General features: G+C 69.1%; 427 protein-coding genes, 9 tRNA genes, 4 pseudogenes and 1 riboswitch (2 of these 441 running past the window's edge). Of the genes and pseudogenes, 179 read left to right on the forward strand and 261 right to left on the reverse strand.

Going from position 1 to position 452742, the window contains the following annotated elements:
- Positions 1 to 1408, reverse strand: partial view of a maltose alpha-D-glucosyltransferase gene (treS, locus tag CLV54_RS04315; protein WP_100343752.1) — the 5' portion only. It extends 302 nt beyond the left edge of the window; only the first 1408 of its 1710 coding nucleotides appear in the window; the start codon lies at positions 1406 to 1408; its stop codon lies off the left edge, out of view.
- Positions 1409 to 1531: 123 nt separating this feature from the next.
- Here treS and CLV54_RS04320 point away from each other — a divergent pair, with 123 nt between their 5' ends.
- Complete coding sequence (locus tag CLV54_RS04320; protein WP_100343753.1) at positions 1532 to 2449, forward strand: alpha/beta fold hydrolase; 918 nt, start codon at positions 1532 to 1534, stop codon at positions 2447 to 2449.
- Positions 2450 to 2451: 2 nt separating this feature from the next.
- Positions 2452 to 3561, forward strand: a complete 1110-nt coding sequence (locus CLV54_RS04325) for a glycosyltransferase family 4 protein (RefSeq protein ID WP_100344357.1) — start codon at positions 2452 to 2454, stop codon at positions 3559 to 3561.
- Here CLV54_RS04325 and CLV54_RS04330 read toward each other — a convergent pair.
- A complete protein-coding gene (locus tag CLV54_RS04330) occupies positions 3544 to 4371 on the reverse strand; it encodes a Sir2 family NAD-dependent protein deacetylase (protein ID WP_425430267.1) in 828 nt (275 codons plus the stop codon). The two genes, CLV54_RS04325 and CLV54_RS04330, sit on opposite strands and share 18 nt — an antisense overlap.
- Positions 4372 to 4623: 252 nt before the next feature.
- Between CLV54_RS04330 and CLV54_RS04335 the strand changes: the two genes are divergently transcribed.
- The 3 genes from CLV54_RS04335 (at position 4624) to CLV54_RS04345 (ending at position 8497) form a co-directional block, all read left to right on the forward strand.
- Positions 4624 to 5469 carry a TrmH family RNA methyltransferase gene (locus CLV54_RS04335; protein ID WP_100343754.1) on the forward strand — a complete coding sequence of 282 codons (846 nt, stop codon included), beginning with the start codon at positions 4624 to 4626 and terminating at the stop codon, positions 5467 to 5469.
- 176 nt (positions 5470 to 5645) lie between these two features.
- Complete coding sequence (locus tag CLV54_RS04340; protein ID WP_245861488.1) at positions 5646 to 7121, forward strand: APC family permease; 1476 nt, start codon at positions 5646 to 5648, stop codon at positions 7119 to 7121.
- Between the two features lie 77 nt (positions 7122 to 7198).
- Positions 7199 to 8497: a D-alanyl-D-alanine carboxypeptidase family protein gene (locus tag CLV54_RS04345; RefSeq protein ID WP_245861329.1), complete on the forward strand. Its 1299-nt coding sequence runs from the start codon at positions 7199 to 7201 to the stop codon at positions 8495 to 8497.
- Positions 8498 to 8519: 22 nt separating this feature from the next.
- Here the strand turns inward: CLV54_RS04345 and CLV54_RS04350 are convergent, their stop codons facing one another.
- Positions 8520 to 9296, reverse strand: a complete 777-nt coding sequence (locus tag CLV54_RS04350; RefSeq protein ID WP_100343756.1) for an SGNH/GDSL hydrolase family protein — start codon at positions 9294 to 9296, stop codon at positions 8520 to 8522.
- 207 nt (positions 9297 to 9503) lie between these two features.
- Here CLV54_RS04350 and CLV54_RS04355 point away from each other — a divergent pair, with 207 nt between their 5' ends.
- The gene (locus tag CLV54_RS04355) at positions 9504 to 11282 is read left to right on the forward strand and encodes a DEAD/DEAH box helicase (RefSeq protein ID WP_245861490.1); all 1779 of its coding nucleotides are present in this window, start codon (positions 9504 to 9506) and stop codon (positions 11280 to 11282) included.
- 6 nt (positions 11283 to 11288) lie between these two features.
- Here the strand turns inward: CLV54_RS04355 and CLV54_RS04360 are convergent, their stop codons facing one another.
- Entirely contained in the window at positions 11289 to 11633 is a 345-nt protein-coding gene (locus CLV54_RS04360; RefSeq protein WP_157802799.1) for a hypothetical protein, read from the reverse strand.
- A gap of 21 nt (positions 11634 to 11654) precedes the next feature.
- On the reverse strand, positions 11655 to 12917 hold the full coding sequence (locus tag CLV54_RS04365; RefSeq protein WP_211294446.1) for an MFS transporter: 1263 nt from the start codon (positions 12915 to 12917) through the stop codon (positions 11655 to 11657).
- Positions 12918 to 13017: 100 nt separating this feature from the next.
- Here CLV54_RS04365 and CLV54_RS04370 point away from each other — a divergent pair, with 100 nt between their 5' ends.
- Positions 13018 to 13692 carry a GntR family transcriptional regulator gene (locus tag CLV54_RS04370; RefSeq protein ID WP_245861330.1) on the forward strand — a complete coding sequence of 225 codons (675 nt, stop codon included), beginning with the start codon at positions 13018 to 13020 and terminating at the stop codon, positions 13690 to 13692.
- Positions 13693 to 13870: 178 nt separating this feature from the next.
- Entirely contained in the window at positions 13871 to 15322 is a 1452-nt protein-coding gene (locus CLV54_RS04375; protein ID WP_100343760.1) for an MFS transporter, read from the forward strand.
- On the opposite strand, the gene CLV54_RS04380 is transcribed toward CLV54_RS04375, so the two are convergent.
- On the reverse strand, positions 15301 to 16821 hold the full coding sequence (locus tag CLV54_RS04380) for an SDR family oxidoreductase (RefSeq protein ID WP_100343761.1): 1521 nt from the start codon (positions 16819 to 16821) through the stop codon (positions 15301 to 15303). The two genes, CLV54_RS04375 and CLV54_RS04380, sit on opposite strands and share 22 nt — an antisense overlap.
- A gap of 155 nt (positions 16822 to 16976) precedes the next feature.
- On the opposite strand from CLV54_RS04380, the gene CLV54_RS04385 reads away from it, so the two are divergent.
- Genes CLV54_RS04385 through CLV54_RS04395 form a run of 3 tightly spaced genes read left to right on the forward strand, consistent with a single transcriptional unit; the run spans position 16977 to position 20644 of the window.
- Positions 16977 to 18710, forward strand: a complete 1734-nt coding sequence (locus CLV54_RS04385; protein WP_100343762.1) for an AMP-binding protein — start codon at positions 16977 to 16979, stop codon at positions 18708 to 18710.
- Positions 18711 to 18769: 59 nt separating this feature from the next.
- Positions 18770 to 19786 carry a magnesium and cobalt transport protein CorA gene (locus tag CLV54_RS04390; protein ID WP_100343763.1) on the forward strand — a complete coding sequence of 339 codons (1017 nt, stop codon included), beginning with the start codon at positions 18770 to 18772 and terminating at the stop codon, positions 19784 to 19786.
- A gap of 33 nt (positions 19787 to 19819) precedes the next feature.
- A complete protein-coding gene (locus tag CLV54_RS04395) occupies positions 19820 to 20644 on the forward strand; it encodes a CPBP family intramembrane glutamic endopeptidase (RefSeq protein WP_245861332.1) in 825 nt (274 codons plus the stop codon).
- Positions 20645 to 20774: 130 nt separating this feature from the next.
- Here the strand turns inward: CLV54_RS04395 and CLV54_RS04400 are convergent, their stop codons facing one another.
- Entirely contained in the window at positions 20775 to 20978 is a 204-nt protein-coding gene (locus CLV54_RS04400) for a cold-shock protein (RefSeq protein ID WP_100343764.1), read from the reverse strand.
- A gap of 241 nt (positions 20979 to 21219) precedes the next feature.
- Here CLV54_RS04400 and CLV54_RS04405 point away from each other — a divergent pair, with 241 nt between their 5' ends.
- Together CLV54_RS04405 and CLV54_RS04410 are read left to right on the forward strand one after the other, a co-directional pair.
- Positions 21220 to 22071 (forward strand): DUF3097 domain-containing protein, encoded by an 852-nt coding sequence (locus tag CLV54_RS04405; RefSeq protein WP_100343765.1) that lies wholly within the window; start codon positions 21220 to 21222, stop codon positions 22069 to 22071.
- Between the two features lie 95 nt (positions 22072 to 22166).
- On the forward strand, positions 22167 to 23744 hold the full coding sequence (locus tag CLV54_RS04410; RefSeq protein ID WP_100343766.1) for a Na+/H+ antiporter: 1578 nt from the start codon (positions 22167 to 22169) through the stop codon (positions 23742 to 23744).
- 190 nt (positions 23745 to 23934) lie between these two features.
- Here CLV54_RS04410 and CLV54_RS04415 read toward each other — a convergent pair whose 3' ends face one another.
- Positions 23935 to 24747 carry a tyrosine-protein phosphatase gene (locus CLV54_RS04415; protein ID WP_100343767.1) on the reverse strand — a complete coding sequence of 271 codons (813 nt, stop codon included), beginning with the start codon at positions 24745 to 24747 and terminating at the stop codon, positions 23935 to 23937.
- 72 nt (positions 24748 to 24819) lie between these two features.
- On the reverse strand, positions 24820 to 26166 hold the full coding sequence (locus CLV54_RS04420) for an MFS transporter (RefSeq protein ID WP_245861334.1): 1347 nt from the start codon (positions 26164 to 26166) through the stop codon (positions 24820 to 24822).
- Positions 26167 to 26400: 234 nt separating this feature from the next.
- Here CLV54_RS04420 and aqpZ point away from each other — a divergent pair, with 234 nt between their 5' ends.
- The 8 genes from aqpZ to manD all read left to right on the forward strand — a co-directional run bounded on the left by aqpZ (position 26401) and on the right by manD (position 35045).
- Positions 26401 to 27162: an aquaporin Z gene (aqpZ, locus tag CLV54_RS04425; protein ID WP_245861336.1), complete on the forward strand. Its 762-nt coding sequence runs from the start codon at positions 26401 to 26403 to the stop codon at positions 27160 to 27162.
- Positions 27163 to 27425: 263 nt separating this feature from the next.
- Positions 27426 to 28214: a FadR/GntR family transcriptional regulator gene (locus tag CLV54_RS04430; RefSeq protein WP_157802800.1), complete on the forward strand. Its 789-nt coding sequence runs from the start codon at positions 27426 to 27428 to the stop codon at positions 28212 to 28214.
- Entirely contained in the window at positions 28211 to 29113 is a 903-nt protein-coding gene (locus CLV54_RS04435; protein WP_100343770.1) for an SMP-30/gluconolactonase/LRE family protein, read from the forward strand. The genes CLV54_RS04430 and CLV54_RS04435 overlap by 4 nt, the downstream gene beginning before the upstream one ends.
- Before the next feature lie 79 nt (positions 29114 to 29192).
- Positions 29193 to 30278: an ABC transporter substrate-binding protein gene (locus CLV54_RS04440; protein ID WP_100343771.1), complete on the forward strand. Its 1086-nt coding sequence runs from the start codon at positions 29193 to 29195 to the stop codon at positions 30276 to 30278.
- A gap of 3 nt (positions 30279 to 30281) precedes the next feature.
- Positions 30282 to 31820, forward strand: coding sequence for a sugar ABC transporter ATP-binding protein (locus CLV54_RS04445; RefSeq protein WP_100343772.1), 1539 nt, complete (start codon positions 30282 to 30284; stop codon positions 31818 to 31820).
- The gene (locus tag CLV54_RS04450; protein ID WP_100343773.1) at positions 31817 to 32782 is read left to right on the forward strand and encodes an ABC transporter permease; all 966 of its coding nucleotides are present in this window, start codon (positions 31817 to 31819) and stop codon (positions 32780 to 32782) included. Before CLV54_RS04445 ends, CLV54_RS04450 begins: the two co-directional genes overlap by 4 nt.
- Positions 32779 to 33780 (forward strand): ABC transporter permease, encoded by a 1002-nt coding sequence (locus CLV54_RS04455; RefSeq protein ID WP_100343774.1) that lies wholly within the window; start codon positions 32779 to 32781, stop codon positions 33778 to 33780. Before CLV54_RS04450 ends, CLV54_RS04455 begins: the two co-directional genes overlap by 4 nt.
- Before the next feature lie 38 nt (positions 33781 to 33818).
- Positions 33819 to 35045: a D-mannonate dehydratase ManD gene (gene manD, locus CLV54_RS04460; RefSeq protein WP_100343775.1), complete on the forward strand. Its 1227-nt coding sequence runs from the start codon at positions 33819 to 33821 to the stop codon at positions 35043 to 35045.
- 459 nt (positions 35046 to 35504) lie between these two features.
- On the opposite strand, the gene CLV54_RS04465 is transcribed toward manD, so the two are convergent.
- Positions 35505 to 35589 (reverse strand) — tRNA-Leu (locus CLV54_RS04465).
- A 113-nt stretch (positions 35590 to 35702) separates the two neighbouring features.
- Here CLV54_RS04465 and CLV54_RS04470 point away from each other — a divergent pair.
- The 3 genes from CLV54_RS04470 to mshC are packed head-to-tail and all read left to right on the forward strand — an operon-like array spanning position 35703 to position 39182.
- Positions 35703 to 37016 carry a M20/M25/M40 family metallo-hydrolase gene (locus tag CLV54_RS04470; RefSeq protein ID WP_100343776.1) on the forward strand — a complete coding sequence of 438 codons (1314 nt, stop codon included), beginning with the start codon at positions 35703 to 35705 and terminating at the stop codon, positions 37014 to 37016.
- Between the two features lie 48 nt (positions 37017 to 37064).
- Positions 37065 to 37889, forward strand: coding sequence for an undecaprenyl-diphosphate phosphatase (locus CLV54_RS04475; protein WP_100343777.1), 825 nt, complete (start codon positions 37065 to 37067; stop codon positions 37887 to 37889).
- Positions 37890 to 37892: 3 nt separating this feature from the next.
- Positions 37893 to 39182, forward strand: a complete 1290-nt coding sequence (gene mshC / locus CLV54_RS04480; protein ID WP_100343778.1) for a cysteine--1-D-myo-inosityl 2-amino-2-deoxy-alpha-D-glucopyranoside ligase — start codon at positions 37893 to 37895, stop codon at positions 39180 to 39182.
- A 43-nt stretch (positions 39183 to 39225) separates the two neighbouring features.
- On the opposite strand, the gene CLV54_RS04485 is transcribed toward mshC, so the two are convergent.
- On the reverse strand, positions 39226 to 40152 hold the full coding sequence (locus CLV54_RS04485; protein ID WP_100344363.1) for a proteasome assembly chaperone family protein: 927 nt from the start codon (positions 40150 to 40152) through the stop codon (positions 39226 to 39228).
- Between the two features lie 87 nt (positions 40153 to 40239).
- Between CLV54_RS04485 and CLV54_RS04490 the strand changes: the two genes are divergently transcribed.
- The 10 genes from CLV54_RS04490 to lnt all read left to right on the forward strand — a co-directional run bounded on the left by CLV54_RS04490 (position 40240) and on the right by lnt (position 50729).
- Entirely contained in the window at positions 40240 to 40950 is a 711-nt protein-coding gene (locus CLV54_RS04490) for an HAD family hydrolase (RefSeq protein ID WP_245861337.1), read from the forward strand.
- Positions 40947 to 42089 carry a tRNA (adenine-N1)-methyltransferase gene (locus CLV54_RS04495; RefSeq protein ID WP_100343780.1) on the forward strand — a complete coding sequence of 381 codons (1143 nt, stop codon included), beginning with the start codon at positions 40947 to 40949 and terminating at the stop codon, positions 42087 to 42089. The genes CLV54_RS04490 and CLV54_RS04495 overlap by 4 nt, the downstream gene beginning before the upstream one ends.
- Positions 42090 to 42131: 42 nt before the next feature.
- Positions 42132 to 43106 carry an FKBP-type peptidyl-prolyl cis-trans isomerase gene (locus CLV54_RS04500; protein ID WP_100343781.1) on the forward strand — a complete coding sequence of 325 codons (975 nt, stop codon included), beginning with the start codon at positions 42132 to 42134 and terminating at the stop codon, positions 43104 to 43106.
- Between the two features lie 77 nt (positions 43107 to 43183).
- Positions 43184 to 44245: a helix-turn-helix transcriptional regulator gene (locus tag CLV54_RS04505; RefSeq protein ID WP_100343782.1), complete on the forward strand. Its 1062-nt coding sequence runs from the start codon at positions 43184 to 43186 to the stop codon at positions 44243 to 44245.
- Complete coding sequence (locus CLV54_RS04510) at positions 44238 to 45236, forward strand: helix-turn-helix transcriptional regulator (RefSeq protein ID WP_100343783.1); 999 nt, start codon at positions 44238 to 44240, stop codon at positions 45234 to 45236. The genes CLV54_RS04505 and CLV54_RS04510 overlap by 8 nt, the downstream gene beginning before the upstream one ends.
- Positions 45237 to 45245: 9 nt before the next feature.
- Complete coding sequence (locus tag CLV54_RS04515; protein WP_157802801.1) at positions 45246 to 45590, forward strand: hypothetical protein; 345 nt, start codon at positions 45246 to 45248, stop codon at positions 45588 to 45590.
- On the forward strand, positions 45583 to 45831 hold the full coding sequence (gene tatA, locus CLV54_RS04520; RefSeq protein ID WP_100343785.1) for a Sec-independent protein translocase subunit TatA: 249 nt from the start codon (positions 45583 to 45585) through the stop codon (positions 45829 to 45831). The genes CLV54_RS04515 and tatA overlap by 8 nt, the downstream gene beginning before the upstream one ends.
- A gap of 46 nt (positions 45832 to 45877) precedes the next feature.
- Entirely contained in the window at positions 45878 to 46633 is a 756-nt protein-coding gene (gene tatC / locus CLV54_RS04525) for a twin-arginine translocase subunit TatC (protein WP_100343786.1), read from the forward strand.
- A 10-nt stretch (positions 46634 to 46643) separates the two neighbouring features.
- Positions 46644 to 49076 (forward strand): DEAD/DEAH box helicase, encoded by a 2433-nt coding sequence (locus CLV54_RS04530; RefSeq protein WP_100343787.1) that lies wholly within the window; start codon positions 46644 to 46646, stop codon positions 49074 to 49076.
- A gap of 27 nt (positions 49077 to 49103) precedes the next feature.
- Positions 49104 to 50729, forward strand: a complete 1626-nt coding sequence (gene lnt, locus CLV54_RS04535) for an apolipoprotein N-acyltransferase (protein WP_245861339.1) — start codon at positions 49104 to 49106, stop codon at positions 50727 to 50729.
- Between the two features lie 20 nt (positions 50730 to 50749).
- Here lnt and CLV54_RS04540 read toward each other — a convergent pair whose 3' ends face one another.
- The 4 genes from CLV54_RS04540 to CLV54_RS04555 form a co-directional block, all read right to left on the reverse strand.
- On the reverse strand, positions 50750 to 51115 hold the full coding sequence (locus CLV54_RS04540; RefSeq protein WP_100343788.1) for an RNA polymerase-binding protein RbpA: 366 nt from the start codon (positions 51113 to 51115) through the stop codon (positions 50750 to 50752).
- A gap of 157 nt (positions 51116 to 51272) precedes the next feature.
- Complete coding sequence (locus CLV54_RS04545; RefSeq protein ID WP_100343789.1) at positions 51273 to 52058, reverse strand: glycerophosphodiester phosphodiesterase family protein; 786 nt, start codon at positions 52056 to 52058, stop codon at positions 51273 to 51275.
- 10 nt (positions 52059 to 52068) lie between these two features.
- Positions 52069 to 53079 (reverse strand): SPFH domain-containing protein, encoded by a 1011-nt coding sequence (locus CLV54_RS04550; RefSeq protein ID WP_245861341.1) that lies wholly within the window; start codon positions 53077 to 53079, stop codon positions 52069 to 52071.
- 4 nt (positions 53080 to 53083) lie between these two features.
- Positions 53084 to 53548, reverse strand: coding sequence for an NfeD family protein (locus CLV54_RS04555; protein WP_100343791.1), 465 nt, complete (start codon positions 53546 to 53548; stop codon positions 53084 to 53086).
- A 152-nt stretch (positions 53549 to 53700) separates the two neighbouring features.
- Here CLV54_RS04555 and CLV54_RS04560 point away from each other — a divergent pair, with 152 nt between their 5' ends.
- Positions 53701 to 54468 carry an SDR family oxidoreductase gene (locus tag CLV54_RS04560; protein ID WP_100343792.1) on the forward strand — a complete coding sequence of 256 codons (768 nt, stop codon included), beginning with the start codon at positions 53701 to 53703 and terminating at the stop codon, positions 54466 to 54468.
- A gap of 61 nt (positions 54469 to 54529) precedes the next feature.
- Here the strand turns inward: CLV54_RS04560 and CLV54_RS04565 are convergent, their stop codons facing one another.
- The gene (locus CLV54_RS04565; RefSeq protein ID WP_100343793.1) at positions 54530 to 55132 is read right to left on the reverse strand and encodes an HdeD family acid-resistance protein; all 603 of its coding nucleotides are present in this window, start codon (positions 55130 to 55132) and stop codon (positions 54530 to 54532) included.
- Positions 55133 to 55679: 547 nt separating this feature from the next.
- Here CLV54_RS04565 and CLV54_RS04570 point away from each other — a divergent pair.
- The 5 genes from CLV54_RS04570 to CLV54_RS04590 all read left to right on the forward strand — a co-directional run bounded on the left by CLV54_RS04570 (position 55680) and on the right by CLV54_RS04590 (position 61618).
- Positions 55680 to 56093, forward strand: a complete 414-nt coding sequence (locus CLV54_RS04570) for a hypothetical protein (RefSeq protein ID WP_157802802.1) — start codon at positions 55680 to 55682, stop codon at positions 56091 to 56093.
- Between the two features lie 96 nt (positions 56094 to 56189).
- Entirely contained in the window at positions 56190 to 57809 is a 1620-nt protein-coding gene (locus CLV54_RS04575) for an amidohydrolase (protein WP_100343795.1), read from the forward strand.
- Positions 57810 to 57910: 101 nt separating this feature from the next.
- Positions 57911 to 60292 carry an ATP-binding cassette domain-containing protein gene (locus tag CLV54_RS04580; RefSeq protein WP_100343796.1) on the forward strand — a complete coding sequence of 794 codons (2382 nt, stop codon included), beginning with the start codon at positions 57911 to 57913 and terminating at the stop codon, positions 60290 to 60292.
- 148 nt (positions 60293 to 60440) lie between these two features.
- Complete coding sequence (locus CLV54_RS04585) at positions 60441 to 60827, forward strand: SHOCT domain-containing protein (RefSeq protein ID WP_100344365.1); 387 nt, start codon at positions 60441 to 60443, stop codon at positions 60825 to 60827.
- Positions 60828 to 61048: 221 nt separating this feature from the next.
- Positions 61049 to 61618, forward strand: coding sequence for a dihydrofolate reductase family protein (locus CLV54_RS04590; RefSeq protein WP_100343797.1), 570 nt, complete (start codon positions 61049 to 61051; stop codon positions 61616 to 61618).
- 93 nt (positions 61619 to 61711) lie between these two features.
- Here CLV54_RS04590 and CLV54_RS04595 read toward each other — a convergent pair whose 3' ends face one another.
- A complete protein-coding gene (locus tag CLV54_RS04595; RefSeq protein WP_100343798.1) occupies positions 61712 to 62290 on the reverse strand; it encodes a TetR/AcrR family transcriptional regulator in 579 nt (192 codons plus the stop codon).
- 101 nt (positions 62291 to 62391) lie between these two features.
- Between CLV54_RS04595 and CLV54_RS04600 the strand changes: the two genes are divergently transcribed.
- Positions 62392 to 63441, forward strand: a complete 1050-nt coding sequence (locus CLV54_RS04600; protein ID WP_100343799.1) for an aldo/keto reductase — start codon at positions 62392 to 62394, stop codon at positions 63439 to 63441.
- Between the two features lie 85 nt (positions 63442 to 63526).
- Here the strand turns inward: CLV54_RS04600 and CLV54_RS04605 are convergent, their stop codons facing one another.
- Both CLV54_RS04605 and CLV54_RS04610 read right to left on the reverse strand, forming a co-directional pair.
- Positions 63527 to 65023: a serine hydrolase domain-containing protein gene (locus tag CLV54_RS04605; protein ID WP_100343800.1), complete on the reverse strand. Its 1497-nt coding sequence runs from the start codon at positions 65021 to 65023 to the stop codon at positions 63527 to 63529.
- Between the two features lie 101 nt (positions 65024 to 65124).
- Positions 65125 to 65586: a MarR family winged helix-turn-helix transcriptional regulator gene (locus CLV54_RS04610; protein WP_100343801.1), complete on the reverse strand. Its 462-nt coding sequence runs from the start codon at positions 65584 to 65586 to the stop codon at positions 65125 to 65127.
- A 63-nt stretch (positions 65587 to 65649) separates the two neighbouring features.
- On the opposite strand from CLV54_RS04610, the gene CLV54_RS04615 reads away from it, so the two are divergent.
- From CLV54_RS04615 to CLV54_RS04625, 3 genes are all read left to right on the forward strand, one after another.
- Positions 65650 to 66018, forward strand: coding sequence for a VOC family protein (locus CLV54_RS04615; protein WP_100343802.1), 369 nt, complete (start codon positions 65650 to 65652; stop codon positions 66016 to 66018).
- A 101-nt stretch (positions 66019 to 66119) separates the two neighbouring features.
- Positions 66120 to 66773 carry an RNA polymerase sigma factor gene (locus CLV54_RS04620; protein WP_100343803.1) on the forward strand — a complete coding sequence of 218 codons (654 nt, stop codon included), beginning with the start codon at positions 66120 to 66122 and terminating at the stop codon, positions 66771 to 66773.
- Positions 66763 to 67728, forward strand: coding sequence for a hypothetical protein (locus CLV54_RS04625; RefSeq protein WP_157802804.1), 966 nt, complete (start codon positions 66763 to 66765; stop codon positions 67726 to 67728). Before CLV54_RS04620 ends, CLV54_RS04625 begins: the two co-directional genes overlap by 11 nt.
- Positions 67729 to 67750: 22 nt before the next feature.
- Here the strand turns inward: CLV54_RS04625 and CLV54_RS04630 are convergent, their stop codons facing one another.
- The 5 genes and pseudogenes from CLV54_RS04630 to CLV54_RS04645 form a co-directional block, all read right to left on the reverse strand.
- Complete coding sequence (locus tag CLV54_RS04630) at positions 67751 to 68695, reverse strand: patatin-like phospholipase family protein (RefSeq protein WP_245861343.1); 945 nt, start codon at positions 68693 to 68695, stop codon at positions 67751 to 67753.
- Between the two features lie 143 nt (positions 68696 to 68838).
- The gene (locus CLV54_RS04635) at positions 68839 to 69060 is read right to left on the reverse strand and encodes a hypothetical protein (protein ID WP_100343805.1); all 222 of its coding nucleotides are present in this window, start codon (positions 69058 to 69060) and stop codon (positions 68839 to 68841) included.
- A 130-nt stretch (positions 69061 to 69190) separates the two neighbouring features.
- Positions 69191 to 69958 (reverse strand): HEAT repeat domain-containing protein, encoded by a 768-nt coding sequence (locus CLV54_RS17770; protein ID WP_245861345.1) that lies wholly within the window; start codon positions 69956 to 69958, stop codon positions 69191 to 69193.
- Between the two features lie 158 nt (positions 69959 to 70116).
- Positions 70117 to 70215: pseudogene (locus tag CLV54_RS18200) on the reverse strand (MerR family DNA-binding transcriptional regulator); the annotation flags it as partial.
- Positions 70216 to 70246: 31 nt separating this feature from the next.
- Complete coding sequence (locus CLV54_RS04645) at positions 70247 to 70936, reverse strand: HEAT repeat domain-containing protein (RefSeq protein ID WP_342745259.1); 690 nt, start codon at positions 70934 to 70936, stop codon at positions 70247 to 70249.
- 82 nt (positions 70937 to 71018) lie between these two features.
- Here CLV54_RS04645 and CLV54_RS04650 point away from each other — a divergent pair, with 82 nt between their 5' ends.
- From CLV54_RS04650 to CLV54_RS04660, 3 genes are all read left to right on the forward strand, one after another.
- The gene (locus tag CLV54_RS04650; protein WP_100343806.1) at positions 71019 to 71501 is read left to right on the forward strand and encodes a TMEM70/TMEM186/TMEM223 family protein; all 483 of its coding nucleotides are present in this window, start codon (positions 71019 to 71021) and stop codon (positions 71499 to 71501) included.
- Between the two features lie 122 nt (positions 71502 to 71623).
- Positions 71624 to 72496: an EamA family transporter gene (locus tag CLV54_RS04655; RefSeq protein WP_100343807.1), complete on the forward strand. Its 873-nt coding sequence runs from the start codon at positions 71624 to 71626 to the stop codon at positions 72494 to 72496.
- Positions 72497 to 72498: 2 nt separating this feature from the next.
- Positions 72499 to 72717, forward strand: coding sequence for a hypothetical protein (locus tag CLV54_RS04660; protein ID WP_211294489.1), 219 nt, complete (start codon positions 72499 to 72501; stop codon positions 72715 to 72717).
- Positions 72718 to 72746: 29 nt separating this feature from the next.
- Here CLV54_RS04660 and CLV54_RS17780 read toward each other — a convergent pair whose 3' ends face one another.
- A complete protein-coding gene (locus tag CLV54_RS17780) occupies positions 72747 to 73274 on the reverse strand; it encodes a hypothetical protein (RefSeq protein ID WP_211294450.1) in 528 nt (175 codons plus the stop codon).
- Positions 73275 to 73377: 103 nt separating this feature from the next.
- Positions 73378 to 75543 (reverse strand): RNA polymerase recycling motor ATPase HelR, encoded by a 2166-nt coding sequence (gene helR / locus CLV54_RS04670; protein ID WP_211294476.1) that lies wholly within the window; start codon positions 75541 to 75543, stop codon positions 73378 to 73380.
- A 106-nt stretch (positions 75544 to 75649) separates the two neighbouring features.
- On the opposite strand from helR, the gene CLV54_RS18105 reads away from it, so the two are divergent.
- The 3 genes from CLV54_RS18105 to CLV54_RS04680 are packed head-to-tail and all read left to right on the forward strand — an operon-like array spanning position 75650 to position 76531.
- Entirely contained in the window at positions 75650 to 75778 is a 129-nt protein-coding gene (locus CLV54_RS18105; RefSeq protein ID WP_281258150.1) for a hypothetical protein, read from the forward strand.
- 52 nt (positions 75779 to 75830) lie between these two features.
- Positions 75831 to 76310: a DUF2975 domain-containing protein gene (locus CLV54_RS04675; RefSeq protein WP_100343809.1), complete on the forward strand. Its 480-nt coding sequence runs from the start codon at positions 75831 to 75833 to the stop codon at positions 76308 to 76310.
- A complete protein-coding gene (locus tag CLV54_RS04680; RefSeq protein WP_100343810.1) occupies positions 76310 to 76531 on the forward strand; it encodes a helix-turn-helix domain-containing protein in 222 nt (73 codons plus the stop codon). Before CLV54_RS04675 ends, CLV54_RS04680 begins: the two co-directional genes overlap by 1 nt.
- On the opposite strand, the pseudogene CLV54_RS04685 reads toward CLV54_RS04680, so the two are convergent.
- A pseudogene (locus CLV54_RS04685) lies at positions 76528 to 77286 on the reverse strand (Pr6Pr family membrane protein). The gene CLV54_RS04680 and the pseudogene CLV54_RS04685 overlap by 4 nt on opposite strands.
- Before the next feature lie 337 nt (positions 77287 to 77623).
- On the opposite strand from CLV54_RS04685, the gene CLV54_RS04690 reads away from it, so the two are divergent.
- On the forward strand, positions 77624 to 78115 hold the full coding sequence (locus tag CLV54_RS04690; RefSeq protein WP_100343811.1) for an FBP domain-containing protein: 492 nt from the start codon (positions 77624 to 77626) through the stop codon (positions 78113 to 78115).
- 9 nt (positions 78116 to 78124) lie between these two features.
- Here CLV54_RS04690 and CLV54_RS04695 read toward each other — a convergent pair whose 3' ends face one another.
- Both CLV54_RS04695 and CLV54_RS04705 read right to left on the reverse strand, forming a co-directional pair.
- Positions 78125 to 78682, reverse strand: coding sequence for an isochorismatase family protein (locus CLV54_RS04695; RefSeq protein ID WP_100343812.1), 558 nt, complete (start codon positions 78680 to 78682; stop codon positions 78125 to 78127).
- Between the two features lie 415 nt (positions 78683 to 79097).
- Positions 79098 to 79739, reverse strand: coding sequence for an AraC family transcriptional regulator (locus CLV54_RS04705; protein ID WP_100343813.1), 642 nt, complete (start codon positions 79737 to 79739; stop codon positions 79098 to 79100).
- A gap of 299 nt (positions 79740 to 80038) precedes the next feature.
- Here CLV54_RS04705 and CLV54_RS04710 point away from each other — a divergent pair, with 299 nt between their 5' ends.
- Positions 80039 to 80467 (forward strand): VOC family protein, encoded by a 429-nt coding sequence (locus tag CLV54_RS04710; RefSeq protein WP_100343814.1) that lies wholly within the window; start codon positions 80039 to 80041, stop codon positions 80465 to 80467.
- Positions 80468 to 80534: 67 nt separating this feature from the next.
- Positions 80535 to 80696 (forward strand): hypothetical protein, encoded by a 162-nt coding sequence (locus CLV54_RS17785; RefSeq protein WP_211294451.1) that lies wholly within the window; start codon positions 80535 to 80537, stop codon positions 80694 to 80696.
- A 13-nt stretch (positions 80697 to 80709) separates the two neighbouring features.
- Here CLV54_RS17785 and CLV54_RS04720 read toward each other — a convergent pair whose 3' ends face one another.
- Positions 80710 to 82212 (reverse strand): MFS transporter, encoded by a 1503-nt coding sequence (locus CLV54_RS04720; protein WP_100344368.1) that lies wholly within the window; start codon positions 82210 to 82212, stop codon positions 80710 to 80712.
- Positions 82213 to 82310: 98 nt separating this feature from the next.
- Here CLV54_RS04720 and CLV54_RS04725 point away from each other — a divergent pair, with 98 nt between their 5' ends.
- Positions 82311 to 82937, forward strand: coding sequence for a TetR/AcrR family transcriptional regulator (locus CLV54_RS04725; RefSeq protein ID WP_100343815.1), 627 nt, complete (start codon positions 82311 to 82313; stop codon positions 82935 to 82937).
- Positions 82938 to 83172: 235 nt separating this feature from the next.
- The gene (locus CLV54_RS04730; protein ID WP_157802805.1) at positions 83173 to 84774 is read left to right on the forward strand and encodes a carbohydrate-binding protein; all 1602 of its coding nucleotides are present in this window, start codon (positions 83173 to 83175) and stop codon (positions 84772 to 84774) included.
- A gap of 12 nt (positions 84775 to 84786) precedes the next feature.
- Here CLV54_RS04730 and CLV54_RS04735 read toward each other — a convergent pair whose 3' ends face one another.
- Positions 84787 to 85758, reverse strand: a complete 972-nt coding sequence (locus tag CLV54_RS04735; RefSeq protein WP_211294452.1) for an NADP-dependent oxidoreductase — start codon at positions 85756 to 85758, stop codon at positions 84787 to 84789.
- Between the two features lie 184 nt (positions 85759 to 85942).
- Entirely contained in the window at positions 85943 to 86482 is a 540-nt protein-coding gene (locus tag CLV54_RS04740) for a helix-turn-helix domain-containing protein (protein ID WP_100343817.1), read from the reverse strand.
- A gap of 47 nt (positions 86483 to 86529) precedes the next feature.
- Between CLV54_RS04740 and CLV54_RS04745 the strand changes: the two genes are divergently transcribed.
- The 3 genes from CLV54_RS04745 to CLV54_RS04755 are packed head-to-tail and all read left to right on the forward strand — an operon-like array spanning position 86530 to position 88537.
- On the forward strand, positions 86530 to 86847 hold the full coding sequence (locus tag CLV54_RS04745) for a PLD nuclease N-terminal domain-containing protein (protein ID WP_211294453.1): 318 nt from the start codon (positions 86530 to 86532) through the stop codon (positions 86845 to 86847).
- On the forward strand, positions 86844 to 87770 hold the full coding sequence (locus tag CLV54_RS04750; protein WP_100343818.1) for an ABC transporter ATP-binding protein: 927 nt from the start codon (positions 86844 to 86846) through the stop codon (positions 87768 to 87770). Before CLV54_RS04745 ends, CLV54_RS04750 begins: the two co-directional genes overlap by 4 nt.
- Positions 87767 to 88537 (forward strand): ABC transporter permease, encoded by a 771-nt coding sequence (locus CLV54_RS04755; protein ID WP_157802806.1) that lies wholly within the window; start codon positions 87767 to 87769, stop codon positions 88535 to 88537. The genes CLV54_RS04750 and CLV54_RS04755 overlap by 4 nt, the downstream gene beginning before the upstream one ends.
- A 103-nt stretch (positions 88538 to 88640) precedes the next feature.
- Here CLV54_RS04755 and CLV54_RS04760 read toward each other — a convergent pair whose 3' ends face one another.
- From CLV54_RS04760 to CLV54_RS04780, 5 genes are all read right to left on the reverse strand, one after another.
- Positions 88641 to 89621 (reverse strand): aldo/keto reductase, encoded by a 981-nt coding sequence (locus CLV54_RS04760; protein ID WP_100343819.1) that lies wholly within the window; start codon positions 89619 to 89621, stop codon positions 88641 to 88643.
- Positions 89622 to 89717: 96 nt separating this feature from the next.
- A complete protein-coding gene (locus CLV54_RS04765) occupies positions 89718 to 90146 on the reverse strand; it encodes a VOC family protein (RefSeq protein WP_157802807.1) in 429 nt (142 codons plus the stop codon).
- Between the two features lie 64 nt (positions 90147 to 90210).
- Complete coding sequence (locus tag CLV54_RS04770; protein WP_100343821.1) at positions 90211 to 91257, reverse strand: NAD(P)-dependent alcohol dehydrogenase; 1047 nt, start codon at positions 91255 to 91257, stop codon at positions 90211 to 90213.
- Between the two features lie 70 nt (positions 91258 to 91327).
- Positions 91328 to 91633, reverse strand: a complete 306-nt coding sequence (locus CLV54_RS04775; RefSeq protein WP_100343822.1) for a putative quinol monooxygenase — start codon at positions 91631 to 91633, stop codon at positions 91328 to 91330.
- Between the two features lie 45 nt (positions 91634 to 91678).
- Entirely contained in the window at positions 91679 to 91969 is a 291-nt protein-coding gene (locus CLV54_RS04780; protein ID WP_100343823.1) for a putative quinol monooxygenase, read from the reverse strand.
- Between the two features lie 156 nt (positions 91970 to 92125).
- Between CLV54_RS04780 and CLV54_RS04785 the strand changes: the two genes are divergently transcribed.
- Positions 92126 to 92995 carry a helix-turn-helix transcriptional regulator gene (locus tag CLV54_RS04785; protein WP_100343824.1) on the forward strand — a complete coding sequence of 290 codons (870 nt, stop codon included), beginning with the start codon at positions 92126 to 92128 and terminating at the stop codon, positions 92993 to 92995.
- 67 nt (positions 92996 to 93062) lie between these two features.
- Here the strand turns inward: CLV54_RS04785 and CLV54_RS04790 are convergent.
- Positions 93063 to 93135: transfer RNA gene (locus CLV54_RS04790), tRNA-Val, on the reverse strand.
- A gap of 51 nt (positions 93136 to 93186) precedes the next feature.
- Here CLV54_RS04790 and CLV54_RS04795 point away from each other — a divergent pair.
- Entirely contained in the window at positions 93187 to 93876 is a 690-nt protein-coding gene (locus CLV54_RS04795) for a hypothetical protein (protein ID WP_100344372.1), read from the forward strand.
- 18 nt (positions 93877 to 93894) lie between these two features.
- Here CLV54_RS04795 and CLV54_RS04800 read toward each other — a convergent pair whose 3' ends face one another.
- Positions 93895 to 94362 carry a peroxiredoxin gene (locus CLV54_RS04800; RefSeq protein WP_100344373.1) on the reverse strand — a complete coding sequence of 156 codons (468 nt, stop codon included), beginning with the start codon at positions 94360 to 94362 and terminating at the stop codon, positions 93895 to 93897.
- Between the two features lie 233 nt (positions 94363 to 94595).
- Here CLV54_RS04800 and aceE point away from each other — a divergent pair, with 233 nt between their 5' ends.
- The 6 genes from aceE (at position 94596) to CLV54_RS04830 (ending at position 102261) form a co-directional block, all read left to right on the forward strand.
- A complete protein-coding gene (gene aceE, locus CLV54_RS04805; protein ID WP_100343825.1) occupies positions 94596 to 97322 on the forward strand; it encodes a pyruvate dehydrogenase (acetyl-transferring), homodimeric type in 2727 nt (908 codons plus the stop codon).
- 13 nt (positions 97323 to 97335) lie between these two features.
- On the forward strand, positions 97336 to 98553 hold the full coding sequence (locus CLV54_RS04810) for a PucR family transcriptional regulator (RefSeq protein ID WP_100343826.1): 1218 nt from the start codon (positions 97336 to 97338) through the stop codon (positions 98551 to 98553).
- Between the two features lie 82 nt (positions 98554 to 98635).
- Entirely contained in the window at positions 98636 to 99556 is a 921-nt protein-coding gene (locus tag CLV54_RS04815) for an ACP S-malonyltransferase (RefSeq protein ID WP_100343827.1), read from the forward strand.
- Between the two features lie 23 nt (positions 99557 to 99579).
- Complete coding sequence (locus CLV54_RS04820; RefSeq protein WP_100343828.1) at positions 99580 to 100584, forward strand: beta-ketoacyl-ACP synthase III; 1005 nt, start codon at positions 99580 to 99582, stop codon at positions 100582 to 100584.
- Between the two features lie 92 nt (positions 100585 to 100676).
- Positions 100677 to 100925, forward strand: coding sequence for an acyl carrier protein (locus tag CLV54_RS04825; RefSeq protein ID WP_100343829.1), 249 nt, complete (start codon positions 100677 to 100679; stop codon positions 100923 to 100925).
- Between the two features lie 100 nt (positions 100926 to 101025).
- Positions 101026 to 102261 (forward strand): beta-ketoacyl-[acyl-carrier-protein] synthase family protein, encoded by a 1236-nt coding sequence (locus tag CLV54_RS04830; protein WP_100343830.1) that lies wholly within the window; start codon positions 101026 to 101028, stop codon positions 102259 to 102261.
- A gap of 196 nt (positions 102262 to 102457) precedes the next feature.
- Here the strand turns inward: CLV54_RS04830 and CLV54_RS04835 are convergent, their stop codons facing one another.
- The gene (locus tag CLV54_RS04835; RefSeq protein ID WP_100343831.1) at positions 102458 to 102961 is read right to left on the reverse strand and encodes a DUF3145 domain-containing protein; all 504 of its coding nucleotides are present in this window, start codon (positions 102959 to 102961) and stop codon (positions 102458 to 102460) included.
- A gap of 335 nt (positions 102962 to 103296) precedes the next feature.
- Here CLV54_RS04835 and CLV54_RS04840 point away from each other — a divergent pair, with 335 nt between their 5' ends.
- Positions 103297 to 103857 carry a PadR family transcriptional regulator gene (locus tag CLV54_RS04840; RefSeq protein ID WP_100343832.1) on the forward strand — a complete coding sequence of 187 codons (561 nt, stop codon included), beginning with the start codon at positions 103297 to 103299 and terminating at the stop codon, positions 103855 to 103857.
- 6 nt (positions 103858 to 103863) lie between these two features.
- On the opposite strand, the gene CLV54_RS04845 is transcribed toward CLV54_RS04840, so the two are convergent.
- Together CLV54_RS04845 and CLV54_RS04850 are read right to left on the reverse strand one after the other, a co-directional pair.
- Positions 103864 to 104709: a DUF1684 domain-containing protein gene (locus CLV54_RS04845; RefSeq protein ID WP_100343833.1), complete on the reverse strand. Its 846-nt coding sequence runs from the start codon at positions 104707 to 104709 to the stop codon at positions 103864 to 103866.
- A gap of 87 nt (positions 104710 to 104796) precedes the next feature.
- Positions 104797 to 106500: a bifunctional 3'-5' exonuclease/DNA polymerase gene (locus CLV54_RS04850; protein ID WP_100343834.1), complete on the reverse strand. Its 1704-nt coding sequence runs from the start codon at positions 106498 to 106500 to the stop codon at positions 104797 to 104799.
- A 189-nt stretch (positions 106501 to 106689) separates the two neighbouring features.
- On the opposite strand from CLV54_RS04850, the gene CLV54_RS04855 reads away from it, so the two are divergent.
- The 4 genes from CLV54_RS04855 to CLV54_RS04870 all read left to right on the forward strand — a co-directional run bounded on the left by CLV54_RS04855 (position 106690) and on the right by CLV54_RS04870 (position 114286).
- Positions 106690 to 107928 (forward strand): PucR family transcriptional regulator, encoded by a 1239-nt coding sequence (locus CLV54_RS04855; RefSeq protein WP_157802808.1) that lies wholly within the window; start codon positions 106690 to 106692, stop codon positions 107926 to 107928.
- A gap of 243 nt (positions 107929 to 108171) precedes the next feature.
- Entirely contained in the window at positions 108172 to 109281 is a 1110-nt protein-coding gene (locus CLV54_RS04860) for a COG1470 family protein (RefSeq protein WP_157802809.1), read from the forward strand.
- Between the two features lie 170 nt (positions 109282 to 109451).
- On the forward strand, positions 109452 to 111851 hold the full coding sequence (locus CLV54_RS04865; RefSeq protein ID WP_100343837.1) for a M64 family metallopeptidase: 2400 nt from the start codon (positions 109452 to 109454) through the stop codon (positions 111849 to 111851).
- Between the two features lie 98 nt (positions 111852 to 111949).
- Complete coding sequence (locus CLV54_RS04870; RefSeq protein WP_100343838.1) at positions 111950 to 114286, forward strand: Xaa-Pro dipeptidyl-peptidase; 2337 nt, start codon at positions 111950 to 111952, stop codon at positions 114284 to 114286.
- 309 nt (positions 114287 to 114595) lie between these two features.
- On the opposite strand, the gene CLV54_RS04875 is transcribed toward CLV54_RS04870, so the two are convergent.
- The 3 genes from CLV54_RS04875 to CLV54_RS04885 form a co-directional block, all read right to left on the reverse strand.
- A tRNA-Ile gene (locus CLV54_RS04875) sits at positions 114596 to 114669 on the reverse strand.
- Between the two features lie 138 nt (positions 114670 to 114807).
- A complete protein-coding gene (locus CLV54_RS04880) occupies positions 114808 to 116082 on the reverse strand; it encodes a glycosyltransferase (protein WP_245861350.1) in 1275 nt (424 codons plus the stop codon).
- A gap of 146 nt (positions 116083 to 116228) precedes the next feature.
- The gene (locus CLV54_RS04885; RefSeq protein ID WP_245861353.1) at positions 116229 to 117143 is read right to left on the reverse strand and encodes a DMT family transporter; all 915 of its coding nucleotides are present in this window, start codon (positions 117141 to 117143) and stop codon (positions 116229 to 116231) included.
- A 40-nt stretch (positions 117144 to 117183) separates the two neighbouring features.
- Here CLV54_RS04885 and def point away from each other — a divergent pair, with 40 nt between their 5' ends.
- Positions 117184 to 117750, forward strand: coding sequence for a peptide deformylase (def, locus tag CLV54_RS04890; protein WP_100343839.1), 567 nt, complete (start codon positions 117184 to 117186; stop codon positions 117748 to 117750).
- Between the two features lie 66 nt (positions 117751 to 117816).
- On the opposite strand, the gene CLV54_RS04895 is transcribed toward def, so the two are convergent.
- From CLV54_RS04895 to CLV54_RS04910, 4 genes are all read right to left on the reverse strand, one after another.
- Entirely contained in the window at positions 117817 to 118131 is a 315-nt protein-coding gene (locus CLV54_RS04895) for an AzlD domain-containing protein (protein WP_100343840.1), read from the reverse strand.
- On the reverse strand, positions 118128 to 118910 hold the full coding sequence (locus CLV54_RS04900; RefSeq protein WP_100343841.1) for an AzlC family ABC transporter permease: 783 nt from the start codon (positions 118908 to 118910) through the stop codon (positions 118128 to 118130). Before CLV54_RS04900 ends, CLV54_RS04895 begins: the two co-directional genes overlap by 4 nt.
- Before the next feature lie 15 nt (positions 118911 to 118925).
- The gene (locus CLV54_RS04905; protein WP_245861356.1) at positions 118926 to 119837 is read right to left on the reverse strand and encodes a sensor histidine kinase; all 912 of its coding nucleotides are present in this window, start codon (positions 119835 to 119837) and stop codon (positions 118926 to 118928) included.
- A 193-nt stretch (positions 119838 to 120030) separates the two neighbouring features.
- Entirely contained in the window at positions 120031 to 120489 is a 459-nt protein-coding gene (locus tag CLV54_RS04910; RefSeq protein ID WP_100343842.1) for a hypothetical protein, read from the reverse strand.
- A gap of 190 nt (positions 120490 to 120679) precedes the next feature.
- Here CLV54_RS04910 and CLV54_RS04915 point away from each other — a divergent pair, with 190 nt between their 5' ends.
- Positions 120680 to 121396, forward strand: coding sequence for a hypothetical protein (locus tag CLV54_RS04915; protein WP_100343843.1), 717 nt, complete (start codon positions 120680 to 120682; stop codon positions 121394 to 121396).
- A 73-nt stretch (positions 121397 to 121469) separates the two neighbouring features.
- Here CLV54_RS04915 and CLV54_RS04920 read toward each other — a convergent pair.
- The 7 genes from CLV54_RS04920 to CLV54_RS04950 all read right to left on the reverse strand — a co-directional run bounded on the left by CLV54_RS04920 (position 121470) and on the right by CLV54_RS04950 (position 129107).
- A tRNA-Asn gene (locus CLV54_RS04920) sits at positions 121470 to 121542 on the reverse strand.
- 84 nt (positions 121543 to 121626) lie between these two features.
- Entirely contained in the window at positions 121627 to 122631 is a 1005-nt protein-coding gene (locus tag CLV54_RS04925) for a D-isomer specific 2-hydroxyacid dehydrogenase family protein (RefSeq protein ID WP_100343844.1), read from the reverse strand.
- Positions 122628 to 123452 (reverse strand): ATP-binding cassette domain-containing protein, encoded by an 825-nt coding sequence (locus CLV54_RS04930; RefSeq protein ID WP_245861358.1) that lies wholly within the window; start codon positions 123450 to 123452, stop codon positions 122628 to 122630. Before CLV54_RS04930 ends, CLV54_RS04925 begins: the two co-directional genes overlap by 4 nt.
- 23 nt (positions 123453 to 123475) lie before the next feature.
- Positions 123476 to 125194 (reverse strand): ABC transporter ATP-binding protein, encoded by a 1719-nt coding sequence (locus CLV54_RS04935; RefSeq protein ID WP_100344378.1) that lies wholly within the window; start codon positions 125192 to 125194, stop codon positions 123476 to 123478.
- Positions 125184 to 126203 carry an ABC transporter permease gene (locus CLV54_RS04940; RefSeq protein WP_100344379.1) on the reverse strand — a complete coding sequence of 340 codons (1020 nt, stop codon included), beginning with the start codon at positions 126201 to 126203 and terminating at the stop codon, positions 125184 to 125186. Before CLV54_RS04940 ends, CLV54_RS04935 begins: the two co-directional genes overlap by 11 nt.
- Positions 126204 to 126252: 49 nt before the next feature.
- Entirely contained in the window at positions 126253 to 127350 is a 1098-nt protein-coding gene (locus CLV54_RS04945; RefSeq protein ID WP_100343845.1) for an ABC transporter permease, read from the reverse strand.
- 116 nt (positions 127351 to 127466) lie between these two features.
- The gene (locus CLV54_RS04950; protein ID WP_100343846.1) at positions 127467 to 129107 is read right to left on the reverse strand and encodes an ABC transporter substrate-binding protein; all 1641 of its coding nucleotides are present in this window, start codon (positions 129105 to 129107) and stop codon (positions 127467 to 127469) included.
- 601 nt (positions 129108 to 129708) lie between these two features.
- Between CLV54_RS04950 and CLV54_RS04955 the strand changes: the two genes are divergently transcribed.
- From CLV54_RS04955 to CLV54_RS17375, 3 genes are all read left to right on the forward strand, one after another.
- Positions 129709 to 132057 carry a M6 family metalloprotease domain-containing protein gene (locus CLV54_RS04955; RefSeq protein WP_211294454.1) on the forward strand — a complete coding sequence of 783 codons (2349 nt, stop codon included), beginning with the start codon at positions 129709 to 129711 and terminating at the stop codon, positions 132055 to 132057.
- 77 nt (positions 132058 to 132134) lie between these two features.
- Positions 132135 to 132611: a hypothetical protein gene (locus CLV54_RS17370; RefSeq protein WP_157802810.1), complete on the forward strand. Its 477-nt coding sequence runs from the start codon at positions 132135 to 132137 to the stop codon at positions 132609 to 132611.
- The gene (locus CLV54_RS17375) at positions 132611 to 133174 is read left to right on the forward strand and encodes a TlpA family protein disulfide reductase (protein ID WP_157802811.1); all 564 of its coding nucleotides are present in this window, start codon (positions 132611 to 132613) and stop codon (positions 133172 to 133174) included. Before CLV54_RS17370 ends, CLV54_RS17375 begins: the two co-directional genes overlap by 1 nt.
- 6 nt (positions 133175 to 133180) lie before the next feature.
- Here CLV54_RS17375 and dnaG read toward each other — a convergent pair whose 3' ends face one another.
- Genes dnaG through dusB form a run of 3 tightly spaced genes read right to left on the reverse strand, consistent with a single transcriptional unit; the run spans position 133181 to position 137495 of the window.
- The gene (gene dnaG, locus CLV54_RS04965; protein ID WP_100343848.1) at positions 133181 to 135037 is read right to left on the reverse strand and encodes a DNA primase; all 1857 of its coding nucleotides are present in this window, start codon (positions 135035 to 135037) and stop codon (positions 133181 to 133183) included.
- A gap of 36 nt (positions 135038 to 135073) precedes the next feature.
- Positions 135074 to 136330, reverse strand: a complete 1257-nt coding sequence (locus tag CLV54_RS04970; protein WP_100343849.1) for a deoxyguanosinetriphosphate triphosphohydrolase — start codon at positions 136328 to 136330, stop codon at positions 135074 to 135076.
- Positions 136323 to 137495, reverse strand: coding sequence for a tRNA dihydrouridine synthase DusB (gene dusB / locus CLV54_RS04975; protein WP_100343850.1), 1173 nt, complete (start codon positions 137493 to 137495; stop codon positions 136323 to 136325). The genes CLV54_RS04970 and dusB overlap by 8 nt, the downstream gene beginning before the upstream one ends.
- A gap of 33 nt (positions 137496 to 137528) precedes the next feature.
- On the opposite strand from dusB, the gene CLV54_RS04980 reads away from it, so the two are divergent.
- The gene (locus CLV54_RS04980) at positions 137529 to 138023 is read left to right on the forward strand and encodes an aminoacyl-tRNA deacylase (protein ID WP_100343851.1); all 495 of its coding nucleotides are present in this window, start codon (positions 137529 to 137531) and stop codon (positions 138021 to 138023) included.
- 178 nt (positions 138024 to 138201) lie between these two features.
- Positions 138202 to 139212 carry a hypothetical protein gene (locus tag CLV54_RS04985; protein WP_100343852.1) on the forward strand — a complete coding sequence of 337 codons (1011 nt, stop codon included), beginning with the start codon at positions 138202 to 138204 and terminating at the stop codon, positions 139210 to 139212.
- Positions 139213 to 139265: 53 nt separating this feature from the next.
- Here the strand turns inward: CLV54_RS04985 and CLV54_RS04990 are convergent, their stop codons facing one another.
- The 5 genes and pseudogenes from CLV54_RS04990 to CLV54_RS05005 form a co-directional block, all read right to left on the reverse strand.
- Positions 139266 to 139886: a dihydrofolate reductase family protein gene (locus CLV54_RS04990; RefSeq protein ID WP_100343853.1), complete on the reverse strand. Its 621-nt coding sequence runs from the start codon at positions 139884 to 139886 to the stop codon at positions 139266 to 139268.
- Positions 139886 to 140401 (reverse strand): SRPBCC family protein, encoded by a 516-nt coding sequence (locus CLV54_RS04995; RefSeq protein ID WP_100343854.1) that lies wholly within the window; start codon positions 140399 to 140401, stop codon positions 139886 to 139888. Before CLV54_RS04995 ends, CLV54_RS04990 begins: the two co-directional genes overlap by 1 nt.
- Positions 140402 to 140404: 3 nt before the next feature.
- A complete protein-coding gene (locus CLV54_RS05000) occupies positions 140405 to 140743 on the reverse strand; it encodes an ArsR/SmtB family transcription factor (protein ID WP_100343855.1) in 339 nt (112 codons plus the stop codon).
- 55 nt (positions 140744 to 140798) lie between these two features.
- A complete protein-coding gene (locus tag CLV54_RS17380) occupies positions 140799 to 140951 on the reverse strand; it encodes a hypothetical protein (protein WP_157802812.1) in 153 nt (50 codons plus the stop codon).
- Positions 140948 to 141061: pseudogene (locus CLV54_RS05005) on the reverse strand (DsbA family oxidoreductase); the annotation flags it as partial. The gene CLV54_RS17380 and the pseudogene CLV54_RS05005, both read right to left, overlap by 4 nt.
- A gap of 345 nt (positions 141062 to 141406) precedes the next feature.
- On the opposite strand from CLV54_RS05005, the gene CLV54_RS17385 reads away from it, so the two are divergent.
- On the forward strand, positions 141407 to 142276 hold the full coding sequence (locus CLV54_RS17385) for a hypothetical protein (protein WP_157802813.1): 870 nt from the start codon (positions 141407 to 141409) through the stop codon (positions 142274 to 142276).
- 31 nt (positions 142277 to 142307) lie between these two features.
- Here CLV54_RS17385 and CLV54_RS17390 read toward each other — a convergent pair whose 3' ends face one another.
- The 7 genes from CLV54_RS17390 to CLV54_RS05030 all read right to left on the reverse strand — a co-directional run bounded on the left by CLV54_RS17390 (position 142308) and on the right by CLV54_RS05030 (position 147948).
- A complete protein-coding gene (locus CLV54_RS17390; RefSeq protein ID WP_157802814.1) occupies positions 142308 to 142655 on the reverse strand; it encodes a hypothetical protein in 348 nt (115 codons plus the stop codon).
- 158 nt (positions 142656 to 142813) lie between these two features.
- On the reverse strand, positions 142814 to 142960 hold the full coding sequence (locus CLV54_RS17395) for a hypothetical protein (RefSeq protein WP_157802815.1): 147 nt from the start codon (positions 142958 to 142960) through the stop codon (positions 142814 to 142816).
- Positions 142957 to 143640, reverse strand: a complete 684-nt coding sequence (locus tag CLV54_RS05010; protein WP_100343856.1) for a DsbA family oxidoreductase — start codon at positions 143638 to 143640, stop codon at positions 142957 to 142959. The genes CLV54_RS17395 and CLV54_RS05010 overlap by 4 nt, the downstream gene beginning before the upstream one ends.
- 38 nt (positions 143641 to 143678) lie before the next feature.
- Positions 143679 to 144716, reverse strand: a complete 1038-nt coding sequence (locus CLV54_RS05015) for a Gfo/Idh/MocA family protein (protein WP_100343857.1) — start codon at positions 144714 to 144716, stop codon at positions 143679 to 143681.
- A gap of 43 nt (positions 144717 to 144759) precedes the next feature.
- A complete protein-coding gene (locus CLV54_RS05020) occupies positions 144760 to 145566 on the reverse strand; it encodes an isoprenyl transferase (RefSeq protein WP_100343858.1) in 807 nt (268 codons plus the stop codon).
- Entirely contained in the window at positions 145567 to 146298 is a 732-nt protein-coding gene (gene recO, locus CLV54_RS05025) for a DNA repair protein RecO (RefSeq protein ID WP_100343859.1), read from the reverse strand.
- Positions 146299 to 146415: 117 nt separating this feature from the next.
- Positions 146416 to 147948 carry a carboxylesterase/lipase family protein gene (locus CLV54_RS05030; protein WP_245861364.1) on the reverse strand — a complete coding sequence of 511 codons (1533 nt, stop codon included), beginning with the start codon at positions 147946 to 147948 and terminating at the stop codon, positions 146416 to 146418.
- Between the two features lie 102 nt (positions 147949 to 148050).
- On the opposite strand from CLV54_RS05030, the gene CLV54_RS05035 reads away from it, so the two are divergent.
- Positions 148051 to 148719 carry a trimeric intracellular cation channel family protein gene (locus CLV54_RS05035; RefSeq protein ID WP_100343860.1) on the forward strand — a complete coding sequence of 223 codons (669 nt, stop codon included), beginning with the start codon at positions 148051 to 148053 and terminating at the stop codon, positions 148717 to 148719.
- Between the two features lie 69 nt (positions 148720 to 148788).
- Here the strand turns inward: CLV54_RS05035 and leuA are convergent, their stop codons facing one another.
- The 13 genes from leuA to hrcA all read right to left on the reverse strand — a co-directional run bounded on the left by leuA (position 148789) and on the right by hrcA (position 163336).
- Complete coding sequence (gene leuA, locus CLV54_RS05040; RefSeq protein ID WP_100343861.1) at positions 148789 to 150567, reverse strand: 2-isopropylmalate synthase; 1779 nt, start codon at positions 150565 to 150567, stop codon at positions 148789 to 148791.
- Positions 150568 to 150894: 327 nt separating this feature from the next.
- Complete coding sequence (locus tag CLV54_RS05045; protein ID WP_100343862.1) at positions 150895 to 152295, reverse strand: ABC transporter permease; 1401 nt, start codon at positions 152293 to 152295, stop codon at positions 150895 to 150897.
- Positions 152292 to 153053 carry an ABC transporter ATP-binding protein gene (locus tag CLV54_RS05050; protein ID WP_100343863.1) on the reverse strand — a complete coding sequence of 254 codons (762 nt, stop codon included), beginning with the start codon at positions 153051 to 153053 and terminating at the stop codon, positions 152292 to 152294. Before CLV54_RS05050 ends, CLV54_RS05045 begins: the two co-directional genes overlap by 4 nt.
- A 77-nt stretch (positions 153054 to 153130) precedes the next feature.
- Complete coding sequence (locus tag CLV54_RS05055; protein ID WP_281258151.1) at positions 153131 to 153805, reverse strand: response regulator; 675 nt, start codon at positions 153803 to 153805, stop codon at positions 153131 to 153133.
- Positions 153802 to 155814: a sensor histidine kinase gene (locus tag CLV54_RS05060; protein WP_100343864.1), complete on the reverse strand. Its 2013-nt coding sequence runs from the start codon at positions 155812 to 155814 to the stop codon at positions 153802 to 153804. The genes CLV54_RS05055 and CLV54_RS05060 overlap by 4 nt, the downstream gene beginning before the upstream one ends.
- 102 nt (positions 155815 to 155916) lie before the next feature.
- Positions 155917 to 156840, reverse strand: coding sequence for a GTPase Era (gene era, locus CLV54_RS05065; RefSeq protein WP_100343865.1), 924 nt, complete (start codon positions 156838 to 156840; stop codon positions 155917 to 155919).
- Entirely contained in the window at positions 156830 to 158296 is a 1467-nt protein-coding gene (locus tag CLV54_RS05070) for a hemolysin family protein (protein ID WP_100343866.1), read from the reverse strand. The genes era and CLV54_RS05070 overlap by 11 nt, the downstream gene beginning before the upstream one ends.
- A gap of 4 nt (positions 158297 to 158300) precedes the next feature.
- On the reverse strand, positions 158301 to 158762 hold the full coding sequence (ybeY, locus tag CLV54_RS05075; RefSeq protein WP_100343867.1) for an rRNA maturation RNase YbeY: 462 nt from the start codon (positions 158760 to 158762) through the stop codon (positions 158301 to 158303).
- On the reverse strand, positions 158759 to 159955 hold the full coding sequence (locus tag CLV54_RS05080) for a PhoH family protein (protein ID WP_100343868.1): 1197 nt from the start codon (positions 159953 to 159955) through the stop codon (positions 158759 to 158761). Before CLV54_RS05080 ends, ybeY begins: the two co-directional genes overlap by 4 nt.
- Positions 159909 to 160265, reverse strand: a complete 357-nt coding sequence (locus CLV54_RS05085; protein ID WP_100343869.1) for an HIT domain-containing protein — start codon at positions 160263 to 160265, stop codon at positions 159909 to 159911. Before CLV54_RS05085 ends, CLV54_RS05080 begins: the two co-directional genes overlap by 47 nt.
- Before the next feature lie 28 nt (positions 160266 to 160293).
- Positions 160294 to 161076: a 16S rRNA (uracil(1498)-N(3))-methyltransferase gene (locus CLV54_RS05090; RefSeq protein ID WP_100343870.1), complete on the reverse strand. Its 783-nt coding sequence runs from the start codon at positions 161074 to 161076 to the stop codon at positions 160294 to 160296.
- Between the two features lie 12 nt (positions 161077 to 161088).
- The gene (gene dnaJ / locus CLV54_RS05095) at positions 161089 to 162192 is read right to left on the reverse strand and encodes a molecular chaperone DnaJ (protein ID WP_100343871.1); all 1104 of its coding nucleotides are present in this window, start codon (positions 162190 to 162192) and stop codon (positions 161089 to 161091) included.
- A gap of 121 nt (positions 162193 to 162313) precedes the next feature.
- Positions 162314 to 163336 carry a heat-inducible transcriptional repressor HrcA gene (gene hrcA, locus CLV54_RS05100; protein ID WP_100343872.1) on the reverse strand — a complete coding sequence of 341 codons (1023 nt, stop codon included), beginning with the start codon at positions 163334 to 163336 and terminating at the stop codon, positions 162314 to 162316.
- Positions 163337 to 163527: 191 nt separating this feature from the next.
- On the opposite strand from hrcA, the gene CLV54_RS05105 reads away from it, so the two are divergent.
- Positions 163528 to 164133: a DUF4870 domain-containing protein gene (locus tag CLV54_RS05105; RefSeq protein ID WP_100343873.1), complete on the forward strand. Its 606-nt coding sequence runs from the start codon at positions 163528 to 163530 to the stop codon at positions 164131 to 164133.
- A gap of 64 nt (positions 164134 to 164197) precedes the next feature.
- The gene (locus tag CLV54_RS05110; protein WP_245861367.1) at positions 164198 to 164578 is read left to right on the forward strand and encodes a DUF4870 domain-containing protein; all 381 of its coding nucleotides are present in this window, start codon (positions 164198 to 164200) and stop codon (positions 164576 to 164578) included.
- A gap of 29 nt (positions 164579 to 164607) precedes the next feature.
- Here CLV54_RS05110 and hemW read toward each other — a convergent pair whose 3' ends face one another.
- From hemW to lepA, 3 genes are read right to left on the reverse strand one after another with little or no spacing between them, the layout of a single operon-like run.
- The gene (gene hemW / locus CLV54_RS05115; protein ID WP_100343874.1) at positions 164608 to 165834 is read right to left on the reverse strand and encodes a radical SAM family heme chaperone HemW; all 1227 of its coding nucleotides are present in this window, start codon (positions 165832 to 165834) and stop codon (positions 164608 to 164610) included.
- 53 nt (positions 165835 to 165887) lie between these two features.
- On the reverse strand, positions 165888 to 166532 hold the full coding sequence (locus CLV54_RS05120) for a DUF1990 domain-containing protein (protein ID WP_100343875.1): 645 nt from the start codon (positions 166530 to 166532) through the stop codon (positions 165888 to 165890).
- Positions 166533 to 166536: 4 nt separating this feature from the next.
- Positions 166537 to 168387, reverse strand: a complete 1851-nt coding sequence (gene lepA, locus CLV54_RS05125) for a translation elongation factor 4 (RefSeq protein WP_100343876.1) — start codon at positions 168385 to 168387, stop codon at positions 166537 to 166539.
- Between the two features lie 250 nt (positions 168388 to 168637).
- Between lepA and rpsT the strand changes: the two genes are divergently transcribed.
- Positions 168638 to 168898, forward strand: coding sequence for a 30S ribosomal protein S20 (gene rpsT / locus CLV54_RS05130; RefSeq protein ID WP_100343877.1), 261 nt, complete (start codon positions 168638 to 168640; stop codon positions 168896 to 168898).
- A gap of 278 nt (positions 168899 to 169176) precedes the next feature.
- Here rpsT and holA read toward each other — a convergent pair whose 3' ends face one another.
- From holA to CLV54_RS05165, 7 genes are all read right to left on the reverse strand, one after another.
- A complete protein-coding gene (holA, locus tag CLV54_RS05135) occupies positions 169177 to 170241 on the reverse strand; it encodes a DNA polymerase III subunit delta (RefSeq protein WP_245861370.1) in 1065 nt (354 codons plus the stop codon).
- Positions 170242 to 170919: 678 nt separating this feature from the next.
- Positions 170920 to 173430 (reverse strand): ComEC/Rec2 family competence protein, encoded by a 2511-nt coding sequence (locus CLV54_RS05140; protein WP_157802816.1) that lies wholly within the window; start codon positions 173428 to 173430, stop codon positions 170920 to 170922.
- Positions 173427 to 174110 carry a helix-hairpin-helix domain-containing protein gene (locus tag CLV54_RS05145; protein WP_245861373.1) on the reverse strand — a complete coding sequence of 228 codons (684 nt, stop codon included), beginning with the start codon at positions 174108 to 174110 and terminating at the stop codon, positions 173427 to 173429. The genes CLV54_RS05140 and CLV54_RS05145 overlap by 4 nt, the downstream gene beginning before the upstream one ends.
- Positions 174111 to 174264: 154 nt before the next feature.
- On the reverse strand, positions 174265 to 176868 hold the full coding sequence (leuS, locus tag CLV54_RS05150; protein ID WP_170061952.1) for a leucine--tRNA ligase: 2604 nt from the start codon (positions 176866 to 176868) through the stop codon (positions 174265 to 174267).
- Positions 176869 to 177058: 190 nt separating this feature from the next.
- Positions 177059 to 177490, reverse strand: a complete 432-nt coding sequence (locus CLV54_RS05155) for a VOC family protein (RefSeq protein WP_100343880.1) — start codon at positions 177488 to 177490, stop codon at positions 177059 to 177061.
- Positions 177491 to 177535: 45 nt separating this feature from the next.
- Positions 177536 to 178012 carry an SRPBCC family protein gene (locus CLV54_RS05160; RefSeq protein ID WP_100343881.1) on the reverse strand — a complete coding sequence of 159 codons (477 nt, stop codon included), beginning with the start codon at positions 178010 to 178012 and terminating at the stop codon, positions 177536 to 177538.
- Positions 178009 to 178401, reverse strand: a complete 393-nt coding sequence (locus CLV54_RS05165) for an ArsR/SmtB family transcription factor (protein ID WP_100343882.1) — start codon at positions 178399 to 178401, stop codon at positions 178009 to 178011. Before CLV54_RS05165 ends, CLV54_RS05160 begins: the two co-directional genes overlap by 4 nt.
- A 196-nt stretch (positions 178402 to 178597) precedes the next feature.
- On the opposite strand from CLV54_RS05165, the gene CLV54_RS05170 reads away from it, so the two are divergent.
- Positions 178598 to 179626, forward strand: a complete 1029-nt coding sequence (locus CLV54_RS05170) for an NADPH:quinone reductase (RefSeq protein WP_100343883.1) — start codon at positions 178598 to 178600, stop codon at positions 179624 to 179626.
- A 25-nt stretch (positions 179627 to 179651) separates the two neighbouring features.
- Here CLV54_RS05170 and CLV54_RS05175 read toward each other — a convergent pair whose 3' ends face one another.
- Positions 179652 to 181157, reverse strand: coding sequence for an anthranilate synthase component I family protein (locus tag CLV54_RS05175; protein ID WP_100343884.1), 1506 nt, complete (start codon positions 181155 to 181157; stop codon positions 179652 to 179654).
- 94 nt (positions 181158 to 181251) lie between these two features.
- Here CLV54_RS05175 and CLV54_RS05180 point away from each other — a divergent pair, with 94 nt between their 5' ends.
- Positions 181252 to 182049: an aminotransferase class IV gene (locus CLV54_RS05180; RefSeq protein WP_245861376.1), complete on the forward strand. Its 798-nt coding sequence runs from the start codon at positions 181252 to 181254 to the stop codon at positions 182047 to 182049.
- Here CLV54_RS05180 and cydC read toward each other — a convergent pair.
- From cydC to CLV54_RS05200, 4 genes are read right to left on the reverse strand one after another with little or no spacing between them, the layout of a single operon-like run.
- Positions 181997 to 183778 carry a thiol reductant ABC exporter subunit CydC gene (cydC, locus tag CLV54_RS05185; protein ID WP_100343885.1) on the reverse strand — a complete coding sequence of 594 codons (1782 nt, stop codon included), beginning with the start codon at positions 183776 to 183778 and terminating at the stop codon, positions 181997 to 181999. The two genes, CLV54_RS05180 and cydC, sit on opposite strands and share 53 nt — an antisense overlap.
- Positions 183771 to 185426, reverse strand: a complete 1656-nt coding sequence (gene cydD, locus CLV54_RS05190) for a thiol reductant ABC exporter subunit CydD (RefSeq protein WP_100343886.1) — start codon at positions 185424 to 185426, stop codon at positions 183771 to 183773. Before cydD ends, cydC begins: the two co-directional genes overlap by 8 nt.
- Positions 185427 to 185436: 10 nt before the next feature.
- Positions 185437 to 186462 (reverse strand): cytochrome d ubiquinol oxidase subunit II, encoded by a 1026-nt coding sequence (gene cydB / locus CLV54_RS05195; RefSeq protein ID WP_100343887.1) that lies wholly within the window; start codon positions 186460 to 186462, stop codon positions 185437 to 185439.
- A 22-nt stretch (positions 186463 to 186484) separates the two neighbouring features.
- Positions 186485 to 187897 carry a cytochrome ubiquinol oxidase subunit I gene (locus tag CLV54_RS05200; RefSeq protein ID WP_100344386.1) on the reverse strand — a complete coding sequence of 471 codons (1413 nt, stop codon included), beginning with the start codon at positions 187895 to 187897 and terminating at the stop codon, positions 186485 to 186487.
- Between the two features lie 115 nt (positions 187898 to 188012).
- Here CLV54_RS05200 and CLV54_RS05205 point away from each other — a divergent pair, with 115 nt between their 5' ends.
- Together CLV54_RS05205 and CLV54_RS05210 are read left to right on the forward strand one after the other, a co-directional pair.
- Positions 188013 to 188402, forward strand: coding sequence for a BlaI/MecI/CopY family transcriptional regulator (locus CLV54_RS05205; RefSeq protein ID WP_100343888.1), 390 nt, complete (start codon positions 188013 to 188015; stop codon positions 188400 to 188402).
- 20 nt (positions 188403 to 188422) lie between these two features.
- Complete coding sequence (locus tag CLV54_RS05210) at positions 188423 to 189352, forward strand: M56 family metallopeptidase (RefSeq protein ID WP_100343889.1); 930 nt, start codon at positions 188423 to 188425, stop codon at positions 189350 to 189352.
- Positions 189353 to 189468: 116 nt separating this feature from the next.
- Here CLV54_RS05210 and CLV54_RS05215 read toward each other — a convergent pair whose 3' ends face one another.
- A complete protein-coding gene (locus CLV54_RS05215; RefSeq protein ID WP_100343890.1) occupies positions 189469 to 191094 on the reverse strand; it encodes an FUSC family protein in 1626 nt (541 codons plus the stop codon).
- A 250-nt stretch (positions 191095 to 191344) separates the two neighbouring features.
- Between CLV54_RS05215 and CLV54_RS05225 the strand changes: the two genes are divergently transcribed.
- Positions 191345 to 192034, forward strand: coding sequence for a DedA family protein (locus CLV54_RS05225; protein WP_100343892.1), 690 nt, complete (start codon positions 191345 to 191347; stop codon positions 192032 to 192034).
- Positions 192035 to 192049: 15 nt separating this feature from the next.
- Here the strand turns inward: CLV54_RS05225 and CLV54_RS05230 are convergent, their stop codons facing one another.
- The 5 genes from CLV54_RS05230 to CLV54_RS05250 all read right to left on the reverse strand — a co-directional run bounded on the left by CLV54_RS05230 (position 192050) and on the right by CLV54_RS05250 (position 196047).
- On the reverse strand, positions 192050 to 192973 hold the full coding sequence (locus CLV54_RS05230; RefSeq protein WP_100343893.1) for an ABC transporter substrate-binding protein: 924 nt from the start codon (positions 192971 to 192973) through the stop codon (positions 192050 to 192052).
- Positions 192973 to 193713, reverse strand: a complete 741-nt coding sequence (locus CLV54_RS05235) for an ABC transporter permease (protein ID WP_100343894.1) — start codon at positions 193711 to 193713, stop codon at positions 192973 to 192975. The genes CLV54_RS05230 and CLV54_RS05235 overlap by 1 nt, the downstream gene beginning before the upstream one ends.
- Positions 193710 to 194399, reverse strand: coding sequence for an ABC transporter permease (locus CLV54_RS05240; protein WP_100343895.1), 690 nt, complete (start codon positions 194397 to 194399; stop codon positions 193710 to 193712). Before CLV54_RS05240 ends, CLV54_RS05235 begins: the two co-directional genes overlap by 4 nt.
- Entirely contained in the window at positions 194396 to 195208 is an 813-nt protein-coding gene (locus CLV54_RS05245; protein WP_100343896.1) for an ABC transporter ATP-binding protein, read from the reverse strand. Before CLV54_RS05245 ends, CLV54_RS05240 begins: the two co-directional genes overlap by 4 nt.
- A 179-nt stretch (positions 195209 to 195387) precedes the next feature.
- Positions 195388 to 196047 (reverse strand): TetR/AcrR family transcriptional regulator, encoded by a 660-nt coding sequence (locus CLV54_RS05250; protein ID WP_245861379.1) that lies wholly within the window; start codon positions 196045 to 196047, stop codon positions 195388 to 195390.
- 109 nt (positions 196048 to 196156) lie between these two features.
- Between CLV54_RS05250 and CLV54_RS05255 the strand changes: the two genes are divergently transcribed.
- Complete coding sequence (locus CLV54_RS05255; RefSeq protein ID WP_100343898.1) at positions 196157 to 197215, forward strand: App1 family protein phosphatidate phosphatase; 1059 nt, start codon at positions 196157 to 196159, stop codon at positions 197213 to 197215.
- Between the two features lie 203 nt (positions 197216 to 197418).
- On the opposite strand, the gene CLV54_RS05260 is transcribed toward CLV54_RS05255, so the two are convergent.
- A complete protein-coding gene (locus CLV54_RS05260) occupies positions 197419 to 197766 on the reverse strand; it encodes a helix-turn-helix domain-containing protein (protein WP_100343899.1) in 348 nt (115 codons plus the stop codon).
- A 65-nt stretch (positions 197767 to 197831) separates the two neighbouring features.
- Here CLV54_RS05260 and map (CLV54_RS05265) point away from each other — a divergent pair, with 65 nt between their 5' ends.
- The 5 genes from map (CLV54_RS05265) (at position 197832) to CLV54_RS05285 (ending at position 202615) form a co-directional block, all read left to right on the forward strand.
- Positions 197832 to 198611 (forward strand): type I methionyl aminopeptidase, encoded by a 780-nt coding sequence (gene map / locus CLV54_RS05265; RefSeq protein WP_100343900.1) that lies wholly within the window; start codon positions 197832 to 197834, stop codon positions 198609 to 198611.
- 138 nt (positions 198612 to 198749) lie between these two features.
- Positions 198750 to 199886 (forward strand): winged helix DNA-binding domain-containing protein, encoded by a 1137-nt coding sequence (locus CLV54_RS05270; RefSeq protein ID WP_100343901.1) that lies wholly within the window; start codon positions 198750 to 198752, stop codon positions 199884 to 199886.
- Between the two features lie 34 nt (positions 199887 to 199920).
- Positions 199921 to 200967 carry an FUSC family protein gene (locus CLV54_RS05275; RefSeq protein ID WP_100343902.1) on the forward strand — a complete coding sequence of 349 codons (1047 nt, stop codon included), beginning with the start codon at positions 199921 to 199923 and terminating at the stop codon, positions 200965 to 200967.
- A 7-nt stretch (positions 200968 to 200974) separates the two neighbouring features.
- The gene (locus CLV54_RS05280; protein ID WP_100343903.1) at positions 200975 to 201925 is read left to right on the forward strand and encodes an alpha/beta fold hydrolase; all 951 of its coding nucleotides are present in this window, start codon (positions 200975 to 200977) and stop codon (positions 201923 to 201925) included.
- 9 nt (positions 201926 to 201934) lie between these two features.
- Positions 201935 to 202615 carry a TMEM175 family protein gene (locus CLV54_RS05285; RefSeq protein WP_100343904.1) on the forward strand — a complete coding sequence of 227 codons (681 nt, stop codon included), beginning with the start codon at positions 201935 to 201937 and terminating at the stop codon, positions 202613 to 202615.
- 67 nt (positions 202616 to 202682) lie between these two features.
- On the opposite strand, the gene CLV54_RS05290 is transcribed toward CLV54_RS05285, so the two are convergent.
- Both CLV54_RS05290 and CLV54_RS05295 read right to left on the reverse strand, forming a co-directional pair.
- Positions 202683 to 203237, reverse strand: coding sequence for a YceI family protein (locus CLV54_RS05290; protein WP_100343905.1), 555 nt, complete (start codon positions 203235 to 203237; stop codon positions 202683 to 202685).
- Positions 203238 to 203376: 139 nt separating this feature from the next.
- Entirely contained in the window at positions 203377 to 204546 is a 1170-nt protein-coding gene (locus CLV54_RS05295; protein WP_100343906.1) for a glycoside hydrolase family 3 N-terminal domain-containing protein, read from the reverse strand.
- A gap of 113 nt (positions 204547 to 204659) precedes the next feature.
- On the opposite strand from CLV54_RS05295, the gene CLV54_RS05300 reads away from it, so the two are divergent.
- Positions 204660 to 205631, forward strand: a complete 972-nt coding sequence (locus CLV54_RS05300) for an NAD(P)H-quinone oxidoreductase (RefSeq protein ID WP_100343907.1) — start codon at positions 204660 to 204662, stop codon at positions 205629 to 205631.
- A 15-nt stretch (positions 205632 to 205646) separates the two neighbouring features.
- Here the strand turns inward: CLV54_RS05300 and CLV54_RS05305 are convergent, their stop codons facing one another.
- The 5 genes from CLV54_RS05305 to CLV54_RS05325 all read right to left on the reverse strand — a co-directional run bounded on the left by CLV54_RS05305 (position 205647) and on the right by CLV54_RS05325 (position 212131).
- Positions 205647 to 206627: a carbohydrate ABC transporter permease gene (locus CLV54_RS05305; protein WP_100344387.1), complete on the reverse strand. Its 981-nt coding sequence runs from the start codon at positions 206625 to 206627 to the stop codon at positions 205647 to 205649.
- A gap of 41 nt (positions 206628 to 206668) precedes the next feature.
- A complete protein-coding gene (locus CLV54_RS05310; RefSeq protein ID WP_211294455.1) occupies positions 206669 to 207604 on the reverse strand; it encodes a carbohydrate ABC transporter permease in 936 nt (311 codons plus the stop codon).
- A gap of 125 nt (positions 207605 to 207729) precedes the next feature.
- Positions 207730 to 209100: an extracellular solute-binding protein gene (locus CLV54_RS05315; RefSeq protein ID WP_100343909.1), complete on the reverse strand. Its 1371-nt coding sequence runs from the start codon at positions 209098 to 209100 to the stop codon at positions 207730 to 207732.
- Positions 209101 to 209170: 70 nt separating this feature from the next.
- Complete coding sequence (locus CLV54_RS05320) at positions 209171 to 210841, reverse strand: glycoside hydrolase family 13 protein (RefSeq protein WP_100343910.1); 1671 nt, start codon at positions 210839 to 210841, stop codon at positions 209171 to 209173.
- Positions 210842 to 211120: 279 nt separating this feature from the next.
- Positions 211121 to 212131 carry a LacI family DNA-binding transcriptional regulator gene (locus tag CLV54_RS05325; protein ID WP_100343911.1) on the reverse strand — a complete coding sequence of 337 codons (1011 nt, stop codon included), beginning with the start codon at positions 212129 to 212131 and terminating at the stop codon, positions 211121 to 211123.
- A gap of 103 nt (positions 212132 to 212234) precedes the next feature.
- Here CLV54_RS05325 and CLV54_RS05330 point away from each other — a divergent pair, with 103 nt between their 5' ends.
- Positions 212235 to 213068: a UbiA family prenyltransferase gene (locus tag CLV54_RS05330; protein ID WP_100343912.1), complete on the forward strand. Its 834-nt coding sequence runs from the start codon at positions 212235 to 212237 to the stop codon at positions 213066 to 213068.
- A 27-nt stretch (positions 213069 to 213095) separates the two neighbouring features.
- Here CLV54_RS05330 and CLV54_RS05335 read toward each other — a convergent pair whose 3' ends face one another.
- Together CLV54_RS05335 and CLV54_RS05340 are read right to left on the reverse strand one after the other, a co-directional pair.
- Complete coding sequence (locus tag CLV54_RS05335; protein WP_100343913.1) at positions 213096 to 213590, reverse strand: hypothetical protein; 495 nt, start codon at positions 213588 to 213590, stop codon at positions 213096 to 213098.
- A 9-nt stretch (positions 213591 to 213599) separates the two neighbouring features.
- A complete protein-coding gene (locus CLV54_RS05340; RefSeq protein WP_245861383.1) occupies positions 213600 to 214262 on the reverse strand; it encodes a nucleoside/nucleotide kinase family protein in 663 nt (220 codons plus the stop codon).
- Positions 214263 to 214351: 89 nt separating this feature from the next.
- Between CLV54_RS05340 and CLV54_RS05345 the strand changes: the two genes are divergently transcribed.
- The 5 genes from CLV54_RS05345 (at position 214352) to CLV54_RS05365 (ending at position 219626) form a co-directional block, all read left to right on the forward strand.
- Positions 214352 to 215521, forward strand: coding sequence for a coiled-coil domain-containing protein (locus tag CLV54_RS05345; RefSeq protein ID WP_100344389.1), 1170 nt, complete (start codon positions 214352 to 214354; stop codon positions 215519 to 215521).
- A 192-nt stretch (positions 215522 to 215713) separates the two neighbouring features.
- Positions 215714 to 217153: a GH1 family beta-glucosidase gene (locus tag CLV54_RS05350; RefSeq protein WP_100343914.1), complete on the forward strand. Its 1440-nt coding sequence runs from the start codon at positions 215714 to 215716 to the stop codon at positions 217151 to 217153.
- A gap of 59 nt (positions 217154 to 217212) precedes the next feature.
- Positions 217213 to 218184, forward strand: coding sequence for an aldo/keto reductase (locus CLV54_RS05355; protein WP_100343915.1), 972 nt, complete (start codon positions 217213 to 217215; stop codon positions 218182 to 218184).
- A 15-nt stretch (positions 218185 to 218199) separates the two neighbouring features.
- Complete coding sequence (locus CLV54_RS05360; protein ID WP_100343916.1) at positions 218200 to 219165, forward strand: hypothetical protein; 966 nt, start codon at positions 218200 to 218202, stop codon at positions 219163 to 219165.
- Complete coding sequence (locus CLV54_RS05365; protein WP_100343917.1) at positions 219162 to 219626, forward strand: hypothetical protein; 465 nt, start codon at positions 219162 to 219164, stop codon at positions 219624 to 219626. Before CLV54_RS05360 ends, CLV54_RS05365 begins: the two co-directional genes overlap by 4 nt.
- Positions 219627 to 219769: 143 nt before the next feature.
- On the opposite strand, the gene CLV54_RS05370 is transcribed toward CLV54_RS05365, so the two are convergent.
- Both CLV54_RS05370 and CLV54_RS05375 read right to left on the reverse strand, forming a co-directional pair.
- Complete coding sequence (locus CLV54_RS05370) at positions 219770 to 220609, reverse strand: ABC transporter permease (RefSeq protein WP_100343918.1); 840 nt, start codon at positions 220607 to 220609, stop codon at positions 219770 to 219772.
- Positions 220606 to 221586, reverse strand: a complete 981-nt coding sequence (locus CLV54_RS05375) for an ATP-binding cassette domain-containing protein (RefSeq protein WP_100343919.1) — start codon at positions 221584 to 221586, stop codon at positions 220606 to 220608. Before CLV54_RS05375 ends, CLV54_RS05370 begins: the two co-directional genes overlap by 4 nt.
- Before the next feature lie 124 nt (positions 221587 to 221710).
- On the opposite strand from CLV54_RS05375, the gene CLV54_RS05380 reads away from it, so the two are divergent.
- On the forward strand, positions 221711 to 222373 hold the full coding sequence (locus CLV54_RS05380; RefSeq protein ID WP_100343920.1) for a TetR/AcrR family transcriptional regulator: 663 nt from the start codon (positions 221711 to 221713) through the stop codon (positions 222371 to 222373).
- On the opposite strand, the gene CLV54_RS18110 is transcribed toward CLV54_RS05380, so the two are convergent.
- The 3 genes from CLV54_RS18110 to CLV54_RS05390 form a co-directional block, all read right to left on the reverse strand.
- Positions 222370 to 222495, reverse strand: coding sequence for a hypothetical protein (locus CLV54_RS18110; RefSeq protein WP_281258154.1), 126 nt, complete (start codon positions 222493 to 222495; stop codon positions 222370 to 222372). The two genes, CLV54_RS05380 and CLV54_RS18110, sit on opposite strands and share 4 nt — an antisense overlap.
- A gap of 149 nt (positions 222496 to 222644) precedes the next feature.
- Positions 222645 to 224861 (reverse strand): glycogen debranching protein GlgX, encoded by a 2217-nt coding sequence (gene glgX / locus CLV54_RS05385; RefSeq protein WP_100343921.1) that lies wholly within the window; start codon positions 224859 to 224861, stop codon positions 222645 to 222647.
- 366 nt (positions 224862 to 225227) lie between these two features.
- A complete protein-coding gene (locus CLV54_RS05390) occupies positions 225228 to 225605 on the reverse strand; it encodes a DUF3054 domain-containing protein (protein ID WP_100343922.1) in 378 nt (125 codons plus the stop codon).
- Positions 225606 to 225769: 164 nt separating this feature from the next.
- Here CLV54_RS05390 and CLV54_RS05395 point away from each other — a divergent pair, with 164 nt between their 5' ends.
- Complete coding sequence (locus tag CLV54_RS05395; RefSeq protein WP_157802817.1) at positions 225770 to 227656, forward strand: glycosyltransferase family 2 protein; 1887 nt, start codon at positions 225770 to 225772, stop codon at positions 227654 to 227656.
- Positions 227657 to 227785: 129 nt separating this feature from the next.
- Here the strand turns inward: CLV54_RS05395 and CLV54_RS05400 are convergent, their stop codons facing one another.
- Together CLV54_RS05400 and CLV54_RS05405 are read right to left on the reverse strand one after the other, a co-directional pair.
- Positions 227786 to 228826, reverse strand: coding sequence for an LLM class flavin-dependent oxidoreductase (locus CLV54_RS05400; RefSeq protein ID WP_100343924.1), 1041 nt, complete (start codon positions 228824 to 228826; stop codon positions 227786 to 227788).
- Between the two features lie 69 nt (positions 228827 to 228895).
- Positions 228896 to 229423, reverse strand: coding sequence for a hypothetical protein (locus tag CLV54_RS05405; protein WP_100343925.1), 528 nt, complete (start codon positions 229421 to 229423; stop codon positions 228896 to 228898).
- A gap of 113 nt (positions 229424 to 229536) precedes the next feature.
- Between CLV54_RS05405 and CLV54_RS05410 the strand changes: the two genes are divergently transcribed.
- Positions 229537 to 230346, forward strand: coding sequence for a thymidylate synthase (locus CLV54_RS05410; protein ID WP_100344390.1), 810 nt, complete (start codon positions 229537 to 229539; stop codon positions 230344 to 230346).
- Positions 230343 to 230825 (forward strand): dihydrofolate reductase, encoded by a 483-nt coding sequence (locus CLV54_RS05415; protein WP_100343926.1) that lies wholly within the window; start codon positions 230343 to 230345, stop codon positions 230823 to 230825. The genes CLV54_RS05410 and CLV54_RS05415 overlap by 4 nt, the downstream gene beginning before the upstream one ends.
- 43 nt (positions 230826 to 230868) lie before the next feature.
- On the opposite strand, the gene CLV54_RS05420 is transcribed toward CLV54_RS05415, so the two are convergent.
- Positions 230869 to 231780 carry a TIGR03620 family F420-dependent LLM class oxidoreductase gene (locus CLV54_RS05420; protein WP_100343927.1) on the reverse strand — a complete coding sequence of 304 codons (912 nt, stop codon included), beginning with the start codon at positions 231778 to 231780 and terminating at the stop codon, positions 230869 to 230871.
- A gap of 233 nt (positions 231781 to 232013) precedes the next feature.
- Here CLV54_RS05420 and CLV54_RS17400 point away from each other — a divergent pair, with 233 nt between their 5' ends.
- Genes CLV54_RS17400 through CLV54_RS05430 form a run of 3 tightly spaced genes read left to right on the forward strand, consistent with a single transcriptional unit; the run spans position 232014 to position 233453 of the window.
- A complete protein-coding gene (locus tag CLV54_RS17400; RefSeq protein ID WP_157802818.1) occupies positions 232014 to 232199 on the forward strand; it encodes a hypothetical protein in 186 nt (61 codons plus the stop codon).
- Positions 232183 to 232650 (forward strand): hypothetical protein, encoded by a 468-nt coding sequence (locus CLV54_RS05425; protein WP_157802819.1) that lies wholly within the window; start codon positions 232183 to 232185, stop codon positions 232648 to 232650. The genes CLV54_RS17400 and CLV54_RS05425 overlap by 17 nt, the downstream gene beginning before the upstream one ends.
- 41 nt (positions 232651 to 232691) lie before the next feature.
- Entirely contained in the window at positions 232692 to 233453 is a 762-nt protein-coding gene (locus tag CLV54_RS05430; protein WP_100343929.1) for a ParA family protein, read from the forward strand.
- A 201-nt stretch (positions 233454 to 233654) separates the two neighbouring features.
- Here the strand turns inward: CLV54_RS05430 and CLV54_RS05435 are convergent, their stop codons facing one another.
- Positions 233655 to 233915: a hypothetical protein gene (locus tag CLV54_RS05435; protein ID WP_245861386.1), complete on the reverse strand. Its 261-nt coding sequence runs from the start codon at positions 233913 to 233915 to the stop codon at positions 233655 to 233657.
- Positions 233916 to 234201: 286 nt separating this feature from the next.
- Between CLV54_RS05435 and CLV54_RS05440 the strand changes: the two genes are divergently transcribed.
- Genes CLV54_RS05440 through CLV54_RS05450 form a run of 3 tightly spaced genes read left to right on the forward strand, consistent with a single transcriptional unit; the run spans position 234202 to position 236820 of the window.
- On the forward strand, positions 234202 to 234861 hold the full coding sequence (locus tag CLV54_RS05440; protein ID WP_100343930.1) for a TetR/AcrR family transcriptional regulator: 660 nt from the start codon (positions 234202 to 234204) through the stop codon (positions 234859 to 234861).
- Positions 234858 to 236156: a glycosyltransferase gene (locus CLV54_RS05445; protein ID WP_211294456.1), complete on the forward strand. Its 1299-nt coding sequence runs from the start codon at positions 234858 to 234860 to the stop codon at positions 236154 to 236156. Before CLV54_RS05440 ends, CLV54_RS05445 begins: the two co-directional genes overlap by 4 nt.
- Positions 236157 to 236196: 40 nt before the next feature.
- Positions 236197 to 236820 (forward strand): hypothetical protein, encoded by a 624-nt coding sequence (locus CLV54_RS05450; RefSeq protein ID WP_100343932.1) that lies wholly within the window; start codon positions 236197 to 236199, stop codon positions 236818 to 236820.
- A 296-nt stretch (positions 236821 to 237116) separates the two neighbouring features.
- On the opposite strand, the gene CLV54_RS05455 is transcribed toward CLV54_RS05450, so the two are convergent.
- Positions 237117 to 237193 (reverse strand) — tRNA-Ala (locus CLV54_RS05455).
- 139 nt (positions 237194 to 237332) lie between these two features.
- Between CLV54_RS05455 and CLV54_RS05460 the strand changes: the two genes are divergently transcribed.
- Complete coding sequence (locus CLV54_RS05460) at positions 237333 to 237920, forward strand: antibiotic biosynthesis monooxygenase (RefSeq protein ID WP_100343933.1); 588 nt, start codon at positions 237333 to 237335, stop codon at positions 237918 to 237920.
- Between the two features lie 48 nt (positions 237921 to 237968).
- On the opposite strand, the gene CLV54_RS05465 is transcribed toward CLV54_RS05460, so the two are convergent.
- The 11 genes from CLV54_RS05465 to CLV54_RS05515 form a co-directional block, all read right to left on the reverse strand.
- Positions 237969 to 238319 (reverse strand): TFIIB-type zinc ribbon-containing protein, encoded by a 351-nt coding sequence (locus tag CLV54_RS05465; protein WP_100344392.1) that lies wholly within the window; start codon positions 238317 to 238319, stop codon positions 237969 to 237971.
- 317 nt (positions 238320 to 238636) lie between these two features.
- Entirely contained in the window at positions 238637 to 239023 is a 387-nt protein-coding gene (rsfS, locus tag CLV54_RS05470; protein WP_100343934.1) for a ribosome silencing factor, read from the reverse strand.
- 49 nt (positions 239024 to 239072) lie between these two features.
- A complete protein-coding gene (locus CLV54_RS05475) occupies positions 239073 to 240377 on the reverse strand; it encodes a hypothetical protein (protein WP_157802820.1) in 1305 nt (434 codons plus the stop codon).
- A complete protein-coding gene (gene nadD / locus CLV54_RS05480) occupies positions 240374 to 240973 on the reverse strand; it encodes a nicotinate-nucleotide adenylyltransferase (RefSeq protein WP_245861388.1) in 600 nt (199 codons plus the stop codon). The genes CLV54_RS05475 and nadD overlap by 4 nt, the downstream gene beginning before the upstream one ends.
- A 12-nt stretch (positions 240974 to 240985) precedes the next feature.
- A complete protein-coding gene (locus CLV54_RS05485) occupies positions 240986 to 241216 on the reverse strand; it encodes a hypothetical protein (protein WP_100343937.1) in 231 nt (76 codons plus the stop codon).
- A gap of 76 nt (positions 241217 to 241292) precedes the next feature.
- Positions 241293 to 242561: a glutamate-5-semialdehyde dehydrogenase gene (locus CLV54_RS05490; protein WP_100343938.1), complete on the reverse strand. Its 1269-nt coding sequence runs from the start codon at positions 242559 to 242561 to the stop codon at positions 241293 to 241295.
- 25 nt (positions 242562 to 242586) lie between these two features.
- Positions 242587 to 243384: a glutamate 5-kinase gene (gene proB, locus CLV54_RS05495; RefSeq protein WP_100343939.1), complete on the reverse strand. Its 798-nt coding sequence runs from the start codon at positions 243382 to 243384 to the stop codon at positions 242587 to 242589.
- A complete protein-coding gene (gene obgE, locus CLV54_RS05500) occupies positions 243381 to 244967 on the reverse strand; it encodes a GTPase ObgE (protein ID WP_100343940.1) in 1587 nt (528 codons plus the stop codon). Before obgE ends, proB begins: the two co-directional genes overlap by 4 nt.
- Positions 244968 to 245074: 107 nt before the next feature.
- The gene (rpmA, locus tag CLV54_RS05505) at positions 245075 to 245332 is read right to left on the reverse strand and encodes a 50S ribosomal protein L27 (RefSeq protein ID WP_100343941.1); all 258 of its coding nucleotides are present in this window, start codon (positions 245330 to 245332) and stop codon (positions 245075 to 245077) included.
- A gap of 33 nt (positions 245333 to 245365) precedes the next feature.
- On the reverse strand, positions 245366 to 245674 hold the full coding sequence (gene rplU / locus CLV54_RS05510; RefSeq protein ID WP_100343942.1) for a 50S ribosomal protein L21: 309 nt from the start codon (positions 245672 to 245674) through the stop codon (positions 245366 to 245368).
- 227 nt (positions 245675 to 245901) lie between these two features.
- The gene (locus CLV54_RS05515) at positions 245902 to 246411 is read right to left on the reverse strand and encodes a hypothetical protein (protein WP_100343943.1); all 510 of its coding nucleotides are present in this window, start codon (positions 246409 to 246411) and stop codon (positions 245902 to 245904) included.
- Positions 246412 to 246426: 15 nt separating this feature from the next.
- Here CLV54_RS05515 and CLV54_RS05520 point away from each other — a divergent pair, with 15 nt between their 5' ends.
- Positions 246427 to 246726 carry a DUF4031 domain-containing protein gene (locus CLV54_RS05520; RefSeq protein WP_100343944.1) on the forward strand — a complete coding sequence of 100 codons (300 nt, stop codon included), beginning with the start codon at positions 246427 to 246429 and terminating at the stop codon, positions 246724 to 246726.
- Here the strand turns inward: CLV54_RS05520 and CLV54_RS05525 are convergent.
- Positions 246723 to 249344 carry an Rne/Rng family ribonuclease gene (locus CLV54_RS05525; protein WP_100343945.1) on the reverse strand — a complete coding sequence of 874 codons (2622 nt, stop codon included), beginning with the start codon at positions 249342 to 249344 and terminating at the stop codon, positions 246723 to 246725. The genes CLV54_RS05520 and CLV54_RS05525 overlap by 4 nt on opposite strands.
- 374 nt (positions 249345 to 249718) lie before the next feature.
- On the opposite strand from CLV54_RS05525, the gene CLV54_RS05530 reads away from it, so the two are divergent.
- A complete protein-coding gene (locus CLV54_RS05530; RefSeq protein WP_100343946.1) occupies positions 249719 to 250318 on the forward strand; it encodes a vitamin K epoxide reductase family protein in 600 nt (199 codons plus the stop codon).
- A 136-nt stretch (positions 250319 to 250454) separates the two neighbouring features.
- Here the strand turns inward: CLV54_RS05530 and ndk are convergent, their stop codons facing one another.
- The 4 genes from ndk to ileS are packed head-to-tail and all read right to left on the reverse strand — an operon-like array spanning position 250455 to position 255974.
- Positions 250455 to 250877, reverse strand: coding sequence for a nucleoside-diphosphate kinase (ndk, locus tag CLV54_RS05535; RefSeq protein WP_100343947.1), 423 nt, complete (start codon positions 250875 to 250877; stop codon positions 250455 to 250457).
- Complete coding sequence (locus CLV54_RS05540; RefSeq protein WP_100344393.1) at positions 250874 to 251275, reverse strand: DUF4233 domain-containing protein; 402 nt, start codon at positions 251273 to 251275, stop codon at positions 250874 to 250876. The genes ndk and CLV54_RS05540 overlap by 4 nt, the downstream gene beginning before the upstream one ends.
- Complete coding sequence (locus CLV54_RS05545) at positions 251272 to 252648, reverse strand: bifunctional folylpolyglutamate synthase/dihydrofolate synthase (RefSeq protein ID WP_100343948.1); 1377 nt, start codon at positions 252646 to 252648, stop codon at positions 251272 to 251274. Before CLV54_RS05545 ends, CLV54_RS05540 begins: the two co-directional genes overlap by 4 nt.
- Entirely contained in the window at positions 252645 to 255974 is a 3330-nt protein-coding gene (gene ileS / locus CLV54_RS05550; RefSeq protein WP_100343949.1) for an isoleucine--tRNA ligase, read from the reverse strand. Before ileS ends, CLV54_RS05545 begins: the two co-directional genes overlap by 4 nt.
- Before the next feature lie 217 nt (positions 255975 to 256191).
- On the opposite strand from ileS, the gene CLV54_RS05555 reads away from it, so the two are divergent.
- A complete protein-coding gene (locus CLV54_RS05555; protein WP_100343950.1) occupies positions 256192 to 257148 on the forward strand; it encodes a cation diffusion facilitator family transporter in 957 nt (318 codons plus the stop codon).
- A 27-nt stretch (positions 257149 to 257175) separates the two neighbouring features.
- Here CLV54_RS05555 and CLV54_RS05560 read toward each other — a convergent pair whose 3' ends face one another.
- The 5 genes from CLV54_RS05560 to CLV54_RS05580 form a co-directional block, all read right to left on the reverse strand.
- Entirely contained in the window at positions 257176 to 257979 is an 804-nt protein-coding gene (locus tag CLV54_RS05560; RefSeq protein WP_100343951.1) for a DeoR/GlpR family DNA-binding transcription regulator, read from the reverse strand.
- Positions 257976 to 258371, reverse strand: a complete 396-nt coding sequence (locus tag CLV54_RS05565; RefSeq protein ID WP_100343952.1) for a YciI family protein — start codon at positions 258369 to 258371, stop codon at positions 257976 to 257978. Before CLV54_RS05565 ends, CLV54_RS05560 begins: the two co-directional genes overlap by 4 nt.
- Positions 258352 to 259326: a cyclase family protein gene (locus CLV54_RS05570; RefSeq protein ID WP_100343953.1), complete on the reverse strand. Its 975-nt coding sequence runs from the start codon at positions 259324 to 259326 to the stop codon at positions 258352 to 258354. Before CLV54_RS05570 ends, CLV54_RS05565 begins: the two co-directional genes overlap by 20 nt.
- Complete coding sequence (locus CLV54_RS05575) at positions 259323 to 260684, reverse strand: MFS transporter (protein ID WP_157802821.1); 1362 nt, start codon at positions 260682 to 260684, stop codon at positions 259323 to 259325. The genes CLV54_RS05570 and CLV54_RS05575 overlap by 4 nt, the downstream gene beginning before the upstream one ends.
- Positions 260685 to 260825: 141 nt before the next feature.
- Entirely contained in the window at positions 260826 to 261809 is a 984-nt protein-coding gene (locus CLV54_RS05580) for a 3-hydroxyacyl-CoA dehydrogenase family protein (RefSeq protein ID WP_100343955.1), read from the reverse strand.
- Positions 261810 to 261969: 160 nt separating this feature from the next.
- On the opposite strand from CLV54_RS05580, the gene otnK reads away from it, so the two are divergent.
- Both otnK and CLV54_RS05590 read left to right on the forward strand, forming a co-directional pair.
- A complete protein-coding gene (gene otnK / locus CLV54_RS05585; protein WP_211294457.1) occupies positions 261970 to 263295 on the forward strand; it encodes a 3-oxo-tetronate kinase in 1326 nt (441 codons plus the stop codon).
- The gene (locus CLV54_RS05590; RefSeq protein ID WP_100343956.1) at positions 263292 to 264002 is read left to right on the forward strand and encodes a class II aldolase/adducin family protein; all 711 of its coding nucleotides are present in this window, start codon (positions 263292 to 263294) and stop codon (positions 264000 to 264002) included. The genes otnK and CLV54_RS05590 overlap by 4 nt, the downstream gene beginning before the upstream one ends.
- A gap of 7 nt (positions 264003 to 264009) precedes the next feature.
- Here CLV54_RS05590 and CLV54_RS05595 read toward each other — a convergent pair whose 3' ends face one another.
- From CLV54_RS05595 to CLV54_RS05610, 4 genes are all read right to left on the reverse strand, one after another.
- Positions 264010 to 265674 (reverse strand): dipeptide ABC transporter ATP-binding protein, encoded by a 1665-nt coding sequence (locus CLV54_RS05595; RefSeq protein ID WP_281258155.1) that lies wholly within the window; start codon positions 265672 to 265674, stop codon positions 264010 to 264012.
- Complete coding sequence (locus tag CLV54_RS05600) at positions 265671 to 266486, reverse strand: ABC transporter permease (RefSeq protein WP_100343957.1); 816 nt, start codon at positions 266484 to 266486, stop codon at positions 265671 to 265673. Before CLV54_RS05600 ends, CLV54_RS05595 begins: the two co-directional genes overlap by 4 nt.
- On the reverse strand, positions 266483 to 267475 hold the full coding sequence (locus CLV54_RS05605) for an ABC transporter permease (RefSeq protein WP_245861394.1): 993 nt from the start codon (positions 267473 to 267475) through the stop codon (positions 266483 to 266485). Before CLV54_RS05605 ends, CLV54_RS05600 begins: the two co-directional genes overlap by 4 nt.
- Before the next feature lie 61 nt (positions 267476 to 267536).
- Positions 267537 to 269174: an ABC transporter substrate-binding protein gene (locus tag CLV54_RS05610; protein WP_100343959.1), complete on the reverse strand. Its 1638-nt coding sequence runs from the start codon at positions 269172 to 269174 to the stop codon at positions 267537 to 267539.
- 95 nt (positions 269175 to 269269) lie between these two features.
- Between CLV54_RS05610 and CLV54_RS05615 the strand changes: the two genes are divergently transcribed.
- The 4 genes from CLV54_RS05615 (at position 269270) to CLV54_RS05630 (ending at position 273739) form a co-directional block, all read left to right on the forward strand.
- The gene (locus tag CLV54_RS05615; RefSeq protein ID WP_170061953.1) at positions 269270 to 269884 is read left to right on the forward strand and encodes a TetR family transcriptional regulator; all 615 of its coding nucleotides are present in this window, start codon (positions 269270 to 269272) and stop codon (positions 269882 to 269884) included.
- Positions 269885 to 270154: 270 nt separating this feature from the next.
- Positions 270155 to 272770, forward strand: a complete 2616-nt coding sequence (gene valS, locus CLV54_RS05620; protein ID WP_100343961.1) for a valine--tRNA ligase — start codon at positions 270155 to 270157, stop codon at positions 272768 to 272770.
- A 67-nt stretch (positions 272771 to 272837) separates the two neighbouring features.
- Entirely contained in the window at positions 272838 to 273467 is a 630-nt protein-coding gene (locus CLV54_RS05625) for a GNAT family N-acetyltransferase (RefSeq protein WP_100343962.1), read from the forward strand.
- On the forward strand, positions 273467 to 273739 hold the full coding sequence (locus tag CLV54_RS05630; protein ID WP_100343963.1) for a hypothetical protein: 273 nt from the start codon (positions 273467 to 273469) through the stop codon (positions 273737 to 273739). The genes CLV54_RS05625 and CLV54_RS05630 overlap by 1 nt, the downstream gene beginning before the upstream one ends.
- 35 nt (positions 273740 to 273774) lie before the next feature.
- On the opposite strand, the gene CLV54_RS05635 is transcribed toward CLV54_RS05630, so the two are convergent.
- A complete protein-coding gene (locus CLV54_RS05635; protein WP_100343964.1) occupies positions 273775 to 274581 on the reverse strand; it encodes a methyltransferase domain-containing protein in 807 nt (268 codons plus the stop codon).
- Between the two features lie 24 nt (positions 274582 to 274605).
- Between CLV54_RS05635 and CLV54_RS05640 the strand changes: the two genes are divergently transcribed.
- Positions 274606 to 276645 (forward strand): M3 family metallopeptidase, encoded by a 2040-nt coding sequence (locus CLV54_RS05640; protein ID WP_100343965.1) that lies wholly within the window; start codon positions 274606 to 274608, stop codon positions 276643 to 276645.
- Here the strand turns inward: CLV54_RS05640 and CLV54_RS05645 are convergent.
- From CLV54_RS05645 to CLV54_RS05670, 6 genes are all read right to left on the reverse strand, one after another.
- Positions 276616 to 277881: a benzoate/H(+) symporter BenE family transporter gene (locus CLV54_RS05645; RefSeq protein WP_100343966.1), complete on the reverse strand. Its 1266-nt coding sequence runs from the start codon at positions 277879 to 277881 to the stop codon at positions 276616 to 276618. The genes CLV54_RS05640 and CLV54_RS05645 overlap by 30 nt on opposite strands.
- Positions 277878 to 279155 carry an ATP-dependent Clp protease ATP-binding subunit ClpX gene (gene clpX, locus CLV54_RS05650; RefSeq protein ID WP_100343967.1) on the reverse strand — a complete coding sequence of 426 codons (1278 nt, stop codon included), beginning with the start codon at positions 279153 to 279155 and terminating at the stop codon, positions 277878 to 277880. Before clpX ends, CLV54_RS05645 begins: the two co-directional genes overlap by 4 nt.
- Positions 279156 to 279269: 114 nt before the next feature.
- Positions 279270 to 279938, reverse strand: coding sequence for an ATP-dependent Clp protease proteolytic subunit (locus CLV54_RS05655; protein WP_100343968.1), 669 nt, complete (start codon positions 279936 to 279938; stop codon positions 279270 to 279272).
- A 31-nt stretch (positions 279939 to 279969) separates the two neighbouring features.
- The gene (locus tag CLV54_RS05660; RefSeq protein ID WP_100343969.1) at positions 279970 to 280557 is read right to left on the reverse strand and encodes an ATP-dependent Clp protease proteolytic subunit; all 588 of its coding nucleotides are present in this window, start codon (positions 280555 to 280557) and stop codon (positions 279970 to 279972) included.
- 217 nt (positions 280558 to 280774) lie between these two features.
- Positions 280775 to 282190 (reverse strand): trigger factor, encoded by a 1416-nt coding sequence (gene tig, locus CLV54_RS05665; protein WP_100343970.1) that lies wholly within the window; start codon positions 282188 to 282190, stop codon positions 280775 to 280777.
- A 48-nt stretch (positions 282191 to 282238) separates the two neighbouring features.
- Positions 282239 to 282316, reverse strand: a tRNA-Pro gene (locus tag CLV54_RS05670).
- Between the two features lie 202 nt (positions 282317 to 282518).
- Here CLV54_RS05670 and CLV54_RS05675 point away from each other — a divergent pair.
- Positions 282519 to 282589: transfer RNA gene (locus CLV54_RS05675), tRNA-Gly, on the forward strand.
- A gap of 147 nt (positions 282590 to 282736) precedes the next feature.
- On the opposite strand, the gene CLV54_RS05680 is transcribed toward CLV54_RS05675, so the two are convergent.
- The 6 genes from CLV54_RS05680 to CLV54_RS05700 are packed head-to-tail and all read right to left on the reverse strand — an operon-like array spanning position 282737 to position 287842.
- Positions 282737 to 283627 (reverse strand): prenyltransferase, encoded by an 891-nt coding sequence (locus CLV54_RS05680; protein ID WP_100343971.1) that lies wholly within the window; start codon positions 283625 to 283627, stop codon positions 282737 to 282739.
- Entirely contained in the window at positions 283620 to 283949 is a 330-nt protein-coding gene (locus CLV54_RS05685) for a lycopene cyclase domain-containing protein (protein WP_100343972.1), read from the reverse strand. Before CLV54_RS05685 ends, CLV54_RS05680 begins: the two co-directional genes overlap by 8 nt.
- Positions 283946 to 284320, reverse strand: a complete 375-nt coding sequence (locus tag CLV54_RS05690; protein ID WP_100343973.1) for a lycopene cyclase domain-containing protein — start codon at positions 284318 to 284320, stop codon at positions 283946 to 283948. The genes CLV54_RS05685 and CLV54_RS05690 overlap by 4 nt, the downstream gene beginning before the upstream one ends.
- Complete coding sequence (gene crtI, locus CLV54_RS17405) at positions 284317 to 285909, reverse strand: phytoene desaturase family protein (RefSeq protein WP_157802822.1); 1593 nt, start codon at positions 285907 to 285909, stop codon at positions 284317 to 284319. The genes CLV54_RS05690 and crtI overlap by 4 nt, the downstream gene beginning before the upstream one ends.
- On the reverse strand, positions 285906 to 286802 hold the full coding sequence (locus CLV54_RS17410) for a phytoene/squalene synthase family protein (RefSeq protein WP_157802823.1): 897 nt from the start codon (positions 286800 to 286802) through the stop codon (positions 285906 to 285908). Before CLV54_RS17410 ends, crtI begins: the two co-directional genes overlap by 4 nt.
- Entirely contained in the window at positions 286799 to 287842 is a 1044-nt protein-coding gene (locus CLV54_RS05700) for a polyprenyl synthetase family protein (protein ID WP_100343974.1), read from the reverse strand. The genes CLV54_RS17410 and CLV54_RS05700 overlap by 4 nt, the downstream gene beginning before the upstream one ends.
- Before the next feature lie 148 nt (positions 287843 to 287990).
- On the opposite strand from CLV54_RS05700, the gene CLV54_RS05705 reads away from it, so the two are divergent.
- Both CLV54_RS05705 and CLV54_RS05710 read left to right on the forward strand, forming a co-directional pair.
- Positions 287991 to 288509, forward strand: a complete 519-nt coding sequence (locus tag CLV54_RS05705; RefSeq protein WP_100343975.1) for a MarR family winged helix-turn-helix transcriptional regulator — start codon at positions 287991 to 287993, stop codon at positions 288507 to 288509.
- A 98-nt stretch (positions 288510 to 288607) separates the two neighbouring features.
- Complete coding sequence (locus CLV54_RS05710; protein WP_100343976.1) at positions 288608 to 292654, forward strand: zinc ribbon domain-containing protein; 4047 nt, start codon at positions 288608 to 288610, stop codon at positions 292652 to 292654.
- Between the two features lie 18 nt (positions 292655 to 292672).
- Here the strand turns inward: CLV54_RS05710 and CLV54_RS05715 are convergent, their stop codons facing one another.
- Positions 292673 to 293341, reverse strand: coding sequence for a response regulator (locus CLV54_RS05715; RefSeq protein ID WP_100343977.1), 669 nt, complete (start codon positions 293339 to 293341; stop codon positions 292673 to 292675).
- Complete coding sequence (locus CLV54_RS05720) at positions 293338 to 294777, reverse strand: sensor histidine kinase (protein WP_245861396.1); 1440 nt, start codon at positions 294775 to 294777, stop codon at positions 293338 to 293340. Before CLV54_RS05720 ends, CLV54_RS05715 begins: the two co-directional genes overlap by 4 nt.
- A 237-nt stretch (positions 294778 to 295014) precedes the next feature.
- Between CLV54_RS05720 and CLV54_RS05725 the strand changes: the two genes are divergently transcribed.
- Complete coding sequence (locus CLV54_RS05725; RefSeq protein ID WP_100343979.1) at positions 295015 to 295503, forward strand: Dps family protein; 489 nt, start codon at positions 295015 to 295017, stop codon at positions 295501 to 295503.
- Positions 295504 to 295591: 88 nt separating this feature from the next.
- The gene (locus tag CLV54_RS05730) at positions 295592 to 296254 is read left to right on the forward strand and encodes a hypothetical protein (protein WP_100343980.1); all 663 of its coding nucleotides are present in this window, start codon (positions 295592 to 295594) and stop codon (positions 296252 to 296254) included.
- On the opposite strand, the gene CLV54_RS05735 is transcribed toward CLV54_RS05730, so the two are convergent.
- The 10 genes from CLV54_RS05735 to CLV54_RS05780 form a co-directional block, all read right to left on the reverse strand.
- Positions 296150 to 297736 carry a dynamin family protein gene (locus CLV54_RS05735; protein WP_245861400.1) on the reverse strand — a complete coding sequence of 529 codons (1587 nt, stop codon included), beginning with the start codon at positions 297734 to 297736 and terminating at the stop codon, positions 296150 to 296152. The two genes, CLV54_RS05730 and CLV54_RS05735, sit on opposite strands and share 105 nt — an antisense overlap.
- The gene (locus tag CLV54_RS05740; protein ID WP_100343981.1) at positions 297733 to 299568 is read right to left on the reverse strand and encodes a dynamin family protein; all 1836 of its coding nucleotides are present in this window, start codon (positions 299566 to 299568) and stop codon (positions 297733 to 297735) included. The genes CLV54_RS05735 and CLV54_RS05740 overlap by 4 nt, the downstream gene beginning before the upstream one ends.
- A 122-nt stretch (positions 299569 to 299690) precedes the next feature.
- Positions 299691 to 300743, reverse strand: coding sequence for an IniB N-terminal domain-containing protein (locus CLV54_RS18115; RefSeq protein ID WP_157802824.1), 1053 nt, complete (start codon positions 300741 to 300743; stop codon positions 299691 to 299693).
- A gap of 193 nt (positions 300744 to 300936) precedes the next feature.
- Entirely contained in the window at positions 300937 to 302934 is a 1998-nt protein-coding gene (locus CLV54_RS05750; protein WP_100343983.1) for a helix-turn-helix domain-containing protein, read from the reverse strand.
- 120 nt (positions 302935 to 303054) lie between these two features.
- Complete coding sequence (locus CLV54_RS05755) at positions 303055 to 304959, reverse strand: Hsp70 family protein (RefSeq protein WP_170061954.1); 1905 nt, start codon at positions 304957 to 304959, stop codon at positions 303055 to 303057.
- Positions 304960 to 305170: 211 nt separating this feature from the next.
- Positions 305171 to 306661 (reverse strand): amidohydrolase, encoded by a 1491-nt coding sequence (locus CLV54_RS05760; RefSeq protein ID WP_245861403.1) that lies wholly within the window; start codon positions 306659 to 306661, stop codon positions 305171 to 305173.
- Entirely contained in the window at positions 306658 to 307365 is a 708-nt protein-coding gene (locus tag CLV54_RS05765; RefSeq protein WP_100343985.1) for an FMN-binding negative transcriptional regulator, read from the reverse strand. The genes CLV54_RS05760 and CLV54_RS05765 overlap by 4 nt, the downstream gene beginning before the upstream one ends.
- Before the next feature lie 34 nt (positions 307366 to 307399).
- On the reverse strand, positions 307400 to 308374 hold the full coding sequence (locus CLV54_RS05770; RefSeq protein ID WP_100343986.1) for an Fpg/Nei family DNA glycosylase: 975 nt from the start codon (positions 308372 to 308374) through the stop codon (positions 307400 to 307402).
- Positions 308375 to 308419: 45 nt separating this feature from the next.
- Positions 308420 to 308908, reverse strand: a complete 489-nt coding sequence (locus CLV54_RS05775) for a ribose-5-phosphate isomerase (RefSeq protein WP_100343987.1) — start codon at positions 308906 to 308908, stop codon at positions 308420 to 308422.
- A 96-nt stretch (positions 308909 to 309004) separates the two neighbouring features.
- The gene (locus CLV54_RS05780; RefSeq protein ID WP_100343988.1) at positions 309005 to 309619 is read right to left on the reverse strand and encodes a mycothiol-dependent nitroreductase Rv2466c family protein; all 615 of its coding nucleotides are present in this window, start codon (positions 309617 to 309619) and stop codon (positions 309005 to 309007) included.
- Between the two features lie 108 nt (positions 309620 to 309727).
- On the opposite strand from CLV54_RS05780, the gene pepN reads away from it, so the two are divergent.
- From pepN to CLV54_RS05795, 3 genes are all read left to right on the forward strand, one after another.
- Positions 309728 to 312283 carry an aminopeptidase N gene (gene pepN, locus CLV54_RS05785; protein ID WP_100343989.1) on the forward strand — a complete coding sequence of 852 codons (2556 nt, stop codon included), beginning with the start codon at positions 309728 to 309730 and terminating at the stop codon, positions 312281 to 312283.
- 112 nt (positions 312284 to 312395) lie between these two features.
- A complete protein-coding gene (locus tag CLV54_RS05790) occupies positions 312396 to 312740 on the forward strand; it encodes a PadR family transcriptional regulator (protein ID WP_100343990.1) in 345 nt (114 codons plus the stop codon).
- Between the two features lies 1 nt (position 312741).
- Positions 312742 to 313713 carry a hypothetical protein gene (locus CLV54_RS05795; RefSeq protein WP_170061955.1) on the forward strand — a complete coding sequence of 324 codons (972 nt, stop codon included), beginning with the start codon at positions 312742 to 312744 and terminating at the stop codon, positions 313711 to 313713.
- 13 nt (positions 313714 to 313726) lie between these two features.
- On the opposite strand, the gene CLV54_RS05800 is transcribed toward CLV54_RS05795, so the two are convergent.
- Both CLV54_RS05800 and CLV54_RS05805 read right to left on the reverse strand, forming a co-directional pair.
- On the reverse strand, positions 313727 to 314875 hold the full coding sequence (locus tag CLV54_RS05800) for a hypothetical protein (RefSeq protein WP_100343992.1): 1149 nt from the start codon (positions 314873 to 314875) through the stop codon (positions 313727 to 313729).
- Positions 314872 to 315198, reverse strand: coding sequence for a PadR family transcriptional regulator (locus CLV54_RS05805; protein WP_100343993.1), 327 nt, complete (start codon positions 315196 to 315198; stop codon positions 314872 to 314874). The genes CLV54_RS05800 and CLV54_RS05805 overlap by 4 nt, the downstream gene beginning before the upstream one ends.
- A 77-nt stretch (positions 315199 to 315275) precedes the next feature.
- Here CLV54_RS05805 and CLV54_RS05810 point away from each other — a divergent pair, with 77 nt between their 5' ends.
- The 3 genes from CLV54_RS05810 to CLV54_RS05820 all read left to right on the forward strand — a co-directional run bounded on the left by CLV54_RS05810 (position 315276) and on the right by CLV54_RS05820 (position 318518).
- Positions 315276 to 316289 carry a mechanosensitive ion channel family protein gene (locus CLV54_RS05810; protein WP_100343994.1) on the forward strand — a complete coding sequence of 338 codons (1014 nt, stop codon included), beginning with the start codon at positions 315276 to 315278 and terminating at the stop codon, positions 316287 to 316289.
- Complete coding sequence (locus CLV54_RS05815) at positions 316289 to 316798, forward strand: globin (protein WP_100343995.1); 510 nt, start codon at positions 316289 to 316291, stop codon at positions 316796 to 316798. Before CLV54_RS05810 ends, CLV54_RS05815 begins: the two co-directional genes overlap by 1 nt.
- A gap of 67 nt (positions 316799 to 316865) precedes the next feature.
- Positions 316866 to 318518 (forward strand): FAD-binding dehydrogenase, encoded by a 1653-nt coding sequence (locus CLV54_RS05820; protein ID WP_100343996.1) that lies wholly within the window; start codon positions 316866 to 316868, stop codon positions 318516 to 318518.
- 91 nt (positions 318519 to 318609) lie between these two features.
- Here CLV54_RS05820 and CLV54_RS05825 read toward each other — a convergent pair whose 3' ends face one another.
- The gene (locus CLV54_RS05825) at positions 318610 to 319344 is read right to left on the reverse strand and encodes a DUF8185 domain-containing protein (RefSeq protein WP_100343997.1); all 735 of its coding nucleotides are present in this window, start codon (positions 319342 to 319344) and stop codon (positions 318610 to 318612) included.
- Positions 319345 to 319430: 86 nt separating this feature from the next.
- On the opposite strand from CLV54_RS05825, the gene CLV54_RS05830 reads away from it, so the two are divergent.
- Entirely contained in the window at positions 319431 to 320312 is an 882-nt protein-coding gene (locus CLV54_RS05830) for an acyl-CoA thioesterase (protein WP_100343998.1), read from the forward strand.
- Positions 320313 to 320367: 55 nt separating this feature from the next.
- On the opposite strand, the gene CLV54_RS05835 is transcribed toward CLV54_RS05830, so the two are convergent.
- The 4 genes from CLV54_RS05835 to CLV54_RS05850 all read right to left on the reverse strand — a co-directional run bounded on the left by CLV54_RS05835 (position 320368) and on the right by CLV54_RS05850 (position 323776).
- Complete coding sequence (locus tag CLV54_RS05835; RefSeq protein WP_100343999.1) at positions 320368 to 320859, reverse strand: acyl-CoA thioesterase; 492 nt, start codon at positions 320857 to 320859, stop codon at positions 320368 to 320370.
- Between the two features lie 4 nt (positions 320860 to 320863).
- The gene (gene ettA / locus CLV54_RS05840; RefSeq protein WP_100344000.1) at positions 320864 to 322546 is read right to left on the reverse strand and encodes an energy-dependent translational throttle protein EttA; all 1683 of its coding nucleotides are present in this window, start codon (positions 322544 to 322546) and stop codon (positions 320864 to 320866) included.
- Between the two features lie 5 nt (positions 322547 to 322551).
- Entirely contained in the window at positions 322552 to 323013 is a 462-nt protein-coding gene (locus tag CLV54_RS05845) for a DUF6993 domain-containing protein (RefSeq protein WP_100344001.1), read from the reverse strand.
- 172 nt (positions 323014 to 323185) lie between these two features.
- Positions 323186 to 323776, reverse strand: coding sequence for a single-stranded DNA-binding protein (locus tag CLV54_RS05850; protein WP_100344002.1), 591 nt, complete (start codon positions 323774 to 323776; stop codon positions 323186 to 323188).
- Positions 323777 to 324046: 270 nt separating this feature from the next.
- On the opposite strand from CLV54_RS05850, the gene CLV54_RS05855 reads away from it, so the two are divergent.
- The 3 genes from CLV54_RS05855 to CLV54_RS05865 all read left to right on the forward strand — a co-directional run bounded on the left by CLV54_RS05855 (position 324047) and on the right by CLV54_RS05865 (position 326355).
- Positions 324047 to 325051: an aldo/keto reductase gene (locus CLV54_RS05855; RefSeq protein WP_100344003.1), complete on the forward strand. Its 1005-nt coding sequence runs from the start codon at positions 324047 to 324049 to the stop codon at positions 325049 to 325051.
- Positions 325052 to 325257: 206 nt separating this feature from the next.
- A complete protein-coding gene (locus CLV54_RS05860) occupies positions 325258 to 325515 on the forward strand; it encodes a hypothetical protein (RefSeq protein ID WP_100344004.1) in 258 nt (85 codons plus the stop codon).
- Positions 325516 to 325614: 99 nt separating this feature from the next.
- Positions 325615 to 326355, forward strand: coding sequence for a hypothetical protein (locus tag CLV54_RS05865; protein ID WP_211294459.1), 741 nt, complete (start codon positions 325615 to 325617; stop codon positions 326353 to 326355).
- Positions 326356 to 326359: 4 nt separating this feature from the next.
- Here the strand turns inward: CLV54_RS05865 and nadE are convergent, their stop codons facing one another.
- Positions 326360 to 327202, reverse strand: a complete 843-nt coding sequence (gene nadE / locus CLV54_RS05870; RefSeq protein WP_100344005.1) for an ammonia-dependent NAD(+) synthetase — start codon at positions 327200 to 327202, stop codon at positions 326360 to 326362.
- Positions 327203 to 327320: 118 nt separating this feature from the next.
- Here nadE and CLV54_RS05875 point away from each other — a divergent pair, with 118 nt between their 5' ends.
- Positions 327321 to 328535: a cation:proton antiporter gene (locus CLV54_RS05875; RefSeq protein WP_245861406.1), complete on the forward strand. Its 1215-nt coding sequence runs from the start codon at positions 327321 to 327323 to the stop codon at positions 328533 to 328535.
- Between the two features lie 191 nt (positions 328536 to 328726).
- Entirely contained in the window at positions 328727 to 330625 is a 1899-nt protein-coding gene (gene phoA / locus CLV54_RS05880; protein ID WP_170061956.1) for an alkaline phosphatase, read from the forward strand.
- Positions 330626 to 330758: 133 nt separating this feature from the next.
- On the opposite strand, the gene CLV54_RS05885 is transcribed toward phoA, so the two are convergent.
- Positions 330759 to 331979: an alpha/beta fold hydrolase gene (locus CLV54_RS05885; RefSeq protein ID WP_170061957.1), complete on the reverse strand. Its 1221-nt coding sequence runs from the start codon at positions 331977 to 331979 to the stop codon at positions 330759 to 330761.
- A 40-nt stretch (positions 331980 to 332019) separates the two neighbouring features.
- A complete protein-coding gene (locus CLV54_RS05890; protein WP_100344007.1) occupies positions 332020 to 332436 on the reverse strand; it encodes a winged helix-turn-helix transcriptional regulator in 417 nt (138 codons plus the stop codon).
- A 133-nt stretch (positions 332437 to 332569) separates the two neighbouring features.
- Here CLV54_RS05890 and CLV54_RS05895 point away from each other — a divergent pair, with 133 nt between their 5' ends.
- Complete coding sequence (locus CLV54_RS05895; RefSeq protein WP_100344008.1) at positions 332570 to 333106, forward strand: SRPBCC domain-containing protein; 537 nt, start codon at positions 332570 to 332572, stop codon at positions 333104 to 333106.
- A gap of 140 nt (positions 333107 to 333246) precedes the next feature.
- Here the strand turns inward: CLV54_RS05895 and CLV54_RS05900 are convergent, their stop codons facing one another.
- Both CLV54_RS05900 and CLV54_RS05905 read right to left on the reverse strand, forming a co-directional pair.
- Positions 333247 to 333894 carry a hypothetical protein gene (locus tag CLV54_RS05900; RefSeq protein WP_100344009.1) on the reverse strand — a complete coding sequence of 216 codons (648 nt, stop codon included), beginning with the start codon at positions 333892 to 333894 and terminating at the stop codon, positions 333247 to 333249.
- Between the two features lie 216 nt (positions 333895 to 334110).
- Positions 334111 to 334584 carry a MarR family winged helix-turn-helix transcriptional regulator gene (locus CLV54_RS05905; RefSeq protein WP_100344010.1) on the reverse strand — a complete coding sequence of 158 codons (474 nt, stop codon included), beginning with the start codon at positions 334582 to 334584 and terminating at the stop codon, positions 334111 to 334113.
- An 81-nt stretch (positions 334585 to 334665) separates the two neighbouring features.
- Here CLV54_RS05905 and CLV54_RS05910 point away from each other — a divergent pair, with 81 nt between their 5' ends.
- Positions 334666 to 335304, forward strand: coding sequence for an NAD(P)H-dependent oxidoreductase (locus CLV54_RS05910; protein ID WP_100344011.1), 639 nt, complete (start codon positions 334666 to 334668; stop codon positions 335302 to 335304).
- Positions 335305 to 335435: 131 nt separating this feature from the next.
- On the opposite strand, the gene CLV54_RS05915 is transcribed toward CLV54_RS05910, so the two are convergent.
- From CLV54_RS05915 to CLV54_RS05925, 3 genes and pseudogenes are all read right to left on the reverse strand, one after another.
- Positions 335436 to 335508: transfer RNA gene (locus CLV54_RS05915), tRNA-Arg, on the reverse strand.
- 85 nt (positions 335509 to 335593) lie between these two features.
- Positions 335594 to 335884: pseudogene (locus tag CLV54_RS05920) on the reverse strand (thioredoxin family protein); the annotation flags it as partial.
- A gap of 54 nt (positions 335885 to 335938) precedes the next feature.
- Complete coding sequence (locus CLV54_RS05925; protein ID WP_100344013.1) at positions 335939 to 336157, reverse strand: SCO4848 family membrane protein; 219 nt, start codon at positions 336155 to 336157, stop codon at positions 335939 to 335941.
- Between the two features lie 96 nt (positions 336158 to 336253).
- Between CLV54_RS05925 and CLV54_RS05930 the strand changes: the two genes are divergently transcribed.
- The 5 genes from CLV54_RS05930 (at position 336254) to CLV54_RS05950 (ending at position 339596) form a co-directional block, all read left to right on the forward strand.
- Positions 336254 to 337069: an SGNH/GDSL hydrolase family protein gene (locus CLV54_RS05930; protein ID WP_245861409.1), complete on the forward strand. Its 816-nt coding sequence runs from the start codon at positions 336254 to 336256 to the stop codon at positions 337067 to 337069.
- 93 nt (positions 337070 to 337162) lie between these two features.
- Entirely contained in the window at positions 337163 to 337783 is a 621-nt protein-coding gene (gene orn / locus CLV54_RS05935) for an oligoribonuclease (protein WP_100344015.1), read from the forward strand.
- Between the two features lie 49 nt (positions 337784 to 337832).
- Positions 337833 to 337908 (forward strand) — tRNA-His (locus CLV54_RS05940).
- A 49-nt stretch (positions 337909 to 337957) separates the two neighbouring features.
- Complete coding sequence (locus tag CLV54_RS05945) at positions 337958 to 338305, forward strand: metallopeptidase family protein (protein ID WP_100344016.1); 348 nt, start codon at positions 337958 to 337960, stop codon at positions 338303 to 338305.
- A gap of 43 nt (positions 338306 to 338348) precedes the next feature.
- Positions 338349 to 339596 (forward strand): D-alanyl-D-alanine carboxypeptidase family protein, encoded by a 1248-nt coding sequence (locus tag CLV54_RS05950; RefSeq protein ID WP_100344017.1) that lies wholly within the window; start codon positions 338349 to 338351, stop codon positions 339594 to 339596.
- 29 nt (positions 339597 to 339625) lie between these two features.
- On the opposite strand, the gene CLV54_RS05955 is transcribed toward CLV54_RS05950, so the two are convergent.
- Positions 339626 to 340147: a DapH/DapD/GlmU-related protein gene (locus CLV54_RS05955; RefSeq protein ID WP_245861412.1), complete on the reverse strand. Its 522-nt coding sequence runs from the start codon at positions 340145 to 340147 to the stop codon at positions 339626 to 339628.
- A gap of 472 nt (positions 340148 to 340619) precedes the next feature.
- On the opposite strand from CLV54_RS05955, the gene CLV54_RS05960 reads away from it, so the two are divergent.
- Together CLV54_RS05960 and erm are read left to right on the forward strand one after the other, a co-directional pair.
- On the forward strand, positions 340620 to 344918 hold the full coding sequence (locus tag CLV54_RS05960; protein WP_100344019.1) for an NPCBM/NEW2 domain-containing protein: 4299 nt from the start codon (positions 340620 to 340622) through the stop codon (positions 344916 to 344918).
- Between the two features lie 422 nt (positions 344919 to 345340).
- Positions 345341 to 346162: a 23S ribosomal RNA methyltransferase Erm gene (erm, locus tag CLV54_RS05965; protein ID WP_100344020.1), complete on the forward strand. Its 822-nt coding sequence runs from the start codon at positions 345341 to 345343 to the stop codon at positions 346160 to 346162.
- Positions 346163 to 346188: 26 nt separating this feature from the next.
- Here the strand turns inward: erm and CLV54_RS05970 are convergent, their stop codons facing one another.
- The 7 genes from CLV54_RS05970 to CLV54_RS06000 form a co-directional block, all read right to left on the reverse strand.
- Positions 346189 to 346458 (reverse strand): hypothetical protein, encoded by a 270-nt coding sequence (locus CLV54_RS05970; protein ID WP_100344021.1) that lies wholly within the window; start codon positions 346456 to 346458, stop codon positions 346189 to 346191.
- Entirely contained in the window at positions 346455 to 347168 is a 714-nt protein-coding gene (locus tag CLV54_RS05975; protein ID WP_245861413.1) for a nucleoside/nucleotide kinase family protein, read from the reverse strand. Before CLV54_RS05975 ends, CLV54_RS05970 begins: the two co-directional genes overlap by 4 nt.
- Positions 347155 to 347967 carry an energy-coupling factor transporter transmembrane component T family protein gene (locus CLV54_RS05980; protein ID WP_100344022.1) on the reverse strand — a complete coding sequence of 271 codons (813 nt, stop codon included), beginning with the start codon at positions 347965 to 347967 and terminating at the stop codon, positions 347155 to 347157. Before CLV54_RS05980 ends, CLV54_RS05975 begins: the two co-directional genes overlap by 14 nt.
- Positions 347964 to 349511, reverse strand: coding sequence for an ABC transporter ATP-binding protein (locus CLV54_RS05985; protein ID WP_100344023.1), 1548 nt, complete (start codon positions 349509 to 349511; stop codon positions 347964 to 347966). The genes CLV54_RS05980 and CLV54_RS05985 overlap by 4 nt, the downstream gene beginning before the upstream one ends.
- Positions 349512 to 349513: 2 nt before the next feature.
- A complete protein-coding gene (locus tag CLV54_RS05990) occupies positions 349514 to 350155 on the reverse strand; it encodes an ECF transporter S component (RefSeq protein ID WP_245861416.1) in 642 nt (213 codons plus the stop codon).
- Positions 350156 to 350219: 64 nt separating this feature from the next.
- A riboswitch (TPP riboswitch) is annotated at positions 350220 to 350326 on the reverse strand.
- 49 nt (positions 350327 to 350375) lie between these two features.
- Entirely contained in the window at positions 350376 to 350687 is a 312-nt protein-coding gene (locus CLV54_RS05995; RefSeq protein WP_281258157.1) for a nitroreductase/quinone reductase family protein, read from the reverse strand.
- 35 nt (positions 350688 to 350722) lie between these two features.
- Entirely contained in the window at positions 350723 to 351076 is a 354-nt protein-coding gene (locus CLV54_RS06000; protein ID WP_100344024.1) for a hypothetical protein, read from the reverse strand.
- A 120-nt stretch (positions 351077 to 351196) separates the two neighbouring features.
- On the opposite strand from CLV54_RS06000, the gene CLV54_RS06005 reads away from it, so the two are divergent.
- Positions 351197 to 352171 (forward strand): endonuclease/exonuclease/phosphatase family protein, encoded by a 975-nt coding sequence (locus tag CLV54_RS06005; protein ID WP_157802826.1) that lies wholly within the window; start codon positions 351197 to 351199, stop codon positions 352169 to 352171.
- A gap of 37 nt (positions 352172 to 352208) precedes the next feature.
- Here CLV54_RS06005 and dinB read toward each other — a convergent pair whose 3' ends face one another.
- Positions 352209 to 353369: a DNA polymerase IV gene (gene dinB, locus CLV54_RS06010; RefSeq protein ID WP_245861505.1), complete on the reverse strand. Its 1161-nt coding sequence runs from the start codon at positions 353367 to 353369 to the stop codon at positions 352209 to 352211.
- 151 nt (positions 353370 to 353520) lie between these two features.
- On the opposite strand from dinB, the gene CLV54_RS06015 reads away from it, so the two are divergent.
- Positions 353521 to 354525, forward strand: coding sequence for an aldo/keto reductase family protein (locus CLV54_RS06015; protein WP_100344027.1), 1005 nt, complete (start codon positions 353521 to 353523; stop codon positions 354523 to 354525).
- A gap of 63 nt (positions 354526 to 354588) precedes the next feature.
- Here the strand turns inward: CLV54_RS06015 and CLV54_RS06020 are convergent, their stop codons facing one another.
- From CLV54_RS06020 to CLV54_RS06030, 3 genes are all read right to left on the reverse strand, one after another.
- Complete coding sequence (locus tag CLV54_RS06020) at positions 354589 to 355242, reverse strand: hypothetical protein (RefSeq protein ID WP_100344028.1); 654 nt, start codon at positions 355240 to 355242, stop codon at positions 354589 to 354591.
- 88 nt (positions 355243 to 355330) lie between these two features.
- Positions 355331 to 356146 carry a YidC/Oxa1 family membrane protein insertase gene (locus CLV54_RS06025; RefSeq protein ID WP_100344029.1) on the reverse strand — a complete coding sequence of 272 codons (816 nt, stop codon included), beginning with the start codon at positions 356144 to 356146 and terminating at the stop codon, positions 355331 to 355333.
- Positions 356147 to 356328: 182 nt separating this feature from the next.
- The gene (locus CLV54_RS06030) at positions 356329 to 356661 is read right to left on the reverse strand and encodes a DUF6412 domain-containing protein (RefSeq protein ID WP_211294460.1); all 333 of its coding nucleotides are present in this window, start codon (positions 356659 to 356661) and stop codon (positions 356329 to 356331) included.
- 106 nt (positions 356662 to 356767) lie between these two features.
- Here CLV54_RS06030 and CLV54_RS06035 point away from each other — a divergent pair, with 106 nt between their 5' ends.
- From CLV54_RS06035 to CLV54_RS06045, 3 genes are all read left to right on the forward strand, one after another.
- Positions 356768 to 357301: an EXPERA domain-containing protein gene (locus CLV54_RS06035; RefSeq protein ID WP_100344031.1), complete on the forward strand. Its 534-nt coding sequence runs from the start codon at positions 356768 to 356770 to the stop codon at positions 357299 to 357301.
- A 288-nt stretch (positions 357302 to 357589) separates the two neighbouring features.
- The gene (locus CLV54_RS06040; protein WP_100344032.1) at positions 357590 to 358153 is read left to right on the forward strand and encodes a TIGR03086 family metal-binding protein; all 564 of its coding nucleotides are present in this window, start codon (positions 357590 to 357592) and stop codon (positions 358151 to 358153) included.
- A 63-nt stretch (positions 358154 to 358216) separates the two neighbouring features.
- Positions 358217 to 358885 carry a GAP family protein gene (locus CLV54_RS06045; protein ID WP_100344033.1) on the forward strand — a complete coding sequence of 223 codons (669 nt, stop codon included), beginning with the start codon at positions 358217 to 358219 and terminating at the stop codon, positions 358883 to 358885.
- 95 nt (positions 358886 to 358980) lie between these two features.
- On the opposite strand, the gene CLV54_RS06050 is transcribed toward CLV54_RS06045, so the two are convergent.
- From CLV54_RS06050 to CLV54_RS06105, 12 genes are all read right to left on the reverse strand, one after another.
- Positions 358981 to 359370 carry a hypothetical protein gene (locus CLV54_RS06050; protein WP_157802827.1) on the reverse strand — a complete coding sequence of 130 codons (390 nt, stop codon included), beginning with the start codon at positions 359368 to 359370 and terminating at the stop codon, positions 358981 to 358983.
- A gap of 21 nt (positions 359371 to 359391) precedes the next feature.
- Positions 359392 to 360084, reverse strand: a complete 693-nt coding sequence (locus CLV54_RS06055; protein ID WP_245861418.1) for a hypothetical protein — start codon at positions 360082 to 360084, stop codon at positions 359392 to 359394.
- A 143-nt stretch (positions 360085 to 360227) separates the two neighbouring features.
- A complete protein-coding gene (locus CLV54_RS06060) occupies positions 360228 to 361778 on the reverse strand; it encodes a DUF7059 domain-containing protein (protein ID WP_100344035.1) in 1551 nt (516 codons plus the stop codon).
- Positions 361778 to 363277: an Asp-tRNA(Asn)/Glu-tRNA(Gln) amidotransferase subunit GatB gene (gene gatB / locus CLV54_RS06065; protein WP_100344036.1), complete on the reverse strand. Its 1500-nt coding sequence runs from the start codon at positions 363275 to 363277 to the stop codon at positions 361778 to 361780. Before gatB ends, CLV54_RS06060 begins: the two co-directional genes overlap by 1 nt.
- Positions 363277 to 364821 (reverse strand): Asp-tRNA(Asn)/Glu-tRNA(Gln) amidotransferase subunit GatA, encoded by a 1545-nt coding sequence (gatA, locus tag CLV54_RS06070; RefSeq protein ID WP_100344037.1) that lies wholly within the window; start codon positions 364819 to 364821, stop codon positions 363277 to 363279. The genes gatB and gatA overlap by 1 nt, the downstream gene beginning before the upstream one ends.
- On the reverse strand, positions 364821 to 365144 hold the full coding sequence (gene gatC / locus CLV54_RS06075) for an Asp-tRNA(Asn)/Glu-tRNA(Gln) amidotransferase subunit GatC (protein ID WP_100344038.1): 324 nt from the start codon (positions 365142 to 365144) through the stop codon (positions 364821 to 364823). The genes gatA and gatC overlap by 1 nt, the downstream gene beginning before the upstream one ends.
- A 108-nt stretch (positions 365145 to 365252) precedes the next feature.
- Positions 365253 to 367049: an alkaline phosphatase family protein gene (locus tag CLV54_RS06080; protein WP_100344039.1), complete on the reverse strand. Its 1797-nt coding sequence runs from the start codon at positions 367047 to 367049 to the stop codon at positions 365253 to 365255.
- A 46-nt stretch (positions 367050 to 367095) separates the two neighbouring features.
- Positions 367096 to 368448, reverse strand: a complete 1353-nt coding sequence (locus CLV54_RS06085) for an alpha/beta hydrolase (RefSeq protein WP_157802828.1) — start codon at positions 368446 to 368448, stop codon at positions 367096 to 367098.
- Positions 368449 to 368573: 125 nt separating this feature from the next.
- Complete coding sequence (locus CLV54_RS06090; protein WP_157802829.1) at positions 368574 to 369899, reverse strand: alkaline phosphatase family protein; 1326 nt, start codon at positions 369897 to 369899, stop codon at positions 368574 to 368576.
- Positions 369889 to 372306, reverse strand: a complete 2418-nt coding sequence (ligA, locus tag CLV54_RS06095; RefSeq protein WP_100344404.1) for an NAD-dependent DNA ligase LigA — start codon at positions 372304 to 372306, stop codon at positions 369889 to 369891. Before ligA ends, CLV54_RS06090 begins: the two co-directional genes overlap by 11 nt.
- 7 nt (positions 372307 to 372313) lie before the next feature.
- On the reverse strand, positions 372314 to 373471 hold the full coding sequence (mnmA, locus tag CLV54_RS06100; RefSeq protein ID WP_245861422.1) for a tRNA 2-thiouridine(34) synthase MnmA: 1158 nt from the start codon (positions 373469 to 373471) through the stop codon (positions 372314 to 372316).
- A gap of 152 nt (positions 373472 to 373623) precedes the next feature.
- Entirely contained in the window at positions 373624 to 374847 is a 1224-nt protein-coding gene (locus CLV54_RS06105) for a cysteine desulfurase family protein (protein ID WP_100344043.1), read from the reverse strand.
- 19 nt (positions 374848 to 374866) lie between these two features.
- On the opposite strand from CLV54_RS06105, the gene glgX (CLV54_RS06110) reads away from it, so the two are divergent.
- Positions 374867 to 376915: a glycogen debranching protein GlgX gene (glgX, locus tag CLV54_RS06110; protein WP_100344044.1), complete on the forward strand. Its 2049-nt coding sequence runs from the start codon at positions 374867 to 374869 to the stop codon at positions 376913 to 376915.
- 23 nt (positions 376916 to 376938) lie between these two features.
- The gene (gene ybaK, locus CLV54_RS06115; RefSeq protein ID WP_100344045.1) at positions 376939 to 377433 is read left to right on the forward strand and encodes a Cys-tRNA(Pro) deacylase; all 495 of its coding nucleotides are present in this window, start codon (positions 376939 to 376941) and stop codon (positions 377431 to 377433) included.
- Between the two features lie 45 nt (positions 377434 to 377478).
- Here the strand turns inward: ybaK and glgP are convergent, their stop codons facing one another.
- Positions 377479 to 380043: an alpha-glucan family phosphorylase gene (gene glgP / locus CLV54_RS06120; RefSeq protein ID WP_100344046.1), complete on the reverse strand. Its 2565-nt coding sequence runs from the start codon at positions 380041 to 380043 to the stop codon at positions 377479 to 377481.
- A 67-nt stretch (positions 380044 to 380110) separates the two neighbouring features.
- Here glgP and CLV54_RS06125 point away from each other — a divergent pair, with 67 nt between their 5' ends.
- Together CLV54_RS06125 and glgB are read left to right on the forward strand one after the other, a co-directional pair.
- Complete coding sequence (locus CLV54_RS06125; RefSeq protein ID WP_100344047.1) at positions 380111 to 382195, forward strand: alpha-1,4-glucan--maltose-1-phosphate maltosyltransferase; 2085 nt, start codon at positions 380111 to 380113, stop codon at positions 382193 to 382195.
- A complete protein-coding gene (gene glgB, locus CLV54_RS06130) occupies positions 382192 to 384414 on the forward strand; it encodes a 1,4-alpha-glucan branching protein GlgB (protein WP_100344048.1) in 2223 nt (740 codons plus the stop codon). The genes CLV54_RS06125 and glgB overlap by 4 nt, the downstream gene beginning before the upstream one ends.
- Positions 384415 to 384504: 90 nt before the next feature.
- Here glgB and CLV54_RS06135 read toward each other — a convergent pair whose 3' ends face one another.
- Positions 384505 to 385485: a tetratricopeptide repeat protein gene (locus CLV54_RS06135; protein WP_100344049.1), complete on the reverse strand. Its 981-nt coding sequence runs from the start codon at positions 385483 to 385485 to the stop codon at positions 384505 to 384507.
- Entirely contained in the window at positions 385482 to 387344 is a 1863-nt protein-coding gene (locus CLV54_RS06140) for a DUF8094 domain-containing protein (protein WP_100344050.1), read from the reverse strand. Before CLV54_RS06140 ends, CLV54_RS06135 begins: the two co-directional genes overlap by 4 nt.
- Before the next feature lie 274 nt (positions 387345 to 387618).
- Here CLV54_RS06140 and CLV54_RS06145 point away from each other — a divergent pair, with 274 nt between their 5' ends.
- Positions 387619 to 389196 (forward strand): DivIVA domain-containing protein, encoded by a 1578-nt coding sequence (locus CLV54_RS06145; protein WP_100344051.1) that lies wholly within the window; start codon positions 387619 to 387621, stop codon positions 389194 to 389196.
- A 36-nt stretch (positions 389197 to 389232) separates the two neighbouring features.
- Positions 389233 to 390291 (forward strand): AI-2E family transporter, encoded by a 1059-nt coding sequence (locus tag CLV54_RS06150; protein ID WP_100344052.1) that lies wholly within the window; start codon positions 389233 to 389235, stop codon positions 390289 to 390291.
- Between the two features lie 27 nt (positions 390292 to 390318).
- Here the strand turns inward: CLV54_RS06150 and CLV54_RS06155 are convergent, their stop codons facing one another.
- The 11 genes from CLV54_RS06155 to CLV54_RS06205 form a co-directional block, all read right to left on the reverse strand.
- Positions 390319 to 391056 (reverse strand): alpha/beta hydrolase, encoded by a 738-nt coding sequence (locus CLV54_RS06155; RefSeq protein ID WP_100344053.1) that lies wholly within the window; start codon positions 391054 to 391056, stop codon positions 390319 to 390321.
- A 15-nt stretch (positions 391057 to 391071) separates the two neighbouring features.
- Positions 391072 to 391368 (reverse strand): hypothetical protein, encoded by a 297-nt coding sequence (locus tag CLV54_RS06160; protein ID WP_100344054.1) that lies wholly within the window; start codon positions 391366 to 391368, stop codon positions 391072 to 391074.
- Between the two features lie 34 nt (positions 391369 to 391402).
- Positions 391403 to 393133 carry a cation:proton antiporter gene (locus CLV54_RS06165; RefSeq protein ID WP_100344055.1) on the reverse strand — a complete coding sequence of 577 codons (1731 nt, stop codon included), beginning with the start codon at positions 393131 to 393133 and terminating at the stop codon, positions 391403 to 391405.
- A 47-nt stretch (positions 393134 to 393180) separates the two neighbouring features.
- Positions 393181 to 393852: an aggregation-promoting factor C-terminal-like domain-containing protein gene (locus CLV54_RS06170; RefSeq protein ID WP_100344056.1), complete on the reverse strand. Its 672-nt coding sequence runs from the start codon at positions 393850 to 393852 to the stop codon at positions 393181 to 393183.
- Positions 393853 to 393906: 54 nt separating this feature from the next.
- Positions 393907 to 394452, reverse strand: a complete 546-nt coding sequence (locus CLV54_RS06175; protein ID WP_100344057.1) for a DivIVA domain-containing protein — start codon at positions 394450 to 394452, stop codon at positions 393907 to 393909.
- A gap of 63 nt (positions 394453 to 394515) precedes the next feature.
- Positions 394516 to 395502, reverse strand: coding sequence for a phosphatidate cytidylyltransferase (locus CLV54_RS06180; protein WP_245861426.1), 987 nt, complete (start codon positions 395500 to 395502; stop codon positions 394516 to 394518).
- An 11-nt stretch (positions 395503 to 395513) separates the two neighbouring features.
- Complete coding sequence (frr, locus tag CLV54_RS06185) at positions 395514 to 396068, reverse strand: ribosome recycling factor (protein ID WP_100344059.1); 555 nt, start codon at positions 396066 to 396068, stop codon at positions 395514 to 395516.
- A gap of 119 nt (positions 396069 to 396187) precedes the next feature.
- On the reverse strand, positions 396188 to 396904 hold the full coding sequence (gene pyrH, locus CLV54_RS06190; protein WP_100344060.1) for a UMP kinase: 717 nt from the start codon (positions 396902 to 396904) through the stop codon (positions 396188 to 396190).
- Between the two features lie 137 nt (positions 396905 to 397041).
- On the reverse strand, positions 397042 to 397869 hold the full coding sequence (tsf, locus tag CLV54_RS06195; protein ID WP_100344061.1) for a translation elongation factor Ts: 828 nt from the start codon (positions 397867 to 397869) through the stop codon (positions 397042 to 397044).
- Between the two features lie 72 nt (positions 397870 to 397941).
- Positions 397942 to 399021 (reverse strand): 30S ribosomal protein S2, encoded by a 1080-nt coding sequence (gene rpsB / locus CLV54_RS06200; RefSeq protein ID WP_100344062.1) that lies wholly within the window; start codon positions 399019 to 399021, stop codon positions 397942 to 397944.
- A 241-nt stretch (positions 399022 to 399262) separates the two neighbouring features.
- Complete coding sequence (locus CLV54_RS06205) at positions 399263 to 400744, reverse strand: sugar porter family MFS transporter (protein ID WP_170061958.1); 1482 nt, start codon at positions 400742 to 400744, stop codon at positions 399263 to 399265.
- A 166-nt stretch (positions 400745 to 400910) separates the two neighbouring features.
- On the opposite strand from CLV54_RS06205, the gene CLV54_RS06210 reads away from it, so the two are divergent.
- Both CLV54_RS06210 and CLV54_RS06215 read left to right on the forward strand, forming a co-directional pair.
- Positions 400911 to 402515, forward strand: coding sequence for an MFS transporter (locus CLV54_RS06210; protein WP_100344063.1), 1605 nt, complete (start codon positions 400911 to 400913; stop codon positions 402513 to 402515).
- 117 nt (positions 402516 to 402632) lie between these two features.
- Entirely contained in the window at positions 402633 to 403310 is a 678-nt protein-coding gene (locus tag CLV54_RS06215) for a murein hydrolase activator EnvC family protein (protein WP_100344064.1), read from the forward strand.
- Between the two features lie 71 nt (positions 403311 to 403381).
- On the opposite strand, the gene CLV54_RS06220 is transcribed toward CLV54_RS06215, so the two are convergent.
- The gene (locus CLV54_RS06220) at positions 403382 to 404365 is read right to left on the reverse strand and encodes a tyrosine-type recombinase/integrase (RefSeq protein WP_100344065.1); all 984 of its coding nucleotides are present in this window, start codon (positions 404363 to 404365) and stop codon (positions 403382 to 403384) included.
- Between the two features lie 64 nt (positions 404366 to 404429).
- On the reverse strand, positions 404430 to 405371 hold the full coding sequence (locus CLV54_RS06225) for a phosphodiesterase (protein ID WP_425430260.1): 942 nt from the start codon (positions 405369 to 405371) through the stop codon (positions 404430 to 404432).
- A gap of 110 nt (positions 405372 to 405481) precedes the next feature.
- Between CLV54_RS06225 and CLV54_RS06230 the strand changes: the two genes are divergently transcribed.
- Positions 405482 to 406327, forward strand: coding sequence for an META domain-containing protein (locus CLV54_RS06230; RefSeq protein WP_157802830.1), 846 nt, complete (start codon positions 405482 to 405484; stop codon positions 406325 to 406327).
- 6 nt (positions 406328 to 406333) lie between these two features.
- Positions 406334 to 407329: a helix-turn-helix domain-containing protein gene (locus CLV54_RS06235; RefSeq protein ID WP_100344068.1), complete on the forward strand. Its 996-nt coding sequence runs from the start codon at positions 406334 to 406336 to the stop codon at positions 407327 to 407329.
- Between the two features lie 37 nt (positions 407330 to 407366).
- On the opposite strand, the gene CLV54_RS06240 is transcribed toward CLV54_RS06235, so the two are convergent.
- The 7 genes from CLV54_RS06240 to CLV54_RS06270 form a co-directional block, all read right to left on the reverse strand.
- Positions 407367 to 408083 (reverse strand): alpha/beta fold hydrolase, encoded by a 717-nt coding sequence (locus CLV54_RS06240; RefSeq protein WP_100344069.1) that lies wholly within the window; start codon positions 408081 to 408083, stop codon positions 407367 to 407369.
- A gap of 29 nt (positions 408084 to 408112) precedes the next feature.
- Positions 408113 to 408916 carry an MBL fold metallo-hydrolase gene (locus tag CLV54_RS06245; RefSeq protein ID WP_100344070.1) on the reverse strand — a complete coding sequence of 268 codons (804 nt, stop codon included), beginning with the start codon at positions 408914 to 408916 and terminating at the stop codon, positions 408113 to 408115.
- Between the two features lie 26 nt (positions 408917 to 408942).
- On the reverse strand, positions 408943 to 409794 hold the full coding sequence (locus CLV54_RS06250) for an alpha/beta hydrolase (protein ID WP_100344071.1): 852 nt from the start codon (positions 409792 to 409794) through the stop codon (positions 408943 to 408945).
- Between the two features lie 199 nt (positions 409795 to 409993).
- A complete protein-coding gene (locus CLV54_RS06255; RefSeq protein ID WP_342745264.1) occupies positions 409994 to 412756 on the reverse strand; it encodes a helix-turn-helix transcriptional regulator in 2763 nt (920 codons plus the stop codon).
- A 54-nt stretch (positions 412757 to 412810) separates the two neighbouring features.
- Complete coding sequence (gene dprA, locus CLV54_RS06260) at positions 412811 to 414046, reverse strand: DNA-processing protein DprA (protein WP_100344073.1); 1236 nt, start codon at positions 414044 to 414046, stop codon at positions 412811 to 412813.
- Positions 414043 to 415578, reverse strand: coding sequence for a YifB family Mg chelatase-like AAA ATPase (locus tag CLV54_RS06265; RefSeq protein WP_100344074.1), 1536 nt, complete (start codon positions 415576 to 415578; stop codon positions 414043 to 414045). The genes dprA and CLV54_RS06265 overlap by 4 nt, the downstream gene beginning before the upstream one ends.
- The gene (locus CLV54_RS06270) at positions 415578 to 415931 is read right to left on the reverse strand and encodes a YraN family protein (RefSeq protein WP_100344075.1); all 354 of its coding nucleotides are present in this window, start codon (positions 415929 to 415931) and stop codon (positions 415578 to 415580) included. Before CLV54_RS06270 ends, CLV54_RS06265 begins: the two co-directional genes overlap by 1 nt.
- 260 nt (positions 415932 to 416191) lie before the next feature.
- On the opposite strand from CLV54_RS06270, the gene CLV54_RS06275 reads away from it, so the two are divergent.
- Genes CLV54_RS06275 through CLV54_RS06290 form a run of 4 tightly spaced genes read left to right on the forward strand, consistent with a single transcriptional unit; the run spans position 416192 to position 419818 of the window.
- Positions 416192 to 416755: a hypothetical protein gene (locus tag CLV54_RS06275; protein ID WP_157802831.1), complete on the forward strand. Its 564-nt coding sequence runs from the start codon at positions 416192 to 416194 to the stop codon at positions 416753 to 416755.
- Positions 416752 to 417219 (forward strand): hypothetical protein, encoded by a 468-nt coding sequence (locus CLV54_RS06280; protein ID WP_100344077.1) that lies wholly within the window; start codon positions 416752 to 416754, stop codon positions 417217 to 417219. The genes CLV54_RS06275 and CLV54_RS06280 overlap by 4 nt, the downstream gene beginning before the upstream one ends.
- Complete coding sequence (locus tag CLV54_RS06285; RefSeq protein ID WP_245861429.1) at positions 417216 to 418541, forward strand: Zn-dependent hydrolase; 1326 nt, start codon at positions 417216 to 417218, stop codon at positions 418539 to 418541. Before CLV54_RS06280 ends, CLV54_RS06285 begins: the two co-directional genes overlap by 4 nt.
- Positions 418541 to 419818 (forward strand): dihydroorotase, encoded by a 1278-nt coding sequence (locus tag CLV54_RS06290; protein WP_100344078.1) that lies wholly within the window; start codon positions 418541 to 418543, stop codon positions 419816 to 419818. Before CLV54_RS06285 ends, CLV54_RS06290 begins: the two co-directional genes overlap by 1 nt.
- Before the next feature lie 42 nt (positions 419819 to 419860).
- Here the strand turns inward: CLV54_RS06290 and CLV54_RS06295 are convergent, their stop codons facing one another.
- Together CLV54_RS06295 and CLV54_RS06300 are read right to left on the reverse strand one after the other, a co-directional pair.
- Positions 419861 to 420469: a UbiX family flavin prenyltransferase gene (locus CLV54_RS06295; RefSeq protein ID WP_100344079.1), complete on the reverse strand. Its 609-nt coding sequence runs from the start codon at positions 420467 to 420469 to the stop codon at positions 419861 to 419863.
- Positions 420466 to 421245 carry an IclR family transcriptional regulator gene (locus tag CLV54_RS06300; protein WP_170061959.1) on the reverse strand — a complete coding sequence of 260 codons (780 nt, stop codon included), beginning with the start codon at positions 421243 to 421245 and terminating at the stop codon, positions 420466 to 420468. Before CLV54_RS06300 ends, CLV54_RS06295 begins: the two co-directional genes overlap by 4 nt.
- Before the next feature lie 197 nt (positions 421246 to 421442).
- On the opposite strand from CLV54_RS06300, the gene CLV54_RS06305 reads away from it, so the two are divergent.
- From CLV54_RS06305 to CLV54_RS06320, 5 genes are read left to right on the forward strand one after another with little or no spacing between them, the layout of a single operon-like run.
- Entirely contained in the window at positions 421443 to 422870 is a 1428-nt protein-coding gene (locus tag CLV54_RS06305; protein ID WP_100344081.1) for a UbiD family decarboxylase, read from the forward strand.
- A gap of 29 nt (positions 422871 to 422899) precedes the next feature.
- Entirely contained in the window at positions 422900 to 423688 is a 789-nt protein-coding gene (locus CLV54_RS17415) for a maleate cis-trans isomerase family protein (RefSeq protein WP_157802832.1), read from the forward strand.
- Positions 423685 to 424434: an SDR family NAD(P)-dependent oxidoreductase gene (locus CLV54_RS17420; protein ID WP_157802833.1), complete on the forward strand. Its 750-nt coding sequence runs from the start codon at positions 423685 to 423687 to the stop codon at positions 424432 to 424434. Before CLV54_RS17415 ends, CLV54_RS17420 begins: the two co-directional genes overlap by 4 nt.
- Positions 424435 to 424474: 40 nt before the next feature.
- Entirely contained in the window at positions 424475 to 425452 is a 978-nt protein-coding gene (locus CLV54_RS06315; protein WP_157802834.1) for an ornithine cyclodeaminase family protein, read from the forward strand.
- 33 nt (positions 425453 to 425485) lie between these two features.
- Entirely contained in the window at positions 425486 to 427018 is a 1533-nt protein-coding gene (locus tag CLV54_RS06320) for an amidohydrolase family protein (RefSeq protein ID WP_100344083.1), read from the forward strand.
- 87 nt (positions 427019 to 427105) lie between these two features.
- Here the strand turns inward: CLV54_RS06320 and CLV54_RS17425 are convergent, their stop codons facing one another.
- Genes CLV54_RS17425 through CLV54_RS06345 form a run of 6 tightly spaced genes read right to left on the reverse strand, consistent with a single transcriptional unit; the run spans position 427106 to position 432990 of the window.
- Entirely contained in the window at positions 427106 to 428074 is a 969-nt protein-coding gene (locus tag CLV54_RS17425) for an alpha/beta hydrolase (protein ID WP_157802835.1), read from the reverse strand.
- 20 nt (positions 428075 to 428094) lie between these two features.
- On the reverse strand, positions 428095 to 429570 hold the full coding sequence (locus CLV54_RS17430) for a zinc-binding metallopeptidase family protein (RefSeq protein ID WP_157802836.1): 1476 nt from the start codon (positions 429568 to 429570) through the stop codon (positions 428095 to 428097).
- 7 nt (positions 429571 to 429577) lie between these two features.
- Complete coding sequence (locus tag CLV54_RS06330) at positions 429578 to 430420, reverse strand: ABC transporter permease (RefSeq protein WP_100344084.1); 843 nt, start codon at positions 430418 to 430420, stop codon at positions 429578 to 429580.
- Complete coding sequence (locus tag CLV54_RS06335; protein ID WP_100344085.1) at positions 430420 to 431229, reverse strand: ABC transporter ATP-binding protein; 810 nt, start codon at positions 431227 to 431229, stop codon at positions 430420 to 430422. Before CLV54_RS06335 ends, CLV54_RS06330 begins: the two co-directional genes overlap by 1 nt.
- Positions 431226 to 432023: an ABC transporter permease gene (locus tag CLV54_RS06340; protein WP_100344086.1), complete on the reverse strand. Its 798-nt coding sequence runs from the start codon at positions 432021 to 432023 to the stop codon at positions 431226 to 431228. The genes CLV54_RS06335 and CLV54_RS06340 overlap by 4 nt, the downstream gene beginning before the upstream one ends.
- Positions 432016 to 432990, reverse strand: a complete 975-nt coding sequence (locus CLV54_RS06345; protein ID WP_157802837.1) for an ABC transporter substrate-binding protein — start codon at positions 432988 to 432990, stop codon at positions 432016 to 432018. The genes CLV54_RS06340 and CLV54_RS06345 overlap by 8 nt, the downstream gene beginning before the upstream one ends.
- A 499-nt stretch (positions 432991 to 433489) precedes the next feature.
- Here CLV54_RS06345 and CLV54_RS06350 point away from each other — a divergent pair, with 499 nt between their 5' ends.
- Entirely contained in the window at positions 433490 to 433756 is a 267-nt protein-coding gene (locus CLV54_RS06350; protein WP_157802838.1) for a hypothetical protein, read from the forward strand.
- A gap of 171 nt (positions 433757 to 433927) precedes the next feature.
- The gene (locus CLV54_RS06355) at positions 433928 to 434680 is read left to right on the forward strand and encodes a DedA family protein (RefSeq protein WP_157802839.1); all 753 of its coding nucleotides are present in this window, start codon (positions 433928 to 433930) and stop codon (positions 434678 to 434680) included.
- Here the strand turns inward: CLV54_RS06355 and CLV54_RS06360 are convergent.
- The 5 genes from CLV54_RS06360 to CLV54_RS06380 form a co-directional block, all read right to left on the reverse strand.
- Positions 434563 to 434886: a DUF2469 domain-containing protein gene (locus CLV54_RS06360; RefSeq protein ID WP_100344089.1), complete on the reverse strand. Its 324-nt coding sequence runs from the start codon at positions 434884 to 434886 to the stop codon at positions 434563 to 434565. The two genes, CLV54_RS06355 and CLV54_RS06360, sit on opposite strands and share 118 nt — an antisense overlap.
- 77 nt (positions 434887 to 434963) lie before the next feature.
- Positions 434964 to 435608 carry a ribonuclease HII gene (locus tag CLV54_RS06365; RefSeq protein ID WP_100344090.1) on the reverse strand — a complete coding sequence of 215 codons (645 nt, stop codon included), beginning with the start codon at positions 435606 to 435608 and terminating at the stop codon, positions 434964 to 434966.
- Positions 435609 to 436361 (reverse strand): signal peptidase I, encoded by a 753-nt coding sequence (lepB, locus tag CLV54_RS06370; protein ID WP_100344091.1) that lies wholly within the window; start codon positions 436359 to 436361, stop codon positions 435609 to 435611. It lies immediately after the preceding gene.
- A 75-nt stretch (positions 436362 to 436436) separates the two neighbouring features.
- On the reverse strand, positions 436437 to 436784 hold the full coding sequence (rplS, locus tag CLV54_RS06375) for a 50S ribosomal protein L19 (RefSeq protein ID WP_100344092.1): 348 nt from the start codon (positions 436782 to 436784) through the stop codon (positions 436437 to 436439).
- Between the two features lie 223 nt (positions 436785 to 437007).
- Entirely contained in the window at positions 437008 to 437508 is a 501-nt protein-coding gene (locus tag CLV54_RS06380; protein ID WP_157802840.1) for a hypothetical protein, read from the reverse strand.
- Between the two features lie 89 nt (positions 437509 to 437597).
- On the opposite strand from CLV54_RS06380, the gene map (CLV54_RS06385) reads away from it, so the two are divergent.
- Positions 437598 to 438380: a type I methionyl aminopeptidase gene (map, locus tag CLV54_RS06385; RefSeq protein ID WP_100344094.1), complete on the forward strand. Its 783-nt coding sequence runs from the start codon at positions 437598 to 437600 to the stop codon at positions 438378 to 438380.
- Here map (CLV54_RS06385) and trmD read toward each other — a convergent pair.
- From trmD to rpsP, 4 genes are read right to left on the reverse strand one after another with little or no spacing between them, the layout of a single operon-like run.
- A complete protein-coding gene (gene trmD / locus CLV54_RS06390; RefSeq protein WP_100344095.1) occupies positions 438377 to 439093 on the reverse strand; it encodes a tRNA (guanosine(37)-N1)-methyltransferase TrmD in 717 nt (238 codons plus the stop codon). The genes map (CLV54_RS06385) and trmD overlap by 4 nt on opposite strands.
- A gap of 10 nt (positions 439094 to 439103) precedes the next feature.
- The gene (rimM, locus tag CLV54_RS06395; RefSeq protein ID WP_245861432.1) at positions 439104 to 439790 is read right to left on the reverse strand and encodes a ribosome maturation factor RimM; all 687 of its coding nucleotides are present in this window, start codon (positions 439788 to 439790) and stop codon (positions 439104 to 439106) included.
- Positions 439790 to 440026 carry an RNA-binding protein gene (locus CLV54_RS06400; RefSeq protein ID WP_100344096.1) on the reverse strand — a complete coding sequence of 79 codons (237 nt, stop codon included), beginning with the start codon at positions 440024 to 440026 and terminating at the stop codon, positions 439790 to 439792. Before CLV54_RS06400 ends, rimM begins: the two co-directional genes overlap by 1 nt.
- Positions 440027 to 440028: 2 nt before the next feature.
- On the reverse strand, positions 440029 to 440475 hold the full coding sequence (gene rpsP, locus CLV54_RS06405) for a 30S ribosomal protein S16 (protein ID WP_100344097.1): 447 nt from the start codon (positions 440473 to 440475) through the stop codon (positions 440029 to 440031).
- A gap of 289 nt (positions 440476 to 440764) precedes the next feature.
- Here rpsP and CLV54_RS06410 point away from each other — a divergent pair, with 289 nt between their 5' ends.
- Complete coding sequence (locus tag CLV54_RS06410; RefSeq protein WP_100344098.1) at positions 440765 to 441901, forward strand: glutamate--cysteine ligase; 1137 nt, start codon at positions 440765 to 440767, stop codon at positions 441899 to 441901.
- A gap of 66 nt (positions 441902 to 441967) precedes the next feature.
- Here the strand turns inward: CLV54_RS06410 and CLV54_RS06415 are convergent, their stop codons facing one another.
- From CLV54_RS06415 to ffh, 3 genes are all read right to left on the reverse strand, one after another.
- The gene (locus tag CLV54_RS06415) at positions 441968 to 442762 is read right to left on the reverse strand and encodes an LLM class F420-dependent oxidoreductase (RefSeq protein ID WP_100344099.1); all 795 of its coding nucleotides are present in this window, start codon (positions 442760 to 442762) and stop codon (positions 441968 to 441970) included.
- Between the two features lie 10 nt (positions 442763 to 442772).
- Positions 442773 to 443495: an META domain-containing protein gene (locus CLV54_RS17895; protein ID WP_245861435.1), complete on the reverse strand. Its 723-nt coding sequence runs from the start codon at positions 443493 to 443495 to the stop codon at positions 442773 to 442775.
- Positions 443496 to 443606: 111 nt separating this feature from the next.
- Entirely contained in the window at positions 443607 to 445181 is a 1575-nt protein-coding gene (gene ffh / locus CLV54_RS06425; RefSeq protein ID WP_100344100.1) for a signal recognition particle protein, read from the reverse strand.
- A 61-nt stretch (positions 445182 to 445242) separates the two neighbouring features.
- On the opposite strand from ffh, the gene CLV54_RS06430 reads away from it, so the two are divergent.
- On the forward strand, positions 445243 to 446202 hold the full coding sequence (locus CLV54_RS06430; RefSeq protein WP_100344101.1) for a helix-turn-helix transcriptional regulator: 960 nt from the start codon (positions 445243 to 445245) through the stop codon (positions 446200 to 446202).
- Here CLV54_RS06430 and CLV54_RS06435 read toward each other — a convergent pair.
- Positions 446195 to 446878: a hypothetical protein gene (locus tag CLV54_RS06435; RefSeq protein WP_100344102.1), complete on the reverse strand. Its 684-nt coding sequence runs from the start codon at positions 446876 to 446878 to the stop codon at positions 446195 to 446197. The genes CLV54_RS06430 and CLV54_RS06435 overlap by 8 nt on opposite strands.
- A 252-nt stretch (positions 446879 to 447130) precedes the next feature.
- Complete coding sequence (locus tag CLV54_RS06440) at positions 447131 to 447883, reverse strand: aminoglycoside 3'-phosphotransferase (RefSeq protein WP_100344103.1); 753 nt, start codon at positions 447881 to 447883, stop codon at positions 447131 to 447133.
- Positions 447884 to 447933: 50 nt separating this feature from the next.
- Here CLV54_RS06440 and CLV54_RS06445 point away from each other — a divergent pair, with 50 nt between their 5' ends.
- A complete protein-coding gene (locus CLV54_RS06445; RefSeq protein WP_100344104.1) occupies positions 447934 to 448857 on the forward strand; it encodes an LLM class F420-dependent oxidoreductase in 924 nt (307 codons plus the stop codon).
- Positions 448858 to 448996: 139 nt separating this feature from the next.
- Here the strand turns inward: CLV54_RS06445 and ftsY are convergent, their stop codons facing one another.
- Positions 448997 to 449872 carry a signal recognition particle-docking protein FtsY gene (gene ftsY, locus CLV54_RS06450; protein WP_100344105.1) on the reverse strand — a complete coding sequence of 292 codons (876 nt, stop codon included), beginning with the start codon at positions 449870 to 449872 and terminating at the stop codon, positions 448997 to 448999.
- 244 nt (positions 449873 to 450116) lie between these two features.
- On the opposite strand from ftsY, the gene CLV54_RS06455 reads away from it, so the two are divergent.
- Positions 450117 to 451235 carry a TerC family protein gene (locus CLV54_RS06455; protein WP_100344106.1) on the forward strand — a complete coding sequence of 373 codons (1119 nt, stop codon included), beginning with the start codon at positions 450117 to 450119 and terminating at the stop codon, positions 451233 to 451235.
- 103 nt (positions 451236 to 451338) lie between these two features.
- Here the strand turns inward: CLV54_RS06455 and smc are convergent, their stop codons facing one another.
- Positions 451339 to 452742 carry the end of a chromosome segregation protein SMC gene (gene smc / locus CLV54_RS06460; protein ID WP_100344107.1) on the reverse strand. It continues 2256 nt past the right edge of the window, so 1404 of the gene's 3660 nt are visible here — the last part of the coding sequence; its start codon lies beyond the right edge, outside the window; the stop codon is at positions 451339 to 451341.

The following is a 452742-nucleotide window of genomic DNA, read 5'->3' on the forward strand; positions in this document are numbered from 1 at the left end:
CGGGATGCGCCTTGCGCACGTGGATGACGTTGCGGATCCAGTGCAGCAGCGAGCCCGACTGCGCGAGCTGCGACTCCACGTTGATCTGGTTGTAGTGGTACACGAGCGACTGCACGACGGGCAGGTAGAGCTTGCCCGGGTCGGCGGAGGAGAACCCCGCGTTGCGGTCGGGCGTCCACTGCATGGGCGTGCGCGAGCTGTCGCGATCGGGCAGCCAGATGTTGTCGCCCATGCCGATCTCGTCGCCGTAGTACAGGAACGGGCTGCCCGGGAGCGAGAAGAGCAGCGCGTGCGCGAGCTCGAGCTCGGCGCGCGAGTTGTCGAGCAGCGGCGCGAGACGACGGCGGATGCCGATGTTCGCCCTCATACGCGGATCGTAGGCGTACCAGCCGTACATGGCCTGCCGGTACTCCTCCGAGACCATCTCGAGGGTGAGCTCGTCGTGGTTGCGCAGGAACACGCCCCAGCCGGCCCGCTCCGGGATGTCCGTCGTCTCCGAGAGCACGCGCACGAGCTCGGTGGCCTGCTGGGAGCGCAGCGAGTAGAAGATCCGGGGCATCACGGGGAAATCGAAGGCCATGTGGCACTCGGGCTCGTCCTCGGTGCCGAAGAACGCGGCGACCTCGCGCGGCCACTGGTTCGCCTCGGCGATCATCACACGGCCGGGGTAGTCGCGGTCGACCATGGCGCGCAGGCGCTTGAGGAACTCGTGGGTGGGCGGCTCGCCCTCGCCGTTGCCCTCGTCCGACTCGTAGAGGTAGGGCACGGCATCCAGGCGGAAGCCGTCGACGCCCATGTCGAGCCAGAACCGCACTATCTCGAAGACGGCGTCGTGCACGGCCGGGTTGTCGAAGTTGAGGTCGGGCTGGTGCGAGAAGAAGCGGTGGAAGAAGAACTGCCGCCGCACGGGGTCGAAGGCCCAGTTCGACTCCTCGGTGTCGGTGAAGATGATGCGGATGTTGGGGTACTTCTCGTCGCTGTCGCTCCACACGTAGAAGTCGCCGTACGGCCCCTCCGGCTCCTCGCGGGACTGCTGGAACCAGTCGTGCTGATCGGAGGTGTGGTTGAGGGGCAGGTCGATGACGACCCGCATGTTGCGCTCGTGGGCCTTCGTCACGAGGTCTTTGAACTCCTCGAGCGTGCCGAACTCGGGAAGGATGGCGCGGTAGTCGGCGACGTCGTAACCGCCGTCGCGCAGGGGCGAGGTGAAGAACGGCGGCAGCCAGAGGGCGTCGACGCCCAGCCACTGCAGGTAGTCGAGCTTCGAGATGAGCCCCTGCAGATCGCCCGAGCCGTCGCCGTTGCTGTCGACGAAGGAGCGGACCATGACCTCGTAGAAGACGGCACGCCGATACCACTGAGGATCCAACGTCAGGCCGGGCAATTGGATGGGTGCGGTGAAGCTCACTCTGCTCCTCGTCACTGTTGTGGCGTCTGTGGCGTCGCCGGCGATTCGCGGCAGTTCTTCGAGTCTAAGACGCCCGCGGGGTGCGCTGTCCATACCAATCAGCGCGCCTAGACTTGGACGACGATGACCGTGCCCTCGCCCTATCACGAACTCCTCGACCGGATCCCGGTGCGAGCGGAATCGCTTTCCCTCGACGGCGGTCTCACCCGCTACTGGGTCTACGGCGACGCGGATGCCCGCACGACGATCGTCATGGTGCACGGCTTCCGAGGCGATCACCACGGTCTCGAGCCCGTCGTCGCGCAGCTCGGCTCCGACTACCGCATCATCTCGCCCGACCTGCCCGGTTTCGGGGAGTCGACGCCCCTGCCCGGCAGAACGCACGACATCGACACCTACGCGCGCTGGCTCGACGACTTCGTGCAGGCGCTGGGCCTCAACCGCGCCCGCACGATTGTGCTCGGGCACTCCTTCGGCTCGATCGTCGTCTCCGCAGCCCTCGCGGCGCCCTCCGGCACCATCGCGGGATCGGTGCGCTCCGTCATCCTCGTGAACCCGATCGCCGCACCCGCCCTCGCCGGGCCGCGCGGCATCCTGACGAAGCTCGCCGTCTTCTACTACCGCCTCGGCGCGGCGCTTCCCGAGAGGCTCGGCTTCGGGCTGCTGCGCAACCGCGCGATCGTGCGGGTCATGAGCGTGACGATGGCCAAGACCGGCGACCGAGGCCTGCGGCGCTGGATCCACGACCAGCACGACCGCTACTTCTCGGCCTTCGCCAATCGCCGGGTCGTGCTCGAGGCGTTCGAGGCCTCGGTGAGCAACGACGTGAGCGAGTACGCGGAGCGCATCACCCTGCCGACCCAGCTCATCGCCGCCGACAGAGACGACATCACCCCGGTCGCGGCCGAGCGCCGGCTCGCGACCCTGTTCCCCGACGCGCGGCTGCACGTGATCGAGGGCGTCGGCCACCTCATCCACTACGAGGCGCCGGCCGAGGCGGCAGGTGTCATCGAGGGCTTCATCGCCGAGGTGCGAGCGTGAGCCTGCGGATCGTCTTCGACTGCCGGTACACGCGATTCGACCGGCACGACGGCATCAGCCGCTACACCTCGAGCCTCGTGGAGGCGCTCGGCAGGCTGCATCCGGTGATCATGCTCATCAACGACCACCGTCAGCTCGCGCTGCTGCCCGATCTGCCCTGGGAGCTCGTGAGTGCGCCGACGAGCGCGCGCGAGCCCTTCGTGGCCCGGCAGGTCAACCGCCTGAAGCCGGATGTCGTGTTCAGCCCCATGCAGACGATGGGCTCGTTCGGCCGCCGCTACCGCCTCGCGCTCACCGTGCACGACCTCATCTACTACCGCAACCGCACGCCCCCGCGCGAGCTGCCTCAGGCGATCCGCCTGCTGTGGCGGCTGTACCACCTCGCCTGGTGGCCGCAGAGGATGCTGCTGAACCGCTCGGACGCCGTCGTGACGGTGTCGCAGACGACCGAGTCGCTCATCGAGGAGCACCGCCTGACGCGGCGGCCGATCACGGTCGTGCGCAACGCGGCGGGGCGGGCACGGGTGCCGTCGGGGGCAGCCGATCGCTCGGCGGGACCGCTGAGCAGGAGCCTCGTCTACATGGGCTCGTTCATGCCGTACAAGAACGTCGAGACGCTCGTGCGCGTCGCCGGGCGCCTGCCCGACTACGAGCTGCACCTCATGAGCAGGGTGGGCGACGCCGATCGCGAGCGTCTGCGCCGCGTGGCTCCGGGCGCTCGGCTCGTCTTCCACGACGGCGCGAGCGACGAGGAGTACCGCGCGGTGCTCTGGAACGCCACGGCACTCGTGAGCGCGTCGCTCGACGAGGGCTTCGGCATCCCGCTCGTCGAGTCGATGTCGCTCGGCACGCCGGTCGTCGTCAGCGACATCCCGATCTTCCGCGAGATCGGGGGAGAGGCCGCGCTCTTCGCGGAGCCGCACGACGACGCGGCGTTCGCGACGGCGATCCGCTCCCTCGAGAGCCCCGACGAGTGGCTCGCGCGCTCGGATGCCGCGAGGGCCCGGGCAGCGCTTTTCGACTGGGACGCCTCGGCCGAGGCGCTGCTCGAGCTGCTCAGCGAGCTGGGCGCGAGGTCTGGACGAGGCTCGGGCTCAGACCGCCGCCGCTGAGAGGCTGAGCCGGCCGAGCCGTTCCGACACCGCCAGGAGCGTCTCCGAGGTTCCCGCGTCGACCTTGATGGTCGCGCGCCCGTCGCCCCGGGTCGCCCCGCGGTTGACGATGACGATCGGCATACGCCGGCGCCGGGCCTGTTCGAGCAGGCGGATGCCGGAGTTGACGACGAGCGACGAGCCCGCGATGAGCAGCACGTCGGAGGCGTGCACGAGCGCCTTCGCCTCGGCGAACTTCTCGGTCGGGATGAACTCGCCGAAGAAGACGACGTCGGGTTTGAGGATGCCGCCGCACACCGAGCAGGTGGGAACGACGAACTCGTCGACCCGGGTGACCTCCGCGTCGCCGTCGGGGGCCATGACGACGGAGTCGGGCAGCTCGATCCACGGGTTGGCGGCGAGGATGCGGTCGGAGACGCTCTCGCGGGCGAAGGTCTGGCCGCAGTGCAGGCAGCTCACCTGGTCCATCGAGCCGTGCAGGTCGACGACGTGACGGGAGCCCGCGCGCAGGTGCAGGCCGTCGACGTTCTGGGTGATGACCCCCGCGACGACGCCGCGCTGCTCGAGCTCGGCGAGGGTCGTGTGCCCGACGTTGGGGCGCGCGGCCGAGAACGCGCGCCAGCCGAGGTGGCTGCCCGCCCAGTAGCGCCTGCGGAAGCTCTCGGAGGCGAGGAACTGCTGCACGGTCATCGGGGTGCGCTGGGGCGCACCCTCGCCGCGGTAGTCGGGGATGCCGGAGTCGGTGCTGAGACCCGCCCCCGTCACGACCGCGGTGCGCTTGCCGGCGAGGATGTCGGAGATCCGCTCGATCTCGTCGTCGCTCGGTCGACGCGCGGATGACCCGCCCACGTCCGTCGCTGTGATCGTCGACACGGTACCTCCAGAGCCCGGAGCTCGTGCGCCGGTCTTGCCGAGCGGATGGTCCGCCCTTCCATGATTCTAAACAGCACAGTTTTCCGGTTTGTTTCCGGCACCTGGCAGTCTGGGAAATAGCGATGCGGAAACCGGGCCCGCGGCGACCCGTCAGCGGCACCCCGACACCCACACGATGAATGGAGAAGCGTGCAGATCATCGAGATCTCGAGCCTCGACGACCCCCGGCTCGACGACTACGCACGGCTGACCGACGTGGTGCTGCGCCGGGTGTCGGAGCCGGAGGGCGGCCTCTACATCGCCGAGAGCTCGAAGGTCATCACCCGCGCGATCGCCGCCGGTCACCGCCCGCGCTCGGTGCTGCTGCAGCGGCAGTGGCTGCCCGACGTCGAGGCGGCCCTCGAGCCCTTTCCCGACACCCCCGTGTTCGTCGGCGAGAGCTCGCTTCTCGAGCAGCTGACCGGTTACAAGCTGCATCGCGGCGCTCTCGCGGCGATGCACCGCCCCGTGCTCCCGGAGCTGCCGGAGGTGCTCGCGGGCGCCCGGCGGGTCGTTGTGCTCGAAGACATCGTCGACCACACGAACGTCGGCGCGATCTTCCGTGCCGCGGCAGGCCTCGGCGCCGATGCCGTGCTCGTGACCCCGCGCTGCGCCGATCCGCTCTACCGCCGCAGCGTGCGGGTGAGCATGGGCACGGTGCTGCAGGTTCCCTGGACGCGCATCGGGGAGTGGGATGCCGCAGCGCCGGCCCTGCACGAGGCGGGCTTCCAGATCGCCGCCCTGGCCCTGAGCGACACCGCCGTCGATCTGGGCGTGTTCGCGGCATCCGCACCGGAACGGGTCGCCCTCGTGCTCGGGACGGAGGGGGACGGCCTGAGTCGCCAGGCGCTCGCGGCCGCCGACACGACGGTGACGATCCCCATGCTGCACGGCGTCGACTCGCTCAACGTCGCCGCGGCGAGCGCGGTGGCGCTCTGGGCGCTGCGCCCGGATGCGGGACCGGGCGCGAGATCGGGTGCGAAACGCGCGCTCTAGGGGTGGTGTGGTGGCGGGCGGGCGGTTGTATGCTCACCTAAACATCCAGAGGAGGATGGCCCATGGCTTCAGGCGCCCGCACGAAGACAGCACCTGCGAAGACGGCATCGGCACGCACGGAGAGCACCAGAGCGCCCGGTGAGGGCAAGGGCCTCGCGACCGGCACCCTCGGGCTCATGGGCTCGACCGTCATCGGCCTCGCCTCGACGGCCCCCGTCTACTCCCTGGCCGCGACCCTCGGCTTCGTCGTGCTCGCCGTGGGGGCCCAGGCGCCCATCGCGTTCATCATCGCGTTCATCCCGATGCTCCTGACCGCCTACGCCTACCGCGAGCTCAACCGCGCCGTGCCCGACTGCGGCACGACCTTCACCTGGGGCACGAAGGCCTTCGGGCCCTGGGTCGGCTGGATGGGAGGCTGGGGCGTCGCCGTCGCGGGGATGGTCGTGCTCGCCAATCTCGCCCAGATCGGCGGCAAGTACTTCTGGCTGCTCATCAACGAAGACCTCGCCTCGAACACCTGGCTCGTGACGGCGACGGGCGTCGTCTTCATCGCCATCATGACCTTCGTGAGCTACCGCGGCATGGAGATCGGCGAGAAGGTGCAGAACGTGCTCCTGGGCGCGCAGTACCTGGCCCTCGCGCTCTTCACCGTCTTCGCCCTCGTCGCGGTCTTCACGGGTACGGCTCCCGAGGGCTCGGTCATGCCCGACTGGTCGTGGTTCAATCCCTTCGCCTTCACCGACGTCTCGGCGTTCACCGAGGCGATCCTGCTCGCGCTCTTCATCTACTGGGGCTGGGACACCTGCCTCGCGCTCAACGAGGAGACGAAGGATCCTCAGCGCACGCCGGGTCGTGCGGCCCTGCTGTCGACCGTCATCCTGCTGGTCACCTATGTGGGTGTGACGGTCGCGGCGATGGCCTACGCCGGGCTCGGAACGGGCGGGATGGGGCTCGGCAACGACGCCAACGCGGAAGACGTCTTCTTCGCCCTCAAAGACGCGATCTTCGGCCCGTGGGCCTGGATCCTCGTGGTGGCCGTCATGGTCTCGGCGATCTCCTCGACGCAGACGACGATCCTGCCGACGGCACGCGGAACCCTCGCGATGGCCGCGTACAAGGCTCTCCCCGCTCGGTTCAGCCGGGTGCACCCCCGCTACAAGACCCCGGGCTTCTCGACGATCGTCATGGGCGTCGTCGCGACGGTGTTCTACGTGGGCATGACGATCATCAGCGAGAACATCCTGGCCGACACGATCCTGTCGCTCGGGCTCGCGATCGCCTTCTACTACGCCATCACGGCCTTCGCCTGTGTCTGGTACTTCCGCCGCACCCTGTTCTCCTCGTTCCGCAACGTCGTCTTCCGCGGGCTCTTCCCCTTCGTGGGCGGGGTGCTGCTCGTCGCGGCGTTCGTGCAGTCGGCGATCGACATGTACGACCCCGAATACGGCTACACGGTGCTCTTCGGCATCGGGGGAGTGTTCGTGATCGGGATCGGCTCGCTCGCCCTCGGCGTGCTGCTCATGTTCCTCTGGTTCACCTTCACAGCGTCGAAGCCGTTCTTCCACGGCGAGACGCTCACCGAGGACTCCGCGGTGCTCGTGCCCGACACCGAGCTTCCCACGATCCGCTCGGTCGACGGCGGGATCGGCTGAGCGCGGGGCGACCCCACGGGGCGGGTTCACGCGGCGGCTTCACAGCGAGCGGGAGCACCAGCCCGTAGGCTTGCCACGTGTCATCCTCTCGTCCCCTGCCCGGCCCCCAGCTGTCCGGCCCGCGACAGCCCGGCCCGCAGCTGACCCGCCGGCAGATCTATCGCAGGCGGCGCCTCGTCGTCTTCGGCGGTCTCGCCGTCATCCTCGCCGTTGTGCTCAGCGTGTTCGTCTACGGCGTCTCGGCGTTCGCGGCCCCGGTTCCGGCCACGGCCGCCGTTCTGCAGCAGCCCGCGGCCGCCGCCCAGCCGGCGGCCCAGCTCGCGTGGCCCGGCTACGGCTCCGCGGCCATCGGAGCGGTGGGGCGGACCGAGCTCCTCGGCACGAGCGGCGACCAGGCGTCGGTGCCCATCGCGAGCATCACGAAGATCGTCACGGCACTCGTCATCCTCGACGCGAAGCCCCTCGCGGCGGGTGAGGCCGGCCCCGACATCCAATTCACGGATGCCGACGTCGACATCTACTACGACACGATCGCCGAGAACGGCTCGTCGGCCCCCGTGACTGCGGGAATGGTGCTCACCCAGCGGCAGGCGCTCGAGACGATGCTCCTGCCCTCGGCCAACAACTACAGTGTCTCGCTCGCGGTGTGGGCCTACGGCTCCGTCGACGCCTACCTGCAGGCCGCGACGGCCTGGCTCACCGAGAAGGGGCTGACCCAGACATCCGTGGCCGACACGAGCGGTCTGTCGCCGGCGAGCGTGAGCAGCCCCGGCGACCTCGTGAAGCTCGGCATGATGGCGGTCGCCGACCCGACGCTCTCGACCATCGTCTCGGAGGCGACGGCCGACATCCCGACGATCGGGGCGATCGAGAACACCAACACCCTGCTCGGCACGGGCGGCGTCGACGGCATCAAGACCGGCACGACCGACGAGGCCGGCGCCTGCCTGCTCTTCTCGGCAGACGTCGTGGTCGGCTCGCAGACCGTGACCCTCGTGGGCGTGATCCTCGGCGGTCAGGACCACACCGAGGTCGACGCCTCCGTGCTCGCGCTCGTCGCGAGCGCGCAGGCGGGCTTCCACGAGGTCGTGCTGACCACGGCGGGCACGACGTTCGGCAGCTACACGACGGCGTGGGGCCAGAACAGCTCCCTGGTGGCGACGGATGACGCGACGGCGCTCATCTGGTCGGACACACCCGTCACGGCCGTCGTGACGGCCGCACCCGTGCAGCTCGCGGACGCCGACGAGAAGACCGGCACGGTCAGCTACACGATCGGCGATCAGACGATCGACGTTCCGCTCGAGACGAGCGGGGCGATCACCGACCCGGGCCTCGGCTGGCGGCTCGGCAACCCGGGCGAGCTGTTCGGCTGAGCCGCCTGGCCGAGCCCCGGGCTCACGCGAAGGGGCCGGCCTCCGGGCGCTTCGGCAGCACGTGATCGCCCGAGGACTGGTGCCGGATCCTGCGGATCACCCACGGCACGAGGTACTCGCGCGCCCAGGCCAGGTCTTCGGAGCGGGCCTGCCGCCAGCTCGCCGCGGGCAGCGGCTCCGGCTCCATCGGCTGCAGATCGTTGTCGACGTTGAGGGCCGCGAGCACCATGCGGGCGACCTCGTGGTGCCCGAAGGAGTTGAGGTGCAGCCTGTCGGGCGCCCACATCCGGGTGTCCTGGATCTCGCCGAGCGACCACTGGTCGGCGACGATGCAGTCGTGCCGGGCGGCGACCGCGCGGACGTTCTCGTTGTAGATCGCGACCTTGCCCCTGATGCCCCGGAAGACGGGGGAGAAGCCGACATCCACGCCCGTGAAGACGACGACGGTCGCGCCGTCGGAGCGGAGGCGCTCGACGGCCTGATCGAAGCGCACGGCGATCTCGTCGGGGTCTGTTCCGGGGCGGATGACGTCGTTGCCGCCCGCCGAGATCGTGATGAGGTCGGGATGCAGGGCGAGGGCGGGCTCGACCTGGTCGTCGACGATCTGCGTGATGAGCTTGCCGCGCACGGCGAGGTTCGCATAGGCGAAGTCGTCGGTTCCCCGGCTGAGCACCTCGGCGACCCGGTCGGCCCAGCCGCGGTGTCCGCCCGGAAGGGTGGGCTCGGGGTCGCCGATGCCCTCGGTGAACGAGTCGCCCAGTGCGACATAGCGCTGCCACGGGTGGTGCTGTTGTGTCATCCCTCCATTCTGCCCCTGCGATCGCCCCGGTATCACAGCCGGCTATCGAACCCTGGCGTCGGATGTCGGAGCGAGCGGGTAACGTGGATGCAAGTGAGCACAGAGTCTTCGTTCGGGCAGCAGGGGCCCTCCGAGCACCCCGGGCTTCCGGCGCATTCCGAACCTCCGACGCACCCCGAACCTCTCGTCGGCCCCGTCGGCCCGCCGATCGGAACCTCGGCCGCCGAGCACCTGTCGCCATCGTTCCCGGAGCGCGCCGCCTGGGGAACCGCGAGCAAGCTCCGCGCCTGGCAGGCCGAGGCCCTCGACGCCTACTTCGCCACCGAGCCGCGCGACTTCATGGCCGCTGCGACACCCGGCGCCGGCAAGACGACCTTCGCGCTGCGGCTCGCGACCGAGTTGCTCGCACGGCGGGTCGTCGACCGCGTGACCGTCGTGGCCCCGACCGAGCACCTCAAACGGCAGTGGGCCGACGCGGCGGCACGGGCGAGCATCCGTCTCGACCCCGGTTTCAAGAACAGCCACGGCCGGGTCGCCCGGCATTACCACGGGGTCGCCGTGACCTACGCGCAGGTCGCCGTGCGCGCCGCGCTGCACCGTGAGCTCACCGAGACGTCGAGGACCCTCGTGATCCTCGACGAGGTGCACCACGGCGGTGACGCCCTCAGCTGGGGCGACGCCATCCGGGAGGCGTTCGGCCCCGCGACGCGCCGCCTGCTGCTCACGGGAACCCCGTTCCGCTCCGACACGGCTCCCATTCCCTTCGTCACCTACCTGCCCGACGAGCACGGAGTGCGCACCTCGCAGTCCGACTACAACTACGGCTACGGGCGGGCCCTCGAAGACGGCGTCGTGCGCCCCGTGATCTTCATGGTCTACGCGGGCCACATGCGCTGGCGCACCCGCATGGGCGAGGAGATGGAGGCGCGTCTCGGCGAGGGCAACACCAAAGACGTGACCTCGCAGGCGTGGCGCGCCGCCCTCGACCCCGCCGGCGAGTGGATCCCCGCCGTGCTGACCGCGGCCGACCGGCGGCTGAGCGAGGTGCGGCAGTCGATCCCGGATGCCGGTGGCCTCGTGATCGCGACCGACCAGACCACCGCCCGCGCCTACGCCGCCGTGCTGCGCGAGCTCACGGGCGAGAGCGTGACCGTCGTGCTCTCGGACGAGAAGGAGTCGAGCGACAGGATCGAGGAGTTCTCGAAGGGCGACAGCCGCTGGATGGTCGCGGTGCGGATGGTGTCGGAGGGCGTCGACGTGCCCCGGCTCGCGGTGGGCGTCTACGCGACATCCGCTTCGACACCGCTGTTCTTCGCCCAGGCCGTCGGTCGTTTCGTGCGTGCCCGCCGGCGCGGTGAGACGGCGTCGATCTTCCTGCCCAACGTGCCCTCGCTCATGGCCCTTGCGACCCTGCTCGAGCTGGAGCGCGATCACGCCCTCGACAAGCGGGAGACCGGCGACGAGGCCGAGAATCTCGACGACTCGATGCTCGACGACGCGAACCGGCAGGAGAAGGCGTCCGAGGCGCTGCAGGACGAGTTCACCTTCCAGGCGCTCGGCTCGGAGGCGAACTTCGACCGGGTGATCTACGACGGCGACGAGTTCGGCGGCTACGCGGAGCCGGGCAGCCTCGAAGAGCTCGATTTCATCGGCATCCCCGGTCTGCTCGAGCCCGAGCAGGTGCACGAGCTGCTGCAGCACCGCCAGTCGCGGCAGTCACGGCGCACCGAGACCCGCCAGCAGGCCGCCGCGGCCGCGGGCGAGCCCGACCCCCAGCCCGCTCCGCTCTACCGCACGCTCAAGGAGCAGCGGACGCTGCTCAACAGCCTCGTGGGGCTCTGGTCGAAGAACACGGGGGAGCCGCACGGCATGATCCATGCTGAGCTGCGCCGGGTGTGCGGAGGGCCCGCCGTTCCCCAGGCGAGCGTGACCCAGCTGCAGGCGCGCATCGAGTTCCTGCGCCGCCGGCTGGGTCACCGGGTCTGATTCGGGTCACCGGATGGCGTCTGGAGCGGCGACGAGCACGCCGATTCCGCCCAGAAGGCCGGTCGTGGCGGGGCCGCGTCGGTATCCCTCCAACTTCGCGGCATGACTGACACCGATTCCGCCTTGGGCGATCGCGATGATCGCGAGAGCCATCGCGATCAGGAATCCGGTCCAGGACACGAGTACGCCCAACGCCTGCGTTGACGTAAGTCCGCCGACGGCGAGTCCGGAGCCGACGAGAACGCCGAGCGCCCAGAGGAAAGAGCTCTGCGCCTTCAAAGCGATCTCGTTGTCATTCCAGGCATCGGAGGGGACCGAAGCCGGTGGTGTCCACTGGGTCGCAGCGCTCATGCCAACAGAGTGGCGACGTTCTCACGGCCGCGCGAGCCCGGGAGCAGTAAGCGATCCAGAATCGGTTGGATGATCGGGATCCGCCGGGATGAGCGGCGTCGCCACGAGCGGCACGAGCGCGACGATCGCGAAGGCGAGCGGATACCCGATCGCCGCGATGAGTCCGCCGATCACGGGGCCGACGATCGAGGCCGAGATGAACTGCCCGGTGTTCTGGGTGCCGAGCGCGCGCCCCGACCAGTGCGGGCCGGAGATCTCGGCGACGGCCGTGTAGCCCAGGCCGTTGTCGGCGACGGTCACGATCGCGGCGAGGATCAGCGCGACGGGCGCCCAGGACGGCTCGAGCCAGCCCGCCGCCGCCATGAGCGCCATGACCCCGACGGCTGCGAGCGAGACCCAGCGCAGCGGCCGCAGACGGCTGCCGATCCTGTCGCTCAGAACGCCGACGCCGATGCGGCCGAGGGCTCCGAGGAACTGGCTCACGGCGATGACGAGGCCGGCTGCGGCAGTGGAGTATCCGACCGTCGTCAGCCAGATCAGCCCGAAGATCGACACGGTGAACTGGGGGATCACGAGCAGCATCGACACGGCGTGGATGCGCCAGAGCAGTGCGTTGGCACGGTACGGGTTGGCGATCGGCGCGGGGGCCGCCGAGGGCGGGTCTGTCGCGGCATCCGCGCGTTGCTGTTGCTGTTGTTGGCGCGGCGGGTCGACGATCCAGATCGCGCACAGGATGGCGGAGATGCCCGTGAGCACGGCCGGCACGAGCAGCGCGAGCGCGATGCCGCCGGCAGCGGCGAGAGGCGGGATGGTCAGAGCTGCGACCGCGACGCCGAGAGGCTGGCACATCTGGCGGATGCCCATCGCGAGCCCACGACGCTCCCGCGGGAACCAGCCGACGACGACTCGACCGCTGGCCGCGTTCGGGCTGGCCGCGGCCATGCCTCCGAGGAGCATGAGCGCCCCCACGCCGATCGTGCCACTCGCGAACATGGCGGCGAGGGCGGCGAGAGCCGTCAGGGCGAGGCCCGCGGCGATGACCCGTCGCTCGCCGATCCGGTCGCTCAGAGCGCCCCAGGCGATGAGGGTGAAGACCATGCCGATCGTGGGGGCGGATGCGAGCAGCCCCGCCTCGGCGAGGCTGACACCGCGCTCGGTGTGCAGCAGTGGGATGAGGAAGGCCGGCGTGCTGACGAAGACCGTCGAGCTGGCCTGCCCGACGACCCCGAGCCCGAGCATCAGCCAGGGCCTCGGCGTTCGGACGCGCTGGGTGATGAGCGACATGACGATCCTCCTCTGCGCTGCTGACGCATGTGCTGCTGACGCGATCTCGGTATACACTAACGGTATCCCAACTTGGTATACCAATCGAAGGAGTCGGACTGTGGCGCAGATCTCGCAGACGGTTCTGATCTACGACCGCCTACGGGCGGAGATCCTCGACCTCGACCGCACACCCGGTGCCCGCCTCACGGAGCGGGGTCTGGAGACGGAGTTCTCCGCCTCGCGCACGCCCGTCCGTGCTGCGCTCGTGCGTCTCCAGGCAGAGGGACTCGTGCAGAGGGACGGCCGCGCCTGGCAGGTGTCTCCCATCGACCTGGGCGAGATCGCGGCGCTCTCGGAGTTCCGGGAGGCCGTCGAGACCGAGGCGGTGCGTCTGGCCTGCGAGAGGGCGAGTGACAGCGAGATCGCCGCACTCGACGAGCTACTGGACGAGTTCCGGCCCGGCGAGACGAGCGATGAGGGTGTGCGGATGGGGACGAGTTTCCATGTCGAGCTCGCCCGCCTCTCGCAGAACCGTTTTCTGGTCGAGGGGCTCGAACAGGCGATGACCCGTCTCGCGCGCACGCGCTGGCTCGAGGTTCGCACTGCTCAGGCCCGGCAGGCAGCCTGGCAGGAGCACCGCGACATCGTCGCGACGGTCGCCGCTCGGCAGACGGACGCGGCCGTCGCCCTCGTGCGCGCCCACATCGTCACCACCCACGAACGGCTCACCGCCTCCCTGAACGCCGAACAGCGGATGCTCCGTGCCCGCGGTCTCTCGATCGTGGGCGCCTGAGCCATTCGCCCGGCGCATACGACCGACCGGGTGGGTTCCGCCGTATCGCCCACCCACAACCCCAGATCAGGGTTACTTTACCTGTGCTCACACCGCCTGTGCGGCATCTCCTGCAAGACAAGCGGGCGGATGGGACGATGGTCGCAGGCGGCGCGGCGGAGCGGTCTACGCTGGGCAGATGACGTCACAACAGCGGCTCGTCCTCGTCGTCGCCATCCTCGCGTCGTTCGTCGCCTTCCTCGACGGCTCGGTCGTCAACGTCGCCCTCCCGGCGATCCAGCGCGAGCTCGGGGGAGGACTCGTCGTTCAGCAGTGGGTCGTCGACGCCTATCTCGTGACGCTGGGCGCGCTCATCCTGCTCGCCGGTTCGCTCTCGGACGCATACGGCCGCCTGCGGATCCTGCGGATCGGCCTTCTCGGCTTCGGCGTGACCTCGCTGCTGTGCGCCTTCGCCCCCGACGCGCTCGTGCTCATCATCGGGCGCGGTCTGCAGGGCGCGGCGGGCGCGCTGCTCGTGCCGAGCTCGCTCGCGATCATCATATCGACCTTCTCGGGAGTCGCTCAGGCGAAGGCCATCGGCATCTGGACGGCCTGGACGGGCACCGCCATGATCGCCGGCCCCGTGCTCGGCGGCATCTTCGTCGACACCCTCAGCTGGCGCTGGGTCTTCGCGATCAACGTCGTTCCCATCGCGCTCACGCTCGTGCTCATGATGCGCATCCAGCACAAGGACGTGCGCACGCCCGGCGCGAGGATCGACATGGTCGGCTCGGTGCTCGGGATCGTGGGCATCGGGGCGCCCGTCTTCGCGCTCATCGAGCAGGGGCGTTACGGCTGGGGCAGCCCGGCCGTGTTCGTTCCGCTCGTCGTGGGCCTGCTGAGCCTCGCCGGGTTCCTGTGGTGGGAGAACCGCGCCACGAACCCCATGCTGCCGCTCGGCCTCTTCCAGGTGCGCAACTTCTGGGTCGGCAACCTCGCCACCGCGGCGATCTACGCGGCCCTCTCGTTCGGCTTCTTCTCGATCGCGGTCTTCGTGCAGCAGACCGGCGGCCTCTCCGCGACCGCGGCCGGTCTCGCCACCCTGCCGCCGACGATCATCATGCTCCTGCTCTCCTCGCGGTTCGGAACGCTCTCGGGCAAGTACGGACCGAGGTTCTTTATGAGCGTCGGGCCGTTCGTCGCGGGCATCGGCTTCCTGCTGATGCTGAGCGTCACGGGGGAGTTCGTCTACTGGACCCAGCTGCTGCCCGGCATCCTCGTCTTCGGGCTGGGACTCTCGATGACGGTCGCACCGCTGACGGCCGCGATCCTCGGATCGATCGACTCGCGTCAGGCCGGCATCGGCTCGGCTGTGAACAACGCGGTCTCGCGTATCGCCGGTCTCATCGCGATCGCCTTCACGGGCATCATCGTGGGCTCGGGGCTCGACGTGGACGGCTTCCACCGCGCCGTGCTCGCGACGGCGATCATGCTCATCGCGGGCGCGATCATCTCGGCGATCGGCATCCGCAACCCGAAGCGCATGGCCGGTGGCGCGCCGTCGGCGACGGACGGCGCGGAGGTGGAAGGCCAGGCGGGCAGCCGGCCGGAAGGCAGCCCGACGGAGGGTCACCAGGGCGCGGGCTCGTAGTCCTTCAGGAACACGCCGTAGAGGTCTTCGCCGGCCTCGCCGCGCACGATCGGGTCGTAGACCCGGGCCGCTCCGTCGACGAGGTCGAGGGGTGCGTGGAAGCCCTCCTCGGCCAGGCGCACCTTGGTGGGGTGCGGCCGCTCGTCGGTGATCCAGCCGGTGTCGACGCTCGTCATGAGGATGCCGTCGCCGAACATCTCCTTCGCGCTCGTGCGGGTGAGCATGTTGAGAGCGGCCTTCGCCATGTTGGTGTGCGGATGCCCCGGCCCCTTGTAACCGCGAGCGAAGACGCCCTCCATGGCGCTCACGTTGACGATGTAGCTGCGCCGGGCGCTCGTCGCGGCCATCGAGGCGCGGAGCCTGCTCACGAGCAGGAAGGGTGCCGTCGTGTTGCACAGCTGCACCTCGAGCATCTCGAGGGGGTCGACCTCGTCGACGAACTGCGTCCAGCTGTTGGAGGAGTGCAGATCGGGCACGAGGCCGCCCGCGTCGATCGCGGTTCCGGCCTCGAGCCGCGCGAGCGAGGAGGAACCGGCCGCCAGCGCGAGCGAGGTGAGCTCGTCGGCCGTCATCCTGCCGGGGACAGCGGTCGCGAGCAGAGGATGCGCGGCCACGGATGCGGCGAGAGCAAGCGGATGCGCGTCGTTGGTGTGCCCGAAGGTCTCCATCTCGGGCAGCGGGCCGTCGGGCAGGGGCTCGAGCTCGGCGTCTGCGAGCGGAGCGTAGGAGCCGGGTGAGCGCCGCACGGTCTGGGCGGCGTTGTTGATGAGGATGTCGAGGGGCCCCTGGGCGGCGACCGAGTCGGCCAGGGCGATCACCTGGGCGGGGTCGCGCAGGTCGATGCCCACGATGCGCAGGCGGTGCAGCCAGTCGGCCGAGTCGGGCATGGCCTGGAAGCGACGTACCGCGTCGCGGGGGAAGCGGGTCGTGATGGTCGTGTGCGCGCCATCCCGCAGCAGACGCAGCGCGATGTGCATGCCGATCTTGGCCCGGCCGCCCGTGAGCAGGGCGCGCTTGCCGCTCAGATCGGTGCTCGCGTCGCGCTTGGCGTGGCTCTTCGCCGCGCAGTCGGGGCAGAGCTGGTGATAGAAGGAGTCGACGATCGTGTAACGCTGCTTGCAGATGTAGCAGGGCCGCGGGGTGAGCAGCGTGCCAGCGACGGGCGCGGCGGTGCGCACGGCGAGGGGGATGCCCCGGGTCTCGTCGTCGATGCGGTCGGGAGCCCCCGTCGCGGTGGACTCCACGACGGCGCGGTCGGCGGCCTGCACCCGTTCGCGTTTCTCGAGGCGACGGGAGCGCTTGACCGACTTGAACATCGCGGCGGTGGCGTGCCGCACGGCGATGAAGTCGTCATGCGTCTCGTCGAGCCGGTGCAGCTCTCGCAGGACCCGCAGGGTCGTCTCGAGATCGTGCGGGTCGATCGCCGAGCCGGCGCCGTCGGAGGCGCCGTCGAGCTCGGGAGCAGCGTCGGACTCGAAGTCGGCGGGGGAGGGGATCATCACGGTCTCTGTCGAAGGGGACGAACGTCGTCGGAAGCAGAAGAACGTCGTCGGAAGGGAAAACGTACCGACGAAGTCTAGCCGCCGATGCCGGGAGCCTCCCGTTCCCCGCGTGTTCCCCGTGTCTTCTCACCGCGCGGCTAAAGTTGTGAGTCATGGATACCAGTGCTGGTCTGAGCCACGAGAGCGTCGCAAACGTCTACGCCGAGAAGCCGTGGCTGCGGAGCACGCCCGAAGGCGTGCCGCAGGAGATCGATCCGGTGGGGTTCGCCTCCATCCCCGAGCTGGTGTCGTGGACGTGCGAGCGATACGGCGACCGTCCGGCCTTCTCGAACATGGGCCATTCGCTGACCTTCACCGAGATCGACGAGCTCTCCACCCGGCTCGCCGCGTATCTGCGCACGGTGCTGGGCCTCGCACCGGGGGAGCGCATCATCCTGCAGATGCCCAACCTGCTGCAGTACCCGGTGGCCATCTTCGGCGCGCTGAAGGCCGGTCTCGTCGTCGTCAACGCGAACCCGCTGTACACGACCCACGAGATGGAGGTGACGTTCCGCGACTCGGGCGCCGCCGCGATCATCGCCCTCGAGAACTTCGCCGACAAGATCGAGGCCGTGCTGCCGTCGACGTCGATCAAGCACGTGATCATCACCGAGGTCGGAGACCTGCTGCCGACGCCTCGGCGGGTCGTCACCAACTTCGCGGTGCGCTACGTGAAGCGCCTCATCCCGCCGCACGAGCTGGGGTCGGTCATCCGGTTCCGCGACGCCCTCGCCGAGGGCGCCCGGGCGCAGTTCCAGCCGCCGCAGATCGGGCAGGACGACCTCGCCTTCCTGCAGTACACGGGCGGCACGACGGGCGTGACGAAGGCCGCGGAGCTCACCCACCTCAATCTGCTGTCGAACCAGTACCAGATGATGGGGCCGATGAGCGTCTCGCTCGACCCCGGCCACGAGACGGTTCTGGCCGCGCTGCCGCTCTACCACGTCTTCTGCCTCACGGTGAACTGCCTGGGGCTCTTCCACTACGGATCGCACAACGTGCTCATCACCAATCCCCGTGAGACGGATGCCCTCATCAGCACGATGGCGCGCTACCGGCCGAGCGTGCTCATCCTCGTGAGCACCCTCGCCGGCGCGCTCGTCGAGAAGCCGAAGTACGCCCACCTCGACTTCTCACAGCTCAAGCTCGCCGTCGCCGGCGGCATGGCCGTGCGCACCTCGGTCGCCGAGCGCTGGAAGGACGTCACGGGCGTCGAGCTCGTCGAAGGCTACGGTCTCACCGAGGCCTCGCCCGTCGTCTCGGTGAATCCGACGGTCGGCTCGCCCCGCCGTGGCACGATCGGCCTGCCCCTGCCGTCCACCGAGGTGGAGCTGCGCGACGAGAGCGGCGCGCTCGCCCCGCTCGGCGAGCCCGGCGAGCTGCTCGTGCGCGGCCCCCAGGTCATGCGCGGCTACTGGAAGCAGCCCGAGGAGACGGAGCGGGTGCTCGAGGCCGACGGCTGGCTGCACACGGGCGACATCGCGACCATGGACGCCGATGGCTTCCTCACGATCGTCGACCGCAAAAAAGACATGATCGTCGTATCGGGGTTCAACGTGTACCCGAACGAGGTCGAGGACGCCGCCCTCCTGAACCCGAAGGTCGCCGAGGCCGGTGCCATCGGCATCCCGAGCGAGCACTCCGGCGAGGTCGTGAAGCTCTTCGTCGTGAGGCGCGACCCCTCGCTCACGGAGGAGGAGCTCCGCGCCTTCCTCACGGACTACCTCGCGGGCTACAAACGGCCGAAGGCCATCGAGTTCCGCGACGAGCTGCCCAAGTCTCCGGTCGGCAAGGTGCTGCGACGCGAACTGCGCACCGGCGAGGACTCAGCGGCCGCGACATCCTGAGCCGCTACAGTGTGGACGGCACCGCGAGCGTGCCCCGAGCCCGTGGAGGAGTGAGGCCCATGCCCATCGTCGACAACGCCGTCTATCTCGACGGGCATCGCACGGGCGAGCCGGCGACTCTCGAGGAGACGTTCCGGCTGCTGCGCGAGACGAACGGCATGGCCTGGATCGGCCTGTACCGCCCCGACGCCGAGGAGATCCAGGAGCTGGCCTCGGAGTTCGACCTGCACTACCTGGCCGTCGAAGACGCGCTCACGGGCCATCAGCGCGCCAAGCTCGAGCGCTACGGCTCCACGCTCTTCGTCGTGCTGCGCCCCGCGCGCTACCTCGACACCGAGGAGGAGGTGGAGTTCGGCGAGCTGCACATCTTCGTCGGCCCCGACTTCGTCGTCACCATCCGTCACGCCGAGTCCCCGGATGTCGCGAAAGTACGCGAGCGTCTCGAGAAGACCCCCGCACTGCTCGCCAACGGGCCCGAGGCGGTGCTCTACGCGCTGCTCGACCAGGTCGTGGACGAGTACGAGCCCGTCGTCGCCGGCCTCGAGAACGACATCGACGAGATCGAGGACGAGCTCTTCGGCGGCGACCCCGACGTCTCGCGCAGGATCTACGAGCTCTCCCGCGAGGTCATCGAGTTCCAGCGCGCGACGCGGCCGCTCGGCACGATGCTCGAGGCCCTGCTGCGCGGCTCCGACAAGTACGGCGTCGACCTGGAGCTGCAGCGCTCGCTGCGCGACGTGCTCGACCACGTCACGGGCATCATCGGCCGGGTCGACTCCTTCCGGGTGCTGCTGCAGAACGCCCTCACGGTGCATTCGACCCTCGTGGCCCAGACCCAGAACACCGAGATCACCCGCCTCACCGAGACGAGTCTCGCCCAGGGCGAGCAGGTGAAGAAGATCTCCTCCTGGGCGGCCATCATCTTCGCCCCCTCGCTCGTCGGAACGGTGTACGGCATGAACTTCGACTACATGCCCGAGCTGCACTGGAGGTACGGCTACCCCTTCGCCCTCGCGCTCATGGCCGGGCTGGCGATCGGGCTCTACACGATCTTCAAACGCAACCACTGGCTCTAGAGCCCGACACGCGCGCGTGAGACGATCGAAGACGTGAGCGCGGACATCCAACTCGCCCCGGCTGCGCGGGGCACGGGCATCCGGCACTATGCGGCCGGGGTGCTGCTCGCCGTGGCCGCGGTGCTCGTGTTCGGCTTCGAGCAGCGCGGCTGGGGTTACGCGGTGGTGGCGCTCGGTCTCGTGACGGCGTGGTGGGCCGGTCAGGAGCTCTTCCGTGACCTGTGGCTCATCGCCTTCGGGCTGCTCGTGATGAGCGCGGTGCCGATCACGACCGACATCGCTTTCGAGCACATGCTCGTGATGGGCGCGGCCATGATCGTGGCGGTCGCCGTGCCGTATCTCGTCTCCCGCTACGGATACCGCGACCACGCCATCCGCTTCCCCGTCGCCACCGGTAAGCGCTGGACGCGCGCCGAGCGCTGGTACCTGCCGATCGTCGTCGTGATCGCCTATTTCGTGCTGCCCGTCTACCTGATCGGCTCGGGGGTGTACGAGAACTGGCCGGCCGTGACCGACGCGAGCAGCGTTCTCCGCCTGTTCATCGGCACGAACGCGCTCGGCATCTGGGACGAGCTGTTCTTCATCTGCACGGCTTTCACGCTACTGCGGCGGCACTACCCGTTCTGGGCGGCGAACCTCCTGCAGGCCGTGCTGTTCACCGCGTTCCTCTACGAGCTCGGGTTCCGCAGCTGGGGCCCGCTGCTGATCTTCCCCTTCGCCCTCGTGCAGGCGTACATCTTCCGGCTCACCAAGTCGCTCAGCTATATCGTGAGCGTGCACCTGCTGTTCGACGCCGTGCTCTTCCTCGTGCTCGTGCACGCGCACAATCGTGAATGGTTCGACGTCTTCGTGTACTGAGCCGTCGCTGCCGGGGCGCCGTCGCTGCCGGGCGCATAACAAACCGTCGGGGCGCGCACGAACAATACGAGCCTGCCGGAACCGGTGAAACCGGCGCCGACAGGCTCGATGGGCAGACGAACTGCCTGAATTAGATGGGGCGAATGTTCTCAGCCTGCGGGCCCTTGGCGCCCTGCGTGACCTCGAACTCGACGCGCTGGTTCTCTTCGAGACTGCGGTAGCCGCTCGTCGCGATCGCCGAGTAGTGGGCGAAAACGTCGGGGCTGCCGTCCTCAGGCGCGATGAAGCCGAAGCCCTTTTCCGCGTTGAACCACTTGACGGTACCTGTTGCCATTGTTGACTCTCCTGTGTGCTGTTCGATTCCGACTGCCGGAAACGCTCTTTGCGGTCTTCGTCGTCCACACCCGAAACAAACACGCTGCCGACCGAGGCCGGAAAACATTCACTACGTGCGAGGCAACACAACTGCTGCACAGAGACTATCTCACCGACCCCCTCCAAGGGAAAGATGTCTTGCACTCGTAACACTGTGTGTCGCGAAGCGCTCGGTACCGGAAGCGGCTACCGTCGGACCGATGAACGACGACCGCTACGGTTCGGACGTGCTCGCGGGCGACTGGCGGGCGCAGGGCCGACGACAGATCCCCACCGTGCCCGCGACGAGAGAACTCGTCGTCGAGCTCGCCGAGTCCGGCTTCTGCGGGGCGGTGGTGGGGGTCGACAAGGTCACCGTCGAGCTCGAGGACAGAGGCGGCAATCGCAGGACGTTCCCGCTCGGGCACGGTTTCCTCATCGACGGCGAGGCAGTCAACCTCGTGGCGCCCACGCGTGCGCCGGGGCGGCAGCCCGCCCGGCGCACCGCCTCCGGCTCCTTCGCGGCCCCGGAGGCGCGGGCACGGGTCGCCCGCGCGAGCCGGATCTACGTCGAAGGACGCCACGATGCCGAGCTCGTCGAACGGGTCTGGGGAGACGACCTGCGCGTCGAGGGGGTCGTCGTCGAGTACCTCGGCGGGATCGACGACCTCGACGGCATCGTGCGCACCGCCCAGCCCGACGCGAAGCGCCGGATCGGCGTGCTCGTCGACCACCTCGTCGCGGGCTCGAAGGAGTCGCGCATCGCCGAGACCGTGCGCCGGGGCCCGTACGGCGAGCACGTGCTCGTCGTCGGCCATCCCTACATCGACGTCTGGCAGGCGGTCAAGCCCGAGCGGCTCGGTCTGCGCGCCTGGCCGACCGTGCCCCGCGACATCCCCTGGAAGCACGGCATCTGCGAGGCGCTGGGCTGGCCGCACGAGACCCAGGCCGACATCGCGAACGCGTGGAAGCGCATCCTGGGCCAGGTGCGGTCGTTCGCCGACCTCGAGCCCCAGCTGCTCGGACGGGTCGAGCAGCTCATCGATTTCGTCACGGTCGGCGGAGAGGACTAGTTTTCCTCTCGACGCCGTTGGACCCTGTGAACGGGCGCGAGGGGCGCTGAGCGGCTGCTGCTGAACGGCGGCGGAGCAAGGGGAGGGGCACGACGATGGACGGATCATCGACGGCGGAGATCATCGCCTGGGCCGTGGTCTTCGTCGTGGCCGTCGTCACGGTCACGGGTCTCGCGCGCAGGGTGGGTTGGTCGGCGCCCGTCGTGCTCGTGCTCGCGGGTGTCGCCGCGGCGTACATCCCCGGCATCCCCCGGGTGGAGCTCGAACCCGAGGTGATCCTCGTCGGAGTGCTGCCGCCCCTGCTCTACGCCGCCGCGATCCGCACCTCCTTCATCGACGTACGGGCGCGCGGAGACTCGATCATCAACTTCTCCGTTGTGCTCGTGGTCGTGACCACGATCGTCATCGGGCTCATCACCTGGGCGATCGTGCCCTCGCTCACCCTCGCCGCCGCGTTCGCCTTCGGCGCGATCGTGGCCCCCACGGATGCCGTGTCGGTGGTCGCCATCGCGGGGCGGGCCGGTCTGCCCCGGCGGCTCGTGACCGTGCTCGAGGGCGAGAGCCTGCTCAACGACGCGACGGCGCTCGTCGCGCTGAACGCCGCCATCGCGGCCGTCATGGTCGCGGTCACGCCGGGAAGCCTCGCGATCGACTTCCTGCTCGCGATCGGCGGCGGCGTCGCGGTGGGACTGCTCGTCGGCTGGATCCTCGCCGCGATCCGCACGAGGCTCAGGGCGCCCGTGCTCGACACGAGCCTGTCGCTCGTCACCCCGTACCTCGCCTACTTCCCGGCCGCGGCGATCCACGGCTCGGGATTCCTCGCCGTCGTGGTCGCGGGGCTCTATCTCGGCTTCCGCTCGCCGATCGTGCAGTCGGCGCAGGCGCGCATCGCCGAGCGGCTGAACTGGCGCACCGTCGCGTTCCTGCTCGAGAACGCCGTGTTCCTGCTCATCGGCCTGCAGCTGCCGAGCATCCTGTCGGCGGCCGCGGAGAGCGAGCTCGGGGTCTGGCCGACCATCGGGATCAGTCTCGTCATCGTGGTCTCGCTGATCGTCGTGCGCACAGCCTGGGTGCTCGCGACGACCGCCGTCTACCGCTGGGGGCCGAGGGCGCTCCGCAGCCGCGGCTGGAGCTGGGGCACGGCCTGGGCGGCCTCCTTCGCCGGCATGCGCGGAGTCGTGACCCTGGCCGCCGTGTTCCTGCTGCCGGAGGACACGCCTCAGCGCGGGGTCCTGCAGCTGCTCGCGTTCGTCGTGGTGGTCGTGACGCTCGTGCAGGGTCTGGCTCTTCCCCGGTTCGTGCGTGCCCTGAAGCTGCCGAGTCCCAACGTCGCCCAGGAGGACATGGAGCGCCGCCGCCTCGTCGCCGAGGCGAAGCTCGCCTCGCTCGAGGTGCTCGAGTCCCAGCGCCGCGACGACGACCCCGAGATCGTCATCTCGACACTGCGCGACATGTCGACGCTCGGCGTGCAATCGGGCCAGCTCGACGAGGAGGGCAGCGGCCTTCCGCCGTCGGAGGCGCTGGGCCGCCTGCGGCAGGCGATGATCGACGCGGAGCGCGCGGCCGTGCTCGCCGCGCGACGGGAGCGACGGTATCAGGAGCGGGCCATCCAGGCGGTGCTCGCCACGCTCGACGCGGAGGAGGCCGCGCTCCGCTCGCGGCATCGCGACTAGCGCGCTTCAGCTCTGCCCGGCCTGGCTGCCCGGCCCGGCTGCCCGACTGCCCGACTGGCTGACTCCCCGTGACTCAAAACGACGGACTTTTTGCCCGAAAGTGCTCTGTTCGGGCGAAAAAGGCACGTTCTGCCGCGAATCTCCGTCGTTTTGAGGAGGGAGGAAAGGAAAGAAAAAGGGGGGAAGGGCGTCAGGCCGGTTCGATGAACCTCGCGCGCAACGCGGCGAGGGTCGTGTCGTCGATGCCGAGACCCTCGCGCAGATAGCCGTCGATCGAGCCGTGGCGCTCCCGGACGAGATCGAGTGCCGTCTGCAGGTACTCGCGTTCGACGCCGAGCACCGGCAGGAGCACCGCGGGGTCGCCGCCGGCCGCCTCGAAGGAGTCGATCACAGGCTGCAGCGCGGGGATGAGCAGCTCGTTGGTGAGCAGGTAGTCGGCCATCACGAGCTCCTCGGAGACGCCCAGGGCCAGGAGTGTGACCGCCGTCGCCCAGCCCGTGCGGTCTTTGCCGGTCGTGCAGTGCACGATCGCGGGCATGCCGTCGTCCGTCGCGATCGCCCGGACGAACGCCGCGAACGACTGCCGTGCGCTGTCGAGGGTCACGAACTCGCGGTAGGCCTGATCGAAGATCTCGTACACCCGGCGTCCCGAGAGCGTGCGGGTGGCCTCGACCGGGTCGTTCATGACCGCGATGAGCTGCGCGGGCGCCGAGTCGGCCGAGTCGGCGAGCACGTCGAGCACGACGGTGTGGGCGCCGGCGGGGAGTCTGTCGGGCGCGGCCTCGCGTTCGGCCGCCGTACGCAGGTCGAAGACCGTCGTGACGCCGAGAGCGGCGAGGGCCGCGACATCCGGGCCGTCGACGTGGTCGAGGGCGACGGACCTGTAGAGGATGCCGCGACGCACCGTTCCCCCCGATGCGACGGGATACCCGCCCACGTCTCTGAGGTTCGGCACCGTAGCGATGCCCAGCGAGCTTCCCGGTTCGAGTCCTTGATCCGACATGCTTTCACCTTAGGCCCCGGCGTGACCGGAGTCACGGGCGACGGCGGGTCAGCGGCGGTCGAGTCGTACCGATCAGGGCGTCGGGTCGAGGGCGTCGTACCGGGTGAAGGTCCTCTGCATCCTCACGATGACGCCCACGGCGACCATGATCACGAGGCCGCCGACGAGGGGCGGGAACCAGAGCGCCCCGGCGACCGCGAGAACGCCGACGTAGAGGTCGCCGAGGCGAGGGCCGCCGGCGACGACGACCGTGAAGATGCCCTGCAGGCGCCCGCGCATGCCGTCGGGAACCGAGGACTGCAGGATCGTCATACGGAAGATCGCGCTCACGTTGTCGGCCGCGCCCGAACCCGCCAGAAGGAGGGATGCGGCGACGAGAGCGACCATGTCGACCTGATCGAACGACTGGCCGGCCGGCCCGGCGGTGTTCAGCGCGACGACCCCGAGAACGATGCCGAAGCCCAGGATGCAGGCTCCGTAGACGATGATCGCCTGCGAGATCGCCCTGCCCTGCTGGCGCACGTGGCCGAGCCGACCCGAGAAGATGCTCGACACGAGGGTTCCGACCGCGGCGGCCGCCGTGAGGATGCCCACCGAGACGGCGCCGCCTCCGATGAGCAGGGCGCCGACCGCGGGGAACAGCGCGCGGGGCTGGCCGAAGGTCATGGCGATGATGTCGAGCAGGAAGGTCATGCGGATGTTGGGGGCCGTCTTCAGGAACCGCAGCCCGAAGAGCACCGATTCCAGGCCGGCCTTCTGCCGCTCTCCTTCGGGCACGATGCGCGGCAGTGTGAAGATGCCGAGGAAGGCGGCCAGGAACATCACGACGTCGATCGTGTACGTCCAGCTGAAACCCACGGATGCCACGAGCAGCCCCGCGAGCGCAGGGCCCACCGTGACCATCACCCCCATGCTGATGCCGGTCAGCGCACTCGCCGCGGGCAGGAGCCGGGTCGGCAGCAGGCGCGGGGTGATCGCCTGCCGTGTGCTGCCGATGACCGTGCTCGCGACCGCGTTGACCGTCGAGAGCACGTAGAGGGGCCAGACGACGTCGACGTTCAGCCAGGAGAGGGCGGCGATGCCGGCCGTCGACGCCCAGGCGATGATCGCGGTCACGAGCGCGACCGTGCGGCGGTCGAAGGAGTCGGCGAGAACGCCGCCGTAGAGGCCGAAGACTATCATCGGGCCGAGGGCGAACAGGGCGACGAGAGCCACGGCGAGGGTCGACTGGGTGAGGTCGTAGATGTGCAGGCCCACGGCGACGATCGTCATCTGGCCGCCGATGCCCGAGATCGCGCCGCCGATCCACAGGCGCGCGAAGGCGGGGCTCTCACGCAGCGGCGACAGGTCGACGAAATGGCGTCGCCGAAGAGGGGCGGAACCGTCGGGGTCCGCGAGGGAGGGCTCTTGTTCGGTCACGTTCCGTCTCGCACAGGCGCGTCGCGCCAACCCTTCGACGCTACACCGTGGCCTGACGCGGCCCTGTCGCCGAGGCATCCGGTGCGCGGTTTCGGGGATGAGACGCGCGACATGCGAACGAAATCCGTGGGTTCGCCGTGGCCGGACAATACGGTCGCAAGGACGCCGCGGTCTGCGAGACCGCCTTCTCGCGTCGCAATCCCCGCCGAACCCTCTTCTAGAAGTGGATCACCCATGACCTCTCCCATCGAACCCCAGGCGCCGTCGATGACCGCTCGGCTCATCGCCGAGATCGCCGGAACCTTCCTGCTCGTCTTCGGCCTCGTCGGCACCGCCGTCTTCTCGGCGGCGTTCCCGGGCGGCGACGCGGGCAACCCGCTCGGCGTCGGATTCCTCGGAGTGGCGCTCGCGCTGGGCCTCACGGTCATGATCGGCGCCTTCGCGTTCGGCCCGATCTCGGGCGGCCACTTCAACCCGGCGGTCACGCTCGGCCTCGCCGCCGCCGGCCGCTTCTCGTGGAGGGACGTGATCGGCTACATCCTCGCGCAGCTCATCGGCGCGATCCTCGGTGCGACGGTGATCTTCGCCCTCGCCGCGAACGGCCCCTCGGGCTTCCTCGACTCCGCCGTCGCGGGCGGCTTCGTCTCGAACGGCTACGACGAGCTCTCGCCGGGCGGCTTCGGCATCGTCGCGGCGATCGTGATCGAGATCGTCATCACGGCGCTGTTCCTCTACGTCATCCTCGGGGTGACCCACACCCGCGCGACCGCCGGCTTCGCGCCCATCGCGATCGGCTTCACGCTCACCCTGCTGCTGCTGGTCGCCATCCCGGTCGACAACGCCTCGATCAACCCCGCGCGCTCGATCGCGACCGCGATCTTCGGCGGCGGCGACTGGCTCGTGCAGCTCTGGGTGTTCATCGTGTTCCCGATCGTCGGAGCTCTCATCGCCGGCTTCAGCTACCGCTTCCTCTTCGACGGCCTCAAGCGCTCCTGACCCTCGTCCGCCGGGTCGCGGGCCCTCCTCGCATAGGTCGTCAGGGCGGCGATCGCCGACCACGAGACCCACCGCTGAGTGTTCCCGCGACCTGCCTGCGGGAGGGCTGAGGCGTCCGTTCCGTTGCGGAGGTCGTCGTCGTGGGCGTGGCTGTCGCGGGTGCTGTCGCTTGCGCTCGCTTACACAAAGAGGATGAACCTCTTTATAAAAAGGCACTTGGCTCGTTGGCGACAATCAGCGGCTATTAGGGCATCTTTCGCTATTTGACGAACCTCAGTGCTCGTGTGATACTCAACCGTACGCAAAGAGGTTCAACAACTATGGCAAAGGAGCGATCGTTGGTCAAAGCGGCACCTGCGGATACCGCCTCGCGGCGCGCGATGACGCTCATCCGTCAAGGGATTGCAGAGGGACGCTTCGCGCCGTTGTCGCAACTGCCCCGAGAGATCGACCTTGCGGGCGAACTGGGAGTCTCACGCGGCGCTCTCCGCGAGGCGATCCGTGCGCTGGAGCTCGTCGGAATCCTGGAGAGCCGACACGGTTCGGGCACCTATGTCACGGGGCTGACCGCCGCTGACATCATCCGCAGTGCTGCGACCGACAACCTCCACATCGACGCGACCTCGGCGCTCGAGCTCATGGAGTTTCGCCGCGTGGTCGAGCCCGGTTCCATCGTTCTCGCCGCCGGATCCGCGAGCCCCGAGCAGATTCGCGAGATCCGCGCGATCTACGAAGCGAGTGAGCAGACCGACGACCCCGCCGTGTACCTCGAACTCGACAACGACCTGCATCGCGCGATCGTGCGTGCGAGCGGCAACTCGATCCTCACCTCGGTGATGGAGTCAGTCGCCTACGGAGCGGCCTGGGACCGCATGTGGTCTCTCGTGTTGCGTCCGACCATCCCGGAACGCACCCGTCGGGAGCACGAAAGCCTTGTGGTCGCGATCGAGACCGGCGACGTGCAACTCGCCCTTGCGACCGCTCAGGCGCATCTCGCCGCCGCCCAGCGGCAGGTGCGAGCCCGTTTCGACGATGCGAGCGAGGAGTCGTGACCAGAGTGCGCGACGCCCGCTTCGAGCTCCTCGGCGTCGACGACAGAGACGCCCTCGGAGAAGGGCCGTGGTGGGACACCATCGGAGAACGGCTCTGGTGGGTCGACATCCGGGGTGCAGTGATCCGCAATGCGACTCTCGACGGTGTTGAGGCCGCTCGCCTCCAGGCCCCGTCATCGGTCGGCTTCGCCGTGCCGGACGACACGGGAGGCCTGTTCGCCGGGCTTCGCGACGGCCTCTACCGACACACCGCGGTCGCCGGCTGGCGACAGGTCTGGGCAGGCGACTACGACTCGTCTGACCATCGCGTGAACGACGGCAAAAGCGATCGCCACGGAAATCTCTGGTTCGGCACGATGCATGATCCCGAGACGGAGCAGAGCAGCGCCTTTTATCGCACCGTCGACGGCCGGGTCGAGCGTGTCTTCTCCGGCGTCACGACCTCCAACGGGCTCGGCTGGGCTCCCGACGGGGGCACGTTCTACTACACCGACAGCCTCGCACGGAAGATCTGGGCATTCGACTGCGATCCCGAGTCTGGTGCGTTGTCGAACCGCCGGGTGTTCGCCGAAGACCCTCGTGGCTATGTTCCCGACGGGCTGACGGTCGATGCCGATGGAGCCGTCTGGGCCGCGAAATGGGATGGCGGCAAAATCGTGCGCTATCGCCCCGACGGGACGACGGATGTCGAGCTGCGGCTGCCGGTGAGGCGACCCACGAGCGCCATGTTCGTCGGTGCCGACCTCTCGACACTCGCCGTCACGAGCGCGAACCTCACGCCCGACGACGGGGAGCTCGCCGGCGCAGTCTTCCTCATCCCGACCACGACCAGCGGACTGCCCCAAACGCGCGCTCGCGTGGCGCCGGAAGGAGGGGCATCCCCAGCGATCACCGAATGATCGGCCGTCCCCGACGGCCAGACGATCACCGTCGACGTCATCATCAGAACCACAGCAGTTACCTGGAGGTAACCCCCTCATGAAGACCACCCACTCGCGGGCGCTGCGCCGAGGCATCGCCACCGCAGCGGCCCTCACCACGGTCGCGCTCATCACAGCCGGATGCTCCACCGCGGGCACGCCCGAGGGCACCGGCGCCGCCGGCGACTCCTCGTACATGGTCGCGCCCAAGGACGGCAAGCTCACCGTCGGCTTCTCGAACTCCTTCGCCGGCAATGCGTTCCGCACGCAGATGATCTATGAGCTGCAAGACGAGGCGGCGAAGATGTCCGACGACGTCGCCGACCTCATCGTCACCGATGCCAACAACTCGGTGGACAAGCAGCTCTCCGACATCAACGACCTCCTGACCAAGGGCGTCGACATCCTGCTCATCGACGCGGCATCCGAGACGGCCCTGAACAGCGCCGTGCAGCGTGCATGGCAGCAGGGCGTGCTCGTGGTGTCATTCGACAACACGGTCTCGAGCGAGCACTCGATCACCGTCAACACCGATCAGACCGAGTTCGGCCAGATCGGCGGGGAATGGCTCGCCTCGAAGCTCACGAGCGGTGACACCGTCGTGACACTCGACGGCACGTCCGGCAGCCCTGTCAACGATGCGCGGCTCACGGGCGCGACGGATGAGCTCGACGCGGCCGGAGTTTCCGTCGTCGGCAGTGCCGACACCGATTGGGATCAGGCGAAAGGGCAGTCGGCGGCGGCAGACCTGCTCTCGGCGAATCCTGACATCGCGGGAATCTACTCGCAGGGTGGTGGACCGAGCCTCGGTGCGCTGAACGCCATCGAGCAGCGCGGATCCGCTCTCGTCCCGATCACGGGCGAGGGATACAACGGCTTCCTCAAGAAGTGGAAGGAGCTGAAGGACAGCCAGGGCTGGGAGTCCATCGCCCCCTCGAACCCGCCCTATCTCGGCGCGATCGCGCTCGACTACGCGGTGAAGGCGGTGCGAGGCGAGGATCCGGGACAGGCTCCGCACATCGACCTGCCGGTCATCACGCAGGACACACTGGAGGACTATGTCCGGCCTGACCTCCCGGACGCCTTCTTCCTGCCGACCCAGCTGTCGGAGGAGTCCATCCAGAAGTACTACGGCGGCAACTGACCGATGAGCGATCGTCGTCAGGCGGACTCGGAGCTCGGCCCTGTGGTCGAGCTCCGAGGGGTGCGCAAGAGTTTTGGCGGAGTGCACGCGCTCAAGGGAGTCGACCTCGTTGTGCCATCCGGAACCGTGATCGGTCTCGCCGGTGAGAACGGGGCGGGCAAGTCGACCCTCCTGAAGGTCTTGTCGGGCATCTACCAGCCGGACGCCGGCGAGGTGCTCTACGACGGCATCCGCCAGACGAACCTGATGCCGGCGACCGCCCGTGCCGCAGGCATCGCAGCCGTGGCACAGGAGCTTTCGCTCTTCGAGCACCTGCCGGTCGGAGAGAACATCCTGATCGGCCAGGAGCCGATGCGGGGTCCTTTTGTGAACGCCGCGAAGCGCGACAGGATGGCCGCGGACGCGCTCGTCGAGGTCGGGTCGACTGTCTCCGTGCACGACATGGTCCGCGACCTCGAGTTCGCGGAACGCCAGCTCGTTGAGATCGCGAAGGCCCTCGTGTCGCAGCCGAGGGTCTTGATCCTCGACGAGCCGACCTCGGGGCTGCGCGAGTCGGAGGTGGATCGGCTGCTCGAGCTCATCAGGCGGCTCAGAGAACGCGGCACCAGCGTTGTGTTCATCACTCACCGCCTGAGCGAGATGTTCGCGGTCTGCGACACCTTCACCGTCTTGAAAGACGGCGAGTCGGTCGCGAGCCGGGCGGCGTCCGATATCGACGCAGACACCCTCGTGAGCCTGATGGTCGGTCGCAAGCTCGAGGCGCTGTTTCCCTCGAAAGACGTGCACTACAGCGGCCCGACGGATGTCCCGTTACTGTCGGCACGCGAGTTCAGCGTCATCGGAACCCGCGTCAAAGACATCTCGCTCGACCTCCGGCCCGGTGAGATCGTCGGGATCGCGGGCCTTGCCGGGAACGGCCAGAACGATCTTCTCGAGGGACTGGCGGGAATCCGTGCGTCGAAGGGAGAGCTGCGAGTCGGGTCGGCAGCCGGACCGTTCCGCAATCCACGGAAGGCGTTGCGTGCGGGGGTCTCCCTTGTGCCTGAGGATCGCAAGCGGCACGGCCTCGTGCTCGCGTTCTCGATCTTCAAGAATCTCACGCTCCCGACCCTGCCGGCGTTCTCCCGAGCCGGCGTGCTCTCCTCTCGCAAGGAGCAGGCGGCGGCGACGACGAGCATCACCGCCATGGCGATCCGTCCCCCTGACGGCAGCCTCATCGCAGGCGGCCTGTCAGGCGGGAACCAACAGAAGATCGTCATCGGCAGAACCCTGCTGGCCGACCCCTCCGTGTACCTCTTCGCCGATCCCACCCGGGGCATCGACGTCGGCACCAAATACGAGATCTACGTGCTCATGCGCAGACTCGCGGCCGAAGGCAAGGGGATCGTGCTGATGTCCACCGATCTCAGCGAGACCATCGGCGTGTGCGATCGAGTGCTCGTGATCTCGGGCGGACGGATCGTGGCCGAGCTCGCGGGCGAGCGGCTGACGGAGGAAGAAGTGACAAAAGCCTCCTTCGAGGCAGGAACGGAGGCGGCATGATCTCCGCGTTCACCCGGTACGTCCGGCGCGAGCCGTCAGCACTGATCGCGTACGGAGTGCTCGCCGTCATCCTCGTCGTCTGGGTGGTGGCGACCCCCAACCTCGGCATCGTGTCGGTGACCAACACCTTCGCACAGAAGCTGCCGTTGGCCTTGGCCGCGATCGGGGCAACGATCGTGATCGTCTCGAAAGGCATCGACCTCTCGATCGGCGGCACTCTCACCCTTGTGAACGTCATCGTCGCCAACGGCACGATCGTCGGTGGCGACCTCGTCATCTGGATCGTGATCGCGATGGTGGTCGCTCTTCTCGCCGGGGCGGTGAACGGCTTCCTGGTAGCAGTGTTGGGCCTTCCCGCATTGATCGTCACCCTGGCCACGCAGTCGGTGATGCTGGGCATCGCGCTCTACATCCTGCCGACGCCCGGCGGCGAGCTTCCCGTCTGGTTCACGAACCTCCCGCTACAGCTCGTCGGCCCGATCCCGCTCGTGATCCTGCTCTTCATCGTGATCCCGCTCGTGCTCTGGTGGCCGATCCGGCGCAGTCGTTTCGGCACCGCCCTGTACGCCGTCGGAAACGATGAGGGCGCTGCCTTCACCAGCGGGGTCGCGGTGGTGCGCACAACGTTCCTCGCCTATGTGCTCGCTGCATTCTTCGCCGGTCTCGGAGGTCTCTTCATCACCATGAACGCCGGCTCGGGCGACCCGTCGATCGGGGTTCCTTACACACTCAACGCGATCGCGGCGGCCGTGATCGGAGGCGTCGCGCTTTCCGGAGGGCGGGGAACCATCGCCGGCCCCATCGCCGGAGCGCTCGTACTCAGCTTCATCAACAACCTGCTCTTCTCGCTCGGAGTCAACACGTACTGGCAGTACCTCGTGACAGGGGTGCTGCTGATCGGCGCCCTCGCGATCCCCTACGTGATCCGGCGGCTGCGGCAGAGGAAGGCGGCGCTCGTATGACGAACACCGGCATCGATCCCATCCCGTCAGCCGACGTGAGCGCACGGCGACCGGCATTCCTCACGGGGGAGCGACTTCGCCTCGTGCTGCCGTTCGCGTCGCTCGTCGTGCTCTACGTCATCACGGTTCTGGTTTCGCCGGGCTATCTGGAAGGCGCGCAGATCGGGAGCCTGCTGCAACTCGCCACGATCCTCGGGATCGTGGCGATCGGGCAGACGCTCGTGATCCTGATCGGAGGCATCGACCTCTCGGTCGGAGCCGTCGTCACTCTGAGCAACCTGCTCACCGCCGCGATCCTCGACGGCGACGACGCGAACCTGCCGCTCGCTCTGCTCGTGTCGCTCGCTGTCGGCGCGCTCGTGGGGCTCGTCAACGGCGGGATCATCACTCTGATCAAGATTCCCGATCTCGTGGCCACTCTCGCGACGATGACGGTTGTCGTCGGCGTGGGCTACCTCATCACCAACGGCAGTCCGCGCGGCTCGTCGAGCGGTGCGCTGAACTGGTTTGTGACCGGCAGGTTCGCTGGCTTTCTCACCTCCGGGTTCCTGCTCTGGGCGGTACTCGCCGCGGTGACGATCTTCGTGCTGCGCAAGACGGTCTTTGGCCGTCGTGTCTACGCGGTCGGGCTCAACCGCGAGGCCAGTCACTTCGCCGCCGTGCCGGTGACTCGCACGATCGTGACGCTCTACGTCGTCTCGGGCGTCGCCGCTGGGTTGGCCGGATTCCTGCTCACCGGCTACACCGGCTCGAGCTATCTCGGGTCGGGAACGAGCTACCAATTGTCGACGATCGCCGCTGTCGTGCTCGGCGGCACGAGCATCTTCGGCGGTAAGGGCGGCTACACCGGAACCATCGCGGGTGTGCTGATCACCGTGCTGCTCCTGAGCATCCTGAGGGTCGTCGGAATTCCGCAGGCCGGGCAGAACATTGCCTACGGCCTGGTCATCCTGCTCATGCTCATCCTGTTCAGCGCGCGGACCATCCGTCGTCGCTGAGCCGCATTCCACTCATATCCGCAACACGAAAGACACGAATGAAAATCGACAAAGCCGAAGTGATCGTCACGAGCCCGGGACGGAATTTCGTCACGCTGCGCCTCACGACCTCGGACGGAGTCGTCGGTATCGGCGACGCCACTCTGAACGGCCGTGAACTCGCTGTCGCCGCCTACCTGAACGAGCATGTCGTCCCACTTCTCATCGGACGTGAGGCGAACAACATCGAGGACACCTGGCAGTATCTCTACCGCGGCGGATACTGGCGGCGAGGGCCGGTCACGATGGCCGCCATCGCCGCGGTCGACGTGGCCCTGTGGGACATCAAGGGCAAACTGGCGGGATTGCCCGTGTATCAGCTGCTCGGAGGGGCATCACGTACAGGAGCGCTCGCCTACGGGCACGCGTCGGGGAGCGACATCCCGGCTCTGTTCGATTCGATCAATGAACACCTGGCGCTGGGGTACCGCGCCGTACGCATTCAGACCGGGGTGCCGGGACTGGGGCAGATCTACGGCGTCGCTGACGCGACCAAAAAGGGCACGCGCTACGACTACGAGCCGGCCCAGCGTTCGGCTCTTCCCAGCGAGGAGACCTGGGACACCCGTGCCTATCTGCGTCACGTACCCACGGTGTTCGAGGCCGTGCGCAACGAGTTCGGTCCGGAACTCCCGCTTCTTCACGATGGCCATCACCGGATGACCCCCAATCAGGCTGCCATCCTCGGAAAGTCGCTCGAGCCCTATGACGTGTTCTGGCTGGAGGACTGCACACCGGCGGAGAACCAGGAGGCGCTCCGTCGCGTGCGTTCGCAGACGACCACGCCGCTCGCCATCGGCGAGATCTTCAACACCGTCTACGACTACCAGACGTTGATCACCGAGCAGCTGATCGACTACGTGCGCTCGGCGGTGACGCATACCGGCGGGATCACCGCTCTGAAGAAGATCATGGAGTTCGCCGCGATCTATCAGATCAAGTCGGGCTTCCACGGTCCGACCGACATCTCGCCGGTGGGAATGGCAGCGGCGCTGCATCTGGACCTCTCGATCCACAACTTCGGGATCCAGGAGTACATGCGGCATTCACCCGAGACCCTCGAGGTATTCCAGACCAGCTACACATTCGAGAACGGGCTGCTCCATCCGAGCGATGCACCCGGTCTTGGCGTGGAGCTGAACGTGGAGGCGGCGGCGAAGTTCGAGTACTCAACGGCGTACCTTCCGGTGAACCGTCTCACCGACGGGACCATGCACGACTGGTGATTCCGGGAGCGGACGCGTTCGCTCTGTGAGCCACAACGAACAGCACGCACTCGCGAGGCGAGCGCGACGTTCAGCAGGCCGTATCCGAGGCTCCGCCCACGGTCATCTGACTTCTCGAGGTCCGATACGTGAGATCGCGCACGATTCGCGATTGGTGTGTGACGCCGAAAACGAGGGTGCGGGCTGGCGCTTCTACGACCACGGGCTCAGATGCGTCGCAGAGTTGGATGTCATCTTCGTTATTAGAGGATGAGGTCGATCGCGTTATGGCAGCCCAAGGAGTCGATGACTTTCTTGGAGCGCAGAATATTCAGTTCCCTTCCCTCAAGGGTTTCACCAGGATGCAGAGGAGTCGTGGCGGCACGGGGCGGCGTCGTGTTAAACCAGGAAAGGCCTCGGGCGATCCCGAGGCTGCCGCAAAGCGGCACCGACTGTCTCAACCAGTACTGATTCTTCGTGTGTCCGAGGGGGGACTTGAACCCCCACGCCCTATACGGGCACTAGCACCTCAAGCTAGCGCGTCTGCCATTTCCGCCACCCGGACGAGTGAACTTTTTCGGCTGTTTTTCTCGCCGACGTAAGACAATAGCACGAATTCTGTGACCGTTTTCGACACCCTGAACGTACCGTCGCCGGGGGCCGGGTAGCGTTGAGGTCATGAGCCCAGAGACCGCGGAAACAGGCCTCGAGGAGACCGCGTCGATCGCGCGCGACCTCATCCGATTCGACACCACCAACTACGGCGAAGGCCGGTCGAAGGGCGAGACCGAGGCGGCGGAGTACGTCGCCGCGCACCTCCAGTCGCTCGGGCTCGAGACGCAGCTCTTCGACGCGGCGCCCCGGCGCACGAGCGTCATCGCGCGGGTCGAGGGGCGGGACTCGTCGCGCGGCGCCCTCGTCGTGCACGGGCACACCGACGTCGTTCCGGCCGATCCGGCGAACTGGTCCGTCGACCCGTTCGGCGGGGTCATCGCCGATGGCATGCTGTGGGGCCGGGGGGCGGTGGACATGAAGAACATGGACGCCATGATCCTGACGGCGCTCGGTGACATCCTGCGTTCGGGGCGTCAGCCGGCACGCGACCTCGTGATCGCCTTCTTCTCCGACGAGGAGGCCGGGGGAGTCGAGGGCTCGCACTACCTCGTCGACAGCCACCCGGAGCTCTTCGCCGGAGCGACCGAGGCGATCAGCGAGGTCGGGGGCTACTCGATCACCCTCGGCGGCGAACGCGCCTACCTGCTGCAGACGGGGGAGAAGGCCCTCGTCTGGATCAAGCTCGTCGCGCGCGGCACGGCGGCCCACGGCTCGCGGGTCATCTCCGACAACGCCATCACGAAGCTCGCCGAGGCCGTCGCGCGGCTCGGGCGCACCGAGTGGCCCATCCGGCTCACCGAGACGACCACGCAGCTCATCGGCGAGCTCGCGAGGATCCTCGGGCGCGATCCGCAGCGGGTCGGGCCGGATGACATCGTGCTCGAGACGGGCACGGCGGCCGGGTTCATCCAGGCCACCCTGCGCACGACCACCAATCCCACGGTGCTGACCGCCGGCTACAAGCACAACGTCATCCCCGACACGGCGGAGGCGCTCGTCGACGTGCGCACCCTTCCGGGCGAGGAGGACGCCGTGCTCGCGCAGATCCGGGCGATCGTCGGCGACGAGATCGAGATCGTCGTCATGCACCGCGATGTGGGGCTCGAGAACGAGTTCGAGGGCCCGCTCATCGACAAGGCCGTCGAGGTGCTGCACCGACACGACCCGGGAACCCCGGTTCTGCCGTACCTGATGTCGGGCGGCACCGACAACAAGGCCTTGAGTAAGCTCGGCATCAAGGGCTACGGATTCGCACCATTGAAGCTGCCCGCCGAGCTCGACTTCCCGGGAATGTTCCATGGGGTTGACGAGCGTGTGCCCTTGGACGCATTAGTCTTTGGCAGGCGTGTTCTGACGGACCTCCTGCTCGACTACTGAGACTATCGAGTCCGTCCGTCGACCGACCACCGGCCACGAAAGCGAAGCATGGGCATCATCGAAGCACTCATCCTGGGCCTCGTCCAGGGTCTCACCGAGTTCCTCCCCATCTCGAGCAGCGCTCACCTCCGCATCCTCGGCGAGCTCTTCCCGAATGCACAGGATCCGGGCGCCGCCTTCACCGCGATCACCCAGATCGGCACCGAGGCGGCGGTCGTCGTGTTCTTCTGGCGTGACATCGTGCGCATCGTGGGGCAGTGGGGTCGCTCCATCGCGGGCAAGGTGCCGCGCAACGATCCGGACGCCAGGATGGGCTGGCTGATCATCATCGGCAGCATCCCCATCGTGATCCTCGGGGTCCTCTTCCAGGACCTGATCGAGAACCAGCTCCGCAGCCTGTGGATCATCGCGACGACGCTCATCGTCTTCGGCATCCTGCTCGGCATCGCCGACTGGGTGGGAACGAAGACCAAGCGGCTCAAGAACATGACCGTCGGCAACGGCATCATCTACGGCCTCGCCCAGGCGCTCTCGCTCATCCCGGGCGTCTCACGCTCGGGCGGAACCATCACCGCCGGGCTCTTCATGGGGTTCGAGCGCAAAGCGGCCTCGCGCTACGCGTTCCTGCTGGCGATCCCCGCGGTCTTCGGCAGCGGCTTCTACCAGCTGTTCAAGAGCCTCGGCGAGCCGAGCGTCTACTCTCCCCTCGAGACGGGCATCGCGACGCTCGTCGCCTTCATCGTCGGACTGCTCGTCATCGCCTTCTTCATGAGCTACATCTCGCGCCGCAGCTTCCTGCCGTTCGTGATCTACCGGGTGCTGCTCGGAGGAGTGATCATCGTGCTCCTCTCGACCGGTGTGTGGACAGCGTAAGCCGTGCGCGCATGGCAACGACCGGTCATCCCGGTCCTTCCCGGGCGGTCGGAGGCCCCTCTCGTCTTCGACACCGCGAGCAACGGGCTCGTCGCGGCTGAGACGCACGACATCGCACGACTGTACGTCTGCGGCATAACACCCTACGACGCCACCCACCTGGGCCATGCCTCGACCTACCTGGCCTTCGACACGCTGCACCGGGTCTGGCTGGACGCCGGGTACCACGTGCACTACGCGCAGAACATCACCGACGTCGACGACCCGCTGCTCGAGCGCGCGGCCGTGACGGGCGTCGACTGGCGTGCACTCGCCGACGAGCAGATCGAGCTTTTCCGCACCGACATGCTGAGCCTGCGGGTCATCCCGCCCGACAACTACGTGGCCGTCACCGAGGCCGTCGAGCCCATCGCCCGCGCCGTCTCGAAGCTCTGGGAGGCGGGACTGGCCTACGCGGTCGAGAGCCCCGATGCCGTCTCCGACAGCGACATCTACTTCGACACCGAGCTCGCGAGCGAGCGTTCCCCGTGGACGCTGGGTGACGAGAGCAACCTCGACCGGGCGACGATGCTCGCGCTCTTCGCGGAACGCGGGGGAGACCCCGAGCGGCCGGGCAAGCGGCATCCGCTCGACCCGCTGCTCTGGCGCGCCGAACGTGCCGGCGAGCCCGCCTGGACGTCGGCGTTCGGGGCGGGGCGACCCGGCTGGCACATCGAGTGCTCGGTCATCGCGCTGCAGCACCTCGGCCGCGACTTCACCGTGCAGGGCGGCGGCTCAGACCTCGTCTTCCCGCACCACGAGATGAGCGCGGGCCACGCCGCCGCGCTCTCGGGCCAACCGCTCGCCCAGCTCTACAGCCACGCGGGCATGGTCTCGTACCGGGGCGAGAAGATGAGCAAGTCCCTCGGCAATCTCGTGCTCGTCTCACGGCTGCGCGAGGCGGGCGTCGACCCCCGTGCGATCCGGATCGCGGTGCTCGGCGAGCACTACCGCTCCGACTGGGAGTGGACGGATGCCGCCCTCGCCGGCGCGCAACGCCGGCTCGGCACCTGGTCGGCGGCGTTCGCGGCGCACGACCGCGGAACGGGCGAGGAGGGCAGTGCACGGGAGCTCCTTGCGGCGGTTCGAGCGGTGCTGCACAACGACCTCGACACCCCGGCCGCGCTTGTGTTCGTCGACCGTGCGGCCGAGGCGGGTGTCGACGACAACAGACTCGTCGTCGAACTGCTCGACGCGCTCGTCGGCGTCGACGTACGAGCCGGCTCGGCTCGCCCGGGCGCTCAGCCCGAGTAGGGCGGGAGCTCGACGGGGAAGGCGGGTAGGCTGCCCCCGCCGGTCAGCTGCCCCCGCCGCCCCGCCAGGGCTCGTCGGGGCGCCCGTCTCCGCGACGGCGCAGGTACTGCTCGAACTCGCGGGCGATCGCCTCTCCGCTCGCCTCGGGGGAGTCGACCGTGTCGCGGGCCTGCTCGAGCTGCTCGATGTAGGCGGCCATCTCCTCGTCCTCGCCGGCGAGCTGGTTGATGCCGGTCTCCCAGGCGGAGGCCTCTTCGACGAGGTCGCCGCGAGGGATGACGACGTCGATGAGCTCCTCGAGCTTGTCGATGAGGGCGAGCATGGCCTTGGGGCTCGGCGCGTTGTGAACGTAGTGCGGCACCGAGGCCCAGATCGACAGCGTCGGGATGCCGACCGTCTCGGCGGCATCCGCGATGACGCTCAGGATGCCGACGGGGCCCTCGTAGCTGCTGCGCTCGATCTGCAGCTCGGAGCGCAGCTGATCGTTCTCGGTCGAGACGAAGATGGAGATCGGACGGGTGTGCGGAACGTCGGCGAGCATGGCGCCGAGGAAGACGATGCCTCCGATGTCGGCCGCGAGCGCGGCATCCACGATCTCGGCGGCGAAGCTCTTCCAGCTGCGCGAGGGCTCGACGCCGAGCACGAGGTGGATGTTGCCGGCGTTGTCGCCGCTCATCTCGAGCTCCGCGTCGGCGGCGATGCCCGCACCGGCGTCGCGGGGCGCGACCGGGCCGTAGATGGTCGTGCCCGGCCATTCGAGGAAGCGCACGCCGTTGTCGTCGCTCGTCATCGTCGGGCGATTGAACTGGTAGTCGTAGTACACCTCGGGGTCGATCTCGGCGATCGGCGAGAGATCGAGCAGCTCCTGGAGCGTCTTGACGGCCCCCGTCGCGGCTTCGCCCGCGTCGTTCCAGCCCTCGAAGGCCACAACGAGCAACCGACCGCGCAGGAAACCCGTGTTGTCTGCCACTGCGTTCACCTCGCTCACCGAGCACGGCTTGTTCGCCACGCCCTCTGACCAGGATAGAACGAGATGCGGCCGGTAGCATGGGACCCCGTGACTACTCAGCTACCCGCAGCAGTGCTCTGGGACATGGACGGCACCCTCGTCGACACCGAACCGTACTGGATGCAGGCCGAGACCGAGCTCGTCGGCTCGTTCGGCGGCACCTGGACCCACGAGGACGCCCTTCAGATGGTCGGCCTCGGCCTGTGGGTCGCCGCCGCGCGGCTGCAGGCCGCCGGTGTGGCCCTGAACGCCGACCAGATCGTCGACCGGATGACCGGCAGGGTGCAGGAGCTCATCGCCGAGCAGGGCGTGCCGTGGCGGCCCGGGGCCCGCGAGCTCGTCGAGGCGCTGTACGCCGCGGGCGTGCCGCTCGCCCTCGTCACGATGTCGATCGAGCGGATGGCGCGGCAGATCGTCGACGCCCTCCCCGTTCCGGCTTTCGGCGTCGTGGTCGCCGGCGATCTCGTGACCAACGCGAAGCCGCACCCGGAGCCCTATCTGCGCGCCGCCGAGCTTCTCGGCGTCGACATCGCCGGCTGCGTCGCCATCGAGGACTCGCCGACGGGCCTCGCCTCGGCGACGGCCGCCGGCGCGATCGCGATCGGCGTGCCGCACATGATCGCGCTCGACGACGCGCCGTACTCGGTCCTCTGGGCGAGCCTCGAGGGTCACGGTCCGCAGGATCTCGCGATCCTGCTCGCCGAGCGGGCCCACGGCGAGACGACCGTTCCCGATGTCAGCGAAGCGAGCGCACCATGAGCACAGTGAACCCGGACAGCACGACCGGCCCCGACGCCGCCCCTCCCGCGCCGCGTCCGCAGTCCAGCGGCCCGTTCCAGCCGGGCGACAAAGTGCAGCTCACCGGCCCCAAGGGCAAGCTCAACACGATCCAGCTCGTTCCCGGGCAGCTCTTCCACACTCACCGCGGCGCGGTCGAGCACGACGCCGTCATCGGTCAGCCCGACGGCTCGATCGTCACCAACACGGTCGGCATCGAGTACCTCGCGCTGCGTCCCCTCCTCAACGACTTCGTGATGTCGATGCCGCGCGGAGCGGCGATCGTCTACCCCAAGGACGCCGCGCAGATCCTCGCCCTCGCCGACATCTTCCCCGGCGCCACGGTCGTCGAGGCCGGGGTCGGCTCCGGCGCCCTCTCGCTCTGGCTCCTGCGCGCGATCGGCCCGGAGGGAACCCTCATGTCGTTCGAGAGGCGCGAGGAGTTCGCCGACGTCGCACGCGGCAACGTCGCGACCTTCTTCGGCTACGACCCGCAGAACTGGTCGGTCACGCTGGGCGACCTCACCGAGGCCCTGCCGACCGTCGCGGCCGCGGCATCCGTCGACCGGGTCGTGCTCGACATGCTCGCGCCCTGGGAGTGCGTGGGGGCGAGCGCCGAGGCGCTCAAGCCCGGCGGAGTGCTGCTCTGCTACGTCGCGACCGTGACCCAGCTCTCGCGGGTGGCCGAGGCGATCCGCGGCACGGGCCAGTTCACCAACCCCGACTCGAGCGAGACCATGGTGCGCGGCTGGCACGTCGAAGGCCTCGCCGTACGCCCCGACCACCGCATGATCGGCCACACGGGCTTTCTCATCACCGCGCGCCGGCTCGCTCCCGGCGCCGTGCTGCCCGAGCTCAAACGCCGGCTCTCGAAGTCGGAGTTCAGCGACGAGGACGTCGAGGCCTGGACCCCGGGTTCGCTCGGGGAACGGGGCGTCAGCGACAAGAACCTGCGCAAGCGGGCGCGCTCGGCCGTGGCCAGCGCCGGGCTCTCGAAGGCCCGTTCGACGACGGATGCCGCGGAGCCGGCGACAGGGCGGCCGGCAACGGATTCTCCCGCCCCCGCCGACCGCCCCGAGGCTGGGGACGGCCTGAACGACGGCGGCGAAGCCGTCAACTAGACTGATCGACGGTTTCCACTCACAGCATCGAAACGAGGACCCGTGCGCAAAACATCCGCGCTCATCGTCACCGCCGGCCTCCTGGCCGTGGCACTCTCGGCGTGCAGCCCGAGCTCGGGCTCGACGGGCGATTGCACGCCCGAGGCGTCCTCCGGTGCCACCTCCGATGCCGTGACCGTGTCCGGTTCGCTCGGCTCCAATCCGACCGTCGACTTCCCGACGCCGCTCAAGACGAAGACGACCGAGGTCACCGAGGTCATCCCGGGCTCGGGAGACGTCGTGAAGTCGGGCCAGAAGGTCGCGACCGAGATGACGGTGTTCAACGGAACGACGGGCGAGTCGATCCAGGACACCGGCGCGGCGGCCTTCGTGCTCGGCCAGACCATCACGGGCATCACCGACGGCCTCGTCTGCTCCACCACCGGCTCGCGCGTCGTCGTCGCGGTGCCGCCGGAGGACGGCTTCGGCACGGAGGGCAACGCGCAGCTCGGTATCTCCGGCACCGACACCCTCGTCTTCGTCTTCGACGTCACGAAGTCGTACCTGAGCAGGGCCGACGGGGCCGACCAGCCCGCACAGGCCGGGTTCCCCTCGGTCGTCACGGCTCCCGAGACCGGCCAGCCGGGCATCACGATCCCCGCGGGCGACGCTCCGACGGAGCTCAAGGTCGCGGTGCTCAAGAAGGGCGGCGGCGAGCCCGTCGTCGAGGGCGACTCGGTGACCGTGCACTACACGGGTGTCATCTGGGACAGCAAGACGGTCTTCGACTCCTCGTGGGAGAGCGGATCCCCGGCGACGTTCCTGGCCGCCGACGGCTCCAAGGTGCAGGGCGGCGTCATCCCCGGCTTCGCGAACGCCCTCATCGGGCAGACCGTGGGATCGCAGATCATCGCGATCATCCCGCCCGACCAGGCCTACGGCGAGGCCGGCAACCAGTCGGTGCCCGCGAACGCGACCCTCGTCTTCGTCGTCGACATCCTCGGAGTCGACCCGGCGCCGGCGGCGCCCCAGCAGTAGGCGGCAGCCCGCTCACCGGGTTCGGCGCGGCCTCGCCCTGCGCCTCGACCCGGCGCGCCGAGCCGTAGACTGGAGGGGTGTCGCCCGCCAGCAGCCCAGCACCCCGCATTCCTGTGGAGGAGCGACTCTTCAGCCTCGTGCTCGCGCTTCTGGCGACCGAGAAGGGGCTGACGAAGTCCGAGATCCTCTCCTCGGTGCAGGGCTATCGCCAGCGCTATTCGATGTCGGGCAACAACGCGAGCCTGGAGCGCCAGTTCGAGCGCGACAAAGACGACATCCGCGAGCTGGGCGTGCCCCTCGAGACGGTGGACGCCCCCGAGCAGTCGGGCAACAACCAGAACCTCCGCTACCGCATTCCGCGCGGGGCATATGAGCTCCCGGCCGACATCACCTTCTCGGCGGAGGAGATCACGTTGCTGGGCCTCGCCGCCACGGTCTGGCGCGAGGGCTCTCTGTCGGCGGAGTCGCGCCGGGCGATCATGAAGCTGCGCTCGCTCGGCATCGAGTCGGACGAGCCCGTGCTCGGCTATGCGCCGCGGCTGCGAGTGCGCGACTCGGCCTTCGATCCGCTGGGAGTCGCCCTCGAACGCCACACGATCGTGACCTTCGCCTACCTGAAACCCGGGGAGACGAAGCCGCGCAAGCGCACCGTCGCACCGCTCGCCCTCGTGCAGCACGAGGGCCGCTGGCATCTGCACGGCATCGATCAGGATGCCGGGGGAACACGTACCTTCCTGCTCTCGCGTTTCATCGACGGCGTGCAGCTCACCGCGCGCACCTTCGAGCCGGAGGGCGAGGATCACGCCGAGCGCGCTCTGCGCGAGCTCAGCGAGATCTGGGAGGCCAACGTCGCCGAGGTTCGGGTGGTGCCGGGAACCGACGCCGCCACGCGGCTCAACCGACGGTACGGGGGAGAGGGTCCGGCGAACACCGCGCTGAGCGTGCACTACACCGACATCAACATCCTCGCCGACGAGCTCGCCGGCTACGGCCCCGAGGTCTACGTCGTCTCCCCGGAGCGCCTGCAGAGCGCGGTGCGCGACCGTCTCCTGCGCACGCTCGCGAACCACGACGACTCGGAGCCGCACGACGACACGCGGCACGGCACGACTCAGAAGCGGGAGGCCGCGCATGGCTGAGAAGCCCCCCGCGCTGCAGGCGCAGGACAAGCTCGCCTTCCTGCTCTCGCTCGTTCCCTACCTCATGGACCACGACCGGGTGAGCGTGCAGGCGGTCGCCGAGCACTTCGGCGTGCCGCAGGACCAGATCCGGTCGGCCGTGAGGCTCATCGCCGTCTCGGGTGTGCCGGGCGAGACGAGCCAGTACCAGCACGGCGACCTCTTCGACATCGCCTGGGATGACTTCGAAGACAACGACCAGATCGTGCTGACCCACCTCGTCGCGATCGACGACACCCCGCGGTTCTCCTCGCGCGAGGCCGCGGCGCTCATCGCGGGCCTGCAGTACCTGTCCGCGCTTCCCGAGAACGGCGACAGAGACGTCATCGGCGCGTTGATGGCGAAACTCTCGCGCGGGTCGTCCGGTTCGCCCAGCCAGGTGGCGGTCGCGGGCTCCGCCTCCGACACGACGCTCGCCCTCATCCGCACCGCGGTCGACGAGGAGCGCCAGATCGAGTTCGAGTACGTCGACTCGCGGGGCGAGCACGAACGCCGCCGGGTCGATCCCCTCCGCATCGAGTCGGTCGACCAGGACTGGTACCTGCGCGGCTGGTGCCATCTCCGCGAGGCGGTGCGCACCTTCCGCCTCGACAGGATGAGCGGTCTCGAGGTCACGGGCGAGCCCATCACCCACCGGGCCGGCGAGATCACCCTGCCCGAGCGGCTCTTCGAGGGGTCGCCCGACGATCTGACCGTGGTGCTGGATGTCGCGGCATCCGCCATGCCCCTGCTCGCCGACTACCTGCCCGACGCACAGCCCGTCCCCTCGGGCAAGGGGCGGGTCGAGGCGACCATCCGGGTGGCGCACTATCACGGCCTCAAACGGCTCGTGAGCCGGCTGCCCGGGGTCGTTCGCGTCGTCTCGCCGCCGGAGGCCCGCCGGGTGATCGCGGAGTGGGCGGATGCCGGGGCCGCGCAGTACCCCCGGGCGCCGTCGGCCGGCACCGGGTAGGCTCGCAGCATGCCGTGGTGGTCGTGGGTGCTGATCTGGGGATTCCTCGTCCTCGGACTGCTCGCGATGCTCGTCTTCTTCGCCTGGTGGCTGTTCCGCAAGCTCATGACGGCTCTGACCGAGCTCGAGAAGCTCACCGCCCTGACCGACGCCCTCGACGGCGCCCGCGACGAGGCTCCGCCCGAGCGCCCGCACATCGCGCTCTTCGACGATCCGGTCGAACTCGACCGCCGGCGACGACACGAGCGCTACCGCAGGGAGCGCCGCCGGGCCTATCGCAGGGAACTCGCGGTCGCGCGCGGTAAACTACTGGTACATTCCGATCCGAGCCGGAGGATGGACCCCAATGCTTAACAACCTCACTGGATGGCATTTCCTCATCATCCTTGCCGTCGTGCTCCTTCTCTTCGGGGCTCCCAAGCTTCCCGCTCTCGCTCGCAGCCTGGGCCAGTCCATGCGCATCTTCCGTGGCGAGGTCAAGACCATGAAAGACGAGAACAAGCCTGCGGAGGGCGAGGGAACCGCCGCCAACACGAGCGACAGCGCTGCCACGACGCCCGTTCAGGGTGACAGCTCTCAGCAGCCCAAGCCCTAGGACTGTGCCCACTCGCCAGACGCGAGGCAGGAGCCGGGACGCACGGATGTCGCTGGCCGGCCATCTGCTCGAACTGCGTAAGCGTCTCTACATCGCGGCTGCTGCGCTCGTGGTCGCTTCGGTCGGCGGCTGGTTCGTCTCGGATCTCGTCCTCGACATCCTCAACAAACCCATCGAGTTGATCGTGGAGAATCAGGGGCGCAACGCCGCGCTCAACTACACGGCGATCACCTCGAGCTTCGACCTGAAGATCCAGATCGCGTTCACGGTGGGCGTGATCGTGTCGAGCCCGGTGTGGTTGTACCAGATCTGGGCCTTTCTGGTCCCGGGGCTCACGCGCAAAGAGCTGCGGTACGGCCTCGGCTTCTTCCTGACCGCGGTGCCGTTGTTCCTGGCGGGATGCGCTGCGGGGTGGTTCGTGTATCCGCACATCGTGGAGCTGTTGACGAGTTTCGCGCCGTCGGAGAGCACGTCGTTCATCAATGCGAAGGACTACTTCGATTTCATCCTCAAGCTCGTGCTGGCCGTCGGCGTCGCGTTCATCCTGCCGGTGTTCCTGGTGCTGTTGAACTTCGTGGGCGTGCTGAGCGCGCGGTCGATCATCAAGGGGTGGCGGATCGCGATCCTGGCGATCGTGCTGTTCACGGCGATCGCGACGCCGGCGGCGGATGTGTTCTCGATGTTCCTGCTGGCGATCCCGATGGTGCTGTTGTACCTGCTGGCCGCGGGCGTCGCGTGGCTGCACGACCGCCGCGCCCAGAAGCGCGCCCTCGACTTCGACGACGTCGAAGCGATCGCCTGAGCGCCGCGCCATGACCCAGGAACTCTCGCCCGCCGAGCGCTACGCGGCATCCCGATCACGGCAGTCATCGCCCAAGCTCGAGACGTTCCGCGCGGGTCTGGGCTTCGAGCTCGATCCCTTCCAGCTGGGGGCCTGCACGAGCCTCGAACAAGACAGGAGCGTTCTCGTGGCGGCGCCGACGGGAGCGGGCAAGACGATCGTCGCCGAGTTCGCCGTGTTCCTCGCCATGCAGTCGCCGACGGCGAAGGTCTTCTACACAGCGCCCATGAAGGCGCTCAGCAACCAGAAGTACCAGGAGTTCGTGGCCGAGTACGGCTGGAGCGAGGTCGGGCTGCTGACCGGTGACACGAACGTCAACTCCGGTGCGCGCATCGTCGTGATGACGACCGAGGTGCTCCGCAACATGCTGTATGCCGACTCCGATCTGCTGAAAGACCTCTCCTTCGTGGTCATGGACGAGGTGCACTACCTCGCCGACCGCTTCCGGGGCGCGGTCTGGGAGGAGGTCATCATCCACCTCCCGCAGAGCGTGCGGCTCGTCTCGCTGAGCGCCACCGTGTCGAACGCCGAGGAGTTCGGCGACTGGCTCCAGGCGGTGCGCGGCGACACCGACGTCATCGTCTCGGAGGAGCGACCGGTTCCGCTCGATCAGCACGTGCTCGTGCGCACGAAGATGCTCGACCTCTTCGACTCCTCGGGGCTCGCCGCCACGCACCGGGTCAACCCGGAGCTCGTGCGGCTCGCCGGCTCGGGCGGTCGGGGCCCCGCCGGCAGCCGTCGGGGCGGTCGCTCGGGCCGCTATCGGGACAAGCCCCCGCCCGACAGGATGCGGATGGAGCGCTCCGAGATCGTCGCCCTCCTCGACGGCAAGCAGCTCCTGCCCGCGATCTTCTTCGTCTTCAGCCGGATGGGCTGCGACCAGGCGGTGCGCCAGGTGCTGCGCGCGGGAGTGCGTCTGACCCAGGCGCACGAGCGCGAGGAGATCCGCCAGATCGTCGAGGACCGCTGCCGCACCCTGCTCGACGAGGATCTCGCCGTGCTCGGCTACTGGGAGTGGCTCGAGGGCCTGCAGCGGGGCGTCGCCGCGCACCACGCGGGTCTGCTGCCCGCCTTCAAAGAGGTCGTCGAGGAACTCTTCCAGAAGAAGCTCGTCAAGGTCGTCTTCGCGACCGAGACCCTCGCGCTGGGCATCAACATGCCGGCGCGCACCGTCGTGCTCGAGAAGCTCGAGAAGTTCAACGGCGAGGCGCGGGTGCCGATCACCCCCGGGGAGTACACGCAGATCACCGGTCGTGCCGGCCGCCGGGGCATCGACATCGAGGGCCACTCGCTCATCCAGTGGCACGACGGGCTCGACCCGCAGGCGGTCGCCTCGCTCGCCTCCCGTCGCAGCTATCCGCTCAACTCGAGTTTCCGGCCCACCTACAACATGGCCGTCAACCTCATCGACCAGTTCGGGCGGGAGCGCACCCGCGACATCCTCGAGTCGTCGTTCGCGCAGTTCCAGGCCGACCGGGCCGTCGTCGACCTGGCCCGCAAGGTGCGCCAGCAGCAGGAGTCGCTCGCCGGGTACGAGGAGGCGATGACCTGCCACCGCGGGGACTTCCGCGAGTACGCGGCGCTGCGCCGCACGCTCACCGACCTCGAGCGTCAGGGCGCCCGCACCGATCAGCAGACCCGCGGCGAACGCGACAAGCGGCAGCACGAGCTCACCGAGCTGCGCAAGCAGATGAAGGCGCATCCGTGTCACGGTTGCGCCGAACGCGAGCAGCACGCCCGCTGGGCTGAGCGCTGGTGGCGCCTCAAGCGCGAGACCGACGCCCTCGGCCAGCAGATCGCGTCGCGCACGGGAGCGGTCGCCAAGACCTTCGACCGGGTCACCGACGTGCTCATGGAGCTCGGCTACCTGAGCGTCGACGAGTCGGGCGCCGTCGCCACGAACGTGCACGGCCGCACCCTCAAGCGCATCTACGGGGAGCGCGACCTGCTCGTCGCAGAAGCGCTGCGCCGCAACGTGTGGAGCGAGCTGGATGCCGCTGGCCTCGCCGCGATGGCGTGTGCGATCGTCTACGAGCCCCGCCGCGACGACGGCCTCGGCAGCGACCGCCACCTGCCCCGCGGCGCCTTCCGCCCGGCGCTCGAGAAGACGCAGGACCTCTGGGCGAGACTCGACGAGATCGAGCGCGACAACAGGCTTCCCGGCTCCGAGCCGATCTCGACGGGGCTCAGCCTCGCGATGTACAAATGGGCACGCGGCAGCGGGCTGAGCGAGGTGCTCGAGGACGCCGACATGGCGGCCGGCGACTTCGTGCGCTGGGCGAAGCAGACCATCGACCTTCTCGACCAGCTCTCGAACGTGGCGCAGGGGAGTGTCGGCCGAACGGCGCGCCAGGCCCTCGACTCCGTGCGCCGCGGCATCGTCGCCTACAGTTCGGTCGCCTGAGTGTCCGTCTCGTCTCGAACAGCTCCCGTGTCGCCGCCCCTCGTGAGAACCGGGGCGCCGGTGACCCGCCCGCTCTGGCTGGCGCTCGCCCTCGCGGTCGTCTCCGGCCCCATCACGGATGCCGCGCACCCCGACCAGGGGATCTGGCCGCTCGTCTTCGTCGGGGTCGCGTGCGTGCTCGTGGCGCTGCGCGGCCGCACCTTCTGGTCGGGAGCTCTCGTCGGCTTCGTCGCCGGGCTCTCGTTCTACCTCGTGCACATCAGTTGGGCGTCGCTGTACCTCGGCCCGGTGCCCTGGGTCGCCCTCTCGACGCTCGAGTCGCTCTTCGTCGCGGTCGGCGCCGGGACGATCGCCGTGGTCTACCGCTATGCGGGCCGGGCCTGGCCGACCGCGCTCGGCCGACTGGGGCTCGTGCCGGTCGTCGTCGCCGGCCTCTGGACGGCCCGTGAGGCCATCTCGGCCGTCTGGCCCTACGGCGGCTTCTCCTGGGGGCGCATCGCCTTCTCGCAATCGGAGAGCCCCTTCGCGCCTCTCGTGGCCTGGGTGGGGGTCTCGGGGCTCAGCTTCCTGCTCGTGTGGCTCGTCGCCCTCGCGATCGAGCTCGCGCTCTGGGTGCCGCTGCCCTTCGGCACGTTCTCGGGCGATGCGCGCGGAGAGGAGCGCTACCGCGCGCCGCTCGGAGGCTCTGCCCGCACGCTCGTCGCAGTCGGGGCCGTCGCGCTCGTGCTCGTGGTGCCCGCGTGGCCCACGATCACCGAGGGGAGCATGCGCGTCGCCGCGGTGCAGGGCAATTCGAAGGCCGGGTACTTCGACGTACGCGATCCCGGCGACATCCTGACCGACAACATCAGCGCGACGCTTCCCGTCGTCGATGACGACCTCGACGTCGTCGTCTGGCCTGAGAACGGCAGCGACCTCGATCCGCTCGAGGTTCCCCAGGCGGCCAAAGCGCTCGATTACGTGAGCGACGCGGCGAACGCCCCGCTCGTCGTCGGCACCGTCACGCAGCGCGGCGACGAGATCTTCAACACCTCGATGCTCTGGCGGGCGGGGGAGGGGATGCTCGACTTCTACGACAAGAAACACCCCGTGCCGTTCGGGGAGTACGTTCCCGACCGTGCGTTCTGGGAGCCCTTCGCCCCTGAGCTGATCGGGCTCATCCAGCGCGACTACACACCGGGCACGACCGACCCGGTCTTCGACATCGACGGGGTGATCGCGGGCATCTCGATCTGCTTCGACATCGTCGACGACCAGCTCATCCACGACATGATCGACAACGGCGCCGATGTGATCTTCGCGCAGACCAACAACGCGGACTTCGGCCGCACCGATGAGAACGAGCAGCAGCTCGCCATCACGCGTCTGCGCGCCATCGAGACGAGCCGGAGCGTCGTCAACGTGTCGACCGTCGCGGCCACGGCGCTGCTCGGCCCCGACGGCTCCACGATCGGCGAGCTGCCGTCGTTCGAGGCCGGGGCGCTCGTCGGCGAGGTGCCGCTCAGCACGGTCGTCACCCCGGCGATGTCGCTGGGGCGGGGTATCGAGTGGCTCGTCAGCGGGCTCGGCCTCGCGGGGCTCGTGCTCGCACTGACCGTGCGGCCGCGGCGGCCCGGGCAGCGAAAAGGGCCCCGGTTGTCACCGAGGCCCTGAAACTGCTGGGTTCGAGCTCTCTACGCGCCGATCTTCTGTTCGCCGCGACGCGAGCGAAGGTAGTCCAGACGCTCCTGGAGGAGATCCTCCAGCTCTGCGCGCGTGCGACGCTCGAGGAGCATGTCCCAGTGCGTGCGCGCCTCTTTCGGCGCCGGCTGGTCGCTTTCGATGACCTGGCCTTCGGCGTCGAGAAGCTTGCCCTCTTGACCGTTCTTGGGGGACGCCCAAATCTCCGGTACTTCAGCCTCTGCGGAGAACATCACCTCGAAGGTGGTGCCGTCCTCGCATCGGTAAACAGCCATCTGTCGTGGGGAAAACTCCACGCCCTCCTCGCTCTGTAGGCTTTGGGCACCGAGTCTCATTCCGCGCAAGCTGCGATCCGCCATTGTGTGGTCCTCTCTCGCTATTGCATCCACAGTTATAAACCCCCAAGCTGGGCGTTAGCTTTCCGCGGCTCCGCCTTTCGGAGAGAACTCCCAGGGTCGGCGGTGTTGTCCGGGCGTTCACTCCGCGTTTATGCGGCTGCGTTCATCCGGTCTGCGTTCATCCGGCGCGGGACGCCACGAGCCGGCTCGCGAGATCGCAGCGGTCGGTCACCAGGCCGTCGACTCCGCGGTCGAGCAGAAGGGCCATCTCGCGGGGATCGTCGACCGTCCAGACGTGAACCTCGACCCCGGCCTCGTGGAAGGCGCGCACGGTGCGTCGCGTGACGATGCGCACGCCGGCGACATGTTGCGGGATCTGCACGGCGTCCACGTCGGCGAGCGTGCGGCGCAGGGCGCCCTGGGCGCCGAGGACTGCGAGGAGAAGCGCTCGCGCGACCGTGCGAGACGAGGCGGATGTCGCGACCCCGGGCAGGCGGTCCACCGCCGCCCGGCGCCGAGCGTCGTCGAAGGAGGTCACGAGCACCCGGTCGACGGCGGCGAGAGCACGGATGGCCTGCGCGGTCGGCCCGGCCGCGGCATCCGACTTCACATCGATGTTGAAGCGGGCGCCGGGAAACGCGTCGAGCGCCTCGCGCAGGGTGCGGAAGGAGCCGGGCGGCACGTCGCGCCTCGCCTGCAACTCGGCGACGGTGAGGCTCGCGACGACGATCCGCCTGCCGTCCGCGCCCGCGAAATCGGGATCGTGGCTGATCACGGACTCGCCGTCGGCGCTCGCGTGCACGTCGGTCTCGAGGTGGGTGGCGCCGGCCGCCAGAGCACGGGCGAACGCCTCGAGGGTGTTCTCCGCGGCATCCGTCGCCCGCCCGTCGTGGGCGAGCCCCCGATGCGCGAAGATCCGGGGGAGCGGGGGAGCGAAGAACCCCGAGCGCAGCCGATCCGGCATCGGCCGGCGGTCAGTGGCGGGGTTCGGCGGCGGGTGCGACGTCGGCGGCTCCCGCTGCCGGACCGGCGTTCGTCGTCTGAGCAGCGCCCGCTGCGGCATCCGACGCCGTCGGAGGCTCGCCGACCCCACCCCGCGACCCGAAGGCCGTGCCGATGCCCTTGAGCGCCTCGGTCAGCTCGCTCGGGATGATCCAGAGCTTGTTGGCCGAGCCGTCAGCGAGCTTGGGCAGGGTCTGCAGATACTGGTAGGCGAGCAGCTTGGGATCCGGATCGCCTCGGTGGATGGCGCCGAAGACCGTCGTGATGGCCTCGGCCTCGCCCTGCGCCCGCAGAACGGCGGCCTTCGCATCACCCTCGGCGGAGAGGATCGCGGCCTGCCGTTGGCCCTCCGCCTGCAGGATCGAGGCCTGCTTGGTGCCCTCCGCGGTGAGGATCTGGGCACGGCGGTCACGCTCGGCGCGCATCTGCTTCTCCATCGAGTCCTGGATGGAGAGGGGCGGGTCGATCGCCTTGAGCTCGACGCGCCCGACGCGGATGCCCCATTTGCCGGTCGCCTCGTCGAGCACGATGCGCAGCTGGCTGTTGATGTTGTCGCGGGAGGTCAGCGCCTCCTCGAGGTTGAGGCCGCCGACCACGTTGCGGAGGGTCGTGGTCGTGAGCTGCTCGACGGCGCCCAGGTAGTTGGCGATCTCGTAGGTCGCGGCACGGGCATCCGTCACCTGGAAGTAGACGACCGTGTCGATCGAGACGACGAGGTTGTCCTCGGTGATGACGGGCTGCGGCGGGAACGAGACGACCTGCTCGCGCATGTCGATGAGCGGCCGCACCCGGTCGATGAAGGGCACGAGGATGTTGAGGCCCGGCATAAGCGTCTTGTGGTACTTGCCGAGGCGCTCGACGACGCCGGCGCTCGCCTGGGGGATGATCCGGATCGCGCGGAAGAGGGTGACGAGCACGAAGATCACGATCACGGCGACGATGATGATCACGATGATCGTCACCACGAGGTTGGAGTCATCCACTGTTTCAGTTCCTTTCGGCGGGGACGACGACGGCCGTCGCCCCATCGATGGCGGTCACGAGCACACGCTCGCCGGGTTCGATGTCGCGGCGCTCGGTGATCGCGGCACTGCGGGCAGTCCAGGTCTCGCCGTTCGCCAGCCGCACCTGCCCGCCGATCGACGTCACGACGGAGACGGCCTGGCCTTCGAGGCCCAGCAGCGCGTCGACGTTGCTCCTGGCGGGATCGGCGCCGCGCTTGAGCACCCGCAGCAGAGGCGGGCGGATGAACAGCAGCAGGATCACCGCGAGAGCCGCCGCGATCACGATCTGCAGCCACCAGGGAGCCCCGAGAAGCCCCGAGAGCAGCCCGCCCAGAGAGCCGATCGCGATCATCAGGAAGGTGAACTCGAGGGTCAGCATCTCGACCGTGATGAAGATGAGGATGAGCACGATCCAGACGATCCATGCGTACTGTGAGACGACGTCCATGTGCGGCTCCTTTCTTCGAGCAGTGCACTCTCGACGCTATCAGGTGCACCCGTGAGACCGTCGGTGATCTTGATAGTCTCGGTTGCTGGCGGCGGCTGCTCCGGGATCCGGATGCCGGGCTGCCTCCGTTCTGCGAACCCAAGGAGAATCTCGTGAGCAATCCCCTCGAGCCCGGCGCCCTCGACGGCACGCGCATCCTCGTGACGGGCTCGTCCCGTGGCATCGGAGCCGACACCGTGCGCTACGCCGCCGACGCCGGCGCGAAGGTCGTCATCAACTTCCGCAACAAGGAGGCGCGCGCGGTCAAGCTCGCCGACGCGATCCGGGCCGACGGCGGCACGGCCCTCACGGTCGGCGCCGACCTGACCGATCCCGCATCGGTCGCGGGCATGTTCGAGCAGATCCGGGCCGAGCTCGGCGGCCTCGACATCCTCGTGCTCAACGCCTCCGGCGGCATGGAGTCGGGTATGGCCGAGGACTACGCGATGACGCTCAACCGCGACGCCCAGCTGAGTGTGCTGGATGCCGCGCTGCCTCTGCTGCACGAGGGCTCGCGCGTCGTGTTCGTGACGAGCCACCAGGCCCACTTCATCCGCACGACGGCGACGATGCCCGAGTACGAGCCCGTCGCCCTCAGCAAGCGGGCGGGGGAGGACGCGCTGCGTGAGCGCATCGCCGAGCTCGAGGAGCGCGGCATCCAGTTCGTCGTCGTCTCGGGCGACATGATCGAGGGCACCATCACGGCCACCCTGCTCGTGCGGGCGAACCCCGACGCGATCAACGCGCGCAAGGAGGCCGCCGGCAAGCTGTACAACGTGAGCGAGTTCGCGGCCGAGGTCATCTCCGCGGCGGTCGAGCCAGTTCCGGCCGACAACACGCGCTACGTCGGCGACGTCTCGGATTTCCTGAAGGATCTCTAGACCCTCAGCACGACGAAGGCCCGATGCTCGCGAGCACCGGGCCTTCGTCGTCGAATCCGGGTTACGCGGCTTTCGCCTTGCGCCCGAAGGTGAAGGCGCGAACGATGCCGATGAGGCCGATGACGATGAGCGAGATGCCTCCGAAGAGCACGAGCACGGCGACGGTGCCGAGTGGAACGAAGAGCACGATGATGCCGGCGATGAGGCTCACGATGCCAAAGAAGATCGCCAGGCCCCGCGACGACGCGCCCGAACCGGACTCGGCGAGGGCGACGACGCCTTCGATGATCCAGCCGAGGCCGATGAGGATGCCCAGGATCGCGATCGAGTCGAGCGGGTTCTTGAGCGCGAACACGCCCGCGATCACGAGCAGCACGCCGAGGATGATGTCGAGTGCTCGGATGCCGCCGGACAGGTCTTTGCCGAAGATGCCGATGGCCGCGCGCACGACGCCGACGATCAGGAAGTAGAGCCCGAAGAGCACGGCGACGACCTGCAGGGTCGCTCCCGGCCAGACGAGCACCAGGACTCCGATCACGAGCGCGACGAGCCCCGAGATGCCGAAGACGAGGCGGATCGTGGTGATCGTCTGCTGGGTCAGTTTCTGCGCGTTGAGCGAGAACGACGAAAGGAACGCGTCGGCGCTCGGTGATGCCTGTGACATGGTTGTGCCCCCTTGGTTGCGGCTGTTAGCACGATTGTGGCGCAGAACGCCCTCCGATGACAGCACTGCGTCGCCGTGTTGCGCCGATGGTGTTTCACTTAGCGGTATCGAGCTGACACCCCAGTTATGGGGGTCTCCACGTTGAGTTGAACTTATGGTTAAACCATAAGAAATTCATGCAAATAACCGGTTGATCTGTATATATAGATTGTTTACAGATTATTTTTCCGAATTGTGGGGCAATAATAAACAATTGCATTCGGATAAGAGGCTCCATCATCCTGAATACGCATGTGGCATGCCACACGTGTTCAAGGGGGGAATGTGTCAAATTCAGGTAGAACGATAACGGCAATCGTCGCGGCGTTTGCAATGAGCGCCTTGCTTTCGGGATGCATAGCTGACGGGGAAATCCAAGGAATGACGTCGGACATCCAAACGGGGCCAGATGTCCTGATTACTGATCCTGTACATACGCCTGTGATGGGGGACTACTCTCCCTCACGATTTGTAGAGGCCGCGGCCACGTTCCCCACGGAACTAGCGTATGAGATTTGCGCCGAATTTCGTCCCTGATCCAGATCTCGGGTTTTCATCGAACCCATTGCTTGCTCGAGTGTTGGCCGTCATCCTGCCGATTGCTGTGTTTGTCGCCGCTCCGTTCGTTTTCGTGCCGATCTACATCGAGCGGCGTGAAAGCCTGGCTACTCTCTGTTTCGAGCGCTTGCATCTTTCAGAAGGCGGTCGCGTCGATGCCGGGTTCTCGTGGTTCCCAACGGTCGGCGCAATCTGCAGCACGGAAGGGGAAGGAACGATCGTGACTGCCTATCCGCCGCTCTGGATCACGGTGGTCTTCTACTCATGGGTCGTTGTGCTTCTACTGTGGGTGGCCGTTCTCTACTACCGAAGCTCGATGGAGCCTTTCTCTGGTCACCGGAAAAAACGAAACAGTTGGTGGTGACCGTCTGATGCCGTGAACGCGTTCTAGTCGGGTTGAGACAGCCGCCACAATAGGAGGGCGACGCCGTTGCGTCGGCATTCGAGCGATGGGGAGCACATGTCGGGCAGTTCGCGGGAGACACTTTTTCTGGGCACGATCCTGACCATGGACGAGTCGCGTCCGCGGGCGGAGGCGGTGCTCGTTCGCGAAGGCCGCATCGTCGCGGTCGGTGACGAGGGCGACATCCGCTCGCAGGCCTCGGCGGATGTCGCGGTCGTGAGCCTGGGGGAGCGGGTTCTGCTGCCCGGCTTCATCGAGGCCCACGGTCACCCCACCGACACGGCAGCCGTGTTCTCGGAGCTGATCGCCGACATCCGGCCGGTCACGATCGCGACAGCCGAGGGCGTGCACGAGGCCCTGCGCGCGGGTGTCGCCGCGCACCCTGAGGGCGCATACTTCAACGGCTGGGACGGCCTGCTGCAGAAGGGGCTGACCGACCCGACGCTCGCCGAGCTCGACGAGCTCGGGGGAGGGGCGCCGGTCGTCATCCTGCACAACTCGGGCCACGTGGTCTACTTCAACACCGCGGCGGCGAAGGCGGCCGGCATCGACAAGAACTCGCCCGACCCCGTCGGCTCGCACTGGGAGAAGGATGCCGCGGGCGAGCTCACGGGCAAGGGTTTCGAGGTGGGCTGCGTCTTCGCGATCGCGGAGTCGGTGCTCGTCGCCGCGCAGAAGGAGCTTCCGCAGCTGCTCCACACGTATCTGAGCTCGCTCAACGCCGTCGGCATCACAACGGTGAGCGACATGAGCTGGAGCGAGGCCAAACGCCCGGCGCTCGACGCGGCCCGCGCGGCGGGGCTGACCGCCCGCATCCGGCTCTACGAGATGTCGGCGCCTGGAGCGCACGCGAGTGTGCCGCTCGACAACGGAGATGATCTCGTGTCTCAGGTGGGGGTGAAGACCTGGGCCGACGGTTCGCCGTGGGTCGGCAACATCCAGCTCTCGTTCCCCTACCTCGACACACCCGCGACGCGGTCGATCGGCATCCCCTCCGGGTCGCACGGCTCCTCGAACTACACACGCGAGCAGATGGACAGCGTGGTCGAGCAGTACTTCCCGCAGGGCTGGCAGCTGGCCTGCCACGCGCACGGCGACCTTGCGATCGACATGGTGCTCGACGCCTGGGAGGCCATGCTCGAGCGGCATCCGCGGGTCGACCACCGCCTGCGCCTCGAGCACGTCGGAACGATGTCCGCGACACAGTTCGAGCGTGCGAAGACCCTGGGTGTAACCGTGAGCATGCTCATGGACCACGTGTACTACTGGGGTGAGGTGCTCGTCGACGACCTGTTCGGTGCCGAGCACGGGGCGCCATGGACGAACGCTCGCGCCGCGTTGGATGCCGGGCTGCGCGTCTCCTTCCACAACGACGGCACGGTGACGCCGGCCGAACCGCTGCGCAACATGACCGTCGCGATGACCCGCACCACGCGTTCCGGCCACCGCTATCCGGGCGTCGACGGCGTGACGATCGAGGAGGCCCTGCGCGCCCAGACCATCGACGCGGCGTGGCAGCTCTTCTCCGACGACATCATCGGAAGCATCGAGGCGGGCAAGTACGCTGACTTCGTTGTGCTGTCGGCCGATCCGCACACTGTCGAGCCGCAGGATGTCGCCGGGCTCGACGTCGTCGCCACCTATCTCGCGGGCGAGCTCGTGCACGGCGGGCTCTGAGCTGCTCGGGGTTGCCCTCGAGTTTCCGCCTCGGCCCGCAACGCCCGGATCGATCGGGTTTCGAGAAGCACGGGGTCGGATGCCGCCGCTAAAGTGACTGCATGACAACGACAGACCCGCAGCCGTCTGCGCTGCACGATGCCGACAGCCATGACCTGATCCGCGTGCAGGGCGCACGCGTGAATAACCTCAAAGACGTCAGCGTGGAGATCCCGAAGCGCCGTCTGACGGTGTTCACGGGTGTCTCCGGCTCGGGCAAGAGCTCGCTCGTGTTCGGCACGATCGCGGCCGAGTCCCAGCGCATGATCAACGAGACCTACAGCGCATTTCTGCAGGGTTTTATGCCGACACTCGCGCGTCCGGATGTCGACGTGCTCGGCGGCCTGACGACGGCGATCATCGTCGACCAGGAGCGGATGGGCGCGAACGCCCGATCCACCGTCGGCACGGCCACCGATGTCAACGCGATGCTGCGCATCCTCTTCAGCCGGCTGGGGGAGCCGCACGTCGGCTCACCGCAGGCGTTCTCCTTCAACGTCGCCTCGATCTCGGGAGCGGGCGCGGTGACCATCGAACGCGGCGGCTCCACGACCAAGGAGCGGCGGAGCTTCAGCATCACGGGCGGCATGTGCCCGCGCTGCGAGGGCATGGGCACGGTGAACGACATCGACCTGACCCAGCTCTACGACGACTCCAAGTCGCTCAACGAGGGCGCGCTCACCATCCCCGGCTACACGGCCGACGGCTGGGGCGTGAAGATCTTCACGGGCTCCGGCTTCCTCGACGCCGACAAGCCGATCCGCGACTACAGCGAGAAAGAGGTGCACGACTTCCTCTACCGCGAGCCGGTCAAGGTCAAGGTCGGCGACATCAACATGACCTACGAGGGCCTCATCCCCAAAGTGCAGAAGAGCTTCCTCTCGAAAGACCGTGAGGCGATGCAGCCGCACATCCGCGCCTTCGTCGATCGGGCGGTCACCTTCACGACGTGCCCCGACTGCGGCGGAACCCGGCTCAACGAGGGGGCGCGATCGTCGCGGATCGCGGGGCTCAACATCGCCGAGGCCTGCGCGATGCAGATCAGCGACCTGGCCGAGTGGGTGCGCGGGCTCGACGAGCCGTCGGTGGCGCCCCTGCTCGCCACACTGCGGCACACCCTCGACTCCTTCGTGGGGATCGGCCTGGGCTACCTCTCGCTCGACCGGGCGTCGGGCACGCTGTCGGGCGGTGAAGCGCAGCGCACGAAGATCATCCGCCACCTCGGCTCGTCTCTCACCGATGTCACCTACGTCTTCGACGAGCCGTCGATCGGCCTGCATCCTCACGACATCCAGCGCATGAACGAGCTGCTGCTGCTTCTGCGCGACAAGGGCAACACCGTGCTCGTCGTCGAGCACAAGCCGGAGATGATCGCCATCGCCGACCACGTCGTCGACCTCGGGCCCGGCGCGGGTTCCGCGGGCGGCACGATCTGCTACGAGGGCACTCTCGAGGGGCTGCGGGCCAGCGGCACGCTCACGGGCCGCCACCTCGACGACCGAGCCGTGCTCAAGAAGACGGTGCGCACACCCAGCGGAAAGCTGCAGATCAGGGGAGCGACGGCCCACAACCTGCGGGATGTCGACGTCGACATCCCGCTCGGAGTGCTCGTCGTCGTCACGGGCGTCGCCGGCTCGGGCAAGAGCTCGCTCGTGCACGGGTCGATCCCCGCCAGTGAGGGCGTTGTGTCGATCGACCAGGGCGCGATCCGCGGCTCCCGGCGCAGCAACCCGGCGACCTACACGGGAATGCTCGAGCCGATTCGCAAGGCCTTCGCGAAGGCGAACGACGTGAAGCCCGCGTTGTTCAGCGCGAACTCCGAAGGCGCGTGCCCGAACTGCAACGGCGCCGGCGTCATCTACACCGATCTGGGGATGATGGCGGGTGTCGCCACGACGTGCGAGGTGTGCGAGGGCAAGCGGTTCCAGGCATCCGTGCTGGAATACCAATTCGGTGGACGGGACATCAGCGAGGTGCTCGCGATGTCGGTGACCGAGGCCAAGGAGTTCTTCGCGGAAGGGGAGGCGCGCACACCGGCCGCGCACGCCATCCTGGAGCGCCTCGACGACGTCGGCCTCGGCTATCTGAGCCTCGGCCAGCCGCTCACGACTCTCTCGGGCGGCGAGCGGCAGCGTCTCAAACTCGCGACGCACCTGGGGGAGAAGGGCGGGGTCTACGTGCTCGACGAACCGACCACGGGACTCCACCTCGCCGACGTCGAGCAGCTGCTCGGCCTGCTCGATCGACTCGTCGACTCCGGCAAATCGGTCATCGTCGTGGAGCACCACCAGGCGGTCATGGCGCACGCGGACTGGATCATCGACCTGGGCCCCGGCGCGGGCCACGACGGCGGCCTGATCGTCTTCGAGGGCGCGCCGGCCGATCTCGTCGCCGAGCGCTCGACACTCACGGGAAAACACCTCGCGGCCTACGTGGGCGCCTAGAAATAGGTTCGCGTCCCTGTTAATGACCGTGGGACGTGAAGACGACCCGATGGGTGTCATCCGTTTCGGGTGATGTGTCGATGGTCGCCGAGCAATAGCTTCGAGCCAGGCGGGAGTGATCGGCACTCCGCGAGATCGGAGCTTCGACATGAGCGTCTGGGAGTTCTTCGTATGGTTTTTCTGGTTCTACATCGTCATCTCGTGCATTTCGATCTTCATACGGGTCATCATCGACGTGTTCCGGGATCCTGAGCTCAGCGGTTGGGCGAAGGCGCTGTGGTTGCTTTTCCTGGTCTTCTTGCCGTTCCTCGGAGCTTTCATCTATGTGATCGTCCGCGGCCGCGACATGGGTCGACGTGGGATGACGGCTTCGCGCGAAGCCGAAGAACGGATTGACGATGACATTCGTTCGGCCGCGACATCGACCTCGGCTGTCAGCGACATCGAGACTGCGAAACGACTTCTCGACAGCGGCGCTGTCACCCCGGCCGAGTACGACGCCCTGAAGGCCAAAGCCCTGCGGGGAACGGCGTAGATCCCACCCCACCTCTGAGCGCGATCGTTATCGCCGATAATGCACATTATGTCAGTTAAAAGTCACAGCACCGGTTGGCGAGCTGCGATCGCCTCCCCGCACGCCAGCGGACCGCCCTAAAGTTGGTGCGAAAAGGAGCACCGATGAGAATGGCGCCGGCGGCCGCCTCCGTACCGGCGCGGTAACCCGGGCACGCATCGCGCATCAAGGAGAGCAACGAGATGAGACCACTTCGATACTCGATCGACGTCACGCTCGACGGCTGCTGCCATCACGAGGCGGGGCTCCCGCCGGACGAGGAGTCGATGCGCTACTGGACGGCTGAGATGGAGCGGGCCGATGCCCTGCTCTTCGGCCGGGCGACCTACCAGATGATGGAGTCGGCGTGGCGGAGGCCGGCCACGGGCACATGGCCCGGCTGGATGGATGAATGGGAGGTTCCGTTCGCCGAGGCCATCGACGGGGCGAAGAAGTATGTCGTGTCGAGCACGCTGAGCGGGGTCGATTGGAATGCCGAGCCGCTTCGAGGCGACGTGGGGCAGGCGGTTCGGCGGCTCAAGCAGCAGCCGGGTGAGGGCCTGTGGGTGGGTGGCGTGACGCTCCCCCTGGCGCTGGCCGATCTGGGGCTGATCGACGAGTACGAGTTCGTTGTGCAGCCGGTGCTCGCCGGGCACGGGCCGACGTTGCTCGCCGGTCTGCGCGAGCGCATCCAGCTCGAGCTCGTGGAGCGCCGTGAGTTCCGATCGGGGGCGGTCGCCGTGCGATACCGGCCCGTGCGAGTTGCGGCGTGACATGATCGTGTTCGCGCGGCGACCGAAGCCGCGCGCTGTATCCGCCGACTCCTGCGGGAATCGGGCATGCGGGAACGGCGGGCCGACGCGAGGCTATTCGGGCGAGGCCTGGAGGCCGCTGAACACCGTTGCGATGAGCCGGCGCCCCTGGGCCTCGCCGGCCTCGTCGGGCGCGACCCGCCAGAGGAAGCTCATGAGCATGATGATGTCCGACGGGTCGTGACCCGGCGCGATCGTGCCCTCTGCGACGCAGGCGTCGACGAGCCTGCCGACGGCTTCCGACGCGGGCCCCCAGGCGGAGGCGACCATGCTCTGCGCGGCGGCGCTGTGCAGGGCGTCCCCCAAGCCGTGCTTGATCTTGATGCTGGCGGCGAGCACGTCGAACCACTCGATGAACGCCTCCTTCGCTGAGGAGTTCCGAGCGAGGACCTCGTCGACGGTGATGCTGAGGCGGTCGATGTCGCGCTGGTAAGCCGCGAGGATCAGATCTTCGCGGGTCGGGAAATGCCGGTAGAGCGTTCCCGCCCCCACCCCCGCGCGCTTCGCCACGTCGTTCAGCGGCACCAGCGGGTTCTCGGTGAACAGCTCGCGCGCGGCGTCGATGATCGCGATGCGGTTCTGCGCGGCCGCTCGGCGCTGCGTTCCGTAGGTGGCGGGAGTCTCTGCGGTCATAAGTCGATGATGCCCTCAATTGACTTGCGGAGAGTTCTCCGCTAGTTTCGTCTCAGATGCGGAGAATTCTCCGTGATATGAGGATAGCAGGAGGAACACTTGTGGACTACGTGAAGCTCGGCACAACCGGCCTCGACGTCTCCCCCATCGCCATCGGCGCCATGAGCTATGGCGAGCCCGGCCGCGGCCACCCCGTCTGGTCGAAGGGTGAAGACGAGGCGAGGCCGCTCATCAAGCATGCGCTGGATGCCGGCATCAACTTCTTCGACACCGCCAACATGTACTCCAACGGCTCCAGCGAGGAGATCCTGGGGCGCGCTCTGAAGGATTTCGCGAACCGTGACGATGTGGTGATCGCGACGAAGCTCCGCCACCCGATGCGCCCAGGCCCCAACGGCCGCGGGCTGTCGCGGAAGGCGATCATGACCGAGGTCGAGCACTCCCTCGACCGGCTCGGCACGGACTACATCGATCTGTACCAGGTGCACCGCAATGACCATGCGACCCCGCTCGAGGAGACCCTGGAAGCGCTCAGCGATCTGGTGAAAGCGGGCAAGGTGCGCTACCTCGGTGCATCGTCGATGCACGCCTGGGAGTTCGCGAAGGCGCTGCACCTGCAGAAGCTCAACGGGTGGGCCCGTTTCGTGACGATGCAGGACCATTACAACCTGCTCGCCCGCGAGGAGGAGCGCGAGATGATCCCACTCTGCAGCGACGAGGGGGTCGGAACCATCGTCTGGAGTCCCTTGGCCCGCGGCCGTCTCGCCCGCGCGTGGGACGACGCGAGATCCACCGACCGCTCGTCGACGGACGGAGCCTACGCGGACACCCTCTACTCCCCCGCCGAGGAAGAGTCGAACCGGGCCATCATCGATGCGGTCGGTAAGGTCGCTGAGGCGCATGGCGTCAGCCGTGCGACGATCGCTCTGGCGTGGTTGCACAGCCGGCCCGTCGTCACCGCCCCGCTGGTCGGTGCCGGATCCACGCGGCAGATCGACGACGCCGTCGCGTCGCTCGACGTGACACTGACGGACGACGAGGTGACGTCACTCGTCGAGCCGTACACACCCCGCTACGACTGGCAAGGCGTCTCGGACGAGGCCGAGCTGGACGCGATCCGCGCACGCATTCCTGGAATGGCACTCCGTTGAGCGCCGGTCGCCGACTCGATCGAGGACACGGCTGAGAGCATCCTGGCGCACGCCTCGCCCTGACGGCCGGCCGGGCTCTCCGCCGCTACCGGCCGGGGTCGGTACCGGGTGTGCGGCGCCTGGCGGACAGCGCCAGTACGCCTCCGACGGCCAGGAGCGCTGCAGCGACGAGTCCGGGGGCGATGAAGTCGGATGCCGCGTATCCGGTGTCCGCGAGGGTGGCTTTGTGCGGCGTCCGGGCGTCGTCCTCGGCTTTGTGCGGCCTGTCGGGGTCGTGTGACGGAGTCGGCGCCGGGCCCCTCCGATCGGCGACGAGCAGCGCGAGGATCGGGACGGCGAGCTGCTCATCACCCACCCGTTGCATGTTGAACATCGTGGTGACGCCTGTTCGCAGGCTCGGGGCGAGCGCCGTGTCGGTGCTGGACCCGGCCGTGCCGCCGTTCTTGAAGGCCCAGGGCGCACCCACCTCCGACGACCTGGCGGAGTAGAGCTGCCATCCGAGCCCCATCTGGAAATCGGCCTCCTGGCACTGCGAGGGCGATGAGCACAGGGTGGTGATGGTGCTGACCGGCTCGAGCGTGTTCGCCATCGTCTGCACGCCGAGCGGCGCGGCCGGTGGGATGTAGCCGAGGTGGGCGGCGACCCAGGTGCCCATGTCGGCGGCATCGGAGATCAGGCCGCCGGCTCCGCTGATCGCATTGGTGTTGTCCCAGTAGTACGTCGGCTCCCCGGAGGCCATGTACGGAGGGGCGAGGCGCGGGCCAGGGGTCTCGATCATCGTGGAGGACATCCCCAGGGCGTCGAGGAACGCCCCGTCGATCGCTGACTGGTAGGCGGGCGGCTGCGATGCCGGGACGGGCTCGACGACGTTCGCCAGGATGGTGCCGAGCAGGCCGAACCCCCAGTTCGAGTAGAGCCACCGGGTGCCCGGCTGCCACAGCAGCGACTGCTGCGCGATGGCGTCCCACAGCATCGTCTGCGTGTAGCCGGGGTGCGGGTTCTCGCAGCCCGGGGTGCTGCCGCAGCCGTCCTGGAAGTTCGGGGGCACGTCGGGGAGCCCGGCCTGGTGGGTGGCGAGGTCGCGCAGGGTGATCGGTGTGGTCGTGCCGGTCTGCGGGTCGGCCCACTCCGGCACCGTGATCCCGGCCGGCGCGTAGAGCTGCACCGCGTCGTCGAGCGATACGCGGCCGGATGCGACGAGGTACGACAGCAGGTCGGCCGTGAAGACCTTCGTCTCGGATCCGAGCTCGAACTGCGTCGAGGCATCCACCGGCGTCGCCGATCCCGGGACCGGCTGACCGGCGGCGAACGTCGTGATCACCGGGCTCGACCCGGCCGGGTCCGGGGTGACCACCGCCACGGACAGGCCCGGGAGACCGTGGGTCGTCCTGAAGGACTCGACCTTCTTCTGGATCTTCTCCTTCAACGCGGGTGTCATCTCCACGACGGCCGTGGACGCCGGGTCTGCCGCGGCTTCCTCTGCGACTGCAGCGATCGGCGCCGCGCTCACCGAGAGCGCGACGAACGCCACGGCTGCGATCGCAGCCGCGGATCGGGGCCGGCGGCGTCGCGAGATGCTCATGGTCACAGCTGTCTTCCTTCGCTCAGGGGCTGACGTCTCCGTCGTGCGAGACCGGGGCGCGGGGCGCCGGGCGAAAGTCAAGCGCAGGAAATCGCTCGTCGTCAATCACCATTTCGCGGGTCGTTGCGCAGGGAGCGGATCATGCTCTGCAGGATCCTGAAGGCATCCGACTGCTCGTCCTCCGTCATGCCGCCCAGCATCCGGAGCTCGACGGCCCGGACCGCAACGGTCGCTTCCTCGAGGCTTCGCCGACCGAGTGGCGTGAGCCGCGTGGGAAGAGCCTTCCCCACGGGGGCCTCCCCCGGCCTGCTCACGTAACCGTCCCGCTCCAGGGCCTGCAGCAGCACGTTCATCGACTGCCGTGTCACGAACGCCCCGCGAGCGAGCTCGGAGTTCGACAGGCCCGGGCGCTGGGCCAGCAGCTCGAGGCAGGAGTAGTGCGTCACGCTCATGCCGAGCGGCCGCAGCACTGCCTCCATGGCGGTGCGCAGGGCACTCGACGCCTCTTTCAGCAGGTAGCCCAGCGACGTCTCCAGGTCGACTCCGGTTCGATCTTGACTCATGTCAGTATTCTGACATAGATTGACCTGTGTCAGAAAACTGACACAATACGAAGGAGCAACACCATGCCCGTCACCGGCCCCGACTTCATCTCACTCCAGACTCGCGATCTCGACGCGTCGCAGGCGTTCTACGAGCAGTACCTCGGCCTCGTCCGTTCGCCTGCAGGCCCTCCGCACGCCGTCGTCTTCAAGACGACGCCGATCGCGTTCGCCCTGCGGGACGTCGTTCCCGGCACCGACCTGGCATCCGTCGCTCAGCCCGGCATCGGCGCCGCGATCTGGCTCCACGCCACCGAGGTCCAGGCCATTCACGACGCCCTCGCCGCCGACGGCCACACGATCGTCTCGGCTCCGATCGACGGCCCCTTCGGTCGCACGTTCACCTTCGCCGACCCCGACGGATACCACGTCACCCTTCACGACCGCGCCTGAGGGGCCTGCGCCGTCAGTCCGTGACGGCCAGCCCCTTCCTGAGGCGGCACTGTCGATGCGTTCCAGCGTCCAGGCCGCCCATCCGCGACCGCCTGACAGCGATGACGGCTCCTGAACGGGCGCGATCACAGCCCAGGAACGCTGCTTCGCGATTCTCGGAACCTTTTGCTCGATCGTGGACACTTCATAGTGTGAGTGTCAATGACGAGGAAGCCTGGGCCGAGGCTCTCGCGGGCAGAGGGAACGCCTTCGGGGAGATCTTCGACCGCCACCGCGCCCGTGTGTATCGGCACTCCCGCGGCTTGGCCCCGTCGTGGTCCGACGCGGACGACGTCGTGGCCGTGACCTTCCTCGAGGCGTGGCGCAAACGCAATGACATCCAGTTCGTCGACGGCTCGATGCTGCCGTGGCTCCTTCGGACCGCCACGTTCACCGCGAGCAATCTCACCCGCGCCGCGCGACGCTACCGTGCCGCGCTGCTGCGCCTTCCCGCGGGCGACGTGCAACCGGACCACGCGGAGCAGCTCGACGACGGCGAAGCGGTGGCGGCCCTGAGAGGGCTCTCCTCCATCGACCAGCAGGTTCTCACGCTGTGCGTGCTCGAGGGCCTCAGCGCGGAGGACGCCGCCCGAGTGATGGATGTGCGCGTCGGCACGATCAAGTCCCGGCTCTCGCGAGCCAAAGGGCGGCTGCGCGAGGCCGTCAGCGAATCGACCACAGCACTGCGGCCGGAAGGTGTGAACGATGTCCTCTGAGATGCCACACGGCGAACGCGACACCGAGCTGCGGCGGATGCTCGTCGCGACCGCATCAGCCGCCCCCGTCCGCCCCCGCCGCCGATGGAGCATCGGCGCACCGATCGTCGCCTTCGCTCTCGCCGGGGCGCTGACGGGAGCGGTGTCCGCCGCCGCGTTCAACGCGCCTCCGGAGCGTGCGCCCGTGAGCGTGGACGCGTTGGTCGACTCGTTCATCCCCGACGACACGCAACTGTTCGGAGCCCCCGTGGTCGTCGACGGGCACCGCGACACCGCCGTGCCGCTCGGTGCGATGCCCGAGGGAGCAGTCGAGCTCGCGGTCGTGTTCCGCTGCGAGGACCCGGGGAACTTCGACCTCCTCGTCGACGGAAAGGCCGTGATGACGATGATCTGCGATGAGGGCTCGACGGCCTCTGGCGGGGGCGGAGGCTATTTCAGCGTGAACGACGCGTCTGCGCACACCCTGGCCATCTCCGACGGAGAGGGGAGACGCTACGTGGTCTGGGCGTCGTGGGTCGCTCGCGCCGTTCCTCTCCCGCTTTCGCCCGAGCAGGCAGCAGCGTTGGCCGACGGCGCGGTCACCCAGGCGGATTACCACACGCAATTCGACCGATACGCGGAGTGCATGGCCGTGGCCGGACACCCCCTGGAGGGCGTCGACACGTCCGGCACGATCATCCGGTACGTCGCGTCAGGCGCTGCCGTCTCCTCGGGTGCAGCTGACCGCTGTTACGCGCAGGAGTTCGCTCAGGTCGACAGGGCGTGGCAGAGCGAGCACCAGGACACCTCCGACGACGACCGGGCGCTGCGTGCCTGTCTCGAGGTCGAAGGCATAACGCCCGTCGAGGGCGGCGACCCGGCATCCCTCTGGCGGCAGGTCCAGGCGGCCGGCATCGATCCCGTGAGATGCCTCTTCGACGACAACGCACGCCGGTATCCTCTCGGCTCCAACTGACATCCAGGGTGTGGATGTCTGGTCAGAACTCGCCGAGCCGTTCGGCGAAGGCCCGGCCTTGCTCGTAGCCGGCCCGGGCGGCGGGCGGACGCAGCGACGGATCCATCGCGTTGACGCCGAACAGATGCTCGGAGTCGCTGCCCGGGACGATCGTCTCGACGCTGCTGCCGCGTGAGCGCAGCTCGTCGAGCTGCGTGGCGAGATGCGTGCCCCACTCCACCGGGGTCAGCGCTCTGCCGCCGAACGGCGACAGCACCAGAACCCGTTCGTATCCGTCCGCCAGATCGGCGTTCTCGGCATTGGCCCGGTAGCCGCCGTCGATGTACAGCGCGTCGCCGATCCGGTAGGGAAGGCCGCTGGAGCAGCTGGCGGCGACGGCGTCCACGAGCTCGACCCCGCTGTCGCGATCGAACACCACCGGATCTCCGGTGCGGGCGTCGACCGCCGTGATGAGAGTCCTCCGGCGCGGCCAGTGCTCACTGGGCAGCCGCGAGGCGACGGTCGCGCGCCACTGCGCCTGCCAGGTGCCGTCTGCCGCGGCGTCCCTCTCGAGCGCCGCCGCGCCCGATCTGCGGCGTAGCTCGGCCGCGTCCCCCGCGGAGGCGATGATCGCTCTCATCCTCTCCATGTGGTCGACCACCGGCCTGGCCGACGCGCCTCCCCGGTCTGATCCGGGCGCTCCCGTCCGGGGCTGAGGAGCAGCGGCGAGGATGTCGGCGAGCAACCCGGTGGGGGTGGCGCCGCCCAGCTGGGCGGCGGCTGTCGCGCCGGCCGACGTCCCGATGATCAGGTCTGCGGTGGTCACGTCGCGCCCGGCGTCGAACAGGCCGGCGAGCACGCCGATGAGCCAGGCATTGCCGGTCGATCCGCCACCGCCGAGCACCAAGGCCGTGCGGGCTGTGAGGGAGGGATGTGCCGAGACGGTGTCGGAGCTCGTCTCCGAGGTGAACTGAGGTGTGTGGTTCATGATCGTAGCTTTCTGAGGGTGCGTGCAGCGCTCCCCGCGACGGCTACGTCAGTCGCGCGATCGTGAACTCGAAGGAGCGCCCGGAGTGGACGGTGTGTGCATCGGGCTCACCTCCTCGAATCGTGTCACGTTCGACGAGAACTCTACCGCTCGGGGCTCGGTGGGCCAATCGCCGATGCCGTCTGGGCCTTCTCCAATCCGGAGCGCAAGCCATCGCGCCGGAGTGCAGGGCCGTCGAAGGCTGTTATGAAGGCGGCCACATCCGGAGTGATCGAGTCGAGCAGCGCCCGGCGAACCGCACGGGCGTGCACGCTGTCCGCGTGCTCGATCGTGTCCCGTCCGAACGGGCTCAGCTCGACGAGCATCTGCCTCCCCTCCCCCGCCTCGAGCCGGGTGAGGAGGCACCGTGAACGCTGACATGCTCCCGCTCTTCGTCGCGTTCCTCCACTCGGTTCTTCCGTTCGGTCAGTTCATCGAGGCGACTCGCGCAGTGGCCTACTTCGGCTCATCCGGACTCGCTCCCCACCTCCTGGTCCTTCTTGCCCGGGCGGCCGTGGGCGCGGCTGTCCTCGCGACCGCCATGGCGGTGAGCGCCACGCGGCGATCGGGATCGTCGGCAAGGGTCAGGAGCAGGTCGTGCGTGACGGGGCCGCGCAGCTCGGCGAGTGCCTGCGTGAGCCGCAGTCGGGTGTCGAGGGAGACCGTCCCGCGACCGAGCTCCTGCGCGAACGCGGCGGCGATCCGATCGTCGAGGTCGTGATCACGGGCGAGGGCGCCGAGGGTCTCGGCAGCCTCGACGTCGTGGGCCCCGGCGACGACCATGCCGATGAGCTCCGGGATCGCTCGGGTGTCGCGGCGAGCCCCCAGGGCGAGGGCGGCATGTCCGCGCACGACGGGGTCGGCGTGGGTCAGCGTGCCGACGAGCAGCGCGACGGCGGCCTCGGTGCCGGAGTCCGCGATCGCCGTCACGGCTCGGTGCCGCCTCTGCGCCACGGATGACGTCAACGCCGGGCCAAAGACGGCCAACGCGTCATCCGAAGCACGACCGCGCGATCGCCGCAGCGCCCATCGGAGCGCCCCGGACACATTCGGGTCGTCCTCCTCGAGCAGGGCCTCGGCGAGAAGCCCGACGGCCGGAGCCGAGCCGTCGGCAGTGGCGAGAGCGCTCTGCTGGCGTCTCGACGGATCGTCGGAGTCCAAGCCGCGTATGAGCGAGACGATGCGCAGCACCTCCGTCCACGCCGCCGGGTCGCTGTTCCGCACGTGGTGCAGCCGTCGGAGCAGCTCTCGTTCGCGGTCGATGCGCTCCTGCGTGCTCGCGATGAGCTCATCGACGAGACGGGCGGGGCGGCATCCGCGTCGTCGAGCGCGCGCCGCAGATCGCGCAGCGACATTCCGAGCGACCGGAGGCTCTCGACCTGGAACAGACGGTGGATGTCGGCTGCCGAGTACTCCCGGTACCCGCCCGTCGTGCGCCCCGTCGGCGAGACGAGTCCCAGGGAGTCGTAGTGCCGCAGCATGCGGGTGCTGATGCCCGCATGCCGCGACACCTCACCGATCAGCACGATCGTCGCCCGTGATCGGGCTGTCCCGCAGTGCGACGAGGCGCTTCGCCTCGACGATCGCCGCCTCGAAGCCCTCGTGCGGGTCGCGCAGGAGGCGTTCGGTCGCGATCGCGTGCGCTCGCACCTCCGGGTCGCCGTGCTCTGCGGCATCCGCCAGCACCGGCGTCGCAGCATCACCGAGATCGGCCAGGGCGCGGCTGAGGCTCAGGCGAACCTCCCGGTCTCCGCGGGCGAGCTGGGAGGCCAGAGCCCGGGCGAGTTCTGCCGCGCCGTCGTCCGGCACGAGCACGACCGCGGCTCGCCATGCGCTTCGGGCCACGTCGTCGTCGGGGTCGCGCAGAAGCCCGGGCGTTATCGCCGCCCACCCTCGAGGGTCGCCGATCTTCGACAGGGTGTGCAGCGCCTGGCTGCGGGCCTGGGGCCGCTCCGCCGTCGTCTCGCGGAGCAGGCGGGGCACGGTGTCGGCGGCGGGATGCCGGGTCAGCGACCAGGTGAGCATGTCGCGCACGAAGAAGTCCGGTTCGGTCGCGCACCTCTCGACGAGGATCTCGATGTAGCCGGGATCGGGGTTCGTGCCCGCGGAGAGCGCAGCCTGCAACCGAGCCGACGAGTCCGGGGAGCCCAGGGCCGCGCGCAGCCGTGCACCCGGGTCCGCCTGGTGTGTTGTCGTCATCATCACAACCTCCTCCACTCAGCGAACACCTTCACATCATGTCAAGGTCAAGGTCAAACACGATCCGAGCCACTACCATCGGCACATGAGGTCTGACGAGCTCTGGATCGCCGAGGACGGCAACATCGATCGGGTCGTACCGAAGGGCCCGCTCGCGCGTTTCGCCAGCTATGCATCGGGAGTGATCGCCCTGCTGCTCGGTCCGGCCCTCATCGTCGTCGTCGTCGCTGTCGGCGAGTTCGGCTGGCCCACGATCGTGGGCGGCATAGCGGTGCTGGTCGTCATCGGCGGTCTCGGTCTGGCCTCCATGGTGTCGACGGCACGCATGCAGAGGCGCGTCGAACGCCTCTCCCAGCGTGGGCGCCCTGCCGTTGCAGAGGTCGTCGCCTCGAAACCGATCCCCCTGGGCGAGGAGACCGGCATCGAGGTGACCCTGCGTGTCAGCGGTGCCGAGGTTCCGTCGTTCCAGATGACTCATCGCGGTATGCCGGGGCAGGTCGACCGCCTCGGGCAGCGATTCCCCGTCCTCGTCGATCCGGCCGACGGCGCCTACCTGCTCGTCCGCTGAATCCCCCGCCCATCCGACACCGTCTCGTCTCGGGTTTCACGAGGCCTCGGCAGGCCGCTCGCAGACGACGACGGGATGACCGCACCGCGCGTCGACCTCGCGGGGCACCCTAGGCTGAACCAGTGAACAACCGGTCGTCGCAGTCGTTCGCCGCCCTGCTCGTGCTCGGCGCCGGCATAGCGGCGGAGTCCGGGGCGGCGGTCGCCGTGCTCATCTTCCCTGAGCTCGGGCCGATGGGGGTCGTCAGCCTGCGGATCGGTTTCTCCGCGGTGCTGCTGCTCGTCATCGCGCGACCCCGGCTCCGCGGGCGCAGCCGGGCCGACTGGATGACCGTGGTCGGCTTCGGCCTGGTGCTCGCGGTGATGAACGTCTCCTTCTACCTGGCGATCGAACGGATCCCGCTGGGGGTCGCAGCGACGATCGAGGTGCTCGGCCCCCTCGTGCTGTCGGTCGTGATGGGGCGCCGCGCGCTGAGCTGGGTCTGGGCGATCCTCGCCTTCGCAGGCGTCGCGATCCTGTGCGGGGTCGACGTCGGGCGGCTCGACCCCGTCGGCATCGCGCTCGCGGTGCTCGCCGGCGTCTGCTGGGCGGGATACATCCTCGGCTCGGCGCGCACGGGCCGGCGGTTCGAGAGGCTCGAGGGGCTCGCGCTCGCAATGGCGGTGAGCGCGATCGTGATCCTTCCCTTCGGCATCGTGCTGGCCGGGCCCGCTCTGCTGCGGCTCGACCTGCTGGGGCTCGGACTGCTCGTAGCCGTGCTGTCGTCCGCGATCCCCTACGGGGTCGAGTTCGTCGCCCTGCGGCGGCTGCCGGAGTCGACGTTCGGCGTGCTGATGTCGCTCGCGCCGGCGACAGCGGTCGCCGCCGGTTTTGTGCTGCTGCATCAGGCGCTCACGCCACTCGACCTCGTGGCGATCGGCCTCGTCACCGCCGCGAGCATCGGTGCGGTGCTGACCGGCCCCGAGAAGGCGCCGGTTGCCGAGCCCATCCCCTGAGCGTGCGAAAGGATCGATGGGATGCCGCGCGGCTTCGTGATCGGCCGCCCGGCTCCTCCAGCGTGACGGCGGAGTTCGACACCCGTACGCCGCACTGGTTCGGGCGCGTCGGCCCCGGCGACGTCGAGTTCCTCTCCCTCTTCGGGCGCCAGGGCGAGCGCATCCACGTGCGCGCCGCGCCACCCGGCCGCCTGGGAGGGGCCGCGGCCAGCGAGTCGTGAGGATGCAGGCCCGGTCGACCGGGCGAGCGTCAGCTCCGGAGGCTGCGCTTCCGTCGCGCGCCCAGCCACATTCCGACGCCGACCAGCACGACGAGCGCGGCGAACCCGCCGATGACGGTGAGCTCGACCGGCACACCCGACTGCGCGAGCGGCCCGTCACCGTGGCCGCCCGGCGTCGATGGGGAGGTTCCGGTTCCGCCCGGCGCTGTCTCGCTCGGCTCGGGGGTGGGCGTCGCCGTCGGGGTGTCCGTCGGGTTCGGGGTGTCGGTCGGGGTCGGAGTGTCCGTCGGAACGGAGGTGCGCTTGGGCACGACGACGCGCACGTCCATCGTGATGGGGTCGTCTTCGGCCTGGTCGGTGGGCACGGCCTGGTCGGTGGGCACGGATGTCGCCGCCGACACGGCGCTCGCGCCGCCGAGGCTCATGGCCGCGATCAGGAGGACGGAGGGGAGTATCCGGGTCGTCCTGCGCTTCTGCCCCAGCGGTCGGGAGGAACGCCGCAGAATGCGGTCGATCTCAGCGCGGAGGGTGGATCCAAGACGAGACAGTTGCTGCATGGTCACTACATTGTCAGCGCTTGGTTTCGGGAGTGGTGTGCGCATCTGAAGTACGGGTTAACAAGGTGCCGAATCGGCATTCCCGTCGGCCGATCTCGGCCGATCACCGCGTCGTGAGGATGACGAGCTGCTGGGTCGCCCGGGTCATCGCGACGTAGCGGTCCACGGCGCCCTCGATGCCGTCGCCGAACGTCTCCGGGTCGACGAGCACGACCAGGTCGAACTCGAGACCCTTCGACAGCTCCGGGGTCAGCGACCGCACACGGGATCCCGGCCCGAACAGCTCGCCGTCGACCTCGCCGGTGCTGATGACGCAGGCGATCCCGTCGTCGTGCCCGTCGAGCCAGGCGCCGACGATCGAACCCAGCTCGGCCGCAGGCCCGTGCACGACGGGGAGGCCGCTGCGGCGCACGGATGTCGGCACATTGGCATCCGGGATCACCGCACGGATGACCGGCTCGGCCTCCGCCATGACCTCCTCGGGCGTGCGGTAGTTGATGCTCAGGGTGGCCAGGGTGACATCGTCGAGCCCGACGCGCTCGAGTCGCTGCCGCCACGACTCCGTGAACCCGTGCCGGGCCTGGGCGCGATCCCCCACGACGGTGAAGCTCCGTGACGGGCAGCGGCGCAGCAGCATCTGCCATTCCGCGTCGCTGAGCTCCTGGGCCTCGTCGATCACGATGTGCGCGAAAGGGCCCGCGAGCGTGTCCGGGTCGATGGCGGGCAGCGCCGACTCGTCGTCGAGGGAGTTCTGCACGTCCTGCCCTCGCAGCATCGACATCACGAGCATCTCGGAGTCGTCGGATGCGATCAGGTCTCCCACGACCTCGGCCCGACGCTCGCGCTCGGCGGCCATCGCGGCGTCGCGCCGACGTCTGACCCGCGAGGCCTCCGGGTCGCCGATCCGCTGCCGTGCGGCGTCGAGGAGAGGCAGATCCGACACCGTCCAGGCCCGTGCATCCTCCCGGTGAAGACTCCGGATCTCCTCTGGGGCGAGCCAGGGAGCGCAGATGCGCAGATAGGCGGGCACCGACCAGAGGTCTCCGACGACGCCGGCCGGATCGAGCAGCGGCCAGGTCTTCGCGAAGGCGCCCGTCAGCTCCTCGTTCTGCAGCAGCGCCCGGCGCAGCAGATGAGGAGGAACCTCCTCGTCGTCGACCTGGTCGACCACGATGTCGAGGAGCGCCTCCCAGACCTGCTCGCGCGCCTCGTTGTGCGAGCTGCCCGGGTCGGCCGCGTCGAACGCCTCCGCCCAGTCGGCGGCGCTGAGCCAGACGTCCGCCCACGGCGTCTCGACCGTCATCCCCGCGGCGGGCGGCCTCTCATAGAACGCGACGGCCGCTTCGATCGCCGTCACGAGACCTGTGGACGACTTCAGCGCGGCGATCTCCGCATCGGCCTCGATCCCGGCTGCCGCGCCCTCGGCGACGAGATCCCGCAGGGTGCAGATCTGCACGCTCTCCTCCCCGAGGCTGGGGAGCACGTCGTCGACGTAGGCCAGATACGCCGGGTGCGGGCCGACGAACAGCACGCCTCCCCCGCCGCGGGAGAGACGGGGGTCGGCGTAGAGGAGGTAGGCGGTGCGGTGCAGCGCCACGACCGTCTTCCCCGTGCCCGGCCCGCCGTCGACGACGAGCGCGCCGCGTGATCCCGCGCGGATGATGGCGTCCTGATCGGCCTGGATCGTGCTGAGCACATCCCGCATCCGCGGCGACCGGCTGCTGCCCAGGCTCGCGATGAAGGCGGACTGGTCGTCGAGCGCGGCGTTTCCGGCGAGCCCCTCCGCGGTGAAGACCTCGTCCCAGTAGTCGCTCACGCGGCCGCGGGTCCAGCGGTAACGGCGACGGCTCACGAGGCCCATCGGGTCGGCGTGGGTCGCCCCGAAGAACGGCTCGGCCGCCGGGGACCGCCAGTCGAGCAGCAGCCGGCGACCCGTGCTGTCGCTGAGCCCGAAGCGCCCGACGTACACGGGCTCCGAGTCATCCGTGCCGACCATGCGCCCCAGGCAGAGGTCGAGGCCGAAACGGCGCAGGGCGCGCAGACGGGCGGTCAGGCGATGGATCTCCATGTCGCGGTCCATCGTCTCCTGACCCTCGCCGCCGGGCAGCCTGCGCTCGAGGTCGAGGCGATCGGACAGCTCGGCGATCGACCGCGCGAGGCTCTCCGCGATCGCCGAGAAGTGCTGTTCGTCGGCGGCGATGAGGGCCGGATCGCCCTTGGCGGCGAGTCGGTCGGGCAGGTCGAATGCGCTGGCGGTCGGAGTCACGATCCACGATTCTCCGGCACGACCGGGGTCTTGCGGCAAGCCCCCTGCTGCGCTATAGATTGAAAGTGGCGGGGTCGTCACCGCGCAGCAGGTCGAGTGCTCTCCCTGTATGACGTACGCATCCGCTCTCTCCGACCGTCCTCTCCGTGCCGATCACCACGTGAGCGTTCTCGCCGAGGCGGCGCTACTCGGCGAGGAGGCCCGCCTGCGCCACCGGGTACTTCCGTCGCAGGCGTGAACTCGATACTCGATCTATTGACAATCGATAGATATAGATCGAGAATCAATCCATGAATCGTCTTGCCGTTCTCGCTCTGCGTGTGCTCCTCGTGATCCTCTTCCTCGGGACCCTGCTCACGCAGGCGTGGTACATCCCGCAGTTCGCGGCGAATGCGGCGCAGGCGGTGCCCGAGCTCGCCTACCTCGCCGTGCCCTACACGATCGTCTGCATCGTGATCGTGGCCTGCGTGCAGGCCGTCTTCGTCGCCATGTGGGCGCTGCTCTCGATGGTGAGGCGCGGGGCGATCTTCACCGGGCGCGCCTTCCGCTGGGTCGACCTGATCATCGTCGCCGGCATCGTCGCCACCCTGCTCACCTTCGCGATCGAGTTCCATCTGCTCGGAATCGTGGATGTCGGGCCGCCCGTTCTCGGCGTCGCGATGACCGGCGTGGTGATCGCCGGCGCCGCCTTCGTCTCGCTGATGGTCGTGATGCGCAACCTGCTCCGTGCGGCGACGGCGCTCCAGGACGAGCTCGCGGAGGTGGTGTGATGGCGATCATCGTCGACATCGACGTCGAGCTCGCCAAGCGCAAGATGTCGGTGGGCGAGTTCGCGGAGGCCGTCGGGATCACCGTCGCGAACATCGCCGTGCTCAAGAACGGACGCGCGAAGGCGGTGCGCTTCACAACGCTCGACGCGATCTGCCGGGTGCTCGAATGCCAGCCCGGCGATCTGCTGCGCTGGGTGTCCGACGACCCGGACGACCTCTAGTCCGATGCCCCCGCGATACCGCTGACGGTCGCGGCCGGCCGCTCGGCTCGGGGCCGGTCGCGCACGAGCGAGGGCAGGCGCCGGTCGAGGATCGTGAGCACGGCGGCGATCGCCACTCCGATCACGAGCACCACGGCGGAGTTGCGCACGGAGTCGGCGAAACCGATCGTCGCGACGTCGAGGAACGGGTAGGGATACCAGCCCGTGACGGCGCCGTGCACGAAGGTGTAGACGAGCCACAGGAGCGGCTAGATGAACGCCGAGGCCGCCGTTCCCCACGACATACGCGGCCGCGGCCCGAAGACGAGCCAGCCGATCAAGGTCGTCCAGGGCGCGATGTAGTGGAAGCCGATGGTCGCCACGAAGGCCCAGCCGGTGAGGTGCACAAGAGGCGCGAGGATCGTCTCGTAGACGAGACCCGTGATGATGATGCCGAGCAGGGCGTCGAATCGCAGCACTCGCCAGACCGTGCCGTCTGCGCGGACGTTCAGGGCGAGCACGATCGAGGTTCCCAGCACGAAGAGATTGCTCTGGATGGTGAAGAAGCTGAACAGGCGCACGAGCCGTGTGGCGAGGCTCTCATCCGCTCCGGTCGAGCCCGAGTTGGCGTCCTGCCCTCCGGTGAAGATGAGCACGAGCTGGATCACCAGCGCGATCGTCACCACCACCGCGATCCCGCCGAACCAGATCCGGGCTGCGCGAGCCCGCGCATCCTCGGTCGTCGTCGTCGCCTGATCCGAGATCGACCCGCCCATATCCGTACTCCCCCAGAGGCGGTCCCTCCGCCGGCACCATGTTATTGCCCGGGCGAACGGCTTGCACAGTGCGGATCAAGCACGCGGAGTAGAATGCTGTCGTGCATACGCTCATCTCGTCCACTCCGCCCTCGGGGCGTCAGGAGGTCGTCGGCGGTCCTTCCGCCGGCTCGAGATAGCCCGGCCCCCTCGGTGATCGTTTCTGCGCCACTCGGCGCCGTCAGATCCGTCATGTCGTGCTGCCCGTCGGCCGCGATCGCGTGCGGATCCCCCACCCCGGATTACCCCTTCGTATGCCGTAGCGCTGCGAGGGCTGGACAGTTAGGCGATAACAGCCATGCACCCTTTCACAGAAGAACAGCTTCGAGCATCCTTCATCAACGTCTCCGTACGAGAGCGCAACACCATAACCCTGCCGTCGGACTTCGGCGGCCTGGCCTGGGACACCCTCGACTTCCTGGGCTGGCGCGACCGCAAGGCGCCCCAGCTCGGCTACGTCGTCGTCGAGCTCGACGACACCCCGGTCGGGGTCCTGCTGCGGCAGGCCGACGGCACGATCCGCACGCGCCCCCAGTGCTCGTGGTGCGAAGACGTGCACCTGCCGAACGACGTGGTGCTCTACAGCGTCAAGCGGGCCGGCCAGGCCGGACGCAACGGCAACACGGTCGGCACCCTCGTGTGCGCCAACTTCGAATGCTCCGTCAACGTGCGCAAGCGGCCCCCTCTGGCCTACGTCGGCTTCGACGTCGAGGCGGCGCGCCAACATCGGATCGACGCGCTCGGAGAGCACGTGCGCAACTTCGTGCGGAGCGTGCGCGACGGAGACTAGCGCTCCGCGTCAGGCTCCGCCGAAGCTCACCTCGGCCGTATCGGCGACCTCCGCCGTACGGCCGGGCGCCTTCTGGTACCGCCAGTAGAGGTTCGTGTGGGCGATGACGTCCTCCGGCGGCGGCGCGCCCCACTCCGTCAGGTCTTCCGTGGTGTGCGCGTCGCCGACGAGGGTCACGTCATAGCCGCGCGTGAACGCGCCGTGGATCGTCGACCGGATGCACTCATCCGTCTGCGCACCGGCCACGACCAGACGGCCCGCACCTGCTTCGGCGAGCAGGTCGCCGAGCTCGGTGTTCTCGAAGGCGTCGGCGTATGTCTTGTGCACGAGCGGCTCCGACACCCGGCGGATGAGCTCGGGCACGTACTCCCAGGCGTCGCTCCCCCACTCCAGCTGCTCGTCGGAGTGCTGCACCCACACGATCGGCACGCCCCCACCACGTGCCCTCTCGACGAGCACGCCGACCCGGGCCACGACCGCGTCGCGTTCGTACGCGTCGGCGACGACTCCGTTCTGCATGTCGAGGATCACGAGCGCGGTGCGAGGGCGCTGCGGAAGCGTGGTCATGACGGTCTCCTCTGCTGGTCGGGCGAGCTCGGGTCATCGGCTTCACGTTAGGCCGATCTCGCGCGCAACTCCAGGGTGCGTTCCGAGCGCGGGTGTATTGCCGAGCGCGGTCCTTCCACGCTCGGCGCTCGGCAACACACGCGCGCTCGACGCGCCGACTGCGCTCGCATGCCCGCTCTCGAGATGTACACGATCCGCCCGCCGCATTCCGCGGATGCGGACGAGATCGCTCGGGTGCACGTCAACGGGTGGCGTGAGGCGTACGGGTATCTGCTTCCAGAGCGCTTCTACGACGGACGCGGATGTCGACGACGACCTGATCGAGATCCGCCTCGTTCGCTGAGCTCGGCAGAGCCCGACGGCTCAGCGATGCCCGACGGCTCAGCGATGTCCAACGGCTCAGATGTCCGACGATTCAGCGGCGCCCGACGAGCGCGGTCGGGGTGAGCCCGCTGAACCTGCGCGCCTCCCGCGCGAAGTGGGCCTGGTCGCTGTAGCCGGCCGCGACGGCGAGCTGCGCGATGTCGACGTGGGTGCCGGATGCCGCGTGGTCGATCGTACGACGCAACCGCGCCACCTGATGGATCAGCTTCGGGGGCAGCCCGGTCTCCCGCTCCACGAGGCGGCGAAGGTGGCGCGCAGAGACCCCGATGCTCTCGGCGAGCACTCCGACGGCCGGCGCGCCCGACGACGCCAGGGCCCGGACCGCATACGCGACCCGGCCGTCGGCCTCGGCCCGGGGCCACAGCAGCCGGGCGAGCTCGTCGTCGAATCGCCCGGCCCAGAGCGCGTCGGCAAGACGACGCGCGAGGCGTGCGGAGAAGAGCTCGTCGAAGGCCAGATGGCGATCGGTGAGCTCGGTCGCCTCGACACCGACGATCGGGCGCAGCCACGCCGTGCCGATCCGCACGCCTCGCAGAGTCGTGCCGGGCGTCAGCTCGGTGACCTCGACGCCCGTCGCAGGGCCGACGAGCCACGCGCGCCCGGTCGAGCTGACGATGAGATCGGACTGGTTGTCGGGCAGGATGCGGGATGCCTCGTCGCCGATGCGGTTCATCCACAGATGAGTGAACGGCGTGCGGGTGCCGCCGATGCGGCGCTCACGGTACTCGTCCGGCCGGCGGCGCTTCGGGTCGGGATCGTGTCCGTTTCGTTCAAGACCCGCGGAGGCGGCGTCCGTAGGGTGTAAGTCATGACCCGGGGCATCCGGGGGCGATCGCGGCGTATCACTCGCCATGTCCGCCTCCTCAGCCGCTCGTCATCCTCTCCCATTGTCTCAGCGCGGGCCGAGCCCGCGCTCCCCCGGCGATCGGCACCCGGGCGACTCCGAACGACCGAGAAGGACGCACCATCCCCATGAAACAGAACCTGCACTTCATCACGATCGCGACAGCCGATCTCGACACGGCCCGCGCCTTCTACGGCGCTCTCGGCTGGATGCCGCTGATCGACGTCGAGGGCGAGATCATCTTCTATCAGACCGCCCCCGGCCTGGTGCTGGGGCTCTTCGACGCCGAGAAGTTCAACCAGGACCTCGAGACGGAGACGGACCGCTCCCGCGTCTCGGGTGTCACGCTCTCGCACAACGTCGACAGCCCCGACGAGGTGCGCTCCCTCGTCGACGACATGGTCGCCGCCGGGGCTGCCGTGCTCAAGCAGCCCCAGCCCGGCCAGTTCGGCGGCATCTTCCACGCCCACGTCGAGGATCCCAACGGCATCGTCTGGGAGATCGCGCACAACCCCGGCTGGCACGTCGACGCCGAGGGTGCCGTCTCCTTCGGCTGACCGGTTGCGGCTCGGGCGGCTCGCGGCCTGGATGAAAGCCGCAGCCCGAGTCTCGAGGAGGAGAACCGTGCGAGAGCTCGTGGTCGTCGAGAACGTGTCGCTCGACGGTGTAATGCTGGCGCCGGGGCGCCGGGACGAGGACACCCGCGGCGGCTTCGATCGTGGCGGCGGGGCATCCGCTCTGGCGGAAGCGGCTCTCATCCGTTCGGCTCGACTGCCGTTCGGATGAGAGCCGCGCGCTCTCAGTGGGCGATGACCGGCTCTGCGACCTCGGCGGCGGGAGCCGGGGTGTGAGAGAGCGAGAGCCCCTGACCGCGTCGGCGGAACAGCAGCGCCGAGACCACCGCGCCGAAGGCGAAGAACCCGGCGCACCACCAGTACGCGGTCGCGTAGCTGGCGATCGCGGCCTGCACTCCGACCGCCTCGGTGAGGGGCGTGTGGGATGCGAGGTAGTCGGCTGCGGCGGTGGCGGCCAGCGTGTTGAGCAGGGCCGTGCCGATCGAGCCGCCGACCTGCTGGCTCGTGTTGACCATCGCCGAGGCCACGCCGGCGAACTGCCGGTCGACGCCGAGGGTGGCGGTCTGCATCGAGGCGGGCATGATCGTGCCCATCGCGAAGCCGATGATCATGAGCGGCGGCAGGACGTTCGCTGCGTACGTGCTCGAGGCGTCGAGGAAGGTGAGGTAGATCATGCCGATCGCGCCGAGGATCATGCCCGCCGGCACCAGGATCTTCGGGCCGAAGCGGGGCACGAACAGATTGGTCCCGAGCTGCGCGGCGAGCACGAGCATCCCGATCATGGGCAGGAACGAGAGACCCGTCTGGATCGGCGAGTACCCGAGCGTGAGCTGCAGGTAGTAGGTGACGAAGAGGAAGATGCCGAACATCCCGGAGCCGGCGATCAGCACCGAGATGTACGCCGCGCCTCGGTTGCGGTCGAGCACGATCGACAGCGGCAGGAGCGGATGCGTGGCCCTCCTCTGCCAGGCGACGAACGCGACCAGCAGGATGGCGGCGGCGGCCAGCATCCCCCAGGTCAGAGGCGAGTCCCAGCCGTCGGTCTCGGCGTTCGAGAAGCCGAAGACGAGGCCGAAGAGCGCGCCGGACACGAGCACGGTGCCGGGCACGTCGAGTTTCGGGCGCGGGCCGCTGCGAGCGATGGACGGAACGAAGACGAGCGCGCCGATGAGGGCGAACACCGCGATGAAGACGTTGATGTAGAGGTTCCAGCGCCAGTCGAAGGCCTCCGTCAGGATGCCGCCGAGCAGCAGCCCGACCGCACCGCCGGCGCCCGCGATCGCGCCGAAGACTCCGAAGGCCCGGGCGCGCTCCTTCGGGATCGTGAAGGTCGTGGTCAGCACGGCGAGGGCCGTCGGAGCGAGCAGCGCGCCGAATGCGCCCTGGAGGGCGCGGGCGGCGACGAGCAGCTCGAAGGAGCCCGCCGCTCCTCCGAGTGCGGAGGCGAGTGCGAAGCCGATGAGTCCGATGATGAAGGTGCGCTTTCGGCCCATGAGGTCGGAGAGGCGCCCGCCGAACAGGAGCAGGCTGCCGAAGGCGAGCGAGTACGCGGTGATGATCCACTGGCGCTGGCCGTCGGAGAATCCGAGGTCGGCTTGCGCCGACGGGAGTGCGATGTTCACGACGGTGGCGTCGAGCACGACCATGAGCTGGGCGAGTCCGACGACGACGAGGGTGATCCAGCGGCGACTGTCGGTCGCCGGGGTTGCGGGTGATGGTGAGGACATGATGGCCACTATATACGGTACTCTCTAGTTCCGGATATGATTGGTATAGGAATTAACCTGCTAGTAATATCGAACGGGAGTGGAAGGAGGCGGCTGCGATGACGCACACCGACCTCGACGACGTGAAACCCCGGCTCGGGCGCAAAAGAGATCACACCCGTGACCCCGAGATCCTGGATGCCGCGATCGACGTGCTCGCGGAGACCGGCTACGACGGCATGACCATCGACATGGTCGCGGCCCGCGCCAAAGCGGGCAAGGCGACCCTCTATCGCCGATGGCCGTCCAAGCCCGAGCTCGTGCTCGACGCCGTGGCCTGCATGAAGTCGAACGACATCGACTTCGACGCCCTGCCCGACACGGGCACCCTGCGCGGCGACCTCATCGCGATGATCAAGCCGCACGGCATCCGCGACCACGAGCGCAAGCTCCGGGTGATGGCCGGGATCGTGTCGATGATCGCCCGCAACCCCGAGCTCGCCGCCGCAGCTCGCGATGCGCTCGTCGAGCCCCGCGCGACCGTCAACCGGATCTTCTTCCAGCGCGCCATGGATCGCGGCGAGATCCCGGCGGACTCCGATATCGAGAAGCTCTGCATGATCGGCCCCGCAATGGTCGCTTACAGTGTGCTCATGCTGGGCGAGCCCATCGACCGCGAGTTCCTGATCGCGAACATCGACACGGTCATCCTCCCCGCCGCCGGGGTGCGGGTCGCCACGCAGTGAGCTCGCTGGAATAGTCCCCGCTCCTACTGCGTCCAACCCGCGGCATGTGTCGGTCCGGACGGGTGTGTCAGGCACCCGGGAGCTACGACACCCCGAGCCGACGGCTCTAGCCGGGATTCTGCATCGTTTCGGGCACCGAGCGTCTTCCGGGGACAAGTACACTCGGCATCGACCTCACTAGATCAGGTCGGCGGTTCACCCGGTTCACACAGCAGCGTTTCTGGAAGGGATGACCATGTCAACGATGCGATCCGAGGATGAGGCGGGGGCGGCAGCGCGCGGCCGACGTGCGGGACGGCAGCTCGGCAAGCCCGCGGAACGAGGCCTTCTGCGCCGCGCGACGACGCTGATCGCGGTTCTCGGCCTCGTGGCGACTGCCGCAGTGGCGGGAACCGCCGCGGCCGCGTCGGCGGCCGAATCGACGAACTGCGCGCAGTTCCAGCAGCCGTACGCCGGCGATCCCGCCTATGTGAAGGGCGACAAGGTCACCTTCAACGGTAAGGCCTACGAGTCGACGTTCGCGCCGAACTGGTGGTCGCCGAGCGCGGCTCCGCAGTACTGGAAGGAGACGAGCTGCGGCAGCGGCACGCCGGAACCGACCTCGACGCCCACGTCGACCCCGAGCCCCACAGCGTCTCCGACGCCGGAGACGTGCCGGCCCTTCTCGCAGCCCTACTCGGGCGACCCCGCCTATGTGAAGGGCGACAAGGTCACCTTCAACGGTAAGGCCTACGAGTCGACGTTCGCGCCGAACTGGTGGTCGCCGAGCGCGGCTCCGCAGTACTGGAAGGAGACGAGCTGCGGCACCGGCGCACCCGAACCGACCCCGACTCCCACCGATGACCCCGACGACGGCACCCCGCCTGTGACGGGTGCCCCCGACGGCCTGGTGTTCAGCCCGTACAAGGACATCGCGCAGGCCATGTTCTGGAGCACCGGCTACACGATGGGGACGACGGCGGTCAACGGATCGCCGACCCCGCTCGTCGGCACAGGCACGACCCTGAACTCGACGCTGCCCGAGCTGAACACCATCACGCTGGCCTTCGCCACCGGCGAGTGCGGCACGGAGAACTGGGCGGCCGTGCCCGGTCAGGCGTTCGCCGCCGACAACATCGCGGGTCTCGATGCGGTCGACTACGACTACATCCTCGGCACCGGTGGCGCGGCGGGCAGCTTCACCTGCTCCTCGGCAGCCGGAATGCGCACCTTCATCGACCGCTACGCGAGCGACAACCTCGTCGGCGTCGACTTCGACATCGAGCGAGGCCAGTCGGAAGCCGACATCCGCAACCAGGTCAACGCCGCGGTGGCCGTCCAGGACAGGTACCCGGAGCTGCGCTTCTCCTTCACCATCGCGACTCTCGGGGCGTCGGACGGCAGCTACGGAGGGGTGAACCCCACCGGCGACACGGTCATCAAGACGGTGCTCACCTCCGGCCTGCGCAACTACACGATCAACCTCATGGTGATGGACTACGGCCCCGCGTCATCCTCGGTCTGCGTGATGTCGGGCAGCCTCTGCGACATGGGCAAGTCGGCGATCCAGGCGGTCGCGAACCTCCGTCACAGCTACCCCGCGATCCCGCTGGACAGGATCGAGCTCACCCCGATGATCGCGGTGAACGACATCCTCGACGAGGTGTTCACGCTGCAGGACATCGACGAGATGACGGCCTACGCCGTGCGCAACGATCTGGCCGGACTCCACTACTGGTCGCTCGACCGCGACGTGCCGTGCGGGTCGACCGCGCTGTCGAACACCTGCAACTCGACGCCGCAGGTTCCGGCTCTCGCCTACACCAAACGCTTCCTCTCGGCGCTCGGGCGGCTCTAGCAGCGCTGGAGGCTAGGAGACGACGATGACGGTCTTTCCCGGGCCGGGCTTCGGCAACGACCCGCTCTCGTAGGCGGCTCTGCCCTCGGCCAAAGGGAAGGTCTGGGCGATCGCCACGTCGACCCCTCCCGCAGCGAGCACGGCGGCCAGCTCCTCCAGCCTGTCGTGTTCGGTGCTGACGACGAAGAAGTCCGCGTTCACGCCGTACTTGCCGGCCAGCTCCTGGCTCGGGGGCTGGTGGAGGAAGACGAGCTGACCGCCGGGGCGGACCGAGGCGTACATCCACTCCGGAACGTCGTCGCCGACGGCGTCGATCGCGACGTCGAACCCCAGCGGATCGCCTGCCTCGACGGGTGAGGCTGCCACGACGACGTGATCGGCACCGAGGCTTCGCGCGCGGGCCGCGGACGCGGAGGAGGTGACGGTGACGGTGACCTCGGCGCCCATGCCGTGCGCGAACTGCGTGAGGAAAGCCCCGACTCCCCCGGTTCCGCCGCGGATCAGGAGGCGCTGACCTGCGGCCAGATGGGTCTGATCGCGCAGCGCCTCCCATGCGGTCAGGGCGGGCAGCACGGCGGCGGCCGCGTCGACGTCGGAGACCGTGGTCTCCTTCCGCGCGACGCACGCGGCCGGCACGACCACGAACTCGGCTGCGGCCCCGTCGCGGTCGAAGGGAACCAGCCCGAAGACCGAGTCGCCCACGCTCACGCCGCTCGCACCCGGGCCCAGCTCGTCGACGACCCCCGCGAACTCGTGCGAGGGGATGATCGGCGTCCGGTCCCTGCCACCGGCCTCCCAGGTCTCCGGCCAGCTCAGCTCGGCGAAGGTGATCGCCGCCGCCCGCACGGCGACACGGATCTCGTCGGGGCCGGGAACGGGCCGAGGCGCCTCCTCGTACACCAGCCGCTCGGGCCCGCCCTTCTCGTGCGCGCGCAGTGCCCGCATCAGGGGTGGTGTGTTCGTGGTCGTCGGCTCAGCATCCATCGTCGAATCCTCCGTGTGATCGGATCGCACTCCATCTCAGCCTCGCGGCGAACGGCTTTCGTCGCAGCGTCGATTCCGCCAGGAACCACCCGAATCCGGACAACGTGCGACCGCGTGCGGATCAGCCCCACGTCGCCCTCCCCGAAACCGCTTCGAGGCCGACCTCGTCAGCCGCAGCTGAGCGCTACCCCGCGGGCTTCTCCGGCGCGGGCAGGATCACATTCGCTATCACCCGCCGCTTACGCCCCTCCGCCGGCCCGTTTGCGAGCCTCGGCAGGAACACCGTCGTGAGATCCCGTGCGAACTCGAGGAACTCCGCATCGGTCAGCCACATGGCGTTGACGTGATAGCCGACGCCGTCGCGCACCAGGTCGGGGGTGCCGGCGGCCAGATACCTGTCGAAGTCGGCGAGCAGCCCCGCTGTGAAGGCCAGGAACGCCCGGCTGTGCTGCTCGGGGGTCATCGTCGCCAACTCCGCCGGGCCGATCGAGGCCGCCGCCTGAGCCAGGATATAGGTGCGCTCGATGCTCCCGCGGACCCGACGCTCGGCCGCCACTCGCAGGATGCCGGCGTCGGCCAGGAGCGCGACGTGACGGTAGAGGCTTCCCGCGGGCACGTCATCGAGCTCGGCCGCGAGCTGTGTCGTCGTGAGCGCTCGGTCGCCCAGGAACGCCTGCACGATCCGCAAGCGCACCGGGTGCAGCAGAATCTCGGAGCTTGTCATGTCGATGAGTCTACCAACCGATCACAAATCTGATAACGTTCACGATTATGAGAACAAACTTGGACCTCTCCACCGTTCCCCTCGTCGTCCTGATCGGTATGGGTGTGCTGCTGCTCATCCAGATCGCCCTCGCGGTGGTCGCGCTCGTCAATCTGTACCGTCGGCCCGCAGCGACCGTCGCGACCGGCAACAAGTGGGTCTGGGTGGTGGTCATCGTCCTCTTCAGCTTCATCGGCCCCATCCTGTACTTCGCGATCGGCCGCAAGCAGGAACAGGCCGTCGACCACCCGGTGGTCGAGCAGAGGCGATCGAGCGCCGACATCGCCGATGCCCTCTACACGGACGAGAAACCGAGGCAGCCGTGAGCGCCGCGATCCGTGCCACGGCACTGACGAAGTCCTACGGCTCAAAGCTCGTCCTCGACTCCCTCGACCTCGATGTCCAGGAGGGGTCCGTTTTCGGATTCCTCGGTCCGAACGGCGCTGGGAAGACCACGACCCTCCGGCTCGTCACGGGGCTCGCACGGCCGACGAGCGGGTCGATCCAGGTACTCGGACAGAACGTCGGCGCGGGCGGCAACGCCGTGCGTTCCGAGATCGGGTTCCTTCCCGACGTGCCGGCCTTCTACGGCTGGATGACGGCACCGGAGCTCCTGCGCTTCGCCGGTGGTCTGTTCGGGATGTCGGGCGCCGTTCTGCGCGATCGGACGGACATGCTTCTGGACCTTGCCGGTCTCGCCGGCGTGACGACCACGGTCGGCGGCTACTCACGGGGCATGAAGCAGCGGCTCGGCATCGCCCAGGCCCTCATCAACGCGCCCCGGCTGCTGCTGCTCGACGAGCCCACCAGCGCCCTGGACCCGATGGGGCGCAAAGACGTGCTCGACATGATCGCCTCGTTGCGCGGGCGCACCACCGTCTTCTTCTCGACGCACATCCTCGGCGACGTCGAGCGGGTCTGCGACACCGTCGCGATCCTCGACCGCGGACGCATGGTCACGCAGGCCCCGATCGCCGAGCTGAAGGCGCGATACGGCAAGGAGAAGGTCGTCGTCGAGGTCACCGAGAACGCCGACGCCGTCGCGAAGGAGCTCAGCGAGCGCCCCTGGGCGACCGCGACGACCCGTGGAGCGCAGGGCGCGATCGAGATCACGGTCACCGACCTCGGCGCGGCTCAGCACGACATCCCGGCCATCATCGCCGCACGAGGCAGCGGCCTCGCGCGGCTGGAAGCCGGGGAGATCGGCCTCGAAGAGGTCTTCGTCGAACTGGTCGGGGGCGAGCAGTGAACGCCACCCTCGTGTTCGCGCGCAAGGAGACGCTCGAGATCGTCCGCACCTGGCGGATCTGGGTGCTGCCGGCGATCATCCTCTTCTTCGCGATCTCCTCGCCGTTGCTCGCCCGCTACACACCCGAGATCCTCGGAGCCGTGGGCGGCGACCAGTTCGAGGCGATCGCCCTTCCGCCCGCGAGCTATGTCGACGCCTACGCGCAATGGATCAAGAACCTCAGCCAGATCTTCCTCTTCGCCCTCATCATCATCTACGGCGGAATCGTCTCGTCCGAGACCTCGAGCGGCACCGCGATCCTGGTGCTCACCAAACCGATGTCACGCGGCGCATTCGTCGCCGTGAAGGCAGTCGTCCACACGGTGTTCCTCGCCGTGCTGGTGATCATCGGCGCACTGGTGACGTGGGGCCTCACGGCCGCGGTCTTCGGCCAGGCACCCCTCGAACCGCTGTGGTCGAGCACTCTGAACTGGCTTGTGCTCGGCATCTTCTACATCGCGATGATGACGTTCCTCTCGGTTCTGATCCCCTCGGCGGCGGGCGCCGCCGGCGCGGGTGTCGGAGTCTTCGTGCTCCTCACCATCGGGGCGCTCTGGAAACCCCTGGGCGACCACTCACCGGCCGGACTCGCCGGCCAGGCGGCCGCACTCGCCGCCGAGGAGCCGGTACCCGAGCTGCTGTGGCCCCTACTGGTGTCGATCACGGCTGCCGTCGTACTGGTGATCGCGGCCGCTCTCCTGTTCCGGCGCAAAGAGCTCACCGGATGAGAGAAATTCGGCGAGGTCTCGGAGGGCGCGATCATCGCGGCGAGTGCGTCGCGAAGCGCGTCCCCCTGGCGATGAGACCCTGAATCTTGATGTGGCGTGCCGTCTACTGATTGATGCCCGACAGGTCGCCTGCGCCGTAGCGGTCGCCGACCGCCGGGCGCAGGGCGTCGACGCGGGCGAGCTGCTCGGCGGTGAGCTGAACCTGGTCCGCGGCGGTGTTTTCCTCGACACGTTCGACTCGTTTGGTGCCGGGGATGACGGCGAGGTGTTCGGAGCGGGTCAGCAGCCATGCCAGTGCGACCTGCGCCGGGGTGGCGTCGGCGTCGGTCGCGATCGCTTCGACCTCGTCGACGAGCGCGAGGTTCGTGCGGAAGTTCTCCTCGGTGAACCGCGGGTTCGTCAGCCGGAAGTCGTCGGCCGCGAAGTCAGCGAGGGAGCGGAACTTGCCGGTAAGGAACCCACGGCCCAGAGGCGAATAGGCGACGAATCCGATGCCGAGCTCGGTGACGAGTGGGAGCAGCTCCGACTCGACGTCGCGGGTCCAGAGCGAGTACTCGGTCTGCAGTGCGGCGATCGGGTGCACGGCGTGGGCGCGGCGGATTGTCTCCGGACCCGCCTCCGAGAGACCGATGTGGCGGATCTTCCCCTCCGTGACGAACTCCGCCAACGTGCCGACGACATCCTCGAGCGGCACCGCGGGATCAACACGGTGCTGGTAGTAGAGGTCGATGTAATCGGTCTGCAGCCGCCGCAGCGAGCCTTCGAGAGCGGCGCGAACGTTCTCCGGACGCGAGTCGAGGTCACGACCGGCCCCATCGTCGAGGTGGGAGATGAATCCGAACTTGCTGGCCAGTACGACCTGGTCGCGCCGGTTCTTCAGCGCGCGGCCGACGAGTTCCTCGTTCGTGTAGGGCCCGTAGACCTCTGCGGTGTCGATGAAGTCGACGCCGAGGTCCAGTGCCCGGTGGATGGTGCGCTCCGCCTCATCGTCGTATTGGCCGGCACCGGTGTAGTAGGCAGACATCGTCATGGCGCCGAGGCCGACGCGTCCGACAGTGAGTCCGCCGAGTGTGATCTTGTTCATGTGCTCTTTCCCTTGATCTGTTCTCTGCTTATTTTGATGAGGGTGAGTGGCGGCCTTCCTCGAAGGAGGAGAGTGCGACAGCCCACCCTGAGATGGCTAGACGGTGGCCTGAGCGAGTTCGATGATGTTGCCGCTGTTGTCGTAGATCATCGCGAGGCGCTGGCCGATGGGCTCGACCTCGAACGGCTCGGCAAGGATCGCGACCCCGTTGTCCTTGAGGCCGGCGACGGTGGCGTCGAGGTCTTTCACGCGCAGGCACAGGTGACCGTAGCCGCCGCGACCGAGGTGGTCGCCGACATCGAGCGTCGGGACGATCGTGGTCAGCTGGCCCCCGCCGATGACCTCGACCTCGAAGGAGCCGAGGGCGACGTGCGCGAAGCGGGCTCCCGGGAGTGCGTCCGGAAGGGTCCATTCCTTGACGAGTTCGAAGCCGAGGATGTCGGTGTAGAAGGCGATGGTGGCGTCGTAATCCGGGACCCGGAGGGCGACGTGGTCGGCCCGAATGAGGCCGAGGGCGTTGGACATGGTGACTCCTGTCATTGGCCGGCGGCTCGTCGGTCGAGTCGGTGCGTGCTGCCGGGGAAGGGGTCTAGGCGACGAGGGTGCCGGCGATGTCGATGACGGAGCGGTAGCGGACGCGACTGGTCGCGACCCGCTGGTAGGCGTCTTCGATCTGATCGATACCGATGAGTTCGATCTCCGCCACGATGCCGTGCTCGGCGCAGAAGTCCAGCATCCGCTGCGTCTCCGCCAGGCCGCCCACATTCGAGCCGACGATTGCGCGCTGCTGCAGGACGAATGCGGAGGCGTGCAGACTGTAGGGCTCGGACGGGAACCCGATGTTGACGAACGACCCGTTGGTCTTGATCATCGACAGATAGTCGTTCAACGGGATGTCCGCCGAGACCGTGTTGAGGATGAAGTCGAAACTTCCCGCCAGCGCGGTGAAGGTCTCCGGGTCGCTCGTGGCGTAGTAGTGGTCGGCGCCGAACGCGAGTCCATCGTCCTTCTTGCTCAGCGACTGGCTGAGCACCGTGACGATGGCGCCCATCGCGTGAGCGATCTTCACCGCGACATGGCCGAGCCCGCCCATCCCGATGATCGCGATGTTCTTACCCGCAGCCCCGAACCGCACCAAAGGCGCGTAGACGGTGATGCCCGCGCAGAGCAGCGGCGCGGTGGCGGCGAGGTCCATTGTGTCCGGGATCGACACGACGAAGTGATCCTTCACCACGATGCTGCGGCTGTAGCCGCCATAGGTGAGGGTTCCGTCGTATTCCCGGCCGTTGTAGGTCGCGACCGGGGTGTTCAGGCACAGCTGTTCGTCGCCGCGGAGGCAGCTCTCGCAGTGTCCGCAGGAATCGACGTAGCAGCCGACGCCCACCCGGTCACCGACGCGGAATTTCGTCACGTCGGGTCCGACCGCGGCGACGATCCCGGCAATCTCGTGGCCGGGGACCATCGGGAAGTTCCCCGGCCCCCAGTCCTCGTTCACCTGGTGGATGTCGGAATGGCAGATCCCGGCGTACTTGACGTCGATCAGGACATCGTCGGCGCGAAGCACTCGACGTTCGATCGTGATCTTCTCGAACGCCGCTCTGGGGTGAGGTGCGCTGAGCGCGAGGGTGGATGTCATGGTTGGCCTTCTTATTGATCACAACGGGTTAGTGATGCAGTGCGTCTGAGGCGCACCGCGGGTGGACGCCTCAGGCTGACGCAGGTGCTTGCGTGAGCCTGCGCAGGGTGAATGGCGTGGCGAGGATCTCGTCGAGGATCCGGGCGATCTTCTTGAAATGCGGAGTCTGGAAGTGGAACTCCAGCGCCGCCTCATCGGTCCATTCCTCGAAGCAGATCATCGCGCCAGGTCTGGCTGGGTCGATGAGGGGCCGATATCCGAGGCATCCGGCCTCGGCCTCGGAGGGCGCGATCATCTCCGCGAGTGCGGCGCTGAGCGCGTCCTCCTGACCGGGCTTGGCCTGGAAGTCGGCCACGAGGACCAGTGTGTCGGTCATCAGTGGGGTCTCTTCTCGTGAATCTCGATCTGTCTCAGGCCCAGGTCACTCGGTGACCGTGGTGCCCTTGAACAGCCAGCTGATCTCCGAGTACGGGCCGACCTCGGCGAAGAACTCCTTGAAGAACTCGCCCGCAGCGTGAGCGTCGAATGCCGCCTCATCCGCGTAAGCCTCGTTGAGATAGAAACGGTTCTGGTTCTCGGGGTCGGCGATCAGCTCGAAACGGAGGGTGCCTTCCTCGGCGGCACCGGCCTCGCGGCCATCCTTCAGTGCGGCGGCGATGAACTCCTTCACACGCTCGGGCTGGACGTCCCAGGAAACGGCGATGTGGTACATAAAAAACTCCTTGATCGATATCGCGATGGTGGTTCCGCCGGCCCTTGAGAGCCGACGTTGAGAGTCAACAAGCTCGCGGAAGCTCGGGGCAGGACACGTTCTGCCTAGGAAGAACTGACCTACCCACGTGCGATCAGCACGGCGGATAATCGAGGGATGGAGAACACCTCGACCCTCGCGGACTTCCTCCGCTCTGCCCGCGCACGGGTGAGCCCTCAAGATGTCGGCCTTGGCGTCGGCAGCCTCACCGCCCGCCGGGTACCCGGTCTGCGGCGGGACGAGGTGGCGATGCTGGCCGGGATGAGCGTCGACTACTACACACGGATGGAGCAGGGTCGCATCAAGCACGCCTCCGACGCCGTCGTCAATGGGCTGTGTAAAGCGCTGCGACTCAACGACACCGAACGCAGCTACCTCTTCAGCCTGTTCTCTCCAGCCTCCGGTCGCCCGGCTCCGCAGAAGCGCGCCACGAAGGTGCGGCCCATCCTGCGCCAGATGATGGACCAGATGGACAACACCGCGGCGTTCATCCTCGGCGTCGGGATGGACGTGCTCGCCATGAACGAGCTCGCGAAGGTGCTTCTACGCGACTTCACGACGGAGACCGGTCTGGCCCGAAGCCTGGCCCGCTGGGCATTCCTCGACCCTGAAGGACACGCCCGCTACCTCGACTGGGATGCCGCAGCCGCCGATATGGCCGCGATCCTGCGCCGGGACTCGACCAGCCACCCCAACGACCGCGAACTCAACGAGCTCATCGGAGAGCTCACGGTCAAGAGCGACAAGTTCCGCCAATGGTGGCCTCAACACAGGGTCTACGAGTGCGCCTCCGGCACCAAGCACCTCATGCACCCGCTCGTCGGAGAACTCGAGATCGAGTACGAGACCTTCCCCGTTCCCGAAGAGCCTGACCAGCAGATGTTCCTCTACACCGCGAAGAAGGGCTCGCCGTCAGAAGACGCGCTTCGTATCCTCGCCAGCTGGGGCGCGCAAGCTGCGTTGACCGACGCCACCCACTCGGACTGAGTGTTCGCCGCACGGCGCAGCGACATGAGCGGCGTGTGCGGACAACGTCGCTGAGGTCTCTGCGAAGTGGGCCCTACCGGGCTCGAACCGATGACATCCACGGTGTAAACGTGGCGCTCTACCAACTGAGCTAAAGGCCCCTCATCGCCTCAGGCGACGAACCACAATGGTACAGGCAATAAGCTCCTGTGGTGACTCAGCACCCTTCGAGGACGATTCGGCCCGAACACCGCGTACCCGCCCTCATCGCCGTCGTCGCGGCGCTTCTGCTCTACAGCTTCCTGCCCTTCGACCTCCTGAGCGTTCAGCGCTATGTGGTCGTCGTCACCTGCGCTCTTCTGCTCGTCCCGCTCATCGTCGTGAACCCGCGCCGCTTCAACCGCGAGAGCCGCTGGTCGAGGAGGGCGTCGCTCGGGCTCACCTTCCTGCTGCTGGCCGCCAACCAGCTCACCCTCGTGCAGCTCATCGTCCTGCTCGTCTCGGGGGTGCACGAAGGCCCGACCCTCCTGCTCGCGGCCCTCGAGGTGTGGCTGACCAACGTCATCGCCTTCGCGCTCGTCTACTGGGACATCGACCGAGGTGGCGCCATCAAGCGCGCGATGAGCCCGCGCGACGAGCTCCCGCCCGCCGACTTCCGCTTTCCGCAGGACGAAGACCACGACGCGGTCACCGAGGTGGCGAAGCGCTCGTCGATCGGCAGCGACTGGGTGCCGCAGTTCGTCGACTACTTCTACTTCTCGCTGTCGAACTCGATGGCGTTCAGCCCGACCGACACGATGCCGCTCTCCCACCGCGCCAAGCTGCTCATGGGTCTCGAGTCGTTCGCCGGGTTCATCATCCTGGCACTCGTGATCGCGCGGGCGGTCAGCCTCATCGGCTGACTCGTCGGCTGCTCGAGATCAGGCGGGCTGCAGCTCTTCGAGCGCGGCCCTGTAGGCCTCGAGGGAGCGGGCTTCGCCCGGAGCCGTGATGAAGCTCGCACGGATGATGCCCTCGCGGTCGATCAGGAACGTCGCGCGGTTGGCGAAGCCCTTCTGCTCGAGGAAGACGCCGTACTCCTTCGCGACCGCCCCGTGCGGCCAGAAGTCGGCGAGCAGGTTGAAGGTGTAGCCCTCCTGCACCGACCAGGCGCGCAACGTGTGCTTCGAGTCGACGGAGACGCCGAGCAGCTCGATCCCGTTGTCGGCGAAGAGGCTGAGGTTGTCGCGCAGTTCGCACAGCTCACCCGTGCAGGTGCCGGAGAAGGCGAGCGGGAAGAAGACGAGCGCGACGGGCTTCTTGCCGTGGAACTCGCTCAGTCGGATGAGTTCGCCGTACTGGTTGGCGAGTTCGAAGTCCGGAGCCTGGGTGTCATTCTCCAGAGCCATCATGATTCCTTTCGGGCCCAGCGAGAAGCTGAGCCAAACACGATGGGCAATACTAGTCCTGTCTGGCGCGAGTCCCAAGGAACGTCATGGCGTCCGCGAGACGGACGTAGAATCAGTAGGCTGGCGTGGTGCTCCCGGTGGGTCGCAATCCGACCCCGGGCCGAGCGAGCCGCACACATGAATCAAGGCACGATCTGCCGAATGCAGTGCCTGTCGAACAAGAGAGGTCGAGTGTGACTGTCAACGACCAGGACCCGTACTCGTTCAGTGATGTCGATTCCGATCCCGAGGAAACCGCGGAGTGGTCTGAGTCCCTCGACTCCCTCGTCGCGGCGCAGGGAAGCGGTCGAGCACGCGAGATCATGCTGAGCTTGCTCAAGCGATCCCGCGAGCTGCACCTGGGCGTTCCGATGGTTCCGACCACGGACTACATCAATACGATCGCCCCCGAGAACGAGCCCGACTTCCCCGGCGACGAAGAGATCGAGCGCCGCTACCGCGCCTGGATCCGCTGGAACGCCGCGATCCTCGTGCACCGTGCGCAGCGCCCCGGAATCGCCGTCGGCGGCCACATCTCCACCTACGCGTCATCCGCAGCCCTCTACGAGGTCGGCTTCAACCACTTCTTCCGCGGTCAGGACCACCCGGGCGGCGGCGACCAGATCTTCATCCAGGGGCACGCCTCCCCCGGAACCTATGCCCGTGCCTTCCTCGAGGGCCGGCTCACCGCCCACCAGCTCGACGGCTTCCGCCAGGAGAAGTCGCATCCGGGCGGCGGGCTCTCGTCGTATCCGCACCCCCGTCTGATGCCGGAGTTCTGGCAGTTCCCGACGGTCTCGATGGGTCTCGGCCCGATCAACGCGATCTACCAGGCGCAGCTCAACAAGTACCTCACCAACCGGGGCATCAAAGACGCCTCCGACCAGCACGTCTGGGCCTTCCTCGGCGATGGCGAGATGGACGAGGTCGAGAGCCGTGGTCAGCTGCAGGTGGCCGCGAACGAAGGCCTCGACAACCTGACCTTCGTCATCAACGCCAACCTCCAGCGCCTCGACGGCCCCGTGCGCGGCAACGGCAAGATCATCCAGGAGCTCGAGAGCTTCTTCCGCGGAGCGGGCTGGAACGTCATCAAGGTCATCTGGGGTCGCGAGTGGGACGAGCTGCTCGAGCGCGACACCGAGGGCGCCCTGCTCAACCTCATGAACACCACGCCCGACGGCGACTTCCAGACCTACAAGGCCGAGAGCGGCGCCTACGTGCGCGAGAACTTCTTCGGCCGCGACCCGCGCGCGCTCAAGCTCGTCGAGGGCTACAGCGACGAGCAGATCTGGAACCTCAAGCGCGGCGGCCACGACTACCGCAAGGTGTACGCGGCGTTCAAGGCGGCCGCCGAGCACAAGGGCCAGCCGACCCTCATCCTCGCCCACACCATCAAGGGCTACGGGCTCGGTCCGTCGTTCGAGGGCCGCAACGCGACCCACCAGATGAAGAAGATGACGCTCGACAACCTCAAGGAGTTCCGCGACAGCATGCGCATCCCGATCACGGATGCGCAGCTCGAAGAGAACCCCTACCTCCCGCCGTACTACAACCCCGGCGAGAACGACGAGGCCATCCAGTACCTGCACGAGCGCCGTCGTGCACTCGGCGGCTATCTGCCCGAGCGCCGTACGAACCACACGGCGATCACGCTCCCGGATGACTCGGCCTACGCGATCGCGAAGAAGGGCTCCGGCACGCAGGAGATCGCCACGACCATGGCGTTCGTGCGACTGCTCAAAGACCTCATCCGGGCGAAGGACTTCGGCGCCCGCATCGTGCCGATCATCCCGGACGAGGCGCGCACCTTCGGAATGGACGCGTTCTTCCCGAACGCGAAGATCTACAACCCGAACGGCCAGCACTACACCTCGGTCGACAGGGAGTTGCTGCTCGCCTACAAGGAGAGCCCCCAGGGCACGATCCTGCACGTCGGCATCAACGAGGCCGGTGCTCTCGCCGCGTTCACCAACGTCGGAACCTCGTACGCGACGCAGGGCGAGCCGCTCATCCCGGTCTACGTCTTCTATTCGATGTTCGGCTTCCAGCGCACGGGCGACGCGATCTGGGCGGCGGGCGACCAGATGGCCCGCGGCTTTATGATCGGCGCCACGGCAGGCCGCACGACGCTCACGGGTGAGGGCCTCCAGCACGCCGACGGGCACTCGCCGCTTCTCGCGTCGACGAACCCGGCCGTGGTCGCCTACGACCCGGCCTACGGCTACGAGATCGGCCACATCGTGCGCTCCGGCCTCGACCGCATGTACGGCGGAACCCACCCGGACCCGAACGTCATGTACTACATCACGGTCTACAACGAGCCGCTCGTGCAGCCCGCCGAGCCGGAGGGCGTCGACGTCGAGGGCATCGTGCGCGGCATCCACCGCATCAGCACGGGCTCGCAGCAGGGGCCGAGCGCCCAGCTGCTCGCCTCGGGCGTCGCGGTGCCGTGGGCCCTCGAGGCCCAGCAGCTGCTGCAGGACGACTGGGGTGTCTCGGCCGACGTCTGGTCGGTCACCTCGTGGAACGAGCTGCGCCGCGACGGCCTCGCAGCCGAGCACCACAACTTCGTCGATCCGAACGCCGAGCGCCGGGTTCCGTACATCACGACCAAGCTCGCGGATGCCCGTGGCCCGGTCATCGCGGTCTCCGACTACACGCACGCCGTGCCCGACCAGATCCGCCAGTTCGTTCCGGGAGACTTCGCGACTCTCGGCGCCGACGACTTCGGCTTCTCGGACACCCGCGCCGCAGCACGTCGCTACTTCCTGATCGACGGTCCGTCGATGGTCGTCCGCACGCTCGAGATGCTCGTGGCGCGCGGCGAGCTCGACCCCTCCATCCCCGCACAGGCGATCGAGCGGTACCGCCTGTACGACGTGACGGCGGGAACGACCGGCACGGCGGGCGGCGAGAGCTAGCCTGTCGCGCGCGATGGTGACGAGAACGAAGAAGGAGACGCTCGCCTGGCTGCGAACGATTTCCGGAGAGCTCGCCACGGCGACGCTCAAGCGGCTCGAGGAGACGCTGCCCTGGTACGGCGACATGCCGCCGGGGCGGCGCTCGGCCGTCGGCCTCGTCGCCCAGGCGGGCATCACCTCCTTCATCTCGTGGTACGACGATCCCAAGGCCACGCCCTGGATCGCGGCTGACGTCTTCGGGGCCGCCCCGCGCGAGCTGTTGCGATCGGTGAGCCTGCAGCAGACGCTCCAGCTCATCCGGGTGGTCGTCGAGGTCGTCGAGAACCGCGTGAAAGACGGCAGCGAGGAGCTGCGCGAGGCCGTGCTGCTGTACTCGCGCGAGATCGCCTTCGCCTCGGCGGATGTCTACGCGCGCGCGGCCGAGGCCCGCGGCCTGTGGGACGCCCGGCTCGAGGCCCTCGTCGTCGACTCGATCCTCAGCGGCGAGTACGACGACGAGCTGCCCAGCCGGATCGCCGCCCTCGGCTGGCACGGTCACGGCGAGGTGTGCGTGCTGGTCGGCGTGACGCCGAAGATGCTCGACGTCGACCAGCTGCGGCGAACCGCCCGGCACATGTCGGCCGATGTGCTCATCGGCGTGCAGGGCAGCCGTCTTGTACTCGTGATCGGGCGCGCCCTGCCCGCGGCCGACGCGGCCGACGAGACCGACGATCCGGCGACCGCAGACCCCGTGCACAGTTTTATGGAGATCGCCACCGCTCTCGAACCGGGTTTCGGCTCCGGTCATCTCGTTCTCGGCCACGAGGTTCCGGGGCTGGTCGACGCGTCGAAGAGCGCCCGCGCGGCGCTGGCCGGCTTCTCGGTGGCCCGCTCGTGGCGCAACGCCCCTCGCCCGGTGCAGGCCGACGACCTCCTGCCGGAGCGCTCCCTCGCGGGAGACCCGCTCGCCCGCGCGACCCTCGTGAACCGCGTGTACAAACCACTCCAGGCGCACTCGACCGAGCTGCTCGCGACCCTCTGGTGCTACCTCGACAACGGCCGGTCGCTCGAGGCGACGGCCCGCGAGCTCTTCGTGCACCCCAACACGGTGCGGTACCGGCTCAAGAGGATCTCGGAGGTGATCGGCTGGGATGCCACCGGCGCACGGGAGGCGCTCATCCTCCAGGCGGCCCTGATCCTCGGCTCGATCAGCGAACCGGATCCCAATTCCCGGCGCCGTGGAGCCAATTGATGTACGACACCGACAAAGCATTCGCGAATAGCTTGTCCAAGATCGACACTCGGTGCTCCGAGGTGATTGACAGACTAGAACGGTGATCGTCATCGTCTGCCCGGGTCAGGGCTCCCAAACCCCCGGTTTCCTCGAACCCTGGCTCGCCGACGAGGCGTCCCGCTCGCTCGTCGAGCAGTTCTCGGATGCCGCGGGACTCGACCTCATCGCGCACGGCACCGTCTCCGACGCCGACACGATCCGCGACACCGCGGTCGCCCAGCCCCTCATCGTGGCGGCCGGGCTCCTCACCCTGCAGCGTCTGCTCGAGGGCGTGCCTCGCGAGACGGTAGGCGGCATCGCCGGGCACTCGGTGGGAGAGATCACCGCGGCGGCGGGTGCCGGCATCCTGAGCCCGGATGACGCGATGCAGTTCGTGAGCGAGCGCGCCGTCGCCATGGCGCAGGCCGCTGCCGCGACCCCGACAGGCATGAGCGCCGTGCTCGGCGGCGAGCCCGACGAGGTCGTCGCCCATGTGGGCGAGCTCGGACTGCAGCCGGCCAACTACAACGGCGGCGGCCAGATCGTGGTCGCCGGAGAGCTCCAGCCTCTCGCACGGCTCGCCGACGAGCCGCTTCCGGGCACCCGGGTGATCCCGCTGCAGGTGGCGGGCGCCTTCCACACCACGTACATGCAGCCGGCGCGCGACTGGCTGGCCGCGGCATCCGCCGACTTCACGCCGAGCGATCCCACCCTCACCATCTGGACGAACAAAGACGGCCGCGTCGTCGACTCGGGCGCCGAGTTCGTCGAGCTGCTCGTCGGCCAGGTCGCCAACCCCGTGCGCTGGGACCTGTGCATGGAGTCGTTCGCGGCTGCGGGCGTCACGGGCATCATCGAGCTCGCGCCGGCCGGCGCTCTCGTGGGCCTCGCACGGCGCGGCCTCAAGGGCGTGCCGAGTGTCGCCATCAAGACCCCGGACGACCTCTCGGCCGCCCGCGACCTGCTCGCCCAGCAGGCCTGAACGAGCACCACGAAGGACACCCCATGACGCAGCCTGCCCTCACGACCTCCACCGGCCCGCAATACACGCGCATCCTCGCGTTCGGCGCGGCCCGTGGCGACCTGACGGTGCCCAACGACGACCTCGTCGGCCCCATCAACTCCTCGGACGAGTGGATCCAGCAGCGCACGGGCATCGTCACCCGCCGCCGCGCGTCGAAAGACGTGCAGGCCGTCGACCTGGCCACGGATGCCGCGAAAGAGGCCATCGAGAGATCGGGTGTTCCCGCCGACGCCATCGACCTCGTGATCATCGCGACCATCAGCAACGTGCGGCAGACCCCCTCGATGGCGGCCGTGGTCGCCGACCGCGTCGGCTCCAACCCCGCGGCGGCCTACGACCTCAACGCAGCCTGCGCCGGTTACACCTACGCGATAGCGCAGGCCGACGCCCTCATCCGCGCCGGCGCCGCCCACTACGCCCTCGTCATCGGCGCGGAGAAGCTCTCCGACATCGTCGACCCCACCGACCGCTCGATCTCGTTCCTGCTCGGCGACGGCGCGGGCGCGGCAGTCGTCGGCCCGAGCGAGACGCCCGGCATCGCGCCGACGGTGTGGGGCTCCGACGGCTCGAAGGCCGACGCCGTGGGCATGAACCACACCCTCACCGAGTTCCGCGACGGCGTCTCGGAATGGCCGACGCTGCGCCAGGAGGGTCAGACGGTGTTCCGCTGGGCCGTCTGGGAGATGGCCAAGGTCGCCAAGCAGGCCATCGAGGCCGCCGGCATCACGGCCGCCGACCTGGCCGCCTTCATCCCCCACCAGGCGAACATGCGCATCGTCGACGAGTTCGCCAAGCAGCTCGACCTGCCCGAGTCCGTGGTCATCGCCCGCGACATCGCGACGACCGGCAACACCTCGGCGGCATCCATCCCTCTCGCCACCCACCGTCTGCTCGAGGGCCACCCCGAGCTCAGCGGCGGTCTCGCCCTCCAGATCGGCTTCGGCGCCGGGCTCGTCTTCGGCGCCCAAGTGGTCGTTCTGCCCTAGATCCTGGGCGCCGAGCCCGCCGGAATCCGAACAAAACCGCCTCGCCGTCTAAACTGAGTGACGGTCACAACGACACCCCCTAGGAGATAACAATGGCATTGTCCACCGAAGAAGTTCTTGCAGGCCTGGCCGAGCTGGTCAATGACGAGACCGGCATTGCAACCGACACCGTCGAGCTGGACAAGTCGTTCACGGACGATCTGGACATCGACTCGATTTCGATGATGACGATCGTCGTCAACGCCGAAGAGAAGTTCGACGTGAAGATCCCGGACGAAGAGGTCAAGAACCTGAAGACCGTGGGCGACGCCGTCGACTTCATCGTCAAGGCACAGGCCTAGAGAACTACCCACCAACGCGGAGGTCGGTCCGCGCAGTATCGCGGACCGACCCTTCCTCGATGGCGCAGCTTCGGCGCCGGTAATCCTTTTGAGAGTTGTTATGACCAAGAAAATCGTTGTCACTGGTATCGGTACGACGTCACCGCTCGGTGGCACGGCAGAAGAGACCTGGAAGGCCCTTCTCGCGGGCGAATCCGGCGCGAGCAGCCTGCTGCAGAGCTGGGTGGCGGAGCTCGAGCTGCCCGTGACCTTCGCCGCGCAGGCCAAGGTGCCCGCGGCCGAGGTCATGGAGCGCATCGAGCTCAAGCGCCTCGACCCTTCGACGCAGTTCTCCCTCATCGCGGCCCGTGAGGCCTGGGCGGATGCCGGGTCTCCCGATGTCGAGCCCGAACGGCTCGGCGTCGACTGGGCCACCGGCATCGGCGGGGTCTGGACCCTGCTCGACGCGTGGGACACCCTGCGCGAGCGCGGTCCGCGTCGTGTTCTGCCGATGACGGTCCCGATGCTCATGCCGAACGCCGGCGCCGCCGCGATCGAGATGAACCTCGGCGCCCGTGCCGGTGCTCGCACGGTCGTCTCCGCCTGCGCATCCAGCACCGAGTCGATCGCGAACGCCTACGACCACTTGCAGGCGGGCCTCGCCGACGTGATCATCGCGGGTGGTGCGGAAGCGGCCATCCACCCGCTGCCGCTCGCCTCCTTCGCCTCGATGCAGGCGCTCTCGAAGCGCAACGACACCCCGGCCACCGCCTCGCGCCCCTACGACATCAGCCGCGACGGCTTCGTGCTGGGCGAGGGCGCCGCCGCGATCGTGCTCGAGACCGAGGAGCACGCGAAGGCGCGCGGCGCGAAGATCTACGCCGAGCTGGTGGGCGGTGCGGTCACGAGCGACGCGTTCCACATCACGGCTCCCGACCCCGAGGGCTCGGCGGCGGCTCGCGCGATGATCGCCGCGGTGGCCAACGCCGGCGCGACCCTCTCGGATGTCGCGCACATCAACGCCCACGCCACGAGCACGCCGGTCGGCGACATCGCGGAGTACAAGGCGCTGCGCCGGGTCTTCGGCGACGCGCTCGACGCGATCCCGGTCTCGGCCACGAAGGCCTCGACGGGCCACCTGCTCGGCGGCGCCGGCGCGATCGAGGCGATCTTCACGATCAAGGCCCTGCAGGAGCGCATCGCTCCCCCGACGATCAACCTCACGGAGCAGGATCCCGAGATCGTGCTCGACGTCGTCACGGCGCCGCGCGAGCTCGGCTCGGGAGACCTGCTGGCGATCAGCAACTCCTTCGGCTTCGGCGGGCACAACGCGGTCATCGCGTTCCGCTCCGTCTAGGCCGTCTGACAACATCCGTTCGTCTCGTACGAACACGGAGACCCCGACCGGGAAGCCACCGGTCGGGGTCTCTTTCGTGTGCCAGCTGAAGGGAAGCAGTCGCAGTCCCCGGCGTCCCGATGCCGGTTCCCGCCCGTCTCGACCTCCTTCTGGCGGTCTGTGAGGGCTCGCGCCCTGTCCGTCATCCCACGGTCGTCTAGCCCACCTTGTGAAGCCAGACGACGGATGAATCGTCGCCCGCCAGCCGGAAGGGCTCCAGCTCGTCGTCCCAGGCCTGCCCCAACGCCAGGCGCAGCTCACGGTGCATCTCGAGGGTGTTCGAGCCGGCGATCTCCATCGCGTAGCGGATGCGGTCTTCGGGGATGACGATGTTGCCCGCCGTGTCGGTCTGCGCGAAGAAGATGCCGAGGTCGGGGGTGTGCAGCCAGCGGCCGCCGTCGGTGCCGAGCCCGGCATCCTCGGTCACCTCGTAGCGGAGGTGCTCCCAACCGCGCAGGGCGGACGCCAGCGCCGCCCCGGTTCCCTGGGGGCCTTCCCAGTAGAACTCGGTGCGATGGGTGTTCTCGAGCACAGGTTGCGGCGCCCACGTGAAGTTGACCGCACGACCGAGAGCGCGACCTGCCGCCCACTCGACGTGTGGGCAGAGCGCGCCAGGGGACGAGTGCACATAGAGCACTCCCCGTGCATTTGGTGCCGTCATGGCTTTCCTCCGTTCGGTTTAGGTACGTCTTCCCCAACGACCTACGAACGGATGCCCGTGCACCACTATGAAGTTTTGCCGACATCGCTGCCGTTGCTTGAATTATCGCCTACAGCGGGGCGAATCACAACTGTGTGATTCCCGAGCGCGCCGTTCACTCGCGCGCTGACTCACAACGACGGATCTTTTGCCCGATATGGCTCTTTTCGCGGGAAACCGGGGCAAAAGGATGAAGATGTCCGTCGTTTTGAGTCGCGCCGGGGTGGGGCGGTCTGAGGGCGTCGGCACAGATCTATACTCCGTAGACGAATACGGTTCGAGAGGGAGAGGTGCGGATGTCGGTGCGCAACGGGCTGCTCGCCGTGCTCACCCTCGGCACGGCCTACGGCTTCCAGCTGCACAGCGAGCTCGTGTCGCGGGCGCCGCACCGCCGCTCCGTGAACGTGGGCCAGATCTACGGCACCCTCGAACGCGTGGTCGCCTCCGGTCACGCCCGCATCGCCGGCACCACCGACGACGGACTGCCGCTCTACGAGCTCACGGACGCGGGACGCCGAGACGTGGAGACCTGGCTCGACGGCGCCGTCACCGACAAGACGAGCGGCTGGGACGAGATGCTCGACCGGGTGCTCATCGCGAGTTCGCTGCCCGGCGCACGGCCCCAGGAGTCGATCGAGCGCTACCTCGGGTACTGGAGCCTCGTCGCTCCCGACCAGAACGGGGTCGACGCCGAGCTCACCGTCCAGGACAGGCTCGCGGGCCTCGCCGTGACCCGGAACGCTCGCGCGGCGGTGGCCTGGCTGACGGCGGCGAGGGAGCAGCTGGACGCCGAGCCGGGCGCGGCGCGCGGGCTCAGCGACATCCGCCCCCGTCGCGGACGCCGGCCCGTCGCCTGAAGACGGTCAGTGCAGCAGCTCGCCGTTGCGGGCGAGCACGTTCTTCTCCCCCGCCTCGATCGGCACGGCGAAGCGGTTCTGCGCCGGCGGCATCGGGCAGTTGAAGTTGTAGCTGAAGGCGCACGGCGGCAGGTAGGCGCGGTTGAAGTCGAGCGTGATGGTGCCGTTCTGCCCCGGGGTCACGCGCATGAACCGGCCCACGCTGTAGCTCGAGTCGCCGTTCGTCGCGTCGGCGAAGACGAGCAGCAGCCCGCCGTCGTCCTGAAAGGCGGCGAGGTCGTAGTCGACGCCGTCTTTGCTGAAGGTGATGCTCGCGGGCACGACCTTGTCGCGGGTGCGCCCCTCGTCTTTGAGATGCTCGATGCCGACGATCGAGCCGCCCTCGATGGGCGTGTAGTTCGCCTCGACGACCCACTCGGGATCGTAGGGGAAGGCGTCGATCGAGCCGAAGTCGCCGATCGCCTCCGACGCGGCGTCCCACACCCGCAGGGCGTAGTCTCCGTCGTCGCTCGCGATGACGTAGCCGGTCGTGGTGTCGTCGAAGACGATCGAGCTCGGGTTGATGCTGTCTTTGCCCGCGACGATCGTCTCGCCGTCGACGAGCTCGCCGTCGACGACGATGCCCTCGGATGCCGCGGCCGTCACCTTGAGCCCCGACACGCCTTTCGGCAGCGGCGACCACAGACCGGGCACTCCCCAGACGGGCTGCGCAGCGGCATCCGGGTCGCCCGTGATCCACTGCGTGTTCACGAGGGCGAGGTTGCCCTGACGCGAGGTGACGGCGCGCCTCCTGCGCTCGTGGAAGGCGTCGAGCTCCGCGCGGGGGTCGTTGCCGGTCTCGGTGGATGTCATCGTGTTCGTCTCCTGTGGTCTCCGGCGCTCGACTCGTCGCAGTCGTGCTCCTCACACGCCTCAACGACGCCGGGTGCCGAAATATTGCTACTTCGCTTGACCATAGTCGTCGACCACGGCGACGGTCACGGGAAAGTCGACCGGAAAATCGCCGAACAGCAGGCGCCCGGCGGTTCGCGCCGACTCGGTGACGGCTCGTGCGACGGCGTCGGCCTGCTCGGCCGGGGCGTGGACCATGACCTCGTCGTGCAGGAAGAACACGAGGTGCGCGCGTCGGGCGAAGGCCCCCGCGCCGGCGGATGCCGCGGAGCTCGCCGGCATCGCCGCGAGCCGCTTGCGCAGCTCGGCCATCCAGCACAGCGCCCACTCGGCCGCCGATCCCTGCACGACGAAGTTGCGGGTGAACCGCCCCCAGTCGCGCGCCCGGGATCGCGCCCGCTTCTGCTCAGCCTCGCCCGCCTCGGGGCGGTAGGCGGCTGATTGCGCCTCCGACCAGCTCGGCCCGGGGCGCGGTGAGCTGCGGCCCAGGCGGGTCGTGACGATCTCGCCGCGCTCTCCGCGACGGGCAGCCGCCTCGACGAGGGCGAGGGCCTGCGGAAACGCCTTCGTGAGACCCGGGAGCAGCCGCCCGCTCTCCCCCGTGGTCGCTCCATACATCGCGCCGAGCATCGCGATCTTCGCGTGCGCCCGGTCGTCGACGGCGCCGCTCGCCACGATCCCGTCGTAGAGGTCTTGCCCGAAACCGGCTTTCGCCATGGCCGTGTCGGAGGACATGCCCGTCAGGATCCGCGGCTCGAGCTGCGCCGCGTCGGCGACGACGAGCTTCCAGCCGGCATCGGCGACGACCGCTGAGCGCACCTGCTTGGGCAGCTGGAGAGCGCCGCCGCCGCGGGCGGCCCAGCGCCCTGTGACGACGCCGCCCGGCACGTACTCCGGGTGGAAGCGGCCGTCGCGCACCCAGGTGTCCATCCAGCTCCAGCCGTTGGCGGTGAGCAGGCGGGAGAGCTTCTTGTACTCGAGCAGGGGCGGGATGGCGGGATGCGAGATCTCCTTGAGCTCCCAGGAGCGCGTCGAGCTCACCTCGATGCCCCCGCGTCGCAGGGCTTTCACGAGCTCGGCGGGAGAGTCGGGGTTGACGTCGGGCACGCCGAGCTTCTCGGAGATCTCACCGAGCAGCCGCGTCATCGTGGCGGGTCGCCGACCGGGCGGCACTCGCGGCCCGAGCAGCTCGGTGAGCACCCGGTCGTGCACCTCGACGTGCCAGGGCAGCCCCGCGTGGCGCATCTCGCTCGCGATGAGGGCGCCGACCGACTCGGCGGCCAGCAGCAGGCGCAGCCGCGCGGGCTCGGCCGAGGCGGCGACCGCCTGCAGCTGCCGCTCGAACTCGACCGCGGCGTCAGGGTCGTCGTCGTGGGTCGGCTCGGCGACGAGGTCGAAGAGGGTCGTGCCCCTGTCGGGCCTCTCGACGGGCGCGTCGTCGAATCGCCGCTCGTCCCATCCGTCGGGCTCGGCACGGGCGAGCGGCGTGTCTGCGGTCAGCTCGGAGTTGCGCAGGATGGCGCGGCTCAGGGTGAGGTCGTGACAACGCTCGACGATCACCCCGTCGTCGAGCAGCTGCGGGTACCAGTGCGAGGTGTCGCTCCACACCCAGCGAGGGTGTTCGGCCTCGCGGCGTCGGACGAGCTCGGGGAAGGCGGCGCGTGTGACGGTGGCCTGCGACATCCTCGAGCCGGAGTCGTCGTAGTCGCTCACACGCACCTCGTCTGCCCGGAGCTCGACGACGATATGCATTCGACCATTGTCGCGTGCGCCTCTGACACGGTGCCCGCGCGCTGTGTCAGGGAGGTTTCGTATCACCCCTCAACGGGGGGTCTTCTTTCGATGTATGATCGCGATGGCTATATATCACATTGCACTAAGCACACCCTGTTCACCCCGAAGCAGATCCGCATGTACCAGCCGACAGTAAGAGGCTCGTCGATGAGCATTCATCAAATGGTCAACCACATCGCCCAGGTGGTAGGCAGACCAGCATTGCTGGAAGACCGCAAGCAGCGCGTCGTAGCCTACAGCCCGCAGTCCGACGCGATCGACGAAGTGCGCCGGAAAACCATCCTGCAGCATCACGCCGGGCCCGACGTGAGCTCCTGGCTGCTCGAGCTGGGCGTCTACAACTCCCGCGAGTCGGTGCACATCCCGCCCAACCCCCGGTTCGAGATGCTGCCGCGCCTCTGTATCCCGATCCGCAAGGCCGATGTCGCGCTCGGCCATCTGTGGTTCATCGAGGCGCCCGACGCGATGGACCCCGCCGACGTCGCCCGAGCCGACGACCTCAGCGAGCGTCTGGCCGACGAGTGGATCCGGTGGCGCGCCCAGCAGGACTTCGCCGTGGCGCGCACCGCCGAGTGCGTGCGCGAGCTGCTCCTCGGCACCGGCGACGCGAGGATGCGCGCGGCCGACGACGTGCTGCACGACGGCCACTTCGTGCCGGGCACGAGCGTGCGCGCCTTCGTGCTTCGACCGGTCGCGGGGGCCCGTGCGCCCGAGGCCGACGAGCTCGCCGAGGCCCTCGAGCGCACCACGCGCTCCACCGTCCGCGCACTCGGAGCGGGGCACGCCCTCACCCTCGTGCGCAAGGACCACACGGTCGTGCTCGTGCCCTCCTCCGACGAGCCGGGTCGTTTCCCCTCCGTCGAGAAGACCGCGCAGCTGCTGCTCGCGGCCTCGGAGAACGTCGTCGACGTCGTGCCCGGAGTGTCGTCGGTCGTGGTCGGCGTCGGCAGCTCGAGCGCGAGCCTGCACGAGGCCCAGCTGAGCTACGAGGACGCCCTGCGCGCCGCCCAGATCGGGGCGTCCTTCGGAATCACCGAGAGGGTCGTGCGCTGGGACCAGCTCGGCGTGTACCGCGGGCTCTACACGATCGCGTCGCTCGGCATCCAGTCCACCGACTTCCAGGCCGGCTTCGAGCGCATTATGCTCGAGCGCGACGGCCAGGCGCTCCTCGACACCGCCGAGTGCTATCTGAATCTCGGATGCCGCGTGCAAGACGCCGCGGCGAGGCTCAACCTGCACCGCACCTCGCTGTACCACCGTCTCGGGCGCATCGAGCGCATCCTCGGCATCGACCTGCAGAACGGGGTCGAACGTCTGGGCCTGCACCTCGCGATCATGCTCATGAAGATCGGCACGAGTCGGTCGGTGAATCCGGTGGACGCCTGAGATGGCACGCCGAACCCGTCGCATGCCGAAGCGCCCGCAGAACCGCCCGGGGAACCTCCGGCCGCCGGCGTCCGCCATTCGACAGATGTCGAATCCCACCCCGCTCGAACCCGACAAAGGCCTCGTGTCGCCACCGCGGCCCTTCCCTATGCTGAACCGATCGGTCAGCCGCACCACGTTTCAAGGCTCGCCCGTGAGAGATGGACAAACCCGTTGAAGAAGAACCCCCTGTCGAACAACCCCTTGCTGAAGAGAAGATCCGCCCTCGCCGCCGTCACGGCCCTGGGGTTCTCCCTCGCCGTCGGCCTGCTCGCAGCGTCGCCCGCCCAGGCGGCCGACGACGACATCTCGTGGGCCGTGCAGCCCTCATCGGCCACCGGCCCCGACGGGCGCGACACCCTGAGCTATCAGCTGGCCCCCGGTGAGAGCGTCACCGACTACGTGGGCGTCTCCAACCTGAGCGCGGCCCCGCTGCAGATGCGCGTCTACGCCATGGACGCGCTCATGACGAGCGACGGCGCCTTCACGCTGCCGCCGGCCGACACGAAGTCCGTCGACGTGGGCTCGTGGGTGGGCATCACGGGTGGCGAAGGAACGTACACGATCGAGCCCGGCACGCGCATCGACATCCCCTTCCGTCTCACGGTTCCCCCCACGGCCTCCCCCGGCGACCACGCCGGAGGCATCGTCGCCTCGCTGAGCGAGATGCCCTCCACGGGCGACGGGGCCCAGCAGCTCGCCGTCGACCGCCGTGTCGGCGTGCGCATCTACGTGGACGTTCCCGGTGAGCGCACCCCGCAGCTCGCCGTCTCCGACGTCACCGTGAACTACGGCGGCGGCTGGGACCTCTTCTCCGGAACCACCGAGGTGAGCTACACCGTGACGAACCCCGGCAACGTACGCCTGGGCGGAACAGTCGATCTGAACCTCGACGGGATCGGCGGCTGGGATCTCGGCACCGCGCCGAGCAAGCAACTGCCCGAGCTCCTGCCCGGAAGCAGCATCGAGGTGCACGAGACCATGGACAACGTCGTGCCGGCTGTGCTCCTGACCGCGACGACGAACCTCACCCCCACCTCCGTCGGCGATGCGGGCGAGGACGTCGGCGACCCCAGCACCGCGAGCGGCACGGGCTGGGCGATCCCCTACCTCCTCCTCATCATCGTGATCGTGATCGCCGGTCTCATCGTGCTGCTGTGGTTGCGAGGCCGCCACTGGCGCAGACGAGCGGCGCTGGCCGTCGCGAGTGCGGCCGGTGCCGGCGAAGCCGCGAGCGGCGGCGGCGCGACGGGCGCACCCCTCGCGCCCGGTGCCCCCGCGGCATCCGGCGCCGTCGTCGCGAAAGCCGACTGAGCGCGCTGCACGAGCGCATTCGACGACCGTCGACTCTGTGGGTCGATGTCTTCGTCGTGCGACGGATGAATCGACTCGAACGCCTTTCTAGGCTGCAGGTGCATGCACCCGGCGGACACCTTCGTCCGTCGTCGCATGACGAGTCCACGACGACTGAGGAAGGATCTCGAATGTCCACACCGAATCCCGGTTCCCCCCGAACCCGGGTCCAACGAGCAACCGCGCTTCTCGCGGTTCCGCTCCTGGCCGTGACGCTCGCCGTCGGTACGGCCGTCGCGCCGGCCCACGCCGACGAGCCCGCGGTCGGCAGCGCCACCCTCGTTCCGATCCAGGTGACCGGCGACCCGCAGGAGCGCTTCTCCCTCGTCATCCTCGGCGACGGCTACACCGCCGCCGAGATGCCGAAGTTCCGCGAGCAGGTCGAGGAGCACCTCGAGACCATGTGGAGCATCGAGCCCTACAAGAGCTACCGCAACTACTTCAATGTCTACGCGGTCGAGATCGTCTCCGGCGAGTCGGGTGTGAGCTGCGACTCCTCGCTCGACTCCCCGCGCCGGAACACGCCCCTGCAGATGGCCTTCTGGGGCGGCTGCAACGCGTCGAGCGTGCAGCGCCTCCTCACCGTCAACAACACCCTGGCGAAGAACTTCGCGACGCTCGCCCCGAAGGTCGACCAGATCCTCGCCCTCGCCAACAGCGACACCTACGGCGGCGCGGGCGGCTCGTACGCGACGGCGAGCGGCGGCAACGCCCTCTCCGCGCTCATCTCGCCGCACGAGCTGGGCCACTCGCTCGGCAAGCTCGACGACGAGTACGACTACTACACGCGCGGCATCACGACCGGCGCGTACACGGGCCGGGAGCCGGCATCCAAGCACCACACCCTCCTGACCGAGCAGCAGATGCTCGACCAGCAGAAGAAGTGGTGGCGCTGGCTCGGCGAGCCCAGCGAGGCCGGCGGGACGATCGGGCGCTACGAGGGCGGCCAGTACTACTCGACGGGGCTCTACCGCCCCAGCCGTCACTCGATCATGAAGACGCTCGGCTACCAGTACGACCAGGTCGGCCGCGAGATCATGACCGAGCGCATCTCCTCGAAGATCAAGCTCGTGCCGCGCTCGACCCCGACGGATGCCCCGGTGGCCCCCGACTCGGTAGTCTGGCTCGAGACGGCCCACCCCGTCTACCACGAGCTCGACGTGACCTGGAGCATCAACGGCACGGCGGTCACCGGGCTCGACAACGCCCGCCAGCTCGACCTCGAGGGGCGCGACGTCGTCGCCGGCGACACGATCAGCGCGACCGTCGTCGACAACACCGAGTTCGTGCGCGACCCGGCCCTGCGAGGCAGCGCGAGCATGACCCAGGTGCGCACCTGGACCGTCGGCGACACCCCGGTCGCCCCCGTGGCGGCGCCGGCCGAGTTCACGCAGGCGAGCCCGACGACGCACGCCACGGGCTCCAAGGACGTACTGTACGTCGAGACCACCCACCCGAGCGACCACCTGCTCGACGTGAGCTGGAACGTCGACGGAACCGTCGTGCCCAACGCGCAGAAGCTCAACCTCGCGCTGGCCCCTCTCTCGCTCGACGGCGGAACCCACACCGTCACGGCGACGGTCAGCGATCCGACGGATGCCGCGGCGGGAACGGACACGCAGAGCTGGACGATCGACGCCGTCGGCCCCCAGGTCGACGCGGTCATCTCCGCCCCCATCGCGACGACCCAAGGCGAGAACGGCGAGCCGCACTACACGGTCAACGAGTCGTTCTCGATGAAGCTCACCCCGAGCGACGATCAGAGCGGTGCGCTCGTGGCGGAGTTCCGTCTCGACGGCGACGGCTGGCACAACTACTACGGCTGGCCGACCGACAAGAACGAGCCGTTCCTTTTCACGCCCACGGGCACGAACATCGACGACCTCATCTACGGCAACCTGGGCACGGGCGGCATGTCGCTCTCGCCGTTCCAGGCCCGGGAGCCCGGCTACGGCACGCACCGCGTCGAGTACCGCGCCACCGACGCCGCCGGCAACATCGGCGAGGTCAAGGCGTTCACGGTGACCGTCCTCGGCGGCGACGACAGCGACCCGCGTCAGGTGATCTCGGCGACGGTCGCCGGCAGCCCGTTGTCGTTGACGGTGTCGAGCACCGACCCGATCACCCTGCCGGCGGTCACGTTGACGGGTGTCGACCAGGTCACCGCCGGTGAGCTGCACCCCGTGCAGGTCGTCGACTCGCGTGGAACCTCGGCCGGCTGGGACCTGACCGGTCAGGTCTCCGACTTCACGAGCGGAACCGGCACCATCCTCGCCGACAACCTCGGCTGGCGCCCCACTGCAGAGACCTACGTCGGAGACCTTCCCGTCGCACCCGACGAGACCTCGGCCGTCACCGCCGGCGACGTCGCGGCTCCCGGAACGGGCCTCGGAACGGCCTCGACGCTCTGCTCCGCGGAGACCGGTCACAGCTCGGGCAGCTTCACCTGCGCGGGCGGCCTCGACCTCGGGATCCCGGGATCCAGCCGACTGGGAACCTACACCGGGGTGCTCACACTCACCCTCATCTAGCCGACAGACACAAACCCGCACACAGTACGAGACAGGCGTGGGCCGGGGCACAACGCCCCGGCCCACGCCCAAACCAGAGAAACACGAGGGAGATATCCATGCTGTTATCCGTTCCCGGCGACACCCGACGCCGAGTACCCCGAGTGGTCGCGGCCGTCGCGATCCCGGTTCTCGCGGCAGGCCTGGCGTTCACCGCCCCGCTCGCCGCACAGGCCGCACCCGCACCCGCGGTGCCGACATTCCAAGACGGTCTCTCGCAGGCCGTCTTCACGAAGACCTCGAGCCAGTGGATCCGCCAGGAGGTGTGGGTGCAGAGCGAGGTCGACTCGGACAACGACGGCAAGGACGACCTCGTCCACATCGACGTCACCCGTGTGCCCGAGACCAACACCGACGGCCTCAAGACCCCGGTCATCATGGAGATGAGCCCCTACTACGCGGGCGGCCCCGACGTTCCCAACTGGTCGGTCGACCACGAGATCGGCGAGCCGCCGACCTCGAAGCCCGGCTGGCCGGCGTTCACCCCGAAGAAGACGAGCCCGAAGATCTCGTCGACCTTCGAGAGCACCTGGGTTCCGCGCGGCTTCACCGTCGTGCACGCCGAATCGCTCGGCAGCGGCTTCTCCGAAGGCTGCCCCACCTCGGGCGACGTCAACGAGTCCCTCGGCGGCAAGGCGGTCATCGACTGGCTGAACGGCCGCACGAAGGGCTTCACGAGCGTCGACCGCTCCACCGAGGTCAGCGCGAGCTGGTCGACCGGCAGCGTCGGCATGATCGGCACCTCGTACAACGGAACGCTCCCCATCGGCGTCGCGAGCACCGGGGTCGACGGCCTCGACGCCATCGTGCCGATCTCCGCGATCTCCAGCTGGTACAACTACTACCGGGCCAACGGCGCCGTGCGCGCCCCGGGCGGATACCAGGGTGAAGACCTCGACGTGCTCGCCGACTACGTGCACACGCGCGCAGACCAGGCGATCTGCCAGCCGGTCATCGACGACATCCGCGCCCGGGAGGACCGGGCCACGGGTGACGACAACGCCTTCTGGCAGCAGCGCGACTACCTGGCGAACGCCGACAAGATCAAGGCGGCGACCCTCGTCGCTCACGGTCTGAACGACTGGAACGTCATGACGAAGAACGCCTCCGACCTGTACGAGGCGCTCAAGAAGAACAACGTGCCGCACCAGATCTACCTGCACCAGGGCGGGCACGGCGGATCGCCGAACGACACGCTGCTCAACCGCTGGTTCACGCGCTACCTCTACAACGTGCAGAACGGCGTCGAGAACCTCAACAAGGCGTACATCCAGCGCGAAGACCGCACCCTCGTCGAGTACCCCGAGTGGCCGGATGCCGGTGCTGCGAAGGTCTCGCTGAACCTCGGTGCAGCCACCGCAGCGAACGCCGTCGGTGAGCTCGACTTCAAGCACGCGGCATCCGGAGTGACCGAGACCGTCGTCGACAACGCGACGATCAAGGCCCAGACCCTCGCCGCGGCCGCGACATCGCCGAACCGCCTCGTCTACCAGACGCGTGCGCTGACCGACACGGTGCGTCTCTCGGGCACGCCGAGCGTCTCGCTGAACGTCGCCGTCGACCGTGAGAAGGCCAACCTGACCGCGCTGCTCGTCGAGTACCCGGCCACGGGTGCGCCGAAGATCATCACGCGCGGCTGGATGGACGTCGAGAACCGCAACTCCGCGAAGGTCACCGACCCGATCGAGCCGGGAACCTCGTACCAGTTCAACTTCGACTTCGAGCCGAAGGACTACATCTTCAACGTCGGTTCGCGTATCGGCGTCGTCGTGATGTCGTCGGACAACGAGTACACGGTTCGCCCCGCCCCGGGCACGCAGCTGACGATCGACCCGTCGCTCTCGTCGGTCTCGCTCCCCCTCGTAGGTGGCGCACAGGGCCTGCAGGAGGCTCTCGCGCCCGGCGCCCCCGGCACCGACTACCAGGTGATCTCGGCGACCCTCTCGGGCAGCCCGTTGTCGTTGACGGTGTCGAGCACCGACCCGATCACCCTGCCGGCGGTCACGCTGACGGGTGTCGACCAGGTCACCGCCGGTGAGCTGCACCCTGTGCAGGTCGTCGACTCGCGTGGAACCTCGGCCGGCTGGGATCTCACCGGTCAGGTCTCCGACTTCACGAGCGGAACCGGCACCATCCTCGCCGACAACCTCGGCTGGCGCCCCACCGCAGAGACCTACGTCGGAACCCTCCCGGTCGCACCGGGCGAGTCGTCGACGGTCACCGCCGGCGAGACCGTCGAGCCGGGCTCCGGCCTGGGCGAGGCCTCGACCCTCTGCGCCTCGGCAGCGGGCGCGAGCTCGGGCAGCTTCACCTGTGCGGGCGGCCTCGACCTCGGGATCCCCGGGGCCAGCCGTCTGGGCACCTACACGGGAATCCTGACGCTGACGCTCATCTAGCAGCACCGCACCACTCGTAGTACCACACCACGTCGAGCGCGGGTTCGTCGCCGGCCGCCGGCCCCTTCGGGGCTGCGGTCGCGCGATGGGCCCGCGCTCGACGCTTCCCCCGCCACATCGAGCGCGGGTTCGTCGCCGAGCGCTAAGCCTCTGCAGGCCGCGGTCGCGAACAAACCCGCGCTCGGTGCATTCGACACGATCCCGGCAGGTGAGGAATGGGCTCAGCGCAGCCGCTGGAGAATTCGTTGACACTGCCCCCAAGCGCCAGGCGCCCGAGCACAATTCCCGCCAGCGAGGAGAAGAACGTAGTAGGGCGGACGGGACTTGAACCCGTGACCGACGGATTATGAGTCCGCTGCTCTAACCAGCTGAGCTACCGCCCCGCGACGATCTTAGCGGAGCAGCGGCATCCGGCCCGATGCGACGAGCGCGTCTGCGGAACGCACGTCGAGCGCGGGTCTGTTGCCGAGCGCGGCGCTTTTTCGGGGCGCGGTGGCGAACAAAGCCGCGCTCGACGTTGACTACTCCCCCGCCGCCGTCGCCGACTCCTGCGGCACCGAACCGTCGATCACCGGGTCGTTCACCCGCTCACCGCGGTACAGGGCCTCGAAGGTCGTGATCGTGCGGTTGATGTCGTGCGCCTCGATGAGCTTGAGCGACTCGCGCTTCATGGCGTCGAGCTTGTCTGCCGGAGCCTCGAGGATGTCGCGCAGGCGGTCCGCGAGCTCCTGCGCGTCGCCCGGGGCGAAGAGGTAGCCGTTCTGGCCGTCGTGCACGAGGTGCGGCAGGGCCATCGCGTTCGCCGCGACGATCGGAAGGCCGCTCGCCATGGCCTCCATCGTGGCGATGCTCTGGAGCTCGGCGATCGAGGGCATCGCGAAGATCGTCGACCGAGTGTAGGCCGCTCGCAGCTCCTCATCCGTCACGTAGCCGTCGAAGGTCACCCGGTCGGCGATCCCCCGATCGACGGCGAGCTGCTCGAGGGCCCGCTTCTGATCGCCGCCGCCCACGATCTCGAGCTTCACGTCGAGCTCGGCCGGCATCAGCGCGATCGCGTTGAGCAGGACGTCGATGTTCTTCTCGCCCGTGACGCGCCCGACGAACAGCACGCGGTTCTCGGTGCGGGGCTCGAAGCTCGGAGTGTAGTTGTGAGCGTCGATGCCGCACGAGATCGCGTGCACTCCGCGCAGGCCCGTGTACTTCTCGAGGAACTGGGCGGCCTTCGCCGTCGGAGTGGTCACGGCTTCGGCCCGGCCGAAGGTGCGCTTGGCGGCGCGCCACGCCATGGCGATCGCGCGGTTCTGCACGCTGCGCGGCAGCAGGGTGAACTCGAGCATGTTCTCGGGCATGAAGTGGTTGGTGCCGATGATGCGGATGCCGCGCTTCTCGGCCTCGAGACCCAGTCCGCGGCCGACCACGATGTGCGACTGGAAGTGCACGACGTCGGGCTTGACCTCGTCGAGGATGCGCGCGCTGTTCTGCCGGATCCGCCACGGGAGCGCGAAGCGCAGCCAGTCGTGCGGGTACCAGCGCCAGCTGTAGAGGCGGTGCACGGTCATCTCCTGGCCCTCGTGCACCTCCGTCCACGTGCCGTGCTTGCGGGATGCCGCGGGGGCGACGATGTGCACCTCGTGCCCGCGGGAGACGAGCCCTGCGGCGAGACGTTCGGCGAATCGGGCCGCGCCGTTGACATCCGGTGCGAAGGTGTCGGCACCGATGACGACGCGAAGCGGCCTCTTCGCCGCCTGCTCCGGCGCACTCGGCGCCGGGGTATGCGAACCGGGGGTATCTGACAAAGCGGTGAGTCCCTCACGTGTGCGGGCCGGTGTCTTGTCCGGCGTCGGTGCACCATCGTCGTTGTGGACGCATGGCGACGTTCAAGGTTCCCAGTGTAAACGGTCGCCCTCCGAGCACTGCCGCCCGCCACGCGGGCCGCCGAAGCTCAGTTCTGCGCTTGGGGGTGATAGCGCGCGAGCATAAAAACACCCGCGATCGCCGTCACCCCGAAGACGATGAAGGAGATCATCGCCCACAGCGGCGCCTGCGAGGCCTCGTCGAGCACGACGATGCCGATCGTGACCGCCACGAGCGGGTCGATGACGGTGAGCCCTGCGATCACGAGGTCGGGCGGGCCCGAGGAGTAGGCGTTCTGCACGAAGTAGGCGCCGAGGCCGGTCGCGGCGAGCAGCGCGATGATGCACAGGATCGTGAGCCAGTTCACGTCGCCCTGCAGCGCTCGCGCGATCACGACCTTCGCGAGCGTCGCGACGAAGCCGTAGAGCACACCCGCGCCCACGATGTAGATGACGGCCTTGAAGCGGTGGCGCAGGAAGGCGAAGCCCAGGGAGAAGAGCACGAGCACGACGCCGAGGATGATGAGGATCGTGATCAGGTCGGAGTCGGTCACGGGGGTCTCGCGGGCCGTGAACGCCGCGACGAGCACGAAGAGCCCGACACCGCCCACGCAGAGCACGATCGCGATGATCGAGCGGCGGTTGAGCTTGATCTTGCTCACCCGCGCATTGACGATCGAGGTGATCACGAGCGCGACGGCCCCGAGCGGCTGCACGACGATGAGCGGGGCATAGCCCAGGCTCACGAGCTGCAGCACGATCGCGAGACCGAGCATGACCGTGCCGATGACCCAGGAGGGCCGCGAGAGCAGGAGGAGGAGCTGCCGGGGGTTGAGCCCGCCACTGGCCTCCACGGTGTTCGCCTCGACCTTGGCGACGCCGTGATGCTGGAACTGCGCGCCGAGGGAGAGGAAGACGGCTCCGACGAGCGCGATCGGGATTCCGATGAACTGTCTCGGGTTCAGCGCGATCTGAGCCGGCAGGTCTGACAGTTCGAGGATCACCCAACGACCCTACCCAGAAATGTGCCGATATTCTTGACGAATGGCCGTCCTCCCGATCCGGATCTCCGGAGATCCCGTCCTGCACGCCCCCGCCCGCGACGTCACGGAGTTCGACGATTCCCTGCGAACGCTCGTGCGCGACATGTACGAGACGATGGACCTCGCGCCCGGTGTCGGGCTCGCAGCGCCCCAGGTGGGCGTGCCGCTGCGCATCTTCGTCTTCAGCTACGAGATCGACGCCCTCGAGACCGTGCGCGGCGTCGCGATCAACCCGACGCTCTGGCTGAGCCCCATCGACCCGGGTGAACCCGACGAGGAGAGCGAATCCGAGGGCTGCCTGTCTTTTCCCGGCGAACGCTTCCCGCTGCGCCGCGCGCACTCCGCGATCCTGCAGGCCGTCGACCTCGAGCAGAGGCCGTTCGAGATCCGGGCAGACGGATGGCTCGCACGCATCTTCCAGCACGAGTACGACCACCTCGACGGCCTGCTCTACGTCGACCGCCTCGAGCACGTCTACGGCCGTCGCGCCGACAAGGTCGAGCGCAAACGCGGCTGGGGTGTTCCCGGCCTCAGCTGGACGCCGGGCGACGAGCAGCTCGACGGCTAGGCTCCTCTCTTCACAGCTCGCCCCCCACCCCGGTGAGATCGGAGACCCGCCTCGGCCAGACCGGTCTCAGGCGAAACCGGCCCAGGCGCGCAGGGCGGCGGCCACGAGCGCCGCGGCGATGACCACGACGATGAAGGGCACGCGCAGCGCGTAGAGGCCCGCAGCGACGATCACGGCCGGCAGTCGCGCGTCGACGACGACCGCCTGCCCGGCGCCGAGGGTCTGCACGCCGATGAGCGCCGCGAGGAGCGCCACCGTGAGCAGGTCGGCGATGCGCGCCGGGCGGGGCTTCTCGAGCCAGTGCGGGGGCACCAGGTAGCCCGCGAGCTTGATGACGAGGCAGGCGATCGAGGCGATGATGACGATCTGCCACAGGTTCATTCGGGCTCCCCGTTCGTGCGCTCGTCCGGGTGTCGGCCGTGCTGCCCGTCATCGTGCTCGCCCATCGCGTGCGGGTCGAGGCCGTTCTGCGGGGCGTCCTTCGGCCCCAGCCAGTTGACGAGGCCCACGACCACCGCGACGAGCGCGGCGAGGAGCACGGGCAGTCCGGGCGCGAGCACGGGTGTGAGCGCCACGGCGACGATCGCCGCGCCCACGGCGACGGCACCGGCCTGCAGTCGCTTCAGTCGCGGCCAGATAAGCCCGAGGAAGGCCGCGGCGGCCGCGGCATCCAGACCGTATGCGCTCGTGTCGCCGAGGGCGTCGCCGATGAGCGCCCCGACGAGGGTCGTCGCGTTCCACCCCACGAAGACGGCGAGCGCCGCCGCCCAGAACCCGAGGCGCTGCGACCGCAGCGTGGGCTGCGCGAGCGCCACCGCCGTCGACTCGTCGATCGTCACCCAGGCCGCCGCGAGACGCTTCAGCCATCCGGGGCCGATGAGCGGCGCCATCCGCATGCCGTAGATCGCGTTGCGGGTGCCGAGCAGGGTCGCGCTCGCGATCGCGGCTGGGCCGACCGCCGTGCCGCCCGAGGCGATGATGCCGACGAGGGCGAACTGCGAGCCGCCGGTGAACATCACGAGGCTCATAAAACAGGTCTGCCAGACGTCGAGTCCGGCGGCGACCGAGAGGGCGCCGAACGAGACGCCGTAGGCCGCGGTCGCGAGGCCCACTGCGATACCCGCTCGGAGGGCGACGCTCTCGTTCTTCGCTCGTGCCATCGACAGCCGGAGGCGTCAGCGCGCCAGGTTCACACCGTGGACGCCGTTGTGGTACCGGAGCGCCGGGAAGACGGCGGACACCGAGAAGCCGACGCCCGGGATCGTCTGCGTCGACAGCATGCCGCCGAAGAGCTGGGCCCGCTCCCGCATGTTCGAGAGCCCGGCGCCGTTCACGGTCTGCGTGAGAGCCCTGAGGTCGTCGTCGACCGTGTACGCCGTCTCCTTCGCGATCTGCTCCGGGTCGAGACCGGCCCGGCGTGCCGCCGAGCGGATGCCGTCGTCTTCGACGGCGAGCTGCAGGCCGTCCTGCGTCCAGCTGAAGGCGACCCGTGCCTGAGTGCCCGCTCCGCCGTGCTTGAGGGCGTTCGCGAGGGCCGCCTGCAGGATGCGGTAGATCGCGACATCCGCCCCCTGCTTCAGCTCGAAGCGCTCCCCCGTCTCGACCACCTCGATGTCGAGGCCGGAGCGGCGCATGACCGAGACGAGCTCGTTGACGGACTCGAGGCCCAGCTGAGGCGCCGGCGCCTTCTCCCCCTCGTGCGCGACCGTGAGCACCCGCCGCAGGTCGCCGAGGGTCGCACGACCGTGCTCCACGAGGTTGGCTGTCGCGCGCACCGCCGCGTCGGGATCGCCCTCGCCCGCGTACCGGACCCCTTCGGCCTCCGTGAGCAGCCGGCTGAGCGATTGCACGGCGACGGACTGCAGATCGTGCACGATGCGCAGGCGGCCGGTCTGCTCGGCGAGAGCCAGCTCGAGCTCGATGCGCTCGATCTCGGCGTTGCCACGTGCACGGTCACGGCGTCGCGCCGAGACCCGCGCCGAGATCCACAGCACGAGGAAGAGCACGAAGAGGGCGAGAAGCCCCAGGAAGGCGGCGGCGTACGCCCACCAGGGCAGCTGCGCCACGGCGTCGAACCACTCGCTCACAGTTCTCCTTCGTGCCACGTTAGGGGGGCGGCCGAAATGGCCCGTCGAGCAGGATACCGGAACCCGGCGGTCTCACAATCGCGGGCGTCCGAGGTGACGCCGAGTGCGTCAACGACTCCGGCCCTTCCGCCAGCCGTACCGGCTCACTCTCGGCGTGTCCGATCTGCGGCAGTGGTGAGGACGCCCGGCGGCGTCACCGTCGTCGGAGCTCGTGCCCTCCGCGCACGCCAGGGAGGACATCCCTGGGCAGCCAGCCGACGATGCCGAGCAGCGCGAACACAAGCGCGAGCTGCAGTGCCCCCGTGACGAAGTAGAGGATCTGGAGCACGGAGATCCCGCGGATCATCCCGGTCTCCACGAAGATCCAGATCACCATCCCGAACCCGGCGACGGCCGACCACAGGAGCGCCGAGTCACGGCGGGCCAGCAGCAGGCCGCCGGCCAGCGCCTGGCTTCCCCCGATCACGACGAGCAGGATGACGCCCGGCCACACGAAGGTGCTGAACGGGCCGCCCTCGAGAAAGGAGTCGGGCATTCCGAGACCGTCCGTCACGAGGATGCCGATCCCGCCTCCGATCGCCGACAGGGCGTTGAAGAGGGTGATGACGACCAGCGACCAGAAGGCCGCCGATCTGAGCCGTGCTTCTCGCATCGCGATCTCCGAATCCTCCTGAGGAGTCGAGCTGCACGCTCGCACCTCGAGGCTGTCAATGCACTCAGTCAACGCCGGAGCCGCGAACCCGGGAAGTGTCTAAGGTCCTTATCCCCTCCGCAGATGAGGATGAACTCCGCCTCGTCGGCCGGCCATTGCCGCGCAGGGGCGTCGGGCGCACACTGGAAGGGTGTTCATCGATCGCAACAGCCGGCCCACCGACATCCCCGAACCGCCGACACCGGACGACGTGGCCCGCGCCTTCGCCGTGCCGCTGCTGACGCTGATCGAGCAGGATTCGCTCGAGGAGGCGAGCATCGGCACGACCTCGCAGACGCAGACGGTGACACGCACGCAGGAGCGGCGTCTCGTGATGGCGTCGGCGACGATCTCCTACACGCTCTGGCGCAACCCGGCCGATCGCGACGACCCCGCCAATCTCGCCGAGCTCAGCGAGACGATGCGAGCGAGTCTCGACAGGGAGCCGGAACGGCCGCTGCCGGAGTGGATGCACCGCACCCGAGAGCGGATGAGGTACCCGTCGCTGTGGGAGGCGGTGCGCACGACCCACATCATCGACGCGTCGGCCGTCGCCTGGTACACCCCCGTGAACGCCCTCGTCGAGCACGTCAACTACGTTGTGATGAACACCTTCCGTGAGGAACGCGTGCGCGGCCGGCTTCCCGGCGAGCTTCTCGGCCGGGTGACCGAGAAGGCTGTCGAACACGGCATCCCGATCTCCATCGACGGCACGGACGTGCCGGGGATGCGCATCGACACCGACCCTCACGTGCTCGGCCTCGGTGCCGACCTCGGAGACCGCATCCTCAGCGTCGTCATCGCGCGGGACTCCCTCCCGTTCGTGGACCTCGCCCTCACCACACGGCGCGCACCGGCGCACGACTGAGCAGTCGCACGACAGGGCAGCCGCACGACCGGGCAAGCAAAAAGCCCCTGGTCGTGGAGGACCAGGGGCTCAGCTCCCCGACTTGGACTCGAACCAAGAACCTGCCGGTTAACAGCCGGCTGCTCTGCCAATTGAGCTATCGAGGATTGCTTGAACAGCGTAGCTACTTTATCAAAGGTTGGCCCTGCTCCAAATCGAGTGGGCACTCCCGCGGAAACTCAGGCGTGTCGTCAGTAGCCTGCGACCGGATCGACCACTCCCACGAAGCGTCCGTGGTCGAGGAAGGCCTCGACATTCGCCCGGATCCGCTCAGCGAGCAGCGGAGCGGTCATCGCGGGCGTGTCCGCGGCGTGCGGTGTGATGATGCAGTTCGGGGCAGACCAGAGTGGATGCCCCTCCGGCAATGGCTCGGGATCCGTCACGTCGACAGCGGCTCCGGCGATCTCACCCGTGGCCAGTGCGCTCACCAGGGCGTTCGTGTCGACGAGCCCTCCGCGCGCGACGTTGACGACATATGCCGTGCGCTTCATGAGCGCGAACTGCTCGGCGCCGAGAAGGCTCGCGGTCGCGTCCGTGAGAGCAGCCGCGACGATCACCACGTCGGCATCGGGCAGCACGGCGTCGAGTCGATCGCTCGTGGCGGTGCGCGCGGCATCCGGCACCGGGATCGCGCTGCGGCGCACGATCGTGACCTCGGCGTCGAAGACGGCGAGCGTGCGGATGAGCTCGAGCGCGATCCCGCCGGCCCCGACGATGACGACGTGGAGGCCGAAGAGGGACTGCCCGTCGTCACCCGACTCCCACGCCCGCGCCCGCAGGCGCCTCGGCAGAAGCCGCAGGAGGGCCAGAGTGAGCGCCAGAGCGTGCTCGGCGACCGGTTGCGCGTACGCGCCTTTCGCGCTCGTCCAGAGCAGCCCTGGCCGTGCCTGGGAGGCGATGGCCTCGGCGAAGGCGTCGACGCCGGCCCAGGGAAGCTGCACCCACTCGATCCGGGGGTTGTCGCGCAGCACCTCGATCAGCAGCTCTGAGTGGGTGTTCGCCAGCCAGACGATGCCCCGTGTGCGCTCCGACAGCGGCTCGACCACTCCCCCCGCGGCCTCGACGGCCTCGCGGAAGACGGCCCGCGGCTCGGGCAGCAACGCGATGGGGCCCGGCATGGGGCGAGCAGCGGCAGCCAGCTCGACCGCGGGGGCGGCCAGCACGGCCCGATGGCGCGCGGTATGCCCTGCGGTCATCGCTCCTGGCCCCGCGATCCCCCGCCACGGCTGTTCGAGGCGAAGCTCTCGGCGAGGCCGGCGACATACGGATGCCGCGGGTCGGCGAGCACCTCGTCGATGGGCCCGTAGCCCACCACACCGCCCCGGTACAGCACCGCCACGTGGGTCGTCGCACGACGCAGCACCGTGACGTCGTGGCTGATCACCACGGCGCTGAACCCGCGCTCCTCGCGCAGCTCGTTCAGCACGTCGATGACGGAATCCCGCACGGTGACGTCGATGCCCGCCGTGGGCTCGTCTGCGATGAAGACCCGTGGATCGAGCACGAGCGCACGGGCGATGGCGACCCTCTGGCGCTGACCGCCGCTCAGCTCGTACGGAAAGCTGTCCATGATGCCGAGCGGCAGCCGCACCGCGTCGAGCAGGGTCGCCACGCGGGTGCCGAGGGCCTGCCGGTTGTAGCGGCGATCGCGCAGGAGCACGGGCTCGGAGATCGCCTCGGAGACCGTGAGGGTGGGAGGGAGCGCCTCCCCCGCATCCTGCGTCAGATGACCGACGTGAAAGGTGTACTTGGAGTGCTGGGACTGCTTCATGTGCCGCAGCGAGAACTCGAGCACGCTCGAGTCCCCGCCGGTGATGACCGGCCGGCCTTCACGTCGGCCGAACGTCGCATCGCCGGCGAGAACTCGAGCGAGAGTCGACTTGCCGGAGCCTGCCTCGCCCAGCACCCCCAGCACCTCGCCATCGGCGACAGTCGCACTGAGACCGCACAGTGCGAGATGCGCGGGGCTGGCCCCGTGCGATGGATACTCGACCGTGAGATCGCTGATGCGAATCACCTATGAAGACCCCCGAAAGTGCGTTAACCCGTTGCTTGAAGCTTACGCAATGCTTCCCGGCGCTTGGCCTGTTCCGCGGGATCCGGCACGGGCAGTGACGCGAGCAGTCGCTGTGTGTAGGGGTCTTTCGGAGCTCCCAGCACCTCGGCACCCGTGCCCTCCTCGACGAGCTTGCCCTTGTACAGCACCGCGATGCGGTCGGCGAGCAGGTCGACGACCGCGAGGTCGTGGCTGATGAAGAGCGACGCGAAGCCGAACTCCTTCTGCAGTTCAGCGAAGAGCTCCAGCACGCGAGCCTGCACCGACACGTCGAGGGCCGAGGTCGGCTCGTCGGCGATGAGCAGGGTCGGCTCGAGGGCGAGCGCACGGGCGAGCGAGGCGCGCTGGCGCTGGCCGCCGCTGAGCTCGTGCGGGTAGCGGTCGCCGTACGCCTTCGGCAGCTGCACGGCTTCGAGCAGCTCGTCGACGCGCTTGCGGGCCGCGTGCGGGTTCGCGGCGCGCTTGTGCACGACGAGGGGCTCCGCGACGCAGTCGGCGATCGTCAGCAGCGGGTTGAAGCTCGACGCAGGGTCTTGGAAGACGAATCCGATGTCGCTGCGCACCTTCTTGAAGTTGCGCTCCTTGATGCCGTTCATCTCCATGCCGAGCACCGAGAGCGAGCCGCCCGTCACGGTCGTCAGACCGGCGATGGCGCGACCGGTCGTGGTCTTGCCCGAGCCGCTCTCGCCGACGAGGCCGAGCACCTCTCCCGCGCGGATCTCGAAGTCGATGCCGTCGACGGCGACGAAACCGCTGCGGCCGAAGCGGCCCGGGTACTCGATGCGCAGGCCCTTGGCCTCGACGACGACGGGGCTGGCCGTGGTCTCTGCGGCGCGCGCCTCGGCACGTTCGCGCGTCTTCGCCGCGCCCTGACCGATGTACGGAACGGATGCGAGCAGCCGCTTCGTGTAGTCGGCCTGCGGCGAGCTGAAGAGCGTCTGCGCCGGGGCCTCCTCCACGAGCTTGCCCTGATACATGACCGCGACCCGGTCGGCGAGGTCGGCCACGACACCCATGTTGTGGGTGATGAGCACGATCGCCGTGCCGAACTCGTCACGAACACGCCGCAGGAGGTCGAGGATCTCGGCCTGCACGGTCACGTCGAGCGCGGTCGTGGGCTCGTCGGCGACGATGAGCCCCGGGTCGAGCACGAGCGCCATCGCGATGATGATGCGCTGCTTCTGGCCGCCCGAGAACTGGTGCGGATAGTAGTTGACGCGAGTCTCGGGCTCGGGGATCCCGACCTTGCCCATGATCTCGATGGCCTTGGCTCGCGCCTCCTTCCTCGAATAGGAGCCATGGGCCCGCAGGCCCTCCGCGATCTGCCAGCCCACCGTGTAGACGGGGTTGAGAGAGGTCGACGGCTCTTGGAAGACCATGGAGACGTCAGTGCCCCGGATGCCGCGGAGCTTCTTCTTCGACAGTGTGATCACGTTCGTCGACGACGCGCGGTCTTTGCTCGTGAGGATGACGGCGCCGCGGGCGGTCGCCGTCTCGGGGAGCAGGCCGAGGATCGTCTTCGCGGTGACGGACTTGCCGCTGCCGCTCTCACCGACGATCGCGAGGATCTCCCCGCGGCCGACCGTGAGGCTCACACCGTCGACGGCCTTGACGGCGCCCGCATCGGTCGAGAAGGAGACGACGAGATCCGTGATCTCGACGACGTTCGCTGGCGATTCCACTGTGGGAGTCCTATCTGTCATCGAACCGGTCACCACCCTCGAGCCCGGCGAGTCCGCCCGGGCCGGCTTCGTTCACTCCACCGGGAATCGGCACGACCGAGGTCTCCTCGACGTCGCCGGAAGCCGCGGCCACCGTGCGACGACCGCGCAGACGTGGGTCGGAGAGATCGTTGAGGCTCTCGCCCACGAGGGTGATGCCGAGAACCGAGAGCACGATCGCGAGGCCCGGGTAGAGCGCCGTCCACCAGATCCCGCTCGTGACGTCGGAGAGGGCCTTGTTGAGGTCGTAGCCCCATTCCGCCGCGGAGGTCGGCTCGATGCCGAAGCCGAGGAAGCCGAGGCCCGCGAGCGTGAGGATCGCCTCGGACGAGTTGAGGGTGAAGATGAGAGGCAGCGTGCGCGTCGAGTTGCGCAGCACGTGCCGGAACATGATCCGGCCGTTGCTCGCGCCGAGCACACGGGCCGACTCCACGTAGGCCTCGCCCTTGATCCTCACCGTCTCCGCGCGGATGACCCGGAAATACTGAGGGATGAACACGACGGTGATCGAGATCGCCGCCGCGAAGATGCCCGCCCACTGGTTGGACTGGCCTCCCGAGATGACGATCGAGACGACGATCGCGAGCAGCAGCGAGGGGAAGGCGTACACGGCGTCTGCGATCACGACGAGCACACGATCGAGCCAGCCGCCGAAGTAGCCGGAGACGAGACCGAGGATGACACCGGCGAAGATCGAGAGGATCACGGCCACGACGATGACCTCGAGAGCCGTCTGGGCTCCCCAGATCACACGCGACAGCACGTCGTAACCGCCGACCGTCGTGCCCCACGGGTGCGCAGGGCTCGGCGGCTGCTGGGCGCCGAAGGGGCCGTCCGGCCCGCGCAGCTGGCCGTAGCCGTATGGCGCGATCCACTGGGCGAAGATCGCGGTGATCACGAAGACCGCTGTGATCACGAGGCCGGTGACGAGCATTCCGCGCTGGAGGCCGACACTCTGACGGAGCTGGTGGATGACGGGGATGCGGGACATCAGGCTGGGCTTGGTCCGCACGGGTGCGTCAGCGATGGACTGCGACAACTCAGTACCTCACTCTCGGGTCGATGAGGGCGGCGATGATGTCGACGACGAAGTTGGTCAGCGCGACGATCACGGCCAGCAGGGCGACGATGCCCTGCACGGCGACGAAGTCGCGCGCCGAGAGGTATTCGGCCAGCTGGAAGCCCAGGCCCTTCCACTCGAACGTCGTCTCCGTCAGCACGGCTCCGCCGAGGAGGAGCGCTATCTGGAGGCCGATGACGGTGATGATGGGGATGAGCGCCGGGCGGTAGGCGTGCTTGCGCACGAGCCGGTACTCGCTCACGCCACGTGAGCGGGCGGCATCCACGTAGTCGGTCGACAGCGTGCCGATGACGTTGGTGCGCACGAGCCGCAGGAACACGCCGGCGGTCAGGAGGCCCAGTGTCACGGCGGGGAGCACGGCGTGCAGCAGCACGTCACCGATGACCTGCGGATCGCCCGTCTGTATCGAGTCGATGAGGAAGATGCCGGTTCTGTTCGGCAGGAGCTGCATCTGCAACTCGGCGCTCGTCGACGCCCGCCCGGCGACGGGGAACCATTTGAGCCACACCGAGAAGATGAGCTTCAGCAGGAGGCCCGCGAAGAACACGGGCGTCGCATAGCAGAGGATCGCGAAGATGCGCAGGGACGCGTCCTGGCCCTTGTCGCGGAAGTACGCGGCGACCATACCGAGCGGGATTCCGACGATGAAGGCGACGATGAGCGCATAGAACGCGAGCTCGAGTGTCGCGGCGCCGTACGTCAGGAGGATCTCCGTGACTGGACGGTTGTCGCTGATGGTCGTGCCGAAGTTGCCCGTGAAAATGTTGCCCAGGTACTCGAAGTACTGGATGATGATCGGCCGGTCGTAGCCGGCCTCATGGATGCGCTCGGCGAGCTGATCGGCTGAGAGCCGGCCTCCGAGTGCCGCCGTGATGGGGTCACCGGTCGAACGCATGAGAACGAAGACCAGTGTGACGAGGATGAAGACGGTCGGGATGATGAGCAGGGCGCGTACGAGGATGTAACGGCCGAGACCACCACCCGAGGCTCGTCGCTTGGGTTTTTTGACACCGCCAGGCCCAGCCGGGGCCTCGGTGCCGATGACAGCTGTTGTCATGTTACCTATCGATTCTCACGCAGGGGGGTGCGCTCGCGGGTAGAAGGGCGGCCCGCACCGGAGTGCGGACCGCCCCACGGACGATGAGCTAGAGCAGTCTAGCCCGAGGCCGTTGCCTAGCCCTTGGCCAGTGCCGAGTAACGGAACTTGAACGAGGGGTCGAGCGTGTCCTCGGCGCCGGTGACGTCTGCACCGGTGATCGCGATCTGCGAGCCCTGGAGATAGGGGACGGTCGAGAGGTCGGCCGCCACCTTGTCCTGGATCTCCTCGATGATCGCGGTACGAGCGGCCGGGTCGGTCGTCGTCGCCTGCTGGAGGATGAGGTCGTTGACCTCGGGGTTGTCGTAGTGGTTCGACAGGAAGTTCTCCTTGAGGAAGAACGGCGTCAGGTAGTTGTCGGCGTCCGAGTAGTCGGGGAACCAGCCGAGCTGGTACTCCGGGTAGACGTCGGCAGTGCGGTCCTTCGAGTACTGCACCCACTCGGTGGTCTGCAGGTTGACCGTGAACAGGCCGGTCGACTCGAGCTGGTCCTTGATGAGGGCGTACTCGTCACCCGACGACGGGCCGTAGTGGTCGTTGCTGTACTGGAGGTTCAGCTCGACCGGGGTCGTGACGCCGGCGGCCTGGAGGGTCGCGGCGGCCTTGTCGGCATCCGGTCCGCCCTGGCCATCGCCGTAGAGACCCTTGAGCGACTCGGTCGCACCGGTCAGGCCGGCCGGGATGTAGGAGTACAGGGGCGTGTAGGTGCCCTTGTAGACCTGCTCGGCGAGCTCGTCGCGGTTGATGAGGTCTGCAACGGCCTGACGGACGGCAACGGCCTTGGCCGGGTCGGCCTCGGGAGTCGTCGCGCCGAAGGGCTGGGTGTCGAAGTTGAAGACGATGTAGCGGATCTCTCCACCGGGGCCGTCGACGACCTTGACCTTGTCGTTGCCGCGGAGGTCCTCGATGTCGGTCGCAGACAGGCTGCGGTACGCGACGTCGATGGCGCCTTCCTGGATGTCGAGCTTGAGGTTCGGCGACTCGGCGTAGAACTTCTCGTTCACGACATCCGTCTTGGCCGGTCCGAGGAGACCCTTGTAGTCGGGGAACGCCTTGAAGCCGATGAGGCTGTTGAAGTCGTAGCTCGTGATCTCGTACTGACCGGCGAACGCCTTGCCGGCGACGATGTCGTCGTCGGAGGTGATGGAGTCGGCCGAGAAGACGTCCTCGTCGACGATCGGGCCGGCCGGGCTCGAGAGCACCTGCGCAAAGGTCTGGTCGTCGGGGCTCTTCAGGTTGAAGACGACGGTCAGGTCGTCGGGGGCGTCAACGCTGTCGAGGTTGAAGAGGAGCGACGACGGGCCGTTCGCGTCTGCGATCGTCAGCTGGCGATCGAAGGTGAACTTCACGTCCGAGGAGGTGAGCTCGTTGCCGTTCGCAAAGGTCAGGCCGTCCTTGAGCTTGACCGTGAACTCGGTCGGGCTCGTGAACTCGGCCGACTCCGCGATGTCGGGCTCGACGTCGGGGCTGCCGAAGGGGGTGTTCATGATGAAGGGGTAGACCTGGTTCATCACACCGAAGGAGCCGTTGTCGTACGCGCCCGCGGGGTCGAGCGACGTGACCTTGTCCGTGGTGCCGACGGTGATCGATCCACCGCTGGCGCTGTCGCTGCTGCTGTCGCCGGAGCCTGCCGCGCAACCGGCGAGCGAGAGTGCGAAGACCGTCGCACCGCCCAGCGCGACGACCAAGCGTCGACTTGTCTTGGATACGGGAGTCATATCCGTCCACCTCTGATTTCTTGTCGTGGTTTACAGGAACTGCATTGGCTGAGTGCACAGCCAACCGATATGTGACGTATTAGTCCTAACACAGGAATGAAACATTGCCCCAGTCAGAACACTGCTGCCGCCAACGAATTAACAATACGGAAACGTATCCGACGGTGAGCGGCAGAGCATAGCAGTACGGGAAACTGATCCCAGAATGTAATGCGCGCTCGCCGACGTCGTTCACCTCCACACTCCTTCGTGCCGGTTTTCCTTGTCGCCGCGAAGGTCGTGTGGTTTTTTTCGGGATTTTTAACACACACGAAACGCGATTGGTGCCATGCTACATGTCACACCGTGTTGTGAGCCAGTCATGAGTTATTGGCTGGACGTTCAGATTGGCGAGGGAAGTGTTCTGAATCTCGGTTCGGAGCATGCCGAATGAGCACACGGTCCCTGGAGGGGCCCCCACCCCCTCCGATGTGAATAAGTAGAAGGAGAAACCTTGACAACGAAGCCAGGCCAACGGCGCGCGCGCCAATGGCGAGCAGGCGTCGCTATAGCAGCGGCGGCCGGCATCTTCGCAGTGGCAGCCGCCTCGAGCAGTGTCGCCATGGCGGCGCCCGCTGACCCCGCTGACGCTATCGACCCCAGTGTGCTCAACCCCGTCGACCCCCAGAACTGGGAAAACATGGACGACATGACCTGGGATGACTACACCGCGGTTCCCAACACCGACTGGGCCAACGAGACCGAGGGCTCGGAGCGTCCGTTCCACGGCGCGATCGTGCTCGTCGACTTCCCCAACCAGCCGTTCCTGGTCACTCAGGACGAGGGCTCGCACCCGTTCAAGAACCCGTCCGGACTCGCGCACAACATCCCGCGCGACGACGTTCCCGAGTTCTACCTCAACCTCCTGAACGAGCCGAACGAGCTCAACCACGGCCACACCATCAACGAGTACTGGATGGAGCAGACCGGTGGACGCCTGAGCGTTCAGATGCAGGCCTTCGGCCCCTACGAGATGCCCAGCAACATCGAGCAGTACGGACTGAACGACAGCTTCAACAAGCCGAACGCCGCGTTCTGTCCTCAGGGCGAGACCTGCAACAAGGACATCCGCACCGATGCCAAGGCCCTCTGGGCCGAGGACATCGGCGTGGCGAACCCGCTCGCCGAGTTCGACGAGGTGTTCTACATCACCGCCGGCCACGACGAGTCCTCGACGTGGGAGGAGTTCGGCCAGATGCTCTTCGAGAACCCTGAAGACGTGACGGCGGACTTCGGCCCGCCCGCGGGCACGCTCGACCAGAACGGCCAGCCGATGGCCAACTGGGCGAAGACCCGCTACATCCCGTGGACCTCGTGGGCCGCGGCGATCAACCACTGGCCGAACGCGAACTTCCCCTCGAACGGCAACGCGGGTAACTCGACCCAGGCCGAGTCCTCGGGCATGGGAACCTTCGCGCACGAGTTCAGCCACATCCTCGGCATCTCCGACAACTACGGAAACCCGTACGGCACGGAAGCAGCGGATGGCGGACCTCTCCGTGACACGAGCGGCCCGTTCGACATCCTGGCGCGTGGCTCGTTCAACGGCCCGGGCGGCACCCACAAGCGCTGGGGCGTGCCCTCGGTCGCCGGCGGCTCGCAGCCGGCCGGCGTGGCGCTGCGCAACCGCATCAACCTCGATCTGATCGACCCGTACATCCGCGACACCGCGACCGGTGAGGCGACGGGCAACCTGATCAGCCTGACCGAGGAGAACCTGAAGGCCCAGGGGTCGATCGTGACGAACCTGACCTCGCGCGCCGTGATGCTCCCGGGCAAGCCCACCGGCATCAACATCGCCTTCGAGCGCTCACGCGACGCGAACGGCAACGTGCTGGTCGACAGCCGCGGACGGCCGCTCAGCGGAGACAACTCCAACGGCAGCTGCACCCGCGCGGCCCAATGGGACTGCGACGGCGGCAACTTCGACAACTACACCCTCGAAGTCATCGACCGTATGGGCACGGACTCGTTCCAGCCCGACCACGGCGTGATGATCTCGAAGACGAAGAACGCCGACGGCAACCCGTTCATCTGGACGATCGACGCCAACCCGCAGGACATCAACACGGTCGACTACGTCCGCCCGGACGGCACGCCGATCATGATCACCCGCGGTGACCAGCGCCAGCTCAACGACGCCCTCTTCCACGCCGGCAACAACTCCGGCTCGGAGTACGAGTACGTCGACGAGGCGAACGGCATGCAGTTCTACGTCGTCAACATGAAGCGCGACGACGACGGCCTGCTGAGCTACGACGTGGCCGTTCGCTCGCTCACCAGCCCCGGCCCCCAGGTCCGTGGTGTGAGCCTCGGCGAGGCGACCGCGACGGGAACGACGGATGACGACATCGCGCAGTGCACGGTTCCGCTCACCAACACGGGCGGCGCTGTCACCGAGCCGATGGCCAACAACGACATCTTCCGCATCACGACGAGCGTCAACGACCAGAACTGGACGGCCTCCACGCCGAGCAGCGTCGTCACCGCCGCCACGGGCGAGACCATCCAGGTCCCGGTCTACATCGAGCGCGGCGAGACGTCGGCACCCGAGGCCACCCTCACGGTGACCGCGACCTCCGAGAACGACCCGACCAAGACCCAGTCCGTCGACTGCGTCTTCTCGGCCGCTGTCGTTCCCACGGATGACCCGACCGACACCCCGACCGAGGAGCCGACGGACACCCCCACGGATGTTCCGACCGACACCCCGACCGAGGAGCCGACGGATGCTCCGACCACGGTTCCGGCCGACAACAACGCGGGAACCGGTACCGGCAACCTCGCGAGCACCGGTGTCGGCGCTGAGCTCCCGATCGCGCTGGTGGGCGGCCTCGCCCTCCTCGTGCTCGGCGGGATCTTCGCCGCTGTCACGATCCAGCGTCGCAAGCGACGTGCTGTAATCGAGTAACACCTTTTCACCAGAAGCGGCGTCCGGGGTTCACCAGAACCCCGGACGCTGCTTCGCTCCCCCGAAAGAAAAAACGCGTGCCCCGAACTCGATCGATGATCGCAACCCTGCTGGGGTTGACCGTGCTCAGCGGCCTCACCGCCTGCTCCCCCGCCGCCGATCCCGCCGACCCCGTGCAGCTCATGGTGCGCGACGGTGTGCTGCGCGAGCTCGGCGCCGAATGCTCGGGCTCCTCCGGCTACCTCTACATCCACGCGGGCGCGAAGCTCGTGCTGCGCGACGACAAGGGCGACGACGCCCTCGACGTCATCCTTCCCGTCGGCACTGCCGTGCAGGCCGACGAGACCGACTACGGCAACGCGAAGCGCGTGCCCACCGTCTGCGTGTTCACCGTCGACGGCTCCGGGCTGACCGAGGGCGCGAACTACGAGGTGTTCATCGACCAGAAGCAGGAAGAGGACTACCTGCACGATTCGAGCACGCAGATCGACTCGGTGCCCACGATCGCCGTGCCGCCCCTCGGCGTGGCACCCGACTACAGCGAGGAGAACTGATGAGAAACCCCATCGTCGCGAAGCTCACCGCGGTGGCTGCGCTCGCACTGCTGCTGACCTCCTGCACCTCGGCACCGCGTGGCGGCGCCGACCTGCTTCCCGGCCCCATCCCCACGGACGCCTCCTTCGCGCCCGCCCCGAGCGCTCCGCCCGCCCCGCAGTTCACGGGTGAGCTGCTCGACGGCTCGTCGGTCGACGCGGCCGATCTCTGGGACGGCCGGCCCCTCATCCTGCAGTTCATGACCGGCTGGTGCACCCAGTGCGTCGAGCAGGCGAAAGATCTCGACGCGGTCGCCGACGAGTACGGCGACGCCGTGTCGATCGTCTACGTGAGCGGTGACGACAAGATCGACAGCCTCACGAAGTTCCTCAACGACAACAACGTGGTCTTCCCCGTGGTCGACGACACCAAGCTGCAGGTCTGGCGCTCCTACGCCGTCGTCGAGCCGCCCATGACCGCGCTCATCGACGCCGAGGGCGGGCTCGTCCGCATGTGGCCGGGAGGCGCGTCGAAGGCGCAGCTCGACGACGACCTCACGAAGCTCGTCACCCTCGGAGGCTGACGGCCGCTACTCCTCGCGCAGCCTCCGCCGGTCGTTCTCCACGGCCATGAGCGCGCGCTGGAGCTGCCGGTAGCTCTCGGTGTCTGCCGGGTCGGCGCGCTGCAGACGGCCCAGCAGCTCCGCCTTCTGGCGGATGAGGTCGCGGTCGATGACCGACGACGTCACGTTGCGCGCGTACTTCGTGAGCTCGCGACCCGGCCGCTCGGGCAACGGTGCGATGCCGAGCTGGGTGACGAGGCTCGAGAAGCCCTCGGGAACCTCGCCCGCGACCCTCGTGAGCCAGGACGGGCTCTCGACGTCGTCGATGCTCACCGCGATGCCGTCGCGCACGACCGCGAGCGACGGGTTGACGAACGCGGCCTGCGAGGCGCGCTGGATGAGCTCGCGCCCGATGAGCCCCGGATGCTGCAGCATCGCCATCAGGGCGTCGCGCTCGAGCCGTGTCGACGGATCCGTCGGCAGCTCCATGATCGAGACGGGGCGCTCGGCGGGGGGCTCGGCATCGGCACCCGCGGCGCCGGATCGTGGGGCCGCGTTCCGCGAGCGGCCGGAGCTCGCGCTCACCGCACGGGTGACCTCGGCGACATCCGTGCCCAGCAGCCGTGCGAGCTCGCGCGCGTAGCCCGGCCGCAGCGCGGGGTCGCGGATGTCTGCCACCACCGGCGCCGCAGCCCGTAGCGCCGCCACACGCCCCTCGACCGTCTCGAGGTCGAAGCGCGAGAGCACTTGACGGATCATGAACTCGAACATGGGCTTCTTGGCGTCGATCATGCGCCGCACGGCGTCGTCGCCGCGGTGCAGCCGCAGATCGCAGGGGTCGAGACCCTCGGGGGCCACGGCGACGTAGGTCTGGGCGGCGAAACGCTGCTCCTCGCCGAAGGCGCGCATAGCGGCCTTCTCGCCCGCGGCATCCGGGTCGAAGGTGAAGATGACCTCGCCGAGCCCCGTGTCGTCGCCGAGCACCCGGCGCAGCACCTTGATGTGGTCGACGCCGAAGGAGGTTCCGCAGGTGGCGACGGCGGTCGTGATGCCCGCGAGATGGCACGCCATGACATCGGTGTAGCCCTCGACGACGACGACCTGCCGGCCCCGCGAGATGTCGCGCTTGGCGAGGTCGAGCCCGTAGAGCACCTGCGACTTGTGGTAGACCGCCGTCTCGGGGGTGTTCAGGTACTTGGGCCCCTTGTCGTCGTCGAGCAGGCGCCTGGCGCCGAAGCCGACGGTCTGACCGGTGATGTCGCGGATGGGCCACACGAGCCGGCCGCGGAAGCGGTCGTAGACCCCGCGATCGCCCTGCGAGACGAGCCCCGCCGCGGCGAGCTCGGCGTCGTCGTAGCCCTTGGCGCGCAGGTGCTTGGTGAGCGAGTCCCAGCCCTGCGGGGCGAAGCCGACACCGAAACGGGCGGCCGCGTGCGCGTCGAAGCCGCGCTCGCCCAGGAAGGCGCGGCCCACCTCGGCCCCGGGCGTCATGAGCTGCGCGGTGAAGAACTCCGCCGCGTCGTCGTTGGCGGCCAGCAGTCGTGCGCGGGCGCCGTGGTCGCTCGCCGTGCCCCCGCCGTCTTCGTAGTGCAGCTCGAAGCCGACGCGGCCGGCGAGGCGCTCGACCGACTCGGCGAAGGTGACGTGATCCATCTTCTGCAGGAAGGAGAAGACGTCGCCGCTCTCGCCGCAGCCGAAGCAGTGGTAGAAACCCACCTGGGGGCGCACGTGGAAGCTCGGGCTGCGCTCGTCGTGGAACGGGCACAGGCCTTTGAGCGACCCGACTCCGGCGGACTTGAGGCTCACGTACTCGCCGACGATGTCGCCGATGTTGATCCGGGCCTTGACCTCGTCGATGTCGCTTTGACGAATTCGACCGGGCATGGCCTCAATTCTAGTGAGCGTTGCCGACAGCAGGGCTCAGTCGTGCACGAGCCGTTCCGCGCGAGCGAGCGCCGACTGGTCGGTGAGGCTCGCCACCTGGTCGACCACGACCCTGCGGCGGGCGTCGTCGTCGGATGCCGCGCGCCAATCCTCGGCGAAACCGGCGTCCAGCTCGCTCTCCCCGCTCTGCCACAGCGCATCGGCGAGCGAGCTGAGTACCTCGCGCTGGCGCACGTAGATCGGCTGCCGGGTGTTGTGCGTCATGACGAAGGCGGCGACGATGCCCTTGAGCACGGCGATCTCGGCCTGGATGTGCCGCGGCACCACGACGTCGGCACCGAAGCGTGCGAGCCGCGGCGCGGGGAAGGCGGCTCGAGTCGCCTGGGTGGCCGCCCCGGCGAAGCGCCCGATGAGCTGGCTCGTGAGGTTCTTGAGGCGGCCCTGGGCCTGCCTGCTGCCGTCCCAGTCGGTGAGCCAGACGTCGAGGCTGTCGAGACGGTCGAAGGCCTCGACGAGCTCGTCGTGCCCGATCTCGTCGCCGATCCACTCGTTCATGGATCGCACGAGGCCGTCGTGGTCGACGCGGCTGCCGAGGGCGCCCACATCGATGTAGCCGTTGAAGACCGCGTCCTCGAAGTCGTGCACCGAGTAGGCGATGTCGTCGGAGAGATCCATGACCTGGGCCTCGACGCACTTCGTGCCGAGGGGCGCGCCCTCGCGCAGCCACTCGAAGGCGGCCGTGTCGTCGTCGTAGAAGCCGAACTTCGCGCGGCCGCTCGGATCGACGACGGCCTGCGCAGCCGGCCACGGGTACTTCGTGCTCGCGTCGAGGCTAGCCCGCGTGAGGTTGAGGCCGTAGGAGCGCCCGTCGGGGCCGAACACCTTCGGCTCGAGCCTGGTGAGCAGACGGAGCGTCTGCGCGTTGCCCTCGAAGCCGCCGATGCCGCTCGCCCAGTCGTTGAGCGCCTTCTCGCCGTTGTGGCCGAAGGGCGGGTGCCCGATGTCGTGGGCGAGGCAGGCCGTGTCGACGATGTCGGGGTCGAGCCCGAGGCTGGAGGCGAGCTCGCGGCCCACCTGCGCGACCTCGAGCGAGTGGGTCAGCCGGTTGCGGGCGAAGTCCAGGCCCGCGGTGGGGCTGAGCACCTGGGTCTTCGCGGCGAGACGGCGCAGGGCGCTCGAGTGCAGCAGGCGTGCGCGGTCGCGTGCGAAGTCGCTGCGCCGGCTCGAGTGCTGCTCGGGGAACCAGCGTTCGGCGTCGACGACCCCGTACCCTCCCGAGACGGGCTCAGCCACCGCTGTGGCTCAGCTCGGCGTCGGCCAGGTCTCCGCGCTCGCGCACGTCGAGCTCGCGGCTCAGCAGCCAGCCGTCTGGCAGCGCGGGGTTCTTGGGCGTGCCGGCGCGGCCACGCGGGCCCTCCGCGCCCTCACCGGGGTACTCCTGATCCCCGTCGAGCTCGGCGAGGAGGTCGTCGAGCTGGGCCAGCGACTCGACCGTCGCGAGCTTCGCGCGCAGCTCGCCGCCCACGGGGTAGCCCTTGAAGTACCAGGCGACGTGCTTGCGGATGTCGCGGCATCCGCGGTCTTCGCTGTCGAAGAACTCGACGAGCAGCTCGGCGTGCCGGCGGAAGGTCGCGGCGACCTGCCCGAGCGTCGGATGCGCGCTCGCGGTGCCGGCGCCCGCGGGGTCTCGGAACGCCGCCGCGAGGTCGCCGAACAGCCACGGGCGGCCCAGGCAGCCGCGGCCGACGACGACTCCGTCGCACCCCGTCTCGTCGACCATGCGCAGAGCATCGGCGGCCGACCAGATGTCGCCGTTGCCGAGCACGGGAACGGAGGTGATCGTCTGCTTGAGGGTCGCGATGGCCGACCAGTCGGCGGTTCCCGAGTAGAACTCCGCGGCCGTGCGGGCGTGCAGCGCGATCGAGGCGACGCCTGCGCCCTCCGCCGCCCTGCCGGCCTCGAGATAGGTGAGGTGGTCGCCGTCGATGCCCTTGCGCATCTTGATCGTGAGCGGGATGTCGCCCGCGGCCTTCACGGCGCCCTCGACGATCTGGCGGAAGAGCCCGAGCTTCCACGGCAGCGCCGCTCCCCCGCCCTTGCGGGTGACCTTGGGCACGGGGCATCCGAAGTTCAGGTCGATGTGATCGGCGCGGTCTTCGGCGACGAGCATGGTGACGGCCTCGGCGACGGTCGTGGGGTCGACCCCGTAGAGCTGGATGGAGCGGGGCGTCTCGCTCTCGTGGTGGGTGATGAGCCGCATCGACTCGGGGGTGCGCTCGACGAGCGCCCGCGAGGTGATCATCTCGCTCACGTAGAGGCCCGCGCCGAACTCCCGGCACAGCCGGCGGAACGCCGTGTTGGTGATCCCGGCCATGGGCGCGAGCACGACCGGGACGTCGAGCCGGAGCGGCCCGATCGAGAGCGGGGCCACCTGCCCTATCGTTGAGATCGTAGTCATATACGTCAATTCTCCCAGAAAGCCACGACAGTCATGACGGATGCGCCCTCAGAGAGTCCTCCCTCCGGTCTCGACCGGGTCGCAGCGGATGCCGCGGCACGCGGTCTGGCCATCGAGATCGTCGAGCGCCCGGCCGCACGCAGTCTCGCCGAGGCCGCGGAGATCCTGGGGCTCGAGCCCTCCGACATCGTCAAGACCCTCGTGGTGAGACGGCATGACGGCGACTTCCTGTTCGCGCTCGTTCCCGGCGGGCGCAAGATCTCCTGGCCGAAGCTGCGGGCCCTCGTGGGCGTCAACAAGCTCGCGATGCCCGATCCGGGCGTCGCCTTCGACGCGACCGGCTACGTGCGCGGCACGATCACGCCGCTGGGCAGCACCACGGCGTGGCCGGTCTTCGCCGACTCCACGATCGTGGGGCGCCGCGTGGCGCTGGGCGCCGGTGAGGCCGGTTACTCGGCTTTCATCGACGGCGACGAGCTCATCGCGGCCTATGGCGCGGTCGTGGCCGACATCACCGATCCGGAATAACCAGGGCGACCAGGCATTCGATGGCCCGACCAAAGTGAACGGCAGGCGTCGTCGAGCTTTACCAACCGTTAATGTCATTGCAGGATAATAAGCCATTGCTTTCGCGCCTGAGGCGTATACGCCTCATTCATCGCCAGGCACCGACCCGAACGAACACGCCGAACACGTGGGAGAAGCCATGGAGTACGAGGAATTCGCACAGCGTTACCCGCGCGAGGCCTCCGAGGTGCCCCGTTACGACGACGAACGCGAGACCCTCCTGCAGTCGCCGCGTATCTTCGCCGGGGCGTTCGGCACCGTCCTCCACGATCACCTCTCGGGCCGCAAACCCGAAGACGACGCCAAGGAGTTCGGCAGCTTCCTGAGCTCCTATCTCCAGTGGGCCCGCGAGAACCTCGGCGCCATCATCCGCGCACTCGAGGCCCGCGGCAACCGTTTCGATCGGCACGAGCCGCTCGTCGAGCTCGGCTTCCACCACATCGCCCAGCCCGCCATCCGGCTCTGGCCGCACCTCATCTACGGATCCGAGCCGATCACCCGCCTCGACATCCGCGACATGCAGAACCGGATCGCCCTCGGCGCGACCGGCATGGCGGGCGTACGACACCAGCGCGCGGCCCACTCGCAGTACTTCGCCGACTACAACCAGCCGCTCCGCTCCGCGCAGAGCGGGCTGCTCACCGAGATGGATGCGGCGGTCGTCCTGCTCGAGCTGAGCCGTGCGCATCCTCAGCTCACGGTGCTCCCGGCTCCCCCGCAGTTCGAGCACTCGGTCACCGGCCGCAACGTCGACTTCCTCGTGCTCGATCGCACGGCGCGGCGGATCGTCGGCGTGCAGGTCAAGACCTCGGTCTCGAACGCGAGCTACAAGCGGTACTCCGATGAGGGCATCGTGCTCATCGACGGCATCGTCGACCTGGGCAACTCCCGCTCGGTGCGCGCCAACCCGCTGCGCTCCGACATCGAGATCGAGGCCTGGCCCGGCATGATCTCCGCACACCACGTCGCGGCCCTGCGCACGAGCACGCCCGCGGTCGCGGGCTACAACGAGCAGCTGCTCGTCAACCTGCGCAAGACGGCCAAGAAGGTCGTCGTCGGAACGCGCTCGTACAACCAGCGCGCCATCGCCCACGTCTCCAAGCGCGTGATCGACAAGCTGCACCCCGTGCGCACGCCGAGCGGCGTCTGAATTCATCGGAGCCGCCCGCAGGGCAGCTCCTCGAGCACGCGGGGTCGGGGCCGCTAGCGCTCGCGGACCGCGTAGCTCAGGTGCGTCGCCCGCCGCGTCGGCTCCGAGCGCAGCTGCTCCAGGGCCACGCGGCCTGCGTCGACGCCCTCGAACAGGCGGATGCCGGAGCCGAACAGCACGGGTGAGAGCGCGATCGAGAACTCATCGATCAGACCTGCGTTCACGTACTCCAGGATCGTCTCCCCGCCGCCAGCGATGCGGACGTCCCGGTCGCCTGCGGCCTCACGGGCCCGCTCGAGCGCGGCGCCGATGCCGTCGTTGACGAAGTGGAAGGTCGTGCCGCCCGGTCGCTCCCAGGGATCGCGCTGCTCGTGCGTCACGACGAAGACCGCCGTGCGGAACGGCGCCTCCTCCGGCCACGCGCGCTCGCCGGCGTCGAACATGCGTTTGCCCATCACGCTCGCGCCGGTGCGCTCGAAGGTCGCGCGTGCGATGTCGTCGTCGCGCCCCTCCTCACCGCCCGCGCCGAGCTTCAGGCTCTGCCGCAGAAACCGCGTCGGGAAGATCCAGCGCTGCAGCTCCATCCACTGCTGCCCCATCAGCTCCTCGGGGGACTCGGGCGCGATGAACCCGTCGAGGGACATCGACACGCTGAAGAACACCGTCCCGGCCATCAGCCCTCCGCTCCCGTCCGAACGTTCCGGACGATCTCGGCGACGTAGGCGGCCAGGTTGCCCAGGGTCTGGCGGCCGCCCTCGATCGCGCCGTGCTTCTCGATCGCCTCGTCGCGCAGCTCCGCGGTGGGGAACACCGTGAGCATCTCGATCCGGGTCGCCTGCCCATCGGGTTCGAAGGTGAGGATCGACTCGAATGCGTTCGGGTCGTCGCGGTACTCGCCGTGGAGCATCGCGATCCGCTCCGGCGGCACGATCTCGGTCCAGGTGATCCACTCCTGATAGTCGGTGCCGTCCGGCCCGCGCATCACGAAGCTCCACTCCCCGCCGACGCGGAACTCGAAGGCCCGCGTCGTGGTAGTGAACCCCTCCGGCCCCCACCACCGCGACAGGTGCCGCACCTCGGTGAAGGCCTCGAACACCAGCTCCCGCGGCGCATCGATGACCCGGGGGATCACGATCTCGCGGTCGGCCGTCGCGGGTCGCGCCGGCACTCCTCGTTCCGTCTCGCCCATCGGCTACTCCTGCCTTTCCCGTTTCAGATCCTGCACGTACGCGTCCAGCCGGTCGAAGCTCTCGTTCCAGAACTGCTCGAACCCGCCGGTCCACTCGTGGACACGTCGCAGACCGCGGGCATCCAGGCCGTACACCCGTTGCTTGCCGGCCTTGCGATCCCGCACCAGCCCGACCTCACGGAGCACCCGCAGATGTTTGGACGCCCCGGGCTGAGGTATCCCCAGCTCCAGGGCCAGCTCGGCCACCGGCCGCTCTCCCGCCCGCAGCAGCACCAGGATCTCCCGGCGGCGCGGTTCGGCGATCGCATTGAAGACGTCGGAGGTCGTCGCTGCTCGTGCCATGGAGCAATCATATACCCATATGGGTAGATGTAAAGATTCGGCCGCCGAACGCGTCCTAGGCTTGTGTGTTCTCCGTGGGCGCGTGGCTCGCCGCGTGCACCGCGTCCGGGATCGCGCACGAGTCCCCCTCGCAGGCGAAGCCGCCGGCATCGCCGAGCGGGAGCAGACGGATGGGGGTCACAGCGGCGGATGCCGCGACATCCGTCATGCCTGCACCTCGACTTCCGCGCGCTCGCTCCACACCTGGCCGAGAACCTGCGCGAAGGTCTGCGCCTCCTGCGCACCCGACACGCCGTACTTGCCGTCGACGACGAAGAACACGCTCGTACAACCCGCGCGCCATCGCCCAGCTCTCCCCGTGCATGATCGACAAGCCGCACCCCGTGCGCACGCCGAGCGGCATCTGAATAGCGCGATTATTGAGGTAGCTGTCACCGAACACACGGGTTGGATTGCGGGGTCGCTGTGAGCAACTACTCCGCCACCACATTACCCCCTAGTTTCCTGGGCGAACTGACCCAACGTTGTAGCCGGGTGAACACCAGAGAAAGCATTTTGGCCATTGAATTAAGGTACCTAGGTATGGTTTCGCATTTGAGTCTTGTCATCTTCAATAATTTTTAGGGGAGAAAAATTTTGTTCCAAAAAAGAGGCTCTACTGGGTTGGGAATACTCACCGCTACGCTGATCGCGCTGGGGAGTTCCACTCCAGCCATCGCAGCAACGGACGACACCACCTCTGCAACTTTGCAACAGTTTGACCTGCTCACCACCGCTTCCACAGCCAACACGGAATCCAGTGAGATCTCTTGGAGCTCGCTGAGCGTTGAAGCGGGACTGACTGTCGAGACCTCGGTCGGAACAGTGTCAGTTTCGCCTGTGACCGAATCAGTTCCATCCACGACCGGCAGCGGGCAGGCGCTGATCTACGACGCTGGGAGCGACTACAGTTTTGCCCTCACAGCGGGACCTGTTGCTCCGGCGAACGCCGGCTATGTGGTTATCGACTCTCCATCTGCACCGAATACATACGCATTCGAGATTCAAGCTGATGGCTTGCCTGCAACGCTTACTCCAACCGACGGAGATCGGATTCTGGTGAAGAATTCTCGCGGTCAAACGCTCAACGTCGTGGGGGCCGCCTGGGCGCGAGACGCCGAGGGTGTTTCGCTTCCGTCCTGGTACTCGATCGAGGGCAACATATTGACTCAGCATGTGGATCACAGCGAGGCCGCATACCCGGTGGTGGCGGATCCAAGTTTGGAATGCGATGGGCTCTTCTGCACAATTATGTATACGCGTTCAGAGACACAGCAACTCGCAACATCAACGACGACCGCCGCAACGCTCATCTCAACTGGTTGCACAGCCCTTGGGGGCGTGATTGGCGGGCTTGCTTGTGGAATCGCTGCCTCGTACATGATCGACTATGCAAATAGCGCGCTCAATGCAGGTAAATGCGTCGGTATCCGCGCGATAATATACATCCCTCAACCGACAACCCATCCCGTGACTGAGAACTGCCGATCTTAGTAGGCTGATCTCGTATGGCAGGGATAGAGAACTATTCGCGTCCGATCGTTCCAGAACTTGGAGCACCGTTGACGACAACGATGGCGCTTCTGAGTGCTGTGGTTCTGAGCGCGGTAATCTGGCCGCAGGACGAGTTTCCAGCTGCGCTTGGGGCAATCTCGATCGCCTTCGTAATCGTCTTCGGTTTTGCAATACCACCCTGGAATGCACGAGTTCGCAACAGGCGCGGAAGCCGCTCGAGGTCGCGTCGATTCTCTGCGGCTGTGGTTGCTATGGGAATCTTGGTTCCCTTGACAGCAATCGTTATCGCCTCTCTCGTTCCGAGTTTGCGGGGTTGGATTGTCGGTTCAGCAGCAGTGGTCAACATCGGACTACTCATCGGGACAATTATTGCGGCGGCGAAGACTCACGCTATCGACTGAGCGCTCTATGACGGCTGTCCGTCCGGTAGGTTTGCTCCGGTCGGACAGTCGCCAGCGCGACGGAGTCGCACCGAAGAGGTAACTCCCGTCGGTGCGGTTACCCGTAGCAAACCTCCTATGTGTTCTCGCCAGGCGCGTGGCTCGCCGCGTGCACCGCGTCCGGGATCGCGCACGAGTCCCCCTCGCAGGCGAAGCCGCCGGCATCGCCGAGCGGGAGCAGACGGATGGGGGTCACAGCGGCGGATGCCGCGACATCCGTCATGCCTGCACCTCGACTTCCGCGCGCTCGCTCCACACCTGGCCGAGAACCTGCGCGAAGGTCTGCGCCTCCTGCGCACCCGACACGCCGTACTTGCCGTCGACGACGAAGAACGGAACCCCCTGGATGCCGTACTGCATGGCCTGTGCCTTGTCGGCGTCGACGTCGGCGAGGTAACGGTTGCTCTCGAGAGCCGAGCGCGCCTCGTCACGGTCGAGGCCGATCTCGGCGGCGAGGTCGACGAGGTCGTCGACGCGGCCGACATGGCGGCCCTCGGTGAAGTAGGCCGAGAACAGGCGCTCGCCCATCTCGAGCTGCTTGCCCTGCGCTTTCGCGAAGTGCATGAGCTCGTGGGCCTTGATCGTGTTCGTGTGCTTGAGGATGTCGAAGTTGTAGTCGAGGCCGGTCGCCTCGGCGATCCCGGTCACGCGCGCGAGCATCTGCTGCACCTGGGCCGGGTCCATGCCCTTGTGCCCGGCGAGGAACTCGACCTCGTCGCCGTCGAAGTCGACGGGTGTGTCGGGAGCCAGCTCGTAGCTGTGGTATTCGACGACCACCTCGGGGGCGGAATCGCCCGCGGCCTCGCTGAACTCCGCTGCGCCGCGCTCGAACTTGCGTTTGCCGATGAAGCACCACGGGCACGCGATGTCGGACCAGATGTCTACTTTGATGGGTTCGCTCACATCAACGCCAACCACGCCTGAGCGAGAGCTATTCCCGCCTAGCCGACCGGGCTGAGCTCGTGCGCCTGCTCGAGGATCTCGAGCACCGCGAGGGCGTCCGACGGCTCGACGGGCGTGGGGCCCTCCCCGCGGATCGCGAGCGCCGCAGCGGCGTAGAACCCCGCGTAATCGCCGCGGGCGGTCGGCACGGCCTCGAGCCGCTCACCGTCGATGCCGAGCAGGCCCCAGTCTGCGGCATCCGCCTCGCCGAAGCCCGGGTCGGTGGGGCGCGCGCCGAGCTTGAGCGCCGGCTCCTGCGGGTCGAGCCCGTAGACGCGGTACGCGGCATCGGTGCCGAGCACCCGCAGACGCGGGCCGCTCTGGGCGGCGAGGCGGCTCATGGTCAGGTGCGATCGCACGCCGGAGTGGTGCAGCAGCGAGAGGAACGCGTCGTCGTCGCTCACGCCCCCCTCTCGCACGATCGTCAGCTCGGCCGCTGTGAGGGTCGCCGGGCCGAAGAGCGTGAGGGCCTGGTCGACCAGGTGGCTGCCGAGGTCGAAGGTGATGCCGGCGCCCTGGTCGACGGTCAGGGTGTCCTGCCAGCGCTCGCGCCGCGACGGGCTGAATCGTTCGAAGGTCGACTCGAAGCGGTGCACGCGACCCAGGCGACCCGACTCGAGAAGCGAGCGCGCCGTCATGAAGTCGCCGTCCCAGCGGCGGTTGTGGAAGACGATGAGCGGGCGACCGACCGAGAGCGCCTTCTCGACGAGCTCACGGCCCTGGGCGGTGCTCGCGGCGAACGGCTTGTCGACGATGACGGCGGCACCGGCATCCAGCGCGGCGAGGCCCTGCGCGTAGTGCACGTGAACGGGCGAGGCGAGGACGACGAGGTCGAGCTCGGCGGCGCGGCTCAGGATGTCGTCGGGCGACGGCACGATCGAGACCCCCGGGTAGCTCGAGAGCGCCTGCTCACGGCGCTCCCGGTCGCCCGTCGCGATGACCTGGAGGCTGAACCTCGGGTCGGCCGCCACGAAGGGTGCGTGGAACACACGACCCGAGAGTCCGTATCCGATGATGCCCGTGCGGATCGTGCTCACGCCAACCCCTCCCGGAGCCGCACTGCCCGGCTCCGGTTCGATCCTAGGGGTTCGCCGGGGCGTCGACCGCTCCCCCGAAACGTCTCGTGCGGCCCGTGTAGTAGTCGATCGCCTGCCACAGCTGCTCGCGTGTGAAATCGGGCCAGAGGGTGTCGAGGAAGACCATCTCGGCGTACGCGGACTGCCAGAGCAGGAAGTTGCTCGTGCGCTGCTCCCCCGAGCTGCGCACGAAGAGGTCGACGTCGGGCATCTGCGGGTCGTAGAGGTGCTTGGCGATGGTCGCGTCGCTGATGCCCGACGGCTTGAGCCGGCCGGCCGCGACATCCTGCGCGATCGCCCGCACGGCATCGGTGATCTCGGTGCGGCCGCCGTAGTTGACGCACATCGTGAGGGTCAGCACCGAGTTGTCGCGTGTGAGCTGCTCGGCGTACTGCAGCTCCTTGATGACCGAGCCCCACAGGCGCGGCTTGCGCCCGGCCCAGCGCACCCGCACCCCCCACTCGTTGAGCTGATCCCGGCGGCGGTGCAGCACCTCCCGGTTGAATCCCATGAGAAACCTCACCTCGTCGGGCGAGCGCTTCCAGTTCTCGGTCGAGAAGGCGTAGACCGAGAGATGCTTCACACCGATCTGGATGGCCCCGGCGACGACGTCGAGCAAGGATGCCTCGCCCGCCCGGTGCCCTTCGATGCGGGTGAGCCCGCGGCGGTTCGCCCACCGCCCGTTGCCGTCCATGACGATCGCGACGTGCGCGGGAACGGACGAGACGGGCACCGGCGGCGGGTACACCCCCGTCCAGTCGATCGGGCGGAAGGGCACCGCGTCGCGGTGCGTGAACGGTTTGGGCGACACTCAGGAGACCTCTCGGGAGACGTGTTGCAGGGATCGCAGCCCCCGCTCGAGGTGCCACTGGGCGTAGGCGGCGACGATGCCGCTCGCCCGCGAGCGGGTGCGCTCGTCGGCGGCCTCGGCGACATCCCACTCACCCGCGAGCAGTGCGCCGAGCAGCTCGGCGGTCTCGACGGCGACGTGCGGCGCGCCGACGGGAGAGCAGTCGGGGCAGACCATGCCGCCGAGCTGCACCACGACCGTGTCGTGCGGGCCCTCGGCACCGCAGCGCGAGCAGTCGACGAAGCTGGGGGCCCAGCCGGCGAGCGAGAGCGAGCGGAGCAGATAGGAGTCGAGGATGAGCGAGGGGTTGTGCTCAGCGCGGGCGAGCGAGCGCAGGCCGCCCACGAGCAGCAGGTACTGCTGCTGCGAGCCCTCCGACTCGGTCACCCGGTCGGCGGTCTCCACCATCGCGTTGGCCGCCGTGTAGCTCGCGTAGTCCGCGGCGATCTGCGCGCCGTACGAGCCGAGCGTCTCGGCCTGGTTGATCACGTCGAGGCTGCGGCCCTCGTAGAGCTGCAGGTCGGCGACCATAAACGGCTCGAGTCTCGCCCCGAACTTCGACGCCGTGCGGCGCACGCCCTTCGCGACGGCCCGCACCTTGCCGTGCTGCTTGGTCAGGAGCGTGACGATGCGGTCGGCTTCGCCCAGCTTGTGGGTTCGCAGCACGACGGCTTCATCACGGTAGAGGGGCACCCAACGATTATCCCGCGTGCGGCCGGGAAGAGGCCCCGGGACGCCGCGCGCCGCCGATCGTTCGCTGAGAGCTGCACGTTCCCCGAGCGGTGAAAGCGAATGCGGTCGAGACCGAGCTCAGCTGAAGGCGATGACCGTGTCGCCCCAGGCCGCGCGGATCGTCGCGTCCGGGTCGTCGGCGAGCTCGTCGTGCTTGCCGATGAGCAGGGTCGCGCGGTCGTCGGCCGTGAACGGGCGCCAGTCGACGAGACCGTCGCCGTCGGGCGCCTCGCCGTGGATGAACGCGGCCCAGCGCGCCTGCATACGCTGCGACACCTGGTCGGCGTCCTTGCGACCGCCCAGCCGGAAGGTCGGATCCTTCTTCGAGAGCTCGAAGTTGCCCCACACATAGGCGAGCTCCGTGCCGTGGCTCGCGCCGATCCCCGCGATCGCGAGCATGGGCGTGGTCTGGTCGAAGCGGTAGAGGTAGACGGGCGCGGTTCGGCTGTGCGCCTCGGCGAGCCAGAGGGTCGGCATGCGGAAGGCGGCGTCACGGGCGATCTCCATGGCAGCGCTGCGACGCGGGAAGCCCTTGTAGGCGTCGGTGATGAGCTTCTCGTCGGCTACGAGCCCCGGATGGTCGCTGCCGATCGCCGCGAACATCTCGTTGATGGCCGTGGCCGTCGTCGGGAAGATCGGCGACTTCATGTAGCGGAAGAGCGCGGCCTCGTCGCGGTTGGTCCCGATCAGAAGGGGCACGGGATGCGCGAGGCCCTTCTGGAACGCCCCCACGGGATAGTGCGGAAGGATGTCGCCGTCGACGACCGGCGCCATCGCGATCGTTCCCGGGAACCGCGTCGAATGCTGGTTCGTGAGTGCGGCGGCGGCCTCCACGAGCGGCTTCCACGGCAGCTCGCGGAGGGTCGCGGCATCCTTCGCCTCGACGCCGAGCAGCTCGAGGTACGCCTCGGCCACCTGGGTGGAGCGCTCGGGCCCGTAGACGGAGGTGGCCGGCGAGCTCTCGGCGATCGCGCGCTGGAAGAGACCGGATGCCGCGGGCGACACCATGAGGCTCGTGACGGCCCCGCCGCCGGCGGACTCCCCCGCGATCGTCACCCGCTCCGGATCCCCGCCGAACGCCTCGATCGACTCGCGCACCCAGCGCAGGGCCGCGATCTGATCGCGCAGGCCCAGGTTCGTCTCGAACTCGTCTCCCGGCGTCGACAGGCTCGAAAGGTCGAGGAAGCCGAACACGCCCAGACGGTAGTTGAAGGTCACGACGATGAGGTCGCCGTGCGTCACGAGCGAGGTCGCGTCGTAGAGGCGCTGCGAGGAGGCGCCCACGAAGTACGCGCCGCCGTGCACCCAGACCATAACGGGGCGCTTGCGGCCGTCGGGCTCGGGAGCCCAGACGTTGATCGAGAGGCAGTCCTCGTCGACTCCGAGCGCGGGGTCGACGGCCACCGCCGGGTTGGGCAGCTGCGGCGCCGCGGGGCCGTAGGAGCTCGCGTCGAAGACCTCCGTCCACGGCTCGGGCGGCTGCGGTGACCGGAAGCGCAGAGCACCGGTGGGAGGCGCTGCATAGGGGATGCCCTTCCACGCGGCGACGCCGTTCGCCAGGGTGCCCCGCACGGGGCCGGAGGGCGTGGAAACGGTCAGGACGTCGGACACGAGAGGACTCCTCGGACGCAGCGGTGGGGACGGGAACGAGCCAACCCTAGCGACTGGTGACACACGCGGTCCAACGGCTCCCGGGCGTGATACATATAAGCCATGGGCGACACGATTTTCTCGATCCCGCTGTGGGCGGATCTGCTGGCCGTCTCGGTCGGCAGCCTCCAGGGCGCCATGTTCGCGGCCGGGTTCCGCGACCGGCGCCTCGACCTGCTCGGAGTCGCCATCATCGGTGTCGCGACGGGCCTCGGCGGCGGCTTCCTGCGCGACATCTTCCTCGGGGTTCCGCTCGTCGCGTTCAGCACCAACTGGTACATCCTCACGGCCGTGCTCGCGGCTCTCGTGGGCATGCTGCTCGAGCGGCTGTTCCGCAAGCTCGACATCGTCATCACGATCCTCGACGCCCTCACGATCGGCCTCTTCGGCGCGATCGGAACGACGAAGGCGCTGAGTCTCGGGCTGCCCGAGATCCCCGCGATCTTCGTGGGCATGGTCTCGGCCGTCGGCGGATCGGTGCTGCGCGACATCCTGCTGAACCTGCCCATCGCGCTTATGCACGTCGGCTCGCTCTACGCGGTCGCGGCGGGCGTGGGAACGACCATGCTCGTGGTGCTGCACCTCGTGGGCCTCAACATCACCGTGGCCGTCGTCGTGTGCGTGATCGTGACGACGGTGATCCGGCTCGGCGCCGTGCGCTACGGCTGGAGCCTGCCCGAGCAGCGTGCGCTCAGCCGGCCGCGGCTGCGGAGGCACCCGCGGCCGTCGTGAGCGGTGTGCTCGCCCGTTCCCCGAGCCGGATCGACCGCATCTCAGCTCGAGGGACGAGCGGCGACGAGCTCAGACCGAGACGGGCTCCGCGACAGCGGCGTCGGTGCCGGCCGTCGCGCGCACGGCACGGTTGACCGCCGAGGTGACCGCCTTGAGCGAGGAGGTCGAGATGTCGGCGTCGATCCCCACGCCCCAGAGGCGGATGCCGCCAACGTTGAGCTCCACGTAGGCCGCGGCCAGCGCGTCCCCGCCCGCCGACAGCGCGTGCTCCACGTAGTCGAAGAGGGTGACCTCGATGCCCCGCTGAGCCAGGATGGCCAGATAGGCGTCGATCGGGCCGTTGCCGACCCCCTCGGCCACGCCGAGGCTCTCGCCGTCGCGCAGGTCGATGCTGAGCGCGAGCGCCCCGTTCAGCTCGCTGGAGGTGCGCATGCCCGTGAGCTCGAAGCGACCCCACTTGTCGTCGGCGCGCTCGATCGGTGCGGGCAGGTACTCGTCTTGGAAGATCTCCCAGATCTCGTCGCTCGTGACCTCGCCGCCCTCGGCGTCGGTCTTCGCCTGCACGACCCCCGAGAACTCGATCTGCAGCTTGCGCGGCAGGTCGAGCGCGTGGTCGGTCTTCAGCAGGTAGGCGACCCCGCCCTTGCCCGACTGCGAGTTGACGCGGATGACCGCCTCGTAGCTGCGGCCCAGGTCTTTCGGGTCGATGGGCAGGTAGGGCACGGCCCAGAGGATCTCGTCGACGGTCGAGCCCTGCGCCGCGGCATCCGCTGCCATGGCCTCGAAGCCCTTTTTGATCGCGTCCTGGTGGGAGCCGCTGAACGCCGTGTAGACGAGGTCTCCCGCCCAGGGGCTGCGCTCGGGAACCGGCAGCTGGTTGCAGTACTCGGCCGTGCGCTTGACCTCGTCGATGTCGCTGAAGTCGATCTGCGGGTCGATGCCCTGCGTGAACAGGTTGATGCCGAGCGCGACGAGGTCGACGTTGCCGGTGCGCTCGCCGTTGCCGAACAGGCAGCCCTCGATGCGGTCGGCTCCGGCCATGTAGCCGAGCTCGGCCGCCGCGATCGCGGTGCCGCGGTCGTTGTGGGGGTGCAGCGAGAGGATCACGTTCTCGCGGTGGGCGAGGTGGCGCGACATCCACTCGATCGAGTCGGCGTAGACGTTGGGGGTCGCCATCTCGACCGTCGCCGGCAGGTTGACGATGACCTTGCGCTCGGGGGTCGGCTCGAAGACCTCGATCACCTGATTGCAGATGTCGACCGCGAACTCGAGCTCGGTGCCCGTGTAGCTCTCGGGCGAGTACTCGTAGAAGATCTCGGTGCCGGGAGCGCTGGCCTCCATCTCGCGGCACTTGCGCGCGCCGTGCAGGGCGATGTCGATGATGCCCTGCTTGTCTTGACGGAAGACGACGTCGCGCTGCAGCACGCTCGTGGAGTTGTAGAGGTGCACGATCGCCTGCTTGGCGCCGAAGATCGACTCGTAGGTGCGCTCGATGAGGTGGTCGCGCGCCTGGGTGAGAACCTGGATGGTGACGTCGTCGGGGATCGCGTTCTCTTCGATGAGGCTGCGCACGAAGTCGAAGTCGGTCTGGCTCGCGCTCGGGAAGCCGACCTCGATCTCCTTGTAGCCCATGCGCACGAGCAGGTCGAACATGATGCGCTTGCGCTCGGGGCTCATCGGGTCGATGAGCGCCTGGTTGCCGTCGCGCAGATCGACGGCGCACCAGCGCGGGGCCCGCGTGATGCGGGCGCCGGGCCAGGTGCGGTCGGGCAGTTCGACGCGCAGCTGCTCGTGATACGGGCGGTACTTGTGGATCGGCATGCCCGAGGTGGTCTGGGTGTTCTTCATCGTCTTAGCTCTTTTTCTCTGACTCGCGCTAGTCGCGAATGGTGATCAGCCAACGAGAAACTCCGCGACGAGGGAGGCCTGAGAACTAGGACTCGTCGCGGCAGCTAAGAAGGAGCAGACCGAAGAACACGACTCCAGGATAGCACCGTTCGCCCTGCCTTCCGGTACCCACCCGTGCCCTCCTCTGCGCCCCCGCCACCCAAAACGACGGAGATCTTCACTCAAAACGACGGAGATTTCCCCGAAAACTGGCGAGTAAGGCCGGTTTGGGGCCCTGGAGGCGGAAATCTCCGTCGTTTTGAGTGGATGAATAAAAAGGGGATGGGGTCAGTCGACGGCCAGGGCGCGGACGGGCGCGACGCGAGTGGCCCGACGCGACGGCACGAAGGATGCCGCGACCGTCAGCAGCCCCGCCGCGACCACGATGATCGGCAGCAGCACCCACGGCACCGCGGGGAACACGAGGCCAGGACTGCCGGAGAGCGAGCCGAGGAGCGACTGCGCCCCCGCCCATCCGTAGAACACGCCCAGCACGAGGCCGACAAGGGCCGAGGTCACCGTGAGCTGCGCGGACTCCGCGAGGATCATCCGCCGGATCTGCGTCACCGTGAACCCCAGCGCCCGCAGCAGCCCCAGCTCGCGCGTGCGCTGCAGCACGCTGAGCGACATGCTGTTGACCATGCCGACGGCGGCGATGAGCGCGCTGAAGCCGATGAGCACCGAGAAGATGACGACGGTGGTCGAGATGACCTCGTCGACGCTGTCGTACAGGCCCGGCTGGGATTCCGCGGCGGTCGCGAGCATCGAGCGGTAGCTCTCCATGGCGACCGCGAACATCGTGATGAGCGTCACCGCGATCACGAGCCCGATCGTGATGCGCGAGCTGCGCTCCGGGTACCGCATGGCGTTCTCGGCGGCGAGCCGCACGTCGGCGCCGCGGCCCATGAGCCTGCCCACCAGGCGCAGCGCCGGCGGCATCACGAGGTGAGCGCCGAGCACGACGCCCGTGAACGACAGGATGCCGCCCACGACCCCGATGAGCACCCCGAGCGGTGTCACGAGCCCGGCCAGCACCCCGAGCAGCACGAGCGCGACGCCCACGACCAGCAGCACGATCGCGAACACGTTGCGCGCGGGGCGTGCGCGGGTCTCGTCGATGCTGAGCTCCTGCGCTCCGCCGATCGCCTGGATGGGCGTGACCGTGAGCACTCGCCGCGAGCCGAGCCACGACGCCAGCCAGGTCGTGAGCACGACCACGACGGCCGGCAGGGCCACGATGGGCGGCAGGTAGTCGTAGGCGAGGTCGGGCAGCGCCCCGAGCGCGACGCCGATGCGGACGAAGCCCCCGGCCAGTGCCGCCCCCACGACGACACCGGCGGCCGAGCCCAGGATGCCGGTGAGGAAGCCCTCCCCGGCGACCGCCCGGCGTTGCGCAGCAGCGCTCGAGCCGATGAGGCGCAGCAGTGCGATCGTGCGGGTGCGGCCGGCGATGATCGTCGAGAAGGTGTTGCTCGTGACGATCGCGCCCACGTACACCGCGATGACGATGAAGACGGTGGCCGTTATGCCGAGCATGATCGCGACGGTGCTGCTGCCGCCGGTCACGTCGTCGGCGGACACGACGGCGGCGAGAACCCCCGTGATCGTGAGGAGGGCGACGCCGAAGGCGCTGCTCAGGGTCGCGACGAGCAGGCTCGACACGTGCTCTCGTGCACGGAAGCGCCTCATCGGGCCGACTCCATCGTGAGCATAAAACGGGAGATCTCCTCGGCGCTCGACCGGCCACGGTCGTGCACGAGCCGGCCGTCGGCGAGGAAGAGGATGCGGTCGGCGTAGCTGGCGGCCACCGGGTCGTGCGTGACCATCGCGATGCTCTGGCCGTACTGGCTCGACGCTGTCGCGAGCAGGGCGAGCACCTCTCGCCCCGTGCGCGAGTCCAGGTTGCCGGTCGGCTCGTCGGCGAAGACCACATCGGGCCTCGTGACGAGCGCCCGGGCGATCGCGACCCGCTGCTGCTGGCCGCCCGACAGCTCGTGGGGCCGGTGGCGCATCCTCGCACCGAGTCCGAGCGAGTCGACGAGCTCGTCCATGAGCACCCGCTCCTGCACGGTCGGCCGGCGGCCGTCGAGCTCGAACGGCAGAGTCAGGTTGCCCGCGACATCCAGGCCGGGAACGAGGTTGAACGACTGGAAGACGAAGCCCACCCGGCGCCTGCGCAGCACCGTGAGCTGGCTGTCGCGCAGAGAGGTGATCTCGGTGTCGCCGAGCCAGACCTGACCCGAGGTGACGGTGTCGAGACCGGCCATGACGTGCATGAGCGTCGACTTGCCCGAGCCGCTCGGCCCCATGATCGCGGTGAACTCGCCGCGCCGGAGTCCGACGGAGACACCGTCGAGCGCGGTGATGCGGTTGTCTCCTGTGCCGTAGGACTTGCTCGCGTCGACGAGGCGCGCGACGAGTCCGAGATCTGCTGGTGTGATGTCCATGCGTCAACGCTAAGGACGCACGGGCGCCGGCGAATCGGGCTGAGGTCGACAGCCGGCTACACCCCGAGGATGAGTTCTCAGTCGACGAGGTGGTACTCGAAGGCGAAGACCACGAGCTGGACACGATCGCGCAGACCGAGCTTGGCCAGGGTCCTGCTGATGTGCGTTTTCACGGTGGCCTCGCTCAAGAACTCCGCACCCGCGATCTCGGCGTTGCTGAGCCCCTTCGCGGCGAGCCGGAAGATCTCCTTCTCACGCGAGGTGAGGGTCGCGAACACGGGCGGCTCGGGCGGGCGGGCCGCCCGAGCGTCGAAGTGCTCGAAGAGCTCGCGGGTCGCCGACGGTGCGATCACGGCGTTGCCCGCGTGCACCGTGCGGATCGCCGCCAGCAGGAACTCCGGGTCGGCGTCCTTGAGCACGAAGCCGCTCGCGCCGCCCCGGATGGCGCGGGCCGCGCTCTCGTCGAGGTCGAAGGTCGTGAGCACGATGATGCGCGGAGGGTCGACGGCGCGGGCGACGGCGTCGGCGATGATCGACTCGGTCGCCTCGATGCCGTTCATGACCGGCATCCGGATGTCCATGAGCACGACGTCGGGCTGGGTCGACGCGACGAGGGCGATCGCCTCGCGGCCGTTGCCCGCCTCCCCGGCGAACTCGAGATCGGGCTGCGAGGAGACCACCATGCGGATGCCGGCGCGGAACAGGGCCTGATCGTCGACGAGGGCGACGCGTATGGGGGTCGAGGGGCTCACGTTCTGCTGTTCTCCTGCACGTCGCTGCTCCGGGTGTCGCCGGCCCGGGTGTCGCTGTGCTCGGCGTCGCCGCGCTCGGCGTCGGCCTCGCGCAGCACGAGCGTGTCGCGCGGCGGGTCGTCGGCATCCGATTCGACGTCGGCATCCGGGTTGACGCCGGCATCCGTCTCGGCCTCGGTGTCGGCATCCGCATCGGCACCCTCGGATGCCACGACGGGCTCGTCATCCGGCATCTCGTCGTGCTCCCGGGCCAGCACGGGGATGTGCGCCTCGACGACGAAGCGGTCGCGCAGGCGATGCGCGGCGAACGACCCGCCCACGAGCACGGCCCGCTCCCGCATGCCGGGAAGCCCGTGGCCGCTCACCGCGGCGAGCGGGTCGTAGAGCTCGTCGGCGAGCGGCGCGTCGAGCAGGTTGGTGACGAGCACGATGAGCTCGTGCTCGCGCCAGTCGAAGACCACCTCGACCCGGCGCTCGGCGTCGCCGTGGCGCAGCACGTTCGTGAGCGCCTCCTGCACGATGCGGTAGGCGGCGAGCTGCTGGGCGGCGCCGAGCCGCCCGGGCACGCCACGGCCCGTGAGCGCGACATCCAGGCCCGCCCGGCGGGTGCGCTCGACGAGCTCGTCGACGTCGGCGAGAGTGGGCTGCGGGCCCTCGGAGCCGTCGTGCCGCAACTGGGCGAGCAGCACGCGCACGTCGACGAGCGCGGCCCGTGCGGTCGTGGCGATCGTCGCGAGTGCGCCGTCGAGCACCTCGGGGTTCGCGTCCTTGGCGTACCGGGCGCCGTCGGCCTGCGCGATCACGACCGCGAGCGAGTGCGCGACGACGTCGTGCATGTCCCGGGCGATCCGGTTGCGCTCCTGCTCCACGACGACGGTGCGCTGGGCCCGTTGCTCGTCCTGCTCGGCCTGGGTCTGGGCACGCCTGCTCTCGCGGGCGAGATCCCAGGTGCGGGTGAGCAGGCCGAGCACCCACGAGAGCCCCAGAACCGCCAGGCATCCGACGAGCAGCAGGATCGTGCTGAGGATGAACGGCGCCAGATCGACACCGAGCGCGAGGATGCCGCCCGACGGCAGATAGGGCCACGAGGTCAGGTGCACGGTCGCGATCACCGCGCCCACGACGGCGGAGACGAGACCGGCCCAGCGGGTGACCGCTCCCCCGTACCGCGCCGTCGCATACAGCACGGGGAGCACGGCGATCGTCACGAGCGAGGTGCCGTCGAAGGCGGCCAGGCTCACGAAGGACGCGACCCAGGCCACCGTCAGCGCGAGCTGGGGCGAGAGACGGCGCAGTGCGAGAGCGAAGGCGTAGGCGATGAGCACGAGAGCGGAGACACCGCCGAAGAAGCCCAGGAGGCCCGTCTCGAAGAGGGCGACGAAGACGGTGGCGAGCACGATGTCGACCACGAGCTGTCGGCGCGACATCGGCCGGATGAGCAGCCCCTGCTCGGTCTCGAACTCCGCGGCCGTCAACGGCGGCATGAGGAACTCGGCGAGCTCGGCGTCGCCGGGTGCCGCGAGGCCCCGTCGCCGCATCGCGAGCTGACCGAGGGACCACGGCACGAAGGAGACGAGCCCGGCGCCGGCCGTCACGAGTCCGAAGGCGGCCAGGCCCATGACCGCGCCGCCTCCGAAGGCGAGGCCGACCCCCGTCATGAACACCGCGACGAGCCCGACCAGGACAGAACCGGCCAGCGCCGAGAAGAGACCCAGCCGCTTGGTGATCGGGCGGCCGTAGGCGGCGTTGCCGAACAGGATGAGGGGAACGGCCACGAGGGCGATGCCCCAGGCGAGGGTCGGGCCCGTCGGCAGCGCCGTGAAGACGCCGATCCAGCCCATGAGCAGCGCCCCTGCCGGAGAGAGCCGCGACACGGCGATGCCCGCGGCGAAGAAGACGGCGGCCGCGTGGAAGATGCCGTTGACCGAGCCAAGGGCCCACAGGCTGAGGAAGAGCGCGCCGACCGCGGGCTCGACGGCCCATCGATACCGGGGAAGCAACTCTCGCATCACACCACGGTACGGTCTTCTGCGCCGGTCGTGCCCCTGGGCGACGCAGAGTCATCCCGTGGTGACGGCAGAATCATCCCCCAGATGTACCTGTGGCGCCGCTCAGAAGCCCAGGCGGCCGAGGAGCTTCGGGTCGCGCTGCCACTCCTTGGCGACCTTGACCCGGATCGAGAGGAAGACCTTCTTGCCGACGAGCGGCTCGATCTGAGCGCGGGCCCGGGTGCCGACATCCTTGAGCCTGCCGCCGTTGTGGCCGATCACGATGCCTTTCTGGCTGTCGCGTTCGACGAAGAGGTTGGCATAGATCTCGACGAGCTCTTGATCGTCGCGCTCCACGATGTCATCGATCGTCACCGCGAGGGAGTGCGGCAGCTCGTCGGAGACGCCCTCGAGCGCGGCCTCGCGGATGTACTCGGCGATCCTCGACTCGAGCCCCTCGTCGGTGACCGCGTCGCTCGGGTAGAGCGCGGGAGACTCCGGAACGAGGCGCAGCAGCTCGCCCACGAGCGTGTCGAGCTGGATGTCGCTCGTCGCCGAGATCGGCACGATCGCCTCCCACTCGCGCAGCTGCGACACCGCGAGCAGCTGCCCGGCGACCGCCGGACGCGAGGCCGCGTCGATCTTGGTGACGATCGCGACCTTCTTGGCCCGCGGATACTGCTCGAGCTGCTCGTTGATGAACCGGTCGCCCGGGCCGATCGGCTCGTTCGCGGGGATGCACAGGCCGATGACGTCGACGTCTGCGAGCGTCGACTGCACGAGCTCGTTGAGGCGCTCGCCGAGCAGCGTGCGCGGCCGGTGGATGCCGGGGGTGTCGACGAGCACGAGCTGCCCCCTGCTCTGGTGCACGATGCCCCGGATGGCGCGACGCGTCGTCTGCGGCTTCGAGCTCGTGATGGCGACCTTCTCGCCCACGAGCGCGTTCGTGAGGGTCGACTTGCCCACGTTGGGGCGCCCCACGAACGACACGAACCCGGCGCGGAACGGCGGATCGCTGACGGGGGGCCGGGTCTCGTTATCGCTCACGTGCTCGCTCTTTCTCCGACGCCTTCTTCGACGCCTTCTCGGACGCCCGGGACTGTTCCCGGGCTGGCGCCGTCTGCGACGGCTGTTGTTCGCGGGTCGACCGCGGCTCGCGGGAGCGGGGCTCCTTCGCCGATCGCGTGTCTTTGTCTTTCTTGTCTTTGTCTGCGTCCCGGCCCGGCGCGTTGGCGGCGCGGGCATCCGCCAGCGCCTCGTCGGCCTCGACCAGCACGGTGCTGATGCGTTTGCGCCGGCCCTCGGTGCGCTCGGCCGTGAGCACGAGCCCGCTCACCCGCGCGACGGCTCCCGTCTCGGGCAGCCGGCCGAGGGCCTTGGCGAGCAGGCCGCCGACCGAGTCGACGTCGTCGTCGTCGAGCTCGATTCCGAAGAGCTCGCCGAGCTCATCGACCGCGAGCCGCGCGCTCACCCGGAACCGGCCGTCGCCGAGGTCTTCGACGTCGACCGTGTCGCGGTCGTACTCGTCGGAGATCTCGCCCACGAGCTCCTCGATGAGGTCTTCGAGGCTCACGAGCCCCGCGATGCCGCCGTACTCGTCGACGACCATCGCGAGGTGGTTCGATTCGAGCTGCATCTGGCGCAGCAGGGCGTCGGCCTTCATCGACTCGGGCACGAACAGGGCCGGGCGCACGAGGGTTCCGGCGTCGAGCTCGCTCAGGTCTTCGGGTCGTTCGTAGTTGAGCTTCGCGACATCCCGCAGATAGAGGATGCCGGCGATCTCGTCGATCTCGCCCTCGAAGACGGGCATACGCGAGACGCCTTTGCTGAGGAAGAGGGCCATCGCGGCGCCCACCTTCGCGTGGGTCTCGATCGCGACCATGTCGGTGCGCGGGATCATGACCTCGCGCACGACGGTGTCGCCGAACTCGAAGATCGAGTGGATGAGCTCGCGGTCCATCTCTTCGAGCACGTCGAGCTCGGCGGCCTCGTCGACCATGCTCAGCAGCTGCTCCTCGGAGGAGAAGCTCGCCGACCTCGCCCGGCCGGGGGTCACCCAGTTGCCGACCGCCACGAGCGCATTGGCCACGGGGCCGAGCAGGACGCGCAGGAAGTGCACGAGCGGCGCCGTGTAGCGCATGACCGCCTCGGCGTTCGCCCTGCCGACGCTGCGGGGGCTCGCGCCGACGAGCACGAAGGAGGCGCCCGTCATGATGAGCGCCGAGAGCACGAGCACGATCCACAGCTCGCCGATGATCTCGGCGAAGGCGAGCGTCACGAGCACGGCGGCGGTGGTCTCCGAGATGACGCGGATGAAGCTCACGGCGTTCAGGTGAGCCCCGGGGTCGCCCGCGATCGCGATCAGCGAGCGCCGGGCGCGGGCGCCCTCGGCGAGCTCGCTCAGGTCGTTCCTCGACAGCGCCGTGATCGCGGCGTCGACCGCGGCCATCAGCCCTCCGAAGGCCACGAGCAGGGCCGCGACGATCAGGAAAAGGGCGACCATGCCGTTATCGTCGCCGCTCCTGCATCGAGAAGCCCACGAGGATGTCGCGCTGGATGCCGAACATCTCCTTCTCTTCAGCAGGCTCGGCGTGGTCGAAGCCCAGGAGGTGCAGGATGCCGTGGGTCGTGAGCAGCAGGAGCTCTTCGCCCATGCTGTGCCCCGCCGTCTCCGCCTGAGCGGCGGCCACCTGGGGGCACAGGACGATGTCGCCGAGCAGGCCGGGAGGCGTGGGCTGGTCTTCCGTGCCGGGGCGCAGCTCGTCCATGGGGAAGCTCAGAACGTCGGTGGGCCCGGGCTCGTCCATCCACTGGACGTGCAGCTGCTCCATGGCCCCCTCGTCGACGAGCACGATCGCGAGCTCGGCGTCGGGGTGCACGTGCATGGCGTCGAGCGCGTAGACGGCCAGGCGCTGCAGCGAGGCCTCGTCGACCGCGATCGCGGACTCGTTGTTGATCTCGATCGTCATCGTGCGCTCCTGCGGCCTCGGTTGTCTCCATAACGCCCGTCGCCGGACTCCTGCGCCCGTCGCTCCGCGCGATTGAGCGGCTGTCGGTGGTCTTGCGGCTGCCGGGCATCGCCCGCCTCCGCGTCGCGACGTGCCGCCCGCTCGTACTGCTGCGCCTGGCGGCGTGCGTCGTACGTCGTGTAGGCGTCGACGATGCGGCCCACGAGAGTGTGCCGCACGACGTCGTCGCTCGTCAGGCGGGCGAAGTGGATGTCGTCGATGCCGTCGAGCACCTCGGTGACGAGCTTCAGCCCACTCGCGCCGAGGGGCAGGTCGACCTGCGTGATGTCGCCCGTGACGACCATCTTCGAGCCGAAGCCGAGACGCGTGAGGAACATCTTCATCTGCTCGGGCGTGGTGTTCTGGGCCTCGTCGAGCACGATGAACGAGTCGTTGAGCGTGCGGCCGCGCATGTACGCGAGCGGGGCGACCTCGACCGTGCCGGCGGCGAGGAGCTTGGGCACGATCTCGGGATCCATCATCTCGTTGAGGGCGTCGTAGAGCGGGCGCAGATAGGGATCGATCTTGTCGGTCAGCGTGCCGGGCAGGAAGCCCAGGCGCTCCCCCGCCTCGACCGCCGGGCGGGTGAGGATGATCCGGCTGACCTCTTTGCGCTGCAGGGCCTGCACGGCCTTCGCCATCGCGAGATAGGTCTTGCCGGTGCCGGCGGGCCCGATGCCGAAGACGATCGTGTTCTCGTCGATCGCGTCGGCGTACGCCTTCTGACCGATGGTCTTCGGGCGGATGGCCCTGCCGCGCGAGGTCAGGATCGCCTGGCTCAGCAGCTCGGCCGGGCTCGTGCGGCTGTCGGCGTCGAGCATCTTGGCGCTCGACGAGACCTCGGCGGGCCCGATGTCCTGCCCGTTGCGCACCATCAGCAGGAGCTCCTCGATGAGGCGCCGGGCGGCCTCGACCTGATCGGAGTCTCCGGCGAGGCTGATCTCGTTGCCGCGCACCATGAGGTTGACGCCCGGGTACTGCTTCTCGATGCTCGTGAGAAGTCGATCCTGCGGGCCGAGCAACCGCACCATCGCGATGCCGTCGACGAAGAGCCGGGCGGTGTTCTGCTCCACCGGCGGGGTCTGCCCGCTCGCGGGGAGCGACTCGTCAGACTGAGCCAAGGTTTCCCTCCTCGAGTCCCCCACCGAGCACATGCGCGTGAACGTGGAAGACGGTTTGGCCGGCGCCGGGGCCGGTGTTGAAGACGAGACGGAAGTCGCCGCCCGTCTGCTCATCTGCAACCGTCTGGGCCACCTCGATCATTTCCGCGAGCAGCCCGGGATCTGCCGCGGCGAGCTCGACGACATTGGCGTACTGCTCGGTCTTGGGCACGACGAGGATGTGCACGGGCGCTTTCGGAGCGACATCCGGGAACGCCACGACCCGGTCGGTCTCGGCGATGAAGGTCGCCGGGATCTCACCGGCGATGATGCGGCTGAAGACGGAAGGCTCTGGGGAGGTCATTCATCCATCTTAAAGTGCGGGCGTCGATTCACCATCGCCCCAGCCCCGCATTGAGCACAGCCAGCGCGGCGGGCCCGGCTGTGGAGGTGCGGAGGACGGATGCCCCCAGGCGAACGGATGTCGCCCCCGCGCGCTCGAGCAGCTCGAGCTCCTCGGGCGAGATGCCGCCCTCCGGCCCCACGACGAGCACGAGCTCCTGCGTGTCCTCCGCTGCGCCGTGAGCAGCGTGAGCAGCCTCAGCGCCCTGCGCGCGCCGGGCCAGCTGCGTGAGCGGCAGGTGCGCGGTCGGCTCGAGCACGAGCATCCGTGTGCTCCCCGCGAGCCGAGCGAGATCGCCCGTGGAGTGCAGTGCACGGACCTCGGGCACCCAGGCGCGGATCGACTGCTTGGTCGCCTCGCGCACGATCGTGGCCCAGCGCTCCCGCGACTTCTCGATCTTGGCGCCCTCCCAGCGCTTGACGCTGCGCCGCGCGGCCCACGGGACGACCGCGTCGACGCCCAGCTCGGTGGCCGCCTGGATCGCGAGCTCGTCGCGATCCCCCTTGGCGAGGGCCTGCACGAGCGTGATGCGGGGGTTCGACGGCTCGAGGCGCTCGACCCGTTCGAGCCCGATCACGAGAGCCGCGGCATCCGCCGTCGTCACGGTGCCGGTCGCGAGGACGCCGCGCCCGTTGCCGACCGAGACCGTCTCGCCCACCCGCAGGCGGTTGACCGTCACGGCGTGACGCGACTCCTCGCGGCCGAGCGTCACGGCCGACCCGGCCTCGAAGGCCGAGTCGTCGAGGTCCTCCGCCAGGAACAGCGAGCTCATGCCCGATCCCTCCTAACCGAGGAAGCGGTCTCGGAGCTTGCCGAAGAGCCCCTGCTGGAAGTGCGTGAGCGAGGGCGACGGCTGCTTGCGGCCGGAGGCGAACTGCTTGATGAGCTCGCGCTCCTTGTGGTCGAGCTTCGTGGGGGTGACCACCTGGATGCCCACCCGCAGGTCGCCGCGGCCCGAGCCGCGCAGCTTCGTGACGCCCCGGCCCTTGATCGTGAGCACCTCGGCGCTCTGGGTGCCGGGCTTCAGCTCGAGGTCGATGTCGCCGTCGAGCGCCGCGAGCGAGGCGGTCGTGCCGAGGATCGCGTCGGTCATGGGCACCTCGAGGGTGCACAGCAGATCGTCGCCGTCGCGGCTGAAGACGTCGTGGTGGCGCACCTTGATCTCGAGGTAGAGGTCGCCGTTGGGGCCGCCGGCTGGGCCGGCCTCGCCGCTGCCCGGCATCTGCAGGCGCAGGCCGGTGTCGACGCCCGCGGGGATGTCGACGGCGACGGTGCGGCGCGCGCGAACGCGGCCCTGGCCCTGGCAGGTCACGCACGGCGTCACGATGATCGTGCCGTAGCCGCGGCAGGTGCCGCAGGGGTTGCTCGTCATGACGTTGCCGAGCAGCGAGCGGACGGCGCGCTGGATGGTGCCCGTGCCGTGGCAGATGTCGCAGGTCACGGGCGAGGTGCCCGGCTGGCAGCAGCTTCCGCCGCACGTCTCGCAGACCACGGCCGTGTCGACCTCGATCTCGCGGTGCGTGCCGAAGATGATCTCGTCGAGATCGACCTCGACGCGCAGCAGGGCGTCCTGCCCGCGCTCACGGCGCGAACGCGGGCCGCGGCTCGACTGCCCGCCGCCGAAGAAGGTCTCGAAGATGTCGCCGAAACCGCCGAAGTTCGCGCCGTCGAAGCCGCCCTGGTTCTGCCCGCCCAGGTCGTACTGCTGGCGCTGCTGCGGATCGCTCAGCACGTCGTAGGCGTGCGTCACGAGCTTGAAACGCTCGGATGCGTCTGCACCCGGGTTCACGTCGGGATGGAGCTCTCGGGCGAGTCGCCGGTACGCCTTCTTGATCTCGTCGGGCGAGGCGTCGCGGGAGACACCGAGGACTTCGTAGTGATCAGCCACGCAGGGATATTCCTTCTCTGAATTCGTCGAGTCCGGGATGCCGGGCTCTGAGTTGTGGGGCACGAATCGTGTGGGAGCACACGGTCACGGGCCGTTTCGCGTATGGGTCGTGGTCGTCGCCTCAGTTGTCGCCGAGGAGTCGGGACAGGTACCGCGCGACGGCTCTGACGGCGGCCATGTTGTTCGAATAGTCCATGCGGGTGGGGCCGAGCACGCCGAGGCGCGAGAGCTCGCCGCCCGATGCGCCGTACCCGCTCGTGAGCACCGAGATCTCGGTGAGGCCGAAGGGCTCGTTCTCGCGGCCGATGCTGACCGAGAGCCCGTGCTGGTCGTGGGCCATCTCGCTGAAGAGCTTGAGCAGCACGACCTGCTCCTCGATGGCCTCGAGAACGGGGTAGATGCTTCCCGGGAAGTCGTGCTCGGTGCGCGCGAGGTTGGCGGCGCCCGCCATCACGAGCTTCTCCTGGCGGTTCGCGCCGACCTGCTCGATGAGGCTGTCGGCGATCCGGCGCACGAGACCCTCGCGCTCGGGCGGGAAGAGCTCGGTCGCCTGGGCGAGGGCGCGCGCGGCATCCGCGAGGCTCAGGCCGCTCGCGGCGCCGTTGAGCCGCGTGCGCAGGTCGAGGAGCAGCTCGTCGTCGACGGTCGTCTGCAGCTCGACGACCCGCTGCTCGACACGGCCGTTGCCCGTGATGAGCACGGAGAGGAGCCGGCTGGGGGTGAGCGGCACGAGCTCGATGTGGCGCACCGTGGCGCGCGACAGCGAGGGGTACTGCACGATCGCGACCTGGTTGGTGAGCTGCGAGAGAAGCCGTACCGTGCGCGCGAGCACCTCGTCGAGGTCGGCGGCCTGGCCGAGGAAGGTCTCGATCGCCTGGCGCTGCGCAGGCGAGAGCGGGCGCAGGTCGGCCAGCTGATCGACGAAGACCCGATAACCCTTGTCGGTCGGGATACGGCCCGAGGAGGTGTGCGGGGCGGCGATGAGCTCCTCCTCTTCGAGGAGGGCCATGTCGTTGCGGATCGTCGCGGCCGAGACGCCGAAGGCGTGCCGTTCGACGATCGACTTGGAGCCGACCGGCTCGCGTGAGGCGACGTAGTCCTGCACGATGGCGCGGAGGACTTCGAGGCTGCGATCGGAGATCATACGAACAGCCTCCTCTCCTGGCCACCGGAATCCCGGCCTGCGAACTACTCGGTGAACGACTCGTGCATTCGGCGGTCGGCCTTAGCACTCCCGTCGCCTGAGTGCTAATTATACCCAAGCCGAACCGGCGCAAAGCATTGCACAGCCTACTTTCAGCGCAGTAGCTTATGGGTTGGATCGAAAGGGACCCCATGACAGACACCAGCGCACCCCAGCCCGGCGAGCCCGGCGAGGGCGTGACGCCGCCTCCCGCGCCGCCGACGCCGCCCGCGGCACCCGTGCCGCCCGCTCCCCCGGCCTACGGAACGCCGGGCGATTCGGCTCCGTCGCCCGCCGCCCCCGCCAATCCGTACCAGTCGCCGTCGGCCGCGCAGTCCGGCCCGCTGAGCGCCGAAGACGACAAGAGGTGGGCGACGTTCGCGCACTTCGGCGGTGTGCTCTCGGTGCTCGCCCTCTTCACCGGATGGCTCGGGCTCCTCGCGCTCGTGCCCGCGCTCGTCATCTACCTCGTCTACGGCAAGCGCGGCGCGCACACCAGGCAGGAGGCCAAGGAGGCGCTCAACTTCCAGATCACGGTCATCGGCGCCCTCATCGTCTGGACGATCCTCACGATCATCATCTCGTCGGCGCTGCTCTTCAACATCGGCATCGGCGGATACCTCGTGATCGCCGGCATCCTCGGCTTCATCAGCTGGCTCATCGTCATCGCCGACATCGTCTTCTCGATCATCGGCGGCGTCAAGGTCAACGGCGGCGGAAGCTACCGTTACCCTGTGTCGATCCGCTTCATCAAGTAAGCGGCTCGTGCGACGATAGGCCGCGCAGCACACCACCCTCACCCCATCCAGTCAAGGAGACCCCATGACCGACGCACCTCCCCCGCCGCCCCAGGATCCCTACCAGACTCCCGCCACGCAGATGAGCCCGGCCGATGAGAAGCTCTGGGCCACCCTCATCCACCTGGGCGCCATCCTGTTCTCGTTCATCCCGGCCCTCGTCGGCTTCCTCGTGCTCAAAGACCGCGGGCCGTTCATCCGCGAGCACACGAAGACCGCGCTGAACTTCCAGATCACGATGGCGATCGCCTATGTCGTCGGGCTCATCACGATCCCGATCATCATCGGCGGGATCATCCTCCTGGCCGTCTGGGTCGTCACGATCGTCTTCAGCATCATCGCCGCGGTCAAGGCGAACCAGGGCGAGTACTACCAGTACCCGCTCACCATCAAGTTCATCAAGTAACGCGCAGCGGCTCAGTCGTCGAGCAGGGCTCAGTCGTCGAGCAGGCGACGCACGACGGCATCGGCCAGAAGCCGCCCTCTCCGGGTCAGCACGATCGTTCCGGACAGGGCGGCTTTCGCGTCCACGAGCTCGTCGGCGATGAGGCCCGCGACCGCCCGGCGCCCGGTGTCGCGCAGATCCCGGATCGCGAGGCCGTCGCGGATGCGTGTCAGCAGCAGCACCCGCTCGACCTCGCGGGTGTCGGCGTCGAGGGTCTCGCGGCCCGCCGCGGGCGAGGAGCCCTCGGAGATGCGCCCGGCGTACGCGGCCGGGTGCTTGACATTCCACCAGCGGATGCCGCCCACGTGGCTGTGCGCGCCCGGCCCGACGCCCCACCAGTCCTGCCCCTGCCAGTAGGCGAGGTTGTGACGGGAGCGGTGCGCCGTGTCGGTGGCCCAGTTGCTCACCTCGTACCACTCGTAGCCGCGCGCCGCGAGCAGCTCGTCGGCGAGCTCGTACATGTCGGCCTGCAGATCGTCGTCGGGCGAGACCACCTCGCCGGAGCGGATCTGGCGGGCCAGCTTCGTTCCCGGCTCCACGATGAGCGCGTAGGCCGACAGGTGGTCGGGCTCGCTCGCGAGAGCGGACTCGAGCGAGGTGCGCCAGTCGCCGATCGACTCCCCCGGCGTTCCGTAGATGAGGTCGAGGCTCACCTGCAGGCCCGCGGCGCGCGCCCACTCCACGACGAGCGGAACACGCTCCGGGTCGTGGGTGCGCTCGAGGGTGGCGAGAACGTGGGGAACGGCCGACTGCATGCCGAACGAGACACGGGTGAAACCGGCATCCGCGAGCCGGGCGAGGTAGTCGGCGTCGACGGAGTCGGGGTTCGCCTCGGTCGTCACCTCGACGTCGTCGGCGAGACCCCAGGTGTCGCGCACGGAGGCGAGCATACGCACGAGGTCGTCGGCGGGCAGCAGGGTGGGCGTTCCGCCCCCGAAGAAGACGGTGGACGCCTCGCGCTGCGGCACCCCGGAGCGATCGAGCACCTCACGCGCGAAGCCGACCTCCCGCACGGCCTGGGCCGCGTAGTCGTCTTGCCGCGCCCCGCGCAGCTCGGTGGCCGTGTAGGTGTTGAAGTCGCAGTAGCCGCACCGCACCCGGCAGAACGGAACGTGCAGGTAGACGCTGAAGGTGCGCTCGTCGGCGCCGTCGCCGGCGAACCCGGGCAGCGCGCCGTCGAGAGGCGCGGGGTCGGCGATCGGGAGCGCGCTCGGCATGGCGGGCCCCTTACCGCGCGGTCGACAGCGGTGCGATGACGAACTGCGCCACGTCAGCTGCCCGACGTCGGATGCAGCGCGCGGAGGTAGCGCTTGACCACACGAGCCTGCACCGCCCGCACGACCGGCGTGACCGCGCGGTAGTACCACGTGCTCGGGCGCGAGAAGGAGCGCACCGTGAACCACACCGAGTCGTCGTCGCGCAGCTCGATGAGGAACGACTCCTCGCCGCTCACCGGGTTGCCCTCGAGCGAACCGTAGCCGAAGCCCGCGCGCGTCGGCTCGTCGACCACGTAGACGACGCAGACGGGAACCTCGAAGGTGCGCGGGCCGAGGGTGAGCCGCAGGCGCGCGGTCATGCCCGAGCCGATGAACGGCTCGCCGTTCTCGTCGAACAACTGCTCGGTGGGCGCCTCGATGGCGCCGAGCGGGGTTCCCGACTCGTCGTAGAGGATGCCGTGATAGTGAACGCCGGTGCCCGGGTGCACCTCGTCGACGGTGAGCCCGGCGCCCTTCTGCACCCCCCACGTCATCAGCGAGATGGACGCGGTGCGAAACCGCTCCGCGCCGCTGCCCAGCCGGATGGACTGCTCCATCGGCCGGTAGCCGAGCGGCGGGTACTGCATGAGGTCGTCGGCCTGCGTGGCGCCGACGGAGCCGTAGGTGACGGGGTGTTCCTCGAAGTTCGAGCGTCGCACGCTGCTACTTCTTCTCTTTCTTCTCGGTCTCCCCCGAGAGGGCGGCGATGAACGCCTCCTGAGGCACTTCGACCCGGCCGACCATCTTCATGCGCTTCTTACCCTCTTTCTGCTTCTCGAGGAGCTTGCGCTTGCGGGTGATGTCACCCCCGTAGCACTTGGCGAGAACATCCTTGCGCATCGCGCTGATGCTTTCCCGAGCGATGATACGCGCACCGATTGCGGCCTGGATCGGGACTTCGAACTGCTGGCGGGGAATGAGCTTCTTGAGCCGCTCGGTCATGAGCACCCCGTAGGCATAGGCGTTGTCGCGGTGCACGATGGCGCTGAACGCGTCGACCTGCTCGCCCTGCAGGAGGATGTCGACCTTCACGAGGTCGGCATCCTGCTCGCCCACGGGCTCGTAGTCGAGCGAGGCGTAGCCCTGCGTGCGGCTCTTCAGGTGGTCGAAGAAGTCGAAGACGATCTCGCCGAGCGGCATGTTGTAGCGCAGCTCGACGCGATCCTCGCCCAGGTAGTCCATGCCGAGCAGGGTGCCGCGCCGGCTCTGGCACAGCTCCATGATGACGCCCACGTAGTCTTTGGGCGCGAGGATCGCGGCCTTGACCATCGGCTCGGAGACGCTCGCGATCTTGCCGCTCGGGAACTCGCTCGGGTTGGTGACCTCGACGGTCTTCTTGTCCTCCGTCGTCACCTGGTACGGCACGCTCGGCGCCGTGGCGATGAGGTCGAGGTTGAACTCGCGCTCGAGGCGCTCGGTGATGATCTCGAGGTGCAGCAGGCCCAGGAAGCCCACGCGGAAGCCGAAGCCGAGAGCCACGGATGTCTCGGGCTCGTAGTTGAGCGCGGCATCCGACAGTTTCAGCTTGTCGAGCGCCTCGCGCAGCACCGGGTAGTCGGAGCCGTCGATCGGGTACAGGCCAGAGAAGACCATGGGCTTCGGCTCGGTGTAGCCGTCGAGCGCGACCGTCGCCGGCTTCGCGTGAGTGGTGACGGTGTCGCCGACCTTCGACTGGCGCACGTCTTTCACGCCCGTGATGAGGTAGCCGACCTCGCCGACGCCCAGGCCCTTGCTCGGGGTCGGCTCGGGCGAGCTCACCCCGATCTCGAGGATCTCGTGGGTGGCGCGCGTGCTCATCATCTGGATCTTCTCGCGCGGGCTGAGCTTGCCGTCGATCATGCGCACGTAGGTGACGACGCCGCGGTAGCTGTCGTACACGGAGTCGAAGATCATCGCCCGCGCCGCGGCATCCGGGTCGCCGACCGGGTGCGGGATGAGCTGGGTGACGCGGTCGAGCAGCTCTTCGACGCCGGCGCCCGTCTTGCCCGAGACCTTGAGCACGTCGGCCGGGTCGCCGCCGATGAGAGAGGCGAGCTCCTTCGCGTACTTCTCGGGGTCGGCGGCGGGAAGGTCGATCTTGTTGAGCACGGGGATGATCGTGAGATCGTTCTCGAGCGCCAGGTAGAGGTTCGCGAGCGTCTGGGCCTCGATGCCCTGAGCGGCGTCGACGAGCAGGATGGCGCCCTCGCAGGCCGCGAGGCTGCGCGAGACCTCGTAGGTGAAGTCGACGTGCCCGGGGGTGTCGATCATGTTGAGGGCGAAGGTCGTGCCGTCGAGCTCCCACGGCATGCGCACCGCCTGGCTCTTGATCGTGATGCCGCGCTCGCGCTCGATGTCCATCCGGTCGAGGTACTGCGCCCGCATGGCGCGGTCGTCGACGACACCCGTGATCTGCAGCATCCTGTCGGCGAGAGTCGACTTGCCGTGGTCGATGTGCGCGATGATGCAGAAGTTGCGGATGAGTGCGGGGTCGGTAGCCGCAGGCTCGAGGGCCTTGACTGCTCTGGGGCTCACGCGTTCCTCACGTTGAGTGGGGTGGATGGAAAGGTCCATTCTCCCACGAGTTGGCCTCGCCGCCCGGCTGCCGGAAACGGGGTTCGGATGCGACACACGGCGCGGCTCGCATTGCCCGGGTGTCGCCGAGCTGGTAATGTTGCCTGTTGGCTTCCGCGTGAGTCTTTCCCCCTCACGCGATTTCGCCGCGAAGCGCCCTCTACCGCTGAGCGGCACAATCAAACCAAACTTCGACGAAAGACGTAACAACGTGGCAAATATCAAGTCGCAGATCAAGCGAATCGGCACCAACAAGAAGGCTCAGGAGCGCAACAAGGCGGTCAAGAGCGAGGTCAAGACCGCGATTCGCGCGACCCGCGAGGCCATCGTCGCCGGCGACAAGGACAAGGCGACTGCAGCCCTCCTGACCGCGAGCAAGAAGCTCGACAAGGCGGCCAGCAAAGGCGTGATCCACAAGAACCAGGCGGCGAACCGCAAGTCGGCCATCGCCAAGGCGGTCAACGGCCTCTAAGGCCTCCGCTGCGATCGCCCTGCCGGCGATCGCACCGCGCACAACAGGCGCAGAACACTGTGTGCAATCACAGCGCGCTCGATCAACACAGCACGATGAGGCCCTCGCCGCAATGTGAATTCACGTTGCGGCGGGGGCCTTGTCCACTAACGCCCACCTGCGCTCCGGTCCTCATGATCGCGAGTCGCGTCACATCGTTGGCTCGGAGCGCATCAGCCGACGGTGTGACGCGACTCACGGGGGAACGCTGTTCGAACGCGACTCACGAGGGCTCGCGTTCAGCGCGGCAGCTCTCCCCGAGCCGAGACGATCGCGATGACCTTCTCGAGCGCGAAGACGGGGTCGCGGCCCGCGCCCTTGACCTGCGCGTCGGCGTCGGCGAGGGCCACGATGCTGCGGCCGAGCCCCTCGTCGCTCCAGCCCTGGAGGTCGCGGCGGGCGCGGTCGATCTGCCATGGGGCGAGGCCGAGCTGGCCGGCCAGCTGCCCGGACGAGCCGCGGGTGCCCGAGACCTTGGCCATGGTGCGCACCTTGCTCGCGAAGGCGGCGACGATGGGCACGGGGTCTGCGCCGGAGGCGAGCGCGTGCCGCAGGGCGACGAGGGCTTCTCCGTACCGGCCGGCGATCGCGGCGTCCGCGACGGCGAAGGCGTTCGTCTCGACCCGGCCGCTGTAGTAGCGGGCGACGGTCGCCTCGGTGATCTCGGCGCTCGCGTCGGAGATGAGCTGCTGGCAGGCGGCCGCGAGCTCGGCCAGGTCGTCGGAGAAGGCGTCGACGAGCGTGCGCAGGGCGCCGGGGCTCACCCGCTTCTGCGCGGTGCGGAACTCGGCGACCGCGAAGTCGTACTTCTCGGCGTCTTTTTTGAGGTCGGCGCAGACGATCTCGATGCCGCCTCCCGTGCCCGAGCGGATCGTGTCGAGCAGTTTCTTGCCGCGTACCCCTCCCGCGTGACGCAGCACGAGGTAGCAGCCCTCGGCCGGTGACTCGAGGTAGGCCAGGGCCTCGCTGAGGAAGACGTCGCTGCACTTCTCGACGTTGCTCACGCGCACGAGTCGGGGCTCGTCGAAGAGGGAGGGGCTCGCGAGGGTCATGAGCTCGCCGGGCGCGTAGCTGTCGGCCTCGACGTCGGTGACCTCGAGGCTCGGATCCTCGGACTTGAGGAAATCGCGCAGCTGCCGGATGGCACGATCGGCGAGGAAGCCCTCGGTGCCGCTCACGAGCACGATGGGAGCGGGCCGGATCTGGTTCCAGGCGAGTTGCGGGATCGCGACCGCGACCTTCGAGGCGGAGGCTTTCGAGACCGCCGACTTCGAGCGTGCGGACGATGCGGTTCGTGTGGCCACACTCTTCCTTTCCTGCCGCCACTCAGCCTAACGTTCCCCTCCGACGCTCGGCTCTGACAGCGCCCGCCCGATCACGCTCACGGAGGCGACCACTCGCCTCGCATCCGCAGCTGCCGTCGCACTCGAGTGTGCAATGATCGATCCTATGGGGCTGGCTATGCGGTGGCGAACATGGCGGATGCGACGACCGGTTCGCGGAAGACTTCGGGTCGACGTCTGCGCACAGCCGGACAGCGCGCCCTCTTCCTCCTCGTACTCGGCTATCGTCCTCGGCGTGGTCGAGGGCCCCGGCATCTCTCCGCAAGCGGTGGAGTTCTCGTGCACGGTGCCCTCAGCGCGTTGTCCTCGATCCGGTCAGTCGGTGCCCGTCATCGTCGACCGGGACTCTCCGACGAAGATCGCGATCGTGTGGGATGCCGTTCCGAAGCGGGATCCGCTGCGCGACGCACGCCGGGCCGCCGCTGCACGACGACGATAGGCGTGTCGGAACGTTCATCGTGACCGGCGCGATTCGCGGCTGCATCGCGGCTGCTCGATGGCTCTGAGCAGCGACTCCCATCAGGATCAGCACGACGATCAGCTGCTCCGCGGGGCGACGATCGATGCCCTGTTCACTTCGAGCTCATCCTGGACGAGCTCGATCGATCTGCGACACCGTCGACGCCTGCACGGGCACGCTCACGGCGGCGCGCGTTCGCTCCACACCTGCAGCTCCCCCGACGACCCCGCGCCACTCCCCGCGGAGACGAGCACGAGCCCCTGCCCATCCGTGCGCGCGACCGCGGTGCCGACCCGTGCGAGCAGATCGAGGAGGCGATCCGTCGGATGCCCGTAGTCGTTGTCGGCGCCCACCGAGATGACGCCGAGCGCCGCGCCCAGACGCTCGTACAGGGCCTCGCTCTGATCCGCCGAGCCATGGTGCGAGACCTTCACGACGTCGACCCTCGAGACGGTTCGCGTCGCGAGCAGGGCGTCTTGCGCGCTCTCCCCCAAGTCGCCGAGGAAGACGCTGCTGAGCACCGGGGACACGAACTCGACGACCACGCTCGCATCGTTGCCCGCCTCCACCCGATCGAGCGGACCCCGTGGCCACAGCACCCGCCAGCGGGTCTCACCGAGGCTGCCCGACATACCCGCGGACGCCGTCACGACCGTCGACCCCGCGGCCTCGAGGCGTGCCAGCATCCGCCGGTCGGCATCGTTCTCGGGCACGCCGCTGAGAACGGTCTCGGCCCGGCCTTCGAGAGCGGTCACCCCGCCGACGTGATCGAGGTCGAAGTGGGTCAGCACCACGAGATCGAGCCTGCCGACGCCGAGCCCGTCGAGGCACCCGTCGAGGGGCTCGGTCTCGGGCCCGGTGTCGACGAGCGCGAAGCGCGCCCCATCGCGAAGCAGCACGGCATCACCCTGACCGATGTCGCACGCCGCGATCGACCACTCCGCGGGTCGCAGGATGCCGCGCACGACGCCCGGGCCGGCGGCGAGTCCCGCGACCGCCGCGAACCCGACGCCGCACACCATCGCCCCCGCCCGGCGCCAGCGTCGTCGCGCCGCGAGCAGGGCCAGGAGCAGCGCGATCGTCAGGGCCACGCACACGGCGGCGCCCGCTGCCCCGGCGAGCCAGGGCAGCCGCGCACCGGGAAGGTCGGCGCTCAACCGGGCGACCGCGGCGATCCAGGCAGACGGGAGCCAGGCCAGATACGAACACCATTCGGCGAGAAGCGGCGCGAGCGGCAGCAGGAGGCACACCACGAGCCCGAGCACGGTGGCGGCCGGGGCAGCGGGGCCGGCGAGGAGGTTCGCGGGAACACCGACGAGCGCGATGGCCGGGTCGAGGAGCACGAGCACCGGCTGACAGGCGAGCTGGGCCGCGAGCGGCACGCAGATCGCGAGGGCGAGAGGGCGCGGCATCCACGCGGCGAGTCGTTCGCCGAGCGGCGCGGCGAGCACGAGCAGGCCGACGGTCGCGAGGGCAGAGAGGGCGAAGCCGTAGCTGCGGGCCAGCCACGGATCCCAGACGAGGATCGCGATGACGGCGACGCACAGGGCAGGAAGGCCTCTGCTGGCGCGCCCGCTCAGGAAGGCGAGCATAACGATCACCGCCATCACCGCGGCCCGCACCACGCTGGGCTCGGGCGTCACGAGCACGACGAAGGCGGCGAGAGCGCTCAGGGAGCCGGCGACCCGCACCCAGCGGGCGACACCGAGCACACGACCGAGCAGCATGATGGCCGCGACGACGATCGCGCAGTTGGCACCGGAGACCGCCGTGAGGTGGCTCAGCGAGCTCGCCTTCATGTCGGCGTCGAGGCCCGCGGAGACGGCGCTCGTGTCGCCCACGGCGAGGCCGGGCAGGAGCTCTCCCCCCTCCCCCGGCAGCTTCTGCGCCAGAGCGACGAAGCGCGCCCGCAGATCGCCCGCCCAGGCGATCGCAGCAGGTGCCTCCTGCGCCCGCTCAGGCGGATCGGTGCCGAAGACGAGGAACGCGGCGCTGTCGCCGGGCTCGGTCGCCTCGAGCTCCGCGCGCATCACCACCCGGTCGCCGATGCGCAGCCCGGTAGGCTCCCCGGCGTCGCTCGCGGAGCCGGCGGACATCGAAGCAGCGGGCGCCGAAGCGGACGGCGCGGAGGCGAACACGAGAACGGGCACACCGTCGAGCTCCGCGCGGAAGCGGATCCGTGAGACGAGGCCGTCTTCGCCGCCACCGCCCGCCCCGAGCTGCTCGACCGGTGTCTGCGCGACGGTCAGAGCGAGCAGCTCGACCCGATGCTCGCGCGCCTGCTCGACGAGCGCGGGCGGCTGCCGCCGCTCGAGCCCCGCAAGAGCCGCACCGGCCACGAGCGCCGACCCCGCCGCGCACAGCGCCACCACGGGCAGGACCGCGACCGCTCCCACGGTCGCGGAACGAACGGCCGAACGTGCCCGGGGACGACCCGCACGGCGTCGCAGCACCACCACGGCCACCACGGCCACCAGTGCCGAGAGGGTCACCGCCCAGAGCGCACCGCGCACGATCGGCAGCGCATCCGGAACATCGACGCCGATCCCCGCCGTGAGCCAGCAGGCGAGCGCCACGGGCAGGAGTCGCGCATCCGTGACCCGCCGACCCGTGCCCGCACCCGAGTTCGCACCATCCTCCGTACCGCCAGGGGTGCCGCCGCGCTCACCGCCGGCCATCCGGCCGCTCACACCGTCACGAGGTCGACGAGAGCCTCGAAGGTCTTCTCCCCCACGCCCGTGATCTGCCGCAGATCGTCGACGCTCGTGAACCGCCCGTTGGCGTCGCGCCACTCGATGATGCGCTGCGCCATCGCGGGGCCGATCCTCGGCAGCGTCTCGAGCGCGGCGCTGTCGGCCGTGTTGAGGTTCACCCGGCCGTCGCCGGAAGCCGCTCCCGCTCCGCCGCCCGCTGCGCCCGGCACCCCCGCGACGACCTCCCCGAGCTGCGGCACGACGAGCTGCTCGCCGTCGGACACGAAGCGGGCGAGGTTCACCGCGGACTCGTCGGCCGTCTCCGACAGCCCGCCCGCCGCGGCGATCGCGTCGATGACCCGGGCGCTCTCGGCAAGCTCGAAGAGTCCCGGCGAGGCCACCGCGCCCGTGACGTGCACGAAGATCGAGGCGCCGGCCGCTCCCGCTCCGCCCGCGTCCGCCGCCGCGTCGCGTGGATCGACTCCCCCGCCGTCACCCGGCGACGACACGACCACGGGCTCGGTCGCCGCACCGTCGGCCACGGCGGAGACGAGCACCGCGACGACGAGCGCCACGAGGGCGAGCACGATCGTCGCGCCCACGCCGATGCGCAGGCGCGGTCGACGAAAGACCGGCGGGTCGTCTTCGGCCGGGGCGAGCTCTCGAACGGTGTCCACTCAGCGAGAGTAGAAGAACCGCCTCATCCGGCAGAGCGCGCGCCGGCGTTCGGTGGACAGCCCCACCTCCGACGGCATCCGTGCTGTGGTGGACACGAGCCCGCCACGACGGGCGATCACCGGCTCAAGCCGCGGAGGCAGACGACAGAGCCTCTCAGCCCGCCGAACGCGTCGCGATGTTGACGATCCGCGGAGCCCGCACGATGACGTTCACGATCTCGCGATCGCCCACCGAGCGGATGACGGACGCCGAGGCCCGGGCGAGGGCCTCGAGCTCGTCGCCCGAGATCTTCGGCGAGACCTCGAGGCGGTCGCGCACCTTGCCGTCGACCTGCACGACGGCCGTGATCGAGTCGTCGACGAGCAGGTTGGGGCTCGGCTTGCGCCACTGCGCGAGCGCGACGGGCGGCGGGTAGCCGAGCTGCGACCACATGTCCTCCGCCGTGTAGGGCGCGAAGAGGTTGAGCGCCATGGCGATGGCCTCCGCCGATTCGCGCACCGCGGCATCCGCAGCGCCCGGGCCCGAGTCGATGGCCTTGCGCGTCACGTTGACGAGCTCCATGATCTTCGCGACCACGACGTTGAACTTGAAGGCCTCGACGAGACCGGGGATCTCTGCGAGGAAGCGATGGGTGGTGCGCCGCAGGCTCAGATCACCGGTCTTCCAGTCGATGTCGGGGCTGCTCGTCACGTCCTGGGCGATGCGCCAGGCGCGGGCGAGGAACTTCGCGCTCGCGGCCGGCGAGACGTCGGCCCAGTCGATGTCGTCTTCGGGCGGGCCCGCGAAGGCCATCGTCAGGCGGATCGCGTCGACGCCGTGCTCGTCGAGCTGCTCGGAGAGCCGCACGAGGTTGCCCTTCGACTTGCTCATCGCCGAGCCGTCCATGAGCACCATGCCCTGATTCAGCAGCGCGCTGAACGGCTCGGTGAACGAGACGTAGCCGAGGTCGAAGAGCACCTTGGTGATGAACCGCGCGTAGAGCAGGTGCAGGATCGCGTGCGTCACGCCCCCGACGTACTGGTCGACGGGCGCCCACTTCTCGGCCTCGGCCGGGTCGAAGGCCTTGGTGTCGTCGTTGGGGTCGAGGAAGCGCAGGAAGTACCACGAGCTGTCGACGAAGGTGTCCATCGTGTCGGGGTCGCGGCGTGCCGGCGTGCCGTCGAGCGGGTTCGCGACGTTGACCCAGTCCTCGGCGGCGCCGAGCGGCGACTGGCCCTTCGGCTGCAGGTCGAGCCCCTCGGTCGGCGGCAGCACGACGGGCAGCTGGTCCTCCGGCACGGGGATGAGCGAGCCGTCCTGACCGTGGATGATCGGGATGGGGGTTCCCCAGTAGCGCTGGCGCGAGATGAGCCAGTCGCGGATGCGGTAGGTCTTCGCGGCGCGGCCGGTGCCCTCGGACTCGAGCCTCTCGATGATCCGCTGGATGGCGGTGCGCTTGCTGAGCCCGTCGAGCGAGCCCGAGTTGATCATGCGGCCTTCGCCGGCGAGGGCGACTCCCGTGGTCTTGGGATCGAGGGGCTCGATGTCGTCGGGCAGCTCACCGCTCTCGAGCTGCTCGGCCGTGATGACCGGGATCGCCCCGGTGACGGGCGCGTTCGTGTCGACGACGACCCGGATGGGCAGGTCGAAGGCGAGCGCGAAGTCGAGGTCGCGCTGGTCGTGCGCGGGCACGGCCATGACGGCACCGTGGCCGTAGTCGGCGAGCACGTAGTCGGCGGCCCAGATCGGCAGGCGCTCGCCGTTGACGGGGTTGATCGCGTAGCGGTTGAGGAAGACGCCGGTCTTGGGCCGATCGGCCGTCATCCTGTCGATCTCGCTCGACTTCTGCACGAACTCCAGGTACTCCTGGAAGCTCGTGCGCACGTCGGGCGCCGCGCCGGAGACGAGCTCGGCCGCGAGCTCGGAGTCGGGTGCGACGACCATGAAGGTCGCGCCGTGTAGGGTGTCGGGGCGGGTCGTGAAGACGGTGACCTTCTCGGCACGGCCCTCGACCTCGAAGTCGACGTCGGCGCCGATCGAGCGGCCGATCCAGTTGCGCTGCATCGAGAGCACCTTCGAAGGCCAGCTGCCCTCGAGCTGGTTGAGGTCGTCGAGAAGGCGGTCGGCGTAGTCCGTGATCTTGAGGTACCACTGGGTGAGCTTCTTCTTGACCACGAGGGCGCCCGAGCGCTCCGAGGTGCCGTCCGGCAGCACCTGCTCGTTGGCGAGAACGGTCTGGTCGACCGGATCCCAGTTGACCCAGCTGTCTTTGCGGTAGGCGAGGCCCTTCTCGTACATCTTGAGGAACAGCCACTGGTTCCACTTGTAGTACTCGGGGTCGCTCGTATGCAGAACGCGATCCCAGTCGAAGGACGCCGCGTAGCGCCGCATGCTCGTGCGCTGCTGCTCGATGTTGTCGTAGGTCCACTCGCGCGGGTCGATGCCGCGCTTGATCGCGGCGTTCTCGGCCGGCAGGCCGAAGGAGTCCCAGCCGATCGGGTGCAGCACATTGAAGCCCTGCTGCCGCCAGTACCGGGCGATGACGTCGCCGAGGGCGTACGCCTCGGCGTGACCCATGTGCAGATCGCCGGAGGGGTAGGGGAACATGTCGAGCACGTACTTGCGCGGGCGCTTGTCGGCGGGGTCGCCGCTGCGGAAGGGCTTCAGCTCGTCCCAGACGGGCAGCCACTTGTCCTGGATGGCGGCGAAGTCGTAGTGCCGCTCGTCGTTCTCGAAACGGTTGTCGCCATCGCTGGCCGCGTCGCGCTCGTGTGCCACGTGTCTCTCATTCACTGCGGGGGATGTGTCGGGCCAGGCTCGGAAGCCGCGTCCTGCGGCATCCGGCGCTTCGTACCCGACAATCAAGCCTAGTCGTCGGAGGCGTCGCGCGCCGCGCGCAGACGGATGCCGGCGGGCATGCGCTCCCCGCCGGCATCCGTCTGCGCAGCCGATCCGCGCCGTCCGCGCCTCACTCCGCGCCGAAACGACCCCGTGCCTCGGCCGGGATGAGCGGCTTCGCCGCCCGCGCCCGGATCTCCTGCACGGCCCAGCTGTTGCCGTCGGGGTCGCTGAACCCGAAGAAGGTGCCGCCGTCGCGCTCGTCGATGACCATGATCTCGCTCGCCTCGACTCCGCGCTCCACGAGCTCCTGCCGCGCCGCCGCGGCGTCGGAGACCACGAGCTGCGTGCCCTTGAGCGAGCCGGGCGCCATCTCGTTCTGCGCGGGCAGGGTTCCGATCACGATCGAGCAGCCGGAGCCGCGCGGCGTGAGCTGCACGAAGCGCTGGTCGCCCATCTGCGTGTCGTGATCGAGCTCGAAGCCGACGCGGTCGCGGTAGAACTCGACGGCGCGCTCGATGTCGCTCACGGGGAGGATGACGACCTCCAGTGTCCAATCCATCGTTCTGTCTCCTTCTTCGTGTTCTTCCGTGTTCTCCGGCGGGTGTCAGAGGGTCTTGGTGAGCTCGTCGAGACGCTCGTAGCCTTCGGACATGCCCTGTTCCATGTTGCTCTCGATCATTCCGTCACGAGCCTCCTGAGAGGGGTAGACGGAGTGGCCCGAGAGCTTGGTGCGGCCGTCGCCGAGATCCTCGAAGGTGATCGACTCGATGCTCACGACATCCGGGAAGCCTTCGAACTCGAAGGTCTGGATCGCGAACTCGTTGTCGCGCACGACGTGGAACACGCCCGTGAAGGCGTAGTCCTCGCCCTCGGGGTCGCGGTGGATGTACCGGTAGCCGCCGCCCGTGGTGAAGTCGTACCGTTCGACGATCATCTCGTAGCCGTGCGGACCGAGCCATCGCTTGAGCAGCTCGGGATCCTTGTGGGCACGGAACACGACCTCGACGGGCGCGTCGAACTCGCGCTCGAAGTCGATGTAGGGCACGCCCTCGGGCGCTGTGATGGTGACGGAGTTCGTCATTGTCCTTCCTCCTTCTTCTGCGTGGCGCCGTCGGCGCCGTCGGTCTTGCCGGGGCTGGTGAGGATGCCGAGCAGTGCGTCCAGGCTCCTGAACTGCTGCTCGTGGATCAAGCGGTATGTGTCGATCCAGGCCGTGAGGGCCTCGAGCTGCGCCGCGTTGAGGTGGACGGGCCGGCGCTGCGCGTCGCGCGTGCGTGTGACGAGCCCCGCCTGTTCGAGCACCTGGATGTGCTTCGAGACCGCCTGCTTGGTGATCTCGAAGGGCTCGGCCAGCTGGTTGACGGTCGCCGCGCCGCGGCTGAGCCGGGCGATGATCCTCCGCCGCACCGGGTCGGCCAGGGCCATGAAGGCCCGGTCGAGCCGGTCGTCCGCCGAGGGATCGATGACCATTGTCAACTACTTTCTTGATCAACTACTTAATTGACTAAAGGATACGACGGCACCGGAAGCCGGTCAAGGCCCCGACGCGGATCGTTCAGAAAAGAGCCGCCGGCCCGGCGCATAATGGCCGGAGACACCCGCGAGCCGCAGACGCGCCACACCATCGACGCCGCAGAAGGCCGCCCGAGCACGAACGAGGAACACCATGAGAGCAATCGTCCACGACCGGCCCGGCGACGCATCCGTGCTTCATCTCGTGGAGCGCGAGATCCCACAGCCCGCCGCCGGCGAGGTGCGCGTGCGGGTGGTCGTCTCCGGCGTGAACCCGACCGACTGGAAGTCGCGCAGTGCCCCCGCCGGCGACCCGCGGGGCGAGATCGAGTTCGTTCCCAACCAGGACGGCGCGGGCGTCGTCGACGCGATCGGGCCGGATGTCGCGGGCCTCGCCGTGGGCGACCGCGTGTGGCTCACCCTCGCCGCCTACAACCGGCCGACCGGCGGCACCGCGCAGGACTACACCGTCGTTCCCGCCGAGCGCGTCTTCCCTCTGCCCGCCAACGCCGACTTCGAGCTCGGCGCGAGCATCGGCGTGCCCGCGATCACCGCCCACCGGGCCCTCACCGTCACCGAAGGCGGCCCCGCCCGGCTCGCCCCGGGCGCCCTCGACGGTCGCACGATCCTCGTCGCGGGCGGCGCCGGGGCCGTGGGCCACGCCGCCATCCAGCTCGCACGCTGGGCCGGGGCGACCGTCATCGCGACGGTGAGCGGACCGCAGAAGGCCGGCTACGCGAGTTCTGCGGGCGCGCATCACGTCGTCAACTACCGGGACGCCGACGCGGCCGAGCAGATCCGGCAGGCGGCCCCCGACGGCGTCGACCTCATCGTCGAGGTCGCGGTCGGCGGCAACTCCGAGCTCGACCTCTCCGTGCTGCGAACGCAGGGCACGATCGCCGTCTACGCCAACAACGGCGACAAGCCCGCGACCTTCGACGTGCGCAGGAACATGGGGCTCAACGCGCGCTACCAGTTCGTGCTGCTCTACACGCTCGGCCGTGAGCAGATGACGAACGCCGCGGACGACGTCACCGCGGCCATCGTCGCCGGCGCACTGCCCGTGGGCGAGGCCGCCGGGCTGCCGCTGCACCGCTTCGCGCTCGAAGACACGGCGGCGGCGCACGAGGCCGTCGAGCGGGAGACGGTGGGCAAGGTGCTCATCCGGATCGCCGAGGCGTGAGCGCCGGACGACCGCGCCCCTGAGCTCAGCGGGCGAGCAGACCGAGGAGCGCGTCGACCTTGACGCGCGTCTCGGCCAGCTCCTCCTCGGGCACGGAGAGGGCCGTGATGCCCCCGCCGGTACCGATCGCCGCGGCATCCGGCCCCAGCACGATGCTGCGGATGACCATGGCGAGGTCGATCGCGCCGTCGATGCCGAAATAGCCGAAGACCCCCGAGTACACGCCGCGTGGGCCCGCTTCGAGGGCGTGCAGGATGCCCATGGCGCTCGACTTGGGCGCGCCGGTCATCGATCCCGCCGGAAAGCACGCCCGTACGACGTCGACTCCGCTCGAACCCTCGTCGAGCTGCGCCTCCACGGTGCTCACGAGCTGGTGCACCTGGGCATAGCTCTCGACCTCGAGCAGTCGCGTGACCTCGACGGTGCCGAGCCTCGCGACACGGGAGAGATCGTTGCGCATGAGATCGACGATCATGAGGTTCTCGGCGCGCTCCTTGTCGCTCGCGAGGAGCTCGGCGCGCAGCCCGGAATCGTCCTCGGAGTCGGCGCCTCGCGGGCGCGTGCCCTTGATCGGACTCGTCGACACGTGACCGTCGGAGCTCACCCGCAAGAACTGCTCGGGCGTCGCGCTCAGAACGCTCAGCTCGCCGAAGCGCAGAAGACCGCCGTTGCGGGTCGGGCTCAGCTCGCGCAGGCCCCGGTAGACGGCGAGCGGGTCGAACCGGCCGTGCACCCGCACCTCGTTCGTGAGGCACAGCTGGTACGCGTCACCACGGCGGATCGCCTCCTGGCACTCGCGCACGAGCTCGAGATAGCGCTCCTCGCCGTGCCGCCAGCGCGGACTCGCGTCGTCGTGGCCGGGTGCGCTCGTTGACGCGACGATGTCGGATGTCTCGGCCCGGCGGTCGGGGGCGGTGCCATCGCTCTCCCGCAGCTGCGCGATCGCCGCCGCCGTCTGCCGCAACCAGTGCTCGGCTCCATCGTCGTCGAAGGCGAGAAGCGTGATCGCCTGCGAGCCGTGATCGAACTCGACGGCGCGGTCGACGAAGAGCAGAGCCGCATCGGGGTATCGGGATGCCGCGACCGGGGCGCCCGCAGCGGACGCGCCCGCCTCGTACCCGAGCCACCCCACCCACCCGAGACGGAAGCCACCGCGGGATGCTCCATCGCCGTCGCTGCGCGCGTCCTGCACCGCGTCGCTCGACACCGACGCGCTCGACACCGCGTCGCTCGACACCGACGCGCCGGCGAGGGCCTCGGCGAGCACATCGAGGATCGCACCCGGGCGGGTCGACTCGTGGGCGCCGTCGAGTCGGCGGCGTGTGACGGTCGCGGTCGCGACATCCGCGGTGATGAGCTCGGATTGCGCACGGCCGGCAGCGAGGTAACTGCGAGACGACGCCCCGTTGGAGGAGGCGTCCGCTCCCGCGTCGAGCCAGACGGCGTAGGGCTCCGCGGCGTACAGACCCGCGAAGACGATCGCCGGGTCGACCCAGGCGTCGACAGGGAGTCTCAGGAGCCGCCGGATCATCGTCTTAGCCTAAAGCGGGGTTAGCCTGGAACGACGCCACCGGCCGGTCCGAGGCGCGCCGACGACACGACAGCACCGACACGAGGGACGAGGCGTGACCACGATCGACACGACGTTCCGCTGGCTGGGCGGCGCGTTGCATCCGCTCGACGACTGCGACCTCGCGGAGTCGACGCTCGCCGTCGCCGACTCCTGGCTCGTGACCGAGGGGCGTGCCCGCGCGCTCGAGGCGCATCGCGAGAGATTCGGGCAGGCCGTCGCGCGACTCGGCGGCACGATCTCCCCCGACGAGCTCGAGCTCTTCTGGGCGCAGGGGCTCGCGCTCATCCCCCGCGAGGGCGAGTGGTTTCCGCGCGCCGAGCTGCTCGAACGCGCCACCGGCCGCGAGCTACGGTTCCGGGTGCGGCCGGCGCCCGCCCTGCAGACGGCGGTGAGCCTCTGGACGGCCCCGAACGACCCCCGTCGAACACCCGCCGTCAAGGGCCCCGACATCCCCGCCCTCTCCCGGCTGCGACAGAACGCGCAGAAGGCGGGCGCGACGGAGGCCGTGATCCTCGGCGAGAACGGCACGATCGTCGACGGCGCGACGACGGCGCTGCTCTGGTGGCGGAGCGGCACGCTCATCGCCCCGACGAGCGATCTCACACGCGTCGCGAGCGTCACGGCCCGCACGATCCGGATGCTCGCGGGTGCGCTCGGCACCCCCGGCTCCGAGGAGCGGGCCCGGCCCTCCGACCTCGACGGCGCCGAGCTGTGGGCCGTCAACGCCCTGCACGGCATCCGCCCCGCGACCTCCTGGATCGACGGCCCGCAGCTCGCGGCGCCGGATGCCGCCCGCCTCAGCGCGTGGCGACGGCGTCTCGAGGCGCTGAGGCGGCCGCTTCCCTCCTGAGCGAGGCGTCGTCCGACGTCTCGGGCGCGAACAGGCCGCCGCCGCGCAGCTCCAGACGCCGCGTGACGAGCTCCCCGGGTACCTCCGTGTGCGAGATGACGAGCACGGCGCGCGCGTCGTCTCCGCCGAGCGCCAGGATGTCGCGCAGCAGCTCCTCGGCGCGCTCCGCGTCGACGTTCGCCGTCGGCTCGTCGACCACGAGCACGGGGAAGTCGGCGAGCAGCGCCCGGGCGAGCGCGATCCGCTGCGCCTGGCCTCCCGAGACGAGCTGGCCGCGCTCGCCGACCGTGGCATCCAGCCCTCCGCGCTCCGCGAGCCAGTCGCCGAGGCCGACGCGGTCGAGCACGGCCGTCAGCTCCTCGTCGCTCGCGGTGTCGCGGGCGAAGAGCAGGTTCTGGCGGATGTCGGAGTCGAAGAGGTACGGCGACTGCTCGCACAGGCCAACGACCCGCCGCACCTCGTCGTGGGCGAGCTCGCGTGCCTCCACGCCGCCCACGCGGTAAGAGCCCGAGTAGTCGAGGAAGCGCACGAGCACGTGGGCGAGCGTCGTCTTGCCCGCGCCGCTCGCGCCCGAGACGACGACCCTGTCCCCCGCCGCGAGGTCGAGGTCGAGGCCGTGCAGCACGGCCTCGCCGCCGGGCCAGCGGGCGGCGACATCCCGGAGGGAGACGAGCGGGGTGCCCGGCGCCGGCTCGATGCGTTCCGCGCGAGGCGCGGGAGCACCGGCCGCACCATCCGCCGCGATGTCAGCCGGGATCTCCGGCGGCAGCTCCTGCGGCACGACGGTCGCGATCCGCTGCGCGCTCGAGCGCACCCGCCGCCAGGCTCCGAGCGCGGCGGGCACCGCCGCGAACACCTCGAAGACGGCGATCGGAACGAGTGCGACGACGGCGAGGACCGGCCCGCTGAGCCCGCCCGCGGCCACCTCGGGCGCCCCCACGAGGAGCGCCGCGATCGTCGCCGCCCCCGCGATCACCGAGACGAGGGCACCGACGACCCCGGCGCCGGCGGCGAGCCGCAGAGTCGCGGCACGAAGGCGTTCGTCGGCCCGGTCGAGGCGGGCGCGTTCCGCGTCGAGCGCCCCGTAGGCCGTGAGCACCTCGAGGTTGCCCGTGAGATCGAGGATCAGATCGGCGAGCCGTGCCCGCAGCGGCGCGACCTCGCGCTCCGCTCGGGCGGCGACGGCCGTGTCGGCGGCGGTTCCGATGACGGCCGCGAGCAGCAGCGCGATCGCGAGTGTGATGCCCGCAGCGGGCAGGAGCACCCAGACCAGGGCGACCGCGGCCGCGCACACGAGCACCGCGGAGACGAGCGGCTGCACAACGCGCAGGGGGTGATCCTGCAGCTCGTCGACATCGCGCACGAGCCGGCTCAGCAGATCGCCGCGCCGCGACCGCGCGAGCCCGTCGGGCGCGAGCGGGAGAAGCCGCTCGAGGACGCCCACCCGCAGCTCCGCGAGCTGGCGGAAGCTCGCGTCGTGGCTGAAGAGCCGCTCCAGGTAGCGGAAGACGGCGCGGCCGAGCGCGAAGGCGCGCACCCCGACGATCGCCATCATGAGATAGAGGATCGGCGGCTGCTCGGCGGCGCGCGTGATGAGATAGGCGGATGTCGCGAGCAGCCCGACCGCGCACAACGCGCTGAGCGCCCCGAACAGCACCCCCGGCAGGAAGCGGCGCAGCGGCGGCTGGGCCAGGCGCAGCACGCGCCGGGTGGCCTCGGCGTCAGACATGTGCACGCTCCCCCACCTCGACGACGACGTCGGCCTCCGCCGTGAGCGCGGCGCGGTGGCTCACGACCACCACGGCGCAGCCCTCCCGGGCGATCTCGCGCAGCCCGCGCATCAGGACCGCCTCGGTCGTGCGGTCGAGCGCCGAGCTCGGCTCGTCGAGCACGAGCACGGCGCACCGCCGACGCAGCGCTCGGTAGAGGGCGCGCGCGATCGAGATCCGCTGCGCCTGACCGCCCGAGACGCCGCTGCCGCCGACCCCGAGCTCGAGCTCCGGCTCGACATCGACGGCCGCGAGCCGCAGCGCCCGTGCGAGGGTCTCGGCGTGCGGCTGCGCGTCGCCGAGCGTGACGTTCTGCGCCACGCTCGCGGCGATGAGACCCGGGCGCTGACCAGACCAGGCGAGCCACTCGCGGCCGCGAAGGGGGGCGGCCGCGACATCCGCGCCGCCGAGGCGGATCTCGCCCTCGTACTCCACGAAGCCGAGCAGCGCCGAGACGATGCTCGACTTGCCCGCGCCGCTGGGGCCCACGACGGCCGAGATCGTGCCCGGCTCGAAACGGGCGCTGAAGTCGGCGATCGCCGGCCTGCCCTCGTACGAGACCGACACCCGGTCGAGCTCGAGCGCCGAGGACCGCCCGGGGTGCGTCGCCGGGCCCGATGCGCCGTCGAGCGCGTCATCCCCGGCTGCCGGACCCGGCGCGTCGCCGAGGATGCCCAGAACGTCGTCGGCCGCCGCGACCCCCTCCGTCGCCGCGTGATACTGCACCCCGACGTTGCGCAGGGGCAGGAAGGCCTCGGGCACGAGCAGCAGGACGAAGAGCCCCACCGCGAGCCCGAGCTCGCCGTCGACGAGACGGATGCCGATCGACACCGCCACGAGCGCGACCGAGAGGCTCGCCGCCAGCTCGAGGGCGAACCCGCTCAGGAAGGAGTAGCGGAGCACCGACATCGTCTGCGTGCGGTAGTCGTCGGTCACCGCGCGGATCCGCTCGACCTGGCGTCGCTGCCGGCCGAAGATCGTGAGGGTCGAGAGACCGCCCACGACGTCGAGGAAGCGGGTCGAGAGCACCGTGAGGGTCTGCCATTGCTTGCGCTGCACGGCCTGGGTGGCCCAGCCGATGAGGATCATGAAGATCGGGATGAGCGGCAGGGTCACGAGGACGGTGATGCCACTCGCGACATCCTGCGACAGGAGCACGAGCACGAGGATCGGCGTGCCCAGCGCCGTGAGGATGAGCTGCGGCAGGTACTTCGCGAAGTACGGGTCGAGCGCGTCGAGGCCGCTGCCCACGATCGTCGTGATCCGCGCCGAGTTCCGCGTCGACATCCAGCTCGGCCCGCGCCGCGCGATCGTGTCGAGCACCCGCGCGCGCAGCTGGCTCTTCACCCGGGCCGCGCCCTCGGCCGAGACCCGCTCGATCAGCAAGATCGTCAGGCCCCGCACGAGCACGACGACGGCGAGGGCCACGACGAGCGGCGAGAGCCCGGCGAGGCTCTGCCCCTCGACGACTCCCACGATGACGCGCGAGAGGAACCAGGCGAAGCCGACGATGCTCGCGGTCTGCACGAGCGCGAGCATCGCACCGAGGGCCAGAGTGCTGCGGGCCGCGCTCGCGTGGCGCAGCAGGCGGGGGTCGAAGGGCTTCATCACGGGCCTCTCAGCGCCCGGCCGGGGCGGCGCCGACGGGCTCCACGGGGATGCTCGCCCGGGTGATCCGCTTGCGGAAGATCCAGTAGGTCCAGGCCTGGTAGCCGACGATGAGGGGCAGGAAGACGAGCGCCGTCCAGCTCATGACCGTGAGCGTGTACTGCGAGGAGGACGCGTTCGCGATCGTCAGGCTGTTGGCGGCATCATTGCTCGCCGGCATGACGTCGGGCACGAGCGAGCTGAAGAGGCTCAGCACCGCCACGCCGATCGTCACCGCCATGAGCGCGAAGGCCACGCCCGAGCGAGCCCGCAGGTTCGCGAGGAACGATCCCACGAGCGCCACCGCGGCCGCAGCCGAGAGCAGGGCCGAGGCGATCGAGCCGTACGCGAGCGTCGTCCAGAGCAGGAAGGCCGCCGCCACGACGATCGTCACGACCCCGGCACCGATCGCCAGCCGGTGCGCCCGGGCGCGCATCTCGCCGTCGGTCTTGAGGGTCACGAAGACGACGCCGTGCGTGAAGAAGAGCACGAGCGTCGTGAGACCGCCCAGCAGGGCGTACGGGTTCAGCAGGTCGAGGAGCGAGCCCGTGAGGTTGTGCCCGGCGTCGAGCGGGACCCCGCGCACGACGTTGGCGAAGGCGACACCCCAGAGGAAGGCGGGAACGGCCGAGCCGACCACGATCATCGTGTCGAAGCGGCGCTTCCAGGCGTGCTCCGGTCGCTGGTGCCGGTACTCGAACGAGACGCCGCGCGCGATGAGGGCGAGCAGGATGAGCAGCAGCGCGAGGTAGAACCCGCTGAACATCGTCGCGTACCACTCGGGGAAGGCCGCGAACAGCGACGCCCCCGCGACGATGACCCAGGTCTCGTTGAGATCCCACACCGGCCCGATCGTGTTGATGAGCACACGACGGTCGACGTCGTCCTTGCCGAGGAAGGGCAGCGACATCCCCACGCCGAAGTCGAAGCCGTCGAGCACGAAGTACCCGACGAACAGTCCTGCGACGATCCAGAACCAGAGAAGACCGAGATCCATGACAGCTCCTTGGGTGACGAGATCAGTAGACGGTGACGTCGTGCCGGATGTCGCCGGTCACCGGGTCGGGTCGGGGTGCGTCATCCGGCCCCTTCTGGGCCGCCCGTTTGACGAGCCGGAACTCGACGACGGCGAGGGTTCCGTAGATGAGCGTGAAGGCGACGAGCGAGATGAGCACCTCGAGGCCGCTCACGTTCGGCGACACCCCGTCTTCGGTCTTGAGCAGGCTGAAGACGAGCCAGGGCTGCCGGCCCATCTCGGTGAAGGTCCAGCCGACGGTCATGGCGAGCAGCGAGAGCGGGAACGACCAGATCGCGGCCTTCCAGATCCACTTGTTCTTCGGGTGACGGCCCTTGCGGGTGATCCACAGCCCGACGACGGCGACGAAGACGTGCAGCAGGCCGAGCCCGATCATCCAGCGGAACGACCAGTAGGTCACCCAGATGATGGGCGTGTAGTCGCCGGGGCCGTAGAGCTGCGTGTACTGCGCCTGCAGGTCGTTGATGCCCTCGACCGTGCCGTCGAAGGTGTGGGTGGAGAGGAACGACAGCAGATACGGGATGCGGATCGAGAAGAGCTCGTGCACGCCGTCGGGGGTTCCGAGGGTGAAGATCGAGAACGAGGCATCCGCCCCCGTCACGGTGTTGTAGGTCGCCTCGGCCGCGGCCATCTTCATGGGCTGCGTCTCGACCATCACGAGGCTCAGCTGGTCGCCGGCGAGGGTGGTCAGGATGCCGGCGCCCACCATCATCCAGAGGCCGAACTTGAGGGCGGGGCGCATCGTGTCGAGGTGCTGGTTGCGGGCGAGGTGATACGCGGCGACGCTGATGATGAGGCCGGCCGTGACCATAAAGCACGCGAAGATCGTGTGCGGGAACGCAGCGAGTGCGACGGGATTGGTCAGCAGCTCCCAGATGTCGGTGAGCTCGGCCCGCCCCTTCTCGGGGTTGATCTCGTAGGCGATCGGGTTCTGCATAAAGGCGTTCGCGGCGAGGATGAAGTAGGCCGAGAGGATCGACCCCACGGCTGTCACCCAGATGGTGGCGAGATGCAGGCCTTTCGGCAGCTTGTCCCAGCCGAAGATCCACAGGCCGATGAACGTCGCCTCGAGGAAGAAGGCGAGGAGGCCCTCGAAGGCGAGCGGGGCGCCGAAGACGTCGCCGACGAACCGCGAGTAGTCCGACCAGTTCATGCCGAACTGGAACTCCTGCACGATGCCGGTGACGACGCCCATCGCGAAGTTGATGAGGAAGATCTTGCCGAAGAAGCGCGTGAGCTGCAGGTAGTGCGGTTTCACCGTGCGGTACCACGCGGTCTGGAAGATCGCGACGGTGAGGGCGAGGCCGATCGTGAGCGGCACGAAGAGGAAGTGGTAGATCGTCGTGAGTCCGAACTGCCACCTCGACAGCAGCAGTGGATCGAGCAGCTCGTTCACCCGCACTCCCTTCGGACGGCCGTCTCAGCGGCCCGACCATCGAGTTCTACGAACCGTAGAACTCGTTCTTCTACAGAGCGTAGAACAAACCGCGGGAAAACGGTAGTCTGGTGTCATGGCAACACTGGGAGACCTCGAACGCGCGGTGATGAACGTGCTCTGGGAGTCGGACGCCGAGCTCTCGGCGAACGCGCTGCGCGACCGGCTCGTCGAGCTCCCGGCGGATGACAGCGGCCCCGGCGGCTCCGATCGCCGCGAGATCGCCACCACGACGATGCTCACCGTGCTCTCCCGGCTCGAGAGCAAGGGCTTCGTCACCCGCTCCCGTGACAGGCGCCCGCACCTCTACCGCGCCGTCACGAGCCGTGCCGACCACACGGCCGAGCTCATGCACGAGGTGCTCGGCGCCTCCCCCGACCGCGAGGCCGCCCTCGCGCGCTTCGTCGGAAGCGTCTCCCCGACCGAGGCCGAGACGCTGCGCAAGCTCCTCGCCTCGCGCGGCTGACGTCGTATGCCGAAACCAGCATGAGTCTCGCCTGGGCGTTCCTGGCCGTGCTCGCGGTCGCACTCGCCTGGCCCGTGCCGATCGCCCTCGCCCGCGCGTCCTGGACAGCACGCGCACCCGGAACCGCCCTCGCGCTCTGGCAGGCGATCGCCCTCGCCGGTGGCCTGTCGATGATCGGGGCCCTGCTGAGCTACGGGCTCATCCCCTTCGGCGACGACCTCGTGACCGCCTTCGAGGCTCTCGCCGGCAAGCTCTTCAGCGGTCCGCTGCCGCCGACGGTGGGGGTGACGCACATCGTCGCGCTCTCGGGAGCGCTGCTGCTCGGCATCCACCTGCTGCTCAACCTCGCGAACACGGCCGTGCGCACCGAACGCCAGCGCCGGCGGCACCACGCCCTCGTCGAGCTGCTCAGCTCGCCCATCCCCGACCGCCCCGGCACACGGCTGCTCGACCACCCCGCACCCGTCGCGTACTGCCTGCCCGGGGTGCGCACGATCACCGTGCTCTCGGAGGGGCTCGTGCAGTTGCTCGACGCGCAGCAGCTGCGGGCCGTGCTCGCCCACGAGCGCGCGCACCTGCGGCAGTTCCACCACCTCGTGCTGCTCGCCTTCAAGGCCTGGCACAGCGCGCTCCCCTGGTTCCCGATCGCCAACCGCGCCGAGAAGGCCGTGGCCCTGCTCGTCGAGATGCTCGCCGACGACGACGCGCGCCAGGAGGTCGACGATGAGACACTCGCGACCGCGATCGCCCTCGTCGGCTCGTCGTGGAGAGAGGCGCCCGGCGACGATGACGAGACGCCCTCGGCGACGGATGCCGATGCCCTCGGCGCCCGTCTCTCGAGGTTGATCACGCCCACGCCGCCGCTGCCCCGCCCCGCGCGGCTGCTCGTGCTCGCGGGAGGCGCTGTGCTCGTGCTCGTGCCCGCCGTCTTCATCCTGCTGCTGCTCTAGCGCGCCGCGCGCCGCGCGCCGCGCACGCCGAGCGCGGCTTTGTTCGCGGGCGCTGAGCCTCGGGGCTCGTCGGTCGCGAACAAAGCCGCGCTCGGCGACCGCGCTCGGCGCCGGCGCTAGCGCCGGGCGCGGCGCAGGAGCGCGATCGGCTCGTCGAGGCGGCCGAAGAGGTCGAGCAGCTCCACGAAGGCCTCGCTGACGTCGGCGGCGCCGGGGTCGCGCAACCCCTCCTGCACCACCACTCGACGAGCCGCGACATCCGTATCGTCGGCTCGTCCCGCGAGGGTGCGGCGCAGAGCCCCGAGACGTCGGGAGAGCGCGACGCTCTCGGCACGCAGCTCGCCGTCGGCGACGACGCCCGGATGCTCGCGCACGGCACGTCGATAGCGGCGCGCGGGGTCGCGGCACAGGCTCACGAGCTCGACGACATCGGCCCGGTGCACGCCGCCCCGGTCGCGCAGCCGGATCGCGCGGTGGGCGCGGAGCGTGGGCGCCAGCTGCTCGAGGCGCGCGACGGCCACCTCGAAGTCGTGGCCCCGCTCCTCGAGGAGCTCCTGCTCGTCGCGCCCCGCCGCGATGACGGCCGAGAGGGCCGCCAGCGCCTCGGCCGTGCGACGGCGCAGCACGTCGCCCGTGCGAACGGGCATGATCAGCCAGGCCGCCGCGACCGCGATGACGCCGCCGACCACGATCGCCACGAGCCGCACGAGCAGGGCGTCCTGCGAGGAGACGCCGGAGTAGTCGTTGAGGAGCGAGAGCGCCGCCGTCACACCGGCCGCCCACCAGCCGTATCCGACCGGGCGCAGCCACAGGGCGAGCGCGAGCACGATGACGATCCACACCACGATCGCCGCGTCGCCCGGCCGCGCGACCAGCGCGAGCAGGGTCGCCGCGATCGTGCCCCCGAGCGCTCCGAGCACGCGATGCACACCCTTGTGCACGACATCGCCGCGGCCCCGGTTGCCGCTCGACACGAGGTAGGCCGTGAGCACGACCCACGGCCAGTGCTCTCCGAAGAACAGGTATCCGACGGCGAAGGCGACCAGCAGCGCAGCCGCCATCTGCACGGCCATCCTCGTGCTCACGAGCGCCCGGCGCGGAGCGGGCTCACCCGGCGCGCGCTCGGGGCCGCGTCCATGCTCACGCTCATGGTCGCGCTTCCCGGCGGCACGAGGTGCCGCGGACGGAGCGGGCACCACCGCACGCGGCAGGATGCCGAACCGCTGGGCGAGCACGCCCACGATCACGACCCAGGCCACCACCACGAGCGCGACGAGAGCCGTCCACAGCGGGAAGAAGGCGCTCGGGCGCACCGGCAGAGGCGCCACGAGCACCGTGACGAACGGCAGGGCGACGAGGGTTCCGATCCTGCTCGCGGTGGGGCCGAGACGGCGCACCCAGATCGCCCCGCTCATCGCCAGCACGAAGAGCACCGCAGCGAGCACCGGCAGCCCCACCATGAGCGCGCCCACCCCGCCCGCCGCGACGGCGACGACGGGCAGGGCCACGGCGCCGAGCAGACGCTGCCGGATCGTCGCGCCGGCGCGCTCCTGGGTATAGCTGAGGGAGAGCATCACGGCGAGCACGACGAGGTCGAGACTCTCGCCGCTCAGACCGCCGATGAGGGCGGCGCTGACGGCGCTGAGCAGACCCACGACGACCGTCGCACCTGCCGCCCGCAGTCGCACGAACCCCGGATCGACGACGGTGCGCTGGAAGGCCCGGGCGAGATCGTCAGTCATCGCGACCCATTGTCACCCCGCGCGCTGTGTGCGCGCTCCCTTCAGCGCGCGGGTCGCCTGTGAGGGGTCGACCGAGGGCAGGTCGGACAGGGAGACGGTTGAGGACGCGTCGCCCGCCTGGAGCACCATCCCCGCCATTGTGGAGCGCAGCTCGTGAGACCGTGCCGTCGAGTTCGTTTCCATGTGGACGGCGTACACAACTCTGTGCGAGGTCTGGGAATGGCGCGTGCGCACCCCTATGCTCGGAAGGATGAACGACATCCTGAGCTGGATCCTCGACACGGTTCAGAATGTCGACCCGGTGCTGCGCACGGCGCTCGCGGGCCTCGGGATCCTGCTCGAGACCTCGATCCTCATCGGTCTCATCGTTCCCGGCGACACGATCGTGCTCGTCACGAGCACGGGGGTGAGCAACCCTGTCGAGTACTGGGCGCTCATCGTCACGGTGGTCGTCGGCGCCCTCATCGGCGAGAGCATCGGCTTCGCGATCGGGCGGTTCTTCGGCCCCAAGATCCGGGCGAGCCGGCTCGGGCAGAGGATCGGCGAGCAGAACTGGGATCGTGCCGAGCGCTATCTCGCCAGACGCGGAGGGATCGCCGTCTTCCTCTCCCGCTTCCTGCCCGTGCTGCACTCGCTCATCCCGGTGACCGTCGGCACGAGCCCCATGCGCTACCGCACGTTCATGGCCTGGACGGTTCCGGCGAGCATCATCTGGGCCTTCGCCTACGTCTCCGTGGGAACCTTCGCGGCCGGCGGCTACCGCGAGATGTCCGAGAGGCTGCACTTCGCCGGCTACGTCTTCGTCGGCGTGATCGTGGTCTTCGCCGTCGTGGTCTTCGTGGTCAAGAAGCTGCTGCAGCGCAGTCAGGAACGGCACATGCGCGCAGAGCACGAAGGGTCGGATGCCGCGGCATCCGACCCTTCGATCGACGAGCAGTAGCTCAGCAGTACGCCTCTAGAAGAGCGCCTTCTCGTCGAGCCAGTTCTTCGCGATCACGTCGGCCGACTCCTGGTCGTTGACGCTCTGCGCGTTCATCGAGACGAGGTCTTCGGGGGTCATCGCGGCGCTCACCGTGTTGATGATCGCAGCGATGTCGTCGGTCACCTTGTCGCTTGCGAGCGGCACGACGTTCGAGGCGAGGAAGAGCCCCTTCGGATCGGCGAGCGTCACGAGGTCGTTGGCCTTGATGTTGGGGTCGGCGCTGTAGATGTTGACGAGCTGCACCTGATCGTCGACGAGGGCCTTGAGCGTGAGCGGTCCGCCGCTGTCCTCGATCGGGGTGAAGCCGACTGTCGCGCCGTAGACGTCTTTGAGCCCGGTCGGGCCGTAGGGTCGCGTCTCGAGCTCGGAGTTGCCGCCGAGCGTGAGCGGTGTGGTCACCGAGGCGAGATCGGCGAGGCTCGTCACGTTGTTGGCCTCGGAGAAGGTGCGCGTGACGTTGTAGGAGTCCTGGTCGGTCGCCGGCGACTGGTCGAGCACACGGAGGCCGTCGGGCAGCACACCCTGAAGCGCGGCGAAGACGTCGTCGCTGGTGCGCGCCGTCGTGCTCTCGTCGTAGAACTGGAGGAGGTTTCCCGTGTACTCCGGGAAGAGATCGATGGAGCCGCTCTCGACCTCGGGCAGGTACACCTCGCGCTGCCCGATGCGGAAGTCGCGCTGCACATCGATGTCGTTGGCCTCGAGGGCCTGTGCGTAGATCTCGGCGATGATCTCGTTCGAGTAGTAGTCCTGCGAGCCGATCACGATCGTCTCGGACGAGGCGCTGTCGCTCGAACTACCGCCGTCCAGCGGATCACCGGACGCACACCCTGCCAGGGCAACTGCTGCCCCGACCGCGACGACTCCGAGAGCCAGCCGGCCTTTTCCTGCTGTGAACATCATTTCTTCCCTTCTTCGATGGGTTGTCCCACCACCGCACGCGACCGGGATGGCCGTGTGCGGACTTCTTGCACCGCCGCCGCGCGAACTCCGGCGGGGACGACGAGCCTCTGCGTCAGTGCGAGGAGGCCGTCGAGGACGAGGGCGAGGATCACGACGAGGATCGAGCCGCCGAGAGCCTCGGCGTAGTCCTGCGTCTTGATCCCCTGGAAGAGGTAGCGGCCGAGGCCCACGTCGGCCACGTAGGCCGCGAGCGTCGCCGTGGCGACGATCTGCAGCGTCGCGGCGCGGACTCCCCCGATGAGCAGGGGCAGACCGAGCGGCAGCTCCACCTTGGTGACGATCTGCAGCTCGGTCATGCCGAGCGACCGTGCGGCGTCGACCGTGCGCCGGTCGATCGCCTCGAAGCCCGAGTACGCGCCGGCGAGGAGCGACGGGATCGCGAGGATGACGAGTGAGATGATCGGCGCCGTCAGGCCGATGCCCACCCAGAGGCCCACGAGCGTCAGGACGCCGAGGGTGGGCAGGGCGCGCAGGCCGCCCGAGACCGCGACCGCGAACCCCCGGCCCTTGCCCGTGTGACCGATGACCATACCGATCGGCAGGGCGATGACGGCGGCGATCACGAGAACCACGAAGGTCACGTAGAGCTGTTCGGCGAAGCGGGTGGGGATGCCCGAGGGGCCGCTCCAGTTGACGGGGTCGGCGATCCAGGCGATCGCGTCGAGGAAGAGGTTCACGCGGCATCCACCGCCTCGGACTGCGCCCGGCGGGCGAGCCGCCGAGCCCGCGCGTCGACCCGGGTCCACGGGAGCACGAGCCGCCCGATCAGCACGCTCAGGAAGTCGAGGATCAGGGCCAGCGCCACCGTCATGACGATGCCCGTGATGATCTCCACCTGGATGTTCCGCTGGAAGCCATCGGTGAACAGACTGCCGAGGCTGCGCACTCCCAGCACGGCGCCCACCGTCACGAGGCTCACCGTGCTCACGATGACGACCCGCAGCCCCGCGAGCAGCACGGGGCCGGCGAGCGGGAGCTCGACGTGCCAGAACCGCCCCCACCCCGAGTAGCCGAGAGCCGTCGCCGACTGCCGCACGTCGGCCCCCACCGAGGTGAAGGCGTCGGCGGCCGTGCGCACGAGAAGGGCGACCCCGTAGAGGGTGAGGGCCACGATGACGTTGATCGGCGACCGGGCGCCGGTGCCGAGGATCGCCGGCAGGATGATGAGCAGCGGCAGGGACGGGATCGCGTAGAGCAGCCCGACGATCGTGAGCAGGACCCCGCGGGAGAGGCGGTAGCGGTAGGCCACCCAGCCGAGCGGCACGGCGAGCACGAAGCTCAGCACGATGGGGGGCAGACTCAGCGCGAGATGCGTGAGAGTCAGCTCCCAGACGAGGTCGAGGTTCGACCAGAGCCAGTTCACGGTGCGAGGACTCCGGCCGGTCTGCCGTCGCCGTCGAGGACGACCCGCCGGTCGCTGCTCTCGTCGAGGTGCAGCACGCGCTTGCCGCGGTCGGCGCCGATGAAGCTCGCCACGAACTCGTTGGCCGGATTGGCCAGGATCTCGGTGGGCGAGCCGACCTGCTCGATGTGGCCGCCCTTGCGCAGGATGACGACCTGGTGGCCGAGCAGGAAGGCCTCGTCGATGTCGTGGGTGACGAAGACGATCGTCTTGTCGAGCTCGCGCTGCAGGCGGATGAGCTCCTGCTGCAGCTCCGAGCGCACGATCGGGTCGACGGCGCCGAAGGGCTCGTCCATGAGCAGGATGTTGGGGTCGGCGGCGAGCCCGCGCGCCACACCGACGCGCTGCTGCTGACCGCCCGAGAGCTGACTCGGGTAGCGGTCGGCGAGGGAGCGGTCGAGGCCGACGGTGTCGAGCAGCGCGAGCGCGTTCGCCCGGGCCACCGACTTCGTGACGCCGTTGAGCATGGGCACCGTCGCGACGTTGTCGACGACCTTGCGGTGCGGCAGCAGCCCCGAGTTCTGCATGACGTAGCCGATGCGGCGACGCAGCGCGACGGGCGCGAGGGTCGAGATGTCTTCGTCGTCGATCGTGATCGTGCCCGCGGTCGGGTCGATCATACGGTTGACCATACGCAGAAGGGTGGTCTTGCCGCATCCGGACGACCCCACGAACACCGTGGTCTTACGGGAGGGGAGCACGAGGCTGAAGTCGTCCACCGCACGGGTTCCGTCTGGATACTTTTTCGTCACTGAGCGGAACTCGATCATCCTTGCGGCTCATTTCTCGGGAGTCTTCGGAACAATTCGGTCGGGGCGTAGGTCGAGCACATCAACCCAAACACCATTCGGAGCGGATGGCAAAGAAGATGTCCCACCGTTGCGAAATCGTGGCAACCGTGGTTAGGGGCAACCATGCCACCCACCCCCGACATTCCCGATCGGCGAAATCAGCCGCGCGGCTCCGGCTCGCCGTAGTGGCCCACGAGGTAGTCGCGCACCGCGGAATGCGTCTCCGAGATGAACCGCTCGTCACCGGGCGGGCCGTCGGCGAAGGCCCGCCCGAGCAGGGCGTTGCCGATCTCGACGCACACCTCCAGGTGGAAGATGAGGTCGTCGCTCTCCGGCATCCCGAAGGTGCCCGAGAGCAGCTGAGCGAGCTGACGCGCGAAATAGCCGTCTCCGAACTCCTCGTCGCCGACGAAGGGCGCGCGCACCTTGTCGTCGTAGCGCACGATCCGGAATCCGGCCTCGGTGCGGTACATGGCGACACTCGCGGTGAGCGCCGCGTCGACGGCCTCGAGCCAGCTGGGGGGTTCCGCCGCCTGGATCTCCTCGATCACCCGCTCGCGGAAGCGCAGCACCGCACGATCGCGCAGGGCCTGCAGTACCGCGACCCGGTCGGGGAAGTAGCGGTAGACGGTACCGATCGAGGCTCCGGAGCGCTCGGCGACCATGGCCGTCGTGATCCGATCGATGCCGATCTCGTCGACGACCACCGCCGCGGCATCCAAGAGCGTGTCGAGCCGTTGCGCGCTGCGCTGCTGAACGGGCTCATTCCGCACGACAGAGGCCGACGTGGGGCCGTCGGCATTGATTGATCGTCTCACCGGCACCTTTTATCCTCCCCTGCCACGCTCAACAGAATAGATTGCGCGAGCCCTCCCCGCAGAGCCATCGGAGGCGATTCGCAGGCCCAGATCGTGAAAGACTGAGGCAATGCCACGCCAAGCCCCCGCAGAGCACAACTCTGGCGCGGTCCCCCTGCCGCACTGGGCGGCGCGACTCGAAGACCGGGTGCACGAGTGGCGCGAGCGCCGGGTGCGCAAACGCGGATACCTGACGACCGTCATCCCCTACACCGGCTACGGCTCGGGCGAATGGGTGCGCGTGCTGGGCCGGGTGCTGCTCACGAAGCCGGTCAAACCCGGCAGCAGGGCCGAGAGGCTGCGGGCCAAGCGCGACCAGAGCATCCGGGGCTGGCGCAGCTTCACGAGCGTTCCCGTCAACGACGTGACCGTCACGATCGAGATCGACGGTCACAGCCACAGCGTGCAGGCCGATCGCGGCGGGGTCGTCGACACCGTCGTACCGGTGGCGCTGACCCCCGGCTGGCACACCGCGACCATGCGCACCGACGACTCGATCGTCGTGGAGGCCCCGGTCTACGTCGTCGCGCCCGACGCCCGCTTCGGCATCGTCTCCGACGTCGACGACACCGTTATGGTCACGGCTCTCCCCCGCCCCCTGCTCGCGGCCTGGAACACCTTCGTGCTCGACGAGCACGCGCGCATCCCGACGCCCGGCATGGCCGTTCTGCTCGAACGGCTCGCGAGCGAGAACCGCGGATGCCCCGTCATCTACCTCTCGACGGGCGCCTGGAACGTGGCGCCGACCCTCACCCGCTTCCTCTCCCGCAACCTCTATCCGGCCGGCGCCCTGCTGCTGACCGACTGGGGCCCCACGCACGACAGGATGTTCCGGAGCGGCCGCCTGCACAAGGAGCAGAGCCTGCGGCGGCTCGCCGACGAGTTCCCCGACATCCGCTGGCTGCTCATCGGCGACGACGGGCAGCACGACGAGGAGATCTACGGGCAGTTCGCGCGCGAGCGCCCCGAGGCGGTCGCCGCCGTCGCGATCCGGCAGCTCTCCCCCGGCGAGGCCGTGCTCGCGGGCGGGCGCTCCAAGGCCGAGGCGCACGACAGCGGTGTGCCCTGGGTGTATGCGCCCGACGGCGCGGGTCTCTCCGACCAGCTCACCGAGCACGGCCTGATCTAGGGCCCACGTGTCCCCCTCGCCGCGCCGCCCGGCCGATGCCCCACGCCCGATGAACCAACCGGGGCAATTCAGGCTGAACGGCTGCTCGCGGCGCCCTATGCCGCGTGTTGCCCGCGAGACGCGCGACCGGCCTGAGCTCCCGGCAGGGGTTATGGGAGGAGACGCACGCACTGCCCCGGATCCTCCGACGCGGCCGCGAGAGCTCAGGAGGCCAGTCGCTCGCGTGCGCCGCGGCGGGAGCCGGTCGGCTCGACGCCGCGCTCGGGCCGGCCGACCTCGGCCCCGCCAACCTCCGTGCTGTCGACATCGGGCCGGTTGACCTCGGCCCAGACGACATCCAGCGAGAGGCCGAGCACCTCGGCGATCGCGGCGATGGTCGGGAACGCCGGGGTCGACACGCGGCCCGTCTCGATCTTCCGCAGGGTCTCCGGCGAGACGCCCGCGTCGAGCGCGATCTCGAGCATCGAGCGCTCCCCTCTGGCGTGACGCAGCAGGGCGCCGAGGCGCTGCCCGCGTGCGACCTCTGCGGGGGTGTGCGGCAGTCTGACCATGCTCCCGATTCTAGTACCGGGATAGTATGGCCGGTATAGTTATTGGTCCACGAGAAGGGCACCGTATGATCGAGATCCTGAACCCCGCCGAGCTGGAGAGGGCCCGGGGAGCCGGTGCCCTCGTCGCCGACATTCTGCAGACGCTCACGAGCCGCAGCACGGTCGGCACGAATCTCCTCGACATCGACCGGTGGGCGCAGGAGATGATCGTCCGGGCCGGCGCGCAGTCCTGTTACGTCGACTACGCGCCGTCCTTCGGGCGCGGGCCGTTCGGCCACTACATCTGCACTGCCGTCAACGACGCCGTGCTCCACGGCCTGCCGCACGACTACGCCCTCGCCGATGGCGACCTCCTGACGCTCGACCTCGCCGTGATCCACGACGGAATCGCCGCGGACTCAGCCATCAGCGTCATCGTGGGCGAGTCCCGGCCCGCGGAGAGCGTCGCGATGATCGACGCGACCGAGCGCGCCTTGAGCGCGGGGATCGCCGCCGCCGGGCCCGGGGCGCGCATCGGCGACGTCTCCCACGCCATCGGCTCAGTGCTCAGCGAGGCCGGATACCCGATCAACACCGAGTTCGGAGGCCACGGCATCGGATCGACGATGCACCAGGACCCGCACGTCTCGAACACCGGACGACCCGGCCGCGGGTACCGGCTGCGCCCCGGGCTTCTGCTCGCACTCGAGCCCTGGGTCATGGCCGACACCGCCGAGCTCGTCACCGACGCCGACGGGTGGACGCTCCGAAGCGCGACGGGCTGCCGCACGGCGCACAGCGAGCACACGATCGCCATCACCGACGACGGCGCCGAGATCCTCACCCTGCGCCAGCCGATCGCCTGACCCCTCTCTCCCGGAAACTCAAAACGACGGAGATTCTGCCGAATTCGAACCCTTTCGCGCCTTAAAGCCCGGAATTCGGCAGAATCTCCGTCGTTTTGAGTAGCTGAGGCGCGCATCGGCGGCGGGCATACTGGCAGGATGCCCGTCACCCTCACCCGCTCGCAGCTGCTGCGCCTGCGCCTCGCGAGCCAGCTCCTGACCCGTCCCGCGGCCGGGAGCCCGGGTCGCACGGTCGCCGACGTCGTGCGCTGGATGAGCGCCATGCAGGGCCAGGACCTCCCCGGCGCCCTGTGGTCGGTCGGCGTGCGCACCCCGGGCAGCCGCGAGGAGCACGTGGTCGCGGCCTTCGATCGGGGCGAGATCGTGCGGAGCTGGCCGCTGCGCGGAACCCTGCACGTGCTCCCGCCGGAGGAGCTCCGCGGCATCCTGAGCCTCACCGGGGCGCGCACGATAGCGAGCGCCGCGAGACGCGAGCGCGAGCTCGGCCTCGACGAGTCGATCGTCGAGGCCGCCCGCTCGGTCGCGCACGAGGTGCTCGGAGGCGGGCGGGCGCTGAGACGCGACGCGCTCTTCGCCGAGTTCGAGAGCCGCGGCATCCGCGCCGGCGCTCAGGTGGGCTACCACCTGCTCTGGAACCTGTCGCTCAGCGGAACCGTTGTGCTCGGGCCGATCGAGGGCACAGAGCAGCTCGTCGTGCTGCTCGAGGAGTGGGTGCCGCCGGCTCCGGAGCGCGACGCCGACGAGGTGCTCGGATCGCTCGCCCACCGCTACGTTCTCAGCCACGGCCCCGTGACGGTCGCCGATCTCGCGTGGTGGACGAAGCTCCCCCTCACCCGGGCCAGGAGAGGCCTGGAGATCGCGCGTAAACGGGGTCGGGCCGGCGATGCACTGGCCGAGGTGCGCTACGGCGACGCGAGCCTGTGGCTGTCGGCGGCGACGCTCGAGGCCGCGGCGCCGTCGGTCACGACGCTCGCCCTGCCGGGCTTCGACGAGTTGCTGCTCGGTTACGCCGATCGCGGAGCGCAGCTCGACGAGGTCCATGCTCAGCGCGTCGTGCCCGGCAACAACGGCATGTTCCGCCCGACGATCGTCGTCGGCGGCCGCGTGCGCGGAACCTGGACGAAGAAGCGGTCGGCGCGCGGCCTCACGATCACGCCGGAGCCGTTCGAGCCGCTGAGCCCGCGCGCTCTCGGCGGCTTCGAACGGGCCATCGCGGGCTACGGCCGCTTCCTCGGCACGCCGATCCGGAACGCGGCCGCCGCCGCCGCGCCCTGAGGGCCGGCCGTCGCGCCCGCGCTAGCCTGAGGGCGTGCGATTCATCTCCAGCCTCCGAACGTCGTCGCGGGTGCCCTTCCTGCAGGTCGTCAAGACGACCGTCGCGACCCTGCTCGCCTGGCTCATCGCAGCGGCGGTCTTCCCGGGCACCCTGCCGATCTTCGCGGCCATCGCAGCGCTCATCGTCGTGCAGCCGAGCGTCAACCAGTCGTTCGGCAAGGCGATCGAGCGCAGCGTCGGCGTCATCCTCGGGGTGCTCGTCGCCACGATCATCGGCGCCATCTTCGGCACGGGCGACTGGATCGTCCTGCTCACGGTGGTCGTCGCCATCCTCATCGCCTGGGTGCTGCGGCTGGGTCCCGGCTCGGCGAGTCAGATCCCGATCAGTGCGATGCTCGTGCTCGCGATCGGCGCCGGCAAACCCGACTACGCCGTCGAGCGCATCATCGAGACGATCATCGGCGCGGCGATCGGGCTCGTCGTCAACGTGCTCATCGTGCCGCCCGTGCTCGTCGAGCCCGCCAATCGCGCGATCGCGCAGCTGACCGCGAACTCCGCCCTCGTGATCGACCAACTCGCCGACGCGCTCACGACCCCGCAGAGCCCCGGGCAGCTGGAGCAGCTCCTGACCGACGCCCGAGCGCTGCGCGACGAGCGGGATGCCGCGGCGGGCGCGGTCGCGCAGGCGACGGACAGCCTCACCCTCAACCCGCGCAGCGCCCGGCATCGCGTGACCCTGCACCACGACGAGGAGTTCCTGCTTCTGCTCTCGGGCATCATCACGCGCGAGATCGGCATGGTGCGAGCCGTGCACGACCACTACGACGACGGGCTGAGGACCGAGCCGACGGTGCGCGCGATCGCCGTGGAGCTCACGCGGGCGGCGCACGACCTGCGGCTGCGCGCCGACGAGATCGGGAGGGACCCCTCGGCCTCGCCCACCCGCGCCGCGCACACCGCCGAGCTGCCCGCGCTGACCGCGCCCCTCACCGTCGCGAAGCCGCACCCCGACCACTGGATCCTCATCGGCTCGCTGCTCGAAGACCTGCGCCGCATCCGCGAGGAGATCGTCGGCGAGTGACGTGCCCATGACGAACGGCACGCCGGCCACGGCGGAGTACTGCCCCCGCGACATCCTGGGCGACGAGACGCTGCTCGGCCTCGTGAGCTCCCGGGTCGACACGGCGCTCGGGCCCGTCGCCGTGCGGCATCGCGCACAACGCCGGATGCCGGTCGCCGTCGTCTTCCTGCACGGCGCGGCGGGCTCGTGGTCGACGTGGTCGCCTCTGCTCGCGACCGCCCGCGCCCAGGCCGTCGAGCTGCCCGACGTGATCGCCCTCGACCTGCCCGGCTGGGGCGACTCGCCTCTGCCTCACGACGACGACGCCCTCACCCTCGACGCCATCGCGGAGGTCATCCGCGGGATCTGCGAGGGTCTCGGCTACACCCGCTGGCACGTGGTCGGCCATTCGATGGGCGGCTTCATAGCGCTGCACCTGGCTGCGCTCTGGCCGCAGCGAGTGCTCTCGGCGACCCTCGTCTCGGGAACGGTGCTCGCTGTGTCGACGACGGTCGCGCATCCTGTGCGGCGCTTCGGCGTCATCCCCTGGTTCGCGATGCTCCTGGGCATCATGCGGCTGCTGGCCCGCCTCGACTCCGCCGGCCGGGCGCTCGTGCTCGCCGCCGACCGTGCGGGTCTCATGCGCCCGGCGATGTGGCCCCTGTTCCGGCACGGTCTGCGCGTTCGGCGCTCTGTGCTGCACGCGCTCGCCGTCGAGGTGCGGCCCCGGTCGTTCGTGCTCGCCACGAGTCTCGCAGAGGGATACGAGCTGCGCCGTGCCCGCGAGGTGCGCTGCCCGGTCACTCTGTCGCGCGGCCGACGGGACTCCTTCGTGCCCTCCGCCGAGCTGCGCGCGCTGCGCCGGATGATCCCGCAGGCACGGGTCGTCGAGATCGCCGACTGCGGTCACTTCTCGCACATCGAGCACCCGGCACGCGCACTGGAGCTCATCACCGGTGCCATCGCCGCCGCTCGCTAGACTTCCCGCATGAGAAGACGCAGGCCGTCGCTGGACGACCGACCGATCTCCACCCGACGGCTCGAGGCGTTCACCGACGGCGTCTTCGCGATCGCCGCGACTCTTCTGGTGCTCGACCTCTCGGTCGACACGCTCACGGGTGTCACGGATGACGCGCAGCTGGCGGATGCGCTGAGCGACATGCTGCCCACCTTCGCGAGCTTCGTCATCAGCTTCCTCGTGCTGGGCATGTTCTGGGGCATCCATGTGCGGCAGTTCGAGTACATCCGGAAGGTCGACAGGACCCTCATCACCCTGAACACCTTCCGGCTGCTGTTCGTGGTGCTCATCCCCTTCACGACGAGCGTCAACGCCGACTTCCAGAGCGAGCTGCTGGGCCGCCTGCTCCTGCCCGTCAACGTGCTCGTCGTGAGCGCGATCGGCGCCTTCCAGTGGTTCTACGCGACCCGGGACCGTGATCTGGTCCCCTCGGTCGACGAGGCGGAGCTGCGCGAGAACCGCACCGGCGCCTTCGCGGCGATCTTCATCGCCGTGCTCGTCGTGATCGCCTCGATCTGGATCGGCTCGTTCGCGTTCTTCCTCTTCTTCCTCAACCCCGTGGCCGACGCGTTCGTCGCGAGGCGTGCCGAACGCAGAGCGCCCCCGGCCGACCATCTCCCGGCCGAGGGGACGCCACGACCCGAGGCGTGACGGCCTCCTTGACGACAGACGAGGACCCCGCTCCCGCGGGATCCTCGTCGTCTGTGCGGAAGGCCGCCTACTTCTCGAGCAGGGCCTGCAGCTCGAGGGTGATCGTGACCTTGTCGCCGAGCAGCACGCCGCCGGTCTCGAGGGCCGCGTTGTAGTTGAGGCCGAAGTCCTCGCGGTTGATGACGGTCGTGGCCGTCGCGCCCGCCTTCGTGTTGCCGTAGGGGTCCCCGCCGAAGCCGCCGAACTCGAAGTCGAAGGTGACCGGCTTGGTGACGCCGCGGATGGTGAGGTCGCCGTCGACGAGGAAGTCGCCGTCGTCGTGGCGGGCGCCGGTCGAGACGAACTCGATGGTGGGGTGGTTCTCGGCGTCGAAGAAGTCGCCCGTGCGGAGGTGTCCGTCGCGGTTCGGCTCGTTGGTGTCGACCGAGGCGACCAGCGCCTTCGCGGTCACGCTCGACTCGAGCGGGTTCTCCGCGGTCACGAAGGTCGCGTCGAAGTCCTTGAAGGTGCCGCGGACCTTGCTGATCATCAGGTGGCGAACCGTGAAGCTCACCTCGGAATGCGCCTTGTCGATGGTCCAGGTTCCTGCGATGTAGCCGGGGATGCTGATGGTGTCTGCCATGGAGGTCTCCTAACGTCACGGATTACGGATCCTGAGGGGAACTCCTCAGGTAAAGGGGTGGCCCCCAGAGAGCTACAAGCAAGTGGACACGTCATCTATTCCTGGAAATCTCGAACGATTCGGGATTCGTGGAGAACCCTTATGACCCGTCCGCGCCGAGGGAGAGCCGCAGGAGCAGCAGCTTCATGACGTCGGCGTCGACGAGCTCCTCGGGGAGCCGGCCCGAGCGCACCGCGTTCGCGAGCCCGGCGATGAGCGCGGCGGGGTCGACCCCCGACACCTCGGGATCGGCGGCGAGCACGTAGAGCAGCATCGTGTTGCCCGCCGCGAGGGCCCGGATCGCGTTCTCGATCGGGTCGGCGTACTCCGGCAGCCCCGTGTGCTGGAGCATGAGCATGTCGTCGGTGACGGTCACCCCGTCGAAGCCGAGCTCGTCGCGGAGGATGTCGTGCCAGCGCTGGGAGAGGCTCGCGGGCGCAGGGTCGACGGCGGTGTAGGCGAGGTGGCCGAACATCACGACGGGTGCGCCCGCGTCGATGCCCGCCCGGAACGGCGGGGCGACCTCGGCCTCCCACGTCTCATAGCTCAGATCGGTGGCCGGGATCGTGTCGTGCGAGTCGCCGGGCGCCGCCCCGTGCCCCGGGAAGTGCTTGAGGGTCGTGAGCACGCGTCCGCGCTCGGCGGCGACCGCGGCGGCGACCCGCTCGCTCGCGGACTGCGGGTCGGTGCCGAGCACACGGTCGGCGATGAACGACGAGGGATCGGCCGTGACATCCGCGACCACCCCGAAGTTGATGTCGACGCCCACCGATCGCAGCAGGTCCCCGCGCCCGGTGAAGGCCGCCTGGGCCTCGGCGGCGGGGAGGGCCTGCAGCACGTCCGCTCCGGCGAACTGGTCGTAGGGCAGGCGCGTGACGTCGCCGCCCTCCTCGTCGATGCCCGTGAGCACGGGAAGCGCCGGGTCTGCGCTCAGCTGCGCGGTGAGCGTCGCCAGCTCCTCGGGGGTGCCCGGGATGTTGTCGCCCATGAGGATGAACCCGCCGAGGCCGTGGGCGTCGACGAAGGACCGGAGCGCGGCGGCGTCGGTTCCCGGGTAGTGCAGCATCAGGAGGCTCGCGATCCTCTGCTCGACCGTCATCGCGTCGAGCCGCCGGGTGGCCTCGACCAGCACCGGATCGATCGTGGGGGTCGGGGTCGCCGAGGGGGTCGGCCGCACGGAGGCCGATGCGGATCGCGAGGGCTCGACGGTCGCGGCGGTCGTGCACGCGCTCACGCCCACGGCGCACAGCAGCGCGACCGCTGTCGCCATCGCAGCTCGCCTCACGAGTGGCGAGTCTATCCTGCGGGATCCGGCGCCGCGCCGGGCTGACAGGATGCGAGGAAAGTCTCCCCCGCCCGTGGTGCGGCCTCTAAAGTGGTGACGTGAAAGCCATCGTCATCACCGAACCGGGCGGGCCCGACGTGCTCCGGCTCGACGACGTGCCGGAGCCGCAGCTGCAACCCGGGCACGTGATCATCGAGGTCGCCGCGGCCGGCGTCAACCGCGCCGACCTGGGTCAGCGAGCGGGCAGCTATCCGCCCCCACCCGGCGCTCCCGCGTGGCCGGGGCTCGAGATCTCGGGAACGATCGTCGCCGTCGAGTCGGCCGCCTCGCGCTACCGGGTCGGCGACGAGGTCTGCGCGCTGCTCGCGGGCGGAGGCTACGCCGAGCGCGTCGTCGTGAACGAGGCGCACGTGCTGCCGGTGCCGGCGGGAGTGCCCCTCGTGGATGCCGCGGCCCTGCCCGAGGCGCTCGCGACCGTGTGGTCCAACGTCTTTATGCTCGCGGGGCTGCGCTCCGGCGAGACCCTGCTCGTCCACGGCGGATCGAGCGGCATCGGCACGGCCGCCATCCAGCTGGCCGCCGCCAGGGGCGCTCGGGTCGCGGTGACCGCGGGATCGGCCGCGAAGCTCGACGCCTGCGCGGCCCTCGGGGCCGACATCCTCATCGACTACACCACGGAGGACTTCGAGCAGCGGCTGCGCGACGAGACGGGCGGCGCAGACGTGATCCTCGACCTCGTCGGCGGCGCCTACCTGCACCGGAACCTCTCGAGCCTGCGGATGAACGGCCGGCTCGTCATCATCGCCAACCAGAGCCGGGAGAACGCGCCGCTGCCCATCCACCTGCTGATGAGGAAGCGCGCGAGCATCCACGGAACGACCCTGCGGGCGCGCCCGGACGCCGAGAAGGCGCAGATCATGTCGAGCCTCGAGAAGAACGTCTGGCCGATGATCGAGGCCGGCCTCGTCGAGCCCGTCGTCTCCGAGATCGTGCCCCTCGCCGATGCGGCCCGCGCCCACCAAATCCTCGAGGAGTCGGCTCACATCGGCAAGGTGCTGCTCGTCCCGTGACGGCGTGACGGCCGCCTAGCCCTTGACCGCCCCGCCCAGGCCAGCGCTGCGCAGGAACAGCCCCTGGAAGAGGACGAACAGGATGATCGGGATGAGCGTCGAGATCGCGAGGGCCGCGAGGTAGACGTCGAGCTCGATCGTCTGCTGCAGCAACGGGAGACGGACCGAGAGCGGCTGCACCTTGGGGTCCGCGAGCACGAGCGAGGGCCAGAGGTAGTCCTTCCAGGCCGCGATGATCGCGAACACCGAGACGACCCCCAGGATCGGCTTCGACATGGGCAGCACGATCGAGAAGAACAGGCGGAACGGCCCCGCGCCGTCGGTGCGTGCGGCCTCGAAGATCTCGGGCGGCAGGTTGTCGAAGAACCTCTTCACGAGGAGGATGTTGAACGCGCTCGCGCCCGCCGGCAGCCACACCGCCCAGAAGGTGTTGATGAGCGAGACGCCGAGGAACGGCACGTCGAGGATCGTCAGGTAGAGGGGCACGAGCAGCACGACGGCCGGCACGAAGAGCGTCGCGAGCACGAGCCCGTTGAGGATGGGGCCGTACTTGGGCTTGAGCACCGAGAGGGCGAAGCCGGCGGTCGTCGCGACGAGGATCTGGATGGCCCACGAGCCGAGGGCGACCCAGACGGTGTTGAGGAACTGCACGTCGAGGTGGATGGTCGACCACGCGGCCTGGAGGTTCTCCCAGTCGACGCCGTTCGGGAAGATCGCCATCGGGGTGCGCAGCGTGTCCTGGGTGGGAGTGATGGCCGCTTTGCCGAGCCAGAGGATCGGCCCGAGCCCCGTGAAGGCGAGGATCGCGAGCAGCACCACGTGCGAGGTGCGCAGGGAGCGCCGGATGCCGCGGCGGCGCCAGTCCGAGGGCGAGACGATCCCGCGGTCGTTCGAGTCGTCGGAGCCCCTGCCGCGCCGGCGTCGCGGCCGCCTCGACGGATCCTGCCCGGGATCCGCCCCGCCCGGCGCGGGCGAGGTCGTCGTGACGCGGAGGATCGACGGCTCGACGTCCGCGGGGCTGGTGTCGGTCGTCGAGGTCAATTCTGGCTCCAGGACTTGGTGAGACGGAAGTAGATGATCGAGAGCACGGCGAGGAACACCGCGAGCATAAGACTGAGCGCGGTCGCCGCGCCGTAGTCGCCGCCCAGGCTGTTCTGGAAGGCGTAGCGGTAGATGAGCAGCAGCAGGGTGACCGTCGAGTTCGCCGGGCCGCCCGCCGTGAAGAGGTAGGGCTCGAGGAACACCTGCGAGGTGCCGATGATCTGCAGGATGAGCGTGATGAGCAGGATGCCGCGCAGCTGCGGCAGCGTCACATGCCAGACCTTGCGCCAGATGCCGGCCCCGTCGACCTCCGCCGCGTCGTACAGCTCCGGTGCCACGCCGGTCAGCGCCGCGAGGTAGATGATGATCGTTCCGCCGGCCGCCGCCCAGGTCGCCTCGAGCACGAGGGAGGGCATGGCCATGCCGGCGTCCTGGATCCACGGGAAGGGGCCGAGCCCGATCCAGCCGAGCATGGTGTTGAAGACGCCCGTGGGGCTCGCGTCGTAGAAGAACTTCCAGAGCAGCACCGCGACGACGGGCGGCACGACGACCGGAAGGTAGGCGAGCGCGCTGTAGAGGCCTTTCGCGCGTTTCACCTCGCTCATGAGCACGGCCGCGATGAGCGGCAGCGGGTAGCCGAAGATGAGGGCGAGCAGCGCGAACCAGGCGGTGTTGCCGGTCGCCGTCCAGAACAGCGGGTCGTTCAGCACCTTCGCGAAGTTGTCGAGGCCCACGAAGGTCGGGTCGGTCACGAGGTTCGTCTTCTCGAAGCTCATGATGAAGGCGCGCACGATCGGGTACCACGCGAAGATCCCGAAGACGATGAGCATCGGCAGAAGGAAGACGAGGGTGGTGACGCCTCCCCCGCGCACCCAGGTGAGTGGGTTGCGTCGGCGTCTGGTCCTCGATCGGTCGCGGTCAATCGCGGTCATCGTGTGTCTCTCTGTGTACGGTGCTCGACGGCCCGGTGTCGGGCTCCGCCGTCTCACGGGGTGGGGTGGTGGCGCCCTCGGTCGGGCGCCACCACCTCGGTGCTGCTAGGACGAGGTCGTGCTCATCACTGGTCGGCGTCGATGAGCGCCTGCACGTCGGTGTTGACCTTCGCGAGCAGCGCATCGATGTCGGCGTTCTGGTCGGTCAGCACGGCCTGCACGACGGGGTCGAGCGCCGCGTACAGCTCCTGGCTGTGCACGGGCGGCTCGCCGACGATCGTGCGGCCCTCGTTGCCCTCGGCGAAGTACGCGACCTGATCCTGCGGGACGTTGATGTAGTCCTTGATCCACTCGCGCGACTGGTCGAGCGTCGCCTGGTCGAAGATCGGCAGCGCGGGTGTCCCGACCGCCTGGTCGGCGTCCGCGAGGACCTTCGCGTCGGCGATCGCCGCGTCCTCGTCGAGCAGCTTGCTGAGGTCGTAGAACTCGATCCACTTGACCGCGGCGTCCTTCACGGCGTCGTCGGCCTTGACGTTGACGACGTTGAGCGTTCCGCCGCCCATGACGGCGGCGTCGGGCGAGTCGCCCAGCGGGATCGCCGTGAGGCCGTAGTCGTCGGCGTCGAGGTTGTTCTCCCGCACGAGCGAGGTGAACAGGTCGGAGCCGCCCGTGTACATACCGATCTGCCCGGCCGCGAAGGCCTGGTTGATCGTGCCCCAGTCGAAGAGGAAGTTGCTGCCCATCGAGTTGTCGGTCCAGCGCAGCTCTTTGAGGAACTGCAGGGCTTCCTTCGTGGCCTCGTTGTCGGCGGTGACGGTCGTGGTGTCGCCGTCGATCTCCTCCATGCTGCCGCCGCGGGCCGCGGTCGCAGCGGTCAGCTGCCATCCGCCCGTGCCGTTCTGGGTCATCTGCATGTAGCCGGCCTGACCGGTCTTCTCCGAGATGGTCTTGGCGGCCTCGCGCACTTCGTCCCAGGTGGTCGGCGGCGAGTCGGGGTCGAGCCCGGCCTCTTCGAAGAGGGCCCTGTTGTACTCCAGGCCCATGCCGTACGCCTCGCGCGGAACGCCGTAGATCTGGCCGTCGGCATCCTGCACCGCGGCGAACACGCTCGGGTTGAACTTGTCGAAGTAGGGCAGCGCCTCGACCTGCTCGGTGATGTTGGCGAGCTGGCCCTGCGCGATGAGCGTCTTCGCGTCGGTCAGCGGGATGCGGAAGACGTCGGGCAGGGTTCCGCCGGCGAGCTGCGCGGCGAAGGTCGGTGCGGTCCACTCATACTCGACCCCTTCGACGTCGATGTCGGGGTTGAGCTTCTCGAATGCGGCGACCCGGGCGTCGAAGGCGTCGAACGCCGCCTGCTCGGTGCCGGGGATGAGGCTGACCACGGTGAGCTTCGTCTTGCCGCCGTCATCACCGCCGCCCGCTGAGCATCCGGCAAGAAGGCCGACACCGGTGAGGGCGACCGCAGCGAGTGCGACGGCCCGTCGTGGTGACTTCATTGTCGTGTTCCTTTCGTTGTGTGATGCTGATCCGCACCTGGTGAAGGGGTGAGTGCGGGTCTCCGGCGACTCAGGGATGGATCCGAAGCCACGCTGTGGAGTCTGTGGGCAGCCTTCCGCCGGTGAGCGGGCTGCTGCTGAGGAGGATCGCCGAGTGCTCGGGCAGCTCGACGCTGTCGTCGCCGAGGTTGGTGACGGTGAGGATGTCGCCACCCCGCTTGAAGGCGAGCACGCCGGGGCCGAGATCGAGCCACTCGAAGGCCCCGTCGCCGAGGGAGGCCTCGGCGCGGCGGATGCGGATGGCCTCGCGGTACAGCCAGAGCATGGAGCTCGGATCGCTCTGCTGCGCCTCGACCGTCAGCGCGCTCCACTCGGGCGGCTGGGGCAGCCAGGGCTCGCTCGTGGCGTCGGCCGGGCTGAAGCCGAAGGGCGGCTGCACCCCCCGCCAGGGCAAGGGCACCCGGCATCCGTCTCGGCCGGGGTCGACACCGCCCGAGCGGAAGTGCATGGGGTCCTGCAGCCGATCGGCCGGGATGCCCTCGGCCTCGGGCAGGCCGAGCTCGTCGCCCTGGTAGATGTAGAGGGAGCCGGGCAGAGCCGCGGTCAGCAGCGCGGCAGCGCGGGCACGGCGCACGCCGAGGGCGAGGTCGGTGGGGGTTCCGACCCGCTTCTTCGCGAAGGCGAAGGATGAGTCCTCGCGCCCGTAACGCGTGACCGGGCGGGTGACGTCGTGGTTGCTGAGCACCCACGTCGAGGGCGCGCCCACGGGAGCGTGGGCGTCGAGGGTCGCGTCGATCGAGGCGCGCAGCTGGGCGGCGTCCCACGGCCGGGCGAGGAAGTCGAAGTTGAAGGCCGTGTGCAGCTCGTCGGAGCGCAGGTATTTGGCGAAGCGCTCGATGTCGAGCAGCCAGATCTCCCCCACGAGCACCCGGGTGCCCGGGTAGCCGTCTGCGATCGTGCGCCAGCCCCGGTAGATGTCGTGCAGCTCGTCGCGGTCGGTGTTCGGGTGCTCGCCCGGGCCCGGGTTCTGGGGGACCTCGGGCAGCGCGGCATCCTTCACGAGCAGTGCGGCCGAGTCGATGCGCACGCCGGCGACCCCGCGATCGAACCAGAATCTGAGGATGTCCTCGTGCTCGCGCCGCACATCGGGGTGGTTCCAGTTGAGGTCGGGCTGCTCGGGCGTGAAGAGGTGCAGGTACCATTCGCCCGGCGTGCCGTCGGGGTTCGTCGTGCGCGTCCAGGTGTCGCCCGAGAAGTTCGAGATCCAGTGGTTGGGCATCTCGTCGCCGTTCGCGCCGGCGCCGGGCCGGAACCAGAAGCGCTCGCGCTCGGGCGAGCCGGGACCGGCGGCGAGGGCGGCCTGGAACCACGGGTGCTGATCGGAGATGTGGTTGGGCACCACGTCGATGATGGTGCGGATGCCGAGCTCGAGGGCCTCGGCGATGAGCGCCTCGGCGTCGGCGAGGGTTCCGAAGGCCGGATGGATCGTGCGGTAGTCGGAGACGTCGTAGCCGCCGTCGGCGAGCGGCGAGGCGTACCAGGGGGTGAACCAGAGGGCGTCGACCCCGAGGTCGCGCAGGTAGCCGAGCCGGGCGCGCACACCGGCCAGATCGCCGGTTCCGTCGCCGTCGCCGTCGGCGAAGCTGCGGATGTAGACCTGGTAGATGACGGCGCTGCGCCACCACGGATCGTCGGTCTGGGCACGCGGGGTGCGGTCGAGGGCGAGGGCGGAGAGCGTCACGCAGCGGCTCTTTTCGGTAGTCGGTTCGGCAGGTGGTGGTCGGGGCGACGACCCACCGAGCGAGCCCGACGACGCCGTCAGGGGAAAATGTAGCCTTATCGACAGATCAACGCAAGAACTCAACACTCAGTAATTCATTTGCGTGGAATTACGTCTGCTTGCAGCGGAAGAGACGCTGTCAGCCGCACGGCTCGGCGGCGGCGGCGGCGCACGCGAATCGCAGAACCGCCGTTCCGCGCAGAGGATGGACGGTCTCGGGGGAGCCCGCGGTCGACAGCGCTAGCGGTCGGAAGCGGGGCCCGTCGACCCCCGCACGACGAGCTCGGGCTCGAAGAAGAACTCGTCGGAGGTGGCGGAATCGCCCGAGATCTGCTGGACGAGCAGTTCGATGACCATCCGGCCCATGGGATCGATCGGCTGCCGCACGGTCGTGAGCGGGGGTTCCACGCAGGTCATGAGCGCGGAATCGTCGTAGCCGATCACCGAGACGTCGTGCGGCACCCGCAGCCCGGCCCGGCGCACCGCACGGATCGCGCCGAGGGCCATGGGATCGCTCGCGCACACGATCGCGGTCACCCCGGCCTGCAGCAGCCTCGTGGCCGCCGCCTGCCCGGCCTCGAGCGAGTAGAGGGAGTGCACGACCCGGTCGTCGTCGAAGCTCAGCCTGTCGCGCTCGGCGAAGGCGATCGCGGCGGCGAGCTTGCGCTGGGAGGGCACGTGGTCGCGCGGGCCGAGCAGCAGGCCGATGCGCGAGTGGCCGAGCTGCCGGAGGTGGCTGAGGGCGAGCTCCATGGCGACCGAGTCGTCGCAGGAGACGGTCGCGAAGTCGAGGCCGCTCACGGGAGCGCTCACGAGCACCGTCGGCATCTTGAGGTCGGTCAGCCGCGCGTAGTGGTCGTGGGAGCTGTCCTCCTGGGTGTAGACGCCGCCCACGAAGACCACGCCGGAGACCCGCTGCTGCAGCAGGAGCTCGATGTAGTCGGCCTCCGAGATGCCTCCCGCCGACTGGGTGCAGAGCACGGGCGTGTAGCCGTTCTGGGCGAGACCGCCGCCGATCACCTCACCGAAGGCCGGGAAGATCGGGTTCTGCAGCTCGGGCAGGAAGAGGCCGACGAGTCGCGCCCGTTCCCCGCGCAGCTTCGTGGGCCTCTCGTAGCCGAGCACGTCGAGCGCCGTGAGCACCGCCTCGCGCGTCGACTCGGAGACCCCGGGCTTCTCGTTGAGCACACGGCTGACGGTGGCCTCGCTCACTCCGACCTTGCGCGCCACTTCGGCGAGTCGTCTCGACATGGCTGCAAGTATTGCAAGGACTTGCAACAATGCGCAAGAAGATGTCAGCCCGGCATCCGGCACGCCTCGGGCGCTCCCGCCCGGGCGGCCCTACGATGGGACGATGCCGAGCACGGTGAGCGCACTCCTCCGGTCGAGTCATCCGGGGCCCTGCCTCGCGGTCACCGCCCTCGCGATCATCCTCGCCGTCGGCATCGGCGCACCGCCCCTCGTGATCGTCGTGCTCGCGCTCGCCGTCTTCGCGGGACAGCTCTCGGTGGGCCTCTCCAACGACTGGCTCGACGCCGACCGTGACCGCCAAGCCGGCCGCGCCGACAAGCCGATCGCGCGCGGCTGGATCTCAGTCTCCGCCGTTCGCACCGCCGCCGTCGCGACCCTCGCGGCCGCGGTGCTGCTCTCGTTCCTGCTCGGCTTCTTCGCGGGAGCGGCCCACACGATCGCCCTCGTGAGCGCCTGGGCCTACAACGCCGTGCTCAAGAACTCGGCTCTCTCGGTTCTCCCCTACGCGCTGAGCTTCGGCCTGCTCGCGACCGTGCCCGGGTTCGCCCTGCCCCAGCCGAGCCTCACCGCGTGGTGGGTGATCGCCTTCGCCGCGCTGCTCGGCTCCGCGGCCCACTTCGCCAACGTGCTGCCGGACCTCGACGACGACCGGAGGACGGGCATCCGGGGTCTGCCGCACCGGCTCGGCAGGCGGGTCTCCGGCGTCACCGCGTTCGTGCTGCTCGCGGCGGCGTCGATCATCGTGGTCTTCGCGAGCGGGACCGAGCCCGGCATCCTCTCGCTCGCGGGCCTGGGCCTCGACCTCGTGATCGCGATCGCGGGCGTCGTGCACGTGCTCACCCGGCCGTCGACCCGCCTGCTCTTCCAGCTCATCATCGCGAGCGCGATCGTCAACGTCGTGCTGCTCGCGACGGCGGGCAGCCGGATCCTCGTCTGACGCCGCTCGCCGGGCCGCGGCGGGTCGCTAGCGCAAGACCTCGACGAGTGTCACCCAGGCGAAGATCACGCCGAAGACGAAACCGAGGATCATGCCGGCCGCGATCCAGTACAGGCCGCCGCCCAAGCCGGCCGCGAGCAGCGCACCGCCCACGAGGAACGGCGCGAGGGGCGCGGCGCCCGCGACGTTCTTGACCGTCTTCTGCAGCGCGGAGGTGTGCGTGTCGCGCGCGACCACCCGGGTGGCGTTGACCTGGAAGACGCACAGCACGACGGTCGAGGCGAGCACGATCCAGCCGAGAACCGATCCGGCGACATCCGGCATGAGCCCGATGGCGCCCACCACGATGACGAGCACGAACAGACCGATCGTGGCCGCGGCCCGCGCGGGGATCGTCGGCGCCGCGAGGACGACCGAGATGTTGACCGACATCGCCACGATCAGCAGGCCCGCGAAGGCCGCCGCCGCGCCGACCGTCGCGACGAAGAAGTCCGACCAGTCCGCGAGCTCGAGTGCATCCATGACGGGAAACTACACCAGCACGACCAGCTGCGCGCCCTCGCGACTCGCCTCGACGACCCGCGCGTTGGCCTCGTCGCTGCGGCGCACCCACTCCTCGGCCTCCTCGCGCGAACGGCCGTGCTCGACGTGCCTCGCGATGAGACGCTCGACCCGCAGCTCGTCGTCGGCCTGCAGATACCAGACCTCGGCGAGCGAGCGGCGCGCCCTGCTCCACTCGGGCTCGGGCGAGAGCAGGTAGTTGCCCTCGACGATCACCCAGCGGATGCCGGGACCGATCGGGATGGCTCCCGCCACGGGCTCCTCGAGCTCACGGCGGAACTCGGGCGCGTACACGACGCCGTCGCCCTCTCCCTCGCCCGCGATCCTCTCGATCAGAGCACGGAACCCCGCCGCGTCGAAAGTGTCGACGGCCCCTTTGCGATCGGCGAGACCGGAGAGCTCGAGCACCGCCTGTGCGAGATGGAAGCCGTCCATCGGCACGACCACGGCCTGCTCGCCCAGCTCCGCCGCCAGACGCGCCGCGAGGGTGGACTTGCCGGCGCCGGGAGCGCCCGCGAGGCCGAGGAGCACGCGGCGCCCGCTCGGAACGGGCAGGGCGCGCGCACGCTCGGCGAGGGCCGCGACATCCGCTTCGACCGCGATCGGGCCGCTCGTGGAGGCGTTCACGCTCACCGACACACCTTTCGCTCGCTGGGCGTGTCGAGTCTAATCCGCGGATACGCGGGTAAAATCGCCGTGCACGCGAGTGAGAGGCCGTGATCATGCGTCGACCGGGTGGCCTGTGGGCCGCGATCGCGATCTCGGCCGCCCTCGCGACGACGATCCTGGGCGGCTCCCCGGCCCTCGCCGAGGACTATCCCTCGTGGTCGGACGTCGAGGCGGCGAAGGGCGACGAGACGGCCAAGCAGGCCGAGGTCGACAGGATCTCCACTCTCTTGACGGGCCTCGAGGCCCGCGCCGCGGAGCTCGGAGACGCGGCCGTGCAGAAGGGCGCGGAGTACGGCCAGGCGCAGGCCGATCTGCAGCGGGCGTCGACGCGCGCCGACACCATCCAGCAGCAGGCCGACGCGGCCGACGCGGCCGCGGAGACGACCACCCAGCAGGTGGGGCGCCTCGCCGCCCAGATCTACCGCTCGGGCGGAGACGGCCTCGGGCTCGACGCCCTGTTCGATGAGGATCAGGCCGACGCCCTGCTCTACCGCCTCGGGGCCATGAGCAAGCTCACCGAGCAGGCCGGCAGCATGCAGGAGCAGGCGGAGGCGCAGAAGAACACCGCGAGCCTGCTGAGCGAGCAGGCCGGGATCGAGCGGACCGAGCGTGACCGCCTCGCCGCCGAGGCGCAGAAGCGGCTCGACGAGGCGCGCGCCGCGCAGGAGGCGGCCGACGCCGAGGTGGAGCAGCAGAAGCAGCTGAGCGAGACCCTGTACGCGCAGCTCGCCTCGCTGAAGGACACGACCGCGCAGCTCGAGGAGTCGTACCGGCAGGGTCAGATCGCGGCCGAGCAGTACCGTCAGCAGCAGGAGGCCGCAGCTCGCGACGCCGCCGCGGAGAGCGACGACGACGACAGCAGCGGAGGCGGTGATGGCGGGGGCCTCGTCCCCCCTCCCCCGGGTGCCGTCATCGCCGATCCGGCGACAGCCAAGGCCTACGCCCAGGAGCAGCTGAACGCCCGCGGCTGGGGCGGCAACGAGTTCAACTGCCTCGTCGCGCTGTGGAACCGGGAGTCGGGCTGGCGGGTGACGGCACGCAATCCGAGCAGCGGGGCCTACGGCATCCCGCAGTCCCTCCCGGGCAGCAAGATGGCCAGCGCCGGCGCCGACTGGCAGACGAACGCGGCCACTCAGGTCAACTGGGGCCTCGGCTACATCGCCGCGCGATACGGCTCGCCCTGCGGCGCCTGGGCGCACTCCCAGAACGTCGGCTGGTACTGAGCGCCCGTTGTCGACACCGTGAGCTCGGTGCGGGAAACCCGAGAAACAACGTTGTCTTCTTGATCGAGCGCAGCGTAAACTCGGTAGCTGTCGACATCGCGGCCGATTCGCCGGCGCGCGAGCTCGACGATCGGGTCCGCTTCCCCGGGAGCGGACCGCACGCCAGCACCGACGGAAAGGCCACTCTCACCCATGGGTAACAGCACCGGCAACCCCGACTACCGCGACTCGGGGCTCGAGTTCTCCGCCGACTTCGTGTTCGGCTCCGCGACCGCCTCGTACCAGATCGAGGGGGCCGTGGACGAGGACGGACGCGGGCCATCGATCTGGGACACCTTCAGCCACACCCCCGGCCTCGTCTGGAACGGCGACACGGGCGACGTCGCCGACGACCACTACCACCGCCTCGACGACGACCTCGACCTCATGAAGAGCCTGGGCCTCGAGGCCTACCGCTTCTCGATCGCCTGGCCGCGCATCCAGCCGAACGGGCGCGGTCCGGCCAACGAGAAGGGCATGGCCTTCTACGAGCGGCTCGTCGACGGGCTGATCGCCCGCGGCATCCGCCCCATCGCGACCCTCTACCACTGGGATCTGCCCCAGGCGCTCGAAGACGAGGGCGGCTGGACCAGCCGTGCGACGGCCTACGCCTTCGCCGACTACGCGCGCATCGTCGGCGAACGCCTCGGCGACCGGGTCGAGACCTGGACGACCCTCAACGAGCCGTGGTGCTCGGCCTACCTCGGCTACGGCTCGGGCGCGCACGCCCCCGGCCGCACCGACGGAGCCGCGGCCCTCACGGCGGTGCACCACCTCAACCTCGCCCACGGCCTCGCGATCCTCGCGCTCAGAGACGTCGTGCGCAACGACCCCGACTTCTCGATCACCCTCAACCTGCACGTGCTGCGCGGCGAGGGCGAGACGGGGCCCGAGGCCGTGCGCCAGATCGACGGCATCGCCAACCGGGTCTTCCTCGGCCCGCTGCTGAAGGGCGAATACCCCGCCGACGTCTTCGACGACACCGCGTCGGTCACCGACTGGTCGTTCGTCGAGCCCGGCGACCTCGAGATCATCCACCAGCCGCTCGACGTGCTCGGCGTCAACTACTACTCGACCACCCTCGTGCGCGTCTGGGACGGCGTCTCCGAGCGCCAGAGCAGCGACGGACACAAGGATGTCGGGGGCTCGGCCTGGCCCGGAGCAGACCGCATCGAGTTCCTGCAGCAGCCCGGCCCGTACACGGCGATGGGCTGGAACATCGAGCCCTCCGGCCTCGAGGAGCTGCTCGTCTCGCTGCACGAGCAGTTCCCCGGCCAGCCGCTCATGGTCACCGAGAACGGCGCCGCCTTCGACGACGTCGTCGTGCTCGACGAGAACGGCCCCGCGGTGCACGACGACGACCGCATCGACTTCCTGCGCCGGCACTTCACCGCGGCGCACCGGGCGATGGCGCGCGGCGTCGACCTGCGCGGGTACCAGGTCTGGTCGTTGATGGACAACTTCGAGTGGGGCTACGGGTACTCGAAGCGGTTCGGGATCGTACGCGTCGACTACGACACGCTCGAACGGCTGCCGAAGGACAGCGCGCACTGGTACTCGGAGCTCGTGAAGACGCACCGCATCCCCGACTAGGCTTCGATCGGTGCGGTCTGCAGCCGCACCGATCGATCGCACGACGGGAAGGTCCAGAAATGAAGTACACGCGCTTGGGAAGCACAGGGCTCGAGATCTCCGCACTCACACTCGGTTGCATGAGCTTCGGGATCCCCGACCGGGGTGGCCACGCCTGGACCCTCGACGAGGCGGCGAGCCGCGACCTCATCCGGGAGGCGCTCGAGGCGGGCATCAACTTCTACGACACGGCCAACGTCTACTCCGACGGCACGAGCGAGGAGATCACCGGACGCGCTCTCGCCGACTTCTCCTCACGCGAGGAGGTCGTGATCGCCACGAAGGTGCACGGGCGGATGCGGCCCGGCCCCAACGGCGCCGGCCTCTCCCGTGCCGCGATCATGACCGAGATCGACGCGAGCCTGCGCCGCCTGGGAACCGACTACGTCGACCTCTACCAGATCCACCGCTGGGACTACGAGACCCCCATCGAGGAGACGATGGAGGCCCTCCACGACATCGTGAAGGCCGGCAAGGCGCGTTACATCGGCGCCTCCTCGATGTACACCTGGCAGTTCGCGCAGGCCAACCACGTCGCTGAGCTGAACGGCTGGACGCCCTTCGCGAGCATGCAGCCGCACTACAACCTCATCTACCGCGAGGAGGAGCGCGAGATGCTCCCCTACTGCGACGACCAGGGCATCGGGGTCATCCCGTGGAGCCCGCTCGCCCGCGGCAAGCTGACCCGAGAGTGGGACACCTCGACCTCGCGCAGCGAGACCGACGAGTTCGGCCAGGTGCTCTACCGCGACGAAGACAGGGCCATCGTCGAGACGGTCGCGCGGATCGCCGAGCAGCGCGGCCTGCCGCGCGCCCAGGTCGCGCTCGCCTGGGTGAGCGCCCAGCCCGTGGTCAGCTCGCCCATCGTCGGCGTGACCAAGGCGCAGCACCTGCGCGACGCCCTCGCCTCGCTCGAGGTCACGCTCGGCGATGAGGAGATCGCGGCGCTCGAGAAGCCCTACGAGCCGCACCGGATCGCCGGTCACCGCTAGAGCCCTCGCTCCGACATGGCGCTCAAGCTCCTCTACCTGCACGGCACGGGTCCTCAGTCCGAGAGCTCCGACCGCGCGAGGATCGAGGCTCACCTGGAGCTCGTCGGCGGGCTCGCCCCCGCCGACGTGCACCTCGTGGACTGGGTCGACTCCACGGCGCACCTCGCCTACCTCGACGTGACCCCGGCCCTGCCCGCTGAACGGTACCCGCTGCCCTCGCCCGCCCGACGCGGCCTCGTTCCCGCCGGCACGGCGTCCCTCGCGCACGCGGCGGCGCTCGAGGAGGCGGCCGAGAGCGCACAGCGGCCGCTCGACGCCGAGCAGGTGGCCGGAGGGCTCGCGGCGGCGGTCGCCGAGACGGCGCGCGGCGAGCAGCGGGAGGAGGGCGGCATCCTCACCGCCTCGCCCTTCGCCGAGCTCGGGCTCCAGGTGCTCACGAACCATCTCGTCGACCACCGCCCCGAATACACCAATGCCGCGACCGTGTTCCTCGGAGCGGTCGCGCGGTACCTCGAAGACGGGCCCGCCTTCCGCGCGAGCATCCGCGAGGCGATCGCCGAGCACACGAACCGGGGCGACACGCTGCTCGTGGTCGGCCACAGCCTCGGCGGGGTGGCCGCGCTCGACGTGCTCACCGGGGTTCCGGACGAGCCCGAGGTGGATGCCGCGGCCGTCGAGCTGCTCGTCACCGCCGGCTGCCAGGCGCCCTGGCTCTACCTCATGCATGCGCTCGCGAGCCTGAGCACCGAGGTGACCCAGACGGAGCCGTTCTCCCCCTGGCTCAACGTCTACGACGAGCGCGACCTGCTCGCCTTCTGCGTCGAACGGGTCTTCGCCGACCGGCCGGGTCGACGGGTCGACGTCGAGGTGTCGAGCCATCTGCCCTTCCTCACGGCGCACGGGCACTACCTCGACGATCCGGCCTTCTACCGGGCGATCGGGGCGGCTCGGCGCACCTTCGCGGCGAGCCGCACATCGTGAGCGCCCTGACGATCGGCGTGCGCGATCACGACCCGCGTGCGGCATCCGGCCGGCTCGCCGTCGTGACGCTGCTCGCCACCCGGCTCGACGACCCGCTGCCCGAGATCGTCGACCGCCGCGACCTCGAGCTGGGCGCCGACACCCTCGTGCGCGCCGCCGAGGCCCTGCACGAGCTGCTGGCGCAGCTCTCGACGCTCACCGTGGACGAGACGGTCCTGGTGCTCCCCGTGACGCGATCGACGTACGAGGAGGCGCTCGCGAGCGTCGGCGGCGACGCGGGCCTCGCACTCGCCGCCTACGACCCGGAGGCCCTGCCGCGGCTCTCCGGGTTCACGGCGCGCCCTCTGCCCCGCCGGCTCACCGGCCAGCTCGCCGCGTGGGGCGCCCACGTCGGGCGGCCGTGGGCCCGGGCGCACCAGGAGGCGGCACTCGCGGCGCTCGGCGCGGCCCCTGTCTCCTGAGGCCTCGCACCGTTGAGGCCTCGCACCGTTCGCCGGCTCTGCTCCGCTCCGCTCTCGACCGCGGCCTTGTTCGCGACCGCCCGGCGCCGGGGCTCGTCGCCCGCGAACAAGGCCGCGCTCGACGAACCACACGCCGCCCAGCGCTACCGCGCGTCGCGGTAGCGCCACATGGTGAGCGAGCCGAAGACGATGATGAGCCCCGCCGACCACGCGATCGTGAGCATAAAACTCGGCCCGAGCGGCAGCCCGCCCATGAGCTCGCGCACCGAGGTGACGAGCTGTGTGACGGGGTTGACCTCGACGAAGGCCTGCAGCCAGCCCGGCATCGTCGAGGGGTCGACGAAGATGTTGCTGCCGAAGGTGAGCGGCGTGATGACGATCATGCTCACGCCCATGACGGAGCCCGAGGTGCGCAGGATGAGGCTGAGGAACGTCCAGACCCAGCCGAGGCTGAAGGCGAACAACAGGATCAGCAGCACACCGAGAGCCACCCCCGCCACGCCGCCCTCCGGCCGCCAGCCGAGGATGAGCCCGAGGGTGATCGTCACGATCGAGGAGATCGTGAAGCGCACGGCGTCGCCGAGCAGCATGCCCACGAGAGCCGACGGCCGCCAGATCGGCAGCGAGCGGAAGCGGTCGAAGACGCCCTTCTCGATGTCGGTGCGCAGAGTCGTGCCGGTGTACATGGTGATCATGATGACGCCCTGCACGAGGATGCCGGGCAGCAGGAACTGGATGTAGTCGACCGTGCTCCCTGCGAGCGCGCCGCCGAACAGGAAGGTGAACAGCAGCGTGAACATGATGGGGAAGACCGTCACGTCGAAGAGCTGCTCGGGCACGTGCTTGATCTTCAGCAGCGCGCGCCAGCCGAAGGCGAGCGAGGTCGAGAGGGGCCCGGGCGGGTTGGGGCGCTCGCCGTCGGCGAGAGCGGTGAGGATCGCCGAGGTGCGAGCCTCCTCGCGCGCGGTCGCTTGAAGTGTCATGCCGCCTCCTCCTTCGTGTTCTCGTCCGTCTCCTCGACCTCGGCCGGATGCCCGGTCAGGGCCAGGAACACCTCGTCGAGTGTGGGCTGCCCGAGTGAGAACTGCGCGAGCTCGAGATTCGCCGAGTCGAGGGCCGCGAGGGCCCGGGTCACGACGCCCGAGCTGTCGACGACGGCCTCGAGGGCGCTCGGGTCGACGCCCTCGCGCACCTCGACGCCGAGCTCGCGCTCGAGGATCTGCTTCGCGGCATCCCGCTCGTGCCTGTCCATGACCCGTACCTGCAGCGAGCCGGAGCCGACGGAGGCCTTGAGCTCGGTCGACGTGCCCTCGGCGATGACCCTGCCGCGGTCGATCACGCTGATGCGATCGGCGAGCTGATCGGCCTCGTCGAGGTACTGCGTCGTCAGGAACACCGTCGTACCGCTCGAGACCATGGCCCGCACGATGTCCCAGACCTCGTTGCGGCTGCGCGGGTCGAGGCCCGTCGTCGGCTCGTCGAGGAAGAGCAGCTCGGGGGTCACGACGATGCTCGCGGCGATGTCGATGCGCCGGCGCATACCACCGGAGTACTTCTTCACCTGCCGGTCGGCCGCGTCGCCGAGGTCGAAGGCGTCGAGGAGGTCGTCGGCGCGCTTGGTCGCCTTCTGCCCCCGGTAGCCGAAGAGCCGGCCGATGAGGCGCAGGTTCTCGCGCCCGGTGAGGTCTTCGTCGACGGAGGCGAACTGCCCCGTGAGGCCGACGCGGCGGCGCACCTCGTTCGCCTCGGCGACGACGTCTCTGCCGAGCACCCGCGCCGTTCCGCCGTCGGGGCGCGAGAGTGTCGCGAGCATGCGGATCGTCGTCGTCTTGCCGGCGCCGTTCGGGCCGAGGAACCCGTGCACTCCCCCGCGCGCGATCGCGAGGTCGACCCCGTCGACCGCTCGATTGGTGCCGAACACCTTGACGAGACCGTGCGTCTCGACAGCCAGGTCGTTCATGCTCTCTCCTTCGGGACTCGCCTATGATCCAACGGACGGGGATCCAACGGACAGGTGCACATTTGTCTACACTGTCCACATCGAATGTTCACACTGTACACATGGATTCGGAGGTGGCGCAAGCATGATTCCCGGCCCGCATCCCTATCACCACGGCGAGCTCCGCGCCGCCCTCATCGAGGCCGGGCTCGCCCTCGCCCGCAACGGCGGGCCCGAGGCGGTGGGCCTGCGCGAGGTGACGCGCTCCGCCGGGGTCACCCCCAACGCCGCGTACCGTCACTTCGCCGACCGTCACGCGCTCGTGCTCGCCGTGGCCCTCGAAGCCCAGGATCGTCTCGCCCAGGCCATGCTCGACCGTATGGACGCCGCGCCCGAACGCCCGGATGCCGCCGAGCACGCACTCGAACGCCTCCGCGACGTGGGCCTCGGCTACATCCACTTCGCGCGCTCGGAGCCCGGCTGGTTCGAGCTCGCCTTCCTGACCCAGGACGAGCCGGGCGAGCGGCCGGGCGTCACGGTCGCCGACGGGGTGCCGCCGCCGTACCAGCTGCTGCTCGACGCCCTCGACGCCCTCGTCGACGCGGGTGTGCTCACCGCCGAGCGCCGCGAGAACGCCGAATGGGCCTGCTGGTCGACCGTCCACGGCTTCGCCGATCTCGTGATCCGCGGCCCGCTCCGCACTCAGCCGCCCGAGGTCGTCGAGCACCTCGGCACCGTCGCCGTCGAGACGATCATCCGCGGGCTCCGGGCCGGGCAGCAGCAGCCCGGCGTCGAGTCCGATCTCTAGCGCTCGGCGGGTGCCGGCTCGTCGAGCGCGATAACCGCCACGGAATGCGGCGCGAACGTCGTCTCCCCGCCGCTCGTGCCCAGGACCGCCTCGCCGTCGTCCGCGAAACCCGGGAGCAGCACGCCGACCGCCTCGTCGTCGTCCGCGCGAGCCCCGGCCGCGATCGAGCGCGGCAGAGGTCGAGCCAGTCGGCGCCGAGAGCCGCGAGGTAGCCGACCGTCTGTGCCGCGGCATCCAGGTCGAAGTCCGCTCGGATCTGCAGACGGCACCCTCATCGCACACCTCCCGGCGCCGCGGCCGCGCCTGTCAAGGAGTTCGACGCGCTCGACCCGCTGAGCACCGCGAGGGATGCCGCGACCGTGTGATCAGGCTCGCCCTCCGGGGCCTCGTAGGCGCGCAGGACGACGAGCGAGCGGCTGAGCACCGTGTGCTTCGCCCCGGCCGGCCTCGGCACCGAGTCCGCGGCCTCACCCGCCGTGTCGACGACGATCTCCCACTCCGGCGAGTACTCGGCGGGAGGCAGCGTGAACTCCACGTCGTCCTCCCCCGCATTGAAGTAGAGCAGGAAGCTCGCGTCGACGACACGCTGCCCGCGTGCGTCGCGCTCGCCGATCCCCTGACCGTTGAGGAACACGCCGACGGTGCGCGCGAGCCCCTCATCCCACTGCTCGGGCTGCATCTCGGTGCCCTCGGCGTTCAGCCAGACCAGGTCGGGCAACGGATCGCCCTCCCCGCGCTTGACGGGGCGCCCGTCGTAGAAGCCGCTGCGACGGAACACCGGGTGCTCCTTGCGCAGCCTCGACACCGCGGCCGTGAACTCGACGAGGGGCTCGTCGACCTGATCCCAGTGGATCCAGCTGAGCTCGGAGTCCTGCGCGTAGGCGTTGTTGTTGCCGTTCTGGGTGCGCCCCAGCTCGTCGCCGTGCGCGATCATCGGAACGCCCTGCGAGAGCAGGAGCGTCGCGAGGAAGTTGCGCTGCTGACGGGCCCGGCGCGCGAGCACCTCGGGATCGTCGGTCGGCCCCTCCGCGCCCGAGTTCCACGACCGGTTGTGCGACTCCCCGTCGTTGTTGTCCTCCCCGTTCGCGTCGTTGTGCTTCTCGTCGTACGAGACGAGGTCGCGCAGGGTGAAGCCGTCGTGCGCCGTGACGAAGTTGACGGATGCCACGGGGCGCCGGCCCGAGCGCTCGTAGAGGTCGGCCGAGCCGGTGAGGCGGGAGGCGAACTCGCCGAGCGTCGAGGGCTCGCCCCGCCAGAAGTCGCGGACCGTGTCGCGGTACTTGCCGTTCCACTCCGTCCACTGCGGAGGGAAGTTGCCCACCTGGTAGCCGCCCGGTCCGACATCCCAGGGCTCGGCGATGAGCTTCACCTGCGACACCACCGGGTCTTGCTGCACGAGCTCGAAGAAGGTCGAGAGGCGGTCGACGTCGTAGAACTCCCGTGCGAGCGCCGCTGCGAGGTCGAAGCGGAAGCCGTCGACGTGCATCTCGGTCACCCAGTAGCGCAGCGAGTCCATGATGAGCTGGAGGGAGTGCGGATGCCGCACGTTCAGGGTGTTGCCCGTGCCCGTGTAGTCCATGTAGTAGCGCTTGTCGTCTTCGACGAGGCGGTAGTACGACTCGTTGTCGATGCCCTTGAACGACAGCGTGGGGCCCAGGTGGTTGCCCTCGGCCGTGTGGTTGTAGACGACGTCGAGGATGACCTCGATGCCGGCGGCGTGCAGATTGCGCACCATGCCCTTGAACTCCTGCACCTGCTGCCCCGTGTCGCCCGTCGACGAGTAGCGGTTGTGGGGTGCGAAGAAGCCGATCGTGTTGTAGCCCCAGTAGTTGCTGAGACCCTTCTCGAGCAGGATGCTGTCGTTGGCGAACTGGTGCACGGGCATGAGCTCGATCGCGGTGACGCCGATCCTCTGCAGGTGGTCAATGGTCGCCGGATGGCCGATTCCCGCGAAGGTGCCGCGCTGGGATGCCGGGATCTCCTCGTTGAGCTCGGTGAGGCCCTTCACGTGGGCCTCGTAGACCACCGAACGGCCGTACGGGATGCGCGGCAGCCGGTCGCCGAGCCAGTCGAAGAACGGGTTCACCACGATGCTCTTCATCGTGTGACCGGCCGAGTCGAGGTCGTTGCGGGAGTCGGGGTCGCCGAAGTCGTAGGAGAAGAGCGACTGGTCCCAGTCGAACTCGCCGCACGTCGCCTTCGCGTAGGGGTCGAGAAGCAGCTTGTTCGGGTTGCACCGCTGCCCGCTCGACGGGTCGTACGGGCCGTGCACCCGGTAGCCGTAGCGCTGCCCGGGCTGCACCGTGGGCAGGTAGCAGTGCCAGACGTAGGCGTCCGACTCCACGACCTCGATGCGGGTCTCCTCGCCGGACTCGTCGAAGAGGCACAGCTCGACCCGCTCCGCCGCCTGGCTGTAGAGCGCGAAGTTGGTGCCGCTGCCGTCGTAGCTCGCCCCGAGAGGATAGGGCGTTCCGGGCCAGGTGTTCATGGGCATCCCCCTGTTCGACCGGCTGTTCGACCGGAGTCCCGGTCTGACCGACGACTGGTACGCTATCCGCTCGCCGACCGCCCTGCATCCCCTAGCCCTCGGGCGCGTTTGCCGCTATACGCTCCGGGCACGGCCCGGCGCCACGGATGATGGCCGCCGATCGAGCACGCGAGCGGGGCGGGCAGATCGTGCAGCAGCCCGGAGCCAGCCAGAGGGCGAGCCCTGCGAGCATCTCGAGGAGGCCGTCGACGCCCGTGAGCGCGAGCCCCAGACGGTGGAGGAGCCCGAGGAGAGCGGTGCGCTTCGGGGGCTGCGCCCGCGGCGTCCTGTGTCTCGGCGGCGCCCCTCGGCCCGCTGCGGGTTCCGTCAGGCCGGCCGTCGTCGCAGCGCCGTCGCCAGCCTCGCGACGGCACGCCAGCCGAGCAGGAAGACGCCGAGCACGAGAACCGTCACGATCACGAAGCTCAGCTGGACCCCCTGACCGGATGCCACCCGCAGGAGCATACCGACGACCACGGTCGCGACCCAGACGACGATGCCCGTCCAGACCGTGCGCGCGGGGCTCCGCCAGGCACGGGCGAGCAGCCAGCCGACGGCCGCCCCGGCGAGGAACGGCCACCACGTCTGCAGGAGTCCGGGCAGGCTGAAGCCCTCCTCGTGGCTGCCCCGGCCGATGATCACGAAGACCAGCACGAGGGCCGCGTCGAGCACCGCAGCGGTCACGATCGAACGGGTGGAAGGCACCTGTCGATTCTACGGCCGCGGCCGTTGGTCGGGCCTTCACCTGGGTGACACTGCGATGTCGTGTACGACTGCTAAGTTATGCCGAATTGTCCCCGGCCCCCGAAACGGACAGGTACCGAATGGTCACTATTGAGACGACTGATTCCACGATCACAACCCGATCCGTGGCATCGACTGGGCTCTCCCCCGCGCGCGACTCCACACGCAGGAGAAGCGCCCGCGCGCTCCTCGCGAGAACCCGGGAGCTCTCGGATCACGAGCTGTCGACAGCAGCCCAGTGGGCCGACTCCCGCCGGGTGCGCGATGTGCTCGCCGCACGCGCGAGCGCCGGGCGGTACGACTTCCTCGAGCTCGTGAGCCTGGCCCACGAGGCGTCGCTCTCCGGCTCCTCCCCGCGCCTGACACCGAGCGCCGCCGAGTCGCGCGCCCTCGTCGAGCTCGCCCGGCTCGTCATCCAGCAGGCCTGGAACGACTCCGAGTTCGCCGACGCCGCCGCCCTCTACGAGTTGAGCACCCCCACCGGCCGCACCCTGCCCGACGCCGAGCAGCACCACTACGCGACCGCCCTGCTCGCCTCCGCGCAGCACGCCAAGGCGGTACGCGTCGCCCGCTCCTGGCCGAGCCGCGACCACGACCGCCGTCAGTTCGTGGTCGACGCCCTCAACCCCCACCACTCCTCAGAGGAGACGCCCTCGCGCGACCTCTGGCTGCACGCCTTCAACGACGCCTTCGCGAGCGTGGGCCTCGAGCCGCCGCGCCACGACGCGAGCGCCCTCGTCGAGCACGAGTTCGACAGGCTCGTCGCGCCCCCGGTCGGCTTCGTCGACGGCCCGCTCGTCTCCGTGATCATGAGCTGCTACCGCCCCGGCCCCGAGATCCGCACCGCGGTCGCCTCCATCCTCGCCCAGAGCTGGCGCAACCTCGAACTGCTCGTCGTCGACGACGGCTCGCCCGCCGAGTTCGCCTCGCTGCTCGACGAGCTGGAGGCCCTCGACGGCCGGGTGCGCGTCATCCGCCGCGAGACGAACCGCGGCACCTACGTCTGCCGCAACGCCGGGCTCGACCTCGCCCGCGGCGAGTTCGTGACCATGCACGACTCCGACGACTGGGCGCACCCCCGCCGCCTGGAGACGCAGGCGGGCCATCTGCTCGCGACCCCCGATGCGCCGAGCAACTCGACCTTCGCGCTCCGGGTCACCGACACCCTCTCGCTCTTCCAGCCCCGCGGTCGCGACATCAAGCTCTGCGAGCCCTCGCTCATGTTCCGGCGCGAGCGCGTCATGCGCCGCATCGGCTATTTCGACGCCGTCATGAAGGGCGCGGACAGCGAGTTCCGCCGCCGCATCTCCTCCGCCTTCGACCGCGAGTCCGACCTCGTGCGCCCCGACGCGCCGCTCACCCTGCAGCGCTACCGCCGTTCCTCGCTCACGGGCGAGGAGATCCGCCCGCGCTGGATGCACGACTCGCGCATCGCCTACGCGAGCGCGTACCGGCTGTGGCACGCGACGATCGCCCAGCAGGACGCCTCGCCCTATCTCGACCGCGACCAGCAGCCGCGCCCCTTCCCGGCTCCCCGCGAGATGATCCGCGGATCGGAGGCGGCTCCGGCGCGCTTCGACACGATCGTCGCGCTCGACTTCGTGGAGCGCGAGCGCGACCGCCGCGACTTCACGGAGGTGGAACGCCGCATCCGTGAGCTCGCGGCATCCGGCCAGCGTGTGGGCCTCGCCCACCTGTGGAGCGTCGGGCCCAAGCCGCTCGCCCCCGTGCACTTCGCGCCGCGACTGCAGGCGCTCGTGGCCGAGGGGCTCGCGACGCAGGTGCTGCTCGGCACCGAGGCCGAGGCCGACCGGCTGCTGCTGCCCGACGCCTCGGTGCTGCAGCACGCCGACCCGACGCCCCTGCCGTGGCGCGTCGGCACAGTCGTGGCCGAGGCCTGGATGCCGCGACCCCTCCGGCACCGCCGGCGCGCCCCGCTCGACCAGCGGGTCTGCGCCGATGCCGCGCACGCGCTGTTCGGCGTCGAGCTGGAGTGGCCGCGACGCCGCTGACCGCCGCGCCCATGCACTCCGACGCACGCGTTGTGTCGCGGCGCACGTTCTTCGTCGGGGCGCACCGTCGAGGGTGCGCCGCGACGAAGAACGTGCGCCCCGACGAACAGGGTGCGCCCCGACGCCCGGTCAGCTCGCGGCGAGCAGCTCACGCACGCGCGGGGCGACCTCGGTGCCGTAGAGCTCGATGCTGCTCATGAGCTTCGCGTGCGGCATGGTGCCGTTGCTGTACTTGAGGTCGAAGCGCGAGATGCCGAGGATCCGGGCGTTGGTCGCGATCTTCCGGGCGACGGTCTCCGGCGAGCCCGCGTACAACGAGCCCTCGGGGCCGGCCGAGGCCTCGAACTGGGCGCGGGTCGTGGGAGGCCAGCCGCGCTCGCGGCCGATCCGGTCGAGCATCGCCGAGTAGTGCGGCCAGAGCTCCTCGAGCGCCTGCTCGTCGGTCTCGGCGACGTAGCCCGGCGAGTGCACGCCCACCGGCTGGGTCTCCTGGTTCAGCTGGGCGAGCGCGCGATGGTACAGGTCGACGAGGGGCGCGAAACGGGCGGGCTCTCCGCCGATGATCGCGAGCATCAGGGGCAGGCCGTAACGCGCCGCGCGGATGACCGACTCGGGGCTTCCGCCGACGCCCACCCAGGCGCGCAGCAGCCCGTGCTCGACCGGCGGATAGACCGACTGATCGGCGAGGCCTGCCCGTGTGCGCCCGCTCCAGGTCACCGGCTCCTGCTCGCGCACGGCCGCGAAGAGGTCGAGCTTCTCGTCGAAGAGCTCCTCGTACTGGCTGAGATCGTAGCCGAAGAGGGGGAACGACTCGGTGAACGAGCCCCGGCCGAGGATCACCTCGGCGCGCCCGTTCGAGAGCCCGTCGAGTGTCGAGAAGCGCTGGAAGACCCGCACCGGGTCGTCGGAGCTCAGCACCGTCACGGCCGAGCCGAGGTGGATGCGCTCCGTGCGCGCGGCGATCGCGGCGAGCACGACCTCCGGGGCCGACACGGCGAAGTCGCGCCGGTGGTGCTCTCCGACGCCGAGGAAGTCGAGGCCCACCCGCTCGGCGAGCTCGCCCTGCGCCACGAGGTTGCGCAGAACCTGGGCGTGCGGCAGCGCGGCACCGTCGGCGTCGACGGTGACGTCGCCGAAGGTGTCGAGTCCCAACTCGAGTTGCTGCGGCATCCTGAACCTCTTTTTTCTCTGCGTCCTGTTCGCGAGTCCCGCCCGTCGCGGCTCACGTTGACATATCAACTACATCGGCGATCGCACTATTCCGCGCGCCGGCCGCGGCGGCTTCGGGAAGGCCGAGCGCATGTGCTCCGACTCGAGATAGTCGGAGACCCCGATGAGGATGAGGCTGAAGACGATCTGCTCGGTCACCATCCACATCGGGTAGAGCCCCGGGACCGCCGCCAGCACGAGGGTGATGACGGGGAAGATCTTGCTGAACAGCCGAAGACGCGAGTAGGCCCAGTAGTGACCGAGCCGCGCGCGCCAGGCGAAGTAGAAGAGCGTCGCCGTCATGCCGAGCACGACGAGGGTGCGCATCCAGACCGGCCAGCCGATGTCGTCGCCGTTCGTCGTCAGCACGATCGCGACGACGACCGCGGCGAGGCCTATCGCGAACTCGGCGACGAGCAGCCAGGTGATGGCCGTGAACGCACGCCGGGTGCGCGGATGGTCGCGCATCTCGCCGGAGATCACGATGCCCGCCTGACGCCCGCCCGCCACGCGGTCGAGCTTCAGCAGCAGCGGCTCTGCCCGGCCGAGAACATCCATACCCCCATGCTCTCAGTCCCACCCGGCCCTCACAAACGCTCCCGAGCACGCGCAGTGCGCAAACGCCGTCACGGATGTCGCGTGCCGCCCCTTTCGCGTCTACGCTCGCAGTGATGGCTACTTCACTTCCCACACCCTACGAAGACCTGCTGCGTCACACCCTGCAGACCGGCGCGGCGAAGTCCGACAGAACAGGAACGGGCACCACGAGCGTCTTCGGCGCGCAGCTGCGTTTCGACCTGAGCCAGGGCTTCCCGCTCATCACCACCAAACGCGTGCACTTCAAGTCGATCGCCTACGAGCTGCTCTGGTTTCTGCGCGGCGACAGCAACGTCGGCTGGCTGCGCGATCACGGCGTGACCATCTGGGACGAGTGGGCCGACGAGCAGGGTGAGCTCGGCCCCGTCTACGGCGTGCAGTGGCGCTCCTGGCCGACGCCATCGGGCGGCCACATCGATCAGATCGCCCAGGTCATCGAGACGCTCAAGACCAATCCCGACTCGCGTCGCATCATCGTCTCGGCCTGGAACGTGGCCGAGATCCCCGAGATGGCCCTGGCCCCCTGCCACGCCCTCTTCCAGTTCTACGTCGCCGACGGCAAGCTCTCCTGCCAGCTCTACCAGCGCAGTGCCGACCTCTTCCTCGGCGTGCCCTTCAACATCGCGAGCTACGCGCTGCTCACCCATCTGGTGGCCGCGCAGACCGGGCTCGAGGTCGGCGACTTCGTCTGGACCGGCGGCGACTGCCACGTCTACGACAACCACCGCGAGCAGGTCGCCGAGCAGCTGACCCGCGAGCCGTACCCGTCGCCCACCCTCCGCATCCTCACCGAGCGGGCGAGCATCTTCGACTACGAGTACGAAGACTTCGAGATCGTCGACTACGTGCACCACCCCGCCATCAAGGCGCCCGTCGCCGTATGAGCCCGTCCCTCATCTGGGCTCAGGCGCACGGCGGCGTCATCGGCGACGCCGGCACCATCCCCTGGCACGTGCCCGAGGATCTCGCGCACTTCACAGAGCTCACCCGGGGCGGCACGGTCGTCATGGGCCGGCGCACCTGGGACTCGCTTCCCGAACGGTTCCGCCCGCTGCCCGGCCGGCACAACATCGTCGTGACCCGCAACCCGCAGTGGTCGGCGGATGGCGCGACAGCGGCCCCCTCCCTCGACGCCGCCCTCGCCGCCGCCGGCGCCGACACCGTCTGGGTGATGGGCGGCGGCGAGATCTACCGCCAGGCGATGCCGCTCGCCTCCCGCCTCGAGGTCACCGAGGTCGACCTGGATGCCGCGGGCGACACGGTCGCGCCCGCGCTCGACGACAGCTGGGCCCTCGACACCGAGGGCCCGTGGCAGCTCTCCCGCACGGGCATCCGCTACCGCTTCCTCCGCTACACGCGCTGAGCCCTCGCGGCGCGGCGCCGTGCTCCCCGCCGGCCGACCGGCCTCAGCGGGCGAGCAGAACCGGCGCCAGAGCGCGCAGCTGCCCGAGCTGCGACTCGAGATCGGCGGCAAGGGGCTGCACGGCGACGTGGTCGGCGCCGGCGCGGAGATGGGCGTCGACACGCTCGCGGATGGCCGCGGCATCCCCCCACACGACGATGTCGTCGACGAGCCGGTCGCTGCCTCCGCCGGCGAGGTCCTCCTCCGTGTAGCCCAGCTCCCGCAGGTTGTTGGCGTAGTTCGGCATGGCGAGGTAGCGCGTCGTCGTCTCCCGGGCGACGGCGCGGGCGCGCGCCGCGTCGGTCTCGAGCACGACCATGAGCTCGGGGGCCAGCAGACGATCCGGTCCGAGGATCGCTCGGGCCCGCTCGGTGTGCTCGACGGGAACGAAATACGGATGGGCGCCCGCCGTGCGGTCGCGCGCGAGCTCGAGCATACGCGGCCGCAGCGCGGCGAGCACCCGGGGCACCGCGAACCCGGGCGCCGGTGGCGTGTACGACACGGAGTCCATCGCATCCAAGTACTCGCGCATCGTGCGAACCGGCGCCGCGTAGTCGTGGCCGCGCGAGGCGACCATGGGGGCGTGACTGACACCGAGACCGAGCACGAACCGGCCGCCATACGCTTCGCCGAGAGCATTCGCCCCCAGCTCCGCGGCGAGCGGGTCGCGCGCGTAGATGTTCGCGATGCCGGTCGCCACCGTGAGAGAGGAGGTCGCCTGCAGCAGGATCGAGGCGTTCACGAACGCCTCCTTGTTGTCCGCCGCCTCGCCGAACCAGAGGGTGCGGAAGCCGAGGGACTCGATCTCGGCGGCGGCGGCGCGCTCTGCCGTGGCGGACGCCCCGCCGATCTTCGACGACCAGACCCCGACCGACCCGAGCTGTTCCCGCAGGGCGGTGATGGTGATTTCGCTCATACCCTCGAGGCTACCGGTCACACCGCGCGACCTCCTATGCGTCTCCCTTCGTTCCGGGAGCTGCTGGCCCCGGCGCGTCGACCTGCCCGGGACTTCGCTCGCGCTCTCGTCCTCAACGCTGCCGCCGTTTCCGGAGAACGTCTGTCGTCTCCCCCCAATGCAGGGATCTTGCTGCGCGTACCGAGAGGCGGATACGCTCACCACCGACGGGAACGAGCGCAGAGGGGATTCCGATGGGCGGCTCAGAGGACTCGTGGACGAAACCCGTGTTCAAACAGGGCGAGACCTACAAGAAGCACTACCGCGACCATGACGCGCCCCCAGCAGAGGCGCCGGCTCCCGCTGAGCAACCCGCAGAGCCTTACGGGCTTCCGCCCGACGACGACGACGCGAACGACACGCATGACCACGCTGAGTGAAGACGAGCTGGCGGTCAAGGCGAAACAGCTGGAGCTGATCGGAGTCGAGCTCGATCGGGAGATCGGCTCGCACATCGCTCGGGCGGGTGCCATGGAGCAGCGTGCCACCATCCTCGTCGGAGCGGCCAGCGTGGTCGGAGCACTCCAGGTCACAACGGATCTCTCGTGGACGACCGTCGTCAACCTCGCGCTCAGCTTCCTCGCCGCGGTGTCGGGGGTGATCATCGTCTTCCCGCGCCGTGGTCGTGCCCTCGATATGCGAGCCGTGCGAGACGGCATCCTGGCCATGCCGCTCCACAAGGGCGAGTACCGACTGATCGACGAGAAGCTCGACATCCTCGACAAGGACGAACACTGGCTGACCGTGCGAGGCTGGATCGCCCGGGCGGGCTTCGTCGCACTCGCCCTCGGCATCGTCGTTACGCTCGTCGCCGCCCTGACCCCGGCGTGAACCGCTCGATCGCGACGGTCCGCGCGGCCTAGGATGTGGGCATGAAGGTGGTCGCGGTCTACAGCATCAAAGGCGGGGTGGGCAAGACGACGGCCGCCGTCAATCTGGCCTGGGAGGCGGCACGCGACTTCCGCGCGCTGCTCTGGGATCTCGACCCGCAGGGTGCGGCGACGTATCTGCTCCAGGTCAAGCCCAAGCTCAAGGGCGGCGTCGACTCCCTCGTCAGCGGCAAGACCCGCACGACGGCCGCCATCCGCTCGACGGAGTACGAGCACCTCGACGTTCTGCCCGCCGACGACAGCTACCGCGAGCTCGACCTCGTGTTCGACGCTGCGAAGAAGTCCACTCAGCGCATCGAGAAGATTCTGGATGCCGTCTCTCACGACTACGACGTCGTCATCCTCGACTGCCCGCCGGGCGCTTCCCTCGTCGCGGAGAACGCGTTGCGCGCCGCCGACGCCGTCGTCGTGCCGCTCGTCCCTTCCCCCCTCTCGCTCCGCTCCCTCGAGCAGGTGAAGAGCATCGTCGCCGACTCCGTGCGTCCGGCCCCGATCGTCGGATTCCTCTCGATGGTCGACCGGCGGAAGACCTCACATCGCGAGGCCGTCGTGAATCTGCCCGGCCGGAACGCCGAGGTGACCGACATCGTCGTCCCCGCGACCGTGACGATCGAGCGGATGGGCGCCGAGCGCGCGCCCGTCGCGGCTTTCGCGCCCCGCTCGGAAGCTGCCCAGGCGTATGCGGAGCTGTCGAAGCGGGTGCTCTTGCTCCTCAAGGCGAAGAAGGGCAAGAGCAAGCATTGATCGCCTTGCGCGTCTGAACCCGCCGGAGATCAACTCGGCTCGGAGCAGAGCCGCTGCCCCGATGACGACGAAGTACGACCCATCCTGCGCCAGATGATGGACCAGATGGACAACACCGCCGTGACGCTGCGTAGAACCCCTGCCTGCACCCAGGGAGCGTGCGATCCTCAATCGGGGCCACGCGGACGACCCCGGTCACAGTCAGTCCTTCTCGCTCCTCAGCGCGATGCCCAGCGCCAGGAACGTCGGCGCCCATTGCCCGACGAAGATCCCCCAGCGATCCGACTGCGACTTGCTGTCTTTCTTTCCTCGTGAGATCAGCCACGACAGCAGCGAGATCCCGATGGACACGAATCCGGCAGTGTAGGCGTGACCGCTTCGCACACCCCAGCTCGAGAGCACACGAACCGGGTTCCATGCTGTAGCCTCGGCGGCCTTCTGAACATCTTTCTTGCCGACCATCAGTTCAACTCCTTCCAGTGAACGACACAAGCGTCGTCACGGATAGGACGAGGGCACAAGCTCATCCGTCACAAGGTCGCTCGACGATGTCGCGACTCAGATGTCTCCTGTAACCCGATGTCCCCCACTCATCACACCGGTGGGCCCCTCCTGCGCTCGTATCGAAACCCTGCCGAGGCAGCGACGCAGTGGTCATGGACTCTCTTCGATCACCGCCTGCGGTCACGTCGCTTGACCACGCTCGGATCAGTTGACTACAGTCAAACTGTAATCATCTGGAGGAACCATGTCTGACGGGGCGGTGCGCTATCCGAAGCGGTCGGCGCAGGCGGCGAGGACGCGTGCGACCATCATCGCCGCCGCCGGCGAGCTGTTCGGCGAGCTGGGTTATGCGGGGACGACGATGAAGGCGATCGCGAGAAGGGCGAGAGTCTCGGTGGAGTCGGTGTACCTGGCGGGATCGAAGTCTGCACTGCTGGCCACTGCGATGACCGTCGCCTTCACCGGTACGGAAAGCGACCGGCCGTTGGCGGAGGAGCCGGGCTATGCGGCGGTATTCGCGAACGAGGATGTCGGTGAGGCGCTGGACAGCTATGTCGATGTGGTGAGTGTGTCGATCGCCCGGTCGGACCCGTTGTGGCGAACCGCTCGGGCAGCCGCCGATGCCGAGCCGGAAATCCGGCGATTGATGGACGAGGCTCTCGCACGTCGCCGGTCGGATCTGGCAATGACCGGACCGTGGCTGGTATCTCGCGGTGTGATCACGCCAGACCTGATCGAGAGCGCAAACGCGACGCTCTCGGCTCTCGTATCGCACGAGGTGTATGAGCACCTCGTGGACGAGTTCGGCTGGACGCTGGAACAGTACGTCGAGTGGTTGCGGACCGTGATCCGCCGAGTGATCCTCGACCAGCCGGGAGATGTCGTCGAACGGAGCGAATCGTGACAACAGCATTACTGTGCTCAAATCCGCTGTATGGCCATGTGAATCCGATGCTCGCGGTCGGGCGTGACCTCGCGGCACGGGGAGACCGGGTGATCGTGCTCACCGGCTCGCGTTTCGAGACGGCGACGTTGGACAGCGGTCTGGAATTCCGTTCCTTTCACGGTGCGGCCGACTTCGATGAGCGCGACCCGGCCTCGTTCGTCCCGGACGCTCACCGCTACTCGGGGATCGCGCTGTCGCAGTATCAAGTCGAGTCCACCTTCATCCGGCCCATACCAGACCAGTGGAGGGCTCTCTCCGCGATACTCGCGGAGGAGCAGATCGATGTTGTGCTCATCGACAGCCTCTTCGTCGGCGCGTTGCCGCTGCTGCAGCGCGACCCGGGCAAGCGGCTGCCGGTGCTCGTGATCGGGATCGGGCCGCTTGCGCAGTTCAGCGTGGACACGCCGCCGGCCAACTCGCGTATCCGGATGGCCTCCGGCCCGGTCGCCCGTGTGCGCAATCGCCTCCTGAACGAGATGGCGCGGCGGGTGTTCTTCGCACACGCGCAGAGACTCGCCGGGCAGTTGCTCATCGAGGCCGGCGGTCAGAAGCCGGACGGGTTCGTCATCGAGATCTCCCGGCTGCCCGATCGTTACCTCCAACTCGGCCCGCGTGAGTTCGAGTATGAGCGACGCGACCTGTCCGATAACATCCGATTCGTCGGTCCGCTCTCATCGGCTCGGACACCCGGCGCCGCCGAAAGCCTGCCGGATTGGTGGGGAGAACTCGGAGACGGCAAACCCATTGTGCACGTCACTCAGGGCACACTCGACAATCACGACCCCAGTACGGTCATCCGACCCACCATCGACGCCCTCGCGGACCTCGACCTGCACGTTGTGGTCTCCACTGGCCGAAGCCCGATCGAGTCCGTCGGCCCCCTCCCACCGAATGCCCGGATCGCGGAGTTCCTGCCCTATGACCAGCTACTCCCGCTCTGCGACGTGATGGTCACCAATGGCGGGTACGGCGGCACCCTGGCAGCCCTGGCTGCCGGCGTCCCCCTCGTCGTGGCCGGTGCCGCAGAGGACAAGCCCGAGGTCGCCGCACGCGTGGACTACTTCGGTGTCGGCATAGACCTCCGCACGGGCCGGCCGACCGCACATCAGGTGCGAGCCGCCGTACAGCGGATCCTCCACGATGCATCCTTCCGTCGACGAGCCGCCACCCTACGCGATGCGATCGCAGGCTACGACCCGTTCAGGAACATCCGGCACGAGATCGACACCGTTCTCACCGAACGGCGTCTCTAAGACAATGACCACTATCACATCACGACCAGGGAGAGCAATCTTGTCGAACAACCTCGCTGTCACAGACCAGACGTCCGGAACGCGCCCGCGCTGGAGTATCGTGGGCGGTGGATCCCTTCTGACAGGCGCACTCGTCCTGCTCGTCGCCACCATCCTCGAGTACTTCGTCTGGCACACCGACACCCTCGCCACGGGAGTGTTCGTTCTCTTCTCGATCCTCTTCCTCGCGAACATCGTGCTCTACCTGGTCGCGATGGTCGCGCTCGGGTTCGCCGACGGCGGAATCGCCGGCCCTTCGATTATCGGGAGGACAGGGCTCGTACTGTTCGGGGTCGGCTGGGCGGTGCAGCAAATCATCTACTGGAGCGGATACTTCACAGGCTCCCTCCCGACCGCCGTCACCACACTCAGCATCATCGCCCTCATCGTCACCTACCTCGGCGCGATCGCGGCGGCCGTGGTCATCGCACTGGGCGGGGTCGTCGGCGGCCTCGCCCGATGGGCGCTCATCATCGGCTTCGCCATCGCCGGCATCTGCGCGGGCATCGCCAACTCGCAGTCCGACCAAGTTCTCACCACAGTGCTGCTGTCGCTCTCCTGCGTTGCGCAAGCGTTCGTCGGGCTGAGCTACCTGCGATCACGCCGGCGTCCTGCGAGTCTGTGAGCCTGGTCCACTTCGGGCGATCGCCACCCCATTCTTATTCTTCACTCTTCACAGGGGAACATCGTTCGACCCTCACAGGGGAACATCGTTCCTGTCGAGTGCCGACGAAGGCCTCCGACGACCCACCGGATGTGCACACCGAGGACGACACGCCCGAACCATCCAGTCTTTCCAGCCGATACGCCGCAACCACAGCTACTGGCGCCACCAACGACGAGAGCCCGGCCAATGGCCGGGCTCTCGAAAAGTGACACACGTCGCGACTCAGGTGAGACCTATGTCTCGACTCATCACAATGGTGGATCCAAGGGGATTCGAACCCCTGACCCCCTGCATGCCATGCAGGTGCGCTACCGGGCTGCGCCATGGACCCATAACCGCTGCTTCGCCTGGCCCGTAAGCCGTTTGAAACAACTTGAATAGATTACTACATCCGAGAGGGTCGTGTGACACGCTCGGGCTCCGCCGCGGCATCCGGTGTGATCTTCGCAGGGATGACGTTTACTGGAGCCATGAGTGCTGAACCCATCACCGTCTCGATCACACGCCACGTTTCGCCTGATCGGGCGAAAGAAGTGGCCGCCTGGGCACGCGCAGGGCAAGACCTGCTGAGCGCCTCCCCCGGATACCTCGGATCCGGTTGGATCCGCCCCGATCCGCAATCGACCGAGTGGCACATGCTCTACAGATTCGCGGATGCCGCGAGCCTCGACGCCTGGGAGAACTCATCCGAGCGCTCCTGGTGGGTGCAGAGCGCCATGGGCATGGTCGAGGACACCCGCACCGAGCGCCGCACCGGCATCGAGGGCTGGTTCGACCAGCCCACCGGGGTCACCGTCGTCAACGCCTCCGCGCCCGTGCCGCCGCGCTGGAAGCAGATGGTGAGCATCTTCATCGTGTTCTACCCGGTGAACCTGCTGGCGACCTGGCTCGTCACGCCCCTGCTGATCGGGATCTGGCTGCCGCTGCGGGTGCTCATCGTCGTCGCCGCGATCATGCCGATCATGACCTACGCGCTGCTGCCTCTTGTCACGCGAGCGCTGCGGCCCTGGCTCGTCAATCGGCCGCGAGCACGAACCCGCATCGCGAACCCGCAGTAGTCGCGCACGCCCTCCTGACTGAGCGCGACTACCGCAGTCTCGTGGTCGTCAGTCGAAGAGCTCGGAGAGCCAGCTCTCCTTCTTCTTCTTGCGGTACTGGCCGTGGTTGTCGTATCCGTTCGAGCCGTAGGAGCCCCGCTGCTGCTCATAACGCGGCTGCCCCTGGTACGGGGGCTGCGGCGGGTACGGCTGCTGGTAGGCGGGCGCCTGCGGCGGCACGGACGGCGCCGGCGCGGCCGGCTGGGCTGCCGCCGCAGGACGCTCTGCGGATGCCCGATCGATGATCTTGTCGAGTTCGCCGCGATCCAGCCACACACCCCGGCATTCCGGGCAGTAGTCGATCTCGATACCGCTGCGCTCGCTCATCACGAGGGTCACGTCGTCGTTGGGGCACTTCATGGTCTGCTCCTGCGTTCGCACGTCGATGGGGTCGAGACGAGTAGACCAGGCGAGATCGAGAGAACCCTGATTTGCTGCAGAACCTGCAGCTTTGCCGACGTCGCGGACGGCCCGGGCGCGCCGCCGAGCTCACAACTGGGCGTCGCTCGATCCGAAATGCAGAAGTTCAGCGGGTCAGCCCCCAGAAGGGCAGGTGATTCCGCCCTCTGGTCCTCGGATCTCCTGCATTTGGGCACGAGGAACCCACGGCAGAGACGTGACGAGGAGAGACACGCTGACGCTGCGGGCAACGCAGAGGCTTGCGGGAGGCGAGGATCCTAGTCGGAGAGCTCGGCCGGCTCCATGGACGGCAGCACGATCGGAACGACCGGGCAGTCCTTCCAGAGACGCTCGAGCGAGTAGTACATGCGGTCCTCCTCGTGGAAGACGTGCACGACCAGGTCGCCGAAGTCGATGAGAACCCAGCGGCCCTCGGAGCGGCCCTCACGGCGGAGAGCCTTGACGCCCTGCTCGAGGAGGGCGTCTTCGACGCCGTCGGCGATCGCCGTCACATTGCGCTCGGAGCGACCCGTGATGAGGAAGAAGACATCGGCGAGAGGCAGCGGGCCGGAGACGTCGAGCGCGACGAGGTCTTCGCCGCCCTTGCCGTCGGCGGCGGCCGCCGCGAGCTGGAGGAGCTCGACGGTGCGCGCCGTGGCGGTCATCGCACGCCCCCGTTCGAGAGGGCGGCGGTGATCGTGGTGGAGACGAGAATCAGAAAATCCTTAGAACGTAGGCGCCGACGAGAACACCGAGCACGGCGATCGCCATGACACCGGCGACGATCGCCAGCACCATGGGAAGCCGGTTGCCCCGGGTCTTGGGCGGTGTGATGACACCACGGGTCGAGGTGTGGGAGCTGACGGCACGACTGGCCCGGATGGGCGCCGAGTCGGTCGAGACGACCTCCGGCTCGACCTCCGCGTCGAAGAGGCGGTCGATCTCGGACGAGTCGAAACGGCTGCCGTGCTGCCCGGTCGAGCCGAGGCCGCGCGGAAGGTCGATCGAGCCCGTGACGAGGATCTCGCCCGTGCTCGTGATCGGGTGGTTCGAGACATCCGGGGCCTGTGGGATCGACGGCAGGATGAGCGCGTTCGTCGTGTTCATCGTGCTCGGCGACTGGATGCCGCGAGAGATGATCTGGTCGAAGGGCTGGTTGACGTCGTCGAGCTCCTCGGCGCGCGACCAGTGGCCGACGGGCGGGGTGAAGGCCGTGTCGCTCAGGCGCGGCTGCGCCTCGGCGCCGGCGGACCGGGACGGATCGGTGACGCCGTTGGAAGGAACGGCCCAGCCGGGAGTGGGCGTCGGCACGACCTCGGGGGCGATGGCCCGAGGAGCGACCTGCTCGGGCGCGACAGGGGTCGGCGCGGGCGGGACGGCAGCAGCAGGCGGTTGCACCGAGGCCGGCGGCGTGACGGAGGCCGGCGGCGTGACGGAGGCCGGCGGCGTGAGCGGGGCGCGCGGCGGCGCGGAGGGTGTGGGAACCGGCGGCGCGGGGTCGGCGATCGCGGCACCGCTGCGGATGGCCTGCTTCGCGGCCTCCTCGGCTTCGAGCATCGCGCGGAGCTCGCGGCGGGTCAGCGTGCGGTCGGGCGAGGCCTGCTGCGGAGCCGCGGTCGCGGCATCCGCCGTCGCAGCGGCCGGAGCCTGCGGCAGGATCGGAGCCTGCGCCGGGGTCTGAGCCTGCCCGGGCCGGTCGTCGCCGGGGATGGCGGGGACCGCGGTCGTCGGCGGGTTGAACTCACGTCGGCGGAACCGAGGGGCGTCGCCGGACGGCTCGGCCGTGCGCGGAGCGGCAGGCGGCGTCGCCTGGAAGCTCGCAGGCGCGTCGGACCGCTCGACTGAGCCCGGGAGCCCGTTCGTGAAAGGGGTCGTCAGTTGAGGGATGTCGCCACCCGTCGTCGGCTCGGCGGTCGCCGCTCGACGCGGGGGGTTAGCCTGCCCATTCTCGACCGCGGCCCGCTCATTCTCGCGGGCCTGGCGACGAGTCTGTGGCGGCTGATCTTGCCACACAGTCATGCCACACTCCGATATAGATGATGCTTGGAGATGTACTGGACAACCCCGTCGGGTACCAGATACCAGACCGGGTATCCCCGGCTCACCCGGCTGCGACAGTCGGTGGAGGAGATCGACAGAGCCGGAACTTCAAGCAAGCTTACGTCTTGGGCCGGTAATCCGGAAATGCTCAGATCGTGTCCCGGACGACTCACAGCAACGAAATGCGCCAGCGACCAGAGCTCGTTCACGTCTTTCCAGCTGAGGATCTGGGCCACCGCGTCGGCACCCGTGATGAAGAACAGCTCGGCGTCGGGCCGGTCGGCACGGATGTCGCGGAGGGTGTCGATCGTGTAGGTGGTGCCCGGGCGGTCGACGTCGACCCTGCTCACGGTGAACCGCGGGTTCGACGCCGTCGCGATGACGGTCATGAGGTAGCGGTGCTCCGCAGACGTCACCACGTGCTTCTGCCACGGCTTGCCGGTCGGCACGAAGACGACCTCGTCGAGGTCGAAGCTCTGAGCGACCTCGCTCGCGGCCACGAGGTGACCGTGATGAATGGGGTCGAAGGTGCCGCCCATCACACCGATACGCGGGCGGCGACCCGATTCATCCATCGACATGCGCGCCTAGTGGTGGGGGTGTCCTGCGCTGTGGGTCTCGGCGCCCGCGGGCTCCGCGTGCTCGGCCGCGTGGGCCTCGGCCTTGTGGCTGTGACGGTTCGCGACGTTGCGGTAGGTCCAGGTGACGAATCCGAGCGCCGCGAAGATGACGGCGGCGATGACGCCGTACCAGATCGGGTCCATCGGCAGCTGGACGGCGTGCTCAGACTCCGCGAGGACGGCGGTCACGAACGACATGTGGATCTCCCAATCAACGCACAACTTCTCGAGCGGCACCGCGTGAGACCGGTGCCCGTACCGATTCTAGAGGTATCTACGCTCTGACCTGTCCGCTGCCACGCACGATCCACTTGGTGCTCGTGAGTTCGGGAAGGCCCATGGGACCGCGCGCGTGGAGCTTCTGGGTGCTGATCCCCACCTCGGCGCCGAAGCCGAACTCGCCGCCGTCGGTGAAGCGGGTCGAGGCGTTCGCCATGACCACGGCCGAGTCGACCTCGTTGAGGAAGCGCTCGGCGTTCTGGAGGTCGTTGGTGACGATCGACTCCGTGTGGTGGGTCGAGTACCGGCGGATGTGATCGATCGCCTCGTCGAGGGAGTCGACGAGCGCGACGGCGAGGTCGAGGCTGTAGTACTCGGCGCGCCAGTCGTCGTCGGTCGCGGGAACGGAGTCGGGGAACAGCGCGCGGGTGTCGTCGTCGGCGTGCAGCGTCACACCCGACTCGCGCAGCGCGCCCAGCACGGCGGGGAGCAGCCGAGGGGCGGCCGCGCGGTGCACGAGCAGGGTCTCGAGCGCGTTGCACACGCTCGGCCGCTGCACTTTGGCGTTGCGCACGATGTCGACGGCCCAGTCGAGCGGCGCGCTCTCGTCGAGGAAGACGTGCACGACGCCGTCGCCCGTCTCGATGACGGGCACCTTCGACTCGCGCACGACGGTCTGGATGAGCTCGGCGCTTCCACGAGGGATGAGCACGTCGACGAGACCGCGGGCCTGCATGAGCTCACGCGCGCCCTCGCGACCGAACTCGTCGATCGTCTGCACGGCGTCGCCGGGCAGGCCGGCCGAGACGAGGGCCTCCTGCAGGATCTCGACGAGCACGCGGTTGGTGTTCTCGGCGGCGCTCCCCCCGCGCAGCACCGCGGCATTGCCGCTCTTGAGCGCGAGGGCGGCGATGTCGATCGTCACGTTCGGCCGCGCCTCGTAGATCGCGCCGACGACCCCGAACGGCACCCGCACCTGGGTGATCTTCACGCCGTTCGGCAGGATCGACCCGCGCACGGTCTCTCCGACGGGATCGACGAGGCCGACGATCTGCTCGACCGCCTGGGCGAGGGCCTCGAGACGGTCCGCGTCGAGTCGCAGGCGATCCTGCAGACCCGCCGAGAGCCCGCTCCCGCGCCCGTTGGCGAGGTCGAGCTCGTTGGCCGGCAGGATCCGCGCCGTGCCGGCGCGCACGGCAGCGGCGATCGCGAGAAGGCCGCGGTTCTTCAGATCGGCGTTCGCGGTCGCGAGGGTGACCGAGGCGTCCTTCGCCGCCTGCAGTTTGTCGGCGAGGGTCGGAGTCGTGAGCGTCGTTCCAGCCATGACTGGAAGTTTAGACGGTCGGCGCTCAGGCGGTCGGTGTCGAGACGGTCGGCTCGAACCAAGTGCCGACCGGGTGGCCGCCGAGGGCCTCGCGCACGAGGGTCGTCGCGGTCAGGAGAACGGCCGTGCCGCTGTCGGCCGCCATGCGCGCCGCGGAGACCTTGGTCGACGCTCCCCCTGTGCCCACACCGGCCGCCCCGATGTCGCCGAACTCGACCTCGCCGAGCTGATCGCCCGCCGCGACCCGGTCGATGCGCTGCGCGCCGGGCTCATGCGGCGGCCGGGTGTAGAGCGCGTCGACATCCGAGAGCAGCACGAGCAGATCGGCCTTGACGAGCATCGCGACCATCGCCGCGAGCCGGTCGTTGTCGCCGAAGCGGATCTCGTGGGTCGCCACCGTGTCGTTCTCGTTGACGATCGGCAGGATTCGCAGGCCCAGCAGCCGCTCCATCGCGCGCTGGGCGTTGCTGCGGTGGGCCGGGTTCTCGAGGTCGCCCGCCGTCAGGAGCACCTGGCCGGCGACGATCCGATAGCGGTCGAGGCTCTCCTGGTACCGGACGATGAGCACGTTCTGGCCCACGGCGGCCGCGGCCTGCTGAGTCGCGAGATCCGTGGGCCGCGCGGCGAGCTGGAGGTACGGCATACCCGTGGCGATGGCGCCGGATGACACGAGCACGACTTCGACGCCGCGACCGTGCGCCTCGGCCAGGGCGTCCACGAGCGGGCCGATCTGCGCCGCATTGGCCCCGCTGATCGACGACGACCCGACCTTGACGACGACACGCCTCGCCGCGGGGATCTGCTCGCGCTCGACGGGTGTCACGCCTCGGAGTCCTTCGCCGATCCGTCGGTCGTGACCTCCGCGGCGTCGCCGACGGGAGCGCCTTCGCGATCGATCGCGAAGCCCTCGTCGTCGCGCCACAGTCCGGCGTCGCGCTCGCGCAGGAGCTCGGCGCGGGCCTCGGCCTTGGCGTCCATGCGATCGAGGTAGACCTCGCGCCGGGTGCGGTGGGTCGCGCGCCGGTTCTCGTCGAGCCGGGGGTCCGCGCCGCGCGGTGCGACGGCGAGCTCCGCCGTCGAGGTGAGCGTGGGCTCCCAGTCGAAGACGACGCCCTCGCCCTTGCCGATGACGACAGTGGATCCGGCGATCGCGCCCGCCTTGAACAGCTGGTCTTCGACGCCGAGCTTGGCGAGCCGGTCGGCGAGGAAGCCGATGGCCTCGTCGTTCGTGAAATCGGTCTGCGCGACCCAGCGCTCGGGCTTGCCGCCCAGGATGCGGTAGATGTTGCCGTAGCTGCCGCCCTCGACGCGCACGACGAAACCGGAGTCGTCGACGGCCTGCGGGCGCAGGGTGATGCGGGGGCGCGCGGGCGCTGCCGCGGCATCCACCCGCTCTTTCTCGACGAGCTCGGCGAGGGCGTACGACAGCTGGCGCAGGCCCTCGTGGCTGACGGTGGAGATCTCGAACACGCGGTAGCCGCGCTGCTCGAGCTCGGGGCGCACGAACTCGGCGAGCTCGCGGCCCTCGGGAACGTCGATCTTGTTGAGGGCGATGAGCTGCGGCCGGTCGAGCAGCGGCGTCTGGCCCTCGGGCACCGGATAGGCGCCGAGCTCGCCGAGGATGACGTCGAGGTCGCTCAGGGGGTCGCGGCCGGGCTCGAGGGTGGCGCAGTCGAGCACGTGCAGAAGGGCCGAGCAGCGCTCGACGTGACGGAGGAACTCGAGGCCGAGGCCCTTGCCCTCGCTCGCGCCCTCGATGAGCCCGGGCACGTCGGCGATCGTGTAGCGGGTCTCCCCCGCCTGCACGACGCCGAGGTTCGGATGCAGGGTCGTGAACGGGTAGTCGGCGATCTTGGGGCGTGCGGCGGACAGCGCGGCGATGAGGCTCGACTTGCCCGCCGACGGGTAGCCGACGAGGGCGATGTCGGCGACGGTCTTGAGCTCGAGCTCGACGTCGCCCTCCCAGCCGGGAGTGCCGAGGAGCGCGAAGCCGGGGGCCTTGCGCTTGGTGGAGGCGAGAGCCGCGTTGCCGAGACCGCCCTGGCCGCCGGGAGCGACGACGAAGCGCATGCCCGGCTCGCTCATGTCGGCGAGCTCGTTGCCCTCGGTGTCGGTGACGACCGTGCCGAGGGGCACGCCCAGCTCCAGCTCCTCGCCGTTGGCGCCGCTGCGGTGGTCGCCCATGCCGGGGCCGCCGTTGTCGGAGCTGCGGTGAGGCGAGCGGTGGTAGCCGAGGAGCGTCGTCACCTGCGGGTCGGCGACCAGAACGATGTCGCCGCCGTGCCCGCCGTTGCCGCCATCGGGGCCGGCGAGCGGCTTGAACTTCTCGCGGCGCACCGACACGCAGCCGTTGCCACCGTTGCCCGCCCGGAGATGGAGCGTCACGTGGTCGACGAAGGTCGCCATGGACCCTCCTTTAGCTGGGATGTTGCGGATGCCGCGATGCGAACAGCTGCGGTACGAACACGAATGGGCGAGCCGAAGCTCGCCCATTCGAAGAGGAAGTGCGGTGCCTAGACGGCGGCCGCCACGATGTTGACGACCTTGCGGCCGCCCTTGTTGCCGAACTCGACCGAGCCCGCTGCGAGAGCGAAGAGCGTGTCGTCGCCGCCACGGCCGACGTTGACGCCGGGGTGGAAGTGCGTGCCGCGCTGACGGACGATGATCTCGCCCGCACCGACGACCTGACCGCCGAAACGCTTCACGCCGAGGCGCTGCGCGTTCGAGTCACGACCGTTGCGAGTGGAACTCGCACCCTTTTTGTGTGCCATTGCTGTTTCTCCTGGGCCTGTCGCAGACGCGAGCTACTTGATACCGGTGACCTTGACGCGCGTGAGGTCCTGACGGTGCCCCTGGCGCTTCTTGTAACCGGTCTTGTTCTTGAACTTCTGGATGACGATCTTCGGGCCGCGGAGGTTCTCGAGAACCTCGGCGGTCACCGTGACCTTGGCGAGCGAGGGGGCGTCGGAGGTGATCTTGTCACCGTCGACCAGCAGCACGGCGGCGAGCTCGATGCTGCCACCCTTGGCGGCCTTGACCCGGTCCATCGTCACGATGGTGCCGACCTCGACCTTCTCCTGCCGTCCACCGGCGCGCACAACTGCGTAAACCACTTCACGTACCTACTTCTCTGGGGGGCCTGCGCCCCGTGTCTAACACTCGACTCGACGTCAACTTGCGCAACGCCTCTGCATGGATCAGTCACTGCATGGACCGGCGCCCTCAACGGAGGGAACCGTGTGTCCTCAGAAAACCGTGGCGATCGCGCGGAAGGAAAACCAGCGCACACCAACGGTCAACTTTACCGGAAACGAACGCTCCGGTCAAACGGAGCGCTCGATCACGGGGACTGCTGATCGTTGACGCCTCGAGCCATCTTAGTCGTGATGAGCCAGGCGATGAGCGCAATCGCCGCGGTGAGCGGCAACCAGCTCGAGCAGTTCCGCAGCAGCTCGGGCCACAGCCGCGCGACGTCGGAGAGGTCCACGTCGAGAGACGGCGCGGAATACGAGAACCACGAGCCCGCCGTCATCCATCGGATGAGCAGCCCCACGAGCACCTGCACGACCACGCCGACCGCGACGGCCACGGCCGAGCGCAGGAGCACGCCGGGCCAGCCGCCGGCCCCCGCCAGCGGGAACAGCCGCCACAGCGACAGGAAGACGCCGAGAGCGATGGGCGCGGAGGGGTACAGGGCGAAGAGCAGCCAGTTCGTGGCGGTCGCCCACGGCAGCTGCGAGGAGCCGAGCGCGTCGACCCCCACCGTGGCCACGAGGACCACGAGAGCGGAGGCGACCTGGTAGCCGAAGGCGATCAGAGCGACTGTCGCGGCCAGACGCGGGGAAGTCATTCCTAGAATCTATCCATGACCGTACTGATCGACGAACCGCGGTGGCCGGCGCACGACACGCTCTGGTCGCACCTCGTGAGCGACAGCTCGCTCGCGGAGCTCCACGCCTTCGCCCAGGCCGCCGGGGTGCCCGCACGCGCGTTCGACCTCGACCACTACGACGTGCCCGCCGCGCGCTACGCGGCGCTCGTCGGCGCCGGAGCGGTCCCCGTGTCGAACCGGGAGCTCGTCGTCCGGCTCATCGGCAGCGGGCTGCGCGTGAAAGGTCGCGACAGGCGCCGTGGACGCGACATCCACGGCGCCTCGTCGCGCTAGTCGTTCTTCGCGGTTTCGTCGCTCGAGGCGATGGGCGCCACGGGCGTCGACAGGGCGGCCGTGCTGACCCGGCGGTTGCGCGAGCGCCCCTGGCCGGGCTGCTTCGGCTCGGGCAGCGCGTCGAGCACGGATCCGAGGATCTGCTCGGCGTCTTTGCTGCTCAGCTGCTTCGCCTTGCGCGGGGCCTTCTTGACCGGGATGTCGAGGATGGCGACGGGCGTCTCCTCGACGGCCGGTGCCTGCGCCTCGTCGGCCCGGCCGACGCTCTGAGCCTGCTCCCTCGCCCTCGGCTCGGCGACGGCCTGCGCCGCCGGCTCCTGGGGAGCGCCGGCCTGCTCGGCAGTCTCCTGCGCCTGCCCCCGGGACTGGCCGCTGCGTGCGCGACGGCTGCCCGAACGGGCGGATGCCGCGGCCGCGGGCGCCTCGGCCGAAGCCTGTGCTGCCGCCTGCTCGTCGGCGTGCGGGATCGTGCTCGCCGCGATCTGCGCGAGAGCGTTCTTCACGTCCTCGGTGATCGCGTGCGGCTTCTCGCCGTTGCCGTTGTGCGAGGATCCGTTCGACCCGTTGCCGTTGCCGTTGTGCGAGCCGTTCGACGACCCGTTCGAGCCCTGGCCGTTCGAGCCCTTGCCCGAGCGGCGACGCTCCGGCTGCGGCGCCTGGCGGTGCTTCACCACGGGGTCGTGGTGGATGATGATGCCCCGGCCGGCGCACACCTCGCAGGTCTCGCTGAAGGTCTCGAGGAGCCCGAGGCCGAGCTTCTTGCGTGTCATCTGCACGAGGCCGAGCGAGGTGACCTCGGCGACCTGGTGCTTGGTGCGGTCGCGGCTCAGGCACTCGATGAGACGCCGCAGCACGAGGTCGCGGTTGGTCTCGAGCACCATGTCGATGAAGTCGACGACGATGATGCCGCCGATGTCGCGCAGACGCAGCTGGCGCACGATCTCCTCGGCCGCCTCGAGGTTGTTCTTGGTGACCGTCTCCTCGAGGTTTCCCCCCGATCCGACGAACTTGCCCGTGTTGACGTCGACGACCGTCATGGCCTCGGTGCGGTCGATCACGAGCGAGCCGCCCGAGGGCAGCCAGACCTTGCGATCGAGCGCCTTCTCGATCTGCTCGGAGACGCGGTACTCGTCGAAGGCGTCCTTCGTGCCCTCGTAGGTCTGCACGCGGTCGAGGAGGTCGGGAGCCACCTGCTCGAGGTAGCGCTCGATCGTCTTCTGAGCCTCGGCGCCCTGGATGACCATCTTCTGGAAGTCCTCGTTGAAGACGTCGCGCACGATCTTGATGAGCAGGTCGGGCTCGCTGTGCAGCATCGCGGGAGCCTGCTCCGACTCGACCTTGGCGCTGATGTCGGCCCACTGCGCGGTGAGGCGCGTGACGTCGAGCGTCAGCTGCTCCTCCGTCGCGCCCTCGGCCGCCGTGCGCACGATGACACCCGTGTTGTCGGGCAGCACCTCTTTGAGGATCTTCTTGAGGCGAGCGCGCTCGGTGTCGGGGAGCTTGCGCGAGATGCCGTTCATCGAGCCGTTCGGCACGTAGACGAGGTAGCGGCCCGGAAGCGAGACCTGGCTCGTGAGCCGGGCGCCCTTGTGGCCGATCGGGTCTTTCGTGACCTGCACGAGGACCTTGTCGCCGGCCTTGAGCGCGAGCTCGATGCGACGCGGCTGGTTGCCGGTCTCCACGGCGTCCCAGTCGACCTCGCCCGAGTAGAGCACGGCGTTGCGGCCGCGGCCGATGTCGACGAAGGCCGCCTCCATGCTCGGAAGCACGTTCTGCACGCGACCGAGGTACACATTCCCGATGAGGGATGCGTCTTGCGCCTTCGCGACGTAGTGCTCCACGAGCACTCCGTCTTCGAGCACGCCGATCTGGATGCGGCTGTCTCGGGAGCGCACGACCATGACCCGGTCGACGGACTCGCGGCGGGCGAGGAACTCGGCCTCCGTGATGACGGGGCGGCGACGGCCGGCGTCGCGGCCGTCGCGGCGGCGCTGCTTCTTGGCCTCGAGACGCGTCGATCCCTTGATGCGCTGCGGCTCGGTGATGAGTTCGGGCTCACGGGGAGTGCGCACCTTGACGACGGTGTTGGCGGGGTCGTCGCGACCCTGGCGGTCCTCCTCGCCCGGGCGACGGCGGGCGCGGCGGCGGAGCGTCGGGCTCTCGTCGTCGTCGTCCCTGTCACGGTCGCGATCCCTGCCGCGATCCCTGTCGCGGTCGCGATCCCGGTCGTCCCGATCGTCGCGCGCGCTGCGCGGAGGCAGCGGCGGGAGGTCGGGGGCCTGGAAGATGAGCGAGGTCGTCGGCCGCAGCTGGGGCACCGGCAGCGGCTCCGGCTCGAAGCCGTCGCTGTCGGCGCCGCCCAAGAACATGGGCAGCTGGGTGGTCGCCGAGGTGGATGCCGCGGGAGGCATGGACGCCGCGGCATCCTGCTCGTGCGCCCGCTCCACCGGCGGGGTCACCGGCGCGCCGGGAGGCGCGACCGTCTCCTGGGCCTCGATCACGGGCGGAGTCTCCACGGCCTTCTTCGACCGGCGCGAGCCGAAGAGCCGGCCGCGCTTTTTTACTCCGTCGTTCCCCGTTGAAGAATCGTTCCTGCTGTTTTCTGTTTCATCCACCATTCCTGGTGCACTCCTTGACCGGGCCGTGTGGCCGCGCCACTCCCCCGGTTGCTCTCGAGCGGGGCTTCGCTCACGCGAACCTCCCGCCAATCTGTTACTGACGCAATCGGCTCTCAGCTCTGATTGCTACTTCTTCGGAACTCGCTATCCGACACGGGCAGTGGGTTCACTGCCGCACATCTCTCGCGTCATTCACAGAATGCCAGCGATGTGCCTCGTGGCCCGGATTGTCGCCCGGCAAGCCTTCATTGGCGTCTCACCAAGCGCGGCTTGGAAGACTGTCCACCATTATCGCACGGATGACCCTGTAACCGGGCCCGAGCGCCCAGCCGACCCTCAGCCGGCGCATCGGAGCGCTATGCGATAATCCGAGAGTGTCCGATACCCCAGTGCAGCGGCGCCCGCTCGCCCTCTCCGTCTTCCTGATCGTCGCGGCCGTCGTGGGGCTCATCGCCGCCTTCGTGCTGACCCTCGAGAAGTTCCACCTGCTCGAGGATCCGGACGCGAGCCTCAGCTGCGACTTCGGCCTCGTGGTGCAGTGCGGGGCGAACCTGAAATCGTGGCAGGGCTCGCTCTTCGGCTTCCCCAACCCGATCATCGGCCTCGTCGGATGGACCTCGGTGCTCGTCGTCGGGGTCGGCCTGCTGGCGGGTGCGCGGTTCCCCCGCTGGTTCTGGCTCACCTTCAACGTGGGCCTGCTCGGAGCCCTCGTCTTCGTGATCTGGCTCATCAGCCAGAGCATCTTCGTACTGGGAACCCTCTGCCCGTGGTGCATGGTGACCTGGTCGGTCACGATCCCCTCGTTCATCGCCGTGACCCTCTACAACCTCCGGGAGGGCACGATACCCGGGGGCCCGGGCGTGCGCCGTGTCGCGGGAGCCCTCTACGGCTGGGTTCCGGCGATCACCGTGGGCTGCTATCTCGTGATCGCGATCATCGCCCAGCTGCGCCTCGACGTCATCTCGTACCTCTGATCCCCGACCTCTGACCCCTGATCGCCGCTCACAACGACGGACTTTCCGCCCGAATTCCGGCCGTTTCGGGGAGAAACGGGCGGTTTCGGGCGGAAAGTCCGTCGTTGTGAGCGGAGAGGAGGACCGGAGGCAGAGGTCAGTCGAACCAGAGGTCGAGCTCGCGCTGCGCCGACTCGGGCGAGTCGCTGCCGTGCACGAGGTTCTGCTGCACCGAGAGGCCCCAGTCGCGCGCGAGATCGCCGCGGATGGTGCCCGGGGCGGCCGTCGTCGGGTCGGTCGTGCCCGCGAGGGAGCGGAAGCCCTCGATCACACGATTGCCCGCCAGGCGGATCGCGACGATGGGGCCGCTCTCCATGAACTCGACGAGCGGCTCGTAGAAGGGCTTGCCGAGGTGCTCCTCGTAGTGCTGTGCGAGCAGCTCACGATCGGCCTCGACGAGCTTGATGTCGACGAGCGAGTACCCCTTCGCCTCGATCCGGCGCAGGATCTCGCCGGTGAGGTTGCGGGCGACCCCGTCCGGCTTGACGAGAACGAGGGTTTCTTCGACGGGCGTGCTCATACTGCTGTCTCCTTCTGACGATCGATCTGCGAGCCCTTGACCATGGCATAGGCCCACATCGCGGTGAATACCGCTCCAACAAAGAACATGACGGGGTTGACGAAGCCGGCGAGCAGCACGATCCCCTGCAAGACCCAGCCCACGACGAACGCCCACGGAAAGCGCAGCAGCCCGACGGTGAGCAGCATCACGACGGCCAGCCCGATGCCGCCGCCGAGCGCGACGCCCGCCGGCAGGTTCTTGAGCCCGAAGAGCACGAGCGCCGCCAGGAACACGACGATCGACTCGAAGCCGAGCACGATCGAGCCGAGCGTCTGGCGCACCGTGCGGATCGGACGGACACGACCGGATGCCCCGGGCACGCCGTCGCCCGTCGCGCCATCGATCTGGTCGCTCATCGCGTCGACCACGTGCCGTCGCGCGCGATCGTCATGGTGTCGCCGATGAGCGTGATGGACCCGGTGACGAGCACCCCTCGCTTCGGAGCCTCGCCGGCCCACGCCCGCGCGGCCTCGAGAGCCTCGGCGAGCGAGCCCGTCGCCGTGACGCCGACGCCGGCCTCGAGGCCGGCCGTCTCGGAGACGAGGGAGGCGAGCTCGGCGAACGGCCGGGTGCGCTCCGACCCCGACTGGGTCACGACGAAGCGCGAGGCGACGGGCGCGAGCGCGCGCACGATGCCCTCGGCGTCTTTGTCGGTCAGGATGCCGAGCACGACGGTGAGCTCGTCGAAGTCGAAGTTCTCGGCGACGGCCGCGGCGAGGGCCGCGGCACCGGCCGGGTTGTGCGCCGCGTCGACGAGCACGGGCGGCTCCGTGCCGATGAGCTGCAGCCGGCCCGGAGAGGTCGCGGTCGCGAGCCCCTCGGTGAGCGCCTCGGCCGAGAGCGCCTGGGTTCCGCCGCCGAGGAACGACTCGACGGCCGCGATCGCGACGGCCGCGTTCTGCGCCTGGTGCTCGCCGTACAGCGGCAGCAGCAGCTCGTTGTAGGTTCCCGCGAGCCCGCGCACCGACAGCAGCTGCCCGCCGACGGCCGGCGCCGACGACAGCACCTCGAAGTCGGTGCCCTGCTCGACGAGGCTCGCCTCGCTGAGCTCGGCGGCGCGCCTGAGCTCGGCGATCGCTGCGGCCGGCTGTGCGGCCGAGACGACCGCGGCGGCCGGCTTGATGATGCCCGACTTGGTCTTGGCGATCTCGGCGATCGTGTTGCCGAGGCGGGCGGTGTGGTCGAGCGAGATCGGGGTGAAGACCGCGACGTCGCCGTCGGCCACGTTGGTGGAGTCCCACTCGCCGCCCATGCCGACCTCGATCACCGCGACATCCACCGGCGCGTCGGCGAAGCTCGCGAAGGCGAGCACCGTCATGGCCTCGAAGAAGGTGAGGGCCGGTTCGCCGGCCTCCTCGAGCTCTGCGTCGACCATGAGCAGGTAGGGCTCGATGTCGGCCCAGTTCGCGGCGAGCGTCTCGTCGCCGATCGGCTCGCCGTCGATCATGATGCGCTCGTTGAAACGCAGCAGGTGCGGGCTCGTGAACAGGCCCGTGCGCAGCCCGTAGGCCCGCAGGATGCTCTCGACGAGGCGGCTCGTGCTCGTCTTGCCGTTGGTTCCCGTCAGGTGCACGATCGAGAAGCTCTGCTGCGGGTCGCCCAGCAGCTCGACGGCGCGACGTGTCGCCTCGAGGCGCGGCTGGGGCATCCCTTCGCCCATCCGCTCGAGAAGGGCCTCATAGACGGCGTCGCCGGCCGCCCGGAATTCGTCGTTCGCCTCGTTCGTCATGCTCTACCCAACGCTATCCTCAGTGCCGACTCGCGGCCAACCGGTACCGAGCCCTGCTCCGGCCCGGCGTCGTCGAACACGCCGACGTGGATGCGCGAGGCCAGGGTCTCCTGCGCGATGAGCTCCATGTGCGTCCGTGCATCGCGCGCCCCGTCGCCGTCGAGCGTCAGGGTGAGCTCGATGCGGTCGCCGACCTCGAGCCCGGCGGCCTTGCGGGCATCCTGCACCGCTCGGATGACGTCGCGGGCGAGGCCCTCGGCCCACTGCTCGTCGTCGACGCTCGTGTCGAGCAGCACGAAGCCGCCACCCTCGAGCAGCGAGATCGCGGTCTCGCCGTCGGCACCGGAGCCGGCCTCGAGCACGAGCTCGTACTCGCCCTCGACGAGTTCGAGGCCGCCCGCGGTCACGACGCCGCCGTTCTCGCTCCAGTCGCCCGCTCGGGCCGCCTGGATGACCCTCTGCACCTCTTTGCCGAGGCGCGGACCGGCCGCGCGGGCGTTGACGGTGAGCTTCGAGGTGATGCCGAAGCTCGCGGCGCTGTCGTCGGCGAGCTCCACGAGGGCGACGGATCGCACGTTGAGCTCCTCGCGCAGGATCGCCTCGAACGGCGCGAGGCTCGCGGCATCCGTCACCACGACGGTGAGGGTCTTGAGCGGCAGGCGCACCTTGCGCGATGCCTGCTTGCGCAATGAGAGCGCGGCCGAGCTGATGGCGCGCACCTCGTCCATGACCTGCACGAGGGCCTCGTCGGCGGGGAAGGACTCCGCCGCGGGCCAGTCGACGAGGTGCACGCTGCGCCCGCCGGTGAGGCCCTTCCAGATCTCCTCGCTCACGAGCGGCAGCAGGGGCGCGGTCAGGCGGGTGAAGGTCTCGAGCACGGTGTAGAGCGTGTCGAAGGCCTCGGTTCCCGAGCCGTCCTCCCCCACGCCCAGCCAGAAGCGGTCGCGCGAACGGCGCACGTACCAGTTCGTGAGCACGTCGGCGAAGTCGCGCAGCTTGGCGGCCGCGAGGGTGCTGTCGAGGTTCTCGAGATCCGCTGTGACGCCCTCGACGAGGTCGTGGGTCTTCGCGAGCAGGTAGCGGTCGAGCACGTCGCCCGAGTCGGTGCGCAGCCTCGCCTCGTAGCCGCCGGATGTCGCGACGTTCGCGTACAGCGAGAAGAAGTACCACGTGCTCCACAGCGGAAGCAGCACCTGCCGCACGCCCTCGCGGATGCCCTCCTCGGTCACCACGAGGTTGCCGCCGCGCAGCACGGGCGAGCTCATGAGGAACCAGCGCATCGCGTCGGAGCCGTCGCGGTCGAACACCTCGCTCACGTCGGGGTAGTTGCGCAGCGACTTCGACATCTTCTGGCCGTCGCTGCCGAGCACGATCCCGTGGCTGATGACGTTGCGGTAGGCGGGCCGGTCGAAGAGCGCGGTCGAGAGCACGTGCATGACGTAGAACCAGCCGCGGGTCTGGCCGATGTACTCGACGATGAAGTCGGCGGGGTGGTGGCTGTCGAACCAGTCCTGGTTCTCGAAGGGGTAGTGCACCTGCGCGAACGGCATGGAGCCGGAGTCGAACCACACGTCGAAGACGTCGGGGATGCGGCGCATCGTCGACGCGCCGCTCGGGTCGTCGGGGTTGGGGCGCACGAGCTCGTCGATGTAGGGGCGGTGCAGGTCGGGCTCGCCGGCCTCGTTGAGCGGCAGCGTTCCGAAGTCGCGCTCGAGCTCGGCGAGGGAGCCGTAGACGTCGACGCGCGGATACTCGGGGTTGTCGCTCTTCCACACCGGGATCGGCGAGCCCCAGTAGCGGTTGCGGCTGATCGACCAGTCGCGGGCGTTGCCGATCCACTTGCCGAACTGGCCGTCTTTGACGTTGTCGGGAACCCAGTTGATCTCCTGGTTGAGCTCCACCATCCGGTCGCGGAACTCGGGCACGCGCACGAACCAGCTCGAGACCGCGCGGTAGATGAGAGGGTTGCGGCAGCGCCAGCAGTGCGGATACGAGTGCTCGTAGCTCGCCTGGCGCAGCAGACGGCCCTCGGCGCGCAGCATCTGGGTGAGCGGCTTGTTCGCATCGGACCAGAGCTGGCCGGCGACCTCGGGGACGCTCGGCAGGAAGAGGCCGCCCTCGTCGAGGGAGAGGATGACGGGGATGCCCGCTGCCTCGCAGATCTTCTGGTCCTCCTCGCCGTAGGCGGGCGCCTGGTGCACGATCCCCGTGCCCTCCTCGGTGCTCACGTAGTCGGCGACGAGGATCTGCCAGGCGTTCTGGGTGCCGTAGGTCTCGATGTCGGCGTAGTGGTCCCAGAGCCGGTCGTAGCTGATGCCGTCGAGCTCACGGCCGACGACCGTGCGGCTGATCGCCGCCGTCGCCTCGGCCGCGCTCTCGTAGCCGAGGTCTTTCGCGTAGTTGCCGACGAGGTCGCGGGCGAGCAGGTATTCACCGCCGAGCACCTCGGTCGCGGCATCCGGCCCGCTCTTCTCGCGCAGCACGGTGGCATCGGGGGTGCCGTTCGGTCCCGCGGGCACGACCGCGTAGACGATGTCGGGGCCGACCGCGAGGGCGAGGTTCGTCGGCAGCGTCCAGGGCGTCGTCGTCCAGGCGAGGGCGCGCACGGCCGTGAGGCCGAGGCTCTCGGCCTTCGCGCCCGTGAGCGGGAAGGTGACCGTGACGGTCTGGTCCTGGCGCATCTTGTAGACGTCGTCGTCCATGCGCAGCTCGTGGTTGCTGAGCGGGGTCTGGTCGCGCCAGCAGTAGGGCAGCACGCGGTAGCCCTCATAGGCGAGGCCCTTGTCGTGCAGCTGTTTGAACGCCCAGACGACCGACTCCATGAACGTCACGTCGAGGGTCTTGTAGTCGTTCTCGAAGTCGACCCAGCGCGCCTGGCGGGTGACGTAGTCCTGCCACTCGCGGGTGTACTTGAGCACCGACTCGCGGGCGACCGCGTTGAAGGCCGCGATGCCCATCTCCTCGATCTGCTTCTTGTCGGTGAGGCCCAGCTGGCGCTCGGCCTCGAGCTCGGCGGGAAGGCCGTGCGTGTCCCAGCCGAAACGGCGGTGCACCTGCTTGCCGCGCATGGTCTGGAAGCGCGGGAAGAGGTCTTTCGCGTAGCCCGTGAGCAGGTGGCCGTAGTGCGGCAGACCGTTCGCGAAGGGCGGCCCGTCGTAGAAGACCCACTCGGGAGCGCCGTCGCGCTGGTCGATCGACTCCTGGAACGTGCCGTCGCCCTTCCAGAACGCGAGAACGCCGTTCTCGATCGCCGGGAGGTTCGGGGACGGGACGACGCCCTCGACGGAGTCGTCTCCTGCGGATGCTCGGCCCTGGGGGTACGTCATGTCTCTCCTGATGGAAACGGGATGGGATAGCTGTCTCCACGAGGACGACGGATGCCGCGGTACCACCTCGCTTGCCGCCGGCATCCGTCTCTCGACATCGCCTGCGACCGCTCATGAGGGCTGTGACGGGCCCGACTCGTCCGGCTCTACTGGGCCGGTGACGACCCGAGCGCAAGGCCTGGGCCGAACCGGCTGTTCTTCCGAAGACTCCCCGGTGATGGCCGGATCGACGTCATACACGAATATCCTACGGTGTGTGCTCACCGTTCTGATCGCGTTCCTGGCCAATCTGCTCGTCGCCGTCGCCAAGTCGGTCGCCGCGACGATCACCGGCTCGGCGTCGATGCTCGCCGAGGCGGCGCACTCCTGGGCCGACACGGGCAACGAGATCTTCCTCATCGTCGCCGACCGGCGCTCGGCCCGGCGCAAAGACGAGGAGCATCCTCTCGGCTACGGGCGCGAGGCGTACGTCTGGTCGCTCTTCGCCGCCGTGGGCATCTTCACGGCGGGCGCGGTCGTCTCGGTCTTCCACGGCGTGCAGGAGCTCTTCGACCCCGAGCCCGCGAGCGACTTCGTGGTCGCCTACGTCGTGCTCGGCATCTCGCTCGTGCTCGAGGGCTTCTCGTTCACCCAGGCGTTCGTGCAGGCCCGGCGGCGTGCGCAGCTGCGCGGCCAGGGCACCCTCGACCACGTGCTCACGAGCTCGAACACGACCCTGCGGGCGGTCTTCGCCGAGGATGCCGCGGCGCTCATCGGCCTCGTTCTCGCCGCCGCCGGCATCGCCCTGCATCAGATCACGGGCAACGCGGCCTTCGACGCTGCGGGCTCGATCCTCATCGGGCTGCTGCTCGCCGTGGTCGCGATCATCCTCATCGACCGCAACCGGCGATTCCTCGTGGGGGCCGGGCCGACGCCCGAGGTCCGCTCCCGGGCGGGGCGGATGCTGCTCGCGAGCCCGGAGATCGAACGCGTCACCTACCTGCACCTCGAGTTCGTCGGGCCCGATCGCCTCTTCCTCGTCGCCGCCGTCGACCTGGTCGGCGACCGCCGCGAGGAGGACGTCGCGGTGCAGCTGCGCCGCCTCGAGCGCGTGATCGAGCAGCAGGAGTACGTCGAGACGGCCGTGCTCTCGCTCTCTGTGAGCGACGAGCCCTCTCTCGAGTTCGTCCTCTGAGCTCGTCGTCCCGTGAGCCCTGCGGGCTCAGGGAACGGCGGCGGACTCGGCGATCTCGAGGGTGACCCCGAGGTCGCGGATGCCCGCTGCTGCCGCCGGCGCGATCCGGGCATCGGTCACGATGCGGTCGAAGCGGCGGAGCGGCACGACGTCGTACATGCCGAAGGTGCCGAACTTGCTGCTCGTCGCGACGAGCACGCACTCCGACGCCGCCTCGATCGCGGCGAGCTTCACGTCGACCTTCGGCTCGGCGGGCGTCGTGAGGCCGCGCCCGATGTCCCAGGAGCTCGCGCTGATGAACGCGACGTCGGTGTTGATGCGCCGGAGGGTCTCCGCCGCGAGTCTGCCCACCGTCGAGCGGTTCGCGTGGTCGAGGCGTCCGCCGACGTGGATGACCTCGACGTGGTCGGCACCCGTGAGCGCGTCGACGATCGCGAAATCGTTGGTGATGACCGTCATGCCGCTTCTCGCGCGGATGGCGGGCACGATCGCACCCGTCGTCGTCCCCGCGTCGAGGTACACGGCCATCTCGTCGCGCAGCAGCCGCTCCGCGCACGCCGCGATCGCGGCCTTCTCCTCGGGCTCGCTCACGACCTTCGTCGAGAAGGCGGGCTCGTGGCGCATCCCGCTCGCGAGCCGGGCGCCACCCGCTATGGAGAACGCACGGCCCTCGCGCTCGAGCATCGCGATGTCGCGCCGGATCGTCATGTGGGAGACGCCGAGCGCCTCGGTCAGCTGCACGACGCTCAGCACGCCGTCCCGATGCAGGAGCCGCATGATCTCCTCGCGGCGCTGGTCTGGGATGAGCGGTGTCTCGAAGTCGTTGGTCATCGTCGTGTCTCGGATCGGGAATCGGCCGAAGGGTCCCCTGCGGCATTGCGAGCGTGTCCGTCGTCTCCGGTCGACACGAGCGGGGAACACGCCCACGGCCCGTGCCGCAGTTCCCAGTTCGCGACGTCCACCGCGCGGATCGCCCCTGTGACACGATACGGATCGGACGCCAGATCCTGCTCCAGCTGCGCGCGCGTCGTGGTTTCGAAGACGAGGATCGCACCGCTGCCGTCGTCCAGGCTGCCCGCGCCGAGCAGTCGCCCCCGGTCGACGAGGTCGCGGATCCATACCCGATGCGGCTCGAGCTGCTCGCGGCGCAGCTCCGCCTCCGCGTCCGCGTAGTGGTAGCTCACGACGGCACGGACGGGCACCTCAGCGGAGGGCGACGACATTCGCGGGCGATCCGATGGCGCCCGGGACGTTCTGCGGTGCGCTCACGATGAGGCACTCGTAGCGTCCGTCCGCACGGCAATCCTCGACGAGGTCCGAGAGCCACCAGAGCTCGCCGAGCGCGAGCCCGAGCTGGCCGATGAGGATCTGGTGCATAAAGCCGAACGGCCACGACTCCTCGCGCTCGTCCGGCGGCCAGACCTCGACGGCCGCCGTGTCGCTCGCGATCGCGGAGACGTGCGAGTTCCAGAGGTACTCGACGATCTCCTCCGAGTGCTCGATGCCGGCGGCCGTGAGGGTGTCACGCCGCGACAGCCGCGTGCGCACCCCCGCCGGCTGCGCCGTGTACCAGCGCAGGAACCCGGTGTGCACGAGCAGGATGTCGCCCGGCTCGTACTCGATGCCGGCGCGCTCTCGCGCCGCCTCGAGATCGCCCACGGTCACGGGCACCGACTCCCCCGGGCCTCCCCGGGAGGCCACGACGTCGGAGACGTCGAGGACGACCCCGCGCCCGGCGATGCCGCGACGGGCCCAGTGGTCGATCGTGTTCCGCCGGCCGCTCAGCACGTCGTCGGCGGTCGCCCCGTTGTAGAAGGCGTCGGGCGTGTAGGCGACGTGGCCGAGGGAGTCCCACTGGCTGCCCGCCTGCGAGTAGACGTTGTCACGCACGTCGTCGAGGATCTTGTCCTGACGCGAGACGAGCGGGGTGAGCCGCGACGCCCCCCGGCTGAAGAGGGGCGGGGTGAGCAGTTCGCTGCTGATGTCGAGCGGGAAGACCCGGCCGGTCCGCAGAGAGCGGGCGGCGCGCAGCACGGCCTCGGGCGAGAGGAGGTTCATCAGGCCGACGGCGTCGTCCTCGCCGAACACCCCCCAGCCGGAGTGCACTCCCCCTTCGACGACGGGGAGCTCGCGATACGAGGGGAGCGCACGCCCGCGCTCGGTGCCCGTGTCGCTCATCGTGAACGCTCCTCCACACGCGCGGGCGCCGCCGGCTCGGGGGTCTCCCCGTCGACGGCGAAGAGGTTGCGGCCCTTCGTCTCCGGCAGCCAGCGTGCGAGCACGATGAACGCGACGAGCGAGATGACCACGAGGAAGTAGGCCGGGGCGACGGAGCTCGCGAAGGTCAGGGCCAGCCAGGCGCCGATATAGGGAGCGGGGCCCGAGATGAAGGCGATCGCGATGTTGAAGCCGATGGCACTCGCCGAGGAGCGCGAGTCCGCCGGGTAGAGCTCCACGAGGAGGACGACGCACGTGACGCTCGCGAGGCACTGGACGGCGGCGATGAGCAGGATGCCCGCGTAGACGAGGAGAGTCTCCCCTGTCGCCATGAGCATAAAGGCCGGGATCGACAGCACGACGTAGCCCGCCATCGCGATGAGGTTCGGCACGCGGCGTCCCACCTTGTCGACGACCCAGCCCGCGACGACGCAGAACACCGTGTAGATCGCGAGACAGGATCCGACGATCAGGAGGGCCTCTTTCGCCTCCATGCCGATCGTCACCTGGAGGTAGTTGACCGTGAAGGTCGAGAGGTAGTAGTAGCCCGTACCGTGCACGGCGCCGAACGCGAGCGTCAGCAGCATGGGCTTCCAGTCGCGCAGCAGTCCCTTGAAGGGGGACTTCGCGACCGTGTGCTTCTCGCGCAGCGCGGTGAAGACGGGGCTCTCCTCGAGACGGAAGCGCAGGATGAGCCCGATGATGATCATCGGGGCGGCGAGCCAGAACGGGATGCGCCATCCGAAGTCGTTCATCTGCTCCGTCGTGAGGACGGAGGTCAGCAGCAGGGCGAGGAAGCTGCCCGATGCCGTTGCGAAGCCGGCCGTCGCCGAGACGATGCTCGCGTAGCGCGCGCGCTTGTTGGTGGGCGCCCCTTCGACCAGGTAGGTCGCGGCGCCCGTCCACTCACCTCCGGCCGAGAGCCCCTGCAGGGCGCGCAGGGCCACGAGGAGAACGGGCGCGCCGACTCCGATGGCCGCGTAGGTGGGCAGGAAGCCGATGAGCACGGTGGCGAGGCCCATGGCCGTGATGGAGATCGCGAGGGCGACCCGGCGCCCCCAGCGGTCGCCGATGGGTCCCAGGATGAAGCCGCCGAGCGGGCGGAAGAAGAAGCCGATCGCGAAGACCCCGAGCGACGAGAGGGTGGAGACCACCGGGTCGTCGCTCGCGAAGAACAGCTTGCCGATGATCACGGCCAGGAAGCCGTAGACGGCGAAGTCGTACCATTCGAGGAAGTTGCCGATTCCGACGGCGATTCCGACGGAGGCGGGTTTGCTGTGGGTCTGCATGGTCTGGGGGGAGGGTGCGGCTGTCGACACGATGTGTACCTCTCTGTACGAAGGCGGGATGCTGGGTGGTCCGGGCCGATCGCGGCTCGGTCGTGCGGATGGTGCGAGGGTGCGAGGGTGCGAGGGTGGTGGTCCGGTGGTGCGGGGCGACGTCACGACGTCGCAGCCGGGTCAGAGGCCGGGAGGCGGTCCGAGGCGCTTGCGCAGCTGGTCGAGCTCGCGGTAGGCGGCGTCGCGATAGGCCACGAGCGCATCTTTCTTCTCCGGATCGATGTCGAGGAATCCGCGACCGCCGCTCTTGAGGCCCAGGTTGCCTTCCCCGACGACGCTCAGCAGCGCGTCCGGAGCGGCGAGGCGCTCTCCGTAGACCGATGCGAGCGTCTCGTACGAGGCGGCGTAGACGTCGAGGCCCGCCATGTCGCCGATCGCGAAGGGCCCGAAGAGCGCAAGACGGAACCCGAATGCGTTACTGACGATGAGGTCGATCTGCTCGGGCGCCGCGAGGCCTTCCTCGACGATCCGCACCGCCTCCTTGTAGAGGGCGAACTGCAGACGATTGGCCACGAAGCCGGGGGTGTCGGCCACCCGCACGGGCACCTTGCCCGCGCGCCGCATGAGCTCCTCGACCCGCAGCACTGCGTCTTCGCGGGTGCTCTCGCTGGGGATGATCTCGACGCCGGGGATGAAGGGGGCCGGGTTCATCCAGTGCACACCGAGGAAGCGCTCGGGCAGGGTGACGGATGCCGCGAGCTCGCCGATCGGGATGGCGGAGGTGTTGCTGCCGATGATCGTGTCCGGTCGGGCGGCTGCGGAGATCCGCGCGAGTGCCTCGGTCTTGACCGGACGGGACTCGAACACCGCCTCGGTCACGTAGTCGACGTCGGCGACGGCGTCTTCGACGCTCGTCGCGGCGCGCAGTCGGGTGGAGAGCACCTCGGCGGAGCCCGCGTCGAAGAGGCCGGCCCCCTCGAGGCGGCGCGCCTCGTCGATGAGGCGTACCCGGGCGGCTTCCGCGCGCTCGGCGTCGACGTCTCCGAGGGCGACGTCGACACCCGCGAGGGCGAGCATCTGGGCGATGCCGCCTCCCATGTAGCCGGAGCCGACGACGGCCGCCCGTTCGATCGCGGCGCCAGTGGTTTCGCCGGTTGGTGTCATACTCTCTGTCCTTCGTTGGCGTGTGCGGAGCTGCTCGGCTGAGGAGTAGCGTGCCGCGGACGTGCTTGCGCCCGCGTGACGGCGAGCCTATACATCGGTTCACATGACTGTCAACTCTGATAACATTTCTTCACGAATCAGAACATGATCGTTTCGTATCATGACCACGGATGAGAGGAACCACCACGTGCTTGCCTGGGGCTGCATCGCCGACGATGTCACCGGAGCCACTGATCTCGCCGGCAACTTCGTCGCTCGCGGGTACTCGACCATCGTGTTGTTCGGACTCGACGCTCTCCGCGCGTCGAGCACGCCCGAGAGCCGCCTCGCCGACGTCGACGTCGTCGTCGTCGCCCTCAAGTCGCGCACCGCCCCCGTGGATCAAGCGGTGTCGGAGAGCCTCTCCGCCCTGCGTTTCCTCGAGGGGGCGGGAGCGGAGCGCATCTACGTGAAGTACTGCTCCACCTTCGACTCCACGCCTCGCGGCAACATCGGCCCGGTGATCGACGCCGTCCTCGACGCGACGCACGAGACGTTCACGATCGCCGTGCCGAGCTTCCCCGACACCGGGCGCACCGTCTACAACGGGCACCTCTTCGTCGGCGGCGACCTCCTGAGCGAGAGCTCGATGCGCTTCCACCCGCTCACCCCCATGACCGACTCGAGCGTGCCCCGGCTGCTCGATCCGCAGACCCGCAATCGGGTCGAATCCGTGCGGCTCGACGAGGTGCGCGCCGGAGCAGGGGCGCTGAGTGCGCGATTCGGCGAGTTGAGCTCGGGGACGCCGGGAACGATCGCCGTCGTCGACGCGGTGACCGACGACGACCTCGCGACGATCTCCACCGCCGCCTCGGGACTGCGCATCGTCACGGGGGGCTCCGGTCTGGCTCTCGGCCTCGCGCCGTCCGGCCGCAGTGACGCGCACTCGATCACCGTGGCGCACGGGCATCGCGCCATCCTGTGCGGAAGCGCTTCACTGCGCACCCGTGAGCAGATCGCCCGCGCCAGGAGCGGCGGCGTGCCCTGGCGCAAGCTCGACCTCGACGAGGTGCGCACCGACCCGAACGGCACGGTCGCCCGGACGATCGAGTGGGCACGCTCCTCCTGGCTCGACGACCCGGGAAGCACGCCGCTCGTCTACTCGGTCGACGAGCTCGGCGACATCGCCGGAGCCGACGCCGGCTTCGACGCCGCGGCCGCCATCGAAGACGTGATCGGCGCCATCGCCGACGGGCTCGTCGACGCGGGCGCCCGGCAGATCATCGTCGCGGGCGGTGAGACCTCCGGCCGCGTGATCGCGCAGCTCGGCGTTCAGGCCCTTGCGATCGGCGCGCCGATCGCACCGGGCGTCTCCTGGAGCGAGGCGCGCACGCACCGGGGTGCGATCGTGGATCTCGCCCTCAAATCGGGGAACTTCGGAGACCCGGACATGTTCCTGACGGCCTGGCATGCGCTCGACGCCGCGAACGAGGGAGGACGCGCATGACCACCGATCAGCAGACGGCCGCGGGCACGCCCGGCAGCCCGGCGGAGGCCTCGGCCGACCGTGAGGCGCTGCGCGCGGCCGGCGCCGAGCTCGTCTCGGTCGCGAGCCGCCTCTCCCGCCTGGGGTTGAGCCCCGGATCGTCCGGCAACGCGAGCGTCCGCGTCGGGGAGCGCATCGTGGCGACCCCCACCGGGTCCGAGATGGGCGGGCTCGACCCGGCCGCGCTCTCGCAGCTCGACCTCGAGGGCGCTCTCGTCGCGGGCCCGCGCACGACCAAGGAGTTCCCCCTCCACCGCGCTCTCTACCGCAGGGATCCCTCGGCGCGAGCGGTCGTGCACCTCCACTCCGCCAGCGCTGCGGCCGTGTCCTGTCTCGCGCCCTGGTCCGAGCTCAGTGCGATCGCGCCGATCAGTCCCTATTTCGTCATGCGAGTGGGCCAGACCCCTTTGATCCCTTACGCCGACCCCGGGGATCCGGCGCAGGCCGACGACGTCGAGGCGCTCCCGATCCCGTTCAGGGCCGTGCTCCTGCAGAACCACGGCTCGCTCGTCGTGGGCCCCGACCTCGCCTCGGCAGCCGAGATCGCGATCGAGCTCGAGGAGGCATGCCGTCTCTGGCTGCTCGTGCGCGACCGGGACGCCCATCACCTGAGCCACGACGACGCCGCGCGGCTGGCCGACCGCTACGGCTCGATCTGGAGCCGCTGAGCGCGCGCTATGGGCCCAGCGTCGGCACGGCCGCGAGCAGCTCGCGGGTGAACTCGTGCCGGGGCTCGGCGAAGAGCCGCTCCGTGGGGCCGTGCTCGACCACCCGGCCGTCTTTCATCACGAGCACCTCGTCGCTCACCTGGCGCACGACGGCGAGGTCGTGGGAGATGAACAGCAGCGAGAGGTCGAGCTCGCGCTGCAGCCGGGCCAGCAGCTCGAGCACCTGCGCCTGCACCGAGACGTCGAGCGCCGACACCGGCTCGTCGCACACGAGGATGCTCGGCCGGGTGGCGAGAGCGCGCGCGATCGCGACCCGCTGACGCTGGCCCCCCGACAGCTCGGCCGGATGCCGCGACAGCAGAGCCTCGTCGAGCCCGACGAGCGCGAGCAGTTCCCGCACCCGCCCCTCCGCGTCCCCGCGCCGCCGCCCGCCGCCCGCGTCGCCCGTGCGGCCCGCGGCCCGCACGGCCTCGCCGACGATCCTCCGCACGGTGTAGCGCGGGTCGAAGGCCGCGTAGGGGTTCTGGTGGATGAGCTGCACGGCCGAACGGCGTGTGCGGCGCTCCCGCTCCCGGGCGGCGCTCCACGGCTCGCCACGCAGCAGCACCTCGCCGGAGTCGGGCCGCTCGAGCGCCATCACGAGCCGCGCGAGAGTGCTCTTGCCCGAGCCGGACTCCCCCACGACGCCGAGGGTGCGGCCCTCGCGCAGCTCGAAGGAGACCTCGTCGACGGCACGGAGCTGCTCGCCGCCACGCCGCCCGAAGGTCTTGACGAGGCCGCTCGCGCTCACGACGACGGGCCGGTCGTCGCCCTGTGCCGGCCGAGCGGGCGCGCGCGCGGCGGGAACGGCGGCGACGAGCTCTCGGGTGTACGGATGCTGCGGCCGATGCAGCACCTGCTCGGCCGCGCCCTGCTCCACGACGACGCCCCCGCGCATCACGGCGATGCGGTCGGCGATGCTCCCGACGACCGCGAGGTCGTGACTGATGAGCACGAGCCCCACCCCGGTGGCGGTGATGTCGCGCAGGAGCCCCAGAACCCGCGCCTGCACGGTCACGTCGAGCGCGGTCGTCGGCTCGTCGGCCACGACGATCGACGGGCTCGCCGCGAGGGCCGAGGCGATGAGCGCGCGCTGGCGCAGACCGCCGGAGAGCTGGTGCGGGTACTCGCGCCGCCGACGCTCGGGCTCGGGCATCGCGACGCTCCGCAGCAGCGCGCGCACGCGTTCCGCCCGCTGCTCGCGGCTCAGCCGCTCCCCCGCGATCTCGAGCGGCTCGGCGATCTCGTCGCCGACACGACGCAGCGGGTCGAGGGAGACCAGGGCGTCCTGGCTCACGAGGGCGATCGTTCGGCCGCGCACACGTCGCCAGCTGCGCGGGCCGAAGCGCGCGGCATCCTGCCCGTCGATCGTGAAGGCCGAGCTGCTCACGCTCGCCCCCTGCGGGCTCAGCCCGAGCAGCGCCCGCGCGGTCATGGTCTTGCCGGAGCCCGACTCCCCCACGATCGCGAGGCACTCGCCCGGGGAGAGACGCAGCTCGACGCCGTCGACGACGACGTCGCCGCCGAAGGCCACCCGCAGACCCGAGACGGAGAGGACGTCGGCCCGCTCGACGGCCGCCGCGCCCGGCCCGGGTGCGTCAGGCGGGCGGATGCCGGGATCCGATGCTCTCACGACAGCCTCCGCCCCGCGGCCCGTGCCTGCAGAGCCCGCCCGATCGTCGTGGCGGCGACCACGGTGATCGTGATCGCGAGCCCCGGGAAGACCGCGATCCACCAGGCCCGGCCGAGGAAGTTGCGCCCGCCGGCGAGGATGAGCCCCCACTCGGGCGTCGGCTCGGTGGCGCCGAGCCCCAGGAAGCTCAAGCCCGCCGCCGCGACGATGCACGTGCCGATGCCGATCGTGGCGAGCACGAGAACCGGCCCCGCGGTGTTGGGCACGACGTGCCGCAGGACGACCGTCGACCTCCGCAGCCCCAGGACGGTCGCCGCCTCGACGTAGTCGGCCTCCCGCACCGAGAGCGTCTGCCCCCGCACGAGCCGCACGTAGGCGGGGATCGCCGCCACCGTCACGGCGAGCACGACGTTGACGGGCCCCGGCCCCAGCACCGCGAGCACGACGAGCGCCAGCAGGAACTCGGGGAAGGCCATGATCACGTCGACGCCGCGCATGAGCACGGTGTCGACGACGCGAGGTGCGAGACCCGAGAGCGAGCCGAGGAGCAGCCCCACGGTCACCGCGATCGCCGTGGCTCCGACGCCCACGCCGAGCGAGTACCGCGCGCCGTAGACGACGCGTGCGAAGACGTCACGGCCGCTCTGGTCTGTGCCGAAGAGGTGCTCGGCGCTCGGCGGAAGGAACGCGGCCGCGAGGTCGGTCTGCACCGGGTCGTGGGCCGTGAACCACTGCGGGGCGAGCGCCCACAGGCCCAGCACGAGCAGGGCGAGCGCTGCGAGAGCGACGCCGACGATGCGTGAGAGCCTCATGAGCGGCCCCCTCTCGACCGCAGCCGCGGGTCGAGCAGCTGGTACGCGACATCGACGAGCAGGTTGACGACCACGAAGACGAGAGCCGTGAGCAGGATGACTCCCATCACCACGGGGATGTCGCGATCGGTGATCGCGGTGAGGGTCACGCGCCCGATCCCCGGCCGCCCGAACACCGTCTCGACGAGCACGGCCCCGCCGATGAGCGAGCCGACGATGTAGGCGGCGAGGGTCACCGCGCTCTGCGAGGCGTGCCGCAGGGTGTGCCGCAGCAGCAGGCGCGGCTCGCTCGCACCGCGGGCGCGCACGGTCGTCGCGAACGGCTGGGCCTCCGCCTCGTCGAGCCCGAACCGCAGCACCTGGCTGAGCAGCGCCGAGATCGGCAGGGCGAGCGTGACCGCCGGCAGCACGAGCGACTCGACGCCGTTGCCCCCCGACACCGGGAACCAGTGCAGCGTGAATGAGAAGACGGTGAGCAGCAAGAGCCCGATCCAGAACACCGGGGAGGAGACGAGGATCAGCTCGAGCAGGGAGACCACGCGGCGGGCGGTGCGTCCACGGGCCAGGAGGGCGACCCCGAGCGAGATGAGCACGGCGATCGCGATCGCGAGGCCCGTCAGCTGCAGCGTGGGCACGAGCTGCCGGCCGATGACGTCGGCGACCGGCATCCGCAACTGGTACGACTCGCCGAAGTCACCGCGCAGCAGCCGGCCCAGGTAGTCGAGGTACTGCTCGAGAGGCGGGCGGTCGAGGCCGAGGTCTTCGCGGATCTGGTCTTTCGCGGCGTCGCTGATCTGCGCCTGCGGCCCGAGCATAACGTCGACGGGGTCTCCCGGGATGAGTCGCAGCGAGAGGAAGGCGAGCGTCGCCGCCCCCCACAGCACGAGCAGCACGCCGAAGAGCCGGCCCAGCAGGCGTCTGCCCACCGAGCCGGCTCTCGAGCGCACGGTCAGGCGCGCCGCCGGTGCCGGGTCAGCTGTCGAAGTCACTGGTGTCAAAGCTACTGTCGTCGGAGGGCGTCGCGTGGGCACGCCCTCCGACGCAGCCGCGCTATTTCGTCGAGCTCGCGCCGTAGAAGAGCGGGCGCCCGTACAGGTCGTAGGTGAGCCCCGTGACGCTGTCGTTCACCGCTGTGATGAGCGAGGGGACGTAGAGCGGCACGATCGCGACGTTCTCGGCGTTCCACTGCTGCAGCTGGGTGTAGAGGGCCTCGCGCTGGGCCGGGTCGGATGCCGCGACCGCCTGGTCGAGCAGCGAGTCGATCTGCGGGTCGGAGACCTGCGACGCGTTCTGGAAGCCGTCGGTGTGCAGATGGCTGCGCAGCACGTCGGCATCGACCCCCGAGAAGCCCCAGTCGGTCAGGTCGAAGGTCTTCGGGCCGTACTGCTCGTTGTAGGCGCCCGGCTCGAGCACCTCGCGCTTGAGCTCGAAGCCGATCTCCTTGAGATCCGACTGGATGGCGTTGGCGAGGCTCGCGCGGTCGTCGGGGATCGGCGTGTAGGCGATCCAGCGGGCGGAGAGCCGCTGGCCGTCTTTCACACGGTAGCCCTCGGCGTCGCGCTGCGTCCAGCCGGCCTGGTCGAGCAGGGCGTTCGCCTCGTCGGGGTCGTACGGCCAGGTGCCTTCGAGGCTCGCGTCGTAGGAGTCCGGGGTCGTCGGGCCGAGCACGCTCCACGCCCGCGGGTACTGGCCGAAGAAGATCGACTTCACGGCCGAGTCGATGTCGAAGCCGCGCTCGAAGGCCCGGCGCACGAGCACGTCCTGGAAGACGCCGTACTTCTCGTTGAGGTAGAGCGAATACGGGATGCCCGGCAGCTCGATCGAGTTGACGGTCACGTCGTCGCCGAGCTGCTCGGTCGCGCTCGGGGGCAGCTGGCTCGCGACATCCGCTTCGCCGCTCTGCAGCGCGCCCACGCGCACCGACGACTCCGGAAGGATCTCGACGCGCACGGTCTCGACGCCGGCTGCGCCCTGGTGCTCGGAGGTCTTCGGGGCCCAGTCGTAGTCGGGGTTGCGGGTGTAGACGATCTCCTGGTCGGGTGTGTACTCGCTCAGGATGAACGGGCCGGTTCCCACGTTGATGTCGGGCCCGCCTGCTGCGAGCTGGTCGGCCTTGGTCGCGAGCACCTCGGGCGAGTAGAAGCCGAGCAGGGCGGTGCTGGCCGCCTGCAGGAAGGGCGCATAGGGCTGGGTGAAGTCGACGCGCACGGTGTCGTCGTCGATGACCTCGGTGCCCGCGTAGTAGTCGCCGCCGAGCATGCTGGACGCCTGGGCCGAGGCGGTCGCGGGGTCGGCGATGCGGTCGAAGTTCGCCTTGACCGCCGCCGCGTCGAATTTCGCGCCGTCGGTGAAGGTCACGTCGTCACGCAGCTCGAAGGTGTACTGCAGCCCGTCGTCGGAGATCTGCCAACTGGTCGCGAGCCAGGGCACGAAGCTGCCGTCGGCGTCCTGGTAGACGAGCGAGTCGAGGATGTTGCGCTGCACCATGGCCGAGACGTCGAGCTGGCTCGTCTGGGGGTCCATGTGGCCGGCGGAGAGGTTCGCTCCTTCGATGGCCCAGGTGATGGTGCCGCCGTCGGCGGAGTCGCTGTCGGAGCCTGTCGCCGAGCAGCCGCTCAGCACGATCGCGGCCGAGGCGGCGAGGGCGCCGGCGAGGAGCCAGGCGCGCTTGGAAGGGATTCTGGGCATGGGAGTCTTTCTCGCGGTAGGGGTTTAGCTGTACTCTAGCTCAATAGTGGACTCAGTCCATTTATTCCAGAACGACAAAGAACGAGGCGCAGATGGTGGCACAATCGACAACCCCGGCACGAGGGCGCCCCCGTCTGTCGTCGCGGGAGATGCTCGAGGACGCCGCGTTCGAGCTCTTCCTCGAACAGGGTTACGCGAAGACCACGATCGAGCAGATCACCCAGCGCGCCGGGGTCTCGCGCAACACCTTCTTCAACTACTTCCCCGCGAAGAGCGACGTCTTCTGGGTCGCCCTCGACGAGGTCGGCGCCCGCCTGCGCCGGGAGCTCTCGGCCGTGCCCGACGACGCTCCCGTCATGGCGGGCACCCGCACCGCGTTCCTGACGGTCGCCGACGGCTTCGGGCCGGGCGCCGTGCCCTGGATCCTCACGCAGTACGAGGCGATCGGCGGCAACAACGAGGTGCAGGTCTCGGCCGTCTCGCGGTTCGTGGCGCTCGCGAGCGTCGTGCGCTTCCACCTGGCGAGCCGGCTCGACCTGCCCTCGACCCATCCCGAGGTGCTCGCCGCCGCCTACGCGCTCACCGCCGCGACCATCGCCGCCGCGCAGGCCTGGGCCGCGGCCGGCGTCACCCGCGGAGCCCTCACGCCCTATCTCGACCGAGCCCTCGCCCCGGTCTGCGACGGCTTCGAGCGCGCCTTCGTCCTCTGACGCCGCCGACCGCCTTCCGGCGATTCGGGCCGGCTGATCCCGCCGACCCCGGTCTGCGGCGCGGCGGCCGAACCGCGCGACCGGCCTGAGTGCCGTCACTCGGAGCCAGGAGTCCGCGCGCGGTTGTGCACCCCGGCACCCCGGCACCCTGACCTCCCCGGCGCCCGGGCGCGCGGACCCCGGGCGGGGGCCGTCCGGTACGATGGTTCGCGCCCCCATACTCAGGCACTTCACCATCGACACGGTGCCGCATACACAGACCGGAGAATCATGAACGCCGTCAATCCCGCGCCCGGCAGCCAGGTGCCCGACAAGCCCGTTCTCGAAGGCCTGGAAGAGAAATGGGGCGGCCTCTGGAACGAGCAGGGCACCTACCTCTTCGACCGCGAGGGCGCGAGCCGCGACGACGTCTACTCGATCGACACGCCCCCGCCCACGGCGTCGGGCTCCCTGCACATCGGCCACGTGTTCTCGTACACGCACACCGACGTCGTCGCGCGGTTCAACCGGATGCACGGCAAACGCGTCTTCTACCCGATGGGCTGGGACGACAACGGGCTGCCGACCGAGCGCCGGGTGCAGAACTACTACGGCGTGCGCTGCGATCCGACCCTCCCCTACGTCGCCGACTACACGCCTCCGTTCGAGGGCGGCGACAACAAGAGCTCGAAGGCCGCCGACCAGCAGCCCATCTCCCGCCGCAACTTCATCGAGCTGTGCGAGCGCCTCACCGTCGAAGACGAGAAGCAGTTCGAGGCCGTCTGGCGCGCGCTCGGCCTCTCGGTCGACTGGACGCAGAGCTACCGCACGATCGGCGACGAGGCGCTCTTCACCTCCCAGCTCGCCTTCCTGCGCAACATCGAACGCGGCGAGGCCTACCAGGCCATGGCCCCGACACTGTGGGATGTCACCTTCCGCACCGCCGTCGCCCAGGCCGAGCTCGAAGACAAGGAGCAGCCCTCCGCCTACCACCGGGTCGCGTTCCACCGCGACGGCGACGACGACGTGCTCATCGAGACGACGCGTCCCGAGCTTCTGCCGGCCGCCGTCGCCCTCGTCGCGCACCCCGACGACGAGCGCTACAAACCGCTCTTCGGCACGACCGTGCGCACCCCGCTCTTCGACGTCGAGATCCCCGTGCTCGCGCACCACCTCGCGCAGCCCGACAAGGGCTCCGGCATCGCCATGATCTGCACCTTCGGCGACGTGACCGACGTCATCTGGTGGCGCGAGCTCGACCTGCCCAACCGCGCCATCATGGGCTTCGACGGCCGCATCATCTCCACGCCGCCCGAGGCCATCACCTCGGAGGCCGGGCTCGAGGCCTACGCCCAGCTCGCCGGCAAGACCGTGTTCTCGGCCAAGCAGACGATCGTCGACCTCCTGCGCGCGAGCGGCGAGACGATCGGCGAGCCGCGCCCCATCACCCACCCCGTCAAGTTCTTCGAGAAAGGCGACAAGCCCCTCGAGATCGTCTCCACCCGCCAGTGGTACGTGAAGAACGGCGCGCGCGACGAAGCCCTGCGTGCCCGGCTCATCGAGCTCGGCCGCGAGATCGACTGGCACCCCGACTTCATGCGCGTGCGCTACGAGAACTGGGTCGGCGGCCTCACCGGCGACTGGCTGATCTCCCGTCAGCGCTTCTTCGGCGTGCCCATCCCCGTCTGGTACCCGCTCGACGACAACGGCAACCCGGTCTTCGACGAGCCCATCGTGGCGAGCCGCGACATCCTGCCCGTCGATCCGTCGTCGGATGCCGCACCCGGCTACGACGAGAGCCGGCGGGGCCAGGCGGGCGGCTTCATCGGCGAGCTCGACGTCATGGACACCTGGATGACCTCGGCGCTCACCCCGCAGCTCGCGGGCGGCTGGGAACGCGACGAGGAGCTCTTCGGGCTCGTCTTCCCCTACGATCTGCGACCCCAGGGCCAGGACATCATCCGCACCTGGCTCTTCTCGAGCATGCTGCGCTCCGAGCTCGAGTTCGGGCAGAAGCCGTGGAGCAACGCGGCGCTCTCGGGCTTCATCGTCGACCCCGACCGCAAGAAGATGTCGAAGTCGAAGGGCAACGTCGTCACCCCCGCCGACATCCTCGAGCAGCACGGCTCCGACGCCGTGCGCTACTGGGCGGCCTCGTCGCGACTCGGGACCGATGCGGCCTTCGACCCGCAGAACCCCACTCAGATCAAGATCGGCCGACGTCTGGCGATCAAGATCCTCAACGCGTCGAAGTTCATCCTCGGCTTCGACGCCCGCGGCGACGCGCCGGTGACGGACCCCCTTGACCTGAGCATGCTCGCCGTGCTCGGCGAGGTGATCGACCAGGCCACGACCGCGCTCGAAGGCTACGACCACGCCCGTGCGCTCGAGCTCACCGAGAGCTTCTTCTGGACCTTCTGCGACGACTACCTCGAGCTCGTCAAAGAGCGCGCCTACGGCACCGACGAGGTCGGCCGCGACTCGGCCGTCGCCGCGCTGCGACTGGCCGTGCGGGCCCTTCTGCGCCTCTTCGCGCCGGTCGTCCCGTTCGCCACCGAGGAGGCCTGGTCGTGGTTCAACGACGGCTCCGTGCACCTCGCCTCCTGGCCGACACGCGAGGAGCTCGGAGCAGGCGAAACGGGCGACCCGCAGCTGCTCCCGCTCGCGAGCGCGGCGCTCACCGGCATCCGCAGATCGAAAACTGATGCCAAGGCTTCACAGAAAGCGGCCGTCACATCGGCAATAATTACCGGAACCGCAGTTCAGATCGGTGCGCTCGCGCTCGCCGCCTCTGACCTGAAAGCCGTCGGCAAGATCGCCGACCTGACATTCGCCGAGGGAGATGAGTTGGCGGTGACGAACATCGTGCTCGCGCCCGCGGTCGAAAACGATCGTGACGCGGGGTGAGAGCAGCGATCTAGTGAGGCGCTCGCACGGGGCACGCAGCGCACAGGAACCACAAGGAGGGGCAGAAATGTCTTCACAAATTCGACCACTGACCGACGGGGACTTCTTCTCGTGGCTCGGCCTGTACGAGGGCTACGCGAGCTTCTACGAGGAGACCCTCACGGATGAGAAGGCTCTGCGGGTCTGGAGCTGGCTGAGCGACGGCGCTCACGAGCTCGAAGGCATCGTCGCCGTCGACGACGAGGGCAACCTCGTCGGGCTCGCCCACTTCCGCACCTTCGCGCGGCCGCTCGCGGCGAGCACGGGCATCTTCCTCGACGACCTCTACGTGGCGGAGGGATCCCGCGAGGCGGGCATCGGGCGCTCGCTCATCGACTCCGTCACGGCCATCGCGGCCCAGCGCGGCGCCTCCGTCGTGCGTTGGATCACGGCCAAAGACAACGAGACCGCCCGCAGGCTCTACGACGACGTCGCAGAGAAGACCAAGTGGGTCACCTACGACTTCGACGTCGCGCCGGCCGCAGCGGCCGAGAGCACGGCGCAGGCGGATGCCGCGGCACAGCCCGACGCGCAGGCCGACGCCGCGCAGCCGGCCGACGCCGAGCCGCCGCATGCGGGCACCGAGCCCGAAGGCTCCGACCCGTTCGCCGTGACCACGCCGCCGAGCCCCGGCTCCGACACCCGGTCCGAGGGCTGATGCAGCTCGGCACACGATGGCCCGTCGGCGGCGAGCGGCCTCCGCGGCTGCCCGCCGCCGTCTCGGGCGCCGTCGTCGCGGTCGAGAGCGAGCTCACCGCGCTCGGCGTGTCCACCGGCTCCTGGCGCTGGACGCTCACCTGGCTCGAGGGCCGCCCGATCGTCGAGCTCGACGACGGCACCCGCATCACCTACGACGCGCACGACGACACGGCGACGGTTCGGCAGGCGGAGACGTCGTCAGCCGACTCCGAGGAGCCGGCCGACGACTGAGGCCCATCAGCACGCCATCAGGCGTGCCGTGCGTGTTACTTGACGGCGATGATCTCGCCGTGGGGCATGAGGAAGGTGCCGTTCGCGGCGGCGACCCATTCGAGCCATCCCGCCGACATAGTCCTCAGGTCGTCGAGGGTCGCGAGCCCCAGCTCGATCGAGCGCGGCGCGAAATCGGATTCGAGCACGCGCTCGGCCCAGGAGCCGCCCCACCACTCGCGCTCGGCGTCGGAGGCGAAGGACCAGATCGACGCGCTGCTCTCCACGCTCGAGAAGCCGGCGTCGAGCGCCCACGACTTGATCATGCGACCCGCGCGCGGGTCGCCGCCGTTCGCGCGGTGCACCTCCAACAGGGTGTCCTGCCAGCGGTCGAGCGCGTCGATCTGCGGATACCAGATGGTTCCGGCGTAGTCGACGTCGCGGGCGGCGACGATGCCGCCCGGCTTGACGACGCGTCGCATCTCCTTCAGAACGGCGACCGGGTCGGCGACGTGCTGCAGCACCTGGTGGGCGTGCACGACGTCGAAGGTGTCGTCTTCGATGTCGAGGGCGTAGGCGTTGCCCGTCTGGAACGTGACGTTGTCGACGCCGGCCGACTCGGCGAAGGCCCGGGCCTGTTCGACGATGTCGTCGGAGGAGTCGACGCCGACGACCCTGCCGGGCGAGACGTACGAGGCGAGTGAGACCGAGAGGGTTCCCGGTCCGCTTCCCACGTCGAGCACGTCCTGCCCCGATCGCAGGCGGGGGGCGAGATACGCCGCCGAATTCTCGACGGTGCGCCAGCTGTGAGAGCGCAGGACGCTCTCGTGGTGACCGTGCGTGTAACGTTCCTGAATTGCCATACTCTCAACAATAAGGTGGTCTTTATGCCCTCCGAGACCAACCCTTTGCTCGAACCCAGCACGCTCCCCTACCAGCTGCCGCCGTTCGCTCTCATCGACGACGAGCACTATCTTCCGGCCTTCGAAGCGGGCCTCGCCGAGCAGCGTGCGCAGATCGCGGACATCCTCGCGAGCGACGACGAGCCGAGTTTCGCGAACACGATGATCGCCCTCGAGAGCAGCGGTCAGGCCCTCCGGAGGGTCGCCGCGGTCTTCTTCAACAGAAGTTCATCCGATAGCTCGGAGTTCGTCACCGATCTGGAGGAGAGGCTCGCGCCGATCCTCTCCGCGCACGACGACGCCATCCGTCTCGACCCCGCGCTGTACGCGCGTATCTCCGCACTGCACGAGCGCCGTCACGATCTGGGACTCGACCCGCAGAGCGTGTACCTCATCGAGCGGTACTACATCGAGTTCACGCTCGCAGGAGCCCAGCTCGGCGACGCCGACAAGGCCGCCCTCGGCAGCCTCAACCAACAGCTCTCCGCCCTCACGACGCGTTTCGAGAAGAACCTGCTCGCCGACACGAACGAGCTCGCGGTCGTCGTGACGGATGCCGCGGAGCTCGACGGCCTCGACGCGGGCGAGATCGCGGCGGCCGAGGCCGCCGCAGCCGAGCGCGGCCTCGACGCCGGCTATCTGCTCACCCTCGTGCTGCCGACCGGACACCCCGCTCTCGCCGCCCTCACCGACCGCGCCCTGCGCGAGCGCCTGATGCGCGCCTCGAGGTCGCGCGGCATCCGGGGCAACGAGTTCGACACGACGGCGCTCGTGCTCGAGATCGTGCGCCTGCGGGCGCGACGGGCCCGCCTGCTCGGCTTCCCCGACCACGCCTCGACGGTCACCGCCGGTCAGACGGCCCGCACACCGGAGGCGGTCGCGGCGATGCTCGAGGGGCTGGCCCCGGCGGCGGCAGGCAACGCGCGTGCCGAGCTGGCGCAGCTCGAGGCCGCGGCCGGGGCATCCGTCGAGAGCTGGGACTGGGCCTTCTACGGCGAACGGGTGCGGCGCGAGCGCTACGACGTCGACACCGCCGAGATGCGACCCTACTTCGAGCTCGAGCGGGTGCTGCACGACGGGGTGTTCTTCGCTGCGAGCCGCCTCTACGGACTGCGCTTCGAGGAGCGGCACGACCTCACCGCCTATCACCCCGACGCACGCGTCTTCGAGGTCTTCGACGACGACGACTCGCCGCTCGGCCTCTATCTCGGCGACTACTTCACGCGCGACTCGAAGCGCGGCGGCGCCTGGATGAACGCACTCGTCTCCGGCTCGAGCCTGCTCGGCACCCCGACGGTCGTCGTCAACAACCTCAACGTGCCGAAACCCGCCGCGGGCGAGCCCGCGCTGCTCACCTTCGACGAGGTGACGACGCTCTTCCACGAGTTCGGACACGCCCTGCACGGCCTCTTCGGTCAGACGGTGTACCCGAGGTTCTCGGGCACGAACGTGTTCCGCGACTTCGTCGAGTTCCCGAGCCAGGTCAACGAGATGTGGATGCTCTGGCCCGAGGTGCTCGAGAACTACGCCGTGCACCACGAGACGGGCGAGCGGATGCCGCGCGAGCTCGTCGAGCGGGTCACCGCATCGGCGACCTTCAACCAGGGTTTCGCGACGAGCGAGTACCTCGCGGCCGCACTGCTCGACCAGGCCTGGCACCGCCTCGACGTCGAGGCGGCCGACGCGGTGACGGATGTCGCGGCCTTCGAAGCCCAGGCGCTCGCCCGGGTCGGCCTCGACCTCCCCGCCGTTCCCCCACGCTATTCGAGCAGCTACTTCGCGCACACCTTCTCGGGCGGCTACGACGCGGGCTACTACTCCTACATCTGGAGCGAGGTGCTCGACGCCGACACGGTCGAATGGTTCCGCGAGAACGGCGGGCTCACCCGAGCGAACGGAGATCGCTTCCGCGAGATCGTGCTGGGCGTCGGCGGCAGCACGGATCCGCTCGAGGCCTATCGGCGCTTCCGCGGGCGGGATGCCGCGATCGAGCCCCTACTCGTCCGGCGCGGCCTCGACGTCTGAGCCCGGCGAGCCCGGGGCGCCCGAGCCGCGCGGAGGCGAGCCCGGGGTCTCCGGCTTCTGCGACGCGCCTCGGCGCCAGCCGAGCCAGGCCATGACGATCCCGCCGACGAGCAGGCCCCAGAACGCCGAGCCGATGCCCACGATCGTGACACCCGATGCCGTGACCAGGAAGGTCACGATCGCGGTGATGCGGTGGCTGGGCTCCTCGAGCGCGGAGGTGACCGCCGTCACGAGGGCTCCGAGCAGGGCGAGGCCGGCGACGGCCGTGATGAGGATGGGCGGCGACGCGGCCACGAGAGCGGTAGCGACACCGGCGCCCAGCCCGAGCAGGATGTAGAGGAAGCCTGCGGTGAACGAGGCCACCCAGCGCTTCTCGCGCAGCGGATGCGAGTCGGGCCCCGCCATGATCGCCGCGGTGATCGCGGCCAGGTTCACGGAGTGCCCGCCGAAGAACGCCGCGCCGACGGAGGCGATGCCCGAGCCGACCAGGGCCGGTCGCGGCGCCAGACGATAGCCGAAGGTCGACATGACGGCGAAGCCGGGAACGTTCTGCCCGGCCATCGTCACGATGAACAACGGCAGCCCGAGGCTCACGATCGCGAGCGGGTCGAAGACGGGCGCGGTCGCCACGAGCTGCGGTGCGATCTGCGCCGTCTGCAGCCACTCGGTGCCTGCTGACAACGCGATGCCGACCGCCGCGACGAGCATCGCCGCCGGCACCGCCCAGCGCGGAGCGAGCCGGAACAGGACGAGCCAGGTGAGCACGACCGGTATGGCCAGCAGCGGCTGCTCGACGGAGGCCGTCACGGGCGCGATGCAGATGGGGAACAGGATCCCGGCGAGCATCGCGCTCGCGATGGGGCGCGGGATGCGGGTGATCGCCCGGCCGAGGGCCGGCCAGAAGCCGCAGAGCACAACGAGCGCGCCCGAGACCAGGAACGCGCCCACAGCCGTGGAGAACGGCATCCCCGCCCCGCCGGCGGCGATGAGCAGGGCGGCACCCGGCGTCGACCAGGCGAAGGAGATCGGAACCCGCAGGATCCAGGCGAGCACGATCGAGCTGAGACCGACCGCCAGGCACAGGGCGAGAAGTCCCGAGGACGCCTGCGCGTCATCCGCTCCGACGGCGTGCAGCCCCGCTATGACGAGCGCGAACGAGCTCGCGAAACCGGTGATGGCCGCGATGATGCCGGCGAAGACCGGCTGGGCGACTCCGGGCGGCCTGGCCTCGCTCAGGCGGACTTCTCTTGGCGGCGGGGCTTGTGCTCGACGATCGTCGGGGCCGCGTTCTCGAGCACGGAGGCACGGGTCACGACGACACGGGCCACCTCCTCGCTCGACGGCACCTCGAACATGATCGGGCCGAGAACCTCTTCCATGATCGCGCGCAGACCACGGGCACCCGTTTTTCGCAGCACGGCGAGATCGGCGATCGCCTCGAGGGCGCTCGGCTCGAAGTCGAGCTCGACGCCGTCGATCTCGAACATACGCTGATACTGGCGCACGAGCGCGTTCTTCGGCACCGTCAGGATCTGCATGAGCGCCGACTGGTCGAGGGGCGTCACCGTGGTCACGACCGGCAGGCGGCCGATGAACTCGGGGATGAGCCCGAACTTGTGCAGGTCTTCGGGCAGCACCTCGCTGAAGAGGTTCACGTCGTCGCCCTTGCTGTGCAGCGGGGCGCCGAAGCCGATGCCCTTCTTGCCCGCGCGCGAGGAGATGATGTCTTCGAGACCGGCGAACGCACCGGCCACGATGAACAGCACGTTCGTCGTGTCGATCTGGATGAACTCCTGATGCGGGTGCTTGCGGCCGCCCTGCGGCGGCACGGAGGCGACGGTGCCCTCGAGGATCTTCAGGAGCGCCTGCTGCACGCCCTCGCCCGAGACGTCGCGCGTGATCGACGGGTTCTCGGCCTTGCGGGCGATCTTGTCGACCTCGTCGATGTAGATGATGCCCGTCTCGGCGCGCTTGACGTCGTAGTCTGCGGCCTGGATGAGCTTGAGCAGGATGTTCTCGACGTCTTCGCCGACGTAGCCCGCCTCGGTGAGGGCCGTGGCGTCCGCCACCGCGAAGGGCACGTTGAGGCGCTTGGCGAGCGTCTGGGCGAGATAGGTCTTGCCGCAGCCGGTCGGGCCGATGAGCAGGATGTTGCTCTTGGCGATCTCGACGTCGTCCATCAGCGCATCGGCCGAGGTGATCGTCGCACGGGCGCGGACACGCTTGTAGTGGTTGTAGACGGCGACGGCCAGGGCGCGCTTTGCGGCATCCTGACCGATCACGTACTCCTCGAGGAAGTTGAAGATCTCTTTCGGCTTCGGGAGCTCGAACTCCGAGCTCGTCTCCTCACCGGCCTCGGCGAGACGCTCCTCGATGATCTCGTTGCACAACTCGACGCATTCGTCGCAGATGTACACGCCGGGACCGGCGATCAGCTGCTGAACCTGCTTCTGGCTCTTGCCGCAGAAGGAACATTTGAGTAGATCGGCGCTTTCACCAATACGTGCCATGCGTCACCATCCTCCGTCGATGCTGTGTTCTTCGAGCCTAGCCTGAACAAACGACAACGCGCCGCACCGCAGTCACACTGCGATACGGCGCGTCACCATAGAGCGTCGATGCCGTTACTTGACGAGCGCCGGGAGGTTCTTGCGCGAGGTGAGCACCTGGTCGATGAGACCGTACTCGAGCGCCTCGTCGGCGCTCAGGATCTTATCGCGGTCGATGTCGCGGTTGACCTGCTCGACGCTCCGGTTGGAGTGCTTCGAGAGGGTCTCCTCGAGCCACAGGCGCAGACGGTTGATCTCGTTCGCCTGGATCTCGATGTCGGACGCCTGGCCACGGCCGGCCTCGCCGACGGCGGGCTGGTGGATGAGCACCCGGGCGTTCGGCAGTGCGAGGCGCTTGCCGGGGGTTCCGGCGGCGAGCAGCACGGCGGCGGCCGAGGCGGCCTGGCCGAGCACGACCGTCTGGATCTCCGGGCGGATGTACTGCATCGTGTCGTAGATCGCCGTCATGGCCGTGAACGAGCCGCCGGGCGAGTTGATGTACATCACGATGTCGCGATCGGGGTCCTGGCTCTCGAGCACGAGCAGCTGGGCCATGACGTCGTCGGCGGACGCGTCATCCACCTGCACGCCCAGGAAGATGATGCGGTCTTCGAAGAGCTTCGCGTACGGGTCCTGGCGTTTGAAGCCGTAGGCCGTGCGCTCTTCGAAGCTGGGCAGGATGTAACGGGATGAGGGGGCCGCCTGGCCGGTGAAGGCCGTGCCACCGAAGGTGGGGAGTTCCATGTTCGTTCTGTTCCTATTCGTCTCGGTGGCCTTATTCGACAGCGGTTCCGCCGCCGCCGGTGACGTCGCTCGCCGACTCGCGGATGTGGTCGACGAAGCCGTACTCCAGCGCCTCTTCGGCGTTGAACCAGCGGTCGCGGTCGCCGTCGAGGTTGATCTGCTCGACGCTCTTGCCGGTCTGCTCCGCGGTGATCTCGGCGAGGCGCTTCTTCATGTCGAGGATGAGCGCCGCCTGGGTCTGGATGTCGGAGGCCGTGCCGCCGAAGCCGCCGTGCGGCTGGTGCAGCAGCACCCGCGCGTTCGGCGTGATGTAGCGCTTGCCCTTGGTGCCAGCGGTGAGCAGCAGCTGGCCCATCGAGGCCGCCATGCCGATGCCGACGGTCACGATGTCGTTGGGCACGAACTGCATCGTGTCGTAGATGGCCATGCCCGCGGTGATCGAGCCGCCGGGAGAGTTGATGTAGAGGAAGATGTCGCGCTTCGAGTCCTCGGCCGCGAGGAGGAGGATCTTCGCGGCGATCTCGTTGGCGTTGTCGTCGCGCACCTCCGACCCGAGCCAGATGATGCGGTCTTTGAGCAGTCGGTCAAAGACACCGGGGACGAATGCCTGTTCGGCCATGTTGCGCTCCGTTTCAGTTGTCGCTTCGAGAAAGAATCTATAGGAGGTAACGCAGCCCGTCGGCCATGTTCGCCGTGGGCAGAGCCGCGCAGGTCGCGCGGGCTCCCGAGGCCTCCGTCCGCCCCGTGATTCTCGGTGTCGTCGTTGACGCCCGTGCTGTGGTTAAACGCCGACGAGGCCGGGGTTCGTGAACCACCGGCCTCGTCGTGCGCACGTGCTACTTCTTCTTGGACGCCTTCTTCGGCTTCGCCTCGGCCTCGTGGTCGTGACCGGCGTGGTCGTGTCCGTCGTGGCTGTGGTCGTGATCGGCATGGTCGTCGGACGCCGCGGAGACCGTGACATCGTCGCTGTCGTCTTCGGGCACCGCCGTGAACTCGCCGAGGTCGACGGGCTTGCCGTCGGAGTCGACGACCTTCACCTTGCCGAGGATGATCGCGAGCACCTTGTTGCGGGCGACCTCTCCGACCATCGACGGGATCTGGCCGTTCTCGCTGATGATCTTGACGAACTCGTTGGGCTCCATGCCGTACTGCGCGGCGCCCTGGATGAGGTACTGGGTCAGCTCGTCCTGGCTGACCTTGACGCCCTGGGCCTCGGCAGCGGCATCCAGCAGGATCTGCGTGCGGAAGGTCTTCTCGCTCGACTCGGCGACCTCGGCGCGGTGCACGTCGTCTTCGAGGCGGTTCTCCTGCTCGAGGTGACGGTGCACCTCGTCTTCGACGAGCTTCGGCGGAACCGGGATCTCGACGAGCTCGGTGAGCTTCTCGACGAGCAGGTCGCGCGCCTGCGCCCCCTGACCGAAGGTCTTCGAGCGGGAGACCTGCTCCTTGAGGCTCTCCTTCAGCTCGTCGATGGTGTCGAACTCGCTGGAGATCTGCGCGAAGTCGTCGTCGGCCTCGGGAAGCTCGCGCTCCTTGACGGCCGTGACCGTCACGGTGATCTCGGCGCTCTCGCCCGCGTTGTCGCCACCGACGAGGTTCGACGCGAAGGTCGTAGTCTCGCCGGCGGTGAGCGAGTCGAGCGCCTCGTCGATGCCCTCGATGAGGTCGCCGGAGCCGAGCTCGTAGGAGATGTTGTTGGCCGTGTCGACCTCGACGCCGTCGATCGTGGCCGTGAGGTCGATCTGCACGAAGTCGCCCTTCGCCGCCGGGCGGTCGACGGTCACGAGCGTGCCGAAACGGCTGCGGAGGGTCTCGAGCTCGCTCTCGACCTCGGCATCGGTGATCTCGACCGAGTCGACCGTGAGCTCGATGCTGTCGAAGTCGGGCAGGGTCACATCGGGTCGCACGTCGACCTCGATGGTGAGCAGCAGATCGCCCGAGAAGTCCTTCTCCGACGGCCACTCGGTGATGTCGGCGTCGGGGCGGCCGAGCGGTCGCACCTCGTTCTCGTCGACGGCGAGGCGGTAGAAGCGGTCGAGACCCTCGTTGACAGCGTGCTCGAGCACGCCTGCGCGCCCGACCCTCTGGTCGATGATCGCGGGCGGCACCTTGCCTTTACGGAAGCCGGGGATGTTGACCTGTTCGGCGATGTGTCCGTAGGCGTGGTCAATGCTGGGGCGGAGCTCCTCAGGCGTCACCGAGATGGTGAGCTTTGCGCGAGTGGGGCTCAGCTTTTCGACCGTGGTCTTCACGTGGGAACTCTCCTGTTTTCGAAAGATTGCTGGGAGTTGGGACTGGCATGGTCGGGGCGACAGGATTCGAACCTGCGACCTCCCGCTCCCAAAGCGGGCGCTCTAGCCAAGCTGAGCTACGCCCCGAGTCATAACCTCAACTCACGGCCGGATCGCCCGACCGGTGCACGCTAGTGCTCGGCAGGAAAATGGCCTCCGCAAGTCTACTGCACACAGCTCCGAGGCGGATGCCGCGATCCCGCCGCCCTCTCCGACACGGCCTGCCCGCACGTTCGAGAGCCCATCGAACCTGTACTACGATGTTCGAGTGCCTGGGCGACCAGGCTCCGGGGATGTAGCTCAATGGTAGAGCCTCAGTCTTCCAAACTGATCACGCGGGTTCGATTCCCGTCATCCCCTCCGGTTTCGCCCCGGAATCCCGGGCCTGCTCGACAGCTGTGTGCGGCGTGCCCGACGCCTCACGCGAGTCGCGCCACATCGTTCCACAAGGCCCTCTCAGCGACGGTCTGGCGCGACTCGCTAGCCCTGCGGGCGACAGCGCGCTGCTCAGCGGATCGTCACCCACAGGATGAGGAGCATGGTCACGACGAAACCGCACAGGTAGTTGAGCCACAGGAAACCGCGCCAGCCGGCGTTCGCCATGTGCGCGCGCTCGTCGGACACCGCGCGCCACGGCCAGGCCGCTCCGATGTAGGGCAGGGCGAGCACGGCGGCCAGCGGCCCCGGCCAGGCGGTCAGGAGCATGAACAGCCCGGCGGCGGCCCACAATCCGATCGCGAGGCGCACGGTCGCCGCGGCGCCGAGGGCCGTGGCGATCGAGGCGATCCCCGCCTCGCGGTCCGGCACGACATCCTGCACGGCGCCGAAGGCATGGCTCGCCATGCCCCACAGGAAGAAGGCCGCGAGCAAGGCGACGAGGGCCGGCGTGAACGCGGCCCCGGCGCACACGAGCCCGAACACGGCCGGGCTCACGAAGTGGGTGCTGGAGGTCGCGGAGTCGAGCAACGGCCGCTCCTTGAAGCGCAGCCGGGGAACCGAGTAGGCGACGACCGCGAAGAGGCTCACCGCGAGCACCGGCAGCGACCACGGATGCCCCGGCCCCGCGAGCAGTGCGAGGGCCACGACGAACGGCACGGCGGTCAGGATGCCGGCCGCTGCCGTCGCCCGATGCAGGCGGGGGTCGAGCAGGGCCCCCTCGGCACCGCCCTTGCGCGGATTGCGCAGATCGGACTCGTAGTCGAACACGTCGTTGATGCCGTACATGAGCAGGTTGTAGGGCACGAGGAAGAAGATCGTGCCCACGACGAGCACCGCGTCGACACGCCCCGTCGACGCGAGGTAGGCGGCGGCGAAGGGGAAGGCCGTGTTGATCCAGCTGAGCGGTCGCGAGGAGAGCACCACCTGCCCCACGTCACGCGCGAGCGAGGTCTCAGTCATCGTGCGCCGTCACCCCGGAGTCGTGCGGCCGCCGCCCGAGCAGCACCCACAACGAGGGAAGCAGCACGACAGCCGCGACCGGGTAGGCGAAGTCCTCGATCGGGGCCAGGCCGATCAGAGTGCCGAGGATGTGCTCGGGGGCGTAGTCCACGAGACCGACCGCGATCATGACGGTGTCGAAGCCCGCCGTGAGCACGAGCAGGATGGCGAGCGCGATCCCGGCGGCGGGCAGCATCCGTCGAGTCGCACGACGACGCCAGGCGAACGCGCCCACGACGACCGTCACGGCGAGGAAGGCGACATCGAGCAGGAGATAGCTCATACGCTCGGCCCTCGTGCGCCCTCGCGGTCGGCTCGCGCCCTCCGCGCCCTCCCCCTCGCCCGCCGCTCGAGCACCAGGCCGGCGCCCTGCACGAGGTTCATGGTCAGGTAGCAGAGGAAGGCGAGGAAGAAGAGCTCTTCGAGAGGCAGCTCGGGTGCGAGCTGGATGCCCGTCATAAAGGCCGTCTCGCCCCGGCGGAAGATCCCCAGACCGATGCCGAACAGGTCCCAGACGAGGAAGAAGGCCGTACCCGCCCCGAGCACGATGCCCGCCCGACGAGGATGCCGCCAGAAGAACAGCCGGAACCGCCGGTCGAGAACCGCCATCGCGCCCAGGCCGAGCGCGAGCGCCGCGAGGTAGAGCACGCTCACAACGGCTCCGCGAGGGGGCCGGTGCTCGTGTCCCCGCGTAGGCGCTTGACGAGGATCTCGGCGCTGATGAGGCACATGGGCAGTCCGATTCCCGGGATGGTGGTGCCGCCCGCGTAGTAGAGCCCCGGCATCCGTGCGGAGGCGTTCGAGCCGCGCAGGAAGGCGCTCTGCCGGAGGGTGTGCGCAGGGCCCAGGGCGCTCCCCTTCCAGGAGCCGAACTCCTCGGCGAAGTCGCGCGGCCCCACGGTGCGGCGCAGCACGATGCGCTCCGCCAGCCCGGGGATGCCCGCCCACTCGGCGAGCAGGGCGATCGCCGAGTCCGCGGCGGCCTCCACCTGCGGCGAACCCGTGCCGCCGACGCCTCCGGAGCCGATGGAGGTGTCTGCGGGCACCGGCACGAGCAGGAAGAGGTTCGAGAAGCCCTCGGGCGCGACCGCGGGATCCGAGGCGCTCGGCATGCACACGTAGAACGAGGCCGGCGAGGGAACCGAGGGATGCCGGCCGAAGATGAGGTCGAAGTTGCCCTTCCAATCGCGTGTGAAGAAGAGGCTGTGGTGCAGCAGGGCAGGCAGCTCGCCACGGACTCCGAGCATCACGAGCACGGCCCCGGGGCCTGCCGTGCGCCGTCGCCACCACGACTCGGGGTAGCTGCGCAGCCCCTCGGGCACGAGCTGCGTCTCGGTGTGGTGCAGGTCGGCTGCGGAGACGACCCTCGCAGCGGCGAGCTCGGTGAGCTCGCCGCAGGGCCCGCGATAGGCCACACCCGTCACGGCGTCCGGTCCCCCGCGGATCGCCGTGACGCGAGCGGCGGTCACGATCTTCACGCCTTCGCGCCTCGCCAGCGCCTCGATGCTCTCGATGACCGCGCCGAAGCCGCCCATCGGGTAGAGCACGCCGTCGGCGAGATCGAGATGGCTCATGAGGTGATACATCGAGGGTGCGCGATCCGGCGATGATCCGAGGAACACGGCCGGGTAGCCGAGGATCTGCCGCAGGCGCGGGTCGCGCACGAAGCCCGCCGCGAAGCTGCCGAGCGGCTGTACCAGCAGCCGGAGGAGACGCGCGAGCCTGGTCACGGTGTCGCGTCCGGCGAGCGGGCGCAGGGACTCGAAGCTCGTGTAGAGGAAGCGGCTCAGGGCCATCCGGTACGTCTCGTCGGCTGAGGAGAGATAGCGGCGCAGGGCATCGCCCGCGCCCGGTTCGATCCCCTCGAAGACGCGGATGTTTGCCTCCCGCTCCCCCGCGATGTCGACCGGCTCCTCGTGCCCCTCGAAGTAGACCCGGTAGCCGGGGTCGAGGCGCACGAGCTCGAGCTGCTGCGCCGCGCTCGTGCCCAGCAGCCGGAAGAAGTGCTCGAAGACCTCGGGCATGAGGTACCACGAGGGCCCCGTGTCGAAACGGAAGCCCTGCGCCTCCCATCGGCCCGCCCGCCCTCCGAGCTCGTCTCGCGCCTCCAGGAGGACCACCTCGTGCCCGTCGCGCGCGAGGAGCGCCGCGCTCGCGAGGCCCGCTATGCCGCCTCCGATCACGATCGTGCGACCGGGGCGAGACCCTGTGAACGACGGTTCCGCGGATGCCGGCGCGCTCATCGGGCGCGCACTCCCCCGCCGAGCGCGGCCCCCACCACGAGCCCCAGCTTCTGCACGGCCGGCACCCGCACACGCTGGGCGAGCAGCTCCTGCGCGGGAGTCGTGCGCAACCGGGAGGAGAGCCGGGCGAAGAGGGCGTAAGCGGCCGTGACGGCGGCACGGCACCCACGGGGCAGGAGCGGAAGGGCGCGGGCGGCGGCATCCAGGTCGGCGTCGATGTCGTCGAGGATGCCGCGCTTGTCGGCCTCGCTCAGGTGCGCCGGGTCGAGGCCGGGGAAGTAGTTGCGGCCGAGATCGAGGGTGTCGGCGGCCAGATCGCGCAGGAAGTTGACCTTCTGGAAGGCGGCGCCGAGCCGTTCGGCGCCCTCCTCGAGAACAGCCGCGTCGTGAGCCGAGCGCGTCGAGGAGTCGCACAGAAACGCTCGCAGGCACATGAGGCCCACGACCTCGGCCGAGCCGTGGATGTACTCGGCGATGCTCGCCGGAGTGAACGGCGCGTGGTCGAGATCCCTGCGCATCGCCGCGAAGAACGGCGCTGTGAGAGATGCGCCGATGCCCGTCTCCCGTGCGGTCACGGCGAAGGCGTGTACAACGAGATTGGTGCTGTAGCCGCAGCTCATGGCGTGCAGGGTCTCCTCCTCGAGCGTGTCGAGCAGCCGTCGCTGCGTCGCCGCGTCGACGCCGGCGCCCTCCGCGGCGCCGTCGACGATCTCGTCGGCGATGCGCACGAGGGCGTAGATCGTACGCACCCGCCCGCGCGTGCGCGAGTCGAGAAGCCGAGCCGCGAGCCCGAACGAGGTCGAGTACTGGCCGATGATCATCGACGAGCTCGCCTGCGCAGCCCTGTTGTACAGTCCGATGTCGGCGAGCGGGCCGGCGGCGCGGGCGCTCATCGGACCCGCCTGACCGCCGACTCGGCGAGGTCGCAGAGATGCCCGCGCAGTTGCTCGGGAACCGCCGGGGTGAGCTCGCGCATCGCCTGCTCCGCGTAGTCACGGGCGAGATCCTCCGTCGCTGCGGCCGCACCGCAGGAGAGCAGCAGCACCCGCGCCCGGTGCACGTCGTGCTCGTCGAGCTCGCCCGTGCCGACGAGCGGTGCCAGCTGCGGCCACACGCCCGTGTCCTGTGCGTAGGCCAGGAGAGTCGTGCGCTTGCCCTCTCGCAGGTCGGAGAGCACGTCTTTGCCGGTCACACGAGGATCTCCGAAGACGCCGAGCAGGTCGTCGACGAGCTGGAAGGCCACGCCGACGCGCCGCGCATACCGGCCGAGCGCGTCGATCGCGTCGGCTCCGGCACCCGCGAGGAGCGCGCCCGCCTGCAGCGGCGCCTCGAAGGAGTAGACGGCCGTCTTGCGCTCGAGAGTCGAGAGCACCCCGGGCAGCCCCATCGGCTCCCCTCCGACCGTGTTGGTGACGTCGTCGAGCTCACCCGCTGCCGAGACGAACACCGAGCGGCCGAGGAGATCGAGCAGAGCGCCCCTCACTCCGGCCTCCACCGGAAGCCTCGCGATCAGCTGGTGCGCCTCGCTCAGCGCGAGATCGCCCGCGAGCACGGCGGCGGTCGTCGCCCATGATTCGGCCTGGCGCTCGCTTCCGCCGGAGCGCTCGGCGCGGTCCCGGAAGACGCCCGCGACGTTCGGGCCGCCGCGCCTCGTGAGATCGGAGTCGATGAGATCGTCGTGGATGAGGAAGGCCGTGTGCAGGAGCTCGAAGCTCACGGCGACGGAGGTCGCGGCATCCTGCTGCAGACCTCCGAAGCCCTCATGGCTCGCAAGCACGAGGGCCGGCCGCACGCGCTTGCCACCCGAGCTCATGTGCTCGAGGGCGTCCCACAGCGCCACGTAGTGCGGGCCGTAGTCGGTGGCTCGCAAGCGGGCGGCGGCGAAATAGCGCTGCAGCTCGATCTCGACAGAGAGCACGGCGGTGTCGATCATCGAATGCCCGCTTCCCGGAGTGCGCACGACGGGAGGGCCGCGGAGAACACGGTGCCGACGGTTCGTGGTTCGCCGAGCTCCGGCATATGCGATTCCTCTCGTGGAATATAGCTAACTTGGTTAGCTATTATCACGCTAGCATCAGCACATGGCGGATGTCGACAACAGCGCGGGCCCGGAAGGCAGGTACTGGTACGACGACGACACGGCCACGGGTCGCGCCGTCGAGGTCTTGCAGGCCTTGCGGCGCTTCCACCAGGCCGATACGACCATGCGCCAACAGCTCTCGACCGACATGGACATGAACGAGACCGACCTGCGCGCCCTGCGCGAGCTCATCGCCGCGGAGGCCGTGGGTCGTTCGGTGAGCCCGAAAGACCTCACCCGCGCGATCGGCATCAGCTCGGCGGCCACGGCGAAGCTGCTCGCACGACTCGTCGGCTCCGGGCACATCCGGCGCGAGCCCAGTCCTCGCGACCGCCGGGCGCAGCTGCTCTTCGCGACACCGGCCGCGCACCAGGAGGTGCGCACGACGCTCAGCGCCATGCACACGCGTATGCTCGCCGCCGCCGCTCGCCTCGACGCCCATGAGCAGGCGTCCGTCATCGCATTCCTCGACGATCTGAGCGAGGCCGTGAGCATCGAGCGGGAGCCCTCCCCGAGCTGAGCACGCGACCCCCTGCACACCCCGGCCGCTGCGACACGAATGCACGGTTTCTGTCACCCGGAGGGGTCACGGACGTGCATCTCTGCCAGTGTTGCCTCATGAGCAATGACTCGGCCGACGGCAACCGGCCGCTTACGGGGCGATTCTGGCCCGCGAACCCGAGCCTGTTCGCGAGCGCCGAGCACTGCCCGGCCTGTTTCACCCGGCTCCGCGGAACCCGCTGCAGCAGCTGCGGACTGGACCTCGCGGTGCCGCTCGCCACCGAGCTCTTCGAGGTCTCGCAGGGAATCGTGCGCGGCGAGGAGGAGCGTCAGAGGATCATCGAGCGGATGCGCGCCGAGCAGGCGCGGGCGTCCGCTCCGGCCCCGGCGCCCGATGGCGCGGCTGCGGGCGTCGCAGGAGCGGCGGGCGCAGGGCGGAGCCCGCAGAACGTGCACACCCCGCAAGCCCACCTGCCTGCCCCTGCTGCGGTGGTTCCTGTGCCCGCCGCGGTTCCCGTGCCCGCGGCGGCCGCGCCTCCGCCAGGACTCCTCCCTCCGGCCCCGAATCCGCCGGCGCCGGCGCCCCCGCCGATCGGCCCGAGTCGGTCGGGCGTGCAGATCGTGCTGCTGAGCCTCGGCGTCATCCTCGTCTCGGTGACGGCGATCTTCTTCGTCTTCGTCGCCTACCTCATCGCCAGCCTCGAGGTGCGCGCGGTGCTGATCGCCGTCGCGAGCCTCGTGGTCTTCGGCATCTCCTGGCTGCTCATGGCACGACGACTGGGCGGCACCGCCGAGGGCGTGTCGGTCGTCGGCATCGTGCTCCTGCTGCTCGACGCCTGGCTCGTGCGCGCGCTCGGCGTGTTCGGCTCGACGGCGATCGACCCCGCGCTCTACAGCGGGGTCGCCCTGCTCGTCATCGCCACGGTGCTCGTGGGCGTGCACGTGGTCGCGAAGGTGCGGGCGACGAGCATCGCGGCATCCTTCATCGCCCCTGTCGGCGTCGTCGCGCTCATCTTCGGGCTGACCGGATCCCTCGACACCGCGACGACATGGTGGGCGTCGCTGCTCGCGATGGGCGCCGTGGGCCTGCTCTCCGGCCGCATCGCCGCCCTCGGCCTCGAGCGGGTCGTCGTGCGCTCGGCGGGGTACGCGGCCACGACGGCGGCCGTGCTGCCCGCGGCGTTCGCGCTGCCCGACCACGCCTGGACGAGGCTCGTCACCGGTCTCGCGATCGCGGTCGTGTGGGCGGCCTACCTGCTCGTGCTCGCCGGCCCGAAGACAGGCACGGCGAGGGCGAGCACGGAGACGAGCCCTCCGCCGACAGGCGCTTCGACGACAGATGCTCGGACGACCGACCCCGCGAAGACGGGGCTGCGCTCGGGATGGGCGCGCTACGCCGCGGTCGCGCTGGGCGCCACGACGGCGCTCGCACTCGTGTTCGCCGTGCTCGCGACGCACGACGAGGGCCTCGGCATCTGGCTCGCCCCCGTCGCGGTCGCGGCGCTGAGCCTCGCCGCCGTTCTCGTCGAACGGCGTATCCGAGAGAACGCCGTGCGCTCGGCGACCCGCCTGGCCCTCGCGCCGGTGGGCATCATCGCCGGCATCGCCCTCGTGCCGGCCGCGATCGTGGGGATCCTGCACTACGGCGGCTCACTCGCCCGGTCGCGCGAGCTCTGGTCGCTCGGTCTCGCAGACGAGGCCTCGCTTCTCGCCCCGGGTCTCGCGCTCGGCGTTGTGGTCGCCCTCGTGGGCTGCGCCCTCCTCGGCGCGGCGGCACTGCGGCTGTCCGGCCGAGGCGGCGCGCTCTGGGCCGGGCCGTCGTCGCTGCTGGCCCTCGCCCTGCTCGCGGGCAGCGCCCACCTCGCACGGCCCATGTGGTCCGCCCTCTCCTTCGCCCTCCTCGCGATCGCGGCGCTCGTCGCGACCGCGTACGCACGCCGCGCGGCACGAACCCCGTCGGGCGACGGATCGGGCGCCGTGTCGATCGTGGGCACGTGCACCGCGGGGCTCGCCATCCTCGCCGTCTACGTGCTCGCATGGTCGAGCGCGCCGCTGTGGCCGTGGTCCGTGCTCGCAGCGCTCGCCCTCGCGGTCGCCGCACGACGGGTGCTCCGCGACTGGTGCGGCGCAGCGGCATCCGCGCTCCTCGTGGGGGCCGTCGCCGCGATGGCGGCCTTCGCCTCCGCGTGGATCGCGTCCTGGGCGGTCGAGACCGGTCTCACCCCCGGCCCGGCGACCCTCGCCGACTCGGCGTTCTGGCCCGGGCTCGCCGCTGCCGCCGCGCTCGTCGTCACGGCCGCGCTCGCCCGTCACATGCTCCGCGCGGATGCCGCGAGCATCGGCGTCGTGGCGATGATCACCGCTCTCGCCGCCACCGTCGCCCTCCTCGCCGCCCCCTCCACGCCGCTCGACACTGATCTCGCCCGCCTGATCGTCTTCGCCTCGATCACGGCCGCGGCGGTGCTGTGGCAGTTCCTGCCGAAGACCGACCCGCTCCGCGGCACCCGGGCGAGCGCGTCGACGGGCGACGCCCTACCCGCCGCTCCTCCGCCCGGCACGGGAGCCCTGCACGTGCAGACCGCCGTGCTCGCGGCCGCCGCGCCGCTCTACCTGGCCACGGCCCTCGCCCAGCTGCACGAGCTGCTCACCCCTGACGTCGGCCTGTCGATGCCGGGCTGGATCGCCCTCGCCGCGGTGCTCGCGGCCGGCGGCAGCCACCTCGTCCGTGCGGCGCCGCGAGCCCGCCTCATCGCCGGGGATCTCGCGACAGCCGTCGTCGCGGCCGTCGCCGTCGGCGGCGCTCTGCTCGACGACGACGAGCTCAGCTGGATCCCCCTCCTGCTGAGCGCGCTCGTGCCTCTGCTCATCGCGCTCCGCACCGGCAACCCGTTCACGAGCGGCTCGCCGCGACGGCACCTCGTATGGGCGGCCTACGGGATCGCCGTGCTCACGCTCTGGCAGGTGCTCCTCGTGCACGGCGTCGAGCAGCTCGAGTACTACTCGCTGCCGGTCGCGGGCTCGCTCCTCGCGCTCAGCGCCCTCGTCGCCTGGCAACGACGGGCCGGCGACGCCCAGGCCACCGGCGAGCGGCCCGTCGTCGGCCGCAACCTGCTCGCGACCGCGGGGTTCGTCGTGGGCTTCGCGCCGAGCACCTTCGCGTCGAGCGCGTTCGCCGCGACATCCCTCTCGCAGAGCACGCTCGACCCGGCCGCGGTGACCGACACCCGCGCGATCGGCGTCACGATGGCCGGCGCCGTCGCGGCTCTCGCCGCCCTCGCGCTGCCGGCCGTCGTGGGCGGCATCCGGCTGCGGCTCATCGCCGTGCTCACGGGCACGATCGCGGTGAGCTTCACAACACTCGTGCGCTCGGTGCAGAGCGCGATCCTGCCCGACGGATCGGTGTTCTCGAGCGACCTCTGGATGGCGTGCGGAGTGCTCGTGAGCGGCATCGTCGTCGCGATCTGGGCGAGCCGGGGTCTCGCGCCCTCGTGGATCGGGGTGCGCGGCACGATCCTGCCGATCGGCATCGTCGCCCTCACCGCGTGCGTCTCGCTCGTGACGCTGCCGGAACCGTCGCTGCGGGCGGTCATCACGGTGAGCCTGCTCGGGCTGCTCCACCTCGCCGCGGTCGTCTACGACTGGCCGCCGTTCGGCGTCACGACCCGCTACGCGGCTCTGTGCGCCGCCGCCCTCGTGGGCCTCGTGGCGCTTCTGCCCGGCGGAGCGACGCCGTTCGAGCTCGTGACGGTGCCGTTCGCCGCCGCCCTCCTCGCCGCAGGGATCGTGCGCCTGCACCGCGACGCCCGGTCTCGCACCTGGCCTGCGCTCGGCCCGGGGCTCGCCGTGCTGCTCGTGCCCTCGCTCGTGCCCGACTACCTGGGCTCGGAGCTCTGGAGGGTCGTCGCGCTCGGCGTCGTCTGCGTGGCGCTCGTCGTGGCCGCGCTCGTGCTCAAGTGGCAGGCGCCGCTCGTGCTCGGAGGAGGCATCCTGCTGCTCCACGTGCTCGCGCAGCTCTGGCCGTGGATCGCGAGCCTCTACAACTCCGCGACCTGGTGGCTGTGGATCGGCGCCGGCGGCGTGCTCCTCATCGTCATCGCCGCGACGTACGAGAAGCGCATCCGCGACCTCAGGGCGGTGGCGCGGAGCGTGGGCTCCCTGCGCTGAGTCCTCGGTGCGGCCCGGTCAGCGCTGCAGCCAGGCGAGAACCGCGAGCACCCGGCGATGGTCGGAGCCGGAGTCCTCGAGGCCGAGCTTCTGGAAGATCGCCGTCACGTTCTTCTCGACCGCGCCCACACCGATCACGAGCTCGGCCGAGATCCCCGTGTTCGTGCGGCCCTCCGCCATGAGCTCGAGCACCTCGCGTTCGCGCGGAGTGAGCCGGGCGAGCGGGTCGTTGCGCCGTGAGAGCAGCTCGCGCACGACCTGCGGGTCGAGCACGGTGCCACCGGCGCTCACGCGGGTCACGGCATCCTTGAGCTCGTCGAGCGAGGCGACCCGGTCTTTGAGCAGATAGCCCATGCCGCCGTCGCCCGCGGAGAGCAGCTCGTGGGCGTAGGTGCCTTCGACGTACTGGCTCAGGAGCAGGATCGCGATGCCCGGCATCCGCTTGCGCAGCTCGATGGCGGCCTGCACGCCCTCGTCGCGGAACGACGGCGGCATCCGAACGTCGAGCACGGCCAGGTCGGGAGCGAGGCCCTCGACCTCGGCGAGCAGGCCGATCGCGTCGCCGTAGGCCGCGACCGTCTCGAAGCCGGCCTCGTCGAAGAGGCGCACGAGCCCTTCGCGCAGCAGCACGGAGTCCTCCGCGAGCACGAGTCGAAGAGGGGTCGCGCCTGGGGTGTCGTCGCTCACGCCTCCCAGGATACGGGCACGGCACCGGCGGGGCTCTCGACGGGGATGTGGGCGCCGATCGAGGTGGGGCCGCCGGCCGGGCTGTCGATCACGAGCATGCCGCGCAGACCCCGGAGTCGTTCGTCGAGGCCGGCCAGCCCGTGCGAAGGGGTCATCGCCGCCCCGCCCCGCCCGTTGTCGGTCACCCAGAGGTCGAGCCAGCGCGGCCCGCCGGTCGGGTCGTCCCGCAGCGATGCCCGCAGCCGCAAGGCCGTGGCACCGGAGTGCTTCGAGGCGTTCGTGAGCAGCTCGGCGACGATGAAGTAGGCGCTCCGCTCGATCTCCGGGGGCAGCCGTGTCTCGGGGCCGAACTCGATCTCGGCGATCACGGGCACGGTACTGCGGGCCACGAGCGACTCGAGCCCGGCAACGAGCCCTCGGTCGTGCAGGATGGGCGGTGCGAAGCCGCGGGAGAGGGCGCGGAGCTCCTCGAGAGTGTCGCGGGCCTGATCGCGGGCCTCGGTCAGCAGCCTCCGGGCGGCCTCCGGGTCGTCTCCGAGCCGGCGCTCGGCGCTCGCGAGATCCATCTGCAGGCGCACGAGCCGCTGCTGCGGGCCGTCGTGGATGTCGCGTTCGAGGCGTCGCAACGACGCGTCCTCCGCAGCCACCGCCGCCCCGCGTGACGCGCTCAGGGTCGCGACCTCGCGCTGGAGCGCCTCGGAGCGCCAGGCGCCGAGCATCTCACGGGCGATCACGTTGTGCAGGCTCACGAGGCCGCGCGTGATGAAGGGCAGCACGAGCGCGAAGACGACGCCCACGACGAACAGGAAGATGTTCTCGCGCGTCAGGTGGTCACCCGAGAGCGGGATGCCGGGGAACGCCCACTCGAGCACGACGTCGGAGAGCCACACGTTCTTGTCGCCGTCGGTCAGGTACCGCGACCAGATCCAGTACGTCAGCCCGCCGAACGCGGTGGAGAACCATGCGATCGTGATCGACCAGGTGATGACCGAGACGATCGGGTTGACGAAGAGGGTGTGCACGAGGTTGAGCCAGTAGTGGCCGTCGATGATGGGCGCGAAGACCGAGCGCCAGAACCCGCCCCGGCGCCCTCGCGGCGACCACGACGCTCGCGGGATGCGCGGTCGCCCGGCCCATTCGAGGCGCGCCATCTCGGTGCTGCCGAACGCACGCGACACGTACAGGCTGCCCACGGCGATGAAGATGCCGATGACGATGGGGATCATGCCGAGCCCGGAGAAGAAGAGCGGGGCGACGATAACGAGGCCGGCGATCGCGATCGGCATGGTCAGGAACAGGAAGAGGAGCTCCTGGGGAAGCCGCGCCCACAGCCGGCCGTACAGCCCGCGTCGTCTCGCGGGAGCCGGTGCGGCCGTGGTGTCCATGCCCTCCAGAGTGTCAGAAGTCGTGGCGGGGAAGAGGATCTCAGTGCTCATGGTTCGTTCCGTCCGTTGTCCTGGCCCCAGCCTTCCGAAGCGCCGCCTCCGCCGGCAGCCGGCCGGCAGCCCAATCGGTGCGGGGGCTATCCCCCGCCTCCTCCTCCGCATACGATCGTTGCCATCGAGCTCGCGACGTCGATCTCGGAACGGCCGTTGAGCCTAGCCTCAGCTTGCTTGCGGAATCTTCTGAGACGCGTAGCGTTTAACCCGACAACAGAGCGAAAGGGTCTCACAATGACAAACACCACGACTGTTCCCCAGAGTGTGTCGAACCCGGATGTCGCGGCTGGTGTCGCGCAGTTCCTCAGCCCGGTCGTCATCGACCTGACGGCCCTCGTCGTCAACGGCAAGCAGGCGCACTGGCACGTGCGCGGCGCGAACTTCATCGGCGTGCACGAGCTGCTCGACACGGTGGTCGCCCACGCGATGGAGTGGGCCGACATGGCCGCCGAGCGTGTCGTCGCACTCGGCCTGCCGATCGACGCCCGCGTGCAGACGGTCGCCGCCAAGACCACGACCGCGAAGCTCACCGCCGGCTTCCAGCAGTCGAACGAGACGATCCGCGAGGTCATCGCGCAGATCGACGCCGCCCTCGTGAGCGTCAACGCCGCCGTCGCCGAGCTCGACGACCTCGACCAGACGAGCCAGGACGTCGCGATCGAGATCGCCCGCGGCCTCGACAAAGACCGCTGGTTCCTCTTCGCCCACATCAGCGAGGGCTGAGCCGGCGGGACTTCCTGTTTCGCGGGCCGGCCGTGACAGTTGTCAACGGCTCGACCGCGGTGCATATGGGGGTCTACATTACAGAGTTATGGCAAAGGAGCTGGATCCGGGCGAGCCCGACCGCGAGAACTCGGGTCTCGACGAGGGGACGACGCCTGCGCCCTTCACGGCCTCGGAGTTTCGCCACCGTCCGGCCGGACAGCCCCCGCGGCCGGAGATGTCCGATCTCACCCCGGCTCCGGTCCAGCTCCCGACCAGCCCGGATGGAGTGATTCGGGTTTCGCGCACACTGTGGCTCGGCAGCTTCGTGGCGAGCCTGGCGGCGATCGCTTTCGTCTTCCTCTCGCGGAACACCCGCATCGATCGGCTCGAGGAGTTCGTCTCCGAAAGGGCTCCGGATGAGAATGCGAGCACCGTCGAATCGGTCGCGACCGTCATCATGTGGGCGAGCATCGCGGCCCTCGGCCTGTTTCTGATCATTCAGGCCCTTCTGCTCCACGGCATCACGCACAGGCACGGCTCGGTGCGCTGGGCCATGCTCGTTGTGCTCGTCGGACAGATTGCCGCGACGGTTGTCGTCGACTCCTTCATCGCGACAGGAGACGAGGGGATCTACATCACGGCGATCCTGCTCCTGCAGATCGTATTAGCTTGCGCGGCGCTCATAACGAGCTTCCTTCCCGGGTCGCGCCACTGGTTCCGTCCTGACCGTCAGATCACCGAGAACCGGTCCGGACCCACCGCCGGGTGAGGGAGGGCGCGATTCGTCTCCGGTGAGAATCGCCTCGCAACTGCGAACGACGGTCTCGCACAGCTGTGTGGTCTCGTGGTCGCTCAGGGGGCTCGTCGCGCGTTGCCTCCACCGTCGGGCGCTCGCGAGGGCCTCGAAATGGATGGCCTCGCGGGAGGCGTCTTCGTCGAGCGCGAGTCGCTGTACGGCTGCCGTGCCCACGCCGCCGATGAGACGCTCGGCCTCCTCCACCAGGGGGCGATCCAGGGGGTACACCCCCAGGCGCAGGGTCGCGAGCGTCTGAAGCTCAGTGATCTCGTGCGCGCCGGCGATGATGCGTTCGAGGGCCGTCGCGATCCGGTCGTCTCCCTCGTGCGGTCGATCGTGTACGAGGGAGTCGACTCCGGTCAGAACGGTGAGCGACTGCAGCTGCGCCGCGCGTGCGCTGAACTGTCCCGTTACCATACGCTGCAGCTCGTCGAGCCCGCTGTGCCGTGCGAGTTCGCGAGCGAGCGAGGGCGCATCGTCTGCGCCCGCGGTGATCAGGACCGCGGCCATCCGAATGCCGAACACTCCGAAACGGTCCAGAAGCGCAGAACGGGTCTCGCTGCTCAGCGTCAGCAGCGCGGTGGGCCGTACGAAACGATCCGCCGAGATCAGCAGCCGTTCTCGGTCTTCCCTGTCGAGGTGGGCGACCTCGACGAGTGCAGCGAACTCGGACTGACGGAGCGTGCGCGCCGTCTGCGCAAGCAGCCCGGCAACCGGTACCACTCCGAGCACGAGCCTGCGCAGAGTGTCGTCGTGCCTGTACCGGTCCGCGATGTCCCGAGCGGAGATGAGCGCATCGATGCGACCCGCGCCGATCTCGTCCGCACGGGAGAGAACGGCGAGGGCATTGACGGTTCGCGACCGCCCGAGAGCGAGATCTCGGAAGGACTCGAGAAAATTGACGTCGGCGGCATGCATGTGCCGGAGCAGATAGACGACGGCATCCACCTCGAATGCCGATGATCGGGGAACGAGGAAGGCGTTGGATCGTTCGGATATCCCGGAGGAGAGCGAGGCGATGCCGGGAGTGTCGATGAGCGTCACCCTGCGAAGCCCCTGCGCCGGCCAGTCGACGACGATGCGCGCGATCTCCTCCAGCGGCTCTGCCCCGATGTCGAACACAAGCCGGCCGCGTTCCCTCGTGATCGCCAGCGCACGGCGTTCGCCGGTCGTGAGTTCGAGCGTGACCTTCGGAGTGTCTCCGTAGCGGTACCAGGTGACGATCCGCGTGCACTCGCCCGCATCCGTCGGAGCGACCTCCTCCCCGATCATCGCATTCAGCAGAGTCGACTTCCCCGCTTTAACCATGCCTGCGATGGCGATTCGCAGCGGTTGCCCCAACCGGGCCTGGTATCCCTTCAGGATGTCCCGCGCCTTGGGGTCGTCGGCGTAGACCTCGATGGCGTCTCTCAGGAGCACGGACAGTGGAGTGCTCTCGGTCTCGACGGCGCTCACACCGTGGCAACTTGCATCGGCTCGCTGTCGAGCACCGAGGCCTGCTTGCGCAGCGCATCCACACGCACGAGCTCGGCCTTGATCTCTGCGCTGCGTCGTTCGCCCTCGAGGGTGAACCTGCTCGCGGCGCGCTGCGCAGCCAGCATCGATTCACCCAATGAGCGATGGCGCTCGTCGGCGATGGTCGTGAAATGGTCGCGGGTCGCGCGCTGAACGAGTCTCATACGATCCTTGAGCTGCTTCCCCACCTGGAAGACGACGTCGTCGATCTGGTGCCGCACAAGCGTCTTCGCCTCTGTCTGCCGCCGTTTGAGGCGGGTCTCCTTGTCCTCCCGATAGGCCTTGCCACCGATGAGCACCCCTGCTGCGATCGAGAACGGGTTGATCAGCGACATACCGACGATGCCCGTGAGCAGTCCGATCATGAGCACACCGCCGTACGATCCGCGCATGCCGATGAGCATCTTCTGCACAACCGTCAGCTCCCCGGCGTCGAGCATCGGGACGACCTCGACGGGATCGAGCACGTCATCCGTGTTGTCGACGCGCACGACCGGCAGCGGCACCTCGTCGCGCGCGAAATGCTCGGCAACCTGCCGGGAGAGCCACTGCGCCCGTTCATTCGTCCAGACGAAGGTATCCGAGACGGCGGCGGCGATCCGTTGCTCGAGCCAGTCGCCGAATTGCTCCCACACGGGGCTCGGATCGCCGGCGTCGATCGCCTGCTCGGCGTCTCGCAGGATGCTGCGCATCCGGTCGCGAAGGTCATGCTCCATATCGGAGATGAGGTCGCTCATGCCGTCCGTGAGAGTGACCTGCCAGCGAGCCGAGCGACGCCTCATCTCGTCGGCTCGCTCCTTGGCCGCCTCGAGTTCCGCGACCACCTGAGGCGTGTCCTCCGGGTTTGTGATCGCCCTCAGCTCGGACTGCAACGAGAGCCGAAGATGGTCCGCTGTCGACCGCAGGTCGTGAGCGATGGAATGTCGCTGCAGACGTTCCGCCTTGCCGAGAATCTCGCTGCGCAGGTACTTGACGAGATCGGGGAATCCCGATTCGGCGTTGAGCTCGCCGTCCCCGGTCCGCGCCGCCTTCAGGCGGAGTTCGGACGACGTCGAGAACAACGGGATGTCGAGTCCGGCGTCGCGCAGGTGCGCCTCATCGAGTGCGGCGACCTGACGCCAGTGGGGATATAGATCGGTCTTCGACAGCACGCAGCCGACGTTGGGGCAGATTCTCATCGCCTGACGCAGGAACTGGATCTCCGGCTCGGTGTACTCCTGTGAGGCGTCCGACACGAGGAGCATCGCGTCGGCTGTGGGAAGCGCGGTGAGGGTCGTGAGCGAGTGCGCCGAGTCCAGTCCGCCGACACCCGGTGAATCGACGAGGGAGAGGCCACCCGTGAGAATCTTGCGAGGCAGCCGCACTTCAGCTGACAACAGCTGTCTCTCGTTGCCCGGATTGCCGCGCTCGGAGACGAGCTCCGCGAGCTCCCCGAGATCGACGGGGCGTGACTCGACATTCGCCTCGGAGCCTCCCGGCTCCGAACCGGTCCTCGACAGCATCACAACCGCGGAGGGAACCTCGCCGAACCGGACGGCCGTGGGGACCGATGTCGCGATGTCGTCATCGACGGGACACACAGGAGCATTGACAAGAGCGTTGATGAGCTGGCTCTTGCCCTGTTTGAACTCTCCGACGACGATCACACGAGTGCTCGCATCGAGCAGGCGTTGCCGCGTCTGCGCGAGGCGCCGCTCGAGGTCGGGTCGATTGCCAGCTCGGGCGAGCGCTGAAGCGCGGTCGACCAGTTTGAGGAGTTCAGCCACTTCCATCCCCTGTTCTCATCATTCGAGTCTGTGCGTTCCGCATGGTGCGGAACAGGAGACATCGACTCGGTGGGGAACCCGAATCATCCCCACCGAGTCGACATCGGCGCGCAGCCGCGCGAACTGGTCTACGGCAGGATGGGCACCGTCGCCTCGAGAGTCACGTCGAGATCGACCTCGTTGTCGGCGACCACGATCGAGTCGTCGATGTCGGTGAACTCGACGTCCTCGACATCGATGTCGGTCGACTCGTCGTTGAACGAGTCGTCCACGTCGATGTCGGTCGACTCGTCGTTGAACGAGTCGTCCACATCCACGTCCACGTCGGTGGACTCGTCGTTGAACGAGTCGTCCACATCCACGTCCACGTCGGTGGACTCGTCGTTGAACGAGTCGTCCACGTCCACATTCGTGGACGAGTCTTCGTTGAAGGACTCCTCCGGGTTGAACGAGTCCTCGATGGTGGTGGACTCATCATTGAACGAGTCGTCGACATCGACGTCGACACTCGTCGAGTTGTCCTCGTTGAACGAGTCGTCGACATCGATGTCCGTGGAGTTGTCCTCGTTGAACGAGTCGTCGATATCGAGGTCGAGGTTCGTCGAGTTGTCCTCGTTGCCCACAACGGCGTCTCCACCCGCGATCACGTTCGTGGAGTGGTCGTCCGACGCATCGACGTCGTCGCCGGCGGCGATCGCGTTGTCGCCCGAGGCGATGATCGCCTCGTTGTCGAAGAGCTGGTTGACGTCGCCGTCGGCCCAGATCGCCTGGTTGACGGACTGGTCGACGTTCGTCTCCCGGTTGTCCCAGGCCTTGTAGGAATAGGTGTTGATCACCTCGTTGATCTGGGTGACCGCGTGCCCGTGGTCATCGTCCGGACGGTAGTGTCCGCCACCGCCGTTGCCACCATTACCGCCGTTGCCACCCGCACCGCCGTGACCGCCCGCGCCACCGTTACCACCGGCGCCACCATTACCACCGGCACCGCCTCCGCCGCCCGCCGCGACCGACGAGGAGTCCAGAAGGACGGGCATCACGGCCGCGACGTCGTCCGAGCAGACATTGCTGAGTCCGGCGCCTGCGAGCGAGGTCTCGGGGTCGGCTCGGAACTCATCGGCGGCATCGGGGTTCCTGAGAAGATCCATCAGGAAATCGAGAAGACTGGTGGTCAAAGTTGACATGAGCTTTTCCTAACTTCTTGCGTATCGGATGAAGAGTGTCCCCGAACTCATCGCTCGGAATTCGATAACCGTACGAGCAGCGGCGGCCACTCGGCATCGGTGCCTATCCCCCTGTCGAACCGACGGTGCAGGGGGAAACCGCACGCACCGCACGGGGGTGAGGGGGGACAGCGCAAACAGGATCGGTTCTCGGTCATAACACGCCGTCTTCGTCGCCGAGAACGACACGGAGCTGCGCGAGCATCTCCGATCGGCTCGTGGCCGCCAGGCGATGGCGAATGCGCTCCATGTGGTGTTCCACAGTGCGGGGAGAGATGAACATCGTCTCGCCGATCTCCCGATAATTCTTGCCCTGTAGCACGAGCTGCGCGACCTCGCGCTCCCGAGAGCTCAGCTCGGGTCGCCCGACGGAACCGTCACCATGAAGCTGTGCAGGATCGGACGCCGGTGTGTCGGTCGCCGACGGGTCGAGGCCAGCTCGGCGCAGCTCGCGTGCGCACGCGAGGAGCCGCGACATCTCCTTGCGATCCGCCGCACGCGCCGCGGCGTGACCAGCCAGACGAGCGCCGTCCCAGCCGAGCCCGACGGTCGCGAGACCCCGCGCCGCGTCGTCGACCGCAGCTGCGTCGACACGGCCCGCGAGGACGTCGAGCCATGCGCGGCCGGCCGTCGACATCATCGCCGCCGGACGACTGTGTTCCCCTGCACGTACGAGAGCCGCCGCATCGGGGGCGAGGCTTCGTGGTTCCCCTGCCAGGATCGCTGCCTGCACCGATGCCCAGTGCAGGGGAACGCACCACAGGAGAGGGCTACCGAGGCGCTCGAGAAGGTTCCACGCCTCATCCAGTTGATAACGCACCTTATCGGATTCTCCAAGCCGCGCCGATGCGACGACCAGTTCGCCGACGGGCAGAAGATCGAAGAGATCGATGGCCACGTGCAGGATGCTGTCGTGGGCTCTTCTCCACGCACCGGTGAGTTCGGCGACCGCATCGGTGCGGCGCGCTATGCCCACTGCAAGCGCCCTCGAGAGCAGTTCGTCGCGGGCGGTGAGTCGTCCGTCGCCGGCATCCGCCTCCGCGACGGCCGCTCTCGCATCCGCAACACGATCCTCGAGCATGGCAACCCAGCCACGCAGAAGCAGCAGCCTCGTTCGCGCCGCCGCTCCGCCCTGGGCTCGCTCGAGCGCCTCTTCGAGCACGCTGCCCGCCACAGCGACGTCACCGCCCTGGATCGCAACGAGCGCCGCGAGCGCCGCGGGACTCTCAGGCACAGGAACGACAGCACCCGACGCGGTCATCATGTCGGACGCTCGGATGAGAGTAGGCAGAGCCTGTACGCCCGACCCCTCCAGCGAGTCGCGTACGCCCTGTGCCATCAGGCTCGCCGCAACCGAGACGACGGTCGGCGACGATGAACCGGCAGAAGCCAGCATCGCCGCAGCACCGTTCCGGTCCCCGGCGCCGATCATCGCGACAGCGGCGAACGCGGCGGACGTCGCAGCCATCTCCGTGCCATGCCAGCGGTAGAGCTCGGAGCTCCGTCCGAGCATTCCCCGGCTCGCCCACACCGCCGCTCCGACGTCGATGGCCCGCCCTCGGTCGGGTGCCGAGTCATCGGCCAGATGATCATCGACGATCCGCCCGGCCGTGTCCAGATCGCCGGCTGCCCAAGCGACCTGCGCGCGGCGCGCCGCCAGCGCCCGGGAATCAGCCCCTGCTCCGATAGCCTCCTCATAGAGCTCGGCTGCGTGGTCCGGAGCGACCAGAAGCAGCCGGTCTCCTTCGCGCTCGAGCACCCGGGCGATCCGCAGATCGACCAGTCCTCCGCGCGCGAGTGACCGAGCGCGATCGCTGAGCAAACGGCCGTCCACAACGAGCGCGTCGACGATCTTGCGTTGTATCGCCCGGACACGATGCCCGGCAACGGTCGTCAGGATCGTGTTGCGCACGGACTCGATCAGCGTGCCGTCCTCGGTGACGAGTCCCGCCGCCTGCGCCTCCCCGAGAATGCCGTCGTCGACCTCGATGTCGCCGTCAGGTCTCCACAGCTCCACGTCGCCGCCGACGGCGAGCACGAGGATGAACTCGCGGAGCCGAGGCTCGAGGGCGGTGATCGTCCTGGTCAGATGCTCGTCGTCGACGGAATCCGCCTGATCCTGATCAGATCGCCCGTCGACCGTTGGTGCCACACCGGACGAAGCATCGCTGGACGGAGGGCGTTGCCGCCCGACGGGATCGGGCAGAGGCTCAGCCGCAGTCCGCCAGGCGCGCTGGGAGTCCTCGTTCGCCGGTCGAAAGCGCACCGCGGCTCATTCCTCCGTCGCCGCCTGCTGTTCGTCGGGCATCGACGTGTCGGAGCTCGACTCGGCTGGCGCCTCCAGTGTGCTCTGGACGACGGGCGCTGGATCGGAAGGCTCAGACTCGACAGGTGCCGGGTCCATCGGAGCCGGATCGTCCGGAACAGGATCAACGGGAGCCGGATCGTCCGGAACAGGATCAACGGGAGCCGGATCCTCTGGAACAGGATCAACGGGAGCAGGTTCCTCGGGAGCCGGGCTCTCAGGCACAGGGGCTGCCTGCTGGGTGTCGACAGGGGCGGGAGGATCCTCAGACAGCGAGCCCGCCTGAGGAGCAGCGGGGGCGACCGGCGCAGGAGACGCTCCGCGAATCGGCCCCTCAGACGATCCCGATGGTCTCTGCAGCTCGACAGCAGGCGCGGGTGCGTTGTTCGACGGCGAGGGGGAGGCGGGAACCCTCCAAGGCATCTCTGGCGGCGCAGCACCGTCTGGTGCGAGCGGCGGCGCGGGCGGTTCGTTCACGGTGCTCGAGTCGCGCACCACTTCTTCCGCACCCGACGACACGCCCTCTCCGCTTTTCTCCTGCACGGAACCCTGCGCGGCGATGTCGTGAAGGACAACGGGCGATGCGGCACCGACGACATACATGATCGCTCCGACTGCAACCGCGACGACGCCAGCGCGCAGCCCGACCCGAGAATGCAGAAGCACCGCCGCATCGGCCGGCGCCGCCGCGAACACCGCAGGGATGCGCCCCCGGGGTCGACGCTCGACCAGACCTTCGGCCGCCTCGCCCGGCTCCGCGGTGATCGCGGCAGCGGCCTCCATGCTCGCAAGTGCCTCCTGCGCGGAGGCCGCTGTCGCGATGGCCGCACCGAGGGCGATCGTCGCCTTCGGGTCGGTGTCGATTGCGATGGCGCACCCCAGTTGCTCGGAGAGGAGCTGGGTGACGAGCGGAACGCGTGAGGACCCGCCCGTGAGCAGGATCGCCGTGAGATCGTCCGGTTCGAGCCCTCCTCGTTGGATCGCATGCCGGAGCACGGCGATCGTCTCCTGCACCGCGGGGGCGATCATCCTCTCCAGCTCGGACCGCACGAGACGGACTTCGGTCTGCAGCTCAGGCAGCAGAACCGGGATCGCCGTCTCAGAGTCGAACGACAATGCCTCTTTGGCCTCGACGCATTCGCGACGCATTCGCGACACGGCCATGAGGGTGCCTGGATCGGCGAGGTCGATGGAAGCGAAGGAGTCGCCGAGACTCGCTATGGTATGGCGGAAGACGAGATCGTCGAAGTCGATTCCTCCCAGATGCTCGATGCCCTCCGGTCGCCCGATCGGCTCGAAGCCGCCGTCTTCCGTCCTGCGCAGGATCGCGACGTCGAAGGTGCCGCCGCCCAGGTCGTAGACAGCGATAGTGGAGCCGGGCACAAGCTGACCCTGCATCGCATAGTGCACCGCCGCCGCCTCCGGCTCGGTGATCAGGCCGATGTCGGGCAGTCCGGCCCGCGCGAGACTCTCACGCACGAGCTGACGTTTGTACTGTCCCCACCCGGCCGGATGCGAGAGCGTGATCGCGAAGGGGGGAGCGCCCTCACGCTCGGTGGCCCGGGCGACCACCCAGACCACGAGTGCGGCGAAGGCGTCCTCCGCCGCGATGCCGCTCTCCCCCACGAGAATCGGCACCCCGTCCCCGACTCTGCGCTTGAACTCCCTGACAACGCGGTCTGCGCAGACGAGAGCCCGTCGCTCCGCCGCCTCGCCGACCACAAGCTGGAGGTCGTCGTCGTAGAAGAGCACTGAAGGCACGGCGTCCCGACGCTGGCCGAGCGGCAGCGCGATCGGGCTCTCAGTACTGGCTTCCTCGTCCATCCGCAGCGTCGCTGCCGCGGTGAACGTGGTGCCGACATCGATCCCCAACAGATACGGCATGGTACCCCCTCACGATGAGCAGTCATCATTGATGCTCTCGAAGAAGTTCAGGCTAACACCCTGATACTTTTTAGGATAGGACCCCAGAAGATGGTCTATTATACGTGCCTGATTTCGGATATGGTCTTATTTGCTGTCTTCGCGCCTCCGCGCAGACTGCCGATAGAGCATCCGCGGCTGAGCGCATGGAGCTGCGGCCTCAGAGCGCCGAGTAGGTGAAGCGACCTTCGAGCATCGTTGCCGCGATCTCGGTCTCACGCAGACTCGACGGATTCACTGCGAGCGGATCTCGGTCGGTCACCGCGAGGTCGGCGACCTCGCCCACGGCGATCGTCGACCGGCCCCGAGCGGATGCCGCGAGAGCGGTGCGGGCGTCGATGGCCTGTTCCGGGTGCCAGGGTGCCCGACCGCCCCGGTCGCGCTCGACGGCGGCGGCCATCGTCGTCCAGGGGTCCAGCGGCGCGACGGGCGCGTCGGAGCCGAGCGCGATCGTCGCCCCGGCCTCCACGAGACCGCGGAGCGCGAACGCTCGATCGGTGCGGCCGGCCCAGTAGACCTCGGCGACGTCGCGGTCGTCCATGGCGTGCTCCGGCTGCACGCTCGCGACCACGCCGAGCTCGGCGAAGCGCGCGAGGTCGCTGAGGCCGAGCAGTTGCGCGTGCTCGATGGAGCCGCGGCATCCGATCTTCTCGAACGCGTCGAGGGCCAGCCTGTTAGCGTGGTCGCCGATCGCGTGCACCGCGGGAGTGAGCCCCGCGTGCCAGGCGGCGCGCATCAGGGACACGAGCTCGTCGGGCGGCACGGTCAGCAGGCCGCGGACGCCCTCGCCCTCGCCATCGAATCCCGGATACGGGTCGAAGCAATAGGCGGTGCGCGTGTTGAGGGAGCCGTCGGTGATGACCTTGAACGGCCCCACCGTGAGCAGGCCGCCCGTGCCGCCGAGCACCTCGCCGCTGCGCAGGCCGAGGTCGATCGCGCGCTGCAGATGCTGCGGGTAGACCCCGAACTCGACGCGCAGGGCGTCGAAACCCCGCGACATCCGCCGATGCCAGACATCGAGGTTCCAGGTCATCTCGAGGTCGACGACGCCGACGACCCCCCGAGCGGCGGCACGGTGCGCCGCAGCGGAGACCCAGGCATCCATCGTCTCGTCGTCGACCGTGTCGATGCTGCGCACGACGGCGAAGCAGGCTTCCTCGCGCAGCAGGCCCGACTCGCTGTCTCCGTGGCCGTACAGGGCGAGCGCGCTGCTGTTGAGCCAGCAGGAGTGCAGGTCGCCGCTCACGAGCACGACCGGCCGATCGGGCGCGACCGCGTCGAGCAGCTGCCGGCTCGGCGCATCGGGCCAGAGACCATCGCGGAAGCCGTAGCCCACGAAGGTGCCCCGAGCACCGGGCTCGTCGCGCAGGCGCTCGGCGACCGCCTGAGCGACCTCGAGAGCGGATGCCGCGGCGCCCAGCTCGAGCCGCTGCGAGCTGAGCGCCCACTGGTTCATGTGCACGTGGTTGTCCCACAGCCCCGGGATGACGTGCCGCCCGCCGAGATCGACCCGTTCCTGCACAGCTCCCGCACCCGCATCGCCCGCGCCCGCGCCGATCGCCGCGATCCGGCCGTCGCGCACCACGACGTCGACGGCTCCGTCGACCCCGTGCACCCGCGCGTTCGCGAGCACGATGCCGGGAGAGCTCACCGTTGCGTCTCGGGAGGGGCGACGGCGTCTGCGGCTCCGCCGTCCGCCGAGCGGTCGTTCTCGGCGCGCAGGCGGCGCAGCCTCTCGTGGACACGACGCATCTCCTGGGCGAGCTCGGGCTGGCGGTACTCGTCGCCGTTCTCGAGCTCGTCGATGATGCGGTCGACGGTCGCCTCGGGTCGGTTCTGGCTCAGCTTCGACTTCGCGGTGACACGCGTCGCGGTGAGACGGAAGCCGACCGTCCCGCTGCTGATGCGCTGGGCGTACTCGGCGTTCTCGAGGGTGCCCTCCATTCGCCTCGGCTCCGGCATCCGGTCTTCGAAGTGATCGACGAGGGCGCCGAGCACGGCGAAGTTCTCCTCGTCGCTCAGGATCTCAGGGGTTCCGTGCAGGTGGGCGACGATGTAGTTCCAGGTGGGCACGGCCGGCTTCGCGTCGTACCAGCCGGGCGAGATGTAGCCGTGGGGGCCCTGGACGATGAGCAGCACCTCGTGCCGCCCGAGCTCGTGCAGCTGCTCGTCGGGGCGCCCGACGTGGCTCAGAACGGTGATCTCGTCGCGGGTCTCGTCGAGCACGATCGGATAGTGCGAGGCGACGAGCTCGCCGCCGGAGGTGTGGCTCACGAGGATGGCCCACGGATTCTCGCGGATGAGCCGCTTGATCTCCTGCGGGTCGACGAGGGTGAAGCTCGGGTTCTGTCTCATGCGCGGTCTCCCATGCCTCGTGTTACGACCGGTGTCATGCCTGATCCTTCGGGCACCAGTAGAGCTTGCGGCTGCCCATCTCCTCGAGCACGATGTTCGTTCCGCACACCCGGCAGGGCAGGCCCTCGCGTTTGTAGACCCAGTGCCGGTCGGCCCGGTTGGCGAGAGCGAGCGCGTAGGCCTCGTCGTCGAGGTCGTCCATCGTGAGCATCTGGCCGGTGCGCACGCCCACGTCGAGCAGGTGGGCCCAGTCGCGCCAGAGGGCGCGCGCGACATCCGTGGGCACCGACTTGCCGGGGGTGTGCGGGTTGAGCCGCGCGCGGAAGAGCAGCTCTGCCCGGTAGACGTTGCCGATGCCGCTCACGACCGACTGGTCCATGAGCAGCAGCCCGATCGCCGTCGGCTTCTTCGCGACCGCGGCGACGAAACGCTCCTCGGCGGCCTCGCTCGAGTCGAGCTGGGGGTCGGGGCCGAGCTTCGCGATCACGGCGTCGACCTGCTCGGGGCGCAGCACCTCGCACGCGGTCGGCCCGCGCAGGTCGGCGACGGCGCGATCGGTCAGCAGCCGCACCCGCACCTGCCCGATCGGCTCGGGCGGAAACTCGGTGATCGGCTCTTCGAGCTTCTCCTGCTCGGCCATCCGCAACCGCGTGCGCCGGGGCGCGCCCATGCTGCTGAGCGAGTCCTCCCCCGCCGAGTCGAGCACCGTGCCGGCCTGGTTGGTCTGGCCCATCCGCCCGTTCGCCGAGCGCACGGTCGCGTCGGCCGTGATGTCGCCCGCGAAATCCCACGCGCCGTAGATGCCGAGGTGGATGCGCAGCCACAGCCCGTTGTCGAACTCGAGGAACATCTGCTTGCCGACCGCACGGGCGTCGGTCATCGTGTGCCCGTCGAGCTCGGACGCACCCGAGGCGAAACGGCCCTGTGGCGACGAGACCGCGACGCGCGAGCCCACGAAGTTGCGCGCGAACTGCCGGGCGATCCTGTGTACGGAATGACCTTCAGGCATTGCTGCTCCTCGTTGTGTGCGCTCCGTCGCGGGCTCTGGTAGCTCTTACTGGTCGACGTTCTTGCCGACGATGTCGCCGGTCGCCTCGTACTCGGCGAGCTGGGCGATGCGCCGCACGTGGCGCTCCTCGAGCGAGAAGGGCTCGGCGATGAAGGCGTCGATGAACGACGTCGCCTCGTCGACCGTGTGCTGCCGGGCGCCGATCGAGATGACGTTCGCGTCGTTGTGCTGCCGGGCGAGCTGGGCGGTGCTCAGGTTCCACACGAGCGCAGCACGCACCCCGCGCACCTTGTTGGCCGCGATCTGCTCGCCGTTGCCCGAGCCGCCGAAGACGATGCCGAGCGCCTCGACACCGGCCTGCTGGTCGACGGCCACGGCGTGCGCGGCGTTGATGCAGAAGGCCGGATAGTCGTCGATGGGGTCGTAGCTCTGCGGACCGTGGTCGACGACCTCGTGCCCGGCCGCCGAGAGGTGCTCGATGAGGTGACGGCTGAAGTCGAGGCCGGCGTGGTCGGTGGCGATGTGAATACGCATGGATGTCTCAATCTTGGGCGTTCGGTAGCGACCGCTTCAGCCTACTGGCCCGCACCGACCCCGAGCCGAGCCGCTTCGTGCTCAGACGATGCAGCCCTACGCGAAGACGGGCCCGCGCGTCCGGCTGCGCTTGAGCTCGAAGAAGCCGTCGTACGAGGCGGCTGCGACGACGCCGTCCCAGAGGGTGAGCGCGATCTCGCCCGTCGGGGCCGGGGAGATGACGGGGCCGAAGAAGGCCGTGCCGTTCACCGCGATGACGGGGGTCCCGACATCCTGGCCCACCCGCTCGATGCCGTCGAAGTGGCTCGCACGCATCTGCGTGTCGTACTCGTCCGAGTCGGCGTAGGCGGCCAGCTCGGCGGGAAGCCCCACCTCGGCGAGCGCCGCGGGGATGACCTCGCCCGGATCCTTGCTGCCGCCGGGGTGGATGCGCGTGCCGAGCGCGTCGTAGAGCGGCTTGACGACCTCGTCGCCGTGCAGCTCCCGCACCGCGGCGACGAGGCGCGTGTACATAAGAGCGCGCGGGAAGAAGGCCTTGTACTCCTCCGACACGTCCTTGTCCTCGTTGAGCACGGCGAGGCTCATGACGTGCCAGTGCACGTCGAGGTCGCGGTGCTCGGTCACCTCGTCGACCCAGCGGGAGGTCATCCAGGCCCAGGGGCAGGAGGGATCGAACCAGAAATCGACGCGGGTCTTCTCGGAAGCAGTCATGTCACAAGCCAACCACGGCTGCCGGTCGAGAAATTCCGCGACTAGGGTGGTTTGCGGCGACCACGAGTCGCCACCGCATCCACAGACATGCGCCGAAGGAGTGCCACCGTGCCCGGAGAGAACCTCACCAGAATCGAAGCCCAGGAGCGCGCGGCGCTCGTCGCCGTGCAGAGCTATGAGGTGCGCCTCGACCTCACGACCGGGGCGGAGACGTTCACGAGCGAGACGACCGTGCGCTTCTCCGCGAGCGACGGCGCCTCGACCTTCATCGACGCCATCACGAAGACCGTGCACTCGGTGACCCTCAACGGCCGCGAGCTCGACCCGGCCGTCGTGAGCGACGGCGTGCGCATCCAGCTCGACGGGCTCGCCGACGAGAACGTGCTGACGATCGTCGCCGACGCGCTCTACACGAACACGGGCGAGGGCCTGCACCGCTTCGTCGACCCCGTCGACGGCGAGGTCTACCTGTACAGCCAGTTCGAGGTGCCCGACTCCCGGCGGATGTTCGCGGTCTTCGAGCAGCCCGATCTCAAGGCGACCTTCCAGTTCACGGTCACCGCGCCGGCGCGCTGGCAGCTCGTGAGCAACTCCCCCACCCCCGAGCCGGTTCCGGCGGCCTCGGCGAGCGGTGAGGATGCCGCGACCTGGTCCTTCGCGCCCACCCCCGTCATCTCGAGCTACATCACGGCCCTCATCGCGGGCCCGTACGTCGTGGAGCGCAGCGAGCTCACGAGCTCGAACGGTCGCGTCATCCCGCTCGGCGTCTTCTCGCGCGCCTCGCTCGCCCAGTACCTCGACGCCGACTACGTCTTCGAGAAGACGCGGCAGGGCTTCGCGTACTACGAGGAGAAGTTCGACTACCCCTACCCCTTCGCGAAGTACGACCAGCTCTTCGTCCCCGAGTTCAACGCGGGTGCCATGGAGAACGCGGGCGCCGTGACCTTCACCGAGACCTACGTCTTCCGCTCGAAGGTCACCGACGCCATCAAGGAGCGCCGGGTCGTCACGATCCTGCACGAGCTCGCCCACATGTGGTTCGGCGATCTCGTGACCATGAAGTGGTGGAACGACCTGTGGCTCAACGAGTCGTTCGCCGAGTGGGCCTCGACGATCGCGACGGCCGAGGCCACCGAGTGGCACGAGGCCTGGACGACGTTCGCGGCCATGGAGAAGAGCTGGGCCTACCGCGCAGACCAGCTGCCCTCGACCCACCCGGTCGTCGCGACGATCAACGACATCGAAGACGTGCAGGTCAACTTCGACGGCATCACCTATGCCAAGGGCGGCTCGGTGCTCAAGCAGCTCGTCGCCTGGGTGGGCATCGACGCCTTCTTCGCGGGCGTCGCGGCCTACTTCCGCAAGCACGAGTACGGCAACACCGAGCTGCGCGACCTGCTCGCCGAGCTCGAGATCACGAGCGGCCGCGACCTCTCCGAGTGGTCGAAGCTCTGGCTCGAGACCGCTGGCGTCAACACCCTGCGCCCCGCCATCGAGACCGATGCTGACGGCACGATCACCTCCTTCGCCGTGCTGCAGTCCGCCGCGCCCGACTACCCCACCATCCGCCCGCACCGTCTCGCGATCGGCTTCTACAACCTGGTCGACGGGGCGCTCGTGCGCGAGCACCGCATCGAGCTCGACGTCGACGGCGAGCGAACGGATGTCGCCGAGCTCGTCGGCCTCGCCCGGCCCGACCTCGTGCTGCTCAACGACGACGACCTCGCCTACGCGAAGGTGCGCCTCGACGAGGCCTCCCTCGCGATCGCGATCGATCACCTCGCGAGCATCGAGAGCCCGCTCGCCCGCTCCCTCGTCTGGGGCTCGGTGTGGGATGCGACGCGCGACGCCGAGACGCGCCCGCGCGACTACGTGCGCCTCGTGCTCGGCAACATCGCGCCCGAGACCGAGTCGACGACCATCCGCACGACGCTCAACCAGCTCGTGCTCACGGCGAGCAGCTACGTCGCGCCCGAGCACCGCGCGCAGACGATCGAGGAGGTCGGCGACGCGCTCTGGGCGCTCGCAGCGGACGCCGAGGCCGGCTCCGACGCGCAGTTCCAGTTCGTGAAGTTCTTCGCGGCGATCGCGAGCACCGACGCGCACTTCGACGTGCTCGCCGCCCTGCGCGACGGCTCGCGCACGCTCGACGGGCTCGACATCGACACCGACCTCTCCTGGGAGCTGCTCATCGCCCTCGTCGCGGGCGGGCGGGCGGGGCAGGCCGAGATCGACGCCTCCCTCGCCGACGACTCGACGGCGACCGGTCAGCAGGCCGCCGCACAGGCCGCGGCCTCGATGCCGACCGCTGCGGGCAAGGAGGCCGCCTGGGCATCCGTCTTCGACGACGACTCGCTGCCGAACACGATCGTGCGCGTGACCGGCCTCGGCTTCCAGCGAGCGCAGGATGTCGCCGTGCTCGAGCCCTTCGTCGAGCGCTACTTCGACGCGCTCACGACCGTCTGGGAGTCCCGCAGCTACAAGATCGCCGAGTACCTCGTGGTGGGCATGTACCCCGCACCGCTCGCGAACGAGGAGCTGCGTGCGGCGACGCAGGCCTGGCTCGACGCCAACCCCGGCATCCCGGCCCTGCGCCGTCTCGTCACCGAGAACCTCGCCGGAATCGAGCGGGCCCTCGCCGCCCAGGCCCGAGACGCCGCCTAACCCTCCCGCGAGTAGACGCAAATCGGGGGTCCTCCGGGCCTCTGACCCCCGATTTGCGTCTACTCGCGTTTTTTTATTGCCTTACTGTGTGTGGCTATGTAGTGTAGGAGGCATGGTAGGGCAAGGCAGCGAACAGGGGCGGAAGGCCGAGCAGGATCTGCGCAAGGGAGTGCTCGTGCTCGCCGTGCTCTCGCAGCTGCGGACGCAGCAGTACGGCTACTCGCTGCGCCAGGCGCTCGGCGAGAGCGGCATGCCCATCGAGGAGGGCACCCTCTACCCGCTGTTGCGTCGCCTCGAGAACCAGGGGCTGCTCGCCTCCGAGTGGCGGATCGAGGACGGCCCCCCGCGGCGCTACTACCAGCTCAGCGCACAGGGCGCCGAGGTCTATCGAGACCTCACGACGGCCTGGAGCTCGCTGACGATGGTCATGGATCGCCTACTGGACGGGAAGAGCTGAGATGCAACCACAAGCCGTTATCGAGAGTTACGTGGGCGACGTCATCCGTCACCTGCCGCGCGCGCAGCGCAACGACGTGGGTTTCGAGCTGCGCTCCCTGTTGAACGAGGAGCTCGCCGGCCGGGCGGCCGACGCGGGGCGACCCGCCGATGCTCCCATGACCATGGAGCTGCTCACCGCCTTCGGCCGCCCGCAGGATGTCGCCGACCGCTACCGGCCGGCGGGCTTCACGATCATCCGGCCGGCGGACGCCCCGCAATTCGCCTGGCTCGCGCTGGGCGGCGTCGTTCTGCAATGGGCGATCACCCTGCCCGTCGCATTCCTCGAGCCGGCGCGAGTCGACGACTGGGCGTACGGAGCGGCCGAATGGTGGGGGCGGCTCACCATCTGGTGGCTGAGCTGGGGGCTCGGCTCGTTCTGGTGGCCCGGCATCCTGATCGTCTTCACCCTCATCGCCGCTCTGATCGGCCGTCGACGTCGTGAGTCGAAGCCGTGGACGCCGCCGCGCGTGACCGACCGCGACCTCGTCAGTCGCACCGGGATCGTGCTCGCGCTCGCCTTCGGCCTGGCGGGTGCGACACTGCTCATCGCACTGCCGTGGCTCGCCGCATGGGCGCCCGGCCTGCCGCAGCCGGTGCTCGACGCCTTCGCCTTCGACCCCGGGTTCCTGACCTGGCGCGCACCGTGGGTGCTTCTGCTGTGGGCAGCCAGCTTCGCGCTTCTCACGGCAGCGCTGATCGCCGGGCGCTGGAGCCGGCGCACCCGCGGCCTCTCCCTGCTCGCCGACCTCGGCTGGCTCGCGCTGCTGATCTGGTGGATCGCCGCCGGCCCGATCTTCACCACGGAGGCCGCGGACAGCACCACCAAGCTGTGCCTCGCGCTCGTCGCGGTGTTCGTCGTCATCGACATCGTCGTGACGCTTCGGCGGGGCCCCGCTGCGATCCGTCCGCCGGCGACCGCGCCACGGGGCTGACCGGTAGCCCGGCTCAGGTGGTCGCGAGCTGCCGCGCGGGCCGCCACGGGGTCACCGTGACGATGCACGCGCTCGCGAGCGACAGCTGGCCCACGAGCGCGAAGAGGTAGCCGACCGGCGAGGCCCCTCCCTCGTAGGGCGGGAGTCTGTCCGAGATGCTCATGCCCAACGAGAAGCCCGCCCAGAACTGGAAGAAGACCAGCATGCCGGCCAGGAACAGGGCCACCGCGCAGAGCGAGCGGATGCCGGGAAAACGACCACGGGCGATCCCCACCAGCCCGAGCACGAGGAAGACGAGCACGACCGCCGACCAGAAGCCGACCCAGGTCCAGGCCGCCGCGAGCCCACCGATGCGGTCGGCGGGGCTCAGCGCGGCGTAGATGTCGGCGAGCTCGTATCCCGGCGCCCTCGCGAGCGGTGCCCAGACGATCAGGTCGAGCCCTCCGACGGCCACGAGGCCGAACAGCACAAGACTCGAGAGCCACAGGACGAGCCTGCGCAGAGGCCGTGAGCCCGCCGGCTCGTCGTGTGCGACGGCGCGTGGCGCACCGCCCGGATCGGGTGCCGCGGCGAGCGACCCGGTCCACACGATCAGGCCGAACACACCGGCGGCCAGGAGCAGCGCCAGCGACGCGAGCGCGACGAGGCCGAAGGTCTCGCGCAGGACGGGCGTCAGCACGGCGAGGCCGAGGCCCGCGGTGGCGAGTGCCGCCGTGAGCTTCGTGAGCGGGGAGGTCTTCCACGCGGCCCTCCAGAACTGGGCGAGTCCCACGACCACGAGCACGGCCGCGAGGAACGGCACGGCGGCTCCCGCGAAGCCCAGGAACACCGACAGGGGCGGCCAGGTGGGCCTGCTGGCGGCGTCGTAACCCCCCACGAAGAAGCCGCCGATGGCGAGCACGGCGCTCGCGGCGACGAAGGCGAGCCCCCAGCGGGCCTGGCGCCGAACCGTCACCGACAGGGGAACACCGCTGATCTCCGGGGCGTCGCGGTCGAGCGTCACGCTGAAGAGCAGGGCGCCGAGGGCCACGCCACCGGGCCGCACGCCGAGCTGGGGCGCTGCCGCGACATCCGCGAGCCATTCCTCGCGATACCGCTCGCGCACGGAAGGCGGGAGGATGCGGGCGGCGAGGCCCACGACCCGCTCCGGCAGCCCGCTCATGCCGTCACCCCGGTTCCCCGCACGACGGATGCCGCCCGCCGCGCGTCGAAGGCAGAGACGACCTCGCGCGCTGCCTCCACCCCCTGCCCTGTCAGCTCGTAGAGACGGCGCCGTGGCCCCGGGCGCCCCTCGTCGCGCTCCCAGGCCGAGTGCACCCATCCCGAGCGCTCGAGCCTCTCGAGGATCGGGTAGACGCTGCCGGGCGGACGCGAGGAGGCCTTGACGATCTGCAGGCCCCAGACCGCACCGTCGGCGTCGCCCCCGTCGAGCAGGCAGCGCAGGACGTCGACGGTCGCGGGCGTGATCCGGCTGAGAGGCTGCATGCTCTAAATCTAGCTATATCGAGATAGCCGGGCAAGAGCACGGCTCTCCCAGCACGCACGGATAAACTGGCCGGTCTATGGATTGGAACAGCTTCTGGGCCTCGGTCGGCCAGTTCTTCGCCGACCGCGGCGGCGACCTCCTGGCGATCCTCGGCATCCTCGTCGGCGCCGCGATCATCCGGTGGATCCTGCACTTCGTCGTCAAACGCGTGGTCACGCAGATCGTCACCGGCATCAAGAAGACGCAGCGGGTCGACGACACCCAGTCGTTGCAGGCCTCCCCGCTCGCTGCCGTTCGCGTCGTGCAGCGCACACGCACGATCGGCAGCGTGCTCAACAACGTCATCACCTGGACGATCATCGTGATCGCCCTCATCATGGTGCTCGACACCCTCGGCGTCTCGATCACGGCGCTCGTGGCCTCGGCCGGCGTCATCGCGGCCGGGCTCGCCTTCGGCGCGCAGAACATCGTGAAAGACGTGCTCAACGGACTCTTTATGGTGATCGAAGACCAGCTCGGGGTCGGCGACGTCGTCGACGTCGGGCCCGCGACGGGCGTCGTCGAGGCGGTCGGGATCCGCATCACCCAGGTGCGCGACGTCAACGGCACGCTCTGGTTCGTGCGCAACGGCGAGATCCTGCGGGTCGGCAACATGTCGCAGGGCTGGGCCCGGGTCATCATCGATCTCGCGGTGCCCTACGAGACCGACGTCGAAGAGGTCGAGGCGAAGCTGCTCAAGACGGCGGGCGAGCTCGCAAGCTCTCCCAAGTGGCGCTCGACGGTGCTCGAGAAGCCCGAGATCTGGGGGCTCGAGTCGATCTCGGCCGAGGCCCTCGTCATCCGTCTCGTCATCAAGACCCGCACGACCGCCAAAGACGAGGTCGCACGAGAGCTGCGGATGCGCATCAAGAAGTCCCTCGACGACATGGGCGTGCAGCTGCCGGCCCTCAACAGCATCGTGCTGAGCGGATACGAGGGCGCGGCGAGCGTGCGCGGCTCGAAGCCGCCGCGCACCAAGCCCGTCTCGGTCGTCGAGAACAAGGCACCCCGCCGGGCGCCCCGCACGCCCAGAAAACCGGAGGCCGAGTGATGACAGACGCGAGAACACCGGACGACGAACCCCGCACCGGGAGCCAACCACCCGCCGGGAACGAGCCCCAGCCCGCGGGCGGCGTCGCGAGCGGGCTGCACCTGCGCTCGGGGCTCAACGGCCCGGCCGTGGGCGACACCTTCTACGAGCAGGTGGGCGGGCGGGCGACCTTCGAGAGACTCGTCGCCGAGTTCTACCGGGGCGTCGCACACGACCCGGTGCTCGTCGAGATGTACCCGGAGGAAGACCTCGGCCCCGCCGCCGAGCGGCTCACGATGTTCCTCGAGCAGTACTGGGGCGGCCCCGGCACCTACAGCGAGCAGCGCGGCCACCCGCGTCTGCGGATGCGCCACATGCCGTTCCGGGTCAACCCCGAGGCGCGCGACCGATGGCTCGCCCACATGCGGCGGGCCGTCGACTCGCTCGAGCTGCCCCCTCTGCAGGAGGAGACGCTCTGGAGCTATCTCGAGCGCGCGGCCCACGCGATGGTCAACACCTTCGACGAGTGACCCGCGACTGACGGTTCGTTAGGGTGGTGTCACCACTCGACGTGCCGGTTCAGACGAAGGAGTCACCATGGCGCTTCCCTCCCCCGACGCCCTCGTCGTCGGCGCAGGCCTCGCCGGCCTCGTGGCCGCGTGCGAGCTCATCGACGCCGGGCGGCGTGTGACGATCGTGGAGCAGGAGCCCGCGGCGTCCCTGGGCGGCCAGGCCTGGTGGTCGTTCGGCGGCCTCTTCCTCATCGACTCCCCCGAGCAGCGCCGCATGGGCGTCACGGACTCCGTCGAGCTCGCACAGCAGGACTGGTTCGCGAGCGCCGGCTTCGACCGCGACGAGGATGCCTGGCCCCGCCGCTGGGCGGAGGCGTACCTGCATTTCGCGGCCGGCGAGAAACGCGCATGGCTGCACGAGAAGGGCGTGCGGTTCTTCCCCGTCGTCGGCTGGGCGGAGCGCGGCGGCTACACGGCGACCGCCCACGGCAACTCGGTTCCCCGCTTCCACATCACCTGGGGCACGGGTCCCGGGGTGCTCGCACCCTTCCTGCAGCGGCTCGAGGAGGGCGTACGAGCCGGTCTCGCGACGGTTCTGCACCGCCACCGGGTCACGGAGCTGCTCGTCGACGGCGGGGCCGTCACGGGCGTCCGGGGCGACATCCTCGAGGCAAGCCCGGCCGCCCGAGGCGAGGCGAGCTCGCGGGAGGTCGTCGGCGACTTCGAGCTGCGGGCGCCCGCGGTGATCGTCACGAGCGGAGGCATCGGCGGCAACCACGAGCTCGTGCGCGAGATGTGGCCCGAGCGTCTCGGCCCGGCGCCGCACGAGCTGCTCTCCGGAGTGCCCGAGCACGTCGACGGGCGCATGCTGGCGGTCGCCGGCGCGGCCGGGGCGCGGGTCATCAACGGCGACAGGATGTGGCACTACACCGAGGGCATCACCAACTGGGATCCGGTCTGGAAGGCGCACGGCATCCGCATCCTGCCCGGGCCGTCGTCGCTGTGGCTCGATGCGACCGGCAGGCGCCTGCCCGCTCCCCTGTTCCCCGGCTTCGACACCCTCGGCACCCTCGAGCACATCCTCGGCACGGGCCACGACCACAGCTGGTTCGTGCTCACCCAGAAGATCATCGAGAAGGAGTTCGCGCTCTCGGGCAGCGAGCAGAACCCCGACCTGACCGGCAAAGACCTTCGGCTGCTCGCCCAGCGCGTCGGCCCGGGAGCGCCCGGGCCGATCGAGGCCTTCAAACGCAACGGCGTCGACTTCGTGGTCGCCGACACCCTCGCCGAGCTCGTCGAGGGCATGCAGAGGCTCTCCGAGCCCGGTGTCCTCGACGATGCGAGGGTCGAGCTCGAGGTGCTCGCGCGCGACCGCGAGTTCGACAACGACTTCACGAAAGACGCCCAGGTCACCGCGATCCGGGGGGCGCGGCACTACCGCGGCGACAAGCTCATCCGGGTGGCGAGCCCGCACAAGCTGCTCGACCCGAAGGCCGGGCCGCTCATCGCCGTCAAGCTGCACATCCTCACCCGCAAGTCGCTCGGCGGCATCGAGACCGACCTCGACGGGCGCGCTCTCGGCGCCGACGGCCGTCCGATCCCGGGGCTCTTCGCGGCAGGCGAGGCCTCGGGCTTCGGCGGCGGCGGCATGCACGGCTACCGATCGCTCGAGGGCACCTTCCTGGGCGGATGCCTCTTCTCCGGCCGTCAGGCCGGCCGGGCGGTCGCTCGCGGCTGAGCGGTGTCGCCGAGCTGACGGGAGCCGGTCCCCGCAGGCGCTTTTCGGCGCCGGGAGCACCGGTTCGCGTCATCTCGACGAACGCGGGCCGCTAGGGACGGAGCGTCCAGGCCTTGCGGCGCACGAGGGTGTGGCCTCTCACGGTGGTGAGCCGGGTCCAGGGGCCGGTCTCGTAGAGCTTGACCGGTTCGTCGGGCGAGAGGAAGCCGAGGCTCAGGTGCGAGAAGGCCGCGCCGGCCGGAACGTACTCGAAGCCCGGGATCGGCCGACCCCACACCTCGGCGCGCACCCGCTGCACGAGCTGCTCGCCCGTTCCCGTGGGAACGGCGGCCGCGACCTCGTCGATGCTCTCGCGGGCGACCGAGTCGAGAACGGATGACGCGATCTCGCCCACAGGGTGCCAGCCGCCCTTCGGCGGCGAGATGCCCGCCCACGTCACAGTGCTGACCTCGTGCGGGAGCTGCACGACGACGGGCCCGGAACCGGCAGCCGCGGCATCCCGGGTCGCGGCATCCGGGGCCGGGGTCGTCTGAGCCGACACGGTCTGCACCGACGCCTCCAGCCGGGCGAGACGGTCGAAGAGCGAGCGCATCGGCACCACGGCGTCGAAGTCGGCGCTCTGCGCGAGCGCGAAGGTGCGCAGGCCCAGAACGGTGGGCGTCGAGTCGAGGAGGCCGCGCGGGTAGAGCACGGCGGAGTAGGCGGCGAGAACACCCGATCCGGCGATCAGTCGCACCGAGCCGTCCTCGATGCGCCCGGCGCGCGACAGGTACACCTGCAGGTCGCCGAGCGCGAGGGAATCCACGAGAGAAAATGAGGTACTCATCTGGTGTCTAAACTACCTAATGCGGGCGCTCGACATCACCTTTCGCCCGACCGCAATGACGCGGGCGACGACGTGGGAGGCATCCGATGAACGAGCCCTTGGCCAATCTGCTGGCCGCACTCGACCTCACCGACACCGGCGCGCAGACGAGCGAGGACATCTTCACGGGGCCGTCGCAGTGGATGCCGCTGGGCCGCGTCTTCGGCGGCCAGGTGCTCGCGCAGTCCTGCGTGGCCGCGATGCGCACGGTGCCCGACGATCGCATCGTGCACTCGATGCACGCCTACTTCCTGCGCCCGGGCGATGTCACGAAGCCGATCACCTTCGGCGTCGACAGGATCCACGACGGCCGCTCGTTCTCGACGCGGCGCACGCAGGCCTACCAGAACGGACTGCCGATCCTCTCGATGATCGCCTCGTTCCAAGACGTCGACGAGGGGCTCGAGCACCAGGTCGAGATGCCCGCGGATCTGCCCGACCCGGAGTCGCTGCCGAGCCCGCTCGAGACCCTCGAAGGCGTCGACCATCCCGTCGCCCGGTACTGGGCGACCGAGCGGCCCTTCGACATGAGGCACGTGCCCTCGCCCATCTTCCTGCGGGTCGACGGTGAGCACGTCGCTCATCAGGCCGTCTGGATCAAGACGATCGGCGAACTGCCGGACGACCCGAACCTGCACAGGGCGGCCCTCGCCTACGCGAGCGACTACTCGATCCTCGAGTCGATCTTCCGCCGCCACGGTATCGCCTGGTCGACGCCGGATCTGAAGGCCGCGAGCCTCGACCACGCGATGTGGTGGCACCGTTTCGGCCGGGTCGACGAGTGGATGCTCTACGTGCAGGAGTCGCCGAGCGCCACGGGCGGCCGCGGTCTCGCGCTCGGGCGGATCTTCGACCGTTCGGGCAGGCTTCTCGCGAGCGTCGCCCAGGAGGGCATGGTTCGGGTTCCCCTGGGCGGCCGCAGGGAGTAATCCCGGGAGCGCTCTGCATTCCGGGAGCGCTCTGCACCCCGGGAGCGCTCGCTGCTCAGCGCCGCTGGGAGAACTCGACCGGTGCCTCGAGGTAGGGCTCCCAGGCCGCGCGCTCGGCGTCGTTGATGCGGCGGGGCCGTGCGGTCGCGGCATCCACGAGCACGATCGTCGTGGCTGCGCGCGCGTACATCACCGGGCTCGCGGTTCCCGCCGGCGAGAAGACCTCGTAGCAGACCTCGAGGCTCGCACCGCCCAGCCGGCCGATCCACAGCTGCACGTCGATCGGCTGCCGCATGTAGGGCACGGGTGCGAGGTACTCGATCTCCTGGCGCGCGATGAGCGTGAGCGTCGCCGCTCCCGGCCGCCCGTCGAGCACCCGGGTGGTGACCGGCCCGCCGAGCGGATCGCTGCTCGGGTTCTGGTCGTCGGTCAGCCAGAACGCGTGGATGCGCGCCTCTTCGAAGAGGCGCAGCATCTCGGCGTTGTTGACGTGCCCGTAGGCATCGAAATCCGACCAGCGCAGCTGGATCGGAACGTTCAGACGCACGGGTTCAGTCCCTCGTGAGCTTCCGGTAGGCCGAGCGGTGGGGCTTGGCGGCATCCGGGCCGAGGCGTTCGATCTTGTTCTCCTCGTACGCCTCGAAGTTGCCCTCGAACCAGTGCCAGTTGGCCGGGTTCTCGTCGGTGCCCTCATACGCGAGGATGTGGGTCGCGATCCTGTCGAGGAACCACCGGTCGTGTGTGATGACCACAGCGCAGCCGGGGAACTCGAGGAGCGCGTTCTCGAGGCTGCCGAGGGTCTCGACGTCGAGGTCGTTGGTCGGCTCGTCGAGCAGCAGCAGGTTGCCGCCCTGCTTGAGCGTGAGCGCGAGGTTGAGGCGGTTGCGCTCACCACCCGACAGCACGCCGGCCTTCTTCTGCTGATCGGGGCCCTTGAAGCCGAACTGGGAGACGTAGGCGCGCGAGGGGATCTCGGTCTTGCCCACCTGGATGTAGTCCTGGCCGTCGGAGACGACCTCCCAGAGGTTCTTGTTGGGGTCGATGCCGCCGCGCGACTGGTCGACGTAGGAGATGTCGACCGTCTCGCCGATCTTGAGGTCACCGGAGTCGAGCGGCTCGAGCCCCACGATCGTCTTGAACAGCGTCGTCTTTCCCACGCCGTTCGGGCCGATCACGCCGACGATGCCATTGCGCGGAAGCGTGAAGCTCAGGCCGTCGATGAGGACTCGCTCGCCGAAGCCCTTGTGCAGGTTCTTCGCATCGATCACCTGCGAGCCGAGGCGGGGGCCCACAGGGATCACGATCTCCTCGAAGTCGAGCTTGCGGGTGCGCTCGGCCTCCGTCGCCATCTCCTCGTAGCGGGCGAGGCGGGCCTTCGACTTGGCCTGGCGGCCCTTCGCGTTGGAGCGGACCCACTCGAGCTCGCTCGCGAGGCGCTTGGCCAGCTTCTGGTCTTTTTTGCCCTGGACCTGAAGCCGTTCCTGCTTCTTCTCGAGGTAGGTCGAGTAGTTGCCCTCGTAGGGGTAGAGGTGGCCGCGGTCGACCTCGGCGATCCATTCCGCGACGTGGTCGAGGAAGTACCGGTCGTGTGTCACGGCCAGCACGGCGCCGGGGTACTTGGCCAGGTGCTGCTCGAGCCAGAGCACGCTCTCGGCGTCGAGGTGGTTGGTGGGCTCGTCGAGCAGCAGCAGATCGGGCTTCTGCAGCAGGAGCTTGCAGAGCGCGACACGGCGCTTCTCTCCACCGGAGAGGGTCGAGACCGTCGCGTCGCCCGGCGGCGTGCGCAGGGCGTCCATCGCCTGCTCGAGCTGCGAGTCGAGATCCCACGCGTCGGCGGCGTCGATCTCCTCCTGGAGGGTGCCCATCTCGGCGAGCAGTGTGTCGTAGTCGGCGTCGGGGTCGGCGAGCTCGGCCGAGATCGCGTTGAAGCGGTCGAGCTTCGCCTTGATCGGTCCGACGCCCTCCTCGACGTTCTCGAGCACGGTCTTCGTCTCGTCGAGCTCGGGCTCCTGCATGAGGATGCCGACGCTGTAGCCAGGCGAGAGCTTCGCCTCGCCGTTGCTCGGGGTGTCGAGCCCGGCCATGATCTTGAGGATCGTGGACTTTCCGGCGCCGTTGGGACCCACGACGCCGATCTTGGCGCCCGGGAGGAACGCCATCGTGACGTCGTCGAGGATCAGTTTGTCGCCCACCGCTTTGCGGGCGCGGACCATGGAATAGATGTATTCGGCCATATTGCTTACCAGTCTATTTGGCGGGTCTGGCCCACGAGGCACGTGTTCGTCGCGAGCATGTGCGCGACCATGCTGTGGTACCCCCCGCTCGCCGGGCCGTACTGCCCCACGAGGCACTCCCCTTTGAAGCGCACGGCGAACTGCACGGAGTCGGCGTCGAGATTGACGGAGGTCGTGTCGAAGGTGACCTCCATGTCGGCTTTGGTGAACCCCGCGGCGGCGAGCGCGTCGATGAAGGCGGGGCCCTTGGCGTTCGCGTCGGCGGCGACGACCCCGTTGTTCACGAGGTCGAAGAACGGCAGGTTCTCCGTCGCACCGAGGTCGGGCAGGAAGACGGGCTGCGGTGCCGGCGTCTCGCTCGGCGCAGCGGAGTCGGTCTGGGTCTCGGTCGGGCTCGGGGTCGTGTCGGGCGGGGTGCAGGCCGCGAGACCGATGGTGAGCGCCGCGGCCACCACGACGGTTGCCATCGCGCGGGTTCGCGCCGAGCCGCTTCGGCCCTCACGATTCCCCCGCGTTCCGTCCTCGATCTGGGCAACCCACTGCTCAGCACGCCTCGACATTCACCGCATCCCTCCCAGCGCTCGCGAAGCGCGCACGCCGAATCGAGTCTACGGTGCCGTATCGGGCTGTGAAGTTGCTCTAGAACGGTACCGGAACGTCGCCGTCGGCCAGCTCCTGCCGGTAGCGCGGGTCGCGATCTCCGTCGTGCTCCCGGCCTCCGTCATCGTGGCCGTCTCCGTCTCCTCGTGCTCCGTCGTCGCGTGCGCCCGGCTCCCGGCCGCCCCGCTGCTCGTCGGCCTCCGTCTGCGGCTGCTCGCCCTCATCCGAGCGCGGTGCCTGCACCGCCGAGGCCGCCGAGACCACCGGGCTCGACGCGATCGTGCGCGTGACGCTCGTGGTACCCCAGAGCAGGTCGTGGCCGATCGTCTCGGCCTCGAGCTCGACGGTGGTGCCGGAGCGCTCGGGCGCCTGCCAGTCGCGGATCCGCAGCTTGCCCACCGCCACGATCCTGTCGCCCTTGTCGACCGAGGTCGCCGCGTTGAAGGCGAGCTGGCGGAAGCTCGTGACGGTGTACCAGTTGGTGTCGCCGTCGACCCAGCGGTTCGAGGAGCGATCGAATCTGCGTTGCGTGGACGCGAGCCGGAAGCTCGTGATGGCGAGCCCTGCGCTCGTGACGATGTGACGCGGTGTGGTTGCCACGACGCCCGTGAGCGTCATCGTGTCGGTCATGGTGTGTTCTCCCTCGTGGATTCGCGCCGCCGCGGATGGCGACGGACGCACCGACCGGGGTGAGCACTCGTGCCAGCAACGTCCACCCCGGGCGGCGCTCAAGAATTCTGCGGCGCCGGTGGCCGGCATCCGGAGCTCGTATCGCGATGTGGTGATGGATGCCGGATCCCCTGCCCCTGTGCAGGGCGAGTCGTGCGGTCGCACCTCGCGCGGCGGAGGCCCGGACCGACCCGCCCCGGGCGGCGCCGACGATTCCCCTAGAGTTGAGCCATGAGCTTCGAGGCCGCGGACGACCGTTACGACAGCATGCGCTACCGGCGCTCGGGACGCAGCGGGGTCATGCTCCCCGCCCTCTCGCTGGGCCTCTGGCACAACTTCGGATTCGACCGCCCGCTCGACACCCAGCGCGCGATCCTCCGCAGGGCCTTCGACCTCGGGATCACCCACTTCGACCTCGCGAACAACTACGGCCCGCCTCCGGGCTCCGCGGAGGCGACCTTCGGCCGGATCTTCGCCGACGACTTCCGCCCCTACCGCGACGAGCTCATCATCTCGTCGAAGGCCGGCTACCTGATGTGGCCCGGCCCCTACGGCGAATGGGGCTCCCGCAAGAGCATGCTCGCCTCGCTCGATCAGAGCCTCGGCCGTATGGGCATCGACTACGTCGACATCTTCTACTCCCACCGGCCCGACCCGCAGACGCCCATCGAGGAGACGATGGGCGCGCTCGCGACCGCCGTGCGCCAGGGCAAGGCCCTCTACGCCGGGATCTCGAACTACGATCCCGAGCAGACGCGCGCCGCCGCAGCGGCCCTCGCCGCCGAAGGAGTGCCGCTGCTCATCCACCAGCCGCGCTACAGCATGTTCGACCGCCACATCGAAGAGGGGCTGTTCCCCGTGCTCGAGGAGGTCGGGGCCGGGAGCATCGTCTTCTCCCCGCTCGCTCAGGGACTGCTCACCGACCGCTACCTCTCGGGCGACATCCCGTCGGACTCGCGGGCGGCGACGAGCCGCTTCCTGCCGGAGGACCGCATCGGGCAGGAGTATCTCGCGCGCGCCCGAGCGCTCGACGAGTTCGCGCAGGGCCGCGGCCAGACTCTCGCCCAGCTCGCCCTGAGCTGGGTGCTGCGTCAGAGCGGGGTGACCTCGGCGCTCATCGGCGCGAGCAGCGTGCGCCAGCTCGAGCAGAACGTGGGAGCGCTTCGGGCCCCCGCGCTCACGGCGGACGAGATCTCGGCGCTCGAGCCCCTCGCCGTGCACGGCACGGCCTTCTAGCCCCGCTGGCCGCCCACCGCACCCCGGCTCGAACACGACGGCCGGGGCATCGCCGCCTCTTCGGGGCGGCCGTCCTCTCCTCCCCAGGTTCCGCACCACGGCCTTCTTCCCCGTGCTTCCTCTCGCCGACCCGCGATGTCGGCGGCCCGCCGTAGTCTTCAGGCGAACGAAGCGATCGACGGGCCGGCGTCGCGAGAGGAGAAGACATGAACACGCACACCATCCCCACCGTCATGGCCGGCCGTGGCGCGGCTCTCATCCGCAGCACGGCGGTTCCCGTCACGACGGGCCTGTGGCGGGTCACGACGTCGAGCGGTGCAGTACTCGGCCACGTGCAGAGCACGAGCGACCCCCGCGGCGAGCGGTTCGCGGCACGGCGCGCCTCGAGCATCCCGGGCACGACGATCGAGCTCGGGCTGTTCTGGAGCATCGACGACGCGCTGGCCTGCTTCGACCACGGATGAGCCCGCATCGCTCCTCGGCGAGACGGCCCGAGGATCGGCTCTACGACACTGCGGCGAATCGGCGCCGATTCCGGGGACGCCGCGGGTAGAGTGCGGCACATGCAGTGGTGGAATGATTTCGTTGACTGGTTCTTATCGAGCGGCGCGCGGCCGGTGCTCTTCGGCTCCGCCGTCATCTTCGTCTCCATCCTCGTCTCCGGACTTCTCGGTGGATGGATCGCCCGCGGCGCGACCCGTCGGGTGCTCGCCCAGCGCGATGCGGAGCACAAGTCCGCGGCCATCGCCGCGCTCGTGGATGCCGCCACCGAGGCCTCGGTGTGGAACTCCCTCACCCCGCAGGAGCAGGTGCTCGCCGACCGCGCCGTCGGGCAGGCCGACATCCACGTCCGCCTTCTGCCGATCCGCGGTTCCGCGATCACCGCCGACTGGGCAGCCCACCAGCTCGCCGTGATGAAGCGCAACTCGGCGACCTTCGGCTACCAGCTCGAACCGGCGATCGCAGAGTTCCGCGACCGTCTCGTCGACTGGCAGGAGAGGCCGTCGCGCGCCCGCAAGGCGTTCCAGGCCGATCTCACGGCCTGGACCTACGAGACCTCCCCAGTCGAGCGCACCCTGCTCGAGCAGCAGGACGCGTGGGTCGCGCAGCAGCATCATCAGCAGTACACGCCGCCCGCGGCATCCGCCCCCACTCGACCGGCCGCCGCCCCGGACACCGCCACGCAGCAGCTCATCAACGACGTGGCCGCGATCGAGAACTCGGCCCCCGTTCCGGCACCGGTTCCCGCGTACCCCAACGCGAAGCCGACCGGCCTGGAGGCCCCGGGTCAGACCCGGCCGTAGCCGACTACGGAGTCCAGCGATTGGCGTCGCTGCGCCACCACTGATCGAACCTCGACACGGGCGCCTGACGTTTGTGCTCCGTCGACGCGTAACGGCGTTCGAGCTCGAGCGCGTGCGCCTCGTCGACGTCTTCGCCCTCGAGGTAGTCGTCGATGACCTGGTAGCTCAAGCCCAGATTGGCCTCATCCGTCTGCCCGGGCAGCTCGTCGAGCAGATCGGCCGTGGGTGCCTTGAGGTAGAGGCGCTCGGGCGCGCCGAGCTGCTGCAGCAGGGCTTTGCCCTGTCTCTTCGTGAGACCGCTCAGCGGCAGGATGTCGGCCCCGCCGTCGCCGAACTTCGTGAAGAAGCCGGTGACGGCCTCGGCGGCGTGGTCGGTGCCTACGACGAGCGCGCCGCGCTCCCCCGCGATCGCGTACTGCGCCACCATACGCAGGCGGGCCTTCGCGTTGCCCTTGGTGAAATCGGAGAGCGGCCCGACGCTGTCGCGGAACTCGTCGTCCACACCGTCGACGCCTCGTTTGATGTTGAAGGTGATCGACTCGTCGGGCGCGATGAAGCCGAGGGCCAGCTGCGCGTCGTCTTCGTCGTGCTGCACGCCGTACGGCAGCCGCACGGCCGCGAAGTGCGCCTCCACGCCGTCGGCTCGCAGCTCCTCGACGGCGAGCTGGCAGAGCCGCCCGGCCAATGAGGAGTCCTGCCCTCCGCTGATGCCCAGAACGAAGCCGGTGGCTCCGCTCACGACCACGTACTGCTTGAGGAAGTCCACCCGCGCGCGGATCTCGGAGGCCGGGTCGATCGTGGGCCGCACGTTGAGCGTTTCGATGATCTGAGACTGGATGTCGCGCATAAAAGCACCATACTCCGAGCATGTTTCGCCGGTGTCACGTGGGGCTGCCGGGCTGCCCGCCCGCTGCCCGCTATCATCGCGGGAAGCCCGCCGACGAGCTCCGACGAAGGAGAGACCCGTGGACCTCAGCAGCCTTGTGGTGATACCCGCGATCGCCGTCGTCGCGCCGCTCCTCGCCTCGTCGATCGGCCGCTTCGTCAAGATCCCGCTCGTCGTCTTCGAGATCGTGCTGGGCGTGCTGCTCGGCCCCGCCGTCCTCGGCTGGGTGAGCGAGACGGCGTTCACCGAGACCCTCGCGAACTTCGGCCTCGCGATGCTGTTCTTCCTCGCCGGCAACGAGATCGATTTCGCCTCGATCGCTGGCCGGCCGCTGAAGCGCGCGGGGCTGGGCTGGCTCGTGTCGCTCGCGGTCGGTGTGCTCGCCGGCATCCTGCTCGCGCCGTCGCTCGCCGCGGGTGTCTTCATCGGCATCGCCTTGACCTCGACGGCCCTCGGCACGATCATGCCGGTGCTGCGCGATGCGGGCGAGCTGAAGACGCCGTTCGGGCGCGCGGTCACCGCGGTCGGCGCCGTCGGCGAGTTCGGCCCGCTCATCGCGATCTCGCTGTTCCTGAGCGGTCGTACTCCGCTGCACGCGACGCTCGTGCTGCTCGGCTTCGCCGTGATCGCGGGCGCGGGCGTGTGGATCGCTGCGCGCGGCCACCACCGCACGATGCACCGGGTGATCGCATCCACGCTGCACACGAGCGCGCAGTTCGCCGTGCGCCTCGTGATCCTCATCCTCGCAGCGCTCGTGGCCCTCAGCATCGTGCTCGGACTCGACATGCTGCTCGGCGCCTTCGCGGCCGGAGTGCTCTACAAACTGCTGCTCTCGGGGGCCGACGCCGAGGACTACGAGTTCGTCGAGACGAAGATCGAGGCGGTCGGCTTCGGTTTCCTCGTGCCCATCTTCTTCGTCTACACGGGGGTGACCTTCGATCTCGACGCCCTGCTGGGGAGCACACGAGCGCTCATCCTGCTGCCCGTCTTCCTCGTGCTGCTGCTCGTGGTGCGCGGCATCCCGAGCGCTTTCGCGGCGCCACCGGGTGCGACAGGCGCCGATCGTCGGGCGCTCGGCCTCTTCGGCGCCACCGGCCTGCCCATCATCGTCGCCGTCACCGCGATCGGAGTCGACACGGGAGATCTGCAGGCGAGCACAGCTTCGGCGCTCGTGGGCGCCGGAATGCTCTCGGTGCTCCTGTTCCCGCTGCTCGGCCTGTGGCAGCGTCGACGTTCCGCAGACGGCGGGGTGCGCGAGCCCGACGCCGATGTCGCCGTGCCCGACGAGGGCTGAACCCGGCGGAGACCGAGCCCAGCGATGCTGCCCGCGCCCGTGCCGAGGCCCTTCGCCTCTGTGGCACCCATACGAGGCACAAATGTTTACCCCGCTGTAGTGCCTCGTTCATGCCGCGTTGGCTTCATATGACTTTCGTATGAATCGCCATCGTTCGGTGGCGTCATACGACACTCAGGAGCATCCACCTCATGATTGAACGTTCTCACTCCCGCGCTCGACGCGCGGCCGCCCTCGTCGCCGGCACGATCGCACTCGCCGCGTTCACCGTCGCGACACCGATGGCCGCTTTCGCGGACGTCTCGGACAACGGCGGGGCGACCCGCAATGACCACGATGACATGACCGCTGCGCTGCGGGCCTCGATCGTCGACGGCCCTGCCAAGAACGTCATCCTGCTCATCGGCGACGGCATGGGCGACAGCGAGATCACGGTCGCGCGCAACTACGCCTACGGCGCCGCGGGCGAGCTGCCCGGCATCGACGCGCTGCCCCTCACCGGCCAGTACACGACCTACTCGCTCTACCGGGACGGCGTGAACAAGGGCAAGCCCGACTACGTGCCGGATTCCGCCGCGACCGGCTCCGCCTGGGCGACCGGCACGAAGAGCTTCGACAACGGCGTGTCCGTCGACATCGACGGCAACCCGCAGCAGACCCTCATCGAGATCGCGAAGGCCAACGGCCTGCGCACGGGCAACGTCACGACCTCCGAGATCCAGGATGCCACCCCCGCCGTGCAGGTCGCGCACGTCAACGCACGCAGCTGCTACGGCCCCGACTCGGTGACCCAGTGCGGCGACGACGCCCTCGACAAGGGCGGTCTCGGCTCGATCAGCGAGCAGCTGCTCGACACCCGCCCCGACATCACCCTCGGCGGCGGCTCGGCGAGCTTCCAGCAGTCGGCCAAGGCCGGCCCCTGGCAGGGCGAGACCCTCTTCGAGCAGGCCGAGGACCGCGGATACCAGGTGATCGCCGACGGCGACGAGCTCGCGGCCGTCGAGTCGGCCGACCAGAGCGCCCCGGTCCTGGGCCTCTTCACCCCGGGCAACTTCCCGGTGCGCTACGCCGAGCACGAGGCGACCATCGGCGGCGCGGACCTGCCGCCCGTCACCTGCGCGGCCAACCCCGACCGCCTGCCGGAGAACCTGTCGCTCAAGGCCATGACCGACAAGGCGATCTCGCTGCTCGACTCGGACGACGAGAAGGGCTTCTTCCTGCAGGTCGAGGGCGCGAGCATCGACAAGCAGGACCATGAGGCGAACGCGTGCGGCCAGATCGGCGAGACGCTCGATCTCGACGAGGCCGTGCAGTCCGCTCTCGCGTTCGCGGAGGCCGACGGCAACACCCTCGTCATCGTGACCGCGGACCACGCGCACACGAGCCAGATCGTCGACAGCGTAACGCCCGGCCTCAGCATCGCGCTCACGACCCACGACGGCACCCCGATGAAGGTCTCCTACGGCACCTCGCCGGCCGGCGGCTCGCAGCAGCACACGGGCAGCCAGCTCCGTATCGCCGCTTACGGCCCGGGCGGAGCGAACGTGGTCGGCCTCACCGATCAGTCGGACAACTTCTTCACGATGGCGAACGCCCTCGAACTCGACCGCGACACGGCCGCGCTCAGCGCCGGAGCCACGATCGAGCTCGCCGACACGACGGTCGCGCCGGGCGCCGACCTCGAGATCACGGCCGAGGGCCTCGCGGGCGACCGTCAGGTGACGGGCACCATCGAGTCCGAGCCGATCGAGATCACGAAGACGGACGTCATCGACGGCACCGTCGCTCTCACGACAGCGGCGCCGAGCGAGCTCGGCGAGCACACGGTCACCCTCACGGGAACCCAGAGCGGCGCCGTCGTCACGACGACGTTCACCGTGACAGCCGACGGCAACCCGACCCCCGGCTCGAGCGAGACGCCCGCGACGGGCGCCGGTGGCGGCTCCAGCACGGCCGGTGGCGGCCTGAGCGGCCTCGCCTCGACCGGTGCGATCGTCGGCCCGTTCGTCGCCCTCGCCGCGCTCCTGGTGGCCGGGGGCGCCGCGGTGCTCGTCATCCGCCGCCGTCGCCAGGGTCACACCCAGGGCTAGTCAGCCCGAATGCGGCGAACCCGCAGCGATCGCGTCACCGAGTCCCGGATGCCGCGACTGCTGCGGGTTCGCCCATTCCACCCTGCGCGAGCCACGGGCCACAGGCGCAGATCACAGCCTCAGACCGCGGACCTCAGCGGGCGTGGGCGTCGAGCCAGGCCTCGAGGGCGGGGAGCGCGAGGTAGGCGATCGTCGCGTGGGTCGCGAGCGGAACCGAGGTGTAACTGACGTCGACTCCGAGCTGCCGCTCGTGCGCGATGAAGTCCTCGGTGTCGGCCGGCAGCACGAGCTCGTCATCGGCGCCCTGGGCGATGAACAGAGGCGCCTCGAACCTCGTGCGACCGGCCGAGTTCGCCGCCAACAGGGTGGTCCAGGGCTCCGTCGTCGTGGGATCGTGCAGGAAGAAGTCGCCGACCAGCGGCTGCCCGATGGTGTGGAGCTGATCGAGGTGGGTCAGGAGGCAGAGCCGGTTCATCTCGGGCACCTGGGCGACAGCGGCCGAGGTGAGGATGCCGCCGAGCTCCGCACCGGGCGTCGAGGGGCCGTACACCGAGGCGAAGGCGGGAAAGGCGTAGGAGCCGATGGTGACGCCCGAGATGTCATCGAGATGCGAGCCCATGAGCGCCGTCAGATCGGCGGCCGGCGCGGCGGCGGCCACGGCCACGATGTCGAGCTCCGGCGCATAGTCCGGCGCGTTCTCGGCCGCGAAGAGAACCGCCTGGCCACCCTGCGAGTGCCCCCACAGCACAACACGATCCCCCGCCTGCGCATCGGGTATCCGCTGGGCGGCCCGGACGGCGTCGATCACCGTGTGCGCCGCGGTCTCGCCGACGAGGTAGGAGTTCGGGCCGGTCGTGCCCATGCCCGCATAGTCGGTGGCGACGACGGTGTAGCCGCGGTCGAGCATCATCCGCAGGCCCTCGATGCCGATGAAGGGGTCGAACGCCCGCGACGGCGCGCACGAGGGGTCCGTGCCCGTCGTGGGATGACCCCAGGCCAGCACGGTGCGCCCGCTCGCCGGCGCCGGGCCGAGCGGCACCACCACGATCCCGGTCACGACGATCGGAGCGCCGTTCAGATCCGTGGACCGGTACATGATCCGCCAGGCCCGCGACTCGGCCGGGGTGCCCGCCAGCTCCTCGCTCCTGACCAGTGTGCCCGGGGCGCCGTTCGCGGCGTCATCCGGCTGCTCGTAGAACCGGGCGAGCCCCGGTCGCTCCTCCGCGTCTCCCGCGACGCGCACGGCCTCGACGGCGACGACGGCTCCCACGATCGCGAGCAGCACGGCGGCGCCGATCGCGATCCATCGACGCACCCTCGACCGGGAGGCCCGATCCGCCGTTCCGTCTCTCATCCGCCGAGCACCGGCACGACGGCTCCCCCCGTGCACCGCCTCATCGCGGTCGGGTGACGGTCGACTGCTCGGCGTCGAAGCCGGCGCGGTTGCCGACGATCGCGTCCTGGTTCTGCGTGACCCATCCGACGAGCTGATCCACCGCACGTGCCAGGGAACGGCCGAGGTCGGTGAGCTCGTACTCGACCCGCGGCGGCACCTCGGCATAGGCGGCACGGGTGAGGAGCCCGTCCCGGACGAGTGCCCGGAGGGTGTGGCCGAGCATACGCTGCGAGATGCCCGGCACACTCGCGTGCAGGGTCGTGAAGCGCCTCGGACCCTCCGACAGGGCAGCCACGATGAGCATCGTCCACTTGTCACCGACCCGGGCGAGCACGTCGCGGACCACCACGATGGTGTCTGCGCAGTCCGGCGCGATCCCTCGCTCGGTCAGCTCGGCTCGAAGCTGGGTGCCCATGCTCGCATCCTTCCCGGTGCGTTGCTGACGTGAAAGTGCGTATGCGGCGGCGGAAGAATGATCGCCTGCCTCACGTTTCCTACCGATAGTAACAATTGAGCCGCGCGGCGAAGCCGCCGAGATCGGAGACGACATGCCCGCACCGAGCACACCGACGAGCGGCAGCCCGTACACCGGGCATCCCGGGCATCCAGCCCTCGACGTCCGGCACGACACCTTCGTCATCACCCGAGCTCTGGACGCACCGCCTGCGTCCGTGTTCGCCGCATTCGCGGACGAGCGGATACGACGGCGCTGGTTCCGACTGCCCGGCACGGGAGCGAGTTACCGGCACGAGTTCCGCGTCGGCGGCGGAGAGAACGCGCACAGCACTTTCCCCCTGCCGGATGCCGATCCGGAGGAGCTCGCCTACCGGTCCCGCTATCTCGACATCGTCGCGGATCGGCGGATCGTGTTCAGCTATGAGTCGATCGTCGACGACGTGCCGCGGTGGGTCTCGCTGGTCACCGTCCTCATCGCCGACGACGGCGACGGCAGTACCCTGACCTGGACCGAGCAGGTCGCGTTCCTGACCCGCACCGGCGACGGCAGCGCCGATCTCCCGCACCTGCGCGGTGGCACGGCGCTGCGGCTCAACGGCCTCGGCGCGGCGCTGCAGGCCGGCTCCTGAGAGGACGGTTCCAACCAGCAATCGTGTCGATCGCCTCTGCGCGACCGAGCGACGGGGAGTGCCGGACGCCCCGCCTCGCTGAGGAACGCCATCGGCTTCCTCTGCCTCGAGAGCGGCGTATCGCGGTATCGGTCTGAGCGCTAGAACGGCAGGTTCTGCGAGGCGATCGGCGCGATGAGGATGCCTGTGATCCTCCCCGAGCCGTTGAAGGCGACACGTCCGATCCACTCGCCCGCGTCGTGCTGCAGAGTCGTCTGCACAACAGCCCCGCCGAGCAGGTGCCGGTTCGCCGCCTTCTCCAGGGTGCTGCGCCCGTCCGGGGTCTGCACGGTCGAGTCCACACAGGCCTGGAGCCGACCGCTCGCCGTTGTGACTTCTTCCCACACCGTCAACAGCTTTCGTTTGGTCAGCACGCGCGAGCACGTGTAGGTCATACGCACCCGGATCGCCTCGAAATCGCCGGCTTCGAGACTGCGGAAGACGTCGGTGGCCCGCTCGATGAGATCGATGGCGGACCGGGTTTCGTTGCCCTCGGGCATGTGACCGTTGAACCGCTTGAAGGTCGCTTGACGGCTCACCCCGAGACCTTCACCAATCGACTGCCAGGAGACGCCGCGCCCCCGCGCCGCCGCTACCAGCTCATGCAATCGGGTCTGCGAGCGCTTGGCCAGCTCATCCGCGCACCGGATCAATGCAACCACATCGTCTGATTCGGTGATTGTTCCGCTGTCCACAGCCGACGCCAGCTGAGTGAGCGTCGCGTCACGCGGAGGCTGGGGTGCGCTCATGTCGTCAACGCTATGACACGTTCCGTGATTCGTCAACCAAGAGTTGACAGATCACTGAATGTCGACTGTCGCCGGCCCCGGATGTCTCCACGGCGGCCAGGTCGAGCGCGGGACAGCCGGCTGCTCGGCGGCGGCGAGGAGCCGATCCTCCGCCGCAATACAGGCTTGGGTGATTCCGGCCCTCGTCGTGCCCTCTCCTCCGCCACCCGATCACCCTCACTGCTGTGCGCCCCACTCCGGACTGGGCGGGCCCCCCATGGAGGCATTGAGCGCACTGAGCGTGCGGAGCGTCGCCGCGAGCTCATCGGGGACGAAGGCAGGCATGTCGGACTCCAGACTCTTCGCCAGCACGGCGTCACCCTTGCGGACCAGAGCAGCCCCCTCGGACGTGAGGCGAACGGCGTGCTCACGACGAGAGTGCACGGCGGTCTCGACGGTCATCCGGCCAGACTCGACGGCGAGTTCGATCTGCCGGCTGACGGTGCCCTTAGTCAGTCCAAGGCGATCGGCGATGGCCTGCTGGTTGAGCGGTCCGGGATGGGCGTCCACGACGCTGAGCACGAGGAACTGGGCGAGTGAGACACCAAGCTCCTGCCGATAGAGCGCGTCCCCAGCTCGGTCCATCCGTGCCGCGGCCTGCCGCACCAGAAACCATAAGGTCGCGGTCTTGTCCCATTCGGTTGCCGACATGGACTCCAGACTAGCAGAGCGTTTGACAAGCTACGGTTTGATATGCAACGGTTGCTCAATCAACCAATAGAAGGAATTGTCATGCGCATCATGCTCGTGCTCGACCACCCCTACACGCTCGCCTCGGCGGAGAACATCCCCCATCAACGAAGCCTCACCGCCGCCCTCGCGGCCGCGACGATTCGCGGCGGCGAGCGTGCCGGACACCAGGTCGATGTTGTCGATCTCGCGGCAGACGGCTTCAACCCGGTCATGACCCGGGACGATCTACTCGCATGGCGACAGCGCACTGCGGTCGATCCCCTCACGCTCGAGTACCAACAACGGCTTTTGGAGGCCGACCACCTCGTGTTCGCGTTCCCGATCTGGTGGGAGGCGATGCCTGCGATGACCAAGGGCTTCCTCGACAAGGTCGTCGCCAAAGGCATCCACTTCGAGGAACTCACCGAGGCGAAAGGCAACCCCTTCCGAAATCTCATGACCCGCCTCCACGGCGTCACCGCCCTCACCGTCATGACCACTCCCCACGCTGCGTACCGCTGGTGGTTCGGCGACCCCGTCACCAAGATCCTGTTCAAAGGCACGTTCGGCAAGATCGGAGTCAAGAACCTGAACTGGCGCAACTACGCCAGTGTCACCGCCAAGACCCCGCAGCAGCGCCAGCAGATGATCGACGAGACCGAGACACACTTCAGCACCCTGACCGGTCCGCGCTCCTGATCGGGAGTGCGATGAGAAGCACCACGAGAGCTGCTCCCGACCGCCACGTGTCGGTGCCCCCGGCAGGAATCGAACCTGCGGCCAAGAGATGAGAAGCACCACGAGAGCCACTCCCGACCGCCACCTGTCGGTGCCCCCGGCAGGAATCGAACCTGCGGCCAAGAGATTAGAAGGCTCCTGCTCTATCCGCTGAGCTACGGGGGCGAGGCTTCAACGATACCGCAGCACCCCGCACGGCCCCGAGTGCTGTCGTCGCGATACGGCGACGCGCCATTCGGGCGATCTCCGCCTAGAGCGCCTTCGCGGCCGCCACGAGCACCTGATCGAGCGAGGGCACGCCTTCGGCCCGGAAGACCTCGGTGCCCGCGGCATCCTGCACGATCACCGTGGGCGTCGAGCGGATGCCGTGTGCCGCCGCCTCGTCGTTGTGCGCGGCCACATCGAGCTCACGCACCACCGCCGACGGCACGAGGCGTTCGGCCTCGGCGAGAACCGCACGCGTGAGCATGCACGGCTCGCAGAACGAGGACGAGTAGAACACGAGTTCCATTTGCTGCTCCTGTCGGATGACGCTGGTGACCTGGCTGCCAGTGACGCTCGGACGGTGCTGAGCACCGGCGAGCGGCGCTGCGGCTCAGGCCGTGACGAGGGCGATCACGGCGATGACCACGGACACGACCGCGATCAGCAGCGAGACCCCGATGAGCACCGCATGCACGATCAGGAAGCGTGTGGGCTTGCCCGCGGCATCCCGTGCTCGGTCGTCTTTGTTGACTCTTCTGTAGAACTGCGGCCAGACCAGAAAATTCCAGACCGCGTTGACGAGGAGGAGAATCGCAAGTGTCGTAAGCATCCGCTCTAGTGTACGGAGGACGAACACTCGCGAAAGGGTGCGTAACTCTTCACTCATTCGATAGGCCCTCGCAGCCCCAGTACCCACAATCAAGGTGTGACGACACAATGGACCAGGTACGTCGCCGTGGGCGATTCGATCACGGAGGGTTTCTGCGACCCCGTGATCGAGTTGAGCGCGCTGGGCCCCGACACCCCCTGGCGGGGATGGGCCGACCGCCTGGCCATCATCCTCGACGGCAACGCGCGGCTGTCGGGAACGGGGATCGAGTTCGCGAATCTCGCTGTTCGCAGCCGCCGCATCGACGACGTCGTCGACGAGCAGATTCCCGTGGCCATCGACCTGGGCGCCGACCTCGTCTCGGTCATGGTCGGAGGAAACGACCTCATGCGACCGGCCGCCGACCCCGACGCTCTCGCGAGCCGGCTCGAATCCGGCATCGCGGCCCTGCGTGCGAGCGGCGCGACGGTCTTGCTCGCCAACTGCTTCGACCCGCAGTTCGCCCTCTTCCTGCGCCCCTTCCGCGGCCGTGCGGCCGTGTTCAACGCCAACGTGTGGAGCATCGCGCGGGCGCACGGTGTGAGCGTGCTCGACCTGTGGGGTATCCGCGAGTTCCAGAGCAGCTCGATGTGGGCCGCCGACAGGGTGCACCTCTCCTCGGCCGGCCACCGGCTGCTGGCCGTGCGCGCGGCCCATGTGCTCGGCGTTCCGTATGCGGAGATCGCCGCGCGACTGCCCCTCAACATCCGAACCGCCGAGGCGGACTCGCAGCCGGGCGAGCAGGTGCCGCTGCCCACCTGGCTGCGACGTTACGCGATTCCGTGGGCGGTCAGGATGATGCGTGGTGTGACCGCCGGCGACGGCCTCTCCCCCAAGCTCCCCGACCCGTCGCCGATCCGCGTTCGCCCCTGATCCGCTCGCCTCCACAGTCCGCAACGGATGCCTCCGCCTCCACAGAGTCGCCCCCAGGCCTCTGCGCGACGCACGCGACGGTAGACTCGCGGGATGACGAATGCGAGCGACCGCCTGGTCTGGATCGACTGCGAGATGACCGGACTCGACCTCGAGGTCGATGAGATCGTGGAGATCGCGGTCGTCATCACCGACTTCGACTTGAACCCTGTCGACCCGGGTATGACCATCGTCGTCAAGCCCGACGACTCGGCGCTCGCGCACATGAACGACTTCGTCGTCAACATGCACACGACCTCCGGGCTCATCACCGAGATCCCCGACGGCGTGAGCGTCGCCGAGGCCGAGTACGAGGTTCTCGAGTACATCCGCAAGTTCGTCGGCACCGAGCAGCGCCCACCCCTGGCCGGCAACACGATCGGCACCGACAGGATGTTCATCGCCAAGTACATGCCGCGGCTCGACGCCCAGCTGCACTACCGCAATGTCGACGTCTCGTCGATCAAGGAGCTCGCCCGCCGCTGGTATCCGCGCGTCTACTTCCAGGCGCCCGAGAAGAACGGCGGGCACCGTGCGCTCGCCGACATCCGCGAGTCGATCCGCGAGCTCGCCTACTATCGCGAGGCGGTCTTCGTCGCCCTGCCCGGGCCGGCGAGCGATGAGGCTCAGGCCATCTCGGCAGACGTCGTGAACAGATTCACGCCGGGCGTGTAATAGAATTCTCTAGTTGCTCCGTGAGACTCACCGTCTCGGGGTGCGCATGGTGGGTATAGCTCAGTTGGTAGAGCGCCTGGTTGTGGTCTAGGAGGTCGCGGGTTCGAGCCCCGTTACTCACCCCATGCAGTTCAGACGAACGCGGCATCGTTCTCGTGAGAGGCTGATGCTGTGATGGAACTGGACGAAGACGCCTTCGAGAAGCTCGTGATCGATGAGCTCGACGAGCTTCCCGACGAGATGGTCGAGGGCCTCGACAACGTCGCCTTCGTCGTCGAAGATCGCCCGGAAGACGGATCCCTCGATCTCCTCGGGCTCTACGACGGCACAGCGCTCACCGAGCGGGAGCACTACGGCTTGGGCGACCTGCCCGACCGCATCGTGCTCTACCGCGAGCCGTTGCTCGCCATCTGCGACACGATCGACGAGCTGGCCGACGAGATCCACGTGACGCTCGTGCACGAGATCGCCCACTACTACGGAATCGACGACGACAAGCTGCACGAACTCGGCTGGGCCTGAGTCGCAGCACGGCCTCCCCGGCCCGCCGGGTTAGCCTGTCGGTGTGACGACTACCCGAGCCGGTCGCACGATCGGCATCATCATCGGCACCCTGGCGATCCTCGCCGTGGGCGTCTACGGTCCGGCGACGCTGCTCGGGCCGCTTCCGGCCGTCTCCGCGACGCCGATCACCCCGCCCGCCTCGCAGACGCAGCTCTCTCCCCCGGTCATGCCGGCCGAGGGCGCGAGCGCGGTGACGCTCACCGCGGGTGGCACGGATGCCGCGCCGCTCGCCGTCGCAGGCGTGCCCGACGCCGTGCCCATCGCATCCATCGCCAAGATCGTCACGGCGCTCGTGGTGCTCGACGCGAAACCGGTCGAGCCCGGGCGCACGGGGCCCGCGATCACCATCACGAACGACGACTACCAGTCGTACATCGGCTACAGCGCAGACGACGCGCGGGCCGTGATCGTCTTCGCAGGCGAGGTCTGGACCGAGCGCGAGATGCTGCAGGCCATGCTCCTCGGCTCGAGCAACAACCACGCCGACTCGCTCGCCCGCTGGGCGTACGGCTCGGTCGACGGCTTCCTCGAGGCCGCGAACGCCTGGCTCACGAAGAACGGGCTCACCACGATCCATCTCGCGGACGCGACGGGCCTGTCGGAGCAGAGCGTCGGCACCGCGAGCGATCTGGCCCGGCTGGCGGCGTTGGCGATGGGCGACCCCACGATCGCCGAGATACTCGCGAACCCGACATCCGCTCTCGTGAACAACCGCGGCGTCGAGAACACGACCGCCTACCTCGACGATCAGGGCATCACGGGCATCTCACGCAGTTACACGGATGCCGCGGGCGTCTGCTTCCTCTTCGCCGCGACGGTGCCCACCCAGACCGCCTCGCTGACGTTCTACGGCGCGTTCGTGCGCGAGCCGGACTACGACACCCTCACGAGCGATCTCGAGGCGCTGATGGCGAGTGCGACCGCGGGCATCTCGGATGTCGCGGTCGTCGAAGAGGGAACCCCCTACGTGACGTTCACGGCCTTGTGGGGCGACACGGCCTCCGGGGTCGCCTCGCTCTCGAAGGTCGAGCCCTCGTGGACCACGAAGGAGCTCACAGCCTCCGTCACCACCGAGGAGTTCAGCACGGGCGTCACCGGCCGCAAGGTGGGGCGGGTGAGCTTCGAGACCGGTGACGGCGAGTTCTCCGTGCCACTCGAGCTGGATCGCGCGATCCGCGATCCGGGACCGGGATGGCGTCTGCTGAACCCCATCCCGGTGATCGGCGCGCTCATCGACTCGCAGCAGTAGGCGCCTGCGCGAGTCGGGCGCCCCTGCGGTCAGGCCGCCGTCGTGTAGCGCGATGCGCCCGGTTCGGTGCGGGAACGCGATCCGGAACGTGTCGCAGCCCCGCCGTCCGCAGCTGCCGCGGTGGTGGTCGCAGTCGTGGTCGCGGGCGAGCCGACCCGACGGTGCTGGGACAGCTGGTCGACGACCGAGTTGTCGCGCAGCACGGCATCGCGTTCGACGATCGCACCGGCGCCGATCCGCACGTTCACGCCCACACGGGCGTGGCTGCCCACTCGGGCACCATGGCTCACGATCGCGTCGCGACCGATGTGCACATTGCTTCCGATGAACACGCGGTTGCCCACGATCGCGCCGCTGTCGATCCAGCTTCCGGCGCCGATCCAGGCGTTCTCGCCCACCTGGGCGTCGCTCTCGACGTACGCCGTCGCGTCGACGAAGGTGCTGGCGTCGACCCGTGCGCTCGGGGAGACGAGTCCGCGGCCGTTCGAGTGCCGACGGTACTTCGTGACCTGGCCACGGCCGTCTTCGACTTCTTCTACCATTCTGCTCATTGATTCCTCCATCCGGCGACGTCCCTTCTCGTCGGCGCCCGCTCGACGCGGGCAGACAGAACGTTCCGCCGCCAATGAGTGCAACAACCGGAGGGGCCGTCCGATTCCTTGGAGCTTGCTGAATCGCTTCGGCTTCGGCGGCGCAGCCGGCAACCCGTCCGTCGTGCCCGCGCCGTCCGGTCGGGGGCCGACCGCATCGGGGACTCCCGAGCAGTGACGGCGAGCAGTGACGGCGAGCAGTGAACGTCGTTCACTGAGAAGTAGTGAACAACGTTCAATTATTTATGCTTGCGCTCAGCCGCTGAAACGATTCATACTGGGCCTCAAGCAAACGCACAGTATCTCGTGCGCTCATCAGCGGCAGAGTCGCCCGCTCGACTGACGCACCGGGATACTGCTCAAGCGCGCCGCGACGGGAGACCGATCGGGCGCGCACAACGCGTGCAATGTTGCGCGCGAGAAGGCGAACGGCATGCATTGTGGAAAACTCCTGCGATACGGCGCCGGAACGGCGATCGCAACCCTCGTCCTGTCGGCTCAGGTTGCGGTGGCGAGCCCCCTCGCATCGGTTCAGAGCTCCGATGTCGACGACAACGGCTCCTCCCATGTGACCTCGCTGAGTCTCGAGACGCCGCTGACCGAGAACAAGCCGGAGGTGCGCTGGTGGCTGGCGATGGGCGGACACACCGACGAGACGATCACGGAGTCGGTGCAGCAGATCGCGGACTCCGGATTCGGCGGCATCGAGTTCGCGATGCTCGACGCACCGGGCGTCGACGCCTCGAAGTTCTCGTACGGATCGGAGGAGTGGCTCCACGACGTCAAGCTCATCCTCTCGGAGACGACGAAGCGCGGCCTGGGCGCGAGCTTCACCAGCGGAACCCACTGGGGCACCGCCAACATCCCCGGGCTCGACCCCAACAGCCAGGGCGCGAGCCAGGAGCTCGGCAGCGCCCGCCAGTACGTGGCCAGCGGAACGACCCTGGCGACGGTGCCGAAGCCGACAGCACGCCAAGGGCTGAACCAGGAGTTTCTGAGCGCCGTCGCCTACAAGCTGGCGGGTGATCGTCTGCAGAACCCCAGCATCTACGACCCGCAGGAGCTCGACCCGGCGTCGGCGATCGATCTCACCGAGGACGCCCGAGACGGCGCGCTCGACTTCACGGCGACCGACGGCGACTACATGGTGTTCACCTTCTGGCAGCGAGGCGCGGCGCAGGCCTCGACCCCTGCCGTCGACACGTCCTACGCGATCAACTACTTCGATCGGAGCGGGTTCGAGGCGCTCAAGACCTACTGGGAGAGCTACTACTTCGCCGATGAGGAGCTCGTCGAGAAGATCAAGGAGAACGGGCACGTCCAGCTGTTCATGGACTCCCTGGAGATCTCCGCGGCCGACGGGCTCTTCTGGAGCGACGACATGAAGCGCACGTTCTCGGACTTGAAGGGATACGACATCACCCCGTATCTTCCGGTCTTCCTCGGAACGCCGAGCCTCTGGGAGGTCGGAGCGCCGACCACGGGAGTCATGGACTTCGCGGGCGAGGACGGGGCGGATCTGAGGGACAAGGTCCTGGCGGATCTCCGTGACGTGCAGACGCAGATGTACATGCAGAACCTCATGGAACCGCTGAAGGAGTGGGTCAACGAGACCTACGACATGAAGCTCCGTGCACAGATCTCGTACGGCAAGAACCTCGAGCTGACCATGCCGAGCACGGTCGTCGACTACCCCGAGACCGAGACCCGCAACCAGCGCGACCAGACCGACATCTACCGCATCTGGGCGGGCGGAGCGCACCTCGAGAACAAGGTGCTCTCCAGCGAGACCGCGGCCCACGGCGGCATGAACTACGGCTACTCCCTCCAGGAGTTCCTGCAGCAGAACTACACCCAGTACGCGGGCGGGGTGAGCCGGGTGATCTGGCACGGCTACTCCTCCGACTGGGGGCCGAAGGGAAGCGTGCAGTGGCCGGGCTACGAGGCGGGCATGGGCGACATCTGCTGCCGCTGGGGCGACCGCAACCCGTCTGCCCAGGACTACAACGAGTACAACGATCACCTCGGCCGTGTGCAGACGGTGCTGCGCGCCGGTGTTCCTCAGGTCGATCTCGCCGTCCTCTACAGCGATTACGCCTACGACCTGCCCTACTCCTCGGCCACCCCGCGAGAGACGCTCGACGATCTCAAGCAGCAGAAGCACGAGGGATGGCAGTGGAAGGACCTGACGCTGCAGGATGCCGGGTACACCTACGATTACTTCGCACCACAGTTCCTCGACGAGGGGTATGCCCCCTATGACAGCGAGACCGGGCTGCTGGCATCCGACGGCCCAGCGTACCGTGCGCTTCTGCTCAACCAGGACTGGATCCCGTTCAGCAGCGCCGAGCGCGTGCTCGAGATGGCCCGAGCCGGCCTCAAGGTCGTCATCGTCGACGGTGCGTTGACGAGGACGCGCTGGAACGACGGAAAGGACGAGGCTCTCGCCGAGCTGCGCGAGCAGCTCCTCGGCCTCGACAACGTCGTCTCCGTCGCGACGGAGGCCGAGGCCGCCGACGCGCTGCGATCGCTCGATGTCACACCACGTGTGAGCTACGGCACACCCGACAAGGAGCTCCTGAGCGTCGTTCGCAAGGACTCCGATGCCAGTTACCTCTACCTCTACAACTACTACAACGTCGTTCGAGGATGGGACGAGGGCTACGAGAACTTCGACAAGGCCGCGAGCTGGGATGACGAGGTGCTGACGAACGACGTCGAGATCGAGGGAATGGTCAAGCCGTACATCCTCGACACCTGGACGGGCAAGACCACCGAGGTCTCCGACTACAGCTACCGCGACGGGAAGACCATCGTGCCCGTCGAGATCCCCGACGGCGACGTGCGCGTCTACATCTTCAAGCCGATCGACGAGGAGAGCCTGCACGTATCCGCCAGCCCGGGCACGTCGACCTTCCTCGCAGACGGCACCGTGACGGCGCGCGGCACGAGCAGCGGCACCTTCGACGTGACGCTGAGCGACGGCACGACACAGAGCGTCGACATCTCGGTGCCCGAGAAGCGCTCACTGACCGGATGGGATCTCGACCTCGAGTCCTGGGGTCCGGGAGAGCTCTCGGACGCTCGGTCGGAGACGACCGAGTTCGGCAACCACGTCGAAGAGTACACCGTCCGGACGAAGAAGACTCACGTCCCCGTCCGGCTGGACGAGCTCACGACCTGGGACAACCTCGAGGTCGTCACCGAGCCCGTGCAGGTCGACGGCGAGATGGTCGCGCTGGAATCCTCGTCCCCGGATACCGAGAAACCGGCCAGGATCAGCATCCCGCTGCGGAATGTCTCCGCCGTCGATCAACCCGTCACCATCACGATCTCCGACAAGGACTTCTGGGATGCGGAGGATCAGGAGATCACGCTGCCGCCCGGATTCGCGGACGACGTCGTTCTCGAGCTTCACCCCACGGGCGGATCCGGCTGGTCGACCGTCGGTGTCACGGTCAACGACTCCAGCGGTGTGGTGGCCACGAAGGACTTCGATCTCGTCTCCGGTGGAGTGTTCGTCTCCGATCTGGACTACACCGCGGTGACGAACGGATGGGGTCCGGTGGAACGCGACCGCTCCAACAACGAGGACGGCGTCGACGGCCGCACGATGGGCATCGTGGGGCGCGCCTACTCCAAGGGCATCGGAACCCACGCGAACTCCGAGGTCGCTGTGGACGTGCCCGAGGGATGCACGACATTCGTCTCCGACTACGGCATCGACGACGAGGTGAATCGCCCGGGAGGCGGCGCGAGCGTGGTGTTCAGCCTGCGCAACGGCGACTCCCAGCTGTGGAGCAGCCCCCGAGTCACGGTCACCAGCGGCATTGCGCGAGTCGAACAGGATGTGACCGGGGTCGATCGGCTCAGGATGATCGTGGGCGACGGCGGCAACGGCAACGGCGAGGACCACGGCGACTGGGGCGGAGCGCACTTCGTCTGCGATCCGGCCGTGTCGGGTGACCTCGGCGACCTCGCCGCGCCCGCCGCTCTCGTCGCGTCCACGACTCCCACGACGCCAGCTGACGAAAGCGGCAGCACGGGCGAGTCGATGCGAGTCGCGGCTGCCCAGGTCGGGACCGCCAACGGACGCGACGTGTCGGGTATCGGCACCTACCAGACGACATTCGACTGGAGCACCGACACGGCCAGCGGCGTGTATCTGGATCTGGGTGATCTCGTGGAGTCCGCGACCGTCTACGTGAACGGAGCCAAGACCGACGACGTGAACCTCGTCGACCCGGTCGTGGACGTCCCGAACGCCCTCCTCGTCGACGGGCAGAACAGCCTGAAGATCGTGGTGACGAGCACTCTCACCAACGCGCTCCTGGGGCTCGGATACCGGAGCGAAGGCGATTTCACCCTCGATCACCAGTTCACACGCTTCGCCAACGGGCTCGCCCAGGCGGTGCTGACGCCGTATCAGGATGTCGAGCTCGAAGCGACGGATCCGGGGACCGACCCGGGAACGGACCCGGGAACGGACCCGGGAACGGACCCGGGAACCGACCCGGGAACGGATCCTGGAAGCGACCCGGGGACCGACCCCGGAAGCGATCCGGGAACCCCTCCGGGTCAGGCCGACGGTCCGGATGCCGGTGGCTTGGCGTTCTCGGGCACGGAGGCGATCTGGGCGCTCCTCGCCGCTGCCGCATTGCTCGCAGCGGGTGGTGGGTTCGTCGGGATCCGGAGGCTGCGCGAACGTGCCGAGACGAAGGGCCGCTCCTGACCCCGCCGGCGGATACCGTCGCGTTCCGTTCCGGGGCGAACCGACGGCGGCCGACCACAGGATCGAATAGAAGAACCGAATAGGAGAACGGGAGTGCGCCCGGCTGGATGAACCAGCCGGGCGCATCTCTTTCTCCAGCCCGAGCGAACGATCTCCGGGAACGCCTCGGGTTGATGAGAGGTGTCTACGAACCGCATCGTATGCGGCGCACGACGCGACATCGAGAACGGTCACACGAACGATCCCGTCGGCTGCTGAGCTTTCCTGTTACCGTGGAGGCATGGGAATGCAGGTCTACATGAGGATTCGCCGCTCGTAGCGGCGGACTCCTCGTCTCACACACCCCGACTCCGCCGCGCATCGGTCCATCCGCCGCGCTGCTTCGTGCTGCCCGGCTCCGACACCTTCCGCGGAGTACAGCCATGCCCCATACCAATCGCGGCCGTCACGAGCACGGCCAGAACTTTCTCGTCGATCACCGGATCATCCGGCGGATCACGTCACTCGTCGACGACGTTCCCGGGCCCATCGTCGAGCTCGGCGCGGGCGACGGCGCACTGACTCTCCCCCTCGTCGACAGCGGGCGATCCGTCGTCGCGGTCGAGATCGACGTGTCCCGTGCGCAGCGGCTCGAGAGCAGGCTCCGGCAGAGGGTCGTCGGGCAGCCATCACGCGCACGACAGTCCTCGTCGGCCGTTCGCGTGGTCGTGCACGACATGCTCGACTACCGCTTCACCGACCCGGAGACCGTTGTGGTCAGCAACGTGCCGTTCCATCTCACGACCGCGCTCCTGCGCAAGCTCCTCGCCGATCGGGGCTGGCGGCACGCGGTGCTCCTCACCCAATGGGAGGTCGCACGCCGACGAGCGGGCGTCGGCGGGGCGAGCCTCATGACCGCGCTGTGGTGGCCGTGGTTCGAATTCACAGTGCACGAACGGGTGCCGGCGCGCAGCTTCAGGCCGGTTCCGTCCGTCGACGGAGGGCTCTTCACGATCGTGCGGCGGGCGCATCCGCTCGTCGACGACCGCCGGGACTACCAGTCCTTCGTGAAACGCGTCTTCACCGGGCCGGGGCGAGGGCTGCGAGGAGCCGCACGGACGGCCGGGCGGACGTCGTCAGCCCAACTGGCCCGCTGGGCGCGCGACAACGGCCTGCCGTCCAACGCGCTCCCCCGCGACCTCAATGCGGAGCAGTGGGCCGGCCTCTGGCGGCTGTGCCGCGCAGACGGACCCAGGCCGAGGTGAATCAGTCGGAGGTGAATCCGAGCGGATCAGATCGCGGTGAGCTCGTCGTCGGGGTCGGCGGCCACCGGGTCGCTGTCTGCCCTCTCGAAGGAGTAGCGCACGTGCAGCTGTCCCTGGATGTCGCGGCTGTCGACCGCGTTGTACCAGAAGAGCGACTCCTTGCCCTCGACGGCGGCGACAGCGCCCAGGCGTGCGTCGTACTCCCCGCCGATCAGCAGCCGACGATCGGTCTCACCCTCGAGAGGACCATCGATGTACTCGACGATGTAGACAGTTCCGGAATCCGTATCACTCATAACACCACGGTAGACCCATGCCCGGCCTCCGAGCCCCCATCTCCGGGAGATGTCCCGTCCAGAGCGGATGTCCCGTCCAGAACGATGTCGGCGCTCGAACGCGGGTCGTCGAGACGCACGAACTCGTCGAACTGCTCCTGCCAGATGTCCCACCAGGGATCGAAGGCGCCGGCATCTCGCGCGAGGGCGCGCTCCTTGCGAACCACGTCGTCGGCGTCGATCCAGACACGGATGTCGCCGAGCCCGGCGTTCGCGCGGGTGAGCACGCCGCACCCCTCGACGATGAGCGGCGCGGCGGCATCCACCGTGTGCCACTCGGCGAGCTCCCCGCCCGCCCAGTCGTAGCGGCGCCAGCCGCCCACGAGTCCGCGGCTGCGGGGCAGGAGGAGGGAGTCGTGCACGTCGCGACCGGCCTGGGCGAGGCCGCCCCACCCCGGATAGATGTCGTCGAGGCGCACGAGCGTCGGCGTCTCCGCTCCCGGCCACGCCTCGACGAGCCGGTCGGCGAGGGTGCTCTTGCCCGCGCCGCTCGGGCCGTCGACCAGCACGGTGAGAGACACGGCGCGAGGCACCGTGCGAGACCTGGTGCCCGCCGCCTCCTCGGCGGCGATCATCGCCAGAAGCGAGGTGAGGTCGGGGGCCGCCGGACCCGCCGCCGCATCAGGCGCCGAACCCGCACCCGCGTACGCGTCAGCGTCAGCCGAGGACAAAGTTCCAGCTCCCCACGGCGACGGCGACTCCGATGGCGAGAGCCGCGACCGCGAAGGCGATGACGAGAAGGGCGGCGTCGCGCCATCCGACCGTCGACTCGCGTGCCCAGCTGCGGCGGATCGGCGACCCGAAGGCCCGCGCCTCCATGGCCGTCGCGAGCTTGCTGCCCCGACGGATCGACAGCACGAGCAGCGCGAACGCCTGCCCGCCGAAACGGCGCACCCGGCCGAGCGCTCCGCCCTCGTCGGCGATGCCTCTCGCGCGACGGGCCAGGGACAGCGCACGCCAGTCGTCGATGAAGAGCCCGACGAGACGCAGGCCGGCGAGAGCTCCGAGCACGAAGCGGCTCGGAAGCCTCACGATCTGCGCGAGCCCATCGGCCAGATCGGTCGGGTCGATCGTGATGAACAGCAGAACCGCGGGAAAACCGACGGCGAGCACCCTCAGCACCGTCGCGATGGCCAGGTCGATGGAGCCCTCCGAGATCCTGATGAGGCCGAACTCCCAGAAGATCTCGCCGCTCAGACGCCCGTAGAGCAGAGTCGTCAGTCCGGCGAGCGGCGCCGCGATCAGGATCGGCGCAGAGCGACGGGCGAGAGCACCGAACGGGATCCGCGCACAGGCGAACAGCACGAGCTCGGCGACGAGGGCGACCGCCGCCGACACCCAGTCGATCGACAGCACGAGCATCAGGCTCAGCAGCAGAGCGGCGCCCAGCTTGGTGACCGGGTTGATCCGGTCGAGCACGGGGGATGACACGGCCGAGGGCACGCCCGACACCGCCGCCTGCGCGCTCATACGAGACGCTCCCCGTCGCGCGTCATGGCGCTGCTCGCACCGAGCTCGTAACGCTCATCGGCGAGAGCCTCGACGAGCTCTGCGTCGTGGGTCACCGTGACGAGCGCCGTGCCCTCGTCGACGAGCGCGCCGAGCAGTGCGACGAGCTCGGCCCAGGTGGTCGCGTCCTGTCCGAAGGTCGGCTCGTCGAGCACGAGCAGCCGCGGCGAGGCGGCGAGCATCGTCGCGACCGAGAGCCGCCGTTTCTCACCGCCCGACAGTGTGAACGGGTTGGCCCGCGCGAGCGTGTCGAGGTGCAGTCTCTGCAGCAGCTCCTCGACGCGACGCTGCTTGTCGGCCGGGGACCATCGCAAGGCCGTGAGCCCGAGTGCGAGCTCCCGCTCGACGCTCGCGGTGAGGAACTGGTGCTCCGGATCCTGGAAGACGGTTCCGATCCGCGTCAGCAGCTCGGCCGACTTCCAGCGGATGGGCTGCGCGCTCCGGGCGGGGGCGAACCCGGCCGAGGCCTCGAGCGAGCCGCCGAGCGGCGGAAGCAGACCGGCGAGAGTCAGGGCGAGAGTCGTCTTGCCCGCCCCGTTCGGGCCGACGATCGCGAGCGAGCGCCCCGAACCGATCGTCAGCCCGATCCCGGATGCCGCGACAGCACCCGCTCGGCCGACCGCGAGATCCCGCGCCTCCAGCAGGGCGCCGCTCGTTCCGGCCGCGGAGCCCGCGGAGCCGACCCGGTCGGCGGGCGGAACGCGGGCCGGCAGCCGGCTGCTCGGCGGGAAGCCGGGCACCCAGACCCCCGACGCCGCAAGCGCCGCGCCCTGACGGTGCAGCACTTCGGCCGGGCTTCCGTCGGCGAGCAGGCCCCCGCCGGGAGCGAGGACGACGACCCGGTCGACGAGATGCTGCCAGACGGCGACGCGGTGCTCGATGACGACGAGCGTCGTCTGCGAGGTCTCGAGAACCCGGGCCACGGCATCGCGCACCTCGACGACACCACTCGGATCGAGGTTGGCGGTCGGCTCGTCGAGCACGAGCAGGCCCGGCCGCATCGCGAGCACCCCGGCGAGGGCCAGGCGCTGCTTCTGGCCGCCCGAGAGCCGGGAGGTCGGATGGTCGAGCGGGAGGTTCAGCCCCACGGCGTCGAGCGACTCGCGCACCCGCTGCCAGATGACGGAGCGTTCGAGCCCGAGGTTCTCGCAGCCGAACGCCACGTCGTCGCCGACACGCTCGAGGATCACCTGCGAGTCGGGATCCTGCAGCAGCAGCCCCGTGCGCCCACGCGTCGCGACCGGGTCGAGGCCGTCGACGAGCAGCTCGCCGCGCTGCTCCCCCTCGTCCTCGCCGCCGGCGACACCCGCGAGGGCGTGCACGAGGGTCGACTTGCCCGCACCCGAGGCGCCGAGCAGCAGCAGCCGCTCCCCCGCCTCGACGTGCAGATCGAGGTCGCTGACCGCCCACGCGAGACGGCCGGCGTGACGCCAGCCCCAGCCTCTCGCGCGAATCGTCGCGCCGCCCGTCGCGCCGCCCGAGGCGTATCGCGCACTCGTGGACACGATCAGACCCGTACGCCGGCCTCACGGCCGGCGGCGAACCGGCTGAGTGCGCCGGTCCTGGCGAGCCCCTTCATCACGAGCCAGGAGAGCAGTCCGGCGATCACGACGCCCGAGACGACCGACGAGCCCACGTAGAGCACGACGAAGGGCGCGTCGGCGCCCGGGTACGTGATGATGAGGTCGTTGACCGCGCAGGCGACCCCCGCGCCGGCGCCCGCGATGAGCGCCACGTAGACCCGGTAGTTCGCGTAGAGGAAGGCGGCGAAGACGATCTCGGCGCCGAGGCCCTGCACGAGGCCGGAGAGCAGCGTCAGCGCTCCCCACTGCGTCACGAGCAGAGCCGAGACGACGGCCGCGAGCAGCTCGGTGTAGAGGGCGGCGCCGGGTTTGCGCACGATGAGTCCGCCCAGGACGCCGGCGAAGAGCCATCCGCCGTTCACGACGCCCTGCAGGCCGGGCAGCACCGCTTCGAGCGGTGTTCCCAGAGTGGGATAGGCCTGACCCCAGACCCAGAAGATGACGCCGCTCGCGACGCCGATGACGCTGGCGACGACGATGTCGACGACGCGCCAGCGGAAACGGCCCGTGCGATCGGGTCGGCGGCCGGAGGTGGAGCTCGTGATCTCTGCTTCGGTGCTGTGCACTGTCGTGCCCTTTCTGTCGTTCGAAAGAGGGCACGGGTTGTGGGTCGCGCGGATGCGTCGACCCGGAGAGTGATTGCCTCCCTGCGCTGGCATGATCCAGATCAGGTTCGACGGTCGAAGGTTGAGAACCTTCCTCTCAGCCCGGTACACCGGACTCCCGTGTTCGCTGATGAGTATAGACCCGCTACGGCGCAGGGCCCGTTTACGGCGCGTTGCCCGCTTACGGTGCAGCCCGTCCCACTTGCAGCCGCACCTCGGGGTCGGCGACGAGGTTGCCGTACCAGCCGGGGTTCTCGGGGCCGCCGCCGACCGAGGGGACGATGAGGTAGCTGTCGCCGTCACGGCCGTAGCTGAGACAGGTGCGACGCCAGAGGCCCGAGACGCCGCCCTGCGTGGTCAGGAGTGCGAGCGGTGCGTTGCGGGTGAAGACCGGGCGCGCGCCATCCGTCGCCACGTACTCGGCGATCTGCGAGCCGACCCAGCCCGCGGTGTCGTCGATGGGGTGGTCGGGGCTCCGCCCCGGCTCGGCCACGTACGTCGCCGTCTCTCGAGCGCTGCTGCTCGGCGCTACTTCTTGAGCACGCGGATGACGCGGGCGAGCGCCTTGCCGGCAACCCACACGAAGGGGATGCCCACCGCGAGAAGCGAGATCGTGTTGGGGCGGAAGCGCAGACCCGATTCGTCTTTGATGTATGCCCCGACCGGAATGGTCACGCCGCCACCGCCGCCACCGCTCATCGAGACGGACTCCGCGTCGCGCCCTTCGCGGTCGTCCCGCCCGTCGCTGCCGCCCCCGAAGCCGTAGTAGACGAGGGCCACGGGAACGAGGGTGACCCCTTCGACCTCGACGGGCTCGCCGTAGACGGAGCCGACGCCGAGGGATTTGACGGTTTCTGCGAGCTGAACGGCGAGAGAAGTCATGTGCCAACGGTACCGCCGCGCGCCGCAACTGGCCACCCTCCCCGGCAGATGCGCAGCAGAGCAGACACGCGCACAGCCTTTACCCACGTTCATGGCAGGGTCGCCGGAGATAATCGTCGGATGGCGGTCAGCAGCTCGAAGAGAATCGTGAGAACCGGCCGCGGCATCGTCGTGGCCGTGCTCGCGCTCGTCATCGTCGTCATGATGCTCGGCCACGAGCTGCTGCCGAACATCGGCGGAATCGTCTCCCTCGGCGAGAACGTGCTCCCCTGGATCGGCGTGCTCATCGTCGTGCTCGCGGTCGTGGCGCTCTTCTTAGGCTCGCGCGTGGGGCTTGCGGGGGTGCTCGTCGCGGCGATCGTCTGGGCGATCCTCTTCGTGCCGGGGATGCTCCCCGCTGCATCGGCCTCGACGGGCTCCGCGGGCTCGCCGTCGTCGGAATCGTCGGACTCCTCAGGCAGCCCGGGCCTGACGATCGCGAGCGAGAACGTGGAGGCGGGCAACGGCGATGCCGCCGGGCTCGCGCGCGACCTGGCTTCGCGGCATCCCGACCTCATCGCCCTGCAGGAGCTCGACGGCGACTCCCGGGCGGCCGTCGCCGACGAGATCGACGGCGACTATCCCTACAACGCGATCGTGGGCACCGTGGGCCTGTGGAGCACGATGCCGATCGACGAGACCCAGCAGCTGGATCTGGGGCTCGGCTGGAACCGTGCGCTCTGGGCCGACATCGAGACCGGCTCGGGGCTCACGCGCGTCTACGTCGTGCACCTCGCATCCGTGCGCGTCGGCCAGCAGGACGACCGCGACACGATGATCGAGCAGCTGGCGGCGACCCTCGCCGCCGACGAGTCCGAGCGGCTCGTCGTCGTGGGCGACTTCAACACCGCCACCACCGACCGCGCATTCAGCACGCTCACGGATGCCGTTCCCGAACCCGCACGCACCGAGTTCGGTCTCGGCTTCACCTGGCCGTCGTTCTTCCCGATCGTGCGGCTCGACCACGTGCTCGTGCGCGGCTACGACGTGGCGCGCAACGTCGTGCTGGAGCCCAACGGCAGCGACCACCGCGGCATCCTCATCGCGCTGAGCTGAACGCCGAGCTGGCGGAGCTGAACGCTGTGGACACGCGTCACGCTTCGGGCGGGGCCTGATCGCGTTTGACGAGCGAGGCCGGCCGAACGCTCCCCCGGCCGAAACGGGCGACGACCTCGTCGACGGCGGCCTCCGCCTCGCGCCACTCCGAGTCCGGATCCCAGAGCGAGGCGAGCACGCTGCCCTCCGACTCGAGATGCTCGGTGCGCACACCGACGAGCCGCACCGCGCGCCCGGCCCGGCCCGCGACCCCGAGCGAGTCGAAGGCGATCACGATCTCGTCGTAGATCCGGCGGCCGACACTCGTGGCCTCGGGCAGGGAACGGGAGCGCGTGACGGTCGTGAAGTCGGAGTACCGCAGTTTGAGCACGACCGTGCGGGCGACCGCGCCGCTGCGACGCAGACGCGCGCCCACCTGATCGGAGAGCCGCAGCAGTTCGCGCCGGATCGCCGCGTCGTCGTCGAGGTCGATCTCGAAGGTCGTCTCGTGGCCGATGCTCTTCTCGATCGACTCGGTGCTGACCGAGCGCGGGTCGCGGCCCCAGGCCAGCTCGTGCAGGTGCCGGCCGCTCGCGACGCCGACGGCTCGCTCGAGAGTCGCGAGGGGGGTGTGCGCGAGGTCTGCGACCGTGCGGATGCCGAGACGGGTGAGCGACTGCTCCGTCGCCGCCCCGACGCCCCAGAGGGCTCCGACCGGCAGGGGATGCAGGAAGCCGATCGTGCCCTCGGCGGGAACGATGAGCAGGCCGTCGGGCTTGGAGTGGGTGGAGGCGAGCTTCGCGACGAACTTCGTGGAGGCGGCGCCGACGGAGCAGGTGAGCCCGGTGCGCTCGTAGACCCGCTCACGGACGAGCTTCGCTATCGTGCCGGGCGAGCCGAGCAGGCGACGGGCGCCCGCGACGTCGAGGAAGGCCTCGTCGATGCTCAGCTGCTCGACGAGCGGGGTGACCTCGGAGAAGATGCCCATGACCTCGGCGGAGTAGCGGCGGTACTCCTCCATGTGCGGCGGCAGCACGACGGCGCCGGGGCAGTGCCGCAGAGCGACGGCCAGGGGCATCGCGGAGCGCACCCCGAAACGGCGCGCGACATAGTTGGCGCTCGTCACGACGGAACGAGCTCCTGTGTGAGCGATCACAACGGGAGCACTGCGCAGTTCCGGACGACCCAGGAGCTCGACCGACGCGAAGAACGCGTCCATGTCGACGTGCAGGATCGTGGCCGAAGAATCATCCACGGCCCCAGTGTCGCAGATGCCCCTGACAGAGACACCGTGCGCGCAGGACGGGAGGCACCGGCATCCGCTCTCGTCGTTTTCTCTTCGGCAACCTTCACGGCGTAACGTTTCCGTTATGGACTTCAGATACCTCGGTAACAGCGGACTCAAAATCTCCGAAATCATCTACGGCAACTGGCTGACCCACGGCTCACAGGTCGAGAACGACGTGGCGAAGAGCTGCGTGCGCGCGGCCCTCGACGTGGGCATCACGACCTTCGACACCGCCGACGCGTACGCGAACACGGCCGCCGAGGTCGTTCTGGGCGAGGCGCTCGGTGGTGAGCGTCGTGAGTCCCTCGAGATCTTCACGAAGGTCTACTGGCCGACCGGCCCCAAGGGCCACAACGACACCGGCCTCTCGCGCAAGCACATCATGGAGTCGATCAACGGCTCGCTCACCCGCCTCGGCACCGACTACGTCGACCTGTACCAGGCGCACCGCTTCGACCTCGAGACGCCCCTCGAAGAGACCATGCAGGCCTTCGCCGACGTCGTCCGCCAGGGCAAGGCGCTCTACATCGGCGTCTCCGAGTGGAACGCCGAGCAGCTGCGCGCCGGCCAGGAGCTCGCGACCCAGCTCGGCTTCCGCCTCATCTCCAACCAGCCCCAGTACTCGATGCTGTGGCGGGTCATCGAGGCCGAGATCGTCCCGGCCTCGCAGGAGCTCGGCATCTCGCAGATCGTCTGGTCGCCCGTCGCCGGCGGCATCCTCACCGGCAAGTACAAGCCGGGCGCACCGCTGCCCAAGGGAAGCCGCGCGACCGACGAGAAGGGCGGCGCGGGAACCCTCACGCGCCTGCTCAACGACGAGGCGCTCAGCGCCGTGCAGCAGCTGCAGCCGATCGCCGAGGGCCTCGACCTCACGATGGCGCAGCTCGCCGTGGCCTGGGTTCTGCAGAACCCGAACATCGCCGGCGCGATCATCGGCGCCTCGCGGCCCGAGCAGGTCGTCTCGAACGCCGCGGCCTCGGGCGTCACGCTCGACGCCGACGTGCTCGCCCGGATCGACGCGGCCATCGGCGCACTCGCCGAGCGCGACCCCGCGCTCACGCACGTGCCCGCCACCCGCCCCGTCTGATCCGCGAGACGACACGGGTTCAGGGCGCCGGCGTGAGCCGGCCCTGAACCCGTGTCGTCTCGGCTACACGATGGCGTGGATGACGGGGGTCAGCCAGCTGCGGAACGACGCCGAGTCGTCGCGGAGGCTCTCGCTCACGATGATCGTGTTCGGCGCGACGATCCACGCCCCCGGCTCCTCGAGCGGCAGCACGTTGAGGTCGAGCCGGAAGGTGAACGCCCGGCGCCGCAGCTCGTGCTCCCGGTCGCGGATGACGTCGCTGATGTCGGTCGGCCGCGAGCCCATCCGCTCGGCGGCGCGCGCGGCGTAGAAGCGCCGCTGCTCGATCGCCCAGGCATCGGCCCGGTCGAAATGCGCGAGCATCAGGTCTTGCAGCGCCAGCTCCCGGTCGAAGGCCTCGAAGTGCGGAGGCCGCGGCCGCGGCAGCCAGCTCCTGCGCTCGCGTTCGACGATGCGCTCCCACCACGCGTTCCACTGCTCGGCCAACTCGGGCCCTCCCGTCGCGCCGCCGATCCTGGTGAGCAGGGCGGGGGTCACGGCATCCGCCGAGTCGATGGATGCGAGGGGGACGACCGGCAACGGCGGGGCGCTCACCCGCGGCAACGACGGGCGCGCGACATCCGCGAGCCCGGCCAGGTCGCGCAGGCAGAGTGCCATGAGCAAGTCCCATGGACAATCCTCGACGACCTGCCATCGAATCGTGCCTTCGACGAGCATGCTGCAAGCATAGGAACCCGACGCCCCGCGCGCTAGGGTGCTGTGGCCCCGTGAACCCGGAGTGGACCCTGCGCGAGCCCGGCGTGTCTCAGCCGAGGACCGCGAGCGGCGCGGCTCCGGGGTGCCCCAGGATCCGGCGCAGCAGAAGGCGCTCGACGAGAGTCCAGCTCGTGCTCGTGGCGATGTAGATCGTCGCGGCCAGGGGCACGAAGGCCGCGAAGACCACGGTGAGCAGAGGCAGCCAGCCGAGCACCGCGGTCAGACGCGCGGGGTCGATGCCCGCGAGCGGCCCGGCTCCGGCTGGAGCTCCGGCCGCGTCGGGTGCCGCGGGGGCGACGGGCTGCACCGGACGCATGAGGTACCGGCGGGTCGCGAGCGAGACGGTGAGGATCAGCAGCAGGATGCCGGCGAAGACCAGGGCCTGCGGGGTCAGGATGCCGCCACCCGAGATGAGCGAGAGGAAGCTCTGCCCCAGCGGAACCCCGCCGAGCGTGTGGGTGAGCAGATCGTTGGCGTGCCCGTTGATCGTGGCGTGTGTGAACACCGCGTAGACGATCGACACCACGGGGATCTGGATGAGCATCGGCAGGCAACCCGAGAGCGGGTTCGCCTTCTCCGCCGCGTAGAGCGCCATCGTCTCGCGCTGCAGGCGCTCGGGATTGGAGCGGTGCTTCTTCTGCAGCTCGCGCAGTTTCGGCGAGATGCGCGCCATGGCGAGCTGGGAGCGGTGCTGGGCGATGCTCACGGGGATGAGGGCGGCGCGCACGAGCATGGTGAGCAGCACGACGGCGAGAGCCGCGCTGGGTTCGCCGACGAGCGGCTGGAGGAGATCGCTGAGAGTCGAGACGACGAAATAGCCGGCGTCGACGATGGCCGCGATGGGGCCGAAGGAGAAGAGGTCCACAGCTGGAGTCCTTGCGTTCATACGTTCATACGGTTCACGGAAAGTGGTTCACGTATGGCCGCGATGCGCGCGTCGACGGCGGATGCCGCGACAGCACGCCGTGCGTCAGAGCACCGGCCCAGGCGCAGAAGGCCTGAAGACCCGAGGTCGGGAGACCGGGGTGATCGCCGAGGTGCCGGACGCTACGCGGCCGCGAGGACGCGCGACGGGGCTCGCGGGCGTGGACGGCCCGCGACGTTCGGGTTGTTGCGCGGCAGCACGGCGCCCGTGTCGGGTGTGCGGCGTTCACGACGCACGTCGACGGTCAGGTCGCGAGCGGTCATCCGCACGACGAGGTAGTGCACGCACAGCGCCATGGTCAGGGCGGTCGCGCCCACGACCGAGACGACGGCCAGCGCCCCACCCGCGGTCGTGGTGCCGTCGGCGGCAGCGGCGAGCCCGGCGACCCCGGTGAGGAGGCCGAAGAGCGCGGAGAGGTAGGCGAGCATCGCGGCATCCTCTCTACTCGACTGCACGATCACTTCGACTGCACGATCTTTGCAGGATCGCTGCAGGGATAACTGAACCGTACCAGAGCGGCGTGCGTCGAGGTCGAGCCCGGCCTCGATAGAGTCGGGAATCATGGCTACACGCACCCTCTCGAGCGCTCCGGCAAGCGCCCCCACGAATCTGCCGCTGCGAGCCCGCGGGATCGACATCTTCTTCATCGTCATCTTCTCGGCGTTCACGATCACCTCGCTCATCAGCGATCTGCTCCCCACGATCGGCGTGGACTTCTCCGAGCCGTCGGACAACTTCTTCGCGAACTCCAACTACTGGTACGCGCACGACGCCGATCCGCTGTTCATGAACCCGCCGGCCTGGATGCGCATCGTGACGGGGCTCTCGGCCTTCGTCTACATGCCGTTCTACATCGTGCTCGTCTACGCGCTCGCGACGGGCCGCAACTGGATCCAGCTGCCCTCGGTCATCTACGGCACCATGATCAGCACGATCACGGGCATCATCGTCTTCGGCGTCGAGTTCTTCGGAGAGCCCGAGTTCCAGACCCAGAACCCCGCGAAGTTCCTCGCGTTCAACCTGGCCTACGTCCTCGTGCCGATCCTGCTGCTGATCCGCATGCGCAAGCCGATGCCGTTCACCCGCAAATTCTGAGGTCGTTCCGTGAGATCGGCGACGACGAGCCCATCCTCGGCGGCGGATGAGACCCCCGGTCTGGGCTTCCATTCGGCGGGAAGACCGGGCCGGGGGCTTGGTCGCCCCCATCCCGGTTCGGGTCACGGATCAGGTGACGACGTCTGATCCGATCGTCCTCTTTTCCCTGACGACACGCAAGAACCAAGCCGAGATGCCCTCGAATTCGCGTGACGGCCATCCGAACGAGGAATGCTCGCGTGCCTCGCGCGTTGTACCGTGGGAACCACCCGGAAGTAGAGGACGACCATGACCTTCGACTGGCTCGAGCTGCAGAAGCAGGCTCACCGCGAATTCGCCGCCCGATTGAGCGCGGTGACCGATTGGGGCGCGCCCACTCCCGACACCGAGTGGAACACGAGCGACCTCGTGCGCCACGTCATCATCGAGCAGCAGTGGATCCCGCCGCTGCTCGCGGGCGAGTCGCTCGCGACCAGCCGGCTGCGCCTCGCGCCGCTCGGCGACGACCTCGCCGCCGAATGGACCCGCTACTCCGAGGCAGCGACGCGTGCCTGGCAGGCGGCCTCGCCGACCGCGCCCGTTCAGCTGAGCTACGACACCGTCACGGTGACCGAGTACCTGCGCGAGCAGGTCTCGGACGTCACGATCCACAGCTGGGATCTGGCCCGCGCCACGGGCTCCGACGAGGCGCTCGACCACCGGCTCGTTGAGGCAGTCTGGACGGTCTTCGAACCGCAGAAGGCGACTCTGCAGGCGAGCGGGCTGTTCGCCTCGCCCGTGCCGCTTCCGGATGACGCGCCTCTCCAGTCCCGACTGCTCGCCCTGACCGGCCGCGACGACCGTCTCGACTGAGGCAGCTCGAGCGGCACAGCCCGGCGGCCGATCGGGCACCCCGATCGACCATATACTGCGAGCATGACAGCGGTTATCGGCCATCTCCTTCCCATCGCGCTCGCGGTGGCTCTGAGCACGATCCCGATCACCGCGACGATCCTCGTGCTGCTCTCCCCCGCGAAGCCCCGGGTGAGCATCGCGCTGCTCGCCGGCTGGACGGCCGGCATCGCGGGCCTCGCCGTCGTCTTCACCCTGGGCTTCAAGCTCATACCCTCGACATCCGCAGCTGACAACTCGACCATCCTCGCGGTCATCGAGCTGATCGTGGGTGCCGCGTTGGTCGTCTTCGCGATCGTCGACTGGCGGCGACGCCTGCACCAGGCGAAGAAGGAGGGCACGCCGGCGTGGATGCGCGTGCTCGGCACGCTGAGCTGGTGGCAGGCGCTGGGGGTCGGGCTCGTGCTCACGCTGCGGCCGAAAGGACTCCTGCTCTCGATCGCGGCCGGCGCCGAGGTCGGCAACGCGGGATTGGCGGTGCCCGAGGGCGCGATCGCTATCGCGATCTACACTCTCGTGGGCGTCTCGACGGTGGCGATCCCCGTGATCGCCCGGCTCGTCGCCCGCGAACGGATGGAGAAGCCCCTCACCGAGGTGCGCGGCTGGATCACCAGGAACAGCGGCACGGTCATGCTCGTCGTGGTTCTCATGACGGGTGTCGTCATCATCGGATCAGGGCTCTCGCACCTCTGAGATCCCGCCTCTGTTCAGCGGTTCGCGACGCCCACGTCGATCCCGCGCAGGAGGGCGACGTACGCGGTCGCGATGCCTCCGGCGCGGTCATGAGCTCAGGCGCCGGAATCGCCCTCGCCCGACGGCGCGGGCAGCAGGTAGATCTCGTTGACCTCGGCGGTCTCGTGCGGGCCGCTGCCGTCGGGGGCGGTGAAGGGCTCGTCGAACGCGACGATCCAGGTGTTCGGCTGGTTCGAGCCGAAGGCGATGAAGGAGCCCTGCTGGGCGCCGCCCGGCTCGACGATCACACCCGGAACACGCGCTCCGCCCGGATCGGGAACGCCGACCGCGGTGACGGTCACGTTACCGCTCGCGCCCTGCTTCACGAGGCTGTCCGTGCGCACGAGCACCTGCATGCCCACGCTGTAGTGGGTGTCACTGCGGATGCCGCTGCGGGGGTCTGTGCGGGTGTCGTCGCGACTCTCGTCGCCTCGTCTGCTGGCCATCATGCCATTCTCACACGGCGATCAGAAGCCGAAGTCCCCGCCGCCGAAGTCTCCGCCGCCGAAATCTCCTCCGAAGCCCCCGCCGTCGGCGCCCGAGGCGAAGTCGCCGCTCGAGTCGCCCCAGCCGGCGTCTCCGCCCGCGTCGGCACCCGCATCCGAGCCGCCGTCGCCGGAGGAGTCGCCCGAGTCGCCGCCGTCGCCGGACGCCTGGTCGGTGCCGGCGTCCACCGGCGGAAGGAACGCCTGCGCGATCGCCGAGCCGATGACGACACCCGCGACCGTGCCCAGCAGAGAGCCCATGACCATGCTGCCGAAGCCGGGCATGCCGCCCCGGTTGCCGGGGCCGGAGAGGCTGCGCTCGAGGGAGCCCGGCTGGCGCAGCTCGGAACGCGTCGCCGCCTGCGCGAGACTCGCGGGGTCGTCGCCACGCGGGCGCTCCCCCTCGGGAGCGTTCTCGCTCAACTGCTGGAAGACGAGGGCCCTCTGCTCGGGGGTGAGCTTCGCGAAGGCCTCCTCGTGGGTCTTCTCGATCGTCTCCGGCGGAGCGGTGCGCAGGAGGTAGCGGTAGCGCTCGACCGCGATCTCGTCGTCGCTGCGCTGGGGTGCGGCAGGTGCGGCGGTGGCCCGAACCGGTGGGGTGCGCGGGTCGGCGGTGGCCTGCGGCATCCGCTCGTCGTTCGTGCTGTTGCCGAGAAGTCTGTCCCAGAAACCCATCGTGTGCTCCCTCGAGATTCGCGCGATCACGCTCGGTGTGATCAGAGTCTGCGTGCGAGAACTCTATGAATCGAATCTGCGTTTCTGATGAGAGAAAGCCCCCGGCGAGCAGAGTTCAGAGCGCCGAGTTCACAGCGCCGAGTTCACAGCTCGGCGGGCTGCAGGAAGCCGGTGACGAGCAGCTCGCGCACCCGCGGCAGCAGCTCCTCACGCAGCTCGCTGTGCGAGACGTCGAGCAGCTGGGCGATCGCGGCGATGATCGCGCCGACGGCCAGCTCGCCGTCGCAGGCGCCGACGAGGGCGGCGAGGCCCGTGTCGATGCGCACGGTGCGGCCGAAGCCGCCGCCCTGATGCAGGCTGAGAACCGTGGGATCCTCGGCGCCGGGCCAGTAGTGCCGCTCCTCGGTGACATCGGGCGCGACGAGGAGGGTGGACGCCTCGAGCTCCGCGTCGTCGAGGGCGTGCTGCCAGTCGTGCACGTCGAGGAATCGCTCCAGGTGTTCGCCGAGACCCGACTCGTTGCTGCCGATCGCGCCGTCGAGGTGCTCGAGACGGGACAGCGAGGGCTCGCCGGATGTCGGCCGCCGCAGCATCACGTAGCCGAAGCCCACCGCGCGCACCCGCCGCCGCTCGAAGTCGTCGAGCCAGGCGTCGTAGAGGCGGTCGAACTCGGGTGTGCGCGCCCGGGTTCCGCCATCGCGGATCCAGGTCTCGGCGTAGCGCTGCGCGTCGTGAACCTCGCGTTCGACCACCCAGGCGTCGAGGCCCGTGCCGGCCAGCCAGGCTTCGACGCGCTCGAGCCCCTCGCCCTCGGCCGAGTACTCCCAGTTGCCGAGCAGCTGGGCGACACCGCCCGGCGTGAGGTGCTGCGCCGACTCGCGTATCACCCGGGCGACGAGGGCGTCGCCGACCATGCCGCCGTCGCGGTACTCGTATTCGGGCACGCCCTTGGTGCGCGGGGTGATGACGAAGGGCGGGTTCGAGACGATGTGGTCGAAGCGCTCCCCCGCGACCGGCTCGAAGAGCGAGCCGAGCCGGAACTCGATCGTGTCGATACCGTTGAGCAGCGCGTTGAACCGGGCCATGCCGAGCGCCCTGCTCGAGATGTCGGTCGCGACGACCCGCTGCGCGTGCCGGGAGGCGTGCATGGCCTGGATGCCGCAGCCCGTGCCCAGATCGAGCACCGAGCCCACCCGGCGGCCGATCATGAGGCCGCTCAGGGTGAGGGATGCCCCGCCCACACCGAGCACGTGCTGCTCGCCGAGCGCCCGCCCGAGCGCCAGCTCGCCGAGGTCGGAGACGATCCACCAGCTGCCGACGCCGTAAGGGTCGACGAAGCTGTACGGCCGCAGGTCGACGAGCGCCGTGACGTTCTCACCGTCCCTCTCGACGAGACCGAGGGCGAGAGCGCCGTCGATGCCCGTCTCGGGGAGGGCGGCGGCCAGCTCCGCAGCGGGGCAGGGCAGGCCGAGGATGAAGAGCAGCGCGAGGGTGCCGGCGGGGTCGGGGACCTCGTCGCCGGCGGCCGGATCGCGACGCAGCGAGAGCGCACGGACGGCGGGCACCCTCTGCTCGCGGGCGAGCGCGGCCTGAGCGGGCTCGCCCCACAACTGGGTGAGCCTCTCGACCGAGAACCGCGCGGCCTCCAGATCGCGGCGCAGAGCGCCGATGCGCACGCCGTCCGTCTCGAACACTACTGCTGGGCTCGCTCCAGGACGAGCTCGCGCACGCGCGCTGCGTCAGCCTGGCCCTTCATGGCCTTCATCACGGCCCCGATGACGGCGCCGGCGGCCTGCACCTTGCCTTCGCGGATCTTGTCGAGCACGTCGGGCTGAGCGGCGAGAGCCTCGTCGATCGCGGCGATGAGCGCACCGTCGTCGGAGACCACGGCGAGCCCGCGGGCGTCGACGACCTCCTGCGGCGAGCCCTCGCCCGCGATGACGCCCTCGAGCACCTGGCGCGCCAGACGGTCGGTGAGCGTTCCCGCATCGACGAGGGCCACGAGCTGCGCGACGTGCGCGGGCGCGACGAGGCTCGAGGCCTCCACGTCCGAGGCGTTCGCGAGGCGTGCGATCTCGCCCGTCCACCACTTGCGCGCGGACTGCGGCGAGGCGCCGGCCGCCACGGTCTCGGTGACCTCGACGAGGAGGTTCGAGTTGACGACATCCTGGAACTCGAGCTCGGTGAAGTCCCAGTCGGCGCGCAGACGGCGACGGCGGGCCGCAGGGGCCTCGGGCAGCGCGGCGCGCAGTTCCTCGATGAGCTCGGGTGACGGCACGACGGGCAGCAGGTCGGGCTCCGGGAAGTAGCGGTAGTCGTCGGCGTCGCTCTTCGGGCGCCCGGCCGAGGTCTCCCCCGTGTCCTCATGCCAGTGGCGCGTCTCCTGTGTGATCGTTCCGCCCTTGGCGAGGATCGCCGCCTGACGCTGGATCTCGTAGCGGATGGCGCGCTCCACGGAACGCAGCGAGTTGACGTTCTTCGTCTCCGTGCGTGTTCCGAGGATGCCGGAGCCACGCGGGCTCAGCGAGATGTTCGCGTCGCAGCGCAGGTTGCCGCGCTCCATCTTCGCGTCGCTGATGCCGAGCGACACCACGATGTCGCGGATCGTCGAGACGTAGGCCTTCGCGAGCTCCGGCGCGTCTCTGTCGGCGCCGTAGATGATCTTCGTGACGATCTCGACGAGTGGCACACCCGCGCGGTTGTAGTCGACGAGCGAGTACTCGGCGCCCTGGATGCGACCGGTCGAGCCGCCCACGTGCGTGAGCTTGCCGGCGTCCTCCTCCATGTGAGCGCGCTCGATCGGGATCTCGAAGCGGCGGCCGTCGGCCAGCTCGACCTCGACCTGGCCATCGAAGGCGATCGGCTCGTCGAACTGCGAGATCTGGTAGTTCTTCGCGAGGTCGGGGTAGAAGTAGTTCTTGCGGGCGAATCGCGAGCTCTCGGCGATCTGGCAGCCGAGGGCGAGGCCCAGGCTGATCGAGTAGCGCACGGCCTGCTCGTTGACGACCGGCAGCGAGCCGGGCAGCCCGAGGCAGGTCGGGGTCACGTTCGTGTTCGGCAACGAGCCGAAGTTGTTCGGCGCGCTCGAGAACATCTTCGTCTTCGTGTTGAGCTCGACGTGCACCTCGAAGCCGAGCACGGGCTCGAACAGCTCGAGGGCCTTGTCGAAGTCCATCAGTTCTGCGCGTGCCACTAGATCGCACCTTCCTCTGCAGCGGACATTTCGGCGGGAGCGAGATCCGGCGCCCTGTTCAGGAGCGGGCCGCCCCACTGCGCCTCGAGCAGCTGTTCGAGCGCGCCGCCGACACCGTAGAGCCTCGCGTCGGCGCGAGCCGGGGCGAGGAACTGGATGCCGACCGGCAGGCCGTCTTCGTCGGCGAGGCCCGCCGGCAACGACATGCCCGGGATGCCGGCGAGGTTCGCGGGGATCGTCGCGATGTCGTTGAGGTACATCGACATCGGGTCGCCGCCGAGCTTCTCGCCCAGCTTGAACGCCGTCGTCGGCGCGGTCGGCGAGGCGAGCACGTCGACCCGCCCGAACGCCGACTCGAAGTCGCGCTGCACGAGGGTGCGCACCTTCTGGGCGCTGCCGTAGTAGGCGTCGTAGTAGCCGGCCGAGAGGGCGTAGGTGCCCAGGATGATGCGGCGCTTGACCTCGGGGCCGAAGCCGGCCTCGCGCGTTGCCGCCATGACCTGCTCGACAGTGCCGCCGCCGGGCGGGGTGACCCGCAGACCGAAGCGCACCGAGTCGAACTTGGCGAGGTTGCTCGAGGCCTCCGCGGGCAGGATGAGGTAATAGGCGGCGATCGCGTACTCGAAGCTCGGGGCGCTCACCTCGACGATCTCGGCGCCGTTCTTCTCGAGCAGGGCCAGGGCCTCGTGGAAGCGCGCGAGCACGCCGGGCTGGAAGCCCTCGCCGTCGAGCTGCTTGATGACGCCGATCTTCAGGCCCGCGACATCCGCTCGCCGCACGGCCTCGGCCATCGACGGCCACTCGTCGCGCAGGGAGGTCGAGTCGTGGGGGTCGTGGCCCGCGATGACGTCGTGCAGCAGCGCGGAGTCGAGAACCGTGCGCGACACCGGGCCGATCTGGTCGAGCGAGGAGGCGAGGGCGATCGCGCCGTAACGGCTCACCGCGCCGTAGGTGGGCTTGACGCCGACCGTTCCCGTGACATGGGCGGGCTGGCGGATCGAGCCGCCGGTGTCACTGCCGAGGGCGAGCGGCGCCTGGTAGCTCGCGACGGCGGCCGCCGAGCCTCCACCGGACCCGCCGGGGATGCGGTCGAGATCCCAGGGATTGTGGGTGGGGCCGTACGCCGAGTGCTCGGTGCTCGATCCCATGGCGAACTCGTCCATGTTGGTCTTGCCGAGCGGCACGAGGCCGGCCTCGCGAACCCGCCGCACGACGGTCGCGTCGTAGGGCGGGATCCAGCCCTCGAGGATGCGCGAGCCGCTCGTCGAGGGCATGTCGTTGGTCACGAGCACGTCTTTGATCGCGATGGGCACACCGGCGAGGGCGTGGAGCTGCTCCCCCGCTGCGCGTTTGCGGTCGATCTCGGCGGCCGTCTGGCGGGCGCCGTCTGCCGCGACGTGCAGGTAGGCGTGCACGGCCCCGTCGACGGCGGCGATGCGCTCGAGGTGGGCCGAGGTCGCCTCGAGGGCCGACACCTCGCCCGAGCGGAGCTTGTCGCCGAGGGCCGAGGCGGTCAGGCGGGTGATCTCGTCTGCGTGGGCCATCACTGCTCCTCCCCGAGGATCGCGGAGACCTTGAACCGGTTGTCGGCCTGCTCCGGGGCGCCCGAGAGCACCTGCTCGATCGTGAGGGTCTCGCCCACGACGTCGGGGCGGAAGACGTTCTGCAACGGGATCGGATGACTCGTCGCAGGCACGTCGTCGGTGGCGACCTCGCTCACCTTGGCGACGGACTCGACGATCTGACCCAGCTCGACCGTCAGACTCGCGATCTCCTCGGCGTTGAGGTCGATTCGGGCCAGCTGGGCCAGATGCGCGACCTGCTCGGCCGTGATCTCGGACGAGCCGTGAGCGGATGTTTGTGACATGCGTCTCCGTCAGTGTTGTCGGGGTGGGGTACCAGACGATTCTACCGGGGAGCACCAGCCGGGAGGCACCCCGGGAGGCGCTCCCCGCGCACTGCGCGAGAAGCGCCGTCAGGGCGCGCCGAAGAGCTCGTTGCCGTACTCGCGCAGGTGGTTGTAAGCGTCGGCGAAGGTCTCGGGCTCGGGCGCGTCCGGGGGGCCGTACTTCGCGAGCAGCAGTCCGAGCAGGCCCTTGGCGGGCGGGCTGAGCGGATCGTCGGCGTGCGCGTCACCCGGGTGCGGGGCATCCGCCTCGGGATTCGGCGGCAGGTACTGCGGGGTCGTGTGCGGCCAGTCGACCGGCTGCCGGGGGGTGGTCAGGTTGATGGCGTTGAAGAGGTCGTTGGCGCCGGCATCCCGTTTCGTCAGCGGCTCGAGGCCGTGCAGACGGGTCAGCGTCGCGATGAGGGCCGCGTGGTGCATCTCGTCGTTGATGATCGTGCCCGCCTTCGTGTAGGCCGAGATCGCGATCGCCGGCACCCGCGCGCCCAGGCGCTCGAAGCGGAAGCCCATCTCGCCCGGCTCGCCGTCGCCCGGCGGCAGGCCGTCCGGCGGCGGCACGTGATCGTAGGTGCCGCCGTGCTCGTCGAAGGTCACGAGCAGCATCGTGTTCATGGCGTTCGAGCCCTTCTGCGACGAGCTGCGGCGGATCGCCGAGTAGACCTCGTGCAGCAGGGTCTCCCCCGCCCGCACATCGGAGACGGCGCTGTTGACGACCTCCTCGCCGTCGACGTCGCTCTCGTGCACGCGTCCGACCGGCGGATGCATGTCGTTGTGGTTGTAGACCAGCCGCGGCTCGATGAAGGCGTACGCCGGGAGCGTGCCCTCCTCGACATCCTTGTAGAAGCGGTCCATGGTCGCGAAGTGCTCGGTCCTCCAATACCTTTCGAGCACCGGGGCGTGCAGCACTCCCGTGAAGGAGACGAGCTGCAGCTCGTCGAAGTAGACCCGCCAGGAGACCTTCTTGTCTTCGAGCCGGTTGAAGATCGTCGGGGTGCCCGACAGCGACGGGTCGAGCCACTTGTCGTAGCCGCCGTGCTGCTCGTTGCTCACGAAACTGTGCGAGGTTCCCGCGTGGAAGAAGGAGCGGTTGCAGAAGGTCTGCGACGGCACGGCGCAGTGCCAGTTGTCGTAGACCGCGAAGTTGCGTGCGAGGGTCGAGAGCACGGGCAGCATGTCGGGCGAGAAGCCGCCCATGACGGTGCGCAGCTCGTCGGTGGTCGGCTCCTGGCCCTTCTTGAGACGGCGGTAGTTGACGCGGTAGTCCTCGACGAAGCCCTCCATCGTGGCCTGCTGTCCGCGCTTCGGGGCGTTGAAGGGCTCGCTCATCGGGTTGTCGTAGAGATCAGCGTTGCTCGGCGGGTCGATGATGCCGAAGAGCTGGGTGTTGACGTGCGGATAGACCTCCCCGGGGTCGGGAGAGGGTTGCCGCATGACCGTGTCGGTGGGGCCCTCGTAGACGTGGGCCGGGATGACCGTGCCGTCCGGGGCCGTGTTGCTGTAGTCGCCGAAGCTCAGGCCGTCGAAGCTCTGTCCCTCCGGCAGGGAGTCGGCGTCGTAGAGGAAGCCGAGCAGGTTGTCGAAGGAGCGGTTCTCGAACATGAGCGTCACCACGTGGTCGAAGCCCGGCTCGCTGCGGGCGTCCATGGCCACGAACTCCTCGCTGCCGTCTTCGAGCCCGGCCCGGTGCCCGATGGCCGCCCCGATCGCGCCGCCCGCGACGCCGCCGACCACCACGCCGGCCGCGGCGATCCCGCCGGCCTTGAGGAAGGCGCGGCGCGAGGCGCCCGCGGGCTCGGTCTGCTCAGCCGGCTGCGGCGGCTCAGCCGGCTGCGCCGACTCCTCGGGGGTGCTGGTCTGCTCCGTCACGGCGTCCTCTCACGAACTGTGAGGAACAAGTGTATTGACGATCCGCTCAGCGGGTGATCCCGCCGAGCCGCACGGGTCCGATCGACGTGAACGAGGGGGTCTCCGCGGCGAGCTCGCCGCGCCCGAGGGCGATGAGCGCGAGATTGCGCAACGACCGACTGTTCTGCTTGAAGTACTCGTTGTGCCCGAACGAGCCGTCGAGAACCGTGTTCGACAACGGGTCCTCGCCGCCCTCGACGTCGAAGCTCCGGGCCCCGAAAGCCGCCGACCCGGGATCGGTGCCGAAGAACCCCGTTCCGACGACGGGGTCGAGGAGGGCCCCGCCCACCCAGACGTTGCCGTTCGCGACATCCAGGTCTTTCACGCTCTGCGTCGTCTCGCTGCCCGGGGTTCCCATCAGGGCGAGGGCGTCGACGGACACCTGCCCGCTGCGCAGGGTGATGAGCGCGGCGGTCGAGCCGTAGGAGTGGCCGAGCACGCTCACATAGGGCTCGTGGCCGGGTCGGGCCGAGCGGATGCCGGAGAGCGCCTGCTCGAGGAACCGCGCGCCCTCCATCGCCTGGCGCTCGCTGCCCACGGTGCCGAGCTCGGGGGTGTGATAGCCGATCCAGGCGACCGTGGCGATCCCCTCGTCCGGTCGCTCCGAGCGGGCACCCCCGCGGAAGTAGTCCTGCCACGCGCGTTCCGCGGTGTAGAGGGTCTGCGCGGTCGCCGTCCAGTCGACCAGCTGGTCCTTGACGCTGAAGTACATGCCCGGAACGAGCACGCTCACGTAGTCGGCCGTCGACAGATCTCCGACGACCACGGCCGCACGACCCGGGTAGACGGTGTCGAGTGCGAGCAGGGAGCGCTTCGGCTGCTTCGGCTCGCCCTCCAGAGCGCTGCTCACCGAGCGGAGCATCTCGAGCACCTGTTTCGGATCGCCGTTCGGCGAGGTGGTGCCGGAGTCTGCGGCTTCCTGCGCCTCGCGTATGCTCTGCCCGAGCAGGGTGCGGTTCGCACGGTCGCGCACGATGAACGGCACGCCCTCGAGGTTGCCGACGAGCTGGGGCGCCGCCTGCACGAGGGCGCTCTGCCGCACGTCGTCGAGGCGATCCCACCACACGGCGACGTTGGCGGCGGCCGGCGGGGCGGCGAGCAGGTCGGTGACGGCCGTCGAGTTCGCACCCACGAACCGGGAGATGTCCCCGATCGACAGCTGACTGAGACCGTTCAAGAGACCGGACGACACCAGGGAGCTGCCGGCGTCGGGGCCCGAAGGCGCGGCTCCGCCACCGGTCGTCAGCGATGGCGAGAGACCGGGGGTCGTCGTGACCTGCGCGTGGGAGGCTTGCGCGGGCAACACGACGATCGCGGCCACGAGTGTGGCTGCGACAAGAGCGGTAGGAACGAACCGCACGAGAGTGTCGCCCTTCCGTCAGAGGGAACCAGTCGACTCCAACCGCATCGTATGGGGCAGGCTCCTCTTATGATATTGGCGGCCCGATCGGTGGCCCCTGGTTGGGGTACCCCCTATTCGGGGGCTTATATGCCTTTTTGGGCATCGGCTGTGGCATTATGTCCTCCTAAATGAGGACACGCGTTGTCCCCCAGGAAAACGGCCGCCTCGGCCGCGGTCTCGGGAGCTCGAACGTCGGGCCCACCCGTCCCGCGCGCCACCAGCCGCAGCACCTCGCCGCCCAGACCGGTGACCCTCTCGGCGCCGGCGCTCGCGTTCGACGCGGTTCGCCGGGGCACGAACGGCGCCGTCGTCCGCGGCCAGGTGCGCGGCTCTCTGGGCGTCTGCCGGGTCAGGATGCCGCGCAGCACGGGCGCGACGACGGAGTCGGCTCTGGCGCTCCGGGCGACCCCGAGCATTCCGAGCACGACCTCGGCCGCCGTGCCGTGACCGCTCTGCGCGCGCACGACGCTCCCCCGCGACGACCACGGCGAGACAACCACGGCCGGCACCCGGGATCCGCGGTGGTCCGCGGTGACACCCGGGGTGTCGGCGGTCACGAGGAGCGCGGTGTCGCCGGCGAGCGGCGAGACCCGGATGGCCTCGTAGACGGTGTGGAGCAGGGCCTCGGCCGCACGGGCGTCCGAGCGGCCCCGGCGCGTGGGCCCCTCCCCTGCCGACCCCGCTGTGGCCGAGGGCTCGAAGTCGTTGGGCGAGAGGATCATCCGCGGCTCGACGACCGAGTAGCTCGGCAGCGACCCCTCGGCGAGGTCGTTCCGGAGGTCGTCCATGGTGCGCAGCCGGTCGCTCAGGCGAGGGCCCAGCTCCTGCGCGTGGAGGAGAGCCGTGAGCGAGACCCGCTCCGCCTCGTCCACGTAGATCCGCCACGAGAGACCGGCGCGGTCGAGCCGGGCGAAGAGCGAGGGGGCCGCGGCATCCGGCCCGTTGTGGAACACCCTGCGGTTCTCGAACGCGTCTGCGCCCGGAACACTCTGCCAGGCCTCGCACACCGCGAAACCGCGGGCGAGCGCGGAGAGCACGGGCAGCATCTCGGGTGTGAACCCCGAGCCGGTCGCACCCGGCGCCGGCAGCTGCGGGGTCGTCATGATCTCGTCGGTCGAGCCGGCGTACGGCGGCGGCTCAGGCGGGGAGCCGTCGGGCGGCATGCCGTTCGTCACACCGTCGAAGGGCAGCCCGTCGGGCGCGAGGCCCTGCGGATAGAGCCGGCCGAGCACGTCGTCGAAGGAGCGGCCGTGGAACATCAACGAGACGACGTGACCGAGTCGCGGAAGCGGGGACGGGGCGGGGCGGCGGGGAGCCGACGCCGCGACTGCTCCGGCGGCGAGGCCCGCGGCCGCGACTCCGTAGCGGCGGAGGAAGCCGCGCCGAGAAGCCGCGCTCTCAGGCTCCACTGTCGGGTTCGGCGGCGCCGGGTTCGGCGGCGCCGGGTTCGGGGGCCGCAGGTTCGGCGGACCCGGGTTCGGGGGCCTCGGCGACATCCGCCTCGAGATCTGCGAAGGCGCTCGGACCCTCAGCGAGCAGCAGCCGGAAACCGTCGGCATCGAGGATCGGCACGCCCAGCTGCTCTGCCTTCGCGAGCTTGGAGCCCGCGCCCGGCCCGGCGGCGACGAAGTGGGTCTTCTTCGAGACGCTCGACGCCGCCTTGCCGCCGGCCGCGATGATCGCCTCGAGAGCGCCCTCACGGGTGAAGCCGTCGAGGGTGCCCGTCGCGACGACGGTGATCCCGGCGAGCACGCCGTCGTTGGATGCCGCGGCTCCCGGGCCCGGATGCCCGGGCGTCGCGAACCGCACCCCCGCGGCCGCCCACTGCTCGACGATCTCGCGGTGCCAGTCGACCTCGAACCAGTCGAGCACGGCGTCGGCGATGATGCCGCCGACCCCGTCGACGGCCGCGAGCTCGTCGCGGCTCGCGGCGCGGATCGCGTCGAGGGAGCCGAAGTAGTCGGCGAGGGCACGGGCCGCGACCGGGCCGACGTGCCGGATGTTGAGCGAGACGAGGATGCGCCACAGCTCCTTGGTCTTCGCGAGCTCGATGTTGGCGAGCATCTCGTGCGCGTTCTTCGACGGCACGAAGGCCTCGTCTCCGTCGAACGCGACAGCCTCGACGGCCTCGGAGTCATAGGGCGGGTCGGACTTCTTGCGCTGACGCTTGAACGGGGTGTCGGTCTTGACCCGGATGATCACGCCGTCGCGGGTCGTGATCTCACGGCCGGGCTCGTCGTCGTCGACCTGCTTCGGCAGCCCCGTCTCCTTGTCGCGGACGATGACCTCGATGGGGAAGATGTCGGCGAGGCGCAGGTCGAAGAACCCGGCCTCGGTCGGCAGCGGCGGCACGGGCGGGTGCAGGGGCTGGGTGAGCGCCGCCGCGGCGACCTCGCCGAGCGCCTCGATGTCGAGGCCGCCGCGCGAGGCGATGTGCTCGACGCGCCCGCGCACCTGCGCGGGACAGCTGCGCGCGTTGGGGCAGCGCAGGTCGATGTCGCCCTCCTTCGCGGGGGCGAGAGCCGTGCCGCACTCGGGGCAGTGCGTCGGCATGACGAACTCGCGCTCGGTGCCGTCGCGCAGCTCCACCACGGGCCCGAGCACCTCGGGGATGACGTCGCCCGCCTTCCGCAGCACCACGGTGTCGCCGATGAGCACGCCCTTGGCCTTGACGACGTCTTGGTTGTGCAGGGTCGCCTGGCGCACCTCGGAGCCCGCGACCTTGACTTTCTCCATGACCGCGAACGGCGTCGCCCGGCCGGTGCGCCCCACCGAGACCACGATGTCGAGCAGCTTCGTGTTGACCTGCTCCGGCGGGTACTTGTAGGCGATCGCCCAGCGCGGCGCGCGGCTCGTGGCGCCCAGTTCCTCGTGCAGAGCGAGGTCGTCGACCTTGACGACGACGCCGTCGATCTCGTGCTCGACGCCGTCGCGGTGCTCGCCGTAGCGCTCGATGTACTCCGAGGCCTCCTGCGGCGTCTCGACGACCCGGTAGTGCGTGCTCGTGGGCAGGCCCCAGCCCTTCAGCAGCTCGTACACCTGCGACTGGTTCGAGACCGGCGGGTTCGGCCACGCGCCGATGCCGTGCACGAGCATGCTCAGCCGACTGAGCCGCCGGTACATCCGCTCGAGCTGGGCCGGGGACTTGTTCTCCTTCACCTGGCGCAGGCTTCCGGATGCCGCGTTGCGGGCGTTCGCGAAGACCCGCTCCCCGTCGGCCACCTGGTCGGCGTTGAGCTGCTCGAAGATCGCGGACTCGAAGAACACCTCGCCGCGCACCTCGACGAGCGGCGGATGCCCCTCACCGCTCAGGCGCCGGGGGATGCCGGGCACGAACGCGATGTTGTCGGTCACGTCTTCGCCCACGACACCGTCGCCCCGGGTCGCGGCCGTCGTGAGCACCCCCCGCTCGTAACGCAGGTTGATGGCGAGCCCGTCGATCTTGAGCTCGCAGAGGAACTGCACCGAGCGGTCGGCGTCGCGCTCCACCTTTGCCGCCCAGGCCTCGAACTCCTCGATCGAGAAGACGTTGTCGAGGCTGAGCATGCGCTCGAGATGCGTGACCGGGGCGAACAGCGTCGTCTCGGCGCGGCCGCCCACGGTCTGGGTGGGGCTGTCTTGGCTCTGCAGCTCGGGGAAGAGGCGCTCGAGCTCTTCGAGCCGGTGGATCATCAGGTCGTACTCCTCGTCGGAGTACACCGCGGCATCCTTCTCGTAGTAGGCGTCGCGCGCCTCGAGGATCTTCGTGGTCAGCTCGTCTGCCTCGTCGGATGCACGCGCGAGCTCCGAGGGCGTCTGCGAAACGGTCTCGGCCATCGTCGGCTCAGCCGCGGGGGCCGACGGGGACAGCGCCGCCGGCACGGGTGCCGACGGGAACTGCGCTGACGGTGCGGTCGATGGTCGCCTGGCCGAGAACGCGCGTGCCGACGTAGACGACGGCCGTCTGGCCGGGAGCGACGCCGTTGAGGGGGTAGTCCGGAGTGATCACGAGCTCCTGTCTACCGTCGGCCACCGACACGACGACGGCCCGCGCGGGCACGGGGTCGGCATGGGCGCGGATCTGCACCTCGCACTCCCACTCCTGCTCGGGGTGCTCCGGCGGAAGGCCCGCCCAGGTGAAGCGCGAGCCGGCGATCTCGGCGATGTCGAGAGCGGCCTTGGGGCCCACGACGACCGTGTTCTCTTTGGGCCGCACCTCGAGGACGAACCGCGGCTTGCCGTCGTCGGCAGGGGTGCCGATGCTGAGCCCGCGGCGCTGGCCGACCGTGTAGGCGTGCGCACCCTCGTGGGTGCCGAGCACGTTGCCCTCGCGGTCGAGGATCTCCCCCGTCGCCGTGCCCACGCGCTCGGCGAGCCAGCCGCGGGTGTCGCCGTCGGGGATGAAGCAGATGTCGTGGCTGTCGGGCTTGTTCGCGACGCTGAAACCGCGCTCGGCGGCCTCCGCGCGCACCTCGGCCTTGGAGGGCGTCGCGCCGAGGGGGAACATCGCGTGCGCGAGCTGCTCGGTCGTGAGCACGCCCAGGACGTAGGACTGGTCTTTGGCCCAGGCACTCGCCCGGTGCAGCTCACGGTTGCCCGCGGCATCCGTGACGATCGAGGCGTAGTGGCCGGTGGCGACCGCGTCGAAGCCGAGGGCGAGTGCCTTCTCGAGGAGCGCCGCGAACTTGATGCGCTCGTTGCAGCGCATGCACGGGTTGGGCGTGCGGCCGGCCGAGTACTCGGCGATGAAGTCATCGACGACGTCGAGCTTGAACCGCTCGGAGAAGTCCCACACGTAGTACGGGATGCCGATGATGTTGGCCGCCCGCTGGGCGTCCATCGAGTCCTCGATCGTGCAGCAGCCGCGGCTGCCCGTGCGGAGGGTGCCCGGCATCCGGCTGAGGGCCAGGTGGACTCCGACGACGTCGTGCCCCGCGTCGACGGCGCGTGCTGCGGCGACCGCCGAGTCGACGCCGCCGCTCATGGCTGCAAGAACTTTCACCGTACAAGTGTAGGCATGGGCGACCCGAATGCAGGAGCCGGCGTGATCCGGGGCCGGTTATGCGCCGATTCGAGGCGGATGCCGGTCGATCTCCCGCATTCGGGAGGCAAGGGGCTGTCGGTGGCCGGGGCGGCGCAGGGAGCAGGGCGGGGCTACGAGGCGAACGATGTCGTGCGGTCGGCGAAACCCGCGCGGGAGGCCTGCTCGAAGGCGGCGGGCAGCGCGGCGAGGAACGCCTCGACATCGGCCTCCGTCGTCGTGTGGCCGAGGGTCACGCGCAGGGCGCCCCGCGAGTCCTCCTCGCTACGGCCCATGCCCGTGAGCACGTGCGAGGGCTCCGGGATGCCGGCCTGGCACGCGCTCCCGGTCGACACGGCCACGCCCGCGACGTCGAGCAGGAAGAGCAGCGAGTCCCCCTCGCAGCCGGGGAAGGAGAAGTGCGCGTTCGCGGCGATCCGCCCGCCGGGGGTCGGGTCTCCGTTGAGGCGCGCCGAGGGAACCCGCTCGGCGACGCCGGCGACGAGGTGCTCGCGCAGGGCCGTGAGCCGCTCGGCCTCCGGCTCGCGGTGCGCCTCGGAGAGCTCCGCGGCCACGGCGAAGGCCACAGCCGCCGCGACGTCCTGCGTGCCCGAGCGCACCTGGCGCTGCTGCCCGCCGCCGTGGATGAGCGGGGTCACGCTCGCCGACCGGCTCAGCACGAGCGCGCCGATGCCCACGGGCCCGCCGATCTTGTGGGCCGAGACGCTCAGGGCGACGAGCCCGGCGTTGCCGACGCTGCCGCTCGACGAGCGCACGGCGCCGAAGTCCAGCGGCACGTGACCGTAGGCGGCGACGGCGTCGGTGTGCAGGGGCACTCCGTAGCGTGCGGCGAGCGCCGCGGCATCCGCCACCGGCTGGATCGTGCCCACCTCGTTGTTGGCCCAGAGCAGCGAGACGAGGGCGACGGATGCCGGATCCTCGGCGAGCGCGGCGTCGAGGGCCTCGAGCGAGATGCGCCCGTGCTCGTCGACGGGCAGCCACTCGACCACGGCCCCCTCGGTGCGTTCGAGCCACTCGACGGTGTCGATCGTGGCGTGGTGCTCGCCGAGCGGAACGAGCACACGCGGGCGCGGGCGATCGCTCTGGCGGGCCCAGTAGAGGCCTTTGACCGCGAGGTTGACGGCCTCGGTGCCTCCGCCCGTGAGCACGACCTCGATGGGGTCGCAGCCGAGCGTCGAGGCGATGCGCTCCCGCGCCTCCTCGAGCAGGCGCTTCGCCTCCTGGCCCGCGCTGTGGATGGAGGAGGGGTTGCCCACGACCGTCATCGCCTGCGCATAGGCGGCGATCGCCTCGGGGAAGAGCGGGGTCGTCGCAGCGTGGTCAAGGTAGACCGTCATACTCATTACTCTAGAACGCATGGCCCCTGGAGATCCCCTGCGCAATCTCGGCGTCAGAATCACCTCGCACGGCGGCGAGCTGCGGGTCTGGTCGCAGCACGCCGAGTCGATGGAGCTCTGCATCTTCGACGAGAAAGACCCCAGCTGGATCACCAAGACGGTGCCCATGACGCGCGAGGGCGACGTCTGGGTGGGCCGCTCCCGCACCCTCGCCGTCGGCACGCGCTACGCGATCCGCGTCTCCGGCCCGGTGAGCCCCAACAACGTCTTCAACGCGCAGACCCTGCTCACCGAGCCGTACTCGCGCGGTCTCGTGCGGGTGTCGAACGACCAATGGCGCTCCCAGGTCGTCGACTCGGGCTTCGACTGGGGCTCCTCCTCGAAACCGCAGGTGCCGCTCGACAAGACCGTGGTCTACGAGGCGCACGTCAAGGGCATCAGCAAGCTCAACCCCGAGGTGCCGGCCGAGCTGCGCGGAACCTACGCGGGCCTCGCACACGAGTCGACCATCCGCTACCTCACGGATCTCGGCGTGACCTCGGTCGAGCTGCTGCCCGTGCACGCCTTCGTCTCCGAGCAGCGCCTCATCAAGCAGGGCCTCACCAACTACTGGGGATACAACACCCTCAACTTCTTCAGCCCGCACGCCCCCTACGCCACCCAGGCCGCGCAGGCCGCGGGGCCGGATGCCGTGCTCCGCGAGTTCAAGGGCATGGTCAAGCTGCTGCACGAGGCCGGGCTCGAGGTCATCCTCGACGTCGTCTACAACCACACGGCCGAGGAGGGCCTCGGCGGCCCGCGCACGAGCCTGCGCGGCATCGACAACGCCGTCTACTACCGGCAGGACGAGACCGGCGCGTACATCGACGTGACCGGCTGCGGCAACACCGTGGACTTCGGCCACGAGGTGCCCGTGCGGCTCGTGCTCGACTCCCTCGACTACTGGGCGAACGAGGTGCAGATCGACGGCTTCCGCTTCGACCTCGCCGCCACGCTCGGGCGCGACGCGAACGTCGAGTTCACCCGCGACCACCCCCTGCTCACGGGCATCGTCGAGAACCCCCGCCTGGCCGGCGTCAAGATGATCGCCGAGCCGTGGGACGTGGGCATGGGCGGATGGCAGACCGGCAACTTCCCCGACGGCTTCAGCGAGTGGAACGACCGCTACCGCGACAGGATGCGCGACTTCTGGCTCGACGACATCCGCAGCGTGCGCGAGACGGGCTCGGCGGGCTCGGGCATCGGCCGTTTCGCGACGCGTCTCGCGGGTTCGTCGAACACCTTCGCCAAGGAGCGCGGGCCCCTCGCCTCGCTCAACTTCATCACGGCGCACGACGGCTTCACCCTCGCCGACCTCACGGCCTACGACGTCAAGCACAACGTCGGCAACGGCGAGTCCAACCGCGACGGAACAGACAGCAACAACTCCTTCAACCACGGTGTGGAAGGGCCGACCAACGACCCGCAGATCCGGGCGACCCGGTTCCGCGCCATGCGCAACCTCCTCGGCACCCTGCTCCTGTCCGCGGGCGTGCCCATGCTCACGGCCGGCGACGAGTTCGGGCGCACCCAGCGCGGCAACAACAACGCCTACTGCCACGACAGCGAGCTCACCTGGCTCAGCTGGACTCGCGACGAGGGGGCCGACGCGCTCCTGGAGCACACCCGGCGGCTGCTGCAGCTGCGGCGGGAGAACCCGGCCCTGCGCCCCGTGCGCTACGGCAGCTTCGGCGAGACGATCCCGAGCGCCACCCAGATGGACTGGTACGACGGCACGGGCGAGGGCATGTCGGAGGACGACTGGAACTCCCCCGAGAACCGCACGCTGCAGTACCTCGCGGCGAGCACCCCCGAGTTCGAGGACTTCAACCGCATCCTGCTCGTCGTGCACGCGCTCGAGACCGAGACGGTCGTGACCCTCCCCAGCCACGAGGGCGTCTCCGGCTACACCCTGCTCTGGAGCAGCGCCGACGACCGCCCGGGCGACGGCGAGGGCGACGTGCTCGCCCCGGGCGACACGGTCGAGCTCACCCCCACCTCGATGAAGCTGTTCCGCGCGAACGGCTGACGGCTGAACCGGAGGGCAGCATGATGGCCAAGAGACCGGATGCCGCGGCCGGCACCCCCGCGACGGTCGCCCTGACCCGCGCCGGCGTGCCCTTCACGACCCACCCCTACGAGCACGACCCCGCCGCCGCGAGCTTCGGCCTCGAGGCGGCCGAGAAGCTCGGGGTCGAGGCCGACCGGGTGTTCAAGACCCTGCTGGCCGACACCGATCGAGGGCTCGTCGTCGGCGTCGTGCCGGTGACCGCCCAGCTCGACCTCAAGGCCCTCGCCCAGGCGGTCGGAGCCAAGCGCGCCGTCATGGCCGATCCGCAGCTCGCGGAGCGCAAGACCGGCTACGTCGTCGGCGGCATCAGCCCCATCGGCCAGAAGACCCCGCTGCCCACGGTGGTCGACGAGACGGCCGAGCTCTTCGACACGGTCTTCGTCTCGGGCGGCAAACGCGGCTTCGACATCGAGCTCGCGCCCGTCGACCTCGTGGCGCTCACGGCGGGCTCGTTCGCCGCCGTCGCCAAGTGGTGAGCGCGAGGCAGCCTCCGCTCCGACCGCGCAGACCGCGCGGACCGTTCAGCCCGCGACGGCGATGAGTCCCATCTCGGCGGGGCTGATGAGCAGCGCGTTCTTGGGCACGACCCGCACGGTGTAGCCGAAGGCGCCGGCACGGTCGAGCTCGACCGTGCCCATGTATTCCACGGTGCTCGCGTCGCCGAAGTCGGTCTGGGTGGGCTCCAGCTCACGGGTGGCCACGTCTTTGAGCTGGTCGCCGACCGTGCTGCGGCCGTAGACGACCTCCACCGCGACATCCGCCGGCGTCAGCCCGCCGAGCGCGATGTGCGCGCGCAGTCGCAGGTGGTCGCCGACCTGGGGCACGGAGTCGACGCCGCCCGACTCGACGTGCGCGACGGTGACCCGCGGCCAGGCCGCGGTCACACGCGACTTCCAGGCCGCGAGCTCACGCGCGCTGCCGTAGTGGTCGGCGCTCAGACGACGCTCGTAGCCCGCTGCGGGCACGTACAGCCTCTCGACGTACTCGCGCACCATCCGGTCGGAGTTGAGCTGCGGGGAGAGCGTGGAGAGGGTGTGGCGGATCGACTGCATCCAGCGCGCCGGAACGTCGTCGTGCTCGCGCTCGTAGAAGCGCGGGGCGATCTGGTTCTCGATGAGCTCGTAGAGCGCGTCGGCCTCGAGCTTGTCGCGCTCCGCGGCATCCCCCGCCGAGTCGGCCGTGGGAATCGCCCAGCCGTTCTCGCCGTCGTAGAACTCGTTCCACCAGCCGTCGAGGATCGACAGGTTGAGCGCGCCGTTGAGCGCGGCCTTCATGCCCGAGGTGCCGCACGCCTCGAGCGGGCGCAGCGGGTTGTTGAGCCAGACGTCGGTGCCCGGGTAGAGCACGCGGGCCATGGCGATGTCGTAATCGGGCAGGAACACCATCCGCCGGCGGATCTCGGGCTCCGAGGCGAACTGCACGAGCTTCTGGATGAGCCTCTTGCCCTCCTCGTCGGCCGGATGCGACTTGCCCGCGACCACGATCTGCACCGGGCGCTGCTCGTTGGTGAGGATCGAGCGCAGGCGCTCCGGGTCGTGCAGCATGAGGGTGAGGCGCTTGTAGGTGGGAACACGCCGCGCGAAGCCGATCGTGAGCACCGTCGGGTCGAGCAGGTCATCGACCCAGGCCGGTGCGATGCCGCCCGGGTTCTGGGCGATCCAGGCCTCGCGCACCCGGCGGCGGGCGTCGTCGACGAGCTGCTGGCGCATGACCCCGCGCACGGCCCACAGCTCGCCGTCGGTCACGGCGTCGGAGGCCCAGTCGGCGTTCGAGGTGTCGGCGGTGCCGAGCTTCTCCTGCGCGAGCGCGATGAGGTGCGGATCGGTCCAGGTCGGCGCGTGCACGCCGTTGGTGACCGAGTCGATGGGCACGTCGGCCGCGTCGAAGCCCGGCCAGAGCCCGCTGAACATCTGTCGGCTCACCTCGCCGTGCAGTCGCGAGACGCCGTTGGCGTGCTGGCCGAGGCGCAGGCCCATCACGGCCATGTTGAAGGCGTCCGGCGAGCCGCCCGGGTAGTTCTCGGCCCCGAGCGCGAGCACGTCGTCGACGGCGACGCCGGGCAGCAGCTCGGTCGAGAAGTACCGTTCGACGAGCGGCCGCTCAAAGCGGTCGATGCCCGCGGGAACGGGTGTGTGCGTCGTGAAGACGGTTCCGGCGCGCACGACCTGCAGGGCCTCGTCGAAGCTCAGGCCGTCGCCGATGAGGTCGGAGATGCGCTCGAGGCCGAGGAAGCCCGCGTGGCCCTCGTTGGTGTGGAAGACCTCGGTGTCGGGCAGCCCGTGCAGCTCGGTGTAGAGCTTCACGGCTCGGGCGCCGCCGACGCCCAGGAGCAGCTCCTGCAGCAGGCGGTGCTCGCCGCCTCCGCCGTAGAGCCGGTCGGTGACCGAGCGCAGGCTCTCCTCGTTCTCGGGGATGTCGGCGTCGAGCAGCAGCAGCCGGATGCGGCCCACCCGCGCCTGCCAGACCCGCGCGTGCAGCTGCCGGTCGTCGGGGAGCGCGAGGGTCACCTGCACGGCCGAGCCGTCGGGGTTGCGCAGCACCGAGAGCGGCAGGCCGTCGGGGTCGAGCACGGGGTACGACTCGATCTGCCAGCCGTCGGCCGAGATCGCCTGCGCGAAGTAGCCGGAGCGGTAGAAGAGGCCGACGCCCACGAGCGGCAGCCCGAGGTCCGAGGCGCTCTTGAGGTGGTCGCCCGCGAGGATGCCGAGACCGCCCGAGTACTGGGGCAGGGCCGCCGCGATGCCGAACTCCGGTGAGAAGTAGGCGATGGATGCCGGGGCCTCATCGCCGAGGGTCTGGTACCAGCGCGGCTGCTCGAGGTAGTCGCCGAGGTCGGTGAGCAGGCGGTTCGTCCAGTCGACGAAGCCCTCGTCGCCGGCGAGCTCCTCGAGCCGCGCCGGGCTCACCTCGCCGAGCAGCGAGACGGGGTCGTGACCGGTCTCGTCCCAGAGCTCCGGTGAAATGTGGGAGAACAGTTGCCTCGTCGGCTCGTGCCACGACCACCTCAGGTTTCCCGCCAGCCGTTCGAGTGCGGAGAGCGAGTCCGGGAGCACGGCGCGAACGGTGAACCGACGAATGGCCTTCATGGGTACGACTCTAGGGCGGGAAGGTTTCCAACGAGTAAAGCGGCGGTTGTGTCCAGCCCTTGTGTTGATGCCCGCACGCACTACGGTCGAAGTTGTGGAGCACAGCGAACAGTCTTTCAATGAGCACAGCCGGGGCGAGCAGAGCCGACTCGGGCGGATCCCCGTGCTCGACCTCACGCCCCGGGTCGACGACGGCCGATGGCCGGCGAAGGCCTTCGACGGAGAGGTCGTGCCCTTCGCGGTGACGGCCTTCCGCGAGGGCCACGACCTCATCGGCGTCGAGCTCGTGCTCGTCGACCCGAACGGCGAGTCGAGAACGCGCCGGATGTCGCCGGGCCCGACGGGCACGGATAGCTGGCGTGCTCTCGCCCGCCTCGACGTCCAGGGCCTGTGGCGTTTCCACGCGCGCGCCTTCGCCGACGATTTCGCGAGCTGGCTGCACACCGCCGAGATCAAGATCCCGGCCGGTCTCGACGTCGAGCTCGTCTTCGCCATGGGCGCGCAGCTGCTGACGACCGCGAGCGCCGAGAAGTCCACCGGCACCGTGAAGTCCCGCGGCTCCGCCGAGAAGCGGCTCCTGCGCGAGACGGCCGCCCGCCTCCTCGACGCGACGCTCGACGCGGAGGAGCGCTGGGCCCTCGTGACCGACGAGCGGGTGACCCGCGCCCTGCACGACCGCCCGGTCTCGAGCCTCGGCTCCGTCTCGATGACGCAGGAGATCCTCGTCGAGCGCACCCGCGCGGGCGTCGGCTCGTGGTACGAGTTCTTCCCCCGTTCCCTCGGCGCCAAGAGACGAGCAGACGGGTCGTGGAAGAGCGGCACTCTGCGCAGCGCCGCCAAGAGGCTGCCCGAGGTGCGGGCCATGGGCTTCGACGTCGTCTACCTGCCCCCGATCCATCCGATCGGCACGACCTTCCGCAAAGGGCCCAACAACACCCTCGACGCGGGGCCGAACGATCCCGGGTCGCCCTGGGCCGTCGGCGCGGCGGAGGGCGGGCACGACAGCATCCACCCCGAGCTCGGCACGGAGAAGGACTTCGCCTACTTCCTCTCGAAGGCCACGGCGGCCGGCGTCGAGATCGCCCTCGACCTCGCCATCCAGGCCTCCCCCGATCACCCGTGGGTCGCCGAGCACCCGGAATGGTTCACGACCAGACCCGACGGCACGATCGCCTACGCGGAGAACCCGCCGAAGAAGTACCAGGACATCTACCCGGTCAACTTCGACAACGACCCCGCGCGGATCCGGCTCGAGATCCGCCGGATCGTCGAGCACTGGATCGCGCTCGGCATCCGGATCTTCCGTGTCGACAATCCGCACACCAAGCCGCTCGACTTCTGGGAGTGGCTCATCCACGACGTCAACTCCCGGCACCCCGACGTCGTCTTCCTCGCCGAGGCGTTCACGCGGCCCGCGATCATGCAGACGCTCGGCAAAGTCGGCTTCCAGCAGTCGTACACCTATTTCACCTGGCGCAACACCAAGCAGGAGCTCGAGGAGTTCTTCGACTCCATCGCGCACGAGACCGCCGACTTCATGCGGCCCAACCTCTTCGTCAACACGCCCGACATCCTCACCGAGTACCTGCAGTTCGGCGGCCCCGCGGCGTACAAGATCCGGGCGGCGCTCGCGGCGACGGCATCCCCCAGCTGGGGCGTCTACTCCGGGTACGAGCTCTTCGAGAACGTGGCCCGCCCGGGCGCCGAGGAGAACATCGACAACGAGAAGTTCGAGTACCGGCCGCGCGACTTCGCGGGCGCGCTCGAGGCGGGGAGATCGCTCGAGCCCTACCTCACGATGCTCAACCGGGTGCGCTCGGAGCACCCGGCGCTGCTCCAGCTGCGCAACCTCGAGCTGCACTCGAGCGACGACGACGCGATCCTCGTCTACAGCAAGCACCTCGACGCGGAGTTCACCGCCGACGGCCGGCCCGACACGATCATCGTCGTGGTGAACGTCGACCCGCACTCGGTGCGTGAGACGATGGTGCATCTCGACCTCGCCTGTCTCGGACTCGGTGAGGCCACGAGCTTCGCCGTCACGGACCTCGTGACGGGGGCCGAATGGACCTGGAGCGGGAACGACTACGTGAGACTCGACGCCTTCGCAGAACCGGTGCACATCCTCCACGCACGGACGGCGAGCCGATGACCCGGATCCGCGAGACCACGCCCCCGGCCGACAACCTCCCCGTCATCGACCCCGCGGTGCTCGCCGCGGTCGCAGCCGGGAGCTACTACAACCCGCACGAGGTCCTCGGCCAGCACCTCGTGACCGGTTCGACGATCGCCGAGCGCATCACCGTCATCCGAGTGCTCCGCCCTCTCGCGAGCGAGGTCGTCGCCGTTCTCGCGAACCGCTCGCGCATCGAGCTCGCCCACCTCTCCGACGGCATCTGGCAGGGCTACAGCCTCATGGAGCCCCAGGACTACCTCGTCGAGAGCCGCTACCCGGGTGGCGAGGAGTGGATCGCCGACGACCCCTACCGGTTCCTGCCGTCGCTCGGCGAGCTCGATCTGCACCTCATCGGCGAAGGCCGGCACGAGCGCCTCTGGGACGCACTGGGGGCCCACTACCGCGAGCACCTCGGCATCACCGCGAGCGTCGAGGGCACCTCGTTCAGCGTCTGGGCCCCGCACGCCCGCGCCGTGCGCGTCATCGGCGACTTCAACGGCTGGGACGGCGTCGGCACGGCCATGCGCAACATGGGCAGCACGGGCGTCTGGGAGCTCTTCGTGCCCGGTCTCGAGCCGGGCAGCAACTACAAGTTCGAGATCCTCGGGCAGTCCGGCCAGTGGGTGCGGCGCGCCGATCCCATGGCCCGCTACACCGAGGTGCCCCCGGCGACCGCGTCGATCGTGGGGCAGACCCGCTACGAATGGGCGGATGCCGCGTGGCTCGCGCAGCGCGCCGCGACCGACCCGCACTCCGGCCCCATGAGCGTCTACGAGCTGCACGTCGGCTCCTGGCGTCCGGGGCTCGGCTACCGCGAGCTCGCCGAGCAGCTCATCGAGTACATCGGCGAGCTCGGCTACACGCACGTCGAGTTCATGCCGCTCGCCGAGCATCCCTTCGGCGGATCGTGGGGCTATCAGGTCACCGGCTACTACGCCCCGACCTCGCGGTTCGGGCATCCCGACGACCTGCGCTACCTCATCGACCGGCTGCACCAGGCCGGCATCGGCGTGATCATGGACTGGGTTCCCGGCCACTTCCCCAAAGACGAGTGGGCGCTCGCCCGCTTCGACGGCCAGGCGCTCTACGAGCACCCCGACCCGCGTCTCGGCGAGCAGCCCGACTGGGGCACCTACGTCTTCGACTTCGGCAGCTCGCAGGTGCGCAACTTCCTCGTCGCCAACGCCCTCTACTGGCTCGAGGAGTTCCACATCGACGGGCTGCGCGTCGACGCCGTCGCGAGCATGCTCTACCTCGACTACTCCCGCAACGAGGGCGAGTGGCTTCCCAACAGGTTCGGCGGGCGCGAGAACCTCGAGGCGATCTCGTTCCTGCAGGAGGTCACGGCGACCGCCTACAAGCGCAACCCGGGTGTCGTCATGATCGCCGAGGAGTCGACGAGCTGGCAGGGCGTCACGGCTCCCACCTCGTCGGGCGGCCTCGGCTTCGGCCTCAAATGGAACATGGGCTGGATGCACGACAGCCTCGAGTACATCCAGAACGACCCGCTCTACCGCTCGTACCACCACGGCGAGATCACCTTCTCGCTGCTCTACGCCTTCAGCGAGAACTTCCTGCTGCCGATCAGCCACGACGAGGTCGTGCACGGCAAGGGCTCGCTGCTCTCCAAGATGCCGGGCGACCACTGGCAGAAGCTCGCGAACGTGCGGGCCTACCTCTCGTTCATGTGGTCGCACCCGGGCAAGCAGCTGCTCTTCATGGGGCAGGAGTTCGGGCAGCCCTCCGAATGGTCGGAGCAGCGCGGGCTCGACTGGTGGATCCTCGACCAGCCCAGCCACCGGGGTCTCTTCGACCTCGTGACGCAGCTCAACCGCGTCTACCGCGAGAATCCGGCGCTCTGGCAGCGCGACAGCGAGCCCGGGGGCTTCGAGTGGCTCGACGGCGGCGCCGCGAGCCTCAACCTGCTCTCGTATCTGCGCTGGGATGCCGAGGGCGACCCCGTCGCGGTGTTCATCAACTTCTCGGGCAACCCCATCGGCCCCTACCGGGCCGGTCTGCCGTTCGCGGGCTTCTGGGAGGAGATCCTCAACAGCGACGCCACCGAGTTCGGCGGCTCGGGGGTCGGCAACCTGGGCGGGGTCACGGCCGTGCAGGAGCCGTGGGCCGGGCGCCCGGCATCCGCGGACATCACGATCCCGCCGCTCGCCGGCCTCTGGCTCAAGCTGCGCCGCTGATTTCCCGTTGCGCCTTAGCTTCCGGACACCCGCCCTATCGCGCACGCCCCGCGGCTGTCCGGAAGCTAAGGCGCAACGGGGGAAAACGGGTCAGTAGAGCAGGGCTGTGAGGCGGGAGCGGGCCTTGGCGACCCGGGGATCGTCGACGCCGACCACCTGGAAGAGCTCCAGCAGGCGCTCGCGCACGGTGTTCTTGCCCGCGGCGTCGAGGGTCGGGAAGATCCGCAGCAGGCGGTCGAAGGCGTCGTCGACGTGGCCGCCGGACAGGTCGAGGTCGGCGACGAGCAGCTGGGCCTCCAGCTCGTCGGGGGCGGATGCCGCTCCCCCGCGGATCTCGTCGAGGGTCTTGCCCTGCAACCGCGCGAGCAGGCTCACCTGAGCGAGCCCGGCCACGGCGAGGTCGTCGCGCGGGTTCTGCGCGATCGCGGTCTTGTACTCCGCGATGGCCGTCTGGTAGTCGCCGCGCTCGATGGCGTCGTAGGCCTCCGCGTGGTGCGGCGGCAGGGGCTCCTCGACCGGGGCGGCATCCTGCTCGCCCTCGGCGGTCTCGGGAACGCTCGCGACGCCGGTGACCCCGTTGCCCGCCGCCAGCTGGAGCACCTGGTCGAAGAGCTGCCGCAGCTGCTCCTCGGGCACGGCGCCCGTGAAGAGCTGCAGCGGCTGGCCGCCGATGACACCGGCGACCGTCGGAACGGACTGCGCCTGGAACGCGGCCGCGAGCTGGGGGTTCGCGTCGGCGTCGACCCGCACGAGAACGAGCGCGCCCGCGTAGTCGGCGACGACCCGCTCGAGCAGGGTCGTGAGCTGCGTGGACTGCTCGCTCCACGAGGCCCAGAGGTCGACGATGACGGGAACCGACATCGAGATCTGCAGCACCTGCTGAAAGGTCGCGTCGCTCGCGTCGAGCACGAGGCTCGGAACCTGCACGGTCGAGGCGGCGGGGCGGGCGGCATCGGCCCCGGGAGCGCCCGGGGCTCCGGGTGCTCCCGCGGGGCCGGCCGAGCGGTTGACGAGGCTCGAGAGGTCGACAGCGCCTCTCAGGTTGGCCGAGGACGGGGGTACAGAGGTCATGGCAGCTCCGACGACGAGGTGAGGCCGGTGCTGAAGCCGAGGAGCTTGATCTTCTCGTTCGAACCGGCCGCGGGCACATAGAAGAGTAGTTGATCGCCGTAGACGGACTGAACGCCCTTGGTGCTCGCCGTGACGCCGGAGAGCGCCTTCGCGGCGTTCTCGGGACTCACAGTGGCGCCCTCGGCGACCGGCTTGACGACCTCGGTCTCGGTGAGGTTGACGGCGACGATCGCGCCCGAGTCGTTGGTTCCGAGGGCGAGGGTCGGGCCCGTGCCGGGCGCGTTGGTGAACTCGATCGATGCGGTCGACGGCAGGGAGGCCTTCTTGGCGTTCTTCGCGTCGAGGCCCACCTGCTCGCGCAGGCTGTCGCCGTCGGCGTCGAAGAGGTCGTAGTACTGGCTGGCCTCGCCCAGGTTGAGGATGTCGCCGTAGGCCGCGGCGAGCTGCTCGGGCGGCAGCACGAGCAGCTTCACGTCGGGGGCGACGAGCGGCGCGCCGATGCTCGCGGGCGCGACATCCGGGATCGTGGCGTCGGCTTCGAGCGTGATCGCGTACTGCACCTTGTAGTTGTCGCGCGGGGTGGCCTGGGTGAGCACGAGCGCCGTGGGGGGCAGGGTCGTGTCGGCGTTCTGCGTGACCGTCATGACGGTGCGCGGCCAGCTCTCGATCGCCACCGGCAGGGTGAGGCTCAGCGGGCCCGCGGGCACGGGCGTGGGCTGCGCGAAGTCGGGGATGGCACCGCGGATGGCGTAGTTGGCCTTGCGCAGGTCGAGCGCCGGGCCGGCGAAGCGCACAGCCGCGGTGTCGGGGTTGAGGCTGGAGTCGCCGTTCGTCGCGATCGCCGAGACGTCTTTGACGATCTTCTCGAGCTGCGGAACGGTCACGACCGGCGGGATGACGTCTTCGAGCTCGGTGGCCGGGAGCTCGGTCGAGCCCGGGGTCGGTGTGGGCGTCGACGACGACGCCGGGGCCTGGAAGTCGGGCCAGAAGTCGGCGGAGCAGCCGCTCAGGGCGAGTGAGCCCACGAGCACGGCGGGCACGACGGCGATGAGCGACCGTCTCGTCGAGCGCCGGCCGCGAGGCGTCGAGGTGATCGCGCTCTTCTTGGTGGGCTTGTAACGGATGGCCTTCGGCGGCTTCGGCATCTTCGGGCCCTTGGTGATGCTCTTGCGCCGCGGCCCCTGCGAGCGGCGCAGGTGGATGAACGCCCACAGGTACAGCAGGATGCCGAGCAGCAGCAGCACCGAGCCGCCCACGATGAGCGGGCCGGCCCACGGCGTCGAGTTGTCGAGCGGCCAGCTCACGGCGAGCTTGTCGGGGGCCGGGGCGGTTCCGTCGGAGGCGACGATCACCGAGACGTCGCGGGGAACGTTCATGGGGGCGATGATGGCGTTCGCGCCCGAGTACTCCTGCAGCCACAGATCCGAGCCCGCCGGATCCGGGCCGACCACCGCGGGCTTCGGGGTAACAGCGGCGGGAGGGGTCGTGGCATCCGTCGCGGCGTCGTCGCTGGGGGTGACGATGGGAGCCGGCTCGCCGGTCACGACCGTGGAGACGAACTCGTCGGTGTCGTGGTCGTAGCTCACGACGTTGTAGGTCTGGTCGCCGAGCCACGACGTGACGTCTGCGGTGCGACCGTATGCGACGAAGATGTCGGCGGAGCCCTTCACCGACAGGGTCTGGCCTTCGGGCTTCGCGTTGAGCGCCTCGCCCTCGATGACGGTGAACGGCAGTTCGGAGTCGACTGGAGCCACGAGGGAGATGGTGTCGGGCGCGAGCAGGACCGTGCGCTGGGCGATGCCCAGCACGATCATGCCGGCGGCCACGACGAAGGCCACGATGGCTAGTACGAAACGCACGTATTTTCCTCCTACGGCACGGTTGTCGCGAAAGCCGCACCAGCCGTAGAGGCGGGACGACCACGTGTCGCGACAGGCTGTGCCTGGGTCTCGCCGGAGGTGCGGTCGCACCGACGGTCGAGTTGCTTGCAGCCGCGGGGTGTGAACAACCGCAGACACGGACTCTTCAGACTATCGGACCCCATCTGGATATGTCCTGTATTCCCGCGTGCCCTAAACTACGATTCGTTCGCCTGGCCTCCGCGCCAGACCCTTGAGACTCGGAGAAAATCAATTGGCTACCGACGAAACAGGCTTCACGCAGGTGTTCCGCGGCTACGACAAAGACGAGGTCGACAAGGCTCTGCAGGAGTTGCGCCGCGAACTCATCAAGTCGAACACGACGGCGACGGAGGCCGCCAAGGAGATCAAGCGCCTCACCGCCCGCGTCGACGAGCTCAACGCCGAGATCGAGGAGGTCGGGAGCCCGACGTTCTCGGGGCTCGGCACCAAGCTCGAGAACACCCTCCGGGTCGCCGAGGAGCAGTCGACGCGCCTCATCGCACAGGCCGACATCGATGCCGAGAAGCTGCGCAGCTCCGTCACGGCAGACATCGAGAAGGCCAAAAGGGATGCCGCGGAGCTCGCCGAGCGGCTCGTCGGCGAGGCGCAGACGAGGGCGGCCGGCATCCTCGAGGCGGCTCGGGCCGAAGCCGACGACCTGGTGGCGCGCGCCGAGGAGAACGCCGAGTTCGCCCGCCAGGACGCCCTGCGCGAGGCGGCCGCGATCCGCGGAGCCGTCGCGACGGAGGCGGCGGAGACCCGCGGGACCTCCAAGCGGGAGGCGGCCGCCGTGAGGGCCGAGGCCGACCGCGAAGCCGCCGAGCTGCGGGTCGTCGCCAACCGCGAGGCCGTGGAGGCCCGCGAGATCGCGGCGGGGCTCAATCGCGAGATCGAGCAGACCCGTTCGGAGGTGGCGCTCGAGCTCGACGGCGCACGCGCCGAGCTGCAGCGCGAGATCGAGCAGACCCGGCTCGACCTCGCGACCGAGACCGAGCAGGCGCGCATCGACCTCGCCCGCGAGACCGAGCAGGCGCGCATCGACCTGGCCGCCGAGACCGAGGGGGCACGAGCCGAGCTCGCCACCGAGATCGAGCGCGGTCGCAGCGAGCTCGCCCGTGAGCTCGAGCAGACCCGGGCAGACCTCGCCCGCGAGACCGAGCTGACCCGCGCCGACCTCACCCGCGAGACCGAGCAGGCCCGGGCAGACCTCGCGATCGAGATCGAGCAGTCCCGCGCCGACCTCGTGCGCGACAACGAGCAGCTGCGCGTCGACTACGCCGCCGAGCGCGAGCGCACGCGCATCGAGCTCGAGAACGAGCTCGCAGCCATGCGCGCGAAGGAATACGAGGCCGCCAAGGCAGTGCGGCTCGAGGCCGAGCAGGCACGCATCGACCTCGACGTCGAGCTCAAGTCCCGCCGGGACGAGGCCGAGCAGGAGTACCTCTCGCGCCACCAGGAGGCCGTCAGCCAGACGCAGAAGTACCTCGACGACGCCAACCAGCAGCTCGCCGAGGCCATGAAGCGCGCCAACGAGAAGCGCCTCGAGGCCGATGTGCTCGAGACATCCGCCTCGACCGACGCGAAAGCCATCAGGGAGCAGGCGGAGGAGCTCGCCCGCGAGACCGTCTCCAGCGCACAGGAGCGCGCCCACGCGATCGTCGAGGAGGCCGAGGAGCGCACACGAACCCTCGTGGCCGACGCGGAAGAGAGACTCGCCCAGATTAGGATGGAACGAGACGCGGTTGCCGGATACTTCGAAAGCCTCCGCGGCGTGCTGAGCCAGGCGGAGAAGGTCAACTCTGACGACTAGGGGGACTGCCTCCACGAACGATCGGGGAAGATCGCAGTGAAGATACAGAACCCCTTCAGGGTGGGCCTCATCGGCACCCTCGGTGTCGGGCTCGGGCTCCTGATCCTGCTCTCGGTCACCCAGCTCTCGACGATCCTCACCTACGTGGGCGTCGCGCTCTTCCTGGCGCTCGGCCTCGACCCCATCGTCACCTGGCTCGAGAAGCAGAAGTTCCCGCGCTGGGCCGCCATCATCACGGTCTTCGTCGCGGTGCTCGCCGTCTTCGCCGGCCTCGTGCTCGCCGTCGTCCCGGTCATCGTCGACCAGGTCTCCCAGTTCATCGAGCGGGTGCCGGCGATCATCAACAACGTCACGAGCCAGGACTGGCTCGACGCCATCAAGAGCAACCTGCCCTGGCTCGACGTCGACACGATCGTCGCGGGCGTGACGGATGCCGTCAACGACTTCGTGAAAGACCCGACCAACTTCGGCAACCTCTTCGGCGGCGTGCTCGCGGTCGGCGTCGCGATCGGCAACGGCGTCTTCGGCGTCATCATCGTGCTCATCCTGACGCTCTACTTCACGGCATCGCTCAACACGATCAAGCGGGCCTCCTACCAGCTCGTGCCCGCCACCAAGCGCGAGCGCTACGTCGACATCAGCGAGCAGGTGAGCCAGTCGGTGGGCCGCTACGTGATCGGCCAGGTCGTGCTCGGTGCCACGAACGGCATCCTGAGCTTCATCTTCCTCAACATCATCGGCGCCCCGTTCCCCGCCGTGCTGGCCTTCCTGGCCTTCATCCTCTCGCTCATCCCGCTCATCGGAACGATCTCCGGCTCGGTCATCATCGTGCTCGTGTGCCTGCTGCTTGCCTCACCGCTCACGGCGCTCGTCGCGGCGATCTACTACCTCGTCTACATGCAGGTCGAGGCATACATCCTGAGCCCGCGGATCATGAACAGGGCGGTGTCGGTGCCGGGCGCGGTCGTCGTGATCGCCGCGCTCGCGGGAGGTTCGCTGCTGGGCATCCTCGGAGCGCTCGTCGCGATCCCTGTGGCGGCCTCCATCCTGCTCATCATCAAGCAGGTGGTCATCCCCCGGCAGAACGAGCTGTAGCGGGTGCAGCCGGATGCGGCGAACGGCCTAGCCGGCTGTGGCCGCGGGCTCGCCCGACCACTCGGTCGGCAGCGGGAGCGCGGCGGGGTTGACCGCGCGCACGATCTCGGTGAGCACCCGGCGGGTCTGGTTCTCGCCCACCCAGAGGTGCTTGCCGCCCTCGACGGGGATGAGGGTCATGCTCGGCACGCTCGCGAAGCGCTGCGCCGCCTCCTCGGGCCGCAGGTAGTCGTCGAACTCGGGGATCAGGGCGACGAGCCGGCGGCTGTCTCCCTCCCAGGCCGCGACCTCCTCCGCGCTCGCGCGGTGCAGGGGCGGTGAGAGCAGCACGGCTCCGTCGATGGGCTGCGAGAGGCCGTACTTGAGGGCGAGCTCGGTGCCGAACGACCAGCCCACGAGCCACGGATGAGGCAGGCCCCGCTCGACGACGAACGCCATCGCCGCGTCGACGTCGTGCCGCTCGTCGACGCCGTGGCCGAACGCTCCCCCGCTGGTCCCCCGCGGCGATGAGGTGCCCCGGGTGTTGAAGCGCAGCACGGCGAGATCCGCGAGGGCGGGCAGGCGGCCCGCCGCCTTGCGGAGGATGTGGGAGTCCATAAAACCACCGCCGGTGGGCAGCGGATGCAGGGTCACGAGGGTGGCGACCGGGTCGCGATCGAGCGGCGTCGCGAGCTCCCCGAGCAGCGTGAGGCCGTCGTCGGTGTGCAGCTCGATGTCGTCTCGGCGGGCGGGGAGCTCGATGCCCCCGCGGATCTCCTGGGCCATACCGACGGTCACGTCCTATCCGATCTTCCAACAGTGGTTGTGCCAGTGCCTGCGGTCGGCCAGCTCGACGGCCTCCCCGCGCACTCCCTCCGCGCGCCAGGCCACGAGATGCGCGGTGCCCGGCACGATCGTGAGACCGCACCCCGGGCAGACATACTCCTTGGTGGCTTGAACCGCCGAGACGGGCTGCACATTCCAGAGCACACCGCGTTTGGTCTCGGTGCGACGCCAGCCGGCGAGAACCCTCGCCACGTCGAAGTCGTCGTCGGGCTCGTCGCGCCGTCGTCCCCGTGGATGATTGCTGCGCGGCATACGACCAGTTTATGCGCGCTCGCACGGCCGCCGATCAGACCACGGTGTCGAGTCGCGCCTCCTCGATGTCGAGCATGCCCTGCGCGCGCGTCAGCACCCGCGACGGATAGGTGCCCCGGCTCCGGGCGTCCAGGAGGGCCGCCCGCTCCGCCTGCAGCACCTGCAGGCGCAGCTCCCGATACTGCATGTGGGGCATCTGAGCGACCTCCTCCGCGGCCTCGGCCCGCGATCGCTCCCAGGCCGACTCCTGCCGCAGCAGCGTGTCGCGCCGCACCCTCTCGATGACGTCCTCCGAGACCGTCATGCCGTCGGCCAGCTCGACGGTCGGGTTGTCGAGCACCGAGAGACCGGCCTCGCTGATCTCGTCGAGCAGGGTCGCGAACTCGCGACGGTCGACCGCGGCATCCGAGCCCCTGATGCCCGTCGCCTTGATGACCCACGGCAGGGTGCCGCCCTGCACGAGCAGCGTGGTGATCGAGACGGTGAAGGCGATGAGGATGAGCTGAGGGCGGTACGGGATGTCGGCGGGGAGCGATTGCGCGGCCGCGAGCGTGACCACACCGCGCATGCCCGCCCACGACAGCACCACACCGCCGCGCAGGCCCAGGCCCTCGGCCCGCAGCTGCTCGAGGTCGGTCGAGCGCCGTTCGTAGAGCTTCTCGGCGCGCTCCCGTTTACGGGCCAGCTTCGGGTTCTCCGCCTCGAGCTCCTTCGCTCGCTCGATGCCCTCCGCGAACCGCGCGAACGTCTTCACGAGCCGCCGCTCGCGCCGTCGCAGCGACAGGATGAGCGGGCCGATGAAGGCGAACCGCAAGACGATGAGCAGCACCGTCACGAGCAGCCCCACGTAGACCGCCTTGTCGACGCCGAGGTCGAACTCGTGCACCTGCCCGAGGATCGCCTTGAGCTCGAGCCCCATCAGCAGGAAGACGCCGTTCTCGAGCAGGAACTCGACGGTGCGCCAGTTGCTGCGCTCGTTGATGCGCTCCTGAGCGCCGAAATACCGCGCCCCGTTGTGCCCCGCGAAGAGCCCGGCCGCGACGACGGCGAGCACACCGGACGCACCGATCTCCTCGGCCGGGATGTAGGCGATGAACGGGACGACGAAGGAGATCGCCGTGTCGAGGATCGGGTTGTCGAGCTTCGAGCGGACGAAGACCGTCACGAAGCCCACGACGAGCCCGATCGCGACCGCGACGACCGCCGAGTAGGCGAACATGCCGACGGCGCTGCCCAGCTGGAAGTCGCTGAACGTCATGGCCGAGGCGGCGATCGCGGCCTTGAGCATCACGAGGGAGGTGGCATCGTTGACGAGGCTCTCCCCCTCGAGGATCGTGATGAGCCGTGCCGGCAGACCGAGCTTCTTGGCGATCGACGTCGCCGCGACTGCGTCGGTGGGGCTGATGACCGCGCCGAGCGCGATGGCCGCCGCGAGGTTGAGCTCGGGGAAGAGCGCGAACAGCAGGAAGCCGACGCCGATCGCCGTGACGATGACGAGCACGACCGACAGACTCGCGATCGTGCCGAGATTGCGCCGGAAGTCCATGAGCGGGACGTTGATGGCCGCCGCGTAGAGCAGCGGAGGCAGCACCCCCATGAGGATCCAGTCCGGTGGGATCTCCACGGGCGGAACCCCGGGGATGAACGAGTAGACGATGCCAACGACGACGAGGATGAGGGGTGCCGCTATGCCCAGTTTCTGGGAGAAGGCGGCCACCGTGACCAAGGTGATGACAGCGATCACCGCGAAAACAGTCAGCTCCATGAGGTCAGCCTATCGACGGCGGATACCCCGAATGGAAACGACGCCGACTAGTACCAGCCCTCGGCCTCGGAATGGGCCCACGCACCGCACGGGGAGCCGTAGCGGCCGGTGATGTAGCCGAGGCCCCATTCGATCTGAGTGCCGGCATTGGTCTCCCAATCCGGCCCTGCCGTCGCCATCTTGCTGCCGGGAAGAGCCTGTGGGATGCCGTAGGCACCGCTCGACTCGTTGCCGGCGTTGACCCGCCAGCCGGACTCCTTCGACCACAGCGCCACGAGGCACGAGAACTCGTCTTCGCCCCAGCCACGGGCCATGACGGCTCCGTGGGCGTACTCCTGCGCGGATCCGGGATCGGGGACGACCGAGGGCGGGACCCGGAAGACCGACGCAGCCGGCTCCTCCTCGACCACGACCGGCGGAGGCGGCGGCGGCGGCGGATCGGTGACCGTGTAGGTCTCCCTGGTCACCGTGTGCTCGTACCCGCTCGCGACGACGACGCTCTGCGCCTCGTGAGCCTGGAATCGCGGCGCGATCTGGAAATACGGAGAGGCCGTCGCGCCCGAGTACGGATCGACCACATTCACGAGCATGATGCCGATGGCGGCGAGGAAGCCGAAGCAGAACAGCGGGATGCGGCCCCTGGATCGGGGTCGGCTGACGGCTGCCCGAACCGGTGTGACCGGCGCAAGGGGCGCTAAGACGTTCGAATGCCTACCCACGGTTTACCGATTTTAGCCGACAGGCGCCTTTCTGCCCAATAGGGCTCGTTATGTTCAGCGAACGGCCAGCATGACGTCGATCACGCTGTCGAGCACGAGATCGACCTGCTGCTCGCGATAGCCGCCCCGTTGGGGGCGGAAGACGACCGTTCGCACCTCGTCGATGCTGAGCGGCACGTTCCGCTGGAAGTAGTTGGTGACGCGCTTGCCGAAGGCGTCGACATCCTGCCGGTTGTAGCCCACGGTGAGCACGCTCGTGCGGGCGAAACGCCGGCTGTCGGGCCTGCTGAGGCGGTTCAGCACCACCTGTGCGGTCTCACGGGCCTGCGCGAACCACGCGTCGGGGTCCGCTCCGCCGATGAGACGCTCGCGGGAAGCGAAGGCGTCCTCGAGCCGCTCGAGGGCCGCATCGACGTGCACCGTCGAGTAGCCGCCCTTCGTCATCCGGAACGCGGTGTGACGGATGTCGCGTGCCGTGAGGCCCACGACGTCGCTCCTGTCGCTGTCATAGGCCCGTCGCGCGAGAACGAGGAAGTCGTCGACCTCGTCGACGTCGTAACCCGGTTTGCTCTTGCGGGATCGTGGGAAGGTATTGCTCACCTGCCCATTGTGCCAAAGAGCCGCGGAAATGCGGCATCCGGGCCCCGGGAGTCGGCGAAAGGCTCAGCTGAAGAGCAGGAAGAGCACGTAGGTGGCGGCCGCGGAGGGCAGGATCGAGTCGAGGCGGTCGAGGAACCCGCCGTGGCCGGGAAGCCACGAGCTCATGTCCTTGATGCCCAGATCGCGTTTGATGAGCGACTCGGAGAGGTCGCCGAAGGTCGCGGTCACGAGGATGACGACGCCGAAGACGACGCCCACCCACCAGGGCTGACCGAGCATGAAGATCGCGAGGATGACACCGCCCACGATCCCGACGACGGCCGCGCCCGCGAAGCCCTCCCAGGTCTTCTTCGGGCTGATCGTGGGCGCCATGGGGTGTTTGCCGAAGCTGAGGCCCGCGGCGTAGGCCCCCGTGTCGACCGCGATCACGAGGATGAGGAACGCCAGCGTCCACCACTGGCCATTCGGCTGCGCGACGAGCAGCACGGCGAAACTGCCGAGGAACGCGACGTAGACCTGCACGAAGACGCCCGCGAAGATGTCGCGCACGAGCCCCAGGCCCGTCGTGCGCCGGGAAGGCGCCAGAAGCTCCGCGACCCGCCAGAGACCGACGAAGACGATTCCGGCCAGGGTCGCGAGCCATTGGCCGGCGGCGTCGAGATAATAGGCCGCCGGGATGATGGCGAGGGCGGCGATCACCGTCGGGATGCGCGGCACCGAACGACCCGCGTGACGCAGCGCGTTCGCGAGCTCGAAGGCGGTGAACCCGATGAGCACGCCGCCGAAGACCATAAAGAGCTCTTTGATGACGATGAGGCTGAAGAGCATGGCGACGCCGAGCACGAGCCCGATGAGCACCGCCAGGATCAGGTTGCGCCCCGTGCGCGCCTCGATCTTCTCGGTCGTCGCATCGATCTGGGCCCGGGTCGCCTTGACCTGGGCCTCGATGTCGGCGCGGGTCGCCTTCATCTGGGCCTGGAACTCGGCCCGATTGCGCGGCGGAGACTTGTGCGGCCCTCCGGCATTGTTACCGCCTGCACGCTGCGTCATGGCGAAGGCTCCTAGACCTCGAGGAGTTCGGCTTCCTTGCGTTTGAGCGCGTCGTCGATCGCGTCGACGTGCACCTTGGTCACCGACTCGAGCTCCTTCTCGGCACGGGACACGTCGTCGTCGCCGACCTCGCTCTTGAGCGCGTCGAGCTCGTCTTTCGCCCGGCGGCGGATGTTGCGCACCGAGACACGTGCCTCCTCGGCCTTGCCGCGCACGATCTTGACGAACTCCTTGCGACGGTCCTCCGTCAGCTCGGGGAGCGTCACGCGCACGATCTCGCCGTCGTTGCCGACGTTCGCGCCCAGGTTCGGCATCGACACGAGTGCCTTCTCGATCTCTTTGAGCGCCGACTTGTCGTAGGGAGTCACGAGCAGCGTGCGCGCCTCGGGGTTCTGCAGCGAGGCGAGCTGGGCGAGAGGCGTCGGGCTGCCGTAGTAGTCCACGAGCACCTTCTGGAAGAGCTGCGGGTTCGCACGGCCCGTGCGCACGGTACCGAAATCGTCTTTGGCGACCTCGACGGCCTTGTTCATTCGCTCGGTCGCATCAGACAGGACATCCGCAATCACGGGCAACTCCTTACGTTATGGCTTCGGATTAGTTTAACGCTCGGGGAGGTTTCGCCCGCGCGGTTCGACAATGACTCGTGGACAACGCTCGTGGACGGCCGCTCGCGTGGACGCTCGTGTCAGTAGCTGACGAGCGTTCCGAGGTCCTCCCCGAGGATCGCGGCGGTCACCGTGCCCGCCGGGTGCATGCCGAAGACGCGCATGGGCATCTTGTTGTCCATGCAAAGGCTGAACGCGGTCGAGTCGACGACCTTGAGGCCGCGCTGCAGGGCCTCCTGATAGGTGATGTGGTGGATCTTGGTGGCATCCGGGTTCGTGCGGGGGTCGTCGGAGTAGATCCCGTCGACGCCGTTCTTCGCGACGAGCACCACGTCCGCGCGGATCTCGAGCGCCCGCTGGGCGGCGACCGTGTCGGTCGAGAAGTAGGGCAGGCCGGCTCCGGCTCCGAAGATGACCACGCGTCCCTTCTCGAGGTGACGGATGGCGCGGCGCGGGATGTACGGCTCGGCGACCTGTGTCATCGCGATCGCCGACTGCACCCGGGTCTCGGCCCCGGCCTGATCGAGGAAGTCCTGGAGCGCGAGCGCGTTCATGACCGTGCCGAGCATGCCCATGTAATCGGCCCGCCCGCGATCCATGCCGCGCTGCGAGAGCTCGGCTCCGCGGAAGAAGTTGCCGCCTCCGACGACGACGGCGATCTCGACCGTCTGCGCGGCCTCCGCGATCTCGCGGGCCATCGAACTCACGACGTCGGGGTTCACCCCGAGCTCGCCGGCGCCGAAGGCCTCGCCCGAGAGTTTGAGGAGGACTCTTCGCCGACCGGTGGATTCTGACATGGGCTCGTGCGTCCTTCCCCTATGGATGATGTCTACGTTAGTGCGTGACGGAGGGCCGACGACTCACGGGCGTGAAAATCGCGGGCACAGAAAAGGAGCCCGAATCGCGGACGATTCGGACTCCTTCTCACACCGTGTTAGGCGCCGACCTTGAAGCGGGCGAAGCCCGTGACGGTGAGGCCGGAATCGGCGAGCACCTTCTCGATCGAGAGCTTGTTGTCTTTCGCGTACTCCTGCTCGAGCAGGGCGACCTGCTTGAAGTAGGCGTTGACGCGGCCGTCGATGATCTTCGGGAGGGCGGCCTCGGGCTTGCCCTCTCCGCGGCTGATCTCCTCGACGATACGACGCTCGTTCTCGACCTCTTCGGCCGGCACGTCGGCGCGGCTCAGGTAGCTCGGGTTGGCGAAGGAGATGTGCTGCGCGATGCTGCGAGCCGTCTCCGCGTCGTCACCCGTGTACGAGACCACGACGCCGACCTGCGGGGGCAGGTCTTTGTTGGTGCGGTGCAGGTAGATCGCGAACTCGGAGCCGGGGACGACGGCGACGCGACGCAGCTCGACCTTCTCTCCGAGGATCGCGGCGACATCTCCGATGAGGCCGGCGACGGTCGTTCCCTCGACGGGAGCGGCGAGCGCCTCGTCGAGGTTGGTGGCGCCGGCCGCGACGATCGCGTCGAGGACCGTGGAGCCGAGCTCGACGAACTTCGCGTTCTTCGCGACGAAGTCGGTCTCGCAGGCGAGCTCGATGAGCGTCGTCGACGAGTCGGTCTGCTTGGCGGCGACGAGGCCCTCGCTCGTGGAGCGGTCGGCACGCTTCGCGTTGCCCTTCGCACCCTTGAGCCGAAGGATCTCGGTGGCCTTCTCGAGGTCACCGCCCGCCTCGATGAGCGCGTTCTTGCTGTCGACCATGCCCGTACCCAGACGTTCGCGGAGCGTCTTGAGGTCTTCCAGACTGAAGTCTGCCATTTTCTTCCCTTTACTTGGTGTCGTCAGCCACGGGGGTCCTCCGTGGTGTGGTCGTGATCGAAACCTGGATCGTTACTTGTCGGCCGCTGCCGCGTCGTCCTCGGCCGCGACATCCGCGACGGCTTCGCTCTCGGCGGCCTCCGCGGTCTCGACGGCCGCCTCGGCCTCGATGCGCGCCTCGGTGTCGGCGTCGGACTCGACGTGGTGCTCCGGCACGATGGTCTCGTCGGCGGCGGCCTCGTGCTCGGCGACGACGGCGTCTGCGTCGTTCTCCTCGACGGGGACCTCGGCCGCGACGACCTCGGCGACGGCGGCCGTGTCGGCCTCGGTGGACTCGACGAGGCCGTCGACGGCCTCGATCTTCTCGGCCTCGCTGGCCGGCGTCTCAGAGGCCTTGAGCAGTTCTGCCTCCCACTCGGCGAGCGGCTCGACGGGGGTGTCGTCGCCCTCTTCGGGCTTCTGGTGGCGCTGGATGAGACCCTCGGCCGCGGCGTCCGCGATGATGCGGGTCAGCAGGCCGACGGAGCGGATGGCGTCGTCGTTGCCCGGGATCGGGTACTGCACCTCGTCGGGGTCGCAGTTCGTGTCGAGGATGCCGATGACGGGGATGCCGAGCTTCTTGGCCTCGTCGATCGCGAGGTGCTCCTTCTTGGTGTCCACGACCCAGAGCGCCGACGGCGTCTTGCTGAGGTTGCGGATACCGCCGAGGCTCTTGTGCAGCTTGTCGAGCTCGCGCTTCTTGATGAGCAGCTCTTTTTTGGTGAAGCCGCTCTTCGCGGTGTCTTCGAAGTCGAGCTCCTCGAGCTCCTTCATACGCGCGAGGCGCTTGGAGACCGTGCTGAAGTTCGTGAGGAGGCCACCGAGCCAGCGCTGGTTGACGTAGGGCTGGCCCACGCGCGTCGCCTGCTCGGCGATCGCTTCCTGAGCCTGCTTCTTCGTTCCGACGAAGAGGATGGTGCCGCCGTGGGCGACCGTCTCCTTGACGAAGTCGTAGGCCTTGTCGATGTAGCCCAGCGACTGCTGCAGGTCGATGATGTAGATGCCGGAACGCTCCGTGAAGATGAATCGCTTCATCTTCGGGTTCCAACGGCGGGTCTGGTGCCCGAAGTGCACGCCGCTGTCGAGCAGCTGGCGGATGGTAACGACGGCCATGAGCCGTTCTCCTGTTCTCGGCGCGCTCTGCACACGGCAGAACCACGCCACTCGGTTGTCTCCGGACGATCGGATGATCGTCTCTCCTGGTGCCCGGCGCACAACCGCGACGCTCTGAACGAGCGAGGACCGAATGGAGGTGTTGGCCGAATGGGCACGCGTAGTCACCCCGACGAGCGGAGTGCTACCTGAATGATAGCATCCCGCGCGCCCAGGCGACGGAGCCCGAGCGGTGCGCGGCCTACTGCGCCGGAGCGGGCTTGCCCCTGCGCACGACCGTGAGATCGTCCATGCTCTCGAGCGATCGTCCCTTCGTCTCCGGCACCGCGAAGAACACGAAGACGAACGACACGAGCGCGAAGAAGGCGTACAAGCCGTAGGTGAAGGCGAGCGAGAAGTCCGACAGGGCCGGGAAGGTCTCGGTCACGGCGAAGTTCGTGAGCCATTGCGCCGCGGCCGCGATGCCGAGCGCCTTTCCGCGGATGCGGTTCGGGAAGACCTCCCCGAGCAGCACCCAGACGAGCGGTCCCCAGGTCGCGCCGAAGGCGATGACGAAGAGGTTCGCGGCGACGAGTGCGATCGGGCCCCACGCGCCCGGCAGCTCCGGCGCGTCGTTGACGAGCTGCGCCTGCGAGAACGCGAGGGTCATCGCCCCGAGCGAGATCGCCATGCCCGCCGAGCCGATCAGGAGCATCGGGCGGCGGCCGACCTTGTCGACGAGCAGGATGGCGACGAAGGTCACCGCGACGTTGACGACCGAGGTGAAGACCGAGATGCCGAAGGAGCTGTCCTCGCCGAAGCCGACCGAGCTCCAGAGCGAGGTCGAGTAGTAGAAGATCACGTTGATGCCGACGAGCTGCTGGAACATCGAGAGCAGGATGCCCACCCAGACGATCGGCATGAGCCCGAACATCGGGCCCTTGAGCGAGGCCGTGCGCGAGTACTCCTTGTCTTTCGCCAAGGATGCCTCGATCTCGTCGATCGCGCCGTCGACCTCGTCGGCGGGCATCACGCTCGCGAGCACCTTCCGGGCCTCCTCGCGTTTGCCTTTACCCGCCAGGTACCGTGGCGACTCGGGGAGCCTCCAGGCCAGCAGACCGTAGACGAGGGCCGGGATGGCGCAGACCACGAACATCCAGCGCCAGGCGTCGCCGTCGAACCACAGCGGCTCGTTCGCGCCGCCCGCGATGTTGGCCAGGAGCGTGTCGGAGAGCAGGGCCGCGAAGATGCCGAGGGTGATCGCGAGCTGCTGCAGCGAGGCGAGGCTTCCGCGCACCGCCTTCGGCGCGATCTCGGCGATGTAGGCGGGAGCGATGACCGAGGCGATGCCGATCCCGAGGCCGCCGATGATGCGCCAGAGGATGAGATCCCAGACGGCGAAGGCGAGGCCCGAGCCGATCGAGCTCACGAGGAAGAGCCCGGCGCCGAGGAGCATCACGGGGATGCGGCCCCAGTGGTCGGCCAGCCTGCCGGCGAAGTACGCGCCGACCGCGCAGCCGAGCAGCGCCGAGGCCACCGCGAAACCGCTGAGGAGGGGCTGGGCCTCGAGCCCGAAGTCCTGGGTGATCGCGTCGACCGCGCCGTTGATGACCGAGGAGTCGAAGCCGAAGAGGAAACCGCCGAGGGCGGCCGCGATCGACAGTGCGATGACCTTCCGCCGCAGTCGCTTGTCCGTCTGACCCGACTGCCGGTTGTCCGATCTGCCCGCAACGCTGCTCGACATCTTCACTCCCCACGATCGACGCACGACCACGCCGGACCGGGCCGTGCTTGTCTACGCCGAGCATATGCCCGCACGCGCATCCCGGGCGAGAATCCGCACGCCGTGTGTCGGGTGCTCCGGAGCCGACATAATGAAGAGGCTTCACCCGGGGGAAAACGGAGATCGTATGACGCAAACCGCCGCACCGACCGCAACGGGGAAGCCCCGCCGCGCCGCGCTCGTGCTCACGACGCTCATCCTCGCGGCGGGGGTGGCGAACCTCAACCTCTCCGTCGCCAACGTCGCGCTCCCCGACATCGGCACGAGCCTCGACGCCTCGCAGGCGGCGCTCAACCTCATCGCCGTCGGGTTCTCGCTGGGCCTCGCGGCATCCGTTCTCTATCTGGGCGCGCTCGGCGACCGCTACGGCCGCAAGCTCATGCTCGTGCTCGGCATGGTCGTGAGCCTGCCCGCCTGCGTGATAGCGGCGACCGCCCCGACCGTCGAGATCCTCTTCGCAGCCCGGCTGCTCGGCGGCCTGGGCGCGGGCATGGCCTACCCGACGACCCTCGCGCTCATCACCGCCCTCTGGTCCGGACGATCGCGCATCGCGGCCATCGCGCTGTGGTCGGCGATCGGCGGAGCCCTGTCGTCGCTCGGCCCGCTCACGGCCGGCGCCATCCTCGGCGCCGCGGCGTGGGGCTGGGTGTTCCTCATGACCCTGCCGCTCGCCGTCGTGACACTCGTGCTCGTTATCGTGCTCGTGCCCTCTCACGTGAACGAGACGAAGGATCCCGTCGACAACGCCGGAGGTGTGCTCTCGGTCGTGCTCATCGGTTCGCTCGTGCTCGGCATCAACTTCGTCGTCGTGCCGGGCATGCTCACGACCGCGTGGGTCCTCTTCGCGATCGCCGTCGTGAGCGGGGTGCTCTTCGTCCTCCGGCAGCTGCGGGCGCGTGTTCCCCTCTACGACCTCCACTACGCCAGACGCCGGACCTTCTGGGTCGGGGCCCTCGGCGGCATCATCGTCTTCGGCTCGCTCATGGGCGCCCTCTACATCGGCCAGCAGTACATGCAGAACGTGCTCGGCTACTCGCCCCTGCAATCGGGTCTGGCGATCCTCCCGTCGACGCTCCTGATGGTCGTCGCCGGCCCCGTCTCGGGCCGGCTCATCGGCCGTTACGGCTCGCGCGCGACGATGCTCGCCGGCTTCGCCTTCTGCCTCATCGGCTTCATCGTCATGTGGACCTTCTGGGATGTCGGCAGCGGCTACCCCGTCGTCGGCATCGCCTATGCGGCGCTCGGCATCGGCGTCGGTCTCTCGGGCACGCCGACGACGCACAGCCTGACCTCGTCGGTGCCGGTCTGGAAGGCCGGCATGGCCTCGGGCACGGCCGATCTGCAGCGCGACCTGGGCAGCTCGATCCTCACCTCCATCCTCGGCGCGATCCTCACCGCGGGCTATGCCGCGTCGATCGCCTCCTCCGTCGCGGGCGCTCCCGCGAACGTCCAGAGCGAGGTGACGAGCGGCATCGAGACGACCCTCCAGAAGTCGTTCAGCAGCGCGGAGATGACCGCGCAGCAGTATCCGCAGTACGCCGAGGGGATCACCTCGGCGGCTCGGGACTCGTTCCTCGCCGGTGCCGACTGGGCGTATCTCGCAGGGATGCTCTTCGTCGTCATCGGCATCGCCGTCGTGTTCTTCCTCTTCCCGAAGAAGAAGCCGGAGTTCGTGCTCACGCAGAAGTACGAGGCCGAGAGCGACGCCGGGCCGGTCGCGGCGGCCCGCTGACGGCGCCGCGGCGCCGGGCCGGTCGCGGCCCCTGCACAGCAGCGTGTCGATCCCGGTCGACGCACGAGTGCTGAGGATGCCGCCCGCCCGCGCCTGCGCGCATCCGACACTGGGGGCATGCGCCGATCCCACACCCCTCTTCCCGCCCGTCTCCGTCGTTCGTGTCCCTGCTTCTCGCGGGGTCGCCCGCTCCGCGTCTGCGTCCGCCTCGCTTTCCGTCTCCGCCCGAGCCGCCGCGCGCTCGGCCGCTCGGCCCTCGCCGGTCTCGCTCTCCTCGCGCTCGCGCTGATGCTCGGGGCGGGGTCGGCGACGGCCGAGACGCCCAGCGCCCCCGGCGGAGGCGAGCGCCCCACGGGCACGGATGTCGCGGCAGCGGGCACCCCGTGGCTGTGGCCGCTCGACGGCCGCAACCCGATCGTCCGCGGGTTCGAGGCGCCGCCCCACCCCTACGGCGCCGGGCATCGTGGCATCGACATCGCGGCGACGCCCGGTCAGCTCGTGCGGGCGCCCGCGGCCGGAACCGTCTCCTTCGCCGGCGTCGTCGTCGACCGCGGTGTGCTGTCGATCGCGCACCCCGGCGGCCTCGTCTCGAGCTACGAGCCCGTCGAGACACAGCTCGCCGAGGGCCGCTCGGTGAGCCCCGGCGAGGCGATCGCGACGATCGACGGCACGAGCCACTGCGGTTCGAGCTGCCTGCACCTCGGTGTCAGACTCGACGGCGAGTACGTCTCACCTCTTCTGCTGCTCGGCGGCATCGAGCGGGCCGTGCTGCTGCCCGTCGTTCCCGCACGATGAACGTCCCGGATGAAGCCCTCTGCGAGGTCGTGCGCGAGGCCGCGACCCGCCCGGGGTCGCGACTGGGCCGGTCAGGCTCGCGGATGGGCGAGATGGTAGCTCTGCTTGAGCCGTTCGGCCGAGACGTGGGTGTAGATCTGGGTCGTCCCGAGGCTCGCGTGACCGAGGAGCTCCTGCACGGAGCGCAGGTCCGCTCCCCCGTCGAGCAGGTGGGTCGCGGCCGTGTGCCTCAACGAGTGCGGGCCGGCCGGGCCGGAGCCGGGCAGCTCCTCGAGCAGGCCGGCGACCAGGCGGTAGACCGACCGGGTGCCGAGCCGGGTGCCGCGCGAGCCGATGAGAAGGGCACGCCGGGCGTCGGCGCTCGGCTGCGGGGCCGGGTCCGGGTCCGGGGCCGGGTCAGGCGAGCCGCCCCGGTCGCCCGAGCGCAGGAGCAGCGGCATCCGCCCCCGATCGAGGTAGTCGACGATCGCGGATCGCGCGGGAACCCCGAACGGCACCACGCGCTCTTTCGAGCCCTTGCCGAGAACCCGCACGGTGAGCCGGTCGAGGTCGACGTCGTCGCGGTCGAGGCCGACGAGCTCGGAGACGCGCACGGCGGAGGCGTAGAGCAGCTCGATGATCGCCAGGTCTCTCAGAGCCACCGGGTCGCCATCGGCGGCCCGGGCGGCGAGGCCGGCGAGGATCCCCTCGATCTGGGCGCGGCTGATCACCCGCGGCAGAGGCTGGGCCGTCTTCGGCGAGGTGAGCCGGGCTCCCGGATCCGTTCCGAGCATGCCCGTACGCGCGAGCCAGGCCGAGAGGCTTCGCGCCGCGGCGGCACGGCGGGCGATCGTGGCCCGGCTGAGCCCGGCGCGGGTCGCCTCCCACAGCCAGTCCCGCAGCGCGTCGAGGGTCAGCGCGTCGAGGGTCGGCGCGTCACCACCCGCGCCCCTCCGTTCGAGGAACAGCCGGAGCGCTCGGAGGTCGGAGTGGTAGGCGCGCACGGTGTTGGGCGAGAAACCGCGCTCGGCCTTCAGATAGACCTCGAAGTCGTCGATCGCCGCCGCCAGCTCCATACTCCCAGCATGCTCGTCTGCACCCGGAAACGCGGGAGCCACGCGCGCCTCAGGCCGCGGCGTCTCAGATTGCAGACGGCTGCGTGTGCCGCGAGAACGCCTCGATGCGCTCCTCGGGGCTCAACGCCTCCATACGATCGAGGAAGTCCGCGTCGAAGCCCGCAACCCGCTCGAAGTCGCCGATCGGCACGGTCGAGTGCACGGTGCGGTCGCCGTAGACGTGCACGAGGTTGATGCTCTGCGCCCCGTCGACCCCCGAGAGCTCCCGCACGGGTGCGCTGAGATCCATCGTGTAGCAGGTCGCGGCGGCGACCGACACGGGGATCCCCGCGAACGTGCTCGTGGTGGAGTAGTGCAGGTGGCCGCCGAGGATCGCGCGCACGTCGCTGCCGGAGACGACCTCCGCGAGCTCGTGCTGACGCTGCAGCTCGAGAATGGTCATGACCGCGAGCGGCGTCGGCACGGGCGGGTGGTGCAGTGCGAGCAGGGTGCCGTGCGGTGCGGGAGCGCTCAGCTCGGCGCTCAGCCAGTCGAGCTGCTCGCGGGCGAGCTCGCCGTGGTGGTAGCCGGGCACCGTCGTGTCGAGCACGATGAGCCGCAGCCCGCCCAGACGGTAGACCCTGTCGACGGGGTCGAGGGAGGCGGGCTCGCCGAGCAGCTGCTCCCGGAAGCGGTTCCTCTCATCGTGGTTGCCCATGACCCACACCAGCTGTGCGCCCAGCCGCTCGACCGCGGGCTCGATGATTCCCCTGACGCGCGCGTAGGCATCAGCCTCGCCGAGGTCGGCGATGTCGCCGGTGATGACGACGGCCTCAGGGCGGATGCCGGATCGCTCGAGCTGCTCGAAGGCCCGCTCGACCGTGCGATCGGTGTCGACGCGCCCGTAGAGAGCCCGATTGCCGCCCAGGAAGTGGGTGTCGCTCAGATGCACGAGAACGTGATCGGGCTCGCCGTGCTGCCCCATCTGGACGTGCCCCGCCTGACCTTCAGCTCGAATCTCCGACATCGCTCCTGGCCCTCCCGACCGGCTTCCCCGATCGCCGATTCGCCTCCAGACTACGGCCATCCGCCGACAGCGCCCGCCCATCCTGCGGCCGAGGAATCGACGCCGCTTCGATGGCTGATTTTGCGACACAAAGCGGTCACATCTGCGTCATCGGGATTTACGCGCGGGCGGCCGAGGGTAATAGTTGGCAGTACCGCCGTCGAGGGGAGCCGCTTGTGCCGCACTACACCAGGTCATTCGTCGGGGCAGGTCTCATCGTCGCGGTTCTCGCGCTCGCCGCCTGCTCCCCCGCCTCCGACACCCCGTCCGGGAACGCGTCGACGGCGACCGTTCAGCCCGGCCAGCTCGTGGGAACCTGGACTCTCGAGGCGAGCTTCGACTCGCCCGAGCAGCCCTACGTCGCCTTCGTGCAAGACAGCACCTGGAGCGCCTCCGACGGCTGCAACCGGGTGCAGGGCACTTGGGAGGTCACGAGCACGGGTGCGCTGACGACGACCTCGGGTCCGCAGACGCGGATGGCGTGCGAGGGTGCGCAGCTCCCTCTCGCCGTCACCCTGGCCGACTCGGTGCGCGTCGACGGAGACACCCTCGTCATCACGGGCTCCGACGGGGCCAACACGACCACCCTCGTCCGCACGACGGATTCGACGGTCGGGCCGCAGGGCCTGCCGATCGGCTACTGGGTCGCCCGCACGACCTCGACCTCGCCCTTCCTGTCGATCAGCGCCGACCGGAGCTTCACCGGGAGCGACGGCTGCAACACGATCTCGGGCACGTGGGAGTCGACCGAGGCCGAGACCATCACCCTCACCATGGGAGCGTCGACGCTCATGGCCTGCGACGGCGTCGACCAGTGGCTGAACCAGGCGGCGACGGGGCGGGTGCGCGCCGGCGTCATGACGATGGAGGCAGCCGACGGCACGGTGCTCGGCCAGCTGAACTCCATGGGGAGATGACCGTCCGTGGCCAGACCGGCTGACCGTTCGTTCACACCCCGCCGGCCGACCCGGGCCAGCGTCTCCGGCCGCGAAGCCATCGAGTTCCTCTCCTGGCATTCCCGCATCACGACGGACTCCCCCGAGTCGTTCCACGCGATGCTCAACGCCGTCGTCTTCGACGACATGACCATCACCCGGCTCCGGCACACCCCCGCGACCGTCGAGCGCACCCGGCAGCTCGTCGACAGCCTCGTGGTCGGCTCGACCCTGATCTTCGTCAAGACGGGCCTGCTGTGGGTGAGCCAGGGCGATTCGAGCTTCGAGCTCACGGCCGGCTCGGTGGGGATCCTCTCCGGTTACGAGCCGTACACCTTCGTCAACCCGGAGCCCGTCGACGCGACTCTCGTCGTTCTCAGACGCGGCGCCTTCGCGATGAACGGGCTCCCCGGCTTCGAGCAGGAGGCGCGGCTGCTGCGCTCGACCTCGTTGAGCCGCTCGACCAGTCTGCTGCTCGAGGGGCTCTCCGCCGATTTCCCGCGGCCCGGCTCGGTCGAGGGAACGGCGACTCAGCGTGCGGTGCAACACCTGCTCATCGGCATCCTGCTCGGCTCGCACGAGGAGAACTCGCGCGTCGACAAGCGCAACGCCGCGACCATCGCCCAGGCGATGGTCTTCATGGCGGCGAACAGCGGCAAAGCCGACCTCACGACGGCCGACATCGCAAACGCCTCGGGCGTGTCGATCAGACATCTGCAGCGGATCCTCGCCGCGACCGGGACCTCCATCGCCCAGGTCTTGCGCGACAACCGGCTCCGCGCGGCGTGCGGCCTGCTCGTCGACGAGGCGTGGAAGACCTCGACGCTCGAGCACATCGCGCTCGCCTCCGGATTCGGTGGCGCGGGCAGGATGCGCCGCACCTTCCAGACCGCGTACGGGATGACCCCGGCCGAGTACCGCGCGAACCCTCCGAGCGGCACCGCGAGCGCCCTCCAGCCGGTCCCCTCCCCGCCCGGGCGCTGACGCCGCGCGAGGAGAGGCGCAGCCGAGATCAGACGGTCTAGACCTCGGTGCTCGAGATCGCGGCCAGGATGAGGTCCGTCACCTCATCGACGTGGCTGATCATCGGCACGTGCGAGCTCTCGATCTCCACGGTCGTGGCACCGGCCCGCTCTGCCATGAACCGCTCGGCCTCCGGCGGAATGATGTTGTCGCTCGATGCGACCAGGTACCAGCTCGGGATCGCCTTCCAGGCCGGGGACCCCGACGGGATGCCGAGCGAGGCGAGGGCTCCGGGTCGCTGGCTCACCGCGAGCGCCTGGGCCTCGGGCAGCGGGAGGTCCTGGGCGAACAGCCGCGGGAAGTGCTCCGGGTCGATGTAGGCGTCGGCGTCGCCTTCGGCCGCCCCCGGGAAGGGCCGGATGACGAGGTGCTCGGTCACCTCGGTGTGCCCGCCGCCGAGCTCGTTCGCCTGCGCGACCGCCTCGCCCTCGTCGAGCGCGTAGGCCGTGATGTAGACGAGCCCGGCGACGTTCTCGTTGCCGAGAGCCGCGTTGGTGATGACCGCACCGCCGTAGGAGTGCCCCACGAGCACGATCGGGCCGGGGATGGTCGAGAGCACGGCGCTCAGGTAGGCGGCGTCGGCCCCGATGCCCCTCAACGGGTTCGCCGGTGCGAGAACCGGGTACCCCTTCTCCTGGAGTCGTTCGATGACACCGGTCCAGCCGGATGCATCGGCGAACGCTCCGTGCACGAGTACAACTGTCGACGAGCTCATTGTCCTTCTCACTTTCTGATGGGGCGCCGCTAGGGCGCGAGGGTGGTCTGCTCGGCGAGGGGCAGCCAGACGATCGAGGCGCGGATCTGCGGCGATGCCTTCTCGAAGGTGCTTCGGATCTGCTCTTCTCCTTCGCGGAAATGAGTCCAGCCGTCGAAGTGCACAGGCACGGCGACGCGAGGCTCGAGAAGGCCGAGGAGCGTGACGGCCTCCTCGGCCGTCATCGAGTACCGGAGGCGGCCGGTGACCCCGAACTCGACGCCGCCCAGATGGAGCACCGCGACATCCACGTCGAGGTCGCGCGCGAGCTGCCGCAGCGCGGGGTAGAGCACGCTGTCGCCGGAGATCCAGAGGTCGGTCTTCGGGGAGTCGCCGAGCCGCACGGCGAAGCCGATGACGTCGCCGACGATCGGATGACTGAGCGGCGGTCCGTGCCGGCACGGCGTCGCGGTGATCCGGAGGTCGCTGCGGCCGGGCGCGCTGAGCGTGGTCGTCTCCCCGGGCAGCAGGCCGCGCACGGTGTCCATTCCGTCAGCTCCGAGACGGCGACGACCGCTCCGGGTGGTCACGACGACCGGCACCTCGGGCAGCAGGGCACGGCCGGCGTCGTCGAGGTTGTCCGCGTGGTGGTCGTGGCTGAGCAGCACCGCGTCGATCGGGCCGAGGCTCGCGGCATCCGCAGCCGGCCCCTCGACTTTCGTCGAGGCCGAGCCGAAGCCGAAGGTGTACCGACGACCCGGCGGGTCGAAGGTGGGGTCGGTCAGCAGCCGCCACCCTCCGATCTCGGCGAGCACGGTCGGACCGCCGAAACGGGTCAAGCGGATGTCGGCCACGATCCCTCCCCGCCTCTCGGCCTCTCTCAGGCCGGGAGGGAGCGATCGAGGTGGGCGGAGCTCGCGTTCGCGACGGCCCAGTCGAGGGCGTGGTCTGCGATCGCCTCCCAGCCGGGCTCGCCGCAGGTGAAATGCGAGCGCCCGGGGAACTCGACGTACTCGGTCAGCGCGGCCGACTTGTCGTAGTGGCGCGCGTTCGACTTGTTCACCGACGGCGGCATGATGTGGTCGGCGCCGCCGGCGATGAACAGCAGCGGGGCGCGCTCGTCGAGGTCGTAGTCGACCCAGGTCTCCTGGTGTCCCGGCTTGTAGTTGGCGATGAGCCCGTAGGCCCAGACCCAGTTGCCGGGGGCGGGGATGTGGTAGCGCTCGTAGACCGCGTCGGACTCCTCGCGTGTGAGCGTGTTGGTGAAGGTGTAGTGGAACTGCTCGGGTGTGTAGCCGAACGCGCCGTGGAAGGTCTTGGGGTCGCTCAGGATCGGGAAGAACGACTTGAGCTGCGAGGCCGGGGTGACCCGCACGCCCTCCGTGGGGGCCGAGTCGATGGCGACGGATGCCACGCCGAGTCCTTGCGCGGTGAGCAGCTGCGTCAGCGTGCCTCCGAAGGAGTGGCCCATGATGATCGGCGGCTCGTCGAGCCCGCGGATGAACTCCGCCAGATGCTCGACGGTCTGCGGCACCGTGAGCTTCGCGATGAGCTCCGGGTTCTCGCGGAGCGCCTCCACCTCGATCTCGAAGCCCGGGTAAGTGGGAGTGAGCACCCGGTAGCCCTTGGCCTCGTAGTACGGGACCCATTCCTCCCAGCTGCGTGGTGTCATCCACAGGCCGTGGATGAGCACGATGGTGCGCGGTTCCGGGTGCGAAGCGCTGTTCGACATGTCGTTCCTCTCGCGGGGATCTCAGTGGGAATGCACCGAGTGTCCCAGGCGGGGATCGCTCACCGGACCACGTGAAGCGCGTAGTCTTCCGCGCTCCGATCGAGGCCGGCTGCTACCAGCGTCGGCGCACGGTGCCCTGGGGCCCGGCGACCGGGCTCGCCGTCCGTTGTCGTGCACCTCGGGTGCTTCGTCGTGCACCTCAGGCGTCGCGCGCCAGCTGACGCCGGGAGCTGACACCGAGCTTCCGGAAGACCTTCCGGAGGTGGTAGTCGACCGTGTTCGGGCTGATGAACAGCGTCTGCGCGATCTCCGCGTTGGTGGCGCCGGCCGCCGCGAGCCGGGCGACGGCCTCCTCCTGCGGAGTGAGGCCGGGGGTGGTCTCGATCGCGACATCCTTCGTGCGCCGCCCCATCGCGTCGAGCTCCCGGCGCGCCCGGGCCGCGAACGACTCGGCCTGCATGTCATCGAAGTGCGCCACCGCGATGGCGATCTGCACACGGGCCTCGCGTCGGCGACGCGAGCGGCGGAGCCATTCGCCGTAGAGCAGGTGCGCTCTCGCCCGATCCGACCGGGCCTCGGTCTGCGACAGCCATTCGATCGCCGAGAGATACAGCGCTTCGGCGCTCTCGTCGTCGGCGAGCAGGGCGTCGCAGCAGGCGAGGGAGCCCAGCGCCCACGGCGAGCGGTTGGCGGTCGCGATCCTCCGGAGCATCTCCGCGGCCTCCGCGGCCTCGGTCGGCCGCCGGGAGCGGACGGCGGCCTCGACGATGTCGGGGAGCACGTTGTCGGTGACCTGGATGAAGGGCTCTCGCAGCAGTCGCTCGAGCCGCTCGTACGCCTGTCGATAGCGGCCGTCGGCGAGGTCGAGCACGGCCATGCCCATGTCGGCGATGCACACCGCCCCGCCGAAGCCGAGGGCGTCCGAGGCCTGGCGGGCGACCTCGATCTTCCGGCGGACCTCGAGGCCGCCCCCGCGCCATCCGAGGTAGCTCGCGTTCTTGTAGAGCTCGCTCAGCTCGGGGGTGAAGCCGATCGCCGGGCGCAGCTGGTTCACCTCGGCCAGCAACGCCTCCGCCGTGCCGAGGTGCCCGAGGCGGGCTTCGACGAGGGATCGGGTCCACAGCACCGCGTCGAGCGCGGCGAGGGCCCCGGCCGCTCGCGCGACCTCCGCGCCGCGCTGCAGAACCCTGCGGAGTGCCGCTTCGTCCCAGAGGCCGAGTGCGACCACCACCCCGAGAAAGCTGAAGCGGAGATGGTCGCCCGGGCCGAGCTCCTCCGACTCGAGCATCGCGAGGGCTGCGCGGAGCGGTTGGACGGCGTCTTCGTACGGACCGTGGATGTAGGCGGCGAGGCCGCGCAGCAGAACGGCGCCCACGGTCACGTCGTGTGGCTCGAGCAGGCCGGTCGCCGCCTCGGCTATCTGCCGGAGCGTCAGGCCGTCGGCATCCCACTGCACGGTGAGCATGGATTCCAGGGCATGCACCATCGCCTCGCGCGCCAGTGCCGGCTCGTCTCTGCCGAACGCCTCCCCGGCTTCCAAGAGAAGCCGGGGCGTGACCGTGACCGCCCGATATCCCCCGGTCAGGGCCTGCACCCTCGCCCTCGCCATCAGCACCCTGCCCCTCGACACCCGATCCAGCTCGCGATCGTCGAGCAGATCGAGCAGGTCGAGCGTCTGCCGGGCCGCCCCCGCCGTCGCAGCCGCCTCTGCCGCGGCGATGATGCGCGCACGCCGCCGCTCGGGATCCGAGGTGAACGTGACGGATCCCGACAGGAGGGAGGCACGTGAGGAGAAGCCGCCCCGCTGCCCCGCCCGATCGGCCGCCTGCTCCAGCTCCGACGCGACGGACTCGTCGGGGCCGACCGTGGCTGCCGCTCGGTGCAGGGCGTGGAGATCGGCATCGCGCTCGGGGGTGACGGCCGCGAGGGCACGGTGCACACGCCGCCGCTCGGCGTCGACGGCACCCCCGTAGACGGCCGACCGCACCAGCGGATGCCGGAATCCGAAGGCGGGCCGCACGACGACGAACCTCTCGTATTCGGCGATCTCCCCGGCATCCGCGTCTAGGCCCAACGACTCGGACGCGGCCGTGATGCGGACGAGATCCCCGCTGGGCTCCGCCGCGGCCACGAGAAGCCAGCGCTGCACGTCGTCCGGCAGCGCTCGGACTCGTCGAAGGTAGTGCTCCTCGAGATGCTGCCCCAGCGGGATCGGCTCCGGCAGAAGAGCGGCGCCCGCGAGCTGCTGCGCCGTGAGCTCGTTCGCGAGGTCGAGGATGGCGAGGGGATTCCCGTGGGTGGCAGTGACGATCTGCAGTGCCGTCGGCGCGGGCACCTCGCAGGACACGACGAGCTGGAGGAGGGCTCCGGCCGACTGCTCGTCGAGACCGCCGACCTCCAGGACGGGGAGCCCGGCGAGATCGGCGGGCATCCCGTCGTCGCTCCGGACGGCGAACAACAGGCCCATGCTGTCTGCCTGGATCCTGCGGGCGACGAAGGCGAGAACCGCACGCGATTCGATGTCGAGCCATTGCGCATCGTCGACGCAGACGAGAAGCGGCCTCTCGCGCGCATGCAGCGCGAGGAGGGAGAGCAGCCCCAGACCGACGAGGAATCGGTCGGGCGGCGGCCCGGGGCTCTGGCCGAGCGCGACTCCGAGCGCCTGCTGCTGGGGTGCGGGAACCCGAGGCAGAGCCCCGATCGCCGGGAGGGCGAGCCGATGGAGGGCGGCGAAAGAGAGCGACGACTCCGCCTGCACCCCGCTGATCCTGATCACGGTGGCATACGACGAGCTCTCGGCGGCGGCGTAATCGAGAAGACGGGTCTTTCCGACGCCCGCCTCGCCGACGAGCACGATCACCCCGCTGATGCCTGCGCGAGCGGCGTCGAGGAGGTCGTCAAGCACTCGCCGCTCGCTTTCGCGGCCCAGGAGGGAGTCGTCCGGCTTCTCGTCGATGGCCAGAGACTATCGGGCGGAGCTCGCGAGTCGATACCCCTGTTCGAGGGTGGTCGCCGCTCATCTCGGCGATCCGGTCGCCGAGACCCAGCCGTCGGGCCGTTCGCGGATCAGACCCTCGATGCCGAGCAGGCCGAGGGTCGCCCGCACGGACGAGGGCGAGAGCCCGGAACGCCGAGCGAGGTCGTCCGCCGTGCGAGCCGTGCGGGTCGAGAGGGCGTCGAGAACACGCTGCTCTTCGCCCGAACGGCGGTCGCGGGCGGCGGGGGGCTCGGGGAGCAGGCCGGTCACGAGCTCGGCCATCTCAGCGGCATCCGTGACGCAGACGGCGTCGAACTCGCGGATGAGACGGTGGCACCCGGCCGACGTCGCGCTCGTGACGGGCCCCGGAACGGAGCCGAGAGGCCTGCCGAGGGCCGCCGCGTGACCGGCCGTGTTGAGCGAGCCCGAGCGTCGGCCCGCTTCGAGCACGACCGTCGCGCGGGATGCCGCGGCGATGATCCTGTTTCTCTGCAGAAACCTCCACCGGGTGGGCGGGGCGCCGCACGGCAGCTCCGAGAAGACGGCGCCCGTCTCCGCGATCCGGGTGATGAGGGCGTCGTGCCCGCTCGGGTAGTAGCGATCGAGGCCGCCCGCGAGAAAGGCGACCGTTGTGCCGTCGCTCGCGAGCGCCGCCCGGTGCGCCATGCCGTCGATGCCGTAGGCGGCGCCCGAGACGATGACGAATCCGCGGTCGACGAGGCCCGCCGCGGCCTCCATGGTGACGTGCTCGCCGTAGCCGCTCGCGGCACGGGCTCCGACGAGGGCGATCGACCGCGCCCTCTCCCCCAGACCGACCGCGCCGCGCCGCCAGAGCGCGAGCGGGGCATGCGGCCCCAGATCGTCGAGCCCGTGCGGCCAGCTCTCGTCGCCCCGGAGCGCGAGGAAGACACCCGATCGGGCCGCCTGCTCGAGAGAGCGGACCACCTGAGCCGAGACGAGTCGTGGGCGCCAGCGCTCGAGCCCCTGCCCGATCGCCGGAGTGACGGCCGTGATGTCGACGTGCGTCTGCGACGCCAGCTCTTCTGCGATCGCCGTCGCCGAACGGCCCGAGACGATCGCCTCGAGCGCGGCGCCCGCCCCCAGACCGTCGATGAGCAGAGCTGCGGCGGCGTCTCCCGGTTCGGCGATGCTCGTCCAGGCGGCGCGAGCGAAGACCTCCTCCGGCGCGGCGGCATCCCCGTCGCCGTCGTCCCGTTGCCGGACACCCCGGGCGAGGGAGGCGACGAGCCGATCCTCGAGCGCGAACACGGTCATGGTGCGATCCCCTTCCTGAGGTACAGGGCGCGGCCGATGTGGTCGCCGCCCGGGCGTTGCGCGCCGTCGAGATCGCTCAAGGTCCAGGCGACCTTGAGAACGCGGTCGTAGCCGCGCATCGTGAGCGCACCGCGTTCGAGAGCGCGGTCGAGGGCGGTCGTCGTGCCGGGCGGCAGCACCATCTGCCTGCCCCGCAGCCACGGACCGGGCACCTGCGAGTTGAGGCTCCACGGGGTGCTCGCGAGGCGCTCTGCGGCCTGGTCGCGGGCGGTTCGAACCCGGGCGCGCGCGTCGAGGGTCGTCAGCCGCGCCTGCTCGGTCGAGACCCGGAGCTGCGTCGCCGAGATCCGCCGGAGCTGCAGGTGGATGTCGATGCGGTCGAGCAGGGGGCCCGAGATCCGGCCGAAGTACCGGCGGCGCGACATCGGCGCGCAGCTGCACTCCGAGTCGGGCGAGCCGTACTGCCCGCACGGGCAGGGGTTCGCAGCGAGGACGAGCTGGAACGATCCGGGAAACCGCGCGGTGGCGTTGGCCCTGTCGATGGTGATCGTGCCCGACTCGAGCGGCTGGCGCAGGCAGTCGAGCACGGCGGGCTGGAATTCGGGGGCCTCGTCGAGGAAGAGCACTCCGTGCGAGGCCCGTGCCGCCGCACCGGGTCGGATCCTGCCGCTGCCGCCGCCGACCATCGCCGCAGCGGTGGCGGTGTGGTGCGGGCTCTCCCACGGCGGTCGCACGACGAGGGCCGAGCCCACCGCGCCTCCCGCGAGCGAGCGAAGGATCGTCACCTCGAGAGCCTGCTGCTCGCCGAGGTCGGGCAGGATGCCGGGCAGGCGCGCGGCGAGCATGGTCTTGCCCGCGCCCGGCGGGCCGATCATCGACACGTGGTGGCCTCCGGCCGCAGCGGCGAGAAGAGCCTCGACGGCGTCGTCGTTGCCCACGACGTCGGCGAGCTCGAGCGGCTGCGCGCCGTCGTCGCGCACCGTCTCGAGCCGCACCGGCTCGACCGGAACCGGCTCGAACTCCCCGCCGTGCCAGATGACGGCCTCGAGCAGGCTCGCGACCGGAACGACGCGGATTCCCTGCACGAGGCTCGCCTCGTCGGCGTTGGCGCTCGGGACCATGATCGTCGCGACCCCGGCCCGGGATGCGGCGACGACGGCAGGCAGGATGCCGGGCACCGGGCGCAGCCTGCCGTCGAGTCCCAGCTCGCCGAGGTGCACGACCCGCGCTACCGACTCGGCCGACACCGTGCCCGCCGCCGCCAGGCTCGCGAGCGCGATCGAGAGATCGAAGCCCGACCCGTACTTGGGCAGCGCGGCCGGCGACAGGTTGACCGTGATCTTGCGCCCGGGAAGATCGCACCCGGAGTTCTTGGCCGCCGCGCGAACGCGCTCGCGCGACTCCGAGAGCGAGGTGTCGGGCAGGCCGATGAGGGTGAAACCCGGCAGGTTGCTCGACAGATCGGCCTCGACCTCGACGACGAAGCCCGTCATGCCCACGAGCGCGACGCTGAGCGTACGGCCGAGCGACATCAGGAGATCCCCTCGAGATGCTCGATGACCGGTCGCGCGTTGCGGGGCGCGACGATCGCGACCGCGTCGACGCGCAGCGGCCGGGGCCCGCCGTGAGCATCGCACCATGCGGCGGCGAGCCGTCGCAGCCGAGCGACCTTGACCGGCGTGATCGCGGCGAAGGGATGCCCGAAGTCGACGCTCGTCCGCGTCTTGACCTCGACGACGACCGTCACGCCTGCGCGCTCGGCGACGATGTCGATCTCGCCGAGCGCGCACCGCCAGTTGCGATCGCGGATCGTGTACCCCCGCTCAGCCAGGTACTCCCCCGCGAGCTCTTCGCCCCGCCTGCCCAATTCGTCTTTCGCTGCCACGTCGACCTCCGCGATCGAGCATGCCCGCGGGCGATGGCCTGCACGGGCGCATGCACGTTCGCGGTGGAGTATCGGAACGCTGCCCCAACTGTGCAGGGAGCATCATCACCCCGGCCACCGCGAATGAACGCACGTGCCGACGATCACGGTCTTCCCTCGCACGCCGATGCGAGCTACTATTACCGTACTATGGATGCAATTTTCATTCTACGGAATATTCTCCGTGACACCAGCCCTCTCACGGTCGGGAACCGCCCCTGATGAGCGACCCGGCGGCGCACGGCACCCACCCCAGAGGATCGGGGGAAGCGGACCGCGCCCGCAAGCTTCGAGAGCTCGCCGACGATCTCTCGGCCTCTCGAGGGGCGGCCGCTGATCCTGAATCGATCGCCGCAGATTGGCTGACACGGCCCGGGGTGCTGCGCAGACTCGCCGGGCTGCTGGCGACGGGGATCTCACCCGAGACGGACCGGGTCGTGGCGATCGGCGCCGGAGCCGCCGTTCTCGGGTGCGCCGTATCCCTTGCATCCGGCCTTCCCTTCGTCGCCATAGCGCACGACGGGCCGTCAGCCGCCGACGATGGCCCGAGCCTCACGGTGTTCGGCCGCGTCCGCCCGAGTGAGACGATCGCGATCCTGAGTCTGTTCGACGAGGCGTACGACGATGTGCGATCCCACCTCGTCGAGAGCGACGTGGTCGTCTCGGGTCGGCAGGTCGTTCTCGTTCCGCACTCGACGGCGAATGCGCGAGGCGCCCACGACCCCGGATCGCTGTTCGCCCTCGACGACGCGCAGCACATCACGCCCCGGAAGGAAGAGACATGAGCGACACGGTTTCCGAGAACACACGAGAGCGCCTGGCGGAGCTCACCAGGTCGGATGGCGACACGCAGTGGATCGACACCGCGACATCCCCGCGTATGCTCGACGAGCTCGGAAGGGACATCGCCGAGCTGCTCCGAGAGCACGAGCCCGACGCGATCATCTGCTGGTTGAGCGAGGACGAGGTCCTCATCGCCCATGCCGTCGCACTCGCGCTGAGCCTGCCGGTGAGCCGCGCAGACGACGATCTCGGTCTGCTCAGCCTCCGTCCCGCGCTCGAGCCGACGGCGACCAGAGTGGCGATGATCGCGACCTCCTGGACCCGGTACGTGCCCGTCGGGCGTCTCTTCTCCCTGCTCCGAACCCAGCAGAAGACCGTCGTCGGCATCGTCTCCCTCCTTCCCGGGGAGCGGCGACCCGATCTGATCCCGACGGACATCCCGTACCTCACGCTCGGTGAGTCGTGAACTCCTCGGCACCCGGCCTCGTGCCGGACGCTCGAACATCGGCGGAGTCCGCGGCGATCGCGCTCATCGATCCGAGCGCCATCGCCCGCTCGATCGAGGATTTCGCTCGGATCACCGAGCCCGGCGCCGGTGTGACCCGTCTGGCCTACACCGAGCTCGAGCGCGAGGCCCATCGCCTGTTCGCCGAAGAGATGTCACGACTCGGTCTCACGGTGACGGTCGACGCGGTCGGCAACTCGATCGCCGAGCTCCCGGGCGGCTCGCCCGGCAGGACGGCGGCCGTCGGCACCGGCTCGCATCTGGACTCCGTTCCCTCCGGAGGACGTTTCGACGGCATCGCCGGTGTCTCCGCGGCGATCGAGACGGCACGAGTCATGGTCGAATCCGGGATGCAGCGCCGTCGCCCCTGGCGTTTCGTCGTCTTCGCGGCGGAGGAAGGGGCTCGCTTCGGACAGGCGTGCAACGGCAGCAGGGTTGCTGCGGGACTGACGACGTCCGCCGACCTCGCAACCCTCGTCGACAAGGACGGCATCAGTATCGAAGCCGCCATGGCCCGCGTCGGCCTGCAGCCGGACGCGGCGGCTTCGGCCCGCTGGCGCAGCGGCGACTGGGCCGCGTTCATCGAGCTCCATATCGAACAGGGGAACGTGCTCGAGACGAACGGCGCGCGCATCGGAGCGGTCGACATCATCTCGGGCAGCAGCCGGCTCATGGTGAGCGTGACGGGAACGGCCACCCACACCGGCGCGACACCCATGCATCTGAGGCGGGACGCGCTCGTCGCCGCGTCGGAATGCGTTCTGCGCTCCGAGCAGCTGGCCACCGACCCGTTCCACCGCGGCACGCGCATCACCGTCGGGCGCCTCGACGTCTCGCCGGGCTCCATCACCACGATCCCCGGACGCGTCGTCTTCACCGTCGACATCAGGGACTTCGACAGCCAGCGGCAGCGCGAGACCATGTCGGAGCTGATCCGCTCGTTCACCTCGATATCCGCAGCACGCGGCGTCGAGATCGAGATCGAGACGATCGGCGACACCTCTCCCGTCGTGCTCCCCCTGTCGCTCGTCGAGCGGATCGCGGACGCGGCGCACACGCAGGGACTGCGTTACCGGATGATGCCGAGCGGTGCGAGCCACGACGCTCAGCAGATCAGCCGCGTGACGCCGACGGGGATGATCTTCATCCCCAGCCGCGGAGGCCTGAGCCATGTGCCCGCGGAGTGGAGCTCCTCCGAGGACATCGCAGCCGGCACCGCGGTGCTGATCAGAGCGCTCGCCGGGATCGACGCAGGTGCCGCGGACGACGGAGAGGCTTCGTGATGACCATCCCTTCCCTGGGAACCTCAGGCCCGTTCACCATCACGGGCGTGCGGAGAGGCGATGATCCGCGCCCGGTCGACATCGACATCGACGCAGGGCTCATCGTGGCCGTGCGCGTCTCGAGCGGCGTCGACTCGACCCCCTACGTGCTCCTGCCCGGTCTCGTCGACCTCCACACCCATCTCCGCGAGCCGGGCGGAGAGACCGCCGAGACGATCGCGAGCGGGACGAGGGCGGCGGCGGGTGGCGGCTACACGGAGGTCTTCGCGATGCCCAACACCATTCCCGTGACCGACACCGTGGAGCGGATCGAGGACGTGCGTCGCCGCGCACACGGCGCGAGTGCCATCGTGCATCCCGTCGCCGCCGCGACCCTCGGCCAGCAGGGAGACACGCTGGTGGATGTCGTGTCCCTCCGCTCGGCGGGCGTCACCGTCTTCTCGGACGACGGACACTGCGTCGACGACGAGGGGCTGGTGCACGATCTGCTCTCGGTGCTCGCCGAGACGGGCGGGGTCTTCGCTCAGCACGCCCAGAGCGGACGGATCGTCGGCGACGGGGTGATCAACGACCGTGTCGCAGAGTCGGCCGGATGCGCCGGATGGCCGTCCGCGGGTGAGGAGGCCGTCGTCGCCCGCGACATCGCCCTGGCACGGGCGACCGGCGGACGGCTCCACATCTGCCACGTCTCCACCCGCCGCACGGCCGACCTCATCCGCTGGGCGAAGTCCGTAGGCGCCCCCGTCACCGCCGAGGTGACCCCTCACCATCTGATGCTCACCGACGAGGATGCGGTCGCCCGTGGCCCGGCGCTCAAGGTCAACCCGCCCCTGCGCTCCCGCGACGACGTCCTGGCGATGCGAGAGGCGCTCCGCGACGGCACGATCGACGCCATCGGCACCGATCACGCCCCCCACCCGGCGGCGGCCAAGGAGCGGCCCTGGCAGACGGCCGCATCCGGTTTGACCACGATCGAGACGGCGCTCCCGGTGGTGGCCTCCGTGCTCACCGACGCTCGCACCGGAGCCGTCGACTGGGCGCATCTGACACGGGTCATGTCGGTGACGCCCGCTCGCATCGGCGGCCTCACACATGCCGGCACGGAGTGGGAGCCCGGAGCCGCTGCGAACTTCTGCGTTGTGGAGGAGGGCGGACCGTGGCAGTTCGACGCGTCGCAGATGCTGAGCCGCTCGACCAACATGCCGTTCGACGGCCTCGCTGTTCGGCATCGGGTGGTCGCGACCGTGCTCGGGGGCCGGGTCACGCACGGTCGCTAGAGGGCCGTGCGCCGGCGGCGGATCGATGACCGTGCCACGGCCTCATGCGCCGGGGAAGCCGCCGCCCGCGTCCATGCCCCGCCAGACAGCCATCTCGGGTGTGGTCACGCCGAGCTGCTGCAGGGCGCGACGGCACGTGTGATCCACCATCTCGTCGAGGGATCCGGGGCGCGTGTAGAAGCTCGGGACGGGCGGGTAGATGACGGCGCCCGAATCCGCCGCCAGGGAGAGCAGCCGCAGATGGCCTCGATGAAGCGGCGTCTCGCGGACCATGAGCACAAGAGGCCGCCGCTCCTTGAGCGCGACGTCGGCGCTTCGCGAGATGAGGCCGTCCGCATACGAGTTCGCGATGGCCGAAAGGGTCTTGATCGAGCAGGGCGCGACGATCATCCCCGCGGTGGTGAAGGAACCGCTCGAGATGGCCGCGCCCAGGTCGTCGTTGGAGTAGACGACGTCGGCCAGATCCGCGACGGCGGAAACACTCATCCCCGTCTCGGCATGAATGGTCGATCGCGAGCCCCTGCTGATGACGAGATGGACCTCGACGTCGTCGATCTCACGGCAGATCTGCAGTGTCCGGATACCGTAGACGGCGCCCGAGGCACCCGTGATACCGACGACGACCCTCCTCCGTTGCGCAGGGAGGGTCACGCGGACGCCCCCGAGGGCGACAGTCGAGACGGCGCGCCGCCGATCGCCACGCTGATGTCCTCGGCCGCTGCGACCACCGCGCCGACGATCTGGTGCCGCAACTGCTCCGGCTGACTGCGCTCCTGAGGAGTCGTCAGCGTGATGCCGGCGACGATCGCACCCGAGGCGTCGCGAATGGGCGCCGCCGCGGCCCAGATGTCGAAATCGAACTCGTTGTCACAGACGTCGTACCCGAACGACCGGATGTTCTCTAGATGAGCGATGACGTCGTCGACGCTCGACGGCGTCTTCGGCATGAGCTGAACGAAGGGGTGACCCTTCAAGAGAGACCTGACCGAATCGTCGTCGAAGTCGCTGTAGAGAACCCGCGCGGATGCCGCGGCGTGGAGGGGCACGGCCTGGCCGACCGACACGGAGAGGTGGAGGGGCCGACGGCTCTCGGCCAGCGCCACGCAGACGGCGCGCCCGTCGATCAGCTGCGTCAGCATCACGGTCTCGTTGAACTTCTCGCTGAGAGCCCGCACGTTGATCTCGGCGGTGGCGGCGAGCGTCTCCCTGCGAGCGAGCGACGACATCCGTTGGAGGCGGCGTCCGGGGAAGTATTCGAGAGACACCGGATCACGCCGGATGAACTGCTCGTCGGTCAGGACTTTGAGGATGCGATGCATCGTCGCGAGCGGGTAACCGAGCTTCTCGCTCGCCACCGTCAGCGAGACTCCTTGTTGAGCCTCCACGATGAGGGCCAATGCGTTGAGTGTGCGAACGACGACGTTCATCGATTCCTCCTCCTGTCTTCGGGTTCGCCGCCCGAGGGAGCCGCCGAATACCACCTTACGGAAGTTTGTGCTCTGATTCGGGAACTCGGGGAACTTGGACCACTTCGTCATCCCATGCTTGACAAGGACGGTTGGGCCTGTGGTTTAATTACTTCAATTATACGGAAATGACTTCCATAATACGAATGTGAGATTCGATGAGGACAACCGCCTGGCACGATCTGCGTCAATTCCTCGACGCGCTGGAGCTTCGCGGTGATCTGCTCCGCATCTCCGATCCGGTCGACTGGGAGTACCAGGCTGTCGGCCTCACCCGGCAGAGCTCCGACATCGAGGGTCCCGCACTGCTGTTCGAGAACATGCGGGACAGCTCGTTCTCCTGCCTCAGCGGGCTCTTCGGCGCATCTCGTCGAGTGGCGCTGGCACTCGGCCAGGACTACGACTACCTCCTGCGCCATTTCGGCGAGTTGGAGAGCAAGCTCATCGAGCCCGAGCTGACGACCTCCCCGGCGCCCTGCCAGGAGATCGTTCTCACGGGTGAGGACATCGACATCCTGTCCCTCCCGCTCCTGCGCCATTTCGAGCTCGACGGCGGCCGCTATCTCACGGCGGGCCTCCAGGTCGCGCACGATCCCGACACCGGCGTGGGCAACGTGTCGATCCATCGCCAGCTGCCGCTCGACCGCAACCACCTGACCGTCTTCGCACCGCTCGGCCGTCATCTGCGAACGATCATCGAGCGCTGGCACGAACGTGGCGAGCGAGCCGAGATCGCCGTCGTGATCGGGGCCGATCCCGTGACGCAGATCGCGTCGCAGGCCCGAGCGCCGTACGGTGTCGACGAGTTCGCCATCGCCGGAGGCATGCGCGGCGAGGCTCTCGAGATGGTGCGATGCACCACCATCGATGTGAGAGTGCCCGCGACGGCCGAGATCGTCATCGAAGGCTTCATCGTTCCGGGGCGTCTGGAAGACGACGGCCCCTTCGGCGAGTACCCCGGCACATACAGTGAGGCGAAGCCGGCCCCGGTCATGGAGATCACCGCCATCACCCACCGCAGGGGTGCGATCTACCAGAACACTCTCACCGGCACGCCGATGACCGAGAACCATTGGATGATGCAGCCGAGCGCGACGGCCCTCGCCTACCGCGAGGCGCTGAGGATCACGCCGGAGATCAGGTCCGTGCACATCACCCCGGGAGGGGCATCCCGCCATCACGTGATCGTCTCCCTCAAGAAACGGCATCCCGCGGAGCCTCGCAACGTCATGCTCGGACTCATGGCCAGCACGCTGGGCGCGAAGCTCGTCGTCGTCGTCGATGACGACATCGACCCCTACGACCTGCAGCAGGTCGAATGGGCGGTCAACACTCGTATGCAGCCCGACCGCGACGTCGTCGTCGTGCCCGGTCTCTACAGCCCGACCCTCGACCCGTCGGCGCCGGCGGCCCGCACCAGCGCCAAGATGGGCATCGATGCGACCGCCCCTCTGGGGCACGAACGCCGGATGTACGAGCCCCCTCGGATCATCGGCGACGACGGCTGGTCGCTGCGAGCATTGCTGGACGACTCGGACTGGTCCGTCTCGCACGGTGCCGCATACCTCGACGGACCCCGCGCCTGAGCGCGGCGACGGCTTCTGGAGATCACCGCATGAACCAAGCACCATATGGCTGGCACGCCCGCATCGGGCTGATCCTGCCCTCCGACAACGTGCTCATGGAGCCGGAGCTGAATGAGCTGGGCCTGCCGGGGGTGAGCTTCCACGTCTTGCGCCTGACCGCGACCGACCCCGAGGAGATGCGTCGTCAGGCGATCGAGCTCGCGGGGTCGATCACCGAGATGGGACTCGATGTGGTCGTCTACGCCTGCGCCGAGACGAGCTTCAACGGCGGCCGGACCTCGCGTGCATCCCTGTCCGCTCTCATCGCCGAGGAATGCGGGCTTCCGGTGATCACGGCGACCGAGGCCCTGCTCAGAGCGTGCGAGAGCATGGAGCTTGTGCAGGTAGCCGTGGTCTCGCCGTACTCCGTGCGTTCCGGAACGGATCTGGAGGACGTCCTCGCCGAGAACGGGTTGACCGTGGTGGCGGCCACCCATCGCGACTTCAGCCTGGAGACGGACGACCCGCGGGTCTGGTTCCTGACCAACCGCCAGGCCCCGGCCGAGGTCCACGCCATGGCGAGGCAGCTCGCCCACGGCGATGCCGACGCCGTGCTCATCGTGTCGACGAATCTGGCCACCCTGCGCATCCTCAGTCCGCTCGAAGAGGAGCTGGGGAAGCCGGTGCTCAGCAGCAACCAGGCGATCGTGTGGTGGTGTCTCCGGCGTCTCGGCCTGTCCATCGATCTGAGTGCGCTCGGACGACTCGCCGACGCCGACATACCGGAGGCGCCGGGATCCCGAGTGGCCAGGCTCACCACGACCGGATCGACGGAGTGAGACTTCAGGGACGCGCGGCCCTCGTGACCGGAGCCGGAGGCGGCCTCGGCAGCGCGATCGCGACGGGACTCGCGCAGGAGGGGGCGAGCGTCGCGCTGCACGACCGCAGACGCGACGACGTCGAGGAGCTGTACGATGCCATCCGGCGCGAGGGCGGGGATGCCGAGATCGTGACAGGCGACATCGCAGCACCCGGTGGAGCGCGGTCCATCGTCGGTCAGGCGGTGAAAGCGCTGGGCGGCCTCGACCTCCTGGTCAACAACGCCGGGATCATGAGCACGACCGCCTTCCTCGACCTCTCGGAGGACGAGTGGCGGAACGTCATCGACGTCAATCTGACCGGGTATTTCCTGGTCGGGCAGGCCGCCGCACGCCACATGGTGGCCCACCACGGCGGAGCCATCGTCAATGTGTCGTCGACACGACAGGTGCAGTCGTGGCCGGGAAGTCTGGCATACGCGTCATCGAAGGGCGGGATCGCCGCGCTCACGCGCTCGATGGCGCTCGAGCTCGCGCCCCACGGAGTGCGTGTCAACAGCATCGCGCCCGGCACCTTCGTGACCGATCTCAATCGGGAGTACGTGACGGCGCCGGAGTTCAGACGGAAACGGACGGCATCCATTCCGGCCGGCCGCTACGGCGAGACCTCCGAGGTGGTGGGCGCCGTCGTCTTCCTCGCCTCGGACGAGGCTTCCTTCGTCGTGGGAGCCTCTCTCATGATCGATGGAGGGCAGACCCTGTGGTGATGAACGCGATCGGAGCCGGACGAACGAGAGGAGCTCCATCGTGCTGCTGATCGACGCCACCGAGGTGGAACGGCTCTACGGCATGTCGCAGGCCTTCGAGTCGGTGGCCGAGGCCGCGATAGCGCAGACGCGCGGAACGACGGATGTACCCGCCCGCGCCGGATTCCGGGTTCCCGGCGCCGACGCCGAGGTGCTCGTTATGCCGGGCGTCGTCGACGGGACGACTTTCGGCTCGAAGATCTGGTACTCCTCCGGCGGCGACTCCCTCCCCTCCTCCGCCGCCCTGATCGTGCTCGTCGACCCCGAACTGGGCGAGGTCGTCATGGACGGCAGCGTCATCACCGATCTCCGCACGGGCGCCATGACGGGTCTGGCGGCCGCCCGGCTGGCTCCGCCCGCCACCTCCGTCGCGGCGATCATCGGGGCCGGCGCGCAGGCTCGAACCCAGGCGCTCGCACTCGTACACGCCCTCGACACGCTCACGACGATCCGAATCGCCTCCAGGAACCCGGACCGCCGGAACGATTTCGCCTCCGCGCTGCGCCGAGAGATCTCCATCGCGCACCCGAGCCGGGACGTCGAGGTCATCGCCGTCGACTCGGTGCGATCGGCCTGCGCGGGCGCAGGGGTCGTCGTCGCCGCGACGACATCAGCCACTCCTGTCATCATGGACGACTGGATCGGGCCCGACGTCCTCGTCTGCGGTGTCGGCAGCCACACCCCCGACGCGGCGGAGATCGAGATGCCGATCGTCGCACGAGCGAAGCGGGTCGTCGTCGACACCGTCGTCGGCGCTCTGCACGCCGCAGACATCACCGCCGCCCTCGAGAGCGGGAGCCTGGCTCGGACGAGCATCATCGAGCTCGGCGAGCTGCTCCAGGAGCCGGCCGGCACCGGCGCCGGCGGGATCAACGTGTTCAAAAGCGTGGGATTCGCGGCGGCGGACATCTACTCGGCACGCTCGGTGGCCCGCGCAGCGGTTGCGCGCGGAACCCGGACGTTCGACATCCACGGCTGAACTCCGTCAGCCGACGACCTGGAAAGGACAGCAATGACGTCACCTCAGCACGAAGGCCACCGACGCCTTCTGATCGCCAACGGCTCCATCCTGCGGGGGGTCGGCGTCGACGATGTCCCCGAGATCGCAGACGTTCTCATCGTCGACGGCGTCATCACCGAGATCGGCACCGACCTCGTCGCCGTTCGCGATGAGGCCACCGAGATCCTCGACGCGACCGACAAGCTCGTGATCCCCGGAATGATCAACTCCCACTACCACTCGCACGACACCCTCGCGAAGGGAACCCTGGAGGAGGAGCCTCTCGAGTACTGGCGCCTGATGGCTCTGCCTCCGCAATACCCGAAGCGCTCCCGCGAGGAGGTGAAGGCGCGCACGCTTCTCGGCGCCTACGAATGCCTCCGCTCGGGCATGACGACCGTGCAGGACATGGTCACCCTGTTCCCCTTCGATCCCGAACATCTCGAAGCCGTTGTGGAGGCCTACGAGGAGATCGGGATCCGCGCGGTCGTCGGGCTCCAGTACGCCGACAAGAAGGGCATCTCCACAATCCCCTTCTGGGAGGACGTCTTCCCCGAGGAGTTGCACGGCTCGCTCTCCACCGCCGCAGAGCCCGACGCCGACATCGACCAGCTGTCGTATCTGGAGGAGCACTATCTGCAGGGTCCGGCGCGCGAGCGCGTCACCTGGGCGCTCGGCCCGTCGGCCCCGGAGCGCTGCTCGACCGGGCTTCTCCAGCGCACGATGGCGCTCGCGGAGAAGTACGACCTGCAGATCTTCACCCATATCTACGAGTCCAAGGGCATGGCCCTGCAGGCCAGACGCGAGTACCCCCAATACGCGGGCTCGCTCATCCGCCGGCTGCAGGAGGAGGGCATGATCGGTCCTCGGGTCAACCTCGCCCACAGCGTGTGGCTCCTCCCCGACGAGATCGAACTGCTCGCGGAGACGGGAACGAACGTCGTGCTCAACCCGCTCAGCAACCTCAAGCTCAAAAGCGGGATCCCGCCCATCCACGCGCTCGAGGAGGCCGGAGTGAGCTTCGGGCTCGGCTGTGACAACTGCTCGTGCAGCGATGCCCAGAACATGTTCCAGGCCATGAAGCTCTTCGCCTTGGTCGCCGCGATCAGCAATCCGGATCCCGGACCCAACCAGGCCGATCGCGCGTTCCATGCGGCGACGGCCGGAGGCGCCCACGCGCTCGACCGCGAGGAGGACCTCGGTCGTCTGGCGCCGGGCTACCGCGGCGACGTCGTGCTGATGGATCTGACCGATCCGACCTTCGTGCCGCTCAACAGCGCCGTGCGCCAACTCGTCTACACGGAGTCGGGCCGCGGCGTCACCGACGTCGTCGTCGACGGACGGATCGTGATCAGAGCCGGAGTGCTCCAGACGATCGACCCGGCGGATCTGCTCGCCCGGATCGCCTCGGTCGTCCCGGAGTTCCAGAAGGATTTCGAGCAGGTGAAGAAACGCGCGGACGGGCTGAGCGGATATCTGCTCGAGGCCCACCACCGCACCTGGGCTGAGGACGTCGGAGCGAACCGCCTCTTCACAGGGCGATGAACGTCGATGCGGGTCGTGCGCTGGATCGATCGATCCAGCGCACGACCCGCATCGGCCGAGACCTGCCTCCTCTGAGCCGGTGGCGGATCAGGCCGCCAGGTGCTTGGCGAGGAACGCGGATGCGCGAGCGATGGCGATGTCCGACTGGGGAAAGACACCGGGCATCGTGAAGAAGGTGTGCACACTTCCCGGGCAACGGACGAGTTCGGTGTCGACGCCGTCCGCTGCGAGCCTGCGGGCGTAGATCTCGCCCTCGTCCCGCAACTGGTCGTACTCGGCCGTCATCACGAGCGCCGTCGGGAGCCCGGCGAGGGTGGATGCGAGCGAGGGGGCGGCATATGGCGTGATCTCGACCGGCGATTCCCCCAGGTACTGAGTCCAGTACCACTGGCTCTCCCTGACCGAGCCGATGTAGCCATCGCTGTAGGTGCGGAAGGACTCTGTCGACTGCGTGGTGTCGACGACCGGGTAAACCAGTACCTGCGCCGAGATCGCCGGCGTACGGCGATCTCGGGCCATCAGGGCGACGGCCGCGGCGAGGTTTCCTCCCGCGCTGCATCCCATGACCGCGGTGCGGGGCGCGAGGCCGAAATCGTCGTCGCCCGCCGATGCCCAGAGGGTCACGGAATAGGAGTCGTCGAGAGCGCCGGGGAAGCGCGTCTCCGGGGCTCGACGATAGTCGACGTTGATCACGGCCGTGCCGCTGAGCTTCGCGATCCAGCGGCATACCGCGTCGCTGTGGTCCAATCCCCCGAGCACCCATCCCCCGCCGTGGAGGAAGACGGTCGAGGGCAGCAGGCCGCTCTCGGTGTCCCGATAGATCCGCGCCGGGATGTCGGGTCCGTCGCCGGCGAGACGGGGAAGCGTCGTCTCTCGAACGATCGCCACCTCCGGCGAGCTCTTCTTGAAGGCCGTCCGCCACGACGTCCTTCCGGCACGGGCCTCGGCGACGGTCCCCTCGTACACGTCCTTCAGATTCGCTTCCCGCCGCAGTGCGAGGAATCGCTGCGACTCCTCGTCCAAGGGCTGGGGCGCAGGGATGTCTTCGATCAGCATGATCGTCCTTTCATGGGTTCTCATCGGGAGTCGGCTCCACGCCGCGCATCGGATGCGCGGAGAAGATGGTGAGCGACGAACGGCGGCATGCCCACCGTCTCGAGCGGCGGACGGGCGTCGGCGGGAAGCTGCACGGGAATCCGGCCCGCCGACTCGATGCGGTCGCGGAACTCGGCCGCCGCCGCCTGCAGCTCGTGGGGGTTCTGCAGCAGACGCAGGACCGTGAACGCCATCGCCCTCGCCGCCGTGATGACGGTGGAGTGAGCGGCGTCGATGCCGGTGAAGGCGCTCCTGGCCCAGTTCGGCAGGTGGTCGCCGACGAGCCCGTGGGCGACGTAGATGCGGGCGGTCGGAGCGTGCCAGCAGAACTCGTTGACGTCGTCCGCGCCTCCGGCGAAGTCCAGTCCCGCGCGTGCGCTCGGATCCGTCAGGGTCTCGTCGAACGGCTCGGCCAGCACCTCGCGACCGACGTTGCGCATCACCTCGCGGCCGAAGGCCTTCGCGGCCTCCGAGAATCTCGGCGCGCCCGCCTCCTGCAGCCCTCTCCATGCCGACTCGGCCAGGGCGTGATTGGGCAGCCACGGCCGGGTCGCCGAGACGACGTCACGCGTCATCACCGCGCCCGTGGCGTGCGCCGCGCTCTCGGCCGCGCGTGTCACGAGGTCTGAGACCTGGCGTATCCCGTCGAGGTCCGCCGCGCGATGGACGTACCAGGCCTGCGCCGTCGCAGGAACCGAGGTGGGGTGCAGCCCGCCATCGACGATGATCCGCGACACCGAGGCCCGGATGGAGGCCGGAAGCCGATCTTTGATGTATTTGAGGATCACATCCATAAGAACCACCGCGTCGAGGGCGTTCACGCCGTCCCAGGGGCGAGCGGCGTAGGTGGTCCGACCGGCGAACCCGAAGACGGCGCCGAGCTGCACGCCCGGTCCGTCATCCCATTCGACGGTGGAGTATTTGCGTGGATGCCACGCGACGACGGCGTCGAGACCGTCGAGATGGCCGTCGCGGGCGAAGAACGGTTTGCCGACGCAGAGCTTCTCCGCCGGTGTGCCGAGAACGACGATCCGTCCCGGCAGGCCCCCCGTCGACAGCGCACGCGCGATGGCGCAGGCCGCGCCCGCGCTGGCCACGCCGATGCCGTTGTGAAGGTCTGTGAATCCGGCCGTCCTCCCCGGTCGATCGGCGGCATGGGGCACCGCGTCCTGGAGCTCGCCGGGGGTCGCGTCGTATTCGCACGACAGTCCGATGATCGGTCCTGTGGTCCCGAAGCGTGCGACGAATCCGCTCTCGAAGCCGGCTGCTCCCCTGTCGATCGTGAATCCCGCCTCCGCGAGCAGTGCGATGAGCACCTCCGCGGACTCGACCTCGCACAGCCCGGGTTCGGCCAGCTCCCAGATCCGATCGCTCGCCGCGCCGAGACGGCCTCGGTTCGCCTCGATCCAGGCGGCGGCGATCGCGGATGCCGCCGACTGCTCGTATTCGGTGCTCACCCTACGATCACCTCCGCCGCACACCGAAGACGATGCGCGTGACAAAGTCGGTGAGCTGCACCGCCACGAGAGCGAGCACGACGATGACGATCGCGACGGCGAACAGACGGTCCATCGTGAATCCGTTGCCGTATTTCGAGACCAGGCCGCCCAGGCCCACGACCGAGATGAGGACCTCGCCGGTGATCAGGCCGTCGACGCCCCGGGAGACGCCGAGCCGCAGGCCGGCCCTGATCTGCGGGTAGGCCATCGGCAGGCGCAGGGCGAACACCGCACGGAGCCGGCTGACGCCGAAGGACTTCCCCATCTCGATGAGCCGTCTGTCCGCCGCCTCGACACCGACCTGCGTGTTCACGATGATCGGGAAGAGCGCGAAGAGGATCACGACGGCCAGCCGGGTCTCGGCGCCCAGGCCGAAGAGCATGATGAACAGCGGCACGAAGGCGACCATGGGGGCGGCCATCATCGCGTCGACATAGACGTCCAGAGCGTAACGAACCGGCCGGAACAAGCCCATGAGCACGCCGATGAGCACCCCGCCGACGATCGAGATCGAGAGGCCCGCCGCCAGCATGGAGAGGCTCACGCCCAGTTGATTCCAGATGGTCCCGTCCACGATCAGCTCCCAGAGCGCGACGAGCACGTCCGAGAGCGGAGGCAGATAGATGAAGTTCGCGGCCAACCCTGCGATCTGCCAGACGATCGCGATCGAGAGGAGCGCGATCACCTGCCACAGCCAGTACCGGGGGATGCGCCGCACGACTGCGGCGAACCCTCCCGGCCCGAGGGCTCGTACCGGCTCGCTCCCCAAGGATGTGGCTCCGACGGTCGCCTGCTCGATGCTCGCCATCAGCCCTGAGCGCCGTCTCGCACGATCATCGATTTGAGCTGTTCCCACACATAGGCGCTCAGCTCGAGGAAGCGGGGGTCCCGACGCGAATCGTCGCTTCGCGGGCGAGGCAGGTCGACCTCGATGATCTCCTGGATCCGACCAGGTCGGGGGCTCATGATGACGATCCGGTCGGAGAGGAAGACGGCCTCGTCCATGTCGTGGGTGACGAAGACGACCGACTTCTTGCCGTCCTGCCAGATCCGCTCCAGATCGAGCTGCAGGAGATGCCGCGTCTGCGCGTCAAGAGCCCCGAACGGCTCGTCCATGAGCAGGATCTGCGGGTTGACCGCCAGAGCCCGCGCGAGCCCGACCCGCTGCTGCATGCCCCCGGAGAGCTGATCGGGATAGCGGTCCTCGAAGCCGTTGAGGCCGATCATGCTCACGTAGCGGTCGACGATCTCACCACGCTCGCCCTTCGCGACACCGCGCACGCTGAGGCCGAACTCGATGTTCTCCCGCACGGTGCGCCAGGGCAGGAGCGCGAAGGACTGGAACACCATCGCCCGCTCGGGGCCAGGAGCGGCAGTGACCGTGCCGTCGATCAGGATCTGCCCGGACGTGGTCGGCTCCAAGCCGTCGATGATCCTCAACAACGTGGTCTTCCCGCATCCGCTCGGACCGATCAGGCTGACGAACTCACCGGGTTGGATGTCCAGGCTCACCTCGTCGAGCGCGCGGGTGGGCTCCATGCCGCTCACGGCGTAGTCCTTCGTCACTCCGGCGACCTCGATCGCGGGGACGGGCTTCGCAATCGTCTGCGTTGTCATGATCGGGACTTCCTCTTCGGTTCGAATCGGCTCGTGAGCTGCATGATGAGAACTCCTTCCAAGATCAGTACGAGAACGATCGCGAGCACCGCGCCGGTGTCGAATCGTCCGCGATAGAGCGAGAGCAGGCTTCCGATCCCGGGGCTCACGAGGAACAGCTCCGCGATAACCATCCCGACCACGGCACGTCCGAGGCCCAGACGCAGACCCGCGATGATGTCGGGCCTCGCCGAGGGGATCATCACCTCGCGGAAGGTTCGCCACGGGCTGCTTCCGTAGCTGCGCGCCATCTCGACCAACGGACGGGGCACGCCGAGCAGGCCCGTCTCGGTGTTGAGTGCGATGTAGACGACCGCGAAGAGGAAGACCACGACCGCCCTCGTCACCAGCCCCAGACCCAGGACCGCTTGGATGACCGGCAGGATCGCGATGAGCGGGATCACCATGATGATGAGCAGGTACGGGCGGCTGACGTGCCCGAAGGTGCGCAGGGTTCCCATGGCGACTCCCAGCGAGACCCCGACGATCACCGCGGCGGCGTAGCCGATGATCATGGCCAGGTTGCTGACGAGAAGGGCGATGGGCAAGGACCCGTCGACGGTGAGCGTCCAGAGCGACGACAGTGTTCTCGTCACGGTCGGCAACCGGAACTTCGCGGTGTCGTCGCCCAGGAGCTGCCATGCGACGAGCAGCACGACGAGGACGCAGAGCCGCAGAACGACCTTGAGGCCGAAGTCACCCCCGCGAGTGCGGAGGCGACTTCGGCGAAGGTCTGCGTTGGCAGAATCAGCCATTGACGGAGTTCATGAACTGGTCGTCGATCACATCGGCGGGCTTCTTGACATTCGTGTACGGCGTCGTCAAGGCGTACAGGTCGATCGTGGACTGCACGACGTCGTCATCCATCCCGTCGACGGGAGACCACATGCCTTCGTCGATCCAGTACTTGACGGCCTCGCGGACGATGTCCGGATCGAGGTCGGGCAGGAGCGACACCGCGAGATCCTCGGCGGCCTCCGGGTCGGAGTTGACCTTGTCGAAGCCCACCATGTAGGCGTCGACGAGATCCTGCGCCATCTCGGGCTCGTTCGCCAGGAAGTCGGTGTTGCCGAAGAGGTAGTCCGCCATGACGTCCGGGTCGCCGTAGCCGTCGATCAGGCCGAAGTCGTCCGGGTACTGATCGATGAGAAGCATGCTGCTGATCACATCCACGGGAGAGGCGTCGACCTGATCGGCGATGAGCCCTGCGATGCGGTTCTCCGAGCCGGGGAGCACGAAGATGTCCGGCTTGGTGTCGGGGCAGACCTCCGAGAGCCATTTGTCGGTGAGAGTCCCGGTCGTTCCTTCCTGGCTGTGGATCGCCAGACGCTTGCCCTCGAGCGACTCGCAGGTGTCCAAGTCCTTCTTGGCGACCATGACGTAGTTCGGTCGCGAGAGGCCGAGGAAGTTCTTGAGGGGGGCGCCGGCGTCGATCGCGGAGAAGACCGTGCCCGCGCTGGTGACACCGGCATCCACCTCGCCGCTGGCGACGGCTTGCGACAACGCCTCCGGAGTGTCGAAATAGGTCACCTCGACGTTGTAGCCGTCCTCTTTCAGCTTCTCGACCGCGAACTCCATGGGGGTTCCCTCGATGTTCCAGGGCGATTCATGTGCGAGGGTCAGGGTCTTGCCCTCCGGAGAGTCGCCGCTCCCGCTTGTCGGAGAACTGTCCGGGCTGCTGCAACCCGCGAGTGTTGCGGCGACGAGGACTGCTGTGCTCACGACGAAAAGCAACTTACGCATAGGTGATTCCTGCTTTCGTATTTCGGAAGTGATTTCCAGGCTGTGGTAGAAGCTTTCGCGACACGGACGACCATGTCAAGGCGAGACGGGCCTCGAAATAAGGTTTTTACAGGGAGCGTCGGCATCGAAACATTCCGGAAACAAAACCCGGCCGCGGGGCAGAACGGCACTCCAGACACCCGATCATCACGGCTCGCCGCGAGTACGACGACACAAGCGGCTGACAGGGTGACAGGGCGACAACAGGATCGGGTTGCGCGCTCAGAGCTGTCCGGGGCTCTCGGCGACGATGACGCGCAGGATGTGTCCCGGCCGCCGAACAGACGCCGACCCCGACGCCCGCCAGGTGAACATTCCGTGACGAGAGGGTGCTCGCGCCGGTTTTCGTCCGGAACACGACACGCCGCGTCCATACACTGATGCCGTGGACCCGCTGACGGCGTGTCGGTCGGGTCATCCGTTGATCGGAGGAACGATCGTGTCGACCTCAGTGGCCGTGCTGGACAGGCCGGAAACCCGCCGCGAGACCCCGAACCCGCAACCGCCGTCGACGCCCCGGGTCGCCGCGGCTGTTGCGCCCGCGCCCGCCGCACGACCGGCGTCCGCCGAGTCCGCGCCGGTCACGCAGTGGGCCGAACCCGATCTGCCGGGCCCTGTCGAGAAGGTCTTCCTGGCCATCGGCTGGTTCCTCGTCGAGCGCTTCGTCGCCGTCGTGCTGTTCTTCAAGACCGGCGAGTTCCACTGACCACGGCGTTCCGCCACGTCTAATCGCGGGCGCCCGCACTGTACGGGGGCGCCGAATCCCGCACCCCCGACGAAAGTAGTGTTCTCCGGCGACGGAAACGGCTCGCACGTCGCATACGCCGCAGACCTTCGAGGGACGCGCGCCGCGGGGGCCGATTCCTACCGTTGAGGCATGGAAGCAATCAACGATCTGCTCATGGGCCTCGCCGGCTCACCCTGGGTCTATCTCGCCGTTCTGCTCGTCTGCATCGTCGACGGCTTCTTCCCGCCGATCCCCAGCGAGTCCGTCGTCGTGGGACTCGCCGCCCTCGCGCTCTCGGCCGGGCAGCCGAACATCGTGCTGGTCATCGCACTCGCCGCGGCCGGCGCCGCGATCGGCGACAACATCGCCTACGCGATCGGCCGGGGCATCGGAACGACCCGATTCGCCTGGATGCGACGCCCCCGCGTCGCCTCGACCTTCGCCTGGGCCCGTGCAGGGCTCGACCAGCGCGGCGCGCTGCTCATCGTCACCGCCCGCTACATCCCCGTCGGGCGCATCGCCGTCAACATGACGGCCGGCGCGACCCGGTACCCCCGACGCCGTTTCGTGTCGTTGAGCATCGTCGCGGGAATCAGCTGGGCGCTGTACTCGGCTTTCATCGGCGTCGCCGTCGGCCATCTGCTCGGCGACCAGCCGCTGCTCGCGATCGTCGTCTCGATCGTGCTCGCCGCAGCCATCGGCTATGCGGTGGATGCCGTCAGCCGAGCCGTCTCCGCACGCCGGGCGGCACGGGCTCAGCACAACGAGCGCGCCGAGCGCGCCGACTACTCGTCGAGCGCGAGCTCCTTGGGCAGTTCGAACTCCTTCGACGAGAGCTCCTCGACGTTGACGTCTTTGAACGTCAGCACGCGCACCGACTTGACGAACCTGTCGGAGCGGTAGACATCCCACACCCAGACGTCGTTCATCGTCAGCTCGAAATAGAAGTCGTTCTGCGTGTCACGGCGCACGAGCTCCACGTCGTTCGCGAGATAGAACCGTCGCTCGGTCTCCACCACGTACTTGAATTGTGAAACCACGTCGCGGTATTCGCGGTACAGGGCCAGCTCGACCTCGCGGTCGTAGTCCTCGAACTCGTCTTCGTCCATCGTCCACCAATCCTAAGCCCAGACGGTGCCGCCGCGAACGGCGCACCCTGGAAGAGGGCTCGCAGCGGCATCCGGGATCACGTCGTGGGCGCGAGCCAGCTGCGCCGGTGCAGCTCGGTCGAGCCGAGCTCGGCGATCGCGGCCAGGTGCGACGAGCTGCCGTAGCCCTTGTTGCCGGCCCAGTCGTAGTGCGGCAGGCGCTCGTGCTCGGCGATCATGATCCGGTCGCGGTGCACCTTCGCGATGACGGATGCCGCGGCCACCGATCCGCAGTCCCGGTCGGCCTTCACGCGGGTGACGACCCGCAGGGGCGAGGCGAGGGCCGGGTTCAGCCAGTCGTGGTTGCCGTCGAGCAGGATCGTCGCGGACGAGACGTGCGCACCGGCCTCGTGCAGTTGCAGGAGCGCGCGCTTGCCCGCGAGGCCGAGGCAGGCGATGATGCCCAGCTCGTCGACCTCCGCGGGCGCGGCGAGGCCCACGGCGCTCCACACCGCCCAGGAGCGCGCGAGCGGCGCGAGCTGCTCGCGGCGTTTCTCGCTCAGGAGCTTGGAGTCGCGGATGCCCTCGGGGAGCGGGCCGACCGTCGCGTCGACGACGCACATGCCCACGGCGACGGGCCCGGCGATGGCACCGCGGCCGACCTCGTCGACCCCGATGACCGTGACGGCGCCGGATCCCAGGAGCTCGAGCTCGTAGTCGAGCGTCGGCGAGACCGGGGTCATCTAGCCCGTGCCCTCCTCGACACCGCGGAAGACGTCGGGGAAGTTGTCGAGCCAGGCCCAGTGGCTGAGCGGCCAGCTGACGACGAGGGCGCGGCCCACGACGTTGTCGATCGGCACGAAGCCCTTGCCGGGCTTGTCGGTGTTGAAGCGCGAGTCGGCCGAGTTGTAGCGGTTGTCTCCCATGACCCAGAGCGAGTCGGGCGGCACGGTCACATCGAAGTCGTCTTTGGAGACCTTCGTGTCACCCGGCGGCAGGTTCACGTACGGCGTCTCGTTGAGCGGCACGCCGTTGACGCTCATCTGCCCGAGCGCGTTGCAGCACACGACGTGGTCGCCGGGCAGGCCGATGACCCGCTTGATGAGGTGGTCGTTGCTGTCGGGAGCCGTGAGCCCCACGAGGGAGAGCAGCCAGTCGACGCTCGCCGCGATCGGGTTGACGTCGGGCTCGGGCTGCGGCCGGAGCCATCCGCCCGGGTCTTTGAAGACGACGACGTCGCCGTGCGAGATGGGGATGAGGTCGGGCGTGAGCTCGTTGACGATGATCCTGTCGTCGATGACGAGCGTGTTCTCCATCGACTCGGAGGGGATGAAGAACGACCGGATCAGGAAGGTCTTGATGAGGAACGAGACCAGCAGTGCGACCACGAAGATGATGAGGACGTCGCGAAGGAACAGAAGAGCGGAACGTTTCTTGCTGTTCCGTTTTTCTGGTTCCAGGCGATCTGATCGCGTGGTGAGTGTTTCGTCTGTCATTAAACCGCCTGAGCTCCCGACCCACTTTATCGGGTCGGGAGCTCAGTTCCGTTCACAGAAAAGCTGTGAATCAGATCAGTTGTCGCGCTTCTCTTTGATCTTCGCCTTCTTGCCGCGCAGGTCGCGCAGGTAGTACAGCTTGGCGCGTCGCACGTCACCGCGGGTGACGACCTCGATGTGGTCGATGACCGGCGAGTGCACCGGGAAGGTGCGCTCGACGCCGACCTGGAAGCTGACCTTGCGGACGCAGAAGGTCTCGCGGACGCCTTCGCCCGAGCGGCCGATGACGACACCCTGGAAAACCTGGATACGAGAGCGAGTGCCCTCGATGATGTTGACGTGAACCTTGACGGTGTCGCCGGCGCGGAAGTCCGGGATGTCGTTGCGGAGTGACGCCGCATCGACGCTGTCGAGGATGTTCATGATTTTTCGCTCTCTGTACCCGCCACAGGTCGAGGACGATTCGTCGGCCCGCTCGCGCACGACGAGGCGTGCGCGGGAGCCGCTGGCTGGAAGAAAAATGTGTCCGCGAGTAGAACCGGCTCCCCTGTGGCAGAACCTGGCCGCGGCACAAGGGTCAATTCTGCCATGAAACCGGCCTCGTGCGCAAAGCTGCCGCTCGCGGCGGCCCCAGCTCAGGGCCGGATCAGTGCTCCTCGCGCTTCTCCTCCACGACGATGATCGGGGTGTCGCCGCCGAGGTCGGGCGCCGCGGGCGAGCGGTAGCCCACGGATGGCGCGGGGCCGGCCGGCGCCGGATCGCCGAGCAGTCTGCGGCTCGCCGAGGCGAGCAACTGGGCGAGCGAGACCCAGAACACGGCGATCGCGCCGATGATCGTGAGCACGACGAAGAGGGTCGTGACAGGGGTGAAGAAGCCGAGCGCGATCATCGCGGCGTCCCACGCGGCGAAGACCGCGACATCCGGCCAGGAGAACGCCCGGGTCTGCCGCACCTCACGGCGGGCGTAGACGAGCCCGAAGAGCACGAGCATCACGACGAAGAGCACGAAGGCGCAGACCAGGAGCAGCAGGAAGGCCCAGCCTCCCGGCGAGAAGACGCACCAGCCGACGAGCCACCACGCGGGGATCGCGAAGGCGGCGACAGACTGCCAGTAGAAGAAGGCGCGACGGAGTATCACCTCAACCACGATAGTCGCCGACTCTGATCGGCGACTGGGCGAATTAGGGCGCAACCCGCACGAGGTGAGAGCCTAGAACGACGCGAAAGGACCACCGAGTGATCGAGATCAGGACACCGGCCGAAATCGAGCAGATGCGCGCCGCCGGGAGCTTCGTGGCGAGCGTGCTCGAGGCGACCGCTGCCGCCTCCGCCGTGGGAGTCAACCTGCTGAGCCTCGACCGGCTGGCGCATCAGATGATCCGCGAGCGCGGCGCCGTGTCGACCTACATCGACTACCACCCCTCCTTCGGAGCGAGCCCCTTCGGCAAGGTGCTGTGCACCTCGGTCAACGACGCCGCGCTGCACGGGCTCCCCCACGACTACAGGCTGCAGGACGGCGACGTGCTGAGCCTCGACTTCGCGGCATCCGTCGACGGCTGGGTGGCCGACTCCGCGGTCACGATCGTCGTGGGCACCCCGCGCGAGGAGGACCTGCGGCTCATCGAGGTGACCAGACGGGCCCTCGAGGCGGGCATCGCCGAGGCCCGGCCGGGTCGGCGCATCGGCGACATCTCGGCCGCGATCGGCGCCGTGGCGGCGGAGGCCGGCCTCGGCGTCAACACCGACTTCGGCGGTCACGGCGTGGGGCGCACGATGCACGGCGACCCGCACATCCCCAACAACGGGCGCGCCGGGCGAGGGCTGCCCCTGCGCGCGGGACTCGTCTTCGCGATCGAGCCCTGGTTCATGCTCGGAACCGACACGATCTTCACCGACCCCGACGGCTGGACCCTGCGCAGCGCCGACGGCTCGCGGGCCGCCCACGCCGAGCACACGGTCGCCGTGACCGACGACGGCCCGCTCGTGCTCACGGCGCGGTCGGCGGGTTCGAGGCTCTAGGCCTCTTCTGCGGGCTCGGGCGGCAGCAGCTCGGGGCGCACGCGGCGCGTACGTTCGAGCTGCTGCTCGCGGCGCCAGGCGGCGATCTGGGCATGGTGGCCGCTCAGCAGGATGGGCGGGACCTCGAGGCCGCGCCACTCGGCGGGCTTCGTGTAGCTCGGGTATTCGAGCAGGCCGTCGGAATGGCTCTCCTCGACGAGGCTCTGCGGGTTGCCGACGACACCGGGCACCAGTCGCCCGGCGGCCTCGATCATCGCCATGACGGCGACCTCTCCCCCGTTGAGCACGTAGTCGCCGAGGCTCACGAGCCGCACACGGGCACGGGACTGCGCGTAGTCGACGACCCGCTGGTCGATGCCCTCGTACCGCCCGCAGCAGAACACGATGTGCTCCTCCAGGGCGAACTCGCCGGCCGCGGCCTGCGTGAACAGCTCCCCCGCGGGCGACGGGAAGACGACGAGCGGATCGCCGTGCTCGGACGCCGCGTCGTCGAGGATCGCGTCGAGCGCCTCTCCCCACGGTTCCGGCCGCATGACCATCCCCGCGCCGCCACCGTAGGGGGTGTCGTCCACCGTTCGGTGACGGTCGTGGGTGTGGTCACGCAGATCGTGCACCCGCAGATCGATGATCCCGCGGGTGCGAGCCTTGCCGAGCAGCGAGATGTCGAGCACCTCGAAGAAGTCGGGGAAGATCGTGACGATGTCGATCCGCATGCTGGGCCGGCTAGTCGGTCTCGGTGCGGGCGGTGTCCGTGGCGTCTGCGGTTTCTGCAGCAGCGGCGTCGGCGTCGGTCGGGTCATCCGGCTCGGGGATGTCCGACTCGGGGATGCCGGCGGACTCGCCCGCCTCGTCGGCCGGGTCGTCCGGCAGCTCCTCGAAGAGCCCCACGGGCGGTGTGACCGTGAGGGTTCCCCCGTCGATGTCGACGGCGGGGACGATGGCCTTGACGAACGGCACCATGACGTCGCCCGTCGCGGTGTGCACGACGAGGAGGTCCTGGGCCGGCAGGTGGTCGACGCGGATGACGCGGCCCACTCCGACACCGTCGCGCAGAACCGTCAGGCCGACGAGCTGGTAGTCGTACCAGGCGTCTTCCTCGGTCTGGGCCTCGTCTACGTCCTGCTCGATCCAGAGGATCGCCTTGGCGAGCGCCTCGGCGGCCGTTCGGTCGGGCACGTCTTTGAAGAAGCCGACCGGGTGCCCGTTGTACCAGCGCAACTCGACGAGTTCGATGGACTTGCCGTGCCACGGCGAGCTGTCCGGCACCTGAAGCGAGAACACGGCGCCCGGAACGAAACGTCGTTCCGGGTCATCCGTGAACATCTCGAGCTTGATAGCGCCCTTGAGGCCGTGCGCCTTGGTGAGGCGACCGACCCGCAGCTGGGTCTGTGCGGACTTCTTGCGACTCACTAGAAGTCGGTGTCGACGACGTCGACCCGCACACGACGGCCGTCTGCGAGTGCAGCGACAAGGGTTCGAAGAGCCTTGGCCGTGCGGCCGGCCCGGCCGATCACGCGGCCGAGGTCCTCGGGATTCACACGAATCTCGAGGACCTCGCCACGCGGTGAGTTCTTCGCAACGACGTGCACATCGTCAGGGTGATCGACGATCCCCTTGACGAGGTGCTCGAGAGCGGGAGCGAGCAAGGCTAGGCCTTCTCTGCGTCCGCCGCGGGCTCTGCGGCCTCGGCGTCGGCGGCCTCGGCGGCAGGCTCCTCGGCGGGAGCCTCGACCTTGGCGGGCGCCTCGGCCTTGGGCTTGAGCACCGGCTTCTTCTTCTCGTCGGCGACGAACTCGACCTTGGCTTCCTTGGTCTTGACCGTGCTCACGGCGTCTTTGTCGCCCTTGAACTTGCCCCAGTCGCCCGTGAGCTTGAGAAGGGCCTCGACCTGCTCGCTCGGCTGTGCGCCGACGCCGAGCCAGTAGAGGGCGCGCTCCGAGTCGACCTCGATGAGCGAGGGCTCCTCGGTCGGGTGGTACTTGCCGATCTCCTCGATGACCCGGCCATCGCGCTTGGTGCGCGCGTCGGCGACGACGATGCGGTAGAACGGTGCACGGATCTTGCCCATGCGCTTCAAACGAATTTTGACAGCCACAATTCTCCTGTGTGATGTGAGGTTTGGCGAACTGACAGCCGTGAGCGTGGGGGCACACTCGGCACAAGCTCTAGGGACTTCCGCACGGCCTGATTAGAGGGTCGGGCAGAACAGAAGTCGACTAATCATTCTGTCAGATAAAGCAGGCTTTGGGTAATCGGATCTCACCGGCACCGCGGGCGCGGCGCGTCGCGCTCCTCCCGCCGCATCCCGCACGTGAAGATACGAAGATGGTCGTGTAGTCCCCGCCTCCGCCGCGTCCAACGGCGCACCGATCGAAAGGCGCACCATGGAAATCGAGTTCGCGCAGTCGGAACGGTCCACCGTCGGCATCGAGTGGGAGATCGCCCTCGTCGACCGGGCCTCGGGAGACCTCGTCTCGGTCGCGGACGAGGTGCTCGACGCCCTCGCGGATGACGACGGCACGCGGCATCCGCGGATCACCAACGAGTTGCTGCTCAACACCGTCGAGCTCGTGAGCGACGTGCACACCGAGGTCGGCGGTGCCGTCGCCGACCTGCTCGGCCAGATCGACGAGGTGCGCACGATCACCGACCCGCTCGACGTCGAGCTCATGTGCGCGGGAACCCACCCCTTCGGCCAGTGGTTCGACCAGAAGATCACCGACAAGGAGCGCTACCACAAGCTCATCGACCGCACCCAGTGGTGGGGCCGCAACATGATGATCTGGGGCATCCACGTGCACGTCGGCATCGAGGAGCGCGACAAGGCCCTGCCCCTGCTCGGCGGCCTGCTCAACTACTACCCGCACCTGCAGGCGCTCTCCGCGTCGAGCCCGTATTGGGGCGGCGTCAACACCGGATACGCCTCCAACCGGGCGCTCATGTTCCAGCAGCTGCCCACCGCTGGCCTGCCCTGGCAGTTCGGCACCTGGGCGAACTACGAGGAGTACGTGCACGACATGATGACGACCGGCGTCATCGACGACTACACCGAGGTGCGCTGGGACATCCGGCCCTCGCCGCAGTGGGGCACCGTCGAGATGCGCGCCTGCGACGGGCTCTCGACCCCGCAGGAGGTGGGCGCGGTGGCCGCTCTCATCCAGTGCCTCGTCGAGCACATGTCGACCGACCTCGACGACGGCCGCGAGGTGCCCACGATGCAGCCGTGGTTCGTGCGCGAGAACAAGTGGCGCGCCGCCCGCTACGGGCTCGACGCCGAGATCATCCTGGATGCCGCGGGGCACGAGCGCCTCGTCACCGAGCACATCGGCGAGCTCCTCGACGTCCTCGCCCCCACGGCCCGCCGGCTCGGCTGCGAGAAGGAGCTGGGCCAGGTCGAGCTCATCCTCGCCCAGGGCGCCAGCTACCAGCGCCAGTTGCGTGTCGCCGAGCAGAACGGCGGCAGCCTCCAGGCCGTCGTCAGCTCCCTCACCCACGAGCTGCGCCACGGCCTCGGCGCCTGACCCCACGCGAGTAGACGCGAATCGGGGGTGCGGGACATCCCGCACCCCCGATTCGCGTCTACTCGGCTACTGATTCTTCGAGTCGCGCCAGGCGAGCCAGCGGCGGACGGGGGTCAGGTCGTGGTCGGGGCCCGTGATGCCTACCGTGAAGAGGCGGGCGCCGAGGGCGTAGAGCTCGTCGGCCTCCTCCTCGCTGCGGTTGCGGAGCTCCGTCGAGATCTCGATCTCGGCCGGGTCACGGCCGATCTCGTCGCACCAGCCGCGCAGAACGCCCAGCTTGTGCTCGAGGGTCGCGGCGTCGCTGAAGCTGTGCCAGATGTCGGCGTGCCGGGCCACGATGCGCAGCGTCTTCTTCTCGCCGCCGCCTCCGATCAGCACGGGGATGTCGCGGGTGGGCGCCGGGTTGAGCTTCGCCCAGCGCTCCTCGATGCGAGGGAGGTTCTCGGCGAGCTTGTCGAGGCGCTGCCCCGGAGTGCCGAACTCGTAGCCGTACTCGTCGTAGTCGCGCTCGAACCATCCCGAGCCCGTTCCGAAGATGAACCGGCCCTCCCCGCCCTGGGCGCTGATGTGGTCGATCGTACGGGCCATGTCGGCCTGCAGATCGGCGTTGCGATAGCTGTTGCAGTTGACGAGCGCGCCGATCTGGATGCGCGAGGTCTGCTCGGCCCAGGCGGCGAGCATCGTCCAGGATTCGAAGTGCAGGCCGTCGGGCTCGCCCGACAGCGGGTAGAAGTGATCCCAGTTGAAAGCGATGTCGACGCCGAGCTCTTCGATCTCGGCCACGGTCTCGCGGATCTTCGGGTAGAGGGCATGCTGCGGCGCGATCTGCACGCCGATGCGAACGTTGTGAGAGGGGGTCATGCCTCCAAGCCTAAGCGCGCGGAAGCGTTCCGATCTGCACAGCGGACTCATCGAAAACGGTCAGCGTGTCGCCCTCGACGGTCGCCGTCGACGCGCCCACGAGCCAGGTGTCGACACCCTCGCAGAACATCATCGTGGAGGCCAGCTGACCGAAGGTCACGGTCGTGCCGTCGGAGGTCCAGGTACCGGTGAGGGTGTTGCAGCCGTCGCTGCCCGAGACGCTGCCGTCTTCCGACAGCACGAGCACGGGCTCGCCCGCGACAGCGGTCACCGAGCCCCAGGTTCCGACGACGCCGCCGGAGGAGTTCGTCGGCGTGGGCGCGGTGCCGGGGGTCAGCTCGACGATCGTCGCGCCGCCGGCATCCTGCAGCAGGAGGCTCGAGCCGTCGAGCTTCGCCTTCTTCGCCTGCGAGAACTGAGTGGGCAGGGGCGCGCCGCCGCAGTAGATCATGGTGCTCGGCCCGGCGGTCGTCGTGAGTGCGCCGTCGGAGGCGATCTCCCAGGTGCCCGCGGTGCCGTTGCAGCCGTCGGAGCCCTGCCAGGTGCCGTCTTCCGAGATGTCGAGGAAGGGGTTGACGCCCACTCCGTAGCTCTCACCCGTGACCCAGGTGCCCACGAGGTCGTCGCTCGAGATCGAGGAGCTGCTGCCGCCGGCCGTGGACGCGCATCCGCTCAATGCCACGACGGATGCCGCCGCGATCGCGATCAGGCCCGTGATGATGGTGCGGCGCATGTGCTGAGCCCTCTCTGTGATGAACGACCGTCGGAACGACTGTCAGAGAGAATTCTTCCAGGAGCCCCGGCCTCGAATCTGTGACGAGGCCGTAGAACAGATAACGAAGGGCTAACGACCCAGCATCTTCTGCAGAGCGGCGAGCTCGTCGTCGCTCGGCCCGCCCGCTCCGGCCGCTGCGGCACCGCCGCCGAGGCCGAAGCCCGAACCTGCCGGCTGCCCGGTCGACGGCTTCACACCGGCCGCACGGGCGGCGTCCTCCGCCGCGCGCTTCGCCGGGTTGCCCGAGCGCGAGCCCTTCTTCTTGGCGTTCTGCTTGGGGCGCCCGCCGCCGAAGCCGGCTCCCGGGATGGGGCCGACGCCCGGCATCTGCGGGACCCCGCCCTTCGCGACGGTCTTCATCATCTTCGAGGCCTGCTCGAAGCGCTGAACGAGCTGGTTGACGTCGGTGACGGTCATGCCCGAACCACGTGCGATGCGCAGTCGACGCGAGCCGTTGAGCAGCTTGGGGTTGGTGCGCTCGGCCTTCGTCATCGACTGGATGATCGCCTCGGTGCGCACGATCTCCTTCTCGTCGAAGTTGTCGAGCTGATCGCGCATGCCCTTCGCACCGGGCAGCATCCCGATCATCTTCTTGATCGAGCCCATGTTGCGCAGCTGCTGCATCTGCTTGAGGAAGTCGTCGAGCGTGAAGCTGTCGGTCGCGAACTTCTCGGCGACCTTGCGCGCCTCCTCCTCGTCGAAGGCGCCCTGCGCCTGCTCGATGAGGGTGAGGATGTCGCCGAGGTCGAGGATGCGGCTCGCCATGCGGTCGGGGTGGAAGGGCTCGAAGTCGTCGAGGCCCTCACCCGTCGAGGCGAAGATGATCGGCCGGCCGGTGACCGACGCGACGGAGAGGGCCGCGCCACCGCGCGCGTCGCCGTCGAGCTTCGTGAGCACGACGCCCGTGAAGTCGACGCCCTCCTGGAAGGCCTTCGCCGTGGCGACGGCGTCTTGGCCGATCATCGCGTCGATGACGAAGAGCACCTCGTCGGGGTTCGTCGCCTTGCGGATGTCGGCAGCCTGCTTCATGAGCTCGGCGTCGACGCCGAGACGGCCGGCCGTGTCGACGATGACGACGTCGTAGAGCTTCTGCTCGGCGAACTTCATCGCGTCTTTGGCGACCTTGACCGGGTTGCCGACCCCGTTGCCGGGCTCGGGGGCGAAGACGGCGACGCCGGCCTGCTCACCGACGACCTGCAGCTGCGTGACGGCGTTGGGGCGCTGGAGGTCGGCGGCGACGAGCAGCGGGGTGTGGTTGTCTTTCGCGAGCCACCGGGCGAGCTTGCCCGCGAGGGTCGTCTTGCCCGCGCCCTGGAGGCCGGCGAGCATGATGACGGTCGGCGGCTTCTTCGCGAACTGCAGTCGGCGCTGCTCGCCGCCGAGGATCTGCACGAGCTCCTCGTTGACGATCTGCACGACCTGCTGCGCGGGGTTGAGGGCTCGGTTGACCTCGTCGCCGAGCGCGCGCTCGCGCACCTTGCCGGTGAAGTCCTTGACCACGTCGAGGGAGACGTCGGCGTCGAGCAGGGCACGACGGATCTCGCGCACGGTGCCGTCGACGTCGGACGCGGACAGCTTGCCCTTGGTGCGGAGGTTCTTGAAGGTGTCTGCGAGTCGGTCAGACAGGGTTCCGAAAGTAGCCATTGTCTGCCCAGTTTACCGGCAGCCGCCGTAACGCTAACCTGCCAATGGACGAGGAGTCGGCATGAGCGTGACAGCACTGACGGATGACGCTGTGCTCACCGTGCTCGCGACCGTCTACCGGATGCACTCGCCGAGCGTCTCCGAGCTCGCCGGGCTGCAGGCGCTGTCCACCGGCCGGCTCGACGAGATCCTCGCGACTCTCGAGGATGCCGGCTTCCTCGTGGTCGACGGCGACACCGTGCGGCCCACGTCACCCGACCTCGCCTTCACCTCGATCGCCGCAAGTGCCCTCGACGCGCAGACCGCCGCCGCTCGCAGCCTCACCGCCTTCCTCGAAGCGCTCCCGGCCCTCTCCCGCGAGTGGGAGACGGGCCTGTCGGGGGACGACCAGCCGCTGAGCGCCGAGGTGATCCACGGGCACCGCTCGCAGTGGGAGGCGTGGTCGCGGTACGCGGCCTCGGCGCCGCCGCGGCATCCGATCAACCTCTACCCCGACCTCACGGTGCTGCGCGACATCATCGTGCCCGACCTCGACGCCGTGCGCCCCGCGATCCAGGCGGGGCTCGTCGTACGCGCGGTCGTGCCCGCGGCCATGGCCGTCGACGAGGAGGATCGCGCGACCCTCGACGCGATCGTCGGTGCGGGGGTCGCCGTACGCACCCTCCCCCACGTGCCCAGCTGGCTGTACGTCGACGACGGCGTGCTCGCGGCCCTGCCCGTGACCTGGGGCGAGCATCCGCCGAGCAGCATCATGATCGTGCGGCATCCCACGATCGTCTCTGCCCTCGCGGCGCTCATCGAGAGCCGGTGGCGCGACGGCCGGCCCTACCCGAACACGAGCTCGGGCTGGGACCCGGTGCTCGCCCTCCTCGCCCAGGGACTCTCGGATGCCGCCGTCGCCCAGGCTCTCGGCCTCTCGGTGCGCACCGTTCAACGTCGGATCGGCGAGGCCATGGACCACTACGCGGTGACATCCCGCTTCGAGCTCGGCGGGGCCGTCGAGCGGGCGAAGCTCAGCTGACCGGCTTCCAGAGCTGCTGGAACGGACTCTGCTGCGCCTTCGTGTCGAGGTAGGCGCCGTCGCACGCGATCGTGAGCGGCACGTCGTCGAATCCGGAGGACGGAACAGCCATTCCGGCGACCTCGCTCGCCATGCCGTTGATGAACACCTGGTTGGTGACGGCAAGGCCGGTGGTCCACCCCTCCGGCTCGAAGACGGCGCCGTCGTCGCTGAGCCGCCAAGCGCCGGCTGCCGGACCGGTCTGGGTCTGCACGAGCGTCATGGTGACGCCGTCGGCGTCGATCTCGACGGTGCTCGTCAGATCGGTCTCGACGGAGGCGGTGCCGTCGCCGTTCACCGTGAGGATCTGCGTGCCCGCGATCTCCACGCCCGAAACGGCGAGACCCTGGCTCGAGAAGTAGCGGCTCATCTGGTTGGCGAGGTCCGTGGTCACGACCGACCACGGGCTGCCGGCCAGAAGACAGGACTCGGCCGACGCCGCATCCGACAGGGGCGCGACGGCCGGCGCGTCCGCGCTCTGCTCGCCGGCGCTCCGCCCCTCCGTGCTCCCCGATCCCTCGCCGGCCGCGCCGATGAGCGCTGTCGCCGTCGGATCCCCGGACGCGCCCGGGCCGGTGCAGGCGGCGAGGGCGAGCACGAGGAGCGTCGCGCCGACAACGAGGTGGGGTCCAGGCATCCTGAACCCCACCTCCGCGGGTCGACGAGCTCGTCGTTCCATCGTGCGTCCCCCTGACGTGCGCCCCGGTCCAACTGTGGTCCCGGCGTCAGGCTATCCGAGCCCGAGGGGCGTGTGTCGGCGGGTCCGCGCCATGGCGGAACCTCGCCACCGCCACCCCTCCTCGCGGCCTCCGACCACGTCGAGCGCGGGCTTATTCGCGAGCGCGGGCCGTCGAAGGTCGTCGCTCGCGAACAAGCCCGCGCTCGGCGCTCAGGTGGCGTCCCAGAGGGCGCGGTAGTAGGTGATGCGCTCCTCGTCGCGCTCGATGCCGTAGGCCTCGAGGAGCGCGCCCTCGTAGCCGTCGCCGTAGTTCCACTGGGTGCTCCAGCTCGCGACCGCGAGATCGGCCCAGCGGTCGGCGACGCCCAGCGAGCCCAGGTCGACGTGGCCGCTGAACGAGCCGTCGCCCAGCAGGAGGGTGTTCGGGGCGCAGGCGTCGCCGTGACAGACGACGAGGCGGTCGGCGGCGGGCGGATGCCGCAGAGCCTCCGCCACTCGCCGGCCCCGCCTCTCCGCGACCCGCGTCCTCTCCTCCACCGACCACGAGAACGGACACCCCTCGACCGGCAGCGCATCGTGCAGCACGCGCAGGCCCGCGCCGATCGCCCGCACGGCGAGCAGCGAGCGCTCGGGGCTGTCGAGGAAGCTCTCGTCGACGGCGCTGACCCCCGGCAGGCCGGCCGTCAGCATCCACTCGCCGGTGTCGTCGCCACCCGCGTCGAGCACCCGGGGAACGACGATGTGCCGCCCGGCCCAGGCGAGACGCGAGGCCTCGACCGCGAGGCTCGGCCCGGAGCCGCGCGGGCTCCACTTGACGAAACGACGACCGCCGCCCTCCCCGAGCTCGAAGGTGAGACCGCCGAGCTCGTTGCGCCACACGGGCACGGGCTCGGCGCCGTCGGCGACGGCCAGCACGGCGGGAGGGACCTCGACCGGGCCGCTCGGACGGGACGCCAACGACATGCCTCCAGTATCCCGCTCGAGGCCGTCCTTCGCTGTGCCAGGCTGAGAGCATGGATCTTCGAATCATGACGGAACCGCAGCTGGGCGCGAGCTACGACGACCTCCTCGCGGTCGCGCAGGCCACCGAGAAGCTGGGGTTCGACGCCTTCATCCGCTCGGACCACTACCTCACGACCGACGACAGCATCGACGGCCTGCCGGGCCCGACCGACGCCTGGACGACGCTCGCCGGGCTCGCCCGGGAGACGTCCACCGTCCGGCTCGGCACCCTCGTCTCGAGCGTGACCTACCGCTACCCCGGCATCCTCGCGATCCAGGTGGCGCAGGTCGACCAGATGTCGGGCGGGCGGGTTGAGCTCGGGCTCGGCACGGGGTGGTTCCGCCGGGAGCACGAGGCCTACGGCATCCCCTTCCCGGAGAAGCGCTTCGGCCTGCTCGAAGAGCAGCTCGCGATCGTGACCGGGCTGTGGAGCACGCCGCTCGGAGAGACCTTCGACTTCGCGGGCGAGCACTACAGCCTGCACGACTCCCCCGCGCTGCCGAAGCCCGTGCAGAGCCCGGTTCCCGTCATCATCGGCGGCGCCGGCGCGTCACGCACACCGCGGCTCGCCGCCCGGTACGCGAGCGAGTTCAACCTGCCCTTCGTGCCGTTCGAGAACGTGCGGCCCGGCTTCGACCGGGTGCGCGACGCCTGCCTGGCGATCGAACGGGATCCCGACGAGCTCGTCTACTCGCTCGCCCTCGTGACGGCGGTGGGCGGCGACGAGGCGGAGTTCGCCCGTCGCGCCGCCCGGGTCGGCCGCACGACCGAGTGGATGCGGGGCAACGGCCTGGCCGGCACCGCCTCCGAGGTCGTCGACCGCATCGGGGCGCTCCGGGAGGACGGCGTCGAGCGGCTCTACCTGCAGATCCACGACCTGCAGGATCTCGACCAGCTCGACTTCATCGCGCGCGAGGTCGTGCCGCAGCTCTAGCCGCACCCCGCTCGAGCCGGTACCCAACTCACAACGACGGAGATTCCGCCCTTTGTGCGCCGAAAACATGATTTCGGGGCGATTGAGGGCGGAATCTCCGTCGTTGTGAGTTCAGCGGACGATGCGGACGACGGGCGGTTCAGCCGACGAGCTTCTGGGCGAAGACGTGCGGGGTGAAACCCGTGAGATCGTTGATGCCCTCGCCCTGGCCGATGAGCTTGATCGGGATGCCGGTCTTCTCCTGCACCGCGAGAACGAAGCCGCCCTTCGCCGAGCCGTCGAGCTTCGTGAGCACGAGTCCCGTGACACCCGCGTGCTCGATGAAGGCCTCGGCCTGCGCGAGCCCGTTCTGCCCGGTCGTCGCGTCGAGCACGAGCAGCACCTCGGCGATGGGCGCCTGCTTCTCGACCACCCGCCGGATCTTGCTGAGCTCGTCCATAAGACCGCCCTTGGTCTGCAGGCGTCCCGCCGTGTCGATGAGCACGATCTCGGTGCCGGTCAGCTTCGCGCGCTCCACCGTCTGGAAGGCGACGGATGCCGGATCCTGACCCTGCTGCTGCGGCCGCACGATCTCGGCCCCGGCCCGCTCGGCCCACGTCGCGAGCTGGTCGACGGCCGCGGCGCGGAACGTGTCCGCGGCGCCCACGATGACGCTGCGGTCGTAGGTGCGCAGGAACTTCGCGAACTTGCCGATCGTCGTGGTCTTGCCCACGCCGTTCACGCCGACGACGAGCACGACGGCGGGTCGCTCGGAGAGGTGCAGGGTCGAGTCGAGCTTCGAGAGCCGCTCCTCGAGGCTCTCCCTGAGCATCCGCTGCAGGTCGGCGGGGTCCGTCGTGTTGTAGCGGGCGACCTTCGCACGGAGGTCGGCGACGATCGCCTCGGTGACGTCGGGGCCGAAATCGGCCGTGATGAGTGCGTCGTCGAGGTCGTCCCAGGTGCTCTGGTCGATGGTCTTCCTGCCGAACATGCCGCGAAGGGCACCGGAGAGGGACCACGGGGTGCGTTCTGCCATGCCGTCAAGCCTAGGCGGTGCGTCGCCGGGCCCCCGGCATCCCTTATGCTGTAACCCAGCGAAGGGGAGTACCCCGTTTCGCCGCGGTCGTCAGTACGGTTCGTAATGGCGCGAATCCGGTCGCGGCGGCGCCTGGTCCGATGGGCGAGGCGCAGGGAGAGACGTTCGCCGGTCAGAGCTGTCCAGAAGCACCAGCTGTCGAAGCGAACTTCTGCAACGCAACCCCCTCCCCTGAAAGGTTCCCGTGGAACTCGAGATCCCCGTCTGGTTCGAAGTCGGATCGTTTGTCGTCTTGATCGGCATCCTGCTCGTCGATCTGCTGCTCGTCATCAGACGACCGCACGTGCCCTCGCTCAAGGAGTCGGCCCTCTGGGTCGTCTTCTACGTGGTGCTCGCGCTCGTCTTCGCGCTCATGATCCTGCTGCTCGGCGACGGCGAGCACGCGGGGCAGTTCCTGGCCGGCTGGCTCACGGAGTACAGCCTCAGCATCGACAACCTCTTCGTCTTCGTCATCATCATGGCGCGCTTCGCGGTTCCGCGGGAGTACCAGCAGCGGGTGCTCATGATCGGCATCGTCATCGCGCTCGTGCTGCGCGGCCTCTTCATCCTCGCGGGCGCCGCGCTCATCGAGAGCTTCAGCTGGATCTTCTTCATCTTCGGCGCCTTCCTCGTCTACACCGCCTGGCAGCAGGCCTTCGGTAGCCATGACGACGAGGGCAAGGACAACGGGCTCATCCGCATGCTCAAGAAGCGCGTGGCGCTCTCCGAGCACTACGACGGCGGCAAGATCCGCACGACGATCGACGGCAAGCGCTTCTTCACGCCCATGCTCATCGTGCTGCTCGCGATCGGCTCGACCGATGTGCTCTTCGCGCTCGACTCGATCCCCGCGATCTTCGGCATCACCCAGAACGCGTTCATCGTCTTCACGGCGAACATCTTCGCGCTCATGGGCCTCCGGCAGCTGTACTTCCTGCTCGGCGGGCTTCTCGAGCGTCTCGTCTACCTGCACTACGGCATCGCGTTCATCCTCGGCTTCATCGGCGTCAAGCTCGTCTTCCACGCCCTGCACGAGAACGAGCTGCCGTTCATCAACGGCGGCCACCCGGTCGAGTGGGTGCCCGAGATCAACACGTGGACCTCGCTCGGCGTCATCGTCGTCTCCATGGTCGTCGCGACGGTCGCGAGCCTCGTCAAGATGCGCCGCGACGAGCGACGCACGGGCGAGCACGCCCACCTCGGCCCGGCCGAGACGCACCTCAACGCCGACGGCTCGGTCGACGTCGAAGGCCACCCGACGCACAGCGAAGAGGTTCCGCTGCCGCCTCGGCCGGGCGACGACACGACGCCCCCGCGCGCGTAACGGGGCGCGCCCCTCGCCGCGGCACGTAAAAGTCCCGGGGGCACACGATTTCTCGCGTGCCCCCGGGACTTTCTTGTGCCCCGACGTCACCTGGGCCCTCGGATCAGCTCGCGGCCTGCTCCGGAACGATGCGCTGCCCGACGACGGCGGACACGCCGTCCTGCCGCATCGATACGCCGTAGAGCGCGTCGGCGATCTCCATCGTGCGCTTCTGGTGGGTGATGACGATGAGCTGCGACGTCGCGCGCAGGTCTTCGAAGATCGTGAGCAGACGTCCGAGGTTGGCATCGTCGAGGGCCGCCTCGACCTCGTCCATGATGTAGAACGGGCTGGGGCGCGCCTTGAAGATCGCGATGAGCAGGGCGACGGCCGCGAGCGAGCGCTCGCCGCCGCTCAGCAGCGAGAGCCGCTCGATCTTCTTGCCGGCCGGCTTGACGGTCACCTCGATGCCCGTCGTGAGCAGGTTCTCGGGGTCGGTGAGCTGGATGCTGCCCGAGCCCCCCGGGAAGAGCACCGGGAAGACCTCGCCGAAGGCGGCCTGCGTGTCGTTGAACGCCGCCTCGAAGATCGTCTGCATCTTCTCGTCGATCTCGTCGATGATCGTGAGCAGGTCTTTGCGGGTGTTGGTGAGGTCGGTGAGCTGTTCGACGAGGAACTTGTGCCGCTGCTCGAGCGCCGCGAACTCCTCGAGGGCGAGCGGGTTGACCCGGCCGAGCTGGGCGAACTTGCGCTCGGCGCGCTCGAGCCGCTTCTGCTGCTCCTCCCGCACGAAGGGCACTCCGTCGGGCACGGCCGCCCGATCGAGCTCGGCGGGGTCGTCGGCCGCGAGAGCCGCGTCGGGGCCGGATGCCGCGGGGCCGGATGCCGCGGGGCCGGCATCCGCGCGAGCGGCGTCGGCCGCGGCATCCGCCGTCTTCTGCGCTTTGGGGTCGCGGGCGTCCGCGGGGACGAGCTGCTCGGGCCCGTACTCGGCCACGAGCACGTCTTCGACGAGACCGAGCTCGCTCCCGGCCCGTTCGAGCAGGGCGGAGAGGTGCAGCTTCTTCTCGTAGATCTGCAGTTCGAGGCCGTGCACGTCTTCGGTCACCGTGGCGAGCCGCTCGCGCAGACCGCTCTCGGTGCGACGCAGGCCGCTGAGCTCCTCGTTCTGGCTCGCGCGCTCCGACTCGCGGTGCGCGAGCTGCAGGCGGGCGTCTGCAACACTCGAGTCGACGGAGGCGAGCACGGCGGGCAGGGCCTCGATGACGGATGTCGCGGCATCCGCCTGCCGTCTGCGGATGACCGCGCGGCGAGCGGCGGCCTCGGCGGCAGCCCGATCGGCTTCGAGCTGGCGTGCGAGCGACTCGGCACGCGCCTTCTCTGCGCGGACCCGCTCACGGGCGGTCTCGAGCTGCAGCCGGGCCTCGACCTCGCCCTCGCGAGCCTTCTCGAGCTCTGCGTACAGCTCGTCGCGCGCGCTCACGTCGAGGATCGGCCTCGGCCGCGACTCGGCGGTCTCGAGCTCACC

The sequence above is a fragment of the Compostimonas suwonensis genome (assembly GCF_002797855.1).
GTDB classification, from domain to species: domain Bacteria; phylum Actinomycetota; class Actinomycetes; order Actinomycetales; family Microbacteriaceae; genus Compostimonas; species Compostimonas suwonensis.

Excerpts from the sequence above, each read along its gene's own strand:
- CLV54_RS05680 (WP_100343971.1), bottom strand. The coding sequence starts at position 283,627 with ATGACTGAGACCTCGCTCGCGCGTGACGTGGGGCAGGTGGTGCTCTCC.
- CLV54_RS04610 (WP_100343801.1), bottom strand. The coding sequence starts at position 65,586 with ATGAGTCAAGATCGAACCGGAGTCGACCTGGAGACGTCGCTGGGCTAC.
- CLV54_RS18105 (WP_281258150.1), top strand. The coding sequence starts at position 75,650 with ATGACGTACGCATCCGCTCTCTCCGACCGTCCTCTCCGTGCCGATCAC.
- CLV54_RS04710 (WP_100343814.1), top strand. The coding sequence starts at position 80,039 with ATGAAACAGAACCTGCACTTCATCACGATCGCGACAGCCGATCTCGAC.
- CLV54_RS06240 (WP_100344069.1), bottom strand. The coding sequence starts at position 408,083 with ATGAGCTCGTCGACAGTTGTACTCGTGCACGGAGCGTTCGCCGATGCA.
- CLV54_RS05290 (WP_100343905.1), bottom strand. The coding sequence starts at position 203,237 with ATGGCAGACACCATCAGCATCCCCGGCTACATCGCAGGAACCTGGACC.
- CLV54_RS06440 (WP_100344103.1), bottom strand. The coding sequence starts at position 447,883 with ATGTCGTTGGCGTCCCGTCCGAGCGGCCCGGTCGAGGTCCCTCCCGCC.
- CLV54_RS06125 (WP_100344047.1), top strand. The coding sequence starts at position 380,111 with ATGCCCGCACGCACTACGGTCGAAGTTGTGGAGCACAGCGAACAGTCT.
- CLV54_RS05255 (WP_100343898.1), top strand. The coding sequence starts at position 196,157 with ATGCCACGCCAAGCCCCCGCAGAGCACAACTCTGGCGCGGTCCCCCTG.
- CLV54_RS05900 (WP_100344009.1), bottom strand. The coding sequence starts at position 333,894 with ATGAGCGCACCCCAGCCTCCGCGTGACGCGACGCTCACTCAGCTGGCG.
- CLV54_RS05170 (WP_100343883.1), top strand. The coding sequence starts at position 178,598 with ATGAGAGCAATCGTCCACGACCGGCCCGGCGACGCATCCGTGCTTCAT.
- CLV54_RS05810 (WP_100343994.1), top strand. The coding sequence starts at position 315,276 with ATGGATTGGAACAGCTTCTGGGCCTCGGTCGGCCAGTTCTTCGCCGAC.
- CLV54_RS05070 (WP_100343866.1), bottom strand. The coding sequence starts at position 158,296 with ATGGTCGCCCTTTTCCTGATCGTCGCGGCCCTGCTCGTGGCCTTCGGA.
- CLV54_RS04495 (WP_100343780.1), top strand. The coding sequence starts at position 40,947 with ATGAGCACAGTGAACCCGGACAGCACGACCGGCCCCGACGCCGCCCCT.
- CLV54_RS04555 (WP_100343791.1), bottom strand. The coding sequence starts at position 53,548 with ATGGACGTCGTCTCACAGTACGCATGGATCGTCTGGATCGTGCTCATC.
- CLV54_RS05925 (WP_100344013.1), bottom strand. The coding sequence starts at position 336,157 with ATGCTTACGACACTTGCGATTCTCCTCCTCGTCAACGCGGTCTGGAAT.
- CLV54_RS06340 (WP_100344086.1), bottom strand. The coding sequence starts at position 432,023 with ATGGCTGATTCTGCCAACGCAGACCTTCGCCGAAGTCGCCTCCGCACT.
- glgP (WP_100344046.1), bottom strand. The coding sequence starts at position 380,043 with ATGAAGGCCATTCGTCGGTTCACCGTTCGCGCCGTGCTCCCGGACTCG.
- CLV54_RS05960 (WP_100344019.1), top strand. The coding sequence starts at position 340,620 with ATGCATTGTGGAAAACTCCTGCGATACGGCGCCGGAACGGCGATCGCA.
- CLV54_RS05260 (WP_100343899.1), bottom strand. The coding sequence starts at position 197,766 with ATGGTCAGACTGCCGCACACCCCCGCAGAGGTCGCACGCGGGCAGCGC.
- CLV54_RS06210 (WP_100344063.1), top strand. The coding sequence starts at position 400,911 with ATGACGCAAACCGCCGCACCGACCGCAACGGGGAAGCCCCGCCGCGCC.
- CLV54_RS04530 (WP_100343787.1), top strand. The coding sequence starts at position 46,644 with ATGACCCAGGAACTCTCGCCCGCCGAGCGCTACGCGGCATCCCGATCA.
- CLV54_RS05350 (WP_100343914.1), top strand. The coding sequence starts at position 215,714 with ATGGGTAACAGCACCGGCAACCCCGACTACCGCGACTCGGGGCTCGAG.
- CLV54_RS04380 (WP_100343761.1), bottom strand. The coding sequence starts at position 16,821 with ATGATCCCCTCCCCCGCCGACTTCGAGTCCGACGCTGCTCCCGAGCTC.
- CLV54_RS17410 (WP_157802823.1), bottom strand. The coding sequence starts at position 286,802 with ATGAGCGCCCGCGCCGCCGGCCCGCTCGCCGACATCGGACTGTACAAC.
- CLV54_RS05540 (WP_100344393.1), bottom strand. The coding sequence starts at position 251,275 with ATGAGCGACCAGATCGATGGCGCGACGGGCGACGGCGTGCCCGGGGCA.
- CLV54_RS04830 (WP_100343830.1), top strand. The coding sequence starts at position 101,026 with ATGACCAAGAAAATCGTTGTCACTGGTATCGGTACGACGTCACCGCTC.
- CLV54_RS06105 (WP_100344043.1), bottom strand. The coding sequence starts at position 374,847 with ATGACGGTCTACCTTGACCACGCTGCGACGACCCCGCTCTTCCCCGAG.
- CLV54_RS05315 (WP_100343909.1), bottom strand. The coding sequence starts at position 209,100 with ATGAAGTCACCACGACGGGCCGTCGCACTCGCTGCGGTCGCCCTCACC.
- CLV54_RS04680 (WP_100343810.1), top strand. The coding sequence starts at position 76,310 with ATGGCGATCATCGTCGACATCGACGTCGAGCTCGCCAAGCGCAAGATG.
- CLV54_RS05420 (WP_100343927.1), bottom strand. The coding sequence starts at position 231,780 with ATGAGCGAAATCACCATCACCGCCCTGCGGGAACAGCTCGGGTCGGTC.
- CLV54_RS04400 (WP_100343764.1), bottom strand. The coding sequence starts at position 20,978 with ATGGCAACAGGTACCGTCAAGTGGTTCAACGCGGAAAAGGGCTTCGGC.
- CLV54_RS17415 (WP_157802832.1), top strand. The coding sequence starts at position 422,900 with ATGAACCAAGCACCATATGGCTGGCACGCCCGCATCGGGCTGATCCTG.
- CLV54_RS04675 (WP_100343809.1), top strand. The coding sequence starts at position 75,831 with ATGAATCGTCTTGCCGTTCTCGCTCTGCGTGTGCTCCTCGTGATCCTC.
- CLV54_RS05285 (WP_100343904.1), top strand. The coding sequence starts at position 201,935 with ATGAGAAGACGCAGGCCGTCGCTGGACGACCGACCGATCTCCACCCGA.
- CLV54_RS04870 (WP_100343838.1), top strand. The coding sequence starts at position 111,950 with ATGCTGTTATCCGTTCCCGGCGACACCCGACGCCGAGTACCCCGAGTG.
- CLV54_RS05175 (WP_100343884.1), bottom strand. The coding sequence starts at position 181,157 with ATGATCCGGCGGCTCCTGAGACTCCCTGTCGACGCCTGGGTCGACCCG.
- CLV54_RS06320 (WP_100344083.1), top strand. The coding sequence starts at position 425,486 with ATGACGTCACCTCAGCACGAAGGCCACCGACGCCTTCTGATCGCCAAC.
- CLV54_RS05775 (WP_100343987.1), bottom strand. The coding sequence starts at position 308,908 with ATGCGTATTCACATCGCCACCGACCACGCCGGCCTCGACTTCAGCCGT.
- CLV54_RS04630 (WP_245861343.1), bottom strand. The coding sequence starts at position 68,695 with ATGAACCACACACCTCAGTTCACCTCGGAGACGAGCTCCGACACCGTC.
- CLV54_RS04765 (WP_157802807.1), bottom strand. The coding sequence starts at position 90,146 with ATGTCCAACGCCCTCGGCCTCATTCGGGCCGACCACGTCGCCCTCCGG.
- CLV54_RS05730 (WP_100343980.1), top strand. The coding sequence starts at position 295,592 with ATGGCAAAGGAGCTGGATCCGGGCGAGCCCGACCGCGAGAACTCGGGT.
- dnaG (WP_100343848.1), bottom strand. The coding sequence starts at position 135,037 with ATGCCCGGTCGAATTCGTCAAAGCGACATCGACGAGGTCAAGGCCCGG.
- CLV54_RS05580 (WP_100343955.1), bottom strand. The coding sequence starts at position 261,809 with ATGACACCAACCGGCGAAACCACTGGCGCCGCGATCGAACGGGCGGCC.
- aqpZ (WP_245861336.1), top strand. The coding sequence starts at position 26,401 with ATGACCTCTCCCATCGAACCCCAGGCGCCGTCGATGACCGCTCGGCTC.
- dinB (WP_245861505.1), bottom strand. The coding sequence starts at position 353,369 with ATGGACGCGTTCTTCGCGTCGGTCGAGCTCCTGGGTCGTCCGGAACTG.
- CLV54_RS05355 (WP_100343915.1), top strand. The coding sequence starts at position 217,213 with ATGAAGTACACGCGCTTGGGAAGCACAGGGCTCGAGATCTCCGCACTC.
- CLV54_RS04475 (WP_100343777.1), top strand. The coding sequence starts at position 37,065 with ATGGGCATCATCGAAGCACTCATCCTGGGCCTCGTCCAGGGTCTCACC.
- CLV54_RS05400 (WP_100343924.1), bottom strand. The coding sequence starts at position 228,826 with ATGCCGCAGCAACTCGAGTTGGGACTCGACACCTTCGGCGACGTCACC.
- CLV54_RS05740 (WP_100343981.1), bottom strand. The coding sequence starts at position 299,568 with ATGGAAGTGGCTGAACTCCTCAAACTGGTCGACCGCGCTTCAGCGCTC.
- CLV54_RS06050 (WP_157802827.1), bottom strand. The coding sequence starts at position 359,370 with ATGGCCAGCAGACGAGGCGACGAGAGTCGCGACGACACCCGCACAGAC.
- leuA (WP_100343861.1), bottom strand. The coding sequence starts at position 150,567 with ATGAAGAACACCCAGACCACCTCGGGCATGCCGATCCACAAGTACCGC.
- CLV54_RS05375 (WP_100343919.1), bottom strand. The coding sequence starts at position 221,586 with ATGAACGACCTGGCTGTCGAGACGCACGGTCTCGTCAAGGTGTTCGGC.
- CLV54_RS05545 (WP_100343948.1), bottom strand. The coding sequence starts at position 252,648 with ATGACGAACGAGGCGAACGACGAATTCCGGGCGGCCGGCGACGCCGTC.
- CLV54_RS06355 (WP_157802839.1), top strand. The coding sequence starts at position 433,928 with ATGGAAGCAATCAACGATCTGCTCATGGGCCTCGCCGGCTCACCCTGG.
- CLV54_RS05465 (WP_100344392.1), bottom strand. The coding sequence starts at position 238,319 with ATGAAGTGCCCCAACGACGACGTGACCCTCGTGATGAGCGAGCGCAGC.
- ndk (WP_100343947.1), bottom strand. The coding sequence starts at position 250,877 with ATGAGCACGCCCGTCGAAGAAACCCTCGTTCTCGTCAAGCCGGACGGG.
- CLV54_RS06250 (WP_100344071.1), bottom strand. The coding sequence starts at position 409,794 with ATGTCGAACAGCGCTTCGCACCCGGAACCGCGCACCATCGTGCTCATC.
- CLV54_RS04800 (WP_100344373.1), bottom strand. The coding sequence starts at position 94,362 with ATGGCTCTGGAGAATGACACCCAGGCTCCGGACTTCGAACTCGCCAAC.
- CLV54_RS06040 (WP_100344032.1), top strand. The coding sequence starts at position 357,590 with ATGACCTTCGACTGGCTCGAGCTGCAGAAGCAGGCTCACCGCGAATTC.
- CLV54_RS05110 (WP_245861367.1), top strand. The coding sequence starts at position 164,198 with ATGACCGACGCACCTCCCCCGCCGCCCCAGGATCCCTACCAGACTCCC.
- CLV54_RS05520 (WP_100343944.1), top strand. The coding sequence starts at position 246,427 with ATGACCGTACTGATCGACGAACCGCGGTGGCCGGCGCACGACACGCTC.
- CLV54_RS05845 (WP_100344001.1), bottom strand. The coding sequence starts at position 323,013 with ATGGCAACCGTCGTGGTGGCCGCGGCGCTCACCATCGGTCTCGCGGCC.
- CLV54_RS05560 (WP_100343951.1), bottom strand. The coding sequence starts at position 257,979 with ATGACCAACGACTTCGAGACACCGCTCATCCCAGACCAGCGCCGCGAG.
- CLV54_RS04620 (WP_100343803.1), top strand. The coding sequence starts at position 66,120 with ATGACGGCTCCTGAACGGGCGCGATCACAGCCCAGGAACGCTGCTTCG.
- CLV54_RS06275 (WP_157802831.1), top strand. The coding sequence starts at position 416,192 with ATGAGCGACCCGGCGGCGCACGGCACCCACCCCAGAGGATCGGGGGAA.
- CLV54_RS06055 (WP_245861418.1), bottom strand. The coding sequence starts at position 360,084 with ATGGGTTTCTGGGACAGACTTCTCGGCAACAGCACGAACGACGAGCGG.
- CLV54_RS05515 (WP_100343943.1), bottom strand. The coding sequence starts at position 246,411 with ATGACTTCCCCGCGTCTGGCCGCGACAGTCGCTCTGATCGCCTTCGGC.
- CLV54_RS05815 (WP_100343995.1), top strand. The coding sequence starts at position 316,289 with ATGACAGACGCGAGAACACCGGACGACGAACCCCGCACCGGGAGCCAA.
- CLV54_RS06005 (WP_157802826.1), top strand. The coding sequence starts at position 351,197 with ATGGCGGTCAGCAGCTCGAAGAGAATCGTGAGAACCGGCCGCGGCATC.
- CLV54_RS05955 (WP_245861412.1), bottom strand. The coding sequence starts at position 340,147 with ATGAGCAGAATGGTAGAAGAAGTCGAAGACGGCCGTGGCCAGGTCACG.
- CLV54_RS04775 (WP_100343822.1), bottom strand. The coding sequence starts at position 91,633 with ATGACCGACACACTGGTCCTCGTGGCCGACTTCCAGGCCAAGCCCGGT.
- CLV54_RS05485 (WP_100343937.1), bottom strand. The coding sequence starts at position 241,216 with ATGTCGTTCGTGACCGCCGTCCTCGCGGAGTCTGAGCACGCCGTCCAG.
- CLV54_RS05780 (WP_100343988.1), bottom strand. The coding sequence starts at position 309,619 with ATGACTGCTTCCGAGAAGACCCGCGTCGATTTCTGGTTCGATCCCTCC.
- CLV54_RS06000 (WP_100344024.1), bottom strand. The coding sequence starts at position 351,076 with ATGACTTCTCTCGCCGTTCAGCTCGCAGAAACCGTCAAATCCCTCGGC.
- CLV54_RS17780 (WP_211294450.1), bottom strand. The coding sequence starts at position 73,274 with ATGCAGCAACTGTCTCGTCTTGGATCCACCCTCCGCGCTGAGATCGAC.
- CLV54_RS04740 (WP_100343817.1), bottom strand. The coding sequence starts at position 86,482 with ATGACAAGCTCCGAGATTCTGCTGCACCCGGTGCGCTTGCGGATCGTG.
- manD (WP_100343775.1), top strand. The coding sequence starts at position 33,819 with ATGAAAATCGACAAAGCCGAAGTGATCGTCACGAGCCCGGGACGGAAT.
- CLV54_RS05820 (WP_100343996.1), top strand. The coding sequence starts at position 316,866 with ATGGCGCTTCCCTCCCCCGACGCCCTCGTCGTCGGCGCAGGCCTCGCC.
- rpmA (WP_100343941.1), bottom strand. The coding sequence starts at position 245,332 with ATGGCACACAAAAAGGGTGCGAGTTCCACTCGCAACGGTCGTGACTCG.
- CLV54_RS05565 (WP_100343952.1), bottom strand. The coding sequence starts at position 258,371 with ATGTCGTCGCCCTCCGCTGAGGTGCCCGTCCGTGCCGTCGTGAGCTAC.
- CLV54_RS05310 (WP_211294455.1), bottom strand. The coding sequence starts at position 207,604 with ATGACCGCGATTGACCGCGACCGATCGAGGACCAGACGCCGACGCAAC.
- CLV54_RS04450 (WP_100343773.1), top strand. The coding sequence starts at position 31,817 with ATGATCTCCGCGTTCACCCGGTACGTCCGGCGCGAGCCGTCAGCACTG.
- CLV54_RS04540 (WP_100343788.1), bottom strand. The coding sequence starts at position 51,115 with ATGGCGGATCGCAGCTTGCGCGGAATGAGACTCGGTGCCCAAAGCCTA.
- CLV54_RS05770 (WP_100343986.1), bottom strand. The coding sequence starts at position 308,374 with ATGCCTGAAGGTCATTCCGTACACAGGATCGCCCGGCAGTTCGCGCGC.
- CLV54_RS06180 (WP_245861426.1), bottom strand. The coding sequence starts at position 395,502 with ATGACGCAGCGTGCAGGCGGTAACAATGCCGGAGGGCCGCACAAGTCT.
- rplS (WP_100344092.1), bottom strand. The coding sequence starts at position 436,784 with ATGAACATCCTCGACAGCGTCGATGCGGCGTCACTCCGCAACGACATC.
- CLV54_RS17400 (WP_157802818.1), top strand. The coding sequence starts at position 232,014 with ATGGGCGGCTCAGAGGACTCGTGGACGAAACCCGTGTTCAAACAGGGC.
- CLV54_RS05490 (WP_100343938.1), bottom strand. The coding sequence starts at position 242,561 with ATGGCTGGAACGACGCTCACGACTCCGACCCTCGCCGACAAACTGCAG.
- CLV54_RS06365 (WP_100344090.1), bottom strand. The coding sequence starts at position 435,608 with ATGACCCCGGTCTCGCCGACGCTCGACTACGAGCTCGAGCTCCTGGGA.
- CLV54_RS05440 (WP_100343930.1), top strand. The coding sequence starts at position 234,202 with ATGTCTGACGGGGCGGTGCGCTATCCGAAGCGGTCGGCGCAGGCGGCG.
- CLV54_RS05570 (WP_100343953.1), bottom strand. The coding sequence starts at position 259,326 with ATGAGCGACACGGGCACCGAGCGCGGGCGTGCGCTCCCCTCGTATCGC.
- CLV54_RS05825 (WP_100343997.1), bottom strand. The coding sequence starts at position 319,344 with ATGAGTACCTCATTTTCTCTCGTGGATTCCCTCGCGCTCGGCGACCTG.
- CLV54_RS05165 (WP_100343882.1), bottom strand. The coding sequence starts at position 178,401 with ATGGTCATCGATCCCTCGGCGGACGACCGGCTCGACCGGGCCTTCATG.
- CLV54_RS04865 (WP_100343837.1), top strand. The coding sequence starts at position 109,452 with ATGTCCACACCGAATCCCGGTTCCCCCCGAACCCGGGTCCAACGAGCA.
- rpsB (WP_100344062.1), bottom strand. The coding sequence starts at position 399,021 with ATGGCCGTCGTTACCATCCGCCAGCTGCTCGACAGCGGCGTGCACTTC.
- CLV54_RS06305 (WP_100344081.1), top strand. The coding sequence starts at position 421,443 with ATGAGGACAACCGCCTGGCACGATCTGCGTCAATTCCTCGACGCGCTG.
- CLV54_RS05860 (WP_100344004.1), top strand. The coding sequence starts at position 325,258 with ATGAACACGCACACCATCCCCACCGTCATGGCCGGCCGTGGCGCGGCT.
- CLV54_RS04995 (WP_100343854.1), bottom strand. The coding sequence starts at position 140,401 with ATGGGCGAGACGGAACGAGGAGTGCCGGCGCGACCCGCGACGGCCGAC.
- CLV54_RS05345 (WP_100344389.1), top strand. The coding sequence starts at position 214,352 with ATGCGTCGACCGGGTGGCCTGTGGGCCGCGATCGCGATCTCGGCCGCC.
- CLV54_RS05905 (WP_100344010.1), bottom strand. The coding sequence starts at position 334,584 with ATGTCGGCAACCGAATGGGACAAGACCGCGACCTTATGGTTTCTGGTG.
- CLV54_RS05060 (WP_100343864.1), bottom strand. The coding sequence starts at position 155,814 with ATGCGAGAGTTGCTTCCCCGGTATCGATGGGCCGTCGAGCCCGCGGTC.
- CLV54_RS17895 (WP_245861435.1), bottom strand. The coding sequence starts at position 443,495 with ATGCGCCGCACCATCATCACGGGCCTGATCGCGATCGCGGCGGCATCC.
- CLV54_RS05800 (WP_100343992.1), bottom strand. The coding sequence starts at position 314,875 with ATGAGCGGGCTGCCGGAGCGGGTCGTGGGCCTCGCCGCCCGCATCCTC.
- CLV54_RS17395 (WP_157802815.1), bottom strand. The coding sequence starts at position 142,960 with ATGACGGATGTCGCGGCATCCGCCGCTGTGACCCCCATCCGTCTGCTC.
- CLV54_RS05910 (WP_100344011.1), top strand. The coding sequence starts at position 334,666 with ATGCGCATCATGCTCGTGCTCGACCACCCCTACACGCTCGCCTCGGCG.
- CLV54_RS06205 (WP_170061958.1), bottom strand. The coding sequence starts at position 400,744 with ATGTCGAGCAGCGTTGCGGGCAGATCGGACAACCGGCAGTCGGGTCAG.
- CLV54_RS04950 (WP_100343846.1), bottom strand. The coding sequence starts at position 129,107 with ATGACTCCCGTATCCAAGACAAGTCGACGCTTGGTCGTCGCGCTGGGC.
- gatA (WP_100344037.1), bottom strand. The coding sequence starts at position 364,821 with ATGGCCCACGCAGACGAGATCACCCGCCTGACCGCCTCGGCCCTCGGC.
- CLV54_RS04595 (WP_100343798.1), bottom strand. The coding sequence starts at position 62,290 with ATGACCGCAGAGACTCCCGCCACCTACGGAACGCAGCGCCGAGCGGCC.
- def (WP_100343839.1), top strand. The coding sequence starts at position 117,184 with ATGGCCGTCCTCCCGATCCGGATCTCCGGAGATCCCGTCCTGCACGCC.
- CLV54_RS04690 (WP_100343811.1), top strand. The coding sequence starts at position 77,624 with ATGCACCCTTTCACAGAAGAACAGCTTCGAGCATCCTTCATCAACGTC.
- CLV54_RS05890 (WP_100344007.1), bottom strand. The coding sequence starts at position 332,436 with ATGGGCACCCAGCTTCGAGCCGAGCTGACCGAGCGAGGGATCGCGCCG.
- lepB (WP_100344091.1), bottom strand. The coding sequence starts at position 436,361 with ATGACAGACGAAACACTCACCACGCGATCAGATCGCCTGGAACCAGAA.
- CLV54_RS05370 (WP_100343918.1), bottom strand. The coding sequence starts at position 220,609 with ATGACACTTCAAGCGACCGCGCGCGAGGAGGCTCGCACCTCGGCGATC.
- CLV54_RS06230 (WP_157802830.1), top strand. The coding sequence starts at position 405,482 with ATGGCTGATTTTGCGACACAAAGCGGTCACATCTGCGTCATCGGGATT.
- CLV54_RS18115 (WP_157802824.1), bottom strand. The coding sequence starts at position 300,743 with ATGTCAACTTTGACCACCAGTCTTCTCGATTTCCTGATGGATCTTCTC.
- CLV54_RS05435 (WP_245861386.1), bottom strand. The coding sequence starts at position 233,915 with ATGGTCGGCAAGAAAGATGTTCAGAAGGCCGCCGAGGCTACAGCATGG.
- CLV54_RS04410 (WP_100343766.1), top strand. The coding sequence starts at position 22,167 with ATGGACGGATCATCGACGGCGGAGATCATCGCCTGGGCCGTGGTCTTC.
- CLV54_RS06155 (WP_100344053.1), bottom strand. The coding sequence starts at position 391,056 with ATGGCCCAGGAGATCCGCGGGGGCATCGAGCTCCCCGCCCGCCGAGAC.
- CLV54_RS05225 (WP_100343892.1), top strand. The coding sequence starts at position 191,345 with ATGAACGACATCCTGAGCTGGATCCTCGACACGGTTCAGAATGTCGAC.
- CLV54_RS04565 (WP_100343793.1), bottom strand. The coding sequence starts at position 55,132 with ATGTCACAGGCATCACCGAGCGCCGACGCGTTCCTTTCGTCGTTCTCG.
- CLV54_RS04340 (WP_245861488.1), top strand. The coding sequence starts at position 5,646 with ATGGGCTCGACCGTCATCGGCCTCGCCTCGACGGCCCCCGTCTACTCC.
- CLV54_RS05795 (WP_170061955.1), top strand. The coding sequence starts at position 312,742 with ATGCAACCACAAGCCGTTATCGAGAGTTACGTGGGCGACGTCATCCGT.
- phoA (WP_170061956.1), top strand. The coding sequence starts at position 328,727 with ATGATTGAACGTTCTCACTCCCGCGCTCGACGCGCGGCCGCCCTCGTC.
- CLV54_RS04955 (WP_211294454.1), top strand. The coding sequence starts at position 129,709 with ATGGCGGCGCCCGCTGACCCCGCTGACGCTATCGACCCCAGTGTGCTC.
- ligA (WP_100344404.1), bottom strand. The coding sequence starts at position 372,306 with ATGGCCGAGACCGTTTCGCAGACGCCCTCGGAGCTCGCGCGTGCATCC.
- ftsY (WP_100344105.1), bottom strand. The coding sequence starts at position 449,872 with ATGGCAGAACGCACCCCGTGGTCCCTCTCCGGTGCCCTTCGCGGCATG.
- CLV54_RS05410 (WP_100344390.1), top strand. The coding sequence starts at position 229,537 with ATGGCTACTTCACTTCCCACACCCTACGAAGACCTGCTGCGTCACACC.
- erm (WP_100344020.1), top strand. The coding sequence starts at position 345,341 with ATGCCCCATACCAATCGCGGCCGTCACGAGCACGGCCAGAACTTTCTC.
- CLV54_RS05080 (WP_100343868.1), bottom strand. The coding sequence starts at position 159,955 with ATGTGCTCGGTGGGGGACTCGAGGAGGGAAACCTTGGCTCAGTCTGAC.
- CLV54_RS05590 (WP_100343956.1), top strand. The coding sequence starts at position 263,292 with ATGACCACCGATCAGCAGACGGCCGCGGGCACGCCCGGCAGCCCGGCG.
- CLV54_RS05700 (WP_100343974.1), bottom strand. The coding sequence starts at position 287,842 with ATGATCGACACCGCCGTGCTCTCTGTCGAGATCGAGCTGCAGCGCTAT.
- CLV54_RS04810 (WP_100343826.1), top strand. The coding sequence starts at position 97,336 with ATGGTGACGAGAACGAAGAAGGAGACGCTCGCCTGGCTGCGAACGATT.
- CLV54_RS04590 (WP_100343797.1), top strand. The coding sequence starts at position 61,049 with ATGAGACCACTTCGATACTCGATCGACGTCACGCTCGACGGCTGCTGC.
- CLV54_RS04390 (WP_100343763.1), top strand. The coding sequence starts at position 18,770 with ATGCCCATCGTCGACAACGCCGTCTATCTCGACGGGCATCGCACGGGC.
- CLV54_RS05610 (WP_100343959.1), bottom strand. The coding sequence starts at position 269,174 with ATGCCCAGAATCCCTTCCAAGCGCGCCTGGCTCCTCGCCGGCGCCCTC.
- CLV54_RS06215 (WP_100344064.1), top strand. The coding sequence starts at position 402,633 with ATGCGCCGATCCCACACCCCTCTTCCCGCCCGTCTCCGTCGTTCGTGT.
- CLV54_RS05525 (WP_100343945.1), bottom strand. The coding sequence starts at position 249,344 with ATGGTGGATGAAACAGAAAACAGCAGGAACGATTCTTCAACGGGGAAC.
- CLV54_RS06415 (WP_100344099.1), bottom strand. The coding sequence starts at position 442,762 with ATGACCCCCTCTCACAACGTTCGCATCGGCGTGCAGATCGCGCCGCAG.
- glgX (WP_100343921.1), bottom strand. The coding sequence starts at position 224,861 with ATGAACACCTGGCCCGGAACGCCCTATCCTCTCGGGGCGAGCTACGAC.
- CLV54_RS05230 (WP_100343893.1), bottom strand. The coding sequence starts at position 192,973 with ATGTTCACAGCAGGAAAAGGCCGGCTGGCTCTCGGAGTCGTCGCGGTC.
- CLV54_RS05660 (WP_100343969.1), bottom strand. The coding sequence starts at position 280,557 with ATGGCCGAACAGGCATTCGTCCCCGGTGTCTTTGACCGACTGCTCAAA.
- CLV54_RS05710 (WP_100343976.1), top strand. The coding sequence starts at position 288,608 with ATGAGCAATGACTCGGCCGACGGCAACCGGCCGCTTACGGGGCGATTC.
- CLV54_RS04405 (WP_100343765.1), top strand. The coding sequence starts at position 21,220 with ATGAACGACGACCGCTACGGTTCGGACGTGCTCGCGGGCGACTGGCGG.
- CLV54_RS04940 (WP_100344379.1), bottom strand. The coding sequence starts at position 126,203 with ATGTCCCGCATCCCCGTCATCCACCAGCTCCGTCAGAGTGTCGGCCTC.
- CLV54_RS06335 (WP_100344085.1), bottom strand. The coding sequence starts at position 431,229 with ATGACAACGCAGACGATTGCGAAGCCCGTCCCCGCGATCGAGGTCGCC.
- CLV54_RS04900 (WP_100343841.1), bottom strand. The coding sequence starts at position 118,910 with ATGGCACGAGCGAAGAACGAGAGCGTCGCCCTCCGAGCGGGTATCGCA.
- CLV54_RS04835 (WP_100343831.1), bottom strand. The coding sequence starts at position 102,961 with ATGACGGCACCAAATGCACGGGGAGTGCTCTATGTGCACTCGTCCCCT.
- CLV54_RS17425 (WP_157802835.1), bottom strand. The coding sequence starts at position 428,074 with ATGCTGATCGAAGACATCCCTGCGCCCCAGCCCTTGGACGAGGAGTCG.
- CLV54_RS05245 (WP_100343896.1), bottom strand. The coding sequence starts at position 195,208 with ATGATCGAGTTCCGCTCAGTGACGAAAAAGTATCCAGACGGAACCCGT.
- CLV54_RS04635 (WP_100343805.1), bottom strand. The coding sequence starts at position 69,060 with ATGCTCGTCGAGCTGAGCCCGTTCGGACGGGACACGATCGAGCACGCG.
- CLV54_RS06290 (WP_100344078.1), top strand. The coding sequence starts at position 418,541 with ATGACCATCCCTTCCCTGGGAACCTCAGGCCCGTTCACCATCACGGGC.
- CLV54_RS04745 (WP_211294453.1), top strand. The coding sequence starts at position 86,530 with ATGAGAACAAACTTGGACCTCTCCACCGTTCCCCTCGTCGTCCTGATC.
- CLV54_RS04385 (WP_100343762.1), top strand. The coding sequence starts at position 16,977 with ATGGATACCAGTGCTGGTCTGAGCCACGAGAGCGTCGCAAACGTCTAC.
- CLV54_RS05640 (WP_100343965.1), top strand. The coding sequence starts at position 274,606 with ATGCCCTCCGAGACCAACCCTTTGCTCGAACCCAGCACGCTCCCCTAC.
- CLV54_RS05765 (WP_100343985.1), bottom strand. The coding sequence starts at position 307,365 with ATGAGACAGAACCCGAGCTTCACCCTCGTCGACCCGCAGGAGATCAAG.
- CLV54_RS04840 (WP_100343832.1), top strand. The coding sequence starts at position 103,297 with ATGTCGGTGCGCAACGGGCTGCTCGCCGTGCTCACCCTCGGCACGGCC.
- CLV54_RS05045 (WP_100343862.1), bottom strand. The coding sequence starts at position 152,295 with ATGAGGCGCTTCCGTGCACGAGAGCACGTGTCGAGCCTGCTCGTCGCG.
- CLV54_RS05855 (WP_100344003.1), top strand. The coding sequence starts at position 324,047 with ATGAGCTTCGAGGCCGCGGACGACCGTTACGACAGCATGCGCTACCGG.
- cydD (WP_100343886.1), bottom strand. The coding sequence starts at position 185,426 with ATGAAGCCCTTCGACCCCCGCCTGCTGCGCCACGCGAGCGCGGCCCGC.
- orn (WP_100344015.1), top strand. The coding sequence starts at position 337,163 with ATGACGAATGCGAGCGACCGCCTGGTCTGGATCGACTGCGAGATGACC.
- CLV54_RS05035 (WP_100343860.1), top strand. The coding sequence starts at position 148,051 with ATGGGCGACACGATTTTCTCGATCCCGCTGTGGGCGGATCTGCTGGCC.
- CLV54_RS05850 (WP_100344002.1), bottom strand. The coding sequence starts at position 323,776 with ATGACCGACACGATGACGCTCACGGGCGTCGTGGCAACCACACCGCGT.
- CLV54_RS04580 (WP_100343796.1), top strand. The coding sequence starts at position 57,911 with ATGACAACGACAGACCCGCAGCCGTCTGCGCTGCACGATGCCGACAGC.
- CLV54_RS04570 (WP_157802802.1), top strand. The coding sequence starts at position 55,680 with ATGAGATTTGCGCCGAATTTCGTCCCTGATCCAGATCTCGGGTTTTCA.
- CLV54_RS04415 (WP_100343767.1), bottom strand. The coding sequence starts at position 24,747 with ATGTCGGATCAAGGACTCGAACCGGGAAGCTCGCTGGGCATCGCTACG.
- otnK (WP_211294457.1), top strand. The coding sequence starts at position 261,970 with ATGACCACGGATGAGAGGAACCACCACGTGCTTGCCTGGGGCTGCATC.
- CLV54_RS06045 (WP_100344033.1), top strand. The coding sequence starts at position 358,217 with ATGACAGCGGTTATCGGCCATCTCCTTCCCATCGCGCTCGCGGTGGCT.
- CLV54_RS06225 (WP_425430260.1), bottom strand. The coding sequence starts at position 405,371 with ATGTCGGAGATTCGAGCTGAAGGTCAGGCGGGGCACGTCCAGATGGGG.
- CLV54_RS05430 (WP_100343929.1), top strand. The coding sequence starts at position 232,692 with ATGAAGGTGGTCGCGGTCTACAGCATCAAAGGCGGGGTGGGCAAGACG.
- CLV54_RS05360 (WP_100343916.1), top strand. The coding sequence starts at position 218,200 with ATGGCGCTCAAGCTCCTCTACCTGCACGGCACGGGTCCTCAGTCCGAG.
- glgX (WP_100344044.1), top strand. The coding sequence starts at position 374,867 with ATGGCCCCTGGAGATCCCCTGCGCAATCTCGGCGTCAGAATCACCTCG.
- ffh (WP_100344100.1), bottom strand. The coding sequence starts at position 445,181 with ATGGCTACTTTCGGAACCCTGTCTGACCGACTCGCAGACACCTTCAAG.
- CLV54_RS05090 (WP_100343870.1), bottom strand. The coding sequence starts at position 161,076 with ATGAGCTCGCTGTTCCTGGCGGAGGACCTCGACGACTCGGCCTTCGAG.
- CLV54_RS05830 (WP_100343998.1), top strand. The coding sequence starts at position 319,431 with ATGAACGAGCCCTTGGCCAATCTGCTGGCCGCACTCGACCTCACCGAC.
- CLV54_RS04720 (WP_100344368.1), bottom strand. The coding sequence starts at position 82,212 with ATGTCCTCACCATCACCCGCAACCCCGGCGACCGACAGTCGCCGCTGG.
- CLV54_RS05460 (WP_100343933.1), top strand. The coding sequence starts at position 237,333 with ATGAGTGCTGAACCCATCACCGTCTCGATCACACGCCACGTTTCGCCT.
- CLV54_RS05295 (WP_100343906.1), bottom strand. The coding sequence starts at position 204,546 with ATGGCGACAGCGGTCGCGCTGCTGTGCGCCGTGGGCGTGAGCGCGTGC.
- CLV54_RS05105 (WP_100343873.1), top strand. The coding sequence starts at position 163,528 with ATGACAGACACCAGCGCACCCCAGCCCGGCGAGCCCGGCGAGGGCGTG.
- CLV54_RS05655 (WP_100343968.1), bottom strand. The coding sequence starts at position 279,938 with ATGGAACTCCCCACCTTCGGTGGCACGGCCTTCACCGGCCAGGCGGCC.
- CLV54_RS04820 (WP_100343828.1), top strand. The coding sequence starts at position 99,580 with ATGACGCAGCCTGCCCTCACGACCTCCACCGGCCCGCAATACACGCGC.
- CLV54_RS05000 (WP_100343855.1), bottom strand. The coding sequence starts at position 140,743 with ATGGCACGAGCAGCGACGACCTCCGACGTCTTCAATGCGATCGCCGAA.
- CLV54_RS05885 (WP_170061957.1), bottom strand. The coding sequence starts at position 331,979 with ATGAGAGACGGAACGGCGGATCGGGCCTCCCGGTCGAGGGTGCGTCGA.
- CLV54_RS04545 (WP_100343789.1), bottom strand. The coding sequence starts at position 52,058 with ATGCCGGATCGGCTGCGCTCGGGGTTCTTCGCTCCCCCGCTCCCCCGG.
- CLV54_RS04455 (WP_100343774.1), top strand. The coding sequence starts at position 32,779 with ATGACGAACACCGGCATCGATCCCATCCCGTCAGCCGACGTGAGCGCA.
- CLV54_RS05705 (WP_100343975.1), top strand. The coding sequence starts at position 287,991 with ATGGCGGATGTCGACAACAGCGCGGGCCCGGAAGGCAGGTACTGGTAC.
- hemW (WP_100343874.1), bottom strand. The coding sequence starts at position 165,834 with ATGCCGAGCGCGCTCCCGATCGCCGACCCCGCGCCTCTCGACGGCGCG.
- CLV54_RS04980 (WP_100343851.1), top strand. The coding sequence starts at position 137,529 with ATGACGGATGCGCCCTCAGAGAGTCCTCCCTCCGGTCTCGACCGGGTC.
- CLV54_RS05380 (WP_100343920.1), top strand. The coding sequence starts at position 221,711 with ATGATTCCCGGCCCGCATCCCTATCACCACGGCGAGCTCCGCGCCGCC.
- CLV54_RS06160 (WP_100344054.1), bottom strand. The coding sequence starts at position 391,368 with ATGCCGCGCAGCAATCATCCACGGGGACGACGGCGCGACGAGCCCGAC.
- CLV54_RS05720 (WP_245861396.1), bottom strand. The coding sequence starts at position 294,777 with ATGAGCACTGAGATCCTCTTCCCCGCCACGACTTCTGACACTCTGGAG.
- CLV54_RS05155 (WP_100343880.1), bottom strand. The coding sequence starts at position 177,490 with ATGGATTGGACACTGGAGGTCGTCATCCTCCCCGTGAGCGACATCGAG.
- obgE (WP_100343940.1), bottom strand. The coding sequence starts at position 244,967 with ATGGCGACCTTCGTCGACCACGTGACGCTCCATCTCCGGGCGGGCAAC.
- gatC (WP_100344038.1), bottom strand. The coding sequence starts at position 365,144 with ATGTCACAAACATCCGCTCACGGCTCGTCCGAGATCACGGCCGAGCAG.
- CLV54_RS04360 (WP_157802799.1), bottom strand. The coding sequence starts at position 11,633 with ATGAGCGCTGCGACCCAGTGGACACCACCGGCTTCGGTCCCCTCCGAT.
- CLV54_RS05685 (WP_100343972.1), bottom strand. The coding sequence starts at position 283,949 with ATGAGCTATCTCCTGCTCGATGTCGCCTTCCTCGCCGTGACGGTCGTC.
- CLV54_RS06220 (WP_100344065.1), bottom strand. The coding sequence starts at position 404,365 with ATGGAGCTGGCGGCGGCGATCGACGACTTCGAGGTCTATCTGAAGGCC.
- CLV54_RS04705 (WP_100343813.1), bottom strand. The coding sequence starts at position 79,739 with ATGAACCGCATCGGCGACGAGGCATCCCGCATCCTGCCCGACAACCAG.
- CLV54_RS05600 (WP_100343957.1), bottom strand. The coding sequence starts at position 266,486 with ATGAGGCTCTCACGCATCGTCGGCGTCGCTCTCGCAGCGCTCGCCCTG.
- pyrH (WP_100344060.1), bottom strand. The coding sequence starts at position 396,904 with ATGTCAGAATCCACCGGTCGGCGAAGAGTCCTCCTCAAACTCTCGGGC.
- CLV54_RS05215 (WP_100343890.1), bottom strand. The coding sequence starts at position 191,094 with ATGACTGACGATCTCGCCCGGGCCTTCCAGCGCACCGTCGTCGATCCG.
- CLV54_RS05970 (WP_100344021.1), bottom strand. The coding sequence starts at position 346,458 with ATGAGTGATACGGATTCCGGAACTGTCTACATCGTCGAGTACATCGAT.
- nadD (WP_245861388.1), bottom strand. The coding sequence starts at position 240,973 with ATGGATGAATCGGGTCGCCGCCCGCGTATCGGTGTGATGGGCGGCACC.
- CLV54_RS06410 (WP_100344098.1), top strand. The coding sequence starts at position 440,765 with ATGGAAATCGAGTTCGCGCAGTCGGAACGGTCCACCGTCGGCATCGAG.
- CLV54_RS06435 (WP_100344102.1), bottom strand. The coding sequence starts at position 446,878 with ATGCCTGGACCCCACCTCGTTGTCGGCGCGACGCTCCTCGTGCTCGCC.
- CLV54_RS06035 (WP_100344031.1), top strand. The coding sequence starts at position 356,768 with ATGGCTACACGCACCCTCTCGAGCGCTCCGGCAAGCGCCCCCACGAAT.
- CLV54_RS06135 (WP_100344049.1), bottom strand. The coding sequence starts at position 385,485 with ATGACCTCTGTACCCCCGTCCTCGGCCAACCTGAGAGGCGCTGTCGAC.
- CLV54_RS04935 (WP_100344378.1), bottom strand. The coding sequence starts at position 125,194 with ATGACAGATAGGACTCCCACAGTGGAATCGCCAGCGAACGTCGTCGAG.
- CLV54_RS05790 (WP_100343990.1), top strand. The coding sequence starts at position 312,396 with ATGGTAGGGCAAGGCAGCGAACAGGGGCGGAAGGCCGAGCAGGATCTG.
- glgB (WP_100344048.1), top strand. The coding sequence starts at position 382,192 with ATGACCCGGATCCGCGAGACCACGCCCCCGGCCGACAACCTCCCCGTC.
- ybaK (WP_100344045.1), top strand. The coding sequence starts at position 376,939 with ATGGCCAAGAGACCGGATGCCGCGGCCGGCACCCCCGCGACGGTCGCC.
- CLV54_RS04855 (WP_157802808.1), top strand. The coding sequence starts at position 106,690 with ATGAGCATTCATCAAATGGTCAACCACATCGCCCAGGTGGTAGGCAGA.
- CLV54_RS05050 (WP_100343863.1), bottom strand. The coding sequence starts at position 153,053 with ATGGACATCACACCAGCAGATCTCGGACTCGTCGCGCGCCTCGTCGAC.
- CLV54_RS05635 (WP_100343964.1), bottom strand. The coding sequence starts at position 274,581 with ATGGCAATTCAGGAACGTTACACGCACGGTCACCACGAGAGCGTCCTG.
- CLV54_RS04780 (WP_100343823.1), bottom strand. The coding sequence starts at position 91,969 with ATGTACCACATCGCCGTTTCCTGGGACGTCCAGCCCGAGCGTGTGAAG.
- CLV54_RS04350 (WP_100343756.1), bottom strand. The coding sequence starts at position 9,296 with ATGACACAACAGCACCACCCGTGGCAGCGCTATGTCGCACTGGGCGAC.
- CLV54_RS04605 (WP_100343800.1), bottom strand. The coding sequence starts at position 65,023 with ATGAGCATCTCGCGACGCCGCCGGCCCCGATCCGCGGCTGCGATCGCA.
- CLV54_RS04945 (WP_100343845.1), bottom strand. The coding sequence starts at position 127,350 with ATGACAACAGCTGTCATCGGCACCGAGGCCCCGGCTGGGCCTGGCGGT.
- CLV54_RS04850 (WP_100343834.1), bottom strand. The coding sequence starts at position 106,500 with ATGCATATCGTCGTCGAGCTCCGGGCAGACGAGGTGCGTGTGAGCGAC.
- CLV54_RS04625 (WP_157802804.1), top strand. The coding sequence starts at position 66,763 with ATGTCCTCTGAGATGCCACACGGCGAACGCGACACCGAGCTGCGGCGG.
- CLV54_RS04990 (WP_100343853.1), bottom strand. The coding sequence starts at position 139,886 with ATGGCCGGGACGGTGTTCTTCAGCGTGTCGATGTCCCTCGACGGGTTC.
- CLV54_RS06020 (WP_100344028.1), bottom strand. The coding sequence starts at position 355,242 with ATGCTCGTCGAAGGCACGATTCGATGGCAGGTCGTCGAGGATTGTCCA.
- CLV54_RS04645 (WP_342745259.1), bottom strand. The coding sequence starts at position 70,936 with ATGATGACGACAACACACCAGGCGGACCCGGGTGCACGGCTGCGCGCG.
- crtI (WP_157802822.1), bottom strand. The coding sequence starts at position 285,909 with ATGAGCGCGCCGGCATCCGCGGAACCGTCGTTCACAGGGTCTCGCCCC.
- ybeY (WP_100343867.1), bottom strand. The coding sequence starts at position 158,762 with ATGACGATCGAGATCAACAACGAGTCCGCGATCGCGGTCGACGAGGCC.
- CLV54_RS05555 (WP_100343950.1), top strand. The coding sequence starts at position 256,192 with ATGGCCGGATCGACGTCATACACGAATATCCTACGGTGTGTGCTCACC.
- hrcA (WP_100343872.1), bottom strand. The coding sequence starts at position 163,336 with ATGATCTCCGATCGCAGCCTCGAAGTCCTCCGCGCCATCGTGCAGGAC.
- nadE (WP_100344005.1), bottom strand. The coding sequence starts at position 327,202 with ATGCGCGACATCCAGTCTCAGATCATCGAAACGCTCAACGTGCGGCCC.
- ileS (WP_100343949.1), bottom strand. The coding sequence starts at position 255,974 with ATGACGTACCCCCAGGGCCGAGCATCCGCAGGAGACGACTCCGTCGAG.
- CLV54_RS05325 (WP_100343911.1), bottom strand. The coding sequence starts at position 212,131 with ATGTCGAGACGACTCGCCGAAGTGGCGCGCAAGGTCGGAGTGAGCGAG.
- CLV54_RS05405 (WP_100343925.1), bottom strand. The coding sequence starts at position 229,423 with ATGGATGTTCTCGGCCGGGCAGAGCCGCTGCTGCTGAAGCTCGACCGC.
- CLV54_RS04365 (WP_211294446.1), bottom strand. The coding sequence starts at position 12,917 with ATGTCGCTCATCACCCAGCGCGTCCGAACGCCGAGGCCCTGGCTGATG.
- CLV54_RS05160 (WP_100343881.1), bottom strand. The coding sequence starts at position 178,012 with ATGACGAACTCCGTCACCATCACAGCGCCCGAGGGCGTGCCCTACATC.
- CLV54_RS04510 (WP_100343783.1), top strand. The coding sequence starts at position 44,238 with ATGGCTGAGAAGCCCCCCGCGCTGCAGGCGCAGGACAAGCTCGCCTTC.
- CLV54_RS05415 (WP_100343926.1), top strand. The coding sequence starts at position 230,343 with ATGAGCCCGTCCCTCATCTGGGCTCAGGCGCACGGCGGCGTCATCGGC.
- CLV54_RS04735 (WP_211294452.1), bottom strand. The coding sequence starts at position 85,758 with ATGGATGCTGAGCCGACGACCACGAACACACCACCCCTGATGCGGGCA.
- CLV54_RS04895 (WP_100343840.1), bottom strand. The coding sequence starts at position 118,131 with ATGAACCTGTGGCAGATCGTCATCATCGCCTCGATCGCCTGCCTCGTC.
- ettA (WP_100344000.1), bottom strand. The coding sequence starts at position 322,546 with ATGGCCGAATACATCTATTCCATGGTCCGCGCCCGCAAAGCGGTGGGC.
- CLV54_RS05330 (WP_100343912.1), top strand. The coding sequence starts at position 212,235 with ATGCCGAGCACGGTGAGCGCACTCCTCCGGTCGAGTCATCCGGGGCCC.
- CLV54_RS04985 (WP_100343852.1), top strand. The coding sequence starts at position 138,202 with ATGGAGTACGAGGAATTCGCACAGCGTTACCCGCGCGAGGCCTCCGAG.
- CLV54_RS04320 (WP_100343753.1), top strand. The coding sequence starts at position 1,532 with ATGACCGTGCCCTCGCCCTATCACGAACTCCTCGACCGGATCCCGGTG.
- CLV54_RS05630 (WP_100343963.1), top strand. The coding sequence starts at position 273,467 with ATGCAGCTCGGCACACGATGGCCCGTCGGCGGCGAGCGGCCTCCGCGG.
- CLV54_RS06430 (WP_100344101.1), top strand. The coding sequence starts at position 445,243 with ATGAGCGTGACAGCACTGACGGATGACGCTGTGCTCACCGTGCTCGCG.
- CLV54_RS04615 (WP_100343802.1), top strand. The coding sequence starts at position 65,650 with ATGCCCGTCACCGGCCCCGACTTCATCTCACTCCAGACTCGCGATCTC.
- CLV54_RS04825 (WP_100343829.1), top strand. The coding sequence starts at position 100,677 with ATGGCATTGTCCACCGAAGAAGTTCTTGCAGGCCTGGCCGAGCTGGTC.
- CLV54_RS05425 (WP_157802819.1), top strand. The coding sequence starts at position 232,183 with ATGACCACGCTGAGTGAAGACGAGCTGGCGGTCAAGGCGAAACAGCTG.
- CLV54_RS05625 (WP_100343962.1), top strand. The coding sequence starts at position 272,838 with ATGTCTTCACAAATTCGACCACTGACCGACGGGGACTTCTTCTCGTGG.
- CLV54_RS04575 (WP_100343795.1), top strand. The coding sequence starts at position 56,190 with ATGTCGGGCAGTTCGCGGGAGACACTTTTTCTGGGCACGATCCTGACC.
- CLV54_RS06015 (WP_100344027.1), top strand. The coding sequence starts at position 353,521 with ATGGACTTCAGATACCTCGGTAACAGCGGACTCAAAATCTCCGAAATC.
- dusB (WP_100343850.1), bottom strand. The coding sequence starts at position 137,495 with ATGACTACGATCTCAACGATAGGGCAGGTGGCCCCGCTCTCGATCGGG.
- CLV54_RS06360 (WP_100344089.1), bottom strand. The coding sequence starts at position 434,886 with ATGGACGAAGACGAGTTCGAGGACTACGACCGCGAGGTCGAGCTGGCC.
- CLV54_RS04650 (WP_100343806.1), top strand. The coding sequence starts at position 71,019 with ATGAGGTCTGACGAGCTCTGGATCGCCGAGGACGGCAACATCGATCGG.
- CLV54_RS04585 (WP_100344365.1), top strand. The coding sequence starts at position 60,441 with ATGAGCGTCTGGGAGTTCTTCGTATGGTTTTTCTGGTTCTACATCGTC.
- CLV54_RS04845 (WP_100343833.1), bottom strand. The coding sequence starts at position 104,709 with ATGACATCCACCGAGACCGGCAACGACCCCCGCGCGGAGCTCGACGCC.
- CLV54_RS05475 (WP_157802820.1), bottom strand. The coding sequence starts at position 240,377 with ATGACTGTGTGGCAAGATCAGCCGCCACAGACTCGTCGCCAGGCCCGC.
- CLV54_RS06165 (WP_100344055.1), bottom strand. The coding sequence starts at position 393,133 with ATGGAGCTGACTGTTTTCGCGGTGATCGCTGTCATCACCTTGGTCACG.
- CLV54_RS05205 (WP_100343888.1), top strand. The coding sequence starts at position 188,013 with ATGGCAACACTGGGAGACCTCGAACGCGCGGTGATGAACGTGCTCTGG.
- CLV54_RS04695 (WP_100343812.1), bottom strand. The coding sequence starts at position 78,682 with ATGACCACGCTTCCGCAGCGCCCTCGCACCGCGCTCGTGATCCTCGAC.
- CLV54_RS05865 (WP_211294459.1), top strand. The coding sequence starts at position 325,615 with ATGCAGTGGTGGAATGATTTCGTTGACTGGTTCTTATCGAGCGGCGCG.
- CLV54_RS04440 (WP_100343771.1), top strand. The coding sequence starts at position 29,193 with ATGAAGACCACCCACTCGCGGGCGCTGCGCCGAGGCATCGCCACCGCA.
- CLV54_RS05725 (WP_100343979.1), top strand. The coding sequence starts at position 295,015 with ATGACAAACACCACGACTGTTCCCCAGAGTGTGTCGAACCCGGATGTC.
- CLV54_RS05805 (WP_100343993.1), bottom strand. The coding sequence starts at position 315,198 with ATGCAGCCTCTCAGCCGGATCACGCCCGCGACCGTCGACGTCCTGCGC.
- CLV54_RS04760 (WP_100343819.1), bottom strand. The coding sequence starts at position 89,621 with ATGAACAAGATCACACTCGGCGGACTCACTGTCGGACGCGTCGGCCTC.
- tatA (WP_100343785.1), top strand. The coding sequence starts at position 45,583 with ATGCTTAACAACCTCACTGGATGGCATTTCCTCATCATCCTTGCCGTC.
- CLV54_RS04445 (WP_100343772.1), top strand. The coding sequence starts at position 30,282 with ATGAGCGATCGTCGTCAGGCGGACTCGGAGCTCGGCCCTGTGGTCGAG.
- CLV54_RS06280 (WP_100344077.1), top strand. The coding sequence starts at position 416,752 with ATGAGCGACACGGTTTCCGAGAACACACGAGAGCGCCTGGCGGAGCTC.
- CLV54_RS05085 (WP_100343869.1), bottom strand. The coding sequence starts at position 160,265 with ATGACCTCCCCAGAGCCTTCCGTCTTCAGCCGCATCATCGCCGGTGAG.
- CLV54_RS05210 (WP_100343889.1), top strand. The coding sequence starts at position 188,423 with ATGAGTCTCGCCTGGGCGTTCCTGGCCGTGCTCGCGGTCGCACTCGCC.
- CLV54_RS05270 (WP_100343901.1), top strand. The coding sequence starts at position 198,750 with ATGCCCGTCACCCTCACCCGCTCGCAGCTGCTGCGCCTGCGCCTCGCG.
- CLV54_RS04730 (WP_157802805.1), top strand. The coding sequence starts at position 83,173 with ATGTCAACGATGCGATCCGAGGATGAGGCGGGGGCGGCAGCGCGCGGC.
- CLV54_RS05280 (WP_100343903.1), top strand. The coding sequence starts at position 200,975 with ATGACGAACGGCACGCCGGCCACGGCGGAGTACTGCCCCCGCGACATC.
- cydB (WP_100343887.1), bottom strand. The coding sequence starts at position 186,462 with ATGGATCTCGGTCTTCTCTGGTTCTGGATCGTCGCAGGACTGTTCGTC.
- rsfS (WP_100343934.1), bottom strand. The coding sequence starts at position 239,023 with ATGACCGCCACGGCGCGCACCGTCGAGCTCCTCCAGCTCGCGGCGGCC.
- CLV54_RS04375 (WP_100343760.1), top strand. The coding sequence starts at position 13,871 with ATGACGTCACAACAGCGGCTCGTCCTCGTCGTCGCCATCCTCGCGTCG.
- CLV54_RS05980 (WP_100344022.1), bottom strand. The coding sequence starts at position 347,967 with ATGAGCGCGCAGGCGGCGGTGTCGGGCGTGCCCTCGGCCGTGTCATCC.
- trmD (WP_100344095.1), bottom strand. The coding sequence starts at position 439,093 with ATGCGGATCGACATCGTCACGATCTTCCCCGACTTCTTCGAGGTGCTC.
- CLV54_RS17390 (WP_157802814.1), bottom strand. The coding sequence starts at position 142,655 with ATGAGTAGTCCGATGTTGACCACTGCTGCTGAACCGACAATCCAACCC.
- clpX (WP_100343967.1), bottom strand. The coding sequence starts at position 279,155 with ATGGCACGTATTGGTGAAAGCGCCGATCTACTCAAATGTTCCTTCTGC.
- map (WP_100343900.1), top strand. The coding sequence starts at position 197,832 with ATGATCGAGATCCTGAACCCCGCCGAGCTGGAGAGGGCCCGGGGAGCC.
- tsf (WP_100344061.1), bottom strand. The coding sequence starts at position 397,869 with ATGGCAGACTTCAGTCTGGAAGACCTCAAGACGCTCCGCGAACGTCTG.
- CLV54_RS06300 (WP_170061959.1), bottom strand. The coding sequence starts at position 421,245 with ATGAACGTCGTCGTTCGCACACTCAACGCATTGGCCCTCATCGTGGAG.
- CLV54_RS05945 (WP_100344016.1), top strand. The coding sequence starts at position 337,958 with ATGGAACTGGACGAAGACGCCTTCGAGAAGCTCGTGATCGATGAGCTC.
- CLV54_RS05335 (WP_100343913.1), bottom strand. The coding sequence starts at position 213,590 with ATGGATGCACTCGAGCTCGCGGACTGGTCGGACTTCTTCGTCGCGACG.
- CLV54_RS04925 (WP_100343844.1), bottom strand. The coding sequence starts at position 122,631 with ATGACCGCAGGGCATACCGCGCGCCATCGGGCCGTGCTGGCCGCCCCC.
- tatC (WP_100343786.1), top strand. The coding sequence starts at position 45,878 with ATGTCGCTGGCCGGCCATCTGCTCGAACTGCGTAAGCGTCTCTACATC.
- CLV54_RS17380 (WP_157802812.1), bottom strand. The coding sequence starts at position 140,951 with ATGACGGATGTCGCGGCATCCGCCGCTGTGACCCCCATCCGTCTGCTC.
- valS (WP_100343961.1), top strand. The coding sequence starts at position 270,155 with ATGAACGCCGTCAATCCCGCGCCCGGCAGCCAGGTGCCCGACAAGCCC.
- CLV54_RS06265 (WP_100344074.1), bottom strand. The coding sequence starts at position 415,578 with ATGTCGCTCGGCCGTACGCTCAGCGTCGCGCTCGTGGGCATGACGGGC.
- CLV54_RS04470 (WP_100343776.1), top strand. The coding sequence starts at position 35,703 with ATGAGCCCAGAGACCGCGGAAACAGGCCTCGAGGAGACCGCGTCGATC.
- dprA (WP_100344073.1), bottom strand. The coding sequence starts at position 414,046 with ATGACCGTGTTCGCGCTCGAGGATCGGCTCGTCGCCTCCCTCGCCCGG.
- CLV54_RS17375 (WP_157802811.1), top strand. The coding sequence starts at position 132,611 with ATGAGAAACCCCATCGTCGCGAAGCTCACCGCGGTGGCTGCGCTCGCA.
- CLV54_RS04770 (WP_100343821.1), bottom strand. The coding sequence starts at position 91,257 with ATGACATCCACCCTCGCGCTCAGCGCACCTCACCCCAGAGCGGCGTTC.
- CLV54_RS04725 (WP_100343815.1), top strand. The coding sequence starts at position 82,311 with ATGACGCACACCGACCTCGACGACGTGAAACCCCGGCTCGGGCGCAAA.
- CLV54_RS06330 (WP_100344084.1), bottom strand. The coding sequence starts at position 430,420 with ATGGCGAGCATCGAGCAGGCGACCGTCGGAGCCACATCCTTGGGGAGC.
- cydC (WP_100343885.1), bottom strand. The coding sequence starts at position 183,778 with ATGTCTGACGCCGAGGCCACCCGGCGCGTGCTGCGCCTGGCCCAGCCG.
- CLV54_RS05895 (WP_100344008.1), top strand. The coding sequence starts at position 332,570 with ATGCCCGCACCGAGCACACCGACGAGCGGCAGCCCGTACACCGGGCAT.
- CLV54_RS04515 (WP_157802801.1), top strand. The coding sequence starts at position 45,246 with ATGCCGTGGTGGTCGTGGGTGCTGATCTGGGGATTCCTCGTCCTCGGA.
- CLV54_RS04785 (WP_100343824.1), top strand. The coding sequence starts at position 92,126 with ATGGAGAACACCTCGACCCTCGCGGACTTCCTCCGCTCTGCCCGCGCA.
- CLV54_RS06445 (WP_100344104.1), top strand. The coding sequence starts at position 447,934 with ATGGATCTTCGAATCATGACGGAACCGCAGCTGGGCGCGAGCTACGAC.
- CLV54_RS04910 (WP_100343842.1), bottom strand. The coding sequence starts at position 120,489 with ATGCGAGAAGCACGGCTCAGATCGGCGGCCTTCTGGTCGCTGGTCGTC.